Origin of the sequence: Lysobacter sp. KIS68-7, assembly GCF_021284745.1 — a bacterium.
In the GTDB taxonomy this organism is placed as follows: Bacteria; Pseudomonadota; Gammaproteobacteria; order Xanthomonadales; family Xanthomonadaceae; genus Noviluteimonas.
On record NZ_CP089925.1, the window covers coordinates 2,778,489 to 3,228,510 of the forward strand.

The 450,022-nt window shown below is 67.1% G+C and carries 427 protein-coding genes, 3 tRNA genes and 4 pseudogenes (2 of these 434 only partly in view); 197 read left to right on the plus strand and 237 right to left on the minus strand.

Annotation, left to right across the window (positions count from 1 at the left end; all coding sequences use genetic code 11):
• From scpB to LVB87_RS13375, 3 genes and pseudogenes are all read left to right on the plus strand, one after another.
• Window positions 1–503, plus strand: a pseudogene (gene scpB, locus LVB87_RS13365) (SMC-Scp complex subunit ScpB) (its annotated part extends 43 nt beyond the left edge of the window); the annotation flags it as partial.
• A 209-nt stretch (window positions 504–712) separates the two neighbouring features.
• On the plus strand, window positions 713–2,419 hold the full coding sequence (locus tag LVB87_RS13370) for a pseudouridine synthase (RefSeq protein WP_232898450.1): 1,707 nt from the start codon (window positions 713–715) through the stop codon (window positions 2,417–2,419).
• A gap of 125 nt (window positions 2,420–2,544) precedes the next feature.
• Window positions 2,545–3,702 (plus strand): NAD(P)/FAD-dependent oxidoreductase, encoded by a 1,158-nt coding sequence (locus LVB87_RS13375; RefSeq protein ID WP_232898451.1) that lies wholly within the window; start codon window positions 2,545–2,547, stop codon window positions 3,700–3,702.
• Here LVB87_RS13375 and LVB87_RS13380 read toward each other — a convergent pair.
• Window positions 3,635–4,582, minus strand: a complete 948-nt coding sequence (locus tag LVB87_RS13380; RefSeq protein ID WP_232898452.1) for an NmrA/HSCARG family protein — start codon at window positions 4,580–4,582, stop codon at window positions 3,635–3,637. The genes LVB87_RS13375 and LVB87_RS13380 overlap by 68 nt on opposite strands.
• A 115-nt stretch (window positions 4,583–4,697) precedes the next feature.
• Here LVB87_RS13380 and LVB87_RS13385 point away from each other — a divergent pair, with 115 nt between their 5' ends.
• The 3 genes from LVB87_RS13385 to LVB87_RS13395 all read left to right on the plus strand — a co-directional run bounded on the left by LVB87_RS13385 (window position 4,698) and on the right by LVB87_RS13395 (window position 8,249).
• Window positions 4,698–6,269, plus strand: a complete 1,572-nt coding sequence (locus LVB87_RS13385) for a sigma 54-interacting transcriptional regulator (protein ID WP_232898453.1) — start codon at window positions 4,698–4,700, stop codon at window positions 6,267–6,269.
• Between the two features lie 161 nt (window positions 6,270–6,430).
• Window positions 6,431–7,252 (plus strand): hypothetical protein, encoded by an 822-nt coding sequence (locus LVB87_RS13390; RefSeq protein ID WP_232898454.1) that lies wholly within the window; start codon window positions 6,431–6,433, stop codon window positions 7,250–7,252.
• Between the two features lie 34 nt (window positions 7,253–7,286).
• Window positions 7,287–8,249, plus strand: a complete 963-nt coding sequence (locus LVB87_RS13395; RefSeq protein ID WP_232898455.1) for an amidohydrolase family protein — start codon at window positions 7,287–7,289, stop codon at window positions 8,247–8,249.
• Window positions 8,250–8,252: 3 nt separating this feature from the next.
• On the opposite strand, the gene LVB87_RS13400 is transcribed toward LVB87_RS13395, so the two are convergent.
• Together LVB87_RS13400 and LVB87_RS13405 are read right to left on the minus strand one after the other, a co-directional pair.
• The gene (locus LVB87_RS13400) at window positions 8,253–9,050 is read right to left on the minus strand and encodes an amidohydrolase (RefSeq protein WP_232898456.1); all 798 of its coding nucleotides are present in this window, start codon (window positions 9,048–9,050) and stop codon (window positions 8,253–8,255) included.
• A gap of 11 nt (window positions 9,051–9,061) precedes the next feature.
• Window positions 9,062–10,210 carry a pyridoxal phosphate-dependent aminotransferase gene (locus LVB87_RS13405; protein WP_232898457.1) on the minus strand — a complete coding sequence of 383 codons (1,149 nt, stop codon included), beginning with the start codon at window positions 10,208–10,210 and terminating at the stop codon, window positions 9,062–9,064.
• A gap of 83 nt (window positions 10,211–10,293) precedes the next feature.
• Between LVB87_RS13405 and LVB87_RS13410 the strand changes: the two genes are divergently transcribed.
• The 19 genes from LVB87_RS13410 (at window position 10,294) to LVB87_RS13500 (ending at window position 23,717) form a co-directional block, all read left to right on the plus strand.
• Window positions 10,294–10,833, plus strand: a complete 540-nt coding sequence (locus tag LVB87_RS13410; protein WP_232898458.1) for a DUF3293 domain-containing protein — start codon at window positions 10,294–10,296, stop codon at window positions 10,831–10,833.
• A 53-nt stretch (window positions 10,834–10,886) separates the two neighbouring features.
• Window positions 10,887–11,519: a heme ABC exporter ATP-binding protein CcmA gene (gene ccmA / locus LVB87_RS13415; protein WP_232898459.1), complete on the plus strand. Its 633-nt coding sequence runs from the start codon at window positions 10,887–10,889 to the stop codon at window positions 11,517–11,519.
• Window positions 11,516–12,187, plus strand: a complete 672-nt coding sequence (gene ccmB, locus LVB87_RS13420; RefSeq protein ID WP_232898460.1) for a heme exporter protein CcmB — start codon at window positions 11,516–11,518, stop codon at window positions 12,185–12,187. The genes ccmA and ccmB overlap by 4 nt, the downstream gene beginning before the upstream one ends.
• Before the next feature lie 6 nt (window positions 12,188–12,193).
• Complete coding sequence (locus LVB87_RS13425) at window positions 12,194–12,952, plus strand: heme ABC transporter permease (protein WP_232898461.1); 759 nt, start codon at window positions 12,194–12,196, stop codon at window positions 12,950–12,952.
• On the plus strand, window positions 12,949–13,125 hold the full coding sequence (locus LVB87_RS13430; protein ID WP_232898462.1) for a heme exporter protein CcmD: 177 nt from the start codon (window positions 12,949–12,951) through the stop codon (window positions 13,123–13,125). The genes LVB87_RS13425 and LVB87_RS13430 overlap by 4 nt, the downstream gene beginning before the upstream one ends.
• The gene (gene ccmE, locus LVB87_RS13435) at window positions 13,122–13,610 is read left to right on the plus strand and encodes a cytochrome c maturation protein CcmE (protein ID WP_232898463.1); all 489 of its coding nucleotides are present in this window, start codon (window positions 13,122–13,124) and stop codon (window positions 13,608–13,610) included. Before LVB87_RS13430 ends, ccmE begins: the two co-directional genes overlap by 4 nt.
• On the plus strand, window positions 13,611–15,527 hold the full coding sequence (locus LVB87_RS13440) for a heme lyase CcmF/NrfE family subunit (RefSeq protein ID WP_232898464.1): 1,917 nt from the start codon (window positions 13,611–13,613) through the stop codon (window positions 15,525–15,527).
• Window positions 15,524–16,099 (plus strand): DsbE family thiol:disulfide interchange protein, encoded by a 576-nt coding sequence (locus tag LVB87_RS13445; protein ID WP_232898465.1) that lies wholly within the window; start codon window positions 15,524–15,526, stop codon window positions 16,097–16,099. Before LVB87_RS13440 ends, LVB87_RS13445 begins: the two co-directional genes overlap by 4 nt.
• 17 nt (window positions 16,100–16,116) lie before the next feature.
• Window positions 16,117–16,545: a cytochrome c-type biogenesis protein gene (locus LVB87_RS13450; protein ID WP_232900561.1), complete on the plus strand. Its 429-nt coding sequence runs from the start codon at window positions 16,117–16,119 to the stop codon at window positions 16,543–16,545.
• 5 nt (window positions 16,546–16,550) lie between these two features.
• Window positions 16,551–17,570, plus strand: a complete 1,020-nt coding sequence (locus LVB87_RS13455) for a tetratricopeptide repeat protein (protein ID WP_232898466.1) — start codon at window positions 16,551–16,553, stop codon at window positions 17,568–17,570.
• 39 nt (window positions 17,571–17,609) lie between these two features.
• A complete protein-coding gene (locus LVB87_RS13460) occupies window positions 17,610–18,728 on the plus strand; it encodes a homoserine O-acetyltransferase (RefSeq protein WP_232898467.1) in 1,119 nt (372 codons plus the stop codon).
• 52 nt (window positions 18,729–18,780) lie between these two features.
• Entirely contained in the window at window positions 18,781–19,386 is a 606-nt protein-coding gene (locus LVB87_RS13465; RefSeq protein ID WP_232898468.1) for a cysteine dioxygenase family protein, read from the plus strand.
• Between the two features lie 5 nt (window positions 19,387–19,391).
• On the plus strand, window positions 19,392–19,844 hold the full coding sequence (locus LVB87_RS13470; RefSeq protein ID WP_232898469.1) for a DUF2214 family protein: 453 nt from the start codon (window positions 19,392–19,394) through the stop codon (window positions 19,842–19,844).
• 34 nt (window positions 19,845–19,878) lie between these two features.
• A tRNA-Leu gene (locus tag LVB87_RS13475) sits at window positions 19,879–19,965 on the plus strand.
• 164 nt (window positions 19,966–20,129) lie between these two features.
• Window positions 20,130–21,341: an integrase arm-type DNA-binding domain-containing protein gene (locus tag LVB87_RS13480; RefSeq protein WP_232898470.1), complete on the plus strand. Its 1,212-nt coding sequence runs from the start codon at window positions 20,130–20,132 to the stop codon at window positions 21,339–21,341.
• Entirely contained in the window at window positions 21,338–21,766 is a 429-nt protein-coding gene (locus LVB87_RS13485) for a hypothetical protein (protein WP_232898471.1), read from the plus strand. The genes LVB87_RS13480 and LVB87_RS13485 overlap by 4 nt, the downstream gene beginning before the upstream one ends.
• A gap of 80 nt (window positions 21,767–21,846) precedes the next feature.
• Entirely contained in the window at window positions 21,847–22,134 is a 288-nt protein-coding gene (locus LVB87_RS13490) for an AlpA family phage regulatory protein (protein WP_232898472.1), read from the plus strand.
• A gap of 52 nt (window positions 22,135–22,186) precedes the next feature.
• Entirely contained in the window at window positions 22,187–23,419 is a 1,233-nt protein-coding gene (locus tag LVB87_RS13495) for a DUF3631 domain-containing protein (RefSeq protein WP_232898473.1), read from the plus strand.
• Window positions 23,420–23,441: 22 nt separating this feature from the next.
• Window positions 23,442–23,717: a hypothetical protein gene (locus tag LVB87_RS13500; RefSeq protein ID WP_232898474.1), complete on the plus strand. Its 276-nt coding sequence runs from the start codon at window positions 23,442–23,444 to the stop codon at window positions 23,715–23,717.
• A gap of 359 nt (window positions 23,718–24,076) precedes the next feature.
• Here LVB87_RS13500 and LVB87_RS13505 read toward each other — a convergent pair whose 3' ends face one another.
• Window positions 24,077–26,761: a DEAD/DEAH box helicase family protein gene (locus tag LVB87_RS13505; RefSeq protein ID WP_232898475.1), complete on the minus strand. Its 2,685-nt coding sequence runs from the start codon at window positions 26,759–26,761 to the stop codon at window positions 24,077–24,079.
• Window positions 26,758–28,710, minus strand: coding sequence for a site-specific DNA-methyltransferase (locus tag LVB87_RS13510; protein ID WP_232898476.1), 1,953 nt, complete (start codon window positions 28,708–28,710; stop codon window positions 26,758–26,760). The genes LVB87_RS13505 and LVB87_RS13510 overlap by 4 nt, the downstream gene beginning before the upstream one ends.
• Window positions 28,711–29,132: 422 nt before the next feature.
• Between LVB87_RS13510 and LVB87_RS13515 the strand changes: the two genes are divergently transcribed.
• Complete coding sequence (locus LVB87_RS13515) at window positions 29,133–29,480, plus strand: hypothetical protein (RefSeq protein ID WP_232898477.1); 348 nt, start codon at window positions 29,133–29,135, stop codon at window positions 29,478–29,480.
• Between the two features lie 6 nt (window positions 29,481–29,486).
• A complete protein-coding gene (locus tag LVB87_RS13520) occupies window positions 29,487–29,957 on the plus strand; it encodes a hypothetical protein (protein WP_232898478.1) in 471 nt (156 codons plus the stop codon).
• 41 nt (window positions 29,958–29,998) lie between these two features.
• Here the strand turns inward: LVB87_RS13520 and msrA are convergent, their stop codons facing one another.
• The 5 genes from msrA to LVB87_RS13545 all read right to left on the minus strand — a co-directional run bounded on the left by msrA (window position 29,999) and on the right by LVB87_RS13545 (window position 38,629).
• Window positions 29,999–30,721, minus strand: a complete 723-nt coding sequence (gene msrA, locus LVB87_RS13525; protein WP_232898479.1) for a peptide-methionine (S)-S-oxide reductase MsrA — start codon at window positions 30,719–30,721, stop codon at window positions 29,999–30,001.
• A 16-nt stretch (window positions 30,722–30,737) separates the two neighbouring features.
• Complete coding sequence (locus LVB87_RS13530) at window positions 30,738–32,495, minus strand: cytochrome c biogenesis protein DipZ (protein ID WP_232898480.1); 1,758 nt, start codon at window positions 32,493–32,495, stop codon at window positions 30,738–30,740.
• Window positions 32,496–32,519: 24 nt separating this feature from the next.
• Entirely contained in the window at window positions 32,520–33,005 is a 486-nt protein-coding gene (msrB, locus tag LVB87_RS13535; protein WP_232898481.1) for a peptide-methionine (R)-S-oxide reductase MsrB, read from the minus strand.
• Between the two features lie 159 nt (window positions 33,006–33,164).
• Complete coding sequence (locus LVB87_RS13540) at window positions 33,165–34,982, minus strand: S8 family peptidase (RefSeq protein WP_232898482.1); 1,818 nt, start codon at window positions 34,980–34,982, stop codon at window positions 33,165–33,167.
• An 89-nt stretch (window positions 34,983–35,071) separates the two neighbouring features.
• Window positions 35,072–38,629 (minus strand): ESPR-type extended signal peptide-containing protein, encoded by a 3,558-nt coding sequence (locus tag LVB87_RS13545; protein WP_232898483.1) that lies wholly within the window; start codon window positions 38,627–38,629, stop codon window positions 35,072–35,074.
• A gap of 195 nt (window positions 38,630–38,824) precedes the next feature.
• Here LVB87_RS13545 and LVB87_RS13550 point away from each other — a divergent pair, with 195 nt between their 5' ends.
• Window positions 38,825–40,198, plus strand: a complete 1,374-nt coding sequence (locus LVB87_RS13550) for an ATP-binding protein (RefSeq protein WP_232898484.1) — start codon at window positions 38,825–38,827, stop codon at window positions 40,196–40,198.
• Here the strand turns inward: LVB87_RS13550 and LVB87_RS13555 are convergent.
• Window positions 40,165–40,878, minus strand: coding sequence for a response regulator transcription factor (locus tag LVB87_RS13555; RefSeq protein ID WP_232898485.1), 714 nt, complete (start codon window positions 40,876–40,878; stop codon window positions 40,165–40,167). The genes LVB87_RS13550 and LVB87_RS13555 overlap by 34 nt on opposite strands.
• Before the next feature lie 109 nt (window positions 40,879–40,987).
• Between LVB87_RS13555 and LVB87_RS13560 the strand changes: the two genes are divergently transcribed.
• Window positions 40,988–41,536, plus strand: coding sequence for a cytochrome P460 family protein (locus LVB87_RS13560; RefSeq protein WP_232898486.1), 549 nt, complete (start codon window positions 40,988–40,990; stop codon window positions 41,534–41,536).
• A gap of 14 nt (window positions 41,537–41,550) precedes the next feature.
• Window positions 41,551–41,901, plus strand: coding sequence for a GFA family protein (locus tag LVB87_RS13565; RefSeq protein ID WP_232898487.1), 351 nt, complete (start codon window positions 41,551–41,553; stop codon window positions 41,899–41,901).
• Window positions 41,902–41,920: 19 nt separating this feature from the next.
• Here the strand turns inward: LVB87_RS13565 and LVB87_RS13570 are convergent, their stop codons facing one another.
• Both LVB87_RS13570 and LVB87_RS13575 read right to left on the minus strand, forming a co-directional pair.
• Entirely contained in the window at window positions 41,921–42,199 is a 279-nt protein-coding gene (locus LVB87_RS13570) for a hypothetical protein (RefSeq protein WP_232898488.1), read from the minus strand.
• A gap of 129 nt (window positions 42,200–42,328) precedes the next feature.
• Complete coding sequence (locus LVB87_RS13575; RefSeq protein ID WP_232898489.1) at window positions 42,329–42,487, minus strand: hypothetical protein; 159 nt, start codon at window positions 42,485–42,487, stop codon at window positions 42,329–42,331.
• A 117-nt stretch (window positions 42,488–42,604) separates the two neighbouring features.
• On the opposite strand from LVB87_RS13575, the gene LVB87_RS13580 reads away from it, so the two are divergent.
• Window positions 42,605–42,931, plus strand: a complete 327-nt coding sequence (locus LVB87_RS13580; protein WP_232898490.1) for a hypothetical protein — start codon at window positions 42,605–42,607, stop codon at window positions 42,929–42,931.
• Here the strand turns inward: LVB87_RS13580 and LVB87_RS13585 are convergent, their stop codons facing one another.
• The 6 genes from LVB87_RS13585 to LVB87_RS13610 are packed head-to-tail and all read right to left on the minus strand — an operon-like array spanning window position 42,932 to window position 46,778.
• Window positions 42,932–43,129 carry a succinate dehydrogenase assembly factor 2 gene (locus LVB87_RS13585; protein WP_232898491.1) on the minus strand — a complete coding sequence of 66 codons (198 nt, stop codon included), beginning with the start codon at window positions 43,127–43,129 and terminating at the stop codon, window positions 42,932–42,934.
• Between the two features lie 55 nt (window positions 43,130–43,184).
• Window positions 43,185–43,970, minus strand: coding sequence for a succinate dehydrogenase iron-sulfur subunit (locus LVB87_RS13590; protein ID WP_232898492.1), 786 nt, complete (start codon window positions 43,968–43,970; stop codon window positions 43,185–43,187).
• A gap of 15 nt (window positions 43,971–43,985) precedes the next feature.
• Complete coding sequence (gene sdhA, locus LVB87_RS13595; RefSeq protein ID WP_232898493.1) at window positions 43,986–45,776, minus strand: succinate dehydrogenase flavoprotein subunit; 1,791 nt, start codon at window positions 45,774–45,776, stop codon at window positions 43,986–43,988.
• A gap of 5 nt (window positions 45,777–45,781) precedes the next feature.
• Window positions 45,782–46,165: a succinate dehydrogenase, hydrophobic membrane anchor protein gene (sdhD, locus tag LVB87_RS13600; protein ID WP_232898494.1), complete on the minus strand. Its 384-nt coding sequence runs from the start codon at window positions 46,163–46,165 to the stop codon at window positions 45,782–45,784.
• A 1-nt stretch (window position 46,166) separates the two neighbouring features.
• A complete protein-coding gene (gene sdhC / locus LVB87_RS13605) occupies window positions 46,167–46,553 on the minus strand; it encodes a succinate dehydrogenase, cytochrome b556 subunit (RefSeq protein ID WP_232898495.1) in 387 nt (128 codons plus the stop codon).
• A gap of 33 nt (window positions 46,554–46,586) precedes the next feature.
• The gene (locus LVB87_RS13610; protein ID WP_232898496.1) at window positions 46,587–46,778 is read right to left on the minus strand and encodes a DUF1674 domain-containing protein; all 192 of its coding nucleotides are present in this window, start codon (window positions 46,776–46,778) and stop codon (window positions 46,587–46,589) included.
• Between the two features lie 85 nt (window positions 46,779–46,863).
• Here LVB87_RS13610 and LVB87_RS13615 point away from each other — a divergent pair, with 85 nt between their 5' ends.
• Entirely contained in the window at window positions 46,864–47,676 is an 813-nt protein-coding gene (locus LVB87_RS13615; protein ID WP_232898497.1) for a folate-binding protein, read from the plus strand.
• Between the two features lie 2 nt (window positions 47,677–47,678).
• Here the strand turns inward: LVB87_RS13615 and LVB87_RS13620 are convergent, their stop codons facing one another.
• From LVB87_RS13620 to LVB87_RS13650, 7 genes are all read right to left on the minus strand, one after another.
• Window positions 47,679–48,095: a hypothetical protein gene (locus LVB87_RS13620; protein ID WP_232898498.1), complete on the minus strand. Its 417-nt coding sequence runs from the start codon at window positions 48,093–48,095 to the stop codon at window positions 47,679–47,681.
• Window positions 48,092–50,359, minus strand: coding sequence for a thiamine pyrophosphate-dependent enzyme (locus tag LVB87_RS13625; RefSeq protein ID WP_232898499.1), 2,268 nt, complete (start codon window positions 50,357–50,359; stop codon window positions 48,092–48,094). The genes LVB87_RS13620 and LVB87_RS13625 overlap by 4 nt, the downstream gene beginning before the upstream one ends.
• Window positions 50,360–50,378: 19 nt before the next feature.
• On the minus strand, window positions 50,379–52,454 hold the full coding sequence (locus LVB87_RS13630; protein WP_232898500.1) for a DUF3857 domain-containing protein: 2,076 nt from the start codon (window positions 52,452–52,454) through the stop codon (window positions 50,379–50,381).
• Window positions 52,451–53,101 carry a glutathione S-transferase family protein gene (locus LVB87_RS13635; RefSeq protein WP_232898501.1) on the minus strand — a complete coding sequence of 217 codons (651 nt, stop codon included), beginning with the start codon at window positions 53,099–53,101 and terminating at the stop codon, window positions 52,451–52,453. The genes LVB87_RS13630 and LVB87_RS13635 overlap by 4 nt, the downstream gene beginning before the upstream one ends.
• Window positions 53,098–53,658 carry a GNAT family N-acetyltransferase gene (locus LVB87_RS13640; RefSeq protein ID WP_232898502.1) on the minus strand — a complete coding sequence of 187 codons (561 nt, stop codon included), beginning with the start codon at window positions 53,656–53,658 and terminating at the stop codon, window positions 53,098–53,100. Before LVB87_RS13640 ends, LVB87_RS13635 begins: the two co-directional genes overlap by 4 nt.
• A gap of 14 nt (window positions 53,659–53,672) precedes the next feature.
• Window positions 53,673–54,836 (minus strand): acyl-CoA dehydrogenase family protein, encoded by a 1,164-nt coding sequence (locus LVB87_RS13645; RefSeq protein WP_232898503.1) that lies wholly within the window; start codon window positions 54,834–54,836, stop codon window positions 53,673–53,675.
• A 128-nt stretch (window positions 54,837–54,964) separates the two neighbouring features.
• Complete coding sequence (locus LVB87_RS13650) at window positions 54,965–55,789, minus strand: glycine zipper 2TM domain-containing protein (protein WP_305067742.1); 825 nt, start codon at window positions 55,787–55,789, stop codon at window positions 54,965–54,967.
• A 204-nt stretch (window positions 55,790–55,993) separates the two neighbouring features.
• Between LVB87_RS13650 and LVB87_RS13655 the strand changes: the two genes are divergently transcribed.
• Together LVB87_RS13655 and LVB87_RS13660 are read left to right on the plus strand one after the other, a co-directional pair.
• Window positions 55,994–56,212 carry a DUF6116 family protein gene (locus LVB87_RS13655; protein ID WP_232898504.1) on the plus strand — a complete coding sequence of 73 codons (219 nt, stop codon included), beginning with the start codon at window positions 55,994–55,996 and terminating at the stop codon, window positions 56,210–56,212.
• Between the two features lie 14 nt (window positions 56,213–56,226).
• Complete coding sequence (locus LVB87_RS13660; protein ID WP_232900563.1) at window positions 56,227–57,003, plus strand: TatD family hydrolase; 777 nt, start codon at window positions 56,227–56,229, stop codon at window positions 57,001–57,003.
• On the opposite strand, the gene LVB87_RS13665 is transcribed toward LVB87_RS13660, so the two are convergent.
• Entirely contained in the window at window positions 57,000–57,833 is an 834-nt protein-coding gene (locus LVB87_RS13665) for a tRNA threonylcarbamoyladenosine dehydratase (RefSeq protein ID WP_232898505.1), read from the minus strand. The genes LVB87_RS13660 and LVB87_RS13665 overlap by 4 nt on opposite strands.
• A gap of 73 nt (window positions 57,834–57,906) precedes the next feature.
• Between LVB87_RS13665 and LVB87_RS13670 the strand changes: the two genes are divergently transcribed.
• From LVB87_RS13670 to LVB87_RS13680, 3 genes are all read left to right on the plus strand, one after another.
• Complete coding sequence (locus tag LVB87_RS13670; RefSeq protein WP_232898506.1) at window positions 57,907–58,323, plus strand: cytochrome c; 417 nt, start codon at window positions 57,907–57,909, stop codon at window positions 58,321–58,323.
• A 118-nt stretch (window positions 58,324–58,441) separates the two neighbouring features.
• On the plus strand, window positions 58,442–58,912 hold the full coding sequence (locus LVB87_RS13675; protein WP_232898507.1) for a glycine zipper 2TM domain-containing protein: 471 nt from the start codon (window positions 58,442–58,444) through the stop codon (window positions 58,910–58,912).
• Between the two features lie 182 nt (window positions 58,913–59,094).
• A complete protein-coding gene (locus LVB87_RS13680; protein WP_232898508.1) occupies window positions 59,095–60,213 on the plus strand; it encodes a M35 family metallo-endopeptidase in 1,119 nt (372 codons plus the stop codon).
• 84 nt (window positions 60,214–60,297) lie between these two features.
• Here LVB87_RS13680 and LVB87_RS13685 read toward each other — a convergent pair whose 3' ends face one another.
• Window positions 60,298–60,507: a cold-shock protein gene (locus tag LVB87_RS13685; RefSeq protein ID WP_232898509.1), complete on the minus strand. Its 210-nt coding sequence runs from the start codon at window positions 60,505–60,507 to the stop codon at window positions 60,298–60,300.
• A gap of 142 nt (window positions 60,508–60,649) precedes the next feature.
• On the opposite strand from LVB87_RS13685, the gene LVB87_RS13690 reads away from it, so the two are divergent.
• From LVB87_RS13690 to LVB87_RS13700, 3 genes are all read left to right on the plus strand, one after another.
• Complete coding sequence (locus tag LVB87_RS13690; protein ID WP_232898510.1) at window positions 60,650–61,132, plus strand: DUF456 domain-containing protein; 483 nt, start codon at window positions 60,650–60,652, stop codon at window positions 61,130–61,132.
• A gap of 83 nt (window positions 61,133–61,215) precedes the next feature.
• Window positions 61,216–62,481 carry a phospholipase D-like domain-containing protein gene (locus LVB87_RS13695; RefSeq protein WP_232898511.1) on the plus strand — a complete coding sequence of 422 codons (1,266 nt, stop codon included), beginning with the start codon at window positions 61,216–61,218 and terminating at the stop codon, window positions 62,479–62,481.
• A gap of 32 nt (window positions 62,482–62,513) precedes the next feature.
• On the plus strand, window positions 62,514–63,803 hold the full coding sequence (locus LVB87_RS13700; protein WP_232898512.1) for a mechanosensitive ion channel family protein: 1,290 nt from the start codon (window positions 62,514–62,516) through the stop codon (window positions 63,801–63,803).
• A 3-nt stretch (window positions 63,804–63,806) separates the two neighbouring features.
• Here LVB87_RS13700 and LVB87_RS13705 read toward each other — a convergent pair whose 3' ends face one another.
• Window positions 63,807–64,217: a hypothetical protein gene (locus LVB87_RS13705; RefSeq protein ID WP_232898513.1), complete on the minus strand. Its 411-nt coding sequence runs from the start codon at window positions 64,215–64,217 to the stop codon at window positions 63,807–63,809.
• Window positions 64,214–65,728: a fumarate hydratase gene (locus LVB87_RS13710; RefSeq protein ID WP_232898514.1), complete on the minus strand. Its 1,515-nt coding sequence runs from the start codon at window positions 65,726–65,728 to the stop codon at window positions 64,214–64,216. The genes LVB87_RS13705 and LVB87_RS13710 overlap by 4 nt, the downstream gene beginning before the upstream one ends.
• A gap of 147 nt (window positions 65,729–65,875) precedes the next feature.
• On the opposite strand from LVB87_RS13710, the gene LVB87_RS13715 reads away from it, so the two are divergent.
• The 6 genes from LVB87_RS13715 (at window position 65,876) to LVB87_RS13740 (ending at window position 71,540) form a co-directional block, all read left to right on the plus strand.
• The gene (locus LVB87_RS13715) at window positions 65,876–66,478 is read left to right on the plus strand and encodes a sigma-70 family RNA polymerase sigma factor (RefSeq protein ID WP_232898515.1); all 603 of its coding nucleotides are present in this window, start codon (window positions 65,876–65,878) and stop codon (window positions 66,476–66,478) included.
• Window position 66,479: 1 nt separating this feature from the next.
• Window positions 66,480–67,034 (plus strand): hypothetical protein, encoded by a 555-nt coding sequence (locus tag LVB87_RS13720; RefSeq protein ID WP_232898516.1) that lies wholly within the window; start codon window positions 66,480–66,482, stop codon window positions 67,032–67,034.
• 41 nt (window positions 67,035–67,075) lie between these two features.
• The gene (locus LVB87_RS13725) at window positions 67,076–67,984 is read left to right on the plus strand and encodes a DUF4097 family beta strand repeat-containing protein (RefSeq protein ID WP_232898517.1); all 909 of its coding nucleotides are present in this window, start codon (window positions 67,076–67,078) and stop codon (window positions 67,982–67,984) included.
• 86 nt (window positions 67,985–68,070) lie between these two features.
• A complete protein-coding gene (locus LVB87_RS13730; protein ID WP_232898518.1) occupies window positions 68,071–69,927 on the plus strand; it encodes an ABC transporter ATP-binding protein in 1,857 nt (618 codons plus the stop codon).
• 36 nt (window positions 69,928–69,963) lie between these two features.
• The gene (locus LVB87_RS13735; protein WP_232898519.1) at window positions 69,964–71,121 is read left to right on the plus strand and encodes a PQQ-dependent sugar dehydrogenase; all 1,158 of its coding nucleotides are present in this window, start codon (window positions 69,964–69,966) and stop codon (window positions 71,119–71,121) included.
• Window positions 71,121–71,540, plus strand: a complete 420-nt coding sequence (locus tag LVB87_RS13740) for a hypothetical protein (RefSeq protein WP_232898520.1) — start codon at window positions 71,121–71,123, stop codon at window positions 71,538–71,540. The genes LVB87_RS13735 and LVB87_RS13740 overlap by 1 nt, the downstream gene beginning before the upstream one ends.
• Window positions 71,541–71,542: 2 nt before the next feature.
• On the opposite strand, the gene LVB87_RS13745 is transcribed toward LVB87_RS13740, so the two are convergent.
• The gene (locus LVB87_RS13745) at window positions 71,543–72,598 is read right to left on the minus strand and encodes a LysR family transcriptional regulator (protein ID WP_343223398.1); all 1,056 of its coding nucleotides are present in this window, start codon (window positions 72,596–72,598) and stop codon (window positions 71,543–71,545) included.
• A 150-nt stretch (window positions 72,599–72,748) separates the two neighbouring features.
• Here LVB87_RS13745 and LVB87_RS13750 point away from each other — a divergent pair, with 150 nt between their 5' ends.
• The 5 genes from LVB87_RS13750 (at window position 72,749) to LVB87_RS13770 (ending at window position 79,790) form a co-directional block, all read left to right on the plus strand.
• The gene (locus LVB87_RS13750) at window positions 72,749–73,018 is read left to right on the plus strand and encodes a hypothetical protein (RefSeq protein ID WP_232898521.1); all 270 of its coding nucleotides are present in this window, start codon (window positions 72,749–72,751) and stop codon (window positions 73,016–73,018) included.
• Entirely contained in the window at window positions 73,015–73,875 is an 861-nt protein-coding gene (locus LVB87_RS13755; protein WP_232898522.1) for an SDR family oxidoreductase, read from the plus strand. The genes LVB87_RS13750 and LVB87_RS13755 overlap by 4 nt, the downstream gene beginning before the upstream one ends.
• Entirely contained in the window at window positions 73,853–75,052 is a 1,200-nt protein-coding gene (locus LVB87_RS13760) for an efflux RND transporter periplasmic adaptor subunit (protein ID WP_232898523.1), read from the plus strand. The genes LVB87_RS13755 and LVB87_RS13760 overlap by 23 nt, the downstream gene beginning before the upstream one ends.
• Before the next feature lie 87 nt (window positions 75,053–75,139).
• Window positions 75,140–78,301, plus strand: a complete 3,162-nt coding sequence (locus tag LVB87_RS13765; protein WP_232898524.1) for a multidrug efflux RND transporter permease subunit — start codon at window positions 75,140–75,142, stop codon at window positions 78,299–78,301.
• A gap of 22 nt (window positions 78,302–78,323) precedes the next feature.
• Window positions 78,324–79,790 (plus strand): efflux transporter outer membrane subunit, encoded by a 1,467-nt coding sequence (locus LVB87_RS13770; protein ID WP_232898525.1) that lies wholly within the window; start codon window positions 78,324–78,326, stop codon window positions 79,788–79,790.
• Window positions 79,791–79,806: 16 nt separating this feature from the next.
• On the opposite strand, the gene LVB87_RS13775 is transcribed toward LVB87_RS13770, so the two are convergent.
• Window positions 79,807–80,352, minus strand: coding sequence for a DUF488 domain-containing protein (locus LVB87_RS13775; protein WP_232898526.1), 546 nt, complete (start codon window positions 80,350–80,352; stop codon window positions 79,807–79,809).
• A gap of 65 nt (window positions 80,353–80,417) precedes the next feature.
• Between LVB87_RS13775 and LVB87_RS13780 the strand changes: the two genes are divergently transcribed.
• Window positions 80,418–82,106 carry an AarF/UbiB family protein gene (locus tag LVB87_RS13780; RefSeq protein WP_232898527.1) on the plus strand — a complete coding sequence of 563 codons (1,689 nt, stop codon included), beginning with the start codon at window positions 80,418–80,420 and terminating at the stop codon, window positions 82,104–82,106.
• 44 nt (window positions 82,107–82,150) lie between these two features.
• Complete coding sequence (locus LVB87_RS13785; protein ID WP_232898528.1) at window positions 82,151–82,960, plus strand: ferredoxin--NADP reductase; 810 nt, start codon at window positions 82,151–82,153, stop codon at window positions 82,958–82,960.
• Here LVB87_RS13785 and LVB87_RS13790 read toward each other — a convergent pair whose 3' ends face one another.
• Window positions 82,961–83,845 (minus strand): LytTR family DNA-binding domain-containing protein, encoded by an 885-nt coding sequence (locus tag LVB87_RS13790; RefSeq protein WP_232898529.1) that lies wholly within the window; start codon window positions 83,843–83,845, stop codon window positions 82,961–82,963.
• A 155-nt stretch (window positions 83,846–84,000) separates the two neighbouring features.
• Here LVB87_RS13790 and LVB87_RS13795 point away from each other — a divergent pair, with 155 nt between their 5' ends.
• The gene (locus LVB87_RS13795) at window positions 84,001–85,203 is read left to right on the plus strand and encodes an acyltransferase family protein (protein WP_232898530.1); all 1,203 of its coding nucleotides are present in this window, start codon (window positions 84,001–84,003) and stop codon (window positions 85,201–85,203) included.
• On the opposite strand, the gene LVB87_RS13800 is transcribed toward LVB87_RS13795, so the two are convergent.
• Entirely contained in the window at window positions 85,143–85,625 is a 483-nt protein-coding gene (locus LVB87_RS13800; protein ID WP_232898531.1) for a glutathione peroxidase, read from the minus strand. The genes LVB87_RS13795 and LVB87_RS13800 overlap by 61 nt on opposite strands.
• Window positions 85,626–85,667: 42 nt before the next feature.
• On the minus strand, window positions 85,668–86,102 hold the full coding sequence (locus LVB87_RS13805) for a CBS domain-containing protein (RefSeq protein WP_232898532.1): 435 nt from the start codon (window positions 86,100–86,102) through the stop codon (window positions 85,668–85,670).
• A 210-nt stretch (window positions 86,103–86,312) separates the two neighbouring features.
• On the opposite strand from LVB87_RS13805, the gene LVB87_RS13810 reads away from it, so the two are divergent.
• Window positions 86,313–88,448: a M3 family metallopeptidase gene (locus LVB87_RS13810; RefSeq protein WP_232900564.1), complete on the plus strand. Its 2,136-nt coding sequence runs from the start codon at window positions 86,313–86,315 to the stop codon at window positions 88,446–88,448.
• Window positions 88,449–88,515: 67 nt separating this feature from the next.
• On the opposite strand, the gene LVB87_RS13815 is transcribed toward LVB87_RS13810, so the two are convergent.
• Complete coding sequence (locus tag LVB87_RS13815; protein WP_232898533.1) at window positions 88,516–88,794, minus strand: hypothetical protein; 279 nt, start codon at window positions 88,792–88,794, stop codon at window positions 88,516–88,518.
• 125 nt (window positions 88,795–88,919) lie between these two features.
• Here LVB87_RS13815 and LVB87_RS13820 point away from each other — a divergent pair, with 125 nt between their 5' ends.
• The gene (locus LVB87_RS13820) at window positions 88,920–91,208 is read left to right on the plus strand and encodes an FdhF/YdeP family oxidoreductase (protein WP_232898534.1); all 2,289 of its coding nucleotides are present in this window, start codon (window positions 88,920–88,922) and stop codon (window positions 91,206–91,208) included.
• 2 nt (window positions 91,209–91,210) lie between these two features.
• Here the strand turns inward: LVB87_RS13820 and LVB87_RS13825 are convergent, their stop codons facing one another.
• The 3 genes from LVB87_RS13825 to LVB87_RS13835 are packed head-to-tail and all read right to left on the minus strand — an operon-like array spanning window position 91,211 to window position 97,648.
• Window positions 91,211–95,596, minus strand: a complete 4,386-nt coding sequence (locus LVB87_RS13825) for a DEAD/DEAH box helicase (RefSeq protein WP_232898535.1) — start codon at window positions 95,594–95,596, stop codon at window positions 91,211–91,213.
• A 54-nt stretch (window positions 95,597–95,650) separates the two neighbouring features.
• The gene (cfa, locus tag LVB87_RS13830; protein ID WP_232900565.1) at window positions 95,651–96,775 is read right to left on the minus strand and encodes a cyclopropane fatty acyl phospholipid synthase; all 1,125 of its coding nucleotides are present in this window, start codon (window positions 96,773–96,775) and stop codon (window positions 95,651–95,653) included.
• Window positions 96,776–96,817: 42 nt separating this feature from the next.
• Window positions 96,818–97,648 carry a DUF3298 and DUF4163 domain-containing protein gene (locus tag LVB87_RS13835; protein ID WP_232898536.1) on the minus strand — a complete coding sequence of 277 codons (831 nt, stop codon included), beginning with the start codon at window positions 97,646–97,648 and terminating at the stop codon, window positions 96,818–96,820.
• A 148-nt stretch (window positions 97,649–97,796) separates the two neighbouring features.
• On the opposite strand from LVB87_RS13835, the gene LVB87_RS13840 reads away from it, so the two are divergent.
• The gene (locus LVB87_RS13840) at window positions 97,797–99,890 is read left to right on the plus strand and encodes a tetratricopeptide repeat protein (RefSeq protein WP_232898537.1); all 2,094 of its coding nucleotides are present in this window, start codon (window positions 97,797–97,799) and stop codon (window positions 99,888–99,890) included.
• A 93-nt stretch (window positions 99,891–99,983) separates the two neighbouring features.
• On the opposite strand, the gene LVB87_RS13845 is transcribed toward LVB87_RS13840, so the two are convergent.
• From LVB87_RS13845 to LVB87_RS13870, 6 genes are all read right to left on the minus strand, one after another.
• Window positions 99,984–100,193 carry a cold-shock protein gene (locus LVB87_RS13845; RefSeq protein WP_230525473.1) on the minus strand — a complete coding sequence of 70 codons (210 nt, stop codon included), beginning with the start codon at window positions 100,191–100,193 and terminating at the stop codon, window positions 99,984–99,986.
• 234 nt (window positions 100,194–100,427) lie between these two features.
• Entirely contained in the window at window positions 100,428–101,144 is a 717-nt protein-coding gene (locus LVB87_RS13850) for a pseudouridine synthase (RefSeq protein ID WP_232898538.1), read from the minus strand.
• Between the two features lie 53 nt (window positions 101,145–101,197).
• Complete coding sequence (locus LVB87_RS13855; RefSeq protein WP_232898539.1) at window positions 101,198–101,482, minus strand: GNAT family N-acetyltransferase; 285 nt, start codon at window positions 101,480–101,482, stop codon at window positions 101,198–101,200.
• A complete protein-coding gene (locus LVB87_RS13860) occupies window positions 101,469–102,179 on the minus strand; it encodes a hypothetical protein (protein ID WP_232898540.1) in 711 nt (236 codons plus the stop codon). The genes LVB87_RS13855 and LVB87_RS13860 overlap by 14 nt, the downstream gene beginning before the upstream one ends.
• 66 nt (window positions 102,180–102,245) lie before the next feature.
• Entirely contained in the window at window positions 102,246–102,848 is a 603-nt protein-coding gene (locus LVB87_RS13865; RefSeq protein WP_232898541.1) for a rhomboid family intramembrane serine protease, read from the minus strand.
• A gap of 3 nt (window positions 102,849–102,851) precedes the next feature.
• Window positions 102,852–103,511, minus strand: a complete 660-nt coding sequence (locus LVB87_RS13870) for a glutathione S-transferase family protein (protein WP_232898542.1) — start codon at window positions 103,509–103,511, stop codon at window positions 102,852–102,854.
• A gap of 152 nt (window positions 103,512–103,663) precedes the next feature.
• Between LVB87_RS13870 and LVB87_RS13875 the strand changes: the two genes are divergently transcribed.
• Complete coding sequence (locus tag LVB87_RS13875; RefSeq protein WP_232900566.1) at window positions 103,664–105,466, plus strand: M14 family metallopeptidase; 1,803 nt, start codon at window positions 103,664–103,666, stop codon at window positions 105,464–105,466.
• A 6-nt stretch (window positions 105,467–105,472) separates the two neighbouring features.
• On the opposite strand, the gene LVB87_RS13880 is transcribed toward LVB87_RS13875, so the two are convergent.
• Window positions 105,473–105,622 (minus strand): hypothetical protein, encoded by a 150-nt coding sequence (locus LVB87_RS13880; protein WP_232898543.1) that lies wholly within the window; start codon window positions 105,620–105,622, stop codon window positions 105,473–105,475.
• A 104-nt stretch (window positions 105,623–105,726) separates the two neighbouring features.
• Here LVB87_RS13880 and LVB87_RS13885 point away from each other — a divergent pair, with 104 nt between their 5' ends.
• Complete coding sequence (locus tag LVB87_RS13885) at window positions 105,727–106,755, plus strand: YbaY family lipoprotein (protein WP_232898544.1); 1,029 nt, start codon at window positions 105,727–105,729, stop codon at window positions 106,753–106,755.
• Window positions 106,756–106,947: 192 nt separating this feature from the next.
• On the opposite strand, the gene LVB87_RS13890 is transcribed toward LVB87_RS13885, so the two are convergent.
• On the minus strand, window positions 106,948–107,547 hold the full coding sequence (locus LVB87_RS13890; protein WP_232898545.1) for a YdeI/OmpD-associated family protein: 600 nt from the start codon (window positions 107,545–107,547) through the stop codon (window positions 106,948–106,950).
• 8 nt (window positions 107,548–107,555) lie between these two features.
• Window positions 107,556–108,077, minus strand: coding sequence for a 2'-5' RNA ligase family protein (locus tag LVB87_RS13895; protein ID WP_232898546.1), 522 nt, complete (start codon window positions 108,075–108,077; stop codon window positions 107,556–107,558).
• A gap of 67 nt (window positions 108,078–108,144) precedes the next feature.
• Between LVB87_RS13895 and LVB87_RS13900 the strand changes: the two genes are divergently transcribed.
• Window positions 108,145–108,633 (plus strand): ribonuclease domain-containing protein, encoded by a 489-nt coding sequence (locus tag LVB87_RS13900; RefSeq protein ID WP_232898547.1) that lies wholly within the window; start codon window positions 108,145–108,147, stop codon window positions 108,631–108,633.
• The gene (locus tag LVB87_RS13905) at window positions 108,630–109,076 is read left to right on the plus strand and encodes a barstar family protein (RefSeq protein ID WP_232898548.1); all 447 of its coding nucleotides are present in this window, start codon (window positions 108,630–108,632) and stop codon (window positions 109,074–109,076) included. The genes LVB87_RS13900 and LVB87_RS13905 overlap by 4 nt, the downstream gene beginning before the upstream one ends.
• A 3-nt stretch (window positions 109,077–109,079) precedes the next feature.
• Here the strand turns inward: LVB87_RS13905 and abc-f are convergent, their stop codons facing one another.
• The 5 genes from abc-f to LVB87_RS13930 form a co-directional block, all read right to left on the minus strand.
• A complete protein-coding gene (gene abc-f, locus LVB87_RS13910; RefSeq protein WP_232898549.1) occupies window positions 109,080–110,951 on the minus strand; it encodes a ribosomal protection-like ABC-F family protein in 1,872 nt (623 codons plus the stop codon).
• A 21-nt stretch (window positions 110,952–110,972) separates the two neighbouring features.
• Complete coding sequence (locus LVB87_RS13915; protein ID WP_232898550.1) at window positions 110,973–112,538, minus strand: YdiU family protein; 1,566 nt, start codon at window positions 112,536–112,538, stop codon at window positions 110,973–110,975.
• Window positions 112,539–112,573: 35 nt separating this feature from the next.
• Complete coding sequence (locus LVB87_RS13920) at window positions 112,574–112,732, minus strand: hypothetical protein (protein WP_232898551.1); 159 nt, start codon at window positions 112,730–112,732, stop codon at window positions 112,574–112,576.
• Window positions 112,732–114,495, minus strand: a complete 1,764-nt coding sequence (locus LVB87_RS13925) for a M1 family metallopeptidase (protein ID WP_232898552.1) — start codon at window positions 114,493–114,495, stop codon at window positions 112,732–112,734. Before LVB87_RS13925 ends, LVB87_RS13920 begins: the two co-directional genes overlap by 1 nt.
• 108 nt (window positions 114,496–114,603) lie before the next feature.
• Entirely contained in the window at window positions 114,604–114,756 is a 153-nt protein-coding gene (locus tag LVB87_RS13930) for a hypothetical protein (RefSeq protein WP_232898553.1), read from the minus strand.
• Window positions 114,757–114,902: 146 nt separating this feature from the next.
• Between LVB87_RS13930 and LVB87_RS13935 the strand changes: the two genes are divergently transcribed.
• Entirely contained in the window at window positions 114,903–115,823 is a 921-nt protein-coding gene (locus LVB87_RS13935; protein WP_232898554.1) for an SDR family NAD(P)-dependent oxidoreductase, read from the plus strand.
• 17 nt (window positions 115,824–115,840) lie between these two features.
• Here the strand turns inward: LVB87_RS13935 and LVB87_RS13940 are convergent, their stop codons facing one another.
• From LVB87_RS13940 to LVB87_RS13950, 3 genes are all read right to left on the minus strand, one after another.
• Entirely contained in the window at window positions 115,841–116,335 is a 495-nt protein-coding gene (locus LVB87_RS13940) for an SMI1/KNR4 family protein (protein WP_232898555.1), read from the minus strand.
• 62 nt (window positions 116,336–116,397) lie between these two features.
• Window positions 116,398–117,018: a hypothetical protein gene (locus LVB87_RS13945; protein WP_232898556.1), complete on the minus strand. Its 621-nt coding sequence runs from the start codon at window positions 117,016–117,018 to the stop codon at window positions 116,398–116,400.
• Window positions 117,015–117,554 (minus strand): DUF4440 domain-containing protein, encoded by a 540-nt coding sequence (locus LVB87_RS13950; protein WP_232898557.1) that lies wholly within the window; start codon window positions 117,552–117,554, stop codon window positions 117,015–117,017. The genes LVB87_RS13945 and LVB87_RS13950 overlap by 4 nt, the downstream gene beginning before the upstream one ends.
• A gap of 136 nt (window positions 117,555–117,690) precedes the next feature.
• Here LVB87_RS13950 and LVB87_RS13955 point away from each other — a divergent pair, with 136 nt between their 5' ends.
• A complete protein-coding gene (locus LVB87_RS13955; RefSeq protein ID WP_232898558.1) occupies window positions 117,691–118,848 on the plus strand; it encodes a hypothetical protein in 1,158 nt (385 codons plus the stop codon).
• A gap of 89 nt (window positions 118,849–118,937) precedes the next feature.
• Window positions 118,938–120,503: an AlkA N-terminal domain-containing protein gene (locus LVB87_RS13960; RefSeq protein WP_232900567.1), complete on the plus strand. Its 1,566-nt coding sequence runs from the start codon at window positions 118,938–118,940 to the stop codon at window positions 120,501–120,503.
• Window positions 120,504–120,708: 205 nt separating this feature from the next.
• On the opposite strand, the pseudogene LVB87_RS15665 reads toward LVB87_RS13960, so the two are convergent.
• The 13 genes and pseudogenes from LVB87_RS15665 to LVB87_RS14020 all read right to left on the minus strand — a co-directional run.
• Window positions 120,709–120,996, minus strand: a pseudogene (locus LVB87_RS15665) (hypothetical protein); the annotation flags it as partial.
• Window positions 120,997–121,027: 31 nt separating this feature from the next.
• On the minus strand, window positions 121,028–122,296 hold the full coding sequence (locus LVB87_RS13965; RefSeq protein WP_232898559.1) for an RNA polymerase sigma factor: 1,269 nt from the start codon (window positions 122,294–122,296) through the stop codon (window positions 121,028–121,030).
• A gap of 31 nt (window positions 122,297–122,327) precedes the next feature.
• Window positions 122,328–122,720, minus strand: coding sequence for a type IV pilin protein (locus tag LVB87_RS13970; RefSeq protein ID WP_232898560.1), 393 nt, complete (start codon window positions 122,718–122,720; stop codon window positions 122,328–122,330).
• A gap of 3 nt (window positions 122,721–122,723) precedes the next feature.
• Window positions 122,724–126,371 (minus strand): PilC/PilY family type IV pilus protein, encoded by a 3,648-nt coding sequence (locus LVB87_RS13975; protein WP_232898561.1) that lies wholly within the window; start codon window positions 126,369–126,371, stop codon window positions 122,724–122,726.
• A gap of 14 nt (window positions 126,372–126,385) precedes the next feature.
• The gene (locus LVB87_RS13980; RefSeq protein WP_232898562.1) at window positions 126,386–126,910 is read right to left on the minus strand and encodes a PilX N-terminal domain-containing pilus assembly protein; all 525 of its coding nucleotides are present in this window, start codon (window positions 126,908–126,910) and stop codon (window positions 126,386–126,388) included.
• Entirely contained in the window at window positions 126,907–127,929 is a 1,023-nt protein-coding gene (locus LVB87_RS13985) for a prepilin-type N-terminal cleavage/methylation domain-containing protein (protein ID WP_232898563.1), read from the minus strand. Before LVB87_RS13985 ends, LVB87_RS13980 begins: the two co-directional genes overlap by 4 nt.
• An 8-nt stretch (window positions 127,930–127,937) precedes the next feature.
• Window positions 127,938–128,396, minus strand: a complete 459-nt coding sequence (gene pilV, locus LVB87_RS13990) for a type IV pilus modification protein PilV (protein WP_232898564.1) — start codon at window positions 128,394–128,396, stop codon at window positions 127,938–127,940.
• 11 nt (window positions 128,397–128,407) lie between these two features.
• Window positions 128,408–129,037, minus strand: a complete 630-nt coding sequence (locus LVB87_RS13995) for a GspH/FimT family pseudopilin (RefSeq protein ID WP_232898565.1) — start codon at window positions 129,035–129,037, stop codon at window positions 128,408–128,410.
• Window positions 129,038–129,190: 153 nt separating this feature from the next.
• A complete protein-coding gene (locus LVB87_RS14000) occupies window positions 129,191–130,630 on the minus strand; it encodes a DHA2 family efflux MFS transporter permease subunit (RefSeq protein ID WP_232898566.1) in 1,440 nt (479 codons plus the stop codon).
• A 25-nt stretch (window positions 130,631–130,655) separates the two neighbouring features.
• On the minus strand, window positions 130,656–131,078 hold the full coding sequence (locus LVB87_RS14005) for a YciI family protein (RefSeq protein ID WP_232898567.1): 423 nt from the start codon (window positions 131,076–131,078) through the stop codon (window positions 130,656–130,658).
• 164 nt (window positions 131,079–131,242) lie between these two features.
• Window positions 131,243–131,680: a hypothetical protein gene (locus LVB87_RS14010; protein WP_232898568.1), complete on the minus strand. Its 438-nt coding sequence runs from the start codon at window positions 131,678–131,680 to the stop codon at window positions 131,243–131,245.
• A 138-nt stretch (window positions 131,681–131,818) separates the two neighbouring features.
• Window positions 131,819–132,034, minus strand: a complete 216-nt coding sequence (locus LVB87_RS14015; RefSeq protein WP_232898569.1) for a hypothetical protein — start codon at window positions 132,032–132,034, stop codon at window positions 131,819–131,821.
• Window positions 132,035–132,101: 67 nt separating this feature from the next.
• Window positions 132,102–133,310, minus strand: a complete 1,209-nt coding sequence (locus tag LVB87_RS14020; protein WP_232898570.1) for a low temperature requirement protein A — start codon at window positions 133,308–133,310, stop codon at window positions 132,102–132,104.
• Between the two features lie 17 nt (window positions 133,311–133,327).
• Between LVB87_RS14020 and LVB87_RS14025 the strand changes: the two genes are divergently transcribed.
• The 3 genes from LVB87_RS14025 (at window position 133,328) to LVB87_RS14035 (ending at window position 136,579) form a co-directional block, all read left to right on the plus strand.
• Window positions 133,328–134,167: an NAD-dependent protein deacetylase gene (locus LVB87_RS14025; protein ID WP_232898571.1), complete on the plus strand. Its 840-nt coding sequence runs from the start codon at window positions 133,328–133,330 to the stop codon at window positions 134,165–134,167.
• 98 nt (window positions 134,168–134,265) lie between these two features.
• Window positions 134,266–134,652: a BlaI/MecI/CopY family transcriptional regulator gene (locus LVB87_RS14030; RefSeq protein WP_232898572.1), complete on the plus strand. Its 387-nt coding sequence runs from the start codon at window positions 134,266–134,268 to the stop codon at window positions 134,650–134,652.
• Window positions 134,645–136,579 carry a M56 family metallopeptidase gene (locus LVB87_RS14035; protein ID WP_232898573.1) on the plus strand — a complete coding sequence of 645 codons (1,935 nt, stop codon included), beginning with the start codon at window positions 134,645–134,647 and terminating at the stop codon, window positions 136,577–136,579. Before LVB87_RS14030 ends, LVB87_RS14035 begins: the two co-directional genes overlap by 8 nt.
• A gap of 72 nt (window positions 136,580–136,651) precedes the next feature.
• On the opposite strand, the gene LVB87_RS14040 is transcribed toward LVB87_RS14035, so the two are convergent.
• Window positions 136,652–137,977, minus strand: coding sequence for a DEAD/DEAH box helicase (locus LVB87_RS14040; protein WP_343223399.1), 1,326 nt, complete (start codon window positions 137,975–137,977; stop codon window positions 136,652–136,654).
• 300 nt (window positions 137,978–138,277) lie between these two features.
• The gene (locus LVB87_RS14045; RefSeq protein WP_232898574.1) at window positions 138,278–139,417 is read right to left on the minus strand and encodes a right-handed parallel beta-helix repeat-containing protein; all 1,140 of its coding nucleotides are present in this window, start codon (window positions 139,415–139,417) and stop codon (window positions 138,278–138,280) included.
• Window positions 139,418–139,883: 466 nt separating this feature from the next.
• Between LVB87_RS14045 and LVB87_RS14050 the strand changes: the two genes are divergently transcribed.
• Window positions 139,884–140,870, plus strand: coding sequence for an MBL fold metallo-hydrolase (locus tag LVB87_RS14050; protein ID WP_232898575.1), 987 nt, complete (start codon window positions 139,884–139,886; stop codon window positions 140,868–140,870).
• Window positions 140,870–141,661, plus strand: a pseudogene (locus LVB87_RS14055) (exodeoxyribonuclease III); the annotation flags it as partial. The gene LVB87_RS14050 and the pseudogene LVB87_RS14055, both read left to right, overlap by 1 nt.
• Window positions 141,662–141,713: 52 nt before the next feature.
• Here LVB87_RS14055 and LVB87_RS14060 read toward each other — a convergent pair.
• The gene (locus LVB87_RS14060; protein ID WP_232898577.1) at window positions 141,714–142,142 is read right to left on the minus strand and encodes a hypothetical protein; all 429 of its coding nucleotides are present in this window, start codon (window positions 142,140–142,142) and stop codon (window positions 141,714–141,716) included.
• 213 nt (window positions 142,143–142,355) lie between these two features.
• Between LVB87_RS14060 and LVB87_RS14065 the strand changes: the two genes are divergently transcribed.
• On the plus strand, window positions 142,356–142,793 hold the full coding sequence (locus LVB87_RS14065; protein WP_232898578.1) for a response regulator: 438 nt from the start codon (window positions 142,356–142,358) through the stop codon (window positions 142,791–142,793).
• A gap of 7 nt (window positions 142,794–142,800) precedes the next feature.
• Window positions 142,801–143,277, plus strand: coding sequence for an NUDIX domain-containing protein (locus LVB87_RS14070; RefSeq protein WP_232898579.1), 477 nt, complete (start codon window positions 142,801–142,803; stop codon window positions 143,275–143,277).
• Here the strand turns inward: LVB87_RS14070 and LVB87_RS14075 are convergent.
• Both LVB87_RS14075 and LVB87_RS14080 read right to left on the minus strand, forming a co-directional pair.
• On the minus strand, window positions 143,259–144,263 hold the full coding sequence (locus tag LVB87_RS14075) for an alpha/beta hydrolase (protein ID WP_232898580.1): 1,005 nt from the start codon (window positions 144,261–144,263) through the stop codon (window positions 143,259–143,261). The two genes, LVB87_RS14070 and LVB87_RS14075, sit on opposite strands and share 19 nt — an antisense overlap.
• A gap of 46 nt (window positions 144,264–144,309) precedes the next feature.
• Window positions 144,310–144,576 (minus strand): DksA/TraR family C4-type zinc finger protein, encoded by a 267-nt coding sequence (locus tag LVB87_RS14080; protein WP_232898581.1) that lies wholly within the window; start codon window positions 144,574–144,576, stop codon window positions 144,310–144,312.
• A 121-nt stretch (window positions 144,577–144,697) separates the two neighbouring features.
• On the opposite strand from LVB87_RS14080, the gene LVB87_RS14085 reads away from it, so the two are divergent.
• The 3 genes from LVB87_RS14085 (at window position 144,698) to LVB87_RS14095 (ending at window position 149,507) form a co-directional block, all read left to right on the plus strand.
• Complete coding sequence (locus tag LVB87_RS14085) at window positions 144,698–145,183, plus strand: VOC family protein (protein ID WP_232898582.1); 486 nt, start codon at window positions 144,698–144,700, stop codon at window positions 145,181–145,183.
• Between the two features lie 140 nt (window positions 145,184–145,323).
• A complete protein-coding gene (locus tag LVB87_RS14090) occupies window positions 145,324–147,378 on the plus strand; it encodes a TonB-dependent receptor plug domain-containing protein (RefSeq protein WP_232898583.1) in 2,055 nt (684 codons plus the stop codon).
• A 56-nt stretch (window positions 147,379–147,434) separates the two neighbouring features.
• Entirely contained in the window at window positions 147,435–149,507 is a 2,073-nt protein-coding gene (locus LVB87_RS14095; RefSeq protein WP_232898584.1) for a TonB-dependent receptor plug domain-containing protein, read from the plus strand.
• A gap of 68 nt (window positions 149,508–149,575) precedes the next feature.
• Here LVB87_RS14095 and LVB87_RS14100 read toward each other — a convergent pair whose 3' ends face one another.
• From LVB87_RS14100 to LVB87_RS14115, 4 genes are all read right to left on the minus strand, one after another.
• Window positions 149,576–149,950 (minus strand): YciI family protein, encoded by a 375-nt coding sequence (locus LVB87_RS14100; protein ID WP_232898585.1) that lies wholly within the window; start codon window positions 149,948–149,950, stop codon window positions 149,576–149,578.
• Window positions 149,951–150,085: 135 nt separating this feature from the next.
• A complete protein-coding gene (locus LVB87_RS14105) occupies window positions 150,086–151,483 on the minus strand; it encodes an aminotransferase class V-fold PLP-dependent enzyme (protein ID WP_232898586.1) in 1,398 nt (465 codons plus the stop codon).
• Between the two features lie 54 nt (window positions 151,484–151,537).
• Window positions 151,538–153,271, minus strand: coding sequence for a YbaL family putative K(+) efflux transporter (gene ybaL / locus LVB87_RS14110; RefSeq protein WP_232898587.1), 1,734 nt, complete (start codon window positions 153,269–153,271; stop codon window positions 151,538–151,540).
• 57 nt (window positions 153,272–153,328) lie between these two features.
• Window positions 153,329–154,723, minus strand: a complete 1,395-nt coding sequence (locus tag LVB87_RS14115) for a hypothetical protein (protein ID WP_232898588.1) — start codon at window positions 154,721–154,723, stop codon at window positions 153,329–153,331.
• Window positions 154,724–154,976: 253 nt separating this feature from the next.
• On the opposite strand from LVB87_RS14115, the gene LVB87_RS14120 reads away from it, so the two are divergent.
• Window positions 154,977–156,167, plus strand: a complete 1,191-nt coding sequence (locus LVB87_RS14120) for a hypothetical protein (protein WP_232898589.1) — start codon at window positions 154,977–154,979, stop codon at window positions 156,165–156,167.
• Between the two features lie 29 nt (window positions 156,168–156,196).
• Here LVB87_RS14120 and LVB87_RS14125 read toward each other — a convergent pair whose 3' ends face one another.
• A complete protein-coding gene (locus LVB87_RS14125) occupies window positions 156,197–156,733 on the minus strand; it encodes a hypothetical protein (RefSeq protein ID WP_232898590.1) in 537 nt (178 codons plus the stop codon).
• Window positions 156,734–156,775: 42 nt separating this feature from the next.
• Between LVB87_RS14125 and LVB87_RS14130 the strand changes: the two genes are divergently transcribed.
• The gene (locus LVB87_RS14130) at window positions 156,776–157,393 is read left to right on the plus strand and encodes an SRPBCC domain-containing protein (protein ID WP_232898591.1); all 618 of its coding nucleotides are present in this window, start codon (window positions 156,776–156,778) and stop codon (window positions 157,391–157,393) included.
• Here the strand turns inward: LVB87_RS14130 and LVB87_RS14135 are convergent.
• Window positions 157,390–158,400, minus strand: a complete 1,011-nt coding sequence (locus LVB87_RS14135; protein ID WP_232898592.1) for a TraB/GumN family protein — start codon at window positions 158,398–158,400, stop codon at window positions 157,390–157,392. The genes LVB87_RS14130 and LVB87_RS14135 overlap by 4 nt on opposite strands.
• 79 nt (window positions 158,401–158,479) lie before the next feature.
• Between LVB87_RS14135 and LVB87_RS14140 the strand changes: the two genes are divergently transcribed.
• Window positions 158,480–159,343: a CHAD domain-containing protein gene (locus LVB87_RS14140; RefSeq protein WP_232898593.1), complete on the plus strand. Its 864-nt coding sequence runs from the start codon at window positions 158,480–158,482 to the stop codon at window positions 159,341–159,343.
• On the opposite strand, the gene LVB87_RS14145 is transcribed toward LVB87_RS14140, so the two are convergent.
• Window positions 159,288–159,698, minus strand: a complete 411-nt coding sequence (locus LVB87_RS14145) for a hypothetical protein (protein ID WP_232898594.1) — start codon at window positions 159,696–159,698, stop codon at window positions 159,288–159,290. The two genes, LVB87_RS14140 and LVB87_RS14145, sit on opposite strands and share 56 nt — an antisense overlap.
• A 183-nt stretch (window positions 159,699–159,881) precedes the next feature.
• Between LVB87_RS14145 and LVB87_RS14150 the strand changes: the two genes are divergently transcribed.
• Together LVB87_RS14150 and LVB87_RS14155 are read left to right on the plus strand one after the other, a co-directional pair.
• Window positions 159,882–160,115, plus strand: a complete 234-nt coding sequence (locus tag LVB87_RS14150; RefSeq protein ID WP_232898595.1) for a hypothetical protein — start codon at window positions 159,882–159,884, stop codon at window positions 160,113–160,115.
• Window positions 160,116–160,180: 65 nt separating this feature from the next.
• The gene (locus LVB87_RS14155; RefSeq protein WP_232898596.1) at window positions 160,181–160,558 is read left to right on the plus strand and encodes a VOC family protein; all 378 of its coding nucleotides are present in this window, start codon (window positions 160,181–160,183) and stop codon (window positions 160,556–160,558) included.
• 6 nt (window positions 160,559–160,564) lie between these two features.
• Here the strand turns inward: LVB87_RS14155 and LVB87_RS14160 are convergent, their stop codons facing one another.
• The 6 genes from LVB87_RS14160 to LVB87_RS14185 all read right to left on the minus strand — a co-directional run bounded on the left by LVB87_RS14160 (window position 160,565) and on the right by LVB87_RS14185 (window position 167,161).
• The gene (locus LVB87_RS14160) at window positions 160,565–160,996 is read right to left on the minus strand and encodes an RDD family protein (protein WP_232898597.1); all 432 of its coding nucleotides are present in this window, start codon (window positions 160,994–160,996) and stop codon (window positions 160,565–160,567) included.
• A 40-nt stretch (window positions 160,997–161,036) separates the two neighbouring features.
• Window positions 161,037–161,192: a helix-turn-helix transcriptional regulator gene (locus LVB87_RS14165; RefSeq protein ID WP_232900568.1), complete on the minus strand. Its 156-nt coding sequence runs from the start codon at window positions 161,190–161,192 to the stop codon at window positions 161,037–161,039.
• Window positions 161,193–161,241: 49 nt separating this feature from the next.
• Window positions 161,242–161,667, minus strand: coding sequence for a hypothetical protein (locus LVB87_RS14170; protein WP_232898598.1), 426 nt, complete (start codon window positions 161,665–161,667; stop codon window positions 161,242–161,244).
• Between the two features lie 117 nt (window positions 161,668–161,784).
• Window positions 161,785–163,524 (minus strand): alpha-amylase family glycosyl hydrolase, encoded by a 1,740-nt coding sequence (locus LVB87_RS14175; protein ID WP_232898599.1) that lies wholly within the window; start codon window positions 163,522–163,524, stop codon window positions 161,785–161,787.
• Complete coding sequence (locus tag LVB87_RS14180) at window positions 163,524–165,023, minus strand: MFS transporter (RefSeq protein ID WP_232898600.1); 1,500 nt, start codon at window positions 165,021–165,023, stop codon at window positions 163,524–163,526. The genes LVB87_RS14175 and LVB87_RS14180 overlap by 1 nt, the downstream gene beginning before the upstream one ends.
• Before the next feature lie 20 nt (window positions 165,024–165,043).
• Window positions 165,044–167,161: a Six-hairpin glycosidase-like protein gene (locus LVB87_RS14185; protein WP_232898601.1), complete on the minus strand. Its 2,118-nt coding sequence runs from the start codon at window positions 167,159–167,161 to the stop codon at window positions 165,044–165,046.
• A 178-nt stretch (window positions 167,162–167,339) separates the two neighbouring features.
• On the opposite strand from LVB87_RS14185, the gene LVB87_RS14190 reads away from it, so the two are divergent.
• Together LVB87_RS14190 and LVB87_RS14195 are read left to right on the plus strand one after the other, a co-directional pair.
• Window positions 167,340–168,950 carry an alpha-glucosidase family protein gene (locus LVB87_RS14190; RefSeq protein WP_232898602.1) on the plus strand — a complete coding sequence of 537 codons (1,611 nt, stop codon included), beginning with the start codon at window positions 167,340–167,342 and terminating at the stop codon, window positions 168,948–168,950.
• Between the two features lie 2 nt (window positions 168,951–168,952).
• Window positions 168,953–172,327, plus strand: a complete 3,375-nt coding sequence (locus tag LVB87_RS14195) for an alpha-1,6-glucosidase domain-containing protein (protein ID WP_232898603.1) — start codon at window positions 168,953–168,955, stop codon at window positions 172,325–172,327.
• Here the strand turns inward: LVB87_RS14195 and LVB87_RS14200 are convergent.
• Both LVB87_RS14200 and LVB87_RS14205 read right to left on the minus strand, forming a co-directional pair.
• Window positions 172,324–173,739, minus strand: a complete 1,416-nt coding sequence (locus LVB87_RS14200; RefSeq protein WP_232898604.1) for a sugar porter family MFS transporter — start codon at window positions 173,737–173,739, stop codon at window positions 172,324–172,326. The genes LVB87_RS14195 and LVB87_RS14200 overlap by 4 nt on opposite strands.
• Before the next feature lie 22 nt (window positions 173,740–173,761).
• A complete protein-coding gene (locus LVB87_RS14205) occupies window positions 173,762–176,350 on the minus strand; it encodes an alpha-amylase family glycosyl hydrolase (RefSeq protein ID WP_232898605.1) in 2,589 nt (862 codons plus the stop codon).
• 231 nt (window positions 176,351–176,581) lie between these two features.
• Here LVB87_RS14205 and LVB87_RS14210 point away from each other — a divergent pair, with 231 nt between their 5' ends.
• Window positions 176,582–179,389 carry a TonB-dependent receptor gene (locus LVB87_RS14210; protein WP_232898606.1) on the plus strand — a complete coding sequence of 936 codons (2,808 nt, stop codon included), beginning with the start codon at window positions 176,582–176,584 and terminating at the stop codon, window positions 179,387–179,389.
• Between the two features lie 65 nt (window positions 179,390–179,454).
• Here the strand turns inward: LVB87_RS14210 and LVB87_RS14215 are convergent, their stop codons facing one another.
• From LVB87_RS14215 to zwf, 6 genes are all read right to left on the minus strand, one after another.
• Complete coding sequence (locus LVB87_RS14215) at window positions 179,455–179,697, minus strand: hypothetical protein (RefSeq protein ID WP_232898607.1); 243 nt, start codon at window positions 179,695–179,697, stop codon at window positions 179,455–179,457.
• A gap of 100 nt (window positions 179,698–179,797) precedes the next feature.
• A complete protein-coding gene (gene eda, locus LVB87_RS14220) occupies window positions 179,798–180,451 on the minus strand; it encodes a bifunctional 4-hydroxy-2-oxoglutarate aldolase/2-dehydro-3-deoxy-phosphogluconate aldolase (RefSeq protein WP_232898608.1) in 654 nt (217 codons plus the stop codon).
• On the minus strand, window positions 180,448–181,431 hold the full coding sequence (gene glk / locus LVB87_RS14225) for a glucokinase (protein WP_232898609.1): 984 nt from the start codon (window positions 181,429–181,431) through the stop codon (window positions 180,448–180,450). The genes eda and glk overlap by 4 nt, the downstream gene beginning before the upstream one ends.
• The gene (gene edd, locus LVB87_RS14230; protein ID WP_232898610.1) at window positions 181,428–183,275 is read right to left on the minus strand and encodes a phosphogluconate dehydratase; all 1,848 of its coding nucleotides are present in this window, start codon (window positions 183,273–183,275) and stop codon (window positions 181,428–181,430) included. The genes glk and edd overlap by 4 nt, the downstream gene beginning before the upstream one ends.
• A complete protein-coding gene (pgl, locus tag LVB87_RS14235) occupies window positions 183,275–183,979 on the minus strand; it encodes a 6-phosphogluconolactonase (protein ID WP_232898611.1) in 705 nt (234 codons plus the stop codon). The genes edd and pgl overlap by 1 nt, the downstream gene beginning before the upstream one ends.
• A gap of 2 nt (window positions 183,980–183,981) precedes the next feature.
• Complete coding sequence (gene zwf, locus LVB87_RS14240) at window positions 183,982–185,442, minus strand: glucose-6-phosphate dehydrogenase (protein WP_232898612.1); 1,461 nt, start codon at window positions 185,440–185,442, stop codon at window positions 183,982–183,984.
• A gap of 163 nt (window positions 185,443–185,605) precedes the next feature.
• Here zwf and LVB87_RS14245 point away from each other — a divergent pair, with 163 nt between their 5' ends.
• The gene (locus tag LVB87_RS14245; RefSeq protein ID WP_232898613.1) at window positions 185,606–187,108 is read left to right on the plus strand and encodes a hypothetical protein; all 1,503 of its coding nucleotides are present in this window, start codon (window positions 185,606–185,608) and stop codon (window positions 187,106–187,108) included.
• A gap of 104 nt (window positions 187,109–187,212) precedes the next feature.
• Window positions 187,213–187,785 (plus strand): hypothetical protein, encoded by a 573-nt coding sequence (locus LVB87_RS14250; protein WP_232898614.1) that lies wholly within the window; start codon window positions 187,213–187,215, stop codon window positions 187,783–187,785.
• A 76-nt stretch (window positions 187,786–187,861) separates the two neighbouring features.
• On the opposite strand, the gene LVB87_RS14255 is transcribed toward LVB87_RS14250, so the two are convergent.
• Window positions 187,862–188,971, minus strand: a complete 1,110-nt coding sequence (locus LVB87_RS14255) for a right-handed parallel beta-helix repeat-containing protein (RefSeq protein ID WP_232898615.1) — start codon at window positions 188,969–188,971, stop codon at window positions 187,862–187,864.
• 364 nt (window positions 188,972–189,335) lie between these two features.
• Between LVB87_RS14255 and LVB87_RS14260 the strand changes: the two genes are divergently transcribed.
• Complete coding sequence (locus tag LVB87_RS14260) at window positions 189,336–189,743, plus strand: biopolymer transporter ExbD (RefSeq protein ID WP_232898616.1); 408 nt, start codon at window positions 189,336–189,338, stop codon at window positions 189,741–189,743.
• 21 nt (window positions 189,744–189,764) lie between these two features.
• Here LVB87_RS14260 and LVB87_RS14265 read toward each other — a convergent pair whose 3' ends face one another.
• The 4 genes from LVB87_RS14265 to LVB87_RS14280 form a co-directional block, all read right to left on the minus strand.
• Entirely contained in the window at window positions 189,765–190,157 is a 393-nt protein-coding gene (locus tag LVB87_RS14265; protein ID WP_232898617.1) for a hypothetical protein, read from the minus strand.
• A 9-nt stretch (window positions 190,158–190,166) separates the two neighbouring features.
• Entirely contained in the window at window positions 190,167–191,723 is a 1,557-nt protein-coding gene (locus LVB87_RS14270; RefSeq protein ID WP_232898618.1) for a serine hydrolase domain-containing protein, read from the minus strand.
• Window positions 191,724–191,790: 67 nt separating this feature from the next.
• A complete protein-coding gene (locus tag LVB87_RS14275; protein WP_232898619.1) occupies window positions 191,791–194,703 on the minus strand; it encodes a TonB-dependent receptor in 2,913 nt (970 codons plus the stop codon).
• A 12-nt stretch (window positions 194,704–194,715) separates the two neighbouring features.
• On the minus strand, window positions 194,716–196,161 hold the full coding sequence (locus LVB87_RS14280) for a transglutaminase-like domain-containing protein (protein WP_232898620.1): 1,446 nt from the start codon (window positions 196,159–196,161) through the stop codon (window positions 194,716–194,718).
• A gap of 171 nt (window positions 196,162–196,332) precedes the next feature.
• On the opposite strand from LVB87_RS14280, the gene LVB87_RS14285 reads away from it, so the two are divergent.
• From LVB87_RS14285 to LVB87_RS14300, 4 genes are read left to right on the plus strand one after another with little or no spacing between them, the layout of a single operon-like run.
• Window positions 196,333–197,481 carry a DUF819 family protein gene (locus LVB87_RS14285; protein WP_232898621.1) on the plus strand — a complete coding sequence of 383 codons (1,149 nt, stop codon included), beginning with the start codon at window positions 196,333–196,335 and terminating at the stop codon, window positions 197,479–197,481.
• A 19-nt stretch (window positions 197,482–197,500) separates the two neighbouring features.
• On the plus strand, window positions 197,501–198,913 hold the full coding sequence (locus LVB87_RS14290) for an SH3 domain-containing protein (protein ID WP_232898622.1): 1,413 nt from the start codon (window positions 197,501–197,503) through the stop codon (window positions 198,911–198,913).
• A 29-nt stretch (window positions 198,914–198,942) separates the two neighbouring features.
• Window positions 198,943–200,040: a dipeptide epimerase gene (locus tag LVB87_RS14295; RefSeq protein WP_232898623.1), complete on the plus strand. Its 1,098-nt coding sequence runs from the start codon at window positions 198,943–198,945 to the stop codon at window positions 200,038–200,040.
• A complete protein-coding gene (locus LVB87_RS14300; RefSeq protein ID WP_232898624.1) occupies window positions 200,037–200,876 on the plus strand; it encodes a MurR/RpiR family transcriptional regulator in 840 nt (279 codons plus the stop codon). The genes LVB87_RS14295 and LVB87_RS14300 overlap by 4 nt, the downstream gene beginning before the upstream one ends.
• Window positions 200,877–200,882: 6 nt before the next feature.
• Here the strand turns inward: LVB87_RS14300 and LVB87_RS14305 are convergent, their stop codons facing one another.
• Together LVB87_RS14305 and LVB87_RS14310 are read right to left on the minus strand one after the other, a co-directional pair.
• Window positions 200,883–202,460 carry an arylsulfatase gene (locus LVB87_RS14305; protein WP_232898625.1) on the minus strand — a complete coding sequence of 526 codons (1,578 nt, stop codon included), beginning with the start codon at window positions 202,458–202,460 and terminating at the stop codon, window positions 200,883–200,885.
• Between the two features lie 94 nt (window positions 202,461–202,554).
• Window positions 202,555–203,355, minus strand: coding sequence for a transporter (locus LVB87_RS14310; protein ID WP_232898626.1), 801 nt, complete (start codon window positions 203,353–203,355; stop codon window positions 202,555–202,557).
• A 126-nt stretch (window positions 203,356–203,481) separates the two neighbouring features.
• Here LVB87_RS14310 and LVB87_RS14315 point away from each other — a divergent pair, with 126 nt between their 5' ends.
• Window positions 203,482–204,537 (plus strand): NAD(P)-dependent alcohol dehydrogenase, encoded by a 1,056-nt coding sequence (locus tag LVB87_RS14315; protein ID WP_232898627.1) that lies wholly within the window; start codon window positions 203,482–203,484, stop codon window positions 204,535–204,537.
• Here the strand turns inward: LVB87_RS14315 and LVB87_RS14320 are convergent.
• Entirely contained in the window at window positions 204,534–204,962 is a 429-nt protein-coding gene (locus tag LVB87_RS14320; protein ID WP_232898628.1) for a hypothetical protein, read from the minus strand. The genes LVB87_RS14315 and LVB87_RS14320 overlap by 4 nt on opposite strands.
• Before the next feature lie 745 nt (window positions 204,963–205,707).
• Between LVB87_RS14320 and LVB87_RS14325 the strand changes: the two genes are divergently transcribed.
• Complete coding sequence (locus tag LVB87_RS14325) at window positions 205,708–206,244, plus strand: DUF4136 domain-containing protein (RefSeq protein ID WP_232898629.1); 537 nt, start codon at window positions 205,708–205,710, stop codon at window positions 206,242–206,244.
• Window positions 206,245–206,311: 67 nt separating this feature from the next.
• The gene (locus LVB87_RS14330; RefSeq protein WP_232898630.1) at window positions 206,312–206,674 is read left to right on the plus strand and encodes an STAS/SEC14 domain-containing protein; all 363 of its coding nucleotides are present in this window, start codon (window positions 206,312–206,314) and stop codon (window positions 206,672–206,674) included.
• Window positions 206,675–206,678: 4 nt separating this feature from the next.
• On the opposite strand, the gene LVB87_RS14335 is transcribed toward LVB87_RS14330, so the two are convergent.
• The gene (locus LVB87_RS14335; protein WP_232898631.1) at window positions 206,679–207,059 is read right to left on the minus strand and encodes a VOC family protein; all 381 of its coding nucleotides are present in this window, start codon (window positions 207,057–207,059) and stop codon (window positions 206,679–206,681) included.
• A gap of 58 nt (window positions 207,060–207,117) precedes the next feature.
• Here LVB87_RS14335 and LVB87_RS14340 point away from each other — a divergent pair, with 58 nt between their 5' ends.
• A complete protein-coding gene (locus LVB87_RS14340) occupies window positions 207,118–207,906 on the plus strand; it encodes a hypothetical protein (protein ID WP_232898632.1) in 789 nt (262 codons plus the stop codon).
• A 9-nt stretch (window positions 207,907–207,915) separates the two neighbouring features.
• On the opposite strand, the gene LVB87_RS14345 is transcribed toward LVB87_RS14340, so the two are convergent.
• The 4 genes from LVB87_RS14345 to LVB87_RS14360 form a co-directional block, all read right to left on the minus strand.
• Complete coding sequence (locus LVB87_RS14345; protein ID WP_232898633.1) at window positions 207,916–208,302, minus strand: low affinity iron permease family protein; 387 nt, start codon at window positions 208,300–208,302, stop codon at window positions 207,916–207,918.
• 69 nt (window positions 208,303–208,371) lie between these two features.
• Window positions 208,372–208,890 (minus strand): thioredoxin domain-containing protein, encoded by a 519-nt coding sequence (locus LVB87_RS14350; protein WP_232898634.1) that lies wholly within the window; start codon window positions 208,888–208,890, stop codon window positions 208,372–208,374.
• Between the two features lie 18 nt (window positions 208,891–208,908).
• Window positions 208,909–209,379, minus strand: coding sequence for a redoxin domain-containing protein (locus LVB87_RS14355; RefSeq protein ID WP_232898635.1), 471 nt, complete (start codon window positions 209,377–209,379; stop codon window positions 208,909–208,911).
• Window positions 209,380–209,437: 58 nt separating this feature from the next.
• Complete coding sequence (locus LVB87_RS14360) at window positions 209,438–209,860, minus strand: organic hydroperoxide resistance protein (RefSeq protein WP_232898636.1); 423 nt, start codon at window positions 209,858–209,860, stop codon at window positions 209,438–209,440.
• Window positions 209,861–210,005: 145 nt separating this feature from the next.
• On the opposite strand from LVB87_RS14360, the gene LVB87_RS14365 reads away from it, so the two are divergent.
• From LVB87_RS14365 to LVB87_RS14375, 3 genes are all read left to right on the plus strand, one after another.
• The gene (locus LVB87_RS14365) at window positions 210,006–210,473 is read left to right on the plus strand and encodes a PaaI family thioesterase (protein ID WP_232898637.1); all 468 of its coding nucleotides are present in this window, start codon (window positions 210,006–210,008) and stop codon (window positions 210,471–210,473) included.
• A gap of 110 nt (window positions 210,474–210,583) precedes the next feature.
• Complete coding sequence (locus LVB87_RS14370; protein WP_232898638.1) at window positions 210,584–211,486, plus strand: alpha/beta hydrolase; 903 nt, start codon at window positions 210,584–210,586, stop codon at window positions 211,484–211,486.
• Window positions 211,487–211,540: 54 nt separating this feature from the next.
• On the plus strand, window positions 211,541–212,593 hold the full coding sequence (locus LVB87_RS14375; RefSeq protein ID WP_232898639.1) for a DMT family transporter: 1,053 nt from the start codon (window positions 211,541–211,543) through the stop codon (window positions 212,591–212,593).
• A gap of 5 nt (window positions 212,594–212,598) precedes the next feature.
• On the opposite strand, the gene LVB87_RS14380 is transcribed toward LVB87_RS14375, so the two are convergent.
• Window positions 212,599–212,910 carry a PepSY domain-containing protein gene (locus LVB87_RS14380; protein ID WP_232898640.1) on the minus strand — a complete coding sequence of 104 codons (312 nt, stop codon included), beginning with the start codon at window positions 212,908–212,910 and terminating at the stop codon, window positions 212,599–212,601.
• 109 nt (window positions 212,911–213,019) lie between these two features.
• Here LVB87_RS14380 and LVB87_RS14385 point away from each other — a divergent pair, with 109 nt between their 5' ends.
• Window positions 213,020–214,042: a histone deacetylase family protein gene (locus LVB87_RS14385; protein WP_232898641.1), complete on the plus strand. Its 1,023-nt coding sequence runs from the start codon at window positions 213,020–213,022 to the stop codon at window positions 214,040–214,042.
• 28 nt (window positions 214,043–214,070) lie between these two features.
• Here LVB87_RS14385 and LVB87_RS14390 read toward each other — a convergent pair whose 3' ends face one another.
• Window positions 214,071–214,418, minus strand: coding sequence for a DUF2185 domain-containing protein (locus LVB87_RS14390; RefSeq protein WP_232898642.1), 348 nt, complete (start codon window positions 214,416–214,418; stop codon window positions 214,071–214,073).
• Window positions 214,419–215,066: 648 nt separating this feature from the next.
• Here LVB87_RS14390 and LVB87_RS14395 point away from each other — a divergent pair.
• Complete coding sequence (locus LVB87_RS14395) at window positions 215,067–215,864, plus strand: 7-cyano-7-deazaguanine synthase (protein WP_232898643.1); 798 nt, start codon at window positions 215,067–215,069, stop codon at window positions 215,862–215,864.
• Window positions 215,865–215,996: 132 nt separating this feature from the next.
• On the plus strand, window positions 215,997–216,323 hold the full coding sequence (locus LVB87_RS14400; protein ID WP_232898644.1) for a nuclear transport factor 2 family protein: 327 nt from the start codon (window positions 215,997–215,999) through the stop codon (window positions 216,321–216,323).
• A gap of 630 nt (window positions 216,324–216,953) precedes the next feature.
• Here LVB87_RS14400 and LVB87_RS14405 read toward each other — a convergent pair.
• Both LVB87_RS14405 and LVB87_RS14410 read right to left on the minus strand, forming a co-directional pair.
• The gene (locus tag LVB87_RS14405; protein ID WP_232898645.1) at window positions 216,954–217,307 is read right to left on the minus strand and encodes a hypothetical protein; all 354 of its coding nucleotides are present in this window, start codon (window positions 217,305–217,307) and stop codon (window positions 216,954–216,956) included.
• A 635-nt stretch (window positions 217,308–217,942) separates the two neighbouring features.
• Window positions 217,943–218,224, minus strand: coding sequence for a hypothetical protein (locus tag LVB87_RS14410; protein ID WP_232898646.1), 282 nt, complete (start codon window positions 218,222–218,224; stop codon window positions 217,943–217,945).
• Window positions 218,225–218,584: 360 nt separating this feature from the next.
• Between LVB87_RS14410 and LVB87_RS14415 the strand changes: the two genes are divergently transcribed.
• On the plus strand, window positions 218,585–219,940 hold the full coding sequence (locus LVB87_RS14415) for a hypothetical protein (RefSeq protein ID WP_232898647.1): 1,356 nt from the start codon (window positions 218,585–218,587) through the stop codon (window positions 219,938–219,940).
• 99 nt (window positions 219,941–220,039) lie between these two features.
• Here LVB87_RS14415 and LVB87_RS14420 read toward each other — a convergent pair whose 3' ends face one another.
• Window positions 220,040–220,306 (minus strand): hypothetical protein, encoded by a 267-nt coding sequence (locus LVB87_RS14420; RefSeq protein WP_232898648.1) that lies wholly within the window; start codon window positions 220,304–220,306, stop codon window positions 220,040–220,042.
• Between the two features lie 274 nt (window positions 220,307–220,580).
• Between LVB87_RS14420 and LVB87_RS14425 the strand changes: the two genes are divergently transcribed.
• On the plus strand, window positions 220,581–221,156 hold the full coding sequence (locus LVB87_RS14425) for a hypothetical protein (RefSeq protein ID WP_232898649.1): 576 nt from the start codon (window positions 220,581–220,583) through the stop codon (window positions 221,154–221,156).
• Window positions 221,157–221,806: 650 nt separating this feature from the next.
• Here LVB87_RS14425 and LVB87_RS14430 read toward each other — a convergent pair.
• Window positions 221,807–222,094 (minus strand): hypothetical protein, encoded by a 288-nt coding sequence (locus LVB87_RS14430; protein ID WP_232898650.1) that lies wholly within the window; start codon window positions 222,092–222,094, stop codon window positions 221,807–221,809.
• 229 nt (window positions 222,095–222,323) lie between these two features.
• On the opposite strand from LVB87_RS14430, the gene LVB87_RS14435 reads away from it, so the two are divergent.
• The 3 genes from LVB87_RS14435 to LVB87_RS14445 all read left to right on the plus strand — a co-directional run bounded on the left by LVB87_RS14435 (window position 222,324) and on the right by LVB87_RS14445 (window position 223,193).
• The gene (locus tag LVB87_RS14435; RefSeq protein ID WP_232898651.1) at window positions 222,324–222,512 is read left to right on the plus strand and encodes a hypothetical protein; all 189 of its coding nucleotides are present in this window, start codon (window positions 222,324–222,326) and stop codon (window positions 222,510–222,512) included.
• Between the two features lie 226 nt (window positions 222,513–222,738).
• Window positions 222,739–222,942: a hypothetical protein gene (locus LVB87_RS14440; RefSeq protein WP_232898652.1), complete on the plus strand. Its 204-nt coding sequence runs from the start codon at window positions 222,739–222,741 to the stop codon at window positions 222,940–222,942.
• Window positions 222,939–223,193, plus strand: a complete 255-nt coding sequence (locus LVB87_RS14445; RefSeq protein ID WP_232898653.1) for a hypothetical protein — start codon at window positions 222,939–222,941, stop codon at window positions 223,191–223,193. Before LVB87_RS14440 ends, LVB87_RS14445 begins: the two co-directional genes overlap by 4 nt.
• A gap of 198 nt (window positions 223,194–223,391) precedes the next feature.
• Here the strand turns inward: LVB87_RS14445 and LVB87_RS14450 are convergent, their stop codons facing one another.
• Window positions 223,392–224,240, minus strand: coding sequence for a hypothetical protein (locus LVB87_RS14450; RefSeq protein ID WP_232898654.1), 849 nt, complete (start codon window positions 224,238–224,240; stop codon window positions 223,392–223,394).
• Window positions 224,241–224,602: 362 nt separating this feature from the next.
• Between LVB87_RS14450 and LVB87_RS14455 the strand changes: the two genes are divergently transcribed.
• The gene (locus LVB87_RS14455) at window positions 224,603–224,863 is read left to right on the plus strand and encodes a hypothetical protein (RefSeq protein WP_232898655.1); all 261 of its coding nucleotides are present in this window, start codon (window positions 224,603–224,605) and stop codon (window positions 224,861–224,863) included.
• 504 nt (window positions 224,864–225,367) lie between these two features.
• Here the strand turns inward: LVB87_RS14455 and LVB87_RS14460 are convergent.
• Together LVB87_RS14460 and LVB87_RS14465 are read right to left on the minus strand one after the other, a co-directional pair.
• Window positions 225,368–225,550, minus strand: coding sequence for a hypothetical protein (locus LVB87_RS14460; protein WP_232898656.1), 183 nt, complete (start codon window positions 225,548–225,550; stop codon window positions 225,368–225,370).
• A gap of 1,772 nt (window positions 225,551–227,322) precedes the next feature.
• Complete coding sequence (locus LVB87_RS14465; RefSeq protein WP_232898657.1) at window positions 227,323–228,330, minus strand: LysR family transcriptional regulator; 1,008 nt, start codon at window positions 228,328–228,330, stop codon at window positions 227,323–227,325.
• A 145-nt stretch (window positions 228,331–228,475) separates the two neighbouring features.
• Here LVB87_RS14465 and gstA point away from each other — a divergent pair, with 145 nt between their 5' ends.
• The gene (gene gstA / locus LVB87_RS14470; RefSeq protein ID WP_232898658.1) at window positions 228,476–229,087 is read left to right on the plus strand and encodes a glutathione transferase GstA; all 612 of its coding nucleotides are present in this window, start codon (window positions 228,476–228,478) and stop codon (window positions 229,085–229,087) included.
• A gap of 114 nt (window positions 229,088–229,201) precedes the next feature.
• On the opposite strand, the gene LVB87_RS14475 is transcribed toward gstA, so the two are convergent.
• Window positions 229,202–229,780 carry a TetR/AcrR family transcriptional regulator gene (locus tag LVB87_RS14475; RefSeq protein WP_232898659.1) on the minus strand — a complete coding sequence of 193 codons (579 nt, stop codon included), beginning with the start codon at window positions 229,778–229,780 and terminating at the stop codon, window positions 229,202–229,204.
• Window positions 229,781–229,915: 135 nt separating this feature from the next.
• Here LVB87_RS14475 and LVB87_RS14480 point away from each other — a divergent pair, with 135 nt between their 5' ends.
• The 4 genes from LVB87_RS14480 to LVB87_RS14495 all read left to right on the plus strand — a co-directional run bounded on the left by LVB87_RS14480 (window position 229,916) and on the right by LVB87_RS14495 (window position 233,652).
• Complete coding sequence (locus LVB87_RS14480; protein ID WP_232898660.1) at window positions 229,916–230,278, plus strand: DoxX family protein; 363 nt, start codon at window positions 229,916–229,918, stop codon at window positions 230,276–230,278.
• 92 nt (window positions 230,279–230,370) lie between these two features.
• Window positions 230,371–230,799 (plus strand): DUF4267 domain-containing protein, encoded by a 429-nt coding sequence (locus LVB87_RS14485; protein WP_232898661.1) that lies wholly within the window; start codon window positions 230,371–230,373, stop codon window positions 230,797–230,799.
• Between the two features lie 660 nt (window positions 230,800–231,459).
• On the plus strand, window positions 231,460–232,053 hold the full coding sequence (locus tag LVB87_RS14490) for a LuxR C-terminal-related transcriptional regulator (protein WP_232898662.1): 594 nt from the start codon (window positions 231,460–231,462) through the stop codon (window positions 232,051–232,053).
• Window positions 232,054–232,098: 45 nt separating this feature from the next.
• Entirely contained in the window at window positions 232,099–233,652 is a 1,554-nt protein-coding gene (locus tag LVB87_RS14495; RefSeq protein WP_232898663.1) for an EAL domain-containing protein, read from the plus strand.
• Window positions 233,653–233,654: 2 nt separating this feature from the next.
• Here the strand turns inward: LVB87_RS14495 and LVB87_RS14500 are convergent, their stop codons facing one another.
• The 20 genes from LVB87_RS14500 to LVB87_RS14595 form a co-directional block, all read right to left on the minus strand.
• On the minus strand, window positions 233,655–234,158 hold the full coding sequence (locus LVB87_RS14500) for a hypothetical protein (RefSeq protein WP_232898664.1): 504 nt from the start codon (window positions 234,156–234,158) through the stop codon (window positions 233,655–233,657).
• Between the two features lie 49 nt (window positions 234,159–234,207).
• Window positions 234,208–234,825: a TetR/AcrR family transcriptional regulator gene (locus LVB87_RS14505; protein ID WP_232898665.1), complete on the minus strand. Its 618-nt coding sequence runs from the start codon at window positions 234,823–234,825 to the stop codon at window positions 234,208–234,210.
• Between the two features lie 201 nt (window positions 234,826–235,026).
• A complete protein-coding gene (locus tag LVB87_RS14510; RefSeq protein ID WP_232898666.1) occupies window positions 235,027–236,070 on the minus strand; it encodes a lipid A deacylase LpxR family protein in 1,044 nt (347 codons plus the stop codon).
• Window positions 236,067–239,162 carry an efflux RND transporter permease subunit gene (locus LVB87_RS14515; RefSeq protein ID WP_232898667.1) on the minus strand — a complete coding sequence of 1,032 codons (3,096 nt, stop codon included), beginning with the start codon at window positions 239,160–239,162 and terminating at the stop codon, window positions 236,067–236,069. The genes LVB87_RS14510 and LVB87_RS14515 overlap by 4 nt, the downstream gene beginning before the upstream one ends.
• Window positions 239,159–240,277: an efflux RND transporter periplasmic adaptor subunit gene (locus LVB87_RS14520; RefSeq protein WP_232898668.1), complete on the minus strand. Its 1,119-nt coding sequence runs from the start codon at window positions 240,275–240,277 to the stop codon at window positions 239,159–239,161. The genes LVB87_RS14515 and LVB87_RS14520 overlap by 4 nt, the downstream gene beginning before the upstream one ends.
• A complete protein-coding gene (locus tag LVB87_RS14525; protein ID WP_232898669.1) occupies window positions 240,274–240,462 on the minus strand; it encodes a hypothetical protein in 189 nt (62 codons plus the stop codon). Before LVB87_RS14525 ends, LVB87_RS14520 begins: the two co-directional genes overlap by 4 nt.
• Window positions 240,459–241,841, minus strand: a complete 1,383-nt coding sequence (locus tag LVB87_RS14530; protein ID WP_232898670.1) for a TolC family protein — start codon at window positions 241,839–241,841, stop codon at window positions 240,459–240,461. Before LVB87_RS14530 ends, LVB87_RS14525 begins: the two co-directional genes overlap by 4 nt.
• A 245-nt stretch (window positions 241,842–242,086) precedes the next feature.
• Window positions 242,087–242,719 (minus strand): NAD(P)H-dependent oxidoreductase, encoded by a 633-nt coding sequence (locus tag LVB87_RS14535; RefSeq protein WP_232898671.1) that lies wholly within the window; start codon window positions 242,717–242,719, stop codon window positions 242,087–242,089.
• A gap of 53 nt (window positions 242,720–242,772) precedes the next feature.
• Window positions 242,773–243,492 (minus strand): MFS transporter, encoded by a 720-nt coding sequence (locus LVB87_RS14540; protein WP_232898672.1) that lies wholly within the window; start codon window positions 243,490–243,492, stop codon window positions 242,773–242,775.
• 59 nt (window positions 243,493–243,551) lie between these two features.
• Window positions 243,552–244,931, minus strand: a complete 1,380-nt coding sequence (locus LVB87_RS14545; RefSeq protein ID WP_232898673.1) for an NAD(P)/FAD-dependent oxidoreductase — start codon at window positions 244,929–244,931, stop codon at window positions 243,552–243,554.
• 10 nt (window positions 244,932–244,941) lie between these two features.
• Window positions 244,942–246,393 carry an NAD(P)/FAD-dependent oxidoreductase gene (locus LVB87_RS14550; protein ID WP_232898674.1) on the minus strand — a complete coding sequence of 484 codons (1,452 nt, stop codon included), beginning with the start codon at window positions 246,391–246,393 and terminating at the stop codon, window positions 244,942–244,944.
• Window positions 246,394–246,396: 3 nt separating this feature from the next.
• Complete coding sequence (locus LVB87_RS14555; protein ID WP_232898675.1) at window positions 246,397–247,005, minus strand: hypothetical protein; 609 nt, start codon at window positions 247,003–247,005, stop codon at window positions 246,397–246,399.
• Window positions 247,002–248,069 carry a tetratricopeptide repeat protein gene (locus LVB87_RS14560; protein ID WP_232898676.1) on the minus strand — a complete coding sequence of 356 codons (1,068 nt, stop codon included), beginning with the start codon at window positions 248,067–248,069 and terminating at the stop codon, window positions 247,002–247,004. Before LVB87_RS14560 ends, LVB87_RS14555 begins: the two co-directional genes overlap by 4 nt.
• A gap of 5 nt (window positions 248,070–248,074) precedes the next feature.
• Window positions 248,075–248,854, minus strand: a complete 780-nt coding sequence (locus LVB87_RS14565; protein ID WP_232898677.1) for an SDR family NAD(P)-dependent oxidoreductase — start codon at window positions 248,852–248,854, stop codon at window positions 248,075–248,077.
• Window positions 248,855–248,856: 2 nt separating this feature from the next.
• Window positions 248,857–249,978 (minus strand): DUF4331 family protein, encoded by a 1,122-nt coding sequence (locus tag LVB87_RS14570; protein ID WP_232898678.1) that lies wholly within the window; start codon window positions 249,976–249,978, stop codon window positions 248,857–248,859.
• A 5-nt stretch (window positions 249,979–249,983) separates the two neighbouring features.
• Window positions 249,984–250,757 (minus strand): glucose 1-dehydrogenase, encoded by a 774-nt coding sequence (locus LVB87_RS14575; protein WP_232898679.1) that lies wholly within the window; start codon window positions 250,755–250,757, stop codon window positions 249,984–249,986.
• 33 nt (window positions 250,758–250,790) lie between these two features.
• Window positions 250,791–252,209 (minus strand): hypothetical protein, encoded by a 1,419-nt coding sequence (locus LVB87_RS14580; protein WP_232898680.1) that lies wholly within the window; start codon window positions 252,207–252,209, stop codon window positions 250,791–250,793.
• Between the two features lie 21 nt (window positions 252,210–252,230).
• Entirely contained in the window at window positions 252,231–252,965 is a 735-nt protein-coding gene (locus tag LVB87_RS14585; protein WP_232898681.1) for a hypothetical protein, read from the minus strand.
• Between the two features lie 204 nt (window positions 252,966–253,169).
• Window positions 253,170–253,364 (minus strand): hypothetical protein, encoded by a 195-nt coding sequence (locus LVB87_RS14590; protein ID WP_232898682.1) that lies wholly within the window; start codon window positions 253,362–253,364, stop codon window positions 253,170–253,172.
• 83 nt (window positions 253,365–253,447) lie between these two features.
• A complete protein-coding gene (locus tag LVB87_RS14595; protein WP_232898683.1) occupies window positions 253,448–256,375 on the minus strand; it encodes an AAA family ATPase in 2,928 nt (975 codons plus the stop codon).
• Between the two features lie 171 nt (window positions 256,376–256,546).
• Here LVB87_RS14595 and LVB87_RS14600 point away from each other — a divergent pair, with 171 nt between their 5' ends.
• Window positions 256,547–257,281 (plus strand): MgtC/SapB family protein, encoded by a 735-nt coding sequence (locus LVB87_RS14600; RefSeq protein WP_232898684.1) that lies wholly within the window; start codon window positions 256,547–256,549, stop codon window positions 257,279–257,281.
• 47 nt (window positions 257,282–257,328) lie between these two features.
• Here LVB87_RS14600 and LVB87_RS14605 read toward each other — a convergent pair whose 3' ends face one another.
• Window positions 257,329–258,495 carry a carbohydrate porin gene (locus LVB87_RS14605; RefSeq protein ID WP_232898685.1) on the minus strand — a complete coding sequence of 389 codons (1,167 nt, stop codon included), beginning with the start codon at window positions 258,493–258,495 and terminating at the stop codon, window positions 257,329–257,331.
• Between the two features lie 604 nt (window positions 258,496–259,099).
• On the opposite strand from LVB87_RS14605, the gene LVB87_RS14610 reads away from it, so the two are divergent.
• Complete coding sequence (locus LVB87_RS14610; protein ID WP_232898686.1) at window positions 259,100–259,426, plus strand: nuclear transport factor 2 family protein; 327 nt, start codon at window positions 259,100–259,102, stop codon at window positions 259,424–259,426.
• A 40-nt stretch (window positions 259,427–259,466) separates the two neighbouring features.
• Here the strand turns inward: LVB87_RS14610 and LVB87_RS14615 are convergent, their stop codons facing one another.
• The 10 genes from LVB87_RS14615 to LVB87_RS14660 all read right to left on the minus strand — a co-directional run bounded on the left by LVB87_RS14615 (window position 259,467) and on the right by LVB87_RS14660 (window position 269,935).
• Window positions 259,467–259,850: a hypothetical protein gene (locus LVB87_RS14615; RefSeq protein WP_232898687.1), complete on the minus strand. Its 384-nt coding sequence runs from the start codon at window positions 259,848–259,850 to the stop codon at window positions 259,467–259,469.
• 1,032 nt (window positions 259,851–260,882) lie between these two features.
• Entirely contained in the window at window positions 260,883–262,253 is a 1,371-nt protein-coding gene (locus LVB87_RS14620; protein WP_232898688.1) for a replicative DNA helicase, read from the minus strand.
• Window positions 262,250–263,098, minus strand: a complete 849-nt coding sequence (locus tag LVB87_RS14625) for a hypothetical protein (RefSeq protein WP_232898689.1) — start codon at window positions 263,096–263,098, stop codon at window positions 262,250–262,252. Before LVB87_RS14625 ends, LVB87_RS14620 begins: the two co-directional genes overlap by 4 nt.
• Before the next feature lie 344 nt (window positions 263,099–263,442).
• Window positions 263,443–264,663: a hypothetical protein gene (locus LVB87_RS14630; RefSeq protein ID WP_232898690.1), complete on the minus strand. Its 1,221-nt coding sequence runs from the start codon at window positions 264,661–264,663 to the stop codon at window positions 263,443–263,445.
• 3 nt (window positions 264,664–264,666) lie between these two features.
• Window positions 264,667–264,879 carry an AlpA family transcriptional regulator gene (locus tag LVB87_RS14635; protein ID WP_232898691.1) on the minus strand — a complete coding sequence of 71 codons (213 nt, stop codon included), beginning with the start codon at window positions 264,877–264,879 and terminating at the stop codon, window positions 264,667–264,669.
• A gap of 1,110 nt (window positions 264,880–265,989) precedes the next feature.
• Window positions 265,990–267,225, minus strand: coding sequence for an integrase arm-type DNA-binding domain-containing protein (locus LVB87_RS14640; RefSeq protein WP_232898692.1), 1,236 nt, complete (start codon window positions 267,223–267,225; stop codon window positions 265,990–265,992).
• Between the two features lie 173 nt (window positions 267,226–267,398).
• Window positions 267,399–267,483 (minus strand) — tRNA-Leu (locus LVB87_RS14645).
• A gap of 72 nt (window positions 267,484–267,555) precedes the next feature.
• Window positions 267,556–268,890: a HAMP domain-containing sensor histidine kinase gene (locus LVB87_RS14650; RefSeq protein ID WP_232898693.1), complete on the minus strand. Its 1,335-nt coding sequence runs from the start codon at window positions 268,888–268,890 to the stop codon at window positions 267,556–267,558.
• On the minus strand, window positions 268,887–269,567 hold the full coding sequence (locus tag LVB87_RS14655) for a response regulator transcription factor (protein ID WP_232898694.1): 681 nt from the start codon (window positions 269,565–269,567) through the stop codon (window positions 268,887–268,889). The genes LVB87_RS14650 and LVB87_RS14655 overlap by 4 nt, the downstream gene beginning before the upstream one ends.
• A 140-nt stretch (window positions 269,568–269,707) precedes the next feature.
• Window positions 269,708–269,935, minus strand: coding sequence for a hypothetical protein (locus LVB87_RS14660; RefSeq protein WP_232898695.1), 228 nt, complete (start codon window positions 269,933–269,935; stop codon window positions 269,708–269,710).
• Window positions 269,936–270,104: 169 nt separating this feature from the next.
• Between LVB87_RS14660 and parC the strand changes: the two genes are divergently transcribed.
• The 4 genes from parC to LVB87_RS14680 all read left to right on the plus strand — a co-directional run bounded on the left by parC (window position 270,105) and on the right by LVB87_RS14680 (window position 276,133).
• Window positions 270,105–272,348, plus strand: coding sequence for a DNA topoisomerase IV subunit A (gene parC / locus LVB87_RS14665; RefSeq protein ID WP_232898696.1), 2,244 nt, complete (start codon window positions 270,105–270,107; stop codon window positions 272,346–272,348).
• Window positions 272,345–273,013 carry a thiopurine S-methyltransferase gene (locus LVB87_RS14670; protein ID WP_232898697.1) on the plus strand — a complete coding sequence of 223 codons (669 nt, stop codon included), beginning with the start codon at window positions 272,345–272,347 and terminating at the stop codon, window positions 273,011–273,013. Before parC ends, LVB87_RS14670 begins: the two co-directional genes overlap by 4 nt.
• Window positions 273,014–273,035: 22 nt before the next feature.
• Window positions 273,036–275,393 carry a penicillin acylase family protein gene (locus tag LVB87_RS14675; protein WP_232898698.1) on the plus strand — a complete coding sequence of 786 codons (2,358 nt, stop codon included), beginning with the start codon at window positions 273,036–273,038 and terminating at the stop codon, window positions 275,391–275,393.
• A 95-nt stretch (window positions 275,394–275,488) separates the two neighbouring features.
• A complete protein-coding gene (locus LVB87_RS14680; RefSeq protein WP_232898699.1) occupies window positions 275,489–276,133 on the plus strand; it encodes an OmpW family outer membrane protein in 645 nt (214 codons plus the stop codon).
• A 47-nt stretch (window positions 276,134–276,180) separates the two neighbouring features.
• Here LVB87_RS14680 and dapE read toward each other — a convergent pair whose 3' ends face one another.
• From dapE to map, 5 genes are read right to left on the minus strand one after another with little or no spacing between them, the layout of a single operon-like run.
• Entirely contained in the window at window positions 276,181–277,308 is a 1,128-nt protein-coding gene (gene dapE, locus LVB87_RS14685) for a succinyl-diaminopimelate desuccinylase (protein ID WP_232898700.1), read from the minus strand.
• Window positions 277,305–277,664, minus strand: a complete 360-nt coding sequence (locus tag LVB87_RS14690; RefSeq protein ID WP_232898701.1) for a Spx/MgsR family RNA polymerase-binding regulatory protein — start codon at window positions 277,662–277,664, stop codon at window positions 277,305–277,307. Before LVB87_RS14690 ends, dapE begins: the two co-directional genes overlap by 4 nt.
• Before the next feature lie 3 nt (window positions 277,665–277,667).
• Window positions 277,668–278,555, minus strand: coding sequence for a 2,3,4,5-tetrahydropyridine-2,6-dicarboxylate N-succinyltransferase (dapD, locus tag LVB87_RS14695; protein ID WP_232898702.1), 888 nt, complete (start codon window positions 278,553–278,555; stop codon window positions 277,668–277,670).
• Window positions 278,552–281,197: a [protein-PII] uridylyltransferase gene (gene glnD, locus LVB87_RS14700; RefSeq protein ID WP_232898703.1), complete on the minus strand. Its 2,646-nt coding sequence runs from the start codon at window positions 281,195–281,197 to the stop codon at window positions 278,552–278,554. The genes dapD and glnD overlap by 4 nt, the downstream gene beginning before the upstream one ends.
• Window positions 281,194–281,970: a type I methionyl aminopeptidase gene (gene map, locus LVB87_RS14705; protein ID WP_232898704.1), complete on the minus strand. Its 777-nt coding sequence runs from the start codon at window positions 281,968–281,970 to the stop codon at window positions 281,194–281,196. Before map ends, glnD begins: the two co-directional genes overlap by 4 nt.
• 254 nt (window positions 281,971–282,224) lie before the next feature.
• Here map and rpsB point away from each other — a divergent pair, with 254 nt between their 5' ends.
• Together rpsB and tsf are read left to right on the plus strand one after the other, a co-directional pair.
• A complete protein-coding gene (gene rpsB / locus LVB87_RS14710) occupies window positions 282,225–283,040 on the plus strand; it encodes a 30S ribosomal protein S2 (RefSeq protein ID WP_232898705.1) in 816 nt (271 codons plus the stop codon).
• 83 nt (window positions 283,041–283,123) lie between these two features.
• Window positions 283,124–284,002 carry a translation elongation factor Ts gene (tsf, locus tag LVB87_RS14715; RefSeq protein WP_232898706.1) on the plus strand — a complete coding sequence of 293 codons (879 nt, stop codon included), beginning with the start codon at window positions 283,124–283,126 and terminating at the stop codon, window positions 284,000–284,002.
• Between the two features lie 63 nt (window positions 284,003–284,065).
• Here tsf and LVB87_RS14720 read toward each other — a convergent pair whose 3' ends face one another.
• Complete coding sequence (locus tag LVB87_RS14720) at window positions 284,066–284,950, minus strand: LysR family transcriptional regulator (protein WP_232898707.1); 885 nt, start codon at window positions 284,948–284,950, stop codon at window positions 284,066–284,068.
• Window positions 284,951–285,024: 74 nt separating this feature from the next.
• Between LVB87_RS14720 and LVB87_RS14725 the strand changes: the two genes are divergently transcribed.
• The 14 genes from LVB87_RS14725 (at window position 285,025) to LVB87_RS14790 (ending at window position 298,627) form a co-directional block, all read left to right on the plus strand.
• Entirely contained in the window at window positions 285,025–285,471 is a 447-nt protein-coding gene (locus LVB87_RS14725) for a DoxX family protein (protein WP_232898708.1), read from the plus strand.
• A gap of 35 nt (window positions 285,472–285,506) precedes the next feature.
• The gene (gene pyrH / locus LVB87_RS14730) at window positions 285,507–286,229 is read left to right on the plus strand and encodes a UMP kinase (protein WP_232898709.1); all 723 of its coding nucleotides are present in this window, start codon (window positions 285,507–285,509) and stop codon (window positions 286,227–286,229) included.
• A gap of 5 nt (window positions 286,230–286,234) precedes the next feature.
• On the plus strand, window positions 286,235–287,185 hold the full coding sequence (locus tag LVB87_RS14735) for a cation diffusion facilitator family transporter (RefSeq protein WP_232898710.1): 951 nt from the start codon (window positions 286,235–286,237) through the stop codon (window positions 287,183–287,185).
• 87 nt (window positions 287,186–287,272) lie between these two features.
• Entirely contained in the window at window positions 287,273–287,830 is a 558-nt protein-coding gene (gene frr, locus LVB87_RS14740; RefSeq protein ID WP_232898711.1) for a ribosome recycling factor, read from the plus strand.
• 14 nt (window positions 287,831–287,844) lie between these two features.
• The gene (uppS, locus tag LVB87_RS14745) at window positions 287,845–288,615 is read left to right on the plus strand and encodes a polyprenyl diphosphate synthase (RefSeq protein WP_232898712.1); all 771 of its coding nucleotides are present in this window, start codon (window positions 287,845–287,847) and stop codon (window positions 288,613–288,615) included.
• Window positions 288,612–289,448 (plus strand): phosphatidate cytidylyltransferase, encoded by an 837-nt coding sequence (locus tag LVB87_RS14750; protein WP_232898713.1) that lies wholly within the window; start codon window positions 288,612–288,614, stop codon window positions 289,446–289,448. Before uppS ends, LVB87_RS14750 begins: the two co-directional genes overlap by 4 nt.
• Before the next feature lie 2 nt (window positions 289,449–289,450).
• On the plus strand, window positions 289,451–290,638 hold the full coding sequence (locus tag LVB87_RS14755) for a 1-deoxy-D-xylulose-5-phosphate reductoisomerase (RefSeq protein ID WP_232898714.1): 1,188 nt from the start codon (window positions 289,451–289,453) through the stop codon (window positions 290,636–290,638).
• Window positions 290,635–291,984 carry an RIP metalloprotease RseP gene (rseP, locus tag LVB87_RS14760; RefSeq protein WP_232898715.1) on the plus strand — a complete coding sequence of 450 codons (1,350 nt, stop codon included), beginning with the start codon at window positions 290,635–290,637 and terminating at the stop codon, window positions 291,982–291,984. Before LVB87_RS14755 ends, rseP begins: the two co-directional genes overlap by 4 nt.
• 50 nt (window positions 291,985–292,034) lie before the next feature.
• Entirely contained in the window at window positions 292,035–294,506 is a 2,472-nt protein-coding gene (gene bamA / locus LVB87_RS14765; RefSeq protein ID WP_232898716.1) for an outer membrane protein assembly factor BamA, read from the plus strand.
• A 10-nt stretch (window positions 294,507–294,516) separates the two neighbouring features.
• The gene (gene lpxD, locus LVB87_RS14770; RefSeq protein ID WP_232898717.1) at window positions 294,517–295,533 is read left to right on the plus strand and encodes a UDP-3-O-(3-hydroxymyristoyl)glucosamine N-acyltransferase; all 1,017 of its coding nucleotides are present in this window, start codon (window positions 294,517–294,519) and stop codon (window positions 295,531–295,533) included.
• A 4-nt stretch (window positions 295,534–295,537) separates the two neighbouring features.
• On the plus strand, window positions 295,538–295,987 hold the full coding sequence (fabZ, locus tag LVB87_RS14775; protein WP_232898718.1) for a 3-hydroxyacyl-ACP dehydratase FabZ: 450 nt from the start codon (window positions 295,538–295,540) through the stop codon (window positions 295,985–295,987).
• 4 nt (window positions 295,988–295,991) lie between these two features.
• Window positions 295,992–296,768, plus strand: a complete 777-nt coding sequence (lpxA, locus tag LVB87_RS14780; RefSeq protein ID WP_232898719.1) for an acyl-ACP--UDP-N-acetylglucosamine O-acyltransferase — start codon at window positions 295,992–295,994, stop codon at window positions 296,766–296,768.
• A gap of 4 nt (window positions 296,769–296,772) precedes the next feature.
• Window positions 296,773–297,930, plus strand: a complete 1,158-nt coding sequence (gene lpxB, locus LVB87_RS14785) for a lipid-A-disaccharide synthase (protein ID WP_232898720.1) — start codon at window positions 296,773–296,775, stop codon at window positions 297,928–297,930.
• 31 nt (window positions 297,931–297,961) lie between these two features.
• Entirely contained in the window at window positions 297,962–298,627 is a 666-nt protein-coding gene (locus tag LVB87_RS14790) for a ribonuclease HII (protein ID WP_232898721.1), read from the plus strand.
• Here the strand turns inward: LVB87_RS14790 and LVB87_RS14795 are convergent.
• Window positions 298,624–299,040: a transcriptional regulator gene (locus LVB87_RS14795; RefSeq protein ID WP_232898722.1), complete on the minus strand. Its 417-nt coding sequence runs from the start codon at window positions 299,038–299,040 to the stop codon at window positions 298,624–298,626. The two genes, LVB87_RS14790 and LVB87_RS14795, sit on opposite strands and share 4 nt — an antisense overlap.
• A gap of 197 nt (window positions 299,041–299,237) precedes the next feature.
• Here LVB87_RS14795 and LVB87_RS14800 point away from each other — a divergent pair, with 197 nt between their 5' ends.
• From LVB87_RS14800 to LVB87_RS14810, 3 genes are all read left to right on the plus strand, one after another.
• Window positions 299,238–299,858, plus strand: a complete 621-nt coding sequence (locus tag LVB87_RS14800; RefSeq protein WP_232898723.1) for a hypothetical protein — start codon at window positions 299,238–299,240, stop codon at window positions 299,856–299,858.
• Window positions 299,859–299,954: 96 nt separating this feature from the next.
• Window positions 299,955–303,482, plus strand: a complete 3,528-nt coding sequence (gene dnaE, locus LVB87_RS14805) for a DNA polymerase III subunit alpha (RefSeq protein ID WP_232898724.1) — start codon at window positions 299,955–299,957, stop codon at window positions 303,480–303,482.
• Window positions 303,483–303,573: 91 nt separating this feature from the next.
• Window positions 303,574–305,115, plus strand: a complete 1,542-nt coding sequence (locus LVB87_RS14810) for an AbgT family transporter (protein WP_232898725.1) — start codon at window positions 303,574–303,576, stop codon at window positions 305,113–305,115.
• Here the strand turns inward: LVB87_RS14810 and LVB87_RS14815 are convergent.
• Complete coding sequence (locus tag LVB87_RS14815; RefSeq protein ID WP_232898726.1) at window positions 305,112–307,277, minus strand: TIM-barrel domain-containing protein; 2,166 nt, start codon at window positions 307,275–307,277, stop codon at window positions 305,112–305,114. The two genes, LVB87_RS14810 and LVB87_RS14815, sit on opposite strands and share 4 nt — an antisense overlap.
• Before the next feature lie 178 nt (window positions 307,278–307,455).
• Here LVB87_RS14815 and LVB87_RS14820 point away from each other — a divergent pair, with 178 nt between their 5' ends.
• From LVB87_RS14820 to LVB87_RS14855, 8 genes are all read left to right on the plus strand, one after another.
• Window positions 307,456–308,415, plus strand: a complete 960-nt coding sequence (locus tag LVB87_RS14820; protein ID WP_232898727.1) for an acetyl-CoA carboxylase carboxyltransferase subunit alpha — start codon at window positions 307,456–307,458, stop codon at window positions 308,413–308,415.
• A gap of 3 nt (window positions 308,416–308,418) precedes the next feature.
• A complete protein-coding gene (locus LVB87_RS14825) occupies window positions 308,419–309,165 on the plus strand; it encodes a tetratricopeptide repeat protein (RefSeq protein ID WP_232898728.1) in 747 nt (248 codons plus the stop codon).
• A gap of 16 nt (window positions 309,166–309,181) precedes the next feature.
• Window positions 309,182–310,489, plus strand: a complete 1,308-nt coding sequence (gene tilS, locus LVB87_RS14830) for a tRNA lysidine(34) synthetase TilS (RefSeq protein WP_232898729.1) — start codon at window positions 309,182–309,184, stop codon at window positions 310,487–310,489.
• Window positions 310,490–310,720: 231 nt separating this feature from the next.
• Window positions 310,721–310,981 carry an exodeoxyribonuclease VII small subunit gene (locus LVB87_RS14835; protein ID WP_232898730.1) on the plus strand — a complete coding sequence of 87 codons (261 nt, stop codon included), beginning with the start codon at window positions 310,721–310,723 and terminating at the stop codon, window positions 310,979–310,981.
• Complete coding sequence (locus LVB87_RS14840; RefSeq protein ID WP_232898731.1) at window positions 310,974–311,852, plus strand: farnesyl diphosphate synthase; 879 nt, start codon at window positions 310,974–310,976, stop codon at window positions 311,850–311,852. Before LVB87_RS14835 ends, LVB87_RS14840 begins: the two co-directional genes overlap by 8 nt.
• Window positions 311,853–311,855: 3 nt before the next feature.
• Window positions 311,856–313,727 carry a CHASE2 domain-containing protein gene (locus LVB87_RS14845; RefSeq protein WP_232898732.1) on the plus strand — a complete coding sequence of 624 codons (1,872 nt, stop codon included), beginning with the start codon at window positions 311,856–311,858 and terminating at the stop codon, window positions 313,725–313,727.
• Window positions 313,703–315,022, plus strand: a complete 1,320-nt coding sequence (locus LVB87_RS14850; RefSeq protein ID WP_232898733.1) for a M48 family metalloprotease — start codon at window positions 313,703–313,705, stop codon at window positions 315,020–315,022. Before LVB87_RS14845 ends, LVB87_RS14850 begins: the two co-directional genes overlap by 25 nt.
• Before the next feature lie 91 nt (window positions 315,023–315,113).
• Window positions 315,114–315,491: a DUF4870 domain-containing protein gene (locus tag LVB87_RS14855; RefSeq protein WP_232898734.1), complete on the plus strand. Its 378-nt coding sequence runs from the start codon at window positions 315,114–315,116 to the stop codon at window positions 315,489–315,491.
• Between the two features lie 57 nt (window positions 315,492–315,548).
• Here the strand turns inward: LVB87_RS14855 and pmbA are convergent, their stop codons facing one another.
• Entirely contained in the window at window positions 315,549–316,913 is a 1,365-nt protein-coding gene (pmbA, locus tag LVB87_RS14860) for a metalloprotease PmbA (RefSeq protein ID WP_232900569.1), read from the minus strand.
• 53 nt (window positions 316,914–316,966) lie between these two features.
• Here pmbA and yjgA point away from each other — a divergent pair, with 53 nt between their 5' ends.
• The gene (gene yjgA, locus LVB87_RS14865; RefSeq protein ID WP_232898735.1) at window positions 316,967–317,536 is read left to right on the plus strand and encodes a ribosome biogenesis factor YjgA; all 570 of its coding nucleotides are present in this window, start codon (window positions 316,967–316,969) and stop codon (window positions 317,534–317,536) included.
• A gap of 11 nt (window positions 317,537–317,547) precedes the next feature.
• Here yjgA and tldD read toward each other — a convergent pair whose 3' ends face one another.
• The 4 genes from tldD to LVB87_RS14885 form a co-directional block, all read right to left on the minus strand.
• On the minus strand, window positions 317,548–318,990 hold the full coding sequence (tldD, locus tag LVB87_RS14870; protein WP_232898736.1) for a metalloprotease TldD: 1,443 nt from the start codon (window positions 318,988–318,990) through the stop codon (window positions 317,548–317,550).
• An 82-nt stretch (window positions 318,991–319,072) separates the two neighbouring features.
• Window positions 319,073–322,948: a YhdP family protein gene (locus LVB87_RS14875; RefSeq protein ID WP_232898737.1), complete on the minus strand. Its 3,876-nt coding sequence runs from the start codon at window positions 322,946–322,948 to the stop codon at window positions 319,073–319,075.
• 18 nt (window positions 322,949–322,966) lie between these two features.
• Complete coding sequence (gene rng / locus LVB87_RS14880; protein WP_232898738.1) at window positions 322,967–324,451, minus strand: ribonuclease G; 1,485 nt, start codon at window positions 324,449–324,451, stop codon at window positions 322,967–322,969.
• Window positions 324,448–325,038: a Maf family protein gene (locus LVB87_RS14885; protein WP_232898739.1), complete on the minus strand. Its 591-nt coding sequence runs from the start codon at window positions 325,036–325,038 to the stop codon at window positions 324,448–324,450. The genes rng and LVB87_RS14885 overlap by 4 nt, the downstream gene beginning before the upstream one ends.
• A gap of 201 nt (window positions 325,039–325,239) precedes the next feature.
• On the opposite strand from LVB87_RS14885, the gene LVB87_RS14890 reads away from it, so the two are divergent.
• From LVB87_RS14890 to LVB87_RS14900, 3 genes are all read left to right on the plus strand, one after another.
• Window positions 325,240–325,926, plus strand: a complete 687-nt coding sequence (locus tag LVB87_RS14890; RefSeq protein WP_232898740.1) for an SIMPL domain-containing protein — start codon at window positions 325,240–325,242, stop codon at window positions 325,924–325,926.
• Window positions 325,927–325,961: 35 nt separating this feature from the next.
• Window positions 325,962–326,156, plus strand: coding sequence for a hypothetical protein (locus tag LVB87_RS14895; RefSeq protein WP_232898741.1), 195 nt, complete (start codon window positions 325,962–325,964; stop codon window positions 326,154–326,156).
• A gap of 66 nt (window positions 326,157–326,222) precedes the next feature.
• Window positions 326,223–326,894 carry an energy transducer TonB gene (locus LVB87_RS14900; protein ID WP_232898742.1) on the plus strand — a complete coding sequence of 224 codons (672 nt, stop codon included), beginning with the start codon at window positions 326,223–326,225 and terminating at the stop codon, window positions 326,892–326,894.
• 3 nt (window positions 326,895–326,897) lie between these two features.
• Here the strand turns inward: LVB87_RS14900 and rlmH are convergent, their stop codons facing one another.
• From rlmH to leuS, 6 genes are read right to left on the minus strand one after another with little or no spacing between them, the layout of a single operon-like run.
• On the minus strand, window positions 326,898–327,368 hold the full coding sequence (gene rlmH, locus LVB87_RS14905; protein WP_232898743.1) for a 23S rRNA (pseudouridine(1915)-N(3))-methyltransferase RlmH: 471 nt from the start codon (window positions 327,366–327,368) through the stop codon (window positions 326,898–326,900).
• Between the two features lie 4 nt (window positions 327,369–327,372).
• Window positions 327,373–327,795 (minus strand): ribosome silencing factor, encoded by a 423-nt coding sequence (rsfS, locus tag LVB87_RS14910; RefSeq protein WP_232898744.1) that lies wholly within the window; start codon window positions 327,793–327,795, stop codon window positions 327,373–327,375.
• A gap of 29 nt (window positions 327,796–327,824) precedes the next feature.
• Window positions 327,825–328,520 carry a nicotinate-nucleotide adenylyltransferase gene (nadD, locus tag LVB87_RS14915; protein WP_232898745.1) on the minus strand — a complete coding sequence of 232 codons (696 nt, stop codon included), beginning with the start codon at window positions 328,518–328,520 and terminating at the stop codon, window positions 327,825–327,827.
• Between the two features lie 3 nt (window positions 328,521–328,523).
• The gene (holA, locus tag LVB87_RS14920; RefSeq protein ID WP_232898746.1) at window positions 328,524–329,570 is read right to left on the minus strand and encodes a DNA polymerase III subunit delta; all 1,047 of its coding nucleotides are present in this window, start codon (window positions 329,568–329,570) and stop codon (window positions 328,524–328,526) included.
• Window positions 329,570–330,133, minus strand: a complete 564-nt coding sequence (gene lptE, locus LVB87_RS14925) for an LPS assembly lipoprotein LptE (protein ID WP_232898747.1) — start codon at window positions 330,131–330,133, stop codon at window positions 329,570–329,572. Before lptE ends, holA begins: the two co-directional genes overlap by 1 nt.
• Window positions 330,134–330,186: 53 nt before the next feature.
• On the minus strand, window positions 330,187–332,928 hold the full coding sequence (gene leuS, locus LVB87_RS14930) for a leucine--tRNA ligase (RefSeq protein WP_232898748.1): 2,742 nt from the start codon (window positions 332,926–332,928) through the stop codon (window positions 330,187–330,189).
• 223 nt (window positions 332,929–333,151) lie between these two features.
• Between leuS and LVB87_RS14935 the strand changes: the two genes are divergently transcribed.
• The 4 genes from LVB87_RS14935 (at window position 333,152) to LVB87_RS14950 (ending at window position 337,318) form a co-directional block, all read left to right on the plus strand.
• On the plus strand, window positions 333,152–333,403 hold the full coding sequence (locus LVB87_RS14935) for a SemiSWEET transporter (protein WP_232898749.1): 252 nt from the start codon (window positions 333,152–333,154) through the stop codon (window positions 333,401–333,403).
• Window positions 333,404–333,508: 105 nt separating this feature from the next.
• A complete protein-coding gene (locus LVB87_RS14940) occupies window positions 333,509–334,063 on the plus strand; it encodes a fimbrial protein (RefSeq protein ID WP_232898750.1) in 555 nt (184 codons plus the stop codon).
• 67 nt (window positions 334,064–334,130) lie between these two features.
• Entirely contained in the window at window positions 334,131–334,835 is a 705-nt protein-coding gene (locus tag LVB87_RS14945) for a molecular chaperone (RefSeq protein ID WP_232898751.1), read from the plus strand.
• Window positions 334,832–337,318, plus strand: coding sequence for a fimbria/pilus outer membrane usher protein (locus tag LVB87_RS14950; RefSeq protein ID WP_232898752.1), 2,487 nt, complete (start codon window positions 334,832–334,834; stop codon window positions 337,316–337,318). Before LVB87_RS14945 ends, LVB87_RS14950 begins: the two co-directional genes overlap by 4 nt.
• Here LVB87_RS14950 and LVB87_RS14955 read toward each other — a convergent pair.
• Complete coding sequence (locus LVB87_RS14955; protein WP_232898753.1) at window positions 337,307–337,960, minus strand: DUF998 domain-containing protein; 654 nt, start codon at window positions 337,958–337,960, stop codon at window positions 337,307–337,309. The genes LVB87_RS14950 and LVB87_RS14955 overlap by 12 nt on opposite strands.
• A gap of 80 nt (window positions 337,961–338,040) precedes the next feature.
• Here LVB87_RS14955 and trxA point away from each other — a divergent pair, with 80 nt between their 5' ends.
• From trxA to LVB87_RS14975, 4 genes are all read left to right on the plus strand, one after another.
• Window positions 338,041–338,913: a thioredoxin gene (gene trxA / locus LVB87_RS14960; protein ID WP_232898754.1), complete on the plus strand. Its 873-nt coding sequence runs from the start codon at window positions 338,041–338,043 to the stop codon at window positions 338,911–338,913.
• A 150-nt stretch (window positions 338,914–339,063) separates the two neighbouring features.
• A complete protein-coding gene (locus LVB87_RS14965) occupies window positions 339,064–341,055 on the plus strand; it encodes a bifunctional serine/threonine-protein kinase/formylglycine-generating enzyme family protein (RefSeq protein ID WP_232898755.1) in 1,992 nt (663 codons plus the stop codon).
• Between the two features lie 16 nt (window positions 341,056–341,071).
• The gene (locus tag LVB87_RS14970) at window positions 341,072–341,728 is read left to right on the plus strand and encodes a DUF502 domain-containing protein (RefSeq protein WP_232898756.1); all 657 of its coding nucleotides are present in this window, start codon (window positions 341,072–341,074) and stop codon (window positions 341,726–341,728) included.
• Entirely contained in the window at window positions 341,725–342,561 is an 837-nt protein-coding gene (locus tag LVB87_RS14975; protein WP_232898757.1) for a queuosine precursor transporter, read from the plus strand. The genes LVB87_RS14970 and LVB87_RS14975 overlap by 4 nt, the downstream gene beginning before the upstream one ends.
• Window positions 342,562–342,564: 3 nt before the next feature.
• Here LVB87_RS14975 and LVB87_RS14980 read toward each other — a convergent pair whose 3' ends face one another.
• Window positions 342,565–343,938: an MBL fold metallo-hydrolase gene (locus LVB87_RS14980; RefSeq protein WP_232898758.1), complete on the minus strand. Its 1,374-nt coding sequence runs from the start codon at window positions 343,936–343,938 to the stop codon at window positions 342,565–342,567.
• Window positions 343,939–344,085: 147 nt separating this feature from the next.
• Here LVB87_RS14980 and LVB87_RS14985 point away from each other — a divergent pair, with 147 nt between their 5' ends.
• Complete coding sequence (locus LVB87_RS14985) at window positions 344,086–346,188, plus strand: M13-type metalloendopeptidase (RefSeq protein WP_232898759.1); 2,103 nt, start codon at window positions 344,086–344,088, stop codon at window positions 346,186–346,188.
• Between the two features lie 133 nt (window positions 346,189–346,321).
• Entirely contained in the window at window positions 346,322–348,325 is a 2,004-nt protein-coding gene (locus LVB87_RS14990; protein ID WP_232898760.1) for a M13 family metallopeptidase, read from the plus strand.
• Between the two features lies 1 nt (window position 348,326).
• Here the strand turns inward: LVB87_RS14990 and LVB87_RS14995 are convergent, their stop codons facing one another.
• The gene (locus LVB87_RS14995) at window positions 348,327–348,986 is read right to left on the minus strand and encodes a rhomboid family intramembrane serine protease (RefSeq protein WP_232898761.1); all 660 of its coding nucleotides are present in this window, start codon (window positions 348,984–348,986) and stop codon (window positions 348,327–348,329) included.
• Window positions 348,987–349,036: 50 nt separating this feature from the next.
• Between LVB87_RS14995 and LVB87_RS15000 the strand changes: the two genes are divergently transcribed.
• Window positions 349,037–349,654: a 2OG-Fe(II) oxygenase gene (locus tag LVB87_RS15000; protein WP_232898762.1), complete on the plus strand. Its 618-nt coding sequence runs from the start codon at window positions 349,037–349,039 to the stop codon at window positions 349,652–349,654.
• Between the two features lie 4 nt (window positions 349,655–349,658).
• On the opposite strand, the gene LVB87_RS15005 is transcribed toward LVB87_RS15000, so the two are convergent.
• A complete protein-coding gene (locus LVB87_RS15005; RefSeq protein WP_232898763.1) occupies window positions 349,659–350,003 on the minus strand; it encodes an MGMT family protein in 345 nt (114 codons plus the stop codon).
• Between the two features lie 47 nt (window positions 350,004–350,050).
• On the opposite strand from LVB87_RS15005, the gene LVB87_RS15010 reads away from it, so the two are divergent.
• The gene (locus LVB87_RS15010; RefSeq protein ID WP_232898764.1) at window positions 350,051–350,461 is read left to right on the plus strand and encodes a hypothetical protein; all 411 of its coding nucleotides are present in this window, start codon (window positions 350,051–350,053) and stop codon (window positions 350,459–350,461) included.
• A gap of 19 nt (window positions 350,462–350,480) precedes the next feature.
• Here LVB87_RS15010 and LVB87_RS15015 read toward each other — a convergent pair whose 3' ends face one another.
• Window positions 350,481–351,602, minus strand: coding sequence for an inorganic phosphate transporter (locus tag LVB87_RS15015; protein ID WP_232898765.1), 1,122 nt, complete (start codon window positions 351,600–351,602; stop codon window positions 350,481–350,483).
• 13 nt (window positions 351,603–351,615) lie between these two features.
• Window positions 351,616–352,242 (minus strand): DUF47 family protein, encoded by a 627-nt coding sequence (locus LVB87_RS15020; RefSeq protein ID WP_232898766.1) that lies wholly within the window; start codon window positions 352,240–352,242, stop codon window positions 351,616–351,618.
• 244 nt (window positions 352,243–352,486) lie between these two features.
• Between LVB87_RS15020 and LVB87_RS15025 the strand changes: the two genes are divergently transcribed.
• Both LVB87_RS15025 and LVB87_RS15030 read left to right on the plus strand, forming a co-directional pair.
• Entirely contained in the window at window positions 352,487–353,791 is a 1,305-nt protein-coding gene (locus LVB87_RS15025; RefSeq protein WP_232898767.1) for a hemolysin family protein, read from the plus strand.
• Complete coding sequence (locus tag LVB87_RS15030; RefSeq protein ID WP_232898768.1) at window positions 353,784–354,416, plus strand: exopolysaccharide biosynthesis protein; 633 nt, start codon at window positions 353,784–353,786, stop codon at window positions 354,414–354,416. Before LVB87_RS15025 ends, LVB87_RS15030 begins: the two co-directional genes overlap by 8 nt.
• Before the next feature lie 97 nt (window positions 354,417–354,513).
• Here the strand turns inward: LVB87_RS15030 and LVB87_RS15035 are convergent, their stop codons facing one another.
• The 4 genes from LVB87_RS15035 to LVB87_RS15050 form a co-directional block, all read right to left on the minus strand.
• Complete coding sequence (locus tag LVB87_RS15035; protein ID WP_232898769.1) at window positions 354,514–355,848, minus strand: ricin-type beta-trefoil lectin domain protein; 1,335 nt, start codon at window positions 355,846–355,848, stop codon at window positions 354,514–354,516.
• Window positions 355,849–355,912: 64 nt separating this feature from the next.
• Window positions 355,913–358,054, minus strand: a complete 2,142-nt coding sequence (locus LVB87_RS15040) for an EAL domain-containing protein (protein WP_232898770.1) — start codon at window positions 358,052–358,054, stop codon at window positions 355,913–355,915.
• The gene (locus LVB87_RS15045) at window positions 358,051–358,941 is read right to left on the minus strand and encodes a phosphate/phosphite/phosphonate ABC transporter substrate-binding protein (protein WP_232900570.1); all 891 of its coding nucleotides are present in this window, start codon (window positions 358,939–358,941) and stop codon (window positions 358,051–358,053) included. The genes LVB87_RS15040 and LVB87_RS15045 overlap by 4 nt, the downstream gene beginning before the upstream one ends.
• A gap of 76 nt (window positions 358,942–359,017) precedes the next feature.
• A complete protein-coding gene (locus LVB87_RS15050; RefSeq protein ID WP_232898771.1) occupies window positions 359,018–359,803 on the minus strand; it encodes an RNA methyltransferase in 786 nt (261 codons plus the stop codon).
• A 44-nt stretch (window positions 359,804–359,847) separates the two neighbouring features.
• Here LVB87_RS15050 and LVB87_RS15055 point away from each other — a divergent pair, with 44 nt between their 5' ends.
• Window positions 359,848–360,663 carry an inositol monophosphatase family protein gene (locus LVB87_RS15055; protein WP_232898772.1) on the plus strand — a complete coding sequence of 272 codons (816 nt, stop codon included), beginning with the start codon at window positions 359,848–359,850 and terminating at the stop codon, window positions 360,661–360,663.
• 67 nt (window positions 360,664–360,730) lie between these two features.
• On the opposite strand, the gene secF is transcribed toward LVB87_RS15055, so the two are convergent.
• The 5 genes from secF to queA form a co-directional block, all read right to left on the minus strand.
• Window positions 360,731–361,696 carry a protein translocase subunit SecF gene (gene secF / locus LVB87_RS15060; protein WP_232898773.1) on the minus strand — a complete coding sequence of 322 codons (966 nt, stop codon included), beginning with the start codon at window positions 361,694–361,696 and terminating at the stop codon, window positions 360,731–360,733.
• A 16-nt stretch (window positions 361,697–361,712) separates the two neighbouring features.
• The gene (secD, locus tag LVB87_RS15065) at window positions 361,713–363,587 is read right to left on the minus strand and encodes a protein translocase subunit SecD (RefSeq protein WP_232898774.1); all 1,875 of its coding nucleotides are present in this window, start codon (window positions 363,585–363,587) and stop codon (window positions 361,713–361,715) included.
• Between the two features lie 63 nt (window positions 363,588–363,650).
• The gene (yajC, locus tag LVB87_RS15070) at window positions 363,651–363,992 is read right to left on the minus strand and encodes a preprotein translocase subunit YajC (protein WP_232898775.1); all 342 of its coding nucleotides are present in this window, start codon (window positions 363,990–363,992) and stop codon (window positions 363,651–363,653) included.
• 76 nt (window positions 363,993–364,068) lie between these two features.
• Window positions 364,069–365,190, minus strand: a complete 1,122-nt coding sequence (gene tgt, locus LVB87_RS15075) for a tRNA guanosine(34) transglycosylase Tgt (protein ID WP_232898776.1) — start codon at window positions 365,188–365,190, stop codon at window positions 364,069–364,071.
• Window positions 365,187–366,221 (minus strand): tRNA preQ1(34) S-adenosylmethionine ribosyltransferase-isomerase QueA, encoded by a 1,035-nt coding sequence (gene queA, locus LVB87_RS15080; RefSeq protein ID WP_232898777.1) that lies wholly within the window; start codon window positions 366,219–366,221, stop codon window positions 365,187–365,189. The genes tgt and queA overlap by 4 nt, the downstream gene beginning before the upstream one ends.
• Before the next feature lie 184 nt (window positions 366,222–366,405).
• On the opposite strand from queA, the gene LVB87_RS15085 reads away from it, so the two are divergent.
• Window positions 366,406–367,908 (plus strand): aminotransferase class III-fold pyridoxal phosphate-dependent enzyme, encoded by a 1,503-nt coding sequence (locus LVB87_RS15085; protein WP_232898778.1) that lies wholly within the window; start codon window positions 366,406–366,408, stop codon window positions 367,906–367,908.
• A 60-nt stretch (window positions 367,909–367,968) separates the two neighbouring features.
• Here the strand turns inward: LVB87_RS15085 and LVB87_RS15090 are convergent, their stop codons facing one another.
• The 8 genes from LVB87_RS15090 to rsmD are packed head-to-tail and all read right to left on the minus strand — an operon-like array spanning window position 367,969 to window position 374,210.
• Complete coding sequence (locus LVB87_RS15090) at window positions 367,969–368,967, minus strand: TMEM43 family protein (protein ID WP_232898779.1); 999 nt, start codon at window positions 368,965–368,967, stop codon at window positions 367,969–367,971.
• Window positions 368,964–369,854, minus strand: a complete 891-nt coding sequence (locus LVB87_RS15095; RefSeq protein ID WP_232898780.1) for an MBL fold metallo-hydrolase — start codon at window positions 369,852–369,854, stop codon at window positions 368,964–368,966. The genes LVB87_RS15090 and LVB87_RS15095 overlap by 4 nt, the downstream gene beginning before the upstream one ends.
• 46 nt (window positions 369,855–369,900) lie before the next feature.
• Entirely contained in the window at window positions 369,901–370,482 is a 582-nt protein-coding gene (locus LVB87_RS15100; protein WP_232898781.1) for a hypothetical protein, read from the minus strand.
• Complete coding sequence (gene ggt / locus LVB87_RS15105) at window positions 370,479–372,206, minus strand: gamma-glutamyltransferase (protein ID WP_232898782.1); 1,728 nt, start codon at window positions 372,204–372,206, stop codon at window positions 370,479–370,481. Before ggt ends, LVB87_RS15100 begins: the two co-directional genes overlap by 4 nt.
• A complete protein-coding gene (locus tag LVB87_RS15110; protein ID WP_232898783.1) occupies window positions 372,203–372,460 on the minus strand; it encodes a YfhL family 4Fe-4S dicluster ferredoxin in 258 nt (85 codons plus the stop codon). The genes ggt and LVB87_RS15110 overlap by 4 nt, the downstream gene beginning before the upstream one ends.
• Before the next feature lie 55 nt (window positions 372,461–372,515).
• Entirely contained in the window at window positions 372,516–373,016 is a 501-nt protein-coding gene (locus tag LVB87_RS15115) for a hypothetical protein (protein WP_232898784.1), read from the minus strand.
• Between the two features lie 41 nt (window positions 373,017–373,057).
• Complete coding sequence (coaD, locus tag LVB87_RS15120) at window positions 373,058–373,558, minus strand: pantetheine-phosphate adenylyltransferase (RefSeq protein WP_232898785.1); 501 nt, start codon at window positions 373,556–373,558, stop codon at window positions 373,058–373,060.
• A gap of 55 nt (window positions 373,559–373,613) precedes the next feature.
• A complete protein-coding gene (rsmD, locus tag LVB87_RS15125) occupies window positions 373,614–374,210 on the minus strand; it encodes a 16S rRNA (guanine(966)-N(2))-methyltransferase RsmD (protein ID WP_232898786.1) in 597 nt (198 codons plus the stop codon).
• Window positions 374,211–374,237: 27 nt separating this feature from the next.
• On the opposite strand from rsmD, the gene ftsY reads away from it, so the two are divergent.
• From ftsY to LVB87_RS15145, 4 genes are read left to right on the plus strand one after another with little or no spacing between them, the layout of a single operon-like run.
• On the plus strand, window positions 374,238–375,398 hold the full coding sequence (gene ftsY, locus LVB87_RS15130) for a signal recognition particle-docking protein FtsY (RefSeq protein ID WP_232898787.1): 1,161 nt from the start codon (window positions 374,238–374,240) through the stop codon (window positions 375,396–375,398).
• Window positions 375,395–376,636: a hypothetical protein gene (locus tag LVB87_RS15135; RefSeq protein ID WP_232898788.1), complete on the plus strand. Its 1,242-nt coding sequence runs from the start codon at window positions 375,395–375,397 to the stop codon at window positions 376,634–376,636. The genes ftsY and LVB87_RS15135 overlap by 4 nt, the downstream gene beginning before the upstream one ends.
• A complete protein-coding gene (gene mutY, locus LVB87_RS15140; protein WP_232898789.1) occupies window positions 376,633–377,670 on the plus strand; it encodes an A/G-specific adenine glycosylase in 1,038 nt (345 codons plus the stop codon). Before LVB87_RS15135 ends, mutY begins: the two co-directional genes overlap by 4 nt.
• A gap of 1 nt (window position 377,671) precedes the next feature.
• Window positions 377,672–377,944, plus strand: coding sequence for an oxidative damage protection protein (locus LVB87_RS15145; RefSeq protein WP_232898790.1), 273 nt, complete (start codon window positions 377,672–377,674; stop codon window positions 377,942–377,944).
• A gap of 3 nt (window positions 377,945–377,947) precedes the next feature.
• Here the strand turns inward: LVB87_RS15145 and LVB87_RS15150 are convergent, their stop codons facing one another.
• A complete protein-coding gene (locus LVB87_RS15150) occupies window positions 377,948–378,370 on the minus strand; it encodes a DUF6491 family protein (protein WP_232898791.1) in 423 nt (140 codons plus the stop codon).
• A 152-nt stretch (window positions 378,371–378,522) separates the two neighbouring features.
• On the opposite strand from LVB87_RS15150, the gene LVB87_RS15155 reads away from it, so the two are divergent.
• The 3 genes from LVB87_RS15155 (at window position 378,523) to LVB87_RS15165 (ending at window position 379,424) form a co-directional block, all read left to right on the plus strand.
• Window positions 378,523–378,598: transfer RNA gene (locus LVB87_RS15155), tRNA-Phe, on the plus strand.
• 231 nt (window positions 378,599–378,829) lie between these two features.
• A complete protein-coding gene (locus LVB87_RS15160; protein ID WP_232898792.1) occupies window positions 378,830–379,174 on the plus strand; it encodes a hypothetical protein in 345 nt (114 codons plus the stop codon).
• A gap of 4 nt (window positions 379,175–379,178) precedes the next feature.
• Window positions 379,179–379,424 (plus strand): type II toxin-antitoxin system HicA family toxin, encoded by a 246-nt coding sequence (locus LVB87_RS15165; protein WP_232898793.1) that lies wholly within the window; start codon window positions 379,179–379,181, stop codon window positions 379,422–379,424.
• Window positions 379,425–379,464: 40 nt separating this feature from the next.
• On the opposite strand, the gene LVB87_RS15170 is transcribed toward LVB87_RS15165, so the two are convergent.
• Window positions 379,465–379,713, minus strand: a complete 249-nt coding sequence (locus tag LVB87_RS15170; RefSeq protein ID WP_232898794.1) for a hypothetical protein — start codon at window positions 379,711–379,713, stop codon at window positions 379,465–379,467.
• Between the two features lie 181 nt (window positions 379,714–379,894).
• On the opposite strand from LVB87_RS15170, the gene LVB87_RS15175 reads away from it, so the two are divergent.
• A complete protein-coding gene (locus LVB87_RS15175; protein WP_232898795.1) occupies window positions 379,895–381,376 on the plus strand; it encodes a DUF1254 domain-containing protein in 1,482 nt (493 codons plus the stop codon).
• 15 nt (window positions 381,377–381,391) lie between these two features.
• Here LVB87_RS15175 and LVB87_RS15180 read toward each other — a convergent pair whose 3' ends face one another.
• The 6 genes from LVB87_RS15180 to LVB87_RS15205 all read right to left on the minus strand — a co-directional run bounded on the left by LVB87_RS15180 (window position 381,392) and on the right by LVB87_RS15205 (window position 390,983).
• Complete coding sequence (locus LVB87_RS15180; RefSeq protein WP_232898796.1) at window positions 381,392–382,330, minus strand: transporter; 939 nt, start codon at window positions 382,328–382,330, stop codon at window positions 381,392–381,394.
• Window positions 382,327–383,688 (minus strand): sulfatase-like hydrolase/transferase, encoded by a 1,362-nt coding sequence (locus tag LVB87_RS15185; RefSeq protein ID WP_232898797.1) that lies wholly within the window; start codon window positions 383,686–383,688, stop codon window positions 382,327–382,329. Before LVB87_RS15185 ends, LVB87_RS15180 begins: the two co-directional genes overlap by 4 nt.
• Window positions 383,685–386,054, minus strand: coding sequence for an arylsulfatase (locus LVB87_RS15190; RefSeq protein ID WP_305067744.1), 2,370 nt, complete (start codon window positions 386,052–386,054; stop codon window positions 383,685–383,687). The genes LVB87_RS15185 and LVB87_RS15190 overlap by 4 nt, the downstream gene beginning before the upstream one ends.
• A 19-nt stretch (window positions 386,055–386,073) precedes the next feature.
• A complete protein-coding gene (locus LVB87_RS15195) occupies window positions 386,074–388,404 on the minus strand; it encodes an arylsulfatase (protein ID WP_232898798.1) in 2,331 nt (776 codons plus the stop codon).
• Window positions 388,405–388,662: 258 nt separating this feature from the next.
• Window positions 388,663–389,709 (minus strand): alpha/beta hydrolase, encoded by a 1,047-nt coding sequence (locus tag LVB87_RS15200; RefSeq protein ID WP_232898799.1) that lies wholly within the window; start codon window positions 389,707–389,709, stop codon window positions 388,663–388,665.
• A gap of 194 nt (window positions 389,710–389,903) precedes the next feature.
• The gene (locus LVB87_RS15205) at window positions 389,904–390,983 is read right to left on the minus strand and encodes an aldo/keto reductase (protein ID WP_232898800.1); all 1,080 of its coding nucleotides are present in this window, start codon (window positions 390,981–390,983) and stop codon (window positions 389,904–389,906) included.
• A 129-nt stretch (window positions 390,984–391,112) separates the two neighbouring features.
• On the opposite strand from LVB87_RS15205, the gene LVB87_RS15210 reads away from it, so the two are divergent.
• On the plus strand, window positions 391,113–392,099 hold the full coding sequence (locus LVB87_RS15210; RefSeq protein ID WP_232898801.1) for a LysR family transcriptional regulator: 987 nt from the start codon (window positions 391,113–391,115) through the stop codon (window positions 392,097–392,099).
• A 739-nt stretch (window positions 392,100–392,838) separates the two neighbouring features.
• Here the strand turns inward: LVB87_RS15210 and LVB87_RS15215 are convergent.
• The 5 genes from LVB87_RS15215 to LVB87_RS15235 all read right to left on the minus strand — a co-directional run bounded on the left by LVB87_RS15215 (window position 392,839) and on the right by LVB87_RS15235 (window position 396,777).
• On the minus strand, window positions 392,839–393,273 hold the full coding sequence (locus LVB87_RS15215) for a hypothetical protein (protein ID WP_232898802.1): 435 nt from the start codon (window positions 393,271–393,273) through the stop codon (window positions 392,839–392,841).
• Between the two features lie 2 nt (window positions 393,274–393,275).
• Entirely contained in the window at window positions 393,276–393,509 is a 234-nt protein-coding gene (locus LVB87_RS15220) for a helix-turn-helix domain-containing protein (protein WP_232898803.1), read from the minus strand.
• A 91-nt stretch (window positions 393,510–393,600) separates the two neighbouring features.
• A complete protein-coding gene (locus tag LVB87_RS15225; RefSeq protein ID WP_232898804.1) occupies window positions 393,601–394,308 on the minus strand; it encodes a hypothetical protein in 708 nt (235 codons plus the stop codon).
• A 17-nt stretch (window positions 394,309–394,325) separates the two neighbouring features.
• Window positions 394,326–395,654: a tyrosine-type recombinase/integrase gene (locus LVB87_RS15230; RefSeq protein ID WP_232898805.1), complete on the minus strand. Its 1,329-nt coding sequence runs from the start codon at window positions 395,652–395,654 to the stop codon at window positions 394,326–394,328.
• Window positions 395,655–396,072: 418 nt separating this feature from the next.
• Window positions 396,073–396,777: a 50S ribosome-binding protein YggL gene (locus LVB87_RS15235; protein ID WP_232898806.1), complete on the minus strand. Its 705-nt coding sequence runs from the start codon at window positions 396,775–396,777 to the stop codon at window positions 396,073–396,075.
• 50 nt (window positions 396,778–396,827) lie between these two features.
• Here LVB87_RS15235 and LVB87_RS15240 point away from each other — a divergent pair, with 50 nt between their 5' ends.
• Both LVB87_RS15240 and LVB87_RS15245 read left to right on the plus strand, forming a co-directional pair.
• On the plus strand, window positions 396,828–398,228 hold the full coding sequence (locus LVB87_RS15240) for a 3' terminal RNA ribose 2'-O-methyltransferase Hen1 (protein ID WP_232898807.1): 1,401 nt from the start codon (window positions 396,828–396,830) through the stop codon (window positions 398,226–398,228).
• Window positions 398,229–398,246: 18 nt separating this feature from the next.
• Window positions 398,247–400,796 (plus strand): polynucleotide kinase-phosphatase, encoded by a 2,550-nt coding sequence (locus LVB87_RS15245; protein ID WP_232898808.1) that lies wholly within the window; start codon window positions 398,247–398,249, stop codon window positions 400,794–400,796.
• Window positions 400,797–400,931: 135 nt separating this feature from the next.
• Here the strand turns inward: LVB87_RS15245 and LVB87_RS15250 are convergent, their stop codons facing one another.
• The 6 genes from LVB87_RS15250 to LVB87_RS15275 all read right to left on the minus strand — a co-directional run bounded on the left by LVB87_RS15250 (window position 400,932) and on the right by LVB87_RS15275 (window position 406,652).
• Window positions 400,932–401,369 carry a hypothetical protein gene (locus LVB87_RS15250; protein ID WP_232898809.1) on the minus strand — a complete coding sequence of 146 codons (438 nt, stop codon included), beginning with the start codon at window positions 401,367–401,369 and terminating at the stop codon, window positions 400,932–400,934.
• Between the two features lie 163 nt (window positions 401,370–401,532).
• On the minus strand, window positions 401,533–402,324 hold the full coding sequence (locus tag LVB87_RS15255; protein ID WP_232898810.1) for a metal ABC transporter permease: 792 nt from the start codon (window positions 402,322–402,324) through the stop codon (window positions 401,533–401,535).
• Entirely contained in the window at window positions 402,321–403,217 is an 897-nt protein-coding gene (locus LVB87_RS15260; RefSeq protein ID WP_232898811.1) for a zinc ABC transporter substrate-binding protein, read from the minus strand. The genes LVB87_RS15255 and LVB87_RS15260 overlap by 4 nt, the downstream gene beginning before the upstream one ends.
• A gap of 12 nt (window positions 403,218–403,229) precedes the next feature.
• Window positions 403,230–404,642, minus strand: a complete 1,413-nt coding sequence (locus LVB87_RS15265; RefSeq protein ID WP_232898812.1) for a hypothetical protein — start codon at window positions 404,640–404,642, stop codon at window positions 403,230–403,232.
• A gap of 59 nt (window positions 404,643–404,701) precedes the next feature.
• Window positions 404,702–405,073: a hypothetical protein gene (locus tag LVB87_RS15270; protein WP_232898813.1), complete on the minus strand. Its 372-nt coding sequence runs from the start codon at window positions 405,071–405,073 to the stop codon at window positions 404,702–404,704.
• 70 nt (window positions 405,074–405,143) lie between these two features.
• Window positions 405,144–406,652 carry a hypothetical protein gene (locus LVB87_RS15275; RefSeq protein ID WP_232898814.1) on the minus strand — a complete coding sequence of 503 codons (1,509 nt, stop codon included), beginning with the start codon at window positions 406,650–406,652 and terminating at the stop codon, window positions 405,144–405,146.
• Between the two features lie 52 nt (window positions 406,653–406,704).
• On the opposite strand from LVB87_RS15275, the gene LVB87_RS15280 reads away from it, so the two are divergent.
• The 5 genes from LVB87_RS15280 to LVB87_RS15300 are packed head-to-tail and all read left to right on the plus strand — an operon-like array spanning window position 406,705 to window position 410,743.
• Window positions 406,705–407,511 (plus strand): class I SAM-dependent methyltransferase, encoded by an 807-nt coding sequence (locus tag LVB87_RS15280; RefSeq protein ID WP_232898815.1) that lies wholly within the window; start codon window positions 406,705–406,707, stop codon window positions 407,509–407,511.
• 2 nt (window positions 407,512–407,513) lie between these two features.
• Window positions 407,514–408,350: a hypothetical protein gene (locus LVB87_RS15285; RefSeq protein ID WP_232898816.1), complete on the plus strand. Its 837-nt coding sequence runs from the start codon at window positions 407,514–407,516 to the stop codon at window positions 408,348–408,350.
• Window positions 408,338–409,294, plus strand: coding sequence for an NAD-dependent epimerase/dehydratase family protein (locus tag LVB87_RS15290; protein WP_232898817.1), 957 nt, complete (start codon window positions 408,338–408,340; stop codon window positions 409,292–409,294). Before LVB87_RS15285 ends, LVB87_RS15290 begins: the two co-directional genes overlap by 13 nt.
• Window positions 409,291–409,995 (plus strand): glycosyltransferase, encoded by a 705-nt coding sequence (locus LVB87_RS15295; protein ID WP_232898818.1) that lies wholly within the window; start codon window positions 409,291–409,293, stop codon window positions 409,993–409,995. Before LVB87_RS15290 ends, LVB87_RS15295 begins: the two co-directional genes overlap by 4 nt.
• 13 nt (window positions 409,996–410,008) lie before the next feature.
• Window positions 410,009–410,743, plus strand: coding sequence for a class I SAM-dependent methyltransferase (locus tag LVB87_RS15300; RefSeq protein WP_232898819.1), 735 nt, complete (start codon window positions 410,009–410,011; stop codon window positions 410,741–410,743).
• A gap of 4 nt (window positions 410,744–410,747) precedes the next feature.
• On the opposite strand, the gene LVB87_RS15305 is transcribed toward LVB87_RS15300, so the two are convergent.
• Together LVB87_RS15305 and LVB87_RS15310 are read right to left on the minus strand one after the other, a co-directional pair.
• The gene (locus tag LVB87_RS15305; RefSeq protein WP_232898820.1) at window positions 410,748–411,509 is read right to left on the minus strand and encodes a LytTR family DNA-binding domain-containing protein; all 762 of its coding nucleotides are present in this window, start codon (window positions 411,507–411,509) and stop codon (window positions 410,748–410,750) included.
• Window positions 411,506–412,579, minus strand: a complete 1,074-nt coding sequence (locus LVB87_RS15310; protein ID WP_232898821.1) for a histidine kinase — start codon at window positions 412,577–412,579, stop codon at window positions 411,506–411,508. The genes LVB87_RS15305 and LVB87_RS15310 overlap by 4 nt, the downstream gene beginning before the upstream one ends.
• A 147-nt stretch (window positions 412,580–412,726) precedes the next feature.
• On the opposite strand from LVB87_RS15310, the gene LVB87_RS15315 reads away from it, so the two are divergent.
• On the plus strand, window positions 412,727–413,428 hold the full coding sequence (locus LVB87_RS15315; protein ID WP_232898822.1) for a hypothetical protein: 702 nt from the start codon (window positions 412,727–412,729) through the stop codon (window positions 413,426–413,428).
• Here the strand turns inward: LVB87_RS15315 and LVB87_RS15320 are convergent.
• From LVB87_RS15320 to LVB87_RS15360, 9 genes are read right to left on the minus strand one after another with little or no spacing between them, the layout of a single operon-like run.
• Window positions 413,378–413,893, minus strand: coding sequence for a Rossmann fold nucleotide-binding protein (locus LVB87_RS15320; RefSeq protein WP_232898823.1), 516 nt, complete (start codon window positions 413,891–413,893; stop codon window positions 413,378–413,380). The genes LVB87_RS15315 and LVB87_RS15320 overlap by 51 nt on opposite strands.
• A gap of 35 nt (window positions 413,894–413,928) precedes the next feature.
• Window positions 413,929–414,345, minus strand: coding sequence for a GFA family protein (locus tag LVB87_RS15325; RefSeq protein ID WP_232898824.1), 417 nt, complete (start codon window positions 414,343–414,345; stop codon window positions 413,929–413,931).
• Window positions 414,342–415,028: a glutamine cyclotransferase gene (locus LVB87_RS15330; RefSeq protein ID WP_232898825.1), complete on the minus strand. Its 687-nt coding sequence runs from the start codon at window positions 415,026–415,028 to the stop codon at window positions 414,342–414,344. Before LVB87_RS15330 ends, LVB87_RS15325 begins: the two co-directional genes overlap by 4 nt.
• Window positions 415,029–415,073: 45 nt before the next feature.
• Window positions 415,074–416,294, minus strand: coding sequence for a helix-turn-helix domain-containing protein (locus LVB87_RS15335; RefSeq protein WP_232898826.1), 1,221 nt, complete (start codon window positions 416,292–416,294; stop codon window positions 415,074–415,076).
• Between the two features lie 9 nt (window positions 416,295–416,303).
• Entirely contained in the window at window positions 416,304–416,822 is a 519-nt protein-coding gene (locus LVB87_RS15340) for a dihydrofolate reductase family protein (RefSeq protein WP_232898827.1), read from the minus strand.
• 13 nt (window positions 416,823–416,835) lie between these two features.
• The gene (locus LVB87_RS15345) at window positions 416,836–417,858 is read right to left on the minus strand and encodes a DUF2955 domain-containing protein (RefSeq protein WP_232898828.1); all 1,023 of its coding nucleotides are present in this window, start codon (window positions 417,856–417,858) and stop codon (window positions 416,836–416,838) included.
• An 8-nt stretch (window positions 417,859–417,866) separates the two neighbouring features.
• Window positions 417,867–418,958: an HlyD family secretion protein gene (locus LVB87_RS15350; RefSeq protein ID WP_232898829.1), complete on the minus strand. Its 1,092-nt coding sequence runs from the start codon at window positions 418,956–418,958 to the stop codon at window positions 417,867–417,869.
• Window positions 418,955–420,433, minus strand: coding sequence for a TolC family protein (locus LVB87_RS15355; RefSeq protein WP_232898830.1), 1,479 nt, complete (start codon window positions 420,431–420,433; stop codon window positions 418,955–418,957). The genes LVB87_RS15350 and LVB87_RS15355 overlap by 4 nt, the downstream gene beginning before the upstream one ends.
• Before the next feature lie 7 nt (window positions 420,434–420,440).
• The gene (locus LVB87_RS15360; RefSeq protein ID WP_232898831.1) at window positions 420,441–421,544 is read right to left on the minus strand and encodes an AI-2E family transporter; all 1,104 of its coding nucleotides are present in this window, start codon (window positions 421,542–421,544) and stop codon (window positions 420,441–420,443) included.
• A gap of 175 nt (window positions 421,545–421,719) precedes the next feature.
• Here LVB87_RS15360 and LVB87_RS15365 point away from each other — a divergent pair, with 175 nt between their 5' ends.
• The gene (locus tag LVB87_RS15365; protein WP_232898832.1) at window positions 421,720–422,340 is read left to right on the plus strand and encodes a phosphatase PAP2 family protein; all 621 of its coding nucleotides are present in this window, start codon (window positions 421,720–421,722) and stop codon (window positions 422,338–422,340) included.
• On the opposite strand, the gene LVB87_RS15370 is transcribed toward LVB87_RS15365, so the two are convergent.
• The 3 genes from LVB87_RS15370 to LVB87_RS15380 form a co-directional block, all read right to left on the minus strand.
• A complete protein-coding gene (locus LVB87_RS15370; protein ID WP_232898833.1) occupies window positions 422,337–422,855 on the minus strand; it encodes a hypothetical protein in 519 nt (172 codons plus the stop codon). The genes LVB87_RS15365 and LVB87_RS15370 overlap by 4 nt on opposite strands.
• Before the next feature lie 90 nt (window positions 422,856–422,945).
• Complete coding sequence (locus tag LVB87_RS15375) at window positions 422,946–423,626, minus strand: 2OG-Fe(II) oxygenase (protein ID WP_232898834.1); 681 nt, start codon at window positions 423,624–423,626, stop codon at window positions 422,946–422,948.
• Window positions 423,627–423,650: 24 nt separating this feature from the next.
• On the minus strand, window positions 423,651–423,968 hold the full coding sequence (locus LVB87_RS15380; RefSeq protein WP_232898835.1) for a hypothetical protein: 318 nt from the start codon (window positions 423,966–423,968) through the stop codon (window positions 423,651–423,653).
• A 39-nt stretch (window positions 423,969–424,007) separates the two neighbouring features.
• Here LVB87_RS15380 and LVB87_RS15385 point away from each other — a divergent pair, with 39 nt between their 5' ends.
• Complete coding sequence (locus LVB87_RS15385; RefSeq protein WP_232898836.1) at window positions 424,008–424,343, plus strand: cupin domain-containing protein; 336 nt, start codon at window positions 424,008–424,010, stop codon at window positions 424,341–424,343.
• On the opposite strand, the gene LVB87_RS15390 is transcribed toward LVB87_RS15385, so the two are convergent.
• The 3 genes from LVB87_RS15390 to LVB87_RS15400 form a co-directional block, all read right to left on the minus strand.
• On the minus strand, window positions 424,340–425,104 hold the full coding sequence (locus LVB87_RS15390; protein WP_232898837.1) for an alpha/beta hydrolase: 765 nt from the start codon (window positions 425,102–425,104) through the stop codon (window positions 424,340–424,342). The two genes, LVB87_RS15385 and LVB87_RS15390, sit on opposite strands and share 4 nt — an antisense overlap.
• Complete coding sequence (locus LVB87_RS15395; protein ID WP_232898838.1) at window positions 425,101–426,153, minus strand: M14 family zinc carboxypeptidase; 1,053 nt, start codon at window positions 426,151–426,153, stop codon at window positions 425,101–425,103. The genes LVB87_RS15390 and LVB87_RS15395 overlap by 4 nt, the downstream gene beginning before the upstream one ends.
• Window positions 426,154–426,221: 68 nt before the next feature.
• On the minus strand, window positions 426,222–427,904 hold the full coding sequence (locus LVB87_RS15400; RefSeq protein ID WP_232900572.1) for a GNAT family N-acyltransferase: 1,683 nt from the start codon (window positions 427,902–427,904) through the stop codon (window positions 426,222–426,224).
• 170 nt (window positions 427,905–428,074) lie between these two features.
• On the opposite strand from LVB87_RS15400, the gene LVB87_RS15405 reads away from it, so the two are divergent.
• A complete protein-coding gene (locus LVB87_RS15405; protein ID WP_232898839.1) occupies window positions 428,075–428,284 on the plus strand; it encodes a hypothetical protein in 210 nt (69 codons plus the stop codon).
• 4 nt (window positions 428,285–428,288) lie between these two features.
• Here LVB87_RS15405 and LVB87_RS15410 read toward each other — a convergent pair whose 3' ends face one another.
• On the minus strand, window positions 428,289–428,654 hold the full coding sequence (locus LVB87_RS15410; RefSeq protein WP_232898840.1) for a hypothetical protein: 366 nt from the start codon (window positions 428,652–428,654) through the stop codon (window positions 428,289–428,291).
• A 145-nt stretch (window positions 428,655–428,799) separates the two neighbouring features.
• Here LVB87_RS15410 and LVB87_RS15415 point away from each other — a divergent pair, with 145 nt between their 5' ends.
• Complete coding sequence (locus tag LVB87_RS15415; protein WP_232898841.1) at window positions 428,800–429,039, plus strand: hypothetical protein; 240 nt, start codon at window positions 428,800–428,802, stop codon at window positions 429,037–429,039.
• Window positions 429,040–429,046: 7 nt separating this feature from the next.
• On the opposite strand, the gene LVB87_RS15420 is transcribed toward LVB87_RS15415, so the two are convergent.
• Together LVB87_RS15420 and LVB87_RS15425 are read right to left on the minus strand one after the other, a co-directional pair.
• Window positions 429,047–430,213, minus strand: a complete 1,167-nt coding sequence (locus LVB87_RS15420) for a histidine kinase dimerization/phospho-acceptor domain-containing protein (RefSeq protein WP_232898842.1) — start codon at window positions 430,211–430,213, stop codon at window positions 429,047–429,049.
• Window positions 430,210–430,902, minus strand: a complete 693-nt coding sequence (locus tag LVB87_RS15425; RefSeq protein WP_232898843.1) for a response regulator transcription factor — start codon at window positions 430,900–430,902, stop codon at window positions 430,210–430,212. Before LVB87_RS15425 ends, LVB87_RS15420 begins: the two co-directional genes overlap by 4 nt.
• A 146-nt stretch (window positions 430,903–431,048) precedes the next feature.
• Here LVB87_RS15425 and LVB87_RS15430 point away from each other — a divergent pair, with 146 nt between their 5' ends.
• Genes LVB87_RS15430 through LVB87_RS15440 form a run of 3 tightly spaced genes read left to right on the plus strand, consistent with a single transcriptional unit; the run spans window position 431,049 to window position 434,490 of the window.
• Window positions 431,049–433,007, plus strand: coding sequence for an LTA synthase family protein (locus LVB87_RS15430; RefSeq protein WP_232898844.1), 1,959 nt, complete (start codon window positions 431,049–431,051; stop codon window positions 433,005–433,007).
• Window positions 433,004–433,735 carry a phosphatase PAP2 family protein gene (locus LVB87_RS15435; protein ID WP_232898845.1) on the plus strand — a complete coding sequence of 244 codons (732 nt, stop codon included), beginning with the start codon at window positions 433,004–433,006 and terminating at the stop codon, window positions 433,733–433,735. Before LVB87_RS15430 ends, LVB87_RS15435 begins: the two co-directional genes overlap by 4 nt.
• Window positions 433,732–434,490, plus strand: a complete 759-nt coding sequence (locus tag LVB87_RS15440; protein WP_232898846.1) for a hypothetical protein — start codon at window positions 433,732–433,734, stop codon at window positions 434,488–434,490. The genes LVB87_RS15435 and LVB87_RS15440 overlap by 4 nt, the downstream gene beginning before the upstream one ends.
• A gap of 3 nt (window positions 434,491–434,493) precedes the next feature.
• On the opposite strand, the gene LVB87_RS15445 is transcribed toward LVB87_RS15440, so the two are convergent.
• Window positions 434,494–434,736, minus strand: a complete 243-nt coding sequence (locus LVB87_RS15445; protein ID WP_232898847.1) for a hypothetical protein — start codon at window positions 434,734–434,736, stop codon at window positions 434,494–434,496.
• Window positions 434,737–434,805: 69 nt separating this feature from the next.
• Here LVB87_RS15445 and LVB87_RS15450 point away from each other — a divergent pair, with 69 nt between their 5' ends.
• From LVB87_RS15450 to LVB87_RS15465, 4 genes are all read left to right on the plus strand, one after another.
• Window positions 434,806–435,174 (plus strand): VOC family protein, encoded by a 369-nt coding sequence (locus LVB87_RS15450; RefSeq protein WP_232898848.1) that lies wholly within the window; start codon window positions 434,806–434,808, stop codon window positions 435,172–435,174.
• A 45-nt stretch (window positions 435,175–435,219) separates the two neighbouring features.
• Window positions 435,220–435,594: a hypothetical protein gene (locus LVB87_RS15455; RefSeq protein WP_232898849.1), complete on the plus strand. Its 375-nt coding sequence runs from the start codon at window positions 435,220–435,222 to the stop codon at window positions 435,592–435,594.
• An 87-nt stretch (window positions 435,595–435,681) separates the two neighbouring features.
• Complete coding sequence (locus LVB87_RS15460) at window positions 435,682–436,179, plus strand: sigma-70 family RNA polymerase sigma factor (RefSeq protein ID WP_343223400.1); 498 nt, start codon at window positions 435,682–435,684, stop codon at window positions 436,177–436,179.
• An 11-nt stretch (window positions 436,180–436,190) separates the two neighbouring features.
• A complete protein-coding gene (locus LVB87_RS15465) occupies window positions 436,191–436,820 on the plus strand; it encodes a hypothetical protein (protein WP_232898850.1) in 630 nt (209 codons plus the stop codon).
• 9 nt (window positions 436,821–436,829) lie between these two features.
• On the opposite strand, the gene LVB87_RS15470 is transcribed toward LVB87_RS15465, so the two are convergent.
• From LVB87_RS15470 to LVB87_RS15490, 5 genes are all read right to left on the minus strand, one after another.
• Complete coding sequence (locus LVB87_RS15470; protein WP_232898851.1) at window positions 436,830–438,518, minus strand: FG-GAP-like repeat-containing protein; 1,689 nt, start codon at window positions 438,516–438,518, stop codon at window positions 436,830–436,832.
• An 80-nt stretch (window positions 438,519–438,598) separates the two neighbouring features.
• The gene (locus tag LVB87_RS15475; RefSeq protein ID WP_232898852.1) at window positions 438,599–439,021 is read right to left on the minus strand and encodes a DUF6691 family protein; all 423 of its coding nucleotides are present in this window, start codon (window positions 439,019–439,021) and stop codon (window positions 438,599–438,601) included.
• Entirely contained in the window at window positions 439,018–439,440 is a 423-nt protein-coding gene (locus LVB87_RS15480; protein WP_232898853.1) for a YeeE/YedE family protein, read from the minus strand. Before LVB87_RS15480 ends, LVB87_RS15475 begins: the two co-directional genes overlap by 4 nt.
• A 77-nt stretch (window positions 439,441–439,517) precedes the next feature.
• Complete coding sequence (locus LVB87_RS15485; RefSeq protein ID WP_232898854.1) at window positions 439,518–440,147, minus strand: hypothetical protein; 630 nt, start codon at window positions 440,145–440,147, stop codon at window positions 439,518–439,520.
• An 82-nt stretch (window positions 440,148–440,229) separates the two neighbouring features.
• Window positions 440,230–440,499 (minus strand): hypothetical protein, encoded by a 270-nt coding sequence (locus tag LVB87_RS15490; protein WP_232898855.1) that lies wholly within the window; start codon window positions 440,497–440,499, stop codon window positions 440,230–440,232.
• A 210-nt stretch (window positions 440,500–440,709) separates the two neighbouring features.
• Between LVB87_RS15490 and LVB87_RS15495 the strand changes: the two genes are divergently transcribed.
• From LVB87_RS15495 to dxs, 6 genes and pseudogenes are all read left to right on the plus strand, one after another.
• Window positions 440,710–443,160, plus strand: a complete 2,451-nt coding sequence (locus tag LVB87_RS15495) for a tetratricopeptide repeat protein (RefSeq protein WP_232898856.1) — start codon at window positions 440,710–440,712, stop codon at window positions 443,158–443,160.
• Between the two features lie 73 nt (window positions 443,161–443,233).
• Window positions 443,234–443,716 (plus strand): hypothetical protein, encoded by a 483-nt coding sequence (locus LVB87_RS15500; RefSeq protein WP_232898857.1) that lies wholly within the window; start codon window positions 443,234–443,236, stop codon window positions 443,714–443,716.
• 7 nt (window positions 443,717–443,723) lie between these two features.
• Window positions 443,724–445,517: an acyl-CoA dehydrogenase C-terminal domain-containing protein gene (locus LVB87_RS15505; protein ID WP_232898858.1), complete on the plus strand. Its 1,794-nt coding sequence runs from the start codon at window positions 443,724–443,726 to the stop codon at window positions 445,515–445,517.
• 75 nt (window positions 445,518–445,592) lie between these two features.
• A pseudogene (locus tag LVB87_RS15510) lies at window positions 445,593–446,162 on the plus strand (HNH endonuclease); the annotation flags it as partial.
• Window positions 446,163–446,806: 644 nt separating this feature from the next.
• Window positions 446,807–447,943, plus strand: a complete 1,137-nt coding sequence (locus LVB87_RS15515) for a hypothetical protein (RefSeq protein WP_232898860.1) — start codon at window positions 446,807–446,809, stop codon at window positions 447,941–447,943.
• A gap of 80 nt (window positions 447,944–448,023) precedes the next feature.
• A complete protein-coding gene (dxs, locus tag LVB87_RS15520; RefSeq protein ID WP_232898861.1) occupies window positions 448,024–449,931 on the plus strand; it encodes a 1-deoxy-D-xylulose-5-phosphate synthase in 1,908 nt (635 codons plus the stop codon).
• Between the two features lie 48 nt (window positions 449,932–449,979).
• Here dxs and LVB87_RS15525 read toward each other — a convergent pair whose 3' ends face one another.
• A protein-coding gene (locus LVB87_RS15525; RefSeq protein WP_232898862.1) for a hypothetical protein crosses the window boundary here: on the minus strand, window positions 449,980–450,022 show its 3' portion. The gene runs 287 nt beyond the window's last position; only the last 43 of its 330 coding nucleotides appear in the window; its start codon lies off the right edge, out of view; the stop codon is at window positions 449,980–449,982.

Below are 450,022 nucleotides of genomic sequence, written 5' to 3' on the forward strand. Positions count from 1 at the left end.
TGGCGGCGAACCAGCCGCTGACGCTCGCGCAGCTGCACGGCCTGTTCTCGCTCGACGATCCCGCGCCGGAAGGCAGCGTCGAAATGGCGCTGGAAACCCTGCGCGAACAATGCGCCGACCGCGGCGTGGAACTGGTGGAACTCGCATCGGGCTTCCGTTTCCAGGTCAAGGCCGACGTGCATGCCTGGGTCGCGCGCCTGTGGACCGAGCGCCAGACCAAGTACACGCGCGCCACGCTCGAAACGCTCGCGCTCATCGCCTACCGCCAGCCGATCACGCGCGGCGAGATCGAACAGGTGCGCGGCGTGGCCGTGAACAGCAACATCATCAAGGCGCTCGAGGAGCGCGAGTGGATCCGCGTCGTCGGCCATCGCGACGTGCCCGGCAAGCCGGCGCTGTTCGGCACCACGAAGGGCTTCCTCGATTACTTCGGCCTCAAGCGCCTGGATGAACTCCCCCCGCTGTCCGAACTCAAGGACATCGGCGAACTCGAACCGCAGCTGCAGTTCGAACCCGAAGCCGCCGCCGCATTGCCGATTGGTGACATGCCGGCCGGCGACCTGCCCGAAGCCGACGACGTCGGTTTCGACGACCCCCAAGAATCCATCGCCGTCGACGAGACGCCCGATGCCCCCGAAGACGCGGAAGACGAAGACACCGCGTCCATGACCGAAGATGACGACGCCGAGACGGCCTCGTCGGAGCAAACCCAATGAGTGATCAAGAACGCCGCAAGCTCTCCCTGAAGCGCGGCGCCCCCGACGCCCCCGCCGCCGAAGCACCGCGCATCGAGGAACGCCTGCACAAGGTCCTCGCGCAGGCCGGCCTCGGTTCGCGTCGCGCGCTGGAACAGCGCATCGCCGACGGCCTCGTGCGCGTCAACGGCAACACCGCCACCGTGGGCATGAGCGTGAGCGGCGGCGACAAGATCGAAATCGACGGACGCACGTTCGTCGCCACCGCGCTGACCGAACCGGCGCGCGTGCTGATCTACAACAAGCCCGAGGGCGAAGTGACCACGCGGGAAGATCCCGAAGGCCGCCCGACCATTTTCGAAGCGCTGCCCAGGCTCAAGGGCGCGCGCTGGATCGCGATCGGCCGCCTGGACATCAACACCACCGGCCTGCTGCTGCTCACCACCGACGGCGAGCTGGCCAACGCGATGATGCATCCGTCCTACGAGATCGAACGCGAATACGTGTGCCGCGTGCGTCCGCCGGAAGGCGAAGAGGACGTGTCGGACAAGCTCGTCGATCGCCTGCGTCGCGGCATCGCGCTGGAAGACGGCCCGGCAAAGTTCGACGACGTCGAACGCATCGGCGGCGAAGACGGCTCGCACGACTGGTTCCGCGTGATGCTCAAGGAAGGCCGCAACCGCGAAGTGCGCCGCCTGTGGGAATCGCAGGGTTGCCAGGTGTCGCGCCTGAAGCGCATCCGTTACGGCGACGTCTCGCTGCCGCAGCCGCTGCTGCGCGGCCAGTCGCAGGAGCTGGCGGCCGAGAAGGTCGCCACGCTGCGCACCAAGCTCGGCCTCGAAGACGGCACGCCTTCCTCGCTCACGCTGATGCCGGTGATCGGCCAGCGCAAGGCGGCGAAGTCGACGCTGCATTTCGGCGGCGCGCGCACCCAGGGTTATGTCGGCGGCCACAACACGGCGGACGAAGGACGCGAACTGCGTCGCTTCGACCACGTGCGCGAAGACCGTCGCGGCGGCCGCGGCGGCAAGAAGCCACACGGTGGCCTGACGGTCAGCGGCGAAGCCGCGGCCAAGGCCGGCGCCAAGGCCTTCAAGCCGAAGGGTCCGCGCCAGCAGGGCCAGCGCATGCGTCCGGGCGAACAGCGCGATGCGGGCAATCCCGCCGCGTTCCGCACCTGGTACGTGCCGGAGGGTGTCGACACGGGCCCGACCGGTCATCGCAATCCGGATGGCGCGCGCGGCCGCAAGCCCTTCAACAAGCAGGGCGGTGGCGGCAACTTCGGTGGCGGCCAGGGCCAGGGCCAGGCACGCGGTCCGGGACAGGGGCCGCGCGGCCCGCGTCCGGGCGGCGGCGGTGGTGGTGGTCGTCCGTTCGGCAACAACGAAGGCCGTCCGAGTCGCGGCCCCGGTGGCGGCGGTGGCCCGCGTCCTTACGGACATCCGGGCAATGCGCCGAGCTTCCCGTCCGACCACGCCAATCCGGGTGGCTTCAATCCTTACGGCAACGAGCGTCCGCAGCGTGGTCCGGGCGGTCGTCCCGGTGGCCCGCGTCCGGGCGGTCCGCGTCCCGGTGGTCCGGGTGGCCCGCGTCCGGGCGGTCCGCGTCCGGGTGGCGCGCGTCCCGGCGGCCAGCGCCCCGGTGGCCCGCGTCCGGGCGGTCCCCGCCCCGGTGGTCCGCGTGGTGGCGGTCGTCCGGGTGGTGGTCGCCACAGCGGCGGCTGATCCAACGATGCATTGAACGAAGGGCGCCGCGAGGCGCCCTTCTTCTTTGCGCATCACGCGCGCACTTCGCCCTCGCTTCACCTTCGCGCCATCGACGCTTCGCGCCTTGCGCGGACGCTGCGCGCATGCCCAACGAATTCGATCTCATCGTCGTCGGCGCGAGCTTCGCCGGTGCCGCATGCGCCCTCGCCGCCGCACAATCCGGCCTGCGCGTGTGCGTGCTCGAGCGCAAGCGCGATCCCGGCGACAAGCTGCGCACCACCGGCATCATCGTGAAGGAAGCCGCCGAGCGCACCCTGCTCGGCCAACTGCCGGCATCGCTGGTCCGCCGCGTCGAACAGGTGCGTTTGTACGCACCGAGCCTCAAGCAGATCGCGCTTGCCGCACCCGGCTGTTACTTCCTGACCACCGACACGCCCGGCGTGATGCGCTGGCTTGCGGACCAGTTGCGCCTGCACGGTGTCGATCTGCGCCTGGGCACGGCATTCCGCGATGCACGACGCGAAGGCGATGCGTGGCGGGTCGACGGCATCGGGCGCGCACGTTGGCTCGTCGGCGCCGACGGTGCACGTTCGCGCGTAGCGCAACGCTGTGGTCTCGGGCATGTGCGCGGCTTCCTCTACGGCATCGAATACGAGTTTCCCCATGCGCGCCTCGCGCATCCCGACGCGCTGCATTGCTTCATCAGCAAGCGCTACGCACCGGGCTACATCGGATGGATCGCGCAGAATCCGGGCGGCGTGCAGGCCGGCCTGGCGCTGCGCCACGATCCGGCGCATGCGCGCGTGCCCGACATCGATGGTTTCCTGTTGCGCGTCGGTCGCGCGGGCGGTCTGCCCTTGCGATTGACGCCGGGGCCGACGCGCGCCGGGCTGATTCCCTGCAGCGGCCCCGTCGATCCGATCGCGCGCGACGGTGCGATCCTCGTCGGCGACGCCGCCGGCATCGTCTCGCCCGTGACCGCCGGCGGCATCCATGCCGCCTGGGAACATGCGTGGACGGTCGGGCGCGCCATCGCCGCGCATCAACGCCACGAAGGCCCGTCGCCCGAACGCATCGCCGCCGAAGCCGCACCACGCTTCCGCACCAAGCGCGCGCTGCGTTGGGCCTACGACCGCCTGCCCTTCGACTGGCCCTTCGACCTGCTGCTCTGCTCGCCGCCCTTGCGATGGGCGGCGGAGCAGGTCTACTTCGGTGCGCGGCGTTGCGAGCCGCTCACTCCGTCGGAATGCGCGACGCGTTCGCCGCGAGCCACTGGCGGAACGATTGCAGGCGGGGATTGAGCTTGCGCGTCGCCTCGACGTCGCGCGGCCCGCGGAAATCGGCCTCGAAGTCGCGCTTGTACTGGAACATGTTGCCGAGGTCGTCCGCGCCCGGGAAACCGAAGCCGCGGAATTGCGCCGGCGACACCGCCGCATGCCGCACTTCACGGCCCAAGGCATCGCTGAGCGCGCTCGCCATCTCCTTGCCGTTCAAGTGCTCGCCCGCGATGGCCACGTGCTTGCCGATGAAGGCATCGCCCGCCTGGAAGAGCCCGTACGCGCTGCGCCCGATGTCTTCGGCGGCGATCCCCGGCATCTTCGCGTCGTCCATGGGCAGCACGAACTCGAGCACGCCATCGGCGCCCGGTTTCGGGTTCATGCCGAAATAGATGAGGTTGTCCCAGTAGAAGGACGTCGCCAGCCACGTCGTCGGCAGGCCTTCGAACAGCGCGTCCGATTCGCCCTTCGCATCGAAGTGCGGGACTTTGTATTTCTCCATCAGCGTCGGCATGCGGTCGTCGGACAGCGGCACTTTCTTGCGGGTGTCTTCCAGCGTGGACCACACGATGTGCTTCACGCCCGCGGCCTTCGCGGCCTGCGCCAGGTTGCGCGCCTGCGCGAGTTCCTTGTCCGGCGAGAAGTGCTCCCAGAAGTTGGTGACGAAGAACGCGCCATACGCCCCCTTCAACGCGCGTTCCAGGCTGGCTTCGTCGTCGAGGTCGGCGGCGACCACCTCCGCACCTGCCGCCGCGAGTGCGCGCGCCTTGTCGGAGTCGGCGTGGCGTGTGATGGCGCGGACGCGGAAACCGCCCTTGGGATCGTCGAGGATGGCGCGGGCCAGGCCGCCGCCCTGGGCGCCGGTGGCACCGACGACGGCAATGGTCTTCGTTGAATCGGTCATGTCGGACATCTCGGATGCGTTGGGGAAATCCCGCCCGAATGAACGCATGGAACGGCCGATGTTCGGTCACCCACCTGCGCAACGAATCGTTGCAGGCGGAGGTAGACTCGGCCGTATGGCCACCGTCGAGTCGCAGACCGACCTGCACGCCGCACTCGCGGGCATCGCGCGTGCGATCGCCGATTCGCTGGAAGTGCGCGACGTGTGGGATCGCGTGGCCGATGCCTGCAGGACCCTCGTGCCCTTCGATGCGATGGGCATCGTGCGGCTGCTCGAAGATGGATCGGTGCAGGCGGTGGCGGCGGCGGGCGAAGCGGAGCCCAAGGGCCTGGTCGGCCGCATCTTTCCGCGCAGCGGCTATTCGCCGGCCTTCTGGCCCGACGAAGAACGCTTCGTGGTGTTGATGCGCGATACCGCGCAACACCTCGACCCGGCCTACATGCTCGACAAGCTCGCGCTGGAGCGTGGTTATCGTTCGGCGCTGCGCGTGCCCCTCGGGCATGGGCGCCAACGGCTGGGCTCGGTGCTGCTGGTCTCGCACGCTCCCGATGCGTTCGACGAGTCGCACGCCAGTGCCCTGCTCGTCATCGCCGAACTCGCCTCGCTCGCGCTCGCGCACCAGGGCCTGGCGGAAACGCTGGCCGAAGAGACGAGCCGCAGTGCGGAAGCGCGTGCGCGCGCCGAGCACCTCGAACGCCGCGTGCAGGCGCTCGCCGAAGAACTGGAATCGCGCAGCCCGCATCGCGCACTCGGCCAGTCGGCGCGTTGGCGCGACGTGCTCACCCTCGCCGCGAAGGTCGCCCCGACCGACACCACCGTGCTGCTGAGCGGCGAATCCGGCACGGGCAAGGAAGTGATCGCGCGCTTCATCCATCGCGGTTCCGCGCGGCGCGACGGTCCCTTCATCGCGCTCAATTGCGCCGCCTTGCCCGAACAGTTGCTGGAGTCCGAACTGTTCGGCCACGAGCGCGGCGCGTTCACCGGCGCCGTCGCCACGCGCACGGGCAAGCTCGAGCAGGCCGCCGGCGGCGTGCTGTTCCTGGATGAAGTGGCGGAGATGAGCCCCACGGTGCAGGCCAAGTTCCTGCGCGTGCTGCAGGAGCGCGAGTTCCAGCGGCTCGGCGGCACGCGCACGCTGCACGCGGACGTGCGGGTGCTCGCCGCCACGCATCGCAACTTGCCGCAGGCAATCGAGCGCGGCACCTTCCGCGAAGACCTGTTCTACCGGCTGGCCGTGTTCGACCTGCCCTTGCCGTCTTTGCGCGAACGACGCGAGGACATCCCGCTGCTCATCGACGCCTTCCTCGAGGAAAGCGGCCGCAACGTGGGGCGCCCGGCGGCCGGCATCGACGACGCGGCGCTCGCTTCGCTCGTCGCGCACGACTGGCCGGGCAACGTGCGCGAGTTGCGCAATGCGATCGAACGCGCGGTGATCCTGTGCGAGGGCGGTCTGGTCACCGCGGCGCACCTGCCGATGGGGATCGGTGCCGCTGCGAACGGCGCGGCGCGCGACCGGCAAGCGACCGTGCATTTCGATGCCTCGCGCGCGCAATCCCTGGGCGATGCGGAACGCGCCCTCATCGTCGATGCCCTCGCGCGCGCCGGCCAGAACAAATCGCAGGCCGCGCGGCTGCTCGGGATCACGCGCGCGCAGCTGCGATCGCGGATCGAGCGGCATCGGCTGTAGCCAGGCGCAACGGCTGGCGATGCATCGCCACATTGGCGATCCACAGCCACCAGCTTGTCGCGGACACCCCACGCGCCTTCAATCGCATCAACGACTTGCGCGCATCGGACGCTTGGCACGCGACGTGCAATCCATTCGGGCACCCCACCCGAGTCGCCCCCATGTCGTTCCGATCCCGTCGTTCCCTGCTTGCAGCGCACATCGTGGCGCTGTGCTTCGTCCCCGGCCTGTCCTTCGCCCAGGATCGCTTCGACCAGCCATCCGAGGAATGGCAGTTCCGCACCAGCCTCTACGGCTTCTTCCCCGATGTCGGTGGCCACGCGCGCATTCCGAGCGGCGGTGAGCTTCCGCTCGAGATGGACGCCGGCGACCTCATCTCGCACACCGACTTCGCGGGCATGGCGAGTTTCGAAACCCGCAAGGGGCGCTGGGGCGGCTACGCCGACGCGGTCTACATGGACCTCGGCCAGCATGTGTTCGGCACGCGCGCCATCCTCGCCGGCCGCCAGCCGTTGCCGCCCGGCACGTACGCCGATGCCTCGCTCGACATCGAAGCCCTCGCGCTCACGCTCGCCGGCACGTATCGCTTTTACGAATCGCCCAACACCACCATCGACGCGTTGTTCGGCGGTCGCTTCCTCGACGCCACCGTGCAACTGGACTGGGACTTCAACAGCGACGTCGCAGGCACGCTGCGCACCGGCACGAACAAGCAGAGCAAGGCGAGCTGGGACGGCATCGTCGGACTGAAGGGCCGCACCTACTTCGGCGAACGCAAGCAGTGGTTCGTGCCCTGGTACGCCGACGTGGGCACCGGCGCGACCGACCTCACCTGGAACGCCAGCGCCGGCATCGGCTACGCCGCGCATTGGGGCGATGTGTTCCTCACCTATCGCCGCCTCGATTACGACTTCGGCCAGGACCGCCACCTCGACGACATCCACTTCCAGGGACCGACGCTCGGCGTCGCGTTCTCCTGGTGATTTCCAAACGTTCCCCCAAGCAGCGAGACCCGACATGAGCAAGCAACGCCTCGACGTCCACCACCATTTCCTCCCGCCGGAGTTCGTCGCCGACCTCGCCGCACGCGGCGCGAAGTGGACCGGTGGCCCCAAGATTCCCGAATGGAACCTCGACCTCGCGCGCGAAACGATGGCGCGCAACGGCATCGCGCAGGCCGTGGGATCGGTCGTCCCCGGCGTGTACTGGGGCGACATCGCCGCCGCGGTGCATTGGGCGCGCCACGCGAACGAGTACATGGCGCGCATCGTGCAGGACGAGCCCTCGCGCTTCGGCGCGTTCGCCGCGATGCCCCTGCCCGACACGCATGCGGCCTGCCGCGAACTCGAGTACGCACTCGATGTGCTCAAGCTCGACGGCGTGCAGATCATGAGCAGCGTCGGCGTGCAGTACCCCGGCGACCCGGATTTCGAAGAGTTCTTCCAGGAACTCGACCGCCGCAAGGCCATCGTGCACATCCACCCGAGCACCGTCGTGCCGGGCAGCATCGTGCCGAAGCTCGACATCCCGTGGGGCGTGGTGGAGTTCGTGATGGACACCACGCGCGCGGTCGCCAACCTGATCTACAGCGGCACCATGGAGCGCTATCCGAACATCCGGTTCATCGTGTCGCACGCCGGCGGCACCATTCCCTACATCACGATGCGCATGGAACTGAGTGCGATGCTGGGTGTCGGCGACGTGCCGAAGGGCGTGGAGCACTACATGAAGCAGTTGTACTTCGACACCGCGCTGTCCACGCATCCGGCGACGCTCGCGGCGCTGACCACGCTGGCCCGGCCCGGCCACCTGCTGTACGGCAGCGATTGGCCGATGATGCCGGAGATGACGGTGGTGCACGAGAACAAGGCGCTGGACGCGAGCCCGGTGCTCGACGCGGCCATGTCGTACGCGATCGAACGCGGGAACGCAGAAGCCTTGTTCCCGCGCCTTGCGAAGGCCGCGCAGAAGGCGGCCTGAGGCTCAGCGCAGTTCGAACGCGTCGGCGTCGAACATCGCGGGGAAGTGCTCGCGATGCGCGAGCAGTTCGCGGGCGGGGAGCGTCGTCGTCACCACGACCTCCTCGTCCGCGCATTCGCTCATCGCGCGACCCTGGAAATCGATGACAGCGCTCTCGCCCGAGTAATGCAGGCCGTTGCCGTCGGTGCCCACGCGGTTGAGGCCGGCGACGAAGCACAGGTTTTCCACCGCACGCGCGCGCAGCAACAAGTTCCAGGCATGCGCGCGCGCCGACGGCCAGTTCGCGACGTACAGCAACAGGTCGTAGTCGAGCCCGCCCTTGCGTTCGACGTCGAAGCGGTTGCGCGAGAACACCGGGAAGCGCAGGTCGTAGCAGACCAGCGGGCAGATGCGCCAACCCTTCCATTCGACGGTGATGCGGTCGCGGCCGGCGGCGTAGCGTTCGTGCTCCTTCGCGTAACGGAACAGGTGGCGCTTGTCGTAGGTCTTCAGTTCGCCATCGGGCGTGACGAAGCACAGGCGGTTGTAGACGCCCTTGCCGTCACGGATCTGCACGCTGCCGCAGATCGCCGCGTCGATCGCCTTCGACTGTTCGCGCAGCCACGCGATCGTCGGGCCGTCCATCGTTTCGGCCTGCGAGATCGCGTCGTTGCTGAAGCCGCTGGTGAAGGTTTCCGGCAGCAGCACGAGGTCGGTGGTCTGGTGCAGCGGTGCGAGCAGGTGGCCGTAGTAGTCGCGGTTGGCCGCGGGGTCGTGCCAACGCGTGTCGCCCTGCACCAGCGAAATACGAAGGTTGTCCAAGGTGTGCTCCTTCAAAGCCGACGCAGACGTTCGATCGCCGCATCCAGCGTCGCCGCATTCTTGGCGAAGCACAGGCGCGCGAGGCGCTGCCCGGCCGGCGGGGTCTCGTAGAACGGCGAGAGCGGGATCGCCGCCACGCCATGTTCGGTGGTGAGCCAGCGACAGAACGCGAGATCGTCCAGGTCGCTCACCGCGGAATAGTCGACGAGCTGGAAGTAACCGCCCGGCACGGGCAGCGGCTTCAGCCGCGTGCTGCGCAACTGTTCGGCGAAGTGGTCGCGCTTGGCCTCGTAGAACGCGCCGAGTTCGTCGTAGTGCGCCGGATGCTGTTCGATCATCTCCGCGAAGGCATGCTGCGCCGGCGCGAAGGTGCAGAACACGTTGTATTGGTGGACCTTGCGGAATTCGGCACTCAGCGCCGGCGGCGCGATGCAGTAGCCGACCTTCCAGCCCGTGCAGTGGTAGGTCTTGCCGAAGCTGGAGACGACGAAGGTGCGGTCGCGCAATTCCGGATAACGCAACGCGGATTCATGGCGCGCGCCGTCGAAGACGATGTGTTCGTACACCTCGTCGGAGAGCAGCAGCAGGTCGTGCTCGCGCACGATGGCCGCGACCTCGCGCATGTCCGCCTGCGAGAGCATCGCGCCGGACGGGTTGTGCGGGCTGTTGATCATCAGCATGCGCGTACGCGGGGTGACCGCCGCGCGCACCTTCGCCCAGTCGGGCGCGAAGGTCTGCGGATCCAGCGAGACGTGCACGGCGCGGGCGCCGGCCAGGTCGATCGCCGGTTCGTAGCAGTCGTAGCAGGGGTCGAGGACGATGACCTCGTCGCCCGCGCGCACGACCGCGAGGATCGCGTCGAAGATCGCTTCGCTCGCACCGGAGGTCACGGTCACTTCGCTGTCGGCATCCGGGCGCCAGCCGTAGACGCGCTCGGTCTTGTGCGCGATGGCCTGGCGCAGCGCGGGGATGCCGGTCATCGGCGCGTACTGGTTGTGCCCGGCGCGCATGGCGCGGTCGAGCGATTCGACCAGGGCGTCGGGCACCGGGAAATCCGGGAACCCCTGGCCGAGGTTCACCGCTTTGTGCTCCATCGCCAGTTGGGACATCACCGTGAAGATGGTGGTGCCGACCTTGGGCAGCTTGGTCTGGACGCGCATGGGCCTTCCGTTGCGGGTGCGAATGTGAGGGTTGGACGGGCCAGTTTACGGACGCTGCCCCATTCGGTTAAACCTGCCGCCCTATGTCCCTCCAGAACGACCTCCGCATCGCCACCCTGCTCGACGCGTATTACGCGGCCGAGTATCGCTGGGAGCTGGACGGCGAATGGCGCCAGCTGCGCATCGGCCAGACCGCGGCCGAGCTGGAGGCCTTCTTCCCCAAGTGCAAGCGTTTCGGGCTGTTGTCGGCCTGGGACCCGCAATCGATCCCGCGCGCCGATTCGGTGAACCGTCGCGCCGACGAGGCCCTGCACACCGCGCTGATCGCCAGCGGCCTGCCCTTCCGCCCGGGTTTCTGTTCCGCCCCCAACCGCAGCTGGCGCGAGCCGAGCTGGGTGGTGATGGACATGACGGATGTCGATTTCGATGGCCTGGCCCTGCGCTACGGCCAGCTGGGCACTCTGGCCTGGCAACGCGGCCAGCCGGTGCGGCTTCGCATGTACGCGGCGCAGCCGCTGACGGCCAAGCCGCGCGATTTCGTCGACTGGACGGGCCGCATCGCCCCGGCCCGCGCGCCGACGGGGACCGCGCCCTCCGGCAAGACCGGCGCACCGACCCGGTAGAATGGCCGCTCCGGTCGGCCCCTGGCCGATCCCAATTCCTTGCCGACTCCGCGATGTCCACGCCTCCGCCGCTGCTCGCCGCACGCGGCCTGCGCTTCGCGCGCAACGAACAACCGGTCTTCGGCCCCCTCGCGTTCTCCGTCGACGCGGGCGAGGCCCTGCTGGTGCAAGGCGACAACGGCGCGGGCAAGACCACGCTGCTGCGCGTGCTCGCCGGCCTGCTGCGCGCCGATGAAGGCACGATCGATATCGACGGCCGCCCCGCGGCGCCGGGCCTGCGCGCCCGCGCCATCGCCTACCTCGGCCACCTGCCGGCGCTGAAGGCGGATCTCACGGCACTGGAGAACCTGCATTTCCTGTGCGGCCTGCACGGCCGTCGCAAGGGGCAGCTGCCCGAGCATGCGCTGGCGATCGTGGGCCTGGCCGGTTACGAGGACACGCTCGCGCGACAACTCTCGGCCGGGCAGAAGAAGCGTTTGTCGCTCGCCCGCCTCTGGCTCGCACCCGCGCCGCTCTGGCTGCTCGACGAGCCCTACGCCAACCTGGACCTGGAAGGCATCAACCTCGTGAACCGCATGGTGCAGGCGCACCTGCGCGAAGGCGGCGCGGTCCTGCTGACCACGCACGGCGCCTATGCGGCGCCGCCGGTGCGCACGCGCATGCTGCAGCTGGAGCGCGCCGCATGATGGCGTCGGCGGCCAGGGCCCTGATCGCCCGCGACGCGCGCCTGTTGTGGCGCCGCCGCGGCGATGCGCTGCAGCCGGCGCTGTTCGCCTTGCTGGTGGTCGTGCTGTTTGCGCTCGCGCTCGGGGGCGAGGCGCGTGCGCTGGAACGCGTTGCCGCGCCGGTGTTGTGGCTCGCGGCCCTGCTCGCCGGCCTGCTCGCACTCGATACGCTGTTCCGCGGCGACGCCGAGGACGGCTCGCTCGAGCAATGGATGCTGGCCCCGGTGCCGCTGTCCTGGCTCGTGCTGGTGCGCACCTTCATGCATTGGGCGACCACCGCCCTGCCCCTGCTCATCGCCACGCCCCTGCTCGGCGAACTCCTGCACCTGCCGCGCGAACAGCTGCCCGTCCTCCTGGGCTCGCTCGCGCTGGGCACCCCCCTCCTCAGCCTCCTCGGCGCGGTCGTCGCAGCGTTAACTGTCGGCATGCGTCGCTCCGGTATCCTTGTCGCGCTGCTCGCGCTGCCGCTGTACGTGCCCGTGCTGGTGTTCGGCGCAGGCAGCGTCGCGGTCGCGGCGCAGGGACTGGATGCCACCGCACCGTTGTTGCTGCTCGGCGCAGGCCTCGTGCTCGCGCTCGTGCTGGCACCGCTCGCCGCCGCTGCCGCGATCCGCATCGCACTGACCTGACCCGACATGCATCCGCTCGTCCGCTGGTTCCACCAACTCGGCTCGCCGCCCTACTTCGATCGCTTCGCCGCGCGCTGGACGCCGGTCGCCTACATCCTCGGCGCCCTGGTCATGGCCTACGGGCTGTGGGCCGCGCTGTTCCAGGTGCCGGCCGATTACCAGCAGGGCGACAGCTTCCGCATCCTCTATATCCACGTGCCCGCCGCGTGGATGAGCCTGTTCGTGTTCGGGCTCATGGCGTTCTATTCGGCGATCGCGCTCATCTGGCGCATCAAGCTGTGCGAGATCCTCGCGATGGCTTGCGCGCCGATCGGGGCCGCGTTCACCGTGATCACGCTCGCCACCGGTTCGATCTGGGGCAAGCCGATGTGGGGCACGTGGTGGGACTGGGATCCGCGCCTGACGACGGAACTGATCCTGCTGTTCCTCTACCTCGGCGTGATCGGCCTGTACAACGCGATCGAGGACCGACGTAGCGCCGCGCGCGCCGCGGGCCTGCTCGCCATCGTCGGCGTCGCGCTGTTGCCGGTGATCCGTTACTCGGTGGTGTGGTGGAACTCGCTGCACCAGGGCCAGACGATCAGCCTGTTCGGCAAGTCGCACATGGACGCGAGCATGTTGCCGCCGCTGTTCGCGATGATCATCGCCACCAAGCTGTGGTTCATCGGTTCGCTGCTGGCGCGTGCGCGCGCCGACAACCTGCGCCGCGAAGCCGGCAAGGACTGGGTGCTGCGCCTGGCGCGCGGCACGGAGGCGTCGCGATGAGCTACCAGAACTACGTCATCGCCGCGTACGGGGTGTTCTTCCTCGTGCTGCTGTGGGATTTCGTCGCGCCGCGCATCGATCTGGCACGACAACTTCGGGCCGCCCGCCTGCGCGCCGCGCGCGCGCAGTCGCGTCCCGCTTCCGATGAATTGAGCAGGTCTGTTTCCGAATGAACCCCACCCGCAAGCGCCGCCTCTGGCTGGTCGTCGCCATCGTGATCGCCGCCGGCATCGCCACCGCGCTCGTCGCCCTCGCCCTGCAGCGCAACGTCGCCTATCTCTACACGCCGTCGGAAGTGACCAGCGGCAGCGCCGGCGACGCCGTGCGTTCGGGCCAGGCGCGCTTCCGCCTCGGCGGCATGGTCGCCGCGGGTTCGTTCACGCGTGCGCAGGGGTCGATGGAAGCGCACTTCCGCGTCGACGACGGCGATGCGCAACTGCCCGTCGTCTTCACCGGCATCCTGCCCGACCTGTTCCGCGAGAAGCAGGCCGTCGTCGCCACCGGCCGCATGCGCGGCGACACCTTCGTGGCCGAGGAAGTGCTGGCCAAGCACGACGAGACCTACATGCCGAAGGAAGTCGCGGACAAGATGGGCAAGGCGCACCGCAAGCACGACGTCGCGCCTGCCGCGGACCTGCCCGCCGAGGGCGCGCAGTAAGTGCTCGCCGAACTCGGACAAGTCGCGCTCGTCCTCGCCCTGCTCGTCGCCGGCATGCAGGCGGTGCTGCCGCTGCTCGGCGCGCAGCGTGGACGCACCTCGTGGATGCAGGTCGCGCGGCCCGCGGCCTACCTGCAGTTCGGGCTCGTCGCGCTCGCCTTCGCGATCCTGACGCACGCCTTCACCACGCAGGATTTCTCGCTGCGCTACGTGGCGACCAACAGCAACTCCTTGCTGCCGATGGTGTATCGCTACACCGCTGTGTGGGGCGCGCACGAAGGCTCGCTGCTGTTGTGGGCGCTGATCCTCTCGCTGTGGACCGCGGCGGTCGCGCGCTTCTCGCAGCGCCTGCCGTTGCCGGTGATCGCGCGCGTGCTCGGCGTGATGGGCCTGGTCGCGGTGGGCTTCCTCGCGTTCCTGCTGTTCACCAGCAATCCCTTCGAACGCCTGCTGCCTGCCGCGATGGAAGGCCGCGATCTGAATCCCCTGCTGCAGGACCCGGGGATGATCATCCACCCGCCGATGCTGTACCTCGGCTACGTGGGCTTCTCGGTGCCGTTCGCCTTCGCGATCGCGGCGCTGCTCGACGGCAAGGTCGATACGCGCTGGCTGCGCTGGACGCGGCCGTGGACCAACGTCGCGTGGGGCTTCCTCACCTGCGGCATCGCGCTCGGTTCGTGGTGGGCCTATTACGAACTCGGTTGGGGCGGCTGGTGGTTCTGGGATCCGGTGGAGAACGCGAGCTTCATGCCGTGGCTCGCCGGCGCGGCGCTGCTGCATTCGCAGGCCGTGACGGAAAAGCGCGGGAGCTTCCGCGGCTGGACCCTGCTGCTCGCCATCGCCACGTTCTCGCTCTCGCTGCTCGGCACCTTCCTCGTGCGTTCGGGCGTGCTGACCAGCGTGCATGCCTTCGCCGCGGATCCGATGCGCGGCTTGTTCATCCTGATCTTCCTGGGCACGGTCGTCGGTGGCTCGCTGCTGCTGTACGCGCTGCGCGCGCCGAGCGACAACGATGGCGCACCGTTCGCGGCCTCCTCGCGCGAAACGCTGCTGCTCGCGAACAACCTCCTGCTCTCCACCGCGTGCGCGATGGTGCTGATCGGCACGCTGTATCCGCTGCTCGCCGATGCACTGGAACTCGGCAAGATTTCCGTCGGGCCGCCCTACTTCGCGCTGTTGTTCACTTTGCTGATGGCGCCGCTGGTGGCCCTGCTGCCGTTCGGGCCGCTGACGAAGTGGCAGCGCGAACAGGCCTCGCGTCCGTTCGCGATGCTCGTGCCGTGGGCGGGTCTCGCCATCGGCGTGGGCGTTGCGACGTTCTTCCTCGCGCCGCAAGGGCCATGGAAAGTCGCCGCCGGTCTCGCGGGTGCGACGTGGGTCGCCGCGGGCACCGCGCGCTTCGTGTGGACGCGCTTCAATTCGCAGGGCCGTCGCTTCACGCCCGAAATGGTCGGCATGACCTTTGCGCACGTGGGCATCGCCGTGTTCCTGATCGGCGCGCTGCTGGTCGAAGGCCTGGCGCAGCAGCGTGAACTCGCGCTCGCACCGGGCGGCACGGTCGCCCTCGGCAACAAGACCTTCGTGTTCGATGGCGTGCAGCATCGCCAGGGCCCGAACTACGAAGCCGACCACGGCACCGTGCGCATCTTCGACGGCGATCGCCTGATCACCACGCTGCATCCGGAGAAGCGCCGCTACGCGAGCGGCGGCCAGGTGATGACCGAGGCGGGCATCGCACCGGGCCTGCGCGGCGACCTGTACGTCGCGCTGGGCGAACCGCTCGGCGGCGAGGCCTGGGCCGTGCGCGTGCACGAGAAACCCTTCGTGCGCTGGATCTGGCTCGGTGCGCTGTTCATGGCACTCGGTGGTTTCATCACCGCCACCGATCGTCGCTTCCGTCGCGAGGAGAAGGCATGAGCACGCCGTCCACGCCCGCCGCGCGCTGGATTCCGCTGGCGATCTTCGCCGCGCTCGCATTGCTGCTCGCCGCCGGCGTGTGGCTGAGCCGCAACCCGGATCGCGAAGCGCTGCCCTCGCCGCTCATCGACAAGCCCGCGCCGCAATTCTCGCTGCCGGTGCTGCACGAACCCGAACGCCACGTCACCCTCGCCGACCTCAAGGGCGCGCCCTTCGTGCTCAACGTGTGGGGCAGCTGGTGCCCGTCGTGCCGCGACGAACATCCGGTGCTCACGCGCTTCGCCGAAACCAAGCGCGTGCGCATCGTCGGTTTCAACTGGAAGGACGAACGCGGCGATGCGCTGCGCTGGCTCGACCAGTTCGGCAATCCCTACTGGGTGGTCATCGCCGACATCGAAGGCAAATCGGCCATCGACTGGGGCATCTACGGCGCGCCGGAAACCTTCCTCGTCGATGCGAACGGCACGATCCGCTGGAAGCACGTGGGCCCGCTCACCGACGCGTTGATCGCAGGCGAACTGGTCCCGGCGCTGGATGCCATCGACCCGCAGCACGAAGGGGCGAAGCCGTGAAGCTCGTGCTCGCGTGCCTGCTGGCGATCGCCGCGCTGTTCGCCGCGCCGTTCGCGCATGCGCAGGTCGGCACCGACGTCGCACCGCTGCAATTCCACGACGCGCGCGAAGAAGCCCGCTTCCACGCGCTCGTCAGCGAACTGCGCTGCGTGATGTGCCAGAACCAGTCGCTCGCCGACTCCAACGCGCAGATCGCCTTCGACCTGCGCCGCGAAGTGCTCGCGCTGATGCGCGAAGGGCGCAGCGATGCGGAGATCAAGGAATTCCTGGTCGCGCGTTACGGCGAGTTCGTGCTGTACCGCCCGCGGGTGGAACGCAGCACCTGGCTGTTGTGGCTCGGACCGGGCCTGCTGCTGCTCGGCGGCGGCTTCGTGCTGTCGCGCATCGTGCGCAAGCGCGCCACCGCGCGCGGCCCCGTCGCCGACGACACGGACCAGGAGTGGTGATGTCCATGACGTTGCAATTCGCCGCCCTGGGCGCGGCGCTTTCCCTTGGCGTGCTCGCCGTCCTGCTGCATCCGCTGTGGCGCGAATCGCGCGGCGCGGTGATCGGCATCGCGCTGGCCTTCGCCCTCGCGACCTTCGCGCTGTATCGCGTGGTCGGCACGCCGGCGGCGCTGGATTCGGCCAACCTCGTCGCGCAGCCGCAGACGCTCGACGATGCGATCTCCGAATTGCAGGCGCAGCTGGCGAAGGATCCGAAACAGGCCGACGGCTGGCGCCTGCTCGGCCAGGCGCTCACCACCGAACAACGCTTCGCCGAAGCGCGGGATGCCTATGCGCATGCGGCTTCGCTCGCGCCGAAGGAACCCGACGTGCTGGTCGAGGCCGCGCAGTCGCGCGCGCTCGCCGGGCCGCAGCGCATGTTCGACGAACAGGGCGTGCGTTACCTCGAGCAGGCCATCGCGCTGCAACCGCAGCACCAGCGCGCGCGCTGGTTCCTCGGCATCGCGCAGCGCCAGGCCGGACACGATGCGGAAGCGGCGAAGACCTGGGAGCCCTTGCTCGCGATGGTCGATGCGAACACCGCGGCGACGCTGCGCCCGCAGATCGACGATGCACGCAAGGCCGCGGGGCTCGCACCGCTGCCGAAACCCGTGGCCACGGCCGCGCCCGCACAAGGCGGCCTGCGCGTGCGCGTGGCACTCGATCCCGACCTCGCGGCGCGCGTGCGCCTGCGCGGTGACGCCACGGTCTTCGTGATCGCGCGTGCGGCCGGCGGCCCGCCGATGCCGGTCGCGGTCGAACGCCACACGCTGCAGGAGCTCCCGCTGGACATCGTGCTCGACGACAGCGACAGCCCGATGCCGACGGCAAAGCTCTCCGCGGCCGGCGAAGTCGAAGTGCTCGCGCGCATCTCCGCCAGCGGCGATGCGATCCCGGCAACCGGCGACCTCGAATCGCGCCCGGCGCGCGTCAGCCTGCCGAGCGCCAATCCGGTCGACCTGACGATCTCAGCCGTTCGCGATTAAGCTAAACCGCGCCAAGCCCGCCACGGAACGACGGACCGCATGACCGAATTCATCCCGCCCGGCACGCAGTTCTTCGCCCTGCCCTCGCCTTTCGCGATGAAGCGCGGCGGCGCGCTGCATGGCGCGCGCATGGCCTATGAAACCTGGGGCACGCTCAACGCGGCGCGCGACAACGCCATCCTCATCCTCACCGGCCTGTCGCCCGACGCGCACGCCGCCTCCAGCGAAGCCAATCCGGAACCGGGCTGGTGGGATGCGATGGTCGGGCCCGACAAGCCCATCGATACGAACCGCTGGTTCGTCGTGTGCACCAACTCGCTCGGCAGTTGCAAAGGGTCCACCGGGCCCGCCTCGTTGAACCCGGACACCGGTGAGCGGTATCGACTCGCGTTTCCCGAGTTGAGCATCGAGGACGGCGCGAATGCCGCATTCGAAGTGGTGAAGGGTTTGGGCATCGAGCGCCTGGCGTGCCTCATCGGCAATTCGATGGGCGGCATGGTGGCGCTTGCCTACCTGGCGCTGCATCCCGGTTCGGCACGCACGCACATCAATATTTCCGGCGCGACGCGCGCATTGCCGTTCTCCATCGCGATCCGCTCGCTGCAACGCGAAGCAATCCGACTGGACCCGCAGTGGGACCACGGCAACTACAACGACGAAACGCATTACCCCGAAGCGGGCATGCGCATGGCGCGCAAGCTCGGCGTCATCACGTATCGCTCGGCGCTGGAGTGGGACGGCCGCTTCGGGCGCGTGCGGCTGGATTCGGACCGGCGCGAGGACGAGGAACCGTTCGGGCTCGAGTTCGAAGTGGAGAGTTACCTCGAAGGCCATGCGCGCCGCTTCGTGCGCCGCTTCGATCCCAACTGTTATCTCTACCTCAGCCGTTCGATGGATTGGTTCGACCTCGCCGAGCATGGCAACGGCACGGTGGAAACCGCCCTCGGCCGCATCCGCGTGGAACGCGCGTTGGCGATCGGGGTGCAGACCGACATTTTGTTCCCGCTGCAGCAACAGGAAGAGATCGCACACGGCCTGGGCGCCGCGGGCGCCTCTGCCGGGTTCCTGCCGCTGCCCTCCCCGCAGGGCCACGACGCGTTCCTGGTGGACATTGCGCGTTTCGGGCCGGCGGTTCGCGATTTCCTGTCGGCGGCCTGAGTAGAATCGCCCCCGCCCCCCACCTGAACGACCGACCGCAGAAGGCACCACCATGAACGCGCAACCTGCCAGCCACGACTGTCCGGACGTCGACTTCCCGGGGCGCGACAAGTTCGTGGCCGCCATCGACGCCGCCGTTGCCGCGGGCGACGAGCATGCGATCACCGCCGCGCTGCGCAACACGCTGTGCCGGATGATCAAGGACCGCGACGTGCAGCTGCCCGCCTGCGTGCACGACCCGATCCAGGACCACTACGCGCGCCGCGAGCTCTACCGCAGCGCCGAACACGGCTACAGCGTCGTCGCGATGACCTGGGGTCCCGGCCAGGGCACCCCTCTGCACGACCATTCGGGTCTGTGGTGCGTGGAAGGCGTGTGGGACGGCGAACTGGAGATCGTGCAGTTCGAACTGCTCGAACGCGATGGCGAGCGCTTCCATTTCCGCGCCGCCGGCGGCATCCATGCGGGCCCCGGCAGCGCCGGCAGCCTGATCCCGCCGCACGAGTACCACACCATCCGCAACGCCAGCGCCGACCAGATCGCCGTCTCGCTGCACATCTACAAGGCGCCGATGGAGTGCTGCTCCAAGTTCGTGCCGCAGCGCGGTGAATGGTTCGTGCGCGAAAGCGCCGAACTCGCCACCGACGAAGCGGCCTGACCCGCGTGGCGACGGACCTCGGCCTCGCCGCCCTCCACCATCTGCTGGTTTTCGCGCTGACAGCGATGCTCGTCGCCCAGGCCGTGCTGCTGCGCGGCCCGCTCGAAGCCGCCACCGTTCCCCGCCTCGCGAAGCTCGACGCCGGCTACGGCGCCTGCGCGGGTGCCTTGCTCATCGTCGGCCTGTGCCGCGTGTTCTTCGGCCTGAAGGGCGCGGACTTCTACCTGCACAACCCCTGGTTCCACGCCAAGTTCGGCACCTTCGTGCTGGTGGGGTTGCTGTCGATCATTCCGACCGTGCGCTACTCGCGGTGGCGGAAGGCGCAGCGGACGCAGCCCGGCTTCGTCCCCGACACCGCCATGCTGGCCCGCACGCGCACGATCCTGCGGATCGAACTGGCGGGGGTGGCGGCGATCTTCGTGCTGGCTGCAGCGATGGCCCGTTACGGCGGCTTCTGACTGGCGAAGCGGCTCGGCTATACTGCGCGCCCGCGCCGGAATGGCGGAATCGGTAGACGCAGCGGACTCAAAATCCGCCGCCCTTAAAAGCGTGTGGGTTCGAGTCCCACTTCCGGCACCAAAGCCAAGTTCCAGAAGGTTCCAAGAAGTTCCAGACGTTCATAAAAGCCCCGCAAATGCGGGGTTTTTTGTTTCTTGCGAGTTCGCGAGATACCATGGAGTCTCAACGCGGCGGGGGTAGATTTGGGGATATCCCCCCGCCCCGCCCCGAAGTTGGGGGTACCGATGTCGACCGGGAAATTGACCGCCACAGGGATCAAAACCGCAGCGCCGGGCAAACATTTCGACGGTGGTGGGTTGCACTTGGACGTGAAGCCAAACGGCGCGCGCTACTGGCGCCTGAAGTATCGCCACGACGGGCGCGAACGGCTGATGGCGCTCGGCGTGTTCCCCGAGGTCGCGCTTTCTGAGGCGCGACTACGCCGCGACGAAGCCCGACGCGCTATGCGGGATGGCCGCGACCCGATGGCGGAACGTCAGCGGGTCAAGATTGCCGAGCGCGCGGCAGCGACCACGTTCGGGGTCGTCGCCGACGAGTGGCTTGGCCGCCAGCGCGATGTTCTGGCCCCCGTTACCCTCGCGAAAACGGAGTGGCTGTTCGGTCTGGCGCCCGATCTAAGCGCGGTGCCGATCGCAGAACTAACTGCCCCGCGCGTGCTGGCGGCGCTGCGCAAGGTCGAAGCGCGCGGACACCTAGAAACGGCACACCGCCTGAAAGTTAAGGTTGGGCAAGTGTGTCGATACGCGGTCGCCACCGGCCGCGCCGAGCGTGACCCGACCGCCGACCTGCGCGGCGCGCTGAAGGCGAAAGCGACGCGGAGTCGGGCGGCCATCACTGAGCCTCGCCAGGTTGCTGCACTGTTGCGCGCGTGCTGGGGGTACACCGGCCAGCCCGTCACGCTCGCCGCGCTCAAGTTGTCGGTCTACTTGTTTCAGCGGCCCGGCGAGCTGCGCGCGATGCGCTGGGAAGAATTGGACCTCGACGCGGCGCTGTGGCGACTTCCCGCCGCGCGCATGAAAATGAGGCGTGAGCATCTCGTGCCGCTGCCCCCGCAAGTAATTTCAATCTTGCGCGACTTGCACGTGCTGACCGGCGACGGTCCGTACGTCTTTCCGTCGCTGCGCGGCCACGCGCGGCCCATGTCCGAGAACACACTCAACGCGGCCCTGCGCGCGCTGGGCTTCGACGGCGATCAACACGTCGCGCACGGATTCCGCAGCACCGCCAGCACCTTGCTCCACGAACTCGGCTGGGATAGCGCCTTGATCGAACTACAGCTCGCGCACGTGGACAAGAATCAGGTTCGCGGCATCTACAACCGTTCCCACCGCCTGCCCGAGCGGACGGGGATGATGGCTGCATGGGCCGACCACTGCGACATGCTGCGCACCGGCGGCACCGTCACACCCATTAGGCGCAAGACGCGCCGGACATGAAGCGCCTGCCACCGCTTTCAGAAGGGGCGAAGTTGCGCGCGCTGTATCAGGCGTTGCAGTGGCGCGCGCGCGCGCTGTTGCCGGTCGGCAGCGAAAAAGGGTATTCGACGGACGCGGAGCGGGCCGAGTGCCAGGAACTCGCAGCGGTGCTGGAACGGGAGAGCGGCCGGCGCGGCACCGCCGACGATGGGCGGGTGCTATGGGTGGTCGACGTGATGGTTGCAACCGGCATGGGACGCATGGCCGCCTGTCGGTGGGTGCTGGCCGCAATCGACGCCCAGGACGCGGAACCGAACGCGGCGCAGATCGACGCGATCAATAGGCGACGCGTCGAGACCCTGTCGGCGAATGTGCGCAAGCACCTTGAATCGACCACAACACTACGTTCCCAACTGCTCGGCAGAACCGAGGACCCCAACCCGTAGGCTTAGTGCACTAAGCCCACGGTTACACGGCAGGGAAAATCGGACTATTTAGGTGGCACCCGCTCCATGAGGTGCCGCAAATGTCCAGACGGACCGCCCCACGCTTACTACGTTTCCCCGAGGTCAAGCACCGTACCGGGCTGTCCCGAACTTCGCTCTTCCGCGCGGTGCGCGCCGGGCGCTTTCCCGCACCGATCCACCTTGAACTTGGCGAGCGAAGTCGCTGCGTCGCATGGCCCGAAGCCAGTGTCGACGCATGGATCGAAGCGCGCGTTGCTGCCGCTGCGTCGCCGGAGCCCCAACCTGCCGCACCCGTGAAGCGCGGCCGCGGTAGGCCGCAGAAGCACCCGCCGCCGGTGGGGACTTGAGATGGTCAGCCCAGCCGACTCAGTGACGCGCGACTGGCGCAAGGCGCTGGAAATGAAAGCGCTGATCGACGGCGACGAAGTCGTTGAGGCCGCTTGGCACGAGACCGCAGCGACCGTGCCGCCACCCACACATGCAGCGCCCGATCCATTGCGGCAAGCGACGGCGGGGGCCGAGCTGCTCGATGAGGCAGAGCAATTCGTTCGCCGCTTCTGCGCGCTCCCGACGTCCGCGGACTATGTAGCGGTCACGCTCTGGGCCGCGCATTCGCATCTTGCCCAGCACCTACACACCTCTCCGCGGCTAGCTCTGCTCAGCCCTGAGCCCGGATCGGGTAAGACACGCGTGCTGGAGGTCCTCAACCTACTGGTACGCGCTCCGATGTTCGCGTTCGGCGCGAGTGCGGCCGCCATCTTCCGCAGCATGGGCGCGGGCCCGGTGTCTTTGCTGTTCGACGAGGTCGACACGATCTTCGGCAGCACCGGCAAGAACGACACGCACGAGGATCTTCGCGCGCTGATCAATGTCGGCTACAAGCGCGGCGCCAAGGTGCCTCGTTGCGTCGGCCCCAAGCACGACGTTCATCACTTCGACGTGTTTGCGCCGGTCGCACTTGCCGGGCTAGGCAACCTGCCCGAGACGGTGCTGTCCCGCGCGCTGATCGTGAAGATGCGCCGTCGCGCCCCGAGCGAGCCGGTCGAACCGTTCCGCGAGCGGGTGCATGAGCCGCAAGGACATGCGATCCGCGACCGCCTGGCGTTATGGGCGGAGACAGTCGGTTCTATTGTCGGGGCCGCGTACCCAGATCTGCCCCCCGGTGTAACAGACCGCGTCGCCGAGCTCTGGGAGCCGTTGATCGCGATCGCCGACGAAGTCGGCGGCGCCTGGCCGGAGCGTGCACGCGCTGCTTCCGTCGATTTTGCGGAGCGAAATGCCCAATCCGTGACCTTGGGGGTGCGTTTGCTGGCTGACATCCGGCTGGTCTTCGCCACCGCGGACTTTCTACCCACCGCCGAACTACTGGCCCGCTTGACCGGGGAGGCTTCCTACGGCCGCGACGGCGCCGGTGACGAGCTGAGTTTGAACGATGCCCCTTGGGCGGATCTGAAGGGCGCGCCGCTGGACGCCCGCGGCCTGGCACGCATGCTCCGCCGCTATGACATTGCCGCCGAGCGCACGCGCCCTGACGGCAAGAATCAGGTTCGGGGTTACCGGCGCGCGACCTTCAACGATACGTTCGCGCGCTACCTGCCCGTGAACTCACCGCCAAACTGCCCGCCCAGATAGCCCGCTGGTGGGATTGACAGCCGTGCGTCGCTACGCATCATTTGCGCCGTCCGACAGTCGCTCGATCGACATGGGCTCTCAGCGAATCACGCCGCCGAAGATGCGCGAAATGCCATTGCTCACACATGGCGCCTTCTCATTGTTCGTCCTGAAAGTCCCAAACGAATATCGAAGCACCGAGATCACCGTGGGCTTCGTGGTGCGCGGCCCAAACAACTACTCCACTCAATTCGGTTACACCCAGTACGTCGAAGCCCAGGCGCATTTGCACGAGAAGGCCTGCGCCAGTCCTGACTGACTCCCCCGCGGACACGTCACATTCGTCACAAGCGTCACCCGCCGAAGGTGAATTGGCCGGCCGCGACACTTGTGACGCTTGTGACGGCAATCCGGCCCCCAAGGGGTGCTCTGGGTGAGCTGCGAAACCGTGCGCGGACTGTCGCGCATCCGCTCACGCGTCGGATGCGGTTCGCGCGGGCTGACAACGTGACCTTGCCGCCGCTGGGACGGACATACCGGGGGGGGGATAGAAATAAAACCTGCGGGTCGACGCCAACCGGCCGCCCACAGCCGTTCAAATAAAACCCAACCGCTCAGTAGGCAATGACGCGACCCGTTGCCGCCGTTTACCTGCCCCCGGCAACGCAAACGTTGAAACTACTTCTCCTGCGGTTCGGCCGCATTGGCAAGCAGCCAATCCCACCCGGGACCGAGGTTATCCCAGTCGAGCACCAAGCCTAGGCTCCCGTCGTCGTTCACAACACGCAGGGTCTCGTTATCGCGGGTCACAAACATGACCTTGCCATACACCTTCGGAACCCGCCGTGATTTGCGCGCCGCATCCTTGGTGCTCTCCTTGGTCTCAACCAGGCGCGTCATGATTTTCTGGCCTGCGGGATATTCCAAACAGACTACGAAGTCAGGATAGAAATAGTTGCTGTGGTCGCCCCGAACGAGGCGCACGGACCACGGCTTTCGATCAGGATTGCGGTGCCACCATAAGACAGCATCGTCACGATCGAGGGCCTCAATGAACTCTCGCTCTTCTTGGTTGAGCGCTGTTGATCCGTCGTAACTGCCAACCCGAAGCACGCCGCCGGCGTGCGCGAGAGTGCTGGCCGCCAATGCGGTTTGCGCATCGATGCCGAGGTCATTACGGTCCGCCTCGACTCGATCCTTTAGCGGGGGAACTGCACCGTATAGGTTTCGCCGTGAGGGCTTCAGTGCATGCGCCAACGGATACAACATGGCATCAGGAAGGGGGCCGGCATCGTTGACGGTGGCGAAGCGCGCGACCATTTCCTGCATAACCTCAGCGAGGACTTGGGACTGACGGCGGATCACCCAACAAGCCGCATCACGCGCGAGCCGATCCAATTGTTTTTCGTCGCGCGTGGCGTCCCCTACATCGACGGGTGGCTGCTCCACGTGTGGTCGCAAGCGGTTGGCGAGGGTGCCAATGATGATTCGCACGTCTGCATCTTCAACCTGCGGCATCCTACGAAGGCAGGCTTCTGCCTCGCGCAGAAGTGCGCCTCGATCGGTAATGATGGTCACCTCGGCTTCCCGACGCGAGCCCACCGTCAGCTCTGTGTGAACTTCTCTTTCGCGAAGAAGGTTATATGCAGCCCTGGTGGCAACCGCGACGAGCGAGTCGTCAATGGGCAAGTGCGTTGACGCTTGTCGCGAAACCTCACCCATGTTTGCGAGGATTGGCCGCGTCTCTTGTTGGAGGACACCCGGCGCCATGCGCAGACCGTTGTTGCGCGGATAGGCTTTGAGACCCTTTGCCTGAAGGTAATCCAGCAACGCCTTTTCATCGATCGGCGGAGAAGTTGGAGACGAGCCCTCCGTCGCAACGCGATCCCGAGCCATCAGCGTCGAACCGAAATCGTCCGCGACATCACCGGCACCTACACCGAACAAGTTGCCTTGATCACGTGAATCACTCGTCGCGAACGCCTCAGACTGTGGCAATGGCTCCCAAGCGGACGGCGGTTGCTCGTACGTGATCGGAAACTGCGGCGTGATGCGGTTCGTATAGACCGCCGCGCCGGAAAGAGTTCTGCGCTCGACCATGTGCTCGGTTTGGCCTTCCAATTGGCTTTTGACCGCCAAGCTCGCGTTCACCGCCGACTGAAAGCCTTGTTGCGCTTCGGCGTCGGCGAGGTAGACGTAGGCGGTATCCAACTCTGGCGGGATTGGGGTCGGTTTCGGATACGCCATCCTGATTGCGGCAGCGACTCGCATAACTCGACCTATGAACTGCATCGCGAAGTCAGCGTCATTGACCGGTTTCGTGGACGCAAGGACGAACGCCCGCGGCGCGTCGAACCCCGTACCCGCCGACTGTTTGAAAATCAATACTTCCTTCGAATGGTCGTTCGCAATCGCCGCCATTAGGACGGGGTCAGGGTCGTCGGCCGAGTGCGTGCCAATTACATTCGCGGGAACTCGGCAAAGCTGCACAAGTTCACGTTGAGCATCTTCGACAGTTTTTTCACCATTCGCTACTTGCACCAGCAAAAGAGGCGTGAGGTCGATGCCCGCTTCACGCAGCCGATGCTTCAGCCATTGGTGCTGAAGCCAGGCCTGACGCAGCACGGTGCGTTTGAGGTCCGCGATTGAAGAAACGCTGTGGCGAAGATCGTAAACAACTGCCTCGACGTAGCGCTTGTTAAGACGCGCTTCTACAACTTGAGCCCGGCTGACAACGAAAACCTCCCGAGTCCCCTTACCCGCCTTTGCGAAGAATTCATCCAGCCGCGCATCTTTTGGGGTGGCGGTGGCCATAACGAGGTAATCAGGCTCCAACCAATACGCGAACTGGCCGAACTCCGTTCCATGGTCTAGACCGATATGCGCCTCGTCCACTACCAATCCGATTTTCAATCCACGCGCACGCGCCAGCGCGACAAATGCCTCCATCGTCGTTCTTTCGTCGTCTGCGTCGTTGGCGTATCCGGCGCGCCGGTCCTTCGCGCGCGCTACTGCCTGCGCAGTTGATAGCAAGACCGTGCCTGCGGCGGGCTCTTGATTGCGACCGCGCGTCAGCAATGTCGGCGCAAGCCCCGGCGCGTTGGCCAACAACGAGTCTTCGGTTTGATGCACAAGGTTGACAAACGGCACAAACCACAGCCAGATCGTTGGGCTTGCAGCCGACACTTTGTCGAGCACGCCAGCCAACATGAAGGTCTTGCCAGAGCCCGTGGGCGCCCTCAGAAGGCAAGGAGGTGAAGGCTGACGCAGTAGAGCGGCAGACATGTTGTCGATGATCGCGCGCTGGAACCCAACCGGCACCAACGCGTCGGACTGCGCCGTTGTGATGCTGAGCGCGCTCATGCCTTACCTCCAGCCTGGCCTTGACGCAACGCATCGTAGATTCCGTAGCACTCAGCATCGGTGCCTCGATCCGCCAACACTTCAGCCAAGGAATCCGGCCGCTCGGTGTAAACGGCGATTCGGGCAACGCCATGCACGTTTGACCAACCCGTCAGTGTGGCAATCGACTCCGCACTAACCTCGTTGCACAACAGGATGTCGCAGTCACCCGCGCGTGCGATGCGTCTAACCGGCATAGCTTCGGCATCCGCGGGCACCGTTTGCGTTAGCCTGAGGCTCAAAAGCGCGGTTACGTGTTCGGGAGTTGTCTCAAAGGGGATGTCAGCCGGCGCGACCCGGTCAAGCTGGACATAAGCGAATTCGCCGCCCTGCTCCACCGTGAAACCCGGCTCACCGGCCAACCCAGAACTGATCCTGCGCACGCGTTCGGCGCACACGTCGCGACACAAATTTTTGTCGGGCTCCTTGCTAGTAGCCTCGGTACTAGCGCAAAGAATGAAACGCCGCTTCCCATTGTCTTCGGAATTCAGTTCTAAAACCGCATGAGCCGTAGTTCCGGAACCTGCAAAGAAGTCGAGGACCACATCGGTTGGCCGCATCGATTGGGCCAACAGGCCCTTGATGAGCGACAACGGCTTCGGATAAGGGAAGTCCTTGTTGCCCAGAATCTGACTGAGCATCGCTGTGCCTTCGGACGTTCCGCCGGTAACGAGCTGCACGACGTCGTCGAGACCCTCATCATCCCGGGTTGGCTCTGCGGCCGATTGCAGCCAGGACGACAACGGGTTGGCATCGCGCTTAAGGCTTTCCCTGAAGCGCTTGTAGCGGGGGCGCCCGTAACCGAGTTTCCGTCCGACCCAAACGTCAATTGGTTCAATGTAGGTGAGTAGGCGGGCGACCTTCTCATCCTTGGGGGCCAGCTTTTCAAGGGCTTTTATTTGGGTGTAGATGCGCAACTCCTTCGGCGCCGTGCCTGCTTTAATTGCAGCCATCAACGCCTCCTTGCTCTCGTACACCACGACGTCTTCGTTCGCAGGCCAGAGAATCCGCTCCTCTTGAATGATGGTTTCAATCGGATCAGCCTGGAGCTTCTTTTTCTTCAGCGGGCGGGTCTTGGACGAGAAGCGCCACACGGTGTCGGGGTCGCACAAGTACCAAGTATCTGTTGCCGGATTTCGGATTGGGTAATAGGCCTCGGGCCGCTGTTTTGCATTTTTTGACTGAATCAACATTTGATTGCCCCACGGCCCGCGGGGATCATTGTCGGGGTTGGTGTACTTCGTTTCGTCGCGGGCATTGCCAACGAACTCGAAACCGGGATTGCAGTACACGAGCACATGCTCATGGTCGCCACTAAAACCATTTGTAGCGTCCATCGACCCTTGGCGCGTACGCCAAACAAGGCTCCCAAGTCGTCGCCCCGGAAACACCTCGTCCATCAGCAACTCTAGACGCGCGCGGTTGTCATCGTTGATTGACACCAAGATCACGCCATCAGGCGCGAGCAGGTCACGGGCCAACATCAGCCGTTGATACAGCCATTCCAACCATTGCGAATGCCGCCAGCGATCTGTCTTACTGACGAAGCGATCGTTGTAGACCCAGTCCTTGTTACCTGTGTTGTACGGTGGGTCGATATAGATCACGCGGATACGCCCGGTGTGCGTCGACTTCAGCAGCCGCAGCGCGTCGAAGTTGTCGCCCTCAATGACGAGATTGTGGTGACAGGCGTCGGCAGACATCCCTTGCGGACGCAGACTCCACGCGGGCACTTGTCTCGGCAAGACGATGTCGGCATTAAGGGCGGCATCGTGGGCAATTAGGTCACGTTCCCAAGTCAGCCCCAGCCTGCGTTTCGTAAGGTGCTCAACAAGTAGGCGTCTCAGCTCCGGGGCGGACAGGCCATCCAAGCGAGAAAGCAGGGTCGTAGGGCTGGAAGCTTCGGTCATGTAGCGGCTCGCGGCGCCAGGACCGAAAGGGTCCAGCGCAAGGGAAATGGGTTGCCCGGGAGTGTAGAGTTCGTCGTCCTCCGGGAACAGCGCGAGGGGCCTCCGCCGCCCGAACGCAAAGGCGCGCGCGCCCCCCCTGAAGCGCCTGGGTGGGCGGCGCGGCGGGGGTGGCGTGCGCGACGGGCACCGCTTAAGCCCGCGTTGTGGTCTCACAATTTGCCGGCCGCGGAGCGTTGATTGGCCCTGCCAACGATCATCCCCCCGCAACGACGCGGGGGTACATTCGGGGGTACGGCAACCAGCCGATACATTGATATGTCCGGAAGATCAGCAAGTTAAGTTGCCTGTGCGGTGCCCACTTCCGGCACCAGGAAACCCCGCATGCGCGGGGTTTTTTGTGGCCATCAAGCATTCGGCGAATCATGAAGAAGCCACCGTTTCCGCTTGCCGCCGTTGCCATCGCCTACCTTGGCCTGGAGATCTGGCTGCTGGCGCGTGGCGCCGAGGCTGCAGTCTGGGTGCGGTTCGCGCTTTCGCTGTGGCTCGTCGTGTTCCTGCTTCGCGGAAGCAGGATCGCTGGCGGAATCTGGCTCGTGTGCAACCTGCTGTCGGCGCTTTACACCGCGGTCGCTACGTTCCGGGTCATCCAGACCGACGTCACCGCGGCCGGACTATTTGCTGTGCTCACCGCCGCGATTCTGGCGCACTGCGTCTATCTCTTCTTCAGCCCAGCGGTCAGGCGCTTCCAGTCGCCGGCTCGTTCGCACTGAGAAAACATGACTTCTTGCGTCTACTGCGGGGCGGAGATCGCCGTTGGGTTCTGGGACTACGCTCCCAGCGCTGTATCCGGAATCCTCTACTGTCCGAAGTGCGCCGGTCGCCATGAGATCAATCGTGCATCTCGCCTCATCGCCACAGCGACCTGGATGCTGGTCGCGCTTCTCGGCGTTGCGCTTGCCAAGATCCTTCCCGACGAACACGCCGCGCTCGTCATCCTGGCATCTACTTTGCTTGGAATGTGCGCGGCCGCACTGGCTGGGTCACGTAGACCTGGCTTGGTCAAGGCCGCTCGTGGGTGGAAACGAAAGCGTCCCGCAATATCCGACGCGGACCGGGAGTCGATGAGGAAGCTTGGGATCGTCGACAACGGACAGTATTTCATTGTCGGCAGCATCCACTTCGACCACTTGCACGAGGCCTTGGCCTTCGCTCGAAGAAGGCAACACGTGTCGGCCATCGATCGGTAATGCTCAGAAGCCCGGTGCTTGAGATTGGCGACAAGTCTTCGTCAATTCGCAAGAACCGGCCTCGCTCGATACAAAGTCGGGTACGTGCTCTTCAAGGCCGCCAGTTTCGGCGCGTCCCAGTAGCGGATGTACGCAGCCTCCGGGTTCAATGCCATGTAATCCTGGTGATAGTCCTCCGCTGCATAGAACGGCTTGGCCATCGCCACCAGCGTGACGATCGGTGCGCGGAACGTTCCGGCCTTGCTGAGCTGCGCGATGTAGGCCTTCGTGGCCTGCAACTGCGCGGGCGTCGTCGTGTAGATCGCGGAACGATACTGGGTGCCGTGGTCGGGCCCCTGGTAGTTCAACTCGGTGGGATCGTGCACGACCGAGAAGAACACGCGCATCAACTGCGCGTAGCTCACCTGCGACGGGTCGTAGGTGACCTGCACCGATTCGGCGTGGCCGGTGGTGCCCGTGCTCACGAGTTCGTAATGCGCCGTGGACGCCGCGCCGCCGATGTAACCGGACACGGCACGCTGCACGCCCTTCACGTGCTCGAACACACCTTGCACGCCCCAGAAGCAGCCGCCGGCGAACACCACGGTTTCCGGGTGCGTCGGCGCTGCGAGTTTTGTCGAACCCGTCTCGACCATCGCGGGCACCGCGACGGCCTGCGACGCTGCGATCGCAGGGTTCCTGATCGTCGACAGCCCGGCCAGCAGCAACACGACCACCCCGGCCGCCGCCGCACCCGCCACGATTTTTTCCGATGCCACTTGCATCACGGACTCCTTGCGCTCAACCGAAAGTGAACGCGTATGCGTGCACGCCAGGATCGAGGAAGCGGATCTCGAACGTGCGTTCCTGGACGGCACTGCGCTGCCGAACCAGTTGATAGAGGCGATGCCCGTCGACCACGCCCGCGCCGGAGGCATCGGTGTCGACGCCATGGTCGCCACCGGGCGCCTTGCCGTCGATCAGGACGCGGAAGCGGATCGGCTTCCCATCCTTGTCGGGCGCGAGCACGAGATGCAGGTCGCGCGCATGGAAGCGGTACACGATGTCGCCGTCCGCCGATGCAAGGTGCGCGTCTTCTTCGCCGACGTTCCAGTCGCCCTGCAAGGCCCAGTGATTGAGCGACATGCCTGGCGCAGCGCCGTAGCGCTTCACCGCATCCCGTGCGAACCCGCCGGCGGAGTCGAAGTTCTCCGCACGCGCGTAGCCGATGTACGTCTCGGGTGACCTGAGCTGCGCCACGTCCGCATCGGCTTCGATGCCCGTCGTCGTGGCCTTCGTCGCGACCATTGCGGGAAGCGCATGTCCGGCCTCGCGCAACAGCGCACGGATGATCTGCTCCGACTTGTCGTACTCGCCTTCACCGAAGTGGTGTGCGCGGATCCGCCCTTGCGCATCGATGAAGTAATGCGCCGGCCAATATTGATTGTTGAATCCGCGCCAGATCGCATATTGATTGTCGATGGCGACCGGATACGTGACGCCCAGGTCCTTGGTGGCCTTCCTGACGTTGTCCATGTCGCGCTCGAACGCGAACTCCGGCGCGTGGACACCGATCACCACCAGGCCGGCGTCGCGATACTTGTCGGCCCACTGGCGCACGTACGGCAAGGTGCGCAGGCAGTTGATGCACGAATACGTCCAGAAATCGACCAGCACCACCTTGCCGCGCAAGGACTCCGCCGTCAGCGGCGCGGAGTTCAACCACGCGGTCGCACCGCTCAACGCAGGCAGCGTGCCTTCCACCGGCAATGCCGTCGCATCCGTCCTGTTCGCCACCGTCATCATGGTGCCGCCCGGTTCGGCGCGCGCTTGCGGCGGCTGCAGGCGATCGACGAGGTGCTGCTCGATGCGCCCGGTGCTCGCGAGCGAGATCTTCGTGAGCACGCCCGTGTCGGCGCCCGTCGCAATGGCGACCACGGCCACCAGCATGGCCATGCCCAAGCCACGGCGCACCCACTCACCCGCCCCGAGCGAGCGCTTCAGTGCGGCAAACACGCGGCCACCAATCAGCAACGCGATCGCAAGCGAAGTCGCGGCGCCGGCGCCGTAGGCCAGCAACAGCACGGTGGTTCCGACACTCGCGCCTTGCAACGCGGCGCCCGTGAGCACGAGGCCCAGGATCGGGCCCGCGCAAGGCGCCCACAACAAGCCGGTCGCGATGCCGAGCAGCAAGGATCCACCGAATCCCGCATGCGTGCCCTGCCCATCCACGGAGGTCGTCAGCTTTCCGCCCAACCATTGGAACGGCTTGCCGAGTTGCTGCGCCAGACCCGGCCACAACAAGGCCAGCGCGAACGCGGCCATCAGGATCAATGCGATCCAACGCCCCACGTGGTTGGCCTGCACCACCCACTGGCTGCCGACCGCGGCAAGCGTGGCGACGGCCGCGAAGGTCGTCGCCAAGCCGATGAGCAGTGGAAGACCGCTCTTCGCGAAAGGCTGGTCCGAACGTGCGAACACGAACGGAAGGACCGGCAGGATGCACGGGCTGACGATCGTCAGCGCGCCACCCAGGTAAGCGAGGACGAGCAGGAGCATGTGGGGATCCTTGTTGGCGCGTCGTCAGGCGGGGATGAACGTCATCGCCACGCCATTCATGCAGTAGCGCAGGCCGGTGGGCTTCGGGCCGTCGTCGAAGACATGGCCCAGGTGACCGCCGCAGCGTCGGCAGTAAACCGCCGTGCGCGGGATGCCTAGGAGCATATCGGTGTCCTCGCCGACGGCATTGGCCAAGGGCGCCCAGAAACTCGGCCAGCCCGTACCGCTATCGAACTTGGTGGCGGAGGAGAACAAAGGCAATGCGCAGCCCGCGCAGGCGAACGTCCCCTTTCGGTGTTCGTCGTTCAGCGGGCTCGAATACGGACGTTCGGTCCCTGCCTGTCGCAGCACCGCGTACTGGGCGGGCGTCAGGCGCTCGCGCCATTGCGCATCGCTCAGCATGACTTCGAAACGTTTGCGGTCGGTCGTGGCCGCCATTGCGGGGGGCTGGTCGCAGCCGCCCAGGCCGAACAGGCACCCGGCCATGGCCAGGCCGCCGGTGCGGAGCATGTCGCGTCGGGACATTGTGTTCATGGATCCAGATACGGGCACAGACGCCCGGCGGATTCAGCGGAATCCATCTTCCGGAACAACATGAACCGATGCCGTGAAAAAAGAGGAGGCGGGTTTCCCCACCTCCTCGAACACCCTTGGGAGGGATGAAGCAGCTCAATAAACGCCCATCACGGTCAGGTTGCCGAACGCCACCTCGCCCACCACCGTCAGGTAATACGTCCCCGCCGGCGGATTGGTGATCACCACCGTTTCGCTGTTGCCGGCCTTCACCGACTTGCGGTCGTAGCTCGCCACGGTCGGCACGCGGTCGCGCGCGACGTACAAGGACACGTCACCGGTGCCGCCGTAGGTGCGCAGGTTGATGCTGGTGCGACCCGCCGGCACCACGATCTTGTAGGTCAGCACGTCGCCCGCGCCGCCGGTCTGGCCGCTCAACGCGGTGCGGTTCGTGAGCAGTTCGCTCGTATCCACTGGGAAGTCCTGCGTGGCCGCGTACACCGCAGCAGCGGCATCGAGGATGCCCGCTCCCTGCGGCTTGTTGGTCGGCGGAATCACCGTCCACGGCTTGGCGGTACTGCGCAGCAGCGACTTCACCTGGGACGGCGTCAGCACCGGCTTGCCGGCGGCCACCGCGGCGCTCTGCATCAGCGCGACCACGCCCGCGACGTGCGGTGTCGCCTGCGAGGTGCCGATGTATCCCATGAGGACGTCGCCGCCCGGGCTCGCAACCGGCGTCGTCGTGCCGCTGTTGCCGAGCGACCAGATCCAGCGATCATCGGGATCCGAACCGCTCGTGGCGTTGCCGCCCGGTGCCGAGATCGCGACACCCGGGCCGAAGTTGGAGAAGTACGAACGCGCTCCGTCGACGCCGCTCGCCCCCACCGCGATCACACCCTTGCAACTCGCCGGCGAGTGAAAAGCCGAATCGTCGTTGTCGTTGCCGGCCGCGACCACCACGACCGAGCCGCGACTGATCGCGCCATCGATGGCGGCCTGCGTGACCGGGTCTTCACTGCACGAACCATAGCCACCGAGGCTGAGGTTCAGCACTTCGGCCGGATTGCCGTTGGCGGGAACCCCCGCAACGGTGCCGCCCGACGCCCAGGTGATCGCATCGGCGATGTCGGAGGTGTAGCCGCCGCCATGGCCCAGCACGCGGATCGGTTCCACCTTCGCGCCGAACGCGACGCCGGCGATGCCCTTCGCATTGTTGGCCACGGCAGCCACGGTGCCCGCGACGTGCGTCCCGTGCCAGGAGCTGTAGTCGGAACCGACCCAGTCGCCCGGATCGTGCGCGTCCGCGTCACGGCCGTTACCGTCACCGGCGACGTCGGTGTCGGCGATGAAGTCGTAACCGGGCACAAGGTTGGCATTGAGGTCGGCATGGTCGACGTAACCGGTGTCGATGACCGCAACGACGACACCGGTACCGGTCGAGGTGTCCCATGCGGTCGGCGCGCCGATGCCGGTGCCCGGATTGGTGTAATCCCACTGCAGATCGAAGCGCGTGTCGTTCGGAATGAAGTCCATGCGCTTCTTGATGTAGTCGGGCTGCGCGAACTGCACCGACGGATCCGTGCGCAGCTGCGCGATGAAGGCATCGGCCTGCGCCTGCGTCAGCTTGCGCGAGGTGCGGAGCAGGTCCGCGCCGATCGCAAGGCGACGCACGCGCGCGATCGTCAGCGCCGAGCTCGTGCCGTCGGCGTTACGCATCACGCCGGCGATGCCGGCGCGCGCGGCGGCGGCATCGGCGGCGCTCATCAGCATGGTCTGATTCGCAACGGTGGCCGCGCCATCCCTGTAGCGAACGATGAAGCGATCGAACGAGGCGGGCTTCACGGCGGTGGTGAGCAGGACCTTGCGCCCCTGCTTGTTCGGCGAAACGGGCGGCGTCGCCGCCTGCGCGAACATCGCGACCATCAGGCTGGTGGCGAGCGTGCCGGCGCAAAGATTGCGGGTGTTCTTCTTCATGAGCAGTTCTCTCTGGTGAGCTCGAGTAGGGGCGAAGGACGCCAGTGCCTTCAGGGGGTGATCGCAGCTGGCGCCTTCGCTTGAAGTGGTTACAGGTCGATGCCGAAGCCGACGCCCGCCGACTGGTCGTCGCTGCTGAACGCACCGCCGACGCTGAAGGACGCGCGATCGCCGATCTGCTTCGTGTAGCCGATCGACAACGCGCTTTCGCCGTTCTGCCAACCCGCGCCGACGCCGAGGCGGCCACGCTCGCTGCGGCCGTTCGCCGCGTTCATCGCCATGTTCGTCATCGCCGCGCTCATCGCGCCTTCGCGATCGATGCGCTGGTCCTGCTCGCCGAGGCGACGCCACACGTCGTCATGGAGCTGGTTGAACTGGTCGCCGAAGGCCTGGAACTTCGCGTCGGTGTAGGCGTTGGCGGAACTCAACGTCCGCGTCGCGCTGTTGTCGGTGTAGGTGTGCGCGCTGGCGAGCGCTGCGGCATCGCCGGCCTGCATCTGACCGACATTCGCCGCGTCGGTCGCGGCCGTGCCGGAGGCGACGTTGGTGACGCGCCGTTCGTTGCCGGCGCTGCCGACCGACACCGTGTTCGCCTGGTCCGCCACCGAGCCCTGGCCGATGGCGACCGAACCCGATGCCGTGACCGATGCGCCCTGCCCGATCGCCGTGCCATTCGCCGCGGTGACGCTGGCATCGGCACCGACCGCCACCGCATTCGTCGCCGCCGCATCGATCGATGCATTGGTGCCGAGCGCCGTGCTGCCGGAGGCGCCGACCGTCGCACCGGTGCCGACCGCGGTGTCGTTGCCGTCCGCCGCGTGGCTGCCGCTGCCGATCGCAAGTCCGTTGCCGGTACCGACCGGTATGTTGCTCAGGCCACCGACGGTTTGTTCGAGGGTGGTCATGCGCGTGCTCAGGATGCTCAGCGCACCGTCGATCGCACCGAAGGCCGTTCCGACATTGGCGTAGCTGCTGCCCTGGATGGTGTAGCTGGGCATCTGCAGGAGGCCCATCGCATCGATGCTCGCGCCGCCACCGAAGGCGGATGCGACCGCATCGAGCTGCGGGCTGAAGTTGCCGACCACGACATTCGCGATGGCCTGGTCGAGCTGGCCCTTGTTGATCGCATCGGTGTCTTCCGTGCCCGCAGCGACGTTGGTGATCTGGCGGTCGATGGCCGCATGCACCACGCGCGCCGCATCGGTCCAGTCCGCGCCTGCGCCGACCGAAACGCTGTTGGCGCGATCGGCGTAGGAGCCCTGCCCCAGCGCGACGCTGTCGCTCGCAGAATCCGACGTCCACGCATTCGCACCGAACACCGACGCGTTGTCGGCTTGCGCATAGCTGTTGTAGCCGAGCGCCGTGGCTGCGTGACCGACCGCCCACGCTTCCGAACCCACCGCCGTGGTGTAGTCGCCGACGAGCGTGCTGCTCCACAGCGAACCGGCATACGCGCCAGCGCCCAGGGCGGTGCTGTTGCGGCCCGCTGCACCCGCGGCGGCGAACGAACCGTCGGAGAAGCCGCCGAGCGCAGTCGCGTACAAGCCGCTGGCGATCGCGTTTTCGCCAACCGCCGTGCCGGAGCCCACGAAGAAGTCTTCGCCGCTGGTGTCGTCATGGATCCATTGGCCGGCCATCGCACCGCCGCCGATCGCCACGCCACCATCGCTGGCCTGCGTGCCCGCACCGATCGCCGTGGAGTCCCAGCCCAGCGCGGTGGCGCCGCTGCCCACGGCGGTGCTCTGCCATTGCGAGGCCGTGGCGAAGGAACCGAGCGCAGTGGAGAACGGCGCATCGGCGAGCGACAGACCACCGATCGCCATCGAAAAGAAACCATTCGACTCGCTCGACTGACCAATCGAGATGCCGCCGAAGCCGTTGGCGACGCTGGCCGCGCCCAACGCAACGCTGCTTCCGCCGTTGGCCATCGCACTGTCGCCGGCGGCGAGGCTCGAGATGCCTTCCGCATCGGCGTTGTAGCCGAATGCACTGCTGTTGGTGCCCGATGCGATCGCACCGTAACCATTCGCCGTGCTGTAGTCGCCGATCGCATTCGAACCGCTGCCGATCGCCGACGACCCCGCACCCAACGCCAGGCTGTTGCTTCCCATCGCCGTCGCGTAGTCGCCTTCCGCATCGCTCTGGAAACCGTTGGCGCTGCTTTCCACGCCATTGGCGACGCTGTTGGCACCGGCCGCCACCGCGTGCTCGCCGACCGCGATCGCGTCGTCGCTGCCATCGGCCGCGCCGTCGGCGGCGAAGTAATGGTTGTCGGCACCGATGCTCGCAGCCACCGCGTCGAGCTGCGCCTTGTTCACCGCGTCGTTCGCTTCGGTGCCGTCGGCCAGGCCGGTGATCGTGCGGTTCATGCCGGTCCATTCGCTGCCAACGGTCACCGTGTCGGCGCGCGAGGTCACCGAGTCGGCGCCGATGGCGACGGAGTTGTCCGCCATCGCCAGCGCGCGCGCGCCGATCGCCGTCGCGTTGTCGTTCCAGGCATTCGCGTCGTAACCGAGGGCGACCGAGCCGATGCCGAATGCGCCGGCACCACTGCCCAGCGCGGTGCCACCTTCGGCCTGCGTCTGCGCACCGGCACCGAGCGCGACGCTGTTGATGCCCCACGCGGCGGTGTTCTGTTCGATGCACATGAAGGCGGTGCACGCCTTCGTGCCGCCGATCGCGATCGAACTGTCGGCGCCTGCGGTCGTCCACAAACTGCCCATGGCGATGGAGTACTGGCCCAACGCGGACACCTGGCTGCCGATCGCGATGCCGACGAAGGCATTGGTGTCGACGTAGCTTTGGGTGCCGATCGCGATGCCGCCCTCGGCGAGCGACATGGACCCTGCGCCCATCGCCAGCGAGAACGTGTTCGTCGCCATCGCGCCATCGCCGAACGCGCTGGACGCGTAACCGGAGGCCATGCTCAGCGTGCCGACGCTCGTGGCGTAGTCGCTCGCGTAACCGCCGGCGCCCATCACGATGCTGTCGGTGCCATCGGCGATGCTCTCCGCGCCGACCGCGATCGAGGCTTCACCGTTCGCCTGCGCGGCTTCGCCCTGCGCGATCGCCCATTGCGCATTGGCGACGCTGCCGTAGCCGTTGGCGATGCTGTAATCGCCGAGCGCATTGGCGCCTGTGCCAAGTGCCGTCGAGCCGATGCCGAGCGCGAGGCTGCTGCTGCCGAGTGCGGTCGAGTAATCCCCTTCGGCGTCGCTCTGGAAGCCTAAGGCGGTGCTTTCGACACCGTTGGCCGCGCTGTTGGCCCCGCCCGCGGTGCCGCCCGCGCCGGACACCACCGCATCGTCGCTGCCATCGCCGGCACCATCGGCCTTGAAGTAAGCGTTGCCAGTGACCGTCTGCGGCGTCGCGTTCGCCTGCTCGAACACCGCGCAATCGATCTTCCGCGCCACCTGCTTGCCGGCCACGCGCGCCGTGCAGGTGTTGCCGTTACGCTCGATGGTGATCTGCTGCGCATGCGCCGAAGGCGGCACCAGCGCAACGCCCAACCCGATCATCACCGTGCCGAGCGCCGCATCGCGCAGCTTCGGCCGCGCGTCCTTCCTGCCGCCCGCACTGGCCAGTTCCGAGGTGACCACCATCGCCTGCCTGGCATGGCTCCACACCAGGCCGAATACCTTGTTCATCGACTCCCCTCTCAAGATCGATACTTTTTCTGGAAACAGACGACCCCGCGGCCGGTTTGCACCGGTCGTTCGGCCCCCCATTCGGATCCCCTCGCCCAAGACCCCCAGCGGCGACGGCTGTTGGCGAAACTAGGCGGCGGGCACGTACCCTGTCACGCACGCACGGCTCACCGATTCCTCACCGAGTTCTCACCAATGCCCGGATTCACCCACTGGCTGCGCAGCGCTCCCATCGCCGATCCCATCGATCGGCGCAATGCGCCGGTGATGCAGTTGCTGCTGTTGTTCTACGCGCTGCTGTTGCCGGCGAACTGGGCCTGGCGCCTGGCCAGCGGCGGCGAGATCAACGAGGACCGGATGCTCATCTTCCTGGTGGACATGGTCGTCTCCGCACTGGCCGTGGTGAGCATCGTCATGATCCGTCGCGGCCGCTTCCGGCCCGCGGTGATGCTGTTCCTTGCGATGCAGCTGATCTCGCTGGAACTCACGTTTTCCATGTCCGGCGTGTTGTCGCAGACCATCGATCCCGCGCCCACGATGCTCACTTTGGTGATCAGTGGCCTGGTGCTGGGGCGGCGTGCGTTGTGGATCGCCTTCGGCCTGCTGATGCTGGTGTTCACCACCGGCTTCGGCGTCGAAATCCAGGAGGCGATCGACCAATGTGTTCCGATCTCGGTGGCCTTGGTCAACGTGCCGGCCGTGGTGATCAGCTACTCGATCATCACCATCATCCTCGACCGCTCGATCAAGGCGCTGCGCGAAAGCCTGGACGAATCCAATGCGCACCGCAGCGAGTTGCAACGCGAGATGGCCGAGCGCGAACGCACGCAGGCGCAGTTGATCCATTCGCAGAAGATGGAAGCCACCGGCCGCCTGGCCAGCGGCATCGCGCACGACTTCGGCAACATCCTCGGCGTGATCGGCGGCTTCGCTTCGCAGGGCAATCGCATCCGCGACATCGAGCGCCGCGAGGAGCAGGAGACCGCCATGCTGCGGGCCTTCGACGCCATCGAGGACGCGACCGCGCGCGGCACGTCGCTCACGCGCAAGCTCCTGGCCTTCAGCCGCTACGAACTCGTGCGACCGCAATCGTTCGACGCGCGCCAGGCCATCGCGGACATGGAGCCGTTGCTGCGCCAGTTGTTGCCGCGCGCCATGCGCCTGCAACTGCCGGACCCCGACGGGCCGATGCCCGTGTGGTTCGACCGCGCCGAGTTCGAATTGATGATTCTCAACATCGCCACCAATGCGCGCGAGGCCATGGCCTCCGAGGGTGGCGTCTTCCGCCTGGCGCTGTCGCGACCGGACGAGGACAGCACCCTCATCGCGCTGAGCGACACCGGACACGGCATGGACGCGGCCACGCGCGAGCGCATCTTCGAGCCCTTCTTCAGCACGCGCGCCGACACCGGCGGCACCGGACTCGGCCTGTCGCTGATCCGCGACATGATCCTCGCCGGCGGCGGCGACATCTCGGTCACGAGCATGCCGGGGCAAGGCAGCACCTTCCGCATCCGGCTACCTGCGGTGGACGCTCACTCTGCGACGGCTTCGTCGCCCAGTACGTAACCCTTGCCGTGCACCGACGTGAGCGGCAGCGATTTGCCGCTCTGCGTGCGTACTTTGCGGCGCAGTCGATGGATCACCATTTCGATGCGGTGCGGATCGAAGTCGTGCACGTTGTCGGCGACGACAGCGACCAGTTGTTCGCGCGTCACCAGTTCGCCCAGGCTCGACGCGAGCCGTGCGACCACGCGGTGCTCGGTCCTGGTCAGCAGGACCGTCAGCCCCTGCGGCGACACCATGCACCAGTCGCTGATGTCGTACTGCCAGCGCTTCGCCGGCGCGGGGGCGCCGCGTCCGCTGAGGCGCCGCATGAGGCTGTGCAGCGTGGCGGCCAGTACATCGATGTGCACCGGTTTCACCAGGTAAGCGTCGGCGCCCTGGCGCAGGCCGCGCACCTGGTCGGCGGGTTCGCCGTGTCCGGTGAGCATGATGATGCCGATGTCCGACAACAGCGCGCGCACCGCCTGCGCGACGCTGAAGCCGTCGGCATCCGGCAGTCCGACGTCGAGCACGACGATGTCGAAGGTCTGCGCGCGCAAGGTTTCGTACAACGCCGCCGCCGTGTCCACGCCGACCACGGAGAAGCCGTAATCGGCGAGCCCCGGCAGCAGGACATCGTTGAGAAGTTCGGTGTCGTCCTCGAGCAGGACGGCGCGGGTGGCGCGACGGGCCGGAGCGGGCATGGGGCAAGGATAGCCCGGACCACCCCGCCGGAGCCCCCGTTCGGGGGATGTTCGCCCCGGGGCGCATCGCGGATGGTCCTGCGCTCTCGTTTCCGCGAAGGACCCCCTCATGCGCACCAGCAGGTTCACGATTGCGATGGCGGCAGTGGGGTGCATCGTCGCGCTCGGCGGCTCGGCGCTCTACGCGCAGGCCAAACAGGACAAGTACGCGCTCAAGTCGGCGAGCGGCATCCCCTTCTCCGAATGGAAGGGCTACGAAGACTGGTCGGTGGTCTCCTCAGCCAGGACCGACGACGTCCTCAAGGTCATCGTTGCCAATCCGACCATGATCGCGGCCTACAAGTCCGGCATTCCCGGCAACGGCAAGCCCTTTCCCGACGGCTCGAAGATCGCGAAGTTGCAGTGGTCGCAGAAGAAGAGCACCGAGGCGCCCTTCGTCGTCGATGTGCCGGACGCCTACAAGCAGGCCTTCCTCATGCAGCGGGACAGCAAGCGTTTCGCCAAGAGCGATGGTTGGGGCTACGCGGTGTTCAACTACGATGCCAAGGCCGGCACGTTCACGGCCGATCCCACCGGTGTGCAGGATTGCGGGCAGTCATGCCATGTGAAGGTGAAAGAAAGCAAGGACAGTATCTTCCACCCCTACCAGATGCGTTGAACGGAGCGAGCACCATGCAATACCAGGGAAGCTGCCAGTGCGGCCAGGTGGCCTTCGATGTGGAAGGCGAGATCGAAGGCGGCATGGCCTGCAACTGTTCGATGTGCGGGCGGCGCGCGTCGCTGCTCTGGTTCGTGCCGCGCGAGAAGCTGGTCATGCGCACGCCCGAATCGGCGATGGCGACCTACAAGTTCAACAAGCACGTCATCGAGCACCACTTCTGCCCGACCTGCGGCATCCATACCTTCGGGGAAGCCAACGATCCCAAAACGGGCCACGCCGTCGCGGCGGTGAACCTGCGCGTCATCGAGGGACTGGACCTGTCGACGATCCCCGTGCAGACCTACGACGGCAAGGCGCTCTAGCGCGCTTCCGTGCGCGGCGTCAGGTCGTTGCGCGGTTGCGCACGATCCGCAGGAACATTTCGCGCAGGTCTTCGTAGTGCAGGCGCGCGGCCTGGCTTTCGTCGCTGCGCTCGTGCATCGGCAGTTCGTCGGTTTCGTCTTCGCGCAAGGTGCGCTCGAGCGCCGCGAGCAGGCGCTCGGGATCCGGATGCGAGCGCGCGACGGCGGTCGCGAACGTGAGGAGGAGTTTCTGTCGCTCCCAGATGTGCGGGATGACCTGGAAGACGGCTTCTTCTTCGGCTTCGGCTTCGGCGTTCATGCGGTTCTGATACGGGCCCCTGTGTTGGGCGCGATCATCCCACGCTCGCGAAGCGAGTTTCATGCGGAAGGCGGTATCCGAGAATTTTTCCCGGATGCGGTTTGTGCGGCTTGGAAAAGTACGCGCGCTTCAGCGCAGTTCGTGCTCGCGCGATGTCGGCGCGAGGCGCGCCGGATGCTGCGTTGCCGCGACGATGCGACGCGCGATGTCCACGCCCACGGCGACGAGGACGGGCAGCACCACGGCGATGACGAGGAACAACGCGAACTGGATCGAGCGATCGTCCATGGCACCCCTCCGAGACCTTCCGTGTGTGGGCAATCTCGGCGTTGTGCGGACGCACAATTGAGACTTACGTCACAATCCGCATGTGAAAGCGAACTTCATGCCTGCGATGATCCCGCCATGGACCTGACGCGCTGGCCCCAACTCGTCTACGCCGCCTCCTCGCTCCCGATGGCGGCGCTGACCGCCTTCGCGGCGTGGCTGTTCTTCTTCGTGCCCGGCGGCGTCGCCGGGGTGTCCAGCGGGCGCTACCTCGTGCTGTTCGCGCTGATCGCCTACCCGCTCACCCTGGCGATGCAGGTCTGGGCGACGGTCGGGCTCTATCGCCAGGCCAAGGCCGGCCGGGACGAGCCGACGGCGCGCACGCGCGGGCTGATCGGCGTGTCCTTCCTGTCCCTCGCAGGGCCGGTCATCGTGTTCCTGGCCTACGCGCTCATGCGGCGCTGATCAGGCGTCGAGCTGGCGCATCCGTTCCACGAGCGATTGCAGCGCGGCGTCGGGCGCCGTTTCGTGGCCGAGGAACCAGCGCCACAGGCGATCGTCTTCGCAGTCGAGCAAGCGCTGGAACGTCTCGCGGTCCTCGGCGGACGACGCGCGCCAGTGCGCATCGAGCCAGCCTTCGAACAAACGATCGAGCTCGCGCATGCCGCGGCGGGATCGCCACCGCAGCCTGCGGATCTCGGTCTCGTCGTCGTGCAACTCAGCCTCGGCGCGCGAGCATCAGTTGCTTGATCTCACCGATCGCACGCGCCGGGTTCAGCCCCTTCGGGCAGGTGCGCGCGCAGTTCATGATCGTGTGGCAGCGGTAGAGCTTGAAGGGATCTTCGAGCTCGTCCAGGCGCGCGCCGGTGTCTTCGTCGCGCGAGTCGACGATCCAGCGGTAGGCCTGCAGCAGGATCGCCGGGCCCAGGTAACGGTCGCCGTTCCACCAGTAGCTCGGGCAGCTCGTGGAGCAGCACGCGCACAGGATGCATTCGTACAGGCCGTCGAGCAGCGCGCGGTCTTCCTTCGACTGCAGGCGTTCGCGGTCCGGCGGCGCGGGCGTCTGCGTGCGCAGCCACGGGCGGATGGACGCGTACTGCGCGTAGAAGTGCGTGAGGTCGGGGACGAGGTCCTTGACCACCGCCATGTGCGGCAGCGGATAGATCGGCACTTCCTTCTTCGCGCAGTCGGAGATCGCGCGCGTGCAGGCCAGCGTGTTCGTGCCGTCGATGTTCATCGCGCACGAACCGCAGATGCCTTCGCGGCAGGAGCGACGGAAGGTAAGCGTCGGGTCGATCTCGTTCTTGATCTTGATCAGCGCGTCCAGGACCATCGGGCCGCACGTGTCGAGGTCGACGTCGTACGTGTCCGTGCGCGGGTTCGCCGCGTCGTCCGGATTCCAGCGGTACACCTTGAAGGTGCGCACGTTCTTCGCGCCGGCGGGCGCGGGGAAGTGCTTGCCCGCGGTGATCTTCGAGTTCTTGGGGAGCGTGAATTCGGCCATGGTGTCGTTCCCCGGTCAGTAGACGCGCGGCTTGGGCGGCACGACGTCGACGTCGCTGCTCAACGTGTACATGTGCACCGGGCGGTAGTCGATGTGCGTGTTGCCCGCATCGTCCACCCAGCACACGGTGTGCTTCTGCCAGTTCGCGTCGTCGCGGTCCGGGAAGTCCTCGCGCGCATGCGCGCCGCGCGATTCGGTGCGGTTCTCGGCCGACACGATCGTGGTCAGCGCCTGGCCAAGCAGGTTCTGCAGTTCCAGCGTTTCGACCAGGTCGGAGTTCCACACCAGCGAGCGGTCGCTCACACGCACGTCGTTGAAGGACGCGTAAATGTCGCGGATCTTCGCCACGCCTTCGGCCAGCGTTTCGCCGGTGCGGAACACCGCGGCGTCGGCCTGCATGGCGCGCTGCATGTTGTTGCGGATCTCGGCGGTCGGCATGGAGCCGCTCGCATTGCGCAGGCGGTCGAGGTTGGCCAGCGACTTGTCGCAGGCATCGGACGCGAGTGTCTTGTGCGGCGCGCCCGGCTTGATCGTCTCGGCGCAGCGGTTGGCCACGGCGCGGCCGAACACCACCAGGTCGAGCAGCGAGTTGGAGCCCAGGCGGTTCGCGCCGTGCACCGACACGCAGGCCGCCTCGCCGATGGCATACAGGCCCGGCACCACTGCGTCGGGGTTGCCGTTGCGCAGCTGCACGACTTCGCCGTGGTAGTTGGTCGGGATGCCGCCCATGTTGTAGTGGACGGTCGGGATCACCGGGATCGGCTGCTTTTCGACGTCGACGCCCGCGAAGATCTTCGCGCTCTCGGCGATGCCCGGCAGCTTCTCGTGGATGTCCTTCGGATCCAGGTGCGTCAGGTCGAGGTTGATGTGGTCCTTGTGCGGGCCCACGCCGCGGCCTTCGCGGATTTCGATGGTCATCGAGCGCGAGACGACGTCGCGCGAGGCGAGGTCCTTCGCGTTCGGCGCATAGCGCTCCATGAAACGCTCGCCGTTGCTGTTGCGCAGGATGCCGCCTTCGCCGCGCACGCCTTCGGTGATCAGGCAGCCCGCGCCGTAGATGCCGGTCGGATGGAACTGCACGAACTCCATGTCCTGCATGCCCAGGCCCGCGCGCAGCGCCATGCCGCCGCCGTCGCCCGTGCAGGTGTGCGCGGAGGTCGCGGAGAAGTACGCGCGGCCGTAGCCGCCGGTGGCGAGCACCACGCCCTGCGCGCGGAACAGGTGCAGCGTGCCTTCGGCGAGGTCGAGTGCGAGCACGCCGCGGCAGGCGCCCTCCTCGTCCATGATCAGGTCGAGGGCGAAGTATTCGATGAAGAAGCGCGCATCGTGCGCGAGCGACTGCTGGTACAGCGTGTGCAGGATCGCGTGGCCGGTGCGGTCGGCGGCGGCGCAGGTGCGCTGCGCGATGCCCTTGCCGTAATGCGTGGTCATGCCGCCGAACGGACGCTGGTAGATCTTGCCGTCGTCGGTGCGCGAGAACGGCACGCCCTGGTGTTCGAGCTCGATGATCGCGGGGATCGCCTCGCGGCACATGTACTCGATCGCGTCCTGGTCGCCCAGCCAGTCCGACCCCTTGATGGTGTCGTAGAAGTGGAAGCGCCAGTCGTCCTCGCCCATGTTGCCGAGCGCGGCGGAAATGCCGCCCTGCGCCGCGACGGTGTGCGAGCGCGTCGGGAACACCTTGGTGATGCACGCCGTCTGCAGGCCCTTCTGCGCGAGGCCGAAGGTGGCGCGCAGGCCGGCGCCGCCGGCGCCGACGACGATCATGTCGTACTTGTGTTCGGTGATCTTGTAGGCAGAGGTCATGGCAATCAGGCCGTCAGCGCGATGCGAGCGATCGCGTACACCGACGCGATCGCGCCGAGCGTGCAAAGGAACATGTTGAGCAGGTGCAGCGTGATTTCGACGCCGCGCGTGTGCACGTAGTCCTCGATCACGACCTGCACGCCGAGCTTGGCGTGCCAGAACATCGCCACGCAGAACGCGGCGAGCAGGATGGCGTTCCAGGGGCGCGCGAGGGTCGCGCGCACCGATTCGACATCGCCGCCGGCCATCGAGGCGAGCATCCACACCAGCCACGGCACCAGCAGCATCAGCGCCACCGCGGTGACGCGCTGGTACCAGAAGTGCGACGTGCCGGTCTTGCCGGAACCCAGGCCGCGCGCGCGGGCCAGCGGAGTACGCAGGTCGGTCATGTCAGTGGCCTCCCAGCGCCAGGAACCAGATCAATGCGGTGAACACGACGGTGAGCGCCGCGACGGTGTAACCGGTCTTGTAGACCGAAGGAATATCGAAGCCGCGCCCGGCATCCCACAGCAGGTGACGGATGCCGTTGAGGAAGTGGTAGACGAGCGCGAGCGAGAACAGGAAGACGACGACCATGCCCAGGGGCGACGACACGCACGCCATCGCGCGCCCTGCCGTTTCGCCGCCCGCAGCCATCGACACCAGCCACCAGGCCAGGCCGAATGCGCCGACCGCCAGCGCCACGCCGGTGGCGCGGTGCAGGATCGACATGACCATCGTGATCTGCCAGCTGTAAACCTGCAGGTGTGGTGACAGTGGGCGTTCGCGGGTCGCCATCGGCAGGTCCTTGTTGGTGCGTCGAGCAGGGGGTCAGAAATCGATGCAACGGCCGTTTTTTTCCCAATCGCCGTAGCGCACGGGATCGGGACCCTTGCGGCCACCGATCTCGACCGGCACGGGCTTGGGCGTCGACCGTGCCTGTTCGTCCGCGGGCGTTGCACCATCGGGCAGCGCGTTCGCGTCGGCGGGGGCGTCGGATTGACCTATGATTTGCGGCGTCACAGCCCGCGAAGTTTAAGTCCCGCCCCGGATGTCTCACAACCCAGAGTCCTCGCCCTCCCCCCGATTCGCCCTGCCGGGCCATCGCGTGATCTCGCTTTCCGGCCGCGACGCGGTCGCCTTCGCGCAGGCGCAGCTGATGAACGACGTGGATGCAGCGCCCGTCGGGCGCTGGCAATGGAGCGGCTGGCTGACGCCCAAGGGCCGCGTGATTGCGCTGTTTGCGCTGGTCCGCGTCGCCAAGGACACGCTGTGGCTCGTGGTGGCCGACGCCGATGCCGCCACCCTGGCCGCGCAATTGCAGCGCTTCGTGCTGCGCCGCCAGCTCAAGGTCGAGTGGCGCGAGGATCTTCACGTCTCCGGTCGATTCGCGCAGGCCGAACGCGCCACCGGCGCCTCTTTCGATGGCGATCCGGCCACGGGCATCGAACTCGACGTCAGCGGCTTCGGCATCCGCCGCACCCTGTGCATCGCACCCGACGCCGGCGCGCACGACGCGCCGGCCGACACGCAGTGGCGCGCAAGCGACCTGCGCCTGGGCTTCCCGCGCCTGTCGCCTTCGCAAGCCGAGCAATGGACGCCGCAGATGCTCTCGCTCGAGCGCCTGCATGCCTACAGCGTGAAGAAGGGCTGCTACCCCGGCCAGGAAATCGTCGCGCGCACGCATTTCCTCGGCCAGGTGAAGCGCGGGCTCACCTTGTTCGAAGCCGCCGAGGCCCCCGAGGACGGCGCGAACGTCGACGTCGGCGCCGCTGCACTCGGCCAGATCGTCTGCGTGGCGCCCAACGGCGACCACTGGGTCGCGCTGGCGGTGATGCCGTCGGATCGCCCGGATGTCCCCACCGCGACGAACGGCATCGTGCTGAAGGAACGCGCGCTTCTCGCGGGACTCGCGCGCTAGCGCTAGTGGTGCGCCGGCTTGGGCAGCAGTGCGACGAAATCCTGCTCGGCCTTCTTCACTAGCCCATCGCCCTGCTGGATGTCGCCGCGCTTGTAGGCCATGTAGGCATCCACCAGCGTCGCGCGGCAACGATCGATGTGCGCCGCGCGTTCGGTCGACGCCGTCAGCGCGTGCAATCGACCCAGCCCCTGCAACGCCATGCTGTAGCCGACTTCGATGTCGTACTCCGGCTCGCTGTGCATGCGGTAATCCGGCGCACGCACGACCAGCGCCGCGATCGCATCGTGGACCTGCGAGTACTTGTGCGGCACGGGAAAGCCGAGTTCCGCCAGCTGCGCTTCATCGAGCAACCAGGCCCGATGGCGGCGCACGAACGTGCGCCACCAGCTTGCGAGCGCGGGCGGGATCCGCAGGGTCATGCCTTGGCGAGCAGGTCCGCCGCCGCGACGATGTCCTCGTCCGACGGAATCACCAGGAACGCGGCGCCCGCGAGCGGCGTGAACGTATCGGCGCCGACGACGCGATGGAACGGTCGCGCCCCGTAGCCGCCTTCCACGATCGCCGTGACGATGCCCTCGCCCACGCCCGCGCTGCGGCGGCCCTCGTCGACGATGAGGATGCGCCTGGCGTTCTTCGCCTGCGCACGGATGAAGGTTTCGTTGAGCGGCACCAGCCAACGCAGGTCGACCACGCGGGTCTTCCAGCCATGCTGCTTCTCGATGGTGCGCGCCGCGCGCAGGCTCATCGGCACGCCGTTGCCGAAGGTGAAGATCACCAGGTCCTCGCCCTTGCCGTAGACGCGGCCTTCGCCAAGCTCCATGGTTTCGTTCGGCGCCGGGTATTCGGTGAGCCACTGGCCATCGCCGGCTTCGTACAGGTCCTTGGTCATGTATAGCGCGATCGGTTCGAGGAACGCGCACACGCGGCCGTCCACCTTCGCCAGCGCCGCGAGCGTGCGCAGCATCGTCGCCGCATCGTCGCCGCGCGACGGGCAACCGACCACCAGGCCCGGGATGTCGCGCAGCGCGGTGATCGAGTTGTCGTTGTGGAAATGCCCGCCGAAGCCGCGCTGGTAACCCAGCGAGGCGATGCGCATCACCATCGGGTTGCGGTACTGGCCGTTGCTGAAGAACTGCAGGCTCGAGGCTTCGCCGCGGATCTGGTCGCAGGCGTTGTGGAAATACGCCAGGTACTGGATTTCCGGGAACGGCAGCATCCCCATGTTGGCGTAGCCCTGCGCCAGGCCGAGGATGACCGTCTCGTCGAGCAGCGTGTTGAACACGCGCTTGCCGGAGAACGCCTTCTGCAAGCCCTTGGTCACGGTGTACACGCCGCCCTTCTGCGCCACGTCTTCGCCGAAGAGCAAGGCTTCCGGGTACTTCGCGAAAAGATCGTGAAGTGCGTTGTTGATCTGGATCGCGAGGTGACGCGCGGGCTGCTTCTCGGGCAGCTTCGCTTCGCCACCGAACACTTGCTCGCGACGCGCGGCATCCGCCGTGCGCGCGGCTTCGGCGCGCACCTTGTCCGGCGTGTAGGGCGCGAGCGGCGCGATCACGTCCTCGAGCTTGGTCAGGCGCGGGCGGCTGTCGGCGTCCTCGGCGGCGGCGAAGCACTTCTTCCGCGTGTCTTCGTACAGCGCGAGGATCTGGTCCTTGCTCATCAGGCCCGATTCGAGCGCGATCGCGGCCGAGCGCAGCAGGGGATCGGTCGCCTCCACCGCACACAGTTCTTCGATCGAACGCCATTCGATTTCGAAGTCGGTGCCGGCGTGTCCCATGATGCGCGTGGTGCGCAGGTGCAGGAAGGTCGGGCGGCGCGTGCGGCGGCAATGCTCGATCGCGGCCTGCACCTGGCCATAGCCTTCGGCGAGGTCGAGTCCGTCGGCGGCGAAGTAATCCAGGTCCTGGCGGTTGGCGAAATTGCGCGCGACCCAGCCGTCAGGCGTCTTCACCGAAATGCCGATGCCGTTGTCTTCGCACACGAAAAGCACGGGTGCGGGGAGCTTCTGGTAGGCGGTCCACGCCGCGGCGTTGAACGCGGTCTGCGCGGTCGCGTGGTTGCTCGACGCATCGCCGAAGGAGCACACGACGATGCTGTCGTTCGGAATCGGCAGTGCATGGCCGATGCGCGGGCCTTGTTCGATCGCGAGCGCCGTGCCCAGCGCCTTCGGCAGGTGCGAGGCGATGGTCGAGGTCTGCGGCAACACCCACAAAGGCTTGCTGCCCCACACCTTGTGGCGGCCGCCGCTGGCGGGATCGTCCGCGCTGGCGGCGAAGGACAGCGCCGAATCCATGATCGGATCCATGCCCGGCAGCTTGCGGAAGCGTTCGGCCATGAAGCCGCCCGAGCGGTAATGCAGGAACGCAGGATCGGTGTGGCGCGTCAGGCGCGCGACCATCGCGTTGCCTTCGTGGCCGCTGGAACCGATGGTGTAGAAGACCTTGTTCTGCACGCGCAACACGCGTGCCATCAGGTCGAGATGACGCGAGATCAGCTGCGATTCGAAGAGGTCGCGGAAGCCCTGCGCATCCAGCGCGCTGCCGTCCAGGATCGCTTCGTTCGGCGCGGGCGCGACATCGGCATGGCCGTTCCAGTCGCGCACGAATTCCTGGAAGTTGACGTCGCAGATCTCGGCGCGGTTGAGGCCCTTCATGCGGGCGGGAATGGGCTTGACGGCGGTCATGCGGAGGCCTCGGAACGAATCAATTCGGGGGGATGGGTTTTGCGGCACGCAGGCGGCGCAGTTGCGCGTCCTTGCGGAACAGGCCCCACGCCAGCAAGGCGCTGAGGGCGATCAAGGCGAAGGCGAGCAGGCGCCAGGCGTGGCTGGTGTCGGCCTGCACCTCGGTGTCTTCGCCGCCGCCGATGTCGACATCGAAGGACAGCAGGTGGCGTACGCGATCGACGTCGTCGCGCACCTTCGCATAATCGGCGGCCGGTACTTCGTCGGCGAAGCGGCGCCATTCGCCGATGACTTCGAGGCGATCGCCCTTCGCGCGCACGATGCGGCGGAACGAGAAGTAGGCGTTGGCGACGGTATCGTCTTCGGACTTGATGTCCCAGCCGCCCGGCAGGTGCGTGCGGATGGTCTGGCGCGCGAAGGTCGGGCCGTCGAGTGCGAGCGGCGTGCTGCGCGTATCCAGGTCGAGGTCGGGCATCCAGTCGAGCAACTGGAACAACACGATCGAAAAATCGGAGTCCGACGAACGCAGGGAATAGTGTTCGATGGCGCGCACGCCGGAGCCGCCCGCCCCGCCCTCGTGCATCGACGGCGTCCCGCGGATTCGCAGGTCGTCGTAGAACTTGCGCATGTAGCTCAGGTAGCGCTTGCCGAGGTCCTCTTCGCCGTCGAGGAAATCGTCGCGCACGCTGTCCGCGTTCTCGTTGCGGTAATCGGTGACGACGGTGAAGTCGGCACGGTAGCCCTTGTCGGCCGCCACCAGGTCGATGCGCTGGCCGACGTCCACTTCGGGCAGGCGCGGCGGCGGCTGTGGAATGTCGACGAGCCGGTCGCAGGTGGCGCACAGCGGCAGGCCGAGGCGGAATTCCAGCGGCGAGCGGTCTTCCAGCGGACCGGATTCGGGATCGCGGGTCGGGTCGATCCACACCGGCTTGCCGTCCAGGTGCGCGCGCACGACGACGTGGTCGAAGGCCACCGCGCTCGGCTGGCGCACGGCGAGCGATTGGCGGCCTTCGGTGTCCACCAGCACGGGTTCGGCCTCGATGCCGGCTTCATGCAACAACGCCGACAGCAGCACCGCCTTGTCCTTGCAATCGCCGAAGCGGCGCGAGATCACGAGTTCCGGCGGATGCGGCTCGTGCGAGTTCGTGCCCATGTCCAGCGCGGTGTAGCGGATCTCGCCTTCCACGAACGCGATGGCGCGCAGCATGGCCGCGCGCTTGTCGGGATCGTGCAGTTTCAGCGAGTCGATCAGCCCGTCGGCGACGGCGCGGTCCTTCAGGCGCGCGGCGTACATCGGCAAGGCCCAGTGCACCACGTCGGACCACGAACTGGCGGTCGACAGTTCGATCTGCCCGTAGGGATCGAAGCTGTCGGGCATGTCCGATTCGGTGCGCACGCGCGGGAGGCGACGCGCGGTGAATTCGACGAAGCGCTCCGCGCCCTGCCCGCCTTCGCGACGAACGAAATCCTTCGGCCCGCGCGCATGCACCGGACGCGCGGCATCGAACAGCACGCGCACCCGGCGATAGCCCAGCGTCGTGCCGAAGCGCGCAGTGTACGCATCGTGGTAGGCGTTGCCGAACACCGGGTTTTCGCCGACGACGCTGTAGCTGTAATCGACGATGTCGCCGACGCGCAGGTCCGGCAGCGTGATCGTGACGGTCTGCTCGCCATCGAACATCGCATCGTCGAGGTCTTCTTCGCGATGCAGCACTTCGATGCGCGCGTCGGGGCGGCGATCGGTGGCCTTGCCGTCGCGCCAGACGTTGATCGCGTGGATCAGGACGTGCTGGTAGTCCGGCTGGAAGTCGATGCGGATCTGCCCGCCGTCCGACAGCGCGCGCACGTTTTCCAGGCGCGAGGCGATACGGCGGTAGGCCACGGTGTCGGCGGTGCGCGCGTCGACCTGGTCGTCGAGCAGCAGGTAGCGCGTGCCGTCGGCCGTGGGCATCGCATCGCCCGGATCCGGTCGCGGTGTTGGCTGCACCCACGTCGGCACGGGCGCGAAGCGGTAGCCCTCCTGCGCGAACGCGGGCACGGCCGCGACGAGGCAGAGGCACCACAGGACGCATGCGCGCAGCACGATCGCCTTCATGCACTCGCCGCCAGGCGTGCGCGCACGTCGGCGTCGTTGTCGGGCAGGCCGATGAAGCGCGGCGTTCCGCGCACACGGGCCAGCCAGTCGTTGATGGCGGGATAGCGCGCAAGCGACACGCCGCCCTCGTCGGCCACCGCCGTGTAGGCGAAAAGCGCGATGTCGGCGATGCCGTAGGCCTCGCCCGTGAACCAGGCGTGCGATGCGAGATGGCGTTCCATCACCGCGAGCGCAGCGTGCGCGCGTTCGCGCAGGCGCGGCAGGTCCGCGCGACGCGGCGAATCCAGCGGCGTCCACCCGCAGATGAAGCGCGCGACCGCCACGTAAGGCTCGTGGCTGTACTGCTCGAAGAACATCCACGACAGCGCCTGCGCACGCGCCCACGCATCGGCGGGCAGGAAGGCGCTGCCTTCGGCGAGCCAGCACAGCATCGCGTTGGACTCGGTGAGCACGGCGCCGTCTTCGCGCACGAGCACGGGGACCTTCGCGTTCGGATTCAACGCGAGGAACGCGGGCGTGCGCGTGGCGCCCTGGTCGCTGCGCGTTTCCACCCAGCGATACGGGCGGCCGAGCTGCTCCAGCAGCAGGCGCACCTTGTGGCAATTGCCCGAAGGCGAGAATCCGTGGACGGTGACCGTATCGCTCACTTGTTCCTCCGCGCGCGCCACTCCTCGCGCGTCTGTCCCCAGATTTCGATGGCGACGTCCTCGAACGGCGCGGGCAACTTGCCCGGCCCGCGATTCGTCGACCCCAGGCGCCGCGCGAGTTCCTGCGAGGCGGCGTTGTCGTAGTCGATCGAATGGATCACGTCGGTCCATCCCAGTTCGTCGAAGGCCCAGTCGATCGCGGCGGTCGCGGCTTCCAGGGCGTAACCCTTGCCCCACGCCTGGCGGCGCAGCGCCCAGCCCACTTCGGTCCCGGGCCAGCCTTCGGGTTGCCACGGGCCGATGTTGCCGACCCATTCTCCGCTCGATTTCTCGATCACCGCGAACATGCCGAAGCCCTGCAACACCCAGGCGCCGGGCATCTGCAGGAACTTGCGCCAGGCCGCGGCGCGCGGCGAGGTGCCGCCGATGTAACGGCACGCTTCTTCGTCGGCCTGCAGCTCGGCGAAATACGGAAAGTCCGACGCCTGCTGCACGCGCAGCAGCAGGCGCGGGGTTTCGATGCGGGTCTGAAGCCTGGACAACGTCACGACGGACATCCCCGACTCCCGGATCAGAACGCGTTGATGCCCGTCAGCTCGCGGCCGATCACCAGCTGGTGCACGGTTTCCGTGCCTTCGTAGGTGATGACCGATTCGAGGTTCAGCGCATGGCGGATCGCCGAATGCTCGGTGGTGATGCCCGCGCCGCCGAGCAGGTCGCGGCATTCGCGCGCGATGTCGATGGCCATGCGGCAGTTGTTCCACTTGGCGAGCGAGACCTGCGCGGGCGCCATCTTGCCGGCGTCCTTCAGGCGGCCGAGCTGCACGACGAGCAACTGCGCCAGCGTGATGCGGCGGGCCATCTCGGCCATCTTGATCTGCGCGCTCTGCGTGGCCGCGACGGGGCGGTCGAACAGGATGCGTTCCTTCGTGTAGTGCAGCACCTCGTCCAGGCACGCGATGGCGGCGCCGATCGGGCCCCAGGTGATGCCGTAGCGGGCCTGCGTGAGGCAGCCGAGCGGACCCTTCAGGCCCTTCACGTTGGGCAGGCGGTTGGCTTCGGGCACGCGCACGTTGTCGAAGAACAACGCGCTGGTCACCGACGCGCGCAGCGACATCTTGTGCTTGATCTCCTGCGCGGCGAAACCGGGCATGCCCTTTTCGACCACGAAGCCCTGGATGCCGTCTTCGGTCTGCGCCCAGACGATCGCGATGTCGGCCAGGTTGCCGTTGGTGATCCACATCTTCGAACCGTTGAGGACCCAATCGTCGCCGTCGCGCTTCGCATGGGTCTTCATGTTCGCCGGATCCGAGCCGCCGTGCGGTTCGGTCAGGCCGAAGCAGCCGATCACCTTGCCCGCGGCCATGTCCGGCAACCAGCGCATGCGCTGTTCTTCGGAGCCGTAGGCATAGATCGGATACATGCACAGCGAGGACTGCACGCTGACGAAGCTGCGGATGCCGCTGTCGCCGCGTTCGAGTTCCTGGCAGATCAGACCGTAGCTGACGGCGTTGAGGCCGGCGCAGCCGTACTTTTCAGGCAACGAGGAACCGAGCAGGCCGAGTTCGGCGATTTCGCCCACCAGTTCGCGCGGGAAGCGCCCCTGGTCGAAGGCGTCGCCGATGATCGGGATGACGCGTTCATCGGTGAAGCGTGCCACGGTGTCCTGGACTGCGCGCTCTTCTTCCGTGAGCAGGGAACGGACGTCGTACAGATCGTAGGGATGCAGGGCCATTGGGGGGAATCGCGGGCGGAAAGCGCGACATTGTAGAGACAAAAAAGGGGCCGGATCGCTCCGGCCCCTCGGGGAATCACCCACTTGGCGCGTCCTGCGCCGTGCCCTCATCAGGCACTTGCAGGCAATTAACCGTTTTCGTCGCTGCTGGCGGCCGCGGCCGTCATCACCTGGCCGTCGATCACCGGCAGGCGGTTGCCCGGCTTGTCGTCCATGCGGACGGTGTGCTCGGCGCCCTGGTAGCGGTAGGTCACGTCGTAGCCGACGGTCTTGGTCTCGCTGCCCAGCGAGATGCGGCTGCCGGGCTTGTCGCCGGTGCGCATGGTGCCGGTCGTGCCGTCCGGGTTCCGGTAGGTCACGTTGTAGGCGACGGTGCGCGAGCTCTGCGAGGTCGAGGTCTCGGTGTGGCACTGGCGCTCGGTCTTGTTCACGACCTGGCCGCCGACGTGGCGCTTGTCGATCTCGCGACCGGCGAAGCCACCGGCCACCGCACCGGCGACGGTCGCGGCCTTCTTGCCGTTGCCGCTGCCGACCTGGTTGCCCAGCAGGCCGCCGACGACCGCGCCGACCACCGTACCGCCGACGTTGCCGTCCTTCTCGGGCAGGCGCTCCTGCACCACGACGTCGTTGCAGACTTCGCGCGGGCTGGAGGTGGTGCTGGTTTCCTTCACCGGGTCGGTGCCGATGACCTGTGCGTACATCGCTTCCTTCTTGGTGATCGGCTTGACGTCGATCACGTCGGCGTATTCGACCTTGCCGCTGGCCGGCACGCCCGCTTCGTCGACCGGCTGGTCGGCGGCCGGGTTGGCGCCTGCATCCGTGGCGAGGGAGGCCGGCGGCGCGACGGTCGGCGCGGCGTCGGTCTTGGCGCGATTGTTCATGAAGGCCGCGGTGGCGACGCCACCCACGAGCAACGCAGCGAGGGCAATGGCGAGGGTGTTGTTCTTCAACATGGCGGGCCTCCTTGGGCCTTGTTCCTTTTCACGTGCGGCGCATGACTGCGCTTTGTCGGAGCGGATTCCAACACGTCCTTGCTGAACGGCCACCCCAACTTTTCACGGGTTTTTAACTGAATCGTGAAGCACGGCACGCCTGATGCTTGCGCGTGCTAGCGTTTGCCCCACATCGGGATGCACGCGTCCCGGAGAACTGCCTCGATGGCCAATCCCCTGCTCAGCCCCGTCATGCGGTACCTGGAGAAGCTGAGTTACCCGCGCTTGTTCCTCGTGATGGCGAGCTTGTTCGTGGTCGACACGGCCATTCCGGACTTCATTCCCTTCGCCGACGAAATCCTGCTCGGCCTGGGCACGCTGCTGCTGGCCGGCCTGCGCAAACGCAAGGCCCCGAACGTGGTCGACGCGCCTTCGCGACGCTGATGGGCGCTCGCCCGATGCACGCGCTCGTCGATACGCACTGCCATCTCGACGTCCAGGAATTCGACGCGGACCGCGACGCCGTGGTCGCGCGTGCGCGCGAGGCGGGCGTGGTGCGGCAGATCGTGCCCGCGATCGAAGCGGCGACCTGGCCCGGCCTGCGCGATGCCTGCGCAAACGACCCCGGTCTGTTCCCCGCCTACGGCCTGCATCCGCTCCTCATCGCCTCGCATCGCGAACAGCACCTGCGCGAATTGCGCGACTGGATCGAACGCGAACGCCCCGTCGCCATCGGCGAATGCGGCCTGGACTACTGGGTGGAAGGCCTCGATCGCGAGCTGCAGGCGACGTATTTCGATGCGCAACTGCGCCTGGCGCGCGAGTTCGACCTGCCGGTCGTGGTGCATGCGCGCCGCGCGGTGGATGCGGTGATCGCCTCCATCAAACGCGTCGGCGGGTTGCGCGGCGTCATCCACAGTTACCCGGGCAGCGAGGAACAGGCGCGGCAGTTGGCCGACCTCGGCTTCCTGGTCGGGCTCGGCGGGCCGGTCACTTACGAGCGCGCGAACAAGGTGCGTCGCGTCGCCGCCAGCATTCCGCTCGACACGCTGTTGCTCGAAACCGATGCGCCCGACCAGCCCGACAGCGAACACCGTGGGCAGCGCAACGAGCCCGCGCGCATCGTGCGGGTACTCGAGGTCATCGCGGCATTGCGCGGCGTGACACCCGACGTCATCGCAGAGGCGACCACGCGCAACGCCGAACGCCTGTTCGCGTTGCCCGCGACGGCTTAACCCGCTTCGGTTTCCGCCGCCGTCGTTGCGGCGTGCGCGGGCTTGTCGGGCTTCAACAACAACTCCATCGCGCGCCCCACCGCCGCGAACGCGAACGCCCCGGTGACATGCGTGGCTGCGCCCAGCCCCGCGCCGCAATCGAGCTTCAGCGCCGCATCCGGCTCCAGCTGCGGGCGCACGCCGCACACGCTGCCATCGGCCTGCGGATAGCGCACGTTCTGCAACGAGTACACCGCCGACACGCCGAAGTAACGATCCGGGCTGCGCGGGAATTTGAACTCGCCGCGCAGCTTCTTGCGGATCAGCGACAACATCGCATCGTGTTCCGTGCGCGACAGATCGCGCACGCGCACCATCGTCGGATCCGTGCGTCCGCCGGCCGATCCCACCGTCACCATCGGCAGCTTGCGGCGCCGGCACCAGGCGATGGAGACGACCTTGGTGCGGAAGCTGTCGCAGGCATCGAGCACGAGGTCGAAGTTGCGGTCCAGCAAGGTGTCGATGTTCGACTGCGTCAGGAAATGGGCGACGGGATCGACGTCGATCTGCGGATGGATCGCGCGGCAGCGCTCGGCCATCACCTCGGCCTTGTTGCGGCCGTACTGTCCCGTCAGCGCCGGCAGCTGGCGGTTGGTGTTCGACAGGCACAGGTCGTCGGCATCGATCAGCGTCAGGTGCCCCACCCCGCTGCGGGCGAAGGCCTCGGCCGCCCAGGCGCCGACACCACCCAGCCCGACGACGGCCACGCGGCGTCCGTCGAGCCGTTCGACGGCCCCTTTTCCATAGAGCCGGTCGATGCCGGCGAAGCGCTCGCGCAGGTCGTGTCGCATGGGGGCGCATTCTAGTCTGGTAAGGTCTGCGCCCATGCGGTCCGCAGGATCGCCCCCACGGTGGAGCATGGACATGGCAGGAACCGGCGCGCGGTACTTCTTCCTCTTCCTGGTCGGTCTGGTGGTCGGCGTGATCGCCACCGTGATGGGCCTGCGCGCGTTGAACGCACGCAAGGATCCCTTCCCGGAAGCGCTGATGCACGTGCAGCAGTGGCACCTGGGCGAACTGAAGAAGGACGTCGAAGCGAATCGCTGCAACGCGACCGATACCCTGCCGCACCTGTCCGCGCTGCGCATGACCGCCGACGACATCGAGCAGGCCTTCCCGGACCTCCGCGACGACGCGCGCTTCACCAAGGCGGCCGGCCAGTTGCGCGCCACGCTCGACACCGCACGCAACAACCCACCCTTGAACTGCGCCGCCGTGGGCACGGTGCTGCAGGACATCGGCAACGCGTGCAAGGCCTGCCACCAGGATTTCCGGAACTGAAGTTGCGGCAACTGAATCGCCGCTGATGCGCGCGCGCCGAAACGCGCGCGCTTGATGCCCCATTCACCGCGCACGCCACAGCATCGACCGCGTACCCCCGACAAGGAAGGAGTCACGCATGAAGATGCATCTGATGGCCGCGGCCGTCGCGACGATGGCGCTCGCGGGTTGCGCGTCGACGACGCCGAGCAACGGTTATGGCAATTCCGGTTACAACACGCCCGCCCCCACCACGGCCAACTGCTACGACTGCGGCGTGGTGACGCGCATCGATGCGGTCGGCAACACCACGCAGAACAACGCCGCCACCGGCGCCGTGCTCGGCGGTGTCGTCGGCGCGGTCGCCGGCCATGAACTGGCGAAGGATTCGAGCAAGGGCAAGCAGAACACCGCCACCGTCGCGGGCGCCGCGGCCGGCGCACTCGCAGGCCACGCGATCCAGAAGAACATGCAGAACCAGGCGCAGAGCTACAACGTGTACGTGCGCATGGACGACGGCAACACGGTCACCTTGAACCAGGCCGACATCGGCGGGATCCGCGAAGGGTCCTACGTGCGCGTGTACGACGGGCGCGTCTGGGCGCGCTGAGGGCACGCCACATCGCTTCGTGAATCCAGGGCCGTCCTTCGGGGCGGCCCTTTCTTTTCGCCATCGTCACGCGCCTGTCGGGCAAATGCCCCTGCAGCGTCCCGCCGAGGCGGGCAGCTGCGTTCCCCCATTTGCAGTCTTCCTGCATTTCCACGCATTTCTCTTCCGGGGTACTCACTCGCATGAAACTGTCCCTCAGCAGTCTCGTCGCCGGTTCGGCCGTCCTCGCCGGTGCCATCGCAGCGGCCGTCGCCGCGCCTCCCGCCGCCCGCACCAACCCGTTGCGCGTCAGCCTGGTCGCCTCCACGGGCAAGGCCAGCGATTTCCTCGGCGCGGTCGAAGTGACCGTGACCAACACCAGCAACCGCGCAGTGCGCGTGCCGAAGTGGGAACTGCCCTCGGATTTCGTCGAAGGCAAGCTCTTCCTGGTCACGCGCGACGGCAAGCCGGTTCAGTACGAAGGGCCGATGATCAAGCGTCCGCTGCCGACGGCGGAGGATTTCGCGGTGCTGCGCCCGGGTGAAACGCGTCGCGTCGTGGTCGACCTGTCGGGTGCCTACGATCTGTCGCAGACGGGCGATTACACAGTGACGTTCGCCTCGCCGTTGCAGCACGCATCGCTCTCGGGCGGCGGCGGGATGCTCAAGCAGGCGACGGGCATCCCGATGATCGCCAAGTCCGCGCCGCTGCGCCTGTGGGTGGACGGCAGCGACCAATTGCTCGGCAAGCGCGGCGGCAACGGCAACGGCGCCAAGAAGCCGCCGTCCGGTGGCGGCACGGTGGTCAACGGCGTGAGTTTCGTCGGCTGCACGACGACGCAGATCAGCCAGGCGGGCACCGCGGTCGTGAACGCGCGCAGCTACACGGAAGAGTCGAAGGGCTACCTCAATTCCAATACGCAGGGCCCGCGCTACACGACGTGGTTCGGTGCGTACACGAGCCAGCGCTATTCGACGATGCAGCAGCACTTCGCCAGCATCGACGCGGCGATGGACCAGAGCGCCGGCCAGGTCAAGATCAACTGCGGCTGCAACCAGAGCTACTACGCGTACGTGTATCCGACCCGCCCGTACGAAATCTTCGTGTGTCGTGCGTTCTGGTCCGCGCCTGCCACCGGCACCGATTCGAAGGCCGGCACGCTCGTGCACGAGATGAGCCATTTCAACGTCACCGCCGGCACCGACGATCACGTGTACGGCCAGGCGGGTGCGAAGAGCCTGGCGATCTCCGATCCGGCCGCGGCGATCGACAACGCCGACAGCCACGAGTATTTCGCCGAGAACAACCCGCACCAGAACTGATGGCACGCGCAACAAAAAACCCGGCCTCGCGGCCGGGTTTTTTCATGCGCTGACGCTGCGACGGCATGCGCCGTCGCGCGAAGGTCACATCGGCTGGACCTGGTCGGCCTGCAGGCCCTTCTGGCCCTGCACGACGACGAAGGAGACCTGCTGGCCTTCCTTCAGGCTCTTGAAACCCTGCGACTGGATCGCGCGGAAATGCACGAACACGTCGTCGCCATTCTCACGGCTGATGAAGCCGAAGCCCTTGGCATCGTTGAACCATTTGACGGTCCCGGTTTCGCGGTTCGACATCTGTGTAGCTCCCTCGGCGGTTGGGCGGTTCGCCGGGGTCCGGCGATACTCAGCGGCCGCAACCTACGCCCGCATTCGCGAAAATGCAACGGGCGTGAAGACCCCGCCCCCACCCCGTCCAAAACCCCCGGAAGGAGCCCGAATGAGCCCGCAACTGATGTATGCCCTGGCCGCCCTGCTCGTCGTCGTCGGCCTGGCCGGCGTGGTGCTGCCGGCACTGCCGGGCTTGCCGCTGGTCTTCGTCGGCATGCTGATCGCGGCGTGGGCCGGGGGATTCGCGAAAGTCGGCGTTGCAACGCTGGTGGTGCTCGGCCTGCTCACCCTGTTTTCCTTCGTGGTCGACTTCTGGGCCACGGCCCACGGGGCCAAGCGGGTGGGCGCCAGCAAAAAGGCGATCGTCGGCGCCGTGCTGGGCACCTTCGCTGGCCTGTTCTTCGCGCCGATCGGCCTGTTCGTCGGACCCTTCGTCGGCGCGCTGGTCGGCGAACTGATCCACGGCCGCGAACTGGGCGCGGCCGCGAAGGTGGGTTTCGGCACCTGGCTCGGGCTGGTGCTCGCCATCGTGCTCAAGCTCGGGCTTGCCTGCGCGATGCTCGGGATCTTCGCGTTCGCATGGTTTTTCTAGCGGCATTCACGGCTGCTGCGCGAGCCCATCCGTAACGTGGCTTCCCCGTCGAGGGGGACGCCATGGATTGGAGCAGCCAGCGCATGTGGACCGTCGTTATCGTCACGGTGGTGGTGACCGGCCTGCTCGTCGTCATCGGCCTCAACTTCGCCACGCCCGAGAAAAAGCTCGAGCGGAAAGTCGAACACCACTTCGCGGTCTCCGATCCGCAGTTCCGCCGCGAGATGGGCGTGCTGCTCGGCCCCGCGATCCTCCCGGGCAACACGGTGCAGGACCTGCAGAACGGCGACGAGATCTTCCCCGCGATGCTGTCGGCGATCGCCTCGGCGAAGAAGACGATCAGCTTCGAAACCTACATCTACTGGAACGGCGACGTCGGCAAGCGCTTCGCCGATGCGCTGTCGGAACGCGCGCGCCATGGCGTCAAGGTCCACGTCACCATCGACTGGGCCGGCAGCTACAGCATGGACGAAGCGCAGCTGAAGCAGATGGAAAGCGCGGGCGTGGAAGTCCAGCGTTACCGCCCGTTGCATTGGTACAACCTGGGGCGCATGAACAACCGCACGCATCGCAAACTGCTGATCGTCGACGGGCGCGTGGCGTTCACCGGCGGCGTGGGCATCGGCGATCCGTGGCAAGGCAACGCGCAGGACAAGGACCATTGGCGCGACGTGCATTTCCGCGTGGAAGGCCCGGTCGTGGCGCAGTTCCAGGCCGCCTTCAACGACAACTGGATCAAGACCACGGGGCGCGTCCTCAACGGCCCCGACAACTTCCCGCCGCTGGAACCGAAGGGCGAGGTGGCGGCGCACATGTTCGTCAGCTCGCCCGCCGGCGGCAGCGAGAGCATGCACCTGATGTACCTGATGGCCATCGCCGCGGCCGAACACAGCATCGACCTGGAAGCTGCTTACTTCATCCCCGATCCGCTGGTGGTGGCTGCGCTGCGTGATGCGCGCAAGCGCAACGTGCGCATCCGCGTGCTCGTGCCCGGCAAGAACACCGATTCGGACGCCGCGCGCCTGGCCTCGAAGTCCGGTTGGGGCCCGCTGCTGAAGGCCGGCATCGAGATCAGCGAATACGAACCGACCATGTTCCACAACAAGATGCTGATCGTGGACAGGCAGGTCGTCTCGGTGGGTTCGACCAATTTCGACCTGCGCAGCTTCCGGCTCAACGACGAGGCGAGCCTCAACGTCTACGACGCGGCCTTCGCCGAACGCATGACGCAGGTGTTCGAACAGGACCTGGCCAAGGGCAAGCCCTACACCTACGAAACGTGGGAACAGCGACCGCTGAAGGAGAAGTTCATGGAGACCTTCGTCCTGCCCATCAAGTCGCAGTTGTAGACTCGCCAGCTGGCCCGACCCCACGGTTTCCGATGCTTCGATCCTTCATCGCGCGCGCTGCCCTCGCCTGTTCCTTCTGCCTCGCCTTCTGTGCGCAGGCGACGCCCGCGGCCCCCACGCTGCCGGCGCCGGCCTCGACCGTCGATGCGCACGATCGCGAGATCGGCCGCCGCGTCGATGCGCGATTGGACAAGGAGCCGGCATTGGGCCGCGTGGAAGCGAGCGTCGTGGATGGCGTCGCCTTGCTGCACGGCGAAGTCGTCCGCCAGGAAGACGCGAAGCTCGCCGAATCCATCGCCGCGCAGACGCGGGGCGTGACGCGCGTGGAAAACCGCATCGAACTGAGCACGCGCCTGAGCGACCGCTTCGGTGTTGCCTTGCAGGCGGTGGGCGACAAACTCGTGCGCCTGCTCGCGGCGACGCCGCTGCTGGTCATCGCGGTGGGCATCGTGTTCGCGGCCGCGTGGATCGGGCGCGTACTCTCGCGCCGCACGCGCTGGTGGCTCGGCCACGTGCACAGCCAGAATCCCTACCTCGAAGGCCTCGTCCAACGCGTCGTGCAATGGCTCACGCTGGTGTGCGGCCTGCTGATCGCACTGGACCTGCTGGGCGCCTCGTCGCTCGTCGGTGCGGTCCTGGGGTCGGCGGGCGTCGCCGGTCTGGTGCTCGGCTTCGCCTTCAAGGACATCGCGGAGAACTATGTCGCAGGCATCCTGCTCAGCCTGCGCCGCCCCTTCGCGCCGGGCGACCACGTGCTGATCGATCGCGTGCACGAAGGCAAAGTCGTGGCGCTGACCTCGCGCGCCACGCTGCTGATGACGCTCGACGGCAACCAGCTCGCGTTGCCCAACGCGCTGGTGTTCCGCTCGGTCGTGCTGAACTTCTCGGAGAACCCGAAGCGACGCTTCGATTTCCTGGTGCCGCTGGATCCGTCCGCGTCGGTCAGCGATGCGCAGCGCATCGGTCTCGCGGCGATGCAGGGGATCGACGGCCTGCTCGCCGATCCGCCGCCCTACACGCTGATCACCGAATACCTGCCGGACCGCATGAGCGTGCAGTTCCTCGGCTGGGTGGACCAGAAGCGCACCAGCGTGCCGCGCGTGCGCAGCGAAGGAATGCGGCGGGTCAAGCGCGCGCTCGACGATGCGGGCATCCGCCGCGCGGGCGTGCCGGTGTCGGCCCCCAAGCCCGCGGTGCCCGACTACACACCGCCCGCCGATACCTCCGCGGACAGGGAAATCGACGCGCAACTCGCGCAGGCGCAGCGCGCGAAGGATGCCGAGAACCTGCTGGACGACCGCGACACGCCGCCGTCGCCCTGAGGCTTACTCGCCGTACATCAGCCAGTGGCGCGCGACGAATTCGTCGTTGGAGACGTGGATCGCGATGCCGCGTTCGGTGAGCAGGATGCCGCCGTGCTCGCTGCCCTGCAGGTCGTCCTGCATCTCGACGAAGGCGGTGCGGATGCTCGCGAAGCCGAAGTCGGCCATCGCGTCGATCACCTTCGGCACGTCGTCGCGGTCGACCGTCGCATCGAGGTCTTCGATCACCAGCAGCTTGCGCGCGCCATGCAGCGCGCACTGTTCGGCGAGCAGCTTCCACATCGCGATGGAGACCGCGAGCGAATCGCGGCCTTCGTGCACGTAGGCGCGCAGGAAACCGTGTTGCTGTTCGAGCCGGACCTTGAACGATTCGCCGCTGTCGAGGACGTGTTCCAGCAGTGTCGGGACGATCAAGCGACCACCACCGGGATTTTCCCGATGCGGGCCGCCCACTCGCGCGGGCCGGTCTCGTGCACCGAGCTGCCGGTGGAATCCACCGCGACGGTCACGGGCATGTCCTGCACGGTGAATTCATAGATGGCTTCCATGCCGAGGTCGGCGAAGGCGACGACCTTGGCGGCCTTGATGGCCTTCGACACGAGATAGGCCGCACCACCGACCGCCATGAGGTAGGCCGAACCGTGCTTGCGGATGGCCTCGATCGCCGCCGGACCGCGCTCGGCCTTGCCGACCATGCCCAGCAGGCCGGTCTGCGCGAGCACCTGTTCGGTGAACTTGTCCATGCGCGTGGCGGTGGTCGGACCCGCGGGGCCGACGACTTCATCGCGCACCGGATCGACGGGGCCGACGTAGTAGATGAAACGTCCCTTCAGGTCGACGGGCAGTGCCTCGCCCTTGTTCAACATGTCGACCATGCGCTTGTGCGCGGCATCGCGGCCGGTGAGCAGCCTGCCGTTGAGCAACAGCACTTCGCCCGGCTTCCAGGAGGCGACGTCTTCCTTCGTCAGCGTGTCCAGGTCGACGCGACGGCCCTTGCTCGAATCGTAGGTGAGCTTCGGCCAGTCCTCGAGCGAGGGCGGATCCAGCATCACCGCGCCGCTGCCGTCGAGCACGAAGTGCGCGTGGCGCGTGGCGGCGCAGTTGGGGATCATCGCGACCGGCAGGTTCGCCGCGTGCGTCGGGTAATCCTTGACCTTGATGTCGAGCACCGTGGTCAGGCCGCCCAGGCCCTGCGCCCCGATGCCGAGCGCGTTGACCTTTTCGTACAGCTCCAGGCGCAATTCCTCGGCACGATTGGACGCACCGCGCGCCTGCAGCTCGACGATGTCGATCGGCTCCATCAGCGCTTCCTTCGCCAGCAGCATCGCCTTCTCGGCGGTGCCGCCGATGCCGATGCCGAGCATGCCCGGCGGGCACCAGCCCGCGCCCATGGTCGGCACGGTCTTGAGCACCCAGTCGACGATGGAGTCGGAGGGGTTGAGCATCGCGAACTTCGACTTGGCTTCCGAACCACCGCCCTTCGCCGCGACGATCACTTCGACCGTGTTGCCCGGCACGACCTTCACGTTGACCACGCCGGGCGTGTTGTCCTTCGTGTTGGTGCGCTTGCCCGCGGGATCGGCGAGCACGCTGGCGCGCAGCTTGTTGTCGGGATGGTTGTAGGCGCGGCGCACGCCTTCATGGACCATGTCCTCCACGCCCATCGAGGCGTCGTCCCAGCGCACGTCCATGCCGATGGTGAGGAACACCGTGACGATGCCCGTGTCCTGGCAGATCGGGCGATGGCCTTCGGCGCACATGCGCGAATTGATCAGGATCTGCGCGATGGCGTCCTTCGCCGCCGGGCTCTCTTCGCGCTCATAGGCGGCGGCGAGGTTCCGGATGTAGTCGACGGGGTGGTAGTACGAGATGTACTGCAGTGCGTCGGCCACCGACTGGATCAGGTCTTCCTGGCGGATCGACACCGGGCCGGGGGCCCGCGAGCTGGGGGAATGCTGGGAGGTCACGAGGAAGCAGCGGAGCGGGAAAGCGGCGATTCTAGCCCCTCGCGGACCCATTCACCGGAGCCGGGCGCCTTAAACCTTGCCGGCCGATGCCGCATCGGAGTGGATATGCTGACCTCCGCCGTGACCGAATGGACACCTGCCGCGCCAGTCCTGACCCCTCCCGCCGAGGATGTCGACGGGCCGCTCGTTCGTTCCGCGGGCGCCGGCGACGCGATCGCCTTCGAGGCGCTCTACCGTCGCCATAGCGGTCGCGTGCATGGCGTGATCCTCCGCCTCGTCGGCGGCAACGCCGGCCGCGCGGAGGACCTGACCCAGGAAGCCTTCGTGCGCGCTTGGCAGGCCCTGCCCGGGTATCGCTTCGAAAGTGCGTTCTCGACCTGGCTGCACCGGCTCGCGGTGAACACCGCGCTGATGGAACTGCGCTCGCGGCGCAGCCGCCCGCAGGCAAGCGACGACGAGGACGCCCTGGATTCGATCGGCACGCTGGATTCGGCGGGCCACGTGACCGCACTGACGATGGACCTGGAGCGCGCGGTCGCCACCCTGCCCCCGCGGGCGCGTGCGGTCCTGGTGCTGCACGACGTGGAAGGTTGGAAACACGAGGAGATCGCCGCCGAACTCGGCATGGCGGTCGGCAGTTCGAAGGCCCAGTTGCATCGCGCGCGCGGATTGCTGCGCACGCGGCTTGGAGGTTCCCATGACGCATGACATGAAAAACGAAGAAGACAACGGCCTGCTGCCCGACGCGCTGCGCTGGGAATTGCGCGCGCTGCGCCAGGATGCCGAGCCCGCCCGCGACCTGTGGCCCTCGATCGCCGGACGCCTGGCGAGCACGCCGCAGGTGAAGCCTGCGCCGGTCGTCGCGCGCCGTCCGACGTGGCGCCGCTTCGCACCGCTGGCCACCGCCGCCTCGCTCGCGCTCGCGCTCGCCCTCGGCCTGGCCTGGCAGTTGCGCCCCGTGCAGGCACCGGCGGGACTCCCTGCCGCCAACGACCCGCACACGCAGCTGATCGCGAAGGAAGCCGACGCGATGACGCTGGAATACCAGGCGGCGCTGAAGATCCTCGGCGCCGGCCGCCCCGCCCAGGTGCAGCCGGCCTCGAAGGAACTGCAGGTGCTCGACCAGAGCGCTGCGCAGATCCGCACCGCGCTCACGCGCGACCCCAACGCGCGTTTCCTGTTGAACCAGCTGCAACGCACCTACACGCGTCGCCTCGAACTCACGCAACGCCTGGCCGCGCACGACGACGTGCTCGCCAGCTGACACATGCCGATGCCTTTCGCTGCACTTTTTGGAGAAGTCCCATGACCCGCAAGCTGCTCACCCTCTCCCTCCTGGCCGCCCTGGTGGCCGCACCGACGGCGTGGGCCGCCACGCCGATCAACCAGTCCCGCCCGCTCGACGCGCGCGGCCACGTGGAAATCGACAACGTGAAGGGCAGCATCCAGGTCCGCACGTGGGATAAACCCGAAGTCCACATCGGCGGCAGCCTCGGCAAGGGCGTGGAAAAACTCGTCGTCGAAGGCGACGAGAACGACCTGGTCATCCGCGTCGAATACCCGAAGCGCGACAGCGGCTTCGGCCGCGACGAGAAGACCGAGCCGACCGACCTGATCATCAACGTGCCGGTGCTCGCGGGCCTGGAGATCGACGCGGTGTCGGCGACGGTGGATGTCGTCGGCGTGGCCGGCGAATCGCTGGAGATCGACAGCGTCAGCGGCGACGTCACCGTCGCGGCGGCGCCGCGCGAGGCGCACATCGAAAGCGTCAGCGGCGACCTGCAGCTCACGCTCAACACGAAGGAGGTCTCGGCCTCCACGGTGAGCGGCGACCTGCGCCTGAAGGGCAAGCTCAACGGCGAGATGTCGGTGGAGACGGTGTCCGGCAACATCGAAGCCGAAAGCAATGGCCTGCGCCTGCGCCGCATCTCGGCCTCCACGGTCTCCGGCGACGTCACCGTGCGCGCCGGCCTGGCCGATGGCGGCGAACTCAAAGCCGAGTCGGTGAGCGGCGACCTGCACCTGCGCATGCCGAAGGACACCTCGGCCCGCGCCAGCGGCGAAACCTTCAGCGGCGACCTCAAGGCGCCCGGTGTGACGATCCAGCGTCCGAAGTACGGCCCCGGCGCGAGCTTCGAGCATCGCTTCGGCACCGGCAACGGGCAGATCCGCATCGAAACCTTCTCGGGCGACGCCGAACTCGTTTTTGAATAAATCAACGACCACACCCCACCTGGGCGCGGAGCGATCCGCGCCCTTTTTTTGTTCCCGTCACCGGCCGTTCCGGAGACTAGCCGGCCATGGCAGAGCCGGCCCGCACCGCGAACCCCTCCCTGCGCGAACGCGTCGGCGCGCTGCGCAACCTGCCGCCGTTCCTGCGCGAGATCTGGGGAACCAGCCGCACGCTCACGTTGGTGAGCCTCGGCCTGCGCATGGTGCGTGCGCTGTTGCCGATCGCCACCTTGTACGTGGGCAAGCTGATCATCGACGAAGCCGTGCGCCTGGTCGGCCGCGGCCTGGGCTTCGATGCCTTCCTCGATGCCTGGCACAGCGGCGCGCTCGACCACCTGGTCGTGTTGCTGCTCGCCGAGTTCTCGCTGGCGATCCTCTCCGACCTGCTCGGCCGCATCGTGAGCTACGCCGACGCGGTGCTCTCGGAGATGTTCACCAACGCGACCAGCGTGCGCCTGATGGAACACGCAGCGACGCTCGACCTGGAAGACTTCGAGGATCCCGACCTGCAGGACCGGCTCGACCGCGCGCGCCGGCAAACGATGGGGCGCATGAACCTGCTCAGCCAGTTGTTCGGGCAGGCGCAGGACGCAGTGACGGTCGTCAGCTTCGCCGCCGGCCTGCTCATCTATGCGCCGTGGCTGATCGCCTTGCTCGCGGTGGCGCTGGTGCCCGCGTTCGTCGGCGAGTCGCACTTCAACGCGCTGAACTACTCGCTCAACTTCCAGTGGACGCCGGAGCGCCGGCAGCTCGAATACCTGCGCCAGATGGGCGCGAGCGTCGAGACCGCGAAGGAAGTGAAGATCTTCGACCTGCACAAGTACTTCATCGCGCGCTACCGCACGCTGGCCAAGCAGTTCCTGGATGCCAACCGCAGCCTCGCGCGGCGTCGCGCGGTGTGGGGCACGTTGCTCGCCGCGCTGGGCACCTTCGCGTATTACCTAGCGTATGCGTACATCGCGTGGCGCACGGTGCGCGGCGATTTCAGCATCGGCGACCTGACCTTCCTCGCCGGCAGCTTCCGGAGGCTGCGGCAGTTGCTCGAAGGCTTGCTCGTCGGGTTCTCGCAGGTCGCGGGGCAGGCCCTCTACCTCGACGATCTGTATTCGTTCTTCGAGATCGTGCCGGAGATCCGATCGAAGCCCGATGCGGTGCCGATCCCGCGCCCCATCGCGCGCGGCTTCGTGTTCGAGAACGTCGGCTTCCGTTATCCCGACGCCGAGCGCTGGGCGCTGCGCAACCTCGATTTCGAACTGCGCGCAGGCGAAGTGCTCGCGCTCGTCGGCGAGAACGGCGCGGGCAAGACCACGCTGGTGAAACTGCTCGCGCGCCTGTACGAGCCGGACGAGGGCCGCATCCTGCTCGACGGCCGCGACCTGCGCGACTACAGCCTGGAAGACCTGCGCGCCAACATCGGCGTGATCTTCCAGGACTTCGTGCGCTACCACCTCACCGTCGCGGAGAACATCGGCGTGGGACAGATCTCCGCAATGGACGACCGCACGCGCATCGAAGGCGCCGCGCGCAGGGCGTTCGCCGATGAAGTCGTCGACACGCTGCCCAATCGTTACGACCAGGTGATCGGCCGGCGCTTCAAGAGCGGCGTGGACCTGTCGGGCGGGCAATGGCAGAAGATCGCGATCGCGCGCGCGTACATGCGCGATGCGCAGGTGATGATCCTCGACGAACCCACGGCGGCGCTCGATGCGCGCAGCGAGTTCGAAGTCTTCCAGCGCTTCAAGGAACTCTCCGCGGGCCGCACCGCGGTGCTGATCTCGCATCGCTTCTCGAGCGTGCGCATGGCCGACCGCATCCTCGTCCTCGCCGAAGGGCGACTGGAGGCCAGCGGCACGCACGAAGCCCTGCTCGCGCAGGGCGGGCGCTATGCGGAACTCTTCGAACTGCAGGCTGCCGGATATCGGTAGTACCCTCTCCTCATCCCTCGCAGGAGTCGATCTTCGATGAAACGCATTGGTGGATTGGCGCTGTGCCTGATGCTCGTCAGCGGATGCAGCGCCGGCGAACAGAATGCGCAGGCGAGCGCCGCGAACACGCCGGCCGCGCCCTCGCCCGCCGGCATGCGCGTGGAGACCATCGCGCACGGGCTCGAACATCCCTGGGCTGTCGCATTGATGCCCGATGGCAGTTTCCTAGTCACCGAACGCCCGGGGCGCATGCGCCGCATCGATGCAAAGGGCACGATCGGTCCGCCCATCAGCGGCGTGCCCACCGTCTTCGCGCAAGGCCAGGGCGGCCTGCTCGATGTCGAACTCGCACCGGATTACGCCACGTCGCACCGCATCTACTTCAGCTTCGCCGAACCCGGCGAGAACGACACCGCCGGCACCGCGGCCGCGATGGCGACGCTCGATGGCAACGCGTTGAAGGACGTGCGTGTGTTCTACCGCCAGATGCCGAAGCTCGATGGCGGTAACCACTTCGGTTCGCGCATCGCCTTCGACGGACACGGCCACGTGTTCATCAGCCAGGGCGAGCGCAACCATCGGCCGACGGCGCAGAAGCTCGACATGCTGCAGGGCAAGGTCGTCCGCCTGAACCTCGACGGCAGCGTGCCGAAGGACAATCCTTTCGTCGGCCGCAAGGATGCGCGTCCGGAAATCTGGAGCTACGGGCATCGCAACATGCAGGGCCTGGCCATCGATCCGCGCACGGGCACGCTGTGGGAAAGCGAGCATGGGCCGCGCGGCGGCGACGAAATCAATCTTCCGAAGGCAGGCAAGAATTACGGTTGGCCGATCATCACTTACGGCATCGACTACTCGGGTTTGAAGATTTCCGAATCGGTGGGGACGTCGGCGCCGGGGATGGAGCAACCGCATCATTACTGGCCGGTGTCGCCTGGCCTGTCGGGCATGGCGTTCTACACGGGCCGGCCGGGCTCGCCCTGGAACGACAGCCTCTTCCTCGGTTCGCTCGCGCAATCCAACCTGATCCGGCTCTCGCTGAAGGGCGACGCGATCGTCGGCGAAGAGCGCTTGCTGCAGGACCTGGGCGCGCGCATTCGCGACGTGCGCGTCGGCAAGGACGGCAACGTGTACGTGCTGACGGACGAAGACAACGGCAAGCTGCTGCGCCTCACGCCGCCGGAGACGAAGTGATGCAGATTCGCGGCGCCTGCCATTGCGGGAACGTGACGTTCGAACTCACGTGGCCGGACGACGTGCCGCGAATTCCCGCGCGCGCCTGCGGCTGCACCTTCTGCCGCAAGCACGGTGCGTCGTGGACCTCGAATCCCGACGCACGCCTGCAACTCGAGGTGCAGGACGCCGCCCTGCTCGAGCGCTACGCCTTCGGCACGCGCACCGCGGATTTCCTGGTGTGCAAGCGCTGCGGCGGCGTGCCGGCGGTGATCAGCCGCATCGATGGACGCGACTACGCCGTTGTCAACATCAATACGTTCGAGGGCGTGGATCCGGCGGTGTTCGACCGCAGCAGCAGCGACTTCGACGGCGAGGCGACGGAAGATCGCCTCGCACGCCGGAAATCGCGCTGGATTGCGTCGGTCAGCGGGATCTGACCTCAGCCCTCGGCGACTTCGATTTCCTCTTCGGTCGCCGGCTTGGCCGTTTCGCCGACCTTGCGCAGCGCCAGGCGATACGCGTTGTCGACCGCCTTCGCCTGCTTGCCGACCTCGCTGCAGCTGCTGCCGGGACACACCGCCTGCTGCATGAAGCCTGCATCGAAGTCGAGGCGCTCGACCAGGAAGTCGACGAACGCACGCACCTTCGGCGACTGCACGCGACCGCGCGGGAACACGGCGTTCATCTCGTACTCCGGCCCGTTCCAGGCCGGCAGCACGCGACGCACGTAACCGGCTTCGGCGTAGGGCTTCATCATGATGTCGTTGGCGAGCATCAGGCCCTCGCCGCACAGCAGCGCGCCGCGGAGGCCGGCCGGATCGTTGGCGACGAACACCGGATCGATGCGGAATTCGGTGCTGCGCGTGCCGTCGTGCAGCGGCCAGGAGAAGCCGAAGCCGTTGCGCCGCTGCTTCACCATCGCCAGCGTGCGGTGGTGCTGCAGATCGTCGGGATGCAGCGGTTCGCCGTGGCGCTCGAGGTAACGCTGGCTGGCATAGACCTGCGTGCGCAGCACCGCCAGGCGGCGCGCGACGAGGTTGGAATCCGGCAGGTTGCCGATGCGCAGCGCGACATCGATTTCCTTGTCGATCAGATCCAGCGGTTCGTTGTTGAGCACCATCTCCACGCGCACTTCCGGATGGCGCGCATGGAACTCGCTCAGCAGCGGCGCGATCCATTCGATGCCCATCGAGTACGGCGTCGTGATGCGCAACCAGCCGCGCGGCCCGCCCTGCAACTGGCCGACGGCGCTTTCGGCTTCGTCCAGTTCGCGTGCAATGCGCTGGCAATGTTCGTAGTACACGTTGCCCGCTTCGGTGAGCCCGAGCTTGCGGGTCGTGCGATGCAACAGTTGCGCGCCGAGGCGCTGTTCCAGGTCCTGCACCTTGCGGCTGACCGTGGTCTTGGGCAGGCGCAATGCGCGCGCTGCGGAAATGAAGCTGCCGTGCTCGACCACCTTGACGAAAACCAGGGTGTCGTTGAGATCGCGGGCCATGCGGACGCTCCTTCGCTGGGCGCCGGTGGGGGAACCGAATCGGCTGCTGCCGATTGGACCGGAGCCGGGACAATTATTCCCCGATTTGCCAGCTAATCAAGAGGGGGGCCGAGGCGTACGGTGTGCGGCATCCTCCCCGAGGTCCCCGTCATGTCCGCCCCGCAAGCCGCCCGCCTCGCCGTCCTCCCGCTCCTGCCGATCGCCCTGGCGGTATTGGCGTGGCTGGGTTTCGTGGCCATGCGCGAGTCCATCGCCAGCGGTGGCGCAGGGATCTGGCTGATGGCGTGGGTGCTGGCCTTCCTCGTCGGCATGCCCCTGCTGGTCCTCGGCCTGGCCGTGGCCGGTGCGGCGCAGCGCCATACATTGGCCCGAAATCTTGTCCCATATTCGGGAGAAACCATCCCGGGAGCGGGACAGTGAAGCCCGCTCTTCTCGTTCTCGGCGCGACCAGCGCCATCGGCCGCGGCGTGGTCCGCGCGGCGGTCGAAGCTGGTCGGCCCGTCGTCGCGATCTCCCCCGACCGCGACGGGTTGCGCGCATTGCAGGGATCGCATGCGCACGCCGACCTTTCCATCCTCGTCGCGCACCCGGGCGACGAACGCAGCGCCGCGGCCCTGGCCCGCGACATCCGCAAGCTCGACCGTCCGATCGACGGTGTCATCGCCGCGCTATGCACGGAACGCGAGCGCGGCCGCATCCTCGACAAGCCGGCCAGCGAACTGCGCGATGCGCTCGATGCGAACGTCGTGGCACACCTCGCGGCCGCGCGGCACCTGCTGCCGCTGCTGGTCGAAGGCCAGCGTGGCGGCGGTTACATCCTGGTCGACGGCCCCGGTGCATCACACCCGTGGGCCGGTTACGGCCATCGCTCGGTCGGTGGCGCCGCGCTGCACATGCTCGCGCGCGTGCTGCACGACGAAGCGCGCGCCCTGTCGGTCCGCCTGCAGTTGCTCTCGCTCGACTGGCCCGTGCGCACGCGCGAGAACGAACGCCACGCCTGCGCGCAGTGGCCGAGCGCGAACGGCGTCGGTCGCCGCGTGCTCGCGATGCTCGATCGCCGGGACCGCGCGCCGGCCGAAGCCATCGTGCATTGCGCGGGTCCGTGCTCCGACGCAAGCGACGAGGACGACCCACAAACATCGGATAGCGACCCACGCCTGCTGACATCACGCTGTCTGCAGGACGCGCGCACGCTGCTCGGCTCGCTCTCCCGCCCCCATTCCGCCTCCCCCCTCGAGAACAAGGAAGACAGTCATGAACCTCCGACCCGCCGTTGAACGCACGCGCGCACGGCACCCGGCCCCCATCGTGGTGCTGGCGCTTGCCGCGCTGTTGCCGATCGCCATCGCCGCCTGCTCCAGCGAAGCGGCCGCGCCGGAAGGCATGCCGCCTCCGCCGCAGGTCAGCGTCGCCCAGGTGCTCACCAAGGAAGTGGCCCAGTGGGATGAATTCACCGGCCGCGTGGCCGCGGTGGAAACCGTCGAGCTCCGCCCGCGCGTCAGCGGTTACGTGCAGCAGGTGGCGTATCGCGAAGGCCAGGACGTCCGCAAGGGCGACCTGCTGTTCGTGATCGACCCGCGCCCCTACAAGGCCGCGCTCGACCAGGCGCAGGCCAACCTCGAGCGCGCCCGCGCCGAGCAGTTGCTTGCGCAGACCCAGGACAAGCGCGCACAGACGCTGATCGACGCCAAGGCGATCTCGCGCGAAGAGTTCGAGATCCGCAAGGCCGCCTCCTCGCAGGGCAACGCCGGCGTGCGCGCCGCCGAAGCCGCCGTCGCCGCCGCGCGCCTGGACCTGCAGTTCACCGAAGTGCGTTCGCCCATCGACGGCCGTGCCGGCCGCGCGATGGTGACCGAAGGCAACCTCGCGCAGGCCGACGCCACGCTGCTCACCACGCTCGTCTCGCAGGACCCGATGTACGTGTACTTCGAAAGCGACGAGCAGGCCTTCCTGCGTTACGCCGCGCTCGCGCGCAAGGGCGAACGCGACGGCGTGCGCAACCCGGTGCGCGTCGGCCTCGCCGACGAGGACGGATATCCGCACAAGGGCACGGTCGATTTCATCGACAACCAAGTCGATTCGCAGACCGGCACCATCCGCGCACGCGCCGTCGTCGCCAATCCGGATCGCGTGTTCACGCCGGGCCTGTTCGCACGCGTGCAGTTGCAGGGCAGCGGCCGCTTCAAGGCCATGCTGATCGACGACAAGGCCGTGCTCACCGACCAGGACCGCAAGTACGTCTACGTGCTCGGGCCGCACAACACGGCGGTGCGCAAGGACATCGTGGCCGGCCGGATGAACGACGGACTGCGCGTCGTCGAATCGGGCCTGGCGCCCAGCGACAAGGTCATCGTGCACGGCGTGCAGAAGATCTTCATGCCCGGCATGCCGGTCACGCCGCAGACGATCGCGATGGGTGCGCCGCCGCAGCCGGAAAAGGTCGCCATGAAGTAACGGGCACGCCGCGGCCCCGCTTCCCTCGTCTCCGTCCTCTCCCGCTACAGGGAGAGGAGGACCGCTCTTTTGCCTGAGGAACCCCTCATGGACTTTTCCAAATTCTTCATCGACCGGCCGATCTTCGCCGCGGTGTTGTCGATCGTGATCTTCGCAGCGGGCCTGATCGCCATCCCGCTGCTGCCCATCAGCGAATACCCGGAAGTGGTGCCGCCTTCGGTGGTCGTGCGCACCGTGTACCCGGGCGCGAACCCGAAGGTGATCGCCGAAACCGTCGCGACGCCGCTGGAGGAAGCCATCAACGGCGTCGAGGACATGATGTACCTCAAGTCCGTGGCCGGCTCCGACGGCGTGCTGCAGATGACGGTGACGTTCAAGCCCGGCACCAACGCGGACGACGCCGCGGTGCGCGTGCAGAACCGCGTCGCGCAGGCGCTGGCCCGGTTGCCGGAAGACGTGCGCCGGCAGGGCGTGACGACGCAGAAGCAGTCGCCCGTGTTCCTGATGGTCGTGCACCTGGTTTCGACCAGCGGCAAGTACGACACGCTCTACCTGCGCAACTACATGCGCCTGCACGTACGCGACGAACTCGCGCGCCTGCCGGGCGTGGGCGATGCGCAGACCTTCGGCGGCGGCGACTACGCCATGCGCATCTGGCTGGATCCCGACAAGGTGGCCGCGCGCGACATGACCGCGGGCGACGTCGTGCGTGCGGTGCGCGAGCAGAACATCCAGGTCTCCGCCGGCCAGCTCGGCGCCGAGCCGATGCCCAACGGCAGCGACTTCCTCACGCTGATCAATGCGCAGGGTCGCCTGCGTTCCGTGGATGAGTTCAAGAACGTCGTGCTGAAGAACGGCGACGACGGCCAGGTCGTGCGCCTTGCGGACGTGGCGCGCGTCGAACTCGCGGCGGGCGATTACACCTTGCGCTCGCGCCTGGACGGCAGCGATGCGGCCGCAGTCGGCGTGTTCCAGGCGCCGGGCGCGAATGCGCTCGCGATCCGCGATGGCGTCGTGGCCAAGATGGAGGAGCTGAAGAAGCAGTTCCCGCCGGGCGTGGAATACAAGACCGTCTACGACACCACGATCTTCGTGCGCGATTCCATCAAGGCCGTGGTCACCACGCTGCTGGAAGCCATCGCGCTCGTCGTTCTGGTGGTGATCCTGTTCCTGCAGACCTGGCGCGCGTCGATCATTCCGCTGATCGCGGTGCCGGTGTCCATCGTGGGCACGTTCGCGGCCCTGCACCTGCTCGGTTTCTCGATCAACACGCTGACGCTGTTCGGATTGGTGCTCGCGATCGGCATCGTCGTGGACGATGCGATCGTCGTGGTCGAGAACGTGGAGCGCAACATCGAAGAAGGCCGCACGCCTCTTGAGGCCGCGCACCAGGCGATGAAGGAAGTCTCCGGCCCGATCATCGCGATCGCGCTGGTGCTGTGCGCCGTGTTCGTCCCGATGGCCTTCCTCAACGGCGTCACCGGCCAGTTCTACAAGCAGTTCGCGGTGACCATCGCCATCTCCACGGTGATCTCGGCGGCCAACTCGCTGACGCTGTCCCCGGCGCTCGCCGCCAAGCTGCTGCGTCCGCACGATGCGCCGAAGGATGCGCTCTCGCGCTGGATCGAGAAGGCCTTCGGCTGGGTGTTCCGTCCGTTCAACCGCTTCTTCAAGCGCAGCTCGGCGGCCTACCAGGGGCGCATCGGCGGCCTGCTCGCCCATCGCGGCCGCGTGTTCGCGGTGTACGGCGTGCTGCTGCTCGCCACTGGCCTGGTGTTCGCGTGGGTGCCGCGCGGCTTCATTCCGATCCAGGACAAGCTGTACCTGATCGCGGGCGTGAAGCTGCCGGAAGGCGCGTCGATCGAGCGCACCGATGCGGCATTGAAGAAGGTGGCCGAAGCCGCGCGCAGCATCGACGGCGTCGCGCATGAAGTCGCCTTCCCCGGCCTGAACCCGCTGCAGTTCACCAACACCCCGAACAGCGGCGTCGTGTTCTTCCCGCTCAAGCCCTTCTCCGAGCGTCACCTGAGTGCGAAGCAGATCAACGACCAGCTCAACGCCAAGATCCAGGGCATCCAGGAAGGCTTCGCCTTCTCGCTGATGCCGCCGCCGATCCTCGGCCTGGGCAATGGATCGGGTTATTCGTTGTTCGTCGAAGACCGCGGCAACCTGGGTTACGGCGCGCTGCAGAATGCGGTGCAGGGTTTCCAGGGCATGGCGTCGCAGACGCCCGGCATGGGTTTCCCGATCAGCAGCTACCAGGCCAACGTGCCGCAGCTCGACGCGGAAGTGGATCGCGTCAAGGCCAAGGCGCAGGGCGTGCCGCTCACCGAACTGTTCGACACGCTGCAGACTTACCTCGGTTCGCAGTACGTCAACGACTTCAACATGTTCGGTCGCACCTGGCAGGTGATCGCGCAGGCCGACGGTCCGTTCCGCGACCACGTGGAAGACATCGCCAACCTGCGCACGCGCAACAGCAACGGCGAGATGGTGCCGATCGGTTCCATGGTCACCATCAAGCAGACCTACGGTCCCGACCCGGTGCTGCGCTTCAACGGCTATCCGGCCGCCGACCTGCTCGGCGAAGCGGACCCGCGCGTGATGTCCTCCGGCCAGGCGATGAAGAAGGTGGAAGAGATCGCCGGGCAGGTGCTGCCCAATGGCATGGGCTTCGACTGGAGCGACCTGAGCTACCAGGAAGCCACGCAAGGCAACGCCGCGTTCGTCGTGTTCCCGCTCGCCGTGCTGCTCGCCTTCCTCGTGCTGGCCGCGCTGTACGAAAGCTGGACGCTGCCGCTGGCCGTGATCCTGATCGTGCCGATGACGATGCTCTCCGCGCTGATCGGCGTGAAGCTCACCGGCGGCGACAACAACACCTTCGTGCAGGTGGGCCTGGTGGTGCTGATGGGCCTGGCGTGCAAGAACGCGATCCTGATCGTCGAATTCGCCCGCGAGCTGGAACTGCAGGGCAAGTCGATCATGGAAGCCGCGCTCGAAGCCTGCCGCCTGCGTCTGCGTCCGATCGTGATGACCTCCATCGCCTTCATCGCCGGCACCGTGCCGCTGGTGTTCTCGCACGGCGCGGGCGCAGAAGTCCGTTCGGTCACGGGCATCACGGTGTTCGCCGGCATGTTGGGCGTCACGCTGTTCGGCCTGTTCCTCACGCCCGTGTTCTACGTCGCGTTGCGCAAGCTGGTCACGCGCGACCAGGTCCCGTCCGGCGAAGTCGCCGTGGCGCAGGCCTGACATGCGAATCCAAGGAGCTGACATGACCTCTCAAGCTTTCGTCCCCACGTTGCGCGTCGCGTCGTCGGTCCTCGTCACGGCGCTGCTCGCGGCGTGCACCGTGGGGCCGGACTACGTGCGGCCCACGCCGCAGGAGCCCGCCACGTTCGCGCGTGCCGAGGCCCCTGCGACGACCGCAACGCCTGCGCCCGCCGACGACGCGTTCTGGGAACGCTTCGGCGATCCCACGCTGACCGCGCTCGTCGAAGAAGCGCTCGCCGCCAACCACGACCTGCGCATCGCCCTGTCGCGTTACGACGCCGCCAATGCCTTGCTGCGCGAATCGAAGTTCGACCAGATCCCGACGATCACGGCGCATGGAAGCGCCAGCCGTTCGCGGCTCAGCGCCGACCAGGCGCCGGGCGTCTCCCGCGCGGACCGCGACGACGTTGATTCGTATGAAGTGAACGCGGCGGCGACCTGGGAGCTCGACCTGTTCGGCCGCGTGCGTCGCAACGTCGAAGCCAACCGCGCCGGCACCGAAGCGACCGCGAACGACCTGGCCGCCTTGCAGGTGGCGATCGTGGGCGACGTCGCGCGCAACTACTTCCAGTTGCGCGGCTTGCAGGAACGCTTGCGCGTCGCCCGCGAGAACGCCGAGAACCAGCGCGAAACCCTGCGCCTGGTGCAGGCCCGCTTCGATGCGGGCCGCGGCACCGAGTTCGACACCTCGCGTGCGCGTGCGCAATTGGAAGGCACGCTCGCGCTCGTGCCCGCGTTCGAGGCCGAGGTCGCGGTCGCCGAGCATCGCATCGCGGTGCTCACCGGCCGCACGCCGGAAGCGCTCATCACGGAACTCGACGCGCCCGCGGAACTCCCTGCCCTGCCCGACCACATCGATGCAGGCACGCCGGGCGAGTTGTTGCGCCGTCGTCCCGATGTCGCGGCCGCGGAAGAACGCCTGCATGCGGCGACCGCGCGCATCGGCGTGGCCACCGCCGATCTGTTCCCGCGCTTCACGCTCGGCGCGCTGATCGGCAGCCAAGCGGCGGATGCGAGTGCGTTGTTCGGGCGCGACAGCGAGACTGGCTTCGTCGCGCTCGGCATCGACTGGTCCTTCCTCGACGCCGGTCGCGTGCGCGCGCGCATCGCTGCCACGGATGCGAACGCCGAGGGCGAACTCGCGCGCTATCGCCAGACGGTGCTGCTCGCGCTCGAAGACACCGAGAACGCGCTGATCCGCCAGGCGCGTGCGCGCGTGGAAGACGAACACCTCGCACAGGCCGCGCTCGAAAGCGCCAATGCGGCACGCCTCGCGCACGTGCGGTTCGAAGCGGGCGCGGTCGACCTGTTCGAAGTGCTGGATGCGCAACGGACGCAGTTGCTGGCGCAGGACGCGCTCGCCGGAGCGCGCACGCGCAGCACGGTCAGCGTCGTGGAGCTGTATCGCGCGATGGCCGGTGGTTGGCCGGGGCGCATGCCGCTGCGCGAGAAGATCGCGCGCGAGTGAGTCAGGGCGTGCCTGTTCAGAACAGCGCGCCCGTCGACGGCTCGGCATAGGACAGCCGACCGTCGACGAGCGTGGCGGCCCCGGTCCACGGATGTTCGTCCGTGCGACCGGGCGCCAGCAGATGCAGCACTCGCCATCCACGCGCCTTGAAGTCGTCCGAAATCAGGCTGCGGTGGCATTGCCACCACATCGCTTCGGCGCACATCACCGCCGTCGGTGCGCGCAAGGCAACGGCCGCGAGCCGCGCGCTCGCCTGCACGTACTCCGCCGTCTCCATGTAGTCGGCATAGCCGCGAAAGGCCGCATTGCGCCACCGCGAGTTGTGCGAATCCTTGCGTGCCGGGCGACGACCGCCCAGGTCGGGCATCGGCATGTACGCGATGCCCGCATGCGGCAAGGCCTCCGCCATCGCCTCGCCGGAGAACTGCGGATTCCGCCGCGACCCCGCAAAGCGCCGCACATCCACCAGCGTCGCCACACCCGCGTCCTGCAGCATTGCGACGAACGCCTCCCAGGGTCGCGTCGAATGCCCGATGGTCCACAGCGTGCCCGCGTCTGCCATTCCATGATGCTGACACGCCCCACCGGGTGAAATCGCATTGACGGCGCGGCGACTACGCTTTCCGGATGAATGGGCACCATCCCGCCAGCTTCGCGCGCAGCGCCCAGATCCTGCGCTTCCTCCTGAAGTACCGCAGCGCGGGCGTGTTCACCGGCATCGACCTGGACACCGCGGCGCTCGGCACCGAGGTCCTCGTCGAACCGCAGATCGGGCAGCCGGAGGAATTCGTCGAGGACCTGGAAGCGCTCGGCCCGACCTTCGTGAAGATCGGCCAGGCGCTCTCCACGCGCCCGGACATGGTGCCGCCCGCCTACCTCGCCGCCCTGCAGCGCATGCAGGACGAGGTCTCGCCCATTCCGGTCGAAGCGGTGCGCGCGGTGATCGAGGACGAGCTGGGCGTGCGCGTGAGCAAGGCCTTCGCCGAGTTCGACGAAAAGCCCATCGGCAGCGCATCGCTCGCGCAGGTGCATCGCGCGCGTTTGCGCGACGGCCGCGAAGTGGCAGTGAAAGTGCAGCGCCCGTGGGTCAGCGAGATCGTGCGCAGCGACCTGGACACGCTCGCCAACGTCGCCGGCAAGGCCGATCGCATCACCGACATCGGGCGGCGCCTGCGCTTCGCCGATTGGGTGCACGAGTTCCGCAAGACGCTGCTCAACGAGCTCGACTACCGCACCGAAGCCGAAAACCTGGATCGCTTTTCCGAACACTTCGCCGGTTATCCGGAACTGTTCGTGCCGCAACCGGTGCGCGACCTGTGCGCCACGCGCGTGCTCACGATGGACCTGGTGCACGGCACCAAGGTGACCGCACTCTCCGGCCTGCGCCGCACCGAACAGGACCTGGGCCGCCTCGCCGAAGCGCTGCTGCGCGGGTACCTGGACCAGATGTTCGTGCACGGCGAAATCCACGCCGACCCGCACCCCGGCAACATGCTGGTCACCAACGACAACCGGCTCGGCCTGTTCGACCTCGGGATGATCGCGCACGTGCCGCCGCGGCAGCGCGAGCGCCTGCTCCGCTTGTTGTTCGCCTGCGTCGACGGCCGCGGTGAGGAAGCGGCCGGTGAATCGATCGCGATGGGCACGCGCCTGGGGGATTTCGACCACGAGCGCTACGTGCGCGAGATCGGGCAACTCGTCGCGCGTTACGCCGCGCATGCCGGATCGCAGGCGATGTCCGAAGGCCGCCTGGTCATCGAACTGGTGCGCATCGCCACCGCCTGCGGCCTGCGCACGCCGCCGGAGCTGAGCCTGCTGGGCAAGACGCTGCTGAACCTGGAACAGGTGTCCTTTGCACTGGATCCCGAGCTCGACGTGAAGTCGATCGTGGAGTCGCACATCCAGCGCGTGATGCGCGAGCAACTGAAGCAATCCTTCACGCCGGCCAACGTCGCCGGCGAAATGCTGGAGATGCAGGCCCTGCTGCGCGAGTCGCCGCGCAAGATCTCCGACCTGCTCTCGCTGCTCGCCGAGAACCGCTTCACCGTGCACGTCGGCAGCCTCGACGACTCGCAGCTGATGGAGAACCTGCAGAAGATCGCCAACCGCATCAGCGCGGGCGTGATCACCGCGTCCCTGATCCTCTCCTCGGCCCTGCTGATGCGCATCGAGACCCCGGGCTGGAAGCTGTTCGGCTACCCGGCCCTGGCGCTGGTGAGTTTCCTGCTGGGCAGCGGGGTCGGGCTGGCCCTGGTCTGGAGTGCATTCCGCCGCGACCACAAGGCCCGGCCGCGCGAGGAGCGCGGTCCGAGGTGAGCCCGGTTTAAAATCCGCGCTCCCCCCGCAACACCCGCCCCCGCATGTCCTCTCCCTTCGGCACGGAAACGGTGCTGGACGTCCGCCACTGGACGGACGCCTATTTCAGCTTCACGACCACGCGCGACGATGGCTTCCGTTTCGAGAACGGCCAGTTCGTCATGATCGGGCTGCCCGTCGAACAGGCCGACGGCAGCACGCGGCCGCTGATGCGCGCGTATTCGATCGCCAGCGCGAACTGGGAAGAGGAACTCGAGTTCTTCAGCATCAAGGTACAGGACGGGCCGCTGACCTCGCGCCTGCAGCACATCAGGGAAGGCGACTCGATCCTCGTCGGACGCAAGCCCACCGGCACGCTGCTGATCCACGACCTCCATCCGGGGCGCAATCTTTACTTGCTCGGCACCGGCACGGGCTTCGCGCCGTGGCTGGCGGTGATCAAGGATCCGGCGACCTACGAGCGCTTCGAACGGGTGATCCTGTGCCACGGCGTGCGCAACGCGGCGGACCTGGCGTACCGCGACTACATCGTGAATGCATTGCCGCGCCATGAATTCCTCGGCGAGCAGATCGCGAAGCAATTGCACTACTACCCGGCCGTTTCGCGCGAAGACTTCCGGGTTGACGGCCACGACCAACGCGGGCGCCTCACCGACCTGATGGACAGCGGCCGGATGATGGAACACCTCGGCCTCGACGCACTGGACCCCGCGCACGACCGCGCGATGGTCTGCGGCAGCCCGCAGATGCTGGCGGATTTCCGCGCGCTGTTGGATGGACGCGGGTTCACGGCCGCACCGCGCATCGGCACGCCGGGGCAGTATGTGTTCGAGCGCGCGTTCGTCGAAAAGTAATCAGCCCGCGGCGAGCGGGCGCAGCGCGTCGCGATACTTCCGGCTGCACGGCACCACCGTGCCGTCGCGCAGCACCACGCGCGCATCGCCCGTATCGAGCGGTTCGATCTCCGCGATGCAGTCCAGGTTGACCATGTGGCTGCGGTGCACGCGCACGAAGCGCGCGGGATCGAGTTGTTCTTCCATCGTCGCCATGGTGCTGCGCAGCGGGTAGTCGCGGCCGCGCACACGCAGGTTCACGTAGTTGCCCGAGGCCTGCAGCGCTTCGACGTCGTTGGCGGCGATCAGGAATTCCTTGCCGAGCTTGCGCACGAGGAAGCGTTCCGGCCGCTCGGTCGCCGCGGGCGCGGGCGTGTCGTCCGGCGGGGCGAGCACGCTCGCTTCGCCCTGCCAGCGGCGGAGGAACCAGCGCCAGGCTTCGATCGTCGCGACCATGGCGGCATAGCTGCGCACGTCCTTGAGGTATTCGTAGCCCCACTCGCGCAGCCAGTTGCCGAAATCGTAGTCGGCGCCGTTCAGGGCATAGGCGCCCTCGCGCAGCGCGACCATCCCGCCGACGTGGAGCGCCGACCAAGCGATGCTCCCGAGCAGGTGCAGCGGCAGCGCGCGCTTCCAGGTGTCGAAGCGGACCGGGTTCCAGCGGGTGAACCAGACCACGGCCGGCACGAGCGCCAGGCACACGATCGCGCTCGACCATTCCCACACGGCCGGTTCCCAGCGTTCGAAGTGCAGGTGCGCGCGCTGGATGTCGAGCCAGGTGACCTCGGTGTTGGCGATGGCGTTCAGTACGTAGCTGACCACCCAGAAGCCGACCTCGAAGGTGCGGCGCCACGGTTGGAAGCGATCCCAGATGTTGGGCGGCGGCAGGGCGGCGGTGGTCGACATGCCGCGCATTGTGGCCGAGCGGGACGGTGGGACGGCAGGGGTTCGTCCCACGGGTCCGCGGTTCGTCCCTCGCGGGGCCGGATTGGTCACTTCGCGCTGTGGCAGGCAGGCCCGGGGCGGGATGGTCGTTGCCACATCCACCGCGGACACCCGTCATGCAAGCCGCCCTGCCCAACTCCCGACGCCACGACATCGACGCCCTGCGCGCCATCGCCTTCGCCGCCCTGATCCTCTACCACTGGGGAATGCTCTACGTGGGGGGCGAGGACTGGGGCTGGCATCTGAAGTCGAGCTACACGACCGAAGCGATCCAGCTGCCGATGCTCGCGATGAACCGCTGGCGCATGGACCTGATCTTTTTGATCTCGGGCCTGTCGGTGCATTTCCTCCTCCGCGACACGCGCATCGCCCGCTTCATCGCCCTGCGCTCCTGGCGCCTGCTGCTGCCGCTCGTCTTCGGCATGTGGGTCGTCGTGCCGATCCAGCCGTATGCCGAAGGCGTCTCGAACGGCCTGGTGCAGCCCGGCTTCTTCGCCTTCCTCGTGCGCTACTACGGACATACGACCTGGCCCGCAGGCGCCTTCGCCGGCTGGGAACACGGCTTCACCTGGAACCACCTGTGGTACCTGGCCTACCTGTGGACCTACACCTGCGTGTTCGCGCTGCTGCTGCCGCTGCTCAAGCGCCTGCCGAATCCGCTCGCGCGCCTGCGCGGCCTGCACTTGCTGGTCTGGCCCGCGGTGCCGCTGATGATCGCCACGCTGCTGTTGCAGCCGCACTTCAAGGACACCGGCGACCTGGTGCACGACTGGTATCGCCACGCGATGTACTTCACCGTGTTCCTGTACGGCTGGTGGCTCGGCACGCTGGACGGTGTGTGGAATGAACTCGCCGGCCTGCGTCGCCGTGCGCTCACCGGTGCGATCGCGTTGTTCGGCTTCTACATCGCCTGCGCCACGCTGTTGCCCGAACCGATCGCCGATGCGATGCAGTCGGTCATCTGGATCCTGCGCAACCTGTATGTGTGGTGGATGCTCTGCGCGATCCTGGGTTACGCGCGCACCTACCTCAACCGCCCGTTCCGCTGGTTGCCGTATGCGACCGAAGCGGTGTACCCGTGGTACATGCTGCACCAGAGCCTGATCATCGCCATCGCCTTCGCCATCGTGCCGATGCACCTGGGCCCGATCGTCGAGCCCGCCCTCGTGTTGCTCGGCACCGTCGCGGGCTGCGCGCTACTGCACGCGATCATCCGACGCAGCAACCTGCTGCGCCCGCTGTTCGGCATGAAGCGTCGTCAGGCGAGCGCGGCTTCGATGTCCTTCGCGAGCGATTCGGGCGTGTCGGTCGGCGCGTAACGCTTCAGCACCTTGCCGTCGCGGCCGACGAGGAACTTGGTGAAGTTCCACTTGATCGCATCGATGCCGAGGAACCCGCCCTTCTCCTCTTTCAGCCACTGGTAGAGGGGATGGGCCTTGGCACCGTTGACGTCGATCTTCGAGAACAGCGGGAAGTCGACGTCGTAGTTGATCGAGCAGAAATTCTTGATCTCCGCTTCGTCGCCCGGTTCCTGGTGGCCGAACTGGTCGCAGGGAAAGCCGAGCACGACCAGGCCGCGGTCGCGATAGGTCTTCCACAAGGCTTCCAGTCCGGTGTACTGCGGCGTGAACCCGCACTGCGAGGCGACGTTGACGATCAGCAGCGTCTTGCCCTTGTACTCGGACAGCGTGCGCGCCTGGCCATCGATGTCGGTGGCCGAGAAGTCGTAGACGGTGGACATGGGGGACTCCGGGTTCCGTTTCTCCCGGAGTCTATCCCCTCGTCAGTGTTTCCGGCGCCCGGGCTCGGAGACTTGCTTGACGACCTGCGCGGTCTGGACGTCCTTGCCCGCCAGTGCGATGTCGGCGACGGACACGATGCCGGTCAGCTTGCCGCCGGCATCGACCACGGGAATGCGCCGAATCTTCGCCGATTCCATCAGCTCGGTCGCATCTTTCAGGGAGCTGTCTTCCCGCACGGTCTTCGCGGGCTTGGTCATCGCGTCCCCGGCGGTGGCGCTCATGGTGTCGCGGGCCTCGGCCACGATGCGCACGGTGATATCGCGATCGGTCACCACACCCACGGGCTGGCCCTTGTCGTCGACCACCGGGATCTCGCCGCAATCGTTGTCCACCATCATCCGCGCCACGTCGCGCAGCGGGGTGTCGGCGGTGCAACAGGCCGGGTTGCCGGTCATTACCGAAGTCACGTTGGCCATCTGCGTCCTCCTGTGTGCAAGGACCGCAGGATGGCGCCGGCCCGGTCCCCGGGGCGTGAACCCCCTGCTGAAACTGGGGCATTCACCCACCCTGACTCAAGGCATTCGTACGATCACGCGGCCTCGGGTAAATTCGCGGGTTTCCCCGTCCCGACGAGACCCGCCCCGATGAAGCACCCGCTCGCCTGCGCCGTCGCGCTCGCCCTCACCATGAGCAGCGCCCTCGCCGCGCCGCAGGCCCAGCCGCAAGGAACCGCCGTGTCCGCGCCCGCCACTGCCGCCAATCCCTTCTTCGCCGACAGCCCGCTGCCGCTGCATTACCCGGACTTCGCGAAGATCAAGGACACCGACTTCGCACCGGCCTTCGACCAGGGCATGAAGGAAGACCTGGCCGAAGTCGAACGCATTGCGAATGATCCGGCCGAGCCGACCTTCGACAACACCATCGTCGCGATGGAGAAAGGCGGACGCACGCTGACGCGCTCGACCACCGTCTTCTACAACCTGCTGGGCGCCGACAAGAACGACGCGCGCGAAAAGATCGACGAGAAGTACTCGCCCATCTTCGCCGCGCACACGGACGAAATCCGCCTCAATCCCAAGCTGTTCGCGCGCATCCAGTCGCTGTACGACCGCCGCGCCTCGCTGGGCCTGAACGCCGAACAGCTGCACCTGGTCGAGCGCTACTACACCGACTTCGTCCGCTCCGGCGCCAAGCTGAGCGACGCCGACAAGGTGAAGCTGAAGGACATCAACGGCCAGCTCGCCACGCTGGGCACGCAGTTCGACCAGAAGCTGATCGCCGAGCGCAACGCATCGGCAGTGGTGGTCGATACGCGCGCCGAACTCGACGGCCTCACCGACGCGCAGATCGACGCCGCGGCGGACGTGGCCAAGCAGCGCAAGCTCGATGGCAAGTACGTGCTCACCATCCTCAACACCACCGGCCAGCCGCCGGCGGCGCAGCTGACCAACCGTTCGATCCGCGAGAAGCTCTATCGCGCCTCGATGGCGCGCGGCAGCCGCGGCAACGAATACGACACCACGGGCATCATTGCGCAGGTCGTGAAGCTGCGTGCGCAGAAGGCCAACCTGCTTGGGTATCCGACCTGGGCCGCGTTCGTGCTGGAAGATGAAACCTCGAAGTCGCCGCAGGCCGTCAACGACATGCTCGGCAAGCTCGCCCCGCCGGCGGTGGCGAATGCGAAGCGCGAAGCCGCCGACCTGCAGGCGATGATCGACAAGGAACAGAAGGCCAAGGGCCAGCCGACCTTCAAGCTGGAACCGTGGGACTGGTCCTTCTATTCCGAGAAGGTGCGCAAGGCGAAGTTCGCGTTCGACGAAAACGAACTCAAGCCTTACCTCGAACTCGACAACGTGCAGCAGAACGGCGTCTTCTACGCCGCGCACGAGCTGTACGGCCTGACGTTCAAGGAGCGAAAGGACCTGCCGGTGTACGAGCCGGACGTGCGCGTGTTCGACGTGTTCGACAAGGACGGCAAGCAGCTCGCCATCTTCATCTCCGACATGTACGCGCGCGATTCCAAGCAGGGCGGCGCGTGGATGAACTCCTACGTCGACCAGTCCGCGCTCACCGGTTTCCTCCCGGTCGTGGCCAACCACCTCAACATCACGCGTCCGCCGGCGGGCCAGCCCACGCTGCTGACGTGGGATGAAGTGACCACGATGTTCCATGAGTTCGGCCATGCGCTGCACGGCATGTTCTCGAACGTCACCTACCCGCGCTTCAGCGGCACCTCCGTGCCGCGCGACTTCGTCGAGTACCCCTCGCAGGTCAACGAGATGTGGGCCGACTGGCCGTCGGTGCTCGCGAACTATGCGAAGCACTACCAGACCGGCAAGCCGATGCCGAAGGAACTGCTCGACAAGGTCGTCGCTGCCGGCAAGTTCAACCAGGGCTTCGCCACCACCGAATACCTGGGCGCCGCGATGCTCGACCAGAGCTGGCACCAGATCTCGCCCGAGCAGGCGCCGCCTGCGTCCGGCGTGATGGCCTTCGAAGCCGACGCGCTGAAGAAGGCCGGCCTCGACTTCCCGCCGGTGCCGCCGCGTTACCGCACGCCGTACTTCAGCCACATCATGGGCGGCTACTCGGCCGGCTACTACGCCTACATCTGGTCGGAAGTGCTCGATGCCGACTCGGTGGAATGGATGAAGCAGCACGGCGGCCTGACGCGCGCCAACGGCGACCACTTCCGCGACACGCTGCTCTCGCGCGGCGGCACCAAGGACGCGCTGGACCTGTTCAAGGATTTCGCGGGCCGCAGCCCGGACATCCAGCCGCTGCTGAAGCGTCGCGGCCTGGATACGCCGGCGAAGAAGTAATCGCTGGCAACGTTGCAAAAGAAAAGGGCCGCGCAAGCGGCCCTTTTCCGTGGAAAGCGGCGGTCGCTCAGGCGACGTTCGACATCGTCACCGGCTGGTCGTCGCAGCAGCAGGCATCCTTGCTCAACTTCGCGTACTGCCAAGCCGAATGCGCTTCGTCGCGCACCTCGTTCCACCCCAAAGCGGATTTGCCGCGCACGCGGTTCCAGTCGCTGGCCATCTGGGGTTCGACGTTCTGCCATGTCAGGCCGGGATAGAAGCCGGTGGCAAGCTCGCCCAGTGCACGAGCGCGAGCGGAACTGACCTCGTCGAGTTCGCGAGGCGGCGCATTCAGATGGATGACCATGGAGGAGCGGACTCAGCAACGGGGGATGGCGCGCAGTGTTGGCGCGCGCATGTAACCGCTGAGTGAAAGGCAAACCCTTGATTCGCCGGGGATTCCTGTTCATTTTCATGAGGTCGTATGCTCGCTTGCATGAAACGTCGACCTTCCCCTACCCGCACCCGGCCGGCGGCCGCGGCGCCATCCGCGGCTCGGTGCAAGCCTGGGCGCGCCAGGGCATCCCCATGAAGCTCGTGGGTTCCTTCCTCGCGGCCAACAAGGTGCACGGCTTCGACTGCCCGGGCTGCGCTTTCCCCGACAAGACCGGCCGCCCGCTCGTGGACAGCTGCGAGCAGGGGCAGAAGGCGATCGCGTGGGAGATGACGCGCAAAGCGGTGGGCGCGGAATTCTTCGACGGCCGGACACCGGAGGAATTGCGCGCGCTCGGTGATTTCGAACTGGAGTTCCAGGGACGACTCACCACGCCCGTCCTGCACGAACACGGCACGTTCCGCGCGATCGGCTGGGACGAGGCATATGCGATCGCCGCGCGCGAACTGCTCTCGCTCCCGCCCGCCTCTGTCGCCTTCTACGCGTCCGGCCGCAGCAGCAACGAAGCGGCCTTCCTGTGGCAGCTCGCCGCGCGCACCTACGGCAGCGCGCACCTGCCCGACTCCTCCAACTTCTGCCACGAGCCTTCTGGCTTTGCGCTGAAGCAGAGCATCGGCACCGGCAAGGGCACCTGCACGCTCGAGGATTTCGAGCATGCTGACTTGTTCCTCGTCATCGGCCAGAACCCGGCGAGCAACCACCCGCGCATGATGCACGCGCTGCACCAGGCCAAGAAGCGCGGCGCGACGATCCTGGCGATCAATCCGTTGCGCGAACATGGCTTCACCGACTTCTCGGATCCGAAGGACATCGGCGAGCTGCTGCGCGATCGCGGCATCGAAGTGGCCGATGCGATCCACCAGGTCACCATCGGCGGCGACCTCGCTGCGCTCAAGGGCGTGATGAAGGCGTTGCTCGAGATGGAACGCGCGGCGCCGGGCACGGTGTTCGACCATGCGTTCATCGCGGCGCATACCGAAGGCGTGGAGGCCTTGCTCGCCGACCTCGATGCGAGCGCTTGGCCAATGCTCGTCGCGCGCTCTGGCTTGCGTGCAGCGCAGATGCGCGACATCGCCGAACGCTACGCACGTTCGAACGCCACGATGATCACCTGGTGCATGGGCCTCACCCACCATCCGGAAGCCGTCGCGACCATCCAGCAGATCGTCAACCTGCTGCTCCTGCGCGGCAACATCGGGCGTCCCGGCGCGGGCGCGATGCCGGTGCGCGGACATTCCAACGTGCAGGGCGACCGCACGATGGGCGCGACCTCGACGGTCACCACCGCCTGGCTCGACAACCTGGAAGCGACCTTCCCCGGCGCCCCGCTCTGCCGCGATGCCGGACTCGATGCGGCCGGCGTGCTCGAAGGCCTGTTCGACGGACGCATCCGCGCGATGCTGTCGCTCGGCGGCAACTTCGGCGTGGCCGCACCGGATTCGCCGCGCGTGCTCGAGGCCTTGTCGCGCTGCCGCTTCACGCTGCACATCGCGACCAAGCTCAATCGCACGCACTGTTATCCGGGGGAAGTCGGATTGTTGCTGCCGACCTTGGGGCGCACCGACCGCGACCTCCGGCCCGGCGGTGAACAATGCATCTCGACCGAGGATTCCTCGAGCACCGTGCGCGCCTCGCGCGGCGTGCAGACGCCGATCAGCGAACTTCAGCGCAGCGAACCGGCGATCGTGGCCGAACTCGCGCACGCACTCGGATGCGCGCCGTCCGTGCCCTGGGAGGAATTCGCACACGACTATGCGGCGATCCGCGATCGCATCGAGCGTTGCCAGCGTGGCGTGACGGCGGGATTCGAGGCCTACAACGATCGCTTGCTGCGCGATGGCCGTTTCGCATTGCCGAACAACGCCGCGCATCGCCTGTGGAATACGACGACGGGCAAAGCGCGCTTCCTGGCGCATGCGATGCGCGACGACACGCCCGTGCAACTCGCCCGCCATCGCCACGGCGACGCTGTGCTGACGCTGATGACGATACGCGCGCACGACCAGTTCAACACCACGGTGTACAGCGCCGACGACCGCTACCGCGGCGTCGCGGGCGATCGCCGCGTGGTGTTCTTCAACGCCGATGACCTCGCCGCGCGCGGCCTGCGCGACGGCGATCGCGTCGACGTCGAAACCCTCGTGGACGACGGCCACGTGCGCCGCATCACCGGCTTCACGGCGCGCGCCTGGGATATCCCGCGCGGGTGCTGCGCCGCGTACTTCCCGGAAGCCAGCGGCCTCATCGCCGCGAGCGTGTTCTCCGACGGCAGCCGCACGCCGCTGTACAAGGAGATGCCGGTGCGCGTGGAGGCCCACGCCGCCTGAACCTACGGCGCGTGCGACTCCGGTGACGGCGTCGCCATGCCCGGAATGCCGTGCAGTGCCGGATGCTCGGGCTCGCGGAGCAAGGTGCGGCGCCACTGGCGTTGTTCGTCGAGCGAGGCCGGCGCGTGCCAGTCGAGTTTGCCGGCGACCCACGTGGCCACCACGATGCCGTCGCGATACAGCACGCGCGCTCCGAGCAGGCGCGGCACCTTGTCGCCGGTCAGCACGGTGCCGACGAGATTGAGCGGATCCAGCGCCGAGACGGCGACCAACGTGTCGTCGTGCGGGCGCTTGCGGACCGCGCGCATCGCGCCGATCGCCTCGGGCAGCGCGAACTGTTCGCCCGACAGGCCGGCGATGAACCGTCCGCCGCGGATTTCGCCGCGCGCTTCGAGGCGGTGGTAGACGCGGAGGAGTTCGCGCCAGGGCGGGAGCCAGGCGGCTTCGCGTTCGAGCAGGCGCCAGCCCACCACGCCGTAGCGGCGCAGCAAGGTGCGGGCGATGTGTTCGATGGATTCGGGGGATAGCGCCTCGGTGGGTTCGGACGAACGACGCGTCAAGGTCCAGCGCCCGGCATCCTCGATGCCGAACAGCGAGGCGCGACGATGACGTCGGCCGCTGAACGCCGACGGTCGCTTTGACTGCGGGACCAGCAATGCACGCAGGCCCGCGAAGCTGTCGCAGTGCACGCGGCCGCGCGCGACGAGTTCGGCCAGCGCGTCCTCGAGTTCGGTGCGCAGCAGGTGCGCGCCGCCGACGAGTTCGTCGAAGAACGAAGCGCCGTGCTCGCGCAGGTAGTCGGCCACTTTCTCGGCGCGCGAGGACAAGGGCGGATCCTCGTCCTTGCGTTGCGCGGCGGCCTGCGTCCACGTGGCGAGCTGGCGACGCGGCAACAGCACGATCGGCGTCGCGCGGACGGGTGCGGTGCGGCCGCCGTGCGCATCCGACGGGGCATTGCGCAAGCGCGCCCAGGTCGTGCGGCCCGCGGTGCACAGGTCGTCGAGCCAGGCGATGGAGTAGTCGGCCACGCGCGTGGGCAGCAGGTCCGATTCCCAAGCGGCGGCCGGGGCTTCGAAGCCTTCGAGTTGCGCGACGACGCCGGCGAGCGCTTCGGGGCCGCTCACGCGCGCGGTCGGCGAGACGCGCTGCCAGTCGAAGAGGAAGCGCATGTAGTCGCGCGGCTCGACCGGTTCGATCTCGCGGCGCAGGCGACCGATGGTGTAGCGATGGATGCGCGCGAGCAGGTGGCGTTCGCACCACTCCTCGCTCGCGGGTGCATCCGGACCCGAGGTGAAGCGGCCGCGCATCACGAAGCCTTCGGATTCCAGCGCGAGCAGGGCCATGTCGATGTCGGCAGGCGGCAAGGCGAGCGACGCTGCCATCGCCTGCGCCGTCACCGGGCCGAGGCCCGTGAGGCGCGCACGCACCAACGCGAGTGTCGCTTCTTCGCGCGACCATTCGCGCGCGTAAGACGCGGGCACCGCGATCGTCGGTGACATCGCAGCGTCGGGATGCAGCGCCTGCATCTGCGGCAGGCGTTCGGCGGCCCACCACAGGCCCTCGCCCGCTGCCACGCGTGTCGCGCGTTGCGTTTCGGCCAGGGACTGCAGCAGCGGCATCCAGCCGGAAGTGCGCGCCTCCGCTTCGGTCACGCAGCCCAGTCCCATCAAGGCTTCATGCATCTCGTCCGCATTGCGCGCATCCGGCCACGCCTGCGCGCGGACCTCCGCGATGGCGTCGAGGTCGAGGCGGCCGAGATCCTCCGCCGAATCTGCATCCGCGTAACGACGTGACATCACCGCCTGCGTGCGACGTTCTTCCAGCGGCGCGTCGTCGAGGAAGGCATACGGGCGTGCGTTGAGCGCTTCGGCTGCGAAGGGCGACGGCGCAGTGAGGTCGCGCGCGACGACTTCCACTTCGCCCGATTCCATGCGACGCAGCAACGCCAGCCACCCGTCGGTATCCATCGCTTCGTGCAGGCAGTCGTCCAAAGTTTGCGCGACCAGCGGGTGGTCGGGCACCTCGCGCTCGCCCACCAGGTTTTCCGCGCACGCCACCTGGTCGGGAAACACGGTGGCGAGCAGGTCCTCGGATTTCATGCGCTGCAGTTGCGGCGCGACCTTCTTGCCGCCGGTGAAGCGCGGCAGCGCGAGCGCGGTGGTCGCGTTCCAGCGCCAGCGCACGCCGAACAGCGGCGCATCGAGCAGCGCCTGCACCAGGATGTCCTGCGCGGAGTTCGAATGCAGGTAATGCGCGACCTCGATCAGCGGGAAGCTGTGGCTGGTCGAGAGCGACAGCACGATCGCATCCTCGGTGGCCGCCGCCTGCAGTTCGAAATTGAACTTGCGGCAGAAGCGCTTGCGCAGCGCCAGGCCCCAGGCGCGATTGAGCCGGCTGCCGTAGGGCGAATGGAGGATGAGCTGCGTGCCGCCGGATTCGTCGAAGAAGCGCTCGAGCACGATGCGATCCTGCGTCGGCAGCGTGCCCAGTGCGACGGCTTGGCGCGCGATGTAGTCGGCGAGCTGGCGTGCGGCGTGTTCCTCCAGTCCGACGTCCTCCATCAGCCATTGCGCGGGGTCTTCGGCGGCATCGATGCGCTCGGCCAGCGCGGCGCGCAGCCGCGAAACCCCGTGCGAGAGCTCGTCGGTGCGACCCGGCGCTTCGCCCAGCCAGAACGGAATGCTCGGTGGCGCGCCCTGCGCATCTTCCACGCGCACGCGGCCCGGTTCGATCTTGAGGATGCGGTAGCTGGCGTTGCCCAGCTGGAAGATGTCGCCGGCCAGGCTCTCGATGGCGAAGTCTTCGTTGACGTTGCCGATGACCTGCGCCTGCGGTTCGAGCAGCACATTGTAGTCGGCGGTGTCGGGAATGGTGCCGCCGGACATGATCGCGGTCATGCGCCCGCCCGCGCGGCCACGCAGGCGCTTGTGGACCGCATCGCGATGCACATAACCCGCGCGCGTGCCGCGGCGGGTGGTGAAACCTTCGGACAGCATGGACAAGGTGTCGTCGTAATCCTTGCGCGACATCGACGCGTAGGGCCATGCGTTGCGGAACAGGTCGAACAGCGCGTCCTCGTCCCATTCCTGCGCGCTGACTTCGGCCACGATCTGCTGCGCCAGCACGTCCAGCGGTGCGCGCGGGAACTGCAGCGCATCGAGTTCGCCACGGCGCACGCAATCCAGCAGCGCCGCGCATTCGGCCAGGTCGTCGCGCGATTGCGGGAACAGGCGACCCTTCGGCACGCCGCCCACGTGGTGGCCCGAACGGCCCACGCGCTGCAGGAACGCGGCGATCGCGCGCGGCGAACCGAGCTGCACGACCAAGTCCACGTCGCCGATGTCGATGCCCAGTTCGAGCGAGGCCGTGGCGACCAGCACCTTCAGCTGGCCCGCCTTGAGGCGTTGCTCCGCGTCCAGGCGCAGTTCCTTCGCCAGGCTGCCGTGGTGCGCGGCCACGTGTTCCTTGCCGAGCTTTTCGCCCAGGTGGCGCGCGGCGCGTTCGGCCATGCGGCGCGTGTTGACGAACACGAGCGTGGTGCGGTGCTGTTCGACGAGCTGCGCGATGCGCGCGTACACCTCGTCCCATTGTTCGTTGGACATCACCGCGCTGAGCGGCGTCTGCGGCACTTCCAGCGCCAGGTCGCGCTCGCGCGTGTAGCCGATGTCGACGATGTCGCACTCGGGCGTGCCGTCGGCGGCCACCTTCGAAGCGCCGACCAGGAAGCGTGCGACCTCATCGATCGGCTTCTGCGTGGCGGACAGGCCGATGCGCGTGAGGCGTTTGCCGCACAGCGCGTCGAGGCGTTCGAGCGACAGCGCGAGATGGCTGCCGCGCTTGGTCGCGGCCACGGCGTGGATTTCGTCGACGATGACGGTGCGCGCGGTCGAGAGCATCGCGCGGCCCGATTCGGAACCGAGCAGCACGTAGAGCGATTCGGGCGTGGTGACCAGGATGTGCGGCGGCGACTTGCGCATGCGCGCGCGTTCGCCCTGCGGCGTATCGCCGGTGCGCACCGCGGTGCGGATGTCGACGTCGGGCAGGCCGAGGCGTTCGAGCTCTTCGCGGATGCCGGCGAGCGGCGCTTCGAGATTCAGGTGGATGTCGTTGGACAGCGCCTTGAGCGGCGAGACGTAGACGACCTGCGTTTCATCCGGCAGTCCGCCACCCTGCCCCTCGCGCACCAGCGCATCGATGGCGGCCATGAAGGCGGTGAGCGTTTTGCCCGAGCCGGTGGGCGCGGCGACGAGCGTGTTGCGGCCCGCCTCGATGGAGGGCCAGGCTTGCACCTGCGCTTCGGTGGGCGCGGGGAAGGTGCGCGCGAACCACCCGGAGACTGCCGGGTGGAACAACTTCAGGACGTCGGCGCCCATACCGATTCGGTGCATGCCGCGCACCTTGCCACGCTCCGGTCGCAACTTGTGAGACGACACGGCCGCTGGTCAGCGCGGAGCCACGTATCCGCCGGGCACGCCCCGCGGCGAAAGGACGAGTTGCCAAAGCTGAATGGCCCGCGCCCGGAAACTGGCCATCGATGCGGACAGGTAGAACCGCCACATGCGCCGGAAGCGCTCGTCGTAGCGCGAAGGCAGCGTGTCCCAGGCGCGCTCGACGTTGGCGCGCCAGGCCTGCAGCGTGCGGTCGTAGTCGGTGCCGAAGTTGTGCCAGTCCTCGATCACGAAGCGGCCCTCGAGCGCGGTGGCGATCTGCTTGGCCGAGGGCAGCATCGAGTTCGGGAAGATGTAGCGCGCGATCCACGGATCGGTGTGCGCCACCGACTCGTTGTTGCCGATCGTGTGCAGCAGGACCAAGCCGCCGTCGGGCGCATCGTCGGCGAGGCAGCGGCGCGCCACGTCGAAGAACTTCGCATAGTTGCGCACGCCCACATGTTCGAACATGCCGATGGAGAAGATGCGGTCGAAGCCGCCGTCGCTGGCATCGAGCTCGCGGTAATCCTGCAGCCGGATCTCGATCGGCAGGCCTTCGCAGAGCATGCGCGCGAGCTCGGCCTGTTCGCGCGAGACGGTGACGCCCACGCCGCGCACGCCGTAGTTCTGCGCGGCGAACTTCAGCGCCTCGCCCCACCCGCACCCGATGTCGAGCACGCGCATGCCCGCGCGCAGGCCGAGCTTGCGACAGACGAGGTCGAGCTTCGCTTCCTGCGCGGCATCCAGGTCCTTCGCCTCGCGCCAGTAGCCGCAGCTGTACACCAGGCGCTTGCCGAGCATCGCGCGATACAGGTCGTTGCCGAGGTCGTAGTGGCGTTGGCCGACTTCGAAACTGCGCGATTCCGATTGCAGGTTCTGCAAGCGCGCGCGCAACGCGTCCCACGCGGCGCCGAGGCCACGCACCTTCGCTTCGGCGCCCACGCGGATCAGGCGGAACAACATGCCGTCGAGATCGTCGACGTCCCATTGCCCGTCCATGTACGACTCGCCGAGCCCCAGCGAGCCCTGCGTGAGCACGCGGCCGTAGAAATGTTCGTCGTGGATGCTCGGATCCCAGGGGCGCCGGCCCCAGGCAGCGGGCGTCGTGCGCGCGTCCGGCCACACGTCGGCCTCGTGCATCAGTTGCAGGATCCGTTGGCGGAACGGATGCGCCGACATCGGCTAACCGCCGCGGAACAACCCACGGTAGGCCGGCGCGACGTGCGGCAACAGCACGTCCGCGGGCACGTCCACCGTCTGCGTGCCATCGGCGTAAGGGCCGACCTGGTAAGGCGGGAACACGAAGCGCAGCGCGTCGATCTTCCCGTCCGCCCCGAGGCGCGGCTCGAACTCGGAGAACGCATCGGCCGTCGGCCCCGTGCCCTCGTCGATCATCTGGACGGCCTGCTTGAGCATGTCGGCGCGGTCTTCGGCGGGCACGTCGTCGGCGTCGATGCGTTGCGACAGCGCGGTATGCAATTGCTCGCGCACGAAATCGGAAATCACCTGCCAGCCCGTCGCATCGGGCACGAGTTCCTCCGCGGTGAGCTGCACGTTGTGCTGCGGCAGCCAGACGAAGCGCGCGATCAGCGGCGAACCGTGCGCGCCGCCGGTGTACAGGCTCCCGTCGGCGGCGATGGCGATGATCGCCGGCGTGTTCACCAGCGTGGTGTACGACAGGCTCAATTCGTAAGGCGCGGTGGGCGTGTCGTTGCCGAGGCCGTCGACCGCGTCCATCAGATCCTTGCGCGAGGCATCGGCGTAACGCTTCAACGCAGCCGCCAGGCCCGGATGCGCCGCCGCTTCCTTCGGATAGCTGATGCCGATGACGTAGCGCGGCGTGGTTTCCACCACGTCGTGCAGGCCACCGACGCTCGCGGCCGACGCGGGCGCGACGGCGGTGCTCGCCGTGGCGGGCGCATGCGGCGTGGTGGTGGCGGGTGCGGGTGCCTGTCGCTGGCAGGCGGCCAGCAGCAGCACCGACACGATGGCGAGGGCGGAACGACGCGTCATGAGGCAATCCGTTGGCTCGGGGTCGCGCGCAAATTATCGCCGGGCGCGTGACGCCGGGATACACCTTCCGATGCCCGTTCGAGGCCGCCCGGCTGACCGAACGACGCCCCGCTCCCCGTTCTGTGAAGCGACGGAGCCGGAGCGACGGGTGTCCTTCTTCGAAGAACTCAAGCAACGCCGCGTCATCCGCGTCGCGACGGTCTACCTCGTCGTGGCCTGGGTCGCCATCCAGGCCGCCTCCATCGCGCTGCCTGCCTTCGACGCGCCTCCGTGGACCCTGCGCTTCGTCATCCTATTGTTCGCGCTCGGGTTTCCCTTGGCCCTGCTGCTCTCCTGGGCGCTGGACGTGACGCCCGACGGCCTGCGCTTCACCGCCGGCAAGGTCGGCAACAAGCGCATGGCGACCATCAGCCTGGGCCTGGTCGTGCTCGCCGTCGCCTGGTACTTCCTCGGGCAACCGGCCTTCCGCGGCGGCACCAAGGCCCCCGAACGCTCCATCGCCGTGCTGCCCTTCGTGAACATGAGCGGCAACGCGGCGAACGATTACTTCTCCGACGGCCTGGCCGAAACCACGCTCGACATGCTCGCCCAGGTGCCGGACCTGAAAGTGATCGCACGCACTTCCTCGTTCGCGTTCAAGGGCAAGTCGACCGACATGCGCGAGATCGGCCGCCAGCTCGGTGCGGCGCACGTGCTGGAAGGCAGCGTGCAGCAGGCCGGCGACACGGTGCGCATCACGGTGCAGCTGATCCGTGCGAATGATGGTTCGCACCTGTGGTCGAAACAGTTCGATCGGCGCATGACGGACGTGTTCCGCATCCAGGACGAGATCGCGACCTCCGTCGTCGATGCGCTCGCGATGCAACTCCCCGAATCGACGCAACGCCGCCTGGTGCGCAAGCGCACCGACAATGTCGCCGCGTACGACGCCTACCTGCAGGGCATGGCGCTGATGCCCAAGCGCGACGTCGGCGACATGCGGCGCGCGCTGGCGTACTTCGAGCAGGCGATCCGCATCGATCCGAATTACGCGCGCGCGTATGTCGGCGCGCACGACGCGATTCATCTCATCGAAAACTACGGCAGCATCACGGATGCCGAGCGCAAGAAGGAACAAGCCTACCTGCAGCAGGCACTGCGGCTCGCGCCGGACCTGGGCGAGGTGCAGGTGGCGCGCGGCGTCTCGCTGGAAATGGCCAACGACGTGGACGGTGCGGAAGCGGCGTATCGGCGCGGTGTCGCACTGGCGCCCGGGTACGCAACGGGCTGGCAATGGCTCGGCGAGCTTCTGTCCGCGGGCCAGGGCCGCTATGAGGAAGCGCTGCCGATGCTCGCGAAAGCGCGCTCGCTCGATCCGCTCTCCCCCGTCATCCGCGGCACCTATGCTTTCTCCCTGGGCCAGGCAGGCCACCTCGACGCAGCACTCGCCGAAAGCAACAAGCTCATCGCCGACACCCCCGAGGTCGCGCGCAGCTACGACGACCGCAGCGTCATCCACACGATGCACGGCGACCTCGTTTCGGCGCTTCGCGACCTGCAGACGCAGGACGGGCTCGCGCCGGACGCTTACGCCTTCCGCTCACACCGCTGCTACGCGCTGATCGATTTCGGTGCCCTCGATGAGGCCGACGCATGCCTGCGCCCGCTCGCGGCGCACGCACCGGATGCCGCCGCGATCCTCTTCGCCCAGGCGCGCCTGGCCTACCTGCGCGGGGACTTCGCCGCGGCGCAGGCTTTGCTGCGACGCACGCCCAAGGAGTACAGCGAGGCGTTCGACGCGGGGATGTCGCTGCTCATGGGGGACCCCGCGCCCTTGATCGCGGTGGAGCGCAAACAAAACCCGCGTTGGTTCGATGCACCGCCCGCGGCTGTGTATTCGCCGAGGGCCAACGCTGCAGTGCAGACCGCGGCGGCGCTCCTGCGCTCCGGCGACCGTGTTCGAGGCGAGGCGCTCATGCGGGCCGCGATGGCGTCGGTGGCCGATCGCCCCTATCCCGCCGTCAACGGTGGGCGCGGATGGCTGGAAGTGGAAGGCCACGAACTCCTTGGCGAGCGCGACGCGGCCGTGCAGGCGTTGCAGCGCGGCGTCGACGCCGGCTTCTTCCAGCAGATCGCCGACATCGATGCGGATCCTTTCCTCGCAGACCTGCGCAAGGATCCGCGCTACGACCGCATCCTCGCGCCGGCGCGCGCAAAAGCCGCCGCGCAGGTCGAAGCGGCACGCAAGGCCGGTCTTCTCTGACGCCCGAAAACAAAAAACCCGGCCGAGGCCGGGTTTTTCGATCGGGTGCGTCCGGTGCGTTGCCGCGCCGGATGCTCCGCGAAGCAGGGGCGATTAGACCGCCTGGACTTCGTCGGCCTGCAGGCCCTTCTGGCCCTGCACAACCTTGAACGTGACGCGCTGGCCTTCCTGCAACGACTTGAAGCCGGTGCCCTGGATGGAGCGGAAGTGCACGAAGAGGTCCGGGCCGGATTCCGGCGTGATGAAGCCAAAGCCCTTGGCATCGTTGAACCACTTGACGGTGCCGGTCTGACGATCGGACATGGGTATTACTCCTTGAAAAACAGGTTGGATGATGCACGACCACCATAGTGGCCGCGACTGTCTAGCAAGGGGTAAGACGCGAACGATGTAGCGACCGCAGACACGAGGTCCTTGATCTACCGCATCGGGCCACGATGTACCGTGATCCCGCTTGGAACAGTGGGCGCACCTTACCCTACTTTGCCCCGGAAGTGTGAATACGCAGAGGGAACATTCACGCAGCCGTCGAGGGCATCACCATTCCGTGCGGCCCGGAATCAGGCCCCGGAGCTCCTGGTCGGTGAGGTTGCGCCACTGCCCGACCTTCAAATGGGCGAGCTTCACGTTGCCGATCCTCACGCGGATGAGGGTCTTCACGCGGTGCCCGAAGTGGGCGGCCATGAGGCGGATCTGCCGGTTGAGGCCCTGCACCAGCACGATGCGGAACCCGAAGCGGCCGAGCTTGCCGGTCTTGCACGGCAGGGTCAGCTGCCCGTGGAGGGGCACGCCCTTGGCCATGCCGCGCAGGAATTCGTCGGTGACCGGGTGGTTGATCGCCACCAGGTATTCCTTCTCCAGCTTGTTCTCGGCGCGCAGGATCTCGTTGACGATGTCGCCGTTGCTGGTCAGCAGGATCAGGCCTTCCGAATCCTTGTCCAGGCGCCCGATCGGGAAGATGCGCTGCTCGTGGCCGATGAACTCCACGATGTTGTCCTTCACCGTGGTTTCGGTGGTGCAGGTGATCCCGACCGGTTTGTTCAGCGCGATGTAGACGTGCTTGCGCTTGCCGGGCCCCGCAGCGGCGCGGGCCTTCAGGGCCTCGCCGTCGACCAGCACCGTGTCGCCCTCGCCCACTTCGGCGCCCACGCGCGCCCGCACGCCGTTGACCTGCACGCGGCCCTCGGCGATGAGGCGGTCGGCTTCGCGGCGCGAGCAGGCGCCGGTGTCGCTGATGAACTTGTTGAGGCGCATGCGGGGAGCCGGGGGACGGGCCGCGCATTGTACCGGCGCGGCCGCCCTCGCCTTCAGGCAAGCAGGTCGCGGTACTCCGGGTGCTTCTCGATCCAGACCTTGGCGTAGCTGCAGGCCGGAACCACCTTCATCCCCGCGGCGCGCGCATGGTCCAGCGCCACGCGCACCAGCTCGCCGGCGATGCCGCGCCCGCCGATCGCCTCCGGCACGCCGGTGTGGAAGAGGGTCATCGCGCCGCCTTCCACCCGGTAATCGAGCTCGGCCACGTGGCCGTCGACGAGGACGGTGAACCGCCCCGTCGCCTCGTGCCGGACCGGCCCCAGGTCACCCGCGGGCATCGCGCTTGCCCTGGTTCTGGCGATCGGTCGCGCCGATGCTGCCCTGGATGGCGGACTGATGCGTTTCGCCCTGGTGCAGTTCGTTCGCCTTCATGCGCGCTTCCTCGGACTGGAATCCCGGATCGGGCACGTGGTTGCCGCCTTCGCCGATGTGTTGCCACGCCGGCGTCTCTCGATCGTGCGCATGCTTGGCTTCCAGCAGCGCGCGCGTGTTGGCCAGCGCCTGCTCGGGCGTGATGTGCGCGGGCTCGGGAATGACATGGACGGCACGCGGCTTGCGCGGTGCCTTGCGAGCGACGGTCTTCTTCGTGGCGACCCGCTTCGTGGCCGCGGCCTTGCGGACGACTTTCTTCGCGGCCTTCTTCGCCGGCGACTTGCGGGCTGCGACTTTCTTCGTGGCCTTCTTCGCGACTTTCTTCGCCGCGGCCTTGCGCGTCGCGGTCTTCTTCACCGCCTTGCGCGCTGTCTTTTTCGCAGCGGCGCGGCGGATCGCCGTCTTCTTCACTGCCTTGCGCGCGGTCTTCTTCGCGGCCTTCTTCGCCGCCTTCTTCACCGTGCGCTTCACGGCGGCCTTCCGCACGACCTTCTTCGCGGCCTTCTTTGCCGTGCGCTTCGCACCGGCCTTGCGCACGGCCTTCTTCGCGGTCTTCTTCGTCGCCTTCCTGGCCGCTTTTTTCGCAGCCTTCTTGGTCGCCATGGACGCCTCCTCGAGTCAGTCCCCGCGCCCCGGATATCACGGGGCACATTCAGCGCGGGTGAGTACTCAGGACCCCGGCGACAGCAAGCGCTCGACGAACGCCGCGGGCAGCCGCGGCTCGGCGAAGATCGCGAACGCCACGCCGTACAGCGCGCCCCAGAAGTGCGCCGCGTGGTTGACGTTGCCGTGCCCCTGGCGATCGGCCCAGGCCGAATACCCGAGGTACAGCACGCCGAAGATGATCGCCGGGCATGGCAGGACGAACACGTAGATGGTCGCCCACGGGTTGAGCAGCACGAAGGTGAACAGTACGGCCGAGACCGCACCCGACGCGCCGAGGCTGCGATACCGCGCGTCGTTGCGATGGCGCAGGTAGGTCGGCAGGATCGAGGCCACCATCGCCGAGAGATAGAACAAGGGAAACGCCAGCGGCCCCAGCGTCGCGCCGTAGAAGCGCTCCGCCAGCGGGCCGAAGAAGTACAGCGTGAACATGTTGAACAACAGGTGCATCCAGTCGGCATGCACGAAGCCGTAGGTCACCAGGCGGTCGTACTCGTGCTTGCGCGCGATGGCGGGCGGCCACAGCGTGAGGCGGTCCATCAGGCGCGGTCGCTCGAAGGCGATCCACGAGACGATCACCGTCAGGCCGATCAGGATCCAGGTCTGCATGCGTCAGGCGGTCGTCGTGGCGGGGGCGTTGCCCCATTCGGCCAGGCCTTCGAGTTCGTACAGGCGCGCGAAGGACGGGCGTGCGCGCATGCGATCGGCGAAGGCGAGCAAATGCGGCCACTGTGTCGCGGGCCTGGGCATGTTGCGCGACCAGCGCATCAGCATGGCGAGGTAGAAATCGGCGGCGCTGAGGCGATCGCCCAGCATGTACGGGCCGTTCTTCGCGATGTGCGCGTCGAGGCGATCCCAGGCTTGCGCGATCTTCGGCGCGACGGAGGCGCGCACGAGTTCGGCGTTCGCCTCGCCCGCGGCTTCATGCGGGTACCACCAGTTGCGGAACAGCGGTTGCACCGCGTTGGCGAGGTGGAACATCCACTGGTGGTAGTCGGCACGCTGCGGGTCGTCGTGCGCGGGGGCGAAGCGGTGCTGCGGATCGCGGTCGGCGAGCGTCATCAGCAGCGCGGCGGCTTCGAAGCGCGGCACGTCGTCCAGGACCAGGGTGGGCACCACGCCATTGGGATTCAACGCGAGGTACTCCGGGGACTTCTGCGCACCGGCCGCGGTGTCGACCAGGCGCAGCTCGTAGGGCACGCCGAGTTCGATCATCAGCCAGTGCACCACCATGCTCGCGGCACCGGGGGCGTAGTAGAGGGTGGTGGTCATCGGCGTCCGAACGGTGCTTGGGAGAGGCGCCCATCTTAGCCTCGCGCCCTGCCGCCAGCGCACTGGCAGCAGCATGACCAACGCCACGAAGGAATCGCCCCCGGTTTGGATACCATCGCCGTTCCCTTGCCCGCGGCCGATGCCCCATGTCCCTGCCCCGCTCCCTGCTCGCTGCTGCCCTCCTCGCCTGCCTCGCGCCGCTGCATGCCGCGCCGGCGTCGACCGATCTCACCAGCGCGGATCTCACAAGCGCGGATCTCACCAGGACGGATCTCACCACGGTGTCGGAGCGCTCGGGCTTCGTGCGCACGGGGCGCTTCGAAGAAGTGATCGCGCTGTGCAGCGCGTTCGCGAAGGCGTATCCGGATGCGGTGCGTTGCGTCGACTTCGGCACGACACCGGAAGGCCGGCCGATGAAGGCGCTGATCGTGTCGCGCAGCGGTGCACTGACGCCGGAAGCGGTGCGCGCGAAGGGCTTGCCGGTGCTGCTCGTGCAGGGTGGCATCCATGCGGGCGAGATCGACGGCAAGGACGCGGGCTTCCTCGCATTGCGCGAGCTGCTCGATGGCAAGCAAGACAAGGGCGCGCTGGAAAAGCAGGTCCTCGTCTTCGTCCCCGTGTTCAACATCGACGGCCACGAGCGCTTCGGCGCCTGGAACCGTCCGAACCAGCGCGGCCCCGAGCAGATGGGCTGGCGTACCACCGCGCAGAACTACAACCTCAACCGCGACTACGCGAAGGCCGACACGCCGGAAATGCAGGCGATGCTGCGCCTGGTGGAGGCGTGGGACCCGATCGCCTACATCGACCTGCACGTCACCGACGGCGCGAAGTTCCAGCAGGACGTCGCGATCCAGGTCGAACCCGTGCACGCGGGCGACGAGGCATTGAAGGCTGCCGGCAAGACCTTCCGCGACACGGTGATCGACGAAGTGAAGAAGCAGGGCGCCCTGCCCGTCGCCTTCTATCCCTCGTTCGTGGAGAACGACAATCCCGAATCCGGCTTCATCGACGGCGTGTCGCCGCCGCGCTTCTCCACCGGTTACTTCCAACTGCGCAACCGGTTCGGCATGTTGGTCGAAACGCATTCGTGGCGCGATTACCCGCATCGCGTGAAGACCACGCACGACGTGGTGCTCTCGGTCATCCGCCAGATCGCCGCGCACGGCCAGGACTGGATGAAGATCGCGCAGGCCGCCGACGCGCGTTCGCTCGCCGGCCAACCGGTGCCGCTCGACTACGCGGCGAGCGACAAGGTGCGCACCATCGACTTCCTCGGTTACGCCTACACGCGCACGCACTCGGACATCTCCGGCGGCCTGATGACGCATTACGACGAGACCAAGCCGCAGGTCTGGCACATCCCGCTGCGCGACGACGTGCAGCCGGGGCACATGGCAACGGCGCCGAAGGCCGGTTACATCGTGCCCGCCGCGCATGCCGCCTGGGTGGGCGAGAAGCTCAAGGTCCACGGGATCAAGTTCGACACCCTCGATCACGCGCTGGCCAAGCGCGACGTGCAGGTGTTCCGCGCGACCAACACGAAGTTCGCGGGCAATTCCGTGGAAGGCCACCAGCGCCTGAACCTCGAAGGCCAGTGGGCGCCGGAAACGCGCGACGTCGGCGCCGGCGCGCTGTTCGTGCCGATCGCGCAGCCGAAGGCACGGCTGGTGATGGCGCTGCTGGAACCGCAGGCGCCGGACGCGCTCGCCGCGTGGGGCGAGTTCAACAATGCCTTCGAGCAGAAGGAATACATGGAGGCCTACGTCGCCGAAGACGTAGCCCGCGAGATGCTGAAGGATCCGAAGGTGAAGGCCGAGTTCGAAGCGAAACTCAAGGACGACGCCTTCGCGAAGGACCCCGACGCGCGCCTGGCGTTCTTCGCGCGCAAGCACGCCTCGTGGGACGAGCGCTTCAACCTCTACCCGGTGATGCGGGTGGACGCGGCGCCCTGACGGAGGTCAGTGGCGCTTGAAATACTGGACCTCGCGCTCGTGCTTCTCCGCCGCCGCGCGGCTGGAGAACGTGCCGAGGTTCCTGCGCTTGTGGGTCTTCGGATCGAGCTTGCGCGAGTACAGCCGGTATTGGCCGTTGGCGAGCTTGCGGATCATGGCCTGGCTCCGCGTGGATGTCTGGAGACTTAAGCCACGCACGTCGTGAAGGGCGTGCGGTTTGACGGCGGCGTACGATGCCGGCGTTCAGCCAGGAGCCTGCCATGCGTTACCTCGTCGCGCTTGTTGCTGCTTTGGTCCTGTCCGGTTGCCCGGAGCGCGAAACCGCGCCTTCCCCGGTCGCGCCCATTCCGACCGAATCGAACTACATCCACGGCAGCGCCTATTTCCTGGAGCGCTTGAAGCTACCGCCGGGGAACGACTTCACCGTGCAGTTGATCGACAACCAGCTTGCCGATACGCAGCAGGCGGTGATCGCGGAGACGACGCTGGAGGATGTGGCGGGACCTCCGTACAACTTCTCGCTGATGTACGACCCGGCGAAGATCCGGCCGAACGGGCAGTACGGCTTGCATGCATCGCTGCGTGGCGCCGATGGACACCTGATTTTCGTCACGCAGACGCGCGTGCCGGTGGTGCCCGGCGATCCGAAGGTCGTCGAGTTCCGCATGACGCGCGTGAGCGCGGGCGACGCGCCGCCGCCGGTTGCGAACATCCACCACACGTCGTGGACCTGCGGCGAGATGACCTTCGCTGCGGATTTCGACATGGCGGGCGGGCGCGTGGACCTGCAATTACCGGAAGGTGCGATGTCGCTGCCGCTGGCGCAGTCGGCCTCCGGTGCGCGCTATGCCGATCATCGCGGCAACGAATTCTGGACGAAGGGCGACAAGGGCACGCTCACGCGCGAGGGCGGCGGCAAGCTGGATTGCGTGCGCGCGGATACGCCGCCGCAGGCGGGTTCGCCGTGGGATGTGGCGAAGAAGCGTGGCGTGGCGTTTCGTGCGATCGGCAACGAGCCGGGGTGGGTGGTTGAAGTCGGGCGCGGCGAGGCGCCGACGATGGATGCCACGCTCGACTACGGAAAGCGCGTGGTCGATGTGCCGAAGGCGCAGGCGCTCTCCGGTCTGCTCGGTTATGCGGGGACCGCGACCGACGGGTCGAAGGTGCGCTTGGTGTTGGAGCGCAAGGCGTGCAGTGACGGGATGAGCGATGACGCGTTTCCGGTCGCTGCGACGCTGGATGTGGGCGGGACGACGTATCGCGGGTGTGGGCGGTTCCTGGCTGAGTGACTGCTTAGAGGCAAGAGCGCGACACCAGAACGTCGGACCGCCACGCAGTCCGTTATCGCGCCTGTCGGAGCGCCTTCAAGCCGCATCCATGCAACCGGAGCTCCGCCCGGGTGGCCATCCATGGCCGCCCTGCAGTCGCGACAACGGACTGCGTGTCGGTCCTCTGCGCGGGACGTGGGGGCTGCCTGCCGCCTAGCAGTTCTCGTATTTCCAATTCCGGCGCTTGCCTTCCGCCAGCCATTCGACCGCCTGCGCGAGGCGCGTCTTGCGCGTTTCTTCCCGCTTCGCCTCGATAATCCATTCGACGTAATCCCGTTGCGCACTCGGCGGAAACGCTTCGAACGTCTTCCTCGCCTTCGCATTCTTCTTCAGCGCGGCGAGCAGGTCTTCCGGCGCTTCCGGCGGCGGCTTCGGTGCGGTCTTGCGCTGCGCCGGCGACTTCACGTTGTCCAGGTTGAGTTGCATCGCGCGCTTGATGTGCGCGATCAGGGTCTTCTTCGGCGGCAGCTCCTTGACCGAGGTGAGCTTGCCGTAGCTTCCCATGCCATCGCGCGGTTCGCCCTCGCCCACCACCAGCGCGTGCTTCCAGTAACCGAACGAGGCGTGTTGCTTGAACGCCGCCATGCCGCACAGGATGCCGCCGCCGTACAGGAAGGTCGGCATGCTCCACTTCAGCGTTTCTTCCACGTCGGGGCAGGCTTCGTGCACGGCGGCGCGGACGTGTTCGAGGATGGGCCGCGCGAAGTCGGCTTGCTTGGCGATGTAGGCGTCGATGCGCGGGTCGGTCTTCATGCGGCGGATCATGCCAGAGGCCAGCGGCCCAATGTCTCGTACGCCCCTTCCCCGCTCGCCATCAATTCGAAATGCCCCACGTGCCAGGGCAGCGGGCCGATCGCATGCGGTTCGGGGCGGCGCGGGGCGCGCAGTGCCGTGATGTGCGGGACGTAGCGGTCCTCTTTCTTCATCGGTACCTCGCGCTCGCGGCAGGCCTGCGCAAGCGCGTCATGCAATTGCTGCAGTGCATCGGGCAGGTGCGAACAGCCGAGCCAGCCGATGCGCCTGCCGAAGCGGTCGGCGCGGTCCACGACGAGGTCGAACGGCGGCAGCGCGATCGTGTCGGCGGCGGCGCGTGCGGCCCGGAGGATGTCGTCGGGCAGCGGATCCGGGAACGCATCGAGGAACACCAGCGTCATGTGCAGCTTCGCCTCCTGCGTTCGTCGCCCGCCCCATTCGGCGTGAAGACGCGCGGTTTCCAGCGCGAGCCTGTGGCGCAACGTCGGCTCGGGTGCGAACGCGAAGAAGATATTGCGGGTGGCCGCCATGGCGCTGTCGACACCTCATCCGGACCGGGTGGAGTATGGTGCGCGGTGCATCGCAATGGAGAGCGTCATGCGTCGACACCTGCGCAATCCCTGGGTCTGGGTGGCCGCCGCGCTGCTGTTCGCTGGCTGGCTGCTGTGGCCGCGCCCGGTGAAATCGCCGCCGCTGGAACACACGACGCCACCCGCCGCTTCCGCGCCCGCCAGCCAGGTGCAGCTGCGCTCGCCCGCCGACGACAGCGCGCTCGCGGGCCTGCCTGCATGGTTGCCCGCCGAAGCCCACGACACCATCGCGCGCATCGCGCACGGCGGTCCGTTCGACAATCGCCAGGACGGCAGCACGTTCGGCAATCGCGAAGGCCACCTGCCCTCGCAGTCGCGCGGCTATTACCGCGAGTACACGGTCGAAACTCCGGGCGAGCGCTCGCGCGGTGCGCGCCGCATCATCACCGGCGGTTCTCCGCCCGAAGTCTGGTACTACACGGACGATCACTACGACAGCTTCCGTTCCTTCAGCGTGGGCGCGCTGGATGTGACGCGCGCCGGAGGCATTCGATGAGCGAGTCGGGTTGGGAACTCGGCCTCGCCGATGCCGAAAACGCGGGCGTCTACTTCGTCACCACCGACGACCTCGATACCTTGGGCGTCGCCGCGCGCGATGCGGGCTTGCAGGTGCGGCGCATCGACCTGGGCGGCGCGGACAAGTCCACGTTGCTGCTGCGCATCGCGACGGCGCTGGACTTCCCGGGCACCTTCGGGCGCAACTGGGATGCGCTGGCGGACAGCCTGCGCGATCTGTCTTGGCTGCCCGCCGCGGGCTTCACGCTGTTGTTCGAGAACGGTGGCGACCTGCAGCAGGGCGGCACCGAGGACTTCGACACGCTGCTGGAGATCCTCGAGGAAAGCGCGCAGGAATGGGGCGAGCGCCACATTCCCTTCTGGTCCTTCATCGCGCTGCCCGAGTCGGTGTTCGACGAGATCGACGCGGCGGCGGCAGACTGATCGTCAGCCCGCGTCGAGTTCCATCCAGCGCGCATAGGCGCGATCGAGCGCGGCCTGCGTTTCGGCCAGGCGCGAGTTATGCGAGACGATCATCTGCGCTTCGCGCTGGTAGAACGCGGGGTCGTGCATCGCTTCGGTGAGTTCGGCGACGTCGCGTTCGAGTTGTTCGATCTGGACCGGCAGGGTTTCCAGCTCGCGCTGTTCCTTGTAGGAGAGGCGGCGCTTCGCGGGCTCCGGTGCACGCGCTTGCTTGACGGGCGCCGCGACGGGTGCCGCCGGTTTCGCCTGCGTGGGCTCCGGCCGTTGCCGCAGCCAATCGGTGTAACCGCCCACGTATTCGCCGACGCGCCCGTCGCCTTCCATCACCAGCGTGGAGGTCACCACGCTGTCGAGGAAGTCGCGGTCGTGGCTGACGAGCAACAGCGTGCCTGCGTAGTCGGCGAGCAGTTCTTCGAGTAGTTCGAGCGTTTCGACGTCGAGGTCGTTGGTCGGTTCGTCCATCACCAGCAGGTTGGACGGTTGCGCGAACAAACGCGCGAGCAGCAGGCGATTGCGCTCGCCGCCCGACAAGCGCGTGATCGGCGCGCGCGCACGCTCCGGCGTGAACAGGAAATCCTGCAGGTAGCCGAGCACGTGTTTCTTGCGCCCGCCGACGTCCACCGTGTCGCTGCCGCCGGCCACGTTCTCCATCGCGTTCCAGTCTTCGCGCAGCGCGGCGCGTTGCTGGTCGAAGTACGCGATCTCCAAGCCGGTGCCGGGCTTCACTTCGCCCGCATCGGGCTTGAGCTGCCCGAGCAGCAGGCGCAGCAGCGTGGTCTTGCCGCTGCCGTTCGGTCCGACGAGGCCCACGCGATCGCCGCGCAGGATCTTCGTGGAGAGGTCCTGCACGATCGGCCGCCCGTCGTAGGCGAAGGACACGTCCTTCACTTCGATGACCTTCTTGCCCGACGCCTCGCCCTGCGAGGCTTCCATGCGCACGCGGCCCATCTGTTCGCGGCGCGCGGCGCGTTCGTTGCGCATCGCTTCGAGTCGGCGCACGCGGCCCTCGTCGCGCGTGCGACGAGCCTTGATGCCTTGGCGGATCCACACTTCTTCCTGCGCCAGCAGCTTGTCGAAGCGCGCGTTCTCCTGCGCTTCGGCGTTGGCGCGTTCCTCGCGGCGGCGCTGGTAGTTGTCGTAGTCGCCAGGCCAGCTGGTCACGTTGCCGCGATCGATCTCGACGATGCGCGTGGCGAGCGCGCGCAGGAAGCGACGGTCGTGGGTGACGAACACGAGTGCGCCGTTCCAGCCCTTGAGGAAGGCTTCCAGCCACTCGATGGATTCGATGTCGAGGTGGTTGGTCGGTTCGTCGAGCAGCAGCAGGTCGGGCGCGGAGACGAGGGCGCGCGCCAGCAGCACGCGGCGTTTGCGTCCGCCGGAGAGCGAACCGAATGCGGCGTCGCCGTCGATCGACAGGCGATGGAGCATCTCTTCGACGCGGCGGTCCATGTCCCACGCATGCGCGGCTTCCATCTTGGCCTGCACGCGCGCGAGCGCGGCGGTGTCGACGTGTTCGGCGTGGCTGATGTGGTGGAACTCGGCGAGCAAGGCACCGGTTTCGCCAAGACCGCCGGCGACCACATCGAACACGGTGCCCGCCATGTCGCCGGGCACTTCCTGCTCCAGGCGCGCGATGCGGCGGCCGCCTTCCACGCGCACTTCGCCGTCGTCCGGGCGGATCTCGCCCGCCAGCAGCTTGAGCAGGGTGGATTTGCCGGCGCCGTTGCGGCCGATGAGGGCGATGCGCTCGCCGGGTTCGATGGACAGGTCGATGCCGTCCAGCAGCAGCGGGCCGCCGACGCCGTAGTCGACGCGTTGTAGGGTGATCAGGGGCATGCGCGCAGTTTAGTGGATCGGTCAGGAGCTGCAGCTCAGCATCGAACAGCCCGCACGGTCGCGCGCCCAGTCCGGGCGGCGTTGCGCGAATCGCTCGCGGCCCGGCTGTTCGTCGTAGGGGCGGCGCATCACGTCGAGCAGCTCGGCGACGCCGGCCTCGTCGCCCTGCTCCGCACGGTCGATGACTTCCTGCGCGAGGTAGTTGCGCAGGACGTACTTCGGGTTCGCCGCGTCCATGCGCGTGCGGCGTTCGGCGGGCGTCGATGGATCTTCGCGCAGGCGCGCCGCGTGGCGCTGCAACCATTCGAGGAACGCCGGTGCGGCCTGCGCACGCTTGGCTTCGTCGTACCAGGTGGCATCGAACAGCGTTTCGAGCTGCGCGCCGATGTCGCCCTGCGGATCGAACCGCCCCAGCGCGCGGAACCACAGCGTCATGTCCACTTCCGCCACCTGCAGCAATGCCTGCAGGGCCTGCATCGTTTGGATGTCCGCATCCGTGCATTCGCCGTAGCCGAGCTTGCGCGCCGTGTTGTTGCGATCCTCTTCGACGAAGCGATCCATGTAGCGCTGCAAGCCTTCGTTGAGCGGCGCCACGTCGGAGAACAGGGGCGAGATCGCATGCGCCAGGCGCGTGAGGTTCCAGTGCGCGATCTTCGGTTGCCAGCCGAAGCGATAGCGACGCCCGCCGGCATCGGTGGTGTTGGGCGTCCAGTCCGGATCGAAGTCGTCGATCCAGCCGTACGGCCCGTAATCGATGGTGAGGCCGAGGATCGACAGGTTGTCGGTGTTCATCACCCCGTGCACGAAGCCCACGCGCATCCAGTGCGCCATCAGCACCGCGGTGCGCTCGCACACGGTGGCGAACCAATCGCCGTACAGCGCTTCGCCCTCGCCTTCCAGCTCGGGGAAATCGCGCGCGATGCAGAAATCCGCAAGCCGGCGCAGCAGGTCGAGATCGCCGCGCGAATAAGGCAGTTCGAAATTGCCGAAGCGGATGAAGGACGGCGCGACGCGGCACACGATCGCGCCGGGTTCGGATTTCGGATGGCCGTCGTAGAACATGTCGCGCACGACGTCCTCGCCGGTCGCGACCAGGCTCAGCGCCCGCGTGGTCGGCACGCCGAGGTGGTGCATCGCTTCGCTGCAGAGGAATTCGCGGATCGAGGAACGCAGCACGGCGCGACCATCCGCGGAACGCGAATACGGGGTCGGACCTGCGCCTTTCAGTTGCAGCTCCCAACGCTGTCCTTGCGCATCGAGCGTTTCACCCAACGTGATCGCACGCCCGTCGCCCAGTTGGCCCGCCCAGTGGCCGAACTGATGCCCGCCGTAGTTCACCGCGAACGGATCCATCCCCGGCCATTGCGCATTGCCGCCGAAGACCAGCGCGAATTCCTGCGTGGCGACGTCCGCCTCGCTGAAGCCGAGGATCGCCGCCATCTCGCGCGAATGCGCGATCAGTCGCGGTGCCGGCACGGGCGTGGGCCGCACGCGCGACCACGCCCCCGCCACCTGGCGGATGCCCGGCGACAGGTCCGGGTCGCCCGGCAGTTCGAGGAACCGATTGTCGTAGCGGAGGACGTGCATCCGCGCATTGTGCGCGAATGCCCGTCATGCGCGGATCAGAACGGCGGCCAGGGCCACCCGAAATACGGCGCCAGCAGCCAGTAGATGCCGCCGATGACCACGGCCCACAAGGCGATCTTGATCAGCACGCCCACCACCTTGAAGGCCAGCCAGAGGCAAACGATCAGGATCAGGATGCCGACGACGGTCGTCATCAACCGCCCCCCGCCGCCTTCTTGCGGGCGTCTTCCTTCTCGCGCTCGCTCTTGTCCTGCTGGAACGCGTCGATGTGCGGCAGCTGGCGCAGCACGAGCGAATGCGGATCGAGCGTATAGCTCTCATGCGCCTGGATCGGCAGGCTGCCCTGCCCGTTCGCCATCGCGACGGTCTCCACCTTGTCGCCGACGCGCACTTCCACCGGCATCGGGAACGGCTTGTTGCCCGGCACCTGCCAGCGCAGGTCGAGGCGGTCGCCGTTGCGCGTGGCGATCAGTTCCGGCAGCTTCGGCTGGTACAGGTACACGTCGAAGAACCACTGGTAGTCCTTGTCCGTCACCTGCTTCACCGCGGCGATGTAATCCCGCGTACTGGCATACAGCGGCTTGAAGTTACCCGGCTTCGGATCGGTCCTGCCGTACACGATCTGGCGCGTGACGGCGAAGAAGTCCTTGTCGCCCAGCAAATGGCGCAGCGTGTCCATCACCAGCGACGCCTTGTAATAGATGTCGTGGCCCGGGCCGACTTCGTCGCTGTACACGTCCTCTTCGCGCATCGGCTTGTCGCTGACGATCGGATGCACGTTCGCCAGCGTGGCGCGCTGCTTCATCAGGTTGGCGTGGTATTCCATGTCGCCGCGCAGCCACTGCATGTACAGCGGCTGCATGTAGGTGCCGTAGCCCTCGTGCAGCCACATGTCGTCCCAGTCCTTGTTGGTCAGCTGGTTGCCGAACCACTCGTGCGCGAATTCGTGCTGCAGCAGCCAGTCGTAGCCGTACTCGGACTTCTTGTACTCGTTGCCGTAGGCATTGATGGTCTGGTGCTCCATGCCCAGGTGCGGGGTTTCCACCACGCCCATCTTTTCGTCGGCGAAGGGATACGGGCCGATCTTCTCTTCGAAGAAATCGAGGATGGAAGAGAACTCGGCGAACAGGCCCTTCACCTTCGCCGGGTCGTCGCTCTTCAGGTACCAGTAGCGCAGCGGGATGGTGTTGCCGTAGCGCGACTTGTAATCGGCCTGCATCACTTCATACGGACCGACGTTGATCGCGATCGCGTAGGTGTCCGGGTTCTTCGTGCGCCAGTGGTAGGTGCGCCAGCCATCCTTTTCGTCCATGCCCATCGCCACGCCGTTGCCGGCGGACACCAGCGGCGCGGGCACGGTGACGTGTTGGTCGACCTGCAACGGCTCGCCCTGCGGGTGGTCGATGCACGGCCAGAACAGGTCGCAACCGTTGCCCTGGATCGCGCTGACGAACCACGGTTCGCCGGTCGGCGCCTTCGACCACACGAAACCGCCGTCCCACGGCGCGCGCTTGGCAACGTGCGGGTGGCCGTCGTACACGATGCGCAGCGTGGCGGCCTGGCCCGCGGCAAGCGGCTTGGCCAGCGGCACGTACATGCGGCCTTCGGGATTGGTCCACGTGCCCTTCGCGACCGGCTGGCCGTCGACTTCCACGCTGGAGACGTTGTAGTTGCGGTCCAACTCGACGACGAGCTTGTCGATCGGCTTGGTCGCGCGGAAGGTCAGCTTCGCGTCGCCGGCGAGCGATTCCTTCGAAGGATCGAGTTTGAACGACAGGTCGGCGTTCTCGAACACCACCGCTTCCTGCTCCGGCGCGCGCGGCAGGCCGGTCTGGTAGGTGAAGTCGGTGAGGTCGCCCTGGCCGGGGGCCTTTTCGGTTTTCTGGCCTGCCGCGAAAGCGGCGGGGGCAACGAGGACGGTCGCGAGCGCGAGCGGCAGCAGGGAGCGACGAAGCATGGTCAGGCAGGTCCTTCCAAGGGATCGCGCGACGATGCCACACGGCCGCCGGTTCGGCACCCTGCTTGAAGTCACCTGGGCCGCGACAGGGGCCTCAGGGCGCGCAAATTACGGCGCGATCGACGCCGATTGCCCCGGATCGGTGCCATCCGGATCGGAGGCGTCGCGATAGCCCGTCGCCCCGAGTGCGGCGAACAGCACCGCGCACATCATGGCGCGCGCGGTGATGACGCGCAGTCGACGGCGGTTCTTCCTGGTCATGACGTGCCCCCTGTTGCCTGTTCCAACGCGCCCGAAGGCGCCATCCGGACGCGCAGGCTCCGGCAGGCGCCGTGGGGGCGACGTGAACGCGGAACCAACACGGCCGGCGCGATCCTGCACCCAGGCCCCACCGAAGGACGCGCGCGATGACCGACAAGCTGAAAGGCAAAACGATCGTCGTCACCGGCGCGTCCAGCGGCATCGGCAAGGGCGTCGCCCGCGCGCTCGCCGCCGAAGGCGCCACGCTCGTGCTCGCCGCGCGCCGCACGCACTTGCTGCATGCGCTGGCGGACGAGCTCGGCGATGCATTGCCGGTGACCACCAACGTCGGCGATCCGCGCGACGTGGAAAACCTCGCGCGCGCAGCGCTCGGCCGCTACGGCCGCATCGATGCCTGGATCAACAACGCAGGCGTCGCCGCGATCGGGCGCTTCGACGAAATCCCGCTGGACGATCACCTGCGCGTCATCGCCACCAACCTGGGCGGCACCATCAGCGGCAGCCACGTCGCGATGAAGCACTTCCGGCGCATGCAGACGGGCACGCTCGTCAACGTGGCGGCGATGCTCGGCCGCACGCCGGCGCCCTACTACGGCTCGTTCTGCGCGTCGAAGTACGGCGTGATGGGCCTGTGCGCCTCGCTGCGGCAGGAACTGCGCGCACATGGCGAACACGACATCCGGGTGTGCGCGGTGCTGCCGATGGCGACCGACACCTCCTTCTACGATCATGCGGCGAACTACACCGGGCATGCCTTGCGGCCCTATCCGGTGACCGACGCCGACCGCGTCGTGCGTGCGATCGTCGATGTGGTGATCTCCCCGCGCGATGAAGTGACCGTGGGCGCCCCTGCGATCGCGGCGGCGTTCGCGCAGCAACTCGCACCGCGGCTCACCGAAGGCGTGACTTCCGTGATGACGCGCGAACTGCAGATGTCGCAGGCGCCGGAAGCGCCGCATACGGCGGGCAACCTGCACGTGCCGCTCGAAGTGGGCACCGGTGTATCGGGCAGCCTGCGTGCGCGCCTGGCAGCGGAGGATCGCGTGCAGGGAACGTCGTCGCAGTAGGACGCCGAAAGCAAATGTCAGTCGGGTTCCGGGAGATTCAGATAATCAATGAACGCCTGGAAGCTCTCCGCGACGTAATACGTGTTCCCTTCTTCGTCGGATGGCGGGAACGCGAATGCATGATCCCAGAAATAGACTCCCTTGAGGTCTGCATTGTCGACCAGCGTCACCATGCCCCCGCAGGCACCACTGCCAATGATGATGCTGCCAGGCATCAACTCCTTCTCATACTCATCGAACCATCCCCGCAAATCCAACGCCTCATCCACGCCTAATCCATACAACACGTCCAAGGGCACTTCCTCCCCCAAGGCCTCAAGAATGAAAGTGGGGTATCCCCTCTTTGCACTTCCCCCATTGTGCAAATGCAGGAATTCCTTGTAATCGTCCGGCAGCGAGAAGCCGATCCGCTGCTCGAAACCGTCGACCAGCTCGCGTGTCGCGCTTCCAAACCCCTCGATCTCCATCCGACCATCCCGCTGCTGGATCGCCATCAGGATAACGACCTGCATTTCCCTCCCGGCGCATTCGTCTTCCCGGGGCGTCGCTGAACATTCCCGCAGTGGACTGCGCCCTAGCGCTTGGTGGTGATGGCGCGACGCAGGTTCGCCCGCGCCTGCGCATCCAGGCGTTCGTGGAAGAAGTCGCTGAGGTAGATGCGTTCGCGTGCGAGCACGCCCTTCAGGAAACGCTTGCGATTCACCGCGAACAACCAACCCGGCACCACGCCGCGATACTCGGCGGTGATGGCGCGGTCGTAGGCGTCGAATTCCGAAGGCGGCGCACCGAGGATCGCCATGTCGCAATCCAGGAACAGGCGCGCGTCGGGATCGGGCACGTCGGCCTGCGAGAGGGTGCCGTGCCGCGCGGTGAGATCGATCAGCGTGGCGACCTGTTCCGCATCGACCTTCGGCCACCATTGCGCAAGATGGTCGCGCGCGAGATCCGCCGAGCGCGCTTCGTTGTCCTTCGCGCCGGCGATGTAGATCGCATCGTGGTACAGCACTGCGAAGGCGACTTCGACCGGCTGCAGCCAGCCCGGCCCGGCCGACACACTGGCGTAGTGGCGCAGCACTTCGTCGACGTGCCTGGCGTTGTGGTACGCACGCGGCGGCGACGCATAGGCGGCCGCCAACGCGTTGCGCTGCGCGTCGGGCAGCGCGAAAGGCAGGCGCGCGAACGCCGCTTCGCTCATTGCGCCGCCGTCGGGCAGGCCTTGCGCCCGGCCACGAGCTTGTCGATGTCTTCTTTCGTGGCCGGCTTCGGCACGTTGCCGCCACCGCCGTCGTAGAGCACGTGCCACGTGCCCTGCGCGTCGCGCACCCAGGTGGAGATGAAACGCCCGGCCATCCACTTGTCCTTCGCATCCGGCGCGAGGTTCTCCATCCAGTACGGGCCGCGCGACACCGCCACCCCAGTGTCGCCCGTCGCCGTCACCGCATCGGGATACCAATGCAGGCGCACGTCCTTGCCTTCGATGAGCGAGGACCAGTCGGCCACGACGGCATCACGCCCGCGCGCGACCGAATCGCGACCGCTGATGAAGCTCGCATCGGCATGCAGGTGTTCGGCGAAGGCTTTGGCGTCATGGTCCTCGACGCTCTTGGCGAAGCTCGATTCGCGCGCCCAGACCGCACATTCGGCGGTATTCGGCGCCGGTGGCGGCGCTTGCTGCGCTGCGGCGATCGCGGAGAGGGACAGGCCTGCAAGCAGCAAAGCGGATCGCAACATGGCTGAGCTCCCGTGGGGTGCAGGGGGATGATGTCCGAATGCGGCGAGCAACGCCTATGCCGGAAGCGTGGGATGCACCTGCATGCCCTCGCGTCGTTCCGGAGCCGGCCTGCACCCTCCCCCCAAGGAGACAGCCATGATGCATACCTCCCTCGCCCGGCGCCTGCTCCCTGCCGCCGTCGCGCTGGCCTGCGCGACCGGTGTCCAGGCGCAGACCCGCTACTCGCTCGACATCCTCACCGGCCTCGGCGGCACCTCCGCCACCGGCAACTCGATCAACGACCGGGGCTGGATCACCGGCCGCGGCAACCTCACCGGTAACCAGTCGCGCCACGCCACCCTCTGGCGCGGCGACACCGTCACCGATCTGCAGACCCTCGGCGGCCCCAACAGCGTCGTGGTGTTCCCCGTGAAGAACATCGTCGGCATCGTCAGCGGCATCGCGCAGACCAACGAACCCGATCCCTTGAACGAAACCTGGAGCTGCGGGTTCTTCTTCCCCGCGGCCACGCGCACCGGTGTGCGTTGCCTGGGCTTCCGCTGGCGCAACAACGTGATGACGCCGCTGCCGACGTTGGGCGGCACGCACGGATTCGCCAGCGGCACCAACAACTTCGGGTTCACCGTGGGCTGGGCGGAAAACACGGTGCACGACCCCACCTGCGTGGCGCCGCAGCAGTTGCAGTTCCGCGCGGTGCGATGGGGACTCGATGGAAAGCCCACGGAGCTGCCGCCCTTGCCCGGCGACAGCACGAGCGCGGCGACCGCCATCAACGATCTCGGCGAGATCGTCGGCATCTCCGGCATCTGCGACATCGCGGTCGGGCAACGCAGCGCGCGCCATGCCGTGGTGTGGCGCAATCGCGTGCCGCACAACCTCGGCGACATCGGCGGCGATGCCTGGAACACACCGGTCGCGATCAACCTGCGCGGCGACATCGCGGGCTTCGGGAACACGGTGGCGGGCATCGACTTCGCACCGCATGCGTTCCTGTGGACGCGCAGGACGGGCATCGTCGATCTCGGCACATTGCCCGGCGACAGCACGAGCCAGGCGAGCGGCATGAACGAACTCGGCCGCGTAGTGGGCCAGTCGTGCAACAGCGCAGGCGTGTGCCGCGGCTTCGTGTGGACGCGCGGCACGATGCGCGACCTGCAAGCGATGATCACCGAAGGCGACGACGCGACCATCCTCACCGCGAACGACATCGACGACTTCGGCGTCATCACCGGCCAGGCGATCGACAACGCGACCGGCCGTTTCGTCGTCTTTCGCGCCACGCCGCTCGACTGAGCAGTGATGTCCGAATCCGGCGAGTCGGCATGCGGGCGCGGTGCTAAGGTGCCCGCATGTCGACCGCCGCAATTCTCACGAGCACGACCATGCCCGGCGTCCACATGCCCAGCGCACAGGTGTGCGAACAGGCACGTTTGAGCCGCGACCCGCGCTTCGACGGCCTGTTCTTCACCGGCGTCACCAGCACGCGCATCTATTGCCGGCCCGTATGTCCCGCGCCTGCGCCGAAGCCGCGCAACATCATCTATTACCCGAGCGCGGCGGCAGCCGAAGCGGCGGGCTTCCGCCCGTGCTTGCGCTGCAGGCCCGAACTCGCGCCGGGCGACGGAGCGTGGCGGCGCGGCGACGATGCAATGGCGCGCGCACTGAAGCTGATCGATGCGGGCCTGCTGGCCGAACAACCGCTCGCCGTACTGGCCGATCGCGTGCATCTGGGGGAACGACAGTTGCGACGCTTGTTCGTCGAACGCCTCGGTGCGCCGCCGAGCGGCGTGCATGCGACGCGTCGACTGCTGTTCGCCAAGCAACTGCTCACCGAAACGACGATGCCGATCACGCAGGTCGCGCTCGCCGCGGGCTTCGGCAGCCTGCGCCGGTTCAACACCGTCTTCCACGAGGCCTATCGCATGGCCCCGCGCGAGTTGCGCAAACGCGAGCCCTCGCAGGTCGACGACACGTTGGGCCTGCGTCTGGGATTCCGACCACCCTACGATTTCGAAGCGATGCTCGCCTTCCTGCGCACGCGTGCGCTGCCGGGCGTCGAGCAGGTGGACCACGATGCCTATGCGCGCCTAATCGCGCCCATGGCCGAAGGCGATGCGCCCGGTTGGCTCTGCGTGACGCGCGATGCCAAGGATCCGCACGCGCTGCGCCTGCAGGTGCACGGCGTGCCGCCCGCACGCCTGCTGGAGGTGGTGGCGCGCGTGCGCCGCATGTTCGACCTCGATGCGGAACCGCGCACGATCGCCGACGCTTTATCGGTGCATCCGCGCCTGAGTGCGCTGGTCGACGCGGCGCCGGGCGTGCGGCTGCCCAGCGCGTGGGACGGTTTCGAACTCGCCGTGCGCGCGATCCTCGGCCAGCAGATCAGCGTCGCCGCGGCGCGCACGATGGCGATGCGCGTGGCGCAGCGCTGGGGCACGCCGCTGGCGAACGAAGCAGCACCGGGGCTCGGCCATCTGTTCCCCACCGCGGCCGCGCTGGCGGACGCGGACCTGGAATCCATCGGCCTGATCTCCGCACGCGCGAAGACGATCCGAGGCGTGGCACGCGCGGTGCTCGAGGGCGACGTGGATTTCCGCACCGACGCCACGCTCGAGGAATTCGTCGAACGTTGGACCGCCCTCCCCGGCATCGGCCCATGGACCGCGCACTACATCGCGATGCGCGCGCTCGGCCATCCGGATGCGTTCCCCGCCGACGACCTCGTGCTGCAACGCGCCCTGCCCGCCGACGGCTCGCGCCTCACCGCACGCGCCCTTGCCGCCGCGGCTGAAGCGTGGCGCCCATGGCGTGCGTATTCGGTCATCCAGTTGTGGCGCGATGCCAGTCATGCACCGACGGCGGCAGCCACGGCGCCAGGTCGATCCCCAGCGCGTCGTACGCGTCCAGCGCATCGCGCACGAGCCGCAGCGCCGGTGTCGGCGGAATGACGGCCGACTGCGCGATGCCGGCCATCGCATCCGGATCGAGCATCGCGCTGGTCCAGGAGAACAACAGATCGGCGCGGCGCTCGAGCGCGTTGCGCAGCCACGGGCGCAATGGCGCGTGCACCGTGTATCCCGCCTCGCCCAAGGTCCGGATCGCCTCGGCGAGCTGCGCGTAGGCGCCGCGATACCACTCGCCCTTGCCGCCCGCGGCATCGTGCACGGTCAGGGGCTGCGGTGCGTTGTGCGCGTCCAGCAGGTGCTTGAACCGCAGCTCGAGCGCGCGTGCATCCGGCACCGATTCGGTGTCCACCGCAAGCGCGCGATCCAGGTCGAAGAACTCGAACCAGCGCGGATGCAACTGCTGCAGGCGCGCGAGCGGATCGCGCGAAAAGCCCAGCTTCAGCAGGTCTTCGTAGGCGCAGGGAAACACGTACAGGTGGCAGGCGCCGCGACTGTGCGTGTGTTGCGTGGCGGGATCGCGCGGGTCGACGGGCATGGCGCCAGCGTCGCACGAGGAGCATGCACGCTCAGTCGACGATCGCCGCTGCCCGTTCACGCAGCAACCGGGCTTCGCGTTCGTTGCGCGCCAGCCCCGCGGCGCGCTCGAATTCCACGCGCGCTTCGCGCAGGCGGCCGAGCCTGGCGAGCAGATCGCCGCGCACGCTGGGCAACAGGTGGTAGTCCCGCAGCGCAGGCGCATCGACGAGCGTGTCCGCCAGGTCCAGCCCCGCCTGCGGCCCGAACGCCATCGCGTAGGCCACGGCGCGATTGAGCTCCACCACCGGCGAAGGCATGCGTTGGGCCAGCGTGTCGTAGAGCGCCGCGATGCGCGCCCAATCGGTGTCGGCCGACGTCGGCGCGCGCGCGTGGCAGGCCGCGATCGCCGCCTGCAACGCATACGGATTCCCCGCACCGCCGAGGCGCTCGGCCCGTGCGAGCGATGCAAGTCCCCGCTGGATGTACAGGCGATCCCAGCGCATGCGGTCCTGGTCGGCGAGCAGGATCGGCGTGCCGTCGGCCTGCGTCCGCGCGTGCAGGCGCGAGGCCTGCAGCTCCATCAGCGCAAGCAGGCCGTGCACGTCCGCCTCGTCCGGATCCACCGCGGCGAGGATGCGGCCCAGGCGCAAGGCCTCTTCGCACAGCGTGGGGCGCATCCAGTGTTCGCCGCTGGTCGCGGCATAGCCTTCGTTGAAGATCAGGTAGACCACGCCGAGCACCGCCGACAGGCGCTGCGGCAATTCTTCGCGGCCCGGAGTTTCGAAGGGCACCTTCGCTTCGGCGAGCGTGCGTTTGGCGCGCACGATGCGTTGCGCGACGGTCGCCTCGGGCACGAGGCAGGCGCGCGCGATTTCCTCGGTGGTCAGTCCGCCCAGCAGGCGCAGCGTGAGCGCGACCTGCGCTTCGACCGAGAGCACGGGATGGCAGGCGGTGAACACCAGGCGCAGCACGTCGTCGCCGATGATGTCGTCGGCCGCGGCTTCGGGGTCGGCGCCGGCGAGCGCGGGCTGCCAATCCTCGTCGTGGTCGATGTCCTGCTGCTTGCGTGCGTGCAGCTGGTGCTGGCGCAGGCGGTCGATCGCGCGGCGCTTGGCGGTCGCCATCAGCCACGCGCCCGGTTTGTCGGGCACGCCTTGCGTCGTCCAGTGTTCGATCGCGGCCAGGAACGCGTCCTGCGCGAGTTCTTCCGCCAACCCGACGTCGCGCACCATGCGCGCGAGGCCCGCGATCAGTTTCGTCGATTCGATCCGCCACACCGCTTCGATGGTGCGGCGGACATGCCCTTCGCCCGTCTCCATGGGCGAAGGTTTTACCAGTCGCAGGCGACGGTCACCAGCAATCGTTGCCGGCGGGCGTCTTCAACATGGTGTTGTCGAGCGACAAGGTCCCGCAGGTGTCCTTGGCCTGCTTGCCCTGCGGCGTGGCGGTCGCCGTGAAGGTGCCCGCGGCCAGGGTGTAGCTCACCGTGTAGTACTGGTTCACGTCGCCCGAGCACGTGTAAGCCGCACCGACGTAGGTCTGGTTGACCGTGTAGAAGCGCTCCAGCGCACCGGCCGCTTCGGTCAGGCAGGACTTGGCCGCCGCGCGACGCGATTTGCGCGTCGCGAAGTCGTAGCCGGAGATGGCCAGGGCCGCGAGGATCGCGACGATCATGACCACGATCATCAGTTCCAGCAGGGTGAAGCCTGCTTCGGTGCGCTTCTTGTTCCGATATGCGTGCATGGATCAGTCCTGGAGGATTTCGCGCCACTGGACGCGGCGTGCCAGGCCGCCGGAGTTGTTGGTCTTTTCGTCGCCGTCGCCGCCGTCGGTCTTGCTATAGAAGATCGTGTTCCCGATGAACACGCCCTTCGTCGGGCTGCCGTTGCCGGTGCCCAGCGAGCCGACGCCCGTCGCGCCCGAACCGCTGCCGAGCTTGTCGCCGTTGTCGAAGGTGCCGTTGCCGTCCGCGTCGAAGAACGGTTCGACCAGCGCGGTACCGGTGAAGGCGTCGAGCGCGTTGATGTAGCCGCTGCCGCCGGCGTCGCAGGTCGAGGCCGTCGGCGGCGTCATGCTCGAGGCCACCAGCGCGGCGCCGCGCATCTGCGGACGCACCACCACGCGTTCGCCGGCCGTCGGGGTGTCCAGGTCGAGCACCCAACCCTTCTTGCCCGCGGGCAGCGGATTGTTCTGCTCGAAGGAACGCACCTTGCGGCCGGCGATGACGCCCACCAGCGGGATGTCGCGCGCCTGCAGGTTGGATTCGGTGACCGTCGTGTTGCTGTCGATGATGCCGTACAGCGACTGCACGGTGTTGTCGCTGACGTCGCCGACCGACAGGTAGCGGCCCGTGCCGAAGAAGACCCACGAGCGGCCGTCCACCGGGTTGCGCGCGATGGCCAGGCCCGTGGTGATCGGCTGGTTGCTGCGCGTGGTGTACATCGGGCTGCCACCGAGCGCGATCGTCCAGGTGGCCGCGGTCGTGCCGGCGAGGTCGAACTTCCAGAGGTTGCCCTTCAGGTCGCCCGCATACACCACGTCCACCGTGCCGTTGCCGTCGACGTCGCGGCCGCGCGGTTCGGACAGGCCGTTGTCGCCGCCCACGCCGGTGTCGATCTTCTTGAGCACGCTGCCGGTCATCAGGTCGATGATGAACAGGACCGCATGCTGGTTGGTGCTGTTGAAGCCGTTGCTGACGATCACGGCCTTCGTCTTCGCCGCGTCGTTGAGCGTCACGATCAGCGGATCGCCGGTGACCATGCCCATGTCGCCGCCGTTGTCGCGCAGCTCCCAGATGGCGTTGGTCGCGCCGAAGTTCGCCGGGTCGGTGACGTTGAGGGCAAACAGGCCCTTGCCGCCGCGGCCGAGCGCGCCCACCAGGATGTTCTGCGCCGGCGTCTGCTTGCGCGAGGACACCACCACCGGGCCATCGACGAAGTAGTGGTGCACGTACTGCGGGTCGCTGTAGGTGGACAGCGCCGTGAAGTCGATGCCGCTCGGCACGTAGGCGAACAGTTCCTTGCCGTCGGTGGTCGTGGCGAGGCTGGTGTCGCCGGCGTCGAAGGCGTGCAGCATGCCGTCGTTGGCGCCGACGTACAGCGTGTTGGTATCGGCCACGTACATCGGCGAGGAGTTGACGATGTCGCCCAGCAGCACGTCGCGGCTGCGCAGGGTCCCGCCCATGCGGCGTTCGCCGGACGTATCGCCCAGGATGTAGTTGACGTTGAGGGCGCCGGTGACCGGCGCGATGCCGGTGGTCCGGGCGAGCGACGTGGTCTGCGCCGTCGTCGGGAAGGTCGCGCCCGCGGTGCCGTTCCAGGTGAAGACCTTGCGCCCGGTATACGTGATGCCGGCCGAGCCGACCCACGCAGGCGTGGCGGCGGCACCGGAAGCAGTGGCGTCGTACGCGGCAAGCTCGCCGATCCACTTACCCGACACGTAACGCGCCTGGTAGACGCGCGAGCCACTAATGAACGAGGTGGTGTTCGCGGTCACGTTCGAGGCCGAACCGTTGCGCGCCTGCACAGTCGCGAGCGCATCGGCCAGCGCCTGCGCGAACTCCTGCGGGTCGCGCGCGCTGACGAAGCTGCCGTGGCCGTTGATCGAGGCGTGCCACAGGTCGTCGATGCGGTCGGCGTCTTCGGCGTCGGTCGGATCGCCCCAGCGACTGGTGCCCAGCGTGATCGCGCCGAGGTCGGTCTTCGGATTCAGGCGGCCCTGCAGGCCGATCGACACGCCGAAGGTGACCATGTGCTGCCAGAACGCGGGGTCTGCGTTGGAGTACGGCACGTTGTTGGTGAGCGTGGTCACCAGGTCGCGCTTCCAGTAGTACATGGCCACGTCGGCGAGCGTGTCGCCGCGCGAGTTGGTGCTGCCGCTGAAGTTGTCGATGAAGGGCTTCAGCGGGTTGTAGGTGTAGCTCAGGTCGGCCCCGTCGGTGATCGTCGGGCCGGCCGTCTTGTCCGTGTCGCCCACCGGGTGGGTGTAGCCGGAATCGTCGTTCCAGTAGCCATCGGTGGTGAGGATCGCGAAGTTCTGGCGGCAGCTGATCTGGTTGTTGCCGCTCTCCGGGCCCCACGGGCCGGTCGAGGAGCTGTCGGAGAAGTAGTCGCCGGTGCGTTGCAACGCACCCTTCAGCGGCGTGCCTTGGCTCGCGTCGGCGGCGATCAGGTGCGCGTACCAGTTGTCGCGGTTGGCACCCTGGAACACGCCGTTGCTGATGCCCACCGGGATCAGGTACGGGTTGCGGTTCCAGATCGAGTCATAGCCCACGCGCAGGTTGGAGTTCAGGCGGCTGAAGGCTTCGCTCGCGCCGGCCTTGGCCACCTTGATGCGCGTGCGGTGGTAGGAGTACCAGGTCGCGTAGTTGACCAGTTCGTTGACCAGCGAGCGCTGCGTGATCGTGCCGTTGTCGTTGTGCACGTCCGGCTGGGCCGCCACGCAGTCGACCCAGTCGGTCGTCGCGCTGGTGCTGCCGGTACCGGGGCAACGGTTGGTGTTGTCGTACTTGCCGTTGAGCGTGACGTTCTTGTAACCGCTGGCCGCCGTGACGGTCACCGTCCACGTGCCCAGGGCCGGGAAGTCGATCGAACAGCTCTCGTCGTTGCCGTTGCCGGCGGAGTTGCAGGCCGAGGCGCCGGTGGGATCGAACAGCGCCAGCGAGGCGCCCTTGCCCTTGCTGTCGTCGCGGTTGGTGTTCTGGCCGTAGGAGCCGCCGGTGGTCGAGAACGTGATGTTCTGGGTGTTCGCCGCGACGGTGAACGTGAAGGAGGTCGCGCCGCCCGTGGCTGCGCCGATGGCGGTGCCACCGGTCTTCGGGAACGTCGAGTAGTTGTTGCCGTACGTGCCGGTGACCGTGGCGTACGACGACTTCAGCATGGTGTTGCCACCCGCCGGGATGTAGTAACGCCAGTACGAGGCCGTCTTCGAATAGTCGAACTGCGTGCCCGAGGTCGGCTGGTCCTTCGGCACGTAGAACAGGCGATTGCTGCTGGACAGGTTGACCGCGCCCGACAACAGGCTGTCATCGCCGTAGGCGCTGAGCGTGGTGTACGACAGGCCGCCCGTGTAGCGCGACTGGTCCGACTTGATCCACGGGAGGTAGTTGATGTTGGGGTTGTAGTAGAGCGTGTTGCGGTTGTACGCGTTGATCGCGATGTTCGACGGGCTGACCGCGGGCAGTTCGCTCGACGAGTTCGCGCCGGGCATGAAGTCCCATTGCATCGACCCGGAGTCGTCGATGATGAACATGATGTTCGGCGGCGGGTACGCCGTGCCGGTCTGCAGCGGCGTATCCGGGATGGAGACGGCCGCGGAGGGCAGCGACAGCAGCGTTGCGCAGAACGCAAACGCCGGAGCCAGCAGGCGGGCACGGACCAAGGGATGGGCGGACATGGCGCTGACTCCGTTCAGGGCACTGCGTAAGTGGTTTGCAGGATCACCGTCGCGCGGCCGGCGGCCTGGCTGCGCGAGGTGATGCGATAGCGGGACTCGAGCACGGTGCAGGTGGCATCGGGCGAGACGTCTTCGGTCGTCGTGCACGTGCCGCGCGGCGGCACGTCGTTGGCAAGGAATTCGATGTAGTAGTTCGGGCGCGCCGTATTCGGGAGCGCGGTGCCCTGGCGAGCAGCGGCCCACACGGTCGCGTCCTTCCAGCGCGGCGGATCGGTCGCGAGCGGGCGTGCGCACACGCCGTTGTTGCAACCGCTGGCGGGAATCGTCGGCTTCGTCGCGGCCAGCGCTTCGCCTTCGCGCAACGCGGCTTCCGCGGCCTGGAAGCTCAGGCTGCGGTCGGTCATGTTGGAGCTCATGCGCTCTTCGAGCAGCGTGCCGCGCAGGCTGACGATGGCCAGCATCGACATGACCACGAGCAGGATCAGCACGACGATCAGCGCGATGCCGCGCTGCGATTGGGGACGTTGGCGGACGCTCATGGGACTCGGTTCCGAAGGGTCACGGTGTGTTCCAGGCGGCGCGGGATCGCGTCGCCGCCTTCGCCGGTGTTCGCGCCGAGCAGCGTCAGCTGCACGCGCACGGCCAGCACGTTGGTGCTGCCCCAGTTCGCGGCGCTGATGGTGCTGGCGTCGGCATAGTCGTTGGCGCCCAGCAGCAGGTACTGCAACTGCATGTTGGTCACGCCTTCGGCGATCTCGCGGTTTTCGATGGACAGCACGCCGGCGTTGTTCACCAGCGCGGATTCGAACAGCGACGGCCCCCGCGCCCCGTTGCCGATGTACCAGCGCTCCATGCGCATGCGCGAGATGTACGCGTTGGTCGCATAGGTGTAGGGGCTGCCCGAACCGGCGCAGTTGGCCGGCAAGGAGTAGCCGACCCCGCGCGTGCAGTTGCCCGGCGTGCCGGCGGTGTCGTGCGTGATCGTGGCGGTGACGCCCGGGTTGGCGCTGCTCACCTGCACGATCGCGGCGTGGTCGAAGTCGCACAGCATGACCAGGTCGCCGGAGGAAATGCCGTGGTTGACGGTGTTGACGGTCAGCTGCGCGGCGGCCTGGTTGGCCGCGGTGATCGCCACGCCGTCGTTGGTGGCGGACTTGAGTTCGATCGCATCGGTGCCGTTGATGCGCTGGCCGAACGCAGTGCCGATCGGGGTGTCCGTGCCCGACAAGGCCTGGTTGCCGTCGTAGCCGTGGATCGGCGAATCGAAGTTGTAGTACCAGGTGCCGGCGAAGCCGTTGAGCAGGTTCACCGTCGGCAGCGAGGTTTCGCAGGCGCTGCTGCCGGACTCGCGCATTTCGCGCGACATCAGTTCGAAGGCGTTGCGCACCGACTCCTGCGCACGCGAGAGGTTTTCGGTCGAGGCGTAGACCTGGCGGTTGCTGAGGAACATCGCCAGCGCCGCGGCGGTGACGATCAGGCCGAGCAGCAGCGAGACCATCAGCTCGACGAGGGTGAAGCCGGCCTGGTGGCGACGCACGGGGAGGATCGATCGGGTCATGTGCGTGCTCACAGCAGCGTGTTCGTGGTGACGAGTTCCTGCGCAGACCCGCCCTTCGAACGCGAGTTGTCCCACCACACCTGGATCCTGCAGGACGCGGTGCCGCAGGTGATCTGGCCGCAGGTGTTCGGACCCAGGATCTGCGGGTCCTGCATGGTGATGAGCCAGTGGCGAAGGTCGTTGGCGACCAGGTTGCCCGGATCGGGCAGCGTGCAGGTCTTGTTGATGTTGTAGCCGCCGATCATCGCGACCGGGCGGTTGGCGCGCATCGCATCGAGGATCGCGTAGGTCTGCGCGACCGCCTGGCTGCGTTCGAGCGCGCTCTGGCTGTTGCGCAGCGAGGTGAGTTGCATGGCCGCGATGCCGAGCAGGCCGAAGGCGAGCACGACGACGGCGACGAGCACCTCGACGAGGCCGACGCCGCGCTGGCGGCGTTGGGACGATGCAGGAATGCGGGGAGTCTTCATGCGGGAGGCACTCAGGAGTTCGGCGGCGTGTTGCACGCGCCGTTGGCGACGGCGACGCGCGTGATCCCGATGCGGCTGCCGGTGCCGATGGCGACGCGGCGGACGTTTTCGGGGGGACGCTTGGTCTGCATGCACAGGTCGAAGGTGCCGGTGAGCAGCGACGTGCCCAGCAGGTTGCGTGCGTAGCCGTCGGGCAGGTACACCACGCGGATCCCCTGCGGGATGTTGCTGCTGGCGAGCACCGTGATCTTGTCCGGCACGGTCGACCGGCGCAGCAGGCGATCGGTGCCGGCGTTGTAGGCGTTGTTGTGGTTGACGTCGACGAAGGTGATCCAGCCCGTCGAGTCGGTGGCCCCGGCCGCGGCGCAGGTCGGCGTCGCGGTGTTGGCGGTCTTGCTCAGGCACACCATCGTGTGGTCGTTGTAGCGGATGGCTTCGATGCGCGCGGTCTGCAGCGAGACCAGCAGCTCGTTCGACGCCGTCGCCAGGCGACCGTTGTTGATGGTCACCTGGAAGCTGGGCACGGCCACGCCGAGGAGGATGGCGGCCACGACGATCGTGACCATCAGCTCGACGAGGGTGAAACCCGCCGCACGTTGGCGCGCGTAGCCCGCACGCGGGCCGCGTTCAAAAGTGTCCACTGCAGATCCCCTTCCACGTCCGCCGCCCCCCAAGGACGGCAGAATGGTCCCCATTAGCAGGAAATCTCAGCCATATGTAAAGGCGAACCGCCGGTTCTGCCGGCTGAGCGGTAAGTTGACCGGGATGAACGTCTCAGTCGCGAGATGCGCGTCTCACTCGGCCAGTGGCTCGACCCCCTCGGGCGCCGCGTCCGGCATCCTGGCGCGGACGACCAGCCATCCGTAGAGGCCCGCCGCGGCCGCACACGCGGCCCCGAGCAGGAAGGCCACGCGATAGCCCCCGTTGAGCGCGGCCCGCAGCTCCGCACCCGCGGCCTGCAGGGATGCGGTTTCGGCGGCCGCGAAGCTCGCCAGCACGGCCAGCCCCAGCGCCCCGCCCATCATGAAGGCGGTGTTGACCAGGCCCGACGCCAGGCCCGAGTCGGACGGCGCGACATCGCTCATCGCCGCGAGAAGCACCGGATTCAGGGCCATGCCCGCCCCGAACCCGAGCAGCACCATGCCCGGCAGGACGTGCGTGGCGAAATCGCCCTCGACCGGCGCGAAGGCGAACAGCGACAGCCCCGCCGCCGCGAGCAGCAGGCCCACCGCGATCGGCCCCCGGATGCCGAAGCGCATGACGATCCTCGCCGAGAGCCCGAGCGAGAACGCGGCCATGATCAGGTTGGCCGGCAGGAAGGCCAGGCCCACCTGCATCGGCCCGTAGCCGAGCACGAGCTGCATGTAGAGCGCGGAGAGGAAGAACCACGCGAACATCGCCGCGGCCCACAGCACGCCGATCACGTTGGCCGCCGCCACGTTGCGCAGGCGGAACATGCCCAGCGGCATCAGCGGTTCGCGCACGCGCGCTTCGATCGCGAGGAACGCGGCGAGCAGCACCACCGCCGCCGCCAGCATCCCGAGCGTTTGCGTGGAGGTCCATCCGATCTCGTTGCCGTTGACGATGGCGTACACCGCCAGCATCAGCGCCGCCGTCACCGTGATCGCACCGGCGACATCGAGCTTGCCGCCCGCCGCATGCCCGCTGCCGCCCGGCAACAACCGCAGGCACCACGCGAATACGACCGCGCCGAGCGGAATGTTCACCAGGAAGATCCAGTGCCAATCCAGCGTGCTGGTGAGCAGCCCGCCGAGCAACACGCCGACGCTGCCGCCGCCGGCACACACGAAGCCGTAGATGCCCATCGCCTTCGCGCGGTCGGCGGGCGTCTGGAACAGCATCATGATCAGCGACAGCGCGACGGCGGTGACCACCGCGCCGCCCACGCCCTGCACCGCGCGCGCGGCGACGAGCATGCCCTGCGAATGCGCGAGCCCGCAGGCCAGCGACGCACCGGTGAACACCACGATGCCCGCGAGGAACAGCCGCCGGTGCCCGTACAGATCGCCGAGCCGCCCGCCGAGCAGCAGGAAGCCGCCGAAGGTGAGCATGTAGGCGTTGACCACCCACACGAGCGAGGCGTCGGTGAAGCGCAGGTCCGTTTTGATGGACGGCAGTGCGACGTTCACGATGGTGGTGTCGAGCACGATCATCAGCACGCCCAGGCACAGGACGATCAGGGCGAGCCAGCGGCGGCGTTCTTCGAGTTGCATGCGGGGGTCCGTTGTCGTGGCGGGGTCAGTGCTTCGCGCCGCGCAGCAGTTCGGCGCTGCGCTCCTGCACGTCCTTCGGCACCACGTCGCCGAAATCCTCGAGTTCGTAGACCGGGCGGATCTCGATGTCGGAGTCTTCGTCCGGCATCGGGTTCGGGCAACGCTTCGCCCATTCGATCGCCTCTTCCATCGATTGCACCTGCCACAGCCAGAACCCCGCGACGAGTTCCTTGGTTTCGGCGAACGGACCGTCCGTGACCGTGCGATTGCGGCCGGAGAAGCGCACGCGCGCGCCGGCGGAGGACGGCTTGAGCCCTTCCCCCGCGAGGAGGATGCCGGCCTTGGCCAGTTGTTCGTTGAACTCGCCCATTTCGCGGAAGAGTTCTTCTGTGGGCATCACGCCCGCCTCGGAATTGGGGGTCGCCTTGACGAAGACCATGACGCGCATGACGTGCTCCTGTGTGGTCGTGTGGGGGTTACGACTGGAACGACGAACGGCGGGATCGGGAATCGACACGATCCGCCAAATTTTGTTCCGGCGTCGGAATGCGGCCCGGACAAGGCGACGGCGGCCCGGGGGCCGCCGTCGAAAACGTTCCAGCGAGAAGCCGATTACTTCTTGGCCGGCGCGCCCGCTGCGTCGCTCGCCGCTTGCTTGGCGGCGTCCTTCGCTGCGGAGGCCGCGTCCTTGGCGGCATCCTTCGCTGCGCCCGCCGCTTCCTTGGCGGCGTCCGTCGCGGTGGCGGCGGCGTCGGCGGCCGAAGGTTCGGTCGTCGGCGTCATGTCGCTCGCCTCGCCGGTGGCCGGCGCCGTCGCCGACGACGGCATCGCAGCGGTCGAAGGCATGGCAGGCGTCATCGGCGCGCCAGGCATCGTCTCGGCCGGCGTCATCGGCGCAGGCGGCATGGTCTCCGCAGGCGCTGCCGCCGTCGAAGCGGCCGGCTCTGTCGGCGTGGCTTCTTCGTGCTTCGTGCAGCCCGCCAGACCGAGTGCCAACAACGCACCGCAAGCCAGCGCGAGCCGGGTCTTGTACAACGTGTCGTTCCGCATGCTGCCTCCTCCTCGTCCGGGCACCGCTGCCCGCGTTGGGTGCGGGAGGAATACGGGAAACGCCGTGACGACCCGGTGGTCGTCGTGTTCAGACTGCGTAAGCCGGCGCGCGAACGCATGCTCGGCCGTGGGCGCAGTTCAGGGTCGGCGCCAGCCGTGTTCCTCCATGCATTGGTCGAACGCTCCCTCGCGCTGCTTGCCCGCGGGAAGGTCCTGCGTTTTCGTGTCGCAATCGGCCTGCGCCGTATCGAACGGCGTCGCGCCCTTGCCGGTCCACCCGTGGTTGCCGGTGGCGCAGCCCGCGAGGAGCGCGGCGACCAGGCAGGCGAACTTGAGGGGCGAACGCTGGCGCATCGAAGGATCCGGCCGAGGGCAATGGCGCGCATCCTGCCCCAACTACGGCCGCTTGTCGCGTCCCCCCTCACGCCTCCACGGGAGGACGCGCCCCGCGCCGGATCGCCAGCGATTCCCAGGCCGCGACCACCAACAGCACGCCGTTGGCGATCAGCGCCAATGCGAGCGGCGAGAGCACGCCTGCCCATGCGAGCCCCGCCACCGCACCGAACATCGCCAGCCCCACCAGGTGCGACAGCGGCGGCGCACGGCGATTGTTGGTGATCCATTTGAAGAGCGCGTTTCCGAGCAGGTACAGCCACGGCCCGCCGATCACCACCGCGAGCCCGAAGCGCGGCACCTGGTGCGGATGCGCGAGCACGAGTTCATCGGCGACCGCGCACACGATGATGCCCGCGACGATCAGGATGTGCGCATACGTGTAAGCCGAACGCGCTTCGCGGCCCGGATCGCGCGCGCTCTCGATGCGGCGCGTCGCGCGCGGTGCACCGGTGTCGAAATAGATCCACCACAAGAGCACCGAACCGAGCACGGCGTTGGCGAAGGCGAGCAGCGTGTCGCCGTTCCAGTCGAGCGCAGCGAAGGTGGCGCCGGTGACGAGCAGCGATTCGCCGAGCGCGATGATGATGAACAACCCGCAGCGTTCCGCGAGGTGGCCGCCGACGACATCCCAGTCCTCGATCGTCGACCGCCCCAGCCCCGGCACCCAGAAGTACGCGAGCGGCGCGATCGTCTCGATCGCCAGCGCGAGCGCCCACCAGCCGAAGCGCACGTCGTGCGTATTGAACGCACCCACGATCCAGCACACCGATGACACCAACAGCCACGCGAGGATGCGCTGGAAGTTGCGGCGCATGTTCGGGTGTTCGCCGCGCACGGCCCACAGGAAGAACACGGTGCGGCCCAGCTGCATCGCCACGTAGGCGCAGGCGAAGACCATGCCGCGCGAATCGAAGGCCTGCGGGATCGCCACCGACACGCACAGCCCCGCGAGCATCAGCGCGAGCACGGCCACGCGCACGGGAATGCGTTCCGGGTCGAGCCAGTTGGTCACCCACGAGGTGTTGATCCACACCCACCACACACCGAGCAGCAGCAGGCCGACCTGCGCCATGCCCGCGGGCGTGAGGCCGGCCAGCAGCGTGTGCGAGAGCTGCGTCACGGCGAAGACGAACACCAGGTCGAAGAACAGTTCGACGAAACCGACCTTGCCGCTGTCGTGTTCACCGCGCGTGCGCAGGAGCGAAGTGCGGGGGCGGCGCAGGGTCGCGGGCATCGGCGCATCATACGGGCATGCCTGCCACGGCCGTCCACGCCCCTGCCCTCGCCGATTGGTTGCGCGCGCACCCGCGCGTGTTCGTGCTGACCGGCGCGGGCTGCAGCACCGGATCGGGCATTCCGGATTACCGTGATCGCGACGGCGCGTGGAAGCGCAGGCCGCCGGTCACGTACCAGGCCTTCGTCGGGGATCCGGCGACGCGAGCGCGTTACTGGGCGCGCAGCCTTGCGGGCTGGCCGATGGTGTCGCGCGCGCGGCCGAACGCGGCGCATCGCGCGCTGGCGGAACTGCAGGCGCGAGGTCGCATAGCGCGGCTGGTCACGCAGAACGTGGATGGCTTGCACCAACGTGCGGGCAGCGTCGATGTGCTCGACCTGCATGGACGCATCGACGCGGTGCGTTGCCTCGCCTGCGATGCGCGCGTTGCGCGCGAGGACGTGCAGGCGCAGTTGATCGCGTGCAATCCGGAATGGACGCACGCGGTGGAGGAAGCGGCGATCGCACCGGACGGCGATGCGGACCTGGACGCGATCGACACGACGGCGTTCGTCGCGCCGCGTTGTGCAGCGTGCGGAGGCTTGCTCAAACCCGATGTGGTGTTCTTCGGCGAGAACGTGCCGCGCACGCGGGTGGATGCGGCGCAGCAGGCCTTGCAGGCGAGCGACGCGATGCTCGTCGCGGGTTCTTCGCTGATGGTCTATTCGGGCTATCGCTTCGCCCTGAAGGCGCGCGAAGCCGGACTGCCGCTTGCGCTGCTGAGCCTGGGGACCACGCGGGCCGATGCGTTGGCGACGCTGAAGCTCGATGCCGAGTGCGGACAGACCCTCGAAATGGCCGTCGCTTCGCTCGAATAGGCCTTTCGCCCCCATGACTTACGACCTAGACAATTTGGTCTAGACAAACCGTTCTAGACGGCGTAGCGTGCGTCGGCAAGTCCAAAGGCCACGCCCGAATGTCCGATCGCAAGCCCACCGCCGCCGAACTCGATCTCCTGCGCACCTTGTGGGAGCTCGGCCCGGCTACCGTGAAGGACGCCCACCAGGCCATGCAGGCCGAGCGGCCGAGCCTGACCTACGCCAACGTCCTGCGCCTGATGCAGGTGATGCACGGCAAGGGCCTGCTCACCCGCGACGAAAGCCAGCGCTCGCACGTCTATGCCCCGGCGCAGGCGCAGGACGCGCTTCAAACCAACCTGCTCACCGACCTCATCCAGAAAGCATTCGCCGGCTCCGGCAAGCACCTGGTCCTCGCCGCACTCGATGCGCACGTGACCGATGCCGAACGCGAGGAGATCCGGCGCCTGCTCGAGGACACCGCGAAGGAGTCGCCCGATGAGTGAATTCACCGCTGCGCTGGTGCCCGCCGTCGGGCAGGCGCTGATCCAATTCACCTGGCAGGGCGCGCTGATCGGTGCGCTGGCGGCGATTGCGTTGCGGATCGCGCGCGAGGCACGGCCGCAGGTGCGGTATGCGATCGCCTGCATCGCCATGCTCGCCTGCGTGGTGGTGCCGGTCGCGAGCGTGCTGCTGGCGTTCGGCGATGCGCAGACCGGGGCCTTCATCGCAGCGCGTGCGCCCATTCGATTCATCGAAGCCTCGAACGATGCGGTTGTCGCGCTCGATTGGCGCACGCGGCTCGAGACGATGTCGCCGCTGATCGTCGCACTGTGGGCCACCGGGGCCAGCGTGTTCTGCCTGCGCACACTGTTCGGCGTGGCGTGGGTGGCACGCATGCGCGCGACCACGCAATCCCCGCTGCAAGCGCAATGGCAAGCGCGCCTGGATGCGCTGGCCGAACGCTTCGGCCTGCGCGGCGTTGCGCTGCGCCTGGTCGATGCGCTCGATTCGCCGGTCGCCGCAGGTTGGTTGCGCCCCGTCGTGCTGCTGCCGACGTCGGTCGCGCTGCGCATGCCGGTGGAACTCGTCGATGCCCTGCTCGCCCACGAACTCGCCCACGTGCGTCGTCACGATTACCTGGTGAACCTGCTGCAGCGCGCGGTCGAAGCGCTGTTGTTCTACCACCCGGTGACCTGGTGGCTGTCGCGTCGCGTGCGCATCGAACGCGAACTCATCGCCGACCGCCTCGCCGCCGATGCCATCGGCGATCCGCGCCGCCTCGCCGTCGCACTCGCGGCCTTGTCCGAACTTCCCGTCCGCCCCGCCCTTCCCCACCTCGCACATGCCGCCCATGGAGGCCAGCTGATGTCCCGCATCCAGCAATTGATCCGCTCGCAGTCGCGTGCCCAGCGCACCCCGCCGGCCGGACGCGTCGCGCTTCCCCTCATCGGCATCGCCGCGGCGTGCGTGGCCTTCTATGCGCAGGCGCAGATCGGTCACGCGCCCAACATCGCGACGCCCGCCGTCACTGCCCGGCCTGTTGTTGCAAGCGCCCCGAGCGCCATGGCCACGCCTGTCGTCGCCGCGTCTCCCGCAGTGAAGGCAACGCCCGTCGTGGCCGCCACGCCCGCCGTGCAGGCCACGCCCGTCGTCGCGCAAGTCACGCACTTCGGCAACGACAAGGACCGCGACGCCTGGGCCATCGTGCGCAAGGGCGAGGACGGTTACTCGATGTCCGGCTCCGCGGGCGACATGCACGACATCGACGCCGCCAAGCGCGCGCTGCAGGACGACTTCGTGTGGTATCGCCACGCCGGCAAGGCCTACGTGATCGACGATCCCGCGATCGTCGCGCGCGCCCGGGCCGCGTGGAAGAACACCGACGCACTCGGCAAGCAGATGTCCGCCCTCGGCGACCAGATGTCGGTGCACGGCAACAAGATGGAAGCGCTCGGCAAGCAGATGGAAGCCCTGTCGAAGGACAACACCCCCTCGGCGGCGATGATGCAGGCGAGCGAGCGCATGAGCGCGCTGGGCAAGCAGCAGAGCGAACTCGCCGGCCGCCAGCAGCTGATCGCGATGAAGCAGCGCAAGGCCGACAGCGACGCCGAGAACGCGAAGCTCGATGCGGAAATGGACAAGCTCGGCGAAGAGATGGACAAGCTCGGCGAACAGATGGATGCGCAGGGCGCGATCGTCGATCGCGAATCGGCGAAGCTCGATCGCAACAGCGAACCGATGGATGCGCTGGGCCGCCAGATGGACGAAGCGTCCAAGCCGATGGACGAACTCGGCAAACAGATGGATGCGCTCGGCAAGCAGCAGGAAATCGAAGCACGCAAGGCCGAGAAGACGCTCAGGGCCCTGATCGGCGAAGCGGAAAGCAAGGGCCTTGCGAAGCCGGCACCGGGTCGCAGCTCCGCGCAGTAACGCGCAAGTCGTTCCCCCCAACGAAAAACGCCAGCCGCGAGGCTGGCGTTCTTCTTTCAACGGACGTTGCGATCAGGCGCGCGAGTCGCGGCGCGTGCCGCTGGCGGGCTTCCCGTTGCCGCCACCGCGATGCTGCTTCGGACCGGCGTGCGCATGGCGCGGCTGTTGGCCGCTGGGCTTGCCATGCGGACGATGCCCGCGCTGCGGACGCGGACCGCGCGGCGCATTGAAGGGCGCGTTGTCGCTGCGCATCTGGCGGCTCGGTTCGAAACCGGGCACGGTCTCCATCGCGATGTCCGCCTTCAGCATGCGCTGGATCTGGCGCAGCAGGCCTGCTTCGTCGGGCGAGACCAGCGACAGCGCTTCGCCCTGCGCACCGTTGCGGCCGGTGCGGCCGATGCGGTGCACGTAATCCTCCGCGACCATCGGCAGGTCGTGGTTGATCACCAGCGGCAGGTTCACGATGTCCAGGCCGCGCGCGGCGACGTCGGTGGCCACCAGCACGCGCGCCTTGCCCGACTTGAAGTCGTTCAACGCACGCTGGCGCGCCGCCTGGCTCTTGTTGCCGTGGATCGCCACGGCCGCGAGGCCGGCGTCTTCCAGCTGTTCGGCCAGGCGGTTGCAGCCGTGCTTGGTCTTGCCGAACACCAGCACCTGCTCGGTGTGGCGCTTGGCAAGGATGTCGATCAGCAGCTCGCGCTTGCGCGGGCCGTCGACCGGGTGCGCGCGATGCACGATGGTGTCGGCGATCGTGTTGTTCGCCGCGACCTGCACCTGCTGCGGGTTGCGCATGAACTCCAGCGCGAGCTGGCGGATGCGCGATTCGAAGGTCGCAGAGAACAGCAGCGTCTGGCGATTGGTCGGCACGCGCGCGATCACGCGCTTGATCGAGGGCAGGAAGCCCATGTCGAGCATGCGGTCGGCTTCATCGAGGATGAGCATTTCCACCGCATCGAGCTTCGCGGTGCCGCGCTCCAGGTGGTCGAGCAGGCGGCCGGGGCACGCGACGAGCACGTCGACGCCGCGGCGCAGCTGTTCGATCTGCGGCTGCATGCCGGCGCCGCCGTAGATCGACGTGATGTTCAGGCGCAGGTGCTTTCCGTAGGCGCGCAGGCTGTCGTTGACCTGCACGGCGAGTTCGCGGGTCGGCACCAGGATCAGGGCGCGCGGCTTGCGCGGACCCTTCACCGCGGCCGGCTGGCCTTCGGCCAGGCGCTGCAGCAACGGCAGGCCGAAGGCAGCGGTCTTGCCGGTGCCGGTCTGCGCGCCGCCGAGCACGTCGTGGCCGGCGAGGACGAGCGGGATCGCGTCGGCCTGGATTGGCGTGGGCGTGTTGTAGTTGGTTTCGGCGAGCGCGCGCAGCAGCGCGGGCGCGAGCCCGAGGCTTTCAAACGTCATGGATGGAGCTCCGATGTGGTCGCACGCCGCATGCGGCGTGCACTCGAAGCTTTCCCTGGAACCGCGCTGTCGAGTCAGTTGTGCGCAGCAGGCAAGAAGGCCTGTGCGTGTCGCGCAACGAAAGAGGTACGGGAGGATCGCCTGTGGGCGATCAAGGGCCGGGAAAACGCTAGGCCGTGCGCGAGCGGCGCGAACCTTAACACGGGTCGGGGGCCAAAAGGGGCGGCCGGGGCCGATCGCATGAAAAAAACGGCGCCCCGGAGGGCGCCGCTTCATAAACCGGGTTCTGCGCCCGGCTGCTTACTTGTAGGAGTTGGTCCCGATGGTGCGCGAGGACGAGCTCTTCCACAGGATGTCGCGCTCCACCTTGCTCGACCAGCCGGTGAGCGTGAACGGGGTGCGGGACCTGGCGCCCAGTCGCGTGTAGTTCTGGTACGACATGTTGCCGCTGTGGGTCACGCCCGAGGTGCCGGTGTTGTAGACGATGCCGGTCGCCGAGTTGTAGCGGAACGTGTTGTTGGTGACCTTCAGGCCGGAAATGCCGTTCGTCCCCATGCCCAGGCTGCCGTTGTGCTCCAGCGTGCACCCGGTGATGGTGACGTTGGTGGAGCGCTTCCAGATGTTCAGTCCGTACTTGGCGTTGTTGTTCAAGCGGCAGTTCTGGATGAGGATCGCCGTGGCGCGGCCGTTCTCGTCCGGTTCGATGTCGATGCCGCACTCGGGCGAGGTGCCCTTGCTGTAGCTGAACTCGGAGTCGTAGACCTTGACGTTCGAGCAGTTCGTGATCGACAGGCCCTGGCGACGGTTGCCGGTGGAGATGATGTTGGCGATCACCACGTCGTAGGCATTGCCGCCGATGCACACGCCATCGCCGGTGCACTTGGACACGCGCAGGTCGCGGATGGTGACGCGCTGCGAACCGCCACCGACCGAGATGCCGTGGCCCCACTCTTCCGTGCTGCTCGAACCGAAGATGTGCGTGTCGCGATCGCCGACCAGCTGGCCACCGGAGACTTCCACGTCGGTCTTGCCGCTGATGTTGATGAGGTAGTGGCGCGAGAGCGAAGTGGTCTTCGCCTTGAGGATCGCACCGGAAGCCAACTGCAGGTGCATCTTGCTGCGCAGGTTGATCTTCTTGCCGGTGTCGATCATGTACGTGCCGGCCGGAATCGTGACCGTGCCGCCGGTGGTGGGAAGCGAGTTGATGGCGGCCTGGATCGCCGCAGTATCGTCATGCCGACCGTCGCCCACGGCGCCATAAGTTTTGACGCTGCGGATGGTGCTGCCGTTCGCGCGGTTCGGCGGCGTGGTCAGGGCGAAGGCGGGCAAGGAAACGCCCCCGATGACCATCGGTGCCATCATGACCATGGAGTTTCGGATGAATTCGCGACGAGGCATTCCTGCCTCGCGCACGGCGTGCACGAGCTTGGTGTCGTTCAAGGTGAAAACCCCTTTCGTTTTTGGATCGGCAAGAAAGTTGGCGAAGAGCCAGCCGATCAATGGAAGGAAGTCACGCTGCAATCACGATGGATCGGTCGATCAACTTGTCGACGTCTCGTGATGGCGTGGAGGGACTGTAACCGCTCGGGATGACTTTTCACCTACTCGTCATCGAATTGCTGAGCATTCGCACTCGATCGGCGCATTCACGTTGGGAACGATTCAGAGGCGTGAAAGCGACCACGCATGATTTAACGCGCATGTAACGCATCGCGTCGAATTGGACGCGCATATAGGCCAATGAATGCATGCATGCAGTGGCAAGCGCAGAGCTTGAAGCTGCGTTTTGCGCAGCGCAACAAGCATGCCGACACGCGGGCGACCGCCTGTATGCCTTTCTCGCGTTGCCGCTACAGACCGCCCCTCGAAAATCCCCCGAACGATGCGGGTTCATCATCTCAACTGCATGACGACCCGCCCGACGTCCGGGAGGTCGGCGTTCGAGCGCGGCCACCTGATCGCGCATTGCCTGCTGGTGGAATCGGAAAACGGACTCGTGCTCGTCGACACGGGCCTGGGCCTGGGGGATGTCACGGATCCCGGGCAACGGCTCAGCCGTTTCTTCCTGCGGCTGGTGAAGCCGGAATTGCATGCGGAGATGACCGCGGCGCGGCAGATCGAACGGCTGGGCTTCCGCGCCTCCGACGTGCGCGACATCGTGCTCACGCACCTGGATTTCGACAGCGCCGGCGGCCTCGACGACTTCCCGCGGGCGCGTGTACACCTGCTGGCCCGCGAGCGGGACGATGCCGCGCGGCAGAGGACCTGGATGGATCGGCAGCGCTACCGCCCGCAGCAGTGGTCCACGCGCAACCACTGGATCACCTACGAGCCACGGGAAGGCGAACACTGGATGGGCTTGCCCTGCGTGCGCGCGTTGAGCGGCCTGCCGGCGGACCTCCTGTTGGTCCCGCTGGCGGGACATACGCTGGGCCATGCGGGCGTTGCGATCCGCGCCGACGAGGGCTGGCGCCTGCACGCCGGCGATGCCTTCTTCGATCCGCGCGAGATCGACGAGCACCCGCACTGCCGCATGGGCCTGCGGCTGTACGAGCGCATGCTGGACCAGGATCGCCCCGCGCGCCTGCGCAACCAGGCGCGCCTGCGTGCGCTGCATCGCGCGCATCCCGACATCGAGATTTTCTGCTCGCACGATCCGCAGGCCTTCGAACGGCTGTCGGGGCGATCGTCGCGCGTGCCCGTGGCCGCGGGCGATACGGGCGATCCCTATCGCAAGATCGTGCGGCGGCCCGAGGTTGCGATGCACCCCTCCATCGCCCGCGAAGCCGCGCCCGGCATCGAGGTGTACGACCACGAAGTCGAGAACATCGACCTGGATTTCGAAACGCTCACGCCCGCGCGCGACGAAGAAGCGCCGCGCCAGACACCCTGATGCCGGCACGCAAGGGCGCCCCGCTCCGCATCGCGACCTTCAACGTCAACGGCATCCGCTCGCGCCTGCCCCACCTGTTGCAATGGCTGGAGCGCGAGCAGCCGGACATCGCCTGCCTGCAGGAGCTCAAGGCGGTCGACGAAAAATTCCCGATCGCCGAACTGCGCGACGTCGATTACGGCGCGTCGTGGCACGGGCAAGCCTCCTGGAACGGCGTGGCGATCCTCTCGCGCGGCAGCGATCCGATCGAAAGCCGCCGCGGCCTGCCCGGCGCGCGCGACGATGTGCAGAGCCGTTACCTCGAAGCCGCCGCGCACGGCGTGATCGTGGGATGCCTGTACCTGCCCAACGGCAATCCACGCCCTGGGCCGAAGTTCGACTACAAGCTCGCGTGGTTCGATCGCTTCCTCGCGCACGCGCAAGGCCTGTTCGACAGCGGCCATCCGGTCGTGCTCGCCGGCGATTACAACGTGGTGCCCACCGACGCGCTCGACATCTACGATCCGAAATCGTGGAAGAAGGATGCGCTCCTGCAACCCGAAACCCGCGAACGCTGGCAGGCGCTGCTCGCGCAAGGCTGGACGGATGCACTGCGCACGCTGCATCCGGAGGACAAGGTCTTCACGTTCTGGGATTACTTCCGCAACCACTGGCCGCGCAACGCGGGGCTGCGCATCGACCATCTGTTGCTCAGCGCGGACCTTGCGCCACGGCTGCGTGCGGCCGACGTCGATCGTTGGGTGCGCGACTTGCCGGGCGCGAGCGACCACGCGCCGACGTGGATCGAATTGGGCGAAGCGAAGCCAAGCCGCGCGGGCACGCAGGCGCCGCGCGGCCGGAAGACTACTTCAGCTTGAGCTCGCGCAGCAGTTCGGAGCCGAGCAGCTCGCGCATGACCACGCGCTTGCCCGAGGCTTCGTCCGCTTCCTTGACGCTCAGGTTCGTCACCTTCTTCATGATCGGCGCCATCTTGGCCTGCATGCCGTCGAGCGTCGCCATGTTGGGATAGGTGACCACCAGGTACAGGTCGGGCTCCTGCGGGCTGTGCGCGTCGTTGCGGTAGACGCCGTAGTCGAGCACGTAGCCGGCCTTCTTCGCCTCTTCCATGACGCCCTTCCAGTTCTTCTGGAGGTAGGCCAGGTAGTTCTCGAACTGGCCGTCGACGACCTTGATGGAGCTCACCTCGACGACCGCCCCTTCGGTATACGCACTGTCCTGCGCGAAGACCGGCGCGGCGAACAGCGTCAGGCAGAGCAATACGATCCGGGTCATCCCGGCCCTCAGAGCACGATTCATGGCGCGTTTCCTCCAATGGTCACCCCTGCGCCCCGGCCAACGCCGGCACCAAGCGGCAGCGGACAGCCGTTTGTCAGGTCGCGCGGGCGCCCTCGCGGGGAAAATGTTTCCGCCCGCGGGCAGGCCGGTCATCGGGATTTCACCGTGCGCACCGGACCGTTCGCCGCCACGATCCCGCAAGGAATGCCCATGATCAGCGCCGCCGACATCCTCGCCGCCCGACTGCTCGTCGTCGACGACGATCCGGATGCCTTGCGCTCGCTGGAACAGATGCTCACCGCGGCCGGCTTCGGGGACGTGGTGGCCACGAGCGACCCGCGTGCGGTCGAAGGGCTGCATCGCGAGCAGGATTTCGACGCGATCCTGCTCGACGTGCACATGCCGTACATGGACGGCTTCGAAGTGATGGAATCGCTCAAGCCCTTCGAACGCGGCGGCTACCTGCCGGTCCTGGCGCTCACCGCCGAACCCGGGCATCGCACCCGGGCGCTGCGCTATGGCGCGAAAGATTTCCTGCGCAAGCCCTTCGATCCGGAGGAGTTGTTGTTGCGCGTGCGCAACCTGCTCGAAGTCCGCCTGCTCTACAAGGATCGCGAAGCCGCCGCGGCGGGCGCCGCAGCCGGCTGAGCCGCGCATGCCCGAGCGCAGTTGCGGGCTGTTGCTGTATCGCCGCGATCCCGATGCGCTGCGCGTCCTGGTCTGCCATCCCGGCGGCCCGTTCTGGCGCAACCGCGACGCCGGGGCGTGGACGCTGCCGAAGGGCGCACCCGAAGGCGACGAAACCGCGGAGGCCACGGCGCTGCGCGAATTCGCGGAGGAACTGGGCACGCAGGTCTCCGGCACGCTGCAACCGCTCGGGCGTATCCGCCAGAAGGGCGGCAAGTGGGTGGAAGCCTTCGCGCTCGAAGGCGACTTCGACCCTTCGCAATTGCACAGCAACCCGTTCGAATGCGAGTGGCCGCCACGCAGCGGCAAGGTGCAGGCGTACCCGGAGATCGATCGCGCCACCTGGGCGACGCTCGAACAAGCGCGCGTCCTCCTGCTTCCGGCGCAGTGTGAATTCCTCGATCGGCTCGCTGCGCTGCTCGCGATTCAGAGCGCGGCGAGATAGGCCTCCAGGCGACGCAGCGCTTCCCTGCCCTGCTCGTTGTCGAGGTTGAACTGATATTCGTGCGGCAGCCCGGGTTGCAGATCCTTCGGCCAGAACAACGTGTCCACGCGCACGCCGGCGCGTTGCAGCGCATCGGCCATCGCGTAGGAATGCTGCTGCAGCGGATCGTGGTTGCCCACCGACACGAACGCGGGCGGGAATGCGTGCGTGACATGCCGCGCCACCGACCAATCGTCGATGCCGGGCTGGTTCCAGAAATCCTTGCGGCCCATGTACGACCACATCACCGACTGCATGAACCACGAGGGCTTTGCGCCAGGCGCGGGCTTCGCGTAATCGCTGTCGTACGGACCGCAGAACAGCACCGCGCCGATCAACTGTGATGGCAGCAGTGCAGGACGTACGCCGACGCGCTGCGCGTACGCGGGAGATGTCACGAGGTTGGCCAGTTGTGCCGCAAGCTGCGCCCCGGCCGAATCGCCGGCGAGCACGATGCGCTCGCGATCCAGTCCATGGCGCCCGGCGTTGGCCGACACCCAGGCGAGCGCAAGGTTCAGTTGCTGCAACTGCGTCGGGTAATGCGCTTCCGGCGCGAGCGTGTAGTTGACGGTCACCACCGCGTAACCCTGGGCTGCGAGGATGCGCGCGTAGTTCGCGATCTCCGACTTGTCGCCGGCGACGAACCCGCCACCGTGGATCCAGACGATCGTCGTCAACGGCCGCGCATGCGTGCGCGGAACAAAGACGTCGAGCGTTTCATCCACGCTGTCCGGTGCGTAGTGCACATCGAAGGTCGCGGCGGTTCCGCGCGGCACATGCTTGCCGAGCGCGGCTGCGGTGTGCGCGCCGCCGGAAGAGAAGGCGGCGCGGATCACCATGGCCGACGGCCACGCCGACACCTGCACCCAACCCCACAACGCGAGGGCGAGCAGCAACAGTGCCGCAAGCGCGCGCGGCCACCAATGGAAGTGGATCGCCTTCGACATCAACGGGCCTCCCCAAGTGAGCCCTGGTTTTACGTCAGCGTTTACGTCAACGCAGCTGGCTGTCCTTGCTGCCGCGGCGGTTGTAACCGGACATCGACGACTGTTCGCGATCGTGTTCTTCCTGGCACGGCACGCACAGGCGCACGCCCGGCAAGGCCGCGCGGCGCGCCTCCGGGATCACGGCGCCGCATTCCTCGCAGGCCTCAAGCGAAGGCCCGGTCGGCAAACGGCTGCGGATGCGCTTGATGCCGTCCTTGATGGTGGCATCGATCTGTTCGTTGACGGCGTTGTCGCCGGCCCAGCCCGTGGCCATGGCGGATCCTCCGATCGCAGGCGGGCAGCATAACGCGACGCGACGACACAGTCCCATGACCGCCGCATAACGCCCTGCGATGCATCCTTCCGCACTTCCCCCACCGCTGGAGCTTCGAGCAATGGCAACGCAAAACTTCACGCCCACCGGTTACCACGCGCTGACGCCGTCGGTCGTCGTCGACGATGCGAACAAGGCGATGGACTTCTACCAGAAGGCCTTCGGCGCAAAGGAAACCTATCGCCTGCCCATGGGCCAGAAGATCGCGCACGCGGAAATGGACATCGCCGGTTCGCGCTTCATGTTGTCCGATGAATTCCCGGAATGGGGCGCGCTGTCGCCGAAGTCGCGCGGTGGCGCGACCGGTGGCATGTTGATCTACGTCCCCGATGCCGATGCCGCGATCGAACAGGCGGTCAAGGCCGGCGCCACCGTCGTGCAGCCGCCCGAAGACCAGTTCTGGGGCGATCGCATGGGCACGGTGGTCGATCCCTTCGGCCACAAGTGGATGCTGGGCACGCACAAGGAAGACGTGAGCCCGCAGGAAATGGAACGTCGCGGCGCTGCGTGGCTGGAAGACATGAAGCAACGCACGACCAAGCAGTGATCGATTGAATTAATTATTTCCGGTGAGGACACGCGTCCTGCCTTAAACGATCGACGCATCGGACGAATCCATCTTCGCGCCGCGCACTCGCAGCCATGCGATGCGCGGCGTGATGCTTTCCATTCGTCCGAGGTCTTTCGATGCGGTCTTCCGTCGTTCTCCAGGCGCGCCTTTGCGCCGCGCTGCTTCCCTTCGCCCTGTCGCTCGCCATCGCCGCCGAAGCACCGCCCGCTTCGATCAACTACACGCCACAGGATTTCGCCCGCTTCGCGCCGCGCAACGCGCTCAACATGCTGCAGCAAGTCCCCGGCTTCGTCGTCCGGTCGCAGGCGCAGGAACGCGGGCTCGGCCAGGCCACGGGCAACGTGCTGATCAACGGACAACGCCTGTCGGGCAAATCGAACGACGTGCTCGCGCAACTCGAACGCATTCCCGCGAGCAGCGTCGTGCGCATCGAACTGCGCGACGGCGCATCGCTCGCCATTCCCGGCCTGTCCGGCCAGGTCGCGAACATCGTGGTGAAAGGCTCGACCATCGCAGGCACGTGGGAATGGAGCGCCGCCTGGCGCGAACGCTATGCCGATCCGCAGTTCACGCGCGGCAGCGTGTCGATCAACGGCAGCGCCGGCCGCGTGGATTACACGCTCGGGCTCTCCAACAACGGCACGGTCGGTGCCTCCGGTGGCCCCACCACCGTGACCAACGCCGACGGTTCGTTGCGCGAGTCGCGCAACGACGAATTCGAACAGCGCATCGAACGGCCGGCGCTGAGCGCGCAACTCGCATGGACCGGTCGCGACAGCGACATCGCCAACGTCAACGCCCGCTACCAGGACGAGACCAATCACTACTTCGAAGAAGGCCTGCGCGTTGCGGCGGGGATGCCGGATCGTTTCCGCACGGTCACGTCCCGGGCGAACGGAAGCAACCATGAATTGGGTGGCGACTACGAATTCGGGCTCGGCGCGGGGCGGCTGAAACTGATCGGGCTGATCCGCGGCATCAGCACGCCAAGAACCGACATGGTCGTTGTCGACGACTTCGATCCCGCGACGCCCTTGCAGGGCACGCGCTTCCGTCGCGACAGCCGGGAACGCGAACGCATCGGTCGCGCCGAATATCGCTGGAAGGCGTTCGACGGCGAGATGCAGATGTCGGGCGAATACGCCTTCAACCGCCTCGACAGCGCCGCGACCCTCGCTGTGTTCGACCCTGCAAGCGGGGCCTTCGTCGAAACGCCCATGCCCGGTGCCGTGGCCACGGTGCAGGAGGATCGCTACGAACTGATGGGCACGTATGGCCGCGCATTGACCCCGACGCTGCAGTTGCAGGTGAACGCGGGCGGCGAGTACTCGAAGCTCGCGCAGGTCGGCGCCGGTGGACAGGTGCGCACCTTCCTTCGACCGAAGGGGCTGGTGTCGATCGCATGGACGCCCTCGTCTAACACCGACCTGGCCTTCGCGCTGGAACGCCGCGTCGGACAACTCGATTTCCAGGACTTCCTCGCCACCGTCGACCTGGCCGACGGCCAGGCCAACGCCGGCAATCCCGACCTCGTGCCGCCGCAGACCTGGGAGCTCTCGCTCGAAGCCAACCGCAAACTGGGCGACTGGGGCACGACCACGCTGCGCGTGTACACGCAACGCATCGACGACATCGTCGACACCGTCCCGATCGGCGCGCACGGCGAGAGCCCCGGCAACCTCGACACCGCGACGTTGTCCGGCTTCGAATGGAAAGGCACCTTCCCGCTCGCGCGCCTGGGTTTGCAGGGCGGCAAGCTCGACCTGGCCTGGCAGATGGAAACCAGCGATGTCGAAGATCCGCTCACCCGCGAACACCGGCCGATCAGCGACAACCTGCAGTCCTACGCGCGCTTGGATTTCCGCCACGACATTCGCGACACGCCGATCGCTTACGGCGCGTACGCGAACTACACCTGGCGCGAACCCGACGTGCGCCTGACGGAAGTCGGCAACTGGTACGAAGGGCCGGTGTTCGCAGGCGTGTTCATCGAACACAAGGACGTCGCAGGACTGAAGATGCGCCTGAACCTGGGCAACCTCGGCGATGCCCCGAGCCGCTGGGACCGGACGGTGTACCTGGATCGCCGCACCGGGCCCGTGGACTTCCATGAACAGCGGAACCGCGCGATCGGCCGCACGTTCTCGTTCACCGTGAGCGGCCGCTTTTAAACCCTGCCCGGCGGCCCGGCATCCCTCCCCCATCGTTCATGCGAAGGGGAGTCGCGATGCCGTTGTCGATCCGGGGTGCGGTGCTGGGCCTGGCGCTGTTGCCGTTCTGCGTTTCCGTGGCATTGGCGCAGGAGGCGGCCGCGCCCGCCAAGGCCGGCACCGAAGGCGCGCGCACCTACCTGCCCGCCGACTTCACGCGCTTCGCGCCGAACAACGCGCTGGACATGCTCGAACAGGTGCCGGGCTTCGTGATCCGCAACGCGGTGCAGGAGCGCGGCCTCGGCCAGGCGACCGGCAACGTACTGATCAACGGCCAGCGCCTGTCGGCGAAATCGCAGGACGTGCTCGGGCAGTTGCAACGCATCCCCGCGTCCAACGTCGTGCGCATCGAGATCGTCGACGGCGCCACGCTCGACATTCCCGGCCTCACCGGCCAGGTGGCCAACGTGGTGACCAAGGCCGAAGGCATCAGCGGCCAGTGGGAATGGCGCCCGGACTGGCGCAAGTACTACACCTCGCCGCAATACACGCGGGGCAACGTGTCGGTGAGCGGCAAGGCCGGTGGCATGGACTACACGATCGGCCTGACCAACAACGGCAACCACAGCGGCGCCGGTGGCCCGACGGTGATCTACAACGCCGACGGCACCGTGCGCGAAAACCGCGTCGACGAATGGACCGGCGAGTTCGACGCGCCCACGCTCGCCACGCAACTGGCCTGGACCAACGCGGACGGCGACAAGGGCAACTTCAACGGGCGCTACCAGCGCGTGTTCTACGACTACGACGAGAACGGCATGCGCGTGGGTTCGGGCCTGCCAGATCGCTATCGCAGCGTCATGTCGGAGGAAGGCGGCCACAACTACGAGCTCGGCGGCGATTACGAATTCGGATTCGGTCCGGGGCGCTGGAAGTTCATCGGCCTGTATCGCTTCACGCGCGACCCCATCTCCGACACCGTGATCGACGACTTCCTCGACGACACCACGCCCACGGAAGCCTCGCGCTTCACTCGCAACGGCGACGAGATCGAGCGCATTGCGCGCACCGAATATCGCTGGAAGGGCTGGGGCGGCGACCTGCAGGTGTCGGGCGAATACGCGTTCAACAGTCTCGACAGCACCGCGGAGTTGTTCTTCTACGATCCGGTGACCGGGAACTACGATCCGTTCCTGCTGCCCGGCGGCACGGCCACCGTGCAGGAAGACCGCTATGAAGTGATGACCAGCTACGGCCGCGCGCTGTCGCCGACGCTGCAACTGCAGGTCAACGTGGGCGGCGAATACTCCAAGCTCGAACAGGTCGGCGCGGGCGGCATGTCGCGCACGTTCCTGCGGCCGAAGGGGCTGGTGTCGTTGGCGTGGAAGCAGTCGGACACGCTCGACTTCAACTTCAAGCTGGAACGTCGCGTCGGGCAGCTCAACTTCTACGACTTCCTCGCGTCGGTGAACCTCAACAACGACACGCAGAACGCGGGCAATCCGGACCTGGTGCCGCCGCAGACCTGGGAACTCTCGGTCGAAGCCAACCGCAAGCTCGGCGCGTGGGGCAACACCACGCTGCGCGTGTACGGGCAGCGCATCGACGACATCGTCGACACCATCCCGATCGGCGCGACCGGCGAAAGCCCGGGCAACATCGACCGCGCAACGGTGTACGGCTTCGAATGGAAGGGCACGCTCAACCTCGACCAGATCGGCTGGAAGGGCGCGAAAGTGGATGCGACCTGGCAGATGGAACACAGCAGCGTCGAAGACCCGCTCACCTTCGAGAAGCGCCCCATCAGCAACAACCTGCAATCGCTCGCCGAAATCGCCCTGCGCCACGACATCGCGAACACGAACTGGGCCTGGGGCGGCGCGATCGATTACTCGTACTACGAACTCGACTATCGCCTCACCGAAGTCGGCCGCCAGTGGGAAGGCCCGATCTGGGCGAACCTGTTCATCGAGAACAAGGACGTGTTCGGGATGAACGTGCGGTTCACCGCGAGCAACCTGGGCGATGCGATGTCGATGTGGGATCGCACCGTGTACGTCGACCGCCGCACGGGGCCGATCGATTTCCACGAGATGCGCAACCGGCGCATCGGGCCGATCTACTCGATCACCTTCAGCGGGACGTTCTGACGCTGCGCGCAAGAACGCGAGGGGCGATGCCCCTCGCGTCGCGGGGGGAGGAGGTCAGGCCGCGAAGATCAGGCCGCCTTGCTGCAATCGGCTTCGCCGTGCATCTCCATCTGGCGCACTTCGCATTCGACGTTCCACTCGTCGCCGTGGATCTCCAGGAAGCGTTCGGTGAGCTTGATCGCCTCGGCCAGCGACGGGGCTTCGAGGATGGCGTAGCCGCCGATGACTTCGCGGGCTTCGGTGAACGGGCCGTCGGTGCGGCTGAGCTTGCCGTGGTTGTTGCGGATGCGGATGCCTTCGGACGTCGGCCGCAGGCCGGCCGTATCGACGAGGGCGCCCTTCGCGGCGAACTCTTCGATCAGCTTGCCCATCTCGGTCATGAGCCGCTCGCTGGGGACCTGTCCGGTGTTTTCGGCGACGCGGACCATGGAGAGGAAACGCATGGTGGAGCTCCTGTTTCGGTGGGTGGTATCCAGACGACGGCCGACCGGGGCCGGAATCGACATCGGCCTGGAAATATTTTTCGGGGGGCCGCCCGCCCGGCGCCAGAGCCAAAGCGGACGCGGGCGACGGGACCCTCAGCCGCGGCGCAGGGCCTTGTGGACCCGCAGGATCGCGTCCGCGCTGCGGGCGGCGTCCTCGGTGCTCGTGGCCCAGTTGGACACCGAGATGCGCATGGCGGCACGGCCCTGCCAGGTCGTGCCGGCCAGCCAGCAGGTGCCGTCCTGCTGCACACCGACGACGACGCGACGGGTCATGTCATCGTCGTCGTCGAAGCGCACCAGGACCTGGTTGAGCACGACGTCGTTCAACACCTGCACGCCGGGTTCGTCGCGCAGCGCATCGGCCATCTGCCGCGCGCGTGAACACAGGCGATCGACGAGGTCGGCGATGCCATCGCGCCCCAGCGTGCGCAGGTTCGCGTAGACGGGGACGCCGCGCGCGCGGCGCGAGAAGTCGGGCACCCAGTCGACGGCGTCGCGTTCGGCGCCCTGGGTCTGGATCAGGTAGGCGGCCGAGGAGGTCATCGCGGCGCGATGGTCCTCGCGCGATTTCACCAGCGCGACGCCGCAGTCGTAAGGCACGTTGAGCCACTTGTGCGCATCGGTCGCCCAGGAATCGGCGAGTTCGATGCCATCGGCGAGTGCGCGCGTGCCCGCATCGTGGCTCGCGCGTGCCCAAAGGCCGAACGCGCCGTCGACATGCAGCCACGCACCGTGCTTGCCACACGCATCGGCGATCTCGCGCAAGGGATCGAACGCGCCGGTGTTCACGTTGCCCGCCTGCGCGCAGACGATGGTCGGGCCTTCCAGGGTGGCGAGTTTCTCGCGCAGTTTGTCCGCGCGCATGCGGCCCTGCGCGTCGGCCTCGACGCGCTGGATGCACTTCGTGCCCAGTCCGAGGTAGCGCAACGCGACATCGATGGTGATGTGCGATTCGGCCGATGCGACCACGTTGATGCGCGGTGCGCCCTGCAATCCGTCCGCTTCGACATCCCAGCCCACGCGCCTCAGCACGCCGTGGCGCGCCGCGGCCAGGCAGGTGAGGTTCGCCATCTGGCAACCGGTGACGAAGCCCACGCCCGATTCGCGCGGCAGGTCGAACAGGTCGAGCAGCCAGTCGCCGGCGACCTCTTCGATCACGGCCACGAACGGGGAAATGACGTAGATGCCGGCGTTCTGGTCCCAGGTCGACACAAGCCAATCGGCGGCGAGCGACACCGGCGTCGCACCCCCGATGACGAAGCCGAAGTAACGCGGCGAGTTGCATGCGGTGGTGCCCCGCGGCACCTGCGCTGCGAGCAGGTCGATCACGTGTTCGCCCGGCTCGCCGTGCGGCGGCAGCGGCGCGCGCAGGGCGGCGATCAGCTCATCGCGCGAGGCGAGCGAGCCGACGTAGCGGTCCGGCAGGTGATCGAGGTAATCCAGCGCATGGGCATGCGCGCGTGCGAGGAGGGGTTCGAACGGATCGGGCATGGGGCACTCACGCGGATCGATGGGAAGACAAACGAAAGCGGCCGGGTCGGGAGGTCAGTGCGCGGGCGCCTTGGCCGACGCGCCCTTGGACAGCACGTAGTCGGTCATGCCATCGGCGAGTTCCACTTCGCCCAGGAAGACGTGGCCGGCGCCCTCCTTCGCGAGCAAGGCGGCTTCCTCGGCGTTGTGGCTGCGCACGACGATGTCGATGCCGGGGTTGATCGTGCGCGCGGTATCCACCATGCGACGCACGTCGAAGGTGTCCGGGATGGCCACGACCAGGAAACGCGCACCGGAGATGTGCGCCTGCACGAGCGTCGCCGGCTCGGAGGCATCGCCGGAAACCGCGGCGAAGCCACGCTCCCGGAGCAGTTCGACGCGCTCGCGGTTCTGGTCCACGACCACGACCGGCACGCCCTGCTCGCTCAGCGTCTGCGCGATGCGCTTGCCCACGCGCCCGTAACCGACCAGCACCGCGTGGCCCGCGAGGTATTTCGGATCGGTCGACATCGGCAACGTCGCGGTGGGATCCGCGGGTTGCTCCAGTTGGCGCGCGAGCGCGGACCGCTCGCGCATCCAGCGCGTGATCGGACTGACGGCAGCGAACAACAGCGGATTGAAAGCGATCGAAATGATCGCGCCCGCGAGGATGAGGCCCTGCCCTTCCTTCGGCAGCACGCCGAGCGACACGCCGAGCCCGGCGAGGATGAAGGAGAACTCGCCGATCTGCGCCAGGCTCGCGGACACGGTGAGCGCGGTGTTCAACGGATAGCGCAGGAGCAGGACGATCGCGGCGGCGACAAGCGTCTTGCCGAACACGATGATCGCCACCGTCGCGATCACGTGCATGGGTTCGTCGACCAGCACGTGCCAGTCGAACAACATGCCGACGGAGACGAAGAACAACACCGCGAAGGCATCCTGCAACGGCAGGGTTTCATTGGCCGCGCGATGGGACAGCTCCGACTCGCGCAGCACCATGCCGGCGATGAAGGCGCCCAGCGCGAAGGACACGCCGAACAACTCGGCCGCGCCGAAGGCGATGCCCACTGCGAAGGCCACGGTCGCCAGCGTGAACAGTTCGCGCGAACCGGTCTGCGCCACCCACCACAACAGGCGCGGCAACAACTTGCGCCCGAAGACGAGCATCAGCGCGAGGAATGCGCCGACCTTGAGCAGCGTGAGTCCGAGCACGGCCCAGACGTTGCCCGAGGCCGCCGTCCCGATCGCTCCGGGAACGCCGCCCTCCGGCGCGTTTCCGCCCAATGCGCCCGCGAGCGGCGGCAGCAACACGAGCACGAGCACCATCGCGAGGTCTTCGACGACCAGCCATCCCACCGCGATCTGTCCGTTCATCGACTCGAGCACGCCGCGCGCTTCGAGCGCGCGCAGCAGCACCACGGTACTGGCCACCGACAAGGCCAGGCCGAACACGATCGCCGCCCCCCAAGACCAATCCCAGAACCATGCGGCGAACGCGCCCATCGCGGTGGCGGCGGCGATCTGCAGCACTGCACCAGGCAGCGCGATCTTGCGCACCGCCCAGAGATCGTCGAGCGAAAAGTGCAGGCCTACGCCGAACATCAGCAGCATGACGCCGATTTCGGCGAGTTCGGACGCAAGGCCCGTGTCGGCGACGACGCCCGGCGTGAAGGGCCCGATCACCATGCCCGCTACCAGATACCCCACCAGCGCCGGCATGCGGAGCTTGGCGGCGACGAAGCCCAGGATCAGCGCTGCGCCGAAGGCAGTCGCCAGCGTCGAGATCAGGGCGAAGTCGTGATGCACCGGCACCTGCTTCTATCGAAAGGCAGGAACCATCCTACAACGCGAGCGACATGTCCCTCAGATTTCGCGGCAGGCCACCGGACCTGGCGCGCCATCGCTGACCAAGGGCGGGCGTTCTCCCAGCTCGCCGGTGACGCTGCCGCGCGGGGGTCGACGCCCGCCGCCCTCCGACACCGCCTCGAAGGCCGGCGCAGGCAGGAAGGTGATGCGATACAACAGCTCGAACTCGCGCAGCGTTACCGACTGGGGCTTGGTCGTCCCGTTGGGTCCCGGCAGTCCCGGCACGACGATGCCCCGCCCCGTCGTCATGCGGCGTGGCACGCCCTGGCCGAATCCCTGCGCACGCGGGAACTGCGACCACACCGCGCCGCCCAGGCCGTTGCCGAAGATCACTTGCAGGCGATCCCATCCATCGATCGGGAGCGTCTTGCAGTAGTTGAGCGCGATCGTTCCTCCCTCGGGCGGCAACTGCAGGGCTTCGGGCGACATGTTGAGCGGCACCGGGAAGCCCACCGGCACGCCGTTGAGATACGCCGTGAAATAGCCGGCCGCCGGATTACCCGGCTGCGCATGCTCCGGCGCGACAAGTGGCGGCCCCGGCAGCGGATGCCGCGTGATCGAGAGGAATTCCACTTTCACGCGGTCGCCGCGCAGCAGGAGATCGGCAAGCGGTCGACGTCCGCCGGCCGAAACAGGTTTGTCGAACACGACGTTGTCGAACTGCGGATTGCCCGTCGACAGGCCGACGCCCACCGATCGGCACGCGCCGACTTCCTGGCTGGTGCCCGGCACCGAGGACAGCATCGCGCGGATCCCGGCGTCGATGCGATCCGACAGGCGCGCGGGGAGCAACAGGAAGTCGAGGATCGATTCGACGACGCCCGGCGAACCGACGACCGGATCGCCGATCTCGAAGCGCACATCGACGTTGCCGGTCTTCGCGCCGTTGCTCGCCTTGCACGGAATGTGCGCTTCGAAGAAGTAGGTGAGGCTGCGATCGACGGGGCCGTCGAGGGTGAGATCGATGTGTCCGTACAGCATCGCTTCGCGCAGGTTCGGTTCGCCGACCCGTTGCGACTGCGTCATGAAGGGGCGCCCCACGCAGTTCCCGCCGCATTGCAGCGGTCGCGCACTGGCGCTCGCCCAATGCACGCTGCCCTCGCGGTTGCGCACCTTCGCGGCGTACGCCGGGTCGCAGTTCGCGGCCGTGAAGTCCGCGGGAATCGGGCGTCCGTCGTTGCGCATGAGCGCTTCGCACAACGCGACGTCGACGGTGTCTTCGATCGTCTTGCGCAGGAACGGACCGGTCACGCCGTTCGGCGCGTCGGCACTCGCCTGCGTCGGGAATTGCAGCGCGTCCGGGGGCCCGAGCACGTCCTCCTGCGCGAATGCATTCGACGCAAGCACCATCGCCAGGCAAGCCACCAAACCGCGCGCGTGCGAAGCCCACATGAGGCCACCTCTGCGGGCCGGCCATGGCCCTCCTTCCAAGCCACGCGCCGTGTCGCGTGGTTCGGCCAGCCTTCGCGCACCGCTGGTCGTGAGTTTCGTTCACCGGGTTGAACATCGGGCACATGCCCACGCGGCGTCGACAACGACGACGGCGGCTGAACGCATCGCGCCCTTCACGCGTTTTCTCAGAACGCATTCAGCCCCACGGCCGCTCACTGTGCACATCCCACGCAGACCGCCAAGGTGGCTCGCAATGACCCTGCACAAGAACGCGCTCCTCGCTTCCGCCATCGCGCTCGCCCTCGGCGCGGGTTTCGCGACCGCGCCCGCCGCCGCACGCCAGCCCGACCAGGCGCAGCAGGCCGAAAGTGCCAAGCACGGCAACGACAAGCACGGCAACGACAAGCACGACAACGGCAAGCACGACAAGAACGGCAACGCCGACAAGGCCCGCGCCGACGCGCAGGCCCGGGAGCAGAAGGCACGCGCCGACCAGCATGCGCAGGCGCAGCGCCAGCAGGCCGAACACGACCAGGCCGCACGCCGCCAAGCCGCCGATCGCCAGGCGCGACAGCGCGACGACGCGCGTCGCGAAGCGCAGCAACGCGATGCCGCACGCCACGACATCGATCGCCGCCAGGCCGCGCAACAGAACGATGCGCGCCATCAAGCGCAGCAGCGCGATGCCGCACGCCGCGACGCGGAACGTCGCGACATCGCCCGCCACGACGCGGACCATCGCGAAGCGGCGCGTCGCGAAGCCGACCGTCGCGCGCAGGCGCAACGCGACGCGGATCGCCACGAAGAGGCCGTCCGCCGCGACCAGGCGCGCCGCGTGAGCACCGCCGAACATGCACGACGTGTCGAACTGGAGCGTCGCCGCGAGGCCGACTACCGACGCTACGTCGCCGATCGCCGCATCGCCGAATCGCGGCAGATCGCCGCGCTGCAGTCGCAGCGTCGCGCGCAGCAGTACGCCTACCAGCAGTGGTACTGGCAGCAGCAACAGGCGATGCAGGCGCGCTGGACGCCGCGCGCGGGCTACAACGACCCCTACTACTACGCACCGGTGTCCTATCGCTACCTGCGCGACGGCCGCTACTACACCGCCGACCGCTACACCGCCGACATGCTCCAGCAGGCCGTGCGCTACGGCTACCAGATGGGCGTGCGCGCCGGCAACGCGGACCGCGTCGACGGCTGGCGCAGCGACTGGCGCAACAACTTCGCCTACCAGGACGCGAGCTACGGCTACAACGGTTACTACGTCGACCAGCGCGAATACAACGACTACTTCCGCCAGGGCTTCCAGCGCGGTTACCAGGACGCGTACGGGCAGGACTACCGTTACGGCACCTATTACGGCAACCAGAACGGCAACAACGACGTCGCGGTGATCCTCACCAGCGTGCTGCAGTCGATCCTGGGCCTGCAGCAGTACTGACGCGGGCGAGCGGGACGGACGAGGACGACCTAGTCGTCCTCGTCCAATTCGGAGGCATCGTCGAAGCCCGTCGCCGCGAACTGCGACTCGCAGAAATCCGCGAACTTCACCAGCCCTCGTTCCTCCGTGCCGACATCGGGCGATGTGCGCACGCGCACGCGGTGTTCGCCGTTGCGGATGGCTTCGACGACGAACTCGGTGCCGTCCATGATGATCAGGCCGCCTTCTTCTTCCGCGGGCCAGGACCAGAAGCCGGTCGCGTCCAGTTCCGCCAGCATCACGTCGGCCTGCGTGCGCGTGAGCGTGCCGGCGCGATCGACGATGACCTCGCCGACATCGAAGCCCCCTTGCCCGTCGGTCTCCACTGCACGGCGCACGATGCGATCACCCTCGGCCTCGACGCGCACGGCGGACGGATGCGTGAAGGTCGGCAGCCGCAGGATGCGCACCGCGACGTAATCCTTCGGCTTGCCGGCGACGGACAGCACCGGCTCGCGCATGGCGGCCAGGTGGCGGCCGAACCACTGCTGCTCGACCTCGTTGACGCTGTCTTCGGGCAGGTACATGCGGGGGCTCCCGCCGGCACGATTGGCCGCTAGCATACGGGCATGAAGATCGACCTGCGATCGGACAAGCCGCTCGACGAGGCCACCACCTGGCTGGAGACGGGCCGCACGGCCGAAGACTGGTTCGCCCTGCTCGACACGCTCGGTGGGCCGGACCTCGGGCGCCAGGCCATCGGCGACCACCTGCGCGCCGAATTCGCGCTCGATCCCTGGTGGATCGACACGCTGCTGGTCGAGTACGAACGCGCGCGCGGTGCGAAGGAAACCGATGGCCGCGCGCTGGGCTATGCGATCGACGTGGAACGGCGCATCGACGCTTCCCCGCGCGCCTGCTTCGATGCCTTCGCCACCGGCGCCGCGCTCGACCATTGGTTCGGGACCGACAACGAGATCGACTTCCGCGATGGCGGCGCCTGGGCGAATGCGGACGGCAATCGCGCCGTGCTGCGCAAGGTCGTTGCGCCGAAAAGCATCGTCCTCACCTGGCACCAGTCCGACGCCGCGCCGAACACGCCCGTCGAACTCCATTTCGTCGCCGCCGGCAACGCCACCGACGTGAAGGTGATGCAGGAACGCCTGCAGACGCGTCCGGAGGCCGATGGCCTGCGGCGCGCGTGGAGCGAGGCGCTCGCGCGGCTGCAGGCGACGCTCGACACCTAGGGTTCGGCGACGACGACGTAGCCGTCCGCGCGCAACGCGCCGAGCACGCCATCGTTTCGCAGCAGCAGCCGTACCGGCAAGGTGGCGAACACGCGATCGTGCGAGGCCATCGCCTTGCGCGCTTCGGCGAGCCAGCGCGCTTCCATCTGTTGCGGCACGTTCGAGACGCCGTGCTCCCGCGCCACGTCCGTGCTGCCGAGCGCCGCCAGGCAGGTTTCCCATTGCTCGCGGAACGGCAAGGTGCGCAAGCGCTCGACATCCCCCGCCGCCCAGGCTTCCGCGCGCTCGCGCATGTGCACCAGGTCGTTGTCGACGCGGTCCAGCGTTTCTTCGAGGCAGCGCGTGTCGTCCAGCTTCGATGCATTGAACTCACGCAGCGCCTGGCGGGGCGCATCCACCTCCACTTTCAGCCGCACGTCGACCATCGGAATGCCGAAGCGCTTCGCGGCCTGTTCGACGATCGACTTGCGCCGCGGCGGCGCGAGACCTGCCTTGTCGATCGCGGCATTGTCGAGCTCGAACGCGGCGTAGATGGGGCGGAAGCGCTCGACGTCCTTGTCCTCGCCCAGCCATCGCGCGCGGGCCTGCGACCAACGCGCGTAGAGCGGCGGCGGAAGCACCTCGTGCAAGGTCTGGCCGTCGGGATTGAAGCGCGATCGGCGCAACGCCGGCAGCAGGAACAGGCCGCGCAGGAAGCCGATGTCCTCCCCGACCGACAGGCCCATGGGCCCCAGCACGACCTGCGAGACGGCCACGCGCTGTTCGATCGGCTTGGGGTCCCAGTCCACGCCCTTGGGGACCGGGTACAGCGTGCCGAGGATCCACAGGGTCTTGTTGCCCTTGCGCAGTTCCCAGATGGCCGGCGTGGCGCGTTGTCCGACGACGACGATCGGCGCAAAGACGACGGGCTTCGAAACGGCCGGCGTGATCGGCGTCTTCACGGGCGTGGCCGCGAAGACACCCGCGCAGACCGCTGCCATCGCCAGGCTGACCCAGGCCCTCCGCATCGCTACCTCCCGTCGGCTCGCGCACCTCGGTCTGCCGACCATACAGCCGGCATCGGGTCCCGCGTCCTAGACTGTCACAATGGCTTCCAACGGCCCCGGCCCCGCGCTGCTGCACTACGCGCAGGAGGAACTCGCCGCCGCAGTCGACGCGCTCGACGCGTTCGGCGGCCGCCTGCACGCGGGCGTGCATCGCGCCCGCAAGGCGATGCGCCGCACGCGCGCGACGCTGGCGATGGGACGCACGACGCTCGGCCCCGGTGCGCGCGTCGTGGATCGCGCGCTGCGCCGCGTGAACCGCAGCCTGTCCCAGTTGCGCGACGCGCATGCCTTGGTCGAAACGCTGGATCGCTTGGCCGACAAGCAACAGGACGCGGCCACGCAGCAGATCCTGCAGCGGGCGCGCCGCGCAGCGGCGGCGCGTCGCAGCGAGTTGGAGAACGACGCGCAATGCCTGCAAAGCGTCGTGGACGCGCGCAGTGTGTTGTCGGCGCTGCGTGCGGCACTTTCGGGCCTGCCGTGGGCGGCGCTGACGCCCGACGAACTCGACGTGGGCCTGGCGCACACCACCCATCGCATCGTCAAAGCGCTCGCACGCGTGGTGGATACCGATACGGAAGTGGCCTGGCACGCGTGGCGCCGCCGCGTGCGTCGATTGTCGCAACAGCATCGCGCGCGGAATGCAGCGGGCCTGGCCGGCGAACTGACGGAATTCGACAAGAGCCTGGCCGAGAAGATGGGCGACCTGCAGGACCTGCAACTCCTGCTGGATGCGTGCAACGCGGACTCACCCTTTGACAAGGACGACCGCGACGCGCTGGACACCTTCGCGAAGGAGCAACTGCACAAGCAGCGGCGCCGGTTGCTCTCGGTGGCCACCCACCGCGTTGCTACAGCCAGCCACTCCACCAGGCCGCCTGCACCGCAGCGACCAGTGCGGACATGAACACCACGAATCGCACCGCGCCTGCGACCGCCTCGCGCAGGCGTCGACGCCGTTCGGCGGCGATCTCGACCTCCGCATTCACCCACAAGCCGCCGCGCCTGTAGTGCAGCGATTCGGCCCACTGCGGCCAACCGCCGGCATGCGTGCCGATCAAGGCGAAGCGGCCGCCGCCCACCTTGTTCACCCATTGGCCCTGGTGCCGGTCGATGAAGGGACAGCGCTCGAAGGCCCACACCGCGCCGCTGCGGTCGGCGACGACGTAACGCGCCCAATGCGGCGCGAAGCAGCCGAGCGGACGCGCGAGATCGTGGAAATCGGACGGCGCCTGGTGCCGAAGCAGGGAGAGCGTAGCCATCGTGTCGCTGCCGTGTGCGGGAGGTCCGAGTCTCCACGCGCCTGCGCAACGCGACACCGTCCTTCAGGGCAAGGCGATGCAGCTCGGGAAACCGCGCGTGCGTGCGCAGACAGATCGCACCGCAGCGCAGCAGAGAATTTTTCCCGGTCCCCCGCTACCGCGCGTCACCTAACCTCGCGGCCCTTGGTCCACGCCGCGAGCGCCGGTTTGCACCGCTACTTCGTCAACCTGTATCCCGAGGACAACGGCGAGCACCTGGTCCACCGTGAAGGGTGCCGCCGCGTGCCCACGTTTCCGCTCAACCTCGGCCACCACCCCGAATGCCGGTCGGCGGTGGAGGCGGCGAAGCGTTTCTTCCCGCGCGCCAACGGGTGCCTCCAATGCGTACGCGAGTGCCACGTGCGTCGCTCGGCGTGAAGGACACGCTCACGCGCGGCTAGCGAAGCCGGCGCGATCCTCCCCGGTTTCCCGGAGGACATGCCATGGCCCGCCCCAATCCCGTCGGCTGGTTCGAGATCTACGTGAACGACCTTCCGCGCGCGAAGGCCTTCTACGAAAAAGTGCTCGATACACAGTTCACGCCGCTGGACAGCAGCGACGAGCTGAAGATGCTCGCCTTCCCGATGGAACGCGACACCGGCGGCGCCGGCGGTGCGATCGTATGGATGAAGGGCATGGACGCGGGCCACAACAGCACCATCGTCTACTTCATGAGCGAGGACTGCGCGGTCGAAGCCGGCCGCGTCGCAGGCAACGGCGGCAAGATCTTCAAGGACAAGTTCTCGATCGGCGAGTACGGCTTCATCGCGCTGGCGACGGACCCCGACGGGAACATGTTCGGGATCCATTCGATGAAGTGATCGCGATCAGCGCTTCCTGCGCACCACCACCGTGCCCGCCATGTGGTCGTGCCAGCCCTGCTTCTTCGGATCGAACCCGACCCAGAGGAAGCCGATGAACAAGCCGAGCATGCTGACGAAATAGCCGAGGTAACGCACGATCGCCTTGCGCGTCGAGACGGGACCGCCGGTGTCCGCATCGACGATGTGCGCACCGACGACGCGCTTGCCCGGCGTCTGTCCGCTCCACGAGACCCAAAGCCAGATGACGAGGACCGCGGGCAGCACCCAGGTGATGGCGAAGTCGGCACCGCCCTTGAGCAGGCGCGTGTCGAGGAAGTAGCCCGGCCCGTACACCATCACCGCGAGCGGATAGATCAGCAGGGCGACCAGCACCGAATCGATGATGCTGGCCACCACGCGCCGCCAGAAGCCGACATATTCCAGGGAGGGATCCATTGCGCGCTCGCGGTGGTGGGTTCGCCCGCATCCTGCACGACTACGCCTCCCAGCGGAACACGTCCTCCAGCGGTTTGCCGAACACCTCGGCGATCCGGAACGCCGACTCCAGGGTCGGCGAGTACTTGCCGGATTCCACCGCCGCGATCGTCTGCCGCGTCACGCCCACGCGCTCGCCCAACTCGGCCTGCGTCATCTCGTTGGACAGGAAGCGCAGCGTGCGGATGTTGTTGGTGAGTTTGCGCTCAGACACGCCAGCCTCTCCGGTAGCCGAGCACGACCAGGCCGTGGTGCACGATTTCCGCGATGACCACGACGGCCAGTGTCGAATTGACGATCTGCCACGTAGTTGCCAGGAACGGCAGGTAGCAGCCCACGTACAGCGCGCCGGCCATCAGCACGTAGTACGCAATGCCCGACGCGCGCAGTTCGATCAGCTTGTCGCGCTCGTCGGGCTTCGCGTTCCGGTCGGGCCGGAGCCACGCGATGATGCGGTCGATCAGCACCACGACCGCGAGCGACCCCGCCGCGATGGCGAGGATGCCGATCTTCTGGAGGAAGGTCGGTTCGATGTGGGCGCGCTGCAACGCGGACACCACGACGAAGTACGCCCCGAAGAACAACACCAGGCCCGTCAGTTGGACCCAGCTGAAACGCTCTCTGGCCAGCATTGCCGCGACTCCTTGGGAAGGTGGCGGCAAGGTAATGAATACCTGACCCTATGTCAAGTATTATTTACATGATGTTTTGCCATGCTTACCTGATGTGCTGGATTATTGACCCCAGGCTCATCCGGCCGTGTGCCGCCGGGCCCGCGCCATCCCGCGATCCAGGTCGGCCTTGAGGCTGGCATCGGTCACCGGGGCATCGAGCAGGAACACCGCCACGTCGTGCGGTGCCACGGTGGTTTCGAGCTGGCCGCCTTCCGCGACGTCGACCGCTGCGCCCCCGAGCGCCGGCGACCATCGCCCGGCCTGCAGGCCCTGCCGCACCACGAACTGCGCCGGCGCCCCGCCCTTGTTGAGCAGCACCAGCGCGATCTGGTGCGTCTTGCCTTCCTGCAGCACGCGATAGAACGCGGCGCGATCGCCCTGCAACTCCACGTCCACCTGCAGGCCGCGCTGCAGGGCCGGCGTCTGCGCACGCAGGTTCGCGATGCGCTTGAGCTGGCGGTAGATCGGGCTGTCGTTGGCGGCGTCGATGCGTGCCTGCCCGTAGTAATTGCGATTGCCGGCGTGCTCCGCCGTTCCGCGCTCGAAGCCCGTTTCCGAGCCCTGGTAGATCACCGGAATGCCGCGCATGGTGAACAGCACGTTGTTCGCGTCGATGAAGCCTTCGTCCGTCGCGTCCAGGCGCGGCATGTCGTGGTTGTCGTAGAAGGTCATCAGGTCGTACGGGTTGGCGTACGGGCCGTCGGTGAGGTGCAGCGCTTCGCCGATGCGCTCGAACCCGGCGCCCGGTTTGTGCGCCGACGCGCCACCGAAGACCTCCGACAAGGCCTTCTGCAACGGGAAGTCGAGCACGCTCACGCCCGCGTTCTCCGGCCAGGTGTGTTCGGCGATCTTGTTGGCGTCGAACTCGAAGGCCTCGCCGAACATGAAGAAGCCCGGGTGCTTTTCGCGGATCTTCGTGGTGAAGGCATGCCAGTACGGATGCGGCATCCACCCGATCGTGTCGATGCGGAACGCATCGGCGCCCTGCCCGATCCACTGTTCGTACGCGCCGAGGAAATACGGCAGCACGTGCGGGTCGTTCTCGTTGATGTCCGACAACTGCGCCAGGTTGCCCTTGCGGTTGTAGAACGCGTTCAACGGGTTCTTCGGATCGAGCTTGTCGGGCGCCAGGTTCATGTGGTCGGCGACCAGCTTGCCGTCCGCATCGTAGATCTTGCCGAACTTCGGCTGCGCCTTCGGCATCGAGAACGCGGGCGAGCCGTGGTTCATCACGATGTCGAGCACGGTCTTCAGGCCATGCGCCTTCAGGCCTTTCGTCAGGCCGCGGAAGTCGAGGTCCTTGCTCGGCAGGTGTTCGTCGAGCTTGTAGAAATTGACGCCCCAGTAGCCGTGGTAGCCGGTCTTGCCCTTGTCGGTCCAGAACCCGCCCCACTTCACCGGCTCGCCGCCGGTGAAGGCTTCGTCCGGCTGGTCGACGATCGGCGTGATCCACACCGCGCCGAAGCCCATGTCCTTGATGTACTGCGCGTTGTCGAGCACGCCTTTGAAATCGCCGCCCAGGTAGCCGACGTTGTCGGACTTGCCCTTCGGCGCGCCCGGCGTCGGACGATCGAAGGTATGCAGCGCGGGGCCCTTGCCCTGGTTGCGGTGGTCGTTCGACTTGTCGCCGTTGACGAATCGGTCGGTGAGGACGAAGTACACCGCGTTCGCGGCGAAGGGTTCGTTGGTGCCGTAGTAGTCGGCGGGCTTGGGGGCTTCGGCGGGTTTTGCCGCGACTTTCTGCGGCGCGGGCGCGGGCTTGCACGACGCCAGCAGCGCGACACCGATCGCGACGAACAGCGACTTCGCGCGCATCACGGCGTCACCGCCGCGACGGCGTGCGATGCCGGTTCACGCACGCGCAGCACGCACAGGCCCGCGACGATCAGGCTCGCTCCGCCGATGACCAGCGCATAGATCGGCTGGTTGGCGAAGAAGGTCTTGAGCAGCAAGCCCAACAGGCTCGCCGCGATCAGCTGCGGAATCACGATGAAGAAGTTGAAGATGCCCATGTACACGCCCATCTTGGCCGCCGGCACCGCATCCGAGAGCAGCGCGTAGGGCAGCGAAAGGATCGAGGCCCAGGCGAAGCCCACGCCCACCATCGACAGCAGCAGCCATTGCGGATCGCGGATCAGCGCGATCGAGATGAGCCCCACGCCGCCAAGCGTCGCGTTGATCAGGTGGCTCGTGCGCAGGCCCCAACGCTTCACCATCCACGGGATGACCACGGCCGCCAGGGCCGCGAACCCGTTGTAGGCCGCGAACAGGACGCCCACCCAGTTCGCGCCTTCGTTGTAGGCCGCCGACGTCGTGTCCGTGCTGCCGAAATGCACCGAGGTCACCGCGCCCGTGGTGTAGATCCACATCGCGAAGAGCGCGAACCACGAGAAGAACTGCACCACCGCGAGTTGGCGCATCGTCGTGGGCATGTCCTGCAGGTCGTCCATGATGTGCTGGAAGCCGCCGTCGCCGCCCAGCATCGTGCGCACCAGCAACAGCACGCCGTAGCCCGCGACCAGGCCGCCGAGGATGTAGAGCTCCTTCGCCCAGCCTTGCGTTGCCACCGCGGCGATGAAGGCCGCACCGACGATCAGCCACACCAGCGCATTGCGGCGCATGCGGCCCGTGTCGCGCACACCTGCGGCGATCGGGGGCGCTTCATCCCACGCCTGCAAACGCTCCGGCGGGTACTCGCGCGTGCGCAGCACCGTCCACGCAATCGCACCCAACAGCACCGCGCCGCCGAGGTAGAACGCGTAGTGCACCGTCTGCGGCACTTCGCCCGGCCCGGCGGTGTTGGACACGCCCATCTTCGCGAGCAGGAACGGCAACATGCTGGCGACCACCGACCCCACGCCGATGAAGAAGCTCTGCATCGCATACCCCGAGGCGCGCTGCTTCACCGGCAGCTGGTCGCCCACGAAGGCACGGAAGGGTTCCATCGAAATGTTGATCGACGCATCCAGCATCCACAGCAGGCCCGCGGCGATCCACAGCACCGGCGCATTCGGCATCGCGAACAGCGCCAGCGAAGCGAGCACCGCGCCGACGAGGAAGTACGGACGACGACGCCCCAGCCCCGTCCACGTGCGATCGCTGAGGTAACCGACGATCGGCTGCACGATCAGCCCGGTCAGCGGCGCGGCGATCCACAGGATCGGAATGTCGTCCATCGACGCACCGAGCGTCTGGAAGATGCGGCTGACGTTCGCGTTCTGCAGCGCGAAGCCGAACTGGATGCCGAGGAAGCCGAAGCACATGTTCCAGATCTGCCAGAACGTCAGCGTCGGTTTCACGTTGGGTGCGGTCATCAGGGATCCTCGGAAGTGGTTCAGCGTGCCGGCATGAGGGTGAGCAGGCCGACGTCGGCGGCGTTGAGCGGGCCGCTCGCGCCGCCCTTGCCGCCGGTGTAGTGCGCGAAGTGTGCGAGGTCGCTCATGTTGGTGGCGTCCTCGAGCGTGAAGGTGCACGGCGTGTCGCGCCTGGCCGTGAAGGTGAACGCGGTGGAATCGCCCTCGCCTTCGCGGTGCGGCATGACGATGGTGCCGGCCTGGCGCTCGTCGCCGCAGGTGACGACGAGCGTCTTCACCGCCGCGGTGATGCCCGTGTTCACCGGGCCGTTGGTGTTGCGATAGCGGAACTGCGCGCGGTAGCGGCCGGTGTGCGGCGCCGACCAGTTGCGCGGGAAGACACCGCCGAGCGTTTGCGAGGTGCCGATGCAGGTCGTGGGCGAAGGCAGCGATTCGATGCCGTCCTTCACTGCGGTCGCCGTGATGCATTGCGAATACGTGGAAGACGGCAATGCGACGTCGCGCGGATCGTCCTCGCGGATGCGCAGCTTGCCGTCGACGTACAGGCGCACGCCTTCCGGCAGCGTCGTCGTCCAGTCGAACTTGCCTTCGGTCCATTGCGGCGCCGCGGGTTGCGGCGGTGCGAAGGCGGCACCGTTGGTCCTCAGCGTCGTCGAAGGCGCGTTGCCCGCCCCGAGACTGACGATCATCGTCTCGCCCTTGGTCGCGACCGCAGCGGCGCCCAGCAACGGACCGACCCACTGCTTCGGCCTGCGCAACACGATCGTGCGCCCGGGCATGACCAGCTTGATCTCGCGGCGATCGCCGAACAGCTCCTTCGCGAGCGGCAGCGGCAACAACGGTGCGACCCCGCCGTTGTCCTCCAGCCCGAACACGCCGCGCAGCACCATGTCGAGGTACCCGGCGACCGACCACAACTGCCGCGGCGAATTCACGACCGGCCCGCTCAGGGCACCGTCATCGACATGCACGGCCTGCGTCGTGAGCTCGAAGTTCTCCATGTTCGAGCCCGCGGTCGCGGCGCCGCGCATCAGCGAACGGATCTCGTGTTCGATTCGCGCCGCATCCGCGGTCTTGCGCGCGGCCCGCAGCGCGTAGGCGCTCACGAACGGCCACATCGCACGGTTGTGGTAGATCGCGGTGTCCGGCTGCTGCGGCCAGATCACCGGGCTGCCATGTTCGACGACGGGGTAATCGGCGAGCGCGCGCGTCGCGCGTTCCTGCGAAGGAATGCCCGCGAGGATCGCCAGCGAGGTGCCCAGCAGGTCGTAGCTCTCCACCGGCACCGGCGCGAACGCGGGCCCGATGTAACTCATGTACAGGCCGCGGTCCTCGCGCCAGAATTTCGCGTCGATCGCCGTGCGCAGCGCATCGGCCTGCGCGCGGAACTCCGCGGCGCGCGCGTCCTTGCGTTCGGTGGCCATGCGTTCGGCCAGCCGCAGCGCTTCGTAATGCAGCACGTTGGTCGACAAGGCGAAGGATTGCGCGATGAACGTGGTGTCCTTCGCCGTCCACGCGGGGTAGTTCTGTTCGCGCCAGTCGAGGAAGGAGGTCTCGCCGCGGTACAGGCCCATGTCCGCGTCGAAGGCGTATTTGCGGTCCTGCGCCAGCGTATCGGCCAATGCACGCCAGGTCTCGTCGGCGAAGGCCGGATCGTCCAGCAGGTGCCGCGCGGCGAGGAACCACACCACGCGATCGGTGCTGATCGGCCAGCTGCCGCCCGAGCCCGTGTCCTGCGCGACGAACAGGCCCTGCGGCACCTTCGGGTTGCGCACGTCCGAGAGCTTGAAGCGCAGCGAGGTCTTCGTCCGCTCCGGGTCCAGGCGCGCCAGCGCGAGGTCGGCGGCGTACGACAGGTCGCGCGTCCACACGTAATGCCACTTCTCGCCGGTCTCGAAGCACACGCAGGGGTATGGCTTCTGGTCGTTGAAGGACCAGTCGGTGATGGCGTCGACGCGGTCCTTGTCCAGTTCGGTCTGCGCCAGCGCGAACAGGCGATCGAACTCGGGGTTCCCGGTTTCAGTGCGCATGGGCAGGGCCGCTGCGGCGTCATCCGCACGCACGGGCTCGGCCGACACCGCATCGGCGATCACCCCTGCCGACAGCACGACCGCCGCCAACGCCACGCACGCGAGCACGACCCGCGTTGTCGGCCGTGCGCCCCCGGCCTGCGCTCCACTATCCTTCCGCATCCGTCCCCCTTCGTCCGGGGCCATGGTAGGTCAAGCGGCCCTGTGCGGCCGTGCGTCTTGCAAACGTATTCATCGCGGCGGCGCGCGCGCCGGTGGAATCATGGCGCCATCGCGGAGGGGATGCATGGACAACACAAGGTGGTGGCGCGGCGCGGTGATCTACCAGATCTACCCGCGTAGCTACCTGGACACCGACGGCGACGGGGTCGGCGACCTGCCGGGCATCCTCGAGAAGCTCGAGTACGTCGCCCGCCTGGGCGTCGACGCGATCTGGATCTCGCCGTTCTTCAAGTCGCCGATGGCCGATTTCGGTTACGACATCGCGGATTACCGCGCAGTCGATCCGTTGTTCGGCACGCTGGAGGACTTCGATCGCCTGCTCGCCAAGGCGCACGGCCTCGGCCTGCGCGTGATGATCGACCAGGTGCTCAGCCACACCTCGATCGAGCACGCCTGGTTCACCGAAAGCCGCGCCTCGCGCGACAACGCGAAGCACGACTGGTACGTGTGGGCCGACCCGCGCCCGGACGGCACGCCGCCCAACAACTGGCTGTCGATCTTCGGCGGCGTGGCGTGGCGCTGGGAACCGCGGCGCGAGCAGTACTTCCTGCACAACTTCCTCGCCTCGCAGCCCGACCTGAACTTCCACAACCCGGCCGTGCGCGAAGCGACGCTGGACAACGTGAAGTTCTGGCTCGAGCGCGGCGTGGACGGCCTGCGCCTGGACGCCATCAATTTCTGCTTCCACGACGCGAAGCTGCGCGACAACCCGCCCAAGCCGGCGGAACTGCGCACGGGCCGCGGCTTCAGCGCGGACAACCCGTATGCCTACCAGTACCACTGGCACAACAACACGCAACCGGAAAACCTGCGCTTCCTGGAAGACCTGCGCGCCCTGCTCGACCGCTATCCCGGCGCCGCCGCGCTCGGCGAGATCTCCTCGGAAGACTCGCTGGCGACGATGGCCGAATACGTCGGCGACCAGCGCCTGCACATGGGCTACAGCTTCGAACTGCTGACCGACGACAGCACGGCGTCCTACATCCGCGCGACGGTGGAAACGATCGAAGCGCGCATGCCCCACGGCTGGCCGTGCTGGGCCGTGTCGAACCACGACGTCGTGCGCGCGGTGACGCGCTGGGGCGGCGGTGGTCCGAACCCTGCGCTCGCGCGCCAGCTCGTCGCGCTCGTGTGCTCGCTGCGCGGCTCGGTGTGCCTGTACCAGGGCGAAGAGCTCGGTCTCACCGAAGCCGACGTGCCTTACGAAGCCTTGCAGGATCCCTATGGCATCGCGTTCTGGCCCAACTTCAAGGGCCGCGACGGATGCCGCACGCCGATGCCGTGGACGCAGGACGGCGGCTTCAGCGAACAAACGCCTTGGTTGCCCATCCCGGAGGCGCATCGCGCCATGAGTGTCGTTGCACAGGAGTCCGACGCGTCGTCGGTGCTGAACGCGGTCCGTCGTTTCCTGGGGTGGCGCAAGGACCAGCCGGCGCTGCGCACGGGGGACATCGCCTTCCTCGACGCGCCCGAGCCGGTGCTCGCCTTCGTGCGACGCGAGGCTGGGCAATCCCTGCTCGTGGCGTTCAACCTCTCCGAACGCGATGTCGAGTGGACCTTGCCGGCGAGCCACGCGCACGCACAGCTGTTCGACGGTGCGCCGGTGAACGATGCGCGCATCGTCGACGGTCGCGTGGTGCTGCTGCCGCGCGGCGTGTGTTACGCCGCGGTGTGAGGATGCAGCGCGTGGTCGTGGCACTGTGGCTGGCGCTGGTCGGTGGACCGGCGCTCGCGGCGGGGCCGACGCAGGCGGATTGCGACAAGCCCGGATCGACGAGGTTGCTCGCGCCCGCGAAGTTCGCGGCGCGCGATGCGCGCGCGTACTGGCTGGACGGGACGACGCTGCAGTGGCCGGGGGCACCTGAAAACGGGCGCTATCGGTTGAAGCGTGCACGCGGCGCGCCGATCGCGCTGGCGCCGTTCGACGAAGCGCTGCCGAAGGAACTCGCGGCGCAATTCCGCTTCATCGGTGACGGTCCGCGCTTCCGCGTGCCCGAGTCGGTCGACGTGCGTGCGCTGCTGCGCGATGACGTCGTGCTCGTGCGCGAGAACGCGGATGGCAGCGTCGCTGACGCCACGCGCCTGCAGATCCCCGGCGCGCTCGATGCCTTGTACGCAGGCGACGAAAACGTGGGATTCGGTGCGCGCTTCCATGACGGCGGTGGGCGCTTTGATGTCTGGGCGCCGACCGCGCGCAACGTGGCCGTCTGCCTGTTCGGTGGCCCGCAGGCGCCCTCGCAGGCGCTGTTGCCCTTGTCGCGAGCCGCAGACACCGGTGCGTGGGGTGCCGTGTCGGGCGATGCGCCCGGCCTCTACTACGCTTATCTCGTCGACGTCTTCGTCCCCGGCGTCGGCCTGGTGCGCAACCGCGTCACCGATCCCTATTCGATCGGGCTCTCGGCCAACGGCAAGCGCAGCTTCACCGTCGACCTCAACGCGCGCGACACGCTTCCGCCCGGCTGGGTCGGCGCGCAGCCGCCCCGCCGCATCGACCACAACGTCGACCTGTCGATCTACGAACTCCACGTCCGCGACTTCTCGCGCGACGACGACACCGTGCCCGCCGAACACCGCGGCAAGTACCTGGCGTTCACGCATCCCGACTCCAACGGCATGCGCCACCTGCGCGCGCTCGCCGATGCGGGCATCACCGACGTGCACCTGCTGCCGGTGTTCGACTTCAGCGTGGTGCCCGAGCGCGGTTGCGATCCCGCCGCGTCCGGCAACAAGGACTGCTTCAACTGGGGCTACGAGCCCGCGCACTTCAGCGCGCCCGAAGGCAGTTACGCCACCGATCCCGACGGCCTGGCGCGCATCGTCGAATTCCGCCGGATGGTGCAGGCCCTGCACGCGGCGGGCCTGCGCGTGGGCATGGACGTCGTCTACAACCACACGTCCGCGTCGGGCCAGGACGAAGCCTCGGTGCTCGATCGCATCGTGCCGGGTTACTACCACCGCCTGGATGCAAAGGGCGAAGTCGAACGCTCCACGTGCTGCGCGAACACCGCCACCGAGCACCGCATGATGGGCAAACTCATGCGCGATTCGGTCCTGCAATGGGCGGCGCATTTCGGCATCGATTCGTTCCGCTTCGACCTGATGGGCCACCAGCCGCGCGCGGTGATGGAGCAGTTGCGCGACGAATTGCGCAGCAGCCCGATCGGCCGCAACGTCCAGCTGATCGGCGAAGGCTGGAACTTCGGCGAAGTCGCGGACGGCAAGCGCTTCGTGCAGGCCTCGCAGTCGGCGCTGGGCGGCTCGGACATCGCGACCTTCAGCGACCGTGCGCGCGATGCGGTGCGCGGTGGCGGACCCGGTGACCACGTGCCGGCGCTGATCGACGCGAAGGGATGGAGCAACGGCGCGAACGATCCGCACCTCGCGGACCTGGTGCGCGTGGGCCTGGCGGGCACCTTGCGCGGCGGCCCGACGGTCGATGGGAAACAGGTCCAGTACAACGGCCAGCCCGCGGGCTATGCCCAATCGCCGAACGAAGTCGTCAACTACGTCGAGAACCACGACAACCAGACGCTGTTCGACATCGGCGTGTGGAAACTCCCGCGCGACACGTCGACCGAAGACCGCGCCCGCGTGCAGCTCCTGGCCGCGGCGACCACCGCCTTCAGCCAGGGCGTCGCTTACTGGCACGCCGGCATCGACGTGCTGCGTTCGAAGTCGCTCGATCGCAACAGCTACGACTCGGGCGACGCGTTCAACCGCCTCGACTGGACGTACACCGACAATGGCTTCGGCGCCGGCCTGCCTCCTGCGCAGGACAACGCGCAGGACCTGGACGCGATGCGCCCGCTGCTCGCCGACGCCGCACGCATCAAGCCCACGCCACGGGACATCGCGTGGACGCGCGACGCTTTCCGCGACCTGCTCCGCATCCGCGCCAGCACCTCGCTCTTCCACCTGCGTTCCGCCGGCGAAGTGCGCAAGCGCGTCAGCTTCCCCGCGGGCAACGATGCACGCCTGGTCATCGCGCACATCGACGGCCAGGGTCTGCCGGATGCGAACTTCGGCGGAGCGATGGTGTTCCTCAATGCCGATGAAGCGCCCCGTTCGGTGGTGATCGACAGTGCGCGTGGCGAGGCGTGGTCGCTGCATCCGGTGCATCAGGCACCCGAGGCCGCCGACAAGCGCGCCACCACGGCGACCTTCGACGCTCCCACCGGTCGCTTCGACATCCCCGCGCGCACCGCCGTCGTCTTCGTGCAGCCGGGTTCGACGCAGGCGCTGCCGCCACTGGTCACCACCACGCTGCCCGCGACGCTCGCTGCGACACCGGCTGCGCAAGCCGTCTCGCAGCCCGAAAACCTCCGCCTCGACATCCAGCTCCCGCCGCATTACGACCCGCAGCTGCGCTACCCCGTCCTCTACATGGACGATGGCCAGGATCTCGACCCGGTGCGCGTGCGCGAAACGCTGCAGGTGCTCTACGACCGCCACGCGATCGCCCCGCTGATCCTCGTCGCGATCACGATGCCTAAGGACCGGATGGCCGGGTATGGCCTGTCCGATCGCCAGGCCGCCCGCAGCGTCGTCGGTCCGACGAAGTACGGCGACGTGGGCGCGAATGCGCATGCGTACTCGCAGTGGGTGGCGCAAACGCTCGTGCCGTGGGTCGATGCGCAGTATTCGACGCAGGCAACGCCCGAGGGCCGCACCGTGCTCGGGTGGTCGCTCGGCGGCCTCAACGCTTTCGACCTCGCCTGGCAGTATCCCGACGTGTTCGCGCGCCTCGGTGCGTTCTCGCCGTCGTTCTGGATCGCCGACGCGAAGGACCAGCGCCTCGCCGCAGGGATCGTCGCGCGCGATGCACCCCACCCGGCCTTGCGTGCCTACTTCGCTGCGGGGACGGCCGAAGAGACGAGCGACCGCGACCACGACGGCGTCATCGATGTCATCGACGACGCCAACGAAGTGGCCGCCCTGCTACGCAAGGGCGGCACGCAGGTGAAGGTGGTCGAGCTCAAGAACGGGCAGCATCGCCAATGGGCCTGGGCGGCGATGCTGCCGGATTTCCTGCTTTGGGCTTACGGGCACTAGCCCGTCATCGCTTCCAGTTCCATGCCCTTGGTTTCGCGCACCGCACGCTGCACGAACACGAAGGACAGCACCGCGAACGCGGCATACAGGCCATAGGCGAAGCTCAGGCCCATCTCGGCCAGGCTCGGGAAGGTCGCGGTGATCGCGAAGTTCGCCATCCACTGCGCGGACGCCGCCACTGCGAGCGCGATCGCGCGGATGCGGTTCGGGAACATCTCGCCCAGCAGCACCCACACCATCGGGCCCCAGCTCAGTCCGAAGGCCACGACGTAGAGGTTGGCGGCGATCAGCGCCGTGATCCCCCACATGCCCGGCAGCGTGAGCTGTGCGCCGGTGCCGACCGCGTGCGAGAAGCACACCGCCATCAGGCCGAGCGTCACCGCCATGCCGGCCGAACCGACGAGCAGCAGCGGCTTGCGACCGACCTTGTCCACCAGCGCGATCGCGACCAGCGTGACCAGCACGTTGACCACCGAGGTCGCCACCGTGATGTTGAACGAATCGGATTCGCTGAAGCCCACCGAATGCCACAAGGTGGAGGAGTAATAGAAGATCACGTTGATGCCGACGAACTGCTGGAACACCGACAGCAGGATGCCCACCCACACGATCGGCAGCAGGCCCATGCGCGGGCCGCGCAGGTCCGACAGGCGCGGGACGTACTCGGTGCGCAGGCTGTCGCGGATCTCCGCCAGCTTGGCGTCGAGTGCGGCGTCGTTGCGCAGGTTCAGCACGTCGCGCAGCACGCGACGCGCTTCGTCGAAGCGGCCCTTCGCGGCCAGGTGGCGCGGCGATTCGGGCACAGCGAACACCAGCGCGCCGTAGATCAACGCAGGCACCACGGCGACGAGGAACATCCAGCGCCACGCATCCAGGCCGAGCCACAAGGGCTGCGCTGCGCCGCCCGCGGTATTGGCGAGCCACGCATCGCTCAACAAGGACGCGAAGATGCCGAGCACGATGGCGAGTTGTTGCAAGGAACCGAGTCGTCCGCGCACGTGCGCCGGCGACACCTCGGCGATGTAGGTCGGCGCGATCACCGAAGCGACGCCCACGCCAATGCCGCCGACGACGCGCCACAGGATCAGGTCCCACACGCCGAAGGCCAGGCCTGCGCCGAGCGCGCTGATGGCAAGCAACACCGCCGCCACGCGCATCGTCGCCACGCGGCCGTACTTGTCGGCGAGCGGACCGGCGTACCACGCACCGATCGCCGAACCGATCAACGCGCAGGACACCGCGAAGCCGGTGGCCGCCGCGCTCAGCCCGAAGGCCCCGCGCATCGCATCCACCGCGCCGTTGATCACGGCGGTGTCGTAGCCGAACAGGAAGCCGCCCAACGCAGCGGCGGCGGTGATCCACACCACGCGCATCGTCGCGTGTTGGTCGATTGCAGGAACAGCGGTACTCATTGGTGCGGTCCTCCCCCGAGGGTCAGTGCTTTGGAATGGTGATCGGTCCGACGGCATCCAGCACGCGCGGATCGCGCGCGGGATCGCCGCCACCGAAGGCGTAATCGGCCGCGACGGGGCGCAAGGCGCGCCAGCCGCCGTCGTAGTCCCAGGTCGTCACGTACACGCGCGCGCCCGCCAGGTCGGTGGCGCGGCCGAGCGAGGCGGCCGGGAACGTGAAGGTGACGGTGCGTGCGGCGGCATCGACGTCGACGAGCGCGGTGCTCGCCGAGGGCGTGCCTTCGTTCGTCGCGGATGCGCTGCGTGCATCGAACATGGCGCGGCCCCACCCGTTCGCACGCAGGTGCACGTCCCAGCGCATGGTGTCGGGCAGGTCGGCGAACTGGTTCGGCATGGCACGCGCGCCGCCCTGCATGCCCGGCACGTCGACGAACACCGAGAACGCCACGTGGTCGAAACCGTTCGGCGGATTCCACGTGGTCGTGATCGCGCGCATGCGCACCGTGACGCGCAGCGTGCCACCGGAGGTGGCGACGTCGACGTGCTCGATGTCGCCCTGGCGCGGCGCGAAGGTGGCTTCGGTGGGATAGGTGTAACGGCCGCCGGGACCGGTGTCGTCGCCGAGCGGATCGTCGATGGAGGCCGCTGGCGTCCACGGACGCGCGACATGGAAGGTGCGGCGTTCACTGGCGCCCACGCCGTCCATCCACGCTACGACGGTGTGTTCGATCGCCGGGTCGAGCATCGCGCTCGTGTCGATGCGGGCGCGCCAGTGCGCGCCTTGCCGCGTGATGGGCATCGGGTGGTCGTAGTCCTCGTCGACGACGACGCGAACGTCGCCGGGCACGAGGTTCGCCCCCTGCACGTCGAAGTCGCCCTCGAAGATCTCGCGCGGCAGGTCATCCAGTTCCGGATACTCCGTGTCGTCGATGACGGCGGTGTCCCGCGTCTCCGCCCGCCACACGTATCCCGAGCGCGGCGGCAGCACCATGGAGACATTCCCGTAGCCGCCGACGTCCAGGTCGCGCCCCTTGCCGTCGATCGCGAACACGTTGCGCAGCAGGTCGCCCGCGGCGAGCCCCGTCGGGAGGTTGTCGAGCAGCGCCTTGTGGTTGGCCGTGTTGAACACGACGAGCCGCGCTTCACCGCTGCCGTCCTTCATCCAGTACGCCAGCACGCCCGGCCCCGCGGCATTGCTGCGCAGCACCTCCGGCGTCCCGCGACTGAGTACCTTGTCCCCGCGTCGCAATGCGATGGCGCGCTGCAGGTAGCGGTACAGCGGCGCGTCCTCATCGAAATGATCGCGTCCCTGTGCCCCGAAACCACCGGCGAACATCGCCGTCCGCATCCCGGTGAAGCCCTGCTCCGTGCCCTGCCAGATCACGGGCATGCCCGGCAGCGTCATCAGCATCAGCAGCGCCTGCTTCAAGCCGGCCTCGTCCCCGCTGGCGAGGAAGCGGTCGACATCGTGGTTGTCGATGAAGGTCGCCATGCGCCACGGATCGGCGAACACGCGCATGCGGTCTTCGATGCGCCAGCCGAGTTGCTTCGTGGGCGCACCACGCGCGAACACGTCGGTCGCGGTGGCATACAAGGGGAAGTCGAGCATGCCCGGCATGTAGGGCGTGCCATCGGGCGCGCGCATGTAGGCATCGATGCGCCTGGCCTGCTTGTCCTCGAAGGGCTTGTCGGAGGCGAAGGCCTCGCCGAATACATGGAAGTCCTTGCGACCCGTCGCTTCGGCCACGCGCAGGATGCCGGGCGCCTGCGGATCATCGGCGCGCAGGAAGTCCGCGAAGTACTCGGGCGGCACGTACAGCGCGGTATCGACGCGGAAGGCGTCCACGCCGACCTCGCGGATCCACTTGCCGTAGCTCGCGCGCAACGCGCGGCGCACTTCGGGCGACTCCGCATTCAGGTCGTCGAGGCCCGCGTTCTGCCAGGTCAGTCGCTGCGTGTCGTTGGTGAAATCGACGATGTCCGGCGTCCAGTGATAGATCGCCTGCGCGCGTTGCGCGGGATCGCGCGGATCATTGCGATTGAAGGGCGCCTGCGTCGGGGCGCCCTGCCCCTGCGTGTCGCGCACGAAGGACAGCCCGCGCGCGGGGTCCTTCGGATCGGGCAGCGCGGCGTAATGGAAGAAATCGGCAACGTGGTTCACCACCACGTCCTGGATCAGGTACATGCCGTCGCCGTGCAGCGCCTGCGCGAAGGCCTGGTAGTCCTGGAGCGTGCCGAAATGCTTGTCGACCGAGCCGAAGTCCGTCGCCCAGTACCCGTGGTAACCGCCGTAATGCGCCTTCGGGTTCCACCATTGGTTGGCCACCGGCGGCGTGATCCAGACCGCCGTCGCCCCGAGGTCGCGCATGTAGGCGATGCGCTCGCGCGCGCCGCGCAGGTCGCCGCCGCTGTATTTCGCGTTGTCGGCCGGGTCGGTCTCGCCCGCGCCCTGGTCGTCGTTGCCCCGGTCGCCGTTGGCGAAGCGGTCGATCATCAGGAAGTAGACGACCTGGTCGCGCCAGTCGGGCGACGGCACGTCGCGCGGGCCCGTCGCGGGTGCCGGATCCGCCGCGAAGGCCGCGGTGGCGAGCATCCCGACGCCCAGGCCCATGCCGAGCCGCCACCTTTTGGTGGCAGGCCTTGCGGGCGACGGGCGCGGACCTGAATGCATGCAGCCTCGCGGAAAGGCGGGATCGGTGGTGCGCGGACTATTCCATGCGCCGGGACCCGCGTGCCGGGCCCCGTCACCCGCTTGCAATGAATACGTATGCAAAAAAGTTACCGGCGGTAGCGCTACCCCTACCATCGCCGACGGGGAAATGACTTCTTCCGGAGGGGAACAATGCAGCACCTGAAACGCAACCTGCTCAGTGTCGCGCTGGCTTCGGCCACCATGATGCTGGCGACCGGCGCCATGGCGCAGTCGACCACGAACACCACGCCTGACAAGGGCCCGAGCGCGCAGGACCAGACCGCGCAGACCGGGACCACCACGCAGGACCAGGCCAAGAAGCGCACTGCGCAACAGCAGCAGGCGAGCCAGCTCGAAACCGTCACCGTCGTCGGTATCCGTACCGGTATCGAAGACGCGATCAACACCAAGCGCGAGTCGACTTCGATCGTCGAAGCGATCTCCGCCGAAGACATCGGCAAGCTGCCCGACGTCTCCATCGCCGAATCCATCGCCCGCCTGCCGGGCCTCGCCGCCCAGCGCGTCGGCGGCCGTGCGCAGGTGATCTCCATCCGCGGCCTGTCGCCGGACTTCTCGACCACGCTGCTCAACGGCCGCGAAATGGTCAGCACGGGCGACAACCGCAGCGTCGAGTTCGACCAGTATCCGTCCGAACTGATGGCCGGCGTCACCGTCTACAAGACGCCGGACGCCGCCCTCGTGGGCCAGGGCCTGTCGGGCACGATCGACATGCGCACCGTGCGCCCGCTCGACTTCGAAAAGCCGGTCGTTGCGCTCAGCGCCCGTTACCAGCGCAACTCGCTGGGCTCGGCGGCGAACGCCGACGGCAACGGCAACCGCCTCAACGCCAGCTACATCGGCCAGTTCATGAACCGCGAGATCGGCATTGCGCTCGGTTTCTCGCACTCCGACACGCCGATCCAGGAAGAGCAGACCGGCCTGTACGAACCGTGGCAGGTCGCCGGCCGCGCGGGCGTCCCCGCCGGCACGTACGTGACCGACGGCGCGAAGGCCCTTCGCCGCACCGGCTACATCCGCCGCAATGCGTTCATGGGCACGCTGCAGTTCGCCCCGATCGCCGAGTGGACGAGCACGCTGGACATCTTCCACACCTCCGCCGTGCAGGAAGACACCGCGAACCAGTTCGAAGCCAACTTCAACTACAACGGCAACAACGTCACCCAGGTGTGGGATCCGACCGTCAACAGCAACGGCACCCTCACCGGTGGCACGCTGACGAACACCTACCCGCTCGTGCGCGGCATGTACGAAAAGCGCGAGGACACGATCAACGGCGTGGGTTGGAACAACCAGATGAAGTTCGGCGAGGCGAACGTCACCGCCGACCTGAGCTGGTCGAAGTCCACGCGCGATGAAGTGCAGCTGGAAAACAACACGCAGCTGCTGCCGAACCCGACGTTCGACACGCTGACGCTGTCGTTCCCGCAGGGCGGCTTCGCGACGCTGCATCCGACGCTCGACTACTCGAACTCGCATGCGCTGTTCCTGGCCAACACGATCTACGGCTCGGGCTACGGCAAGACGCCGAACGTCGTCGACGAGCTCAAGGGCTTCAACGTCAACGCCAACATCCCGATGCCGTTCCTCCAGAACGTGTTCGCGGACTTCGACATCGGCGCGCACTACGGCGACCGCGAGAAGGTCAAGCACCAGCCCGAAGGCAACATCAACCTCGGCGCGCAGGGCATCACCTCGATCGGCGACGACCTGCAGTACGGCCTGGTCGACCTCGGCTTCGCCGGCGTCGGCATGATCCCGTCCTGGAACGTGCCGGCCGCGGTCGCGCGTTACATGACCTTCGCGCCGAACGAAAACGCCAACTACCTGGTCGCCAAGGCCTGGACCGTCGACGAAACGATCAGCACCGGTTGGCTGCGCGCGAACATCGACACCACCTGGGGCTCGATCCCGGTGCGCGGCAACATCGGCATGCAGATCCAGCACACCGACCAGTCCTCGTCGTCGAACTACTGGGACGCCTCGCAGCCGGCCGGCCAGAACTCGCGTCCGTACGAGAACGGCAAGACCTACACCGACTACCTGCCGAGCCTGAACCTGGCGTTCTCGTTCTCGCACGACCAGACGCTGCGCTTCGGTGCGGCCCGCCAGATCGCGCGCGCCCGCCTCGACCAGCTCCGCGCTTCGTTCGAGTTCGGCATCTCCACGGCCACCGGCATCCCGGGTGGCTCCGGCGGCAACCCGCAGCTCGATCCGTGGCTGGCCAACTCGTATGACGTCTCGTACGAGAAGTACTTCAACGGCACCAAGGGTTACGTGTCGGCCGCGGCGTTCTACAAGGACCTGCGCACCTACATCTACACCCAGTCGCGCGAGTACGACTTCTCGCCGTTCATCGCGCAGATGCCGCCGGACCAGCAGGCGATCGTCACGACCAACTTCGGCCAGTTCCAGGCCCCGTACAACGGCAAGGGCGGTTACCTGCAGGGCCTCGAACTGACGGCGTCGCTGCCGCTCGACCTGTTCTGGGAACAGGCGGACGGCTTCGGCTTCATCGCCAGCGCCGGCTTCTTCGACAGCGACATCGCCATCGTCGATCCGGACAGCGCCTCCAGCGTGGGCAGTTCGAACATCTCCCTGCCGGGCCTGTCGGACAAGGTCGCCAACTTCACGGGCTACTACGAGAACAACGGTTTCGAAGCGCGCATCAGCCAGCGCTGGCGCTCGGACTTCATCGGCGAGATCAGCAACTTCGCCGCGAACCGCACGCTGCGCTACGTCGAAGGCGAGAGCCAGACCGACGCGCAGGTCAGCTACGCCTTCGGTGAGAACTCCACGTTCAAGGGCGTGACGCTCCTGCTGCAGGCGACGAACCTGACGAACGAGGCCTACCGCACCTACGCCACCACGAAGGACCGCCCGCTCGAGAACATCGAGTGGGGCCGCACCTACCTGCTGGGCGTCAGCTACAAGTTCTGATCCACGAAAAACGCAGTACCCCTCCTGCCCCTGCCGGTGCGAACCGGCAGGGGTCTTTTTTTGCGTCAGGGCATCGCGATCGCCACGCCGCCGCAGCGGCCTTCGACCTGGTCGACCACCGCATGCGACAAGCCCTGCCCACGCACGCGCCGCAGGCGCACGCGCAACCACTCGCCCGCGTCTTCGCCGGCCGCGTCCTGCCAGCGGTACACCATCGACGCACCCGCCAACTGCACGCGGTAAGGCGCACCCAGCGCCGCACGCAGTTCGCCTTCCTTCATTCCGATCTTCACCGCTTCGGCCCGCATTGGGTCGCTCCATTCCGTTGGGAATGGCCAGCGTCGCGCACACGCGTGCGCCGCGGCATCGGGCGACGCCGCGCGTGCGTGTAGGAAAACCGGAGGGCGATCAGCCCCGCAGGGTCGTGCAGGCTTTCGCGAGTGCGCCGATGGTGGCCCAGTCGCGCGCTGCGAGGGCCTCGTTCGGCACCATCCACGAGCCGCCCACCGTGATCGCGTTCGGCAGCGCGAGATACGCCGGCGCCTTCGCGGCGTCGATGCCGCCGGTCGGGCAGAACTTCACGTGCGCGAACGGCCCCGCGAAGGCACGCAGCGCACCGAGGCCCCCGCTGGATTCGGCGGGGAAGAACTTGAAGCGCACGTGGCCCGCGTCCATGCCGCGCATGAGCTCGCTGGCCGTTGCGATGGCGGGGATGTAGGGAATCGCGACGTTCTCCGCGGCGGCATACAACGCATCGGTGGCGCCGGGCGAGATGGCGAACACGGCGCCGGCATCGGCGACCGCGCCCATGTCGGCGGCACGCAGCACGGTGCCCGCGCCCACCACGGCTTCGGGCACTTCGCGCGCGATCGCTTCGATCGCAGCGAAGGCCACGCCGGTGCGCAGGGTCACTTCCAGCACGGGCAGTCCGTTCTCGACGAGCGTGCGCGCGAGCGGCACCGCGTCTTCGATGCGGTCGATGCGCAGCACCGGCATCACCGGCGCGCGCGCGAGGACGGCATCGACGGCCTGTTGCCGCGTATCGATGTTCCAACGGCTCATGTGCCCTCCTTCGTGCCGGCGCGCAGCGACATCGCGGCCCCGAGCAACCCGGGTTGTGGATGCGTGATCACATGGATGGTCACGCCTTCGAGGTAGGCGACGAAGCGCCCCTTCGCCAGGAACCGTTCGCGGAACGCACTGCTGCGCAGGAACGGGATGAAGCGCGGCACCATGCCGCCGGCGATCACCACCGTGCGCGACCCATGGATCAGCGCCGCATCGCCCGCCACGCTGCCCAGCACGGCGCAGAAGCGCGCGAGCGCGCGACGCGCGGCGACGTCGTGGCCTTCGAGCGCGGCGGCGACGATGTCCGCCGGATCGCGCAGCACGGGGCGTGCGTCGAGGTCGTGGGTCTTGCCGCGCAGGACCGCGTCGACATGCGACAGGCCCGCGCCGCACAGCACGCGCTCGTTCGAGCAACGTCCGAACTGCGAGGTGAGCCAGCGCGCGATCGCCTGCTCTTCGTCGCCCAGCGGCGCGAAGCTCACATGCCCGCCTTCGGTTTCCACGACGTGCCAATGCGCTTCGTTGCCGACGAGCATCGCCACGCCGAGTCCCGTGCCCGGGCCCATCACGGTCACCGGGCCGCGCAAGGGGCCTGCGGTCGGGCCGTGCAGGGTCGTGCGGTCCTCGGGCGTGAGCGCAGGCACCGCCCACGCGACCGCGCCGAAGTCGTTGATCACCCGCAGTTCGTCGAAGCCGAGCATGCGCTGCAGTTCGCTGCGGCTGAAGGACCAGGCGCGGTTGGTGAGGCGGATCTCGTCGCGGTCGGCAGGGCTTGCCACCGCGAGCGCACCGCGCCTGGGCTGCACGCCGACTTCGCCGAGGTAATGCTCGATCGCATGCTGCAGGCTCGCGAACTCCGCCGCAGGAAGGCTCTTCGCTTCGCGCAGCGTCGGTGTGGCCGCGGACAGATCGGTGAGCGCGAAACGCGCATTGGTGCCACCGATGTCGGCGACCAGGGCGACGTCGTCACTCATGCATGCACTCCCCGCGCCGCGTGGACTTTGTCCTCATCCAGGAACAGCGCGCTGCCGCCCTGCTCCGCCGTGCCCACCTGCGCGCGCATCATCGCGAACAACTCGCGCCCCATGCCGTGGCGATTGGCCGACAGGTCGCCCGCCTGCGGCGTGCGCGCATGCCATTCCGCCTCGGCGACCACGGCATCCATCGTGCCCGCCTCCGAATCGATCACGATGCGGTCGCCATCGCGGATGCGCCCGATCGCGCCCGCGTCGGACGCTTCCGGCGTGACATGGATGGCCGACAACACCTTGCCCGAGGCGCCGGACATGCGCCCGTCGGTCAGCAACGCGACGCGCTGCCCGCGGTCCTGCATTGCCGCCATCGTCGGGGTGAGCTTGTGCAGCTCCGGCATGCCGTTCGCGCGCGGGCCCTGGCCGCGGATGACGGCGACGAAATCGCCGCGCAGTTCGTCGGCCTTGAACGCGCGCAGCAGGTCGTCCTGCGAATCGAAGACGCGCGCGGGCGCATCGATCCTTCGGTACTGCGGATCGACGGCGGAAATCTTCACGATCGCGCGGCCCAAATTACCTTGCAGGCGACGCAGGCCGCCTTCCTTGTCGAACGGTTCGGCCACCGTGCGCACGACACTCGCATCGAGCGAAGCCTTCGGCGGCTCGCGCCATTTCAGCGTGGTGCCGTCGAGCCAGGGTTCCATCGCCTGCTGTCGCAGGTCGCCGCCATGCACGCACGGAATGTCGGCGTGCACGAGCCCCGCGTCGATCAGCTCGCGCAGCACGAAGCCAATGCCACCGGCCGCATGGAAGTGGTTGATGTCCGCCGCGCCGTTCGGATACGCACGCACGATCAGCGGCGTGACGCGCGAAAGTTCATCGAGGTCGTCCCAATCGATCAGCACACCCGCCGCGCGCGCCATCGCGACCAGGTGGATCGCGTGGTTGGTCGAACCGCCGGTGGCCGCGAGCGCGGCCATCGCGTTGACGATGGCGCGCTCGTCGATGGTGCGGCACAGCGGACGATAGTCATCGCCCAGGGCCGAAACGCGCAGCACCTGCTCCGTCGACGCCACCGTGAGCGCATCGCGCAGCGGCGTGCCCGGATTGACGAATGCGGTGCCCGGCATGTGCAGGCCCATCGCTTCCATCATCGTCTGGTTGGAATTGGCGGTGCCGTAGAAGGTGCAGGTGCCGGGCGCGTGGTAGGAGGCCGCTTCGGCATCCAGCAGTTCCTCGCGCGTGGCCTTGCCCTCCGCGTAGCGCTGGCGGACCGCGGCCTTTTCCTTGTTGGTCAGGCCCTGCGGCATCGGGCCGGCGGGCACGAACATCACGGGCAGGTGGCCGAAGCTCAGCGCGCCGATCAGCAGGCCCGGCACGATCTTGTCGCACACGCCCAGGCACAGCACCGCGTCGAACATGTCGTGCGACAGTGAAACGGCGGTGGCCATCGCGATGTTGTCGCGCGAGAACAGCGAGAGCTCCATGCCCGTGCGCCCCTGCGTCACGCCGTCGCACATCGCGGGCACGCCGCCTGCGACCTGCGCGCTGCCGCCCGCGTTGCGCGCGGCCATGCGGATCAGCGTCGGGTAATGCTCCATCGGCTGGTGCGCCGAGAGCATGTCGTTGTAGGCGGTGACGATGCCGATGTTGCCGGTGTGCGCGCCGCGCAGGCGTGGTTTGTCTTCGCCCGAGGCGGCGAAGCCGTGCGCCAGGTTGCCGCAGCTCAGGCGCGCGCGATGCGGGCCTTCGCCCGCCGCGGCGTCCATGCGCGCGAGATAGTCGGCGCGCGTGCGTCGGCTGCGTTCGAGGATGCGTTGGGTAACGCGTTCCGTGACGGGATGCATCAGGGACTCCAGAGCACGTCCACGGAAACGCCGGGGGCGTGCAGCACTTCGGAAATCGGCAGGCGCGCGTCGCGGCCGCCGGCTTGCGCACGACGCAGTATCGCGCGCTTGGGCTCGCCCGACAGGGCCAGGTGCAAGGTGCGCGCCTGCAGCAACCGCGGGAGCGACAGGGTGATGCGCGGGAACGGGGCTTCGGGCGGCAGCGGGACGGGGTCGATGCGATACGCGCCGCGCTCGTCCGACGGGTCCAGCGCGGCAGCGAGCTGCGCGGCGCCGGGGAACAGCGACGCGGTATGCGCATCCAGTCCCATGCCCAGCACGATCGCATCGAAGGGCGCGGCCGAGCGCGCCAGCAGCGCCCGGGCATGGGCTTGCGAGCGGTTCGGGTCGCCGTCGTCGACGGTCAGCGATTCGATGCGCACGCCGTCGGCGGGCGCGAACACCTCGCGCAATTCGCGCACGTTGCAGGCCGCGTGGTCGTGCGGCACGCAGCGCTCGTCGGTGGGCAGCAGCGCGACCTTGTGCCAGTCCAGCGGCATGTCGGCGAAGCGACGGTACGCCGGCCACGGCGTGCGCCCGCCCGCCAGCGCGAGCAATGCATGGCCCTGCGTCGCGATGGCCGCGCGCGTGGTCGCGAACAATGCGTCCGCAAGCGCGTCGGCCAAGGCGTCGGCGGTGTCGTGATCGTGCTCGATCCAGGCCATCGTCACTCGCGCCAGGAATGCCCGTGGCGTTCGATCATCGCCACCGCGCTCGCCGGGCCCCAGGTGCCTGCGGGATACGGACGGGGCGTGATGTCGTTGGCGCGCCAACCGTCGAGCACCGCATCCACCCAGTCCCAGGCCGCTTCGGTCTCGTCGCGGCGCACGAACAGCGTGCCGTTGCCTTCGAGCGCATCCAGGTACAAGCGCTCGTAAGCAGGACGGCGCGAGGCGGCCGCGAATTCCTCGTGCATGTCCAGGTCGAGCGCCACCTGCGACAAACGCAGGCCCGCGCGATCCAGGCCCGGCGTCTTGCTCATCAGCCGCAGTTCGATGCGTTCTTCCGGCTGCAGGCGGATCGTCAGCGCGTTCGGGGAAATGCGCGCGCTCGGATCGAAGATCGAATGCGGCACCGAGCGGAACTGCAGGTGGATCTCGGTGGAACGCCGCGGCATGCGCTTGCCCGTGCGCAGGTAGAACGGCACGCCGGACCAGCGCCAGTTGTCGATGTGCGCGCGGATGGCCACGAAGGTTTCGGTGCGGCTGTCGCGGCCGAGTTCTTCTGTATATCCCGGCACCACGCGACCACCGACCGCGCCCGAGGTGTATTGCCCGGACACGGTTTCCGCCTGCACTTCCGCGCGGCCGATGCGGCGCATCGAACGCAGCACCTTGATCTTCTCGTTGCGCACGGCGGTGGGCTCGAAGCGCGCCGGCGGCTCCATCGCGGTGAGGCACAGCAACTGCAGCAGATGGTTCTGCAGCATGTCGCGCATCGCGCCGGAGGTGTCGTAGTAATCGCCGCGCCCTTCCACGCCGACCGTTTCGGCGACGGTGATCTGCACCTGCTGGATGTGGCGCGCATTCCACAGCGGTTCGAACATCGCGTTGCCGAAGCGCAGCGCGATCAGGTTCTGCACGCCTTCCTTGCCGAGGTAGTGGTCGACGCGGAAGACGCGGTCTTCGTCGAACACGCGCGCGACACCATCGTTGATCGCCCGGGCGCTCGCCAGGTCGTGGCCGATGGGCTTTTCGAGCATCACGCGCGTGCCCTCGCCGGCCAGGCCGAGCGCACCGAGCGCATCGCAGATCGGGCCGTAGAAGCGCGGCGCGGTGCTCAGGTGGTAGAGCACGTCGCCGGTGCGCAGCGCGGCGATGCGCTCACCCAGCACGCGCATCGAATCGGCGTTGCCCGAGTCCGCCGCCTGGTGGGCCATGCGGTCGAGCAAGGCGGCGAGCGAGGCCTCGTCCAGGTCCGGCGCGCTTACCTGCTTGCGCACGGCGTCGGCGACGTTGGCGCGGAAGGCCGTATCGTCGAGTTCGCTGCGCGCGGTGCCGAGGATCCGCAGCCGCTCCGGCAGCAGGCCCGCGTGCTGGAGGCCATAGAGCGACGGCAGGAGCATGCGCTGCGCGAGGTCGCCGGAGGCGCCGAAGATGACGAGGAGTGACGCGGTGGTTCCGGGCATTGGCTGAATGGGGCTGGGCGTGTGCCAAGCCTAAACCGATGCGGCCGCCATGGCGGTGACGACGGCCGTGCATACGTTTGCAGGGGCGTACCGTAGCTCCATCGGATGGAATGGCATCGGAGGCGCGATGGAGCCGATCGCGAGGGTCCGGAAGGCAGCGGCCGTGGGCGCGCTGTGGGCGGTCGTGGCCTGCCAGGCCGGCGCCGGCGACCCGCATGCCGCGGCAACCCATGCGCCCGGCGGCGTCGACTTCGGCGTGCATTGCGCGCCGGCTGTGCGCAGCGACTTCGACGGCGCGCTCGCCCTGCTCCACCACATGACCTACCCGCAGGCGCGCGCGGCCTTCCGCGCGATCGCCGAGCGCGACCCGAAGTGCGCCATGGCCCATTGGGGCGTGGCGATGACGCTGTTCCAGCCGCTCTGGCCGACGCGGCCCGACCTCGATGACCGCAAGCTCGGCTGGAGCGAGGTGCAGAAGGCGCGAGACATCGGCTCGCGGGATCAGCGCGAACAACTGTTCATCGATGCGACGGCGGCCTTCTTCCAGGATCCGCCCTCCGAAGACTACTGGGCGCGCATCCACCGCTGGGCCGATGCGACGGAGCGTGCGCACGAAGCGTTTCCGAACGACGTCGATGCCACTACGTTCGAAGCCCTGGCCCTGCTCGCCACCACGCCGCAGGACCGCGCGACGCGCGACAACGCCGATCGCGCTGCCGCGCTCCTGGCGCCCGTGCTGAAGGCGCATCCCGACCATCCCGGCGCGATGCACTACATGGTGCACGCCGACGACGTGCCGGGCCGGGAGCACGAATCGCCCGACATCGTGCGTGCCTACGAACAACACGCACCCGACAACCCGCACGCCCTGCACATGCCCACGCACGTCTATACGCGCCAGGGCGACTGGGCAGGCGTGGTGCGCGGCAACCTGCGCGCCGCCGATGCCGCGCTGCGCTACCCGGCCGGCGACCATGGCGAATACGTGTGGGACGAGTTCCCCCACGCGATCGAATACCTGGTCTACGCGTACCTGCAACAGGGCGACATCGCCAACGCGAAGAAGCAACGCGACCGCCTGCTCGCCACGCAACACCTGCAGCCTTCGTTCAAGACCGCCTTCCATTTCGCGTCGGTGCAGGCGCGCATTCCGCTGGAAACGCAGGACTGGGCCGGCGCCGCAGCACTGAAGCCGCGCACGCCCGTGTGGGTGGAATGGGACAAGTACGCATGGCCCGAAGCGATCTCGCAGTTCGCGCACGGCATGGGCGCAGCGCACACGGGCCACCACGACGACGCGCTGGCGGCGCTGGATCGCATGATGGAACTGCGCCGCAAGATGCAGGCGGCGAACGAATCGCTGTTCGAACGCAACATCCACGTGCTGCAACTGCAACTGGAATCCGCCATCGCGCGCGCCAACGGCCACGACGGTCCCGCGATCGAAAAGCTGCAGGCCGCGGCGGCCATCGAAGCCTCCACGCCCAAGCATGCGGTGACGCCCGGCCCCACGCTGCCTTCGGAGGAATTGCTCGGGCAGCTCTACCTTGCGCGCAACGAACGTGCGCTCGCGAAAGCCGCGTTCGAACGTTCGCTTGCGCTGTATCCCAATCGGCGCTTGTCCAATCGTGGGCTGATTACTGCAGAGTCGGTGGCGAACCGATAAGCGGCGGCCGCACAGTCGTTCCACCCGCGTTGGCGTGTGTGTCCGCACTGCATGCACGACGCGGCCCTCCCCTCCCTGCCAGGCCTGTCCTGCCGAGGTGTTCCATGACTCGTACGTTATTGCTCGTCGCGGCGCTCGGCGCCGCATTGGTGCCCGAACTCGCGAGCGCGAAGGAGAAGCACGCGGCGGCCGCCGCGCCAGCCTCCGACAAATCGATCATCGACAGCGCGATGCGCGCGGCCCCCGCCAAGGTCTCCGCCGGCGCGAAGATCGTCGCCTTCGACGACAAGGGCCAGATGCGCACCGTGCGCGAAGGCAGCAACGGCTTCACCTGCATGGCCGACAACCCCGAGACGCCCGGCCCCGATCCGATGTGCGTGGATGCCGCGGCGATGGACTGGGCCGGCGCGTGGATGTCGAAGAAGGACCCGACCGCCGGCAAGGTCGGCCTGGCGTACATGCTCGAAGGCGGCACGGATGCGAGCAACACCGATCCGTATGCGAAGGCGCCGACGAAGGAGAACCACTGGATCAAGACCGGACCGCACGTGATGGTGGTCGGTGCCGAACCCGCGTTCTACGACCAGTATCCGAAGAGCCCGGATCCGGATACGTCGATGCCCTACGTCATGTGGGCAGGCACGCCCTACCAGCACCTGATGGTGCCGACCCACTGACGCGCGCGCACCGCGCATGAAAAAAGGCCCCCGGTTTCCCGGGGGCCTTCTTGTTTGCCGACGAGGGCAGACAGTCTTACTGGAACTTGTTCGTACCGATCGTGGCGATGGCGCCGCCGCGGATCAGGACGTCGCGCTCGATCTTCGACGTCCAGCCGGTCTGCGTGAACGGCGTGCGCGTCTTGGCGCCGAGGCGCGTGTAGTTCTGGTACGACAGGTTGTTGCTGTGGTTCACGCCGTTGGTGCCGGTGTTGTAGACAACGCCCGTCGCCGAGTTCAGGCGGAAGGTGTTGTTGGTGACCGTCAGGTTGGACGTGCCGTTGGTGCCCAGGCCGAGCGAACCATTCTTCTCCAGCGTGCAGCCGGTGATGGTGATCGCGCTCGTGCGCTGCCAGATGTTGACGCCGTACTTCTTGTTGTCGTTCATGCGGCAGTTCTGGATCAGGATGTTCGAGCAGGTGTAGCCCGCATCCGGCTCGATGTCGATGCCGCACTCCGGCGCCGTGCCCTGCGTGAAGCTGAACTCGGAGTCGTACACCTTGACGTTGGTGCAGTTGGTGATCGACAGGCCCTGGCGACGGTTCTGCGTGGAGATGATGTTGGCGATGACGACGTCGCTGGCCGCGCCGCCGACGCACACGCCGTCACCCGTGCACTTGGACACGCGCAGGTCGCGGATCGTGACGCGCTTGCCGCCGAGGCACTGGATGCCGTGGCCCCACTCGTGGGTGCTCGTGCCCGAATAGACGTGCGTGTCGCGGTCGCCGACCAGCTGGCCGCCGGCGATTTCGACGTCGGACTTGTCGTTGATGTAGAGGATGTAGTTGCGGATCAGGTTGTTGGTCTTCGCCTTCAGGATCGCATTCGGATCCATCTGCAGCAGCATCGAGCTGCGCAGGTTGATCTTCTTGTTGGTGTCGATCATGTAGGTGCCGGCCGGGATCTGCACGATGCCGCCCGCGGTCGGGAGCGAGTTGATGGCGGCCTGGATGGCGGCCGTATCGTCGTGCACGCCGTCGCCGATGGCGCCGTAGTTCTTGACGTTGCGGACCGTGGTGCCACGGGCACGCGACGGCGGGGTGGTGAGCGCGAAGGCCGGCATGGCAACGCCACCGATAAACAGGGGCACCGCGACCAGGGCGGAGTTCTTGATGAAGGCGCGACGGCCGACGTTCGTGTTCAACATGATGTTGTGACCTCTATGACCAGATGATTCGCCGGTGTGCCCCGGAGCGAGGGCAAATGTAGAGGACACGTGAAGCTTGGAAAGCGCGAAATCGCAAAACTGCGGATTGCGCCGAACTTATTGTTCAGTTTGATGTTCCTGAATGCGATTTTCGTGCGATTTAGCGAGTGTGATCCGTTCGTTAAGCCACCTGAAGTGCGCAAACTTTCACGCGCAAGCGACAGTGGAATGTGTTGGGGATGCGTGAAATCCGAGGGGCCTGACCACTGATTCCGGGGCGCGATGCCCCCGTTGCCGGATTCAGGAAGCTGGCGTAGCGTGAAGGCCGCAGGGGGCGTCCTGCCCCCGGTCAGGGAGATCAGGCATGGCGACACACGCATTCGCTTCCGCGCCCCGGGACCGCGCCTTCGCGGACATCAACATCACCCCGCTCGTCGACGTCATGCTGGTCCTGCTCATCATTTTCATGGTGGCCGCGCCCACGCTGAGCCGTGCCGTGCAGTTCGACCTGCCCCGCCCGAACCCCAACCCGCCCACCGTCAACGACAAGATCAAGCTCGGCATCCAGGCCGACGGATCGATCACCTGGAACGGCGCCGTGCAGCCTTACAGCGCATTGCAGGCCCTGATGGCGGTGGAAGCGCAGCGTGATCCCGCGCATCCGCCCACCCTGGTCATCAAGGCCAGCGGCGATGCGGACTACGGCGTGGTGACGCGCGTGCTCGCCCTGGCGCGTTCGGCGGAGCTGGATCGGATCGCGTTCGAGCAATAGCGGCCGCGGGAAGCGGCTCGCCTAGTGCAGGTGGAAGCCTTCGCGCCGGGCGAGCCGCCATCCCCAGATCCCGCAGGCAAGGATCACGAGGTTGCCGACGAAGTCGAGCAGCATCCAGCGCGTGAAGATCGGCACCACGAAGTAGAAGTACATGTTGAACGCGAAGAACGGGATCGACCCGAGCAGGCCGAAGGCGAGGAAGGTCTTCGGCGTGAACTTCGCGAACCAGATCAGCACGCCGCACAGCATCGCCTGCGCACCGAAGCAGGCGATGAACACCGCAGAGGTCGCGTTGAGCACCTGGTGTTCCGGCCGGATGGCGAGCGACTCCACCATGCGCGGTTGCAACAGGCACCACGCGCCGAGCACGAGGAACACCAGGGCCAGGATGCGCTGGAGCGTGTGGGCGCGCATGCCCGGAGCTTAACCCGGACAGTCCCCCGTCCGCGCGAAATCCAGGTCCTCGTAATCTGAGCTGAAATCGCCTTCCGGATCGGTCTTGCGCATGCGCATGTGGCCGCCGTCGAAATCGAGCCAGGCTTCCATGTCGACGAGGTCGTCATCCCAGTCCACGAGCCAGTGCTCGCCCACGCGCACCAGCGTGCCCAGCATCTTCGGCGACTTCTCCGATGCGAAGCGCAGGCGCCCGCCGTCCGGGCACAGCCGCACGGTGCCGAACCACGGGTCCTTCCAGGTGCCCATGCGCGCGGCATCGAACGGCGGCGCGAGCGCGACGCGTGGTTGCGTGGGCGCCGCGGCGGCCGGCTTCTGCGCGGACGTTGACGACGGCGCCGACTCGGCGGCCAGCAGGCCGGCGTACTTCGCCACCGTCGGTTGCGATTCCGGCGACGTGAATTCCTTCATCAACACTTCGCCAAGCACCGTGCGCGCATCGTCCGCATCGGCGTTGATCATGAAGACGAACCCGCTCTTTCGATCAGGCAGCATCGCCATCATCGAATACATGCCCGACAGCGTGCCGGTGTGCGAGACCGTCCATTGCCCGTCGACGTCCGCCATGCGGAAGCCATAGCCGTACGCATACACATGCGCGTTGTCCCAGCGCTTGCGCCGCGCGGACAAGGGCATGATCGTGCGCGGCGTCTGCATTTCGCGACGCTGGTCTTCCGACAGCCACGCCAGCTGCTTCGCATCCGGCACGAGCCAGTTGCGCATCCACACCAGCATGTCGTCCAGGCTGCAGCGGATGCCGCCCGCGGGCGCGGAGGCGATCGCCGGCACCTGCGGCGGATCGACGTTGCCCGGCACGTAACGCCCGTCCACCTGCACGTGCGGCTGCGCCACTTCGCCCGCCGCGCTGCGATCGAACGCGCCGACGCGGCAATGCGTCATGCCGAGCGGATCGAAGATCTCGCGCTTGACGAGCGTTTCGTACGGCGCGCCACCCGCTGCCGCGGCGACTTCACCGGCGACGACATACAACAGGTTGTCGTAGGCATACCCCGCGCGGAAGCCATAGGCCGGCTTGATGTACGCCAGCCCGTGCACGATGTCCTCGCGCGTGAAGTTGTTCGGCTCTGGCCACAACATCAAATCGCCGCCGCCTTCGGGCAGGCCGCTGTTGTGGATCAGCAGGTCGCGCACGCGCATCTCGCGCGTGACCCAGGGATCGTTCATCCGGAAATCCGGCAGGTACTTGATGACCGGATCGTCCCAGCGCAGCTTGCCCTGCTCCACCAGGCGCGCGAGCACACTGGCGGTCATCGCCTTGCTGTTCGATGCGATCTTGAAGATCGAGCGCGAGGAGATCTTCCCGTCCTTGCCGGCTTCCAGGTCACCGACCGTGCGCGTGTAGACCACCTGCCCGTCCCGGACCACGCCGACGGCGAGCCCCGGCAGGTGGTACTGCGCGACGATGTCGTCGACCACCTTGTCGTAGGTGGCATTCGTCGCAGGCGCGGCCGCATGCGCCAGCCCCGCCACGCACCACGCCACCGCGAACGCCAGGACTCGTTTCATCGAATCGCTCCTCCAAAAAAAGGGGCGGCCGCGGAGGCCGCCCACAAGAGGGGTACCGCACCGTTGCTCAGAAATCCAGCGACACCGTGAGTTGCCCATACCGGGCCTGCTGGTATCCCGTGCCTTGCAGGAAGAACGGATTCGGCGTGCCGATCTGGTCTTCCGATTCCAGGTCCTCGATCACCTCGGTCACCCTCTGCTGGTTCAGGAGGTTGTAGATCGCGAACTTCACGCGAAGCTCCGCGTTGCCGAAGGTCTTCAGGTAGGTGAGGTTCGTGCCGAGGTCGAAGGTCCACGGCAGTCGGCCGTAGGTGCCGCGCTCATGCAACTGGTACACGCGCTGGGCGTTGGGCGCATCGCAGTTCGCGATGCACACGTACTGGCTGTGGAACTCCGTGCTGTCGAACGGATTGGCGGCGCCGAACGCGCTGATCGGACGACCCGAACGCGCATCGAGCGTCGCACCGACCTGCCAGTTGTCGTTGAACGCGTAGGTGCCGCGCAACTTCACCTGGTGGCGTCGATCGTTCGGCAGGTAACCGAAGGCGTTGTAGTTCACCCACGGATTGTCGAAGGCTTCGGTGCGGCCGCTGTCGGAGAAGTTCGTGTCGGAGTTGACCGGACCTTCGGCGTTGCCCTTGCTGTAGGCCAACGTGTAGGACGCGTTGAACGCCCACTTGTTGTCCCAGGCGCGGTCCAACTCGAATTCCAGGGCGCTGTAGGAGCGGCGCGGCTTGTCCCAGCCGACGATGCCGAGGATGTTGCCGTCCTCGTCGTACTTCACCCAGCCGGTCTTGTTCGTGTCGATGTTGATCCAGCTGTCGTTGGTGCCGTCGCAGTCCGTGTCGCCGTAGACCGTCAGCTCCTTGCCCGGGTTGGCCATCGCGAAGAAATCCGTTTCGCAGTAGCCGTTCCAGGTGATCTCCATGTCGTCGATGGCGTTGTGCAGCTTGCGGTGGATGCCGCGCACGCCCCACGACCAGCTCGGCGTTAGTTGCTGCTGGAAGCCCAGGATCAGCTCGTCCTGGTAGACGGGATCCATGTCCGCGTCGACTTCGCCGCGCACGTCCGGCACGCTGCCGTCGCCCTGCGACACATCGACCGGGCCGATCTGCTCGCCGAGGATCGGGATGTTGTCCGGCCCGAAGCCTTCGAACACATAGAACGTGCGGCGATCGAGGAACGGACCGGCCTGCTTGATGTTGATGACGTTCGCCACCGGCAGGAAGTAGCGGCCGACGTTGCCGAAGATCTTCATCGACGCATCGCCCTTCGGATCGAAGGAGAAGCCGAAGCGCGGCGCGATCATGTTGTCCATCTTGATGTAGCTGTTGCCCTGCCCGTCCTTGTTGTCGAAGCCTTCCACGCGGACGCCGAGGTTGAGCATCAGCTGGTCGGTGACCTGCCAGTTGTCCTCGAGGTAGTACGCCGAGTTGGTGGTCTCGAAGGTGCCGTTGTTGCGCACCTCGCGGGTGCGGACGTAGGCCGTGGCGCCCGCCGGGACCGGCGTGCCGTTGACGCGGCCGCTGCCCGGGATGTTGTTGACCTCGTAGCGCAGGCCCGGACCCGGGTAGTGGCTGTTGTAGTCGCTGGTGTTCTGCTCGTGGTCGTAGCCGAAGCGCAGCAGGTGCCCGTCCAGCTGCCATTCGAAGTCCAGGCGCGCGGCCTTGCGTTCGTCGCTGCGCGCGATCACCGACGTGTTCGACGTACAACCGATGAAGTCGGAGCTGACGCGGCGGTCCTGCACCAGCGTGCACGAATCGTCGGTGAGGCTGTGCACGTTCGCGTTGCGCGTGTTCGAGCCGTACATCGCCTTCATCGAGAAGGTATCGGTGAAGTAACCGGTGTAGGACAACGCCCAGTTCTTGCCGCCGGATTCGTTGAACGTCGTGTTCTCGTAGGTGCGCGAACCGTCGGCCCCGACGTTGAAGCTGTCGGTGGTGAGGTCGTCGCTGTCGGAGAAGGCCAGGAACTCGACCAGGTTGTCGGCAGTGATCTGCCAGTCCAGCTTCGCGCCCCAGAAGGCGTTGTTCGAGTCGCCGTCGAAGAAGTTGGAGTTGCCGTCGTCGGTGTTCTGCGGCTGGTAGCTCCGCGCTTCATACATGCCGAAGAAGAACAGCTTGTCCTTGATCAGCGGACCGGACGCATACACGTTGAGGCTGGCGCTGTCGTATTGGTCGTAGCGCGAGACGCGGCCCGGGTTGTCGTGCTGCGTGGACTGCAGCCAGCTCGGCTCCCACACCAGCTCGGCGCCGTACTTGAAGTCGTTCGTACCCGACTTGGTCACGGCGTTGATGACGCCACCGGTGGTGCGGCCGAACTCCACCGAGTAGCCGCCGGTCTTGACCTGGAACTCCTGGAAGAAGGAGAACGGCACGGACGAGAAGCCGACGCGGTTGTAGAAGTCGGTGACGTTCAGGCCGTTGATGTACACGGCGTTTTCCGCGACCGACGAACCGCCGAAGGACACGCCGCCGAATTCGCCGCGCACCACGCCCGGCGCCAGCATCGCCACCGCGAGCGCATTGCGCTCCACCGGCAGGCGCTGCAGTTCTTCGAAGGTGATGTTGGTGGCCGACTCGGTGGACGTCAGGTCGATCGGGGACACGACGTTGGCGCCGATGACCTCGACCGTTTCGAGCTGGGCCGGGCCCGCCGTTTCGCCGAGATCGACGGAGAGCGTGTTGCCCAGGCTGACGTACACCGTCTTCGCCGTGCCGAGTGCGGCACCGCCCTTGCTCGCCGACACCGTGTATGTGCCGACCGCCAGGAAGGGGAAGCGGTAGTTGCCGTCGGCATCCGCCGTCACCGTGCGCACGTAGCCCGTTTCCGGGTTGCGCACCGTGACTTCGGCGCCGGCGGCGACGTGGCCGATGAGCGTGCCGTCGGTGTTGGCCGCGAATGCAGCCGGAATCGGTGCGGCCAGGACCACGGCCAGCGCGAGCCACAGAGAACTACGGTGCAACGCCCTGCTCTTCATTGCCTCTCCCCGTTAATGAGCCGGCACCAGGTGCCATTCGAAGTCGTAGTCGAACTGATCGAAGTACAGGTTCCCGCCCTTCCATTCGACTTCCCCGCGCTGCGAGTCGACGGTTTCGGAGCGGAAGAACGTCTTGGCGGGCACGAACGGCTGGCTGTAGTCGTCGTTGAAGGCGACGCGATAGCCATCCAGTCCACCGAGGTAGAACCACTCGGTCTTCGGATCGCCTTCGAGCTTGCCGAACGTCACGTCCATCGGCATCCAGCCGTAGGGGGCGAGGTACACCTGGCCCCAGTCGTGCAGGTTCCAGTAATCGGTGGGCGAGAACATCATCCCCGACTGCCAGCGCGCGGGGATGCCGTTCAATCGCAGCAACGTGATGAGTAACAGCGTCTGCTGGCCGCAGTCGCCGTGGTGCGCGTGCAGCGTGTAGTCGCTGATGTTGGAGAGCGTGGAGTACTCGCGCGCGCCGGCCCACGGGAACTTGTCGTCGACCAGGGCGAAGAGCTTCTGCGCGATGCGATACGGGTTCTTTTCATCGCCGACGGTGGCGCGCGAGAGTGCACGCAGGTCGTCGGTGAACACCACGTGCGGGGCGCGCTCGGACAGGAACGGCGCGAGCTCGGTGCGCTGCGCGTCGGTGAGCGGCACGACCTCGTCGGCGTCGATCGGATGCGACTGCGCCGAGATCGTGACCTCGTAGGTGACGTCGAACTTCGTCGGCTTGCCCGCGACGGCCTTGCCTTCCATGTAGGCGGTGCGCTGCATCGTCGTCGCGGGCGCGACCTGCGCATTGGCGGGCGTGCTCGAGACGAACTTCACTTCGTCCTGCTGCCCGGCGATCTCGCGCGGATACGGGATCCAGGCGCGGATCGTCTCGCCGGCCGGTACCGCATCGGCGTTGACGGTCAGCGATTGCGTGATGCGGAAACGCTGCGGCAGCACGCCGGCCTTGCCGGTCGCGATCGCCGCGTCATGGGCCTGCGTGTGGTGCGGATGCAGCGATTCCAGCGGGCTGTCGCGGAACACCGGCGGCTTGGCGCGGCGCGCGACGGCTTCCGGACTCAGGCGCCAGAGGTTGCCCACGGACCGATTGAAATAGCGCTTGTCGCCATCGATCGTCAGGTGTTCGAGCAGGCTGCGATCCCACTGCGCGAATTCGTCTTCGCGCAGGTCGGGGATGTTCTCCTTCAGCTTGGCGCGCACCTCGGCTTCCGTCAGGGGGAAATCCAGGTGGATGCGGCGCATGCGCTCCTTCTGGAAGAGCAGCGCATCGCGATCGGCGGGGCTGAGCGTCGTGGCCTTCAGGGCCGCATCGATGCGCGCGTCGGCTTCCTTGAAGTGACCGGCGTCGATCAGGGAGACGATGTCGGCGGGCGCCTGGCCGGGAAGCTCTGCCGCCCACGCGGCGGCGAAGGCGAGGCATGCCGCGATGCAAATCGCGGGCAATGGGGACATCAACCGGCGGGCGGCGACCTTGTCCAAGCGCAAACGACCTTCTGAAAGGCGGTGCGAGGCGCTGTGTAACATGCCCATCACAATCGGTCAATAAATTATTCTTCCCTGCCGACGAGCGATGAATATATATTCCGACCACGCCCCGACCCGGGGCCGGGGCATGGGGACGGGATGATCCACACGGTCTGGCCGTATCTGGCGCTGATGCTCCTCATCGCGGGCACGTTCCCCATGCTGGAACGCCGCTTCGGGTGGCGCGTGTTCTCCGTGATGCCGCCCATCGTCATGGTCTACCTGACGGTCACCGCCCTGTCGGTGTCGGGCCTGTGGCACATCGAGGGCGACATCCAGGCCGTGCAGAAGATGCTCATCGCACAGGTCATTCCCGCGATGCTCTTCCTGCTGATGATCAACTGCGACCTGCGCGCGATCTTCGCGCTCGGGCCCCGCGTGCTGGCTGTGTTCTTCAGCACCACGCTGTGCCTGTTCGTCGCGTTCACCACCACCTACCTGATGTTCCGCAACGTGTTGCCGGAAACAGGCTGGGAACCGCTGGCGGCGCTGAGCGGCAGCTGGGTCGGCGGGTCGGCCAACCTGGTGGCGGTGAAGGAAGCGGTGGGCATGTCGGACAACGCGCTCGCGATGGCGCTGCTCACCGATGCGCTCTGCTATTCGGTGTGGGTGGCGGTGCTGTTCTCGATCGCGCGCTTGGCGCCTGCGTTCAATCGCTGGACGAAGGCGAAGGAGAGCGGCGACATCGTCGCCTCGGTGCCGACCGCCACCGGGCCGATCACGCCGGACGCTGTCTTGCTGTGGCTCGGCATGGCGCTCGCCGCGGGCACGGGCTCGCGCGCACTGGCCGGCCTGATGCCCAACTCGATGTACATGTCGGGCACGTCCTGGACGATCATCTTCGCGACCGTGGCCGGGCTGATCGTCGCGCACACGCCGATCGCGAAATTCCCCGGCGCCAGCCGCATCGCCAGCGGCTTGCTGATCTTCGTCGTCGCGATCCTCGCCTCGCAGAGCAACTTCGCGGGCATCGCCTCGGCGCCCTGGTACATCGCCTGCGGCCTGAGCATCCTCGCGATCCACGCGATCCTGCTCGCGCTGATGGCGAAGGCCTTCCGTTTCGACCTGCACCTGTGCGGCATCTCCTCGCTCGCGCATGTCGGCGGCGTGGCCGCAACGCCCGTGCTGGCCGCGGCGTATTCGCCGGCGCTGGTGCCGGTGGGGATTCTGCTCGCCCTGCTGGGTTATATCCTCGGGACCGGTTTTGGATTGTTGATGGCGTCGGTGCTGTCGTCGCTTGCGCCCTGAGCCACGCATGAGGTTTGCCATGCAAACGAAGTTCATGAAGTCCTTGCTTGCGATGGGATTGGCGCTGGCGATCGCCACGCCCGCGTTCGCATTGGACAAGTCGTCGACCGCGCCGTCGCCTTCGCTGCTCGCGGTGCCCGGTGTCACAGATGCGCAACTGGATCCTGCGTTCTGGATCAAGCGCCTCGGCCCGGAAGCCGACCGCGTGCTGCTGGATGCGAAAGGCGTCGACGCGGCGAATGCACGCATGCTCGCCGACGACCCGACCATCCACGATCTCGCCACCCTGCCCGCTTCGGTCACGAAAGCGCAGGCGAGCGAATGGATCGCCGATCTCTCCTCGCGTCCCACACGCACGTTGTACGACGACAAGGGAAAGGAGATTCCCGCCGCCACGCTCGACGGCCTCGTCGCCGACGCGAACCTGGCCGCGGTGCCGGACGCGATCACGCCGCGCTATGCGCTGGTGACCGAACGCGCCTCGCTGCGCACCTTCCCGTCGAACCTGCGCGCGTTCACCGACAACGACGACACCGACATCGACCGCTTCCAGGAAAGCGCGCTCTTCCCGGGCATGCCGGTGGCGATCGTGCATGAAAGCCGCGACGGCCAGTGGGCGTTCGTCGTGAGCAAGCGCTATCGCGCGTGGATCGAACGCAAGCGCATCGCCGAAGGCCCTCGCGACACCGTGCTCGCATACGCCGCCGCCACGCCGTATCGACTGGTCACCGCGCCGAAAGTGCGCACGGTCTACACGCCCGAATTGCCGCAGGCCTCCGAACTTCCGCTCGACATGGGCACGCGCCTGCCGATCGCCGACGTCCCGGGCGACACGCCGGTGAACGGACAACACCCCTACACCTCGTACGCGGTGCAACTGCCCTTGCGCAACGACGACGGCACGCTGCGCATCGCGCCCGCGCTGGTGCAGAAGAACGCGGACACGGCCGCGTCGCCGCTGCCGGTCACGCAGGCCAACATCCTGCGCCAGGCCTTCAAGTTCCTCGGCGAGCGCTACGGCTGGGGCCACGATTACGACGCACGCGATTGCAGCGGCTTCGTGTCGGAGGTCTATGCGAGCCTTGGCCTGCTGATGCCGCGCAACACCGGCGACCAGGCCCGCAGCCCCGTGCTGCAGCGCACGCCCTTCACCGACACGAGCACGCGTGCCGAGCGCGACGCCGCCGTTTCGCGCCTGCGCGTGGGCGATCTCGTCTATATCCCCGGCCACGTGATGATGATGATCGGCACCATCGACGGGCAGCCCTACGTCATCCACGACACCAACGGCGGCAGCTTCCTCGGCGCCGACGGCAAGCTGCATTCGATGCACCTCAACGCCGTCTCGGTCACCCCGCTGCTCCCGCTGATGTACGACCCGACCCACCGTTACGTGGATCGCATGACCACCATCGTCCGCGTCGCGCACTGATCGTCCAAGGACCACAGGACCTCCGCCGAATGAAGATCACCCGCATCGAGTTCGCCATGCTCCGCGTGCCGCTGAAGACGCCGTTCAAGACGGCGTTGCGCAGCGTGTCGCAGGTCGAGGACGTGGTCGTGATGGTGCATACCGATACCGGGCACGTCGGCTACGGCGAAGCGCCGGCGACCGCCGTAATCACCGGCGACACGCACGGGTCCATCATCGATGCGATCCGCTTCCACATCGCGCCGCGCCTGATCGGCCGCGAGATCGCCGACCTCAACCGCAACACGCGCCTCGTGCAGTCGGCGATGGAGAAGAACACCAGCGCCAAGGCCGCAGTGGAGATCGCGCTGTACGACCTGTTCGGCCAGCTCTTCGACGCGCCGCTCTACAAGGTGCTCGGCGGCGGCGACCCGGTGATCACCACCGACATCACCATCAGCGTGGACACCATCGACAAGATGGTGGCCGATTCGATCTCCGCGGTGGATCGCGGCTTCGATTCGCTGAAGATCAAGGTCGGCAAGGAAATCGGCGTGGACATCGAGCGCACCAAGGCGATCCACGCCGCGGTGGCCGACCGCGCCCTGCTCCGCCTCGATGCCAACCAGGGCTGGACCGCGAAGCAGGCCGTGCACGCCATCCGCGCGCTCGAGGACGCCGGCATCCAGCTCGAACTCGTCGAACAACCGGTGAAGGCCAACGACCTGGAAGGCATGCGCTACGTCACCGAGCGCGTGACCACGCCGATCATGGCGGACGAAAGCGTGTTCGGCCCCGCGCAGGTGATCGAGCTGATCCGCATGCGCGCGGCCGACATCATCAACATCAAGCTGATGAAGACCGGCGGCTTGTCCAATGCCATCAAGATCGCGGACATCGCCTCGCTGCACGGCGTGGACTGCATGATCGGCTGCATGCTCGAGTCCAGCATCAGCGTGGCCGCGGCGGTGCACCTGGCGGTGGCCAAGGCCGATGCGATCACCAAGGTCGACCTGGACGGCCCGTCCCTCTCGCAGTTCAACCCAGTCGAAGGCGGCGTGAACTTCAACGAGTCGGAGATCTCCATCCCCGATGCACCGGGCCTGGGCATCCGCAATATCCGCGGTCTGGAGCCGCTCGCCGCGTGACGGCACCCTTGCTGCGGATCCGCGCGGAGCGCGAGCAGATGTCGGCGATCGAGCGCCGCATCGCCGACTTCATCCTCGACAACGCCCAGCTGATGCGCGACTACTCCTCGCAGCAGCTGGCCGCCGCGCTGGGCATCAGCCAGTCGAGCGTGGTGAAGTTCAGCCAGAAGCTCGGTTATCGCGGTTATCCGGACCTGAAGTATTCGATCGCCGAAGCCGCGGTGCCCGAGGTCGCCGCCGCGGCGAAGGCCGATGCGGACGACGCGCCCGATGTGCGCTCCGGCGACCTGTGGCGCTGCAAGACCGACGCCGAAGCGGAAACGCGCACCATCAATCCACCGGCGGTGCTGGACTATGTCGCCTCGCTGTTCGATCGCGCCAACAAGGTGTTGCTGATCGGCACCGGCGAAGACGGCCCCGTGGCGCGCGCCTTCGCGCAGCGCTTGGCGATGCTGGGCATCGTCGCCGTGCACCATTTCGACCTGCCCCATCTCAGCGCGAGCATCGCCTCCGCGCGCGTGGGCGACGTGCTGCTCGCGATCTCCGAGCACGGTCGCCAGTCCGCGTTGTGCGGGCAGGCGCGTGCGATGCGCGAGCGCCAGGGCAAGGTGGTGAGCGTGACGCGCCACACGTCCAACCCCCTGCGCGCGCACGCAGACGTCTCGCTGCTGGTCTCCGCGCACGACGAGCGCGCCTACATCGAGCCGCTGCTGTACCAGGCGGGCGTGCAGCACCTGCTCGACCGCCTGGTCGTACTGCTGTGCGAAGGCCGCGGCGATCGACTCGCGCAGTGGCAGGCGAACCTGGAACGCGCGAAGTCGATGCCGGAGGGCTGAAGCCCGTTACGACGACCCGTGCGGGAGCGTCTTCATCTGCGCCACCGCCTGGCCCAGGTCGAAGGAGCCCGGCGTCTGCGCCGGCGGGAACTCGGCGAACGTATCGAGGAACTGCGCGGCGGCCGCCTGCGCACCATAGATCCAGAACGCGTTGTGGATCACCCAGTCCCAGTACACGTTGGAGGTCTGGTCCGCGCGTTCGTACGGGTCCGTGCGCAGGTTGAACATCTTGGGCATGCGCAACTTGGTGAACGGCTCCGCCCACACCTGCATGGTGCCGCGGCAGCGCTGCTCCATGAAGCAGATCTTCCAGTTGGTCCAGCGGATGCCGAGCACGTCGCCGTCGTCGCTGAAATAGAAGAACCATTTGCGCGGGCCCTCATCGGTTTGACCCGTGAGGTACGGCAGGAAGTTGAAGCCGTCGATGTGGTTCTTGTACTTGCGCCCGTTGACGGTGGTGCCCTTCTTCAGGCGGTCCATGCAGGTGGTGTCGCCCGCGGCGGCAAGCAGCGTCGGCAACCAATCGTGGTGCTGGATGATTTCGTTGGACACCACGCTAGCGGGAATGCGGCCGGGCCAGCGGATCATTTCCGGAATGCGGAACGCGCCTTCCCAGTTGGTGTTCTTCTCGCTGCGGAACGGCGTCATGCCCGCGTCCGGCCAGCTGTTCATGTGCGGACCGTTGTCGGTGGAATAGATGACGATGGTGTCTTCGGCCAGGCCCATGTCGTCGAGCAGGTCGAGCAGCTGGCCGACATTGCGGTCGTGGTCCACCATCGTGTCGTGGTACGGCGACTGGTGGTCGCCCGCCTGGCCCAGGCTCTTGGGCTTGGTGTGCGTGATGAAGTGCATGTGCGTGGTGTTGACCCACGCGAAGAACGGCGTGCCGGACTTGTCGGCGCGCTTGATGAAGTCGGTCGCCGCGGCGACGAATTCGTCGTCGCAGTTCAGCATGCGCTTGGTCGTCAGCGGACCGGTGTCCTCGATCTTCTGCTTGCCCACGCGGCCCCAGCGCGGATGCGTGGTCGCATCGTCCTTGGTGGCCGCCCAGCTGTGGATCACGCCGCGCGGCCCGAACTTCTCGCGGAACCTCGGATCCTTCGGATAGCCGTACATCTCCGGCTCTTCCTCGGCGTTGAGGTGATAGAGGTTGCCGAAGAATTCGTCGAAGCCATGCACCGTGGGCAGGTGCTTGTTGAGGTCGCCCAAGTGGTTCTTGCCGAATTGCCCGGTGGTGTAGCCCTGGTCCTTCAGCAGCGAGGCGATGGTGACGATCGAATCGACCATGCCTTGCGGCGCGCCCGGGATGCCCACCTTCGACAGGCCCGTGCGATGCACGCTCTGCCCGGTGATGAACGACGAACGCCCCGCGGTGCAGCTCTGCTCGCCGTAGGAGTCGGTGAACATCATGCCTTCATGCGCGATGCGATCGATGTTCGGCGTGTGGTAGCCCATCAGCCCGTGCGTGTAACAGCTGAGGTTGGCGATGCCGATGTCGTCGCCCCAGATCACCAGGATGTTCGGCTTCTTGCCGCCGCTGGACTTCTTTTTCCCGGGAGCAGCTTTCTTCTTCGCGGTCGCCATGGCGGACTCCTCTTGGACAGGCCGCCATCTTCCGCAAACGCCCCCATGCACAGCTACGCGATTACTACCGTGCAGGCACCAGTAAATCTACCGATCATTTCCCGGGAAACAGGAGCGTTGCGGTGAATCGCACGCCCCAATCCGGGCCGCCTTCGGGCGTTTCGAAGTAGTACCGCACGCCGCCCTGGAAACTCACCATCTGCGATCCGATCTTCGTCACCTTGCTGTAGCCCGCGTTGAACGGCACGGTCCACTGCGAATGTTTCCAGTCGTAGCTGGATTCGAAGTTGAACGACAGCGTGCGCCCCTGCCCCAGCGCCTTGGTGAGGAAGGGCTGGAAGAACGTGTTGCTGACGCCGGCACGATCGTCGTCGCCCGCAAAGGACCACAAGTGGTTCATCAGGAAGCCGTACGTCCAGCCGGCGCTGGTCTGCTTCAGCACCACGGCGGTCGGACCCGCGGCCCACTTGCCGGTGCCCAGCACATCGTCGGTGGCCGTCGGAAGCAAAAAGGCAGGTCCGATGCCCCAGATCCAACCGCCGCTCGTGGGCTCCTTCGGCGAGAAAAACAAGCTCTGCGTGATGTCGCCGAGGCCGAAGGTGCTGCCGGTGCCGGGCGGCACGTCGTCGCGGTAGTCGATCGGCAGGATGGTGCGCGAAATCATGTTCCAGTCTTCGCTGATCGAGACCGGCACGACCGGCTGCACGTTCACGAAGGTGCGGCTGCCACCGTCGGCGAACCCGTCGTCGTAATTGAACTGGAACGGCACGCTGATCAGGCTCGCCACCGGATTGGCCAGCTTCTTCGCCAGCTCGTCCGCATCCTGCGCGAAGGCGCACAGCGGCAACCCCAGCAGGGCCAGGCCCATCACTCGCCACAGAGTCGTCGATGCCATTGCCCCGCCCTCGCGTGAAAGTCGCGACCATCGTGCACCGCTCGTCGGCAAGGCGCGACAGCGAAATCTCCGCAATGCGCTCAGTAAAAGTACTGTAGTGGGACACGATGCCCCGGAGAGCCCGCGATGAACACCAAAGCCTATGGCGCCCATGCCGGCGACAAGCCGCTGGAACCGATCGACATCCAGCGCCGCGCACCTGGTCCGCGCGACGTGCAGGTGGAGATCAAGTATTGCGGCATCTGCCATTCCGACCTGCACACCGTGCGCTCCGAATGGCCCGGCACGAAGTACCCCTGCGTCCCCGGGCACGAAATCGTCGGGCACGTCTCGGCCGTCGGCGGCGAGGTCAAGCGCTTCAAGGTCGGCGACACAGTGGGCGTGGGTTGCCTGGTCGGCAGTTGCCAGCATTGCGCGAGTTGCGCCGATGGCCTGGAGCAGTATTGCGAGAACGGCTTCGTCGGCACCTACAACGGGCCGACGCAGGATCCGCCCGGCTACACGTTCGGCGGCTATTCGCAGCGCATCGTCGTCGACGAAAAGTTCGTGCTGAAGATCCGCCATCCGGAAGAACAACTCGCCGCCGTCGCGCCGCTGCTGTGCGCAGGCATCACCACCTACTCACCGTTGCGCCACTGGAAGGTCGGGCCCGGCAAGAAGGTGGGCGTCGTCGGCATCGGCGGGCTCGGGCACATGGGCATCAAGCTTGCGCATGCGATGGGCGCGCACGTCGTGGCGTTCACGACGTCCGAAAGCAAGCGGAAGGATGCGCACGACCTGGGCGCGGACGAAGTCGTGGTGTCGCGCGATCCGGCACAGATGAAACCGCACGGCGGCAGCTTCCACTTCATCCTCAACACCGTCGCGGCCAGCCACGACCTGGATGCCTTCACCACGCTGCTCAAGCGCGACGGCACGATGTGCCTGGTCGGCGCGCCCGAGCATCCGCATCCGGGCCCCAACGTGCTGGTGCTCATCATCGGCCGCAAGTCGATCGCCGGCTCGTTCATCGGCGGCCTCCCCGAAACGCAGGAGATGCTCGACTTCTGCGCCGAGCACGGGATCGTGTCCGACATCGAGATGATCCGGATCCAGCAGATCGACGAGGCCTACGACCGCATGCTGAAGAGCGACGTCAAATATCGCTTCGTGATCGACAGCGCGACGCTCGCGCAGGCTTAGTGCCCGGGCGTCACCAACGGCACCAGGAAGCGCGACTGCAGTTCGGCTTCGTCGACGTTGCCGTCGTGGTTGGCGTCGAGCCAGTCGAAGCGGATGTTGGCGGCGCGTTCGATTTCGTCGACGTTGAGTTTGTCGTCGGCGGTGCGGTCGGCCACGCGGATGCGATCCAGGGCGAGTTTGTCGTCGGCGTTGGGGCCGAGCAGCGGTTTGAGTTCGGCGGCGGTGATCTGTCCGTCGCCGTCGGTGTCGAGGACGCCGAGGACGATTTCGGCGTCCGTTTCGTAGCGGCTCAGGACGCCGTCGTGGTTCACGTCCAGCTTGTTGAAGCGTTCGTTCGCGGTCTTCGCGATCGGGGCGTTCTGCGACAGGCACGGTGCGCTGGCGATCAGCAGTGCAAGCGCGGAGAAGAGCATCGTGGAACGCATGGTGGGGCTCCGGTTGGGAAGGTCGGCTCTTGTCCCAACGACGAGTCGGCATGCAAGCGGCCGTGGGTTCCGTGAGTGCTGCGTGAAGGGGGCTGCTTTCTCCACAAGACGGGCGTTCCGCCGCGAGCTGCCGTGTGCTCCTCGCCGCTCACATACCGCAGCTCCCGTCGAGGAGCACACGGCAGCTCACGTCGGCCCGCTCGCTATTTGATCGTTGCGCGGAGCGTCTGGGAGCCGCGTTTCACCGCGATGCGAACGCGTGCGCCAACTTCCGGCTTCGGAAGGACGGCACTTTGCCCCCTCGCTCGCTGCATCGGCATGTGCGTCCCGCTTCGGAGGGCAAGGTGCCTAGATATCAATTGTTGGGGACGCCCCTTCGGGCCGAAGGGGCGCGTGCCCACAAACCTCGCTAGGCACGTCGCCTGCCGAAGGTGACGCACGCGACGGCGCAGCGCCGAGGTGGGCGACGGGCCGACGATCCGAAGCTACGGTGTTGGCGCACGCGATCCGATCGCGACGCGCCCACAACCCCAGACGCTCCGCGAGGGCATCAAATCGCGAGCGGTCCGACGTGAGACGTCGTGTGCTCCTCGACGGGAGCTTGCCGTATGCGAGCGGCGAGGAGCACACGACGGCTCGCGGCGGAACGCCCGTCTTGTGGAACCCCCTCCGATAACGAACCGTGAACACACCATGGCCGCTGGCGCGTCATGGTAGCGGTCGTCCAGTCATGGAGGACCCCGCCATGCATCGCACAACGCTCCCCGCAGCCTTCGCCGCACTCCTGCTGACCGCCTGCGCCAGCAGCGCCCCCGTCGTGCAGACCGACCACGCACAAGGCGTGGACTTCGCCCGCTACCGCACCTACACCTGGGTGGAAGAACCGCACCCGCAATCGCCGATCACGCACGACAAGCTCATCCGTGCGATCGACGGACAGCTCGCCGCGAAAGGTTTGCAGCGCGTCCCCGAGGGCGGCGACATCGCCCTCGCCGGCCGCCTCGACACGCGTGAAGACGTCAGCTACCACCACTTCTCGGTCGGGCTGGGCGTCGGAGGCTGGGGCAACAACGGTGGCGCCGGCCTCGGGACCAGCACCGGCACGTCGACCCCGAAAACCAATCTCGTCGGCGCGCTCGTGATCGACATGTACGACGCGAAGACCAAGCAGGCAATCTGGCGCGGAACCGCCTCCGGCAACGCACCCACCACGCCGGAAAAGGTCGACGCGGCCCTGGAGGCCACGATCCCGAAGCTGTTCGCGACCTTCCCGCCGAAGTGACGCCCCCAACCGACGGCCGAAGCCTGCGCTAAAGTGACGTTCGGTCGCGCCCGGGGGGAGCCGGCGGATGGGTCATTCAGTGGTCGTAGAGGCGGGTGCGTTCGTCGAGCTCCGCTACAGCGGTGCCGTCACCTACGAGGAACGGGCCGTCGCCGTGGATGCGGTGGGGCGCCTGTTGCGCGAGAGCGGCCTGCGCCGCGTGCTCGGCGACTACCGCGACGCGCACATTGTCGAATCCGTGCCCGGCGCGCGCATCGATTACGTCGCCAAGGCCATCAGCGCCGACATCCTGGCGGGCTGCAGGGTGGCGATCATCGGCTTGTCGCCCGAACACATGCGCGCGGCGGAAATGGCGAGCATCGTCCGCGACATCACGGTCAAGGGATTCGACGATCGCGAATCGGCGATCGCATGGCTGGCGGGCGGCTGACGCCCTACTCCCAGGTGTTCGCGTCCTTCGGCCATCCGGGCCGCTGCACGCGCACCACGCAGAAGCGATGGCCCGAAGGCGCCTGCATCACCACCCAGCGTTCGAGCTGCCGCACCACGCTCGCGCCCAGCTTTTCCAGTCGCGCCACTTCCGCCGGGATGTCGTCGGTCTCGATGTCCAGGTGCACGCGGCTTTCGTGTTCGACGCGCTGCAGCTGCACGATGGGTTCCTCGGGCCTGGTGTCGAGCATGACGTAGCTGCCGCGCGTGCCGGGGTGGTCGCGGTCGATGTCCCGCCCGAGTGCGGCGGACCAGAAACGCGCGGCGGCGTCGATGTCGTCGGTGTTGCAGTCGATCAGCAGGGCGCAGAGTCGCGAGCGGTGCATGGGGGACCTCGGTGGGGGCAATCCTTTGTATGCTTTATAGCGGGAACAGGGGACCCTCATGCGAAACACCTTTGCGCTGCCGATGGCAGCCTGCTTGTCCGTGCTCGCCATCGCGCCGATGGCTACGAATGCCGCCTCCGACCAAGCCATGCCGCCACCGCTCGAAGAGGTGATGACCATGCGCGTGGCCGGCGAAATCGCGGTCGACCCAGGCGGACATGTGCGTGGATACGTCCTCGCATCGAAGGTGCCCGACAGCATTCGCGCGCGCCTGGACAAGGCGATCCCCAACTGGACCTTCATCGCCGTGGCGCCGCCCGACGGTGCGAACGAATCGCGCACGCCCATGCTGCTCTCGCTGGTCGCCACCAAGGTCGCCGATGGCTACGCGATCCGCCTGGAGGACGTGGCCTTCGGAGCGGGCGGAGACGACATGCGGGACCGCCTCGCTCCCCGCACGTTCCTGAAATCGCCCCTTCGCGCAACCAACGCCATCGTGCGGGTCGCGGTGCGCCTGGATGAAACCGGACATGCGCAGGAGGTCGCGCCGATCGGCTGCGCACTGCACAACGCCGGCGGCGACGCGGAAGAAAAGGCGCTGATGTGCCAGCGGCTCGAGAAGCTGAGCGCCGAAGCGGCCAGCCTTTCGCATTACGCGCGCAGCAGCATGGCCCTGCCCGGCGTCGGCCAGGTGTGGTTCGAGTTCACGTCCGGCGGGCCCATCGATGACAGGCTGGGCAAGTGGCGGATCGAGTCGCGCACGGGGACGCGCGATGTGCCGTGGTTCCGCCCGGTGCGCACGGTCGTGTATGCGCTGAGCGACGGGATCGTCGGCGGAGCGCTCTGACGCGGCGCTTCACTTCCGCCGCGAATCGCGGCTGCGACGTGCCAGTTCCTCGTACGTCTTGCGCAACTCGTCGAGCTCCTCCTCCTCGAGCTCTTCGAGATCGAGCATCGCGTTGTTGGCGGGACGGTGCGAACGCAGCAGTTCGTCGAGCTTGATCTGCATCGCCTCCGTGTCGCGGTTCTGCGTGTTCTGGATCAGGAACACCATCAGGAAGGTGATGATGGTGGTGCCGGTGTTGATCACGAGCTGCCAGGTGTCGCCGAACTTGAACAGCGGACCGGTGGCCGCCCAGACCACGATGATCGCGAGCGCGATGACGAAGCAGGTCGGCGTGCCGGTGAAGTGCGCGGCCTTTTTCGCGAAACGGGTGAACAGCTTGTGCTTGCTCGTCGCCATGCGGGCGGGTCCGGCGGGAAGGGTGCGAAAACTGTATCCCGCCGCAGGCGTGAGCGGCTGTGACAGCCCCTACGATGCCGCCTGGCGCAGCACCTCGACCATCTCGTCGAAATCGGCGGGGCCGTCGTAGCGTTCGCCGTTGATGAAGAACGATGGCGTTCCGTTGACGCCGCTGCGGACCCCGCCATTGAAGTCGTTGCGGATCCGCTCCTCGTAAGTGCCCGCGCGCAGGGCGGCATCGAGGTCCTCCGCGGACAGGCCCTGCGCCGTCACCGCGCGTGCGTAAAGCGTCGGCCCCAGCCGGGTCTGGTTCTCGTACAGGTAATCGTGCGTCTCCCAGAAACGCCCGTTTGCCCCGGCGAACTCCGCGGTCGACGCCGCGCGCAGCGCCTCCGGATGCATCTGCGTGATGGGGAAGTTGCGGAACACGAAGCGCAGTCGATCCCCCAACGCCTCCTGCACGCGCCGGATGACCGGATAGGCCGCGCCGCAGTACGGGCACTGGTAATCGCCGTATTCGACGAGCGTCACCGGCGCGTCGGGATGGCCCTGGGCATGATCTTCCGGTCCCACGGGAATCTTGAGCATGTCGTTCTCCCGCCGGCCTCATGCGCCGGGAAGTGCGTCCAGTGCATCGAGGATGCCGTCGGCGCCGGGATTGACGGCCACCGGCGACAGGTAACTCCACGCGATGACGCCGTCCTTGTCGAGCACGAACAGCGCGCGTTGGCTGCAGCCATGCTCGGCGTCGTAGACGCCGTAGGTGCGCGCGACTTCCCCCTTCGGTTCGAAATCGGCCAGCAGGTTGAAGTGGAGGTTCCGATCCTGCGCGAATGCCTGGTGGCACCACACGCTGTCGACGGAAATGCCCAGCAAGTGCGCACCCGCCTGGTGGAACGCCGGCAGGACTTCGTTGTACAGCGCCATCTGGTCGCCGCAGACCGGGCTCCAGTCGGCGGGATAGAACGCGAGGATGACGGGGCGGCCGCGAAGTTCGCCCAGCGACAAGGCCTGGTCGGGCGTGGCGTTGAGGCGAAAGTCGGGTGCGGGCGTGCCGGCCTGCAGGATTCCTGCCATGACAGCCTCCGAAATCATTGCGGATGCCCGAGCATAAGCGTCCGCTGCACGGTCGCCTTCACTTGATCCCCTGCTCCACCTCCACGTCGCCGCGCGTCGCGCGCGAGTACGGGCATGTCGCGTGGGCCGCTTCGACGAGCTTGCGCTTCGTCTCCGCGTCCAGCCCGGGCAGGTCGATGTTCATCACGACGTGCAACTGGTATTCCTTATTCGCGGTCTGGCCCAGCGTGACGTCGGTGTCGATGGCCGCGTCCTTGGGCCATTTCACTTTCGATTGCAGCGCGGCGATGTGCATCGCGCTGAGGAAACACGCGGAATAGCCGACCGCGAACAGCTGTTCGGGATTCGTGCCGGGCTTACCGGTGCCCGGCGTTGCCAGCAGGACGTCGAGCACGCCGTCGCTGGTCTTGCCGGCACCTTCGCGTCCACCGGTGACATGGGCGTGCGCGGTGTAGATCTCGGTTGCAAGGGGACTGGGCATCTCGACACTCCGTCGGTGGTTTCGCTGTTGAGCTTGATGCGCGATGCGCCTGGCGATGCTAGGCGCGCATGCGTTAGTCAACGGTGGAAGACAGGCGCCCGGATCGGCGCCATCATCGCGTCGTGCCATGCATGAGGCCCATCCGATGACGCCCAACCCCGCCTACATCGAAGCCATGCAGCAGCTCGTGCGCGATTCGAAGTTCCCGCAGATCCTCGGCATGACGCTCGCCGTCCTCGACTTCGATCGCGCCCAAGTGACTGTCGACCTCGACGCGCGACACACCCATGGCTTCGGCATGGTGCACGGCGGCGTCTTCGCCACGCTCATCGACAGCGCCACCTGGTGGTCGGCCTACATGCGGATCCCGGAAACGGCCGGATTGGTCAACGTCGATCTCAAGCTCAATTACCTCAAGGCGATGACGGGTGGAAGCCTGCGCGCAGAGGGCCGCTGCCTGCGCGCGGGACGGCAGATCAGTTATGCGGAAGCGACGGTCCTCGACGAGCGCGGCGACCTCGTGGCGCACGGCACATCCACGCTGATGGCGCTGCCCGACAAGGGCCTGCGCGTGGGCGTGCCGAAATTCCTGGAGGAAGATCGGCCCGCGTAGGCGCGCTGCGCGTCCGATCCGCGGCGGCGACGACGTTCCCTGCAAGGACCGACACGAACGCGAGGACGCACATGGCACGGTTCGACGCAGACTCCCGCAGGCTCCTGGCGATGGGCTTGATCACCCTGTTGCTCGGGATCGCGAGGCCGGCGCAGGCCGAGGTGCATCCCTACTCCGCTGCCTTCCATGCCTCCGAGATGGCCGTCAGCGGCGGAACCCAACACGTGCGCGTCGGCGGGCATGGCCCGGCCGTGTTGCTGCTCCACGGCTTCGGCGACACCGGCGACATGTGGCAGCCCCTGGCCGAGCGATTGGTGAAGGATCACACCGTCATCGTTCCCGACCTGCGTGGCATGGGCTTGTCTTCCCATCCGGAGAGCGGCTACGAGAAGACGGCGCAGGCGCGCGACCTGGCCGGCATCCTCGACGCGCTGAAGATCGACAAGGTGCAGCTGGTCACGCACGACATCGGCAACATGGTGGGGTACGCGCTGGCGGCGCAATACCCCGACCGCGTTTCGCGTTGGGTGATCATGGATGCGCCCCTGCCGGGGCTGGGCAGCTGGGACAAGCAGTTGCTCAACCCCAAGGTGTGGCACTTCAACTTCCGCGGACCCGATGTCGAGCGCCTCGTGCAGGGCCGCGAGCGCATCCTGCTCGATCGGTTCTACAACGACATGTCGGCGAACCCGGCGCGCATCGACGAACAAACGCGCAACCACTACGCCGAACTCTATGCGAAACCCGGCGCGATCCACGACGCGTTCAGCGGACAGTTCGCGGCGTTCTCGCAGGACGCGAAGGACAACCAGGCGCTGTTCGCCAAGGGCGGCAAGCTACGACTCCCCATACTGGCGATCGGCGGCGATCATTCCTACGGCGCCGCGATGAAGACGGAATTGGAATCCGTCGCCGAGCACGTGGATGGCGCGGTGATCACCGATTCGGGCCACTGGATCATGGAAGAGCAGCCGGAACAGGCGATACGCGCGATCGAAGCGTTCCTGCAGTAGAAGCGCCTCGATTGGGGCATGCTGGCATGCATGCGCACTGCCCCTCGCACATGGTTGGCGTCCGGCATCGGTGCCGCGCTGCTGGCGGCCCTGCTCTTCGGCGCCAGCACGCCGCTCGCCAAGCTGCTGATCGCCGATACGCCGCCGATCCTGCTCGCGGGGCTGCTCTATGCAGGATCGGGCCTCGGTCTGGGCACATGGCTGCTGATCCGACGCGTCCGCAAGCAATCCGTCTCCGCCGAAGCGCCCTTGCGGCGCGCGGACGTGCCGTGGCTCTCGGGCGCGGTCCTGTTCGGTGGCGTGCTGGGCCCAGTGCTGTTGATGCTCGGGCTCTCCCTCACGCCCGCTTCGTCCGCATCCCTGCTCCTCAATCTCGAAAGCGTCCTCACGGCCCTCATCGCGTGGGTCGTGTTCCGCGAGAACGTCGATGTCCGCATCTTCCTGGGCATGGTGGCGATCGTCGCGGGCGGTGTGCTTCTGTCGTGGAATGCGACGCCCACAGCAACGGTGCCGTGGGGCGCACTGGCCATCGCGGGCGCCTGTGCGTGTTGGGCCATCGACAACAACCTGACACGCGTGGTCTCGGGCGGCGATCCCGTGCAGATCGCGGCGATCAAAGGCGGCGTCGCGGGCGCGATCAACGTTGGCGCAGCGCTGGCACTGGGGTATCGATTGCCCGACGCCATGCACATCCTCTCGGCAGGATTGATCGGCCTCACCGGCTACGGCATCAGCCTCGTTGCGTTCGTGCTTGCGTTGCGTCATCTCGGCGCCGCCAGGACGGGCGCCTACTTCTCGACGGCGCCCTTCGTGGGCGCCGGGCTCTCGCTCCTCCTGCTACGCGAAACACCCGGACTGTCCTTCTGGATCGCCGGCGGCCTCATGGCATTCGGTGTCTGGCTCCACGTCAGCGAGCACCACGAGCACGAACACGCGCACGAGGCGATGGACCACGAGCACCTGCACGTCCACGACGAGCACCACCAGCACGCGCACGATTTCGAGTGGGATGGACGCGAGCCACACGCCCATCCCCACCATCATGCGCCGCTGGTCCACTCCCACCCGCACTACCCCGATCTCCACCATCGGCACGATCACGAGTAGACGGCTTACGTGTGCTTTGCGTGCTTCTCGTGCGCTTCGCTCTCTTCCGACTCGTTCGGGTTGGCGGTGATGGCGCCCGTCATCGCGTCGACATGGAGATGCACGGCCTTGCCGTCCTTCATCGCATCGGCGTCGAAGTGGGTGCCTTCCTTCTCGACGCCGTGCACCTTGGTGTAACCCGCTTCAGTGAGTTTCGCAGTGACCTGGCTTTCGGTCAGCGTTGCGGGTTGGCTGGCGGTCTGGGCCGTGGCGAGACTTGCCACGCAGAAGAGCGCCGCGGCGCTCGCGCAGAGCCATGTTGCGGATCGAATCTTCATTCGGGAACCTCTTCGGGTACCGGCGCAGGGCGCCGAGCGAACCGTACTCCCGGCATCGGTCGCGGAGATGAACTTCTCCCTGCTCAGGCAGGCGCTCTATGATCGGCGCATGAAGCTCATCCACTCCCCGCTCCACGCACTCCACGACGGCGGCATGGAACTCTTTCGCGGCGAGTTGGTGCCGTGCTTCGAGATGCCTTCGCGCGTGGACCACATCCTGGGGGCCATCGAGCGCGCGGGATGGGCGGTGGAAGGTCCACGTGATTACGACGACGCCGTGCTCGCCAGCGTGCACGACGCCGACTACCTGGCGTTCCTGGCCGGCGCATACGACGCATGGCGCGCCGAGGGACGCGACGGATTCCTGCTGGCCGGGGCCTTCCCCGCACGCGGCATGCGACGCGACCGGGTGCCGACGGGACTGCACGCGCGCCTGGGGTATTACAGCTTCGATGCGGGCAGCCCGATCGTGGCGGGCACGTGGCAGGCGGCGCGTGCGTCGGCGCATTGCGCGCTCACGGCAGCGGATCTTGTCGCCGCCGGCGATCGCAGCGCGTATGCGTTATGCCGACCGCCCGGCCACCATGCGGGGCGCGCGATGTTCGGCGGCTACTGCTACATCAACAACGCCGCACTGGCGGCGCAGCGCTTGCGCGATGCCGGATTCGCCAAGGTCGCCGCGCTGGACATCGACTACCACCACGGCAACGGCACCCAGGACATCTTCTGGACGCGCGACGACGTGCTGTTCGTGTCGATCCACGGCGACCCGAACACCGAATATCCGTTCTACCTGGGCCATGCGGACGAGCGTGGTGCGGGCGCCGGCGAGGGCTTCAACCACAACTTCCCGCTGCCGCGCGGCACCGAGTGGGCGCGTTACGCGGCGACGCTCGACACGGCACTGGATGCGGTGGCCGCCTACGTACCGGATGCGCTGGTCGTCTCCCTCGGCGTGGATATCTTCGAGGGCGATCCGATCAGTGGATTCAAACTGGGGGCGGAGACGTTCCCGCTGCTCGGCGCGCGGATCGCGTCGCTGGGACTGCCGACGGTGCTGGTGCAGGAAGGCGGGTACGCCGTAAGCGAGATCGGCGACATCGTGGCCGGGGTGCTGTCGGCGTTTGCCTGACCCGCGTCAGCGGAGTCCATGGAGTCCGTCAGGCCTCATCGGGTGCCCAGTCAGTGACTGCAATGAATCTCTCCGATTCCGGAGTCTTCTCGAAGGCGCTGCCCTCTGGAGCGTCCAGGAAAGGAATGATCGTTGGGTCGTAATTGGCGATGGTGTTGATGTCGTAGACGTCATGGTTGGGGGGAGTGTCCATGTACTCATCACTCTCCAATCCGGACATGAAGCGCCAGCCACTATCAACGTCATTGTCCGGTGTCTCCCGATACATGAAGCGCACGGGATGGCCCTCGACGGTAATTTTGTCTGTGGCGATGCACCCGCCATAGCCCTCTGCAAGGGGTTTGATATCGTCTTTGGACAGCTTGTATTTCGCCATGAGCCATAACGCCTGATTGATCGGAGACCCAAAAAACGTATTCCGACGGTCGCAGGCGGCGCAATGGTACTTGTAGGTAACAAAAAACCCCGCTTTAGCGGGGCTTTTGAGAGCTCACTAAATCCCGGGGATCTTGTGAGACCTTGCGTCTGGTGCCAGGAGAGGACTCGAACCTCTGGCCTAAACACCTGATTCTTCGCATTTTCTTGGCTTCGCAGGATTGCCTTACCCTCGGCAATACCCTCGACCACTCAAGCCCCGGTACGAGGATATGCGGGCAAGCTAGAGCCCCTCCTTCCTCGCCATCTAGCGAGGGTCGTATCTCGGGGCACGGCGCGGCCGACACAAATCGGCCACCACTTATCGGCGCGTATGCCCAGTGTCCGCTTTCGGCCAGAAGCGGACGCTCGCGACTGGCGTGTCTGTTTCGAAATCAAGGCTGATCTATGGCGGGGTTGCTGGTGGCAGATGGCGGGTGCCGCGTCATGCTTGCAGGGCCTCCGAATGCACCACGGCAATGGTCCCAGCCACACCATCAACGTCGGCTTCACCTTGGGCGGCGATGCTTTGCATGCGTCGATGGCCGTCCTGCGGCGCCCTTGGCGTCACAAGCCAAACGGGCGCGCAGCCCGTCTCGCCGGAGGGCACATGGACGACAAGGCGCCGGTAAATGTGTTTTGGACCAGCGGGTGGGATTCCACCTTTCGCCTCTTATCCCTCCTGCTCGAACACCGCCTGCTTGTGGCGCCGACGTATGTCGTGGACCCCACGCGCGGCTCGGCCGGCGCGGAGCGCCAGGCGATGGCGCGGATCCGCGAGGCGCTATTTGAACAGCATCCGCACACGCGCGAACTGTTGTTGCCCGTGAACGAAGTGCCGCTCGCGGAGATCGCTCCATATCCTGAACTGACCCGCGCATTTCGCCGGCTCGCCGTGGTCCACCATCTCGGAGACCAATACGATTGGCTCGCGCGCTACTGCAAGCAACGCGGCCTCGATGGTGTCGAGCTGTCTGTCGAACGCACCTTCCACGGCCCGCATGGCGTGCTTCATGGCCGCGCGATCCAAGTGATCGATGCTCATGGCCTCGAGACGTTCCGCGTACCGCCCGATTACGAGGATGTCGATGCGCTTGCGCTCTTCGGCGCCTTCTCCATGCCGCTGTTCGACATGACGAAGGAAGACACAGCCGACGTGGCGCGCCGCCATGGCTGGCTCGACCTTCTGGGCCTTACTTGGTTCTGCCATCGCCCCACGCGCGATGGGAATCCCTGCGGGATCTGCAACCCGTGCCTGTATGCGATCGAGCAGGGCTTCGGTTGGCGCGTCTCTGAGCGCCGCCGCGCAATGTCCGCGGTGTACCGCCGCACCTTGTTGCCGCTCCGCCGGATTGCGCGGAGCCAGATGCTCAAACGGCGCGCGAAGGCCGAGGCTGAGTCGACTTGACCATAATGTTCGCGCTGCCCGCCGAAGCGGATCGAGAGTCCGCTTTCGGCCAGAAGCGGTCATTCACATCTCGCTTGCCCACCTAAGCAGAGCATCCAACGCATCGACTGACCCTGCTCGGTGGGAGTCCGAATGAAGATCACACTGCCGACTCCCATCGAACTCTATCTGCAGGCTGATGCAGGCAACGACGAACGCCTGTTCTCTGTGTGTTTTGCCGCTGATGCCGAGGTCCGCGACGAAGGGCGCACGATTCGAGGTCTGGACGCCATCATCGCTTGGAAGCGAGAAGCGAAGCAAAAGTATCAGTATCGGGTCGAGCCATTGGCGGCCTCGCAGAACGGCAATACGGTGCTTCTGATAGCGCGTCTCACCGGCAACTTCCCCGGGAGCCCGGTCGAGTTGGCGTATACGTTTGAGCTGCGGGCGAACCAGATCGTCTCGCTCGAGATTCGCTGACGTCTCTGTCGAAGGCAGCCGATGTCCGCTATCGGCCAAAAGCGGACGTCGTTGCCGCGTTCGCTGGGTGTTTCCGGTTGTGCTTGAAATTGCCGCGGCTGCCAATGCAAATGGGACAGCATATTTCTCGGCTCGCCCTATAAGACCTAGCGCCCCCAGACGGACTCGGCCCTTCCATGGTGTGCCGATGAACTCGGGAAGAGTATTCGTCTGAGGCGCACAAATTTTAAGGCCAAAGCACTTAAGTGACGCGGATAATGCCTTCGTCAAAGAACTGCTGGCGCGAAAGGCGAGCTACGCCATGCGCCTCAAGTTGCCGTTCAATTTCCGCACAAATCGATGATCCAAGACGGGGGCAGGAAATAATCCCGAGATACGCAGCGTCATCCTCATAGGCAGGGCTGAGATGTTCGCCGAGGACGCAAGGAACGAGGAGATAAACACCGTCCCCGCTCCGATAGACGTGCATCTTGTCCGCCGTCCGGAGCTTAGCGTCGGGGAGGCGCTCATCGCAGCCAGGTTGCCTCATGGCCCCAGCCCCGCGGGGTACGGATGGCCCCATCTCTATCGTTTGTCGGTAATGCGCGGCGCCTCGCCCTAAATGTCATCTTGTAAGGCAAGTCGCCCGACTTACCATTCCTCGTATTGGTCAACGGCGGCGGCATCGCACAGTGCGTGCTCGGCAACTGAACCAGGCTGATGTGTGCCGGACACGCTGACGAATCGATGGTTCTTCTTCGGGCGCAGATCGCAGTCGCGACTGCCCGGACCATGCAGTGCTGCAGCCTCAGTCTCGTCCCACGTCGTTTTGATGCGAGATTCGACTTGCCTCCACGGAACTTCGGCAAAGTCAGCCGCGAACCATGCTCGTTCTGCATAGTGCTTTACCGCAAACCAATGTTCGGTAGGAAATGCGCGCCTCAAACTCATGACGTACTTGTCGAGGGCCAAGTCGAGCGCGGCGGACGATTCGAGAATTGTCATGGCTATCTCCTCATCTCTTCCAATCGTCACGCGGCCCGCCTGCGTTCCACGGCAAGGCATCGGTCCTGCGGCGGCGTAGGAGCGGAAAAGGCGAAAGTTGAGGCCAGCCGCTGCGAGTCACCATCAGGTTCGGCTTCGGAGACGTCTCGATGAGCATATGGAGCTCATTGCTCACAATGCGCACGATGTTGTTCTTGAATTTCATTGTGCCTGCCAAGACCGCAGAGGGACCTCAGCGGGCGAAGCGGTCAGGCGAGCTACTGAGAACCGGCGCAAGTTGCGCGGCTCCGCCACTATGGGCCGTTTCTGATCGTTTGGCGTGATGAAACGTGCCGGTTCGACACGCCGCTATACGCGTTAGAGCGAGTTTCCATCACGCGCCCCACCCGAGCAGGTGGTCACTCCACACTTCTTCCAGTGCGGCAACCATTCAAGAGTTACGGCAGACGAGCAGTTGCAGGCGATCCCTGTCGCTGCCTTCCGCATGTCCGCTTTGGGTCGAAAGCGGTCACTCAAGGGGCGGAGCTCGCCGAAGGGGACCGAGAGTCAGCTTTCGGCCAGAAGCGGACATTGGCCATCGCGGTGCGGACCCGCCAAGTGACTTCGACTCCAACCCCTGGAGATTCAGAGCGCATTCAAAGTCCTGCTACGCCGTCGGACCATTCGTCGTCTTCGTCTTTAGCCGAAAAGGACAATCGCTCTTCATCCCAAGCGTAGAACACGGCCCCGCGGACGTCCCACCATTTCCCCTGACGCGGAGACGACGACCAGACTTCCATCAACGACGTCTCCGCGCGATCCCATTCCCAGTTGGCGTTTCTCGCCGCTGCCCGCCCGAACGCAAGCGCCTCATGGAAACGAGGGTGGGTGTAATCGATCTTCGCGTCGAACCAGGACGGGGGAATCTTGATGCTCATAGATGGAAGGCCAAATGCGAGATCGAAACAGCGCTCCCAACGCCGAGGATTGGAAACACCGGCCGCAAAGGAACAGGATCAGCGTAAAGCTCGCTTCATTTCCCGCGGCATAGAAAGGCCCCGCATAAGCGGGGCCAAGCCCTTGCAAGGCTGCCATCGCTGGCGGGTGGAGTGTGGGGCGTTGCACGTGAAATTTGTGTCCAACTTGCAACCGCTCAGCTTGTCTTGGGATGGTTTAGCGTGACTAACTCCAAAGGGGGAGTCGCTGGCAAACGAAATGTCCGTTCACTCGGATGCGACTTCATCCATGCGGTACGGCACCCGATGCCAGAGGCGGAAGCCGCGCGCAGGATCTTCCTTATGCATAATCGCACTCGCCGCGCGGCCATGGTCGCGTACACCTTAGTCAGCGCCTTATGCGCCGGCGCAGTCAACGCCCAGAACATTTCAGGCGCGATCTTCACCACCACCTCTGATGGCAGCACCGTCAACGGCAACCACTACGCAAGCAAGCTCGACGTTTATCTCAATGGCGGTCCGCAGAACTGCATTTCGCCCGGCCTGCCGCCCGGTGATTACTACTTCATGGTCACCAATCCGCCGGGCAACCTGTTGCTCTCGCTGGATTCCACCTTCGACCGCAAGTTCAGCGTGACTGCCGCTTCCTCCGGGAAGATCGCGGCCAACCTCGGCAACGTCGCCACGCATCCCAATGGCACGTCGCCCTGCGCTGGCGGTATCACCATCCGCCTGGCCAAGGACCTCACCGACTTCGCCGATACGGACAACCCGGGCGGCGTATACAAGGCATGGATCACGCGCGCGGCGGATTTCGAAGCGTATTGCGGGGCCGGGATCGATTGCGGACTAGATGGCTTCATCCACAGCAACACGAAGACTGACAACTTCAAGGTCGCGGGCGAAGAGGCGTTCAACGGTGCGTTGGAGGCGTACAAGTTCTACGACAAGAACGCGAACGGTCAATACGATCCGGGTTACGACATCGACCTGCCGAACTGGCCGATGACGCTCACTTCGGTGAAGCAGGGCGTGAACTCCACGCACCTGACCGCCGCGGACGGCGTGGCCACGTGGGATCCGCTGGTGCCCGACAACGATTACTTCGTGCAGGAAGGCACGCCGGTGCAAGGTAACTGGGTGCACTCGACCACGATCTACATCGGCCACGACGGCTCGCCGCAGAATCCGGGCGGCCCGCTCACGGTGGTGGGCGGCGCGACGACGACGATCGCCTTTGGCAACTACTGCACCAAGCCGTCCAACGGGCGCACGCTCGGCTTCTGGAGCAACCGCAACGGGCAGGCGCTGGTGGATGCCGGCGATCTCGCGGCGCTGGTGGCGCTCAACCTGCGCAACGGTGCGGGGGCGAACTTCGACCCGGCCAACTATGCGGCGCTTAAGACCTGGTTGCTCAACGGCAACGCGGTGAACATGGCCTACATGTTGTCGGTGCAACTGGCGGCGATGAAGCTCAATACGCTCAATGGCTTCGTCAACGGCAACGGCCTCTACGTGCCGGCGGGCATGACGATCAACCAGCTCATGACGGCGGCGAACACCTCGCTCGGGCTGTACGGCTACACGATAAGTGGCCACCCGCAGCGGGCGAACCAGGAGCAGTTAAAGAACTGGCTCGATCAGTTGAACAACAACGCCGGGGTGTTGTCGCTGTATCCGTGCGCATATTCGTTCTGAAGCTGGTTTCGGGGGGCGATGCGGGGCTCTCGTTCTCGAGCGAGGGCCCCATTTCGGCGCCGGACATCAGCGCATTTGATGAAAAGTGCCCGAATCTGATCAAATGGTTTTGGCGTCAACAACCGTATACGTGAAGGTAATCCCCTTTGTGGCGCCTTCCTTGTGCATCACTAGGACCTGATCACCGTCAATCTGATATGAGAGCTTCTTCGTTACGCCCATCGCCTCCATCTCGCCGGAACGAAAGGTAACGCGCACCGGAAACGGCTCTGACACTACCCACGTGCCTTCAAGCGGTCCAGGACTCTCGCCGGCACAGGCAACGAGGGTCAGTGTCACGATGGTTAGCAACATGCCGCGAAACATTCTGTTCAAACTCCTGAGATTGACGCCCCGCAAGAAGAACGATTGTTCTCATGGAGACCCTTGATAGGCGGCGGTATGCCTGTTCGCCTTGAGGTTATGCAGACTGGGTTCGTCTGACAAGAACTGTCCGCTTTGGGTCGAAAGCAGTCACCCGGTGAGCGATGGCAGCTATCGGCCAGAAGCGGACCGGGCGGCGCCCACGCGGGCTGGCATACTTCAGCTCGCGCCGTCGAACGGACGGGGGTCTAGTGCCGGCGCTGGGGGGGGGGATTGCATGCGTTCGTTGTTGTTTGCACTTGTCGTTGCGGCGACTGTTGTTCCACAAGCCCGTTCCGCGGAGCCCTCGGGGCCGAAAACGACGTACTTCCTGCCCGTGTTCACCGAGGCTCGCAACGAAGCGGTGGGCGCCGCACTGACCCGTGACATCGTCTTCAGATCGCTTGGCTCCAATTGCTCGGTCGCCGATCCGGCCTTCGGGGTGGGCGTGGATAAGGCGTACATGGCCTGGCGTACGCGCCACCTCGCGCAACTCGACTCGGCGCACAAGTACCTTGTACTGGTGGCCGTAATGTCGGAACGAGAAACGCACGTGCCGGTGAAGGAGTTCTATAACGCGCGCAAGATAGAGTTCGACGACAACGCGCGCGCATCGCTGCGCAACTTTTTTCCCGACAAGCCAACTGCGGCGAAGTGCGACGAAATCGCCGCGCGAATCGACGACGGCACGTTCGACTTCAAGAACGAACCGCAATATGCCCAGGCGCTAATTGGCATCCAGGCCGACATGACGAAATGGGAGGCGCAGCGCGAGCGCATGGAAGCGGAGAAGTCGCAGAAAAGGGGCGAGTAATTGACTTGGTTCGGGTGACTTGTTTGGGTCGTTAGCGGTCGCCCGGTGACCCAGTGGCAGCTATCGGCCATAAGCGGACATTCACCCAACACGCGTCCACCAGCTCAAGACTTCCGTCCTTCTGGAAGCTCGCTCACAACTACTGACTCCCACGAAGTGCAAGTCTGCGAGCTCGTCTGTGTTGCCAAGCGCATGAACGTTGCGGTCTGGCTGCATCCATCACCAGCTTGGAGAACTCCGTGTCGCTTATCCCTGTAGGCGCGTAGGTTGCGATTGGAGGCCTGCCTTCCCAAATCGTCTCCACCGTGCGTCGGCAGTATTCGATTCGCTGGCCAGGATTGGGCTCGACCGTCATCTTGAACGGAGGACTTTCAAGTCGGGCATGCTTTCCATGGAGTGGGCCGCCCACGAAATGCACATCGACAAAAGCTGTAACAAGCTCGTTCACGAGGCTATGTTGGTGCCCACTACATGAGCGGGCGATGATCAAATCTCCGAGCGCATGAATGAGTCAGATTTGGCTGCCATGTTGGCGGGGTGTCCGCTGAAGCGAAGCACGTTCCACTTCCAATGCTCGCCATGCAACGCCCGCCGACCACCGCGTGATTTGCGTTGACCGGATGTCCGCTTCCATCCTCTGCGCCCGCCCGTCAGCGGTCGGCGTCGGGGAGCAGTGCCGGAATGGAGCGATCGGCTTCGGGGTACCGCTCGGTGCACAAGCGGTCGAGCACCACGTAGGCCGTCGGGTCGTCTTCGCCGACGAGCGCATATCCATCGCGCGCGATCCGTCGCAGCAGCCGCGCCGTCCCGTCGTTGGGGACGTTGAATTCCCCGCACGCGCACATTGGGGCGTGCGCCTGCTGCACGGCCAATGGGGCTTGCATGGAATCGGGCGAGACCACGAATCCGACGTTTGCGCGGTAGACGGTGAGCTTCATGCGCCGACCTTATCGCCCGTCCCCGGACGCTGCACCTCGTCAACCTGAATCGGTCAGCGTCGCGCATGCGGGCAAGCCGATGTGTCGCGGTCTGCGCTGCTGGGAGTGTCGCTTTCGGCCAAAAGCGGTCGCTCACCTCCGGGGCTCTCGCGCGATCCTGCTGACGGCCATGCCATTGCCTGCACACGCCATGAGTAGACTCGGGACTACTTCCAGCGCTGGACGTGCAATGACCCACGCGGAACATGAATGGAACGACTTTCTCCGAGTGCTGGGCAACCTGGGCGCGGGGGAACGTGAGGACCTTGCGGGCGACATGGACGTGCTCCGGAGCACGACCGTGCCGACCGAACTCGGTCGTCGGGGCATGCTGAAGTGGGTTGCCGATCAGATGCGCAAGGATCATCGCGTCCCCTGAATTTCGCACCGATGCGATCTTCTTGCGCACTCTGGGAGTGCTTATGAGGCGAGCGTGAAGTTGACGAGCCGGAGCTTCACGTCGCGAGCCCGGGCCGAACGGAGACCCCATCGCCGCCGTTGGCGGAAGCCCCGAGCGGTGGTCCCCTTAACTATCCCCGGACGGGGCAGGGGGGCATCTGGAACTGGTAGGGCCGTCGAGGCATGATCGCCACCCGGAGGGGATCATGATCGATTTGGGCCAGATCATTTTCGGCATTGGCGACTACCAGGTCTTCGAGGTGCTCAACACTGAGAATGACGGCGCCGTCGTGGGCTACATCGTGTTCGACCCAGCGTCATGGACCTCATCTGTCTTTGAATCGCTGCGCGAGGCACTTGAGGTGGCGTATGCAAAGGCAAGGTCGCCGGAATCTGAGTCGCCCGCGTGACCAGCAAGCGCCTTGCTCTGAGCGAAATGGCACGCGCGTACCTTGAAGAGATGCGTGCGCTTGGGATCGATGATCGCGGCTACGAAGTTTTTGTCGGTTTATCGCGCGAAGAGTCCAAGCGGTACCACTGGCATCAAGACCAATGGATCCTCGCGCATCTGAGCGGGAAGCCACGGCCACGCGCCGAGATCGATGAGCACGTCGCGCTGCGTGAAAAGCATGAGATTGCTCGACTGCAGTGTCTCGGCTGAAGTGTTCAGGCCTGACTCGGGCTAGGCCGCTCAGCGGCTCCGCGATAACTCTACTGGGCCACTCCGCACGGCTGGAGCGAATGTCCGCTTTGGGTCGAAAGCGGTCACTCAGAAGCGGAACCCGCCTTTGGGGAGTGCGTGTCGCTTTGCGCGACGCGCACCCTGCGGTGCGCGCAGGTCTCCCTCGGCACTGATAGCTCAGGGTGGCGTGAAGTTGATCAACGCTGGCTTGTTGGGATCGTTTGGGTCGCAGGCAAAGTTGAAGTGCTGCGCGAACTGCGGAGCAAACTGCGCCATGCAGGCGTTGATCTCAGCCTGGGTCAGGGGGACGAGGCTGCGCTGGACGACGGGCCCTTCTTCGGTGCAGAAGTTCACGACTTCCCCAACACCGTAGCCGCCGAGGTAGCCGGTGGTGACGGAGTCCGGGGGCAGCGGAGAGTTGCTCTCGAAGTGCCAATCGATCGAGGGCCTTCCTTGCTGGAGGCCGCAGGCGAAGTGATCGACGAAGCTCGGCGTCGCCGCCAGCACGTGGTTGCCCATGGATACGCAGACACTGGGGCACAGACAGACGCCGGGAATGTTCACCGGCGCGGAGAGGGCGCTGAAGGGAGAGCCTTGCGACACGCCCTTTTCCGCACTGAGGGCCTTGACCCGGATCTGCACGGTATTCGCGTGATAGGTCGCGGGCACGCTGCATGGCGTATCGCCCGACGTACACACCGCGACATCCAGCGCTGCAGGCGCGATGTCGGTGACTGGGCTGCGCGGTGCAATGGAGAATTTGAAGGTTTGCGCCAGGTCCGGGCTGCCGTTGCAGTCGGGGTCGTACGTGGCGATGGCTTCGACCGAGTACTTGTCGGGCCCTGGGATCAAGTTGTCGACGGACCACGCGCAGACCACCGGTTGTGAAGGCTCAACGGTACAGACCGGGGTACCGGGGGGCACCGTGTATGCCGGGTTCTTTTTCGCGGGCATGGCATCTGCGGGCAAGAGCAACAATGCGGCGCACAGTGGAAGTAGCGCGGAGCGCGCGGGAGCGACAGTCATGGGGGCACCTCCATGGACGAGCCAGGAATGCAGAGCGGTGGCGTCGATCACGTCGCTCAATGCAAGTGCTGCCAACGCACCGGGTGATGGATTGCGGCCAGACGTCGACTGACGAGCAGCGTTGGTCTACGTCACTTGGGTGAAGCGCGGGCGCGGAGCCCCGTCAAATAAAAATGTCGGCTATCGGCCAAAAGCGGCCCCTCGCCAAATCTTGATTTAGCGCGGACGCTGCGGCGTTTGCGAAATCCCCCGACGGGGGATTGGTTTCTTCACGGAGCTTTAAGGGCCGCGTTCTTATTTTCCCGCGCGCTAGGCATCCGCCTGCATTTGCGCCCCTTAGGAACTGGCGTAGGACCGCAACCATGAAGCTCAACGTATTTGCTTGTTACGGCAGATATCTGTTGTCCGCCGATTGCATGTTCGCCCCTCGTGAAGCCACCGAGGTCTATCGACCAGCGGCCGCGATACTCGGCCTAGTCGTGTCCGACGAACTACCTCCCCCACTATGCGAACGTGTCGCCCGCGACATTGAGCGACAGCAGTTTGCCTTCGTCCATGCCGACGAAGCGCGGCAAGTTCGACTCCCGATACTCGCCATGCAACACCCGCCGACCGCCCCATGATTTGCGTTGCTTGGCGAAGCCACCGGAAGTCCGCTTTCGGCCAGAAGCGGACACTCCTCGCCTGGCTAGCCCAGACTTGCAGGTACGTCGCCGGAGCTAGGCGACTATCTACATAACGAACCGATTTTTCGGTCGCCGGGGTCGGTATCGCGCGATACAAGGAATTCCGAGGATTCCTTCAAGAGTCGCTTCGTTTGCTCGATTAGGCGCCTGCTCTCGTTGATTGCATTAGAGAGACGGTCGTTGTCGGTGGGCAGTTCGGGGTGCATGGCAGCATCCGCAAAAGGAACTGCACGAAGGCCCAAGATCAGCGACGGCCTTCTAGTCGTCGCTGTGCCACTTGTTTATACGCCCGGCAGTGTGAACCCGAGACTCAAACCCTGAGGCGCACCAATCGGCGTGCCTTGCAGGCTGGCGCACGCGCCCGGTCGAAGGGCGCACTCTTCCGCACGAAAAAACGGAGCTCTCGCTCCGTCTCTTCTTTTGCCGCGTGCCTGGCCGCGATCAACGACGGGAAGACCCCGCCACGTCGCTCTTGGCCGGAGCGGACTTTTCAGAGTTCATTTTTTTGTCGCTTCCCGTCGCGGACGGCTTGGCGTCCTTGCGCGGTTGCGCGACTTTCGACCCGGTCTGAGCAGACTGGCCGGGCTGAACGGACTGGCTTTCGTTGCTATTGGTGTTTTTCATGGCAATTACCTTGCGAAATGGCCGAAGCCGGGGGGAGCCAGCGAGAAGCTGGCTTCGGAGGCTCAAAGGCGAGATCGCAATTCGGTGAGTGCCGTCGGTGCTGGCGTCCGTGCCATCCGGTGCTCAATGACAATATGGAGTGTGACGTGACAAGGGTGCGACGGGCTTTTACGGCACCCAATGGCTAGCCTGCTTTTGGACGAAATCGATAGCCGCGTGACGCCCCTCTAGTGTGCCTGGGAAGGCTTCGTCCCACTGCTCATTTTTCGCTCTTGGGCCCGTAACTCGATACCCTAAAGTGCGCCACGTGCCTTCCGGGGTTTGTTCCTCTTCCCGATTAACGAGCATCGTTCCGAGCGAGTAGACCTGCATTGTTGTTGTCGGGACAGCCATGGTTCCTCCGGCATGCCTACGTTAGACATCTCGTTCTCTCGGAGCGCGCAAACACTCGCTTCGCGCGCGGCGCAGACAGCGTGGCATAGTCGGGATAATGCCCGCGGGAAGGGCGCTGTCATCCACCAGCTCACGCAAGGGTCATCACCTTAGGAGCAGCTTGTTTGGTGCACCAGAGGGCCGCCCCATGATGACCAGTGACGTTGATAAACCGCATTCCTCTCAAGGCTCGCTGGCTTCGCTTGGCCCGCAACAGCTATTGGACGCAGAAATGCGCGGCCTTGCCGTAACCGAGGAGCGCCACTCGAGATATCGGTACGGCGAGTTCGTGTATGACAACCTCGAGTCTGCAATGGCATATGCCAGGTTGGAGCGCGACCGAAGCGAGCGCCGCCTCGGCTTGGCGGTAAGTACGGGTCACAGCTAGATCACAGGCGTCGGTTCATGGTGTTACACATCAACCGCGCCGTTCGCGTTTCGACATCCTGCCGACCTGCGAATTGCTCGCGCTCACGCGAACCGGTTTTAGGAGGGAAGGCGAAATGTCATCCACTTTTTCAACTGTGAAATGGCGCCCCTGGCGTTTATCCACGCTGCGTGGGCTGGTTGCAGCGTTATCCCCTCGCATTCGCGTCGCTCAGGTGCCTGCGCCGCACGGTCCAGACCAAGCGGACGATCGAGGGTTGTCGGCTGCCGAGAATGAGGGCTGGCCGCTAACGACGACGCGCCAGAAATACTTTCGTGCCGCCCGCCTGCGGCGATTGGGAAATGATTGGTCAAATGCGTCGAACGCGCCGTGACGCGCAATGAGTTGAACGCGTATCGGTGCCGCGACGGGAACTATTTACTTGCTCCGGCCAGTATTGGACAGGGAGGCAACGAGCGCGATGGCTTGCTCTCGTACATTGGATCGGTTAGCACCGAGCAATTTGGAGACGAGCTCGGGGCTTTAATCCTCCAGGTCATCGGGGAGCATGATTTCGCCCGAATCACGCCGGACCTTTTTTATTCAAGCGCAGTTTCGCGGCGCGAGGTCGGGCGCATTGGATTCGACGGTAGAGCATCCAAGGCTTTTTCTCTCGCCCGGTCTTCCAGATTCGCTCGCACTTTGATAGCGCATGCCGGACTAGAGCCGGTTTCGCAACGAGGCGCTGGATGACTGCTTTGGATCCGAAGCGACCACTGCGTGCGGCGGCTCAGCCGAACCCCTGCGAGCGTCCGCCAACTGTGGACTCACTGGTCCGGTAAGACCCAATCGAAAGCGAGCAAGCGCCATTAGCCGAATGTCCGCTTTGGGTCGAAAGCGGACATTCGGCAGGCCCAGGCGGTGAGTCAGGATTGGCGGGCGACGACTGAACCAGATCCCTGACTAGCCGCAGTCAAGCCATAGTCCGTTTAGGACGACGGCGAGTTGCGCCGGACGAGGAGCGACGCCTGACACTCGGCCCTTTGTCAACGCCTCTGAGCCTGCGAGCAGATTCACTATCATCAAGACCAAATCTATCCTCGTTCTCGAACCTCTCTATTGCGAATTGCATGAAGTGACGCACGGCTGCGGGAACGTGACGACGAGTTGGCAGCACAACATAGAAGCCGCCGGCGTGAAGGCGATACTCGGGTAATACTCGAATCAATTCGCCCCGGCTCAGGGCCCCCCGCACGAGGCCTGAAGGAAGCAAGGCGATTCCGATCCCGGCAACGCAGGCACGCAACTGCGCTAGTGAACTGTCAGCCTTGAAACACGCGCGCACGGTCACCTCATGCGTCCCAGAGGGTCCCTGCATTCGCCAGGTTGATCGAACCTGCTTGCCTGAACCTACGATGCAGGGCATCTCCTTCAAATCGGAGATCGCTTTTGGCGAAACGTCGTTCAGAAGTTCGGGGCTGGCAACAAGAACAGCGCATGCATCGCTGATTTTACGGATCACGTAGCTCGAATCGGGTAGTACGCCTGCCCTGAAAGCGATATCGACCCCCTGAGCAATCAGGTCGACTGCAGCGTCACCCAGAACAAAATCAAACTGTATCTTGGGATTCGCCCTCATAAACTCGCGAATCCAAGTAATTGGGAACAGATCGAAGAAGTCTACGGGGGCTGCAATCCTGATAAGCCCCGAGATTGCATTTTCCTCCCCGAGAACGGCTTGGCCGGCATGCTCAAGTGTTTCGATGGGATCAGCCACTTCCTCGTAGAAGGCTCGACCTGCTGTGGTGAGCGTGAGCTTGCGAGTAGAGCGTTGAAATAGCCGTGTTCCGAGAGCGTCTTCCAATGAGGCGATGCGCCTGCTGATGGTGTTGGGCGGAATGTCAAAGCCGCGACTGACTTCCGCAAAACTCCCACCTCGGACGACGTGCACGAACAGTGCGATCTGACTGATATCCAACATCGGGGTTGGCTTCGTGGAGAGACGAGACCACCAGATTACATCCATTTGTGGATGAATGAAGTCCGGCAAATCTGTCTAGTAGAGCAATCGGCTTCCAGCCAAAGTGGCTCAGCAAGCCCGCACCCACTCACAAGGAAGCCAGAACATGAAGCTCTTCTACGCCCCCGCCGCCTGCTCCCTGTCGCCTCATATCGCCCTGCGGGAGGCGGGCGCCAAATTCACTCTTGAAAAAGTCGATCTGCAAACCAAGAAGACGGAAGCCGATTCTGATTTTCTCGGCGTCAATCCGAAGGGGTACGTGCCAGCCCTTCAACTCGACGGCGGCGAAGTGCTGACCGAGGGAACCATGATCGTGCAGTACATCGCCGATCTGTTCCCCAAGTCCCAGCTTGTTCCGGCGGCTGGAACTCCAGGACATTACAAACTCCTGGAATGGCTCGGGTTCATTTCCTGTGAGCTGCAGAGGAACTTGAGCCCTATGTTCAATCCGGCATTAACCCCGGAATTGAAGGAATCACTGATGGCTGTGGTGGCTAAGCGGCTCGATTGGCTGGCCGCGCAATTGGAGGGGAAGACCTATCTGGTTGGCGACAGGTTCACTGTCGCAGACGGCTATCTCTTCACGATCCTCAATTGGAGCAATTTCGTCGGCCTGGGTCTGTCGCCCTGGAAGACGATCCAAGAATACATGGCACGAATCGGTTCCCGTCCGAGCGTGGTCGCGGCTCTCAAGGCAGAGGGCCTCACTCCGGCCTGATGCCCCAATCACGATCACCACTGAGTGACGACGAGCCCCTTGCTCGTCGTCACTCAACGCCGAGCCTGATGCAGCGAAAGGGCCTTTGGAGCGATCCGGGATTTCCAGGTCAGGTCAGTGCTTTGTAAGCGCGTGAGTGACGGCGGCTTCGATTTGCTGCGCAAATACCTCGTCGTCCCCCTCATCTACGATGCCAAGAATCGCGCGTTGATACGCGTCGCCCAGCGCCAATGCGACGACCTCAGCGGCAACTTGGCCCAACTGATTGGCAGGTACACCCCCAGCTTCAAGCAGTCGGGCTATCCGCCGCCGAATAATGCACATGCCGGACCTCTCAAAAGCGCGGGAGAGATCAGGAAAACGCCAGCCTTCAGCAACGATCAGGCGATAGAGGGCTAACGCATCCGGCTTAATCAGCTCTGAGGTGAAGGCGCCCAACTCATCCATGAGCCTGCCCGCACTGGATCGATCAGGACCTGCTGTGGGCGCGTTCTCGATGCTCTCGCGCATTTGCTCACACATGGTGGTGACCAGCCCTACAAAGAGGGCTTCCTTGCTCGGAAAGTGCCGATAGAGCGTCATCTTGGAAATCTTTCCTTCGGCCGCCACCCGGTCGAGTGTTGTTCCCCCCAAGCCATCACGTAGCAGGACGGGACGCGCGGCAAGCAGGATCGAGGCGCGCTTGTCGGCCATACGCAGCCTGCGAGGGTCATCCGCACGCCATTTCCTGGAGTCAGAGTCTGCGGATGCAGGAGGTACATTTTCGTCTTGCATGATACGTCTCTATACGGTACGATGCCGTCTCGTATGATTGTAGGCGAGTTGACGATGCTCAACAACCTTGAAATTACCCACGTATTGGCCGTGATTGTGAACGGCGCGACGGCGCTGGCATTTGCGGCCGCGGGGCTCGCCAACTTCTTCAACGTTGGCAACGCGGAAGCGAGCTTTCAACGCTGGGGCTACCCCATGGGTTGGCGCTTCTTGACTGCGGGTCTGGAGTTTGCAGGTGCGGCTTTCCTGCTATTCCCATCCACGCAGTTCATTGCACTTGGTGGACTAGCGCTGGTGATACTTGCCGCACTCGTGACGCTGCTGAGAGGGCGCGAGCATTTCTCACACGTTGTACCGGCGGTCGCCTTTATGGGAATGATCCTGGCAGACGCCGCCCTTCAGCTCACTGGAGCCTAAGTCATCTCAATCGCCGACGAGATCAAGAGCTTGATGCGTCCGATATCGCGGGGTCGAAACGGCAATCCGTACGCCATCCAACCAACCAACGTATGAGGAAGCAGGAAGTGAATACTGGATCAACCCCAGATAGTTCCACCTTGAAAAGAAATTCGCTGTTGTTCTGGTTTGCTCTCTTGACGCCAGTCGCAATCATTCCACTCGGCATCAATTTTCTACTAAACCCGGTTGGAGCCTCGGCTGCCTTTGGCATTCCGATCACCGATCCTGCCGCTTTTCCATTCTTGTGGACAAAGGGAATTCGCGACATTTTCTCAGGCCTTGTAATGCTGCCGTTCTTCTACCGCGGCGACCGGCGCTCACTCGCGGTGATGTACGCGGCCGCGACGATGATCCCGATTGGTGACGGGCTCGTTATTCTGAATCGCCTTGGCTTTGCGCCTCCAATTTATATGCATTGGGGAACAGCGCTTTACATGGCGATTGTGACCATTTGCCTCTTTAGGAAGAAAAGCCTCTGAGACTCAATGAACTGCAGCGGATGCTGGGGCTAGATGGTCACTTGAGTCCAAATTGTCGCTTCTTGGTAAGCATGTTCGGCGCGATTCTTTGGAAGGCTTTGGTCCCCGAGCGCGCGTTAGTCGGAATGTCCGGCTCTGACTTCGGACTGGCCGCCCCGAAGGGAACTCTTGACGCGTCCCTGCATCAGGGAGACGGTGCCGCGGGCACCCACTCGTAGCCATTCCCTGCCCGTCTCAGGGAGCCGATCCCCGGGAAGTCCCTTTCCTGCACCGCTGGGTCCCACAATGAAGAGCACGCCAGGACTGTCCAGAGCGACGCGCGCCGCACCACCCGTCGTCCCGCTCGGTGGACGCTGAACAACTGCAGGTCGAGCACGCATCCCCCGATACATTGCTGCGCGCCCGTCAGTGCAATGACATCGACGGGCGGTGAAACCGCGATGTCACTCATCTGACATGATCTTCAGCTTGCTCGGTATCGGGGTTCCCCGATGGCAGTCGGGCTGCGTTTGCGAAAATCGGGCATACCATCAGCGTTGGTCATGCAGTCCGCAACATGAGTGTTTTTCGATTTTGCTCGATTCGCCCCCTCGCTGCACGCACGATGCTTCGCCGGCGACGTTGATGCTTGGGGCTCGAAGCAGGCTGCTGGAGGCTGGCGTGCTGTCGCTGCTCGCCGAAGTCCCCCAACTCGTCCTCGTTGCAGGCGCGCACGATCCGGCCGGGGTCATCGATTCGGTTATGCGCTACAAGCCGGACGTGCTCTTGCTCGACCACGAGATGACCTCCGATGTCCATGCGTTGGCCAGGAGGAATGAAATCGACTTCTCCGCATCCGGACCACGAGTCCTGCTCATCTCGGCACGGCACCACCCCGCCACGGAATCAAGCTGTGCGGATGACCGTGTTTGCGGCTTCGTGCGGGAGCAGTCGCCCTTGGCGCAGATCCACTCGGCTTTGCGGATGGTTGGCGCATGCAGTGCCCCCCGCCTTTGGCAAGGTCCGTGCGGCAGTTTTCCGCTGATAGATTCGATCGCGCTGTCCAGGCTGGGCTTGTCCGATCGCGAGTATCACGTGTTCGATCGCATCGGCCGCGGGCAAGGCACGCAGCACATCGCGATCGAACTGGGCTTGAGCGTGAAGACCGTCGAAACGCATCGGGAAAGCATCAAGCACAAGCTTCGACTCGAATCGGCGTCGGCATTGGCGGATCCGCCGGAAGCTGGCGGCGTGGCGATTACACCGGGGCCGTGAAGCCGCTGAGGTAGCTCACCAAGGGCGTGGCGTATGCTGCCGCGCATGGGCAAGCACTGGCCCTACGTCCTGTTGGCCGCCGTGGTCCTGCTCGCCCCTTTGGCTGGCAGTTGGTATGCCGCGCGTCAATGGAGCCGTGACGCCGAGTTCGAGCAGACGCACCTCATGGCGCTGTCCGTGCTGCGCCGCTCGGAATCCGTGGCGTCGCAAGCCGAGGCCGCCGCCGACCACCTGCTGGCAGTGCGCGGCTCGCAGCCATGTTCGCCCGCCAATCTGGAAGTGATGCGGCAGATCGACCTGGGGTCGAGCCAGTTGCTGGCCGTGGGCTACGTGGAAGGCGATCGCCTGCTGTGTTCTTCCCTTGGCGTGCATGACCCACCCATTTCCCTCGGACCGCCGCGTTACATCAACGCCCTCGGCCTGGAACTGCGAACCGCATTGCACTTGCCGCTCGCGCCGGGAAGCACGCGCGTGGTTGGCGTGCGCAAGGGCACAGCGGTGGTGCTCGCGCCGGAACTGATCACCGAGCTTTACCCCGACATGCACAACATCATCGTCGGTGTCGCCACCGGCACCGGCTTGCCAATTGCCGGACGCGGCGCGTTCGCGCCACGGTGGCTCCGTCGCCTCGGCCGGGCGAACTCAATGTCATTCGTCGACGGTGCGAGCGTCGTGTCGCTTCAACGCTCGTCGCGTTTCGACCTCGTCACCTACGTCGCAGTCCCGACAGGATTCATCCGACAGCGGGCCGATGCCCTGTTCGCCAATTTGTTGCCGCCGGCACTGCTAGTCGGGGCATTCTCATGCTTCGCCGTGCTCTGGCGCGCACGTGAGCAGCGCGCTCTGCCTGCCGTGATCCGTTCGGCGCTGCGGCACGGCGAGTTCTACCTGACCTACCAACCCATCGTCGAACTCGCGACGGGACGCTGGGTTGGCGCGGAAGCCCTGATCCGCTGGAAACGACCGGACGGCAGCATGGTGCGGCCCGATGTGTTCATCCCCGTCGCGGAGGACGCCGGTTTGATTTCGCTTGTGTCCTGCCGCGTGCTTGAACTCCTCGCCATCGACGCGCCCGCGATTGTTGCGATACGGCCGGCCTTTCGCTTCAGCGTCAACCTTTCGCAAGACGACCTCATCGATCCGTCGACCGTCGATCACCTCAGGACTCTGCTGGCCTCCGGCCTGAAGCCGAGCAACCTGACCGTCGAGGCAACCGAGCGCGGGGTCATGGAAAAGGAAGCCGCCACGCGCGTGCTGAAACAAATCCGTTCGCTCGGCATGCGCGTGGCGATCGACGACTTCGGCACCGGCTACGCCAACCTCGCGTACTTGCAGAACTTCGAGGTCGACGCAATCAAGATCGACAAGGCGTTCGTCGACACCATCGGCACCGGGGCCGTCACCGCGCAAGTCGCCGTGCTCATCATCGACATGGGCAGGACGCTCTCGCTCGACCTGGTGGCCGAGGGCGTGGAGCACGCCCATCAGGCCGATTTCCTTCGGGACAACGGCGTACGTTATGCGCAAGGCTGGCTGTTCGCACGCGCGATGCGTGCCGAAGGATTGTGCGCGGAACTAACGGCGGGAGCCGGCGCGTAAGATCATTTGACCAAGGGCAGCATGTCCGTTTCCTCGAAGCGCAGCCTCGCGCGCAGCTTGGCCTCGATCTGCACGTAGAGCGCCGCCTGCACCGGCGACGTCGCCTCGCTTGCATACCGATACGTGTGCTTCAGCAGCGCGACCTCGTCCTTTTCAATGTCGAAGACCTCACGCGCGAGCGCGTTGGCGGTCTTGTCGTTCAAGCTGCCCTGATTGAAGGCACGCGCATACGATAGGATGTTCTCGATACGCCGGCGATTGAGTTCACGCAGGGCGAGCTGGTGTTCGTCGTAGATCGGCCAGAACTGCTCGGCCTGCTCCGGAGTGAGCGCCAGTTCGTTTTTAACGAACTTTCGCTTTTCCGGTTGGGTTTGGTTCTGCATTTCCTGGGCTTGCGCCAGGACCTTGGCTTCGTCGAGGGTGGGATTGGGGAGATTGCCCGCCATGAGCGGGGACGTCACGGCCAGAGTTGCGGCAAGAATCAAAGCACGGGTGTTCAAGTACATACGAAATATCCTGTTGTGTTGGGCTATGAAAATGATGGCGCACGTTCCGTCAGCGGGCGTGGCCTTTGATGAACACCTGCACGGCGCCGCGCAGGTGCGCATCATCGATTGGGCCAAAGGCCAGGCCGCTGCATCGCGACCGGAGCGCCTCGGGACCCACGATGAGTGCGAAGAAAAATGACGTTGCGGAGCTGACGTCTTCCAAGGCCAGAACGCCAAGGTCCGTCTCGTGACGGAGAAAGTCGTCGATGGCCACGAGATAGGGCATGACCGCCCTCCCCCGAATGTGCTCCCGCAGCGGAGTCGAGAGATCGGACGCCAGTGCGCGCCGAATCAAATCGTAGTTCGCGCTTGAAAGCAGTCGGCTCGTGCGCTTTGCGACGACGAGCAGTCGCTCTTCGATCGAGCCCGTGACGCCCGACGTCAGTTCCGATGCGCGCGGGAGTTGCGCGAGCACGTGGTCGAGCGCAGCCTTGAACAGATCCTCCTTGGTGCGGAAGCTGCGGTAGATCGTCGTTTTTGAAATGCCGATCTTCCTCGCCAGTTCGTCCATTGCGATGCCGTCGACGCCCCGGCTTGCAAAGCACGCCTGGGCGGCGAGCAGGATGCGCCGCTCGACGTCGAGGGTCCTTGGCCTGCCCCGGGGGCGCGTGGCCAGTGACTGCATCGGTCGGCTCATCGGGCTTCTGCGGGCCCGCGAAGGGCCTTCCAGAGTTCTTCGATCGAGCGGAAAGGCGTCGACTCTCCGGACTCGACGTCTTCGACCACGCCGGCCAGACCCTCGGCATTGTTCCGGTAGATCCGAACGACACTCGAACGCACGAGCGGTTGATTCAGGGGGATTTGATTCATGGCATCTGCTCTTCGATCATCGGATCCACGAGACGCTCAGGTTCGCGAACTCCGCACCTTTGTCCTGGCCGTCGAAGGCCTTGGTGGAATAGTTCGTCGAAAGACTCACGGCGAACCTGCCGCGACGCACGGATGCACCGACCGAAACGTTGCCCACGAAGGGACGCGTATCCACGGATCGGCTGTCGTGGAAGACCGTGCCGTCCAGCGGCAGGTAATGAGCGACTGCGTGACCGCCAACGCCACCGAAGAACGACACGGACCAGCGATCGGTCGGCGCAACACCGACGGTGGATGCGGCACTCAGGCCTTCGCGCAGGGACGTTCCTCCCAGCGCGTTGACGAGATTCCAGCCCACCTCGCCGTACATGCCGGCCCCGACACCGGTGAAATAGGTGCCAAGACCGACGTTGGCGACCGGGACCAGGCGCCATTGCGCGGATTCACCGACACGGCCCTGCTTCCACAAGTGCGCCGTGGTGAAGCCGACATTGATGATCGGCTCCTCCGGCAACTGCGTATGCCAACCCATGGGCTCGTCGGCACCGATGGCCTTGTGGAACTTGCGCTGGGTGCTCGCAGCGCCGGACGCATCGCCGGTGACGCCGAGTTGGAGTTCCCACGCGTTGGTCCAGCGCTCGGAACGCGCGTAGAGCACGTTGTCGACGTAAAGAACGCCCGCGTAAGGCTGGTCGCTCAGCGGTGGGTCGGAGAGCGTGATGTCGGTGGGGGTATGCATCTCCTGGGCAATCGTCCAGGACGCATAGGTCTTGTAACCCGCGTCACCGACGAACGGGAGGAAATCCCAGAACCGTCCCCATTGGCGGACGAACGCCTTGTCGTCGTAGGCATCCAGGTCACCCGAGACCCACGTGGCGCCAAGCCCGTTGGTGTAAGCGTTGTCGGATCCGGTCAACACATCGTTTTCGACAGCGAGCGTGAGCGCACCGCCTGGGTTTGCCGCGTCCGCCGGAGTCGAGACTCCGGCGGCGCACAGCGAGGACACCATCAACAACCCCGGCACCATGTTGCGCAGGCGTTTTTTCGTACGGCGGTTCATGAGGCCTCCATTGCGAGCGCACCGGCAACACCGTCGGTCGACTCGGCTTCGCGCCGCAGTCCAAACCACGCGGCATACAGGGCCGGTACGAAGAAGATCGTCAGCACGGTGGCGACGGTGAGGCCGCCCATGATCGCGATCGCCATCGGGCCCCAGAACACACTGCGCGTCAGCGGAACCATGGCGAGCACAGTGGCGGCCGCGGTAAGCACGACAGGTCGTGCACGTTGCACGGCGGCCTCGACCACGGCACTCCAGCGGTCGCGTCCGGCGGCGATCTCCGCGCGAATCTGGTCCACGAGGATCACCGCGTTGCGCATGATCATGCCGGACAGCGCAATGACGCCGAGGATCGCGACGAAGCCCAGCGGCGCCTGGCACACCAGCAATGCTGCGACCACGCCGATCAGGCCGAGCGGCGCCGTGAGGAACACCATCGTCATCAGCGAGAAGCTCTGGAGCTGCAGCATGAGGATCAGCAGGATCACGACCAGCATCACGGGGGCGACGGCCATCAACGCGGCATTCGCCTTGTCGCTCTCCTCGACCGCACCACCGACGTCGATGCGGTAGCCCGACGGCAGCTTCGCTTCGATGTCCTTCAGGTTGGGACGGATCGCCTGCGTCACGGAGACGCCCTGCTGGCCGTCCTTGACGTCGGCCTTGACGGTAATGGCCATGTCACGATTGCGCCGCCACAACACTGGCTCTTCGAGGCCGTCGACGATGCGGGCCACCTGCGCCAGCGGCACCGTCGACCCATCGCGTGCATACAGGTTCACGCTCTTGAGGGCTTCGATGTTGAGCCGCTCGCTCGGGACCGCACGCGCGTCGATGTCGATCAACTCCTCGCCCTCGCGTAGTTGCGAAAGCGTGGCGCCGTTGGTCAGGGTCTGCGTAAGCATCGAGACATCCGACGGCGACAGGCCCAGCGCGCGCACCTTGTCCTGGTCCAGCTCGAGGCGCATCGTGCGCACGGGGTCGTTCCAGTCGAGCTGCACGTCGCGGACGTTCGGATTGGCGCGCACGACGCTCTCCACCTGGCGCGCGATGCGGCGCACGACCTGGGTGTCGGGGCCGACGATGCGGAACTGCACCGGGAATCCGACGGGCGGGCCGAGTTCGAGTCGGGTCACGCGGACCCATGCCTCGGGGAACTTCTCCTCGGCCAGGGCCATCAGCCGCGTCCGCACGCGTTCACGCGCTTCGAGGTCGCGCGTCATCACGACGAACTGCGCGTAGCCGGGATTCGGGAGTTCCGGATTCAGCGACAGGTAGAAGCGCGGCGCGCCCGCACCCGTGTACGCGGTGTAGAAGCGCACGTCCTTGTCGTGTGAGAGCACCGATTCCAGACGCTTGACCTGTTCGGTCGTGGCCGCAAAGGAGGAACCTTCCTTGGATCGCACATCGACGATCAACTCCGGGCGTGTGCTGTTCGGGAAGAACTGCTGCGGCACCAGCTTCATGCAGCCCAGGGCCACCACCATGGCCGCAGCCGTGACGCCGATCACCCACCAACGCTTCGCGATCGCGGCGTCGATCCAGCCACGCAGGCGACGATAGCCCTTGGTCTGGTAAGGGTCCGCACCTTCGTGGTGCTTGCCCAGTTCCTTCGGCAACATCTTGACGGCGAGGTACGGCGTGAAGATGCCGGAGACGATCCAGGAGACCACGACGGCAATGCCGACGATCCAGAAGATGCCGCCCGCATATTCACCCGTCGTCGACTTCGAGAAGCCCACCGGCATGAACGCCGCCACGGTGATCAAAGCGCCGCTCAGGCGCGGCATGGCTGTCGCCGAATAGGAGAAGGCGGCCGCCTTGGTGCGGTCCCAGCCGGTTTCCATCTTCGAGATCATCATTTCGAGCGCGATGATCGAGTCGTCGACCAACAGGCCGAGCGCGATGATCAGCGAACCCAGCGAGATTCGTTCGAGGTTCCAACCCAGGGCCATCATCGCAATCGCGACCACGCTGAGCACCAGCGGCACCGACAACGCGACGACGATGCCCGTCCGCCAACCAAGGCTCAGCAGGCTCACGACGATGACGATGACTAGCGCCTCGATCAGCGATCGCTCGAAGTCCCAGACCGCTTCGCTCACCGTCGTCGGCTGGTCGGCCACGCGCTCGAGCTCGACACCGTAAGTCAACTCTTTCTGGATTCCGTTGACGGCGAGTTCGACGGCCTTGCCCATCTGGACGACGTTGCCGTCATTGGTCATGACCACGCCGATCATCAGCACGGGCTGTCCGTTGTGGCGCACCGTGTAGGTCGGCGGATCCTGGTAACCGCGCTTCACCGTGGTGAAGTCACCGAGGCGGATCAGGCGGCCGCCCGCGGAAATGGGCACGTTGCGAATGTCGTCGAGGCTGGTGAACTGGCCGCTCGTGCGCACGTACACGCGGTCGCCGGTGGTATCGACCGATCCGGCGGGGACCATGCCGTTCTGGCTCTGCAGGCTTTCGGCGATCTGCTGCGGCGTTACCCCGAGTGCCGCGAGGCGCTCGTTGGAGAACTCGATGTACACGCGTTCGGGTTGCTTGCCGATGATGTCGATCTTCTTGACCATGGGCACGTGCAGCAAACGGCGCTTGACGATCTCCGCCGTGTCGGACACGCCCGCGAGGTCGTAGCCATCGCCCTTGACGGCGTACATCAGGCTGTAGACGTCGCCGTACTCGTCGTTGATCACCGGGCCGACGACGCCTGCCGGCAACTCGCTTCGGATGTCCTCCAGCTTCTTGCGTGCCTGGTACCAGGCTTCGCGCTGGTCTTCCTTCGACGTACCGCCCTTCACCGTGAGGGTCATGCCGCCGTAGCCCTGGCGGGCGAACGTCACGACCTTCTCGAAGTGATCGAGCTGTTCGAACTTCTTCTCCATGCGATTCAGGACTTCGTCCTGCACCTGCTGCGAGGTCGCACCGGGCCAGGCCACCATCGCCGTCATCGAGGGCACGGAGAAGTTCGGATCTTCGAGCTGTCCCAGGCGCGGGAATCCAAGGACACCCGCGACGCTGATGATGAGGATCAGGAAGAGGACGAGCGAACGGTGTTCCAGGGCCCACTGCGTGAGGTTGAACGACTTCATGGCGCACCTGCCTGCGCGCGCGCGGGCGAAGCGACCTGCTCGTCCGGTACCGCAACGACCAGGCCGGGCGCCATCTTGTGGACGCCCGCGGTCACCACGATCGTGCCTTCCCTGGGACCGGCGACCAGCACGGCGTCATTGCGATACCCGCGCACGGCCACCGGCATGAGTTCGACGCGCGCCGTCGCCTTGCCGCCCATCGGAAGCGCGGCCCAGACGGCAGGCTTGCCGTTGCGCTGCGTCAGCGCGGTGGCCGGGACCGACGCCGCGGGCGCTTCGGCGCCGACGCGTTCGGCCACCAGCGTCGCACTGGCGCCCAGCGGCAGGCGTCGCGCCTGCGTCGGCTTCAGGCGCGCGCGATACGTGCGCGTCTGTGCTGCGGCCTGCGCGGCGATCTCGCGGAGTTCGACGGCGAACGTTTCGCCGGATGCGCTGGCGAGGAATGCCTGGAAGCGCGACTGCTTGAACTGTTCGAGGCGTTCTTCCGGCACGTCGACGACGAACTCCGGTTCGGCATCGTCGGCGATGGCGACCACCGGCTGGCCGGCGGCGACCACCTGCCCCATTTCGACGCGCACGTTCGTCACCACGCCATCCTGCGACGCGCGCAGCACGGTGTAGCCCACCTGGTTCTGCGCGAGCTCGAACGTACGGGACTGCGCCTTGGCGGCGGCCGAGGCGGTATCGAACGCGTTCTTCGCGTGTTCTTCGTCCGAGGCGCTCACCGAGCCGTCGCCCTTCAGCGCCTGCATGCGCTTCCAGTCGGACTCGGCCTGGCGGAAGCGCGCATCGGCCGCTTCGAGCTGGCGCTGCGCGCCATCGGCCGAGAGACGGTAATCGTCGGCGTCGATGACGGCGAGCACGTCGCCTTTGCGCACGGACTGGCCGAGCTCGACGCGGCGCGCGACGACCTTGCCGCCGACCTGGAAGGCCTGGTCGACCTCATGGCGTGCCTGCACGACGGCGAAGTAGCGGTTGGTGTCGCGGGTCTGGTCGTAGTGGACCCGGGCCCAGCGGATGGGGCGATGCACTTCGGCCGGCTTGTCGGAGGAACAACCCGACAGCAGCGAGAGGAAGGCGAAGGCCACGGGGGCAGCGACGATGGCGGTTTTCACGAACGAACCTCGTTGGCAGTTTGGGTTTGGCTGGTTGGGGCGGGCATGACGAGCGCTTCGAAGAACAGGACGGTGTCGATCAGTTCGTCTAGCTGGCTCTCGCCGTGGTACGTCCCGGCGTCATCGGACGCGCAGGCCGACAGCACGGACAGCGCGATGCATGCAGCAGCGATGGCGAACTTCATGAGCGCGCCTCGATGGCGGGCGTGCCCGTGCTTGCGGCGCTGCGCGGCGCGCCAGGTTCGAACGCTTCCCACCCACCGCCGAGCGCCTTGAAGACGCGCACGCTGTCGAGCAGCAATTCGGTCTGGCTGTCATTCGCACCGAGCCGCGCCTGCAGTTGCGCGCGCTGCGCATCCAGGAGCGGGAGCAGGTCGATCTGTCCGCGGTCGTACAACGACCGCGCGTGGCGCAGCGCGGCGTCTGCTGCGTCGGCGGCGCTGGTCATGGAAGCGGCGCGCTGGCGTCCATCCTTCGACGCGACGAGGGCGTTCTCGACATCCTCCAGCGCGCGCACGATGGCGTCTTCGTAGCGCAGCACCGCCGCGTTTTGGTCGGCCCCCGCGGCGTCGTTGATCGCCTTGGTGCGACCCCAATTGAGCAACGGCATGGTCAGCAGACCCGCGACGTTGCCGAAACGCGCGGCACCAAGGCTCGCACCGTTGACCTGAACGTCCTGGCTGCCGAAGAGCGCGCTCGTGAACAGGCGCGGGAACCACTCCGTCGCCGCTTGGCGGCGATGCCAGTTCGCGGATTCGAGTTGCGCGCGCGACGCGAGGAGGTCGGGGCGACGCTCCAGCAGTGTCGCGGGCTGCCCCGGGCTGATCTCGGGGGCCGTCACCGTGCCGTTCCAGGGAACGAGCTTCTCGCCCATCTCGGGCGTGTCGCCCATGAGCGCGGCGATGCGGTGCCTGGAAACAGCAACGAGCGTCTGCAGCGGCGGAATGTCGGCATGGGCGCGCTCTGCGTCGGCGCGCGCGCGTTCGACATCGAACTGCGATGCGAGGCCGACGCTTTGGCGCGCCGTGACCAGGCGCAGGGTTTCGTCCTGGGCCTTGGAGATGGCCTGCAACGTTTCGAGTTGGCGAAGCGCGCCGGTAAGGGAGAAGTAGTGCGAAGCCACCTCGGTCAGCACGAGCAGCCGCACACCGCGGGCGTCGCCCTGCGCCGCCGTGACGTCCGCAGCGGCCGCTTTCGCGCCGTCGCGCAATCGACCGCTGAGGTCGATCTCCCAGGAGACGTCGAGCCCGGCCGAGCTGCTCTTCATTTCCGGCACGGCGCCCTGCGCCGCACCTTCGTAGCCATTGGTGCTTCGCGTCGCGCCTGCACTCAGACCCACGCTGGGCAGCAGCGCAGAACGGCTGATGCGTTCACCTGCACGCGCGGCGCGGACGCGTTCGGCAGCGATTCGCACGTCGCGGTTCTGGATGGCAGCGCGCTCGATGAGATCGGCCAGGACCGGATCGCCGTACGCCTTCCACCAGGCGACCTCGGGTGCCTTCTCCGCTTGATCGACACCGGCTGCGCTGTAGCTGCCGGGCACGTCGACGGTGGACTGCAACATCGGCGTTGCGCAGCCCGCCAATCCGAGCGCGGTGCTGCAAAAAAGAGTCGCCGCGGCCAAACGCCAGGGGAAGCGTCGGGGGGGAAGTGGCCGCGGCGACGGGGAACGGGAAAGCGGTGTTGAAGCGTTCGGGGACATTGCGCTGACTCGCTGTTGTCGATGGGGTCAGCGTAGTCAGGCGGTGGAGGCGAAGGGTCAGCAAACGGTCGGCGATCGGTGGACATTCGCCCACGTTTGCGTCGGTGCTAGGACTGCAAGGTCGCGACGGCCTGCGTGATGCGTTCCTGCGCCTGCGCCATCGCGGCCTGTCGTTGCGCGGGGCTCACGTTGAGGCCTTCCGCCGCAACGACGTCCACCTGCTGGATGCCGATGAAAGAGAAGGCACTGCGCAGATAGGTTTCTGCATGCTCCATCGCCTGTGCGGGCGATCCTTCTCCGTAGAAACCGCCCCGCGCGACCGCAAGGAAGATGCGTTTGTCCCCGGCCAGGCCTTGCGGCCGGCCTTCGGTGTACCGAAATGTTTTTCCTGCGATGGCGATGCGATCGATCCACGCCTTGAGCTGGCTGGCGATCGAAAAGTTGTAGAACGCCACGCCGATGACCACGATGTCGGCGGAAAGGAACTCATCCATGATGGTCTCGCCCAGCGCGAGATCGCGACGCATGGGGCCGTCGAACGGTGCTTTCGGATCGCCGCGCGTCGCCGCCAGGTACGGGCCGGACAGATGGGGAATCGGTTCGGCCGCCAAGTCGCGGTAGGTGACGCGAAGCGCGGGCACCTTCTGGCGAAGATGGTCCACGACGTGGGAAGACAGCACGCGGCTCGCGGAGGCGTCGCCGAGGATGCTGGAATCGAGATGCAAGAGAGTCCTGGACATGCGGGTGTCGGTGTGATCCATGTGGGGGGAAATTGGGCGTCGCGCACCGCGGTTCAGGCCGCAGGCGCACGCAGGTGCAAATTCGTGACATGCCGCTGGGTGCGCCGACGGCGACGCGGAGCGAACTGACGCGTGATCGCTGCAGCATTTGCGTAGGCAAGCGACTGCGCAGGCGGGCGCACGTTCCTCGGCAGCCACCGCAGGCCCGCGATGGCCATCACCGACCCCACCGCGAACTGGACGAAGAAAAGACCGCGCTGGCCAAGCTCGGACCCGGAGGCGCCCACCATCACGAAGGCGATGACGCCCGCGACGAGCGTGAAGAACACGGCAAGCGCCAGCGCCGTCGACATCCGTCCATTGCGGCAGAACAGGAACGCTGCGAGGAATGCCCTCGGACCGAAGCTGCCCGTGGCGAAGCCTTCGAACCCGCGCATGGCAAGCAGAAGCGGCTGGGACGGAATGAGCGCCTGCAGGCAACCGAACGCGGCGAGCACGAGCGCGGCCCAGGCGAAATACATGCGCGTGCCGACGCGCTGCTCGATGGGCTGCGCAGTCGCCACGCCGACGAAGCTCGCCAGGGTGTAGACGGCTGTTGCCCACGTATGCATCCCACCTGCCGGGAGCGCTGTCCCTGAAGTCGTACCGAGCTGGACACCCAGGACCTGTGCGGCAAGGTTGGCAAACAGGAAGCCGGCCGAACCCATCAGCAAAACGGACTTGGCAGCCGGCGACATGGCTTGCGGATCGGAGTCGGTGGCGAGGGCGTTCATGGCTAGATCGGCTCAAACTGTTTCGGGATCCAGCGTAGGAGTCACGCGCCGACGCGTGGTCAGCGAACGGTCGGCACTCGGTCGCTTTTCAGTGGCGCGCCCTGCCCCGCTGAGTTCGGCGGCCCGCTTCGTTCGGACATCGCGTGGCGCCCGAACACCTGCTGCAGCGTGATCACGCGCTCCGCGCGACCACCGCCCAGCAACCCGATGGTCCAGTTGGAGAAGACGGACAGCCGGTGCTTGAAGTCGGCGAGCGCCGCCAGGTGCACGACCAGCCACAACATCCATCCGGGAAATCCGGCAAGGCGCGATCGACCGATCTCGGCCACCGCGCGGAATCGCGAAATCGTCGCCATCGATCCGTAATCCCGATAGCGGAACGGCCGGTGGCGCGAATCGCCCTCCAACCTGCGACGGATGGTGTCCGCGGCATGGCGACCGGACTGCATCGCGACCTGCGACACGCCCGGCAGTTTGTCGAGATGCATCAGGTCCCCGACGACGAACACCTCGGGATGGCCCGGCAGGCTGCAGTCGGCGTCCACATGCACACGACCGGCGCGATCGATTTCGAATCGGCCCGCGTTCGCCAGCATCCGTCCAAGCGGTGAAGCCTGGACGCCGGCGGCCCAGACCTTCGTCGCAGCTTCGATCCGCCGAAGGGACGGCAGCTTCGAATCGGTCTCCAGTCCGTTGCGGTCGACGTGCGTCACGGCGGTGTCAACGTGGACCTCGACGCCGATGTCCTCGAGGTCCAGCATCGCGCGTTGCCGCAGCGCTTCCGGGAATGCGGACAGCACGGCGGGGCCCGCATCCAGCAGGACGACGCGCGCCTCGGCTGGATCGATCCGCCGGAAATTGTTGCGCAGCGCGCGGCGGGACAGCTCCACGAGCTGGCCCGCGAGCTCCACGCCCGTGGGGCCCGCGCCGACGACGACGAACGTCAGGAACCGGCGCCGTGCCGCGGCATCGTTCTCGCGCTCGGCCATCTCGAAGGCCCCCAGGATGCGACCGCGTACTTCGAGCGCGTCGTCGATCGTCTTCAAGCCCGGCGCGTCGTCCGCGAACTCGGGATGGCCGAAATACGACTGACTCGAGCCGGTGGCGACGATGAGGCTGTCGTAGCGGACCTCGCTCGTGCGATCGAGCGTCGTCACCTTTAGGCGCCGCGCCTCGAGGTCGATGTCGATGACTTCGCCGAACAGCACACGCGCGTTGCGCTGGTCGCGCAGCAGTTCGCGCAACGGGGGCGCGATGTCGCCTTCCGACAGGATCCCGGTCGCCACCTGGTAGAGCAGCGGCTGGAACAGATGATGGTTGGCCCGGTCGATCAGCGTGACGTCGACATCGGCGCCGCGCAGCTTCCGGGCCGCCGCCAGCCCGCCGAATCCGCCGCCGATGATGGCGACGCGATGCTTGTGCTTGTTCGTGCGCTGCATGGTGGGTTCTTCAGTTCGTGGTGGCGTCCCGTCGAACTCGTTCGCCCTGGCCACTGAGCGGAAGCCCCAGCTCCATGGCCACGAGGATCGCCGCGTGGACGAGGACTTCGGAATACGTGGGAAAGGAAATCGCGATGCGCGCCAGGTCGTCGACGCGCATGTCGGCGGCCATCGCGATCGCGGCCAGTTGCGCGATCTCGACGGCGCGCTCGCCGACGACGTGGCAGCCCAGGATGCGACAGTCGCTGCGGTCGACCACCAGCTTGCAGAAGCCGAACGTGCGGCCTTCGATGATCGGGCGCACCGCGGCGTCCAGCGGCACAAGTGCGGTGGCAATGGCGTGCGTTTCGCGCGCTTCGGCTTCGGTGAGCCCTACTTCGGCGTACTCGGGATGCGTGAAGCTGCCGGACGGCGTCACTCGGTGCGGGAGCGGGAGCGTCGGGCCCTGCAGCGCGTTGGTCGCGGCCACGAAGCCATCCTCGATCGCGCCCGGGACCAGCATGAGCCGACCGGTCACGTCGCCCGCCGCGAAGATGTGCGGCGCGGTCGTCTGCAGGAACCTGTCGACGCGGACGTTGCCGCGCGCATCGAGCTCGACGCCGGCCTCGCCGAGATTCATTCGCCCGGTGTCGGCCACCCAGCCGGAGGCCATCACGATCACCGCGGCCTCGGTCGCTGCGTCGCCGCCATAATTGCGATAGCGCATGCGAACGCCGTTCGGCGTCTGGTCGAACGCGGTTACGTTGCCGAAACCTTCGCGAAGGTCCACGCCCGAGTCCCGAAGGCCCGCCGCGACAGCCGACGCCACGGCCTCGTCCGCGCCGCGCAGGATGCGCGGGCCACGCTCGAACAACTGGACGCGCGAACCGAACGCCTGGAACACGGCGGCGACCTGCACGCCTGTATCGCCGCCGCCGACGACGAGCATCGACGATGGCACCTGCTCGAGTTTCCAGGCGTGGCTGTGCGTGTGCGTGAACTCGATCCCGGGGATCTCGGGGCGCCGGCCCACACCGCCGGTGCACAGGATGAACTTCGAAGCCGACAGGCGAAGACCGCTCGTGGTTTCGATAGTGTGCCGGTCGATGAAGCGCGCCACGCCTGCCTGCTCGATGAGCGTGACGCCGAGTGCATCGATCCTCTCGCGCAACGCAGAATGCTCGCTGACCTGGTGCGTGATCTCGCGCACGCGCGCCAGCAACTTGTCGTAGTGCAGTCCTGGCGCGCCCGCGCTAATGCCGTAGCGCGGCATTTCCCGCGCCTCGCGGAGCAGTCGCGCAGCGAACGCCAAGGCTCTAACCGGCACGGGCCCGTCGTTGGCGGCCATGCCGCCGAACTCTGCGGCCGTGACCAAGGCGGTGCGTGCGCCGAGCTCCGCTGCGCGAAGTGCAGCGAGTGCGCCGGCGGGACCGCCGCCCAGCACGATGACGTCATGTTCGCGTACGTGCATTGCGTCAGGCATGGCTCAAGCTCCAGCGAACAACCAGTAGAAGCCGATCGCCACGGCTGCCACCGACGGGACTCCCAGCAGCGCACCCTGCACGCGCGGACTTGCAAGCTGTCGACGTCCCGCGCCCCACCCGATCAGCGTGGCGAAGGTGCCCATTGCGGCGACACACGCAATGCCGAACAGCGCCAGATAGGCACCAGCAGCGACATTGGAGGGCAGCGCGAGCGCAGGCACGATGCCGAGCAGGTGTGCGCTGCCTCCGACACCGTGCACGGTGCCCACGGCGAACGCCTCGTGGCCGTGGTGTCGGGATGCGACATCGTGCCCACGTCGGATGCGTGCCAGCGCTGAACGGAGGCCCCACGCGCCAATGCCGATCAGCACCAAGCCGACCGTGCGCTCGCCCAGCGCGGAGACCACCTGGATCGGAAACGCGTCGCGCAGCAGCAGGAGCACCAACCCCACGCAGAGCACGCCTGCCGCGTGGCCAAAGCCCCAGCGCACGCCCGTGCGCCAGGCGCGGCCCTTCGCTTCCACGGCATATGGCGCGATCGCCGCGAGGTGGTCGGGCCCCGACAAAACGTGGAGGAAGCCCGCGGCAAGCCCGGCGAAGACGAACATCATGCGGGGATTCGCACGAGGTCGAGGAACCAGCCCGAGGCGTGCGGTGTCTTCCGCGCCTTCGCCTTGGCTTGCGCTTTGGCGAGCAAGCCGCGCGAGCGCGGCGTATCGCGCAGCGCCCGGTTCTTGGTGGCGAGTTCGACCGCGAGCCGCGGGTGGTTTCCGATGCCCATGTAGAAAGCAGCGGCGTGGTCGGCGTACGCCTCGGGGCGACGTGCGAGCAGCGACGCATACGCCTCGGCCGCGCGCTGCGCTTCGCTTTCCGCGTCGACGTGATGCCCGCGCGCGGCCAGGATCTCGGCACGGGTGGCCAGGTATTCGGGATCGTCCGAAACCGCTGGCAGTGGTGCGATGAGTGCCGCAGCAGTGTCCAGGTCGCCGCGTGCGAGGGCGACTTCGGCGCGATGTCCGCGACCCGGCACGTGCCCCGGCAGGATGGCGTCGAGCTGGACGAAGATTTCCTCCGCACGCTCCAGCGCACCATGGCGCATCGCACCTACGCCCCATTCGAAGAGCAACTGGGCGCACGGCAAGGGCGAGAAACCCTCGTCCACCTCCAGCGCTTCGGCGTACAGGAGTTCCGCCATGGCCCACTGGCCCATTTCGGCGGACAGCGTCGCGAGGGCACCCAGCGTGTCGATGCCGCGCGCGTCATTCGCAAGACGCTCGCGCAAGGCCAGCGCCTCCCAGTACTTTCCCGTGGCTTGCAGGAGCGACGCGCGCACCTTCAGGGCTTGCCGGTTCGCCCCATCGCTGCCGACCACCTGGTCGAGCCATGCGTGGGCTTCGTTGAAGCGATGGAAGCGCTCGGCGACGCGCGCGCGAAGGAGCATCGCGGCTGGATCCGCGGGAAACAGCGACACGGCCACGCCCGCGATCGCTTCGGCGCGATCGTGGTCGGCGATGCGGCCCAGCACATCGCCGCGGAGGAACAGGTGGTCCGCAAGCGACACCAGCGCTGCCGGTCGCGCACCATCGAGTCGGCTTCGTTCGAGCCCTTCGATCGATGCAGACAGATTGGCCAGGGCAATCCGCCCGCTCGTGTAGCGCGCCGGGTCGAGTTTCATGGTCGTTATCTCTTCAGTCCGGTCAACAGCGCGGGGTAGCCGCACGTCAGGGAGCCACCGTCGATCACGACCGTGTGGCCGTTGATCGATTTCGCATCATCGGATGCCAGGAACACCGCCGCTGCGGCGATTTCCGTCGCTTCGACCGGGCGCCCCATCGGGATGACGTCGAGGAAGAGTTTGCGCATGGCGGGGTCTTCCAGCTCTTTGCGCGTGAGCGGTGTTTCGACGAGGCCGGGCGCGATGCCCACCACGCGGATGCCGCGGGAACCGAGTTCGAGTGCGCCGCAGCGGGTGATCTGGTCCACGCCGGCCTTGGCTGCGCAGTACGCCACCTGTCCTTCGGCCGGCTGCTGCCCGTTCACCGAGGAGATGTTGATGATGACGCCAGCGCGTCCCTGTTCGAGCATCTGGCGCGCAGCGTGTTTGACGCAGAAGAACACGCCGCCGAGCGTGACAGACTGCACAGCGCGCCACTTCTCGGCGGTGAGTTCGGTGAGCGGCGTGATCGCGCCGAATCCGGCGCTGTTGACGACGATGTCCAGCGATCCAAAGGCTTCGCGCGCGCCGCGCATGACGGCTTCGACTTGCGTTTCGTCCGACACGTCGGCGACGCGCCCGGTCGTCGAGGGGCCGAGCTCGGCCACCGCCGCGTCCAGGGCCTGGCGATTGACGTCGCAGAGCACGACATTCGCACCGGCGGCGACGAACGCCGTTGCGATCGCCTTGCCGATGCCGGAAGCGGCGCCGGTGACGACCGCGGTCTTGTTTTTCAAGGTGTGCATGTTCAGGTCCTGAGGAAGGCGGGCAGCGGAAGGTCGCTGCGGTGGTTGGGGTCGCGCACGTAGGGAAAGCGGAGGCTTGCGGGTTTGGTCGGTGCGTCGACGCCATCGCCGAAGCGCGGTCCACGTCGCGCGTTCACCATCCAGGTGAGCAGCTCGTCGAGGATGTCGTCGTCGAGCCAGCGCCCGCCTGCCGTGGCGTGGGGCCTTTGTTCGGCGAAGGCGCGTTCGATCTCGAGGAAGCCACCCGGTGCGAAGGGCTTCGCAAGGTCGAGGACGAGGAAGTCGTCCATGAGGACGTCGCGCAGCGGATGTCGTCCGTTCGCATCGAGCGGCCACGCGCATGCGTCATCGAGGCGATCGAAGAACGCCAGGTTCGCGTCCATGCGCGACTCGTACAACGGTCGGTACACCGGCGAGAGCGCGAACGTGTCTTCGCGGTTGTAGATGTCGCGCAGCTCGATGCCGAAGGTGCGCGGATCGCGCGTCGGGTTCGCCATCACGACGTTCTTGATTTCCGGGCGCCCGACGCGTTCGATGCGCATCGGCTTGCCGCTTCGCGTGACCGCGGTCTCGGCGACGGCGGAAACGAGCGAGGCGCCGCCGAACAGATCGCGGATGGGCGCGTAAGGCAGCTCGATCGCGATCACGAGGACGTCGCGCAGTTCGACCGTGTTCGTGGCGGTGTCGAACGAGAGTTTTCCGGACATGTCCGTGCGCAGCGCAGCTTCGACGTCCATGAAGAACGGATCGCTTGCGAGGCCTGCGAAGACGCGGATGCCGTCCTGCTCGGTCGCCGTACCGACCGCGAAATCCACGCGTCGCCCGCACGACGTGGCCAGTCGGGCGGATTGCGCGGAGCCTCCTTGCTGCAGGTCGCTGAACGTCACGTCGATCGCGTACTCGACGGCGCCGGCCACGAGGCGGCCATCGGACGGCTCGAGCGGCCGCAGCCGGAATCGATGCGCGATGATGTCGCTGAAGCAGGCCTGCGCCGTCGCCATGGGAAACACATCCATGACCAGCACGAGGTTGCCAGCACGTTCCGGACTGGGGAACGCGTAGAAGTCGGTGATATCCACTGCGGGATCGCCCATCACCATGGGCCCACTGAAATGGTCGGACATGGGCTTCAGTTCCTTGCGGCGAGTCGCCCTTCGGGCGCGCCTGGTTGACGAATCATTCCCGCCAGTTCGCCGCCGTCGGCGATGAACTCGGCGCCCGTCGAGAACGAGGACGCTTCGCTCGCGAGGAAGACGGCGAGCCTGGCGATTTCCATCGGCTGGCCGATGCGGCCCATCGCGACGTGGCGCAATTCGACCTGGGGGCCGTCTTCGTTGAGCGGCGTGTGCACGATGCCGGGGTGGATCGAGTTGACGCGGATCCCGTAAGGCGCGAGATCCAGCGCTGCCGCCTTCGTGAGGCCACGGACGCCCCACTTGCTCGCCACGTAGCCGGGCATGTTGGCTTCGCCGCGCATGCCCGCCATGGACGAGATGTTGACGATCGAGCCACCGCCGGCAGCCTTGAGCGCGGGCACCGCCGCGCGAATGCCGTTGAACGCACCGGTGAGGTTGACGGCGAGGACGTTTTCCCAGTCCACGAAGCTGCACTGGTCGATCGCCCCGTAGCGCGCTATCCCCGCGTTGTTTACGAGCACGTCCAGCGCGCCCCAGGTTTCCACCGCCGTTGCTACGGCGGCAGCCCAATCGTCCAGGCGGGTCACATCGAGGTGCACGTACGTCGCAGCGCGGCCGATCGCCGACACGAGCTCTTCGCCATCGCGGTCGAGCACGTCGCCGATGACGACGTTCGCGCCTTCGGCGACCACGGCCTGCGCGATCGCCGCGCCGATGCCGCGCGCGCCGCCGGTGACCAGGACCACCTTTCCATCGAGGTGATGCATGGCATTGTTCGTGGCTTGCATGGGGGACATGGCTCAGAACCTCTGTTCGATGAGGCCTTGCAGCGCTCGCAGACCGGGCACGAACAGGTACTCGCCGCCCTTGACGTTGACGAAGCTCGGCAGGTCGAAGAGGAAGGGACGCTTGGCGCCCGGCACCGACATCTGGGAGCCGTCGCCGTTTTCGGCGTTGATCGGATCCTGTTCGTTGGGATCCAGGCCGATGAACTCGCCGCCCTTCATCCACTCGTACTGCACGAACTCGAACTGCCTTTCGATGTCGGCCTGGATGAAGAGCGCAGCGAGGCCGCGATCGATGCCGTCGTCTTCAAGGACGCCGTCCGCAAGATGCGGCCCGTACTCGACGCCGCGGCGGAGCAAACGATGCCGACGGACGGCTGTCGCGCGCTTCAGCGGCGTCGCGCGCGGATTGGAGCGACGCAAGTGCGAACCGAGCGGACAACGCAGGCCCTGATCGTCGCCTTCGTAGCTGAAGTTGTTGCGACGATGCGGATCCGCCGCGATTGCGGGGTCATCCTGGTCGGGCGAGAGATCCAGCGGGCAACCACTCGGCCAGCGGCCCATCATCTTGGCCGCGACGCGCTCCTGATCGTTGGTTGCTTCGGATCCGTAGAGGGACTTCGCGGCCGTCGCCAGGTAGCGGCGAAAGCCGGCGACGTCCTGCTGCAGCTTGCGGAATACGAGGAACGTCCCGTTGACGCGTAGTTCGAACGGCTCGGGCACGGTCGTGCCTTGCATGCCCGCCTCATCCTCGTAACCGAGCAGGAACTCGCCAGGCTTCAATGCACGCCAAGTGCCGTCGTCTTCGAGCACGCCGTCGCCCGGGTAGGACGGGGTGTCCATGCCTTCGATGGGCGGCTGCGAGATCGGGTCCGCGAATCCGAAGTGTTCGCCTTCCGAGCCGATGCCGCTCTCGTGGGCCAGCGCCATGGTGTCCTGCACGAATCGGATCTCGATGCCGCCGACGTCGTCCATTTCGGCGCGGATGACCTGCATCGCTTCTTCTCGGCCTGCATCCGAATCGGTGCGGATCCAGCCCATCGCATGGATGTCGGGACCGCCCATTCCGCCTTCCCAATGTTCCGGGGCGTTGCGTCCGACATCGCCGATGACGCTGGCGCGTCCGCGCATGCCGACACGGAACGCCTCGGGAAAGCTTGCGAGGGAGCGCTGCGAAAGTCCCAGGGTCTTCAGACCCTGGAACGTGAAGCCGATATTGATGGTGTACCGCCTGCCGTGCTCCTGCTGCCGCGCATTCACGCGCCCCGACAGCCGCCGCAGCCACGCGCGACCCTTTTCGCCATCAGCAAACCTGAAGAAGACGTGGCGGCCGTATCGCATGAAGATGGGCGCGACGATGTTGTCCTGGATGTCGTGCAGGTTCTGGTGCAAGTCGGCGGAGGTGAGGCTCCGCGTCGCGGTGGAACTGGACATGGTGGGTTCCTCGCAGCCGCCTTACGCGGCGGCTGCCTTGGCGTTGCCTGTCATCTCGACGCGTTCGGCGACATCCTCGTACTGCCATTCATTGGCGACGTTGGTGTCGATGTTCGCGTCGCTCGCCAAGGCCGGCGAGGGCTCGGCAAGCGCAGCAAGGAAAGCGTTAACCGCATCCTCGACGGCCTCGCCCTTCGCGATGGCGCGCTGGAACTTCTGCGTCTTTTCGTACCAGTCGGCCGCCTTGTAGATCTGGGCGATGCTGGTTTGCGGCGCAACGTCGTAGCAGGCCAGCGTCTTGATCTGGCCACGGGCGATGTATTCCACGACATCGCGCGCGGTCACGCCCGCGCCGCTCGGGCAGCCGACGCATTGCCCCCACACGGCCAGCAGGTTCTCCGTACCGTTGAGCACGAAGTCGTCGAAATACTTCTCCAGCGTGCCGTCGAACTGCGAAATGAAGACCAGCGTGTAGCCGTCGAAATCCTGCGTGCGCGTGACAAACCAACGCGCTGTACGGATCAGTCCCAGCTTGGTCATCTGCTCCGAGAACGTGGCACCGGGAGGATTGACCCAACCGCCGGGCGCGAGCACCGCAGTCAGTGCGGCCAGGTCGGCGTCCGGTTTGAGGCGCCACATGCCCGTAAATTCCTTGACGTAGTTCTTGCCGCCCTGGCCCATGACCAGGCCGGAGTAACGCAGGCCCCACGTGCCCGCAGTGGTGGCCGGTGCGGATTGCGCCGGGCAGGATTTCATCGACATTGTTTGGATCTCCACGAGAGGGGTTTGGGTCGTTCGACGCCTGCCTGATCGATCAGTGCAGCGCGTGGGACACAAGTTAGGGGCCGCGGCTCGTGGAGTGGTCAGCGAATGGTCGGCGATCGGTCGCAATGCAGTGGCGCTGGGTGGAATCGAGGGTAGTCCGTCACGACCGGTCGGAGGCGCCGAGATCGGGCGTTGTCAGCGTCCGTCGGGCGTGGAATCGGTCGCCAGATCTGCCCTGATCAATTCGACGAGTTCGAGCGACGATGTGAAGTCATATTGCTCGCAGGTGAGCAGATTCTCGACGCGGCCACACATCGCATCGGGCGTGGCATCGTTGCGTACCTTGACGACGTAGGCGCGACGGTTGGGGAATTTCGAATCGGAACTCATGATGGTTGGATGACCGCGGATTGACTGACGGTCATCCTATTTGCGCGCCATGAGCACGAGGTCGCCGATAGGTCGCGATTCGGTCAGGAGTGAGGCAGGCGTCCCGCGAGGAGGGCCCGGGCCCTGGCGACCAAGGGCGTGTCCTGCGCCTCGACCAAACGTGCGACCAGCGCGGCGAGCGCGTCGATGTCTTCCGCGACCGGGATGCCCTGCTCGACCAAGGTGGTCAATGCCAACAATTCAAGCCATGGGGAGGCCTGCACCCGGGCCTCCTTGACCGCGCTGCGGACTGCGGCATCGGCACGGCCCTGGTTGCTCCGGTGGCGGGCAATCGCGGCATCGATCAGATGCAACTGCGGCATGCAGATGCGCTCGTCGTGCCGTTCGACCAGGACAAGCGCTTCATCAAGGTTCGCTTGCGCCGCTTCGTAATCCCCGGCCGCTATGAGCGCTTCCGCGGCATAGGTCAGCGTTTCCGTGGTCCCCGACAACATTCCGAGCGCGACGTTCTCGTCGCAAGCCTCACGGATGCGGCGATAACCTTCGCGCGGCTGACCGAGGCGCGATTCGGCCCAGCCTTGGAAGAACCGACCGGCCAGGCGCCCTTGGGCCAAGGCGTACTCCTCCACCAGTGCCAGCATTTCCGCCGCGAGAGACGCCACGCGCTCGGCATTGCCGAGACGCACCTCGACCAGTGCGTCCAACCAGATTGCCACCATCACCGCCATCGGCTGCCCGAGACTCCGGGCGCGCGCATGCGCCGCGTCCAGGTGGGCGCGGGCTTGTTGCACGAGGCCCAGGTGCACCAAGGGGACACTGAGCATTGCACGCGCCGTCACCTGGGGGTCGGCGATGAAACCCAGGAGCCGCGTCTCCGAGGCCTCTTCCAGCGAGGCCACTGCCGGCAGGATGCGTTCGAGCGCGCGGCGAGCCGCCTCGTGTCGTCCCTGGGCCATGTGCGCCTGGCCCTGCACCGTTCCCGCAGCGACGATCAACAACGCGTCGTCGGTGGCTTCACCGAGGGCTTCGGCCCGAGCGGCCGTCAACAAGGCTTCGTCGTACTCCGCACGCAGGTTGAGCAGGAAGCCGAATCCATGCAGCAACAGGCCGCGCATCGGGTGGTCGGGGGTTTCGCCAAGGCGTGCTGCAGCGCGAGCGAATGCATCTCGCGAAACCTGGCCCGCACCAAGGGCCTGGAAGGCCGCGATGCCTCGCAGCGTCCCCAGCGTCAGCTCATGTGCGGCACGCGCCGGCCCCGCTTCCACTTGATCGATCAACACGAGCGCGCGTTCGCTGAGCGCCAGGCACTCGCCGGGACGCAGGTGTTGCAGGGCTGCCTGCGCCGCTTCCGCGTAATGGCCCAGCGCTGACATCGGCTGGCGTCCCTGGTCGAAATGCGCTGCAAGTGCTGAGGCCGTGACGTCCGCACCCGCGTCGCGTTCGCGCTCCAGCGCAAGGGCGATCCGCCTGTGCAATTCAACGCGGACAGGTAGCGTCGTTCGGTCCAGGACGGCTTGCCGATACAGCGCGTGCCGGAACGCGTAGTCGTCGCTTGTCTCCAGCCCCTGTTGCGATTCCGGCGTCGCGACGAGCCAACCTTGCTCGCGCACCAGCGCATCGCAGGTGTCGGACACGTCCAGCACATCGCGCTCCAGGACCGTGGCCAGAGTCTCGACGCGAAACCGCGTGCCGCACACCGAGGCCGCGCCGAGCAGCGCGCGCCTTCCCGCGTCCAGCCGCCCGAGGTAGTGGTCGATCAATGCAGACAGGCCTTGCGGCAACGGGATTTCCGAGAGTTCGCCGACAGGAACACCACCCTTGCGAACGCGCGCCGCGACATCGTCCGCTATGGAGGCGACGAACAGCGGCACGCCTTCCGTCCGGTCATGGAGCGCACGGACGAACGCTCCGTCTTCTGCCAATGCGGGCGCGCGCGCGGCGAGAAATGCCGCGGTTTCACGCTCACTGAAGGAATCGAGCACGATTTCCTCGCACAGTCCGGCCAATCGCAGTTCGTGGCGCAACGCGCCGAGTGGGTGGTCCATCGCGATCACTTCGGTGAGGCGGAACGTCGCGAGCCACATGAAGCGCGCCGAGCCACGGCGGCGCGCAACGTAGTCGATGAGCTGCGTTGTCGCGCGGTCCGCCCAGTGCAGGTCTTCGGTGACCAGCAGCAGCGGGCGATGCTCCGTATAGCGGTCGAGGAACTCCCCCAGTTCCCGCAACATGCGCTCGGGATGGACGCCAACGAGTTCGCGCTGCAACGCTTCGCGCACCTCCGCCGTGGTGAGCCAAGGGAGTTGCAGGAGCCAGGTCGGCGCAATGTCGCGCAGCATCGGGACAACGGCGTCGTCGCGACGACCGAGTTCGGACAGCGCTTCCAGCACGGCGTGGTAAGGCTCGCCGGCGCCGAAACTCTGCACGCAACTGCCACGCGCGCAGGAGACTTCATCGAAGCCCGCGATGAAATGTTCGACCAGCGTGGTCTTGCCGATCCCGGGCTCACCGGCGACCCACGCCAGCGTGCGCCGGCCCGTGTTGGCTCGCTCCCAGGCACGCTCCAATGCGGACAACTCGGCATCGCGCCCCACGAACCCGCTGCCTTTCGCACCGTCGACATCGTGGCCAGTCCGATGCTCGCCCGCGACGGCAAGTTCGCCAGGCGCGGCGGGCTGCATCACGACCGGCCGTCCCACGAACCGATATCCGCGACGCGGGACGGTTTCGATGAATCGGGGTTGGCGCGGATCGTCCTCGAGCGCGTTGCGGATGTCGCTGATCGCGCCCTTTAATACGGAGTCACTGACGAAACGGTGTCCCCAGACAACGTCGAGCAACGCATGCTTGGTCAGCATCGCGCCGGGCTGTCGGGCGAGCGCGCACAGGAGCTCGAACGGCGTCGGGGCAAGCGCGACCGGGCTGCCTGCGCGCAGCAGCCGAGCGTTCCCTTGGTCCAGTTCGAACTCGCCGAACCGGACATGCAGGGGATCCGGGGCTGCGTTCACAGCCACCACCGACGCTCCAATTGATCGCAGATGCCCATTGTCGCCCTTGTGCAATGTCGAAGAAACCAGCGCCCTGGCCCAGTGCCATCTGGCGACCGAACGCAGACGGATTCCTGACCGTTCGTCCGCCGGGAGGCCCCAGTCTGATTCGCACCGCACCTCGGACGCCGCCCGCCAATGCCATTCGCAACCCAGCATCACTTCTGGAGCCCGGAGATCCTCAGGGCCAACGGCTCCATCGCGCTCACGCTCCTGGGTGCCCTGGCGCTCGGCATGCTCGTCGGTTATGAACGCTCCTATCGCGGGCGGGCGGCCGGCATGCGCACGTATGGCCTCGTGTGCATGGCATCCGCGGCCCTGACCGTCCTCGTCGGGTTCAGGCCGTTGTGGTACGGCGGCGTCTCGGGTCCCCTGAGTGATCCCACGAGCGTGGTCCAGGGCGTCGTCACCGGCATTGGCTTCCTTTGCGCCGGCGTGATCATCAAGGATGGTTTGAGCGTGCGCGGCCTTGCGACCGCCGCGTCCATCTGGTCGGTCTCTGCAGTGGGCGTGCTCTTCGGTGCCGGCTTCTACGTGGCGGCCTCGGTCTTCGCCGTGCTGTGCGCGCTCTCGATGTCGCTGTTGCATCAACTGGAACATCGACTCCCCGGCCGCACGACCCTGGACCTGCACCTTACGTTTCGAGCCGGGTTCCGACCCAGCCTGGATGAGATCGCCGCCATCGCCCAGGAGCGCGGGTACCGAATTCTGCGCGACAGCGTCACGATCAAGTTCGCCGACAACCAACCGGTGTGGCGACTGGCGGTGATTGGCCTGAAGCGCTCGCGCGCATTGTCGCCGGCGCTGCTCGCGGAACAACTGACGAACTTTGAAGGGATGGCGAAATTCAGCATTACGCCAGTGCGCAACTGATTGCGCACAGGGCATCGTCCCGCCCGGCAGAAGCCTCGCAAGCGCGATCAGAAATTGATGCCGACCTGTACACCCCAGACCAGCGCGTTCTTGACTTCGTCCGTGCCGCCCGGATGCAGGACATATTGCAGATCGGGCTGCACGAAGACGGCACCCTCCTGGATATCGAGGCGATAAGTGAATTCGGCAACATCCTCGTGGCCCTGACCATCCAGCGGACCAGGCAACCGGCCGACTTGCTGCGCGCGACGCAGTTCGTCACTGAAACGACCGGTCGCGAAACCGACGCTGAGAGCGTCCCGCGGCCGCGCGTCGAACAAGCCCCGCGCAGAGAGGCCCACGGTGAAGAATGCGGGTAGCTGCTGCCTGCCGGAATCCGGTGCGATCGTGACCGAGCCAATGGCGCCAAGGCCACGATTGCTGCCTGAGCTGCCGAACGGCACGAGCACCTGGTCGAAAAGACCGTAGGCGCCCCAACTTCCCGACACCTCCGCGCCTGTCTTGAAATCCGTCAGCCGGCCAGCGTCATACCAGGCGCCCAGCTTGTAGTTTCCGAGCAGTTGGCTGTCGCCTGGCAGTCCATTGACCTGGTAACCGAACTCGACCATTGCAAACGCAGGCCCGCGTATCGAAAAGTCGAGACCATGGTGTTCGTCGGCACGAATCCCGAGATCACCGTTGTAGACCGCACCCGTGAGGTAGGTGCGCGGCGTCGGTTTCACCTTTATGAGCGCCGCCCAGGTGCCGGTGTAGGCAGTCATGCCAGGCGCATCTAGCAGAATTCCGAACGGGTTCCCACAAAACGCGTTGGACACCAAGCCGCAGCTATACGCCGAGACCATGAAATCGTCCGTTGCCGCAAACCGCCCAAGGCGGAGCTCGACGCGGTCATTGAACAGCGCTTGCTGATATGAAAAATCAATCAGTCGCCACGTCTGGAAGCCGTAAATCTGTTGCGTGCCGAAGACGTTGCCGATGTATTCCTGGGACAGGCTTCGACCCCACCGCTGCGACGCGGACAAAAAGACCGAGCCGCCCTTGATCCCGAACATCTTGTCGAGATCGCCGACCAGGCTGAGTTCGACGCTCGTGGGAGCCGTAATGCCCTTGGACAGGCCGCCGCTGGCGTTGCCCGCAAGGTCCGTGACGAGGATCAGCCTCGGTGTCACTCCGTGGCGTTCCAGATCGGACCGGATCCCGCCCCAATCGCCCATCAAGTGATCGGACGGCAACACGAGCTCGAAGACACGCGCCGTGGGGTCCCGTGAGGTTTCCCTACCATCGTCCTGCACGGAAGCTGCGGACGCACAGCAGGCGGGGAGAAAGAGAGTAAGAGCAAGAAGATGCCGCCTTTTTCCAATCCCTCCGAAAGGGACGTGGTTCGTGGACATTGCGCTGGACTCGCATTTATCAAAGGAGTCAGCGTAGGAGGGCTATGCACGAGAAGGGTCAGCAAACGGTCGGGATTGCGTGCGCGCACGTCCGCAATCCAATCCTCCGCGACGATTTTCTGATCGATCCCGCGTGGGCGGATCAACTACGAAGAGGACGCCAGCATCGCCATTGACCAGTCCTCGACGGTCTCAATCGCCTTGGCTTCCGACGAACACCACACACGGGCGCGTTACGCCGCGCGCATATTGTCCCTAGGGGCAGGATGGCTCTGCCGAGGCGATCCGTTGATGAGCCCTGATGTCCGCTATCGGCCAACAGCGGTCACTTTGGTTCCTGCCAGGTGTTGCTACGCCGGTGCGCCCTTGTCGCTTGGTAAGCCTATCCCCACTTTGATACATCCCAATCTCGGCGAGGGAGTCCCAGATGAAAATCGCGCTACCAACTCCAATCAAGCTCTACCTGCAAGCCGATGCAGACAAGGACGAGAGTCTCTTCACTCAGTGCTTCGCCCCTGATGCCGAGGTCCGGGACGAAGGACGTACGATCAAGGGCGTGGAAGCCATCAGGGTCTGGAAGCGGGACGCGAAGAAGAAGTACCAGTACGAGGTTCATCCGTTGGCTGCGTTACAGGACGGCGACATGGTGTCGCTGACCGCGCGTCTCACGGGCAAATTCCCCGGCAGCCCGGTCGAGTTGACCTACGCCTTTGTACTGCGGGACGACCGGATCGCCTCGCTTGAGATCCGCTGACGTCTCACACCGGACTTCCGCTTTGGGCCGGAAGCTCCGCTTAGCTGCATGCGTACTTCGCGAGTTCGTAGGGCAGCGCCGCCGCGAGAAGGTACGCCAAACCCCAAAGGGCTAGCGCAACAATAGATCCGAGCAGGATGCGAGGCCATTCGATGTGGAGAATTCGCCGACCATCAGGCGTTGTCGTTTCGCGAAGTCGAATCTTGTTGTAACGCGATTGGAGCTGGGCACCCAAGGCGAACCCAGCGACGACTTCAATCCAAGTGATCCAAATGGGGGCACCGTGCTGGCGCGCCGTCTCCAGCACTACCATCGTTGCAACAACGCCCAGCAGGTAGAACACCTCAGTTCCGAAGCGATCATGGGCGTTCGGGATCGCCGCCATGGCGCGGTCGTAGGAGACGGGATCGCGAATCTCGGGCATCGGCGCACCTTCGGTTTTGGGTACGCCGACAATGGTTACTGCGAGCCGGGACTGTTGTCTTCTAGTTTCGACAAGACTTTTTCTCGGGTGCGACGCGCCAAGCGCGTTGGTTCAGAGATTCGCCAGAGGGTTGAGTCTTCCCCTTCGACTTGTCCGGGGCCTTTGTGTGTGGCTGTGGCGCGAAGTTGAGCACTCGGACACTGCAGCCGCGTGTTTCGGACTCTCGGAAGGTTGAGCGCGACCTTGGACTTGCCATCCGCACTCCTCGGACCCGTCGAGAGGCCTCCATGCCACTTGCATCGATTCCCTTGGAGCCGAGGCCCTCGGCAGGGCTTGCCGGCCTTGGTGAGGGCCCTGCAGCGCCCATGGTGGTGTCGGCAACGGGTACCCCCCTCCTCAGCCCAGGCCCTGCAGGGGGTACCCCCTTTGGTCCTCGCCTTGCACCGAACTCGCCGGGGTTTGGCCACCAAAGTCATTCGCGCGCGTATGCAAAACGCCATATCTCGGGTGACAGCACCACCCTTCAAGGTACCTGGCCCATGCCTAGTGGGTGCCATGGGGTACCCCTCCCTCTTGGTTACCACCCCCGCCCTTCGATTTGGCTCTGCGGCGCTTGCGGAGCTCTTGGGCATGCAGCGGGCATCGGAACTGACCAGGCTTTAGACGGACCCCGCAGCGCCCGCCGCTGGCCTTCCAGGCGCCGCACTTTGGGGCCAGCTTTCGCTTGCGACGCCCCGTCGTCCTGAGGTCCTTTGCGGCGAGGTGCATTTCCTCGCGCACGATGCCTGCAAGTTGAACGACGGCACACACCGCGAGATTAAGCTCTCGAGCGTCGTGTACGAGGTGGTGGTAGTCGCACATCGGCGGTGGGCGGCTGGCGCCCTTAGGTCTGTGTTGAGCCTCGTCGCGCATCTGGTTGCTCATCTCGACGAGGGCGCGTGCCCCCGCCGTAATCTCTACGGCGAGACAGCGAAGGTCGCTGGGTTTGATCTTCTTGTGCTTGTTAGCCATGTGGTGGGGTCCTGGTGGGGGTCAGGGGTTAAAGCCGCGACGCGCAGGTGTTTCGACTTGAGGATTCGGCAACGTCCCTTTCCAGTCGTCGGCGCGCATCACGTCGAATCGGTTCTGCAGATAGATCGTTTTGCCAGTGGGGATGTCGCGTCCCTTCCCCACCGTGACTTCGATGACACCTGGCATGTCGTCGGGTTTGTAGTAGTCCGGTCGGTGGAGGAAAAGCACGACATCAGCTACCTCCTCGATGCCGCCGGAGCCGCGCAGGTCCGTAAGTTGCGGACGACGCGGCTGGTTCTTCTCGTTACTGGCCGCCGCACGATTGAGTTGCGCCAACACCACGACAGGACACCCAAGACGTTTCGCCAGCGCCTTCAGGTCCCGAAGTGCATCGGCACGCTCCACGACCTCCCCTTGCTTGCCGGGAAGCTTCATCTCGTGGAGGTGGTCGACCACCACCATGCGCACTGGGTTTCGCAAGTGCTCCACTTGGGCCCGCGCCGAGATCTGCGAGGACGTGAGCCGAGGGCTGTCGTCCGTGAGCAATGGGACATCGCGGAAGGCGCGCATTGCCTCCGTCAAGCGGGGCCAGTAGTTGCCCTGGCGCGGATCCAGCAGCCATGCATGCGGAATGCCCCCACATGCGGCCAGGTCGCGCCGGGTGGCATGTTCCTTGGTCATCTCGAGGCTGAAGCGAATTGTTCGGTGGCCTTGCAGCGCAGTGAACGCGCTGAGCTGAAACCCAAGCACCGACTTACCCATGTTGGACCGCGCGGCGATGACCACCACCTCCCCGTCCTGCAGACCATGCGTAATGTCATTCAGGTCTTTCCACGGCGTAGGAAGGCCCGGCATGGCGCTCATTTCGAATCGACGGATTAGGTCTGCGTACAGCGCCTCGAGACAGACGCGCGCCTGTTCGGGGCCCGTGCGGCGACCCGGGGCGAGGTGTGTAAGCCGTCGCTGGTGCTCGTGCGCGATCTCGGCTACGTCCTGCGATGAAGGATCGAACGCTGCGTTGACCAAGTCCGTACCCACGCTGACCAACTGCCGACGCTGCGATCGCTCCTGGACGATCTCGGCGTACGCCTTGATGTTCGCGGCCGACGGCGTGGTACTGGCGAGCTCGATCAGATACGCACCGCCGGCAACCTGCTCGGACATACCCATCGATTCGAACCATTCGCCGAGCGTCACCGCGTCGCACGGAATCTCTTTCGCGGCGAGTTCGCGGATGGCGCGGTAGATCAATTGGTGGTCGCGACGGTAGAAGTCGTCCTCCTTGATCCACTCCGACACCTCTGCGAGGGCCTGGGGACGAAGCATTAGACCGCCGAGAACTGACTGCTCCGCTTCGACGCTGTGCGGAAGAACGCGAGGCGAGGAGCTCATGCGACCCCTGCCTTGGGTTGGTACTTGCCCTCGATGACCTTGACGAAGTTGGTCGGGCGCACGAGCCATTCGAGGTCACATTCGAAGGGTCGGCCGTCACGGCCCGAAGTGCGCCCCATCAGAAAGTCGCAGCCGCGCACGTACTCAAAGAAGCTGCGCCACCACCGGAGGTGCTGGCGTTCGGCCTTCTCGCGCCAGCGCTTGCGCAGCAGCTTCTGTCGTTCGACTGTCCAGTCGCTCACGCGCGCGAGTTCGGGCAGGACCTCGTGGTACAGCGCCACGATTTCAACGTGCGGGCATTCGGTCCGGTCGATGGCGACCACGGTCGCCGGCGACAACTCACCTTTAGGTGAGTCCTCTTTTGCTTTTGGCTCCTGCTTCTGCTCCTGCTCCTGCTCCTGATTAGGCATAGCCTTCGGGAAGGCTTCGCGGAAGGCTCTGGCGAAGGGTTCGGATAAGCCTTCCGCGTAGCCTTGAGCGCGTTGCAGTACAACGTTTTTGAGGTCGCACTCTGGGAGCAGATCGACTGCACCCGCCCAAGCCTTCACCACATTGGGCGACTCGGGCTGGTTGTAGCGCAGGAAATTCGGCAAACCGATAAAGCATGCCTCTGCGTCATGCTCGACAATGCCTAGCCGCGAAGCTTCAGCGAAGGCTTGCCCAAAGGCTTCGGTGCTCCAACCCAGTTCTGCGGCGAGCCCCGGAAGGGTGGCTCGCATTGCGCCGAGTGCGGTCATGTTGGGATGCGTCAACAGGAGAAAAACCGCGAGCTTCCCGTTGTCGGTCAGCAGGCGAAACCTGGCGTCATTCCAGATTCGCGGATCAATCTTTCGATAGCGGCTCAAGGTCGTACCCTCTAAAGATGAGGTGCCCGTCAGCCGCACTCATGCGCGCGCCGATGGGCGTAACGGTTACGGGATGGGGTAGCCGAGTTCGCGGCGACGTTGCTCGTCCTCGCGCTTCACGCGTGCTATTTGGCGAGCGAGCGTTCTGCGCTCGTATCTGGTCATCGGCGGAAGACGCCCATCGACGGCCTCCCGTGCACGAAGGAGGCCCGGCGGCAGCGGTCGGGGGACATGGCGACGCTTGCGCCGACGCCGGGCCGCGGTAGATTTCGCGTGCAGTGCAAAAACCTGTTGACCCCCAAAGCCAACGGCTCCTACCCCGTTGGCTTTGTTGTTTCGGGCCCTCACGGGGCACCGCCGATGCGTTCCCAGTTCGCAGCGATGCTTGGATCTCCGCCGCGGAAGCGGAAGCCCTTTACGACGTCGCCAGGCACCGGAGCTGCGCTCGGCCGGCGCAACGCGTCGACCTGACGCTCCAGGTCACCGATCCGTACCGGATCCGGAGTCAGCGACTGCTGCGCAGCCGTGAGCTCGCCCTGAAGGCTCGTAAGGCGATCCACCGGGGTGATGGCGCCATCCACGAGGCCTCGTACCTGCTGGCCGTCCGAGAGCACTGGACGCCCAACGCTTTGGAGGGGGTTGAGGAGCAGGTAGGCGCCATCGCGATCGGTCAGGAGCGACGGGCGTTCAAGCTTGAGTCGCTCACGCTCGGTATCCCCGGCATTGAGCAAAGACGTGCGTTCATTGGTGCCGCGCACATCGACCAGCGCACGGTCGTTCTCGCCCTGGTTCTGTAGTCCGACGACGTCCATGCGGCTCTGTGCGTCGAGGTTGGAGTTCTTGAGCGCGACTGCCTGGTTGCCGGCGGTGTTGGTGAGGTCGGCCTGCGTTTTGAGGAGGTCGCTCGTCAAGTCGCGCGCGGAACGGGTTGTCTTGCCGCGGTTGAGGAACAACTGCGTGCCGATTTCGCTGATCGCGGCATCGCGTGCACGGCGCTGGTCGGTGCTCTCGGACTGGTTGGTCACGCTCGGCGTCATCACCGGCGCAATGCTCGGGCTGGAGAGCAGCGTGCGGGAGACCGCCGGCGCAGCGACGGGAGCCTGCGGCGAGTAGCCGCCCGTGCCGGTGAAGGTCGGCACGCCGTTGACCATCGTGCGCTGGATGCCGGTGGGCTGCGCCGCCGGAGCAACCGGAGGCGTGAGCAGGCGACCGCGCGCGCTGGCGAAAACCGGCTTCACTACGGGAGGAGAAGCCGGAACTCCACCGGTTGGTGCCACGCCGTCGGTAGACGGGACCGGCTTTCGACCTGGGGTCGGTGCAGCGGCCGGAGAGGCAAGCTTTGGCGAGGAGTCGAGCACGCCGAGGCCGGTGTTGAACTTCGCACCGGTGGGCGCGTTGTAGGTCGCGTTGCGCGCCGCCAGATTGGCCGCGACGTTGCTCATGCCACGGGCGATGGTTTCGCCCAGCGGACCGAGGTTGCCGTCGGCGCGCTGTTGCGCGAACTGGTCCGGCGCCACCATGGGGCGGGCCAGCTTCTTGTTCTGATCGTCGTAAGGGCGGGCCATCGGTCAGCCCTCCTGCTCGTTGGCAGGCGAAGCGTCCCGTTCGGCTATACGCGCCGCGATGAACGAATCGACTTCTGATTCGAGCCAACCAACTGCACGAGATCCCAGTCGGACCTGCTTCGGGAACGCGCCTTCGGCGATCAGGGCGTAGACGTGACTGCGTGATAACGAGGTCCGCTGGGTTACTTGCGGAAGCTTGAGGATGGTGGCCGGCATGTCGTGCTCTCCTGGGAGCTGTTGGGACATGCTTTGGGCAGCGTATGGGAGGAGAAGCAGATTGCTAGCTTTTCAAATGCCCCTCCCTTTCCGCACCCCCTTACCAGCTCTGCCACCTTTCGCAGCGCCTGTTCGTTGCTTTACCTTGACCGCGAGGTCCGCCTCCAATTGATTGACTCGCTCGCTCAGCGTCGTGACTCGGTCCTCCAGCGTTGCTTCGCGCTGTCGACACTGGATTAGCTCCTGTTGCGATTCTTTCAGTCTCAGCCGGGTAGCTTGGTCCAGCGGCGAGTCTTCAACCGTGGCAGTTGCCGTGAGTACTACGGGATCGAGAGTCGCTTCAAACTGTGCCCTTCTCACAAAGAGATCCATCGATTGGCGAAAGTCGTCGAACCGGGCGTCATGACTCCAATCTTCTTGTGCCAAGACCCAAGTCAACAGATCGAACCACCTGAACGTCACAGACGGCTCTCGCTGGAGCAGCCGTAATTTCGATTGCTTCACATGGTCGTCGATGCGCCGGCGAACCCGCCTCAGAACAAATGAATGTTCTTCAGTCGAAGGCGACTTTCGTAGCCTCTGAGTGACGGCTAATGCTGCGTCTGATTTTGATATCGACGAGTTCACCTTCAATGCGGTTGCATCGAATAGCGGCTTGAGTACGTCAGATTTTCTCGGCATCAAGCGTCTCCAAACCTGCACAACTGAAACTTCGTCCAGACACCAGCTTTGCCCAACAGATCAATAAGGCAAATCAGAGGGGGGACAGGACCGTGCCCGTGTTCCAATGGCGCTCACAAAACTAGCCGTCAATCGGTCCACTGTCCGTTTCCGCTCCCCTTCACCGAGACTGCGCCCCAGCGGGCTATGGTCGTAAAGCTCCTCGAATAGGTCGCGTAACTCATCGAACAGAAGTTGACGCGCTCGCTCAGCCTTCTTACCCTGCGTTGGAAACGCCATCAATTCGCCCGCGTTTACCAGGATTGCCTTGCGGCCCCTCTTCTTCCTGAGCGGAAATTGCAGTACTACACTTTGGGTCGCCATGTCATTCTCCGTCCAGTACGCTTGTGGAAGGCGCGGCCGGACGCACCATCGTCCCGCCGTCGCCGCTTACCGGCTTGCGTCGGATCTTTTGCGCACTGTCTGTAGCACCTCGCTGCGAAGCGCATCCTCTAGGTAATCCGCCCACTCCTGCATCATCGTTCGACGCTGGTCCAGATAGACGGCCTTGTTGTACGTGCCGCGAATCTCATCGGGGTCACCATGCGCGAGCTGTCGCTCAACCCAATCGGCGTCGTACCCCTTCTCGTTGAGCGCCGTGCTCACCAAGTGGCGGAAACCGTGTGCGGTCTGCTTGCCGCTGTAGCCAATCGCCTTGAGCAGGCCCGTGACCGCGCCATCGCTCAGCGGCTTGCGCCAGTCATTGCGACCCACGAAGACGTACGGGTAGCGCCCCGTGATCGGCTCAAGAGTGCGCAGTGCTTCGACAGCTTGGGTTGGGAGCGGTGTGACGTGTGAGTAGCCCCTCTTCATGCCCTCGCGCCCTTTGGGGATGGTCCAGAGACCTTGGTCGAGGTCGAGCTCGCTCCATTTGAGCGTGCGAGTGATGCCCGGTCTATTCGCGGTCCAGAGCCCAAGCCAAGTGCACGTCTTGACCAAAACGGACCCGTCGTAGGTCTCTAGGGCCTTCAGGAACTTGGGCAGTTCTTCGAGACCGATATGGGCGTGGTTCTTGGGCTCGGGCTGGTAGAGGGCGATCGACCCAAGATGGATTGCAGGATTGCTCGCGGTCAGGCCCTTCGCGATCGCAAATGCGTAGATCGCTGCAAGCCATTGCCTGGTCTTCTTTGCAACATTGAGCGCCTTGCGCCTCTCGATTCGCTCAAGGACTGCGCCGAGTTCCATCGGGGTGATGTTCCCCAGCGGTCGCTTGCCGAGCGAGGGCAGCAGGTCCTTGTCCAGGTACTGCCGCACCTTCTCCAGGGTGGCCGGCTTCCAGCGAGGGGTGTTGTGCTCGACCCATAGCGATGCGGCAAAGGCGAACGTGTGTCGCTCCGCTTGCCGAAGCAGCAGCTTCTTCTCGCGTCGATCCTCGGAGGGGTTGGTGCCCTGCCTAAGCAGCACGTGGGCCTGGGCTGCGCCGGCCTCTGCTTCCTTGAGGCTCACCTCGGGGTACACACCGAGACTGAGCATCTTCTCCTTGCCGGCGTAGCGATAACGCAGCCGAAAGTACTTCGCACCCGCGGGCATGATGAACACGCAGAGCCCGTGTCCGCCAGAAATCTTGTACGGCTTCGCGCCGGGTTTGGCGTTGCGAATCCGCACGTCTGTCAGCTTGCTCGCCATTCTTCGGAATGAAAAGCCAACTCAGTAGATACCCCTCCTTCTACCCCTGTTCGGGGTCGGATGCCATAGATCTTCTTCGGATTCCGACGGACGGCAGGCAACAAAAAACCCCGCGTTTCGGCGGGGTTTTTGGCGATTCTCCGGACGGCGCTGGACGGCTTCGGAGTTCTGATTGGTGCCCAGGAGAGGACTCGAACCTCCACGGTTTTACCCGCTAGTACCTGAAACTAGTGCGTCTACCAATTCCGCCACCTGGGCAGGTGAGGGCGCGTATGGTGCGGTGCGGCGCGGACGATGTCAACGCGCGGATCGCAAAAAATCGCATGTGGATCAGGGGCGGTGCGCCCCGTGCGGGAACGCGACCACCACCCGCAGCCCCGGGCGGTTGTCTTCCAGGTACACCTGCGCGCGGTGGCGCTGGGCGATGGCGCGCACGAGGCTCAGGCCCAGGCCGCTGCCGCTGGTGCCGCGGTGGGCCTCCAGGCGATGGAAGCGGTCGAACACGCGCTCGCGTTCCTGTTCGGGGATGCCGGCGCCATGGTCGGCCACCACCAGCCGCGCCTGGTCCCCTGCCCCCGCCAGTTCGAGCTGCACCACGCTGCCCGCGGGCGCGTACTTCACTGCGTTGTCGAGCAGGTTGACCATTAGCTGGAACAACTGGTCGGCATCGCCGTCGACCTGCAGCGGGTGCGTCGCGGCGGACAGCGCGATGCCGCGTTCGGCGGCGATGGGTTCGTACAGTTCCATCACGTCGCGCACGAGGGCGTCGAGGTCGACGGACGGTTCGTGCTCGATCCTGGGCTGCGCCTCGATGCGCGCCAGCCGCAGCAACGCACTGGAGGCCTGCAGCAACTGGTCGGCGTCCGCCACCGCGGGATCCAGTGCTTCGGGTGCGACGGTCTCTTGGGTGCGCAATTGATCCAGCCGGGCCCGCAATCGCGTCAGCGGCGTGCGCAGGTCGTGCGCGATGTGGTCGGTGGCTTCGCGCACGCCGGTGAGCAGGACTTCGATGCGATCGAGCATCGAATTGAAACGTACCGCGAGGCGGTCGAACGCGTCGCCGGTGCGGTCGACGGGCGCGCGGAGAGCCATTTCGCCGGCGGCGACGCGCGCGGCCGTCGCATCCAGGCTGCCCAGTCGGCGCGCGACCCAGCGCGCGGTGAACCATCCGATCAGGATGCCGACGAGCACCGCGATCGCGGCCGCGGCCAGCGTGATCCGCCGCATCAGGTCCAGGAAGCCGCTCTCCGAACGCAGGCGCAAGCCCGTGGTGAGGGTGACGCCCGGCGCGAGCGTGTTCCGCGCGACCAGCACGCGCGTGCCGTCGTGGTCCGGGGTTTCGCGCCAGCCATCGTGCGCGGGCATGGCGCCGTTCGGCAGGTCGGAGACGAGCGTGCGTCCGTTCACCTGCAGCGCGTAGGTGGCGTTGGGATCGTCCGGATGCGCGATGCGGTCGCGGATCGTCTGCGCCAGCTGCGGCGCGCCGCCATCGAGGAACACATCGCGCAGGCCATCGGCATCGACGAGGATCGCCTCGCGCGCATCGCGCAACAACAACGCGGACACCGCGGCGTACACGCTGCCGCCCAGCAGCGCGAAGCCCAGCAGGAACGCCAGCGACACCGTGAGCGCCAGCCGCGTGGTGGTCGAGCGGAAGAAGGTCATGCGTCGCCGAGCCGGTAGCCCGCGCCGCGCACGGTGTGCAGCAGCGGCGTGGCTTCGCCGTGGTCGATCTTCTGGCGCAGGCGGCTGATGTGCACGTCGATGACGTTGGTCTGCGGATCGAAGTGGTAGTCCCACACCGCTTCGAGCAGCATCGTGCGTGTCACCACGCGGCCGGCCTGGCGCATCAGGTATTCGAGCAGGCGGAATTCGCGCGGCAGCAGGTCGATGCGGCGCGGGCCGCGTTGCGCGCGGCGGCTGAGGAGGTCGAGTTCGAGGTCGGCGACTTTCAGCTTCACCGGTTCGGCCGCGGCGGCGTCCGGGCCGCGGCGCACGATGTTGTCCAGGCGCGCGCTGAGTTCGGAGAAGGCGAAGGGTTTGCCGAGGTAATCGTCGGCGCCCGCGCGCAGGCCTTCGACGCGATGATCGACATCGGACAGCGCGGTGAGCATCAGGGTCGGCACGCGATTGCCGGCGCCGCGCAGGGTGCGCAGCAGCACCAGGCCATCGAGCGCGGGCAGCATGCGATCGACGATGAGCGCGTCATAGGGTTCGGTGGTGGCGAGGAACAGCCCTTCGCGGCCGTCGGCCGCGTGGTCCACCGCATGCCCCTGCTCCTTCAATCCCTGGCGGATGAAGGCGGCGGTTTCGGCATCGTCCTCGATCAGCAGGATGCGCATGGCACCTCCCTCTGCGGGCAGCATACGTCCTCCGCGACGAACAAAAAAAACGGGGCCGGAGGACGAGTCCTCCGACCCCGCTCGCCGCGCTACCGGGGAGCGACGCGGCGTCTCCAAGGATCGACGGGGAAAATCCGGTCTTACTTCTGCCCTTCCTTCGCCTTCGCGGCGCTATCGGTCTTTTCCGACTTTTCGCTCTTCGGGGCCCACTTCTCGCAGTGGCCCATCTTGTTGTGCTTCACGCAGGTCTGCTTTTCCTTCGCCGGGGCCTTGCCCGTGGCGGCGGCCGGGGCCGGGTTGGCAGCGACGGCGGTGCCGGCGGCCATGGCGAGGGCGAGGCCGAGAAGGGTCAGTCGACGGGTCAGCATGGCGTTGCTCCTGGTTTGTGGTGGGGTGTGTGGTGGTTCCCTTGCGACGGGGATCCATCGCAGGACCAAGGCTGCGCCCGCGCCCCTCTCGCGGTGATGGCGCCAACATGAAAGATCGTTCATGTGGTCGCGGCGGTTAAACTCGGGGCACTCGCCCCACGACATGCCGATGAACGACACCGTCCGACCTGTTTTCCACGGTTTCGAGCAGATCCCGCTCCGCGAATACGCCGAGCGCGCCTACCTCGACTACTCCATGTACGTGGTGCTGGACCGCGCCCTGCCGTTCCTCGGGGACGGCCTGAAGCCGGTGCAGCGCCGCATCATCTATGCGATGAGCGAACTCGGCCTCAACGCCGGGGCCAAGCCGAAGAAATCCGCCCGCACCGTCGGCGACGTGATCGGCAAGTACCACCCGCACGGCGACTCGGCCTGCTACGAAGCGCTGGTGCTGATGGCGCAGCCGTTCTCGTACCGCTATCCGCTGATCGAAGGCCAGGGCAACTTCGGCTCGAGCGACGATCCGAAATCCTTCGCCGCGATGCGCTACACCGAGTCCAAGCTCACGCCCATCGCCGAAGTGCTGCTGGGCGAGCTGGGCCAGGGCACGGTGGACTGGACGCCCAACTTCGACGGCACGCTGGAAGAACCCGCGTGGATGCCCGCGCGCCTGCCGCACCTGTTGCTCAACGGCACCACCGGCATCGCGGTCGGCATGGCCACCGACGTGCCGCCGCACAACCTCAATGAAATCGTGTCGGCCTGCGTGCGCCTGCTCGACGACCCCGAGGCGACCGTGCGCGAGCTTTGCGAACACGTGCGCGGCCCCGATTATCCGACCGCCGCGGAGATCATCACGCCGGCCGCCGACCTGCTCCAGATGTACGAGACCGGCTACGGCAGCGTGCGCGCCCGCGGCACGTTCGCGAAGGACGGCACGAACATCGTCATCAACGCCCTGCCCTACCAGGTCTCGCCCTCGAAGGTGATCGAGCAGATCGCCACGCAGATGCGCGCGAAGAAGCTGCCGTGGCTGGAGGACATCCGCGACGAATCCGACCACGAGAACCCGGTGCGCGTGGTGCTCGTGCCGCGCAGCAACCGCGTGGACGTCGAGCAGTTGATGGGCCACCTGTTCGCGACGACGGACATGGAGAAGAGTTTCCGCGTCAACCTCAACGTCATCGGTGTCGATGGTCGTCCGCAGGTCAAGAACCTGCGCCAGTTGCTCACCGAATGGCTGGAGTTCCGCACCGACACGCTGACCCGGCGCCTCAAGCATCGCCTCGAGAAGGTCGAACGCCGCCTGCACCTGTTGGAAGGCCTGCTGGTCGCGTTCCTCAACCTGGACGAAGTGATCCGCATCATCCGCACCGAGGACGAGCCGCGCGATGCGTTGATCGCGCGCTTCGCGCTCTCCGAGGACCAGGCCGACTACATCCTCGACACGCGCCTCAAGCAACTCGCGCGCCTCGAGGAAATGAAGATCCGCGGCGAGCAGGACGAACTGGATCGCGAGCGCGACCAGTTGATGACCATCCTGGGCAACAAGGCGAAGCTGAAGAAGCTGCTGAAGGACGAATTGCTCGCGGACGCGAAGAAATTCGGCGACGCGCGCCGTTCGCCGCTCGTCGCGCGGGGCGCCGCGCAGGCGCTGGACGAAACCGAACTGGTGCCGAGCGAACCGATGACGGTGGTGCTCAGCGAGAAGGGCTGGATCCGCGCGGCAAAGGGTCATGACGTGGACGCGGGTGCGCTCTCGTATCGCGATGGCGATGCGCTGCTCGCGGCCGTGCGCACGCGCAGCACGCAGCAGGTCGCGTTCCTCGATTCGACCGGGCGCAGTTACTCCACCGTCGTACATACGCTGCCCAGCGCGCGCGGCAACGGCGAGCCGCTCACCGGGCGTTTCTCGCCTGCCGCAGGCGCTTCGTTCCAGGCGATCGCGAGTGGCGAAGATGCGACGCGCTTCGTGCTCGCCTCCACGCATGGCTACGGTTTCGTCACGCAGTTCGTGAACCTCACCGGGCGGCAGAAGGCCGGCAAGGCGATGCTCTCGCTCACGCCCGGCGCGAAGGTCGTGCAGCCGGCGCTTGTCTCGGATGCAGCGAGCGATCGCGTCGTCGCGGTCACCACCGCAGGCCACCTGCTCGCCTTCCCGGTGAAGGACCTGCCGGAGCTCGACAAGGGCAAGGGCAACAAGATCATCGAAATCCCGAAGGCGAAGCTCGGCACCGAACGCGTGGTCGCGGTGGCCGTCGTGCCGCAGGGCGGCAAGCTGGTGGTGAAGTCGGGCGCGCGTTCGATGACGCTCTCGTTCAAGGAACTCGACGAGTACGTCGGTGCGCGTGCGTCGCGTGGTGGCTTGCTGCCGCGCGGTTGGCAGAAAGTCGACGGGCTCGCTGTCGAATGAGCGCGCAACAGGATCGCGAGTTCTGGCTCGAACGTTGGCGCGAGGGCCAGATCGGCTTCCACCAGGCGACGCCCTCGCCCTTGCTGGTGGAATGCTGGGACGGCATCGGCGCTGCTTCCGATGCGCGCGTGTACGTGCCGCTGGCGGGCAAATCGGTCGACATGCCGTGGCTCGCCGCGCGCGGGCATCGCGTGTTCGGCGTGGAGCTCTCGCCGCTGGCGGTGGAACAGTTCTTCGCCGAGCAGGGCCTGGTGCCGGAGGTCGAGCACACGCCGAAGGGCGTGGTGTCGCATGCGGGCGCGATCGATGTGTTGTGCGGCGATGTGTTCGCGCTGGACGAACGTGACTTCGCCGACTGCAACGCGGTGTTCGATCGCGCGGCGCTGATCGCGCTGCCGCCCGACCTGCGTCGGCGCTACGTGCGCGAGATGTATGCGCGCCTCCCGAGCGGATGCATCGGCCTGCTGGTCACGCTCGAGTACCCGCCGCACCAGAAGCAGGGCCCGCCGTTCACGGTGCCGGAAGCGGAAGTGCGCGAACTGTTCGAACGCGACTGGACGGTCGACCTGATCACGCGGCACGACATCCTGGCCTACCAGGACCGGTTCCGCGACGAAGGCGTGACGTCCTTGCACGCCGTGGCCTATCGATTGCAGCGGCGCTGACGCGCGCCGCCTGGGGGAAGGGATGCGACGCTGGCTTCTTCGGATCGGGGCGGTGGTCGGTGTCCTGCTTTTACTCGCGATCGTCTCCGCATGGGGCGCGATGCGCGCGAGCCTGCCGAAACTCGACGGCATGCTGTCGCTTCCGGGCCTGTCCGCGCCCGTGACGGTCAAGCGCGATGCGCTCGGCGTGGTCACCATCGATGCGGCCAACGAGCGCGACGCCCTCCGCGCCCTCGGCTACGTGCATGGGCAGGAACGCTTCTTCGAAATGGACCTGCTGCGGCGGAGTGCGGCGGGCGAGCTCGCGGAACTGTTCGGCCCGGCGGCCATCAATGTCGACAAGGCGCATCGCGTGCATCGCATGCGCGCGCGCGTGCAGCAGCGTTTCGACGAGATCACCGGCGATCGCAAGGCCGACGTGCTCGCCTACACCGAAGGCGTGAACGCCGGCCTCGCCGCCCTGCCCGTGCGGCCGTGGACCTACCTGTTGCTGCGCCAGCAACCGAAACCCTGGCGACCGGAAGACACGCCGCTCGTCGCGTACGCGATGTACTTCGACCTGCAGGGCGGATCGAACGAACGCGAACTGGCGATGTGGCGCATGCGCCCGCACCTGCCGCCGGCGCTGTATGCCTTGCTCGCGCGCGGTGGCAGTGCGTGGGATGCACCGCTCACGGGCGGCGCGGATGGCGATGCCGTGTTGCCGGGCGCGGATGCGGTGAACCTGCGTGAACTTCCCGTGCCCGCCCTCGCCACCGCGTCGAAGTTGCGCGAGCCCTTCCCGGTCGGCAGCAACAACTTCGCGGTGAGCGGCGCGGCCACGCGCGACGGCCGCGCGATCCTCGCCAACGACATGCACCTCGGCCTGCGCGCGCCGAACATCTGGTTTCGTGCGCGACTGCGGTACCCCGATGCGCGCGCCGAAAGCGGCCGCGTCGACGTCGCCGGATTCACGCTGCCGGGCATGCCGGCGGTCGTGGTCGGCAGCAACACGCAGGTCGCGTGGGGCTTCACGAACAGCTACATCGATTCGGCGGACTGGGGGCGTTACGCGAAGTGCGGCGCGGATCGCTATCGCATCGGCGCGGCGTGCGTGGCGCCGGTGCACCATCGCGAGTCCATCGCGGTCGCCGGTGGCGCGCCCGTGGCCTTCGATGTCGAAGAGACGCCCTGGGGCCCGGTGATGGCGCACGACGACGCAGGCGATGCGCTCGCGCTGCGCTGGTCCGCGCACCTGCCCGGCTCGCTGCGCATGGCCTTCCTCGACATGGCGTATGCGCGCGACCTCGACGACGCGCTCGCGCGCGCGGACCGCATGGCGATTCCCGCGCAGAACCTGATGCTGGCGGATTCGCGCGACATCGCCTGGCGCATCCTCGGCCCGATCCCCGCGCGCCAACCGGGATGCGCGACGGATGTCGCCGATGCCAACGCGTGCATGTTCAATCTGCGCATCGATGCCTCGCCCGTCGTGAAGCGTCCCATCTCCGGGCGGCTGTGGACCGCGAACAACCGCGTGGTCGGCGGCGCGGATCGCGTGCACCTCGGCGACGGCGGTTACCTGCACGGCGCACGCGCGAAGCAGATCCGCGACGATCTGTTCGCGCGCCCCAACTTCGACGAGCAGGCGCTGCTGGCGATCCAACTCGACGACCGCGCGCTGTTCCTCGCACGTTGGTGGCGCCTGCTGCAGGACACATCGAAGGCGCCGCAGGCGCCGGCGCTGCAGGCGCTGGCGAGCGCTGCGCAACATTGGGACGGACGTGCATCGACCGATTCGGTGAGCTATCGCATCGTGCGCGCATGGCGTCGCGCGATCCAGGAACGCCTCGCCGATGGGCTCACCGCGCCTGCGCAGGCACAGATGGGCAAGGCCTTCGACATGCCCGGGCTGCCGCAGTTCGAAAGCGTGATGTGGCCGCTGGTGACGCAACGGCCGATGCATCTGTTGCCGCGCAGGTACGCGTCGTGGGAGGCCTTGTTCGAAGACGCCGCGCAGGATGTGCAGACCGACCTGCAATCCCAAGGTCCGCTCGACGCACGCACCTGGGGCGAGCAGAACACCGCGCGCATCTGTCATCCGCTGGTGCGTGCGTTGCCGTTCGCGAAGTACGCGCTGTGCATGCCCTTCGATCCGCTGCCGGGCGATGGTTCGATGCCGCGCGTGCAGGCGCCCGACGACGGCGCTTCCGAGCGCATGGTCGTGTCGCCCGGCCATGAGGCCGAAGGCATCACGCACATGCCGGGCGGCCAAAGCGGAAACCCGTTGTCGCCGTTCTGGGGCGCGGGCCATGAAGACTGGGTGCATGGTCGCGCGACGCCGTTCCTCCCCGGCGATGCCACGCACACGATGACGCTGCAGCCCGCATCCACGCGCTGAACAATTCGACGCACGCACGAGAAACATCCAACTGGTGCCATGTGATCGCGGCGACCTAGCATCGCCGCGAAACTTCTCAACACGTGGACTACACCATGCGTATTCGCAGCACCCCAGTACTGACCCGTCTCGCCCTTGCCACCGCCCTCGTGATCGCGCCGCTCGCGGCGTTCGCGCAATCTCCCTCCCACACTTTCGAAGCCACCGGCGGCTTCGCGTTCCTCGAGGGCAACGGCGAGCCGTTGCTCGGCCTGGGACAGGGCCTGTCGCACGACAACGACGACAGCGCATTCACTGCTTCGTTTGCCTGGAACCTCAACGCCGCCTGGGCGCTGGAGGCCTGGATGACCTGGCCTTCGCAGCGCAACATCCGCGTGGACGGCGGCGCGGACGTCGCCAGCTACGACGTGCGTCCGGTGATGGTGTCGGTGCAGCACCGCTTCCCGACGATGGCGCAGCGCTATCGCCCGTTCGTCGGCATCGGCTGGCAGTGGACCCGCGTGTCGAACGAATCGCTCGCGCCGGGGTATGCGGAGTTGGCGCCGCTGCAGATGCACGGCGACGACGGCATCGCGGCGGTCGCGGGCCTGGACGTCGACCTCGGCAAGAACTGGTTCGTGCGTGGCGACATCCGTTACCTGGATTCGTCGCTGACCACCGCCACGGGCGCCTCGACGATCCTGGAACGCAACAGCGCCAACACGATGGCCTACGGCGCGAGCATCGGCGTCCGGTTCTGAGGCAGCGCGTTTTCCCGACGGCGGGCAAGGATGCCCGCCGTTTTCATTTACGCCAACAGGCGCCGCATCAAATCGAAGTAAAGATCGGGCAGCGCCTCGAGGTCCGCGATGCGCACGTGCTCGTCCACCTTGTGGATGCTCGCGTTGACCGGCCCGATCTCCACGCACTGCGCCCCGAGCGGCGCGATGAAGCGCGCATCCGAGGTTCCACCGCCCGTGCTTTCTTCGGGCATCGCGCCCGCGACCGCTGCCAGCGTTGCACGCGCCGCTTCGCGCAGCGGGCCTTCGGGCGTATGGAAGGGCTCGCCGCCGCGATGCCAATGCACGACGTAATCGAGCGCGTGCGCTTCGAACACCATCTCGCACTCGCGCTCGAGTTCCGGCGCCGTCCAGTGCGGGTTGAAGCGCAGGTTGAACAGCACCTGCATGTCGCCCGGGATCACGTTGTTCGCGCCCGTGCCGGCATGGACGTTGCTGATCTGCAGGCTGGTGGGCGGGAAGGTTTCGAAACCCTCGTCCCAGCGGCGCGCGACCAGCTCAGTCAGCGCCGGCAGTGCCTGGTGGATCGGATTGCGGGCTTTCTCGGGATACGCCACGTGCCCTTGCACGCCACGCACGGTCATCGTCGCCGAGAGCGTGCCGCGACGCCCGACGCGCAGCAGGTCGCCGAGCTTCGCCTTCGACGAGGGTTCGCCGGTGATGCACCAGTCGATGCGCTGCCCGCGTTCGCGGAATAGGTCGGCGACCTTGCGCACGCCGTCGATCGCATCGCCTTCTTCATCGGAGGTCACCAGCATCGCAACGGTGCCGCGATGCGCGGGATGTTCGGCGACGAAGCGTTCGAGCGCGATCGTGAACGCCGCGACGCTGCCCTTCATGTCGGCGGCGCCCCGGCCGAACAGCACGCCATCGCGCTCGGTCGGCACGAACGGATCGCTGCTCCACGCCTCGCGCGGACCGGGCGGCACGACGTCGGTGTGGCCGAGGAAGACCAGCACGGGGCCGTCGCTGCCGTGCGTCGCCCACAGGTTGTCGACCTCGCCGAACCGCAGCGACTCGCAGGCGAAGCCCGCGCGCGCGAGGCGCCCGGCCAGCATCGGCTGGCAACCCGCATCGTCGGGCGTGATCGAGGGACGCTCGATCAGGGCTTTGGTCAGCGCGAGGACATCGCTCACTTGGGCACTCCGAACCGTGTCTTGAATCCGTTGTCGCTGAAGCCCTGCGTCACCGAGCCATCGTCCATCACCACCACCGGACGACGGATCAGTTGCGGATATTCCTTCAACAGCAACTGCCACTCCGCATCGCTGCCCGGCGTCTTGCGCGTCGGCGGCAACTGCCGCCACGTGGTCGAGGACTTGTTGATCAAGGCGTCCCAGCCGCCGGCCTGCTTCGCCCAGTCGGCGAGCGTCGCGGCGGGTTGGCGCTGGTCGCGGTAATCGACGAACGCGTGTTCGACGCCGAAACGCTGCAGCCAGTTGCGGGCCTTCTTGCAGGTGTCGCAGTTGGACAAGCCGTAGAGGGTCGTCATCGCTTACCCGCGAAGGAGTTCGTTGATCGAAGTCTTGGAACGCGTCTTCGCATCCACCTGCTTCACGATCACCGCGCAGTACAACGAATGCGTGCCGTCGGCCGACGGCAGCGACCCCGACACGACCACCGACCCGGGCGGCACGTAGCCGTAGCTGATCTCCTTCGTCGCGCGGTTGTAGATGCGCGTGCTCTGGCCGAGGAACACGCCCATGCCGATCACGCTGTGGTGGCCGACGACGACGCCTTCCACCACTTCCGAACGCGCACCGATGAAGCAATGATCCTCGATGATCGTCGGCGAGGCCTGCAGCGGTTCCAGCACGCCGCCGATGCCCGCGCCGCCGGAGATGTGGCAGTGCTTGCCGACCTGCGCGCACGACCCCACCGTCGCCCAGGTGTCGACCATGGTGCCGGCACCGACGTACGCCCCGATGTTGACGAAGCTCGGCATCAGCACCACGTCCTTGCCCAGGTAGGTGCCGCGGCGCACGACCGTGCCCGGCACCACGCGCACGCCGAGCTTGCGGAACTGCGACTCGCCGAAGCCTGTGAAGCGCAGCGGGACCTTGTCCCAGAACGGCGCCGGCTCGCCTTCCATCAGCTGCATGTCGCGGATGCGGAAATACAGCAGCACCGCCTTCTTCAACCATTCGTTGACCTGCCAGCCGCCCTTGCCGTCCGGTTCGGCCACGCGGAACTCGCCGCTTTCCAGTCCTTCGATCACGCGCTCGACCGACGGGCGCGTCGCCCACTCGATCTCTTCGGGCGTGAGCATCGTGCGGCGCTCCCAGGCGCTGTCGATGTGGAACTTCAGTTCTTCGACGCTGAGCCCCGGGGTTTCCTGCGGCGCGGTGGTCGTCTTCTTCGTGGTCTTGCGGGCGGGGCTCATCGTGCGTCTCCTTCGAACAGGGTTTGCAGCGCTGCGCGCAAGGCGTCGCGGCGCGTGTCGTCGAGCGGCTGGTCGCGCTCGTCGGTGAGTTGGAATACGTCTTCGGCGCGCGCACCGAAGGTCGCGATGCGCGCATCGTGCACGCGCAGGCGTTGCATGCGGAAGACCTGGGTGACGTCCGCCAGCAATCCGGGACGGTCGGTGCACACCAGGCTCACGAGCGTGCGGTGGCCGTCGGCGCTGTCGGAGAACGCCACCTGCGGTGCGATGCGGAAATGGCGCAGGTGCCGCGGCTGGTTGCGGCGCACCGGCTTGATCGTGTCGAGGTCCTCGGCCGCGAGCGCGGTGGCGAGGCGACGCTCGACATCGTCCGCGGACACGGTGCGTTGCCCTTCGGCGGGCAGCACTTCGAAGGTATCGAAGACGTGGCCGGCGGGACCGTCGAACAGGCGCGCCTGCTGAATGGCGAGGCCGGCGCGGTCGAGCGTGGCGACGATCGCAGCAAACAGGCCGTCGCGATCCGGCGAATGCACGAACACTTCGAGCGCACCGATGCGCGCGGCGCCCTTGGCATTCAGGGTGCGCGCACTCACGCGCACGCGGCCCGGCGTTGCATGGCGAATCACGGTGGCCTGCCACGCCACCTGGTCGGTCCGCGCGCGCAGGAAGGTCTCATCCGGCATGCGGGCGAACAGCCCATCGGCTTCCGTCTCGGCGATGCCGAACTGCGCGAGTTGCGTGCGCGCGTCGGCACGCGCTTCGGCGATGCGGTCCGCCGCGGCGACCGGATGCTCGAGCCCGCGGCGCAACGCCAGGCGCGTCGCGGTATGCAAATCCGCGAGCAACCGGTCCTTCCACGCATTCCACAACTTGGGCGAAGTGCCCGCGATGTCGGCGCAGGTCAGCAGGTAGAGCAGGTCCAGGCGTTCGCGATCGGCAACCTCGCGTGCGAAACGATGGATCACATCCGGATCGGCGATGTCCTGCTTCTGCGCGGTCACCGACATCAGCAGATGCTTGCGCACGAGCCAGGCAACCAGCTCGGTGTCGGCCTCGCTCATTCCATGCGCGACGCCGAATTCGCGCGCATCCACGGCGCCGAGCTCCGAATGATCGCCGCCCCTGCCCTTCGCGATGTCGTGGAAGAGGCCGGCGAGCAGCAGCAGTTCCGGCTTGCGCAGGCGCGGGTATACCTCGTGCGCCATCGCGAAGCGTTCGTCCGGCTGCCCGCTCGCGAAAGAAGCGATGTTGCGCAGCACGGCCAGCGTGTGCTGGTCGACGGTGAAGACATGGAACAGGTCGAACTGCATGCGCCCGGACACCGCAGCGAAGGCCGGGAGCCAGCGCGACAACACACCCAGCCGCGCCATGCGCGCGACGGTCTCCACCGCCTGCGGACCGCGCAGCAAGGCGAGGAAGCGCTTGCGCAGCGGCATCGATGCATCGGTGTACGCGGGAATTGTCGGGAGGGCTTCGGCCAACGCGCGCGCCGTGCGCGAATGCAGGCCGCGGATGCGGGGGTTGGCCGCCCAGGTGGCGAACAGTTCGAAGATGGATTGCGTATCGCCCGCAGGCCAGGCTTCGTCGCGCGCGGCGAGGTAACCGCGGCGCAGTTCGAAGGCGTCGTCGATCGGCTCCGGCGCGGTCTCGCCTTCGAGCTGTTCTTCGAAACGCTGCAGCAGGCGGTCGTTGATGCGCAGCACCACCGCGGCGCTGCGGTAGAAGCCCTGCATCATCTGCTCGACCGCGAGATTGTCCGCGGTGTCCACGTGGCCCAGGCGCGCGGCGAGCGTCTTCTGGTGGTCGAAGCGCAGGCGTTCTTCGCGGCGATTGGCGACCAGGTGCAGGCCGAAACGCAGGCGTGCAAGGGCGCGGCGTTCGCGTTCGAGCGTGGCGTATTCGTCGGCGCCGAGCTGGCCGACCGCGATCAGGCCCTGCGGATCGCGCGCGCCGAGCACGCGCAGCGCCATCCAGCGCAGCGTCTGGATGTCGCGCAGGCCGCCGGGGCCTTCCTTGAGGTTGGGTTCGAGGTTGTCCGACGTGTCGCCGAAGCGCGCGTGGCGCACGCGCTGTTCTTCGCGCTTCGCGCGGAAGTACTCGCGCGGCGGCCAGACGTGGCGGATGTCGATTGATTTCAGCAGCGTGCGCAGGTCGTGTTCGTCGGCGACGAGCGGGCGCGCCTCGGACAGTGCGGTGAGCACGGTGATGTCGTCGGCCGCGGCAGCGGTAGATTCCTCCGCCGAGCGCACGGCATGGCCCACCGGCAGGCCGGCGTCCCACAGCAATGCGAAGAAGCGCGCGAGCGCGTCCTGGAATTGCGCCTGCGCCGGCGCATCGGCGAGCACGAGCAGGTCGATGTCCGATTGCGGATACAACTCGCCGCGGCCGTAGCCACCGACGGCGAACAGCGCGAGCGGCGCGTCGCCGGCGATGCAGCGCGACCAGGCATCGCGCACGAGCGCGTCGACGGCGCGGGTGCGATCGCGCAGGAGGTCGTCGATGTCGGCGCCGCGGTCGAACTTCGCGGCGAGCGTGGCGTCGGCTTCAGCCAGTCGCGTGCGCGCCCCCGCGGCCCAGGCCGCAGCGTCGGGAGCGGCATCCACCGGCGGAACGGCCGCCGGCACGGCGGCACGTTCGGTCATAGGTCGTTGTCGTCCCCGGGGACGCGGGTGAGGATCTCGACGCCGTCGTCGGTCACCACGACGGTGTGCTCCCACTGCGCGGACAACTTGCGGTCCTTGGTCACCACGGTCCAGCCGTCGGGCAGCAGCTTGGTGTGCCGGGTGCCCTCGTTGATCATCGGCTCGATCGTGAAGGTCATGCCCTTCTTGAGCACCAGGCCCTCGCCGGGGCGGCCGTAATGCAGCACCTGCGGATCCTCGTGGTAGACCTCGCCGATGCCGTGGCCGCAGTACTCGCGGACGACGGTGAAGCGCTCGCCCTCGGCCAGTTGCTGGATGGCATGGCCGACGTCGCCCAGGGTCGCGCCCGGCTTCACGGTGCGGATGCCTCGGAACATGGCCTCGCGCGTGGTCTCCACCAAGCGCCGCGCCATCACCGACGGGCTGCCCACGTAGTACATGCGGGAGGTGTCCCCGTGCCAGCCGTCCTTGATGACGGTGACGTCGATGTTGACGATGTCGCCGTCCTTCAGGACCTTGGCCTCGCTCGGGATGCCGTGGCAGATGACGTTGTTGACCGACGTGCAGACGGTCGCCGGGAAGCCCCGGTAACCGACGTTGGCCGGGATGGCCTGCTGCACGTTGACGATGTGGTCGTGGCAGATGCGGTCCAGTTCGGCGGTGGTCACGCCCGGCTTCACATGGGGCGCCACGACCTGGAGGACCTCGGCCGCCAAGCGGCCGGCGACGCGCATCTTCTCGATGTCCGCGGGGGTTTTGATGGTGATCGACATGCGGGGATTATCGCCCGAGCCTGTGTGTTTGCCGTAACCCGTTGGTCCGGCTACAATTCCGCCGCTTCCCGGGGGACCTTTCCCGCCTGGAGCCGCCCACGACGGGCGTCACCGTCGAATCCACACCCGTCGCAACAACCCGCTCCGGGGTGCCTCGCAAGAGGTTCGGAGGCGGAAGCGACGGGGAGGCCCAACCCCGGAACCATTGCCCGCCACACAGATTGGCGGCCGGTTCCCTGTCAGGAGTTTTCGTAATGCCCCAGATCACCATGCGCCAGATGCTGGAAGCCGGCGTGCACTTCGGCCACCAGACCCGTTACTGGAACCCCAAGATGGGTCCGTACATCTTCGGCGCCCGCGGCAAGATCCACATCATCAACCTCGAGAAGACGATGCCGCTCTTCTCGGACGCGATGAACTTCATCTCGGCGATCGCGCAGAAGCGCGGCACCATCCTGTTCGTCGGCACCAAGCGCTCGGCGCGCGAAGCGATCAAGGAAGAAGCCACCCGCTGCGGCATGCCGTACATGACCCAGCGCTGGCTGGGCGGCACGCTCACCAACTTCCGCACCGTCAAGCAGTCGGTGCAGCGCCTGAAGGAACTGGAAGCCGGCGAAACCGACGGCACGTTCCAGAAGCTGGTCAAGCATGAAGTGCTCGGCCTGCGCCGCGAGCGCGACAAGCTCGAAGCCTCGCTCGGCGGCATCAAGGACATGAACCGCCTGCCCGACGCGCTGTTCGTGATCGACATCGGCCACGAAGACATCGCGGTCAAGGAAGCCAAGAAGCTCGGCATCCCGGTCATCGCGGTCGTCGACACCAACTACGATCCGGCCCTGGTCGACTACGCCATCCCGGGTAACGACGACGCCATCCGCGCCGTGCAGCTGTACGCCCGCGCCGCGGCCGACGCCGTGCTCGAAGGCAAGGCTGCCGCTCCGTCGGCCGCCAACGTCCGCGAGGAAGACTTCGCCGAAGCCGCTGCCGGCGAAGGCGAAGAGAAGAAGGGCCCGCGTCGCGCCCCGGCCAAGAAGGCCCCGCCGCGCAAGCCGTCGGCCAAGGCCGAGTAATTCCATCCGCACTGTCGGATGAGGATCGGGTGCCGCGCGCGGCGCCCGATCACCCACTCGTTTCAATTTTCCGAGGTACCCCCATGGCTGAAATCACCGCTTCCCTTGTCAAGGAACTCCGCGAGCGCACCGGCGCCGGCATGATGGAGTGCAAGAAGGCGCTCACCGAGAACACCGGCGACATCGACGCCGCGGCCGAATGGCTGCGCAAGTCGGGCCTCGCCAAGGCCGACAAGAAGGCCGGCCGCGTGGCCGCCGAAGGCCGCATCGCGATGGCGCAGGCCGGCGGCAAGGCCGTGCTCGTCGAGATCAACTCGGAAACCGACTTCGTCGCCAAGGACGAGAACTTCCTCGCCTTCGCCAACGCCGTCGCCCAGGCCGCGCTGTCCTCCGGCGCCACCGACGCCGAAGTGCTGAAGTCGGCCAAGCTCGCCACGGGCGAGACGGTCGAAGAAGCGCGCGCCGCCGCCATCGCCAAGCTCGGCGAGAACATCCAGGTGCGTCGCCTCGCCACGATCGACACGGCGAACAACGTCGCGGCCTACGTGCACGGCGGCAAGATCGGCGTGCTCGTCGAGGTGAAGGGCGGCGACGCCGACCTCGCCCGCGGCATCGCGATGCACGTCGCCGCGATGAACCCGCCGTACAACAAGGCGGCCGACGTGCCGGCCGACTTCGTGGCGAAGGAAAAGGAAATCGAACTGGCCAAGATGTCCGACAAGGACAAGCAGAAGCCGGCCGAAATCCTCGAGAAGATCATCAGCGGCAAGATCGCGAAGATCGTCAACGAAGTGACGCTGTACGGCCAGCCGTACGTCCTCGACACCGACAAGACGGTCGAAGCCGCGGTGAAGGCCGCCGGTGCGGACGTCGTCGGCTTCCAGCGCCTCGCCGTCGGCGAAGGCATCGAGAAGGTCAAGGAAGACTACGCGGCCGAAGTGGCCAAGGCGATGCAGGTCTGATCGCCCGGTAGTCATCCTGCTCCACGAGAAACCCGCGGGAAACCGCGGGTTTTTTGTTGCCCGTCAATCGAGCGCGATGTGTCGTGCGAGATGTTGCGCGACGGTGGCGATCCGCCGCAGGTGGCGCGATTCGGGATGCGTGAGCAACCACAGTTGCGTGCGCGCATCGGTCAGTGGATCGCTCAACGCGATCAGTTCCTCGCGGCCGCGCGCGAGGAACAAGGGCAACACGCCCACGCCCAGCCCCGCCGCCACCGCTTCGCACACCGACAGGATGCTGTTGACCTGGTAGCGCGGCACCACGTGCGGATGGTGGCGCTTGCGCCACACCACGCTCGGATGTTGCGGCAAGGCGTCGTCCGGTGCGATCCACGGCGCCGTCGCGGGATCCGCATGCAACGCGTGCCGGCCCTTGCCGCGCGCGGAGAACAAGGCGACCTCGATCGTGCCGAGCGGTTTGCCGACGACATGGTCCGGCGGCTTCGCGGTCGCGCGCAATGCGATGTCGGCGTCGCGCTTGGTCAGGCTCGCGAGTTCGTTGCTCGCGGCGAGTTCGAACTGCAGCAACGGATGTTCCGTGGACAGCGAACGCAAGGCCGGCAACAACAATCCGTGCAACAAGGTGTCGGTGGTGCTGATGCGCACCGTGCCGGAGACCGCTTCCCCGGGCGATTGCGCGATGCCGCGCGCGGCATCCAGCTCGGCCTCGATGCGCTCGGCGTGGCGCGCCAGCTGCGCGCCCAGTTCGGTCGACACGTAGCCCGCGCGGGTGCGTTCGAACAGCCGCTGGTGGACGCCCTTCTCGATGCGCTGCAGCGCGCGGAACACCGTGGAACTGTCGACGGCCAGCAGTTCGCCCGCCGCGGCGAGCGTGCCGCGCCGCGCCAGGGCGAGGACGACGGCGAGATCCGCAGGCGACAGATCGTATTGCGTGGATGCAATGGCCATTTGCGTTTCCACTTATTCCGATTGCAGTGGCGCAATCTTAGGCTGTCGGCACACCCATCGCAAAGGAGGCCGCCATGGCCGCCGTCATCGCTCCCACCCAAGCCGCCGTCCCCGCCGCTTCCGGCCTCGGCCTCGCGCTGCTCCGCACCGCGCTCGCGGCGATGTGGATCTCGCACGCGCTGCTCAAGCTGCTGGTCTTCACCCTCCCCGGCACCGCGTTGTTCTTCGAGGCGCATGGCATCCCGGGCGGGCTGGCCTACATCGTGTTCCCGCTCGAAATCTTCGGCGGCGTGGCGTTGCTGTTCGGCGTCTATGCACGCCAGGTCGCGCTCGCGCTGATCCCCATCCTGCTCGGCGCCCTCGCGGTGCACCTGCCCAATGGCTGGGTCTTCACCGCGACCGGCGGTGGCTGGGAATACCCGATGTTCCTGATCGTTGCTTCGCTGGTGCTGTGGCTGTCGGGCGATGGTGCGTTCGCGCTGCGTCGCAGCGAAGCGTTCGTCCCGAGGGCGATCCGCTAGAATCCTCGCCATCCCCAGTACCGCCCGGAGCCCCCATGTCCCAGCTCGCCGTTCGCCGTGTCCTGCTCAAGCTGTCCGGCGAGGCGTTGATGGGAGACGAGGACTACGGCATCGACCCCAAGGTCATCGGCCGCCTCGCGGACGAGGTGATGGAAGCGCGCGAGGCCGGCGTCGAGATCGCGCTGGTGATCGGCGGCGGCAACATCTTCCGCGGCGCGGGCCTGGCCGCCGGCGGCATGGACCGGGTCACCGGCGACCAGATGGGCATGCTCGCCACCGTCATCAACGCGCTGGCGATGCAGGACGCGCTGGAAAAGCGCGGCGGCCGCTGCCGCGTGATGAGCGCGATCAAGATCAACGACGTGTGCGAGGACTACATCCGCCGCCGCGCCGTCCGGCACCTCGAGAAGGGCCGCATCTGCATCTTCGCCGCGGGCGTGGGCGCGCCGTTCTTCACCACCGATTCGGGCGCCGCGCTGCGCGCGATCGAAATCGGCGCCGACCTGCTGCTCAAGGCGACCAAGGTCGACGGCGTGTACGACAAGGATCCGAAGAAGCACAAGGATGCGGTGCGCTTCGATTCGCTGACCTACGACCAGGTGATCTCGCGCGACCTGCAGGTGATGGACACCGCGGCGTTCGCGCTGGCGCGCGACAGCGACCTGCCGCTGCGCATCTTCGACATGTCGCACCCCGGCGTGCTGCTGCGCATCCTGCGCGGCGAGAACATCGGCACGCTCGTGAAGGGTCGCGGCTGAGTCGCATGGGCGCGGGCCACGCACACCACGACCACCGCGCCCACAAAAGCGGCGCCCAAAAGAGCGGCGACCACCACCACGGCGATGCGGGCGTTCGCGCCTTCGCGTGGGTCACGCTGCTCAACCTCGCCTACACCGCGTTGGAAGCGGGCTACGGTTTCGCGACCAACTCGCTCGCGCTGTTGTCCGATGCGCTGCACAACCTCGGCGACGTCCTCGGGCTCGCGCTTGCGTGGGGCGCGGCGGTCATCGCGCGGCGCGCACCGACCGAACGCCACACCTACGGATGGCGGCGCGCGACGCTGCTTTCGCCGCTCGCCAACGCCATCGTGCTCGCGGGTTTCTCCGGTGCGCTGGCCTGGGAAGCGGTGCGTCGCTTCACCTCGCCGCCGGATGTCCCCGGCATTCCGATCATGGTCGTGGCGGGCATCGGCATCTTCGTGAACCTCGGCGCCGCCTGGTTCATGCATGGCGGGCACGAGGATCTCAATCGTCGCGGCGCGTTCCTGCACCTGATGGCCGATGCCGCGGTGTCGCTCGCCGCGGTGCTCGCCGGCGCGGGCATGCTCGCCTTCGGTTGGCGCTGGCTCGATCCGCTCACCGCGCTGCTCGTCGGCGTGGTCGTGGCCGTGAGCGCGTTCGGCCTGCTGCGCGACAGCTTCAACGCGGCGATGGACGCCGTGCCGCGGAACATCGACCAGGGCGACGTGCACGCATTCCTCGCCTCCTGCCCGGGCGTCACCGCGGTGCACCACGTGCACATCTGGTCCCTCGGCGCGGGCGAGATCGCGATGACCGCGCACCTCGTGCGTCCCGACGCGACCGACCACGACATGTTCATCGACGCGCTGACCGAAGACCTCAACGAGCGTTTCGGCATCAACCACCCGACGCTCCAGATCGAGCACGGGACGGCCTGCGAGCACGACGTGCATGACAGGGCCCCGCATCACTGACGGTGCGGGGCGACCCCAGCCGTGAGGCCCCCGGGGGCTCTCCCCCCTTATAATCCCGCGCCTGATCGAAAGGACCCGGAGCCCGCGATGCTCAGCGACATCAAGAAAGACGCCACCACCCGCATGCAGAAGAGCGTCGACGCGTTCAGGCAGGAGCTGACCAAGCTCCGCACCGGCCGCGCCACCACGGCGCTGGTCGACCACCTGAAGGTCAACTACTACGGGTCGGAGATGCCGCTGAGCCAGGTCGCGACGGTTGCCGTGGCCGATGCACGCACGCTGACGATCACGCCGTGGGAGAAGCCCATGGTGGCCGTGGTCGAGAAGGCGATCTTCGCCTCCGACCTGGGCCTGACGCCGAACACCGCCGGCACCGTCATCCGCATCAACCTGCCCCCGCTGACCGAAGAGCGCCGCAAGGAACTGTCCAAGCACGTGCACGCCGGCGGCGAAGACGCGAAGGTGGCCATCCGCAACATCCGCCGCGACGCCAACCACCACATCAAGGAACTGCTGAAGGACAAGCAGATCACCGAAGACGAAGAGCGCAGCAGCGAAGCCGACATCCAGAAGCTGACCGACAAGGCGATCAAGGACGTCGACGACGTGGTCAAGGCCAAGGAGCAGGAGCTGATGGCGGTCTGATCGCCACGCAGCACATGGCTTCCGACGCACCGCCAGCGCGGGTACCGCGCCACCTCGCCATCATCATGGACGGCAACGGCCGTTGGGCCGAACGCCGTCGGCGCCCGCGCGTCATCGGCCATCGCGCCGGGGCGCGCGCGGTCAACCAATGCATCGACTTCTGCATCGAGCACGGCATCGGTGCGCTCACGCTGTTCGCGTTCTCCAGCGAAAACTGGGGGCGGCCGGAAGAAGAAGTCGGCGCGCTGATGAAGCTGTTCCTCAACGCGCTCGCCAGCGAAGTGGAAGAACTGCATCGCCGCGGCGTGCGCGTGCGTTTCATCGGCGAACGCGAACGCTTCGGCGACGCGATCCGTGCGCGCATGGAGCACGCCGAAACGCTCACGCGCGGCAACGCGACGCTGCACCTGTCCATCGCCGCGAGCTACGGTGGCCGCTGGGACATCGTGAACGCCGCGCGCGGGCTCGCCGCCGACGTGGCCGCAGGCCGCATCCGCCCGGAGGACATCGACGAGCGCAGCCTCGGCATGCGCACCGCGCTCGCGGACCTGCCGCCGCCGGACCTGTTCATCCGCACCGGAGGCGACCTGCGCATCAGCAACTTCCTGCTGTGGCAGCTCGCCTACACCGAGCTGTGGTTCACCGAAACATTGTGGCCGGACGTGGATGCCGCCACACTCCGCCAGGCCCTGGCCGACTACGCGATGCGCGAGCGGCGCTTCGGACTCACCGGGGCCCAGGTATCCACGCCCTCCTCCATGCCCCCTTCCGGGACCAACGAATGACCCGCACGCGACTTCTGGCCGCGCTGTTCATGACCCCGCTCGCCATCGCGGCCGTGTTGCTGCTCGGTACGCCCTGGCTGGTCGCGCTGACGGCGGTGCTCTTCCTGATCGGCCTGTGGGAATGGTTCCGTCTCGCGGAGATCGACGACACCCTGCACCGCAGCGTCCTGCTCGTGGCCAACCTCGCCATGATGGTCGCCATCGTCTGGGCCTCGCGCTCGAGCACGGGTTTCAGCTTCGTGCTGTTCCAGCTCGCCAGCGTGGTCGGCGTTGCGTGGTGGTTGCTCGCGATGCTGTGGCTGAAGAACTACGAGTTCGCGTCCGACCACGACACGAACGCACGCATGTTCAAGCTCGCCGCCGGCACGCTCGCCGTGGTGCCGGCCTGGTGCGCGCTCGCGCTCATCCATGGCAGCCAGCCCAACGGCCATCGCTGGCTGCTGCTGGCGCTGGTGGTGATCTGGGCCGCCGACAGCGGCGCGTATTTCGCCGGCCGCCACTTCGGCAAGCACAAGCTCAGCCCGCGCATCAGTCCCAACAAGACCATCGAAGGCCTCGTCGGCGGCATGGTCGCTTCGATCATCGTCGCGCTCGTCGGCGCACCGCTGGCCGGCGCCTCCATGGCACAGCTGCCCGCGGTGGTGCTGGTGGTGGTGGTGACGGTCGGGTTCTCGGTCGTCGGCGACCTGTTCGAAAGCCTGCTCAAGCGGCACGTCGGCGCGAAGGATTCGGGCGACCTCATCCCCGGCCACGGCGGTATCCTCGACCGCATCGACAGCGTGCTCGCCGCGCTGCCGGTCTTCGCACTCGGCAAGGGCCTTTTCGGCTTCTGACCATGCAGCAGGTCGCAGTCCTCGGCGCCACCGGCTCGATCGGGACCAGTGCGCTCGACGTCATTTCGCGCCATCCGCGACGATTGCGCGCAAGCGTGCTGTCCGCGGGCTCGCAGGTCGACGCGCTCATCGCGCTGTGCCGCACGCATCGCCCGGACCACGCGGTGATCGCCGATGCATCGCGCTTCGATGCGCTGCGCGACGGATTGCGGGACGCCGGGCTCAAGACGCAGGCGCACGCCGGCAGCGAAGCGCTCGATGCGCTCGTCGCAAGCGATGCCTGCACCACCGTCGTAGCCGCCATCGTGGGCGCCGCGGGCCTGCCCTCCACGCTCGCCGGCGCGCGCGCGGGCAAACGCCTGCTGCTCGCCAACAAGGAGTCGCTGGTGCTCGCCGGCGAACTGCTGATGCAGGCCGTGCACGCCGCGAACGCAACCATCGTGCCGATCGACAGCGAGCACAACGCGATCTTCCAGTGCCTGCCCGATGCGCATGCGCGCGCTGGTCTGAAACGCATCGTGCTCACCGCGTCCGGCGGCCCGTTCCGCGGACGTACGCGCGACACGCTCGCCGACGTCACGCCCGCGCAGGCCGTCGCGCATCCGAAGTGGTCGATGGGGCCGAAGATCTCGGTCGACTCGGCCACGCTGATGAACAAGGGCCTGGAGGTGATCGAGGCGCACCACCTCTTCGGCCTGCCTGCCGACCGCCTCGACGTGCTCGTGCATCCGCAAAGCCTGGTGCACTCGCTGGTCGAATTCGTCGACGGCAGCACGCTCGCCCAGCTCGGCCTGCCCGACATGCGCACCGCGCTGGCGGTGGGCCTGGGCTGGCCGGAGCGGATCGAATCGGGCGTGGCCGGGCTGGACCTGCTGCGCCACGGCCGCCTGGAGTTCGAAGCCCCCGACCTGGCGGCCTTCCCCTGCCTCGGTTTGGCCTATGCTGCGCTCCGCGCGGGCGGGACGGCACCGGCCGTGCTGAACGCGGCGAATGAAGTGGCGGTTTCAGCGTTTCTTCAGGGCCGCATCGCTTTCCTTGGAATCCCCGCGCTGGTCGAGGAGACGCTCGCCGCGCTGGGTTCCAATAGCGCCGGCTCCCTGGAGCTGCTCGGCGAGGCGGACCGCGATGCGCGGCGCTTCGCCGAAGCGGCCATCGGCCGCATGGCAGGTCGCATCGAGGCAATGCAATGAGTGAGTTCTTCGGCTCGATCTGGTGGTGGATCGTCAGCATCGGCTTGCTGGTGACCTTCCACGAGTTCGGTCACTACTGGGTCGCCAAGCGCTGCGGCGTCAAGGTGCTGCGGTTCTCCGTTGGCTTCGGCAAGCCGTTGTGGATGCGCAAGGACGCCGACGGCACCGAGTTCGCGGTCGCCGCGATCCCGCTCGGCGGCTACGTCAAGATGCTCGACGAGCGCGAGACGGACGTCGCGCCGGCCGAACGCCACCGCGCCTTCAACCAGCAATCGGTGTATCGCCGCATCGCGATCGCCGCGGCCGGGCCCGTCGCCAACTTCCTGCTGTGCATCGTGCTGCTGTGGGCGATGTTCGTCGTCGGCCGCCAGGATTACGCGCCGGTGGTCGGGCGCGCGCAGGGCATCGCCGAACAGGCGGGCCTGCACCCGGGCGACGAAGTGCGCAAGGTCGGCGACCGCGAAACGCCCACGTGGGGCGAAGTGCAGTTCGCGCTCGCGACCGCCGCGATCGATCGCACGCGCGTGCAGCTGCAGGTCCGCACGCCCGAGGGCAGCGATCGCGTGCGCACCCTCGACCTGGGCGAGCTGCCCAAGGACTTCGACGAACTCGATGCCCCGCATGCGATCGGCCTGACCCCGCGCTTCCGCCTCGTGCCGCCCGTGGTCGGCGACGTCAAGGAAAACACGCCCGCCTATGGCGTGCTCGCCGAAGGCGATCGCATCACCGCGGTCGACGGCGAGCCGGTCTACAGCTACGAGGACATCGGGCCCAAGGTGCAGGCGCTCGCCGCGCGCGGCGGCCCGGGCATGGTGGAAGTCGAACGCGATGGCCAGCGCCTCGCGCTCGAGATCACGCCCACGCGTTCGCGCGAACCCGATGGCACCGAAAAGGCGATCCTCGGCATCACCTCCGGCGAAGTGAAGCAACCGCCCTTCGACGCGGTGCGCCGGTACGGCCCGATCGAGGCGATCCCCATGGCGATCACCGAAACCGGCCAGCTCGCGAAGGACACGGTGGGCATGATCGGCCGGATGTTCAGCGGCAGCGTGTCGCTGAAGTACGTGTCGGGCCCGATCACCACGGCCCGCACCGCGAATGCCACGGCGCAACTCGGTGCAGCCTGGTTCCTGAACTTTCTGGCCCTGTTGTCGCTCTCACTCGCGATCCTCAACCTGTTGCCCATCCCGCTCTTGGACGGGGGACACCTGCTGTATTACCTTATCGAGTTGGTCAAGGGCAGCCCATTGAGCGAGCGAGCAATGGCTGCCGGACAATACGTGGGCCTGGCGCTGCTGGCCGGATTGATGGGACTGGCGTTGTTCAACGACGTTTTCCATTGGTAACCCCACCAAAATGCTCTGAAAAGAGCGTGCCCCCTCTACCGGACGTGACGATGACGCGACACCTGACCCGCCGCCTGCTCGCCCTTGCCCTCGCTTCGGCGATCGCCGCCCCCGCCGCGGCGCAGACGGCCAATCCCTTCGCGCTCACCCAGGACACCGCGCCGGCCGCGACCCCGACGGTCGAGCCCACCGCCTTCACCGTCAGCGACATCCGCATCGAAGGCCTGCAGCGCATCTCCGCCGGTACCGTCTTCACCTACCTGCCGGTCGAGCGTGGCGACACGCTGGATTCGGCCGCCGCGGCCGACGCCATCCGCGCGCTCTACAAGACCGGCTTCTTCGAGGACGTGCACCTGGATCGCCAGGGCGACATCCTCGTGATCACCGTCGTCGAGCGCCCGGCCATCAACAAGCTGACGCTGACCGGCAACAAGGACATCAAGACCGATGACCTGCTCAAGGGCCTGAAGGAAATCGGCCTGTCGGAAGGCGAAACCTTCGACCGCCTGAGCCTGGACCGCGTCACCCAGGAACTGAACCGCCAGTACAACAACCGCGGCAAGTACAACGTCCAGATCACGCCCACCGTGGCCAAGCTGGATCGCAACCGCGTGGACGTGACGATCACGGTCAAGGAAGGCAAGGCCGCGCGCATCCAGCACATCAACCTGGTCGGCAACGAGGTGTATCCCGACGAGGTGATCACCGACCAGTGGGAATCGCGCGAGCACAACTGGCTCTCGTTCTACAAGCGCGACGACCAGTACTCGCGCGAGAAGCTCTCCGGCGACATGGAGAAGCTCACCAGCTGGTACCTGGATCGCGGCTACGTCGACTTCAGCCTCGACTCCACGCAGGTGGCGATCAGCCCCGACAAGCGCGACATGTACATCACCGCCGGCCTCACCGAGGGCGAGATCTACAAGATCTCCTCGGTGAAGATCACCGGCGACACGGTCCTGCCGAAGGCGGACGTGGAAAAGATGGTGCCGGTGAAGGAAGGCCAGATCTTCTCCCGCCGCCTGCTCGAGTTCACCTCCGACTCGATCACCTCCACGCTGGCCAACATCGGCTATGCGTTCGCGCAGGTGAACCCGCTGCCGGAAGTGCACCAGGAAAACAAGACCGTCGGCATCAACTTCCAGGTCATCCCGGGCAACCGCGTCAACGTCCGCCACATCATCTTCAAGGGCAACACGCGCACGGCCGACGAAGTGCTGCGCCGCGAAATGCGCCAGTTCGAAGGTGCGTGGTATTCGCAGTCGCTGATCGACCGTTCGAAGGTGCGCCTGCAGCGCCTGGGCTACTTCGAGACCGTCGAAGTCGAGAACGTGCCGGTGCCGGGCACCGACGACCAGGTGGACGTCGTGTTCACCGTGAAGGAAACGACCTCGGGCAGCTTCATGTTCGGCGTGGGCTACTCGCAGCTCAGCGGCGTCAACCTGTCCGTGCAGCTGTCGGAATCCAACTTCCTCGGCAGCGGCAACCGCGTGTCCATCGCGGCGCAGCAGAGCAGCTACCAGAAGCGCTACGACTTCTCCTTCACCAATCCGTACTTCACGGACGAAGGCATGTCGCTCGGCTACAACCTGTGGTGGCGCGAGTTCGACTACTCCGATTACGGCGTGGCGAACTATTCGACCAACAGCGGCGCGTTCCAGACCTTCCTGGGCCTGCCGATCACGGAATACGACTCGGTCTCGGCGCTCATCGGCATCGACACCAACGAAATCCTGCTCAGCGCCAGCACGCCGCGCAGCATCGTCGACTACCTCAAGGCGGTCGGCCAGCAGACCTTCCACGCGTGGCGCACGCAGCTGGGCTACACCCGCGACACGCGCAACGACTACTTCATGCCCACGCGCGGCAGCTACCACCGCGCCAGCGTGGAAATCGCGATGCCGGGTTCCACCGCCGAATTCTGGAAGGCCGAGTACCAGTACTCGCGCCTGTTCCCGCTGGCGCAGTGGATGATCCTGTCCACCAGCGTCGACGTCGGTTACGGCGACAGCTACGGCAGCGTCACCTACCGCGACCTGTGCACGAACATGTCCGTGCCCTGCTCGCGCGCGTCGGCCGACTACCTGCGCACGGTAAACGACAGCGGCCTGCCGTTCTTCGAGCGCTTCTACGCCGGCGGCATCATGTCCTCGGGCCGCGTCCGCGGCTTCGTCGACAACTCGCTGGGCCCGCGCGAATTCAACGGCTTCACGTACCAGCCGATGGGCGGCGCGTTCAAGACCGTGGGCACCGTGGAAGCGGTGTTCCCGAAGCTGTTCGACTCGCCGGCCGCGCGCATCTCGGCGTTCGTCGACTTCGGTAACGTGTTCGCCGACTACAACGCGTTCGATGCGGGCGAGCTGCGTGCCTCCGCCGGTGTCGCGCTGTTGTGGCGCTCGCCGATGGGACCGCTGTCGATCAGCTACGCGATCCCGATTCGCACCAAGGACGCCGATTTCGCCAACGGCTTCCCGGGCGACGAGACCGAGCGCCTGCAGTTCTCCTTCGGCGGATCGTTCTGACGGCGGGCGCATGAGCGCGCCTTCCTACAGCGCAGCCCAGCTCGCCGACCGGTTCGGCCTCGCGGTCGCCGGCGATCCGGCGACGTTGGTGCGTGGCGTGGCCACCCTGGCCAATGCCACGCCCGACACGCTGGGCTTCCTCGCCAATCCGCGCTATCGCGCGCAGCTGGCCGCGTCTCGCGCGGGCATCGTCGTCATGCGCGCGGAAGATGCGGAGGGTTACACCGGCACCGCGCTGCTCGCGCGCGATCCGTATTCGACCTTCGCGCGCATCGCCGCGCTGTTCGAGCCCGTCGCCGCGTTCGAAGCCGGCGTGCACCCCACCGCCGTCGTCGATCCGACGGCGATCGTGGATGCCGGCGCGCACATCGGGCCGCACGTGGTCGTCGGTGCGCGCAGCATCGTCGACGCAGGCGCCTCGCTCGGCCCCGGTTGCATCGTCGGCGAGGACTGCCATGTCGGCGCCGGCTGCCAGCTCATCGCACGCGTCACGCTCGTCACGCGCGTGCGCCTGGGCCAGCGCGTGCGCATCCATCCCGGTGCCGTGCTCGGCGCCGACGGCTTCGGCCTGGCGATGGACGCCGGCCGCTGGCTCAAGGTGCCGCAGCTCGGTGGCGTGGTGGTGGGCGACGACTGCGAGATCGGTGCGAACACCACCATCGACCGCGGCGCGCTGGAAGACACCGTGCTCGAGGAAGACGTGCGCCTGGACAACCAGATCCAGGTCGGCCACAACGTGGTGATCGGCGCGCACACGGCCATGGCCGGGTGCTCCGCGGTGGCCGGCAGCGCGCGCATCGGCCGCTACTGCCTGGTCGGCGGCGGCGCGGGCATCCTCGGCCACCTGGAGGTCTGCGACCGCGTGGTGGTCACGGCCATGAGCCTGGTGACGCATTCGATCAAGGAGCCCGGCGAGTACTCGTCCGGCACGCCGATCATGGACAATCGCGCCTGGCGCAAGAGCGCCGCCCGATTCAAGCAACTCGATGCACTGGCCCGCCGCCTGGCGGGCACGGACAAGGATTAACAAGATGGATGTGCAACTTCCCCTCGACGTGGTGGCGATCCAGCACCTGCTGCCGCACCGCTACCCCTTCCTGCTGGTCGATCGCGTGACCGAGTTCGAATCGAACAAGCGCATCGTCGGCATCAAGAACGTCACGATCAACGAGCCCTTCTTCCAGGGCCACTTCCCGGGCCACCCGGTGATGCCGGGGGTGCTGGTGATCGAAGCGCTGGCGCAGGCCGGCGGCATCCTGACGCAGCTTTCGCACCAGTCGGGCGCGGAGGGCAAGCTGTTCTACCTCGTGAAGATCGACAACGCGAAGTTCTCCAAGATGGTGGTGCCGGGCGACCAGCTCTCGCTGCAGGTCGAGCTCAAGCGCACGATCCGCAACATGGCGCTGTACTCGGGCATCGCGCGCGTGGATGGCGAACAGGTCGCCTGCGCCGACATCCTGTGCGCCGAGGTCAAGGCCTGACGCGATGAGCGCCCAGGTCCATCCCACCGCCGTCGTCGACGCGGGCGCGAAGCTCGGCGCAGGCGTGCGCGTCGGGCCGTTCTGCGTCGTCGGCGCGGAGGTCGAGATCGGCGACGGCACGATCCTGGGGCCGCACTGCACGGTGGCGGGCCCCACGCGCATCGGCCGCAACAACCATTTCCACGGCCACGCCGCGATCGGCGGGGATCCGCAGGACAAGAAATTCGCAGGCGAACGCACGGAACTGGTGATCGGCGACGACAACGTCGTGCGCGAGTTCACCACCATCAGCCGCGGGACGGGCAACGGCGGCAGCGTCACGCGCATCGGCAACGGCAACTGGCTGCTGGCCTACGTGCACATCGCGCACGACTGCATCGTCGGCAACGGCTGCGTGTTCTCCAATAACGCCACGCTGGCCGGCCACGTCGAAGTGGGCGACCAGGTGATCCTGTCCGGCTTCGTCGGCGTGCACCAGTTCTGCCGCATCGGCGCGCATGCGTTCGTCGGCATGGGCGCGTTCGTCAACGGCGACGTGCCGCCCTTCGTGATGGTCGCGCAGGAAGGCTATGGCCGTCCGCGCGGCATCAATGCCGAAGGGCTCAAGCGCCGGGGCTTCGATGCCGCGCGCGTGTCGGCGATCAAGCGCGCCTACCGTGCGCTCTACATCTCCGGTGCGAAGCTCGAGGACGCGATGGTGCAACTGGGCGAGATCGACAGCGACGACGTGCGCGCCATGCGCGACTTCATCCAGGCCGGCGACCGGCCTTTGTTGCGCTGACGCGATGCCGCCCCGCATCGGCCTCGTCGCCGGCGAAACCTCGGGCGACCAGCTCGGCGCAGGCTTGATCGAGGCGTTGCGCGAACGCTTCCCCGACGCGGAATTCGCCGGCATCGGCGGCGACCGCATGCGCGAAGCGGGCCTGGACGCCTGGCACGATGCGTCCGAACTCGCGGTGATGGGCCTGGCCGAAGTGCTCGCGCACCTGCCGCGCCTGTTGCGCGTGCGCCGCGCACTGCGCACGCGCATGCTCGCGTGGAAGCCCGACGTGTTCATCGGCATCGACGCGCCCGACTTCAACCTCGGCGTCGAACGCTGGCTCAAGCAGCGCGGCGTGCGCACCGTGCACGACGTCAGCCCGTCGGTGTGGGCGTGGCGCGAATCGCGCGCGGAAAAGATTGGTCGCAGCGCCGATCGCGTGCTGTGCCTGTTCCCGATGGAGCCGCCGATCTACGCGCGCCACGGCGTGGACGCGCGCTACATCGGCCATCCGCTTGCCGATGCGTTGCCGCTGGAACCAGATCGCAATGCGGCACGCGAAGCCCTCGGCATCGCCGCGGACGAGCGCGCGCTCGCGATCCTGCCCGGCTCGCGCCTGGGCGAAATCCATCGCCTGGGCCGCATCTTCTTCGACGCCGCCGCCTTGCTCGCGAAGCAATTCCCCGGCTTGCATGTCGTCGTGCCCGCGGCGAACGCGGCCTGCAGGCAGGCGATCGAATCCTTGCGTCCCGCCGGCATCGCCAACCTCCACGTGCTCGACGGCCATGCGCAGCGCGCCATGATCGCCAGCGACGCGGTGCTCCTTGCCTCCGGCACGGCGGCGCTGGAAGCGATGCTGTGCAAACGCCCGATGGTCGTGGCCTACAAGCTCGCGCCCATCAGCCACGCCATCGTGCGCACCTTCGGCCTGCTCAAGGTCGAACACGTCTCGCTGCCGAACGTACTGGCCGGCGAAGGCCTGGTGCCGGAACTGCTGCAGGACGCCTGCACGGCGGACAAGCTCGCGAAGGCGTTGGCGCCCTACCTCGGCACGCCCGAACCGGGCCTGCTCCTGCAGCAACGCTTTCGCGACATGCACCTGATGCTGCGCCGTGACGCCTCCGCGCGCGCCGCCGACGCCGTGGCCGAACTGCTCGCCGAGCCCGCGCCGCGTCTTGCGTGAATACGTCGCCCCGCCGCAAGCTCGCGCCCCGATGACCGACCTGTTGCCCGACGCCCTCGTTCCCTTCGCGATCGATTCGAAGATCCATCGCGTCGCGGGCATCGATGAAGCCGGACGCGGGCCGCTCGCCGGGCCCGTGGTGGTGGCGGCGGTCGTCTTCGCACCCGGTCGCACGCCGATCAACGGCCTGGCCGATTCCAAGCAACTGCAGGCCGACCGTCGCGCCGAACTCTTCGAGCGCATCGTCGAACGCGCGCTCGCCTTCCACATCGTCTCCGTCGACGTGGAACAGATCGACCGCCTCAACATCTACCACGCCACGATGCTCGGCATGCGCCTGGCACTGGAAGGCGTGCAGCACGCGTGCGAAGCCGCGCGCATCGACGGCAACGCGCTGCCCCGCGGCCTGGGTCGCCATGCCGAAGCGGTGATCGGCGGCGATGCGAGCGACCGCGCGATCATGGCCGCTTCGATCCTGGCCAAGGTGACGCGCGACCGTTACATGGTCGACCTGCACGCGCGCTGGCCGTCGTACGGATTCGACGAGCACAAGGGTTACTCGACGCCGCAGCACCTGGCGGCCCTGCGCATGCACGGACCATGCCCGGAGCATCGCCGCAGTTTCACGCCCGTGCGCGAAGCCTTGCAGGGCAGCCTGCTGCCCGTGGATGTGCCGCTGGAGCGCGTGCCCGCCTAGTGGTGGCGGGACGTGGGATCGTGCGCCGCTTCGACGACGGGCGTGACGGCGGCGGTCTCTCCTTCCTCGTCGCCTTCCAGCCGCTCGGGCTTCACCATGAAGCGATAGCCGCGTCCGTGCAGCGTCTGGATGTAGCGCGGATTGCTCGCATCGTCGCCGAGCGCGCGGCGCAATTGCGCCACGATGCGATTGAGCACGCTCGGTGTCACATGGCGATGGCCCCAGACCGTATCGAGCAGCGTTTCACGCTCGATCGCTTCGCCCGCGCGGTTGAGCAGGACCATCAGGACGGCATGCGCCTTCGGTTCCACGCCGATCATGCGATCGCCGCGACGCACGCCGATCGGCCGTGCGCGCACCTCGACATCGTCGAAGCGGAAGACCTTCTCGTGGTCGCGCGAATGCTCCTGCACGTTTTCCCCAACGCAGCCAGCGAAAGTGCCCGGCCACCGTCGGTCGGGCAGCGTGCGGGACTTTCGGCACCCCAACTTCCTCCCCGCGACAGATCGATTGCAACGGAGGAGACTCATCCTGCATCCCAGTAGAAGGCCGCGCGTCGCGCCGGCCGGCGCAGCGACCCACCTGAAACAGCCGGGCCCGGGAGTGCGCCATGCGACTCACCACCCCCACTCTTACCGACGACCCCCTGCCGCTGTCATTCGGCGCGGACAGTGGTGCGACCGGCCCCGCGATCCATCCGGAGGCCGTCGCCCGATTCGATGCGCTGCTGCATGAGCTTTACCCCGACGCGGTGAGGGTCGACGCCGACCGCGTCCGCAACCTGTGCGTCTGGCTGGCCTCGATGCCCTCCCAGGCCGCGCAGGACGTCCTGGACCGTCGCCTGCACCGCATCGAGGAACTGCGCCACATGCTCGACGATGCGAGTTGGGATCCCCCCGAAGCCATGCGCAGCCGCCTGGCCAAGCTGATCGGCTATCTCGACGAGGACGAGGACATGATCCCCGACCGCGAGCCGCTGCTCGGCAAGCTGGACGACGTGCTGCTGCTCGAACTCGCCTGGCCGGCCTTCGCGGCCGAAGCCGAGGACTATCGCGACTTCTGCGCCTATCGGTCGGAACACACGCCGGCCGGCTCGGGCGATGAACAGCGCGCCGCGTGGATCCGCGACCGCCTGGCCGAGATCGCGCTGTGGCAGCACAACATGCGGGTCAACGACAGCCACTACAGCTACAGCGGCCACGCCGAAGCGCCGTTCCGCATCGGCAGCTGACGGGTGACGAACAAGGGGCGGCCGCGGGGCTGTCAAGAACTTGTCCCGCTTCCCGCCCCCCTCCACACTGCCGGGTAACCCGACGCACGGCCCGGCATGCCCGCTTTCGCCCATCTCCACCTGCACAGCGAGTATTCGCTGGTCGACTCGACCATCCGCATCGCGGACCTGGTCAAGCGCTGCGTTGCGCTGGGCCAGCCAGCGGTGGCCGTCACCGACCAGAACAACCTGTTCGCATTGGTGAAGTTCTACAAGGCGGCCGAAGGCGCGGGCGTCAAACCCATCGCCGGCGCCGACCTGCTGCTGGCCGACGGCGATGAAGCACCGACGCGCCTGACCGTGCTGTGCCGGGATAACGACGGTTACCTGAGCCTGTCGCGCCTGCTCTCGCGCGCTTGGATGGAAGGCCATCGCAACGACGGTGTCGTGGTGCGGCCGCAGTGGTTGCGCGAGGCCAACACCGGGTTGTTCGTGCTCGCGGGACGCAACAGCGAAGCCGGGCGCCTGGCCGCCGCGGGCAAGCACGACCTCGCCGAACAATGGCTCGCGGAACTGCAACATGCCACCGGCGAACGCGCATTCCTGGAACTCACGCGCACCGCGCGCGAAGGCGAAGATGCGTTCAACGCCTTCGCATTGCATGCGGCCTCACGCCGCGGCATGCCGGTGATCGCCACCAACGATGCCCGCTTCCTCGATGCCGAAGGCTTCGACGCGCACGAAGCGCGCGTGTGCATCGCAACCGGGCGCGTCCTCGACGACCCGAAGCGTCCGAAGGACTACGGCCCCGAACAGTTCGTCAAATCCTCCGAAGCGATGGGCGAGCTGTTCGCCGACGTGCCGGATGCGATCGACAATGCGATCGCGCTCGCCACGCGCTGCAATCTCGAACTGCGCCTGGGCACGTACTTCCTGCCCGCCTTCCCGGTGCCGGACGACGAAACGCTGGACAGCTGGATCCGCGTGCAGGCGCGCGAGGGTTTGACGAATCGCCTGGAGAAGGCCCCGATCGCCGCGGGCCACACGCGCGAGTCGTATTTCGAACGCCTCGAGATCGAACTCGACGTCATCGTGAAGATGGGCTTCCCCGGCTACTTCCTGATCGTGGCCGACTTCATCAATTGGGCGAAGGATCACGGCATTCCCGTGGGTCCGGGGCGTGGTTCGGGTGCAGGCTCGATCGTCGCGTGGGCGCTGGGCATCACCGACCTGGATCCGATTCCCTACGACCTGCTGTTCGAACGCTTCCTCAATCCGGAACGCGTGTCGATGCCCGACTTCGACATCGACTTCTGCATGGATCGCCGCGACGAGGTGATCGACTACGTCGCCGCGAAGTACGGCCGCGACCGCGTCAGCCAGATCATCACCTACGGCACCATGGCCGCGAAGGCCGTGGTGCGCGATGCAGGCCGCGTGCTCGGCCATCCGTATGGCTTCGTCGACGGCATCGCCAAGCTCATTCCGAATACGCTCGGCATCTGCCTCGACGATGCGCTTGGCGAATCCGATGCGGCGAAGAAGAACCCGGAGCTCGCGTCCGCCGAACTGATCCAGCGCGAGGCGGCCGAAGACGACGTCCGCGACTTGCTCGCGCTCGCGCGCGAACTCGAAGACCTGACGCGCAACGCGGGCAAGCACGCGGGCGGCGTCGTGATCGCGCCGAGCCCGCTCTCCGACTTCTGCCCGCTGTTCGCGGAACACGACGAAGGCGGACGCGGCAAGAACCCGGTCACGCAGTTCGACAAGGACGACGTCGAATCCATCGGCCTGGTGAAGTTCGACTTCCTCGGCCTGCGCACGCTCACGATCATCGATTGGGCGGTGAAGGCGATCAACGTGCGCCGCAAGACGGCGGGCGAAGCGGCGCTGGACATCACCGCGCTGCCGCTCGACGACAAGCGCACCTACGAACTGTTTGCGCGCGGCGACACCGTCGCGGTGTTCCAGTTCGAATCGCGCGGCATGCGCGAGCTGCTCAAGCGCGCGAAACCCGACACCTTCGAAGACATCATCGCGCTCGCCGCGCTGTTCCGCCCCGGCCCGCTCGGTTCGGGGATGGACCGCGACTGGGTGGACCGCAAGCACGGCAACGCCGAAGTCACCTACCCGCATCCGCTGCTGGAACCCGTGCTCGCGCCGACCTACGGCGTGATCGTGTACCAGGAACAGGTGATGCAGATCGCGCAGGTGCTCGCGGGCTATTCGCTCGGCGGCGCCGACCTGCTGCGCCGCGCCATGGGCAAGAAGAAGCCCGAGGAGATGGCGAAGGAACGCGTCAAGTTCGAAACCGGTGCGGCGGAGAACAAAGTCGAAGCGCGCCTGGCTTCGTCGATCTTCGACTTGATGGAGAAATTCGCCGAGTACGGCTTCAACAAGTCGCACTCGGCCGCGTATGCGCTGGTCGCATATCAAACGGCCTGGCTGAAGGTGCACTACCCCGCCGAGTTCATGGCGGCGGTGCTGTCCTCGGACATGGACAACACGGACAAGGTGGTGGGCTTCCTCGATGAAGCGCGCGCCTTGTCGCTGGAGGTGTTGCCGCCGGACGTGGATGCGTCGGTGTACATGTTCGAAGCCAAGGATCCGAAAACGATCCGCTATGGCCTCGGCGCCGTGAAAGGTGTGGGCCGCGGCGCCTGCGAAGCCATCGCCGACGAACGTGCGCGCGGCGGCCGCTTCGCCGACCTGCTCGACTTCTGCAAGCGCGTGGATTCGTCGAAGCTCAATCGGCGTGCACTAGAAGCGCTCGTCAACGCGGGCGCGCTCGATGCGCTGGGCCGCAACCGTGCCTCGCTGATGGCGCAATTGCCCGAAGTGCTGAAGGCGACCGACCAGCTCGCGCGCGAGCGCGAGGCGGGCCAGGTCTCCTTGTTCGGCGCGATGCCCGAAGCGCCGGCCTTGCACCTGTCGCTACCCGAACTCGACGAATGGCCGCTGCAGCAGAAGCTGCAGGGCGAACGCGAAACGCTCGGCCACTACCTCAGCGGACATCCGCTCGATCCGTATCGCGATGAACTGCGCGGGCTGGTGGGCCACGACCTGAGCGACCTCGATCGTCTGTGGAGCGAACGCCCCGACAGCGAGCGCAAGGGTTGGCGCCCCGAGATGTCCGTGGTCATCGCCGGCCAGGTCATCGGCATGCGTAAGCGCGGCGACAGCCAGGCCTTCGTGCAACTGGAGGACGGGCGCGGGCGCATCGAATGTGCGTTCTTCGCCGAGGCCTACTACAGCTTCGCGCAGCTGCTCACGCGCGATCGCATCATCGTGGTGGAAGGCGGCCTGCGCGAGGACGAGTTCAGCGGCGGCTTCTCGCTGCGCGCCAAGCGTTGCTGGGATTTCTCGCAGGTGTGCAGCCAGTACGCGCAGCGCCTGTCGGTGAAGCTCGACCTGCGGCAGAAGGACGCGCTTGCGCAGTTCGAACGCGCATTGCATCCGTTCCTGCCGGGGGCGACGCCCTTGTTGCTGGAAGCGATCACCTCCACCGCGGTGGGCCGCCTGAACATCAACGGCGGGCAAGGCGTGCGCGCGGATGCGTCGCTGCCCGGCGTGCTGCGCAGCCTGCCGGGCGTGCGGACGGTGCGGCTGGCATTGGCGAAGCCCTGGATCGGCGGCAACGCGTAAAGCCTTTTCTGCCCCAAGGCACGATTGCGTCCCATAGGCCCGTGGCGGTCGACTGCGTTATCCACGCAGCCTGCATTCCGCGGAGCCCGACATGTCCTCGACCACTTCCGACGCGCGGCCCGCGCGTTCGCTGACCGATCGTTTCCTCCACATCGTCGAAGTTGGCGGCAACGCGCTGCCGCATCCGGCGACCTTGTTCGCGTTGCTGACGCTGTGCGTTGTCGTCGGGTCGTGGCTCGCGGTACAGCTCGGTATCACCGCCGCGCATCCGGCCACCGGCGAGATCATCCGCCCCGTCGACCTGCTGTCGCGCGAAGGCGTGCATCGCCTGCTCACCGGCCTCGTGCCCAATTTCACCGGCTTCGCACCGCTCGGTGCGGTGCTGGTCTCGCTGATCGGCATCGGCGTGGCGGAGCACTCCGGATTGATCGGTGCGGCCTTGCGGCGCTTGGTGTTCGCCGCGCCGACCTGGGCGTTGACGCCGGTCGTCGTGTTCGCCGGCGTGATGTCGAACATGGCCAGCGAAATCGGCTATGTGCTGCTGATCCCGCTCGCGGGGCTGATGTTTCAGGGCGCGGGGCGGCATCCCATTGTCGGCATGGCGGCGGCGTTCGCGGGCGTGTCGGGCGGTTATTCGGCGAACCTGTTGCTCGGCTCGATCGATCCGTTGCTGTCGGGCTTGTCGCAGGAAGCGGCGCGCGTGGTCGATCCCGCCTACACGGTCAATGCGGCGGCCAACTGGTATTTCATGATGGCGTCGACGCCGCTGGTCGTCGCCATCGGCACCTGGGTCACGCAACGTTTCGTCGCACCGCGCTTCGCGTCCTTGCCGGAGGCGCAGGCCGACGGGGCCATCGCGCCGCCCGATGCGATGGAACGTCGCGGCCTGCGCTGGGCGCTCGTGGCGACGCTCGCACTGAGTGGCGCGATCGCATGGGGCCTGCTGCCGGCCGATGGTTTCCTGCGCAACACCGCCAGCGGCGGCGTGCTGGACTCGCCCTTCCTGCAAGGCATCGTCGCGGTGATCTTCGCCTACGGCGTGGTGGCGGGCGTCGCCTACGGCATCGGCGCACGCACGCTGCGCAGCGACGCGGACATCGTGCGCGGCATGGGCCAGAGCATGTCGACGCTCGGCACCTACATCGTGCTGGTGTTCTTCGCCGCGCAGTTCGTCGCCTGCTTCCAATGGACGCAACTCGGGCTGATCCTCGCGGTGAAACTCGCGGGCCTGCTGCAGGCGCTGCACCTGCCTGCGATTCCCTTGTTCATCGGCCTGGTGGCGATCACGGCGGTGGCGAACCTGTTCATCGGCTCGGCCTCGGCGAAGTGGGCGCTGATGGCGCCGATCTTCGTGCCGATGTTCATGCTGCTCGGCTACTCGCCGGAGCTGGTGCAGGCGGGCTATCGCATCGGCGATTCGGTGACCAACATCGTCTCGCCGATGATGAGCTACTTCGCGCTGATCATCGCGTTCTTCCAACGTTACGAGCCGCGTGCGGGGCTCGGCACGCTGGTCTCGACGATGCTGCCGTATTCCATCGCCTTCGCGATCGGCTGGTCGGTGCTGTTCGCGATCTGGATCGCACTCGGGCTCCCGATCGGGCCGGGAGCGCCGTTGTCGTATCCGGGCTAACGGAGGGTCGCGCGCCAGTCCGTACGCGCGCCTTCGATGTGTTGCGTGCGGGTGGTGCCGTCGGCGCGGTGTTCGATGACGTCGATCGACTTCCACCAGGGCGAGAAGCCCGTGTGTTCGGCCGTGGCCGACACGAGGGTAGTGCCCTTGCGCACTTCACACGCGAAGCGGATGCGCAGGTAGGCGCCGCTGCGGAACGCGAAGCTGTGGCCATCGTCGTCGTACAAGGTGCCGCTGCAATCGCCGCCCGCCTCCGGCACCCACACGTGCACTTCGAGCGGCCCCTGCGGCGTCTCGCCCGTGTGCTGCACGAGCGGTTGCATCGGCACGATCGCGCCGGCGTGGACGAACACGGGCACGTCGCGCGGCGCGGGGTTGAACGTCACGGTGTCGGTGTAACGCTTGCCATCGCGCAGGCCGTACCACGTGCCCGGCGGTAACTGCACGACATGCGCATCGAGCCGTTCGCTCACCACGGGCGCCACGAACAGATCGCGACCGAACAGGAACTCGCGATCGCTGCCCGCCGCCTTCGGGAATTCGAACCACACCGGCCGCGTGATCGGCGCACCGGTGCGCGCGTTCTCTTCGGCCAGCGTGTAGAGGTAGGGCATCAGGCGATAGCGTTGTTCGATCGCCGTGCGGCGCAGCGCTTCGTGTTCCGGCCCGTCGACCCAGGCCTCGTGGTCGCGCGTATCCGTCGCCGCATGGTTGCGGAAGATCGGCTGCCACGCGCCGAGCTGGAACCAGCGCGTGAGCAGGTCCGGCGGCGGCGAACCGATGAAGCCACCGACGTCGTCGCCCGCGAGCGCCATCCCCGACAGGCCCAGCGACAGGATGTTCGGCACGCCCTGCGCGAGGTGCGCCCAGTCGGCGGTGTTGTCGCCCGTCCAGGTCGCGGCGTAGCGCTGCGTGCCTGCATAAGCGGCGCGCGTGAGCACGAAGGGACGTTCGCCGGGGCGCAGCTTCACCAGCCCTTCGAACGTCGCCTGCGCATTGAGCATGCCGTACACGTTGTGCATCGCGCGGTGCGTGCGCGTGGTGCCGTCGTCGAGGCGATGCACCACGTCGTCCGGCATCGTGCCGCCGGGACCGTCGAACACCGACGGCTCGTTCATGTCGTTCCAGAAGCCTGCCGCGCCCATGCGCACGAAGTCGGTGTACAGCCCGCCCCACCAATCGCGCACCTGCGCACGCGAGAAATCGGGGAACACGCTGTCGCCCGGCCACACCTTGCCGACGTAGTCCTCACCGTTGCGCTTCACGAAGGCATCGATCGCCTTCCCGCTCTCGTAGGGCGCGTATCCCGGCTGCTTCGCGATATGCAGGTCTGTGATGAGCACCGTGTGGAAGCCATCCTTGCGCAGGTCGGAGATCATGCCTTCGAAATCCGGGAAGGCCTTGCGATCGATGGTGAAGGGCTTGTTCGCGTCCTGGAACCCGATGTCGAGCCAGATCGCATCGGCGGGGATGCGATGCGCGCGCAGGGTTGCGGCGACTTCGCGGACGCGGGCTTCGGGAAGATAGGTGTAGCGCGATTGCTGGAAGCCGAGCGCCCACTTCGGTGGCAACGGCGTGCGGCCGGTGAGTGCGGTGTAGCGTTGCAGGACTTCGCGCGGCGTGGGGCCATCGATCAAGTACCAGTCGATCGCGCCTTCCGTGACCTCGAACGTGAGCGCGCCCGGGTCGCGCTTGCCGACATCGACGATCATGCGCTGCGTGGCATCGACGAACACGCCGAATGCGCGCCCCTGGCGCACGACGAGCAGGAACGGAATCGACTTGTACAAGGGGTCCCGCGCGGCATCCCAGGCGTAGGCATCGGTGTTCCAGAGTTCGAAGACCCGACCGCGACGCTCCATCGGGCCCGCCTTGTCGCCCAGGCCAAAGATGCGGTCGCCGGGCTGCAGCCCGATGCGCAATTGCTGCCCCGAGGTCTTCGCGGTCACCCACGGCACTGCCGGAAGGCCGAATGCCTTGGGAGAGGCGTCCGCACCGACAAGGAAGTCCATGGCGCACGCAGGATCGTTGCCGCCCGAGCGGAGGTCCGATGCAGGCAGGGCTTCCGACACCGGTCGCGCCGCCCACGACGCCGTTGCCGAGATCGCGTGGGGCGGAATCCGGAGGATGCCCGGCGCCACCGACTCCACGTGCGGCGGCATGAAACAGGCTTGTGCCGTCCCCGCCACCACGAGCAATCCGAGAGCCATCCAAGCGCGCAAAGCCACTGTCATTCCCGCCCCCTGTGCGAAGTCGGCAAGCATACCCATCCGCACGCCTCGGTACGGTACCGGGTGGTGGGCTACACTGCCCCCTTTCCGCGGCCGACCACTCGTCGCAATGAACCCGAACTACCTCGACTTCGAGCAACCCATCGCCGACCTGGAAGCCAAGATCCAGGAGCTGCGCCACGCCAGCCATGGCCCCGCCGTGGACGTCGACGCCGAAGTCCATGCGTTGCAGGACAAGCTGCGCGTGCGCACGGCGCAGATCTTCCGCGACCTCAGCCCCTGGCAGATCTCGCAGCTGGCGCGCCATCCCGCCCGACCGTACACCCTCGACTACGTCCGCGTGATCTGCGACGAGTTCCAGGAACTCGCCGGCGACCGCGCCTTCGCCAACGACAACGCCATCGTCGGCGGCCTCGCCCGCATCGAAGGCCGCCCCGTGGTGATCATCGGCCACGAGAAGGGCCGCGACACCAAGGCAAAGATCAAGCGCAACTTCGGCATGCCCAAGCCGGAGGGTTACCGCAAGGCACTGCGCCTGATGAAGCTCGCCGAACGCTTCTCGCTGCCCATCCTCACCTTCATCGACACCGCCGGCGCCTGGCCGGGCATCGATGCCGAGGAACGCGGCCAGTCCGAAGCCATCGCACGCAACCTGCTGGAGATGTCCGAGCTCAAGGTGCCGATCATCTGCACCGTGATCGGCGAAGGCGGTTCCGGCGGCGCGCTCGCCATCGGCGTCGGCGACCGCACGCTGATGCTCGAATACAGCACCTACTCGGTGATCACCCCCGAAGGCTGCGCCTCGATCCTGTGGAAGACCGCCGAGAAGGCGAAGGACGCGGCGGAGCAGTTGGGCATGACGGCCAAGCGCCTGAAGGAACTCGGCCTGATCGACAAGATCGTGCGCGAGCCCATCGGCGGCGCGCACCGCAAGCCGAAGCAGATGGCCACGCGCCTGAAGGCCGTGCTGGTCAACGAAATCGATGCGCTGTCGCAGGTGCCGGTGCCGGAACTGGTCGAACGCCGCTATCGCCGTTTGCGTTCCTACGGTGCCTACGAGGCGGCCTGACGCATGAGTCCGCTGCTGATCCTCTCGGTGGCGCTGCAGATCGCATGCGCCGTCCATGTCGTGCGCACCGGGCGCCCGATGTACTGGATCTTCATCCTGCTCGTCGGCTCGTTCATCGGCATCGCGGTGTATTTCTTCGCCGAGATCCTGCCCAACATCGGCAGCAGCCGGACGGCGCGTCGTGCCGTGCGCGGCGTGCGCGATCGCGTCGATCCCGAACACGGCAAGCGCCGCGCCGCGCGCCAGCTCGAAGTGGCCGACACCCTCGACAACCGCCGCCGCCTGGCCGAACAGAGCATGGCCAGCGGCGATTACCAGCAGGCGCTGGCGCTGTACCAAAAGTCGCTCACGGGGCTTTACAAGACCGACCCGGACCTGATGCTGGGGGTCGCGCAGGCGCAGTTCGCGCTGTCGCAGCCGGCCCAGGCGCGCGCGACGCTGGACGCCCTGATCGCCGCGAACCCGAACTTCCGTTCCAGCGAAGGCCACCTGCTCTACGCGCGCGCCGTCGAAGCCACCGGCGACATCGACGCCGCACTGCACGAGTACGACGCCGTGGCGCAGGACTTCCCCGGCGAAGAAGGCCGCGTGCGATACGCACAGCTGCTCAAGCGCGCAGGCCAGCGCGCAAAGGCGGCCGAGGTCTTCAACGAATCCATCAAGCGCACCTCGCTCGCGCCCAAGTACTACCAGCGCGACCAACGCGCATGGGTCGATCTCGCCAAGCGCGAGCTGCAGGACCTCGCCTGACGCCGGCGGTCGCACGATGTCGACCGCCCCGTTCCTTCCGATCCGCCTGCCCGCGCTGGGCCGTGACAGCGAAATCGTCGTTGCACTGAGCGGCGGGCTGGACTCCACCGTGCTGCTGCATGCGCTCGCCGCGATGCCCGAAGCGCGCGCGCATGGCCTGCGCGCCGTGCACGTGCACCATGGGCTGAGCGGTACCGCCGATGCGTGGGTCGCCGACTGCGAGCGCTTGTGCGCCTCGTTGCAGGTGCCCTTGCGCGTGTTGCGCGTGCAAGTGGATCGCCGCTCCGGCCTCGGCCTCGAAGGAGCAGCGCGCGAAGCACGCCATGCGGCACTCGCGGCAGAACTGCGCCCGGGCGACCTGCTCGCCCTCGCCCACCATCGCGACGACCAGGCCGAAACCTTCCTGCTGCGTGCCTTGCGCGCCTCCGGCCCCGACGGACTCGCCGCGATGCGGATGCTGCGGCCCTTCGCGCAAGGCTTCCTGTGGCGCCCGCTGCTCGACGTCGCGCGCGAAGACCTGCATGCGTATGCGACAGCGCATGCGCTCGAATGGATCGAGGACCCCGCGAACGCCTCGCTCGAACACGACCGCAACTTCCTGCGCCATCGCGTCCTGCCGTTGCTGCGCGAACGCTGGCCGCATGCCGACGCCGCCTTCGCCCGCGCCGCCGCACTCAACGCTGATGCCGCCGACCTGCTGCGCGAAGACGACCGCATCGCCCTCGACGCCGCACGCACCGACGCACCCGACGTGTTGTCGACCGACGCCCTGCGCACCCTCGCCGCCCCACGTCGCGCCCGCGTGCTGCGCCAATGGATCGCATCGCTCGACCTTCCGCCCTTGCCCGCCGAAGGCATCGCGCAGATCGAATCCGACCTCGCCCTCCCCGCCCCCGACACCGACTTCGTCTTCGCCTGGTCCGGCGCCGAGCTGCGCCGCTGGCGCGGCCGCCTGCGCGCGGCGCGCGCATCGACACCGATGCCCCCGCACTGGTCGGACGCATGGGATGGCCGCGCACCCTTGATCCTCCCCGACGGCGGCGCGCTCGAACTGATCGGCACCCCCGCCTTCGACGCACCGCTGCAAGTGCGCCTGCGCGCCGGCGGCGAACGCATCGTCCTCCCCGGCCGCACGCACTCCCACAGCCTCAAACACGCATTGCAGGACGCCGCCATCCCACCATGGGAACGCGAACGCCTGCCCTTGCTCTGCGACGCCGAAGGCACCGTGCTCGCCGCAGGCGACCGTTTGCTATCAGCGACGCTCGATGCATGGCTGCAATCCCACAACGCACACCTACGTTGGCTCCCGCCGTCGCGATAGCCAACGCGCCGCATCCATCAAACCTGCGCGGAGGACCGACACGCCCTCGGTTGTCGCGACTGCAGGGCGGCCATGGATGGCCACCCGGGCGGAGCTCCGGTTGCAGGATGCGGCTTGGAGGCGCTCCGACAGGCGCGATAACCGAGGGCGTGGCGGTCCGTCCCTCCGGAGCCGATGAAAGCCTTTGGGCTTTTGTTGACCCTGCCCCGCCCCCGTTACACACTGCGCGCCATGCCGCGCCCCTCCGAATCCCAAGCCTCCCCGGTCGCCGATTTCGAAGCCTCCCTCGACCAACTCGAACAGTTGGTGGAGAAAATGGAACACGGCGAAATGAGCCTCGAAGAATCGCTCGCCGCCTACGAACGCGGCGTCGGCCTCTACCGCAAATGCCAGACCGCCCTGGAACAGGCCGAACTGCGCGTGCGCCTGCTCAGTGACCCGGAACAACCGGACAACGCCGAACCCTTCGGCGCCCCGGCCGCGGATGCCTGATTTCGATTTCGGGCCGTGGCGCACGCGCGTGGACGCGGCGCTCTCGGCCGCGCTGCCCGACCCCGCCACGTCCCCGCAACGCCTGCACGGCGCGATGCGCCATGCGGTGCTGCTCGGCGGCAAGCGCATGCGGCCCTTGCTCGTGTATGCCACCGGCACCGCGTTCGGCGCGGATGCCGCGACGCTCGACGCACCCGCCGTCGCCGTCGAACTCATCCACGCCTACTCGCTCGTCCACGACGACCTGCCCGCGATGGACGACGACGCATTACGTCGCGGCCAGCCCACCGTGCACGTCGCCTTCGATGAAGCCACCGCGATCCTCGCCGGCGACGCATTGCAGTCGCTCGCCTTTGAAGTCCTTGCGCACGCGCCCGTCGATGCGCAGGCGCGCGTGTCGATGCTCGGTGAACTCGCGACCGCCAGCGGCGTGCGCGGTATGTGTGGCGGCCAGGCGCTCGACATCGATGCGACCGGCGGCGCCATGCTTGCGCTCGAAGCCTTGCAACGATTGCATGCGATGAAGACCGGCGCCTTGCTGCGTTCGGCCGTGCGCATGGGCGCGATGGCCGCGCATTGCGACGCCGACACGCGCGCCCGCCTGGACACCTTCGCCGATGCACTCGGCCTCGCCTTCCAGGTTCGCGACGATTTGCTCGATGTCGAAGGCGACAGCGCCTCGCTCGGCAAAACCGCAGGCAAAGATGCCGCGCAAGGGAAATCCACATTTCCTGCGCTCCTCGGCGTGGACGCCACGCGCGAACGCCTGCGCACCCTCGCCGACACCATGCGCGACGCACTCGCCCCTTTCGGTGCGCGCACCGATGCCCTCGCCGCGCTCGGTCGCGCGGCCGTGGAAAGGACGCACTGAGCCATGGCCCGTCGCCGTCGCACGCGCACGCTGCTGACGGTGATCGATGCCTGGATGGCGGCGTCGGCGCACGCCTTCATCGAATTCTGGGGACGCGTCGAGCGCAGTTACAAACGGCCGCTCGCGTGGATCGCGCTGCGCATGCGCTTCGCGTTCTATCCGTTGCTCGCGTTGGGCGCGGTGGCGTGGCTGGTGTACGACTGGACCGGCGCGCGTTCGCTGGCGGCGGCCGAAGACGCGGTGTTCGACCAGGTGATCAAGAGCCGCCCCATCGAACCGGCTGCGTCCAAGCGCGTGGTGGTAGTGGAGATCGACGATTGCTCGATCGCATGGTTCGCATCACGCGGTGAAGGCGGTTGGCCCTGGAGCCGCGGGCGCCACGCCGACCTGCTCGACGCACTCGATCGCGCGGGCATCGCCGCAGTCGGCTACGACGTCATGTTCGACGACACGTCTTCGAAAGACCCCATCGCCGACGCGACCCTGGATGCGATGGCCGCAGGCGGCGAAGGTCGCTTCGTCTTCGGCGCTTCGCGCCAGCATTCGGATTTCGATACCACGTCGATCGCGATCCCCGCCTCACGCGCGCCAGGCGCCTTTCCCCTCGAGGCGAACCCGGAACGCCCGGGCCCGCGCATGGCCTTGCAGCTGCCCTACGGTGCAGCGATGCAACGCTACGCCGGATTGCTCGACATCACCCGGTCCGTCGATGGCGTGCTGCGCGACATGCCACTGTACGAACGCGCAGGCGACTGGGGCGTGCCTTCGCTCGCGCTACGCGTGGCGGCGTACGACATGAAGCAGCCGCTGGCCTCGTTCCCCGCCTCGGTGCGCATCAACTGGCGTTCGGATACGCGCCTGCCCTACGTCAGCGCCGCGAACCTGATCGAAGGCAAGCCGGTCTGCCGCAGCGAGGATGCAAGCACGCCGACGCTGAAGAACAGCATCGCGATCATCGGCTACACCGCATCCGGCCTCAACGACGCCAAGCCCACGCCGGTGAACCCGCTCATGCCCGGCGTGGAAGTGCAGGCCGAAGCCGTCGCCGCGCTCGTCGACCACAGCGCGATCTGGCTGCCGCCCGCATCGCTGAAATACATCCTCGCTGGCATCCTCGTCGTCCTCACCGCCTTCGCGTTCTGGCGCGGCGAGCCCGCGACCGACATCGACTCGATCTTCGTCGCCACCAACCTGCTGCTGATCGTCCTCGCCTACGCAGGCCTGACGTTCTTCGGCGCCTTCTTCGACATCTACGCAAGCATCGGCTTTGTCAGCCTCTGCTTCGGCCTGTGCCGCACGTATGCGGGCGTGCAGCGCGGGCGTGCCACCGGCAACAACGACTTCCTGCGCGAGTTCGATCCCGAGCAGGATCGCTGGCTCGTATTCGCGCGCCTGCGCTTCGTGCCGTATCCCTCGCTGGACGAACACGCCGCTGCGCGACGCCGTCGCGAATACCACCGTCGCTTGCGCCGTTTCCTCTACGCCGGTTCCGAGGCGGTGATGCTCGAAGGCGTCGTCGAACGCAAGAGCTGGCTGCACGAAACACTCGACGATTTGATGGTGCTGGTGTGGCGCGGCGAAGATCGCGAAGCGGCCGCCGCGCGCTCGCGCCGTGACCTCGATGCGCTGTACAGACATCTGAATGAGGCCGACGATCGCCTCGACGACGACGGCACCGTCAAAGTGTGCGTGATCGCCGCCGAAATCGACGACGACATCGAGGGTGCCTACGGCGAGCGGATGCGCTTGCGCGAAGCGCTCGGCCATGCCCTGGATCTGTCGGGAGAATGGCCGCTTTCCGCGGAAAATCCGTTATTGCAGGGGAGCGAGCCACAGGCCGGAGCTTCTGCATGCGAGTCCACCGAATCCTCCTGACGGGCGCTGTCGCATGCGCCTGCACCGTGGCCATCGCCGCGGGACAGACACCCGCCACCGTGCACAAACCCGACGTGGAAGTGCACGCCGCGCCCGACTTCCAGTCGCCCACCGTGACGAAGCTCGCGCAGAACGCGAAGGTCGATGTCACCGGGCAGAAAGGCTTGTGGTTCGAAGTCGCAACGCCGGATGGCAAGAAGGGCTACGTGCGCGTCAACGATGTGCGCATGGAGTACGCGACGAAGGCAGGCGGCAACGCGAACGCGCTGTTCACAGGCCAGGCGGGCAAGGGCCGCGTGTCGGAAACCGCGGGCGTGCGCGGCATCGACGAAAGCGATCTGCAGGGCGCCGGTTACGACGCCGCGCAGTTCGCGCAGCTCGAAGCCAATCGTGTCTCGCCGGAGTCGGCATCGGCCGATGCCAATGCGAAGGGCCACCACGCGAAACAAGTCGCGCTCGCCGGCGAGTTCAAACCCGTCGCGGATGCGAAACCGAAGGCGACGCAGGCGGAGAAGAAAGGCGGCTTCGCACTCGCACGCGGACTGATGTCCGCGGTGGGCCTGGGCGCACCGGCGCCGGCGGAATCGGCGATGGACGTCGCCGAAGCCTCGCAAGGCAAGTCGGAAGCCGAGCAGTCCGCGGAAGAAGCGGCGCTGGGTCCGGAAATCGCAGGGCGCGTGCTCGGCGCGGCGCACCTGTGGGACAACGCCGAAGCGCAGGCGCGCGTGAACCGCGTCGGCCGCTGGATGGCCTCGCAAACTTCGCGCCCCGAGCTGCCGTGGAGCTTCGGCGTGATCGACACACCGGAGATCAACGCCTTCGCGGCGCCCGGCGGATACATCCTGATCACGCGCGGCATGTACGAATTGCTCGGCGAAGACGACGAAGTCGCCGCCGTCATCGGACACGAACTGAGCCACGTCGTGCAGCGCGACCACTACAACGTGATCCAGAAGCAGGAACAGCAATCGGCGATCCAGTCGGCGGCTTCGTCCAACGTGTCCGTCGGCGGCGGCATCGCCGGCAGCATGGCCAAGGCCTACGTCGAGAAACATGGCGCCACGATCATGCTGACCAGCCTGGACCGCGACGCGGAGTACCGCGCCGACCAGGCCGCCGAGGTCTACCTGGCGCGCTCCGGCTACGACCCGCTCGCGCTGTATGCCGTGCTGCAGAAGATGACGGCGCTCGGCAGCCAGTCGGGCAACCTCGCCGCCTTGTACAAGACGCATCCGCCGCTCAAGGATCGCCTCGATCGCCTGGATCGGAGCGGGGTTGCCGGCGCGGGACGCTGATCATCATCCTCGCGCTTGACGCGGGGCCGCCGCCAGCCGCACTGTCGGCCGCACGGGGCCCTGCGGGGCGCCAACCACCGGGGAGTCCGTCATGAACGACATCGATCCGACCAACGCTTCTGCTTCCGGCATCTCCGCCGAAGAACGCCAGTGGGCCATGTTCGCCCACCTCTCCGCGCTCCTCGGCCTCGTCATTCCCTTCGGCCACCTGCTCGGCCCGCTTGTGATCTGGCTGATGAAGAAGGAAACCATGCCCTTCGTCGACCAGCAGGCCAAGGAAGCGCTGAATTTCCAGATCACGGTGTCGATTGCCCTGATGGTCGCGGCGATCCTGATCATCGTGGTGATCGGCATCGCGCTGTTGCCCCTGATCGGTATTGCGGCGATCGTGTTGGCGATCATGGCCGCGATCAAGGCGAACGAAGGCGTGGCCTACCGCTATCCGTTCACGCTGCGCCTGATCAACTGAGCGCGCGCTACGCAATCCAACGCGGCGTCCTTTCGGGGCGCCGCGTTTTTTATTGGCTCATTCGCCCGCGACCGTCATGCGCCCGACGAGGATCGAACCGACGCGGATGTGCGAGCGCGGATCGACATCCGTGCCCACCGCTTCGATGGCCTGGAAGATCGCCTTGAGGTTGCCCGCGATCGTGATCGCGTCGACGGGATATTCGATCTTCCCGTTCTCCACCCAGAAGCCGGCTGCGCCACGCGAGTAATCGCCCGTCACCGCGTTCACGCCCTGCCCCATCAGTTCGGTGACCAGCAGGCCGCGCTGCATCCCGCCGACGAGCGCATCGAAATCGCCCGCGTTCGCCGGGATTTCCAGGTTATGCACGCCGCCGGCGTTCGCCGTGGTCTGCAAGCCGAGCTTGCGCGCCGAATAACTGCCGAGCACGTAGCGCTGCAGTACGCCTTGCTCGATCAACGATGAGGCACGCGTGGCCACGCCTTCCGAATCGAAGGACGAAGAGCGGAAGCCGCGCGGGAGGAAGGGATTCTCGTGGATGCCGAACCACGTCGGGAACAGCTGCGTGCCGACCGAATCGACGAGGAAGCTCGCGCGCCGGTACAACGCACCGCCGGACACCGCACCGAGCAGGTGCCCGATCAGCGAACGTGCGACTTCCGAAGCGAACAGCACCGGCACCTCGCCCGTCGCCACCGAACGCGGCTGCAGGCGCGAGGCGGCGCGCACCGCCGCGTGGCGGCCGATCGCCGACGCCTGCTCGAGGTCGCCAGCCGCGATCGCCGTGCTGTACCACCCATCGCGCTGCATCGCATCGCCGCGACCGGCGATCAGCGCGCATCCGATCGTGTGCTGCGTGCTGCGTTCGCGGCCGATGAAGCCGTGCGAATTCGCATAGACGCTCATCGACGCGCTGCTGCCGACCGAGGCACCGTCGCTGTTCTCGATGCGCGCGTCCGCATCGCGGCCGGCCTGTTCGCAGGCCAGCGCGATGTCGACCGCGCGGTCGGCGTCCATGTCCCACGGATGCCAGGAGTCGAATTCGTGCAGCTCACGCGCCATGAGGTCCGGGTCCGCCAGGCCCGCGGCCGGGTCGTCCTCGGTGTGACGGGCGATGGCACAGGCCTGCTCGACCGTGGAGGCCAGGCTCTCTTCGCGCAGGTCCGCCGTGCTCGCGCTGCCCTTGCGCTTGCCGAAGTACACCGTCACCGCGATACCGCGGTCGCGCGTGGACTCCACGGTGTCCACCGCGCCCATCCGCACGTTGACGTTGAGGCCGTGCTCCTGCGAGGCCGAGACCTCGGACTGGGTGGCACCGGCGGCACGGCAGCGGTCCAGCAGCTGGGCGGCGATGCCTTCCAGCACGTCAAGCCGGGTGAGGCTGTCGTCGGCCGACAGGGGGCCGGCGGAAGACGTCGACAGGGGGACGTGGCTCAATGGCTTATCCTTGTGCGGATTCAAAGGGAACGACGGCAATGCGCGGAAGGGACGAGGAGACCGGCGAGTTCCACAGCCCCAGTCGGAGCGAACAGCGCCGCGCGGCGCTGGACGTGCTGGAACTGGGCGGAAAGCTGGCCGTGCTCAGCGATGCGCAGCTGTCGAAGCTGCCCATCCCCGAACACCTGCTGCCGCACATCCTGGAAACGCGGCGCATCACCTCGCACATCGCGCACAAGCGCCAGTTGCAGTTCCTCGCCAAGCAGATGCGGCGCGAGGACGAGGAAACGCTGGATGCGTTGCGCGATGCGCTCGATGAAAAGGGCGACGCGGCGCGGCGTGAAGTGGCGGCGATGCATCGCGTGGAGGCCTGGCGCGATCGCCTGATCGACGACGGCGACGACGCGCTCGCGGCTTTCCTCGAGGAATACCCCGAAGCGGACCGCCAGCGCCTGCGCCAGCTCGTGCGCAACGCGATCGAGGAACGCAACCGCAACAAGCCGCCGCGCGCGTACCGCGAGATCTTCCAGGTCGTGCGCGCGGTGATGGACGCCGAGATGGAAGCGGCCGACGAGGCCGACGACGGCGAGGACTTCGACGAGCGCTGACGCGGCGCGCTTCACGCCCGCGTCCCGCCCACCGTCAACTGGTCGATCAGCAGTGAAGGCTGGCCCACGCCGACCGGCACGCTTTGCCCGTCCTTGCCGCACACGCCCACGCCTTCGTCGAGCGCGAGGTCGTTGCCGATCATCTTCACGCGCTGCATCGTTTCCGGGCCGTTGCCGATGAGCGTGGCGCCCTTCACCGGCGCGGTGATCTTCCCGTCCTCGATGAGGTAGGCCTCGGTGGCCGAGAACACGTACTTGCCGCTGGTGATGTCGACCTGGCCTCCGCCGAAGTTCACCGCGTACAGGCCCTTCTTCACCGAACGGATCATCTCTTCCGGATCGTGTTCGCCGGCGAGCATGTAGGTGTTGGTCATGCGCGGCATCGGCAGGTGCGCGAAGGATTCGCGGCGGCCGTTGCCGGTGGGCTGCATGCCCATCAGGCGTGCGTTGAGCGTGTCCTGCATGTAGCCGACGAGCACGCCGTCTTCGATCAGCGTGGTGCACGCGGTGGGCGTGCCTTCGTCGTCGACGTTGAGCGAACCGCGGCGACCGGGCAGCGTGCCGTCGTCGACGATGGTCACGCCCGGTGACGCAACACGCTGGCCCATGCGGCCGGCATAGGTCGAGGTGCCCTTGCGGTTGAAGTCGCCTTCCAGGCCATGGCCCACCGCTTCGTGCAGCAACACGCCGGGCCAGCCGCTGCCGAGCACGACGGGCATGACGCCGGCCGGCGCATCGACGGCTTCCAGGTTCACCAGCGCCTGACGCAGCGCTTCGCGCGCGAATTGTTCCGGGCGCCCGTTCGACAACAGCTCCGCGTACGAATAACGCCCGCCGCCGCCTGCGTAACCGCTCTCGCGACGGCCGTTCTGTTCGACGATCACCTGCACGTTCAAACGCACCAGCGGACGCACGTCGGCGGCGAGCACGCCGTCGCTGCGCGCGACGAGTACGGTGTCCACGCCACCGGCCAGCGACACCATCACCTGCTGCACGCGCGGGTCGGCGGCGCGCAGCATGCGATCGATCGCGCGCAGCGCTTCGACCTTCGCTTCGTTGCCGAGCGCATCGATCGGATCCTCCGGCGCATACAACGCACGACCGCTGCCGGGCACGAGCGCGCGCGGCATCGTGGCCGAGCCGTCGCGTGCGATGGCACGCGCGGACTTCGAGGCTTCGATCAGCGCCGCCGTGTCGATCTCATCCGAATACGCAAAGCCGGTCTTCTCGCCGGAAATCGCACGCACGCCGACGCCCTGCTCGATCGAGTGCGCCCCGTCCTTCACGATGCCGTCCTCCACCGTCCAGCTCTCGCGCCGCGCGTGCTGAAAATACAGATCGCCGAAGTCGATGCCCGGGCCGAGCAATGCGCCGAAGGCCGCGTCGAGGTGGGAAGTCGCCAGGCCGGCAGGCACCAGCAGGCGGGATTCGGCGAGGCGAATGGGCAGGGTCATGGGGATCCGGGGAAGCGCGCCGAGCGGCGCATTGCAATCAGATGGTGACGCCAAGCGTGGAGCGCAACCGTGAAGCAACGGCTCATCCGTTGTCGGAAGGCGCTTGCTGGGCGTCGGCGGGTGCAGCGCGGCGCGGCTGGTTGGCCGACGTTCCGCCCTGCGGCTTCTTGGTGACTTCCACCTTGGGGTCCTTCCACGGGCCGGTCACGCGATAGGTGCGCGCGGTGAGTTGCCCGATCGGCTTGTTGAGCATCGCGTTGGCGGCCGCTCCGATCGCGGCGCCCACCGGCCCGCCCGCCAGTGCGCCAGCGACCGTGAGCAGGTTGCCCGTGCGCGGCACGACTTCGACGGTCTGGTCGAAGGTCTGTGCCTGCAGGTCCGCGGCACCCCGGATCTCGATCTGCGCGGCGGGACCATCGATGCTGAGGTCGTCGGTGCGCGCCTGGCCCTGCGCGAGGCGCACGTGGCCATCGACGCGGTTGAAGGCCAGGCCCTTGTGGGTGACGTCGCTGAAATCCAGCAGCATGCGGCGCGGCAGTTGCGCCAGACTCAGCAGGCCGAGCACGCGGCCCGCACCCGGTTCGACTTCGAGCAGCGCGCCTTCCTTGATGTCGAGCGCGAGCAGGCCTTCGACGCCCTTCGTGCCGACATCGCGCGGCGCGCCCGGCCACATTGCATCGAACTGCGCACTGCCCTTGCCGTCCTTGAGCTGGCCGCCGAACCCCAGGCCATCGAGCAGCGCGCCGAAGTCCTCGCTGTCGATCGACAGCGCGGTGCGCGTATGCGCGCCCGTGCCCATGCCGTCCCATTCGCCCTGCAGCGTGATGCGGTGCTGCCGCGAATCGGTCTGGAAGCGTTCGAAGCGCATGCCGGTGGGGGTCTGGCGCGTGCGCACGACGCCGCGACCCAGCGCGAGGTTGTTGAGGCGCAGGTCGTCGATGTCGAAGGACAGCGACGGAATGTCGGCGGGATTGAAGGGATTGGGATCGGTGGCGGGCGTTGCCGGTGCATTCGCCGGCGTCGGCGGCGCGCGCCAGTACGCCCGGTCGAAACGGCCGGTGATCGCCCCGCCCTTCGCATCCGGCACGATCGCGGTGCCGGCAAGCGCGGGACCGGTGACGACGACATTGCTGCCGCCCTTGCCCGGCGTGACCTGCACGCGCGCATCCGGGAACACGCCGCCGATCAGCGCGAGACGATCGGCGCGCACGTCGATGTTGCGCAGCGGGAGGCCACCGCCGCCCTTGCTGTCGCCGCCGCTGGTCGTTGCCAGCGCGATCCAGTCGACGACATCCAGCGTCGATGCGCGGCCACTCGCCACCAGGCCCGAGGGCGGCGGTGCGTCGTCGACGCGCGCGCTGCCGAGCACCACGCGCAAGCCGGTCTGGTTGCCGCGCGAACGCGCGCGCAAGGCCGCGAGGTTGCCGAGCGACACGCGCACTTCGCCCTCGCCCATCGGCAAATCGGCTTCGATGGTCGAAGGCAAGGCGGCGCTTGCGGGTTTGCGCAGCGGAGCCGGCAGATCGAGCGAGGTGCCGACCAGGTTCGAGCGCAACGTGAGCTTGCTGGGCGCAGCGACGGCATTCGCGCCTGCCACGCCCTTCGGCAACGCAACAGCGACCGTCCACGTCGAACGCCCGTCGAGGTAGGGCCGCAGCCAACCGAGGTTGCCGGCGCGATCGATCAGCGTCTTCGCCCCCATCGACGCTTCGAGTTCGGCTTCGAAGGCCTGCTTCGCATCCTGTACGTAGGACGCGCCGGCGCGCAGCGACAACTTGCCGGGCTGGCCTTCGTGTCGCACCACCAGTCCGTTCGCAGCGAATCCTCCATCACCGTAGTCGGCCTTGCCGCTCACGTCGTCGAAGGCGAGGTTCCAGCGCTTCTCGCGCAGGCGCGCGCCCTGTAGTTGCACCGTGCCGCTGGTGTGTCCCTTCGCCGCGCCCGCGTGCAGCGGCAGCAGCATGTCGAAGGTGACCGCGGCAGGGCCGCTGGCTTCGACGTTCGCGAGCGTTTCGCCGTTGTCCTTGCGCAGCGGGCTGTGGCGCAGCAGGTCGACGAGTTTCGACGCATCGCTCGCGCCTTCCGCCTGCACGGTGAGTTCGGCGTGCGAATAATCGGGAAGCGCGGCGTGCACCTTCGACACCGCCACGCCCGCCATCGTGCCGTGGCCATCGACGGTGAAACCGTTGCCGATGAAGCTCGCATGGCCGTCGAGCTTTTCGATCGCGGGCCATTCCGGCGAGAACTGCAGCACCGCGCCTTGCAGGTCCGCATCGGCGCGGAACAGGCCGTCGTTATGGATGAAGGGCCAGTTGTCGAGATCGCCGCTGACCACTGCGTGGCCGTTCACGACGTGGCCGCCGACGAGCGCGGCGTCGAGCCAGTGTTCCGTCGCGTCGGCCATGAGGTGCCTGACGAGGAAGCCCTTGGCCGCGGGCACGGGCGAGGTGTCGAGGTCGGCGGCGACGTCAATCCACGGCCGCGTGCCGTCGCCCTGGAACCACATGCCGCCGCGCGCGAACACGCCGAAATCCGTACCGGTGATCTTCAGCGCGTCGAAGCCCACGCGCCAACCCGCGCCTTCGCGCCAGCCGGCGATCGCACCGCGCAAGGTCATCGGATGCACGACCGCGAAACCGGCCGGCCAGTCGAAATCCATTTTCACGGACGCATCGGGTGTGAACACGAAGCCGTCCGCGTCCGCCATCACCGTGCCGGCGAGGCGATGCAAGCCGGGCCCGTTGCCGACCGGCGAGAAGCCGACGCCGGAGACCGTGCCATCGGCGCGCATCGCACCGTTGCGACGGCCGGCGAGTTCGACGCGTTCGAGCACCGCCGCGGGCCGGGCGAGCAGGATCCAGCGGCGCAGGCCTGCGTCCATGCGATCGCTGAGCGCCGCGGTGGCGAGCAGCGGGCCGGCATCCACGTGCTCGGCACGCAAGGCATAACGTTCGCCACCGGCGAGCAGCAGGCCGTCGAGCGTCTGCTTGCTGCCTTCGGATTCGATTCGCAGGCGCGGCGCGTCGAAGCGCCAGCCCTGCGGTTCCTGGCGCAGGCGCGCGCGCATTTCAACGTGGCCGAATTGCGTCTGCGGCGTGCGCACGCCGCTCGCATCGCGCAAGGGCGCGCCACGCAGGACCACGGCATCGAGCGCGGTGTCGAAAGTCATCGAGGCGACGCGGTGGTCGCGCAATTCCAGCCACGCCTGCGCGCGCCCATGACCGGACTGCACCTGCACGCCCATGACGTGCAGCAGCGGGGCCCACGCGGCGAGTTCGGCGTCCTTCGCGCCGGCATAACCGCGGCCGTTGCCGCGCTTGCGATCGAAATCCAGGGTCGCCGACAGGGGCGCACCGTTCGCCTGCATCCATGCGCGCATGCCGCTGCGCACGCGATCGCCTTCCACGCGCAGGCGCAGGTCGATGCGCGGCACGGTGGCGTCGATGCCGAGCGACGGCGCATCCACGCGCAGGCGCCCGCCGATGATCTGCACTTCGCCCAGGCGTTCCAGCGCCGCGAACGGATCGGCTCCCGGCTGCTGTTGTCCCGGCAGGCCGCGCACCGACCATTGGCCATCGCTGGCGCGCTGCACGGTGAGGTCGAGTCCGCGCAGGCGCAGCTCGGTGAAGGTGCGTCCCGGCAACAGGCCGGCGTATAGCGACACGAGCATTTCGGTGTCGCCGATGAGGATCGACTGCGAGGCATCGCCGATGCGCAGGTCGTCCAGGCGCAACAGCGGACCGCGCCGCGTCCACTGCGTTTCCACGCGCGCGAAATGCACGGGGCGACCCGCGCGCTCGCTCAGCCAGGCCGCGATCTTGTCCGGATGCTGTTCCACCAGCGGCAACATCTGCTTCGCGAGGCCGACCAGCAACGCGGCCACGATGAGCACGACCAGCGCGCCGTAACCGACGAACCGGCGTGCGTGCCGCAGCCGCCTGCGCACGGGGGTGGGCATCAGCGCCGCAGTCCGTCGTCAGAGCAGCACGACATCGAACTGCTCCTGCAGGTACTGCTCGTCGGACTGGAAGCGGATCGACTTGCCCAGGAATTCCTCGAGTTCGGCGACGGCCGCCGATTCCTCGTCGGTGATGCGCGCCACGACCTTCGGCGAGGCGATCACCAGCAGCCGCGCGGCTTCGAACTGGCGCACCGCGCGGGTGATCTCGCGGAAGATTTCGTAGGTCACCGTCTCGGCGGTCTTGAGCGTGCCGCGCCCGCCGCATTCGTGGCAGGGCTCGCACAGCTGGCGTTCGAGCGATTCCACCGTGCGCTTGCGCGTCATCTCGACCAGGCCGAGCGGCGAGAAGTCGTAGACGGTGGTCTTGGCGTGGTCCTTGGCCAGCGACTTCTCGAGCGTGCGCAGCACCTGGCGGCGGTGCTCGGCATCGGTCATGTCGATGAAGTCGATGATGATGATGCCGCCGAGGTTGCGCAGGCGCAGTTGCCGCGCGACGGCCTGGGCCGCTTCGAGGTTGGTGCGGTACACCGTCTCTTCGAGGTTGCGCTGGCCGAGGAAGGAGCCGGTGTTGACGTCCACCGTGGTCATCGCCTCGGTCTGGTCGATCACCAGGTAACCGCCGGACTTGAGCGGCACTTCCTTTTCAAGCGCGTGCTGGATTTCGTCTTCGACGCCGTACAGATCGAAGATGGGGCGCGCGCCGGCGTAGTGTTCGATCTTCTCGGCCAGGCCCGGCATGTATTGCGCGGCGAAGGTGCGCAAGCGGTCGCAGGTCTCGCGCGAGTCCACCTTCACCTTCTCCACGTCGCGGCGGATCAGGTCGCGCACGGCGCGCAAAGGCAGGCTGAGGTCTTCGTAGATGCACGCGCCGAGCTTCGTGCCCTTCGCCTGCTCTTCCACCAGCGCCCACACGCGGCTGAGGTAGGCGATGTCTTCCGCGAGCGCCTCGGCGGGCTGGCCTTCGGCGTTGGTGCGCACGATGTAGCCCTCGCCGCCGCCGGCGAATTCGGCGACCACGCCCTTCAGGCGCGCGCGTTCTGTTTCGTCTTCGATGCGCGAGGACACGCCGACCACGCGCGACTGCGGCAACAGCACGAGGTAACGCGAGGGAATGCTGAGCTGCGTGGTCAGGCGCGCGCCCTTGCTGCCGATCGGATCCTTGACGACCTGCACGACGATGTCCTGGCCTTCGCGCACGAGCTCGAGGATGGGACGCGTCTGCGCGGGCGGCGGCGGCGCTTCTTCGCCTTCGGCCGTGGCCGGCAATGCGGCGGGACGCACGATGTCGTTGGCGTGCAGGAAGGCCGCGCGGTCCAGGCCGATGTCGACGAACGCCGCCTGCATCCCCGGCATCACGCGCTGCACGCGGCCCTTGTAGATGTTGCCGACCACGCCACGCCGCCAGCCGCGTTCGATGTGCAGCTCCTGCAGCATGCCGTTCTCGACGACGGCCACGCGCGTTTCGCGCGGGGTGACGTTAACCAGGATTTCTTCCGTCATGCGCGCTCCCCTGCGTGCGTGGGCACGATGCCGAATTCGCGAAGCAATCGCGCCGTTTCGAACAAAGGTAATCCCATCACGCCGGAGAAGCTGCCGGACAAATGTTGGATGAACGCCTGCGCATGCCCCTGGATCCCGTAGGCGCCGGCCTTGCCGTCCCATTCGCCGGTGGCCAGGTAGTCGGCGATGGCCGCCTCGTCGAGCGGGGCCACGGTGACGTCGGACACCGACACCACCTGGGCTTCGCGCGCCGCGGACACCACGCTGACGGCGGAGATCACCTGGTGCGTGCGGCCCGACAGGCGGCGCAGCATCGCGGCGGCGTCGCTGGCGTCGCGCGGCTTGCCGAACACCTCGTCGTCCAGGATCACCTCGGTGTCCGCGCCGAGCACGAGGGCGCCCGGCGTGGCGACCACCTGCAGCAGGCCCGCGCCCGCCTTTTCGCGCGCCACGCGGCGCACGTATTCCTCGGCCGGCTCGCCGGGCTGGCGATGCTCCGGCAGGTCGAGTTCGAGCACGCCGAATGCGAACCCGAGGCGGGCCAGCAATTCGGAACGACGCGGGGATTTCGAGGCGAGATGCAGCATCGAGCGAGTCTAACCCGCGGCTGTACGAACACCCGTGCGCGTCGTCATGGCAACCCCGGGACGCGTCACCGGCCGTTCACCCGCCGCATCATGTTGCACGAACGGATGCCACCACCTTTGACCTGACTCGAACGGAGATCGCCCCCCATGCCCCTGCGCCTGACCCAGCTCGCCCTCGCCCTCGTTCTCGGAGTTGCCGCCATGCCCCACGCCCATGCCCAGGCCGCTGCGCCGACGGGTTACGCCATTCCCTCGGACGGCACCCTGCTTTCGGTCGCCGCCGACGCCGAATCCCGCCGCGTACCGGACGTCGCCACGATTTCCGCAGGCGTGGTGACCCAGGCCGCCGACGCCAATGCCGCGATGCGCGACAACGCGACGCAGATGGAGAAGGTCATGGCCGCGATCCGCGCCGCCGGCGTCGCCGAGCGCGACGTGCAGACCGCCGGCATCTCGGTGCAGCCGCAGTACCGCTACGCCGAGAACCAGCCGCCGGTGATCACCGGCTACCAGGCCAGCAACACGGTCAACGTGAAGGTGCGCGACATCGGCAAGCTCGGGAAGGTGCTCGATGCGCTCGTGGCCAACGGCGCGAACCAGGTCAACGGACCGACCTTCGAAGTCGACAAGCCCGACGCCGCGTACGACGAAGCGCGCATCGCTGCGCTGCACAAGGCGCAGGCCCGCGCCGAAACGTATGCCAAGGCGATGGGCCTGCGCGTGCGCCGCGTGGTGAGCATCGACGAAGGCGGCGGTGGCGTGCGTCCGCCGATGCCGATGATGCGGGCGATGGCCTCCGACGCGTATGCGAAGGCCGAGACCTCGGTGTCGCCGGGCGAGACGGTGTTGCCGGTGCATCTTGACGTGGTGTTCGAACTGGGTCGATGACACTGGGGGCCACGCGAACGCCAGGAGCGCCCCGCATGGCCGACAAACATCGCAGCACCCCGCCCGCGGCCGACCCGCGGGCGGGTCGCAACCCGGGTTACGCCGAGACGCATCCGCGCGACAAGGCCGATGCGCACCAGAAGGCGCCCGCGCCGAAAGCACAACCCGACGAACCGGGCATTGCGCGCGATACGGAAGAGCAGCCCGACCCCGCGAAAAGAAAACACTGATCGCAACCCCATTGCATGGAGTCGCACGTTGGAGCCTGCACACGTCGAACGACAGGAGGCTCCACCATGGTGCACGCAACGCTCCGCTCCTTCCCGCAGGCCCAACTCGGGGTGCTCCGCGAACGTCCGAGTCCCGCGCGCATCGCCGCCATCAGCGCGGTGGTCGCGCTGCACGCGGCGGCCTTCGTCCTGTTGCTGATGCCGATGGCGGCGCCGGAACCGGCGCCGGCACGCGACGAAGTGATCCCGGTCACGTCGATCATCCGCAAGATTCCGCCGGTGCTTCCCGTCGCGCCGCCCCGCGATCCGCGCCCGCCGACGCACACGGTCGTCACCACGCGCCAGGTCGTGCAGACACCGCCGGATCCGCCGATCCTTGTCGAAGAGAGCACGGACGTCGTCCCGCCGACCCCGCCCGCGAGGGAAGAAGTCACGTCCATCACGCCCACCGCCGGCCCGCTGCGGATGGAGCGCCTGGAATACGCGACCGCGACGCCGCCCCCTTACCCGCCCGAAGCGCAGCGTCGCCGCATCGAAGGCACGGTGTTGCTGCAGGTGCTGGTCGACGTCGACGGAAAGCCGATCCAGGTGACGATCCAGCAGAGCAGCGGCAACCGCACGCTCGACGAAGCCGCAGTGAGGCACGTGCTCAAGCGTTGGATGTTCCGCCCTGCGATCCAGAATGGCGTGGCGGTGCAGGCGATCGGCCTGGTGCCGATCAAGTTCACCGTGCGCTGAGTCTCAGGCTCGGTGGTAGGGGTGGTTGGCGAGCAGTGCGTTCGCGCGATACAGCTGCTCGCCGACCACCAGCCGCACGAGCATGTGCGGCAGCGTGAGCGGCCCCAGCGACCAGGTTTCGTCGGCACGCGCCGTGACCTCCGGCGCGTGTCCTTCGGGACCGCCGATCAGGAAACACAGATCGCGCCCCGCGCCGCGCCATTGCTCCATGCGCTGCGCAAGCTGTTCGGAACTCCAGGTGCGCCCGCGGCCATCGAGTGCGACGACCCACGCGCCCTTCGGAATCGCCGCGAGCACGCGCTGTCCTTCTTCGAACGTGGCGCGCACCGCATCGCGTCCCTTGCCGCGCACGCCGGGTTCGACCTCGATGAGTTCGAACGGCAACCAGTGCGACAGTCGCTTGCGGTATTCGGCGAAGCCCTCCGCCACCCAGGCGGGTGCCCGCTCGCCGACGGCGACGAGACGGGCTTTCAATGCATCACTCGCCGGCGCGGCCGGCGGCGAGTTCCTCGTGTTCTTCGGGCGGCTGGTCGCCCACCGTCCACAGGCGCTCGAGCGCATAGAACTCGCGCACGCGCGGCAGCATGACGTGGACGACGACGTCGCCGAGGTCGACGAGCACCCATTCGGCTTCGCGCTCGCCTTCCACGCCCAGCGGCATGCAGTCCAGCTTCTTGGCGTGCTTCACCACTTCGTCGGCGATCGACTTGACGTGGCGGGTGGAGGTGCCCGACGCAATGACCAGGTGGTCGGTGACGCTGGTCTTGCCGCGAACGTCGATTTCGACGACATCCTTCGCCTTCAGTTCCTCGACTGCGTTGCGGACATGCTGCAGGAGGACTTCGGCCGGCGGCGGCGGGTTGGGAAGGCGGGTCTTGATGACGTGTGCGGCAGTGGTCAAGGGCGAGCGGCTCTATTGAGTTGCGGGGATTATACGAGGCCGCCGTCGGCCGCCGACGTGAATGCGTCGGCACCATAGAGCCGGTGGTCGGCGATGTAGCGGGCCACGGCCGGTGCGACCCACGCCTTCCAGCGGGGTTCGCCGGCCGCGATGCGGCGGCGCAGCTCGGTCGACGACTCCGGCCGCTCGCCGCGCAGGCGGAATTCGGCGAAACCCCCGGCCGGCAGCGCATGCAGCTGCGCCGGCAGGCACCAGCGGGGCGCGAGCTCGGCATGGACGGCCGGCGCCCGGGCCGCCAGCGCCGCTTCTTCGATCGGCGCCCCGGGGCGCGCGATCGCCAGCACATGGGCCAGCTCGAACAACTGCCGCCACTGGTGCCAGGTGTCGAGCTCGAAGACCGAATCGCCCCCCACCATCCAGACGAGCGGCGCATGCGGGCCGAATTCCGCGCGCAGCTCGCGCAGCGTGTCGACCGTGTAGGACGGCCCCGCGCGGCGCAGCTCGCGCCGATCGACGATCAACCCCGCCTCGCCGTCGACCGCCAGCTCGAGCATGCGCGCGCGCTGTTCCGCGTCCGCGTGCGTCGGTCCCTTGTGCGGCGGATCGGCCGCGGGCAGCAGGTGCACGTCGGCGTGCAAGGCATCGCGCACCGCGCGTGCGATGGCCAGGTGCCCGGTATGGACGGGATCGAAGGTGCCGCCGTAACACAGGATCAGCGGCGTCATGCGTCAGCCCAGCAAGCGCAGGGCGCGTGGATCGGCGACGGCGAGCAGCACGCGCTCCAGCGCGATCCAGGCATCGGTCGGATCCTGGCCCGGCCGCGGGCGTCCCTTCGCGATGCGGTCCACGCGCCCGGCTTCGGCGGCGAAACGTTCCCAGCGCGCAGCGTCGTGGCGTTTCAAGGCACGCGTGTACGCGGCCTGCTTCGAATCCCAGATGCGCTGCGCCTTGAACTCCGCCGCCATGTTGCCGCCGCGCGCCTGCACGCGGGCCAGCAACGCGGCGCGTTGCAGTTCCATTGCCACCATGCCCAGCAGCGCGGGTACCGCTTCACCTTCCGAGCGCAGGCCGTGCAGCATGCGCGAGACATGCGCGCCCTCCCCGTTCATCGCTGCGTCGACGAGGCGGAACACGTCATAGCGCGAGGAATCGGAGACGAGGAAGTCCATGCGCGCCGCATCGATGGAAGCGCCATCGGACAGCAGCACGAGTTTGTCGATTTCCTGCGCGGCGGCGAGCAGGTTGCCTTCGATGCGCTCGACCAGGCGCTGCACGGCGTCGCGATCGGCGCGCAGGCCGCGCGAACGCAGGCGCTGTTCGATCCAGTTCGGCAGCTCGTGCGGTTTCACCTGCCAGGCGATCGCCACGTGGCCGATGCGCGCGATGGCTTCGCTCCACTTGCCGCCGTGCTGCTTGCTCCATTCGGCACAGGTGACGAGCAGGACGACATCCGGCGGCGGGTTCGCGCAGAACGCGGTGAGGATCTCCGCGCCGTCCTTGCCGGGCTTGCCGCCGGGCATGCGGACTTCGACGATGCGCCGCGTGGAAAACAGGCCCGGTGCATTGAAGGCGGCGGCCACCGAATCCCAATCCGGATCCTTGCCTTCGATGTCGAACACTTCGCGATCGGTGATGCCGGCGTCGCGCGCGGCGGCGCGCAACGCGTCGGCCGCTTCGAGCACGATCAGCGCTTCGGGTCCCGCGATCAGGTAGGCAGGCCGCAGCGGCTCGGTCGACAGTTGCGCCGCCAGCCGTGCAGGCGCGAGTTCGCCCATCAGGGTGTGGCGGCGCCTGCGCCGCGGCCGTGCATGTTCTCGGCCGGACGCGTGACCTGCAGCGCCGCGCCGACGCGACGCAGGATCGCCTGGCTCATCTCGCGCTGCATTTCCTTGGCGAGCAGTTCGCGCTCGCTGGTCTTGCCGATCGAATTGGCGGGCGGCGAGGTGTAATCGCGCGAGAGCTCGACCACCTGCAGCGGCACGACCACCGCGCCTTCCGGATCCACGAGCGTGAACTGCACCGCGTAGCGCAGGCTGAACTCCTGTGCACGGCCGTTCTGGTCGATGCTGATCGGCTGGTTGCCCCAGCGCTCGGAGGTGATCTGCAGCGTGGTGGCGGGCACGAGCGCGTCGGCGGACGCGGGCGTGGCACCGGCGCGCGTCATCGCATCGGCCAGCGATTCGGCGAGCGGGCTGTACGGATCCGGCGCGACGACGCGGACCGGCATCAGCTCGGTCGGTAGCGTGAGCGCGTTGCGCAGGTGGAAGCCGCACGCGCTGCAGGCCAGCGCGAGCGTGGCCAGGAGCGCGAGGCGGAGGGATTTCGGGGCGATTCGCATGGCCGGCAGTCTGGACGACCGGGCGACGGGCGGCAAGCGCGTCGCCCTGGCGATCAGGCGCCTGCCGCCACGATGTTCACGATCTTGCCCGGCACCACGATGACCTTCTTCACCGACTGGCCCTCGAGGAAGCGCGCGACGCCCGGTTCGGCGAGCGCGGCGGCCTCGATGGCCTCGCGCGGCGCGTCCGGCGACACCTCGATGGTGCCGCGCAGCTTGCCGTTGACTTGCACGGCCAGCGTGAGTGCGTCGCGCACCAGCGCGGCGGGGTCGGCCTGCGGGAACGGCACGTCCTCGACCAGCGTTTCCTTGTGGCCCAGCACCTGCCACAGCGCATGGCTCACGTGCGGCGTGACCGGATTGAGCAGCAGCACCATCGCCTGCAGCGCTTCGTGGCGCACGGCGCGGCCCTGGTCGGACATGTCGGTGAACTTCGCGACATGGTTGAGCAGTTCCATCAGCGCCGCGATCGCGGTGTTGAAGCTGTGCCGGCGGCCGTAGTCGTCGCCGACCTTCTGGATCGTTTCGTGCAGCTGGCGGCGCAGGGTCTTCTGCGCGGCGTCGAGCGTCGCGGCATCCACTTCCGGATGGTCAGGCTGCGCGGCGTGCGTGACGACTTCGCGCCAGAAGCGGCGCAGGAAGCGCGCCATGCCTTCCACGCCTGCTTCGTTCCATTCCAGCGACTGTTCCGGCGGTGCGGCGAACATCGAGAACAGGCGCACCGTGTCGGCGCCGAAGCGCTCGACCATCGCCTGCGGATCCACGCCGTTGTTCTTCGACTTGGACATCTTTTCGATGCCGCCGATGTGCACCGCCTGGCCGTCGGCCGACAGGCGCGCGCCGGTGATGCGGCCGCGTTCATCGCGTTCGACGTCCACGTCGGCCGGGTTGATCCAGTCCTTCGCGCCGTCTTCCGTTTCGCGGTAGTAGGTCTCGGCGATCACCATGCCCTGGCACAGCAGGTTGGTGGCCGGCTCGTTGCTGTGCACCAGGCCCGCGTCGCGCAGGAGCTTGTGGTAGAAGCGGAAATACAGCAGGTGCAGGATCGCGTGTTCGATGCCGCCGATGTACTGGTCCACCGGCGTCCAGTAATCCGCGCGCGCATCGACCATGTCGGCCGCACCCGGCGAGGTGTAGCGCGCGTAGTACCAGCTCGACTCCATGAAGGTGTCGAAGGTGTCGGTCTCGCGTTCGGCCGGGCCGCCGCAGTTCGGGCAGGTGGTCTTGCGCCACTCGGGGTCGGCCTTGATCGGCGACTGCACGCCGCTGAAGGCGACGTCTTCCGGCAGCAGCACCGGCAGCTGGTCTTCCGGCACCGGCACCGCTTCGCACTTCGGGCAGTAGATCACCGGGATCGGGCAGCCCCAGTAACGCTGGCGGCTCACGCCCCAATCGCGGAGGCGATAGTTCACGCGGCGCACGCCATGGCCTTCGGCTTCGAAACGCGTGGCGAGCGCTTCGAACACCTGGCCGTAGTCCATGCCGTCGAACTCGCCGGAATTCACCAGCATGCCGCGCTCGGTGTAAGCCGCGTCTTCCTGGATCCCGCGCTCGAAGTCCTGCAGGACCTCCACGGCCGCGCGCGTGTCGTACACATCGAGCGAACCGCCGCCGTGCAGCGCCGCGTCCATCGGATCGGCGTGCGTGGATACGTCCTTGCCGATCTCCTCGATCGCATCGCGCACTTCCACCGGCACGATGACCATGCGGATCGGCAGGCTGTACTGCTTCGCGAATTCCCAGTCGCGCTGGTCATGGCCGGGCACGGCCATCACCGCGCCGGTGCCGTAGCCCATCAGCACGAAGTTGGCGACGTAGATCGGCAGCGCTTCGCCCGTGATCGGGTGCAGCGCGCGCAGGCCGGTGTCGCGGCCGCGCTTGGCCTGGGTTTCCAGCTCCGCTTCGGTGGTGCCGCCCAGCTTCAGTTCATCGATGAAGGCCGCCAGCGAGGGATCGCTCGCGGCCGCGCGCTGCGCGAGCGGGTGCTCGGCGGCGATGCTCACGAAGGTCACGCCCATCAGCGTGTCGGGACGCGTGGTGAACACGTGCAGCTTCTCGTCGCTGCCTTCCACGTCGAAGGCGAACTCCAGGCCTTCGCTGCGGCCGATCCAGTTGCGCTGCATCGTGCGCACGGCATCGGGCCAGCCCGGCAGCGCATCGAGGCCGTCGAGCAGTTCCTGCGCGTAGTTGGTGATGCGCAGGAACCACTGCGGGATCTCGCGCTTCTCCACGATCGCACCCGAGCGCCAGCCGCGCCCGTCGATCACCTGCTCGTTGGCGAGCACGGTGTGGTCGACCGGATCCCAGTTGACGACCGAATTCTTGCGATATGCCAGCCCCTTCTTCAGCAGGCGCACGAACATGCGCTGCTCGTGCACGTAGTAGGCCGGCGTGCAGGTGGCGAATTCGCGCGACCAGTCGATGGCGTAACCCATCGTCTTGAGCTGCTCGCGCATGTGGGCGATGTTGGCGTAGGTCCACTTCGCCGGCGCGGTGTTGTTCTTGATCGCCGCGTTCTCGGCCGGCAGGCCGAATGCGTCCCAGCCCATCGGTTGCAGCACGTTGCGGCCGTTCATGCGCTGGAAGCGGCTGATCACGTCGCCGATGGTGTAGTTGCGCACGTGGCCCATGTGCAGCGCACCGGAGGGGTACGGCAGCATCGACAGGCAGAAGAACTTCGGCTTTTCGCTGGCTTCGTCGACTTCGAAAGCGCGCGTGTCGGCCCAGTAACGCTGGGCGGCGGATTCCAGGACGCGGGGGTCGTACGCGGCGGCGTCGTGCGGAGCGGCAGACATCGGGGGAGTCAAGGCATCGCGAACAGGGCCGGACAGCCTACCAGCCCGCGCATCGGACGGGCACCCGCGCCTGCATTGCCGCGGGCCTCGCGGAGCTCTACGGTAGCCGGACCTCCAGGGGGACACGTGCCATGGCCCGACCGACGCTGCTGCTCCTTCCGCTGCTGCTCGCCTCCCGCATGCCCGGGTCCCATCCCCTGGGGGCGCCCGGGGTCACCGCGCAATGAGCATGGAGTGGACCGGTTACGTGGCCGCGACGCTGACCACGGTCGCCTTCCTGCCGCAGACGCTCAAGACGCTGCGGACGAAGGACACGCGCGGGATCTCCCTGCGCATGTACGTGGTGTTCACCGCCGGCGTGGCGATGTGGCTGTGGTACGGGTTCGTCCTGCAATCCTGGCCGATGATCCTGGCGAACGTGGTGACGCTCATCCTGTCGACCTCGATCCTCGTGATGAAGATCCGCTGGGGCTGAGCGCTTCCGGAATCGGAATATCCCGACATGCGCACGCGGGCGATGCCGACTGACCGCGGCCGCGCGCCTGCCTAACGTGGAGCCTCCCCAACACGAGGAGGCTCCATGTCCACCAGCATCCGCCACACTACGCGCGCCACCGGCCTGGCCGTCGCCCTGTTCGCCTCGGTCGCATCCGCCAACACCGGCACCATCCGCTTCGAAGGGCGCCTGACCAACGCGACCTGCGAAGTCCTCGGCGGCACCGAAGCCTTCGGCCCCAACTTCACCGTGGTCCTGCCGACGGTGAGCACCGCGCAGATGAACGTCGGCGAATTCGCGGGGCGCACGCGCTTCCCGATGAAGCTGCAGAACTGCACGGACGTCGTCGGCACCGTGCGTGCGCACTTCGACGCGGGCGCCACGATCGACGCGAACTTCCGCACCTTGCGGCCGAACAACGGCGGCCCGGTGCATTTCGCGCTCTTCGACGAAGACGGCACGCGCCTGGCGATCGGCGAGCACCCGCAGGCGGGCGGCACGCCCGCGACGCCGCTCGGCACCGGCTACGCCGCCAACGACACGATGTACTACGAGGTCGCCTACCACCGCGTCGGCGCGGCCGCGCCGGTGGCCGGCGACTTCTTCTCCACCGTCACCTACTCCCTCAAGTACGACTGACGTGCGGGCGTTCGCGAAACCGATGGCGCGCGCGTTGCTCTCGTGCGCCGTCCTCTTTTCCTTGCCGATGCACGCCAGCGTTGTGGTCTCGAGCACGCGCGTGATCTATCCCGCCGATGCGCAGGACATCACCGTGCGGCTGACCAATCGTCGGCCCGTGCCCGCGCTGGTCGAGGCGTGGATCGAGCACGACGGTGCGCACGCAACCTCCGGCGTCGTTCCGTTCGCGATCACGCCACCGCTGTTCCGCCTGGACGCGGGGAAGGGCCAGGCCTTGCGCGTGCACCGACTGCCGGCCCCGTTGTCGTCGGATCGCGAATCGCTGTTCTGGCTCAACGTGCTCGACGTGCCCGCGGACGCACCGAGAGTCGTCGACGGCACGGCGCTCAAGATGGCCGTGCGCAGCAAGCTCAAGCTGTTCGTGCGCCCGCCGGGCCTGGCCGGCAGTGCGAATCGCGCGCCGGGGCGACTGACCTGGCGTTTGGTCGAAGACGACGGCGTTCCCGAGCTGCGGATCGACAATCCGACGCCGTTCCACGTCACGATCTCGCGCGTGCTCGTCGGTGGTGCGCTGGATTTCCGCGGCGACATGGTCGCGCCGTTCGGGCAATTGGCGTTGTCGCTGGAGGCGGTGAACCTGGCAGGCGCGGCGATCGAAGCACGCGTGCGCGCTGATGCGTTGCGCGCCGCCGGACGCGTGGAATTCCACAGTGTCGACGATGCGGGCGGGCTCGTTCCGCACACGGCGCGGGTGGGCCATGGCGCTCGATGAGCCTCCGCAAGGCCATGGGCGTCCTCGCGTCCCTTGCGGGCACGGCGATGGCGCCGCTCGCGGGTGCAATGCCGCAAGACGTCGCGACGACCGTGCGATTCGAGCCTGCCTTCTTCCGCCATGTGCGCGGGCGCGGCGAAACAGGCATCGACCTGGCGCTGCATGCAGCGGGTCCGCACGTTGCGCCGGGCCTGCACGCACTCGACGTGGTGCGCAATGGTCGCCCCTTCGGGCGACACCTGGTGCGCTTCATCGCGCCGGATGGAGACGGAAGTGCGGTGCCCTGCCTCGACCGCAGGCTCGCGGAAGCGCTCGGCGTGGCGTTGGCGCGCTTGTCCCGCGAGCAACGCGCGCGCTTCGAGCACGGCGCGTGCGTCGCCTTTGAATCGGTGATCCCCTCGGCGCGCGCCGAGTACGACGCCGGCGAACTGGCGCTCCGCGTCTCGCTCCCGCAGGCCGTCCTCGCCGGGCGCATCGAGGATGCGATCGACCCGGCCCTGTTCGACGCCGGCATTGCGGCCTTCCGCATGCGCTATGCCCTGTCCGCGACGCACCGCGACGCGCGCGACGATGCGCCAGATCGCACGCAGGCCCACCTGCAGCTCGAAGCCGGCGCCAACCTCGACCGATGGCGCTTGCGCCACCGCAGCGCACACACCTGGCGGTCCGGCACGCCGCTGCGCAACGATGCAATCGCCACCACAGTGGAGCACGACATCGACACGCTCGCCGCGCAGGCCACCCTCGGCGATTTCCACACGCGTGGTGCGCTGTTCGATACCGTGGGGCTGCGCGGCGTGCGCGTCGCTTCGGACGATCGCATGCTGCCGCCCTCGCGCGTGCGCCATGCGCCGGTGATCCGCGGCATCGCCGCGACGAACGCGCGCGTGCAGGTGCGGCAAGGCGACACGGTGCTGCTCGACACCACGGTGGCGCCGGGGCCGTTCGACCTGGAGAACGTCCGCCCCGTCGGCGCGGGCGATGCGCTGCAGGTGCAGGTCGTCGAGGAGGACGGCAGTTCGACCGCGTTCGCAGTGCCCAACGCAGCGGCCCCGGGCTTGTTGCGTCGCGGGCACGCGCGCTTCGGCGTGGCGGCAGGGCGCTGGCGTCCCTCGCGTCACGCGCGTGGCAGCGGTGTCGTCGAGATGACCTGGGAAGCCGGGACCGGCGATCACGGCACGGCGCGGGCCGGCGTACAACTCGCCGGCGACTACGCGCATGCGCTCGGTGGCGTCGCCTTGTCCGCGCCCGTCGGTGTGCTCTCGCTCGACTTGTCGCACGCGCGATCGGCGGGCGATGCCGGCACGCGTGCGCGCATGGGCTACGCCGGCTTCTTCGCCCCCACGCGCACCTCGATCGATGTCGCCGCATGGCGCGTGGGGAGCGACGGCTTCCGCTCGCTGCATGAAGCGATGCAGCCGACGCCCCGCGACGGGCCCGCAATGCGCGAACACACGCGCATCGACCTTGCGCTGCGACAGGAAGCGCGTCGCGCCGGTGCGTTTTCATTCGCGCTCGTCGAACGCCGCCACGCGCCGCGACGACCGGATCGCAGCGCGCAGCTCGGTTGGGGTCGCACCTTCGGCCGCGGTCGCGCGCGGCTCGACGCTTCCTTCGAACAGACGCGGCAACGCCGGCACGGTGCGCTGTCCTTGTCCCTGCCCTTGCGCGTCGGTGCGACTGCGCATTCGCTGCATGCGCAGGCGCGCGCCGCGCCCTCGCAGACCGCCATGCAAGTCGGCGTGCAGGGCCCCATCGGCGCCTCGCGCGCCACATATGGCATCGGCAGGCTGCAGTCCGATGCACGCGCCAGCGCGGGCACGACCAGTGCCTCGCTCGGATGGCTCGGCAATGCAGTGCGCTTCGGCGCGGGCGTGGGCATGTCGCCGCAAGCGCGGCAGTGGTCGGCGAATGCGGAAGGCGCGTTGCTCGCGCACCACGACGGCCTCACCTTCGCTCCGGCGATGGGCGAAGCGGTTGCGCTGCTGCGCACCGGGCATGGACGCGGTGCGCGCGTGCTGCACGATCCGCACAAGCGGTTGGATCGCTCGGGCCGCGCCGTGGTCGCGCATCTGTCGCCCTATCGTCGCAATCGTGTCGGCATCGATCCGCAGGGCGCGGACCCCGCCGTGCATTTCGCGTGGACCGAACGCGAGGTGATTCCGCGCGCGGGTGCCGTCGTCGACGTTCCCCTGCCCGCCCTGCATGCACCGGCGCGCTGGCTGCGCGTCGTTCGCGAAGACGGCAGCGCCCCGCCCTTCGCCGCCGATGTCGTGTCCCCCTGGGGCGACAGCGTCGGTGGGATCGGGCGCGACGGCGTCGCCTACCTGCGCATCGGGACCGATGCCACGCACGTGGACGTGCGCTGGCAGGAAGAAGGCGAACCGGGCGCGTGCCGCATCACGCTGGCCACGCCTCCCCGCACGATGGCCTTTGCACCCGAGGCTGCAACCTGCGTCGCCTTGCCGGAGTCACCGCGATGACGCGCGCGCCATTCCGAAGATCCACGCGAACCACGCCACGAACGCGATGCGTTGCCCGAGCGCAGGCGCGCCCGGAATGGCCACCACGACACTCGCCAGCACCACGATCGCCGCGATCGCCGTGGCGATGCGCGTGCGCCGCAGGCCCGTGTGCGCACCCGCGCCCGCGATCAACGCCACCGCGCCGGCGACGAAGGCGATCCACCACACCGTCCACGCCGCCGTATGCAAACGCCCGAGGCCATAGCCGAGGCCGCGCGCCGCATCCACCGGCAACAGGCCTTCCAGCGCGAATGCGAGCGTCGAGATCGTGCACAGGGTCCAGCCGATGCGCCCGACCAGGCCGAACTCGCCGCCCGCCTGCTTGTGCTCCATCGCGCGCCCCGCCTGCACCATCGCCCACCATGCGAGCAGGCCCGGGAGCACGAAGCCGAGCGCATCGAAGCCATACCAGTGCGGCACGCCGCGCGCGCCGAGCAAGGCGACGGGATGGATCGTCTGCGAATACCCATCCAACGCTGCGCCGAAGCCCAACAGTGCGACAACGAAGAGCAGCAGCGCGAGGCCCGCCCACGGCGCGGCGGAAGGCGGGCGGAAGGCAGGCGGGCGTGCGGGCGATCGGGAGGACGACGGCAGGTTCATGCCGCCATGCTAGCGTGCGGGCTTGCCGCGACGGGGCATCGCCCCCATTTGTCGCCCATCGTCCGCTCCTGCGAACCGCCATGGCCACCACTGCTTCCCCGCACGTCTTCGACGCCACCGCCGATACTTTCGAATCCGAAGTCCTGCAGCGCTCGCTGCAGGTGCCCGTGCTCGTCGACTTCTGGGCCGAGTGGTGCGGGCCCTGCAAGACGCTGGGTCCGATCCTCGAAAAGCTCGCCGACGAATACAACGGCGCGTTCCGCCTGGCGAAGATCGACGTCGACAAGGAGCAGCAACTCGCCGGCGCGTTCCAGGTGAAATCGATCCCGACCGTCTACCTCGTCAAGGGCGGCCAGCTCGTCGATGGATTCCCCGGTGCGTTGCCGGAAGGCCAGTTGCGCGAATTCCTGACGCACCACGGCATCGTCCCCGCGGAAGCGGCGAACGAAGCGCCCGTCGGGGCTGCACCCGCCCCGGTGGATCCGCACGCCGAAGCGGTGCGCCTGCGCAAGCTCGTCGAAACCGAACCGGACAAGCCCGAGCACCGCCTCGACCTCGCCCTCGCCCTGCTGCAGACCGGCGGTGCACACGAAGCCGAACAACTGCTCGACGCCCTCCCCGCCAACCTCGCGCACGACGATCGCGCGATCCGCGCACGCGCACGCCTGGGCTTCGCCGGCCTGTTGAAGGACGCACCGCCGCCGCAGGTGCTCGAAGCGGCGATCGCCAGCGATCCTAAGGACCTGCGCGCGCGCCACCTGCTGGGCGTGCATCGCCTCGTGGCCGGCGATGCGGAAGGCGGGCTCGACCAGTTCCTGGAAATGCTGCGCCTGGACCGCAACTTCGAGGACGGCCTGCCTCGCAAGGCGCTCATCGATGCGTTCCGCGTGGTCGACGACGAAGAACTGGTGGGACGTTACCGCCGTCGCATGTCGTCCTTGCTGCTCGTCTGATTTGGTGCATTGCGTCAAGGCGTGAACACCCCCTTCACGCCCACCGTTGCATGAACGAACCGGCGCCGAGCCTCTTCGCCACCTGGACGTGGCTGGTCGCCCGTGCGCTCCGCGAAGTATTCTCCGCCCACGGATAAGGGGACCGTACGGATGACCGTGGAGACGTCGCAGCTCGAAGCTGCCAACCACCTGCCGCGTATCGCCGGGTACAAGCTCCTGCGCGAGATCGGCCAGGGCGGCATGTCGACGGTCTACCTGGCCGAGCAGGAATCGCTCGGCCGCAAGGTCGCCGTGAAGGTGATGCTGCCCGAAGCGCTGACCGATGAAGTCAGCCGCCGCCGCTTCGAGAACGAAGCGCGCACCATCGCCCGCCTCGACCATCCGAACATCGTGGGCATCTACGAAGTCGGCCGCACCCAGTCCGACCTGCCCTTCTACGCGATGCCCTTCCTCGGCCGCGGGCACCTCGGCCAGCGCATCGCACGCCAGCACGGCATCTCGCACGACCAGTCGCGCATCGTCTCCACGCTGCGCGCATTGCTCGAAGCGCTCGACTACGCGCACATGCGCGGCATCGTGCATCGCGACGTCAAGGCCGAGAACGTGTTGTTCGACGATGCCGAACGCCCGCAGCTCGCCGACTTCGGCATCGCCTTGCGCAAGGGCATCAACCCGCGCCTGACGATGACGGGCCTGGCCGTCGGCAGCACCGCGTACATGCCGCCGGAACAGGCGCGCGGCGAAGAAGTCGACAGCCGCGCGGACCTGTACAGCATCGGCGTGCTCGCCTGGGAAATGCTCACCGGCTCGCTGCCGTACAACGCCGCCGATGCGCTGTCGATGGCGGTGATGCACGCCAAGGATCCGATTCCGCGCCTGCCGGCGGAGCTCATGCACTGGCAGCGTTTCATCGACAAGGCGCTGGCCAAGTCGCCGGCGACGCGATTCCGCAGCGCGCAGCAGATGCTTGAAGCGCTGGACCGCATCGAACGCGGCGGCCTGTCCTTCGACACCATCGCCGCGAACAGCGCGATGGCCTGGCGCCGCCTGCGCATCGTGCCCAAGCCGTTGCTGATCGGCGGCGCGCTGTTGTGCGCGGCCATGATCGGCGTGGCCTCGCAGCACGAGCCGGGCGATGGCATGGACTTCTTCCGCGTGGAGAAGCCGCCGGCGGTGTCGGTGAAGCCGGCGAAACCGGCGCCGACCGACCCGGTCGTCGATCGCATGCTCGCGCCGCCGCCGGAATCCCCGGCGCAGCAATGGGTGACCGCGGGCGAGAAACAGGTCGCGGCGCGCAAGATCACCGCGCCCAAGGGCGACAACGCCTACGACAGCGTGTTGTTCGCCTACAGCGTCGATCCCGCACACGAAGGCCTGCAGCCGCTCGTGGCCTCCGTGGTCACCGCGCTCAGCGACGAAATGGCCACGCGCCTGCGCAAGGGCGAGGAAGACAAGGCGCGCGATTACCTCGGGCGCGCGACGCAACTGGCCGAACGCACCGCGCCGCTCGGCAACGACGCCCTGCGCGACCTGCACGCGAAAGCGGCCGATGCGCTCAAGCGCCGCGTCGCCACCGCCGAGAAGAACAAGAACCGCGACGACGCGTTCGCCGCGGCGGCGCTCGTGCCCGAATTCGCCGGCGACCAGGTGCTCGCCGACGCCCTGCGCGCCCGCGCGGAAAAGATCGTCGACACGCGCCAGGACGTGGCCGACATGGTCGCGGCCGCCGCGCCGGCCGCGCCCGTGCTGCGCCCGCTCACGCGCGCCGAATACGCGCGCTTCGCCGCGGCGACCGGCCGCGAGTCCGCGCTCTGCCGCGAAAAGCTCTCGCTGCTGCGCCTGATGAAGCCGCGCGATTGGAAGGAGCCCGGCTTCGAACAATCCGACACGCAAGGCGTGGTGTGCATCTCCTATGAAGATGCGCAGGCGTATGCGCACTGGGCGAGCCGCAACGGCCAGCACGTGCGACTGCCGACGAGCGCGGAACTGGGCGCCGCCCCGGCTGCGAGCGGCGGCCGCAGCACCGCCACCTGGTTGCGCGACGGCTCCATCGCCGGCACGGGTTGGCGCGGTCCGCACCCGCGCACGGTCGAACCCTCGCGCGGTTACGACGACGTCGGCGTGCGCCTCGTGCACGAGTGACCCCCATAATGGGCGCATGCGCAAACCCCCAAGCCTGAAGCGGCTCTTCCTCACGGGCCTGCTGACCCTGCTGCCGATCTGGCTGACCTGGGTCGTCGTCAAATTCGTTTTCGTCCTGCTCTCCGGCATCAGCCGCCCGTTGATGGATCCGGCGCTCGCGGCGCTCGCCTCGGGGAATCCCGCGGCCTTCGGCTGGCTCGCCGAACCCTGGGTGCAGACCGCGCTCGCGCTGGTGGCCACGCTCGGCGTGATCCTGCTCTCCGGCCTGATGGCGCGCGTGGTGATCGGGCAGACGCTGCTGCGCTGGTTCGAAAGCTTCGTGCAGCGCATCCCGCTGGCCAACACGATCTACGGCAGCGCGCGCCAGTTGCTCGACATCCTGCAGACCAAGCCCGACGGCACGCAGCGCGTGGTGCTCATCGACTTCCCGAATCCGGAAATGAAGTCGGTCGGTTTCGTCACCAAGATGCTGCGCGACGAACGCACCGGGCAGGAGCTCGCCGCGGTGTACGTGCCGACCACGCCGAACCCGACGTCCGGTTACCTGGAGATCGTGCCGGTGGACAAGATCACGCCGACCGATTGGACCGTGGACCAGGCGATGAGCTTCATCATTTCCGGCGGCGCGGTGTCGCCCGAAACGATTCCGTTCGCTCCACCGCCGCGCGCATGAGTACGGTGGCCGAAGCAGACGGCGCCCAGGTCGCCGTCCTCCAAGCCGAAGCCGCCTACGCGCGCACCCATCCCCTCGCCGACCGCGCCACGCGGCTATTCATCGCGCTGGCCGCGTTCTTTTGCGTCAACGCGGTGCTTGCCGAATTCATCGGCGTCAAGATCTTCGCGCTCGAGGACACGCTGGGCATCACGCCCTTCGAGTGGAACCTGTTCGGACAAAAGGGTTCGCTGAGTTTCACCGCGGGCACCCTGCTGTGGCCGATGGTCTTCATCTTCACCGACGTCATCAACGAATTCTTCGGGCGCCGCGGCGTGCGCATGATTTCGTGGATCGCGGTGGTGCTGATCGTGTACGGCTTCGCCTTCGCGTTCGCGGCGATCTCGCTTGCGCCCGCGAGCTGGTGGGTCGGCGCGGCGACGACGCAGGGCGTGCCGGATTACCAGAAAGCGTTCGCGGCCGTCTTCGGGCAAGGCCTTTGGACGATCGGCGGCTCGGTCACGGCCTTCATGGTCGGGCAGCTGATCGACGTGTCGGTATTCCACCGCATCCGCCAATACACCGGCGATCGCCACGTGTGGTTGCGCGCCACCGGTTCCACCGCCGTGTCGCAGCTCGTCGACAGCTTCGTCGTGCTCTACATCGCCTTCGTCATCGGCCCGCAGCACTGGTCGATCCCGCTGTTCCTGGCCGTGAGCACGGTGAACTACGCCTACAAGATGCTCGCGGCGATCGTGCTGATCCCGCTGATCTATGCGTTGCGGCGCGCGATCATCGCCTACCTGGGCGAAGCGCGGGCGCGCGAACTGCACGAGGCGGCCGCCGCCGCATGAGCCTCACGCGTCGATGAAGCGCCCCGGCCGCGCGAGGAACACCTCGCGGCCGTCACGTTCGTGGATCTCGCCGGCCAGCGCCTCGCGTGCGCGGTCTTCGCCGTGGACGAGCGCCAACGGCGGCGCACCTTCGAACTGTCCGTACCACGCGAGCAACCCGCTCTGGTCGGCGTGCGCCGACAATCCACCGACGGTGTGGCGCTGCGCGTTGACCCGGTAATCCTGGCCGTGGATGCGCACCCACTGCGCGCCATCGACCAGGCGCCGCCCCAGCGTGCCCTGTGCCTGGTAACCCGGGAACACGACGTGCGCATTGCGTCGCCCGAGGTTGTGCTTGAGGTGGTGGACGATGCGCCCACCGTTCGCCATGCCGCTGCCGGCGATGATGATCGCGCCGCCTTCGATGCGGTTGATCGCCATCGAATCGTCGATCGATTGGCTGATGTGCAGGTTCGGCAGCTTGAACGGCAGCGGTTGGTGCTGCCACACCGCGCGCGCCTGTTCGTCGAACAGTTCGACGTGCCGTTCGTACACGCCGATGACCTTCGCCGCCATCGGGCTGTCGAGGAAGATCTGCCAGCGCGCCAGCTTCCACGCATCGAAGTATTGCGCGAACCAGTAAAGCAATTCCTGCGAGCGCCCGACGGCAAAGGCCGGGATCAGCACGTTGCCGTGCTCGGCCAGCGCGCGCTCGAAAACTTCGCCCAGTTCGCGCACCGTGTCCATGCGTTCGCGATGTTTGCGATCGCCGTAGGTGGATTCCATCAGCACCAGGTCGGCCTGCGCGATCGGCGTGGGGTCGCGCAGGATCGGCGTGCCCTTCGGGCCGAGGTCGCCGGAGAACACGAGCTTCTTCCCGTCGGCCCAGAGCTCCACGATGCTCGAACCGAGGATGTGGCCCGCATCGCGGAAGGCGATGTCGACGCCCGGCGCGATCGTCGTGCGCGTGTCGTAGGGCAGCGGGCGCACCTGGGCCATCGCGTCGGTCACGTCCTCGCGCAGGTACAGGGGCGCGATTTCGGGAATGCCGGGGCGGCGTCGGCGGTTTGCGCGTTCGGCGTCGTTCTCGGCGAGCGAGGCGGCGTCGAGCAGCATGATCGGCATCAGGTCGGCGGTGGCCGCCTGCGCGAAGATCGGGCCCTTGAATCCGCGCTTGACCAGCAACGGGATGCGCCCGACGTGGTCGATGTGCGCATGGCTGACGACGAGCGCGTCGATCGACGCGGCATCGAAATTGAACGGTTCAGCGTTGCGCGCTTCCTGCTCCGGGCTGCCCTGGAGCATTCCGCAATCCAGCAGGATGCGTCGGCCCGCGGCCTCGACCAGGTGCAGCGAACCGGTGACCTCCCCGGCCGCGCCATGGAAATGGATGCGCATGGCGCCGGACCTTAACACGCGCCCCCCAACAACCCTCCCCTCCCGCCATGACCTTCGACACCCCACCGGACCAGCCTCGGCCGGTACAGTCGCCTGTCGCCCCGCCAGGGGTGCATCCCTCGTTCGCCTTTCCCAACGGAGCCACCCGTGCCTCGCAATCCCAAGGCTTTGCTGCTGTCCCTGTCCATCGTCGCCGCGCTCGCGGCGTGCAACCGCGAGGCCGCCGCGCCTGCCGCGGACACCGCCGCCCCGAAGGCCGACGCCACCCCGAAGCTGACGCTCGATGAAAGCAAGCTGCCGGGCGTGAACACCTTCCAGGTCGGCGACCTCGACGCCACCAAGAACGTCTGCGCGGACTTCAACGGCTACGTCAACGGCAAGTGGCTCGCCGCCAACGCCATCCCGAACGACCGCACCTCGTGGGGTTCGATGGAAGTGCTCGACGAGCGCTCCAACGCCGTGCAGCGCCAGATCGCCGAACAGGCCGCGGCCGATGCCAAGGCCACGGGCGTGGAAAAGATCGTCGGCGATATGTGGGCCACCGGCATGGACGAGGCGAAGATCGAAGCGCAGGGCATCAAGCCGATCGAAGGCCGCCTGGCCGACGTCGACAAGCTGACCGACGCGAACTCGATCGCCGCCTACCTGCGCGATTCCGCCGCGAAGGGCGAAGGCTACCTGTTCGACTTCGGCCCGGAAGCCGACTTCAAGAATTCCGACATGAACATGGCCTACGCCACCCAGGGCGGCCTGGGTCTGCCGGACACCGAGTACTACTTCTCGCCGGACAAGAAGAAGAACCTCGCCGATTACGAGGCGCACATCGCGCGCACGCTCGAACTCTCCGGCACGCCCGCCGCCGATGCGGCGAAGCAGGCCAAGGACGTGATCGCGTTCGAAACGCGCCTGGCGAAGGTGTCCAAGTCGCGCGAACAGCTGCAGCGCGACGTCGCGCTGTACTACAACCCCGTCGCCCTGGCCGATGCCGACAAGGTGACGCCGGGCTTCTCGTGGGAAGACTACTTCAAGGCGCAGGGTGTCGAACTGCCGAAGACCTTCTCCATGCCGATGACCGAATTCCACGCCGAGTGGAACAAGATGCGCAGCGACGTGCCGGTGGACCAGTGGAAGAGCTACCTGCGCTTCCACATCATCGACGAGGCCTCGCCGTACCTGAGCGACAAGTTCGTGCAGGAGAACTTCAAGTTCTACGGCCAGGACATGCGCGGCCAGAAGGAACTCAAGCCGCGCTGGAAGCGCGTGCTGGGTTCGGTGAACGACGGCGCGGGCGAAGCGCTCGGTCAGATGTACGTGCAGGTCGCCTTCCCGCCTGAATCCAAGGCGCGCATGGAGAAGCTCGTGCAGAACCTGCGCGAAGCGCTCAAGGCCCGCATCGAGAACCTGGCGTGGATGAGCCCGGACACCAAGAAGAAGGCGCTGGAGAAGTGGGCCGCGTTCACGCCGAAGATCGGCTATCCGGAAAAGTGGCGCTCGTGGGAAGGCCTGGACACCTCGCGCGACAGCTACTTCGGCAACGTGCTGGCCGCGAACGAATTCAACTACAAGTTCGCGATGTCGAAGATCGGCAAGCCGGTCGACAAGACCGAATGGGGCATGACGCCGCAGACGATCAACGCCTACTACAACCCCTTCCGCAACGAGATCGTCTTCCCGGCCGCGATCCTGCAGCCGCCGTTCTTCGACGCGAAGGCGGACGACGCCAACAACTACGGCGGCATCGGCGCGGTGATCGGCCACGAAATGATCCATGGCTACGACGACCAGGGCAGCCGCTTCGGGCCGACCGGCAACATGGAAAACTGGTGGACCGACGCCGACGCGAAGGGCTTCGAGAAGCTCACCGGCATGATCGTGGACCAGTTCAACGCCTACGAGGCGCTGCCGGGCAAGCACGTCAACGGCAAGCTCACGCTGGGCGAGAACATCGCCGACCTCGGCGGCCTCAACGTCGCCCACTCGGCGATGCTCAAGGCCACCGAAGGCACGCCGGATCCGAAGACCGACGGCCTCACGCGCGACCAGCGCTTCTTCCTGAACTTCGGCACCGTGTGGCGCCGTGCGTTCACCGAGAAGGAACTGGAGCGCCGCGTCGCCACCGACGAGCACGCACCCGCCAACTTCCGCGCGATCGCCGCGCCGTCGAACATGCCGGAGTTCGCCGCTGCGTTCTCCTGCAAGCCGACCGACCCGATGGTCCGCGGCGACGGCAAGCGCATCGTCATCTGGTAAGCCACCGCGTCTGCGGGAAAGAGAGGCCCGGGAGACCGGGCCTTTCTTTTTGTGACGCCGCCACGGCTTCATTCATCCAGCGGCATTGCGACCCCTTGTTACACTCGCCCGGACTATCCCATCGGGTCCTGAGATGACGCAGAAGCTCGCTCCCCTCGCCCTCGCGCTCGGCCTGGCCTTGCTCGCCGGCGCAGCCTCCCACGACGCGCTCGCCGCCAAGAAGAAGAAAGCCGCGAAGCCGAAGGAACCGGCCGCGGCCACCGCCTGCACCGATTTCTATTCCGTCGCCAACGCCGACTGGCTGAAGGCGAACCCGGCGCCGGCCACGGGCACGACGTCCGCGATGGCACAACTCACCGAGCGCAGCCTGCAGCAGCAGCGCGACCTGCTCGAAGCCGCGAAGACCGCGCCGCAGGGCAACGTGCAGAAATTGCTCGGCGACTTCTGGGCCAGCGGCCTGGATGAAGCGGCGGTGGAACGCGATGGCGCCAATCCCGTTGCGCCGCTGCTCTCGCGCATCGACGGCATCAAGCGCGCGAAGGACATCCCGCCGGCGATCGCCGCGCTGCACCAGGTCGGCATCCCGGTCGCGTTCAACTTCGGCGCGGACATCGACCTTGCGGACCTGTCGCGCCACATCGGTTACTTCAGCCAGGGCGGGCTCGGCATGCCCGACCCCGCGTTCTACACGCGCAGCGACGCCGACACGCGCGCGGTGATGCAGCGCTACGAGGATTACGTCAAAAAGATCCTCGTGCTCTCCGGCACGCCGGCCGATCGCGCGGCCGCCGACGCCAAGCTCGTGATCGATTTGGAAACGCGCATCGCGCAGGCGAGCAAGCCGCTGGTGTCGCTGCGCGACTACCAGGCGAACTACGCGCCGGTGGCCACCAAGGACATCGCCAAGACCTACAAGCGCCTGCAGCTCGGCGACTTCCTGAAGGCGCAGGGCGTCACCGACGACAAGGTGTCGATCGCCAATCCGCAATTGTTCGCGCAACTCGATGCAATGGCCGGCAGCCTGCCGCCCGCGCAGTGGCAGGCTTACCTGCGCTTCCAGGTCGGCAACGCGATGGCGCCCTACCTGTCCAAGCCCTGGCGCGATGCCGAGTTCGAATTTCGCGGCCGCGTGCTGCGCGGCCAGGCGACGCCGCCGGAACGTTGGCGCGAGGTGCTGGATGCCATCAACACCGCGGCCGGCCCGATGGTCGGCCACGAGTACGCGGCGCGTTACGTGCCCGCCGCCACCAAGCAGCGCGCCGAACAGATCGCCACCGACGTGCGCGGTGCGCTCGCCCGCGCCGTCGATCGCAGCCCGTGGCTCGGTGCGACGGCCAAGGCCGAAGCGAAGGCCAAGGTGGACAAGCTCAAGATCGAAATCGGCACGCCGCACCGCGACCTGGATTACAGCGTGCAACCGATGGGCCGCGGCAGCTTCGGCGGCAACATGCTGATCGCCTCGACGTGGCGCCATCGCGAGGAAATGAAGCGCATCGGTCGCGGCAACGCGGATCGTCGCTGGGACGTGCTGCCGCAGCAGCCGACGCTCGCCTACGACATCGCGCAGAACCGCCTGGTCGTCACCGCCGCGATGCTGCAGGCACCGGTGCTCGACATGGGCGCGGATGCCGCTTCGCAGTACGGGAGCTTCGGCGCGCTCGTGGGCCGCGAGCTCGGGCACGCGGTCGACAACAAGGGTCGTTACGTCGATGCCAGCGAGAAGGTCCGCGACTGGTGGACACCGACTGAACTCGCCGCGTGGGATGCGCTCGGCCAGCGCATCGTCACGCAGTACGGCGCCTTCGAAGATCCCGCGCTCAAGGGCGTGAAGATCAATGCCACGCAGACGCGCGATGCGAACATGGCCGACCTGTCGGGCGTCGAACTCGCGTGGGACGCGTGGCGCAACGCGAATGCCGCGTCCGACGCCAAGCCGTTCTTCGACGGTTGGGCGAAGGTGTGGGCGCAGAACGCCAGCATGCAGGGCGCCACCGAACGCGCGGCCACCACGGTGCATGCGCCAGGCAAGTGGCGCACCAACGGCCCGCTGATGAACCAGCCCGGGTTCGCCGAGACGAACACGTGCAAGGCGGGGAATCCGATGGTGGCGTCGGACCCCGTGCAGATCTGGAAGTAACTCAGCGCACGATGCGCGGGCGCGGCGGCTTCCGTTTACCGAACGGAGGCTGCCCGCGCCAATAGCGGATCAGCAGGTAGCCGAACAGCATGCCGCCCAGGTGCGCGAAATGCGCCACGCCGGGCTGGCGACCGGACACGCCGAGGAACAGTTCCACCAGGCCGTACCCGATGACGAGCGTGCGTGCGCGCATCGGGATCGGCGGGAACAACAGCATCACGCGCTGGTTCGGGAACAACATGCCATAGGCGAGCAGCAGGCCGAAGATGCCGCCGGACGCGCCGAGCGTCGGGCCCGCCACGCCGCCGTGGCTCAACTGCCACCAACCCACTGCGAGCTGGCACAAGCCCGCGCCGATCACGCAGGTGAAGTAATAGGTCGCGAAACGACGATTGCCCCAGGTGTATTCGAGCGGCGAGCCGAACATCACCAGCGCGAGCATGTTGAACAGCAGGTGGAAGAAGTTCGCCGGATCGTGCATGAAGCCGTAGGACACCAGCTGCCACGGCATGAAAGGCATCGCGTCGGAGTAGAGCTTGTCCAGCCCGATCGGCCACAGCTGGAACATGTCGAGCGCATGGCCCAACAACAGCTGGAACACGAATACCACGCCGTTCGCGATCAACAGCGCCTTCGTGACAGGCGGCAGCCTGGAGAACATGGAAGTCCCTTGCGGAAGTGCCCGGGGGAAGGCGTGGCTATCATACCGGCATGCCCTTCCTGCCTTCCGTGGAGGCGGCCGACACGGACGCCCTGGCCGATGCACTCGCGCAAGCGCTGGATGCGCACGGCGCCTGCCGCCTGCCCGCCTTCCCCGACGACGCGGCCACGCGCGCACTGCGCGAGGAGCTGTTGCGCGTGAAGGGAGACCTGGTGCCGGCCGCGGTCGGTCGCGGCATCGGCCGCGGGACGCGCACGGAGATTCGCGGCGATGCGACCCTTTGGCTCGACGATGCGCGCACGGGCGCAGCCGCCGCGGCCTACCTCGCATCGCTCGACGCCCTCCGCGTCGCGCTCAACCGTCGCCTGTTCCTCGGGCTGGACGAAGTCGAAGCGCATTACGCCGCCTACCCCGCCGGCGCACGCTATGCGAAGCACCGCGATCGATTTCGCGACAGCGATCTGCGCGTCGTGTCCTTCGTGACCTACCTCAATCCCGATTGGCGCGACGAAGACGGCGGTGCACTGCGCTTGTCCCTGGACACAGGCGACATCGACGTCGTTCCGCGCACCGGCAGCGTGTGCTTCCTCAGCGAACTCGAACACGAAGTGCTGCCCGCCACGCGCGAGCGTTGCAGCATCGCGGCATGGATGCGGCGGCGCGCTTAGTCGCTCAGCGCGGCTTCCAGAGCGCCGCGTCGAGGTTCCCGTCGAGGTCGGGCACCGATTCGGCGATGCGCACGCGCCCTTGCCGCACGTCGACGCCTTCGGCGCGCAGGCGCTGCGTCTGCTCTTCGAAACCTTCCGAATCCGGCGGGAACGCGATGCGCCCGTCGCTGCGCAGCACGCGGTGCCACGGGAGCCTGGGGTCCGCGTTCTCCCTCAACACGCGCGCGACCAGGCGCGCGCGCCCCGGCAGCCCGGCGCGGCGCGCGACATGCCCGTAGCCGGCAACCTGCCCCGGCGGAATGGCGCGGATGGCGGCGAGGATCCTGTCGGCGGAAGACTTGTCGGCCATGAGGGACTAGCATAGCTGCCCTGTCCAAGAATCCGGGGCCCCACCCCATGCAGAACTTCGAGCAGATCCGCACGCACCTGGCCGGCGGCGACTTCCGCATCACCATGCAGGAGCCCTACGTCATGTGCGTGGAGTTGTCGCTCGAGCAGGGCACGCGCCACCAGGCGATCTTCCTGTCGGAAATGCAGGACGACGACGGACGCGATTACCTGCGCGTGAGCACGGCGGTGGCACCGACGACGGGCCTGGATGCGCGCCGCGCGCTCGCGTTCAACTGGGAAAGCCGCGTCGGCTACCTCGCCATCGGCGAACTCGATGGCGTGCCCTACCTGACGCTGTGCGAGAACCGGCCGTACGACTGCATTTCGCCGTCCGAAGTGGACCGCCTGATCCTGGAGATCGGCGGCATGGGCGATCGCATGGAGCGCGCCCTCTCGGCGGGTGGCGACCTGCTGTAAGGCAAGTCGCCTCCGCGCTTCAGTTCCAGCCGAGCATTTCGACGAGGCGGAACATCACGTAAGCCAGGCCGCCCGCGGCGGGGATCGTCAGGATCCACGCCCACACGATGCGTTCGATCACGGTGATCTTCAGCGCGCGCGGATTCTTGGCGTAACCCACGCCCATGATCGCGGTGGAGATGCTGTGCGTGGTCGACACCGGCATGCCGAAGTGCGCGGCGGTGACGAGGATCGTGGCGCTCGCCGTTTCCGCGGCGAAGCCGTCGATGGGATGCAGCTTCACCATCTTGTGGCCGAGCGTCTTGATGATGCGCCAGCCGCCCATCGCGGTGCCGGCGGCCATGACGAGTGCGCACGTGGCGACGATCCAGGTGTCGATGTCCTTCTCGCCGCCGTCGGGATGGAGGAACGACAGCCAGGACGGCAGGTCGTCGAGCACGCCCGTCGCCTGCGCACCGAAGATCGCCAGCGCGATGATGCCCATCGTCTTCTGCGCGTCGTTGGTGCCGTGCGCGAAGCCCATGTAGCCCGCCGACACCAGCTGCGCCTTGCCGAAGAACGCGTTGACCCAGCGCGGGCGCGCAGCGCGCGCGAGCGGACCGCCGGCGCGGTACATCGCGGCGATGATCAGGTACAGCAGGCTGAGGATCAGCACGCCGAGCATGAAGCCCGCGAACGGCGAGCTCACCATCGGCAGGAAGACCTTCCACAACAGGCCCTTGTTGGTCGTCCAGTCGCCGTCGCCGACCTTCGACCAGATCAGCGCATGCCAGTTGTTGTGCGCCGCCGACAACGCGGCGCCGCACAGGCCGCCGATCAGCGCGTGCGAGGACGAGGACGGCAGGCCGCGCCACCAGGTGATCAGGTTCCAGACGATCGCGCCGAGCAGCGCGCAGATCAGCACCTGCGAACTCACGTGCACGACGTCGGTGTCGATCAGGCCGCTGGAGATGGTCTTGGCGACGGCCGTGCCGGCGAAGGCGCCGACCAGGTTGGTCACGGCGGCGAGGATCACCGCCTGGCCCGGCGAGAGCACCTTGGTCGCGACCACGGTCGCGATCGAGTTGGCGGTGTCGTGGAAGCCGTTGATGAACTCGAAGGCGAGCGCGAACACCACCACGAGCAGGACGAGCGTCAGCATGTGCGGGCGCCCGTCAGCTGTTCTTGAGCGCGATCGAATAGGCGACGACGCCGGCTTCGCGGCAGCGGTCGATGGCCTTCTCGAGGATCTCGAAGAACTCCTTCAGCAGGAACATCTCGCCCGCATCCAGGCGGCCGGAGTAGATGTCGCGGTGCAGTTCGAGGATGAGGCGGTCGGCCTCGGCCTCGAGCACGCGGAGCTGGTCGTTGAGCTTCTTCATGTCGTCCAGCTTCAGGTGCTGGAGCTCGGCGACCATCTTCACGACCACGGCCGCGGCCTGTTCGAGCATCGCCGCGCGCGGCGCGAAGTCGATGTCGTGCAGGCGGTGGCGGGCGAGCGCGTAGCGGTCGGCGAAGCGCTCGACCTGCTTGGGGATCTTGTACAGCGCCGAGGCGAGCGACTCGATGTCCTCGCGCTCGATCGGGGTGATGAAGCTGTCGACCAGCGCCTGGCTGATCTTGTCGGAGGCTTCGCGCTCGCGCTGGCGGGCCAGCTTGAAGGCTTCCAGGCCCGGGGTGCGCTCGGGCGACTTCAGCATGGCGTGCAGGGCCACGGTGCTGTCGTGGGCCGCCACCGCCGCATCGTTGAGCAAGCTGTAGAACTGCTTGCCCTGGCCGAAGATCGTCTGCAGGGAGAACATGCGTGGGGGCCTCTTGTTGCGGTGGCGTGACGGAATCGGGGCGCAATTATGACAGCGGGCTGTATGACAGGCGTATGACAGCCGCCTGCGAGGCCGCAATTTGCCCCTCGGGACGTGAGGGACACGGCTGTTATGATCCCCCCGCGCTCCGGCGCATCCCCATGGACGACCCGAACCCCGCCCCCGCCGCTCGCACCCAGCCTTTGCCGGCCTTCACGGGCGTTACCCGGAAGGAACCGACCGCGTGCTGACCCTCTCGATCATCCTCGTCATCGTCCTGTTCAACGCGTTCTTCGCGATGTCGGAGATGGCCGTGCTGACCTCGCGCAAGTCGCGACTGAAGCAGATGGCCGTCACCAGCCGCGGCGCGCGCAAGGCCCTGCTGCTGGCCGAACATCCCGAGAGCTTCCTGTCGGCGATCCAGCTGTGGATCAGCCTGCTGAGCCTGATGCTGGGTTACTTCGGCGGCGAATCGATGGGTGAGCAGATCGCGCCCTTCGTCGCGGACGTGCCGTTGCTGGCGCCGTACGCCAGCAAGATCGGCCTGGTCTGCGGGTTCCTGGTGATGCTGTTCTTCTTCGGCCTGATCGGCGAACTGGTGCCCAAGCGCATCGGCACGCTGCGCCCGGAGCAGATCGCCTCGGTCGTGGCTTATCCGATGGAGTTCTTCGCGATCATCGCCAAGCCGTTCGTGATCGCACTCTCCACAGGCACGCGCCTGTGCATGCGCGTGCTGGGTCTCGGTGGTGCCACGGACAACACGGTGACGGAAGAGGAGATCCGCCTGCTCGTCAGCGAAAGCCACGAGCAGGGCGTGATCGACGCCGACGAGCGCAACATGATGAACCGCGTGATGCGCCTGGGCGACCGCACCGCGGACAGCCTGATGACGCCGCGCATGCGCATCGCCTGGCTCGACGCGGCGGCCGACCGCGAAGAGAACCTCAACACCATGCGCGAGACGCCCTACTCGCGCTATCCGGTCTATCGCGGCAACGATTCGGAAGTGATCGGCGTGCTCGAAGTGAAGACGCTGCTCGACGAACTGGGGCGCAGCGAGCCGGAGCTGTTCCGCGACATCCGCCCTGCCCTGTTCGTCTCCGAATCCACGCATGCGCTGAAGCTGCTGGAGATCTTCCGCGAAGAGCAGCAGTCGATCGCGCTGGTCGTTGACGAATACGGCGAGATCCAGGGCATGGTCACCGTGACCGACCTGATGGGCGCGATCCTCGGCCGCGTGCAGGCCGGCGAAGGTGGTGGCGAAGACTCGCCGCTGGTGGTGCTGCGCGACGATGGTTCGCTGCTCGTCGACGGCACGCTGCCCATCGACGATCTGCGCGAACTGCTCGGCGGCGGCTCGCTGCCGGACATCGACGACATGGATTACTACACCGCCGCGGGCCTGGCGATCGCGCACTTCGGGCGCATCCCCAACGTGGGCGAGCATTTCGACTTCAGCGACTGGCGCATCGAAGTCGTCGACCTCGACGGCCCGCGCGTGGACAAGCTGCTGCTGCAGCGCCTGACGCAGGACCTGCGCGATGAATGACGGCGGGCAAGACGCCGACGTCCATGAGAAAGGCACCCGCGCGATCCTGGATGCGCTGGCGGACGGCGATCCGAACGATGTGCTGACCCTGCAGGACCTGCTCTCGGGCCTCGGCCGCCGCGCGTTCGGCATGCTGCTGTTCGCCTCGGTGCTGCCGGCCTTCATCCCGATTCCCATCGGCGGCGCGATCAGCGGCCCGCTGGTGATGCTGATCGGCGTGCAGTTGTGCATCGGCCTGCGCACACCGTGGTTGCCGCGTTTCCTGGCCAGCCGGGGTCCACATCGGAGTGCGCTGACGAAGTTCGACGCACGCATTTCGCCGTGGCTGGCGAAGCTCGAACACCTGATCCGCCCGCGCCTGTCGTGGATGCTCGACAGCCGCCTCGCCGCACCGGTGACCGGCCTGATGTTGTTGCTGCTCGGCCTGCTGCTCTCGCTGCCGATCCCGCTGACGAACTATCTGTTCGCCGTGCTGCTGCTGATGTTCGCGCTTGCGTTGCTCGAGCGCGACGGCGCGCTGATGGTGGTGGCGTGGGTGGCCGGCGTGGGCACGTTGATCGCTTTCGGATTCCTCGGCGGTGGCATCGCGACGGAGACCATGCAGCTGCTCCACAAGTGGTTCTGACGCGCAGCGCGCGCGATCAGGCCAGCAATGCGAAGCCCTATTGCCGTGGATTCCGCTCGCCGCAGGCGCGACGAGCGGAGGATCCTTCCGTCGCGCGTCAGCGACCCACGTAACGCCAGCGCATTTTCGTATCGCCGATCGCGCAGTCGCCAAGTGCCAGCGGCGTGCCCGCGGTCGTGCCACCGTCCTGCGTGGTCAGGCATTGCTGGCGTTGCACGTTGCGCACCTGCCATTCGCCGATCTTGGTGACGTACAGCTCCAGCTTCCACTTCTGCCCATTGTCGAGCTCGTTGCACGAACGGAAGACGATGTTGCCTGCGGCGGGGTCGACGGCCAGGCAGCGGTCCTTGTCAGCGGTCGTCATCAGGAAATTGTCCTCGAACTCGTCCAGCTTCCCCGACGCGCCGTACATCGAGCCGATCATGTCGCGACGCGTGGTCGCGCGATCGTCGCAAGACGCCAGCACCGCGCCGCCGGGGCCGTCGCCCAGGCACTGGATGCCCGCGATCAGCGAGAACGTGGCGCCGTCCACCGCCTGCGCGGGCGCGATGCGTTCGTGCAGCTCGCGCAGCGACCAGCCAGGCATGTCGGCCTCGCCGAGGCGGCAATCGACCAGCGATGCGGCGTTGGGATCCGCATTGAACGTCATGCACTTTCCGCTCACCTGGTGCTGGAGCACGACGAAGTGCCGTGCGCCGGGCGTGCCCAGGACATTCCAGAACTGGTGCTCGTCCTCTGCGTTGCACTCGATGTCCTCCACCCAGAAGCCGTCCGCGGAAAGGCACAGCCCGGTCATCGGATTCCGGATGACATATTCCTCGGGATACATCCGGAAATCCCACGCCTGCTGGCCGCCGACGGGCATGCACGGCCTTTCGCGCAACCCGAAGCCCGGTGCGCCCGTGCGCACCTGCACGCAGCTCGACTCGAGCCACGGATTGGTGTGGAACGTCGGACGATGCGCGATCGCGTACGGCAGGTCCGGCAGGTCGCGGATCTGCACCAGTTGCGGCATGTAGGCGACGACGAGCTTCGCGTCGGAGAACGCGGCCTTGGCCGACACTTCGATCAGCCAGTTCGCGGCCGGCGTCTTCGCGCCGGGCGTCCAGCCGACCGTGCACAGTTCGTTGGTGCCGGCCTGGCGGCCATCGCACGCGGGCACCGCGTTCGTCGAGTCGCGATACACCTTCATGTCGGCGTTGCCGTTGTCGCCGCTGAGCTCGATGCGAACCTGCGTGATGGCGGCGGGTGTGTAGAAGTTGTAACGCAGCACCTGCCCGGGCGTGGCGGCCAGGCCCTCGCGGTAGTTGTAGAACTCTTCGTCGGGCGTCACGTGGATCTCGGTCCAGGCCTGCGCCGATGCTTGCGATGCGATACCGACGCAGGCGAACAGGCCCGCGAGCATCGCGCGTTTCAGGGAGGGAGGAATCATGGCGTGCTTCCGCGAGTGAGGAAGCGCCAGTCTTTTTCACGTCCTGGTCTTCTGCGACGCCGAATCAGCTCAGAAGCAATGCGAAGTCGCTCGGGCTCACCGGATGGCCGAGCCAGTACCCCTGCGCGAGGTCGCAGCCGCGTTCGCGCAGGATCGCGTACTGCCCTTCCTTCTCCACGCCTTCGGCCACGACCGTAATGCCCAACGAATGCGCCATCGCGATGATCGCGGTGGTGAGCGCGAGGTCGTCCGGATCGCGCAGCACGTCGGCGACGAAACTGCGATCGATCTTCACGCCGTCCACGGGCACGCGGCGCAGGTGGCTCAGGCCCGAGAAGCCGGTGCCGAAATCGTCGAGCCAGATCTTCACGCCTGACGCGCGCAGGCGCGCGAGCAGGCCGCTGGCGTGGACCTCGTCGCCGATCACCGCGGTTTCGGTGAGTTCCAGGTGCAGGCGCGTGGCTTCCAGGCCCGTGTCGCGCAAGGTATCGGCCACCACGCGCGGCAGGTCGCCGCTGCGCAACTGGCGAGGCGACACGTTGACGGAGACGAACATCTTGTCGGCGCCCGGATGCGCCTTCTGCCAGCGCATCGTGTCTTCGCAGGCCGTGCGCAGCACCAGCGGACCGATGGTTTCGATCAGGCCGCTCTGCTCGGCGACATCGATGAACACCGACGGCGAGATCGCACCATGTTCCGGATGCTGCCAGCGCAACAACGCTTCGGCGCCGCGCAACTGGCCGTCGGCGAGGCTGTACACGGGCTGGTAGACCAGGCTGAGTTCGCCGCGATCCCACGCGCCGCGCAGGTCCTGCTCCATGCGCACGCGGCGTTCGACGGCCTGGTCCATCGCGCGCGAATAGAAGCGGTGGCAGTTCTTGCCGGCGACCTTCGCCTGGTACATCGCGATGTCGCCGTTCTTCATCAGCATCGTCGAACCCGAGGCATCCTCCGGGAACAGCGTGATGCCGATGGACGTGCCGAGGAACACCTGGCGTTCCTGCACGACGATCGGGCGGCTGAGCTCGGCGACCAGCGCTTCGGCGAGGCGGCTGGCGGCGGTGCGCACGTCGCCATGGTTGCCGGTGGGCGAGAGCACGCTCTCGATGAGGATGACGAACTCGTCGCCGCCGAAGCGCGCGAGCTTCGCCTCCGGGCCGCCCATGCGTTCGACCGTTTCGCGGATGCGATTGGAGAACTGGACCAGCACCTCGTCGCCCGCGTCGTGGCCCAGCGTGTCGTTGACGCGTTTGAAGTCGTCGATGTCGGCGAACAGCAACGCGAGTTGCCGCCCTGCCCCGCGCAGCTCCAGCAAGCGACGATCCAGGCTTTCGCGGAACGCCAGGCGATTCGCGAGCCCCGTCAGCGCATCGCTGTAGGCCATGCGGCGGATGTCGCGGTCGTGGCGCGCCACGCTGCTGCTCATCCTGCCAAAGGCGCGCACGAGGTCGCCCATTTCGTCGGTGCGACTGCTCACCGGCGCGTCGGCTTCGAAATTGCCCGCTTCGATTTCATGCGCGACATCGGCCAACTGCCGGATCGGGCGCACCAGCGTGCGTTGCACCAGGCCCACCACGAGCGCACCGAGCGCGAGCAGGGCCACGCCGATCATCGCGATCCAGCCCAGGTGGCGACGGCTGATGTCGTCCAGTCGCTCGCGCATCGCATGCGTCGCGCGGTCTTCGTCCACGCGCATCGCCGCCAGCGAATACCCCACGCGCACGCCGCCGAGACGCTGCTCGCCGATCATCACGGGGCTCGCGATGTCGACGGTGGTGTCGGAGCTCTGTGTATGCGTGTTCCGCGCGTTCACGACTTCGAAGGCGAACGGATCGCTCATCGGCTGGCCGTAGGCCGGGATGTCGCCCGATCCGTCGTGCACGATGCGGCCCTGCGCGTCGAACACCAGCACGTAGGCGACGTCGGGCTGGCGCAACATGCCGCGCGCGATGCTGCCGATCGCATCCAGGTCCGAGTAGTACATCGGGTTGGCGAGTTCGTCGGCGAGCTGCGTCACCGAGGCTTCGCCGCGGCGCTTCAGGCGCTCGGACACGAGCTCGCGCATCGAGTCGCGGCCGACGTTGGCCACGTCGTCCTGCATCGCGGACTGGCGCTGCCACATCAGCCCCATCAGGGCGAGCACGCCGACCAGGACCAGGGCCATGCCGGCGAGGAACTTCGCCTGCAGGCCGAACCGCAGCGTCATTCGACCTCCGCGCGGATGCGGTGCACGCCATCGGAGATGTAATGCAGCGCGTGGCGCGCACCATCGTCGATGGGCAGGAAGCGGGTGGTCTTGAAGAAGCGCAGCAGCGCCTCGCGGGCGTCGGGATCCTTGGACGCTTCGATCAACACTTCGCGCAGGCGAGCTTCGACCTTCGGGTCGAGGTCGCCGCGCACCATCTCCAGCGCGCGCGGGTACGGCGGCGTCTCGTGCACGATCTGCAGGTCGGCGCGGAATCCCGCCGGCACGCGCTGCGGGTTCTGCCAGTCGAGGTTGCTCATCACGCCGACGTCGACCAGGCGCTTGTGCACCCACGTGCTGATGTTGAGTTCGGTGCGCGCGAACAGGTAGCCCACGCCCTGCGGATCGGGGTGGTCCATCGGCGAGAGCAGGATCTGCAGCGAAAGGCCGCGATCGAGCAGCTCGGTAGCGGGCACGTAGTAAGCGCTCGTCGAGCCCGGGTTCTGGAACGCGACGCTGCGGCCGCGCAAGTCGGCGAGCGAATGAATGCCGCTGTCGCGGCGCGCGAAGAACACGGTGGTGTACTGGCTGGCGCCGTCGCGCTCGGTGAGCAGCAGCGGTTTCGCCCCCGAGCCCTGCTGCAGCAGCATGCCCGTGCCCGGCGTTTCGGTGACCCAGTCCACCCGGCCGCGGCGCAGGTAGCTGTTCATCTGCTGCACGTCGTGGGCCATGAGGATGCGGCCTTCGCGGATGCCGACGCTGGCCATGCGCGGGACGACGTAGTCCAGCAGCGGTTTCAGCTGCTCGTAGTGTTCCTTGGGATCGTCGCTGATGCGGCCGAGCACGAGGACGTGCGTGTCGTCCTCGGGGGTCTTGGCATGGGCAACAGGGGCCAGCGCCGCAGCCAGGAAGCACAGCCATGCGGCGAGACAGCGACGGAAGACAACCAAAGCGAATAGCCCTGCATGACCCCAGCGGCGAACACTACGGGATTTTTCCGCGCCCCGCGAGCATCGCCATGCGCTGGGTATCGGCCAGCACGCCGCGCAGGAGCCGGACCTCCGCACTGTCCAGCCCGGCCCGCAGGTAGAGGCGTCGCAGCTTGCGCATGGCCGAGTCCGGCGTGCGGCCCTTGTGGAAGTCGATCTGCTCCAGCGCCTCGCCCAGTTGGGCGAAAAACCCTTCCAGTTCCGCATGTTGCGCGAGGCCCTCGCGGGCGATCACCGCCGCTGCGGGGGCCGGGGTGCCCACGCCCAGCACCTGCATGCGTACCTCGTAGCTCAGCACCTGCACCGCCGCGGCCAGGTTGAGCGAGCTGAAGGCCGGGTCGGAGGGAATGTGCACGGCGGCATGGCAGAGCTGCAGCTCGTTGTTGTCCAGGCCCGTGCGTTCGCGACCGAAGACCAGTGCCACCGGCCCCTGCCCCGCGAAGGCCAGCGCGCGCACCGCGGCTTCGCGCGGGTCGAGCTGTTCGAGCTGGACCCGGCGGTTGCGCGCCGTGCAGCCCAGCACCAGCGCGCAATCGGCCACGGCATCGGCCAGCGTGGCGTGGACCGGCGCGGCCGCAACGAGGTCGTCGGCACCGGCGGCCATGGCCTCGGTATCACGGTCCGGCGCCTTTTCGGGGGCCACCAGCACCAGTTGCGACAGGCCCATCGTTTTCATCGCACGCGCCGCAGCGCCGATGTTGCCCGGGTGCTGGGTGCCCACGAGCACGATGCGGATGTCGGGGGTGGCGGGAATATCCTGGGAAATCGCGTCGTCGCTCATGGCGCGAATGTTAAACTCCGCGCCCCTCGCCGCAGACCCCCCTCATGCAGAAGCCCGCCGTCACGATCATGGTCAAGGCCGCACGCGCCGCCGGCAACGTGCTGCTGCGGCACATGCACCGCCTCGACGCGCTGAATGTCGTGGAGAAGGAGCGCCTGGACTACGCGAGCGAAGTCGACGGCCTGGCCGAAGCCGAGATCGTCAAGGAACTCAAGCGTGCGATGCCCGACTGCGCGATCCTCGGCGAGGAGACGGGCGCCAGCGGCCGTGGCCGCCAGACCTTCGTCATCGATCCGCTCGATGGCACCAGCAATTACCTGCACGGTTTTCCGCACTGGTGCGTGTCGATCGCGCTGGTGGAGAACGGCGAACCGCAGCACGGCGTGATCTTCGATCCACTGCGCAACGAGCTGTTCACCGCCAGCAAGGGCGCCGGCGCCGTGCTCAACGACAAGCGCATCCGCGTGACCGAGCGCAAGGACCTGGCGGGCGCGATGCTCGTCACCGGCTTCCCGCCGCGCGAACGCGAACGCGTCGGCGCGCACCTGGATTGCATTCGCGAACTGCTGCGCGACGCCGAGGACATCCGCCGCACCGGTTCGGCCGCGCTCGACCTGGCCTACGTGGCCGCCGGTCGCGCCGATGCCTACTTCGAAGCCGGCGTGAAGCCCTGGGACATCGCCGCGGGCGTGTTGCTCGTGCGCGAGGCCGGCGGCCGCGTCACCGACTTCCGCGGCGCCAGCACGGGTCCGATGGACCACCGTGGCGTCATCGGGCGCCAGCTCGTCGCCGGCAACCTCAAGGTGAGCGAGGTGCTGCAGAAGGCGATCGTGAATTCGGGGTACGCCGCGGTCTTCTGATCGTCGGGTCGTCCGCAACGAAAAAAGCCGCGCATTGCGCGGCTTTTTTCTTGGCTGGCGCCGACCCTTACGGGCGACGCGCCAGCGCGGCTTCGTCCTTCGCCTTCGGCAGCAGGTCCTGCTTCGACACGCCGAGCCACATCAGCAGCGGACAGGCGACGAAGATCGAGGACAGCGTGCCGATGATGATGCCGAGCATCTGCGATTCGGCCATGCCCTGCAGCGAACCACCGCCGTAGACGTACAGCGCGACCACGGTGAGGAAGGCGACGAAGGAGGTGATGACCGTCCGCGAGAGCGTCTGGTTGACCGAGCGGTTGAGGATCTCGGCCGGTTCGGCGCGCACGCCGCGGAAGTTCTCGCGCACGCGGTCGAACACCACGATGGTGTCGTTGATCGAGTAGCCCATCACCGACAGCACGCCGGCCAGCACCGTCAGGTCGAACTCATGCCCGGTCAGCGCGAACCAGCCGGCGACGACGACGACGTCGTGCAGCGTGGTGATGATCGCCGCCACCGCGAATTTCCATTCGAAGCGGAAGGAGATGTAGGCCAGGAAGCCGATGACCACGAACAACAGCGCATACACGCCATTCTGCGCGAGCTCCTTGCCGACCTGTGGGCTGATCTGCGCACTGCTGCGCACCTCGGCCTGGTTGTCGGGCGTGGAGGCGATCTTGCGGACGTCCTGCGCGATGCTGCCGGTCTCGCCGGCGGGCGCGCCCACGCGTTCTTCGTGCGGCTTGTCCTGGAGGCGGATCAGCAGGTCCGTGCCGGTGCCGAAGGTCTGCACCTGCGCGTTCGAATAGCCGGCCTTCTCCAGGCGGTTGCGCACGTCATCGACGTCCGGCGCCTTCGGGAAGCGCAGCTCGATGCCGACGCCGCCGGTGAAGTCGAGCGCGAAGTTGAAGCCCTTCACGGCCATCGCGCCGATGGCGATGAACATGATGAGCGCGGCGATCGACAGCGACACCCAGCGGATGCGCATGAAGTGGATGTTGCTGTCGTACGGGAAAACGTTGAACGGCTTCATGGAGGTATTTCCCGGATCAGACGGCGATCGACTTGAGCTTGCGGCGGTGGCCGTAGATCAGCGTGGCGATGCCGCGCGAGACCGACACGGCGGTGTACATCGAGGTCGCGATGCCCACGATCAGCGAGACGGCGAAGCCCTTCACCGGGCCGGTGCCGAAGGCGAACAGCGCCACGCCCGCGAGGATGGCCGTGAGGTTGGCGTCGGCGATGGTGCCGGCCGCGCGCTCGTAGCCTTCCTTGATGGCCGTCAACGGTGGCAGGCCGAGTCGCAACTCTTCGCGGATGCGTTCGTTGATGAGCACGTTGGCGTCGACCGACATACCCACCGTCAAGGCGATGCCCGCAAGGCCCGGCAAGGTGAGCGTCGCGCCCAGGACCGACATCACCGCGATCACCATCAGCAGGTTCAGCAGCAGCGCCACGCAGGTGATGACGCCGAACATGCGGTAGTAGACGAGGAAGAACGTAAGCGCGAAGCCGAAGGAGTACAGCACCGCGGTCATGCCGCGCTCCACGTTCTCCTTGCCGAGGCTCGGGCCGACGGTGCGTTCGTCGACGAATTCCATCGGCGCGGCGAGCGCGCCGGCGCGCAGCAGCAGCGCGAGGTCGGCGGCGTCCTTCGGGCTGTCGAGGCCGGAGGTGATGAAGTTCTTGCCCAGCGTCTCGCGGATGTTGGCGATGGAGATCACCTCTTCCTTCACGCGGGTGCTGCGCACTTCCTTGCCGTCGACGAGCTTCACCTCGGGGATGCGCTCGATGTAGACGACCGCCAGGCCCTTGCCGACGTTCTCGCTGGAGTAGTCGAACATGCGCTGGCCGCCGGCGCTGTTGAGCGTGATGCTCACCGCCGGGGAACCGTCGTCCTGCGAACGCGTGGACTGCGCACCGACGAGCTGGTCGCCGGAGACGATGACGCGCTTCTTCAGCAGCACCGGGTACGGCGGGTTGTTGCCGCGGCCGCGGGCCTGGAACAGGCGCGCATCCGGCGGGACGTTGCCCGTCTTCACCGCGTCCATGACGTCGCCGCCTTCGTAGACGCCGCGGAATTCAAGCGTCGCGGTGGCGCCGAGGATGCGCTTGGCCTGCGCGGTGTCCTGCACGCCCGGCAGCTGCACGACGACGCGGTCGCTGCCCTGGCGCTGGATGATCGGCTCGGCCACGCCGAGCTCGTTGATGCGGTTGCGCAGCGTGCTGACGTTCTGCTCGATGGCTTCGGTCGACACCTTGTCGAGTTCGGCCTGCGGGATGCGCACGACGAACTGGCTCGCCGTTGCACCGTCTTCCATCTGCAGGTTCGGCAGGTCCTTGGTGATCAGCGCGCGCGCCTTGTCCGGATCGGCGCTGGGCGCGAGCGTGGTGAGGACCGAACCGTCCTGGCGACGTTCGACCGACGTGTACGCCACGCCGCCCTCGCGCAAGGTGGTGCGCACGTCTTCGGCGGTCGCTTCGAAGCGCTTGCCGAGCGCAGCCTGCTGGTCCACCTGCATCAGGAAGTGCACGCCGCCCTGCAGGTCGAGGCCGAGCAGCATGGGCCTGGCGCCGATGCGCTCGAGCCAGGGCGGCACGGTGGACGCGAGGTTGAGCGCCACGACGAAATCGCTGCCGAGCTCGTCGCGGATCGCGTCGGCGGCCTTGATCTGCACGTTCGGATCGAACAGGCGGACGAGGAGGTTGCCGTCCTTGGAGATCTCGATCTGCTTGGGCGTGATCGCCGCCTTCTTCAGCGTGTTCTCGACGCGCGCCTGGAGCGCCTTGTCGACGGTCGAGCCGTGGTTGGCGGTGACCTGCACCGAAGGATCCTGCGGATAGATGTTGGGCAGCGCGTACAGCGTGCTCAGCACCAGCACCAACAGGATGACGACGTATTTCCAGCGCGCGTATTCAAGCATCGTGGGACCCCGCGGCGGCCGTCTGCGCGGCCGCCACCACTACAAAAGGAAAGAAAGAAAAAATCAGGCGGACTTGAGCGTGCCCTTCGGGAGCACGTTGGCGATGGCGCCGCGCTGCACGCGCACCTGCACGCCGTTGGCGATTTCCACCGAGACGAAGTTGTCGCCGATCTCGGCGACCGTGCCGGCGAGGCCGCCGCTGGTGATCACCTCGTCGCCGCGCGCCAGCTTCTCGAGCATCGCGCGATGGTCCTTCTGGCGCTTCATCTGCGGGCGGATCATGAGGAAGTACATGACGCCGATGAAGACGATGGGCAGCAGGAGCGTGGAGAGCATGCTGCTGCCGCCGGCGGGTGCGGCTGCCTGGGCGTAAGCGGGGGCGATCAGCAGGTCGAGCAGGTCCATGCGGGTGTCCGATGAGTCGATAAAGGCGGGGGATTATGCCACGCGGCGGCGGGCCGGCCGGGACGGTGCGCCCGGTTCAGGCCACGGCTGCCGGGGCACGTGCGGCGTGGAATGACTCCCGGAACGCCTGGAAGGTTCCCCGCTCGATGGCCGCGCGCATGTCGGCCATCAGCTTTTCGTAGTACCAGAGGTTGTGCAGGGTCCCGAGCATCGGCGCGAGCATCTCGTTGCAGCGGTCCAGGTGGCGCAGGTACGCACGCGTATAGCCGCCGGTGCACGTGGGGCAGCCGCAGCCTTCCTCGATCGGCCTCACATCTTTCTCGTACTTCGCGTTGCGGATGCGCACCGTGCCGGTGCTCGTGAAGTAGTGGCCATTGCGCGCGTTCCGCGTGGGCATCACGCAATCGAACATGTCCACGCCGCGGGCCACGGCCTCCACCAGGTCTTCCGGCCGCCCGACGCCCATCAGGTAGCGCGGGCGATCCTCCGGCAGCTGCGGGCAGGTGTGCTCGAGCATGGCGTTGCGCTCGTGTTCGGGTTCGCCGACCGCCAGGCCCCCGATGGCATAGCCGTCGAAGCCGATCTCGCGCAGGCCCGCGGCCGATTCGCTGCGCAGGGCGTGGTGCACCCCGCCCTGCACGATGCCGAACAGGGCGGCGTCGTTGCCTTCGTGCGCCCGCTTCGAGCGCTCCGCCCAGCGCAGGCTCAGCTGCATCGACGCGCGCGCGACCGCTTCGGTCGCCGGGTACGGCGTGCACTCGTCGAAGATCATCACGACGTCCGAATCGAGCACGCGCTGGATGCGCATGCTTTCCTCGGGGCCGAGGAACACGGTGGACCCGTCGGTGGGCGCGGCGAAGGTGACGCCCTGCTCGGTGATCTTGCGGCGATGGGCCAGCGAGAAGACCTGGAAGCCACCGGAGTCGGTGAGGATCGGGCCGTCCCAGCGCGCGAAGCCGTGCAGGCCGCCGTGCGCTTCGATCACTTCGAGCCCGGGGCGCAGGTAGAGATGGAAGGTGTTGCCGAGGATGATTTCCGCGCCGAGCGCACGGATCTGTTCGGGGAACACGCCCTTGACCGAACCGTAGGTGCCGACCGGCATGAATGCAGGCGTTTCCACCGTGCCGCGCGGAAAACGCAGGCGGCCGCGGCGTGCCAGGCCATCGCTGCCCAGGCGTTCGAAGGTCATGCGGCTCATCGCGACGCCTCCGGCCACAGCAGCATCGCATCGCCATAGGAGAAGAAGCGGTAGCGCGCGGCGATCGCGTGCGCGTAGGCCTCGAAGATGCGCGCCTTCCCGGCGAACGCGGACACGAGCATCAGCAAGGTGCTCTCCGGCAAATGGAAATTGGTGAGCAGCGCATCGACGGAGCGGATGCGGTAGCCCGGCAGGATGAAGATGGAGGTTTCGCCGGCGTAGGGATACAGCTCGCCGTCGCGCAGCGCGGATTCGAGCGCGCGCACGACGGTGGTACCCACGGCGATGACGCGGCCGCCGCGCGCACGCGTGGCGCGCACCTGTTCGACCAGCGCCGCACCGACGTTCAGCCATTCGGTGTGCATGCGGTGCTCGGACAACTCGTCCACGCGCACCGGCTGGAACGTGCCCGCGCCGACATGCAGCGTGACGTGCCCGAATTCGACGCCCTGCGTGCGCAACGCATCGAGCAGTGTTTCGTCGAAATGCAGGCCGGCGGTAGGCGCGGCGACCGCGCCGGTTTCCTTCGCGAACACCGTCTGGTAGCGCGCATCGTCCGCCGCATCCGCTTCGCGCTGGATGTAGGGCGGCAGCGGCAGGCGGCCGGCATGCTGCAGCCAGTCCTCGAACGGCCCATCGACGTGGAAACGCAGGCGATAGAACTCGCCTTCGCGACCCAGCACCTGGGCCTCGCCGCCCGCATCCAGGGCGATGCGCGAATCGGGCTTGGGCGACTTGCTCGCGCCGATCTGGGCCCGCGCCTCGTCGCCCGGCAACAGCCGCTCGATCAGGATCTCGACGCGGCCGCCGCTCGCCTTCTGGCCGTACAGGCGCGCGGGGATCACGCGGGTGTCGTTGAACACCAGCAGGTCGCCGGCCCGCAGCAGGCCTGGCAGGTCGCGGACGCCGCGATCCAGCAACGGCGCGGGCGCGGGCGGGACCACGAGCAGGCGGCTGGCCGAGCGTTCTGGCAGCGGGGCCTGCGCAATCAGGTCGGGCGGCAGGTCGTAATGGAAGTCGGAGCGCTTCAAAGGCGGGGCCGCGCCGGGGCCGGGGGCCCTGTGGCGCAAGGGTTTGCGGGAGGCCGCACAGTGTAGCGGCCGCCGGGGGTTATATCGCCGAAAACGCGGTGGTAGACTCGCGCAAGCGTTTGAAATCCCACGAATTCACTGGCTGCGCGGCCCCCCGCGCAGTTTTTCGTTGAGGCCCCCCGCCATGTCGAACACCCTGCTCGCCCCTCTCGCCCCTCTCCGCGCCCACGCCGGCAAGCGCCGCACGCAAGGCCTGGACGAGGCCACGCTGCTGCGCTTCGCGCCCAACCATCCGGAACTGGCCCAGGCCATCGCCGCCGCCGCCGAGGAATACGCGCGCATCCGCGGCGAGTTCGCCGACCTGCTGGACCTCGACGAAGACGCGCAGATCCGCGCGGTGCAGTCGGGCTTCGTCAACTTCTATTCGATGGACGCGGTGAACCCGTACGTCGCCCTCGCCGCGCGCGGCCCGTGGGTCGTCACGCTCAAGGGCGCGGTGCTCCACGATTCGGGCGGCTACGGCATGCTCGGCCTCGGCCACACGCCGGAAAAGGTCATCGAAGCGATGGCGCGCCCGCAGGCGATGGCCAACATCATGACGCCCAACCTCTCGCAGCTGCGCTTCGACCGCGCGATGCGCAAGGAAATCGGCCACACGCGCGGGTCCTGCCCGTACACCAAGTTCCTGTGCCTGAACTCCGGTTCGGAAAGCGTCTCGCTCGCCGCGCGCATCGCCGACGTCAACAGCAAGCTGATGACCGACCCGGGTGCGAAGCACGCCGGCCGCGCGATCAAGCGCGTCGTCGTGAAGGGCAGCTTCCACGGCCGCACCGAGCGCCCGGCGCTGTACTCGGATTCCTCGCGCAAGAATTACGTGCAGCACCTGGCCAGCTACCGCGGCGAAGACAGCGTGCTCACGGTGGAGCCCTACGACATCGACGCGCTGAAGAAGATCTTCAGCGATGCCGACACCAACGGTTGGTTCATCGAAGCGATGTTCCTGGAACCGGTGATGGGCGAAGGCGACCCGGGCCGCAGCGTGCCGCCTGCGTTCTACGCCGCCGCGCGCGAGCTGACGAAGTCGCACGGTTCGCTGTTCCTGGTCGACTCCATCCAGGCCGGCCTGCGCGCCAACGGCGTGCTGTCGATCGTCGACTACCCGGGCTTCGAAGGCCTGGAAGCGCCGGACATGGAAACCTATTCGAAGGCGCTCAACGCCGCGCAGTACCCGCTGTCGGTCGTGGCCGTCACCGAACGCGCCGAAGCGCTGTACCGCGCCGGCACCTACGGCAACACGATGACCACCAACCCGCGCGCGCTCGACGTGGCGGTGGCGGTGCTCGAGCAGTTCACGCCGGCGCTGCGAACCAACATCCGCGAGCGCGGCAAGGAAGCGATCGCCAAGTTCGAAGCGCTGAAGGCCGAACTCGGCGGGCTGATCACCAAGGTCCAGGGCACGGGCCTGCTGTTCTCGTGCGAGCTGGCGCCGCAGTTCAAGGGCTACGGCGTGGGTTCCACCGAAGAATGGCTGCGCGAACACGGCATGGGCGTGATCCATGGCGGCGCGAACTCGCTGCGCTTCACGCCGCACTTCGCGGTGGAAAGCGACGAGATCGATTTGCTCGTGTCGATGGTCAAGCGCGCGCTGGTGGAAGGTCCGCGCCAGCAGCAGCAAGCGGCGGCGTAACGCCGACTGCCTGCGAAACGAAAAGGCCGGGCATGCCCCGGCCTTTTTTGTTGCCCGCGATCAGGCCATCGCGCGCCACACCGCCGCCACCGCCGCGGCGAACAGCACGCCCCACGTCAGCGCGGTGCCGGTGAAGCGCCCGATCGACGTGCCCGCGTGGCGCGACAAGCCCCACGCGTGCAGCAATCGCCCGACGAGCAAAGCCGAACCGCCTGCAAGGATCCACGCCGGGGGCGCACCGGAGACTTCGAGCAAAGCCAGCAGCAACAGCGCCATCGGCACGTATTCGACGAAGTTGCCCTGCACGCGGATCCAGCGCGCGAGTTCGTTGTTCGTGCCATCGCCGAGGCCCGACTTCACGCGATAGCGGATGCGCGAGACCTGCGCGGACAAGGCCAGCAGCAACAAGGCATGCAGGCCGGCGAACAACAGCGTGAGCCGCGGCATCGACCATGTCGCGGGCCCCGTGGCCACGGGCGCCTGCGTCGACGCGAGCGGCATCAGCGGATCGCCCGCGATCGGGAACCACGTGCCGCGTTCGAGCACCACGCGTCCCTGCAAGGGCGGCAGCGTGAGTTCGCGCCAACCGATGCGCAGGTCGCCGATCTGCGGATCCAGCGGATTCTCGGCGCTGCCCAGGCCATCGCCTTCGGGCTGGAACGTCGCCGAGAGATTGCCCGGCAGCGCGGAGAAATTCGGGCGGAACGCGCGCCATTGGCCGAACTGTTCGATGACGCTGCGGTCCAGCGGCTTGTCGTCGAGCGTGACCTGCGTGGCGAGCCAGCGGCGTCCGCGCAAAGGGAATGCAGGATTGTCGTGGCCGGGTGCGTAACCGCCGGAGTCGATCGGCGTTTCGCTCCACACGCGTTCGTAACCGCCGTCGCGTGCGCGCCACTGGTACATCGCCACGCGACGCTCCAGGCCGAAGTGCCGCGCGCTGACGCCGAACTCGCGATCGCGCACCACTTCATCGGACACCGGCTCGCCTTCCTGCGCGCGCAGGGCCGCCGCCGCGAGCAACAGGAGCACCGCGACGATCCCGCGCCAGGCGATGCTCATGCGGCCAGCGCCCTCGCGTGCAGTGCCGGGGTTTCGTGGGTGGTGCCGAAGCGGCCACCGTCGTCGCGCGTCACCTGCGCGAGCGCGCATTCGGGGTCGTGGGTGAAGAACAGATGCACGTTGCGCGCGAGCTTGTCCTCCAGGAACGTGCGCTTCTCGTCGATCAGCAATTCCGCATTGCGGTCGTAGCCCATCGTGATCGGCACGTGCACCCACGGGCGGCCGGGGATCAGGTCGGCGCAGAACACGACGCCGCCGTGCGCTTCGCCCTGCACGCGATCGGGGCCCACGATCTCGGAGAGCAGCAGGCCCGGCGTGTGTCCGTCGCTGTAATGGAAGCGCACGCTGTCGCCGAGCGCCTGGCAGCGATCGCCGTCGACGATCTCCAGTCGGCCGCTGTTTTCCAGCAGGCCCTGCAACTCGGGGATGAAACTCGCGCGGTCGCGCGCGTGCGGCGCATTCGCGCGTTCCCAGCAGGCGCCGCTGACGACATAGGTGGCGTTGGGGAACAGCAGCGTCGGCGCGCGCCCTTCGGACCACGGCGCAAGCAAGCCGCCGGCGTGGTCGAAGTGCAGGTGCGAGAGGACGACAACATCCACGTCTTCATGATGGAAGCCCGCGGCCTGCAACGATTCCAGCAGCACGTGGCGATCTTCGACGACGCCGTAACGCTCGCGCATCTTCGGATCGAAGAACGCGCCGATGCCGGTTTCGAACAACACGGTCTTGCCGTTGAGCGGACTGGCCAGCAACGCGCGGCAGGCCAGCGCGATGCGATTGCCTTCGTCCGGCGGCGACCAGCGCGACCACAGCGCGCGCGGCGCGTTGCCGAACATCGCGCCGCCATCGAGCTTCTGCGAATTCCCGAGGATCGACCAGAGCTTCATGCGCGGATTCTAACGCCGCGCACGGGGGCAGGTCGCAATCGAAATGTTATTCGGCGGGGTCGGCGGACAGGTGGAACACGAAGGATCCGCCGCTCGGTTCGGGCGCCGCGACGCGGATCGGGCCGATCGCGCCGTTCTTCCCCATGCGTCCCTCGCCCGCCGCGTCCGGTGCGCCGCCCAGGCCGAGCAGGCGCCCGCGCCAGCCCTTGATGGTGATGCGCACGCCATCGCGGCCTTCCAGGCGCAGCGTCCCGCCTGCGTCCTTCGGCACCGCGACGTTGCGGCCGCCGGTGTCGTCCAGGTCGTCCTGCTGGAAGGCGAACAGCGCGTCGTCGTCGGCTTCCACCGTGAAGCGCCAGTCGGTGGTGCCCGGCGAGCCGTCGTGCTCCACCGCGATGCGATCGACGCCGACGTGCCAGCGATCGATGGCGCGCGGTGCTTCCTTCGCGGGCTTCGCTTCGGGTTTCGCCGCGACCTGCGCCTGCGTGGCCTGCGCTGCGGGCGCTGCGTTGCGATCGCCGCGCACGTTCACGTACACCGCGGTCAGCGAAGCGATGAGCGCCGCCGCGCCGGTGAGGATCGCCGGCAACTGGTGCATCACCGGCTTCTTCGGCGGTTGGTCGTTCACTTGCGCGCGTCCTTCGAAAGCAGCACGTCCGACTTGCCTTCGCGGCGCGGATCGCTGCCGCCCGAGAGCGTGTCCGTGCGGCGATCCCACTGCACGGTCTGCAGGTTGCCCCAGATCGGTTCGCCCGCGTTGACCGTATGCCCCATCGCTTCGAGCTGCTTCACCACCTCGGGCGACAGCGCACCGGCTTCGGCAGAGATCGTGTCCGGCATCCACTGGTGGTGGAAGCGCGGCAAGGCGGCGACCTGTTGCGGGGTGAGGCCGTCGTCGTAACCCAGGATGCCGAGCAGCACCTCGGTGATGATGCGGCTGCCGCCGGGCGCGCCGATCGCGATCACCTTGTCGTCGTTTTCCAGGAACGTCGGCGTCATCGAGCTCAGCATGCGCTTGCCGGGCTTCGGCGCATTCGCTTCGAAGCCCATCACGCCGAACGCATTCGGAATGCCCGGGCGCAGCGCGAAGTCGTCCATCTCGTCGTTGAGCAGCACGCCCGTGCCCGGCACGACCATGCCCGAGCCATAAAGCAGGTTCACCGTCTGCGTGGTGCTGACGCGGTTGCCTTCGCCGTCGATGATCGCGAAGTGCGTGGTCTCGTCGTCTTCCAGCGGCGCGGGCTTGCCCGAGAACAGGTTGCTCGGCGTGGCCTTGTCCGGATGGATCGACGCGCGCAGGCCGGCGGCGTAGTTCGGATCCATCAGGCGCGCGACGGGCACGTTCACGAAATCGGGATCGCCCAGGTAGATGGTGCGGTCGCGGAACGCACGGCGCATCGATTCGACGACCAGGTGCACGCGGTGCGCCTCGTCCATCGTGCGCAGGTTCCAGCCCGAGAGGATCTGCAACATCTGCGCGAGCGCGATGCCGCCGGAAGACGGCGGCGGCGCGGTGACGACTTTCCAGCCGCCATAGGTGAAACGCAACGGCTCGCGTTCCTTGACGTGGTAGGACGCGACTTCTTCCGCCGTCCACTTGCCGCCTTCGGCGTTCACGCCCGCGACCAGCTTCTGCGCGACGTCGCCGCGATAAAAACCGTCGAAGCCCTTGTCGGCGAGCAGCTCCAGCGTGTGCGCAAGTTCGGGTTGCCTGAAGATTTCACCGACCTTCGGCGGATCGCCATCGGCCAGGTACACCGCGCGCGTGCCGGCGTAACGTTCCATCACGTCGCGGCGCGAGGCGTAGCCCTTCGCCAGGCGTTCGTACACCGGGAAGCCCTCGCGCGCGATGCGGATCGCGGGCGCGAGCGTGGTGCGCAGGGGCAGTCGGCCGTACTTCGTCGACAGGTGCACGAGTGCCGCAGGCAGGCCGGGAATGCCGGCGGACCACGGGCCGTTTTCGGAGCGGTCGTGGTCCAGGCCGCCGGCCTTGTCCAGGTAGGCGTCGGCCGTGGCCGCTTCCGGCGCGGTCTCGCGCGCATCGACCATCACTTCGCGACCGGTCTTGCCGTCGTGCAGCAGGAAGAAACCACCGCCGCCGATGCCGGAGGAAATGGGCTCGACCACCGCGAGCGTTGCGGAGACGGCGACGGCCGCGTCGAACGCGTTGCCGCCTTCGCGGATCGCCTGCAGGCCTGCTTCCGTCGCGAGCGCATGCGCGCTGGCAATGACGGCGCCCGGCGGATGCGCGGCACGCTTGGCGGCGTTGGCGTCCGCGGCTTGCGCCCCGGCCACCCACCACGTCACGCACCACAGGATCAGGACGAGGATGCGCCGCGGGTGTCGCGTCATGCCGGGGGTCCTTGCTGGAGGCGCAGCAGCTTGGCGAGCAGCTGCTCCTCGGATTCGGGATGTTCGGGATCCGGATCGATGCATTCGACCGGGCAGACGACGACGCACTGCGGCTCGTCGTAATGGCCCACGCATTCGGTGCACAGCGCCGGATCGATCACGTAGATCGTTTCGCCCTGGGAGATCGCCTTGTTGGGGCAGACCGGCTCGCAGACGTCGCAGTTGACGCAGAGCTCGTTGATCTTCAGGGACATGGTCTTGCTTTCGCCGGAAGCGCGGCCGCCGGAGGGCGACCGCGCGTCGGGTGGATTACTTCGCTTCGACGAACACGTAGGTCACGCCGGCCGGCTTGACCGCCGCCTCGACGCGCGCGCTGTCGGCGGCCTTGCCGATGAAGAGGACCTTGACGCCCTTCATCCCGTTCGGCTCGACGTCCTTGAACGCGGTTTCCACGAGTTCGGCCATCTTGGCCGAGGCCGGCGACACGAAGGCGAGCATGTTGCCCTCGAGGATGCCGCGGGTGATGTCGGTCTTGACCTTGTCGAGCTGGGCGTCGTACTGCGCCTGGAAATCCGCGTCGCTTTCCTGCGGCAGGAAGTACACGAACGGGCTGTTGGTGACGCCGTCCATGTTGCGCTTCACGACGTCGGTGGCGTAGGCCTGCCAGGCGTTCGCATCACCGCTGGTGGGCACGGCGACCGGCGCGGCTTCCGCCTTGGCCGGGGCTTCGGCCTTCTTGCACGCCGCCAGGGCGAACACTGCAAGGAAGGCGATCAGGACAACTCGTGTGGTCGAAAGGAACTTGCGCATCGTGTTTCCCCTGGAAGTGCGGACAGTAGATTGCATGTGGATCAAGCGGAGGTGCGCTGCCATTCTGCCTGCAGCGCCGCGGCGACGGCCGGCGGCACGAATCCCGAGACATCGCCGCCGAGGCGGGAGATCTCGCGGACGAGCGACGACGAAATGAAACCGTATTGCTCGGCGGGCGTGAGGAAGAGCGTTTCGACACCCGGGATCAGGTGCCGGTTCATGCTCGCCAACTGGAACTCGTATTCGAAGTCGGACACGGCGCGCAGGCCGCGCAGCAGCACGCCGGCGCCGAGCTCGCGCACGAAATGCGCGAGAAGGCCGTTGAAGCCGCGGACCTCGACCTGGGGATGGTGCGCCAGCGCCTGCTTCGCGAGTTCCACGCGCAGCTCCAGCGACAACGCGGGCCCCTTGCCCGGGCTCTGCGCGACGCCGACGATCATCTTTTCGAACAGGGGCGCGGCACGGTCGACGAGGTCGACGTGGCCGTTCGTGATGGGATCGAACGTGCCGGGGTAGACCGCGATGCGGGAGGCCGCGCTCATTCGTTCGAAAGGGGTTTGGCGGAGTCGGCGAGAGTGTAACAGCGTTGAAACGGACTCAGCCGCGCCGATACAGGGCATAGCGCACATCGCGGGTCCGGCCTTCGCGATGCAGGCGCCAGCCGGGGGGCGGCGGCATGTCGTCGGTGGCGGGCGCCTCGACGTACAGCCAGGCGTCGGCGCGCAGGCGCGGCAACAACGGGGGCAGCACCCCGCCCCACAGGTTCGCGTCGAAAGGCGGGTCGACGAAGGCCAGGTCGAAGGACGCCTCGGGCTGCGCATGCAGCCATGCGAGCGCGTCGGCCTGCACGATCTCCGCGGCCTCCCCGCCTTCCAGCCGCGCGATGGTCTCGCGTAGGGTCGCGGCCGCGTCGCGGTCGTGTTCCACCAGCACCGCCTGCGCGGCGCCGCGCGAAAGCGCTTCGAGCCCGAGCGCACCGGTGCCGGCGAACAGATCGAGCACGCGCGCACCGGGCAGCATCGGCATCAGCCAGTTGAACAAGGTTTCGCGCACGCGATCGGAGGTCGGCCGCAGGCCGGGGCGATCGATCACGTGCAGCTTCGTCCCACGCCAGCGGCCGCCGACGATGCGCACGTTGCCGGTGTTGCCGCCGTTGCCGGGGCGTTTGGGGGCGGGTGGTACCATGCCGGCCATTCTCCACGATCGACACGCCGCGGCCGCATGCGCTGGTTCCGACGCAACAAATCCGACCAGAAGACCGGGTCGGACACCGCTCCGCCCGACGTCGAACGCGCAGCGCCCGAAGCGGGCGTGCCCGCCGTCGAACCGGTTGCGCCGGTCGAACCGGTCGAGCCCGACTGGAACGCGATCATGGGCGCGATGCCGGGCGCGAGCCCGACGCCGGACGCCGCCCCCGAACCCGTCTTCGTCCCCGCCAGCGCACCGCCGCCCGCGTCCCCCGGCAAACCCGGCTGGCGCGAACGCCTGCGCGGCAGCGCGTTCGCGAAAAGCTTCGGCGGCCTGTTCTCGCGCCACCCGAAACTCGACGACGACCTGATCGACGAGATCGAAACCGCGCTGCTCACCGCCGACGTCGGCGTGGCCGCGACCACGCAGTTGCTCGAAGGCCTGCGCCAGCGCATGAAGCGCCGCGAGTTCGCGAACGCCGAGGAACTCCTGCGTGCATTGCGCAACGAACTGATCGCGATGCTCGCGCCGGTCGCGCAGCCGCTGGTCATCGACACGAACGCCAAACCCTTCGTCCTGCTCACCGTCGGCGTCAACGGCGTGGGCAAGACCACCACCATCGGCAAGCTCGCGCGCCGCTTCCGCGATGAGAACCGCAGCCTGATGCTCGCCGCGGGCGATACGTTCCGCGCCGCCGCCGTGGCGCAATTGCAGGCCTGGGGCGATCGCAACGGCGTGCCCGTCGTCGCGCAGGGACAGAACGCGGATGCAGCCTCGGTCGCCTTCGATGCCCTGCAGGCCGCGAAGGCGCGCGGCACCGAAGTGCTGATCGCCGACACCGCGGGCCGCCTGCACACACAGCAGGGCCTGATGGCCGAACTCGGCAAGATCCGCCGCGTGCTCGGCAAGCTCGATCCCACTGCGCCGCACGAAGTGCTGATGGTCATCGATGGCACGACCGGGCAGAACGCACTCTCGCAACTTCGCCAGTTCAACGCGGCGGTAAACGTCACGGGCCTGGTGGTGACCAAACTCGACGGCACCGCGAAGGGCGGCGTGGTGTTCGCGCTCGCGCGCGAGTTCGGCATTCCGATTCGATTCGCGGGCATCGGCGAACGTCCGGAGGACCTGCGCGTGTTCGATGCGGAGGCCTTCGTCGACGCCCTGCTGCCGGAAGCGCTCGGCGCCGGATGATCGCCGGCCGCGCGCGCCGCCTCGTCTACGCCCTGGTGGCGCTGGCGCTGTTGCTGGCGCTGGTGGCGTACTGGGGCACGCGCCCGGAGCGCGTGTCCGCGCTCGTGCTGCATGAAATCGGCAAGGCGCTCGGCCTGGAGATCACGGCGACGGGCGCTTCGCGTTACGAACTGGACGATGGCCCGCGACTGGTCTTGCGTGATGTCGTTGCGCGCGAGCCCGGTGCGAAGGATGCGGTGCTGCGCGCCAAGCGCATCGAGGCCTGGGTGCCGTGGTCGACCGTGCAGTCGGGCGGCGCGGAACTCGCGTTCAAGCATGTCGAACTCGACGCGCCGGTGCTCGACCTGCGCGCGCTGCAGCATTGGCTGGCCTCGCGTCCTCCGAGCGAGCAGAAGATGCCGACCCTGTCCAAGGGCCTGCAGGTGCGCGATGGACAGGTGCTGGGCGATGGCTGGTCGATCGACGCGCTGGCGCTCGACGTGCCGCGCGTGCTGCCCGGACAGGCGGTGGATGCGCGCGTGGCCGGACGCTATGTCGATGCGCCGACGCAGGTGCCGTTCGCATTGAATATCGCGCTGTCGAAGCCCGCCAACGATGCCGCGCTCGCGGCGAACGGCACGATCACGGTACGGCAGCCTGCATGGCGTTTGGCGTCGCAGGTGCGACTGTCCGGCCCCTTGCACGTCGGCGACGGCGGTGCACACATCACGCCGCTGCGGATGTCGCTCGCATCGCGTTACATCGCAGGCGACACCGATCTGCCCTTCGCCTTCGCCGTGAACGGGCCGCTGCGCGTCGAACATGGCGCGGTGTCGCTCTCGCCTGCGGGCGTTGCGTTGCGCGGGCGCGGCGTGGTGCCGGACTTCGACGCGCGCGCAGCCGTCGCCTACACGCAGGCCGCGATGCTGCACCTCGCAGGCACGCTGAAACAGTGGCCGGCACCGTGGCCCGCGTTGCCGCCGCCGATCGGGCAATCGACGTCTCCCCTGCCCTTCGTCCTCGATTACGCCGGCCCGGTGGATTTCTCGGATATCGCCCGCCTGCAGGTCGCGCGCGACGAAACGAAGTTCGACGGCCGCTTCCGCCTGCCCGACGTGCTCGCATGGATCGATGCGACGAATGCATCGCCGTTGCCTCCGCTGGCAGGCCGCATCACGACGCCGCGCCTGGAGATCGAAGGCGCCACGCTGGAAGGCGTCGACGTGCATCTCGAAGATCCGTCGCTCGCAGCGCCATGAGTACCTACGCCAACTCGCTGCTAGCATGGTTCGACGTCTCCGGCCGCCACGATTTGCCGTGGCAGCACCCGCGCACGCCGTATCGCGTGTGGCTGTCGGAAGTGATGCTGCAGCAGACGCAGGTGCGCGTCGTCATTCCCTATTTCGAACGCTTCGTCGCGACGCTTCCCGACGTGCGCGCCCTCGCGGCCGCGCCGCTCGATGAAGTGATCGCCTTGTGGTCGGGCCTGGGCTACTACGCGCGGGCGCGCAACCTGCATGCGGCGGCGCAAGCCTGTGTCGAACGCCACGACGGCGATCTGCCGCGCGACCTCGATGCTTTGATGGCGCTGCCCGGCATCGGCCGCAGCACCGCCGGTGCGATCCTGTCGCAGGCCTGGGGCGATCGCTTCCCGATCCTCGACGGCAACGTCAAACGCGTGCTTGCGCGCGTGCACGGCATCGAAGGCTGGCCCGGCTTGCCGGCGATCGAAAAGAAGATGTGGTCGATCGCGGAAGCACAATTGCCCGACGCGCGCATGGCCGACTACACGCAGGCGCAGATGGATTTCGGCGCGACGCTGTGCACGCGCGCCGATCCCGCGTGCGTGTTGTGTCCGTTGCAACAGGCTTGCGTTGCGCTGCGCGACGGCCGCGTGGACGAACTGCCGACGCCCAAACCCGGCAAGCCCTTGCCCGAACGCCGCGCGCTGATGTTGTGGATCGAAGACGCCGCCGGCAACGTGCTGATGCAACGCCGACCGCCGACCGGCATCTGGGGCGCCTTGTGGTCGCTGCCCGAGCACGCGGATTTCGATGCGGCGCGCGCGTGGTTCGCAACGCAGGTGGACGCCGACTTCGATGCCGCCGAACCGCTCGCGCCCATCGCGCACGGCTTCACCCACTACCGGCTGCAGATCCAGCCCTTGCGCTGGCGCGCGACGCTGCCGCTGCCCGCGGCGGGCGATAATGCCGAGGAACTTCGCTGGATCGGTCGCGACGCCCTTGCCTCGCTCGGCCTGCCCTCGCCGATCCGCAAACTATTGGATGCCTGAAATGCCCCGCACCGTGTTCTGCATCGTCGACCAGATCGAGACCGACGGCCTCGACTTCGTCCCCTGGCCCGGCCCGCTGGGCAAGCGCGTGTTCGAACACGTGGGCAAGCCGGCCTGGCAGCGCTGGCTGGCGCACCAGACCATGCTGATCAACGAGAACCGGCTGTCGCCGCTCGACCCCAGGCATCGCGCAATGCTCGAGGTCGAGATGGAGAAGTTCCTGTTCGGCGGCGGCGCGGCGAAACCCGAAGGCTACGTCGCGCCGGAAGCCTGACCCTCAGGTCCTGATCGCGTCGCTCGACGCCTTGTTGGCCTCGCGTGCGGCTTTCATGTCGACCTGGCGGATTTCCTCGATGCGGCAGTTCATGCCGGTGCCGAAGCTCACGCGGTCGAACTTCTGCTGCACGTAGCCCGCGGTGTTGGTGATCAGCATCGTCGCCTTGCCGTTGTCGTAGTCCAGGCACGGGCCGTTGAGCGTCATCAGGTACACCTCGCTCGGGCGCATCGTGAGCAGGATGTGGTTCTCGTCCACTTCCTCCCACCCTTGCGGGCTGAAGTACGGGATCTTCCGCAAGGGCTCGCCGGCGTGCGCCTGGTAGAGCGCCAGGCGCTCCTCCCGCGGCATCGACGACGCGCATGCGGCCAGCGAGACCAGCAGCGCCGCGGACAACACCGTGGCCACGTTCCGAATGGTGTTCATGACGTCCTCTCTTCAGTAGGCCGGCCCGGCTCCGGGCCCGGCAATCGCATCTTGCGCCCGTTGGAAGCACGCGGACGCCGCCTCCCACACACCATTCAGCGAACATCCGGCTTGCCCGAACCCGGGCACGTCCGTATCATGCCGGGCTCGCTGGCCGGGTAGCTCAGTTGGTAGAGCAGGGGATTGAAAATCCCCGTGTCGGGGGTTCGATTCCCTCCCCGGCCACCATGCGAATACCGCGCCCCGCTTGGGTTTGAGCCTAAGCGGGGCGTCTTCGTTTGTGGCCGCCCACCTGCCGGGGTAGCACCGGGGTAGCACGCTCCATCCGACGGCCCGAGATGGCCGCCCCCACCCCCATGACCGCGTTCACTTGCGTTGAGGCGACCGTTTGCTACTGTCCGCGCCGGGGAGAAGGGGGAGAGATCGCTTCTAGGTCACAGGACTGGACGATCAAACAACATGCGCGCAAACCAGCTAATTCTTCGTTGCTACGCCGAACGCAGTGGTGACATTTGGAACGCCTACTGCCTGGACCTCTCGCTCGGCAGTCAGGGCGACACCTACGCGGACGCCCGAAAGAAGCTTGACGAACAGATCGAGGAGTTCGTCCAAGACGTGCTGACCGGCGAGGATCGCCCGCATGCGGTGTACTTGCTTTCTCGCAGGGCTCCCCTCCCGATGTGGCTGAAGTACTACGCCATAAAGGCACTGATCGTGGTGATCCACGCATTCGGACTTCACGCTCCGACGTCGCGCAAGCGATTCAAGGAAGTGCTGCCTCTAGCCCCGGCGCATTGCAACTAAACGCATGGGGACACGCGAGAGACCCGTCAAGGATGACGAGTTCAAGCGTGTCCTGTCCCACCTTGGGTTCACCTGTCGCCCGAAATCGGGCACGTCCCACGAGCAATGGGTGAAAGGAGAAGGGCGCGACTTCCGGCGGGTCACGGTCGATGCGCACCATGCACCGTACAGCCGCGGGCTGCTGAAGCTCATGCTGCATCAGGCCGGCCTGTCCAAGCGCGATTTCTTCGCGATCCTTGAGCGCCTCTGAGCCGGAACGACGCGCACGCTCGCACTGAGATCGCCACGCACTAGGGGGCCGTCAGCATGGCCGCCAGCCAATCCTCGACGGCCTCGATCGCTTGGGTCTCTGACGCGCACCAGATGCGCGCGCGCACCCGGTCATCGTGGAGGCCGAGCACTGCCACCCACTGTTCGCCTTCCATGCCTGCCACGCATGCGATCAACTGTCCGCGCTCGCCGCCGCGCCGAAGGTGTAGGCCGGTGAGGCCCAACTCCGTTGGGCCGACGACGTACCACTTGAACTCCGAAAGGTTCATGCCTTGTCCACCACCGCTAGCTCTCCGGGGCAGGGTCTCGCAGGTGCGCCCTGGAATCTGGGAGTGTCGGCTTTGGCCGAATCGGTCATTCACCGCACCCTAACTCCCCTACGCGCATATCGGCCCGGCCTTGCTTCGGCTCCGAGTCTGGGCCTGAACGGTGGGGTATCGGAGCGGAGCCATGAAGCGAATCGGGTCCTTGGTAGTGCTCGTACTCGTCGCTGCGGGATGTCAGCGGCCGCCGGCTCAGCCGTCCGTCTCCAACCCGCCCGCGAAGGCGAATACGACCGGCCCGCAGGTGGTCGAAACGCGGATCGGAAAACTCGAGTTCACGCACGACTTCGCCAACGGCTACCCCACCGACGCCACCATCGACAAGCTCTACGACGAGCGTGATTTCCAACGCGCGTGCCAGGCCTATCTGTGGTCCCTTCCGGCGGTCTCGTTCACCGCGTGGCAGCGCGGCATCAACACACAGCTCGGTGCCAAGAACGGCCAGATCGTCTCCATCCTGTCGTATGAAGCCAGACGCGGCATCCTCACCGCCAATGCCACCACGCCGTACTACTTGGGCTTTGCCGATCTCTCACCGGGCCCGTTGGTCATGGTGATGCCGGCGCAAGGGGTGCAAGGTGGCATCAGCGACGCTTGGCAGGCTGCGCTTCCCGGAGCCGAAGGGCCCGGCACCTATCTCGTGCTGGGGCCCGGGCAGGAAGAGCCGAAGAATGTCGCCGGCTACAAGGTGTTGCACGCGCCGACGTTCAACATTTTCCTGGGCGTGCGATTGACCGAGCCCGACCCCCAGATGGCGCAGCAGGCCCTCGCGCAGTTGCAGATGTATCCCTACGCGCAACGCAACAACCCGCCGAAGTTGCAGATTCTCGAAGCGGGCAACAGGGAATGGAGCGGTCTGCCGCCGCGCGGGATGGCGTATTGGCAGCGGCTCGACGATGTCATCCAGCGTGAACCCGTTGCGCCGCGCGACATCCTGTTCCATGCGATGTTGCGCCCGCTCGGATTGGAAAAGGGAAAACCGTTCAAGCCGAACGCGCGGCAGACCCGCATCCTGACCGAGGCGGCGCTGGTCGGCGAAGCCATGGCAAAGGCCAACACTGCCGACCGCCGCTTCGCCGACGTGAAGTACCGCAAGGACGCGCACTGGGACTTCGCGCTGCAACTCGACGCCGACAATCCCGACGCATTCTGGGACCTGCTCGACGAGCGCGCGTCCTGGTTCTACGAAGCCGTGGGTGCGGGGCCGTCGATGGCGCCCAAGCGCCCTGGCCCGTCGTCGGCCTACCTCAGCGCGTACAGGGACAAGGCGGGCAAGTGGCTCGATGGCGGCACGTCCTACCGTCTCCGGGTGCCGCCCAATGCACCGATCAAGCTGTTCTGGTCGGTGACCGTGTACGACGTCGACACGCGCGCGCTGATCCTCAACGAACAGAAGATCGCAGATCGCTCCTCGCGCATGGACCTGCGCAAGAACGACGACGGTTCGGTGGACATCTATGTCGGACCTAAGGCGCCACCCGGCTTCGAGAAGAACTGGATTCCGACGGTGCCCGGCAGGAACTGGTTCGCGTATTTCCGGTTCTACCAGCCGACCGAAGCGTTCTTCGATCGGTCATGGCCGCTGCCTGACTTCGAGGCGGTTCGATAAAAACCTAGTGCAAGCCTAGAACGTCACTGAGGCGGTCAACATGATCGGCTCGCCTTTCGTGCGCCGCTCCACGTTGAACTCTTTGAGCCAGCGCGCGGAGAACGCCACGGTGCGATCTCCCCACTTTTGTTGGTAGGACACCGTGGGGCCGATCGCGAGCGAATGCCCCTTGAAACCGTCGAGGCGGTCGGCGAGCGGGCCGCTGTCGTCGGTGACCTGTTCGATCCAGCCGGCGATGCCGCCGACGCCCCACCCGTTCGCGAAGCTCTTGGAGAGCAACGTATCGACATGGAACACCGCGCCGCTCTTGTAGTCGGTGTCGTCGTTCTTCGTGGACAGGTCGATGCCGACGGCGGTGCTCCATTCGAGCGTGCCGGACTGGAACAACTGCGTGTAAGCCACCGTGGGCGAGTACACCCATACGTTGAGGCTGGTGTTCGCCAGTCGATTCGGATCGTAATGGCCCGTGGGCGCGGACACGTACAAGGCCAGCGACAAGTGACGCACCTTGTCGAAGTGGTAGCCCGCCATGATCGGCGCGAAACCGAAGTCGTACATGTTGCCGGTGCTGTCGCTGACCGAGGCGCGCGCCGCACCGAGCGCCAGCCCCGCGGTGATGTCCTCCTTGGCGTAGGGCAAGGCGGCCATCGACGCAAAATTCCAGCGCCCCGCATGGGTCGGCCAGACGTAGACGCCGGTCAGCGACGTCAGGCCGAACGTGGCGTCCACCCCGAGCGCGCTGGTGCCGATGATGGGCGTCTCGCGTTCCGCGCCGATCTTGCCCGAGTAGTACACGTAGCCCGCGGCGAGCGTCCAACCCGGCTCGGGCGGCACCACGCCCGCGTAATTCGACACCTGCAAGCCGGTGATCGAGCGCGAGAGGCCGCCTTCCACCGCGTGCGCAGCGAGGGCGGGCCAGACGGCCAGTGCGACGATGGCAAGCGTGCGCTTCATGGGCGGTCCTCGCTTCGCTTGCGCGCAGGAACGTGGCCCAGCGGCGCGCCGGCGGGAATCAACGGCTCGCGCGCGACGCTGCCCTGGAAGTCCCGCATGATTCGACCGAAGTGCGCCGCCGTCCACGAATGGATGTAGACCGGGTTGAACGGCTCGCGCTCCTTCGGATCGACGACCAGGTTGATCACGTACGGCGACGACAGCGGCAGCGCGGGATCGGTCAGGTAGGTCTGGTCGACCATCACCATCTTGAAGTTCTGCCACTTGATGCCGTACATCCGCTCGCCGTTCCAGAAGATAAAGCCGTCGCGGTTCGACTGTTCCTGTTCGCCGCGGAGGAAGGCCACCTGGTCCTTGCCGTCGATCTCGCGGTCGGTGGGAACCGCCAGGCCGCAGAGGCGCAGCAGCGTCGTGAACCAGTCGGTGATGTGCACGATCTCGTTGCTCGTCCGGTTGGCCGCGATACGTCCCGGCCAGCGCGCGATGCACGGCGTGCGCAGCGCGGCTTCGCGGCCGGTGAAGTACGAGCCGTCGAAGAATCCGCCCGTGCCCCGGTGCAGAAGCATCTCCTCATTGCCGTTGTCGCCCGCAAACACGACGATGGTGTCGTCGCGCAGGCCAAGCCCATCGATCTTGTCGAGGAGCTCGCCGAAGTCGCCATCCAGTTGCAGCAGGCAGTCCGCCCAGTCGCCGTTGCCGCTGCGGCCGCGATATTCGTCGCGCGGCACGACCGGCATGTGCATCAGCGAGTGGTTGAAATAGAGGAAGAAGGCACGCGCGTCGCGCGCGGCGTCTTCCATGAAGCGGAAGGCCCGGCGCTTGTACTCCACGTCGATGCCAAGCTTGAGGTCGTAGGTAAGGCGCTCTCCCTTGCGCACCGGCTCACCCTTGCGCCCTTCGAGCATGTACGACACCGGGTCGCGTTCCGGGTCGTACCAGGGATCGGTGTCCCAGAAGGCTTCATCGTAGGAATGGGGCGGGCCGTACCATTCGTCGAAGCCATGGTCCGTCGGCCAGCGTCCGTCGCAGTCGCCGATGTGCCACTTGCCCATGCACATCGTCGCGTAGCCCGCGTCGGAAAACAGGTCGCCGAGCGTCCGTTCCCACGCCACGATCCCGGATTCGCCACCTGCCACCGCGACCGTGTGGTTGCCCGTGCGGATGGCGTAACGTCCGGTCATCAGCGCAGTGCGCGAAGGCGTGCACTGCGCTTCGGGCGCGTAGTTGGCGAGTCGATAGCCTTCGGTCGCGAAGGCGTCGATGCGCGGCGTCGCGGCGCCCCGGAGGATGCCGCCGCCATAGCAGCCCAGCTCGCCGTAGCCGAGGTTGTCGACGTGGAAGTAGACGACGTTGGTCATTGCCGCGCCATGGCGAGGCGGTAGCGTTCCTCCGCGCCGATCATGTGGTCCGCATCCGCGGCCGCGGCGTCGATATCGATCTGCACCCAGTGGATCGTGCCGTTGAAGGCATTGTCCGTTGGACCGTAATCCTCCGACACGGGCTCGCCCGCTTCGCAGCCGACGTCCATCGTCTCGTCCATCGAGAACAGGTAGGCGTGCGTGCGTGCGACCCGCCCTTCGCCGACTTTCGTCCCATCGACGTAGAGGGTGATCCCGGCGCCTTTGCCAAGCCCGCCGCCGTCGTAGTCGAACTCCATCCGCACCTGGTGCTTGCCCGTGGGGAGCGTCGAGCCCGCTTCCACCTCGAAGCGCAGCAGCCCGAGGAAGTTGTAGTGGTACTTGAGCTTGCCGTCGTGCGCGTAGAGGCTCCAACCGCCCATGTGGCCGCCGTGGGCGGCGATGACACCCTTGGCGCCGTTCGACGGAACCTCGACTTCGGCAGTCACCGAGTGGGACTTGTTCTTGGTGTTGATCGCCGTGTTTTCACCGAGCCGGCGCATGCCCGCGAAGAGCAGTTGCGTGTTGCCATGCACGACCATCGGTCGTCCGGCGATATCCGGGTTCGTGCGCTCGGCCTTGCGATCGTCCAACGGGAACACGTTGTACTTCGACGCTTCCAAGTCGAACAACCGCTTGAGTTCGGCGACCTTCTCCGGCATCTCTTTCGCGAGGTCATGCGCCTGCGACCAGTCCTTGGTCGTGTCGTAGAGCTCCCAGGTGTCGTCGCTCAGTGGCGGCTGGGCACCGACGACAACCCACGGCGGGTTGCCGTGGCGGGTCACCGCGGTCCAGCCCTTGTGGTAGAGGCCGCGGTTGCAGACCATCTCGAAGTACTGCGTCTCGTGCCGTTCCGCCGCCTTGGCGTCGTCGAACGAATAGCGCATGCCGACACCGTGCAGCGGCTCCTGCATCACGCCGTTGACGAAACTCGGCTGCGGCAGGCCAGCCACTTCCAGGATCGTCGGCGCCACGTCGATGACATGGTGAAACTGCGATCGCAGCTCGCCCTTGGCCTTGATGCCCTTCGGCCAGTGGATGATCGTGCCGTTGCGCGTGCCGCCGAAGTGCGACGCGACCTGCTTGGTCCACTGGTACGGCGTGTCCATCGCGTGCGCCCAGCCGACGGCGTAATGGTTCTGCGCGCGGGCTGAACCCAGCTCGTCGATGCGCTCGATCATGAGCTCGGGCGTCGCGAGGTCGGGCGCCTCCGCGGCCGCCTTGTCGTTCCACGCGCCGATCAGCGATCCTTCCGCCGAGGCGCCGTTGTCCCCGATGATGTAGTAGATGAGCGTGTCATCGAGGATGTCCAGGTCCGAGAGCGTATCGATGACGCGGCCGACATGGTGGTCGGCGTATTCGAGGAAGGCCGCATAGATTTCCATCTCGCGCGCGAGAACCGGACGCAGCCGCGCCTCCATCGCATCCCACGCGGGAATTTCATCGGGGCGCCGCGTGAGCTCGCACTCCGGCGGAATGACGCCGAGCTGCTTCTGCCGCGCGAAAGTGTCCTCGCGCACCTTGTCCCATCCCTGGTCGAACTTGCCTTTGTATTTTTCGATCCAGTCCTTCGGCACATGGTGCGGCGCGTGCGTGGCGCCCGGCGCGAAGTAGATGAAGAACGGCTGGTCGGGTGCGATCGCCTTCTGCTGGTGGATGTAGCCGATGGCCTTGTCCGCCAGGTCTTCCATCAGGTGATAGCCCTGCTCGGGCGTGCGGTCCGGCTGGATGGGTGTGGTGCCTTCGTAGAGCTCGGGGTAGTACTGGTTGTTCTCTCCGCCGATGAAACCGAAGAAGTGCTCGAACCCCGAGCCGGTCGGCCAGTGGTGGTACGGGCCGATCGGCGTCGCCTCGAACACGGGCACTTCGTGGCACTTGCCGAATTGCGCCGTCGCATAGCCATTGAGCTTGAGGATTTCTGCCAGTGGCGCGCAGGTGTTCGGTCGCAACGAGTTGTAACCGGGCGCTGACGTGGCGATTTCGGTGATGCCGCCCATGCCGACGGCGTGGTGGTTTCGGCCCGAGAGCATCGCTGCGCGCGTGGGCGAACACAGTGCCGTGGTGTGGAAGCGGTTGTACTTCAGCCCGCTGGCCGCCAGGCGTTCCGCCGTGGGCGTCCGGCAGGGTCCGCCGAACGCGCTCGACGCACCAAATCCGACGTCGTCGAGCAGCACGATCAAGACGTTCGGCGCGCCCGCCGGCGGTCGCAAAGGCGTGATCGGTGGAAACCGCGTGTCGGGGTCCTTCGCGTCGTACGTCGTCAACGCGACCGGCTTCATATCCGGAATCGGCAGCGTGCTGCGCTGGATGTCGTGCAAGGCGGGCATTGATCGGCACCCTCCGTTTTTACTGCGTGGCCATGGCCATCCGCGCCATCGCTTCGTGTTGCGCGGCGAGTTGATCGAACGTCGCTTCGCTCACGTCCACGATGACGCGGTCGATGGTGCCGGTGAACGTGAACGGCGTTTCGTAACGATCCGACACCGGCGAACAGGTGTCGCAGCCAATGTCGAAGCTCTCGTTGGCGGTGTAGAACCCGCCGATCTGCTTCTCGAAACGGCCTTCGCCGATCTTTTCCTTATCCAGGCGCAAGGTGACCTCGCCCCCCGTCTGGAACTTGCCCGGCGAATCGACCGAGATTTCGGCCGAGAGCACATGGTGGCCGGCGGGGATCGTGCCGGTGGACGAAACGCGATATCGCGCCTCGTTGTAGTAGTTGTGTTCCCAATGCAGCTTGCCGTCTTGCAGGAACACCGTGAAGCCGCCTCCGAGTCCGCCGCAACACGCAAGCACGCCCTCCGCACCACCTTCGGGGATGTCGACTTCCGCGGCGATCGTGTGGTGCACGTTCTTCGTGTAGGGCGACGAGCGTTCCGGAACGCGGACGGTCCCGGACGGGTAAACGAACCGCGTCCGACCGCGCAGATGACTAGGCTTCAACGCGGGGTCGGCGCGCTCGGCGAAGCGATCGTCGAGTGGCAGGACGTTGAATTTCGCGGCCTCGGCCATGAACAGGTCCTGCAACTCGCGCAGCTTCTTCGGCTCCTGCGCCGAAAGGTCGCTCGCCTGCGAGAAATCCTGCTCGATGTTGTACAGCTCCCACTTGTCGTCATCGAAGCTGGCGCTGCCCGCCGTCACCCAGGGCGCGCGGCCATGCAAGCATCCGGCCACCCAGCCGTCGTGGTACAGCGCGCGGTTGCCGAACATCTCGAAGTACTGGGTGACGCGGCGCCCCGGCACCGCCGCATCGTCGAAGGTATACGCCAGGCTGATGCCTTCGATGGGCTTCTGCGGAACACCATCGACTTCGCGCGGCTGCGGAATCCCGGCCAGTTCGAGAAGGGTCGGTGCGATGTCGATCGCGTGGTGGAACTGCGAGCGCAGGCCACCGCGATCCGTGATGCGCTTGGGCCACGAAACGACCAGGCCATTGCGCGTGCCGCCAAAATGCGACGCCACCTGCTTCATCCACTGGAACGGAGAGGAACCCGCCCAGCACCAGCCGACGGGATAGTGGTTCTCGAACTGCGGGCCACCAATCTCGTCGATGTGCTGCACCATCGATGCCACGTCGTCCGGCAGGCCGAGCATCGTCTTCATCACGTTGAGCGTGCCGGTCAGCGTGCCTTCGGCGCTTGGACCGTTGTCGCCCACCATGTAGACGATCAAGGTGTCGTCCCCGAGGCCCATGGCCTCGATGGCGTCGACAAGCCTGCCGACTTGCGCGTCGACGTGCTCAAGGAATCCGGCGAACACTTCCTGCATCCGCGCATACAGCCGCCGCTCGTCCGCCGAGCACGACTCCCACGAGGGGATCGACTCGGGCCGCGGCGTCAGCTTCGTGTCCATCGGAATAAGGCCGAGTTGCTTCTGGCGCTCGCAGGTCAGTTCGCGTTGACGATCCCAGCCGTGATCGAAATTGCCCTTGTACTTGTCCGCCCACGACTTCGCGACGTGGTGGGGCGCGTGCGCCGCACCCGGCGCGAAGTAGATGAAGAACGGCTTGTCCGGCGCGGCCGCTTTCTGCTGTCCGATCCACCCGATCGCCTTGTCGGCGATGGCCTCCGAGAAGTGCCAGTTCGGCTGGTCGTGCGGCATTTCGATCGGCGCGGTGTTCTCGAACAGCGGCGTGCGCCACTGGTTCGCCTCGCCTCCCTGGAAGCCGTAGAAGTAGTCGAACCCCTTGCCGGTCGGCCAGCGATCGTACGGGCCGCCGGCGCCGAGCTCGTGGTCGGGCGTGTTGTGCCACTTGCCAAAGGCCGCGGTGGCGTATTCGTTGGCGCGAAGAATTTCCGCCACGCATGCCGCTTCCCGCGGCCACTGACCGTCGTAGCCGGGAAAGCCTGTGGCAAGTTCAGTGATGCATCCGGTGTGGGCCGAGTGGTGGTTGCGCCCGGAGAGCAGCGCCGCGCGCGTCGGCGAACACAAGGCGGTGGTGTGGAAGCGGTTGTAACGCAAGCCCGAATCCGCCAGTCGTTGCAGCGTCGGCGTGTCGACGGGGCCGCCGAAGGTGCTGGCCTGGCCGAAGCCCACGTCGTCGAGCAACACCATCAGCACGTTGGGCGCGCCGGGCGGTGCGCTCGGCAGCGCGATCACATCTGCTTCCGAATCGGCGAAGGTGCTGCCGATGCGCCCTTTGAAGCGGGGCTCGGGCAGCGGCAGGATGTCGGAAAACAAGGGCGTTTCCGTCCCCAGTGACGGCTGCTGGGGCCCTCCATCTGCCTTCTTCGCACCCATGGCAAATCTCCTCGGGAAAGGCAGGGCCGTTCCGCATGTTGCGACTCGCCGGCTGGGCGCGCATCCGAAGAAATCTGGGGGGCAACCAGTAGAACTACTGGGCGAAACGGGACCGTTGGCCGAGATGCAAAGTGGCCTGGTGTTGTGCCCTCGTGCGACCCGCGCCGCCGCATGAAGGCGACGCATTTAGGTTCCCTATCACGTCGCCGAAGACTTGCCCCATCCATATACATCGACTATCGCGTCCACGAACGCCTTCGGTGCTTCTTGCGGCAGGTTGTGCCCAATCCCGCCAGTAATCGTGCGGTGGGCGTACTTGCCAGTGAACTTCTTCGCGTAGCTATCTGGCTTTGGATGCGGCGCGCCATTCGCGTCGCCTTCGAGCGTGATCGTGGGAACCGCGATGGCCGGCCCCTCGGCCAACGTTGCTTCCACGGCGTCGTACTTCGTTTCGCCTTCGGCCAGCCCGAGACGCCAACGATAGTTGTGCACCACGACGGCGACGTGGTCCGGGTTCTCGAATGCGGCCGCGCTGCGATCGAAGGTCGCGTCGTCGAACGCCCAATCCGGCGAAGCGATCTTCCAGATTAGCTTCGCGAAATCGTGGCGGTACTTGTCGTAGCCGGCCTTACCCCGCTCGGTCGCGAAGTAGAACTGATACCACCACTGAAGCTCCGCTTCTGGCGGAAGCGGCGCCTGGGCGGCCTTCTGACTGCCGATCAGGTATCCGCTCACTGCGACCAGCGCCTTGACGCGCTCCGGATGAACCGCCGCTACGATGCCTGCCGTTCGAGCGCCCCAGTCGAAGCCGCCGAGGATCGCCTGCTTGACGTGGAGCGCATCCATGAAGGCGACGACGTCGTCCGCCAACGCGGCGGGCTGGCCATTGCGTGGCGTTGCGGACGAAAGGAAGCGCGTGGTTCCGTACCCGCGAAGGAACGGCACGAGGACACGGAAGCCACGCGCGGCCAGTGATGGCGCCACGTCGACGTAGCTGTGGATGTCGTACGGCCACCCGTGCAGCAGCAGCACGACGGGTCCGTCGGCAGGTCCTGCCTCGGCGTAGGCGACTTCGAGCACACCTGCGTTCACCTGCTTGAGCGGGCCGAACGATGCGTGCGACGACTTCGATACCGATGCCTTCGCCGGCGGTGCGGATTCCTGCACCGCGACTGCATTTGCCATCGTTGGCAACGCCATGCTCACCGCAACGCCGGCAAGCAGGCGGCGGCGGCTTTCATCCACGTTCTTCGTTCGCGCTTTCATCGCACGCTCCTCGTCGATGTGGCCTCATGATGGCGATGCAACAGTAGAACGAGACTCACCCAGATGGGGGGCGTGATAGACATAGCCGGCCGCCGCCCGGTGGCGCGTTCATTGGTTCTCGTCGTCGAGCCGCCGCGCAAGGTGCCGCACGATAGCCAGGAAGATCGCCGCGGTCACCATGCGCGCACCGGCAACTGCGTGCCACCCGTGATGGCGTGCCTTATCATCTGCGAGCGCAGCATCTCGTGCGGGAAGCCCAAGGCAATCGCACTCGCATCCGCGAGACGCGCCCACTGCGCGTCGCTTAGTTCTACGGCGAGGGCATCGAGGTTGTCTTCCAGTTGTACGAGTCGCCGGGCGCCCACGAGGGTGCTCGCCACACCTGGATTACGCAGCGTCCACGCGAGGGCCACCTGCGCCGCGGAATATCCACATTCTGTGGCGATCGCGACGACGACGTCCGCGATATCGAGTGCGCGTTCGTTGAGCGATCCGTAACCGGCTGCCACGGACTTCCGCGTACCGACAACGCTCGCCGGATCGACGGGAGGCTGTAAATCGTCGCGCTTGTACTTGCCGGCCAGGATTCCGTTCGCAAGCGGCGACCACGGCACGACGCCCATGCCCATCTCGCGGGCCATCGGGATGAGATCGCGTTCGGGCGTCCGTTCGATCAGGTTGTACTCACTCTGAAGCGCGATGATGGACGCGCTCCCGCGCAGGTCGGCGATCGCCTGCATGCGCGAGACCTGCCACGCGGGAATGTCGGAGACGCCGAGGTAGAGCACCTTGCCCTGGCGCACGAGATCGTCCATGCCCCGCAGAACCTCCTCGACCGGCGTCGTGCCGTCCCACATGTGCAGATACAGCAGGTCGATGTAGTCGGTGCGCAGCCGCTGTAGGCTTTCCGTAACCGATCGCATCATGCTCTTGCGATGGTTGCCGCCCGCGTTTGGATCGCCCGGATGCATGGACATCGTGAACTTGGTGGAGATGACCAGGCGATCGCGCTTGCCTTGGGCAAACTGCCCGAGCAAGCGTTCCGATGAGCCGTTGGTGTAGGCATTTGCGGTGTCGACGAAGTTCCCACCGCGGTCGACGTAAGCGTCGAAGATGCGGCGCGCTTCGTCTTCCTCGGCACCCCATCCCCACTCGCCACCGAACGTCATAGTGCCAAGGGCGAGAGGGGAGACGCGAAGACCTGAGCGTCCAAGCAGGCGGTAGGAATCGAGCTGAAGCGGGGAGTGGCCCATGGGTGCGGCCTCGTTGGCGGGGGAGTCGACAAGCTATCGCCCAGCCCCGCCCTTGATTAGCCGGTCGATCGGGGAATAATTGTCCCTACCGCGGACCTAATCCCCGATTCGTGGCAATGGGAGCCGGATATGGCGCGTGATCTCAATGACACGCTGATGTTCGTTCGCGTGGTCGAACATGGAAGCTTCATTTCCGCAGCGCGCGCGCTCAAGCTCCCGAAGACCAACGTGAGCCGAAAGGTCCAAGAGCTCGAAGAGCGCCTCGGTGCGCAACTCCTGCATCGCACGACGCGCAAACTCGGGCTGACAGAAGCTGGCAAGATCTACTTCGATCTTTGCCAACGCATCGCGCAGGACCTCGACGAAGCCGAAAGCGCCGTCGGTCAATTGCAAGGCGGACCGCGTGGCTGGCTGCGTGTCACCGCGTCGTACGAAATCGGGATCGAGTGGATTGCGCCGTTGCTGGATGCGATGCAGGAGCGTCATCCTGAAATGCGCATGGAACTTGTGCTGGACGCTTTCAACAGCGATCCGCTGGACCTGATCGACAAAGAGATCGATGTCGCCGTGCGCGCCGGTAAGCTGCCGTACTCGACGCTCGCGGCGCGCAGGCTCGCCGTGTTGCACACCCATTTGTATGCGACGTGTCATTATCTGGATCGTCATGGCGAACCCGAACATCCCGATGACCTGCGGCACCATCGCACCCTCGCGATGGCGAAGCACTACCGCAAGGGATTCGGATACGCATGGCCACTGAACGATGGCAAGCACGAACGTGAGGTCGCGATCGAGCCTGCGTTCGTGGCCAACGATCCGGCGGGGTTGCGCGTGGCCATGCTCGCGGACCAAGGCATCATGATGGCCGGCGACATCATGGTCAGGCGCTACGCAGATGCCGGAACGCTGCGTCGCGTGCTATCTGCATGGAGCGGGCCGGAGTTCGAGTTGAATGCCGTATTTCCGCGCGGGCGCGTCCAGTCGCCCAAGGTGCGCGCGTTTGTGGATTTTCTCGTCGAACGGCTGGACCTCGACGCGAGGGAGGAAGTTGCCAGTACTCAGCGCGCCCTGAAGGACCCAGCGCGAATGCCCCCTAAGCCGCGCCGACGGAAGTGACAGGGGCTCGCGCAGTTTCTCCGGCGCCAAAGGGGCGGGAAAGTAAGTGGTCGTTCCCTGCTGCACGGGCGCATGCCTACGACCACGACATCACGCCCAAGGCCGACATCAAGCCGGGGCGCAGCCGCCGCCGCATGCCGGTCGTGCGCGTAGGGCACCCCCGCAAGAACGCCCCCTGTTGCTTGAGTTCAAGGTTGCCCCCGGGGGGATGCGTGTTGGGGGCCCGCGGACGACGTCGTCGTCGATCCCTTGGGCCGTAGGCACCGATTGCACTACATGGTCGCCATTCGCACCACGGCGGCGAACACGCGCGGGAGGTTGAGAGCAACCTTTGCCTTGCCGTCCGACGTGCGCGGTCCGGTCGAGCACCCGCCGTGCCACTTGCAGCGACCGCCTTCGCGCACTGGCCTGGCGTTGCAATTCCCACCAACCCGCGTCTTCGCGCCGCATCGCTCATTGGACTTCACAACCATGACGGCTTCACCTAAGTCATTCGCGCGCGCGCACGCACAAGGAGTTCGATATGACGGATTGACTTGGACCCCGACCGTCGAACGATTTAATGCGCGACGGCCGGGGCGGTAGATGGACAGACAGGCAGGAGTTCAAGCCTCTACCGGGCCAAGGGCTTGAAAGCGAATCCGTTGCCAAATGCTTACGCCGAAACTCAGTTGCAATGCGGTTCCCAGCCCATGACGGGTAGGAGTAGGAACAGGTACAGGAGCAGGAAAGGACGAGGTCAGACGATGGCCTTCTCCAAGCAGTTGACGCTGCTGTAATGGAGGGCGGGCGGCAATGCACGCTGCCGGCGGTCGTGCGTAACCGTCGCGACGTGGCCGATCAGGAGCACCTCCCGCAGGCGCGTGAGGGCGATCCGGTCACTCCGCTCGGGCATATCGACGATCGCGGCGTATTCGCGCACAAGGTCACCCGACCAACCGGCCTTGAACTTTCCGTTGCGCCCCGGTCGGCCCTTCAGCTCGCGCGCGTTGTACCAGCGCGTGAACTTCGTGCCGAAGAACGGTCCGTATGCGCAAACTTCCAAGTGCACGCCGACCTTCGCCTGCTTGCCGAACATCAACCTCGTCTCCCAGCCGGTGCAGCGCATCTGGTACTTGCCCGGCGGGATCAGCGGGGGCATGTCGTCGACGACACCTTCGCCCATGTCGCTCATCTTCAACCCTCCGCGACAGCGACCTGCGCCGCCGTCGCCTTCGGCTCGACGCGCGTCAGGGCGACGAAGGCATCCAGGTCCTCGATCGCGTAGCAAACCCGGCGCCCGAGCTTCGAGTACGCCGGCCCGACGCCTTTGGTGCGCCAGTCCTGCATGGTGCGGACCGTCACCACGCCCAAGTACGCGGCCGCCTCGCGCTCGCTCAGGCGGCGGGGTTCGTGGAGGTTCACAGCCATCTGCTTCACCGTTTCGCTACGCCTAGTGCGGCGGGACGGCGCGATCTTCGGCCCTGACCCCGGGGGTCGAAGTCAGCGAAAAGGGGGGCGATTACTTCTTCGGCTCCAAGTTCTCGATGAACCCTTCGAGCTCCTCCCGGCCCACGTCGTCGATCAGGTCGACCAAGTCGGGCCGCTTCGTTCGGATGTCGCGCTGACGCAGTTCACCGAGCCCGTACTTGCCGGTCTGCAAGCGAGCGCGCGCCTGCGCGACGCTACGATCATTGAAGCGCACTTCGAGGTCCTCAGCGGCGAGACGCCCGAGAAGCTCGTAGTCGCTGGTTGCCGCGCGGTGCGGATTCGGCAGCACGTTGAGCACGGCGAAGGCGTCGACGAGATCGTCCCGCGTGGGCGCAGCGTTCGGCGCTATTCCCTTGATCGCAAGCAGCCGCTCGATGAAGGCCGCAGCTTTTCGCAACACCGGGGCCTCGTCGGTCTGCAAGACGTCGAGCGCGACACCGAGCTCGTTCCATGCGCTCTCGGCGACCTTGCGCTCGCCGCGTGCTCGCGTGATCCGCAGTGGACCGAGAACGACGCCGAGTTGATCACGCGCGGGGCTACGGTGCCCGGACGCATCCTTCAGGTCCAGCAGCGCCTCGGCGAAGTCCGTCATACCCTTGAGCGTCGAAACTTCGCTGTAACGCACGTCGAGCTCCACCAAGATCGCGCGCACGACGATCCAGGCGCTCGCCTCGTCACCGGCGTTGGCCCTGTCGATCGCGCGTTTCTGCCATTCGAGCTCGCCCTGCCGGTCCTGCATGTTCGCCTCCATGTGCGCTAACGCCGCCGGTCAACGGGCTTCTTCAACTCGACGACCTTGCCCCGACGGCCGAACACCCTGGCCTCCAAGCGCTCCATCGGCGCACGCAGGCGGCTCACGTCGTCGGTCAGGTACCCAGCCGTCACGTCATCGCCTTCGCTGTGCGCTGCGATGCGCTTGAGCGCGTAGGCCGACACGTCCATCGATTCCAGCACGTTGAGTGCTGTGCGGCGGAGGTCGTGCGGCGACCACACGAAGCCGTCGCCGTCGCCGTCCACGATCTTGGCCGTGAAGTGTTTCGTGATCCTGCCGAAGGGCCGCAGGTTGTCCGGCTCGTCGGCGGTCTTCGGCAGGCCCGGGAACACGTACTCGTTGGACCGTCGCACGGCGAAGCGCGCCCGAAGCATCGCCAACAACTCGGGCCCGAGGGGCAACGAATGCTCAGCCTTGCCCTTCATGCGGTCGGCGCAGATGGTCACCGTCTTCGATTTGAAGTCGACTTCGTCCCACCGCAGCCCGGCGCCGCTCGACCATCGCAGCGCGGTGCACAACAGGAAGAGCGTCAGGTCACGTTGCGTGCCGGTGAGGTCCGGCGGCAGGTCATGAGGCAACGCCCTCACGGCACGAACGAAGTCGTCGAGTCGGTCGCCCAGCGCACGCTTGCGGCGTCGCACGTTGCCCCACGCGCCGGTCGCGGTGATCTGCGCCGCCACGTCCGGCAAGTCGATGCTCCGCGTCACCTTGAGGTAGTTCACCACGGCCCGCAGCGCCCGCACAGCGCCGTCGGCGCGGCTCGGGCTGGCGGTGATGCGCTTGCGCGCCGACGCGCTCTGTACACGCGCCTGTGAGCGCAGCGCTCGGTTCTTCCGATCACGGTGACGGTTGCGCACGACGTCGGGCGTCAGGTCGACCAGCGGGCGATCCCAGTAATCGCCGAACGTGGTGCGCAGGTCGCGCTCGTAGGTGCGGCGCGTGGCCTCCCGCAGGTCCTTCTCGGCCAGGTAGATGTCCAGCCCTTCGCCGAGCGTCAGCCCGTGCCGCAGGTCCTCCTTCTTGCGCTGGCGCTTCTCGGCGTTCGGGTCGATACCCTTCTGCATGTCGCCGACGAGGACGAGCGCACGCTTGCGCGCCTCGCTGGCCACGATGTCGTCGGCCTTGCCGATGCCGACGCGCTTCATGTCACCGCCGGGGATGCGCTTGAGGACGCTCCAACTCGCCGACTTCGTGCTCACGCGCAGGCGCAGCGCGGACACGTCGGCGTCCTGGTATTCGTCGCGTTTGCCGGGGCGCGCCTTCGCCCGCAACTCTTTGACCCGCGCTTCGGTGAACCGGACGACGATGGCCATGACGACATCCTCGGGTAGCACCGGGGTAGCAGGAGAGGCCGCTACTGCCGGTATTCGCCCGTAGGCTATCGCGTCTAAATGCTTGATGTAAGGGGTTAAATCGTAAATCGCCGTAGACTACCGATGAGCGGCAACTAGGATTGAAAATCCCCGTGTCGGGGGTTCGATTCCCTCCCCGGCCACCATGCGAATCTCGCGCCCCGCTTGGGTTTCAGCCCATGCGGGGCGTTTTCGTTTTCCGCCTCCGCTCGCTTGGGGTTGCACCGGAAGCGCGTTGAAAACCCGTGCGAACTTGCCGCCGTGTTGGTGGCGGTTCTTGCTGCGATCGTCGGCGTCGTCGTCTCCGCATACGCGGAGAGGTTGCCTAAGAGCGCGGAACGCGCCGGAGAGTCGAGTGTCCGCTTTCGGCCAAAAGCGGTCACTCACCAAGGCCGGGGCCGTGCCATGCGTCCATCAAGGGGCCAACGTCGGCACTCGAGACTTCTGCCCTGCTGGAAAGCCACGACTTGATGACTTCCCGGTGAGGTTCGGTTGCTGACTCGCGACCTTCGGGGACCACAAAACCATTCTCGGCGCCGCCGTAGGTGAGTCGGTTTGCTTCTATCGCGTCAGCGATGAACGCCTCCCAGAATAGTTGGCTCTGGTCGACGGTGAGGTCGCCAACTAACTTGAAGGCGACCGCGAATCCGAGTTGCTGAAACTCTCCGACGTGCAGCTTCTTTCTGAGTCGGCGGCTTCTCAAGCGTTGATTTTCCATCTGGCATTTGTCCGCTTTCGGCCAGAAGCGGACACTCACGAGTTCGTATTTTTTCCCTCGCAGCGAGTGATTGACCATCGCAGCAAGAAATATCCCGTAAAGGCCACGGTCGTGACAAAGGCCGAGAGCAAGGCGGCTCCCAACAACACGTTCGCAATGGAAAACTGGGGGGCGTGACCTATCAAAAACCAGAGGAAGAAATACGCCCATAGGGCGAGAAACACTGCGGCTGGTATCAAGCGCTTTTTCCAATTCATCGAGATATTCAAGGCTGACACTCTGTTCCACAGGCTTGAACCGCGATTGTGCCTCCACTTGTTGCAACTGTCCGCTTTGGGTCGAAAGCGGACCCTCAGACTGCGACATCCCAACACAGCCAGTAGACTGGCGCCTTAATTTCATCTCGGACCTCTGTCGTGCTGTTGTCCTTGTCCACCACCGCTCACCCCGCCACCGATCTCGGCTACCTCCTCGTCAAGCATCCCGATCGGGCGCATGAGGTCGAGCTGCCCTTCGGCACCGCGCGCGTCTTCTACCCGCAGGCCGACGAGAACCGCTGCACCGCAGTCTTGATGCTCGACATCGACCCCGTCGGTCTCGTGCGCGGTCGGGGCGATGGTGAGGGTTCGCTCTCGCAGTACGTCAACGATCGTCCATACGTTGCGAGTTCCTTCCTCTCGGTGGCGCTCAAGCGCGTGTTCGGCACGGCGATGGCCGGGACCAGCAAGGGCCGCCAGGAGGTCGCCGACTCGACGATCCCGTTGGAGGCCGAGATTCCGGTCCTTCGCTGCCGCGGTGGCGAGGAGCTAGTGCGCAACTGGTTCGAGCCGCTGGGCTACACCGTCGACGTCGAACGCCTTCCGCTCGATGCACGCTTCCCCGAATGGGGCGACAGCTACTACGTGCGCCTGCGCCTGTCGGGCAACGTGCGCCTGCGCGACCTGCTCACGCATTTGTACGTGCTGCTGCCCGCCATCGACGGCGACAAGCACTACTACGTCGGCAACGACGAGATCGACAAGCTTCTCGAAAAGGGCGGCGCCTGGCTCTCCGCGCACCCGCAACGCGAAGCGATCGTCGGACGCTACCTGCGCCGCCACAAGCCGCTGGTACGGGCAGCGCTCGCGCGCCTGCTCGACGACGACGAAGAGGAGATCGAGGCGCAGGAGGCGAAGAAGGAGGCCCTCGAGGACGCAATCGAGAAGCCGCTCAGCCTCAACGATCAGCGCATGGACGCCGTGGTGGAGACCCTGCGCGAGCTGGGTGCTCGCCGGGTCGTCGACCTCGGGTGCGGCGAAGGACGCCTGCTCGCCCGCTTGCTGAAGGACAAGCAGTTCGAACACCTGCTCGGCATCGACGTTTCGCTGCGTTCGCTCGACTACGCCGCGCAGCGCCTGCACTTCGACCGCATGCCGCCGATGCAACGCGAACGCATCGCCCTCGCGCACGGCGCACTGACGTACCGCGACCGCCGCATCGAAGGCTTCGACGTCGCGTGCGCCATCGAGGTGATCGAGCACATGGATGCGCCGCGCTTACCGGCGTTCGAGCGCGCGCTGTTCGGTTTCGCGAAGCCGCCGTCGGTCGTGATCACCACGCCGAACAGCGAATACAACGTGCGCTTCCCGACCCTGCCCGCCGGCAAGTTCCGCCACCCGGACCACCGCTTCGAGTGGACGCGGGCCGAGTTCCATTCCTGGGCCAACGGCGTCGCCGAGCGCAACGGCTACTCCGTGCAATACGCGCCGATCGGCGTTGACGATCCCGAGGTCGGCCCGCCGACCCAGATGGCGATCTTCACCCGCGACGCAGCCTGAAACTCTTCAGACATTCCGATGACCATCCGTATTCCCCAGCTCAGCCTGGTCGCTTTGATCGGCCCGTCCGGCAGCGGCAAGTCCACCTTCGCCCGCAAGCACTTCCTGCCGTCGGAGGTGATCTCGTCCGATGCGTGCCGCGCGCTCGTGGCCGACGACGAGAACGATCAAACGGCGACCGGCGACGCCTTCGACGTCCTGTACTTCATTGCGCGCAAGCGTCTCGCCGCGGGTCGCCTGACCGTCGTCGACGCGACGAACGTGCGTCCGGAGGACCGCAAGCGTCTCGTCGAACTCGCCCGCGAGTACCACGTCCTGCCGTCGGCGATCGTCTTCGATTTGCCGGAGCGCGTATGCCAGGACCGCAACGTCTCGCGCCCCGATCGCAACTTCGGCCCGCACGTCATCCGCAACCAGCAGCAGGCGATGCGCAAGAGCCTGCGCGGGCTGGAACGCGAAGGCTTCCGCAACTTCACCGTCCTCAAGTCGGTGGAGGACGTCGAAACGGCCACCATCGAGCGCACGAAAGTCTGGAACGATCGCCGCGAGGAACACGGCCCGTTCGACTTGATCGGCGACGTGCACGGCTGCCGCGACGAACTCGTGGTGCTGCTCGAACGCCTCGGCTATGTCGTCGGCGGCACGCGCGAAGCGCCGGAAGTGACCGCACCGGAGGGCCGCAAGGCTTTCTTCGTTGGCGACCTCGTCGACCGCGGCCCGGATTCGCCGGGCGTGTTGCGCCTGGTCATGCACATGGTCGGCAACGGCACGGCGATGTGCGTGCCGGGCAACCACGACGTGAAGTTGCAGCGGAAGCTCGCCGGTCGCGACGTTCGCGTGACGCACGGTTTGGCCGAGACCCTTGAACAACTGCAAGCCGAGCCCGAGGAGTTCAAGCGCGAGGTCGCGAAGTTCGTCGACGACCTGGTCAGCCACTACGTGCTCGACGACGGCAAGCTGGTCGTCGCGCATGCGGGCCTGAAGCAGGAGCTGCAAGGCCGCACCTCGGGCCGCGTCCGCGAGTTCGCGCTGTACGGCGAGACGACGGGCGAGACCGACGAGTTCGGGCTGCCCGTGCGCTACGACTGGGCGCGCGACTATCGCGGCCCGGCGATGGTCGTCTACGGGCACACGCCGGTGCCGGAACCGGAGTGGGTGAACCGCACGATCTGCATCGACACCGGCTGCGTCTTTGGCGGCAAGCTCACCGCGTTGCGCTACCCGGAGAAGGAACTCGTGTCGGTGCCGGCGGCGCGTGAGTATTACGCGCCGATCAAGCCGTTGTTCCCGGCCGAAGACACGACGACGACCCAAGCGCGCGAAGCGACCCTGCTCGACCTCGAAGACGTCTCGGGCAAGCGCGTGATCGAAACGCGCGCCTTCCGCACGGTCACGATCCGCGAGGAGAACAGCGTCGCCGCGCTCGAAGTCATGAGCCGCTTCGCGATCGACCCGCGCTGGCTGGTGTACCTGCCGCCGACAATGGCGCCGCCGGAGACTGCGAAGAGCGGCGATCTGCTCGAACGCCCGCAGGAAGCCATGGACTTCTACCGCCAAGAGGGCATCACGTCCCTCGTGTGCGAGGAGAAGCACATGGGCTCGCGCGCGGTCATCGTGCTGTGCCGCGATGCGGACGTCGCCAGGAAGCGCTTCGGCATCGGCGATGACGGGCGCGGCGTGATCTACACGCGCACGGGCCGCCGCTTCTTCAACGACCGCGCTCTCGAAAACGCCCTGCTCGATCGCCTTGACCTCGCCATGCAGCGCGCGGGTCTGTGGGAAGAACTCCAATCCGACTGGATCGTCCTGGACACGGAGCTGTTGCCGTGGTCGGCGAAGGCGCAAGAGCTCCTGCGCGAGCAGTACGCGCCGACCGGGGCCGCGGCGACGTCGGCCCTCGGCACCGCGAGTGCGTGGCTCTCGGCGGCCGCTGCGCGCGGCGTCGAGGTCCAGGGTTGGCAGGCGCAGACCGAGTCGCGCCATGCCGACGCCACGCGCTTTGTTGATGCGTACCGTCGTTACTGCTGGCCGGTCGACAGCCTCGATGACCTCAAGGTCGCGCCGTTCCACGTCCTCGGCTGCGAAGGCGTGATGGGCCTCGAACGCGACCACCGCTGGCACCTGTCGATCGCTGGCCGCATCGCCGACGCCGACGCCGCGTTGTTCCGCCTGACGCGCCACCTGTTCGTCGATCTCACCGACGAGGCAAGCGTCGCCGCCGCCGTGCAGTGGTGGGAAGCGCTCACGGCCGAAGGTGGCGAGGGCATGGTCATCAAGCCGGTCGAAGGCCTCGCGCGCGGCAAGCGCGGCCTCGTGCAGCCGGCGATCAAGTGCCGCGGTCGCGAGTACCTCCGGATCATCTACGGGCCCGAGTACACCGAGCCGCAGAACCTCGACCGCCTGCGCCAGCGTGGACTGCGCACGAAGCAGTCCCTGGCGATCCGTGAGTTCGCGCTCGGCCTTGAGGGTCTTCAGCGTTTCGTGGAACGCGAGCCGCTGTACCGGGTGCACGAGTGCGTGTTCGGCGTGCTGGCGTTGGAGAGCGAGCCGGTCGACGTGCGCCTTTGAGTCTCGATTCTCACGGTGGCTGAATGTCCGCTTGCGGCCAGAAGCAGACATTCGTTCAAGCGCACGCTTGGCCCGATGAAGTCTGTCAACAAGCCCCGCATAGGCGGAGCTTGTTGATCCAGGACGGCTCCCTACTCACAGGCCAATCTTTGCGAGGTAAAGCGCTCCCGTGGAGCCTGCGGCGGGGTTGCTGACTATCCCGGTGATCAAAGGGTTCGCCTGCGTGCCGGCCACCACGAACGAGACCGTGACAGTCCCGGCCGCGACTGTTCCTTGCTTGAGCGAAATGGTGGCCGAACCGCGGCACCAGCTGTCGAGCGAATAGGTCCCGGTGCCAGTGAACGTCGTGACGGCCCCCGTCTGCCCTTCCCTGTAGTTTTGGACGGAAACGCCGTTCACGCCGTCGAAGCCGATGCGTACAACGCCGACGACCGGATCCGGATCGGCGTAATACGCTCCGGCGCCTCCACCAGCAAACCATCCGGCAATAGAGGCAGGCGTGCAGGCCGCATGGGCTGCGGGAAAAAACGAGCACGCCGCAATGGCGGCGAAGACACTGGGCAAAAGACGCATGGCGGATATTCCTCGGTGGTGTGCATGGGGGCACGTCGAGGATGCAGCGAGTACTGCGCCTGGAAGCGGCACCCCCCCCAAATGGGTGGGGCTCCCACCCGAACTCTCACGATTCAGCACGACGACCGGAAGGGCCCGCATGCACTGCGGGCCCACGCTGGATTCACGCCGCCGGATGCATCCGGCGCACGCCCGGAACCAGTTGTGCCACCAATCCGCACGCCGCGAGCAACCAGACGATCAGCGCGCCGCTGGGAAGATCGAACACCGCCGACAGTGCAAGGCCGAGCACGTAACCCGCGATGCCGATGATGTACGCCGCGGTCAGCTGACGGCGCGGATTGCCGCCCCCGTTGCCGTTGCGACCGACCGTCGCCAGCGCCGGCACGATCAGGCTCGCGAACACGAGGTACACGCCGACGAGTTGCACCGAGATGGTGATCGCGAGCGCGAACGCACCGTAGAACGCCAGGCCCGTCAGGTTCTTGCGACGCCACCAGATGAAGGCGAGCAAGGCAGCGGACAACAAGGCCGCAGGCCACAGCTGGTCGTAGCTGACCCACAGGATCTGCCCGACGAGCAGGTCCTTGAGGTGTTCGCCACCTTGCGGGTTGTTCGCGAGCAGCAACAACCCACCCGTTGCAGCGAGCACGAACAACGTACCGATCAGGGGCTCCTGCAGTTTCGGCCAGCGCTTGTCGGTCCACGCGAGGAGTGCGGCACCGGCGAACGCCGCCACCGCCGCGGCGATCTGCACGCCGAACCCGTGTTCGTCCACGCCCAGGTATTGCGCGAGGATCACACCGAGCGCGGCGACCTGCGCGATCGCCAGGTCGATGAAGATGATGCCGCGCGAGAGCACCTGGCGGCCGAGCGGCACGTGCGTGGACAGCACGATGAGGCCCGCGACGCACGCGGGTCCGAGGATGCTGACATCCAATCCATCGAGGTTCATTTGGCGGCACCCAGCAGCTTGTCGATCGTGGAGTCGTACAGGCCGAAGAGGTCCTTCGACTGCGCATCGCCGCCCACCGTGTACGGCAGCACGACGACGGGCACGCCGGTGCGTTCGGACAACCAGTTCGCGGGCTTCGAGTCCTGGTACGCCGCGGTGATGATCGCGTAGGTGCCCGCGGACTTCGTCGTGGCGATCAGGCTGGACAGGTGTCCGCTGGTCGGCGGCACGCCGGGCTTGGGTTCGAGCGCGCCGATCTGCTGCAGGCCGAGCCAGGTGTTGAGGTACACCCAGCTGATGTGGTGCACGACGATCTTCTTGCCCTTCAGCGGCGCGGCCTTCGCTTCCCAACGCTTGATGGCGGCCTGCCAGCGCGTGGTGAAATCGTTGAGGCGCTGCTGGTACGTGGCGGCATTCGCCGGATCGAGCGTGGCCAGGCGCGGTTCGAGCGCCTTCGCGATCTTCAGCACGCGATACGGATCGAGCTGCACGTGGGGATTGCCGCGCGGGTGGATGTCGCCGTTGGCGCGATCGAGCGCAGTCGGGCGTTCGAGCGTCGGGACCTGCTCGCTCGCCATGAAATACCCGTTGCCGCTGGAGACGCGCGAGTTACCCGATTGCTTCAGCAACTGGGGCAACCAACCCACTTCGAGTTCGCTGCCGGTGCAGACGATCATGTCGGCCTGGCGCACCTTGGCGATCAGGCTGGGCTTGGCTTCGATCTGGTGCACGTCCTGCAGTGCGTTCGTGCCGACGCTGAGGTCGACCTTGTCGCCGGCAAGTTCGGTGACCAGCGCGCCCCATTCGGGTTCGCAGGCAAAGATCTTCGGCTTGGCGAAGGCGGGCACGGCGGCGAGGCCGAGCATGAGGAACAGGGCAATTTGACGTTTCATGTGCGTGGACCTTCAGAATTTGTGGGCGCCGTGGGCGCCGAAGACGGCCTGGTATTGCAGGCTGATGACGTTGTCGGTGTCGTCCGCATTGGGTCGGTCGCGGCCGAATTGCAGGCGCACCATGCTGAATTCGCTGTTGTGCCAGGCGAGCATCAGGCTGTGGCGGAAGGGATCGAACGCGCTGGCATACGGCCCGTTGTCGTCGGCCCAGAGGCGGTCGTAGCGATAACCCGCTTCCCACTGGCGGTTGATGCGCCATACCGCTTCGCCATACACGCCGGTGCGTTGGCCCGACCACGGTTGGTCGAGTGCAGGATCGTTCGGATCGGCGTAGATGCCGTCGCGGTTTTCCCAGAAATACTCGCTGCGGAAGGTGACGCCGCCGTCCTTCGTGTTGCCGCCCGGCGCCCACTTCCAGGTGAAGTCGGCGAGGTACAGCGTCTCGTCGCCGCGGAAACCGTCTTCGCCGCCATCGGTCTGCGAGCGCAGCGTCGACACGCCGGCCAACCATTCGTTGTCCACGCCGACATCGCCACCCACGTGCGCGAACAGCGTCTTGACGCCCGCGCCCGCGTGGCCTGCGCCACCGCTCGGGAAGCGATCGCCGCGGAACATTTCGCCGCCGAATTCGAGGTAGACATCCGTCGGTGCCACCCAGCGCAACTGCACGCCGTCGTCGCCGTACTGGTTGCCGAGGAAGGCCTGGTACGCGAGCGGCCGATCGGAGAACGAATCGGTGTGCGCGTGGTGGCTGTTCAGGTAACCGATGTTGGAGAAGAACCGGCCCGCGCGCAGCGAGAAGCCATCCGGCAGCGCCGTGGTGTCGATGTACGCCTCTTCGAGGCCGACATGGTCTTCGCCATCTTCGGTCCCGACGGAGAGCGTTGCCTGGGCGTAGAACTTGTCGTCGACGTTGGACGACAGCGCGATTTCGCTTTCGCCCAGCGAGAAACCCCGCGGACCGGGCCCCGCCTCGCCCGCCAGGGGGAAGCCGGCGCGGACGTAGTTGTCCGGGTTGAGCGAGTGCGCGGCATACATCCCGTTGAGGATCACGCCCATCGCGGGATTGAAGGCGTTGGGATTGGAAGCGCCGGATGCGGGCTCTTCCGCCGGGGGCGCAGGTTCCTCCTGCGCCACGGCGGCTTCAGGCTGCGCAGCTTCGGGTTGCTGCGACGCGGTTTGCGCGGTTTTGAGTTCCTCGATTTCAGCGCGCGCTTCCTGCAACGCTTGTTGCGTCGCGGCCGCGCTGTCCTCGAGCGCCTTGATGCGGGCTTCGAGGGCTTCGACCTTGGCAGCTTCCGACTTCGACGCATCCTGCGCGAAGGCGAGCGTGGGAGAAAGCACGGCGACAACGGCGCACGCGAGCAGCGTGCGCCTGAATCGGGCGGCGACAGGCGCGCGCGCCGACAGGCAATACGGATTCACTGGAGAACCTCCGATCGAAAAAAGAAACAGAAAGGGCTGCGCACCGCAGCCGATGTGCTTCAGGCGATCGGAGGTCGGAAGGGAGAGGCGGACACGTGCGCGACGACTTTGGTGACGTCGGGCGGTGGCAATGCGACGGGCGGGAGCTGGAGGATCGCGACCGCAAGCGGTGCGACGGTGGCGAACACCGTGCCGCCGCCCGTGCTGCGTGCGCCGTGGTCGCCCTGCGCCTGGTCCGGGCAGGGTTTGCCGTTGTCGTCGTGGTCGATGTGGTCGTGCACGACATGGCCGTCGGTGGAGGCGACCAGCGACGCCTCGGCCTCATGCCCGTCCCCGATGGACAACAGCACCGGCCGCACGAGCAGCCCCAGCACCAGCAGCGCGAGCAGGCTGGTGCGAAGCAAACGGCGGAGGCGGCGGACCTTGATCACTTCCCGAGGGTAACGGACGGGGTTGCGCGCTTTCAACGCCCGGAGGTCATCCACACGCCCCACGGGCGCCTCAGGCCTCGACGGCTCGCGTGAAGACGTAGACATCCTCGCCCAGGTCCGTGCGTCGGGACGCATCGAAATGCGCGTGCAGGTGCGCCCAGACCGCGGGATGCGTGTTCGAGAAGCGCAGCGCGTCGCGGCCATCGATGGGGGCGTCGCTGATCAGGGCGGCCCGCACGGCGACCCGCTCCATCGCCTCGATCACCTCGCGTTGCGCCGGCGCATCGGCGGGATACAGCGGGAAGGTGTCGTAGACCGGTGTATCGCGCGAGAGGTGCGCGTAGAGCGCCGGATACGCAGGTGCCACGTACAGCGCGTCGCGTGCCGCGCCTTCGGCGAGCTGCGACGCCGCGTGGAAGATGCGCGCCTGGGCATGCGGGCAATCGATGTCGATGCGGCCGGCCGCGATGCGTGTGTAGTCGCCCGGAAAGCGCCGCTGGTGCGCCATGTGTTGCAGCGGCCACGCGAGCCACGCGGCGAACGCCGCGACCAGCCACATCGCCATCGGCGCGAAGGCTGCCGCCACCAGCAACGCCACCAGGCACAGCGGCCCCATCGCCTGCGTGAGATGCGGCGGGTCGGCGCGACTCGCGGCGTGGTGGCCCACCCAGGGCGCCAGCGCGGCGGCGGCGAGCACGCCCGCGGCCATGCCATCGAACGCCTGCGGCGCGAACCACGCCCACAGGCCGGCGACCACGGGCACGGCGAACAGCGCGGCAAAGATCCATGCGAACGCCTGCTGCCGCGCAGGATCGAGATTGCGCAACTGCGCCGGCACTGCCCGCCACGGCCAGGGCAAAGGCAACGAAAGATTGGCTTCTCCGCGCGCCACCACGCCGGACACGCGACGGCGCAGGAATTGGCGCGCGAATCCCGGCGAGGCCAGCAACAACAGGAACGGCCCCATGCCCACGACCCCCGCGATGGCCGCAATGCGCACCGCATCGAGGTCGAGCAAGGCCCTGCCCGAAGCGAACCCGAGCACCAAGGTCGTCGCCAGTGCCGCACCGAAATAGAGGAACAGATTGAACCCGAAGAACAAGGCGAGCCCGGTCGCGCCCGATGCCATCGCCAGGTTCGCCAGCGAGGGCTGCAGCAACCATGCGGTATTGCAGGCCCACGCCACCAGCATCCAGCCATGCTCGAACTGCTTGTGCTGGGGATGGGCGAGCACGGTGAGCGCGATCGATGCGGCGCACAGGCCCGCCCAACCCACGCCCATGCCTTGCAGCACGAAGAGCGCCGCGCACAGCGCGCATGCGAAGAAGACATGCGTCGCGACCCGCAGCACGACGAGGTCGCGTCCCAGCACCAGCGCGAACGCACCGCACCATGCATAACGCCCCGGCTCGTAGGACCGGAAGTCCCGATGCGGCAGCCGACCCCGCAGCAGTTGCTGCACGCCGAACCACAGGTACCCCTCGTCCGCCCCCAGCGGTGCCCGGATGCGCGAGAGCAGCATGGGCAGCACGCAGGCCACCGCGATCAACGCGCACCCCGACACGCTTGCGAACGCCATGCGACTGTCCTGACCGGCGAGAAATTTTCGTTAGCATGGTCACAGATCCGGCGTGCCGCGATCAATCCATCCGCCGGTGGCCCTGCCCTCGATGTCCGACTCTTCGCCTGTCACCTTTCCTGCGCAACGGCTCGACATCATCGCCGACGTACAGGCGGATCATTTCTGGCACGCGCCGCGGCACGCCTTGTTGTTGGACCTGGTGTGCCATGCGGGCCTGGCCGACGGCGCGTCCATCGTCGACATCGGTTGCGGGACCGGTGCGTTCGTATCGGCCCTCGTCGCGCGCGGGTTCGATGCGCGCGGCATCGATCCCTTCGCGGGCGCGCGTGGGCTGGACCCGCGACGCATCGCCACCGGGCAGGCCGAAGCCTTGCCGTGCGCCGACGGGAGCATGGCCGCCGCCTGCGCCTTCGACGTGCTCGAGCACGTGGACGATGCGCGCGCGCTGGCCGAGATGCATCGAATCCTGGTCCCGGGCGGACGGCTCTTCGTCAGCGTGCCGGCGCATGCATGGCTGTGGAGCGCGCGCGACGAACGCGCCGGGCATCGGCGCCGCTACACGCGCGCCATGCTGCGCAAGCGTGTCGAGGCGGCCGGGTTTTCGGTCGAACGCCTGTTCGGCTACCAGTGGCTGTTGTTGCCGATGCTGGCCGCGGCGCGCTGGTGGGCCAACGCGCGCGGCATCGTCGACACCGATGGCGAAGACAGGCCTGGCCGCCTGGCCAACGGCTTGTTGCGCGCACTGAATCGTTTCGAGGTGCGTGCGGGCCGTCTCGTGCGGCCTCCGACGGGATCGAGCCTGGTCCTGGTCGCGCGGCGCACGGCCATGCCACCTGCCAGCGAAGGGGCGCGCTGACGATGGACCTCCTGTTGTTCTCGCATGATCGCGATTACGCGGCCGCGGCGCTCGCGGGCGGCGTGGCCGGCGTCGTGGTCGATTGGGAGTGGCGCGGCAAGACCGAACGCCAGAGCGGACACGACACGCAGATCAACCGCGGCACGCCGGAGGATCTCGTGGCGATGCGCGCGATCGCCGGCGAGCGCGTGGTCTGCAGGATCAACAACAGCGAACATCGCGATGCCGAATGCCTGTCGGCGATCTCGCATGGCGCCTCCGAGATCTGGCTGCCGATGGTGCGCAGCGTCGCCGAAGTGGAGCAGTGCCTGCGTTGCATCGACGGCCAGGCCCGTCTTGGCCTCATGGTCGAAACGCGCGAGGCCATGCGCCTGGGCCGCGAATTCGCGACGCTGCCCCTGTCGCGCCTGTATGTCGGCCTGCACGACTATCGCATCGACACCGGCAACGCGAACATGTTCGCGCCGATCGTCGACGGCACGCTGGATCGCTTCCGCGAAGACTATCCGGGCGCCATCGGCGTCGCGGGAATCACGCGACCCGAGCGCGGCCACCCCATTCCGCAGCGCCTGCTGCTGGCGGCGATGGTGCGCCTTCGCTGCGACTTCGGCATCGCAAGGCGTGCCTTCCGTGCCGACGTGGCGCCGGAGCGCATCGACGAGGCCGTGGCCGACATCGGCGCGGAAGTCGCCGCGCTGCACGCGCGCCTGCCGATGCTGGTGGAGGACGACCATCGCGTGCTGCGCAACGTGATCCTCGCGATGGAACCCGCGCAGCCGCGCGCGGCGCGGCACGCGGAGCCTGGTTTCGTCGAGCACGACCTCGCATGCGTGCCCTGATCCTCGGCGGCGGCGGAGCGATCGGGTCGGCGATCGCGCGCCATGCCGACGCGACCGGTCTTGAAGTGCATGTCGGCCTGCGCCGCGGCGCCTCGCGCGCGCGACTCGCCCTGCATCCGGCGATCCGATGCCACGACACCGACGTGCGCGATACCGCGTCCGTTGGGCACACGCTCGCCATGGTGCGCCCCGATTGGCTGGTGATGGCCGCGCTTCCCGCCGGCCATCCGGCGCAGGAGGCACAACGTCGCGCCTTCCTGCACGACATGTGCGACGGCGTCTTGTCGGTGCTCCCGGCGGCGCGCATGCACGGGTTCGAGGGCACGCTGACCTGGATCGGCAGTGCGATGACCTACGGCGTGGGTGGTGCGCCGCGACACACGCAGGCGCCGCTGCGTCCGCAAACGTTCCGCGGTGCGGTGAAGGCGGCGGAGAGCCTGCTGGTCGCGCAACTCGCGTCGGAGGCCGGCATCGCCCTGCGCGAGGTCCGCGTGTTCACGGGTTACGGTCCGTACGAACAACGCGACCGCTTCGTCGCCAGCCTGCTGCGCGCGGCGCTCACCGACGGCCGCGTGCGCCTCGCGCCGCAGCCTGCACGACGCGATTGGATCCACTACGACGACATTGCGCGCGCGTGCCTCGCCACGGCCGCGTTGCCGCCGCACGGGCCGGCGCGCATCTTCAACGCGTGCTCCGGCACGCTCGCCGATACACGGACGGTCGCGACGATGCTGGAAGACATCGTCGGTCGTTCGTTGATCGCCGACGCACCTTACGAGGTCGCGGACGCATACGGCGATGTCGAACCCGGCGTGCGCCCGGACCCGAGCGAAGGCCTGGACTGGTCGCCGCGGCACACGTTGGCCGAAGGCCTCGCGCATGCGTGGGAATGGGCCACGACGCGCGAAGGCCGCGACTACCTGCTCTCGGATGCGACCGCATGAGCGCCGATGCAGCGATCCAGCTGAGCTGGGTCTTCCCGCTGTACCGGACCGCGATGCAACTGGAAGAATTGGTCGCGCGCGCTTCGGCCGTCTCCGCGCGGCTGGGCATCGCGCACGAAATCCTCCTCGTCGACGATGCCTGCCCCGAACGCAGCGGCGAGATCGCCGAGCGCCTGGCCGCCTCCGACCACCGCCTGCGCGTGCTGCGCCTGCCCCGCAATCGCGGCCAGGATGCTGCGCTGCGCGCCGGTCTCGCCTGCAGTCGTGGCGACTGGGTCGTGATCCTCGATGCCGACCTGCAGGACCCGCCGGAAGCCGTGGAAACATTGTGGCCGCGCCGCACACCCAGCCTGGGTGCGGTGTTCGCGCACCGCACCGGCGACTACAGCACGCCCGGGCGGAAGCGCACTTCGCGCCTGTATCGCGCCGCGATCGAACGCATCGGCGGCCTGCCGCGCGGCGCATGCCTGTACGTGCTGCTCTCGCGCGGACTGGTGGACCGCATCAACGCCGCGCGCGGATCGCGCACCACCTTGCTCGCCCTCATCGCCGCATCGCGCCTGCGCTGCACGAGCGTGGACATCGTCCGCTCGCCGCGGCTGGTCGGCGAATCCGCCTACAGCAGCTTCGCGCGCAGCGCCAAGGCCGCGCGCTCGCTGTGGGAAATGTTCGCCGCCCGCCGCCTCAACCTTCCGCTCTGACACGACACCCACCATGAACGACATCCTGGTCCCCGCCGACACGCACGCCGACGAACGCGATTTCCAGATCGCCTACTTCGCCACCCGCCGCCCCATCCGCATGCTCGCGATGGACACGCCCTACGTGCGGCGCCACCACGCGGAACTCACGCGCGCGGCGGGGCTGGTCGCCGGCGAATCGATCTGCGAATGGGGATCGGGCCTCGGCCGGTTCTCGCGACTGCTGTTGGCCGATGGGCTGAAGGTGGATGCGATCGAACTCTCGCCGCAGCAATCGGCGGAAGCGCGCGCAGCGCTCGCCGACGAGCGCGAGCTGACCGTGCACTGCGGCGACATCGCCGAGGTGCTCGATGCGGGCACGCACAGGTTCGATGCGATCGTCGGTTACTTCATGCTCCACCACCTGCCGGAACTGGAGCGCTACTTCCGCAGCGCATATGCCGCGTTGCGCCCGGGTGGCCGCATGGTGTTCGTCGAGCCCAACCCTTACCACGCGCTGTTCGCCGTGCAGATCGCGCTCACGCCGGGCATGAAGTGGAAGGCCGAACGCGGCATCTGGCGACTCACGCCGGGCGGGCTGCGCCGCGCCGCTGAGCAGGCCGGGTTCGAAAGCGTGGAGATCGGCCGATACGGCTCGCTGCCGCGCGCGCCCTACAACTGGCTGGCGCGCGGCGGGCGCGAACGCACGCTCGAACCGCTGGTGCCGAACGTGGTGAAGCCATTCCAGACGATCGTGGTGCGTCGCTGAAAATTCACCCCGGCCGGAAGTGGTGCAGGTATCGGCGGCTCACCGGCAGCACGTCGGTGCGCGAGCGCAGGTGTAGGCGCGCCGTTTCGTTCTCTCCCCGCACCACGTGGCTCACCGCGCGCAGGTTCACCACCACCGCGCGATGGACCTGCACGAATTGTGTGGGATCCAGTTGTACGAGCAGATCCTTCAGGGGCGTGCGCACCAGCGCCTCGCCGCCACGGCCCCCTTCCCCGCGCCATGCCACGCGCGTGTACTTCTCGTCCGACCGCAGGTAGTCGATGTCTTCAACCGCGATCAGGCGCACATCGTTGCCCACCGACGCACGCAGCCAGCGCAGGTGCTGGCGCGCGAGGTGCTGCAGCAGCGGGGCGAGGTCCGCCATCGGCGTGTCCGCGCGCAATCGCGCTTGTACGCGCGCCACGGTGTCGGCCAGGCGCGCGGGCTCCACGGGTTTGACGAGGTAGTCGATCGCGCCCTGTTCGAAGGCCTGCACTGCATAGCGGTCGTAGGCGGTGACGAAGACCACCTGCGCGCGACGACCGATCGCGCGCGCGGCGTCGATGCCGTCGAGGCCGGGCATGTGCACGTCGAGGAAGCAAACATCCGGTTGCAAGGCTTCGAATCGATCCACCGCTTCGCGACCGTTGCGGGCCTGCGCGACGATGTCGAGCTCGGGCCAGGCTTCGTTCAACTGCCGCGCGAGGGCGCGACGCAACAGCGGCTCGTCGTCCGCGATCAGCGCCGTCGGTGCATTCGCGCTCATGTCGCCGCCGTCTGCACGGGAAGCACCAGCTCGGCGCTCGTCCCATGCGGATGCACGGCCACCAGGGCCACGCGCGCCGCATCGCCGAATGCGAGTTGCAGGCGTTCTCGCAGGTTCGACAAGCCGGTGCCTTCGAGCGTGGAGCCCGACAAGCCCACGCCGGTGTCGACCACTGCGACGCGGCATTCGTTGCCGCGCAAGGTGGCGCGCACGTCAATGCGCCCGCCCTCCTCCGCAGGATCGATGCCGTGGCGCACAGCGTTCTCCACCAGCGTCAGCACGCTGGTCGGCGGGCAAGCCGCCTGCAGCGCACCGGGCTCGGCATCCACGGACCACTCGAGGCGATCCGGCATGCGCATGTGCATGACATCGAGGTAGGCGCGCACCAGGTCCAGCTCCTGCGCCACGGTGCCGCCGGGTTCGTGCAGGCGTGGCACGGCGGCGCGCAAGTACGCGATCAGGCTGCCGAGCACGCTGGAGGCCTGCGGCGATCCCGCATCGACCAGCTCGCGCACGTTCGCGAGCGTGTTGAACAGGAAATGCGGCTCCACCTGCGCCTGCAACAAACGCAGGCGCGCATCGAGTGCGTTGCGCTCGTACTGGCTGCGCTCCAGCTCGAAGGCCAGCGCCTGGCTGCGCGCCTGCCCGCTGATGTGACGATACAGCGCGGACATCGCGACCCAGGGCCCGACCAGCAATCCGACGAAGGCGATGAAGCTGAAGCCTTCCATGCGCGACTTGACCGACCACCAGTGCACGTCGTGCGGCGTGGTGAACGCATACGACAGGGCCGCGGCGATCGGCATCACCGCCGCGACACTGGCGACCTGCAAGGCCCAACGCGGAAACCAATCCGGCAGGCGGCGCGGCCAGCGTTCGAACAGTCCGAAGAAGAACAACGCGGCCAACCCCACCAACACCAGGCGCAACAGCAACAACCAATACGACGCCGTCCAGTTCGCCGACATGGGCAGGCTGGCGACGAAGGCGGTGATGCCGACCACGCGCAGCCGACGCCAACCGAACCAGGGTCCGGGGACCGGTGCAGGCGAAGGGCGGCCGTCGACCATGGCGCGACGATAGCAGCCCGCCCGGCAAGCATCGTCGGCGCGGACCGTCACTCATGCCCGTCGGACCGTCGTTCGTCGCAAACCGTCTGGACGCCCCATCCGCGCGCTTCCAGAGTCCCTCCGCATCGGACGGAACAGGAGCTCGACATGGTGCGCTGGGTGCACATCGCTGCCGGACTGGTCGCCATCGTGGCGGGCTTCACTGCGTTGTTCGCGAAGACGGGATCGCCACTGCACTTGCGTGCGGGCGATGTGTTCGTCTTCGCGATGGTCACGCTCACGGGCACCGCTTTGTACGCCGCTTCGTTCATCCATCCCAATCGCGGCAACGTGGTCGCGGCGCTGGTGACGCTCTACCTGGTGACGAGCGGCTTCCTGACCGTGAAGCGCGATGTGGCCGCTGCGCGCGGTTGGTATGTCGCACTGATGATCCTGGGTGCGTTGGCCACGGCGCGTGCTGCGTGGCTCGGCATGGTCGCGGTCCGCGAAGGCGGCGTCGACCACTTCCCCGCGGGCGTGTTCTTCGCCTTCGGCTTCGTCAGCCTGTCGGGGACCTTGCTCGACTGGCGATTGCTGGTCGTGCGCCGCATCGAAGGTGCACAGCGTCTCGTGCGACATCTCTGGCGCATGTGCACGGGGATGTGGATCGCGACGGCGTCGCTGTTCCTCGGGCAGGCGAAGTTCTTTCCGGATGCGATGCGTGGTTCGGGCGTGCTGAACGTGCCTGTGCTCGTCGTTGCGGGCGTGGGCTTGTTCGAGTTGGTGCGCGTGCTGCGTCGCAAGCGGAAGGCGCGCTTGTCAGCGCACCAAGCCGAGTCCTCGAAGCTGGGACTCCAGTTGCGCGACTGAATCCCACGGCAGGATCTCCGAGTTCTTCCGCTCGTCCGGCGGATTCGACGGCAATGCGTCGGACCAACCACCGCAACCCACGAGTGGCAACAGCGGACGCTTGTGCAACCACGCCAGGCACACTTCGGAGATCGTGCCCGCGCGCCCACCGATGACGATGCACGCATCGCCTGCAAGCGCCATCAGCAGGTTGCGCGCATCGCCCATGCCACAGGGAATCACGACGGTGGCGGGCCAATCCGCCGCCGGCATCGCGTCGGGCGGAATGATGCTGACCACCTCGCCGCCCGCCTGGAGGGCGCGCTCGGCCGCCACGCGCGTCGCGGGACTGCCGCAACCACTGACCACCGTGATCCGCAGTCGTGCCATCAATGCGCCCGCTTCGCCTGCAAGGGCATACGCGGGCGAGCCCGGTTCTGCACTGCCGAGGACACAGACCTGGGGGCGACGATGCGGTGCGGACATGGCGCGATGTGTCCTTCGAGGGGGCCCTCAATGCATCACATCGACGCCATCTTGTCGAACTTCGGCAAGGCGGGATCCAGGTGATCCCAGGCATGGCCGCGCACCGCGTACGTGACCATCTGCGGTGTGTAGCGGCCCGGATCGTCCAGGCTCGCGGCGTGCACCGTGAAGATGTCCGGCATCGCCGCGAAGGTCATGTACACCGGGGAGCCGCAAGCGGGACAGAAGGCGCGCGTCTTGGTGTTGCCGCTGTCGGCGACGATGTCCCAATGCGTCGCCTCGCCTTCCAGCGTCACGCCCGCTGCGCGCGAAAAGCTCAGGTAGGACCCGTGCCCGGTGCCGCTCTTGCGTTGGCAATCGCGGCACTGGCAATCGTTCATGAGCAGCGGTTCGCCGGCGATCGCATAGCGGATCGCACCGCAGGCGCATCCGCCGGTGTACGCCTCGCTCATGCCTTCGCTCCCACGCGCGCGGGACGTCGCACGGCGCGCACCTTGCCCGTCTTCCCGCCACCGCAATAGAACAGATCGCCGCCATCGGATTCGAGCCCGCTGACGTTGATGCCCTGCGGCAGTTCGATGCGTTCGAGCACGCGGCCGTTGTCCGGATCGACGTGGCGCAACTCGCTGTCGTCGCCTTCCCAGGTGCCGTGCCACAACTCGCCGTCGACCCAGGTCACGCCGGTGACGAAGCGGTTGGACTCGATGGTGCGCAGGATGGCGCCCGTCGCCGGATCGATCTGATGGATCTTGCGATCGCGATAGGCGCCGACCCACAGGCTGCCCTCGGCCCAGGCCATGCCCGAATCGCCGCCTTGCGCCGGCGCGGGAATCGAAGCGAGGACGCGCCCGCTGACTGGATCGATCTTGTCGATGCGCGCTTCGGCGATCTGGTACAGGTGCTTGCCGTCGAAGGCCGTGCCGGCGTCCGCGGCATGCGCGAGCGTCTGCACGACCTCGCCGCTGGTCGGATCGAACGCAATCACGTTCGCGCCCGTGGCCGCCCAGACGCGCGTGCCGTCGTAGGTGACGCCGGCGACGTTCGGCGTGTCGCCGAAGGGGCCGTACTCGCGGACGATCTCCGCGGCGCGCGCCGGGGCCTGCGGCGCTTCTTTCGTTTGGACCGAGTTGTTCATCGTGTGTCTCCATTGGGCGCGCGTGGCGGCGCCGTGGGAACGAATCTACTCAGGTGGCAGCGCGGCAGGGAGTAACAAGATCGTCGTGAATCCCGCCAGCGACGGCGCCAGCCAGCGCTGTGCGCGGGCGCGTCCGATCGAACGCACCTGCCCGGCCGCTTCCAGGTCGACGAGTGCGCGCTGGACCGTGCGCTGGCTGTCGCCAAGCGCCAGCGCGAGCGCAGAGGTGGACCAGGGCGCGCCATCGCCCAGCAGCGCGAGCAACGACGCTTGTTCGCCATCGATGGGCGGCAGCAGCACCACGACCTTGCGCCCATCGCGGGGGGCGAGCGCAAATCCCCGCGCGCTGGCCTCGATGTCCGCCAGCGGCGCGATCAGTGCGCGCAGGCGGCCGATCTCCACGCGCAGTCTTGCGCGATGCGTATCGTCCGGGCGGCGCGTGCGAAACACCTCGGCGATCAGTGCATTGCGCTCCACGTCGCCGGGCCATCCTTCCGCGAGCGTGCGCAGCAGTGCGAACAACACGGGCCGCCGCGCCAACGATTGCCAGCGGTCGCCGGCGCGCAATCCGCGGCGACAGGCGTCGACGACCAGCGCACCGGAACGCAACAGCGCTTCGACTTCGTCCAGGCGCAAGGACTGCGCATGGCCGGCGTCGAGGCTGCGCGCCGCGAAGCGATCCAAGGCGGCACGCGCTTCGGTCGTCTCGGCGAGCAGCGCAGGCACGCGGGCGCGTTGTGCGGCTTCGAACGCGCGATCGAGCGCGGCGCGTGCATCGGTCGTGCGCAGCGAGCGCATTTCAACTTCGGCCGCCGCCAACGCCGCAACGGTCGCCAGCGACGGCGGTGCACCGGCCTGCTCCAAGCTCGCCAACGAACTCGCAGCGTGATCCAGACGACCGAGCAGCAACCAGCGACGCACCGCGATCAAGCGCGCGTGCAACGCATTCGCGCGATCGGCGCGCGCCTCCAGCGCATCCGCCGCGTCCATCAGCACGCGTGGCGAACCGCCGAAATCGCGCATCGCCAACGCCACCTCCGCTTCCGCGACGATGCATCGGGCGCGCGCCAGTTCCTCGCGCGCACCGAACGCTCGGGCAGCGCGACGCAGCAGTTCACGCGCGCGCGGATACTCGCCGAGTTGCGCCATCGCGATGCCGCGCAGTGCGAGCGACGGCGGATCCTCGCGCAGCGCGACGCGCTTGAGGGCACCGAGTGCGTCGCCGGCGGCCAGCGCGCGCCCGGCGGCGGCGATCAGGGAATCCATCCCGACAGGCTACACGACCGTGTATTCGCTCTGGACCAGGCCGCTGCGATAGGCCTGCGTTCGAACATGCACCAGGCGGATGTCCTTCTGCAGCGGGCCGAACAGCGGAATGCCCGCACCGATCAGCACCGGCACGCGCGTGACGACCAGGCGCTGGATCAGCCCGGCCTGCAGGAAGCGCTGGATGGTGATGCCCCCGTCCACGTAGATGTGCCGGATGCCGCGTGCGGCGAGCACCGACGCGATTTCCGCCGGCGCACCCGACATGTGCTCCACGACGGCCCCTGGCGGAACCGGCGGCAGCGTGCGCGTGCTGAGCACGAACACGGGCTTCTTTCCGTAAGGCCACACATCGAAGGCGAGCACGGTCTCGAACGTGTTGCGCCCGATGACGAGCGCATCCACCGTCGCCATGAACTCATCGTAGCCATGGGGCTCGCCTCCTCCCGGCGGCAGGAAATCGAGCGCGCCGCCGGGGCGCGCGATGAAACCGTCGAGGCTGGTGCCGACGAAGACCGATGCTTTCATGGCATGTCCTCCACTAGGTCCTTGTCGCAACCCGCGCAACGCGCCCTTCGCGCCACCGCTCCAGCACCAGGATCGCCACCCACGCATACACCGTGACCGCGACGAACAGGACGAAACGCACGGCGAAGGCCGAGCGGACATCGCCGCCCGTGCTGTCCTGCACGGCGGGGCCGATCAGGATCAGCATCGTCGCGCCCACGTTGACCCAGAACGACGGCGGGAAGCGCGTCGATGAAACGCCATACAACTTCGCGCCGAGATACAGGCCGAACAACAGCATCCACAGGAAGAACATCCACAGGCTCGGCCAGGCCTGCAGCGCGAACCAGAGCGCCATCGCGAAGACGCCGGCCAGGAAGGTGGATCCGAGCAACTCCTTGCCGGCGGCGCGCGCACTGATCGCAGAACCCTGCTGCCCGAGCATGACCGCCTTCATGATGATCGCCATGTACATCGACGGGTTGGTGAACGCCATCAGCACCGGCGGCAACACGATGAGCATCGTGCGCAACGCGAGCCATGCGGCCTGGGGCGCGTCGGCCTTCGGCGCCTTGGCGGGCGCGGCCGCGCGCGCGTCTTCGGGGACGAATGGATAAACCACCCATTGGCAGGCAATCGCCATGGCGATGCCGATCAACAACGCCTGCACCACGGATCGCGCCACCGCGTGTTCGACCAGCGCCGCGGCCGGAATCATCGTCAGGCCGATCGTGAGCAGCGTCGAGACAAGGCCTTGTCCCATGCCCACCGACAAGTAGGTACTGACGAACAGGCCGGTCGCCACCAGCATCACGCCCGTCCACGGGTAATTCCGGAGGATCGGGGTCAGCACCAAGCCTGTGCCCAGGGTGATGGTCACGACGAGCAACAGGCCCAACAAGCTTTTGGGTCCCATGGGGGGCGCGGGCGTCGACGTCAGGAAAATCGCGAACAGCGGCGCGAGGAACGGCAACGGCATCGCGAAGCCATAGGCCAGCGCCAGCGAGAGCGCCATCACCGCAGCGAGCCGGAACGTCCGCCTGGCAGCCAAGGGCATCACGGTCGTCAATACGCGTACGTCAGCCAACTTGCCGCGCGGATGTAGAGCTTGCCAAGCAGGCGCAGGATGCCGCTGCCTTCGCCATACGCGATCACCGAGGCCTGTCCGCCGACGCGCAACGCATCGCGCAACGCGGGATCCTGCCGCGCGTCGAATCCGACGATCACGGGGAAGCGCTGCGATTGCCGCAGCCAGTCGCGACTGTTGTCGATCGAGGGCAGCGTGCCCGGCGGTGGCGCGTTAGCGGCGCTGACGCCCAGCCCGATGCTGCGCACGCGGCCCTTGAACACGCGCCCCGGGAGCGCGTCGAACACGATGTCGACCGGCGTTCCCACCTGCATGTGGCCCAGGTTGTTCTCGGTGAACTCGGCGTTGATCCAGACGTCACCGATGGCGACCAAGGTGAGCACCGGGCTGCCGGTGCCCGCGTACAGGCCGACGTCGGTGCGCAGATCGGTGATGACGCCGGCCGACGGCGCCTTGACCACGGTGTTCGACAGATCCAGTTCCGCCTTGTCGACCGCGGTGAGTGCGGTTTCGAGCACCGTGTTCTGGTCGACGTCGTCGCCGCCCATCTGTTCGATCGCGCGACGGATGTCGGCTTCCGCCGCGGCCACCTGCGCCGTGGCTTGTTGCAGGCCGGCATCGGCGATTTCCTGGCGGCGCACGGAGATCGTGCCTTCGTCTTCTTCGCGCAAGCGGCGCAATCGCATCGCGTCCTGGCGCGCCGCCAGTTCGGCGGCGCGTGCCGCGCGGAGGTTGGCGCGCGCGGCTTCCACCGTCGCGCTGCCGGCGCCGACCTGCTTGTGCGCATTCGCGAGGTCCGAACGGGCCTTGGCCACGGCGATGCGGTACTGCGCAGGATCGACTTCGAACAACACCTGCCCCGCTTTCACTGCCTGGTTGTTGGCGACGGCGATCTTCGTCACCGCACCGGCCACCTTTGGTGCGACGCCGACGACATAGCCTTCGATCCGCGCCTGCGAAGTGTAGGGCGTATAGCGATCCGCGAGCAGGTACAGCACGAGGCTGACCGCGATCACGATCGCCACGGTGCGGCCGCCTTTCCTGACGCTCGCCTTGGCATCGGCGCTCATTTCGACACCCTCCCCTGCGCCTCGGATTCCTCCGGAGGCGGCATGTCGACCCATCCGCCGCCGACCGCCTTGTACATGGTGATCACTGCGACGATGTGTGCGCTGTCGTTGAGCAGTTCGCGTTCGGCCTGCGCGAACAGGACGCGTTGCGCATCCAGCACGCGGTCGAATCCTGCATAGCCTTCGCGATATAGCGTGTTCGCGAGTTCGAGCGAACGTTCCGCCGCGCGCGCCGCATCGTGCAACGGCACCTGTTGCTCGCCCGTCTTGACCACGCTGATCGCGGCGTCGTCCATCTCCTGCGCCGCGACCAGGGCGCTGTTCTGGAACAGTTCGATCGTTTCCTGCAGCCGCACATCCTGCAGCCGCACGTTGTTGCGGATGCGTCCATGGTCGAAGAGGTTCCAGGTGAGCGCGGGGCCGCCGGTGATGCGGGTGACGCTTGGCGTGCCACCGATCGTATCGGAGGACCAACCGATGCTGCCCAGCAGCGTGATGGCCGGAAAGTAATCCGCTTTCGCGATGCCGATCTGCGCCGATTGCGCCGCGACCTGCCACGCCGCCGCGCGCACGTCACTGCGGCGCAACAGCAGGTTCGCAGGCACTTCGGTGATCACGGCGGATTCGACGTTCGGCAATGGGCCACCGACCGAGGCGAGTTCGGGCAAGTCACCGGGCGGCCGCCCCAGCACCACGCACAGCGCGTTGCGCAGCTTCACCAGGTCGGCCTCCTGTTCCGGGATGGTGGCGAAGGTGCCGAGGTATTGCGCTTTCGCCTGCTGCAGGTCCAGCTCCGATTCCTCGCCTTCCAGGTAAAGCCGCTCGGTAATGTCCAGGCTTCGCTTCTGGATGGCGGCGTTGTTCTTCGCGATTTCGATGCGCAGCAGCGTCGTGCGATAGCCGTAGTACAGCGTGGCCACCTGCGCGCTCAGCAGCACCTGCACGTCCTGCTGGTTGGCGACCGACGCGAAGAACCCCGCTTCCGCGGATTCGATGCCGCGCTTGAACCGGCCCCAGAAATCCAGTTCCCACGCCAGGTCGAAGTTCGCCCCGTACGCAGCGAAATGCTGGTGCTTGTCGGGGCCCGCGCCCCCGCTTTCGCGATTGTCGATATAGGTGGCCGCGCCGCTGAGCTGCTGCACCTGCGGGTACTGGTTGCTGCCGGCGATGCCGAGCACGGCGCGGCTCTCGAGGATCCGCAGGCCTGCGATGCGCAGCGATGGATTCTCGCGACGCGCGGTGTCGATCAGCGTGTTCAACACCGGGTCGTTGAAGGCCTGCCACCAAAAGCGCAGGTCGACTCGCTTCTGCGCATCGACGTTGTCGATCTGTCCGTAGAGATCGGAGTGCCAGGTCTTGAGCCACGCGACTTCCGGCTCCTGGTAGTCCGGGCCGAGCGTCACGCAGCCTTCCAGCAGCAAGGCCGATGCCACGACCAGTGCGTTGGCGATGCATCCGGTGACGATGCGTCGCACGACGCGCTTACCCCGGCGGGTCGGCGGACGCGGGCGGGCCGCGATCGACCCACTGCATGAAGATCTGGTAGCCCACGGCCAGCAGCACCGCGCCCATGAACAAGCCGGTCATGCCGCCGGCGACCATGCCGCCGATGGCGCCGACCAGGATCACCAGCATCGGCGCTTCCACGCCGCGTCCGAGCAGCAAGGGCTTGAGCACGTTGTCCGCCAGCCCGCCCACGACGAACCACACGGTGAACAGGACCTTCGCCACGGTCGAGCTGCTGTCGTCGGCCATCCACAGATACGCGATGGCCGGAATCGACACGATCACCGCCGGCAACTGGAGGATGCCGAGGAACATCACCGCGAACGCGAGCACCGCGGCGCCCGGAATGCCGGCCAGGAGGAAGCCGACGCCCAGCAGGATCGCCTGGATCACGGCGACGCCGACGACACCGGTGGCGACCGAGCGGATGGTCGCGATGGAAAGCTCCAGCAACTCCGGTCCCTGCTCCCGGTTCGTCAGGCGCGTGAGGATGCGCTCGGCCACGCGCTTTTCCTCATCGGCGTAGACCATCAGGATGCCGGCGACCACGATGGCGAGCACGAACAACGCGGCCCCCGCGAGCGCGCTGGCCGCCATCGCGAGGATCTTCTTCGCGTATTGCTTCACGACCTCGCGGTTCTGTTGCAGCAAGCGGGGCAGGTTCGTCGCCGCTGCACTCCATGTCGCGTACACGCGCGGGCCGACGATCGGCCACTCGGCGACCTTGGGATCAGGCGCCTTCAGGCCGATCTCGTTCGCATCGACGCCGTGGTACACGTCGCTCAACTCGCCGGTCACCGCCACGCCCAGCATCGCGATCGGCGTGCCGAGCAACAACAGGGCGGAGAGCACCAGCGCCGTGGCGGACCAGCCGCGCCTGCCGCCGAACCATCGCACCACGCGCACGTACAGCGGATAGAGCGCGACGGCCAGGATCATGGCCACGATGACCAGGTGCGAGAACGGGGTGAACACCCGCACGCACACGAGTACGAGCAACACGATGAGCACGACGCGGAGCAAGGTCTCCGCCAAGTCCCGCGTCACCAGCTTGCGCAGCGTTTCGTAGTCTGCCTGCACGTCCGCGGAGCTCCATGGGTGCAAGGGTCATGGATGATCCCACCGGCAGCCCGCCCCCTGAATTGGCCCTTGGGCCAACGCCCCGGATAACGAACGGCTGAGTCTCGGCCGAGCGAAATTGAACACACCCCGGCGCACAAATGCGCGAAATCCCTTCGGGTGACGCCCCATGCGCATGCGCCATTGCCTCCCTCTCGCGGCGATGCTGGTGCTTCCGATGCCGGCGCTCGCGGGCTGCCCGCCCTTCGACTGGATCGACCACGTCGTCACTTACGACAACTCGGGCATCTGGAACCGCGACCACCAGAAACAACTCGCCCTCGGGATGGCGCTGACGGTGATCGGAGGCGCGTTGTTCACCGACAACAACTCACGGATGGGGCAGACCTTCGACAAGACCTTCGATTCGATGGTGCTCACCGCGGGCACGACCACGGTGATGAAGTACGTGTTCTCGCGCGAACGCCCCAGCCAGAACGCCGACCCGTGCGATTTCTTCGACGGCTCGGGCCACCAGAGCTTCCCCAGCGGCGAGGTCGCGGAGGTCAGTTCGATCGTCACGCCCTTCATCCTCGAATACGGACACGACCACCCTGCGGTCTATGCGCTGGCCTTGCTGCCCGTGTACGACGCCGTCGCGCGCGTGAAAGTGCACGGGCATTGGCAGAGCGACGTGCTGGTGGGCGCAGGGATCGGGGTCGCGTGGGGCATCTACGCGCATCGCCGCCACTCGCCCCTGATCCTGGGCCTGTTGCCGGATGGCGGGGTGATGCTGGGATACCAGAAGGAGTTCTAGCCTGCCTTCGCTGCCCGCGCGAACAACCAGGCGGACACGAGCCACGCGCCGACGAACAGACCCGAGAGCACAGCGCCCTCCATCGATCCTGCGAACAGCGCGATCCCGCCCACGAGCGCCTGCACGACCGCCGTCGCCACCATCGCGCGCACCATCGCCCCGGCCTGGAAGCGCGCGACGACGGCACCGACGATCCCCGCGACGAGCACGCCGGCGAACACCAGGTTCGCGGGATTGCGTTCATCCCCGATGATGCCGACGGCGAGGTTGATCCAGACCATGCAGAACGCAGTGGCGATCGCCAACGCCGCCGCGGCGCGATACGCGACACTGCCGGACTTCCGCGTCGCCAGCTCATAGCTTCCGCAGGCGACGAGGAGCATCGTGCCGAAGGTGGTGAAATCGAGCGCCGTCCACTGCACTTCGCGCGTGAACTGCATCGCCACCATCGGCAGCGCAAGCAGGCCCCCGGCCATGCCCCAGATCGCGATGCGCCAGCGGTTCGTGTCAGCCATCTGCCGTCTCCCTGTGCGTTCGAAGTCGGCGCAGGCTCCCGCGCGCAGGTGAGGCCGCGATGGCGCTTGTGTGAAGCGGGGAAGAAGTGGCTAGTCCAGGTGTGCCGCGTTGCGGTCGCGCCCCTTTCCCACGCGGCGATCCACGCCACCGCCGAGCCATTTGATGAAGCGCGAGAAGCGCCCGCGCCGCGTCTTGCGATCGCGCGCAGCCTCATCCACGAGCCACGCCACCTGGATCACATGGCGCTCGCCTTCGAACGGCAGGTGCCCGTGGAAGGAACACTCGGTGCGCTTGAATGCGGTGAGCGTGCCGTACACCGGCGGAATTTCGGGCACGAGGATCGCGTCGATGTCGTTCGCCGCGGTGAGGAAGCGCAGGCATCCGGCGTGTTCGCCTTCCGGCCATCGTGCGTTGAGGTAGAGCAACGCACTGGCCACTTTGGAGGCGCTGTCGGTATGGATCGAGCCATGCCGCAGGTTGAGCGAACGGCAGATGGTGACGAGCGGCGGGTACTGCGACATGCGTTCGATGCCCAGCCGTGCGCCCAGGGCATCGGCGAATTCCGGCGAGGTGAGTTCGGCGACCAGGGCGTTGACCGTCTGTCCGCAGTCCCCGGCTTCGTGCGGGAAATACCCGGCGCCTGCATAGCGCGGGAAATCGGTGTCGAGGACCTGCACCGACGACGGGTCGAGGACCTCGTGCGCGATCAACAACGGGAACGGCACGGCGCGCACGTCCGCGGCATCGAGTTGGGCGGGGCGCAGGAGCATGGGTCGAGTATGGCCGCTTGGCGATTAAAGCGGCGTCAGCGTGGGCGGGAACACGGTGTAGTGCTGGACCAGGGTTTCGAACTCGAGGAGGAAGTCGTTGTCCTCCTCGTAGTACTTCGCCCGCAGCACGTCCTGGCCGGCGAAGGCCTTCACGGCCTCCTCCGAATCCCAGAAGGTCAGCGTCTGGAAATGGGTGACGTCGCCGTCGTCCCGGCGCAGCAGGTACACGCCACGGTTGCCCGGGATGCTTTCGTAGTCGGGGATGGCGCGCACCTTCAGGAATTCGAAGTAGGCGTCCGCCAGGTGCGACGGCGTACGGCCGTGCCATAGTCTTGCGATCATCGGTCCGTCCTCTGGTTCCGTCCCCTGGAAGGCAGCGACATGCGTTGGACACCCCGCGACTGGCTCGAGCGCCTGCCCGGCCCCGCCACCGACCGCTGGCCGGAGGGGGAGCGCTTCGTGCACGCCTTCGCCCGTGGCGCGGTGTCGGTCGAACTATACGCGCCGGTCGGGCACGACCCCCAGACACCGCACGCGGAAGACGAGCTGTACTTCATCGTCGCCGGGACCGGCGTGCTGTCGATCGACGGGGTCGCGCATCCCTTCGCCCCGGGCGATATGTTCTTCGTGCCGGCGCATGCGCCGCATCGGTTCGAGCGTTTCAGCGAAGGGTTCGCGGCCTGGGCGGTGTTCTGGCCCGCGACGGGCGCGCCCTAGGCGGCGTGCCACGCGGCCACGCGTTCCACGACCCACTCGGGTGCATCGAGCGCCAGGTCATGGCCGGCTTGCGGGTGGATGCAGAGTTCGCAGTGCCAGCGTTCCGCCAGCGCTTCCGAGCAACGCACGTCGACCAATGCGTCCAGCTGGCTCGCCAGCAGCAAGGTCGGGGCCCTCATCTGCTCCGGTGGAGTGAAGCGTGAGGCGGCCAGCAATTGTCGCAACGCATTGGCTCGCGTCACGGGCGCTTCGCGATCCCACGTCGTCCAGCGCGCGAGGATTTCGCGGCCTTCTGGCGAATCCGGATCGGCGCGACTCGTCGCCTGCAGGATCGTGCGCTCGCGTTGCTCCGCGTTCCCTGCCAGGAAGGCGCTCGCCATCGCAAAGTAGTGATTGGGACGCAGGCGTCGATACCACGGGCTGCCTTCGCGCGCGCTGGTGTTCATCAGCACGCAAGCGCCCACTTCATCCGGATGGCGGCGCGCCCATTCCACGGCGACCATTGCGCCGAGGGAGAGCGCGACGAAGCCGAACGGCGGCGCGGGCTCCGCAGCGCGGCATCGTTCGCGACACGCTTCCACGAGGCCTGCCATGGTCGACGGACTGCGCTCGCCCACGCGCGATCCGTTGCCCGGCAGGTCGATGCATTGCACCGTCACCTGGAGTCGCTGCGCGAAACGCTCCGGCAATCCGTTCCAATGGCGCGCATCGCGCGACAGGCCGCGCAGGAAGAGCCAGTGCCGCGGCATCGCAGCGCTCATCGCGCGTCGGGATACCAACGCGCCATCGCATCCCGCAGCCACTTCTCGCGCATGGCGCCGCCGGGCATCCACGCCGCGTGGCTGGCCGTCGCATGCAACAGGAAATCGAACAAGGGCAGGTGCCGCCGCAGCACGCGATGCACGCGATGCGCGCGTCGCGGATTGAAGATCCCTTCGCGCGTGAATCCCTGGCGCAGGTTCTTGCGCACCCATGCCCAGGAGCCCATCTCCAGCGTCATCGGCAGGAAGGGATTCGCCGGGCGGTCCATGCGCGCGTGCAGGTAATCCCACAGGTCGCCGTGCGCCAGGTACTGCGCGCTCTGTGGTTCGAAGCGATACGGATGATGCGGATGGCTGCGTTCGAACAGGTCCGTCAGCGCGGCGAACTCCGGCAGCACGCGCGTTGGCGTGCGCGTGCACGCATGCGGGAACCAGATGCGGTCGAGCACGCCGAACCCCGAGTGGCAATCGATCGCCAGCGACAAGGGACGTTCGGCGAAGGCGCCTTCGACGAGCGCACACAGCGCAGCGGCTTCCGGTTCCATCGCCGCGTTGGAGGGGCCGCGGAACCACGGCCACCGCGGCCCGATGCGATGCCCGCCCATCAACCACGGCACGCGCGCATCGGCATCGACCGGTGCGTTGCGCATCAGGTCCACGCCGCGTGGATTGGCGCGCGTATGCAAATGCATGCCGCCAGGATTGACGATGGGCACCAGCACGATGCGCGCGTGCGACAGCATTTCGTGCAAGGCGCCGTCCCACGTCGCGCGCGCCAGCAGGGTGCGCAACCACGCCATCACCACCGAGGCGCCGATGCGTTCGAGGCCGTGCACGCCGCCGATCACACCAAGCGCGGCATTGCGCACATCGGGGTTGCCCAGCCCGATCGCCCAGATCGGCAGGGACTCGCCGCCGGCCGATACACGCGCGATGCAACGCGCGTCGAAACCCAGCTGGCGCGCACTCCGCTGGCCGAGTTCGATCAGCGATTCCAGTTCCACGAGTTCGGGGAAGGCGGCCGGCCGATCCGCAACGCGTGCGTCCATGTCCCCTCCGCGGGCGTGTCCCCTGCCCCGGATGCTTCGCCGGCGCACGTGAGCCGGCGATGACGGTTTTATTGCGGCGGTCCGGCGAGGTAACGGCGGCGCTTGCGCGGGGCCATGCGCTGGATGTCGACTTCGATCAGCCCGTCCACGCTGTCGCCGAAGTCCGGGTCCACGCCGAAGGCCAGGAAGCGCGCGCCGCCTGGTTCGCACAGTTCGGTGTACTGCTTGTAGAGCATTGGCACGGTTGCACCGAGGCCGTCGAGGTTGTCCTTCAGCACGCGAAACGCGGTGTCCGCGTCGATGTCGGCGAACTCCGGCGCGGCCGCGCGGTAGGCGAAGGGACGCCGCGAGATGACTTCCGCGTCCGGGCCGCCGTGGAAGCGCGTGTAGAACGCGACGATCTGCTCCCGCGCCGCCACCGGCAGCGCTGCACTGATCGAGACCGCGCCGAACAGGTAGCGCACGCGCGGATGGCGTCGCAGGTAGGCGCCGATGCCTTGCCACAACCAGTCGATGCTGCGACTGCCCCAGGCTTCGGGCACGACGAAGCTGCGTCCGAGCTCCAGCCCTTCGGCGATGCGCGGCAGCATGGCGTCCGGATAGTCGAACAGCGACGCAGTGTAGAGGCCGCGCAAGCCATGCTCCGCCAGCACGCGTGCGCCGCGGGCGACGCGATACGCACCCACGATGCGACGCTCCGGTGCATCCCACAACACGATGTGCTCGTACCAACCATCGTGGACATCCAGGTCCACCGCGCGCCCGGTGCCCTCGCCCACCGCGCGGAACGTGCGTTCTCGCAGGCGACCCAGTTCGCGCAGCACGGGCGAATCGATGGGCAGCCGACCGGTGCAGATCTTCTTGCCGTCAGCGGTTTCGCCCAGGCATTCCATCCCTGCGATCGCGCGCTCGACGAGCGCGGGGTCCACGGGTGCGGCGAGCGGACGCGGTGCGCCCGGCGTCGGCTTCAAGGCATACAGCGCGGTGCGCACGCGGCGCACTTCCTGCGCGTCGGCAGCGGCTTGCAGTTGCATCGGCTCGCCGACGCGCAGCGCGATGCGGCGCTTGCGGCGCTCGAACATCTCGCGCGCCAGCAACGCGGTGCCCGCTGGTTTGAACACCGTCGAGGCGCCATAGAACAAGGCCGAATTGCGCGCGAAGATCCGCACCGGCAACACCGGCGCGTCGCACGCGCGCGCAAATCGGAGGAAGCCGCGACGCCAGCGACCATCGCGCACGCCCCCAGGCCCGAAGCGCGACACCTCGCCCGCGGGGAACAGGATCACGCACTGGCCGGCGCGCACCGCCTCTTCGATCGCGCGCACGCTTTCCGACGGCGAACGCCCGCCGAACACGCGCACGGGCAACAACAACTCCGCCAGCGGTTCCAGTTCCATCAGCACGTCGTTGGCGACGATGCGCACGTCCTTGCGCACGCGACCCACCGCATCGAGCAGGGCCAGCGCATCCAGTGCGCCCGACGGATGGTTGGCGACGATCACCAGCCCGCCGCGCGCGGGAATGCGCGCCAGGTCCGTCGGCGCCACGTGGTAGTCCGCTTGCAGGTAGTCGAGGGCCGCGCGCACGAAGGCCAGGCCACGCAAGGAGGAATGGTTGCGAAGGAAGGCGTCGACCTGGTCCAGGCGGGACCATTTCGCCAGCGTGCGCAACAAGGGAAGCGTGAATCGGGCGCGGCGGCCGCGGAACAGGCGCGGCATGCGCTCGGCCAGACGGTGCTCGATTCCGGGCATCGTGGAGGTCTGCTTCGGCATTGGGCGGCACTGTGTGCACGCGATGCGGCAACGGCATGACAGCGGCGCAACAAGGGCATGACAGACGGGCGAAACGAACGAATTCCTTACACCCGGCGCGCGTGGCCCGCCTATCCTTCACCTCGACAGCAACCGATGGAACCGAGCGCATGACCCCGCAACGCTCACACCTCGACGCAGCGCTGTATCAATTGCACGCCGCGCTGCCCTTGTGGCGGCATGAGATCGAATCCGACGCCGACCTGCGCCGGCATTACGACGAACTGCTTTCGCGCCTCGTCGAACAGGCGCACCCCGACGATCGCGATTACGTGCAATGGCAGGCCAACGACCTGCTCGCCTCGCGCGGTTGGTGCTGAGGCCTCAGGCGGCGCGCGCCAACCAGCGTATCGCGGGCACGGTCGCACCGAATCGTTGGTAGTAGTAACCCCGCAGCGCAGCCAGCGCTTCCACACTCGCAGAGATCGCCACGTCGCCGACGCAGGCGATGCGCATGCGCTTCACCGCCGGTCCCCGCGCCATGCGCGTGGCGTGGTCGATCGTTTCCGCGTTCGAGGCTTCGGCGACGTCGGCCTGCGTGAAGTCGACAAGCAGGCGCTCATACGAGGAACGCGCCTGTTCGCGGATGAGGCCATCCAGCGCTGCGGAACGCTCGTGCGGCGTGACCACGCCGGCGAAGGTCACCTGGATCACGGCGGGTTCCGGCAACAAGGCAATCGAATAGGACATGGGGGATCCGTACGGAGGGGGCGGCGCGCAGGATGCGTGGCGATTGCGACAGCGCGATTGCGGCAGCATGCATGCAAGCTCAGCAAGAGATCGTGAATACGACGTTGCTTGAACCGCGCGCGCCGATGCAGGCCTCCGACATCGCATGGAAAACCCTGCGACATCCGAGGTCCTGATCACGTTCATCGGCGGACCGCTGCACGGCACGTTCACGCGCCGCGCCGATCCGCCCGACCTGATCCCGGCGCGCGCGGGCGAGCGCACGGTGCTCTACGTGCGCCGCTGGAACCTGACGTTGACCGAAGGCACCGCGGTGTTCGCGCCGCTGGGCATGACCGACGACGCGATCGAGGAACAGGCGCGCAGCCTGCCGCCGTCGCACTGACGCAACGCTACTCGACTTCCATTGACACGCGCCCCGGCACCCACCGCAGGCGCCAGCCCGCGCGTTCGGCGGCACGCGACATGAGTGCGGGAATTGCGCCGCTGTCGGCGCGTTGCGCCGTCGTCGCGGGAGGCGGCGCCAAGCCCGGCTCGCTCAGCTCCAACCTGCCGGCGCTGCCTTGCACGCGCAGTCCCTTCGACGCCGCGAACTGCTTGCGCGCCAGCATGCGCAACAACAACACCGATTCGCGGCGCGCGACGTAGGCGGTCCCGCTCACGTCGAGCACCGGGCCCGCCTGCGGATCCTGCAACCAGCGCGCGAAGGCTTCGCGCACCAGCCCATCGAGTTCGACCACTTCGTGTTCCACCGGCGTGCGGCGTGCGAGCGCGAGCAGCAGTTCGAGCAGGTCCGCGAGTTCCTCGACGCCGCGCTCCAGGCGCTGCAGGCGCGACGTGGAAGCAGCGTCGGTCGTCGGTTCGTCCAGCATCACTTCCGCCACGCCCTGCACCACCGCGATGGGCGTGCGCAGCGCGTGGCTCGCATCGGCGAAGAAGGCAAGCTGGCGCGCATCCGCATCGACCAGGCGTGCCTGGTAATCGTCGATCGCGCGCGCGAGGCGGCCGAGTTCGTCGGACGACACCCGCCCCTCGAGGTCCGTCTTGACCGGCGTCTGCGGCAGGCGATCGACTTCGTCGGCGAGCGCTCCCACCGGCGCGAGCGCGCGCCCCGCGAACAACCAGCCCAGCCAGCCCCCGACCGCGACACCCAGCAGCGTCATCAGGATCAGGAAGATGTTGAGGTGCTGCTCGGTGGCTTCGATGTCGCCCAGGTCGATCACGAAGTACAGGCGGCCCGCGCGCGTGTCGAACACGCCGACGTGGATGCCTTCGTGGTCCGGGTCCTCATGCACGCCCGGCGCGAACCCCGCGTACTGCGGCGGCGGGCGAAGGAGGTAACCACTCAGCCGCTGCGTGCGCGGCAAGTGCGCGGGCAGCCCGTTGGCGATGCGCAGGCCGTAGTCCTCCGCCTGGCCGCGCAGGATTTCCTTGGCGAGGATGTGTTCGTAATCCTCGGCGACGGCCACCACGCCGAGTCCGAACAGCACGCACATCACCAGGCCGAGTGCGGCGGACGCCCACGCGACGCGCTTGCGCAGGGACACGGGCGACGTCATGGCGGCAGGATCCGGTAGCCGACCCCACGCACCGATCGGATCAGGGGCGTGTCGAACGGTTTGTCGAGCAATGCGCGCAGTTCGTACATCTGCGTGTGCAGCGCGGCCATGTCGCCGGCCTCCGCGCCCCAGGCTGCGCGCAGCAGTCGTTCGTGCGCGACGATCTTCGGCGCTTCTGCAAGCAACAGGTCGAGCAGCCTTCCCTGCAGGCGCGTGAGGGGGACGCGTTTGCCTTCGCGCGTGGCCGTCATGGTCGTTGCGTCGTAGGTGAGCGGCGCGTCGGTCGCGGCCTTGCGCGACGGGCCCGCGATGCCGCGGTGGATCACGCGGATGCGCGCTTCGAGTTCGCGCATCGCGAAAGGCTTGACCATGTAGTCGTCGGCGCCGTGCGCGTAGCCGCGGAGTTTGTCGTCGAGCGTGTCGCGTGCCGTGAGCATCAGCACCGGCACGCCAAGGCCGGCGTCGCGCAGGGTCTTGCACAGGTCCAGGCCGTCCAGGCGCGGCAGGCCAAGGTCGAGCACGATCACGTCGAAATCGCCGTTGCGCGCGCGCTCCAGACCCGACGCGCCGTCCGCGCAGTGGTCGACCTCGTGGCCACGACGCTCAAGGAAATCCCAGATGTTGGCGGCGATGTCCGCCTGGTCCTCGACGAGCAGGACCTTGAGGCCGTCGGGCGATGAGGGCGACATGAGGACAGGGTGCCACGTGCGCGGCGTCCCGGATTAACGAATGGCTGAGTTTGTCCTGAGGACGGTTTACAGGCCCCTCCGCAGGCTGCCGGGCAATCGCGTGCCATCCGCGCGGTCGCCCTTGCCCGCTGTTCCCGGAGTCCGTCTTGTCCTTGTTGGCCCGCTACCCCCGCCTCCGCCCCCTCGCCTGGCTGTTCGCGGTCTTCATGTCGATGTCGACCCTGACCCGCCTCGCCCTGCGCCTGGCCACCGGGGCCGCGACCCAGGCCACCCCGTGGACGGACCTGCGCGTGTTCGCGACGGGCTTCGGCTATGACGTGCTGACCTTCGTCTATTTCGCCTGGCCGCTGGTGCTGTTGCTGTGGCTGCTGCCGCAGCGCTGGTCGACGCTGCGCCGCGGCCGCTGGCCCGTGGCGGCGCTGTGCTTCGCGCTGCTGTGCGTGATCGGCTTCGTCGCCGTGGCCGAATGGACCTTCTGGGACGAATTCCAGAACCGCTTCAACTTCATCGCGGTGGACTACCTCGTCTACACGACCGAGGTGCTGGGCAACATCCGCGAGTCCTATCCGGTCGGGAAGATCCTCGCCGGCCTGGCGGTGTTCGCCACCAGCGTGTTCGCGCTCACGACGCGCAAGCGCCGCATGGACGGCGATGCGTCAACCTTCGGCCAGCGTTCGGCGTTCGTCGCGGTGTGGCTGCTGGTCACCGTCGCCGGCACCTGGACCATCGATGCCGAGATGAAGGACGGCGGCAAGAACGCCTACGCCGACGAACTCGCCGGCAACGGCATCTACCAGTTCTTCGCGTCCTACCGGCAGGCCTCGCTGGACTACGACCGCTTCTACCGCATCGTGCCGGAAGCCGATGCCGTCGCGCAGGTGCGCGCATCGGTGTCCACGCCCGACGCCACGTTCCTGCACGCGGCCGGCATCGATCGCCACATCCACAACGCGCGGCCCGAGCGCCGCCTCAACGTCGTGCTGATCAGCGTCGAAAGCCTGTCGGCGGACTACTCGGGCCTGTACGGCGCGAAGCCGTCGCTGACGCCGAACCTCGATGCGCTCGCCAGCCAGAGCCTGGTGTTCAACAACCTCTATGCGTCCGGCACGCGCACGGTGCGCGGCCTGGAAGCGCTCGCGCTGTCGGTGCCGCCGACGCCGGGCGAATCGATCGTCAAGCGTCCGAACAACACCGGCCTGTTCTCGCTCGCCGAGGTGTTCAATTCGAAGGGTTACGAGTCGCAGTTCCTGTACGGCGGCTACGGCGCCTTCGACAACATGAACGCGTTCTTCGGCGGCAACGGCTACCAGGTGCACGACCGCATGGAGATCCCGTCGGAGGCGATCCACCACGAGAACGTGTGGGGCGTGGCCGACGAGGACCTGTACACGCTGTCGCTGAAGCGCTTCGACGACGCGTATGCGGCGCACAAGCCCTTCTTCGCGCACGTGATGACCACGTCCAACCACCGTCCCTACACCTTCCCCGAAGGGCGTGGGCCGTGGCCGCAGAAAGTGCGCCAGAGCGCGGTGCTGTACACGGACTGGGCGATCGCCGACTTCCTCAAGCGCGCGCGCAGCAAGCCCTGGTTCGCCGACACGGTGTTCATCATCACCGCCGACCATTGCGCGCAGAGCGCGGGCAAGGCCGCGTTGCCGGTGTTCCGCTACCACATCCCGATGTGGGTGTATTCGCCGGGCAACATCGCACCCGGGCACTTCGACGGCCTGATGGGCCAGATCGACGTCGCGCCGACGCTGCTCGGCCTGCTCGGCTTCGACTACGACTCGCGCTTCTACGGCGTGGACGTGTTCGAGCATGCGCCCGAGCGCGCGTTCGTCGGCACCTATCAGTTGCTCGGTTACCTCACCGCAGATCGCCTCGTGCAGCTCTCGCCGCATCGCCACGTCGCGACGCTGCAACCGGCGATGGTGCAGGACGTGGCGCAGGCGGAGATCGCCGAGGATCCGCACATGACGCTGCAGGCCATCAGTGCCTACGAGACGGCCGCGCATGCGTTCCAGCATGGCGAGATGGGGCGCGTCATTCCGGCACCGGAAGAAGGGTCGATCGCCACCACGGCGAGGCTCGACGCCGCGCCATGATCGAATGGCTCGACGAAGGCGCCGAACTGCTTGCCGTCGTCGTCGGGATCTATCTCGCGATCTCCTTGCTGATCCGGCGCAACGTGCGCTGGGCCGAAGGGTTTTCGCGCCGGAAGTTCGCGGCGATGCTGCTCATCGCCGCGGTCGTGGTGCTCATCGAAGTCACTGCGCAGGTGCTGGACCACGAGAGCACCGCGATCGACCGCGTCGTGCTGCTGTCCATCCATCGCGATGTGCCTGCCTTCCTCGTGCCGGTGTTCAGCGCGGCCACGCGGAGCGGTTCGGCCGCGTTCCTCATTCCCGCGGTCGCGATCGCCTGCATCGGCCTTGCGTGGCGGCGACATCCCTTCGATGCGCTGGCCCTGGCGCTGACGACCGGCGTCGCTTCGCTCGTCGTCTACCTGGCGAAGACCGCCGTCGGCCGTGACCGCCCCGAGTTGTGGACGACGAACTGGTATTGGGGCTCGAGCTTCCCGAGCGGTCACACGCTCAGCACCGCCGCGGTCGCCACCGCGGCGTACTTCTGCGCGGTGCGGCTGCGTCCTGACTGGCGGAAACCGGCGTTCGTCGTGGCCTGCGCGTGGGTCGCGATGGTCGGGATGTCGCGCCTCGTGCTCGGCGTGCACTGGCCCACCGATGTCCTGGCCGCTGCATGCGCCGGACTGCTCGTCGCGGTCGCGGTGAATGTCGCCCTCCTCAAGTTCCACGACACGGAAGCCGTGAAATGACGCCCTCGCAGCGCGCCGCCGTCGCCAAGGTCCCGGCGATCACGCTCGGCTTCTGGATCACCAAGATCCTGGCCACCACGCTCGGCGAAACCGGCGGCGACGCGGTGACGATGTCGATGAACCTCGGCTACTTCGCCGGGACGGCCATCTTCGCAACGCTGTTCACCGCCTGCGTGCTGCTGCAGATCCGCGCGAAGGAATTCCACCCGCTCGTGTACTGGACCACGATCGTCGCCAGCACCACGGTGGGCACCACGCTCGCCGACCTGGTGGATCGATCGCTCGGCATCGGTTACACCGGCGGCACCACGCTGCTGTTGTCGGCGGTCCTGGTCACGCTGTGGCTATGGCGACGCACGCTGGGCACGGTGGCGGTGGACAGCGTCGGCGATCCGAAGTCGGAGTGGTTCTACTGGACCACGATCACCTTCTCGCAGACGCTCGGCACGGCCTTGGGCGATTGGGTCGCCGACACGGCGGGCCTCGGGTACGTCGGGGGCATCGTCATCTTCTGCGTGGCGCTGGCGATCGTGGCGTTCCTGCACTTCAGGACGCGCGTGTCGAATGTCGCGCTGTTCTGGGCCGCTTTCATCCTCACGCGTCCGCTCGGCGCGGTGGTCGGCGATTTCCTCGACAAGCCCATCGCCAAGGGCGGGCTGAACATGAGCCGCTTTGCGGCTTCGGCCTGGCTCGGTGCCGCGATCCTGGCGTGCGTGCTGTTCCTGCCGCAGCGCGCGGCCAAGCGACCGCACTGACGATCAGCGCTGGCGCATGCGCAGGACGAACAGGGCAAGCAGCGACGACAACAGGCCGAACAGGGGCGCGAACAACATCGCGTAACCGGCGAACAACAACGCCCCGCCCTCGCATGCCGTGCCAGGCAGCGGACTGCATCCCATGATGAACATGGCCCACGCATACGCGGCGACGACGCCACCGAGCGCGCCGGGAATGAAGGCCAACACGCCGACGATGACGCGTTTTCGGGTGTCCGGCTGCATGTTCGCCTGGGGGGTGAGGGGGGCGTAGAGTGCATGGCGCCCCGCATTCGCGCAATTGGAATCCGTCGCATGCGCCCTGCTCCCGCCGCCGTGGTCTTCGTCGCAGACGTACCGCGCATGGCGCGCTTCCATCGCGAACTGTTCTCGATGCAGGTGTTGCATGACGCACCGGACCACGTGGTCCTCGAGCGCGACGGACTGCAACTGACGATCCACGCCCTGCGCGGCGAACCCGCGTCGGACGGCGCACCACGATTCGATACCTGCGTGAAGCTGTGCTTCCCGGTCGACGCGATCGCCGACATCCGCGCGCGCGCACCGGCGCTCGGCGGCGAGCTCTGGGCTGCGGAAAAGGAATGGGAAGCGCGCGGCTTCCGCGCCTGCGATGGACGCGATCCGGAAGGCAACATCTTCCAGGTGAGGGAATCCGCCGCCTGACCAGTCTTCGCGCCGCGTTACGTGTGAAGTGACATGGACGATGGAATGCACTGGCTCGACGCGCATCGCATCGCGGTGCTGCAGGTGGCGGGCCCGCAGGTGTTGCAAGCGTCGGTGGCGCGCGTTGCGACCGCGATCGACGGGGCCGCGGGCGACGGTGCCAAGGCCATGGTGGTCGATCTTCGCGATATCGAGGGCATCGACCCGCCGGACCTCGGCGCGCGCCATGCCATCGTGCGCCAATGGGCCGAGGCGGCCAGGAGCCGGGTGCGGCTGGGCCTGGTGGTTCGACCGGAGTTCATCGATCCCGACAAGTTTTCCGTCGTGGCCGCCGCCAATTTCGGCCTGGTCATGGACGTGTTCGAGACCCGGGCCGAAGCGCTGGACTGGCTGCGGAGGGAGATTCCCCCGCCGGCGTGATATTTGGCGGCCCCATGCGTATCACCCGGCAAGCCCCGCCGCGAGCCTCGTGACCCCGTGACAGCGACCGTGACCCCCACAGCCGACGTGACCGCCCAGCCCGCCGACGTCATGACCCTGCTCGCGGCCCACCGCGGCATCGTGCTCAAGATCGCCGCGAGCTATGCGCGATCGGCCGAAGACCGCGCCGACCTGGCGCAGGACATCGCGATGCAGGTGTGGCAGGCGCGGGGCTCTTACGATTCCGCGCGGACGTTTTCGACGTGGCTGTATCGCGTCGCGCTCAACGTCGCGATCTCGCACCAGCGCCGCGAACGCCATCGCCGCCACGCACCGCTCGACGACGCGCACGACACGCTGGTCGGCGCGCAGGACGTCGACGCCGAAGCGCGCGAGCAACTCGAACACCTGCAACGCGCGATGCAGGCGCTGAGCCCGATCGACCGCGCCCTGCTCGTCCTGCACCTGGACGGTTGCAGCCATCGCGAAAGCGCGGACGTGCTCGGCACGACCGAAGGCAACGTCGCCACGCGCCTGAACCGCATCAAGACCCAACTCCGCCGCCAGGTCGGCGCGGACGCATGACGGAGCACACCATGGAACTGCACGAACTCGAATCCGCGTGGAAGACCCTGGACCAGCGCGTGGCGCGACAGGACGAAGATCTCGCGCGCCTGCGCGTCGAAACGCGCGGCTTGCGTTCCCGTTGGCGCCTGCACCTGGCCACGCTCGGCCAGGTGGTGCAGATCGGCATCGGCCTGCTGTTCGCGGTATGGGGCGGCGGGTATTGGTTCGATCATCTCGGCACGCCGCACCTGGTCGCCTATGGCCTGGGCGTGCACCTGTACGGCATCGCGCTGCTTGGTGCGGCGATCTCGCTGATCGTGCGCCTGGCGCGCGTCGACTACGCCGCGCCGGTCGCCGACGTGCAGCAGGCGCTACTCGACCTGCGACGCACGCGCATCGTCACCGAACGCATCCTGTGGCTGATGGGCGCGGTCGCGTGGGTGCCCTTGCTGATGATGGCGCTGTCTGCGATTGGCTTCGATGTGTGGCTGCGCAGCCCGGCGTGGGTGTGGATGAACCTCGGTGTCGGCGTGGTCCTCGCGCTCGTCGCAGCGTTGGCGATGACGCTGAAGCCGGCGTGGTTCGCGCGCATGTCGATGGACGGCGCGCTGCGGGACGTGGAGCGGCAGTTGGAGGAGATTCGGGAATTGCGTGCGTGATGTACGCCCCTAGGGAATCTCGTCGTCCCGGATGAAGCCATTGGCGAAGTCCCCCACGACCACGGCGCCCATGCAATTCCGCAATTGAACCCCGAGCCATTCGCCGGAGAGGGACTCGGGAATCGTGTCGCCGATGACGTCCACGGCAAGGGTGGCCTCGACCGCTCCCGCTGGAATGGTGACGCGGGCATCGGCCTTCGGCACGAAATCCGTGCCCGCAGTTGCGTTGCCGCCTCCCAGCGGCGGGGCGATGGGCACGTTGCGTGCTGCGGTCGTCGAGGCGAGGCAGGTTGCCGCCGTCGCCTGCGGTCGCGACAGGTCCAGCGTGAAGTTCAATGGATGCACGCCGCTGTTGCCTTCCCACGTGGCAGCGCCCGTGATCCACAGCGTGTTCGCGTCGTCGTTGAGGATGATCACTTCCCCCAGGTTGCCGAACACCATCCCGTCGTCCGTACCGTACGAGGCGAGCACGATGCGCTCGTTCGCCTCCGCCTCGGCGTCGCCCACCACGGTGACGGTCACGTCGAGCGTCGTCTCGCCCGGCGCGATCGTGAGTGCGCTTTCCGACGGCGCAAGGAAATCGACGCCTGGGGTCGCCAGGGTCGCATCGGGCTCGCCTTCAACGAAGACGGTGAAATGCACCGGGCGGTCCGCCGGATGCGACGCGTGGACGCGGAAGGTGAACGATTGCGTGCCGCTGTTGCCCTCCATGATCGACGCTGGCACGCGGTACTCGAGGACCGGCATCGTCGGCTGTGCATCGAAGGGTTCGATGCTCCAGTCCATGTTCGACGCCGATGCGCGGCGCAGGCCGGTGGATGCGTTGCCGGAACGCCACACGACGTTCCTGCCGTCGTAGTAATTGCGCCAGAACAGATCGCTGCGCCCGTCCCCATCGAAGTCGCCGACGGCCGCCACCTGCCAGTCGGTCGAGGCCTCCGCCAGTCGTGTCCACGTGGTGGAGCGCCCGGAGCGCCATACAAGGTCGACGCCGTAGGCATTGCGCCAGAGCAGGTCCGCGTGGCCGTCGCCATCGAAATCGCCGACGCCCACCACTTGCCACGAGGCGCCATCGATCGGAACTGTCTTCAGTGCCTCCGCGTACGCCCACTCGCCGGACGGCCACAGGACGTTCGCCCCCGTGTCGCGGTTCCGCCACACCAGGTCGTCGGCGCCATTGCCGTCGAAGTCGCCGATGCCCGCAAGCTCCATCGCGGGCGATACCGTGGCGACCGCATGCTGCGCGCCGGAACTGGCGGAACGCCAATACACGCTCCTTCCCGTGCGCGCGTTGTGCCACAGCACATCGGAATGTCCGTCCCCATTGAAGTCGCCCACGCCAGCGACCCGCCAATCCAGGTCCGCGACGGTTGCGACGGGTTGCTGCGTCGTTGGATTGCCCGATCGCCAGATCGTGTTCGCGCCATTCGCGCGATTGCGCCACAGAAGATCCGCATGGCCATCGCCATCGAAGTCGCCGACGCCGGCGACGGTCCAGCGCCCGTTCGCGACACCTGGCATCGCGGCCTGCGCAGCCGAGTTGCCCGAGGGCCACAGTGCATTCGCCCCCGTGCGTGTGTTGCGCCAGAACACGTCGTCGCGTCCGTCGCCGTCGAAGTCATGCGTCGTCGCAAACGCATGCGACACCGGGATCGCAAGCAGGAACCACGCGCATGCACATGCGGGTCCGCGATTCATGCGGCGCACGGTGCAACCGGGCGTGAGCGGTCGTCAACGCCGCATCGGGGGAAGCACCCAAGCAGGGGATTGCAGAGCCGCTACACGGCCCGACGCGACGCCACCCACCGCTGCAACAACGCCCCCGCCAACATCGCGGGCAGGAACCACCACGCCGTCGGAATGCCGCCGGCGACGCCGACGAGCAAGGGACCGGGGCAATAGCCGGACAGTCCCCAGCCCACGCCGAACAACGCGGCACCGAGCACGAGGCGCTTGTCGATGACCGTTGCGGTCGGGAGGTGGAAGTCGCCGTCGAACAAGGGACGATCGCGGCGCAGCACGAAGCGGAACGCGATCAGCGTGGTGGCCATCACACCGATCATCACGAACAGCAGGGCCGGATTGAAGTCGCCGGTGACGTCGAGGAATCCGAGCACGACGTTCGGATCGCTCATGCCGCCGAGCACCAGGCCGATGCCGAACACCGCGCCTGCGAGGAAGGCGGCGAGGATCCGCTTCATGGCGAAGCCCCGATGACATGACGCACGACGAACACCGTCGCGATCGCCACACCGCAGAACACGATCACCGCGACGAGCGAACGCTTCGACAAGCGCCCGATGCCGCACACGCCGTGCCCGCTCGTGCAACCGCCCCCCATCGTGGTCCCGTAGCCGACGAGCAAGCCCGCGCCGATGAGCACGGGCAAGGACGCGGGGGAAACACCGCGCTGCCCGACGACATGCATCGCGATGCCCCCTGCGCTCATCAAGCCCGCGATGAACGCTGCGCGCCATCCCCATTCCGCGGCGCTCGTGCGCTTCACCAATCCGTCGACGATGCCGCTGATGCCGGCGATGCGTCCGTTCGACCACAACAGCCACGTCGATGCGAGGCCGATCAGGATGCCGCCGAACAATGCCGAGAGCCATGGATGCATGCGCGCACTCTACGGCGCGAAACGCCGCGCGCACAGTGCAAAGCCCTCCCCCACATCGCGGGGGAGGGTTTTTTCGATCACTTCTTCTTCGCTTTCGCCTCGACCTTCTCCAGCGAAAGCACGACCGACTCGGCCGCCGTGACGACCACGGTGTCGCCCACCTTCGCCTTGTCGAGCAGCGTGGGGTCCTGCACTTCCACCGTGACGGTGTTGCCGTTCGGGCCCTTCAGCGTCGCCGTGTTCGCTGTCCTGTCGATCGCCTCGATGGTGGCGACGATGCGGAACATGCGCGCGCCGCCGGCCGCGGGCGCTTCGTTGGCGTCGGCCTTGCCGCCGCCTTCGACGGCGACGAAGGGGTCCGCCTTTTCTTCTTCGGTCGGCGCGCGCAGTTCGGCGGTCATGCTGACCGTGTAACGCGCGCGCACGTGGTCCCCGACCGCAACTTCGTTCAGGCGCGTCATGTCGTCTGGCACCTTCACGGTGCTGGTTTCGCCCTTCTCGTTCTTGAGCGTCACCTCGCGCGTGGCCATGTCGATGGCGGTGACGGTGGCGACCGATTCGATGGTCTGCTCCACCGTCTTGGCAGGCGCGGTGGTCTGCGCTTGTGGCTGCGCCAGCGGTTGTGCTTCTGGTTGCGCCTGCGGCGCGGCGGGCGGTTGCGCGTCCGAGTGCGTCGCGCAGCCGGCGAGGCAGGCGGCAAACAGCATGGACCGGAGGATCCTGGCAGACATGGCGCGACGCTCCCTGTGGTGAACAGGGCGCCAGTCTGCGCAGCCCCGCGCGGGGCGACTATTGCCCCGAAGGGAAACGCGTCAGGGTCGCGTGGGGAATCTTGCCGCTGGCCAGCAGCAGGATCGCCTTCTCCAGCGGCAGGAACACGAACAGGCTGTGGTCGACGCCATCCAGGATGTGTCGCCAGTCACCGGGGCCGGGCTCGGGGATCTCGACTGTTCCGCACAGGCGCGACTCGGGCATCTGGCTGTCCATTTCCCGTGGCGGGAGGCAGCACGCAGGCAGGAACGCCACGGTCCCGCCCTGCGCATACACCGACAGCTTCATTTCCATTCTCCCCAGGGCCGCATCCCACAACGCGTCCCCGAATCGTTGCAACCACGCTCCCGTGGCCTGAAAGGCAGAGCTTGCGCGCTCTGTATTACCGTCAACGCATTGGAGGGGCGTTCCGGTCCATTTCGTTCGACCGTTCATCCGACCCTCACAAATATGACCTCCTGACCCGGCTTGACGGCCGCCGGCGCTACCATTCGCGGCATGACCGATTCGCCCGCGGTGCCCCAACGAGAACCTCGCGCGCACCCCGGCCGGGTCGCCGCGATCGTCGCCCTGCTCGTGCTGCTGGGGTTGGCCGTCGGCGGCGGGTGGTGGTGGTCGCATCGCAAGGCGCCGGTGCCGGTTCCGGTCGCCACGACACCGCCGCTGCAACGCGTGCTCGTGCTGCCCATCGTGCACGACAAGGCGATTCCCGACGCGCGTGCGTTCGCCTTTGATGCGCACCTGCTGGACGCGTTGGCGGCGACACCCGGGCTGGCCATCGTCGATGGCGAACGCGCCGAGCAGGCGTTGCGGCAGCGCACCGCGATGCAGGCAGGCCGTTACGACATCCCGACCTTGCACCGCCTCGCTGCCGCTTCGCGCGTGCTGCAACCCACCTTGCAGCAAGCACCCGATGGCTGGCGCGTGCAGGCCATGCTGCACACGCTCGACGCGTCGCCCGTTGCGATCGATGGCCCCGTTGCGCGCACCGCACCCGATGCGGTGCGCGAATGGCTGCGCACCCCCGCCTTGCGCGACGGCTTGCACGCCACCGCATCGCCCGTCCTTGCGATGCCCGACGACGACAAGGCGCTCGACGCCTACGGCGCCGGCATCGATGCGCTGCGCAGCGGACGCCTCACGCCCGCGCTCGAACAACTGCGCCTCGCGACGAAGGCGACACCCGGCGATCCCGCTGCCTGGCTTGCACAAGCAGAAGCCGCACTCGCGACCGGCGCGCGCGACGACGCCGACGATGCGCTCGAACGCGGCTCGCGCACGCCCGCCATCGTCAAGTCGCCCTCCACCACGGCGATGCGTTTGCGCACACGGCTGGCGAGTGCGCAGGACCTGCTCGACGACGAAGCGCCCGATGCGGCGACACTCTGGCGCGCCGTGCTCGCAAAATCCCCCGACGACACGCAGGCGCAACTCCAGCTCGCACGCGCGCTCGCGGCCGACGGCGATTTCAACGCGGCCACGACGGCGCTGCACGCACTCACTGCGCGCGACCCCGGCGATCCGCGCGCGTGGCTTGAACTCGGCAAGGTCGCAATGCAAAACGGCGAGGCGAGGCGCGCCGCCGATGAAGACCTCGCACGGGCGCAATCCCTGTACCAGGAAGGGCGCAACGCGTACGGCGAGGCGGAGACCGTGAACGCACTCGGCGACGCCCATGCGCGTCTGGGCGAGAACAAGGACGCGGCCACGCAATACGGCAAGGCCGTCGAACTGCAACGCACGCTCGGCAACCAGCGCAGCGTCGCGGCGAACCTGCGCGACCTCGCCGGCGCGCTGTCGCAATCCGGCCATTACGCCGACGCCGAAAAGCGTTTGAAGGAAGCGCGCGCGATCCACGAATCACTCGACGACCGCGCAGGCCTGGCCGCCACCGACAACGCGCTCGGCCTGCTCGCGCAGGCCCGCGGCGACTATCCCGCTGCGCTCATCGCGTTCCGCCATGCACTGCAAGCCTGGCGCCAGGCCGAAGATGCGCATGGCACCGCGGAGGCGCTCGACAACATCGGCTTCGCCCAGTTCCAGCTCGGCGCCTACGACGACGCGCAGACGCAGTGGCAACAGGCGTCGAACGTGTTCGAAGCCATCGAGGACGACGCGGGCCACATCCGCGCGCAGCAGCACCTGGGCATGCTCGCGACCGCGCGCGGCCGATGGAAGCAGGCACGCACGCTGCTCGAACCTGCACTCGCACGCGCCGAAGCGGCGAAGCTGCCGGACGCCATCGCGACGGGCCGATTGCGCCTCGCCGAACTCGAACTGCAGCAAGGCCACACCGCCGCCGCGATCGACCAGGCGACCGCCGCGGGCAAGGTATTCGCCGACCACGAAGACCGCCGCGGGCAGGCCGATGCCGGTTTGGTGCACGTCCGCGCGCTACTCGCCGCCGACGCCGTGCCCGAAGCGCGTCGCGTGCTCACCACCCTGGGCCCCGTGCTCAAGGACGCCTCGTTCGAACAAACCCTGCAGGCGGACCTGGCCACGGCCGCGATCGCCACGCACGATCGCAAGGACGCCGCCGCGTCGCTCGCCTTCCGCGACGCGAAGCAGGCCGCGGCGAAATCCGGCGTGCCCTCGCTCGAGCTGCAGGTGCTGCTCGCGCAAGCCGATGCAGGCCAAGCCCTGGATCCGCGCCTGGATGCCCGCACCGCCACGCTCGGCAATGCCGGGTTGCGCCTGCGTTGGCTGGAACACGCGATGCGTGCCACCCTCGCTGCCCGCCACAAGGCCGACGCAGCTGCGCTGTATCGGGAAGTGCTGACCTGGCTGCGTGCCGGCGACTACGCGCGCGCCGAAGCCCTGCATCGCCTCGGCGCGCAGGCCGCGGCCACGCCGGCGGATGCGTCGGCGGCGAAGGCGCGCGCGGACGCCGCGCATGCCGCGTTCGTCGCTGCATTGCCGCCCGCGTTGCGCGCCGACGCGGCGCAGTGACACACCCCGCCCCGGCGACGATCCCGTACGCCGGTGTATGCTCGCCCGCATCACCCCGTGAACGAGGCGTTGCATGCAATCGAAGGGATTTCGTTGGCTGATCGCGGCGGCACTGCTCGCCTCCCTCGCCGGCTGCGGCGGCGGCCCCGTCAAGCGCGTGTCCAAGCCCGCGGCGAGCATCCAGCAACTCACCGTGCGCGCCGATGGCGGTTGGGATGTCGACGTGCGCATCGACAACTACAGCAGTGTCGAGATGCACGTGCAGGAGGTCTCGCTCGCGCTCACCGTCGCCGGTGAATCCGCCGGCACGCTCTCGCGCGCCGGTGGCGACTTCAGCATCGGCCCCGAGTCGGCCGACGTGGAAACCTTCAAGCTTTCGCCGACCTCCGCCGCGAAGATCACCGTCGCCGACGCACTCGCCGGTCGCAAGACCGTGGCCTATGCGCTGAAGGGCACGATGAACGCCACCTTCCAGGACGCGGGCCAGCGCAACTTCGAGATCGACGCGACCAATTCCCTCGACCCCGCCCCCGGCTTGCCGGGCGTGCTGCGCTGAGGTCGCCATGGGCAGTTCCTATCGCGCTCCCCTCAACGACATGCGCTTCGCGTTGTACGACGTGCTCGGTGCAGAAGCCTTGTTCGCCAAGCTCGGTTTCACCGACGCCACCCGCGACGTGCTCGACGCCGTGCTCGACGAAGCCGCGCGCTTCAACGAAACCGTGCTCGCGCCCCTGAACGAAATCGGCGACCGCATTGGTTGCACCTACGACAAGGCGACGGGCGAAGTGCGCACGCCGCCGGGTTTCCGCGAGGCCTACCTGCAATTCGTCGAAGGCGGCTGGCCGGGCCTGGTGTCGCCCGTCGAATTCGGCGGCCAGGGCCTGCCGCACCTGGCGGGCGTGCCGCTGAAGGAAATGATCGACGCCGCGAACCTGGCCTGGGGCAACTTCCCCCTGCTCTCGCACGGCGCGACCGAAGCGCTGATCCACCACGGCGAAAGCTGGCAGCAGGACGCCTTCCTCAAGCCGATCGTCGAAGGGCGCTGGACCGGCACGATGTGCCTCACCGAGCCGCACTGCGGCACCGACCTCGGCCTGCTGAAGACGCGCGCCGAACCGCAGGCCGACGGCACGTATTCGATCACCGGCACCAAGATCTTCATCACCGCCGGCGAGCACGACTTCACCGAGAACATCGTTCATCTGGTGCTCGCGCGATTGCCGGATGCGCCTGCGGGCGTGAAAGGCATTTCCTTGTTCATCGTCCCGAAGATGCGCGTGTCGCGCGACGGTGCGATGGGCGAACGCAACGCGGTGCGTTGCGGCGCGCTCGAACACAAGATGGGCATCCACGCTTCGGCGACGTGCGTCATCAACTTCGACGATGCGCAGGGGTATCTCATCGGCCAGCCGAACAAAGGCCTGATGGCGATGTTCACCATGATGAACACCGCGCGCCTCGCCGTCGGCCTGCAAGGCCTGGGCTTGTCGGATCGCGCGTACCAGAACGCCCTGCGTTACGCGCAGGAGCGTTTGCAGATGCGTTCGCTGTCGGGACCGAAGCAGCCGTCGAAGCCCGCCGACCCGATCATCGTGCACCCCGACGTGCGCCGCATGCTGCTCACGTGCAAATCGCTGATCGAAGGCGGCCGCGTACTCGGTTACCACGCGGCGTCGCTCGTCGACATCGCCAATCATTCGACCGATGCGAACGAACGCGAGCAGGCCGATGCGCTGCTCGGTTTCGTCACGCCGATCGTCAAGGCCTGCCTCACCGAATGGGGCGTGGAGTGCACCTACCACGCACTGCAGTGCTATGGCGGCCACGGCTACATCGCCGAACACGGCATGGAACAGCTCGCGCGCGACGCGCGCATCACCACGCTGTACGAAGGCACCACCGGCATCCAGGCGCTCGACCTGATGGGCCGCAAGATCATGCAGCAGCAGGGCGCGGGGCTCCGCGTCTTCCTCGGCATGGTCGATGCGTTCTGCTCGGCGCATGCGAACGACGAAGCCTTCGCTGAATTCGTCGGCCCGCTGCGTGCGGCGGCGGCGGAATCTCAGGCGCTGGCGATCGAAGTCGGCAAGCGCGCGGCGTCCAATCCCGAGGAAATCGGCGCGGCGGCGTGGGACTACCTCTTCCATTCCGGCTACGTCGCGCTGGCCTACTGGTGGGCGCGCAGCGTCGCCGCGGCCGATGCGTCGACCCGCTCGGCCGCATTCAAGAACGCCAAGCGCGAAACGGCGCGCTTCTACTTCGAACGCGTACTCCCGCGCACGCTTTCGCACGCACAGGCCATCCGCGCGGGGGCCGGCTCACTGATGGGTACCCAATTCGACACTGAAGGGGTATAAGCTCGGGACACGATGGAGACCCATAGGGCACAGCTCCGACTCGTCGAACCCGAGGCGACTGCCTTCGAGGCACCGCGACTTCATTCGGTTCGTTTCCTCTCGCTCGACGCCCATGGCCGGGTCCTGGACTGGATGAGCTGGCAGGACGCCGCATGCCTGTATGCACGCGGCGCCGTTGCCTGGACCCTCGGCGATCCCTGCCTCACCGTCCACGGTGGCATCTGCCGCGCGACCGGTGCGCAGAGCACCATCGACCTGCATCCGATCGTCGCGGCCAAGGGCCACGCGCGCCCGCATGCGTTGGATCCGACGCCGGCGCTGACCAACGCCGCGCTTTTCGCGCGCGACCAGCATCTGTGCCTGTATTGCGGCCACGAATTCCCGCGCCCGCACCTGACGCGCGACCACGTGGTGCCGTTGTCGCGGGGTGGTCGGGATCAGTGGGAGAACGTGGTCTCGGCGTGCTTCCACTGCAATTCGCGCAAGGGTGGGCGGACGCCACAGCAGGCAAGCATGCCGTTGTTGGCGGTGCCGTATCGGCCGAGCTGGATCGAGCATCTGATCCTGTCCAATCGCCACATCCTCGCGGATCAGATGGCGTTTTTGCGCTCGCACCTGCCGAAGCATCCTCGGGCGATTGCCTAACGCTCCACTAGACGGGCGGTCCGCCGCGAGCTGCCGTGTGCTCCTCGCCGCTCACATACAGCAAGCTCCCGTCGAGGAGCACACGGCATCTCACGTCGGCCCGCTCGCCACTTGATGTTTGCGCGGAGCGTCTGGGAGCCGCGTGCCACCGCGATGCGAACGCGTGCGCCAACTTCCGGCTGCGGAGGGTCGGCACTTTGCCCCCTCGCTCGCTGCATCGGCATGCTGCGTCCCGCTTCGGAGGGCAAGGTGCCTAGCGACAAAGTTGGGAGGCGCTCCTTCGGATGGAGGGAGCGTTTTCGCTTTTGCCGAAGGCGCGGATCTGGCAAACGTGGTGAGGCACGTCGCCCTTCGAAGCGGGACGCAGCATGCCGATGCAGCGAGCGAGGGGGCGATGTGCCGTCTTTCCGGAGCCGGGTGTAGGCGCGAGGCATTCGGATTGCGGCGGCCCTTCACACCAGACGCTCCGCGAGGGCATCAAATCGCGAGCGGGCCGACGTGAGACGTCGTGTGCTCCTCGACGGGAGCTTGCCGTATGCGAGCGGCGAGGAGCACACGACGGCTCGCGGCGGAACGCCCGTCTTGTGCGCCCCCGCCCTCACGCTACACTCGCACCTCCTGAAGAGTCCGCGGACCGCAACAACATGGCATTGACGCTCGGCACCACCGGCATGGATTCCGCCACCGAGGCGGAACTGCGCGCGGCCTTCCAGCAATCCAACGCCACCCGCGGCGGACGCTGGCAACTGGTCGAAGAAGGCCAGGCCGATTACGTCGTCGTCGACATGGACAGCATGTACGGCCCCATGAGCTGGCTCCGCCTGCACGCCGCCGGCAAGCACGTCATCGGGCTCACCTCCGCCGCCCGCACCCAGACCGACTTCCGCCTCGAGCGTCCGATCAGCGCCGCCGGCGTGGGCCTGCTGCTCGACCAGATCGCCGGTGGCGGCTTCGTCGCCCCCACGCCGCCCGCCGACGCAGCCCCCGCGCCGGTCGCCGTGCCCTCGGGCATGAGCGCTTCGCCGGTGCGCCAGGACCAGCTGCCGGAAGAAATGCCGAAGCCCGTGCCGGAAGACCTCCGCGCACGCGGTGTGCAGGCGCCCAAACTGCCGGATTCGGTCGAGGCCGGCACGCTCGCGCCGACCAGCATCGCTCCGCCGCCCGTGGCGCCGGCGCCCGCCGCGCCTGCACCCGTCGCGGCCGCGCCCGCCGCACCGCGCGTGCATGGCCTGGCCGACTGGCTGGCCGACGGCGCGCTGCAGGGCAAACTGCGCTACCAAAAGGGCACCGGCCCGGCGTTGCTGCTCGACGCCAGCGCACGCACCTACCACGGCCCCGCGGCGCTCAAGCCGCTGGCGGCGTATTTCGAAGGTCCGGTCGATCGCGCCGCGTTCGGCAACGTCGACGATGCGACCTTCGCCCGAGAAGCCGCGCCGCTCGGCGCCGCGCAGCCGCTGGTGCGCCTGCAGTGGTACGGCGGGCTGCTGGCCGGCGGCGGCAAGCTGCTGCCGGGCTTCGACCCGGCCGCGAAGTACAAGCTCGGCAAGTGGCCGCAGACCGAACGCGAATTCCCGAAGCACTTCCGCATCGCCACCGCGATGATGAAGGCCCCGGCGACGCTCGACGAACTCGCGGCCGCCAGCGGCGTGGGCCATGAGGAAGTCGTCGACTTCGTGAACGCGAACCTCGCCACCGGCTTCGCCGAAATGGTCTCCGACGCGCCGACCGACCCGAACGAATCGCAGAAGGGCGGCCTGTTCGGGCGTTTGCGCGGCAAGTAAGGCCGACCCGAGCCGCCTTTCAGCGGCCTTTGGGGGGCGCGCGGGCTACAATCGCGGCCTTGTCGTCGCGACCCCCCTCGATGATCGATTCCACGCGCTACCCGCGCCTGTCCCGGATTTCCTATCCGGCCGACCTGCGCTCCTTCGGCGAAGACGAACTCCCGGCGATCGCCGAGGAACTTCGCGCCTACCTGATCGAATCCGTCGGCCGCAGTGGCGGGCATTTCGGTGCCGGCCTCGGCGTCATCGAGCTGACGGTCGCCCTGCACTACCTCTACGACACGCCGCACGACCGCCTGGTGTGGGACGTCGGCCACCAGACCTACCCGCACAAGATCCTGACCGGCCGCCGCGACACCATCCACACGGTGAAGCAGAAGGACGGCGTCGCGCCGTTCCCGAAGCGCGAGGAATCCGAGTACGACACCTTCGGCGTCGGCCATTCGTCGACCTCGATCTCCGCCGCGCTCGGCATGGCGATCGCAAACGCGCGCGCCGGCAACGACCGCCGTGTCGTCGCGATCATCGGCGACGGCGCGATGACCGCAGGCATGGCCTACGAAGCGCTGAACCACGCCGGCGGCATGGACCCCGAGCCCAACCTGCTCGTGATCCTCAACGACAACCGCATGTCGATCTCCGAGAACGTCGGCGGCGTGACCAAGATGCTCGGCCGCATGACGGGTTCGAAGACGCTCAACGCGATCCGCGAAGGCGGCAAGAAGCTCCTCGGCGACAAGAACAACCCGACCGCGCGTTTCGTGAAGCGCTGGGAAGAACACTGGAAGGGCATGTTCGTGCCGTCCACGCTGTTCGAGGAAATGGGCTTCCATTACACGGGCCCGATCGACGGCCACGACGTGGATGCGCTCGTCGGCACGATGAAGACGCTCAAGACCCTCAAGGGTCCGCAGCTGCTCCACATCATCACCACCAAGGGCAAGGGCTACGAGCTCGCCGAAGGCGACCAGATCGGTTACCACGCGGTCGGGCCCTTCGATCCCGCGCAGGGCCTGGTGAGCAAGCCGGGCGCGAAGAAGCCGACCTACACCGACATCTTCAGCGACTGGCTGTGCGACATGGCCGCCGCCGACGAGACGCTGCTGGGCATCACCCCGGCGATGCGCGAAGGCTCGGGCCTGGTGCGCTTCAGCAAGGAATACCCGGAGCGTTACTTCGACGTCGCCATCGCCGAGCAGCACGCGGTGACGCTCGCGGCCGGCATGGCCTGCGAAGGGGCGAAGCCCGTCGTCGCGATCTATTCGACGTTCCTGCAGCGCGGTTACGACCAGCTCGTGCACGACGTCGCCATCCAGGACCTCGATGTGCTGTTCGCGATCGATCGCGGCGGCGTGGTCGGGCCCGACGGCGCGACGCACGCGGGCAACCTGGACCTGAGCTACCTGCGCTGCGTGCCGAACATGGTGGTGATGGCGCCGGCCGACGAGAACGAATGCCGGCAGATGCTCACCACGGGCTTCAGGCACGTGGGCCCGGCGGCGGTGCGTTATCCGCGCGGTACCGGCCCGGGCGTTGCGATCGAGCAGGCGCTCGACACGCTGCCGATCGGCAAGGCGGATGTACGTCGCAAGGGCACGCGCATTGCGTTGCTCGCGTTCGGCGCCGTCGTTCCGGCCGCAGAGAAAGTCGGCGAAGAACTCGGCCTCACCGTCGTCAACATGCGTTTCGTGAAGCCGCTGGATCGCGCGCTGTTGCTCGAACTGGCGAAGACGCACGAAGGCTTCGTGACGATCGAAGACAACGTGGTGATGGGCGGTGCGGGTTCCGGCGTCGCCGAACTCTTCGCGTCGGAGAACGTGCAGGTGCCGATGCTGCACCTCGGCTTGCCGGACAGCTTCCAGCACCATGCGAGCCGCGAAGATCTGCTCGCGGAAGCGGGATTGGATGTAGCGGGGATTCGCGCCGCCGTCCTTGCGCGCTGGCCGCAAGCGTCCGCTTCGCCGACGGCGAAGTCCGCAGCAGGTTGACGTACACGACGCGCGGCCGCGCATTGCGCGCGGCCACGCGTTGGCGATTTACATCGCCTTGTCTTTCATCGGCTTCCAGGTCAGGCCGCCG

Excerpts from the sequence above, each read along its gene's own strand:
- leuS (WP_232898748.1), bottom strand. The coding sequence starts at position 332,928 with ATGTCTGCCGCTCCGCACGACGCCGCCGCGTACGACCCCCGCGTCCTG.
- LVB87_RS14400 (WP_232898644.1), top strand. The coding sequence starts at position 215,997 with ATGAAGATCACACTGCCGACTCCCATCGAACTCTATCTGCAGGCTGAT.
- LVB87_RS14165 (WP_232900568.1), bottom strand. The coding sequence starts at position 161,192 with ATGACGCAGGCCGAGTTGGGCGAGCGCGTGGGCGTGACGCGGCAGACG.
- LVB87_RS14890 (WP_232898740.1), top strand. The coding sequence starts at position 325,240 with ATGCCCCACGCCCATGCCCAGGCCGCTGCGCCGACGGGTTACGCCATT.
- LVB87_RS15145 (WP_232898790.1), top strand. The coding sequence starts at position 377,672 with ATGCCCCGCACCGTGTTCTGCATCGTCGACCAGATCGAGACCGACGGC.
- LVB87_RS14135 (WP_232898592.1), bottom strand. The coding sequence starts at position 158,400 with ATGCGGAGGGCCTGGGTCAGCCTGGCGATGGCAGCGGTCTGCGCGGGT.
- LVB87_RS14420 (WP_232898648.1), bottom strand. The coding sequence starts at position 220,306 with ATGTTTCGCGGCATGTTGCTAACCATCGTGACACTGACCCTCGTTGCC.
- LVB87_RS15230 (WP_232898805.1), bottom strand. The coding sequence starts at position 395,654 with ATGGCCATCGTCGTCCGGTTCACCGAAGCGCGGGTCAAAGAGTTGCGG.
- LVB87_RS13695 (WP_232898511.1), top strand. The coding sequence starts at position 61,216 with ATGTGGACCGTCGTTATCGTCACGGTGGTGGTGACCGGCCTGCTCGTC.
- LVB87_RS14380 (WP_232898640.1), bottom strand. The coding sequence starts at position 212,910 with ATGAAGATTCGATCCGCAACATGGCTCTGCGCGAGCGCCGCGGCGCTC.
- secD (WP_232898774.1), bottom strand. The coding sequence starts at position 363,587 with ATGCTTGAATACGCGCGCTGGAAATACGTCGTCATCCTGTTGGTGCTG.
- LVB87_RS13485 (WP_232898471.1), top strand. The coding sequence starts at position 21,338 with ATGAAGCGCCTGCCACCGCTTTCAGAAGGGGCGAAGTTGCGCGCGCTG.
- LVB87_RS14475 (WP_232898659.1), bottom strand. The coding sequence starts at position 229,780 with ATGGCCGACAAGCGCGCCTCGATCCTGCTTGCCGCGCGTCCCGTCCTG.
- LVB87_RS14025 (WP_232898571.1), top strand. The coding sequence starts at position 133,328 with ATGCCTGCCACGGCCGTCCACGCCCCTGCCCTCGCCGATTGGTTGCGC.
- LVB87_RS14455 (WP_232898655.1), top strand. The coding sequence starts at position 224,603 with ATGAAGCTCAACGTATTTGCTTGTTACGGCAGATATCTGTTGTCCGCC.
- LVB87_RS15285 (WP_232898816.1), top strand. The coding sequence starts at position 407,514 with ATGGACCTCCTGTTGTTCTCGCATGATCGCGATTACGCGGCCGCGGCG.
- LVB87_RS14460 (WP_232898656.1), bottom strand. The coding sequence starts at position 225,550 with ATGAAAAACACCAATAGCAACGAAAGCCAGTCCGTTCAGCCCGGCCAG.
- LVB87_RS14675 (WP_232898698.1), top strand. The coding sequence starts at position 273,036 with ATGCGACGCTGGCTTCTTCGGATCGGGGCGGTGGTCGGTGTCCTGCTT.
- LVB87_RS14580 (WP_232898680.1), bottom strand. The coding sequence starts at position 252,209 with ATGTCCAGTTCCACCGCGACGCGGAGCCTCACCTCCGCCGACTTGCAC.
- LVB87_RS13825 (WP_232898535.1), bottom strand. The coding sequence starts at position 95,596 with ATGCACCGAATCGGTATGGGCGCCGACGTCCTGAAGTTGTTCCACCCG.
- LVB87_RS14640 (WP_232898692.1), bottom strand. The coding sequence starts at position 267,225 with ATGGCGAGCAAGCTGACAGACGTGCGGATTCGCAACGCCAAACCCGGC.
- LVB87_RS13490 (WP_232898472.1), top strand. The coding sequence starts at position 21,847 with ATGTCCAGACGGACCGCCCCACGCTTACTACGTTTCCCCGAGGTCAAG.
- LVB87_RS14325 (WP_232898629.1), top strand. The coding sequence starts at position 205,708 with ATGCATCGCACAACGCTCCCCGCAGCCTTCGCCGCACTCCTGCTGACC.
- LVB87_RS14040 (WP_343223399.1), bottom strand. The coding sequence starts at position 137,977 with ATGACGTTTGAAAGCCTCGGGCTCGCGCCCGCGCTGCTGCGCGCGCTC.
- LVB87_RS14275 (WP_232898619.1), bottom strand. The coding sequence starts at position 194,703 with ATGAAGAGCAGGGCGTTGCACCGTAGTTCTCTGTGGCTCGCGCTGGCC.
- LVB87_RS15480 (WP_232898853.1), bottom strand. The coding sequence starts at position 439,440 with ATGCATCCATGGCTCTCGGCATTGTTCGGCGGCATCCTGATCGGCCTC.
- LVB87_RS13930 (WP_232898553.1), bottom strand. The coding sequence starts at position 114,756 with ATGACCAGGAAGAACCGCCGTCGACTGCGCGTCATCACCGCGCGCGCC.
- LVB87_RS15400 (WP_232900572.1), bottom strand. The coding sequence starts at position 427,904 with ATGCCCGGAATCGAGCACCGTCTGGCCGAGCGCATGCCGCGCCTGTTC.
- yajC (WP_232898775.1), bottom strand. The coding sequence starts at position 363,992 with ATGGACCTGCTCGACCTGCTGATCGCCCCCGCTTACGCCCAGGCAGCC.
- LVB87_RS15465 (WP_232898850.1), top strand. The coding sequence starts at position 436,191 with ATGGAACTGCACGAACTCGAATCCGCGTGGAAGACCCTGGACCAGCGC.
- LVB87_RS15455 (WP_232898849.1), top strand. The coding sequence starts at position 435,220 with ATGCACTGGCTCGACGCGCATCGCATCGCGGTGCTGCAGGTGGCGGGC.
- LVB87_RS14265 (WP_232898617.1), bottom strand. The coding sequence starts at position 190,157 with ATGCGCGCCCACACGCTCCAGCGCATCCTGGCCCTGGTGTTCCTCGTG.
- mutY (WP_232898789.1), top strand. The coding sequence starts at position 376,633 with ATGAGTACCTACGCCAACTCGCTGCTAGCATGGTTCGACGTCTCCGGC.
- LVB87_RS13590 (WP_232898492.1), bottom strand. The coding sequence starts at position 43,970 with ATGGCCGAATTCACGCTCCCCAAGAACTCGAAGATCACCGCGGGCAAG.
- tgt (WP_232898776.1), bottom strand. The coding sequence starts at position 365,190 with ATGAGCCGCATGACCTTCGAACGCCTGGGCAGCGATGGCCTGGCACGC.
- nadD (WP_232898745.1), bottom strand. The coding sequence starts at position 328,520 with ATGACGCCGCTGATCCTGTGTTACGGCGGCACCTTCGATCCCGTCCAT.
- pyrH (WP_232898709.1), top strand. The coding sequence starts at position 285,507 with ATGTCCCAGCTCGCCGTTCGCCGTGTCCTGCTCAAGCTGTCCGGCGAG.
- glnD (WP_232898703.1), bottom strand. The coding sequence starts at position 281,197 with ATGACCGAACGTGCCGCCGTGCCGGCGGCCGTTCCGCCGGTGGATGCC.
- LVB87_RS15435 (WP_232898845.1), top strand. The coding sequence starts at position 433,004 with ATGATCGAATGGCTCGACGAAGGCGCCGAACTGCTTGCCGTCGTCGTC.
- LVB87_RS14610 (WP_232898686.1), top strand. The coding sequence starts at position 259,100 with ATGAAAATCGCGCTACCAACTCCAATCAAGCTCTACCTGCAAGCCGAT.
- sdhD (WP_232898494.1), bottom strand. The coding sequence starts at position 46,165 with ATGACCGACCTGCGTACTCCGCTGGCCCGCGCGCGCGGCCTGGGTTCC.
- secF (WP_232898773.1), bottom strand. The coding sequence starts at position 361,696 with ATGAAGCCGTTCAACGTTTTCCCGTACGACAGCAACATCCACTTCATG.
- sdhC (WP_232898495.1), bottom strand. The coding sequence starts at position 46,553 with ATGGCGACCCGCGAACGCCCACTGTCACCACACCTGCAGGTTTACAGC.
- LVB87_RS15325 (WP_232898824.1), bottom strand. The coding sequence starts at position 414,345 with ATGAGCGAGGCGTACACCGGCGGATGCGCCTGCGGTGCGATCCGCTAT.
- LVB87_RS15390 (WP_232898837.1), bottom strand. The coding sequence starts at position 425,104 with ATGAGCGCTGCGATGCCGCGGCACTGGCTCTTCCTGCGCGGCCTGTCG.
- LVB87_RS14660 (WP_232898695.1), bottom strand. The coding sequence starts at position 269,935 with ATGCTGACCCGTCGACTGACCCTTCTCGGCCTCGCCCTCGCCATGGCC.
- LVB87_RS14800 (WP_232898723.1), top strand. The coding sequence starts at position 299,238 with ATGCGACTCACCACCCCCACTCTTACCGACGACCCCCTGCCGCTGTCA.
- LVB87_RS15500 (WP_232898857.1), top strand. The coding sequence starts at position 443,234 with ATGCAATCGAAGGGATTTCGTTGGCTGATCGCGGCGGCACTGCTCGCC.
- LVB87_RS14100 (WP_232898585.1), bottom strand. The coding sequence starts at position 149,950 with ATGCGTTTCCTCTCCATGGTCCGCGTCGCCGAAAACACCGGACAGGTC.
- LVB87_RS14140 (WP_232898593.1), top strand. The coding sequence starts at position 158,480 with ATGGCTTCCAACGGCCCCGGCCCCGCGCTGCTGCACTACGCGCAGGAG.
- LVB87_RS14635 (WP_232898691.1), bottom strand. The coding sequence starts at position 264,879 with ATGCCGGCCACCATCCTCAAGCTTCCGCAAGTAACCCAGCGGACCTCG.
- LVB87_RS13585 (WP_232898491.1), bottom strand. The coding sequence starts at position 43,129 with ATGCGCGAGCTCGATCGTTTGTTCGAAGGCTGGCTCGATGCGCACTGG.
- LVB87_RS14105 (WP_232898586.1), bottom strand. The coding sequence starts at position 151,483 with ATGCCCGATCCGTTCGAACCCCTCCTCGCACGCGCGCATGCCCATGCG.
- LVB87_RS13645 (WP_232898503.1), bottom strand. The coding sequence starts at position 54,836 with ATGGCCCTGCATCCCTACGATCTGTACGACGTCCGTTCCCTGCTCACG.
- LVB87_RS14180 (WP_232898600.1), bottom strand. The coding sequence starts at position 165,023 with ATGACCGCACCCAACGTGAAACCGACGCTGACGTTCTGGCAGATCTGG.
- LVB87_RS13905 (WP_232898548.1), top strand. The coding sequence starts at position 108,630 with ATGAGCGAGTCGGGTTGGGAACTCGGCCTCGCCGATGCCGAAAACGCG.
- LVB87_RS14965 (WP_232898755.1), top strand. The coding sequence starts at position 339,064 with ATGACCGTGGAGACGTCGCAGCTCGAAGCTGCCAACCACCTGCCGCGT.
- LVB87_RS14845 (WP_232898732.1), top strand. The coding sequence starts at position 311,856 with ATGGCCCGTCGCCGTCGCACGCGCACGCTGCTGACGGTGATCGATGCC.
- LVB87_RS14355 (WP_232898635.1), bottom strand. The coding sequence starts at position 209,379 with ATGGCAGGAATCCTGCAGGCCGGCACGCCCGCACCCGACTTTCGCCTC.
- pgl (WP_232898611.1), bottom strand. The coding sequence starts at position 183,979 with ATGGCCTGGATCGAGCACGATCACGACACCGCCGACGCCTTGGCCGAC.
- LVB87_RS15485 (WP_232898854.1), bottom strand. The coding sequence starts at position 440,147 with ATGCTGTTTGCCGCCTGCCTCGCCGGCTGCGCGACGCACTCGGACGCG.
- tldD (WP_232898736.1), bottom strand. The coding sequence starts at position 318,990 with ATGACCCTGCCCATTCGCCTCGCCGAATCCCGCCTGCTGGTGCCTGCC.
- LVB87_RS14160 (WP_232898597.1), bottom strand. The coding sequence starts at position 160,996 with ATGGATCCCTCCCTGGAATATGTCGGCTTCTGGCGGCGCGTGGTGGCC.
- LVB87_RS15300 (WP_232898819.1), top strand. The coding sequence starts at position 410,009 with ATGAACGACATCCTGGTCCCCGCCGACACGCACGCCGACGAACGCGAT.
- LVB87_RS15015 (WP_232898765.1), bottom strand. The coding sequence starts at position 351,602 with ATGCTGACGCTCGTCCTGCTCGTGGTGGTGTTCGCGCTCGCCTTCGAG.
- LVB87_RS14190 (WP_232898602.1), top strand. The coding sequence starts at position 167,340 with ATGGACAACACAAGGTGGTGGCGCGGCGCGGTGATCTACCAGATCTAC.
- LVB87_RS14835 (WP_232898730.1), top strand. The coding sequence starts at position 310,721 with ATGCCGCGCCCCTCCGAATCCCAAGCCTCCCCGGTCGCCGATTTCGAA.
- LVB87_RS14170 (WP_232898598.1), bottom strand. The coding sequence starts at position 161,667 with ATGCTGGCCAGAGAGCGTTTCAGCTGGGTCCAACTGACGGGCCTGGTG.
- LVB87_RS15315 (WP_232898822.1), top strand. The coding sequence starts at position 412,727 with ATGGTGCGCTGGGTGCACATCGCTGCCGGACTGGTCGCCATCGTGGCG.
- LVB87_RS13700 (WP_232898512.1), top strand. The coding sequence starts at position 62,514 with ATGCTTCGATCCTTCATCGCGCGCGCTGCCCTCGCCTGTTCCTTCTGC.
- ccmB (WP_232898460.1), top strand. The coding sequence starts at position 11,516 with ATGATGGCGTCGGCGGCCAGGGCCCTGATCGCCCGCGACGCGCGCCTG.
- LVB87_RS13850 (WP_232898538.1), bottom strand. The coding sequence starts at position 101,144 with ATGCGCCTCAACAAGTTCATCAGCGACACCGGCGCCTGCTCGCGCCGC.
- LVB87_RS15030 (WP_232898768.1), top strand. The coding sequence starts at position 353,784 with ATGAATGACGGCGGGCAAGACGCCGACGTCCATGAGAAAGGCACCCGC.
- LVB87_RS13900 (WP_232898547.1), top strand. The coding sequence starts at position 108,145 with ATGCGTCGACACCTGCGCAATCCCTGGGTCTGGGTGGCCGCCGCGCTG.
- LVB87_RS15040 (WP_232898770.1), bottom strand. The coding sequence starts at position 358,054 with ATGACGCTGCGGTTCGGCCTGCAGGCGAAGTTCCTCGCCGGCATGGCC.
- LVB87_RS13835 (WP_232898536.1), bottom strand. The coding sequence starts at position 97,648 with ATGACGCGTCGTTCCGCCCTCGCCATCGTGTCGGTGCTGCTGCTGGCC.
- LVB87_RS13865 (WP_232898541.1), bottom strand. The coding sequence starts at position 102,848 with ATGCAGACCTGGATCCTGATCGGCCTGACGGTGATCGTCTCGTGGATC.
- LVB87_RS13540 (WP_232898482.1), bottom strand. The coding sequence starts at position 34,982 with ATGAAGAAGAACACCCGCAATCTTTGCGCCGGCACGCTCGCCACCAGC.
- LVB87_RS13885 (WP_232898544.1), top strand. The coding sequence starts at position 105,727 with ATGCGTTACCTCGTCGCGCTTGTTGCTGCTTTGGTCCTGTCCGGTTGC.
- LVB87_RS13455 (WP_232898466.1), top strand. The coding sequence starts at position 16,551 with ATGACGTTGCAATTCGCCGCCCTGGGCGCGGCGCTTTCCCTTGGCGTG.
- ftsY (WP_232898787.1), top strand. The coding sequence starts at position 374,238 with ATGCGCTGGTTCCGACGCAACAAATCCGACCAGAAGACCGGGTCGGAC.
- LVB87_RS13750 (WP_232898521.1), top strand. The coding sequence starts at position 72,749 with ATGTCCGCCCCGCAAGCCGCCCGCCTCGCCGTCCTCCCGCTCCTGCCG.
- LVB87_RS14365 (WP_232898637.1), top strand. The coding sequence starts at position 210,006 with ATGACGCCCAACCCCGCCTACATCGAAGCCATGCAGCAGCTCGTGCGC.
- LVB87_RS15190 (WP_305067744.1), bottom strand. The coding sequence starts at position 386,054 with ATGCCCGCCTTGCACGACATCCAGCGCAGCACGCTGCCGATTCCGGAT.
- LVB87_RS14790 (WP_232898721.1), top strand. The coding sequence starts at position 297,962 with ATGACCGACCTGTTGCCCGACGCCCTCGTTCCCTTCGCGATCGATTCG.
- LVB87_RS13765 (WP_232898524.1), top strand. The coding sequence starts at position 75,140 with ATGGACTTTTCCAAATTCTTCATCGACCGGCCGATCTTCGCCGCGGTG.
- LVB87_RS13630 (WP_232898500.1), bottom strand. The coding sequence starts at position 52,454 with ATGAAGGCGATCGTGCTGCGCGCATGCGTCCTGTGGTGCCTCTGCCTC.
- LVB87_RS14500 (WP_232898664.1), bottom strand. The coding sequence starts at position 234,158 with ATGTACTTGAACACCCGTGCTTTGATTCTTGCCGCAACTCTGGCCGTG.
- LVB87_RS14415 (WP_232898647.1), top strand. The coding sequence starts at position 218,585 with ATGCATAATCGCACTCGCCGCGCGGCCATGGTCGCGTACACCTTAGTC.
- LVB87_RS15180 (WP_232898796.1), bottom strand. The coding sequence starts at position 382,330 with ATGAAGCGCACGCTTGCCATCGTCGCACTGGCCGTCTGGCCCGCCCTC.
- eda (WP_232898608.1), bottom strand. The coding sequence starts at position 180,451 with ATGAGCCGTTGGAACATCGATACGCGGCAACAGGCCGTCGATGCCGTC.
- rng (WP_232898738.1), bottom strand. The coding sequence starts at position 324,451 with ATGACGGAAGAAATCCTGGTTAACGTCACCCCGCGCGAAACGCGCGTG.
- LVB87_RS13675 (WP_232898507.1), top strand. The coding sequence starts at position 58,442 with ATGAAGATGCATCTGATGGCCGCGGCCGTCGCGACGATGGCGCTCGCG.
- LVB87_RS13775 (WP_232898526.1), bottom strand. The coding sequence starts at position 80,352 with ATGGCAGACGCGGGCACGCTGTGGACCATCGGGCATTCGACGCGACCC.
- LVB87_RS13870 (WP_232898542.1), bottom strand. The coding sequence starts at position 103,511 with ATGACCACCACCCTCTACTACGCCCCCGGTGCCGCGAGCATGGTGGTG.
- LVB87_RS13925 (WP_232898552.1), bottom strand. The coding sequence starts at position 114,495 with ATGCTTCGTCGCTCCCTGCTGCCGCTCGCGCTCGCGACCGTCCTCGTT.
- LVB87_RS13780 (WP_232898527.1), top strand. The coding sequence starts at position 80,418 with ATGAATGGGCACCATCCCGCCAGCTTCGCGCGCAGCGCCCAGATCCTG.
- LVB87_RS14360 (WP_232898636.1), bottom strand. The coding sequence starts at position 209,860 with ATGCCCAGTCCCCTTGCAACCGAGATCTACACCGCGCACGCCCATGTC.
- LVB87_RS13390 (WP_232898454.1), top strand. The coding sequence starts at position 6,431 with ATGTCGTTCCGATCCCGTCGTTCCCTGCTTGCAGCGCACATCGTGGCG.
- LVB87_RS14535 (WP_232898671.1), bottom strand. The coding sequence starts at position 242,719 with ATGTCCAGGACTCTCTTGCATCTCGATTCCAGCATCCTCGGCGACGCC.
- LVB87_RS13550 (WP_232898484.1), top strand. The coding sequence starts at position 38,825 with ATGCCCGGATTCACCCACTGGCTGCGCAGCGCTCCCATCGCCGATCCC.
- LVB87_RS14855 (WP_232898734.1), top strand. The coding sequence starts at position 315,114 with ATGAACGACATCGATCCGACCAACGCTTCTGCTTCCGGCATCTCCGCC.
- rpsB (WP_232898705.1), top strand. The coding sequence starts at position 282,225 with ATGCCCCAGATCACCATGCGCCAGATGCTGGAAGCCGGCGTGCACTTC.
- LVB87_RS14270 (WP_232898618.1), bottom strand. The coding sequence starts at position 191,723 with ATGAAACGAGTCCTGGCGTTCGCGGTGGCGTGGTGCGTGGCGGGGCTG.
- LVB87_RS13920 (WP_232898551.1), bottom strand. The coding sequence starts at position 112,732 with ATGACGACCGTCGTCGGCATCCTGATCCTGATCGTTTGCCTCTGGCTG.
- LVB87_RS13745 (WP_343223398.1), bottom strand. The coding sequence starts at position 72,598 with ATGGCCCGCGATCTCAACGACACCCTGGTTTTCGTCAAGGTGGTCGAG.
- LVB87_RS14690 (WP_232898701.1), bottom strand. The coding sequence starts at position 277,664 with ATGACGACCCTCTACGGCTTGTCCAACTGCGACACCTGCAAGAAGGCC.
- LVB87_RS14350 (WP_232898634.1), bottom strand. The coding sequence starts at position 208,890 with ATGCTCAAGATTCCCGTGGGACCGGAAGATCATGCCCAGGGCCATCCC.
- lpxB (WP_232898720.1), top strand. The coding sequence starts at position 296,773 with ATGCCGCCCCGCATCGGCCTCGTCGCCGGCGAAACCTCGGGCGACCAG.
- LVB87_RS14120 (WP_232898589.1), top strand. The coding sequence starts at position 154,977 with ATGACCCTGCACAAGAACGCGCTCCTCGCTTCCGCCATCGCGCTCGCC.
- zwf (WP_232898612.1), bottom strand. The coding sequence starts at position 185,442 with ATGCCCGGAACCACCGCGTCACTCCTCGTCATCTTCGGCGCCTCCGGC.
- LVB87_RS13530 (WP_232898480.1), bottom strand. The coding sequence starts at position 32,495 with ATGCTCCTGCTCGTCCTCGCTTACCTGGGTGGCGCGCTGACGATCGTC.
- LVB87_RS14990 (WP_232898760.1), top strand. The coding sequence starts at position 346,322 with ATGACGCAGAAGCTCGCTCCCCTCGCCCTCGCGCTCGGCCTGGCCTTG.
- LVB87_RS14310 (WP_232898626.1), bottom strand. The coding sequence starts at position 203,355 with ATGGCATCGACGACTCTGTGGCGAGTGATGGGCCTGGCCCTGCTGGGG.
- LVB87_RS13395 (WP_232898455.1), top strand. The coding sequence starts at position 7,287 with ATGAGCAAGCAACGCCTCGACGTCCACCACCATTTCCTCCCGCCGGAG.
- LVB87_RS15470 (WP_232898851.1), bottom strand. The coding sequence starts at position 438,518 with ATGAATCGCGGACCCGCATGTGCATGCGCGTGGTTCCTGCTTGCGATC.
- LVB87_RS14590 (WP_232898682.1), bottom strand. The coding sequence starts at position 253,364 with ATGAGTTCCGATTCGAAATTCCCCAACCGTCGCGCCTACGTCGTCAAG.
- dnaE (WP_232898724.1), top strand. The coding sequence starts at position 299,955 with ATGCCCGCTTTCGCCCATCTCCACCTGCACAGCGAGTATTCGCTGGTC.
- LVB87_RS14210 (WP_232898606.1), top strand. The coding sequence starts at position 176,582 with ATGCAGCACCTGAAACGCAACCTGCTCAGTGTCGCGCTGGCTTCGGCC.
- LVB87_RS13880 (WP_232898543.1), bottom strand. The coding sequence starts at position 105,622 with ATGATCCGCAAGCTCGCCAACGGCCAATACCGGCTGTACTCGCGCAAG.
- edd (WP_232898610.1), bottom strand. The coding sequence starts at position 183,275 with ATGCATCCCGTCACGGAACGCGTTACCCAACGCATCCTCGAACGCAGC.
- LVB87_RS13570 (WP_232898488.1), bottom strand. The coding sequence starts at position 42,199 with ATGAACGCCGAAGCCGAAGCCGAAGAAGAAGCCGTCTTCCAGGTCATC.
- LVB87_RS14370 (WP_232898638.1), top strand. The coding sequence starts at position 210,584 with ATGGGCTTGATCACCCTGTTGCTCGGGATCGCGAGGCCGGCGCAGGCC.
- LVB87_RS14525 (WP_232898669.1), bottom strand. The coding sequence starts at position 240,462 with ATGAAGTTCGCCATCGCTGCTGCATGCATCGCGCTGTCCGTGCTGTCG.
- LVB87_RS13970 (WP_232898560.1), bottom strand. The coding sequence starts at position 122,720 with ATGCACGCATATCGGAACAAGAAGCGCACCGAAGCAGGCTTCACCCTG.
- LVB87_RS13495 (WP_232898473.1), top strand. The coding sequence starts at position 22,187 with ATGAAAGCGCTGATCGACGGCGACGAAGTCGTTGAGGCCGCTTGGCAC.
- LVB87_RS14080 (WP_232898581.1), bottom strand. The coding sequence starts at position 144,576 with ATGGCCACGGGCTGGGCCGGCGACAACGCCGTCAACGAACAGATCGAT.
- LVB87_RS13965 (WP_232898559.1), bottom strand. The coding sequence starts at position 122,296 with ATGGAGACGGGCGAAGGGCATGTCCGCCGCACCATCGAAGCGGTGTGG.
- ccmE (WP_232898463.1), top strand. The coding sequence starts at position 13,122 with ATGAACCCCACCCGCAAGCGCCGCCTCTGGCTGGTCGTCGCCATCGTG.
- LVB87_RS15235 (WP_232898806.1), bottom strand. The coding sequence starts at position 396,777 with ATGTCGCAGTCTGAGGGTCCGCTTTCGACCCAAAGCGGACAGTTGCAA.
- LVB87_RS15255 (WP_232898810.1), bottom strand. The coding sequence starts at position 402,324 with ATGAACCTCGATGGATTGGATGTCAGCATCCTCGGACCCGCGTGCGTC.
- LVB87_RS14390 (WP_232898642.1), bottom strand. The coding sequence starts at position 214,418 with ATGGCGAAATACAAGCTGTCCAAAGACGATATCAAACCCCTTGCAGAG.
- LVB87_RS13975 (WP_232898561.1), bottom strand. The coding sequence starts at position 126,371 with ATGTCCGCCCATCCCTTGGTCCGTGCCCGCCTGCTGGCTCCGGCGTTT.
- LVB87_RS14900 (WP_232898742.1), top strand. The coding sequence starts at position 326,223 with ATGGTGCACGCAACGCTCCGCTCCTTCCCGCAGGCCCAACTCGGGGTG.
- LVB87_RS14070 (WP_232898579.1), top strand. The coding sequence starts at position 142,801 with ATGCCCGAGCGCAGTTGCGGGCTGTTGCTGTATCGCCGCGATCCCGAT.
- LVB87_RS15440 (WP_232898846.1), top strand. The coding sequence starts at position 433,732 with ATGACGCCCTCGCAGCGCGCCGCCGTCGCCAAGGTCCCGGCGATCACG.
- LVB87_RS15110 (WP_232898783.1), bottom strand. The coding sequence starts at position 372,460 with ATGTCCCTGAAGATCAACGAGCTCTGCGTCAACTGCGACGTCTGCGAG.
- ggt (WP_232898782.1), bottom strand. The coding sequence starts at position 372,206 with ATGACGCGACACCCGCGGCGCATCCTCGTCCTGATCCTGTGGTGCGTG.
- LVB87_RS14950 (WP_232898752.1), top strand. The coding sequence starts at position 334,832 with ATGAGCCTCCGCAAGGCCATGGGCGTCCTCGCGTCCCTTGCGGGCACG.
- LVB87_RS14405 (WP_232898645.1), bottom strand. The coding sequence starts at position 217,307 with ATGACAATTCTCGAATCGTCCGCCGCGCTCGACTTGGCCCTCGACAAG.
- LVB87_RS14010 (WP_232898568.1), bottom strand. The coding sequence starts at position 131,680 with ATGCGGAACGACACGTTGTACAAGACCCGGCTCGCGCTGGCTTGCGGT.
- LVB87_RS14295 (WP_232898623.1), top strand. The coding sequence starts at position 198,943 with ATGAAGATCACCCGCATCGAGTTCGCCATGCTCCGCGTGCCGCTGAAG.
- LVB87_RS14060 (WP_232898577.1), bottom strand. The coding sequence starts at position 142,142 with ATGACCCGGATCGTATTGCTCTGCCTGACGCTGTTCGCCGCGCCGGTC.
- LVB87_RS14630 (WP_232898690.1), bottom strand. The coding sequence starts at position 264,663 with ATGGCCCGCCCTTACGACGATCAGAACAAGAAGCTGGCCCGCCCCATG.
- LVB87_RS13480 (WP_232898470.1), top strand. The coding sequence starts at position 20,130 with ATGTCGACCGGGAAATTGACCGCCACAGGGATCAAAACCGCAGCGCCG.
- yjgA (WP_232898735.1), top strand. The coding sequence starts at position 316,967 with ATGCGCGGAAGGGACGAGGAGACCGGCGAGTTCCACAGCCCCAGTCGG.
- LVB87_RS15035 (WP_232898769.1), bottom strand. The coding sequence starts at position 355,848 with ATGATTCCTCCCTCCCTGAAACGCGCGATGCTCGCGGGCCTGTTCGCC.
- LVB87_RS15185 (WP_232898797.1), bottom strand. The coding sequence starts at position 383,688 with ATGACCAACGTCGTCTACTTCCACGTCGACAACCTCGGCTACGGCGAG.
- LVB87_RS14605 (WP_232898685.1), bottom strand. The coding sequence starts at position 258,495 with ATGGGCGATTGGGGCGGGATCCGGTCCGATCTGGAACGCCACGGAGTG.
- abc-f (WP_232898549.1), bottom strand. The coding sequence starts at position 110,951 with ATGCCCCTGATCACCCTACAACGCGTCGACTACGGCGTCGGCGGCCCG.
- LVB87_RS13650 (WP_305067742.1), bottom strand. The coding sequence starts at position 55,789 with ATGTTGAAGAACAACACCCTCGCCATTGCCCTCGCTGCGTTGCTCGTG.
- LVB87_RS15395 (WP_232898838.1), bottom strand. The coding sequence starts at position 426,153 with ATGGACGCACGCGTTGCGGATCGGCCGGCCGCCTTCCCCGAACTCGTG.
- LVB87_RS14875 (WP_232898737.1), bottom strand. The coding sequence starts at position 322,948 with ATGCCCACCCCCGTGCGCAGGCGGCTGCGGCACGCACGCCGGTTCGTC.
- trxA (WP_232898754.1), top strand. The coding sequence starts at position 338,041 with ATGGCCACCACTGCTTCCCCGCACGTCTTCGACGCCACCGCCGATACT.
- LVB87_RS14205 (WP_232898605.1), bottom strand. The coding sequence starts at position 176,350 with ATGGGCCTGGGCGTCGGGATGCTCGCCACCGCGGCCTTCGCGGCGGAT.
- LVB87_RS15475 (WP_232898852.1), bottom strand. The coding sequence starts at position 439,021 with ATGAAGCGGATCCTCGCCGCCTTCCTCGCAGGCGCGGTGTTCGGCATC.
- rseP (WP_232898715.1), top strand. The coding sequence starts at position 290,635 with ATGAGTGAGTTCTTCGGCTCGATCTGGTGGTGGATCGTCAGCATCGGC.
- LVB87_RS15495 (WP_232898856.1), top strand. The coding sequence starts at position 440,710 with ATGACCGATTCGCCCGCGGTGCCCCAACGAGAACCTCGCGCGCACCCC.
- LVB87_RS14505 (WP_232898665.1), bottom strand. The coding sequence starts at position 234,825 with ATGCAGTCACTGGCCACGCGCCCCCGGGGCAGGCCAAGGACCCTCGAC.
- LVB87_RS14945 (WP_232898751.1), top strand. The coding sequence starts at position 334,131 with ATGCACGCCAGCGTTGTGGTCTCGAGCACGCGCGTGATCTATCCCGCC.
- LVB87_RS14280 (WP_232898620.1), bottom strand. The coding sequence starts at position 196,161 with ATGTCCCCATTGCCCGCGATTTGCATCGCGGCATGCCTCGCCTTCGCC.
- LVB87_RS13425 (WP_232898461.1), top strand. The coding sequence starts at position 12,194 with ATGCATCCGCTCGTCCGCTGGTTCCACCAACTCGGCTCGCCGCCCTAC.
- LVB87_RS14825 (WP_232898728.1), top strand. The coding sequence starts at position 308,419 with ATGAGTCCGCTGCTGATCCTCTCGGTGGCGCTGCAGATCGCATGCGCC.
- LVB87_RS14560 (WP_232898676.1), bottom strand. The coding sequence starts at position 248,069 with ATGAAACTCGACCCGGCGCGCTACACGAGCGGGCGGATTGCCCTGGCC.
- LVB87_RS15220 (WP_232898803.1), bottom strand. The coding sequence starts at position 393,509 with ATGGCTGTGAACCTCCACGAACCCCGCCGCCTGAGCGAGCGCGAGGCG.
- LVB87_RS14005 (WP_232898567.1), bottom strand. The coding sequence starts at position 131,078 with ATGCGCGTCATGGTCTTCGTCAAGGCGACCCCCAATTCCGAGGCGGGC.
- LVB87_RS15320 (WP_232898823.1), bottom strand. The coding sequence starts at position 413,893 with ATGTCCGCACCGCATCGTCGCCCCCAGGTCTGTGTCCTCGGCAGTGCA.
- LVB87_RS13960 (WP_232900567.1), top strand. The coding sequence starts at position 118,938 with ATGCCCGGCGTCCACATGCCCAGCGCACAGGTGTGCGAACAGGCACGT.
- LVB87_RS15415 (WP_232898841.1), top strand. The coding sequence starts at position 428,800 with ATGGAAAACCCTGCGACATCCGAGGTCCTGATCACGTTCATCGGCGGA.
- LVB87_RS13575 (WP_232898489.1), bottom strand. The coding sequence starts at position 42,487 with ATGGACGATCGCTCGATCCAGTTCGCGTTGTTCCTCGTCATCGCCGTG.
- cfa (WP_232900565.1), bottom strand. The coding sequence starts at position 96,775 with ATGCACGAGGCCGACGTGTGGCCGGACGCGCGCACGACGCCCGCTGCC.
- LVB87_RS15370 (WP_232898833.1), bottom strand. The coding sequence starts at position 422,855 with ATGGCTGACACGAACCGCTGGCGCATCGCGATCTGGGGCATGGCCGGG.
- LVB87_RS15305 (WP_232898820.1), bottom strand. The coding sequence starts at position 411,509 with ATGAGCGCGAATGCACCGACGGCGCTGATCGCGGACGACGAGCCGCTG.
- LVB87_RS14050 (WP_232898575.1), top strand. The coding sequence starts at position 139,884 with ATGACGACCCGCCCGACGTCCGGGAGGTCGGCGTTCGAGCGCGGCCAC.
- LVB87_RS14085 (WP_232898582.1), top strand. The coding sequence starts at position 144,698 with ATGGCAACGCAAAACTTCACGCCCACCGGTTACCACGCGCTGACGCCG.
- LVB87_RS14750 (WP_232898713.1), top strand. The coding sequence starts at position 288,612 with ATGACCCGCACGCGACTTCTGGCCGCGCTGTTCATGACCCCGCTCGCC.
- LVB87_RS14935 (WP_232898749.1), top strand. The coding sequence starts at position 333,152 with ATGAGCATGGAGTGGACCGGTTACGTGGCCGCGACGCTGACCACGGTC.
- glk (WP_232898609.1), bottom strand. The coding sequence starts at position 181,431 with ATGAGTGACGACGTCGCCCTGGTCGCCGACATCGGTGGCACCAATGCG.
- LVB87_RS14550 (WP_232898674.1), bottom strand. The coding sequence starts at position 246,393 with ATGCCTGACGCAATGCACGTACGCGAACATGACGTCATCGTGCTGGGC.
- LVB87_RS14130 (WP_232898591.1), top strand. The coding sequence starts at position 156,776 with ATGAAGATCGACCTGCGATCGGACAAGCCGCTCGACGAGGCCACCACC.
- LVB87_RS14620 (WP_232898688.1), bottom strand. The coding sequence starts at position 262,253 with ATGAGCTCCTCGCCTCGCGTTCTTCCGCACAGCGTCGAAGCGGAGCAG.
- LVB87_RS14810 (WP_232898725.1), top strand. The coding sequence starts at position 303,574 with ATGTCCTCGACCACTTCCGACGCGCGGCCCGCGCGTTCGCTGACCGAT.
- LVB87_RS14670 (WP_232898697.1), top strand. The coding sequence starts at position 272,345 with ATGAGCGCGCAACAGGATCGCGAGTTCTGGCTCGAACGTTGGCGCGAG.
- LVB87_RS14885 (WP_232898739.1), bottom strand. The coding sequence starts at position 325,038 with ATGCTGCATCTCGCCTCGAAATCCCCGCGTCGTTCCGAATTGCTGGCC.
- LVB87_RS13845 (WP_230525473.1), bottom strand. The coding sequence starts at position 100,193 with ATGTCCGATCGTCAGACCGGCACCGTCAAGTGGTTCAACGATGCCAAG.
- LVB87_RS15365 (WP_232898832.1), top strand. The coding sequence starts at position 421,720 with ATGCGCCATTGCCTCCCTCTCGCGGCGATGCTGGTGCTTCCGATGCCG.
- LVB87_RS14065 (WP_232898578.1), top strand. The coding sequence starts at position 142,356 with ATGATCAGCGCCGCCGACATCCTCGCCGCCCGACTGCTCGTCGTCGAC.
- LVB87_RS13785 (WP_232898528.1), top strand. The coding sequence starts at position 82,151 with ATGTCCTCTCCCTTCGGCACGGAAACGGTGCTGGACGTCCGCCACTGG.
- LVB87_RS13720 (WP_232898516.1), top strand. The coding sequence starts at position 66,480 with ATGAAAAACGAAGAAGACAACGGCCTGCTGCCCGACGCGCTGCGCTGG.
- LVB87_RS14565 (WP_232898677.1), bottom strand. The coding sequence starts at position 248,854 with ATGCACACCTTGAAAAACAAGACCGCGGTCGTCACCGGCGCCGCTTCC.
- LVB87_RS14075 (WP_232898580.1), bottom strand. The coding sequence starts at position 144,263 with ATGTCGAAGGCGATCCACTTCCATTGGTGGCCGCGCGCGCTTGCGGCA.
- LVB87_RS15350 (WP_232898829.1), bottom strand. The coding sequence starts at position 418,958 with ATGAGCGCCGATGCCAAGGCGAGCGTCAGGAAAGGCGGCCGCACCGTG.
- LVB87_RS14615 (WP_232898687.1), bottom strand. The coding sequence starts at position 259,850 with ATGCCCGAGATTCGCGATCCCGTCTCCTACGACCGCGCCATGGCGGCG.
- LVB87_RS13555 (WP_232898485.1), bottom strand. The coding sequence starts at position 40,878 with ATGCCCGCTCCGGCCCGTCGCGCCACCCGCGCCGTCCTGCTCGAGGAC.
- LVB87_RS15335 (WP_232898826.1), bottom strand. The coding sequence starts at position 416,294 with ATGGATTCCCTGATCGCCGCCGCCGGGCGCGCGCTGGCCGCCGGCGAC.
- LVB87_RS13790 (WP_232898529.1), bottom strand. The coding sequence starts at position 83,845 with ATGTCGACCACCGCCGCCCTGCCGCCGCCCAACATCTGGGATCGCTTC.
- LVB87_RS14425 (WP_232898649.1), top strand. The coding sequence starts at position 220,581 with ATGCGTTCGTTGTTGTTTGCACTTGTCGTTGCGGCGACTGTTGTTCCA.
- LVB87_RS13430 (WP_232898462.1), top strand. The coding sequence starts at position 12,949 with ATGAGCTACCAGAACTACGTCATCGCCGCGTACGGGGTGTTCTTCCTC.
- LVB87_RS13950 (WP_232898557.1), bottom strand. The coding sequence starts at position 117,554 with ATGTTGCGATCCGCTTTGCTGCTTGCAGGCCTGTCCCTCTCCGCGATC.
- LVB87_RS14250 (WP_232898614.1), top strand. The coding sequence starts at position 187,213 with ATGACTCGTACGTTATTGCTCGTCGCGGCGCTCGGCGCCGCATTGGTG.
- LVB87_RS15005 (WP_232898763.1), bottom strand. The coding sequence starts at position 350,003 with ATGGCCGACAAGTCTTCCGCCGACAGGATCCTCGCCGCCATCCGCGCC.
- LVB87_RS14725 (WP_232898708.1), top strand. The coding sequence starts at position 285,025 with ATGGCCGCCGTCATCGCTCCCACCCAAGCCGCCGTCCCCGCCGCTTCC.
- LVB87_RS15515 (WP_232898860.1), top strand. The coding sequence starts at position 446,807 with ATGGCATTGACGCTCGGCACCACCGGCATGGATTCCGCCACCGAGGCG.
- LVB87_RS14585 (WP_232898681.1), bottom strand. The coding sequence starts at position 252,965 with ATGAAATCCTGCCCGGCGCAATCCGCACCGGCCACCACTGCGGGCACG.
- LVB87_RS15340 (WP_232898827.1), bottom strand. The coding sequence starts at position 416,822 with ATGAAAGCATCGGTCTTCGTCGGCACCAGCCTCGACGGTTTCATCGCG.
- LVB87_RS14125 (WP_232898590.1), bottom strand. The coding sequence starts at position 156,733 with ATGTACCTGCCCGAAGACAGCGTCAACGAGGTCGAGCAGCAGTGGTTC.
- LVB87_RS15210 (WP_232898801.1), top strand. The coding sequence starts at position 391,113 with ATGGCGCGTGATCTCAATGACACGCTGATGTTCGTTCGCGTGGTCGAA.
- LVB87_RS13655 (WP_232898504.1), top strand. The coding sequence starts at position 55,994 with ATGGCCAATCCCCTGCTCAGCCCCGTCATGCGGTACCTGGAGAAGCTG.
- LVB87_RS14895 (WP_232898741.1), top strand. The coding sequence starts at position 325,962 with ATGGCCGACAAACATCGCAGCACCCCGCCCGCGGCCGACCCGCGGGCG.
- ccmA (WP_232898459.1), top strand. The coding sequence starts at position 10,887 with ATGTCCACGCCTCCGCCGCTGCTCGCCGCACGCGGCCTGCGCTTCGCG.
- LVB87_RS13730 (WP_232898518.1), top strand. The coding sequence starts at position 68,071 with ATGGCAGAGCCGGCCCGCACCGCGAACCCCTCCCTGCGCGAACGCGTC.
- LVB87_RS14495 (WP_232898663.1), top strand. The coding sequence starts at position 232,099 with ATGGGCAAGCACTGGCCCTACGTCCTGTTGGCCGCCGTGGTCCTGCTC.
- LVB87_RS13505 (WP_232898475.1), bottom strand. The coding sequence starts at position 26,761 with ATGAGCGCGCTCAGCATCACAACGGCGCAGTCCGACGCGTTGGTGCCG.
- LVB87_RS14480 (WP_232898660.1), top strand. The coding sequence starts at position 229,916 with ATGCTCAACAACCTTGAAATTACCCACGTATTGGCCGTGATTGTGAAC.
- LVB87_RS14655 (WP_232898694.1), bottom strand. The coding sequence starts at position 269,567 with ATGCGCATCCTGCTGATCGAGGACGATGCCGAAACCGCCGCCTTCATC.
- LVB87_RS13665 (WP_232898505.1), bottom strand. The coding sequence starts at position 57,833 with ATGCGACACGACCTGCGCGAGCGCTTCGCCGGCATCGACCGGCTCTAT.
- lptE (WP_232898747.1), bottom strand. The coding sequence starts at position 330,133 with ATGCGAATCGCCCCGAAATCCCTCCGCCTCGCGCTCCTGGCCACGCTC.
- LVB87_RS13690 (WP_232898510.1), top strand. The coding sequence starts at position 60,650 with ATGAGCCCGCAACTGATGTATGCCCTGGCCGCCCTGCTCGTCGTCGTC.
- LVB87_RS15330 (WP_232898825.1), bottom strand. The coding sequence starts at position 415,028 with ATGAACAACTCGGTCCAAACGAAAGAAGCGCCGCAGGCCCCGGCGCGC.
- bamA (WP_232898716.1), top strand. The coding sequence starts at position 292,035 with ATGACGCGACACCTGACCCGCCGCCTGCTCGCCCTTGCCCTCGCTTCG.
- LVB87_RS15445 (WP_232898847.1), bottom strand. The coding sequence starts at position 434,736 with ATGCAGCCGGACACCCGAAAACGCGTCATCGTCGGCGTGTTGGCCTTC.
- LVB87_RS13405 (WP_232898457.1), bottom strand. The coding sequence starts at position 10,210 with ATGCGCGTCCAGACCAAGCTGCCCAAGGTCGGCACCACCATCTTCACG.
- LVB87_RS13375 (WP_232898451.1), top strand. The coding sequence starts at position 2,545 with ATGCCCAACGAATTCGATCTCATCGTCGTCGGCGCGAGCTTCGCCGGT.
- LVB87_RS15170 (WP_232898794.1), bottom strand. The coding sequence starts at position 379,713 with ATGAACCTTTCGGAGTTCAAGTGGTACGTCGTCGGCCCAACGGAGTTG.
- LVB87_RS14315 (WP_232898627.1), top strand. The coding sequence starts at position 203,482 with ATGAACACCAAAGCCTATGGCGCCCATGCCGGCGACAAGCCGCTGGAA.
- LVB87_RS13445 (WP_232898465.1), top strand. The coding sequence starts at position 15,524 with ATGAGCACGCCGTCCACGCCCGCCGCGCGCTGGATTCCGCTGGCGATC.
- LVB87_RS14680 (WP_232898699.1), top strand. The coding sequence starts at position 275,489 with ATGCGTATTCGCAGCACCCCAGTACTGACCCGTCTCGCCCTTGCCACC.
- LVB87_RS14575 (WP_232898679.1), bottom strand. The coding sequence starts at position 250,757 with ATGCATCACCTCGATGGAAAGGTGGTCCTGGTCACCGGCGGCGCGCGC.
- LVB87_RS14720 (WP_232898707.1), bottom strand. The coding sequence starts at position 284,950 with ATGGCCATTGCATCCACGCAATACGATCTGTCGCCTGCGGATCTCGCC.
- LVB87_RS15295 (WP_232898818.1), top strand. The coding sequence starts at position 409,291 with ATGAGCGCCGATGCAGCGATCCAGCTGAGCTGGGTCTTCCCGCTGTAC.
- LVB87_RS15275 (WP_232898814.1), bottom strand. The coding sequence starts at position 406,652 with ATGGCGTTCGCAAGCGTGTCGGGGTGCGCGTTGATCGCGGTGGCCTGC.
- LVB87_RS14330 (WP_232898630.1), top strand. The coding sequence starts at position 206,312 with ATGGGTCATTCAGTGGTCGTAGAGGCGGGTGCGTTCGTCGAGCTCCGC.
- dapD (WP_232898702.1), bottom strand. The coding sequence starts at position 278,555 with ATGAGCCCCGCCCGCAAGACCACGAAGAAGACGACCACCGCGCCGCAG.
- LVB87_RS14345 (WP_232898633.1), bottom strand. The coding sequence starts at position 208,302 with ATGGCGACGAGCAAGCACAAGCTGTTCACCCGTTTCGCGAAAAAGGCC.
- LVB87_RS13565 (WP_232898487.1), top strand. The coding sequence starts at position 41,551 with ATGCAATACCAGGGAAGCTGCCAGTGCGGCCAGGTGGCCTTCGATGTG.
- LVB87_RS13805 (WP_232898532.1), bottom strand. The coding sequence starts at position 86,102 with ATGGCCAACGTGACTTCGGTAATGACCGGCAACCCGGCCTGTTGCACC.
- LVB87_RS13945 (WP_232898556.1), bottom strand. The coding sequence starts at position 117,018 with ATGAGCGAAGCGGCGTTCGCGCGCCTGCCTTTCGCGCTGCCCGACGCG.
- LVB87_RS14570 (WP_232898678.1), bottom strand. The coding sequence starts at position 249,978 with ATGTCCGACCATTTCAGTGGGCCCATGGTGATGGGCGATCCCGCAGTG.
- LVB87_RS15205 (WP_232898800.1), bottom strand. The coding sequence starts at position 390,983 with ATGGGCCACTCCCCGCTTCAGCTCGATTCCTACCGCCTGCTTGGACGC.
- LVB87_RS14465 (WP_232898657.1), bottom strand. The coding sequence starts at position 228,330 with ATGTTGGATATCAGTCAGATCGCACTGTTCGTGCACGTCGTCCGAGGT.
- LVB87_RS14020 (WP_232898570.1), bottom strand. The coding sequence starts at position 133,310 with ATGCCCGCGACCCTGCGCCGCCCCCGCACTTCGCTCCTGCGCACGCGC.
- LVB87_RS14970 (WP_232898756.1), top strand. The coding sequence starts at position 341,072 with ATGCGCAAACCCCCAAGCCTGAAGCGGCTCTTCCTCACGGGCCTGCTG.
- LVB87_RS15165 (WP_232898793.1), top strand. The coding sequence starts at position 379,179 with ATGGGGACACGCGAGAGACCCGTCAAGGATGACGAGTTCAAGCGTGTC.
- LVB87_RS15385 (WP_232898836.1), top strand. The coding sequence starts at position 424,008 with ATGCGTTGGACACCCCGCGACTGGCTCGAGCGCCTGCCCGGCCCCGCC.
- uppS (WP_232898712.1), top strand. The coding sequence starts at position 287,845 with ATGGCTTCCGACGCACCGCCAGCGCGGGTACCGCGCCACCTCGCCATC.
- frr (WP_232898711.1), top strand. The coding sequence starts at position 287,273 with ATGCTCAGCGACATCAAGAAAGACGCCACCACCCGCATGCAGAAGAGC.
- LVB87_RS14335 (WP_232898631.1), bottom strand. The coding sequence starts at position 207,059 with ATGCACCGCTCGCGACTCTGCGCCCTGCTGATCGACTGCAACACCGAC.
- msrB (WP_232898481.1), bottom strand. The coding sequence starts at position 33,005 with ATGCTCCGCACCGGCGGCCTGGCCATGGCCGGGTGCCTGTTCGGCCTG.
- sdhA (WP_232898493.1), bottom strand. The coding sequence starts at position 45,776 with ATGACCTCTGCCTACAAGATCACCGAACACAAGTACGACATGATCGTC.
- LVB87_RS14820 (WP_232898727.1), top strand. The coding sequence starts at position 307,456 with ATGAACCCGAACTACCTCGACTTCGAGCAACCCATCGCCGACCTGGAA.
- LVB87_RS13855 (WP_232898539.1), bottom strand. The coding sequence starts at position 101,482 with ATGCCCGCGGGTGACCTGGGGCCGGTCCGGCACGAGGCGACGGGGCGG.
- LVB87_RS14555 (WP_232898675.1), bottom strand. The coding sequence starts at position 247,005 with ATGATGTTCGTCTTCGCCGGGCTTGCCGCGGGCTTCCTCCACGTTTTG.
- LVB87_RS14995 (WP_232898761.1), bottom strand. The coding sequence starts at position 348,986 with ATGTTCTCCAGGCTGCCGCCTGTCACGAAGGCGCTGTTGATCGCGAAC.
- LVB87_RS13955 (WP_232898558.1), top strand. The coding sequence starts at position 117,691 with ATGATGCATACCTCCCTCGCCCGGCGCCTGCTCCCTGCCGCCGTCGCG.
- LVB87_RS14145 (WP_232898594.1), bottom strand. The coding sequence starts at position 159,698 with ATGGCTACGCTCTCCCTGCTTCGGCACCAGGCGCCGTCCGATTTCCAC.
- pilV (WP_232898564.1), bottom strand. The coding sequence starts at position 128,396 with ATGAAGACTCCCCGCATTCCTGCATCGTCCCAACGCCGCCAGCGCGGC.
- holA (WP_232898746.1), bottom strand. The coding sequence starts at position 329,570 with ATGGGCGAACTCGCGCCTGCACGGCTGGCGGCGCAACTGTCGACCGAG.
- LVB87_RS13640 (WP_232898502.1), bottom strand. The coding sequence starts at position 53,658 with ATGTCCGTCGTGACGTTGTCCAGGCTTCAGACCCGCATCGAAACCCCG.
- LVB87_RS14200 (WP_232898604.1), bottom strand. The coding sequence starts at position 173,739 with ATGAGTACCGCTGTTCCTGCAATCGACCAACACGCGACGATGCGCGTG.
- LVB87_RS15000 (WP_232898762.1), top strand. The coding sequence starts at position 349,037 with ATGCCCTTCCTGCCTTCCGTGGAGGCGGCCGACACGGACGCCCTGGCC.
- LVB87_RS15135 (WP_232898788.1), top strand. The coding sequence starts at position 375,395 with ATGATCGCCGGCCGCGCGCGCCGCCTCGTCTACGCCCTGGTGGCGCTG.
- coaD (WP_232898785.1), bottom strand. The coding sequence starts at position 373,558 with ATGAGCGCGGCCTCCCGCATCGCGGTCTACCCCGGCACGTTCGATCCC.
- LVB87_RS14540 (WP_232898672.1), bottom strand. The coding sequence starts at position 243,492 with ATGAACGCCCTCGCCACCGACTCCGATCCGCAAGCCATGTCGCCGGCT.
- LVB87_RS14260 (WP_232898616.1), top strand. The coding sequence starts at position 189,336 with ATGGCGACACACGCATTCGCTTCCGCGCCCCGGGACCGCGCCTTCGCG.
- LVB87_RS13685 (WP_232898509.1), bottom strand. The coding sequence starts at position 60,507 with ATGTCGAACCGCGAAACCGGGACCGTCAAATGGTTCAACGATGCCAAG.
- LVB87_RS15050 (WP_232898771.1), bottom strand. The coding sequence starts at position 359,803 with ATGAGCGACGACGCGATTTCCCAGGATATTCCCGCCACCCCCGACATC.
- LVB87_RS14175 (WP_232898599.1), bottom strand. The coding sequence starts at position 163,524 with ATGCGCGCGAAGTCGCTGTTCGTCGCGATCGGTGTCGCGCTGCTGGCG.
- LVB87_RS15090 (WP_232898779.1), bottom strand. The coding sequence starts at position 368,967 with ATGAGCATCGCCTGGCGCGGGATCGTCGCGGTGCTCCTGTTGCTCGCG.
- tilS (WP_232898729.1), top strand. The coding sequence starts at position 309,182 with ATGTCGACCGCCCCGTTCCTTCCGATCCGCCTGCCCGCGCTGGGCCGT.
- LVB87_RS13760 (WP_232898523.1), top strand. The coding sequence starts at position 73,853 with ATGAACCTCCGACCCGCCGTTGAACGCACGCGCGCACGGCACCCGGCC.
- LVB87_RS13385 (WP_232898453.1), top strand. The coding sequence starts at position 4,698 with ATGGCCACCGTCGAGTCGCAGACCGACCTGCACGCCGCACTCGCGGGC.
- LVB87_RS15250 (WP_232898809.1), bottom strand. The coding sequence starts at position 401,369 with ATGCGTCTTTTGCCCAGTGTCTTCGCCGCCATTGCGGCGTGCTCGTTT.
- LVB87_RS13735 (WP_232898519.1), top strand. The coding sequence starts at position 69,964 with ATGAAACGCATTGGTGGATTGGCGCTGTGCCTGATGCTCGTCAGCGGA.
- LVB87_RS15215 (WP_232898802.1), bottom strand. The coding sequence starts at position 393,273 with ATGAGCGACATGGGCGAAGGTGTCGTCGACGACATGCCCCCGCTGATC.
- fabZ (WP_232898718.1), top strand. The coding sequence starts at position 295,538 with ATGGATGTGCAACTTCCCCTCGACGTGGTGGCGATCCAGCACCTGCTG.
- LVB87_RS15095 (WP_232898780.1), bottom strand. The coding sequence starts at position 369,854 with ATGAAGCTCTGGTCGATCCTCGGGAATTCGCAGAAGCTCGATGGCGGC.
- LVB87_RS15345 (WP_232898828.1), bottom strand. The coding sequence starts at position 417,858 with ATGCCCTTGGCTGCCAGGCGGACGTTCCGGCTCGCTGCGGTGATGGCG.
- LVB87_RS13815 (WP_232898533.1), bottom strand. The coding sequence starts at position 88,794 with ATGGTCATCCATCTGAATGCGCCGCCTCGCGAACTCGACGAGGTCAGT.
- LVB87_RS15225 (WP_232898804.1), bottom strand. The coding sequence starts at position 394,308 with ATGCAGGACCGGCAGGGCGAGCTCGAATGGCAGAAACGCGCGATCGAC.
- LVB87_RS13520 (WP_232898478.1), top strand. The coding sequence starts at position 29,487 with ATGACTTCTTGCGTCTACTGCGGGGCGGAGATCGCCGTTGGGTTCTGG.
- LVB87_RS13580 (WP_232898490.1), top strand. The coding sequence starts at position 42,605 with ATGGACCTGACGCGCTGGCCCCAACTCGTCTACGCCGCCTCCTCGCTC.
- LVB87_RS13465 (WP_232898468.1), top strand. The coding sequence starts at position 18,781 with ATGAACGCGCAACCTGCCAGCCACGACTGTCCGGACGTCGACTTCCCG.
- LVB87_RS13380 (WP_232898452.1), bottom strand. The coding sequence starts at position 4,582 with ATGACCGATTCAACGAAGACCATTGCCGTCGTCGGTGCCACCGGCGCC.
- LVB87_RS13515 (WP_232898477.1), top strand. The coding sequence starts at position 29,133 with ATGAAGAAGCCACCGTTTCCGCTTGCCGCCGTTGCCATCGCCTACCTT.
- LVB87_RS15020 (WP_232898766.1), bottom strand. The coding sequence starts at position 352,242 with ATGTTCTCCCTGCAGACGATCTTCGGCCAGGGCAAGCAGTTCTACAGC.
- LVB87_RS14815 (WP_232898726.1), bottom strand. The coding sequence starts at position 307,277 with ATGCCGCCGCACGTGGAGTCGGTGGCGCCGGGCATCCTCCGGATTCCG.
- rsmD (WP_232898786.1), bottom strand. The coding sequence starts at position 374,210 with ATGGCCGGCATGGTACCACCCGCCCCCAAACGCCCCGGCAACGGCGGC.
- LVB87_RS14430 (WP_232898650.1), bottom strand. The coding sequence starts at position 222,094 with ATGAAGCTCACCGTCTACCGCGCAAACGTCGGATTCGTGGTCTCGCCC.
- LVB87_RS14980 (WP_232898758.1), bottom strand. The coding sequence starts at position 343,938 with ATGCGCATCCATTTCCATGGCGCGGCCGGGGAGGTCACCGGTTCGCTG.
- LVB87_RS14340 (WP_232898632.1), top strand. The coding sequence starts at position 207,118 with ATGCGAAACACCTTTGCGCTGCCGATGGCAGCCTGCTTGTCCGTGCTC.
- LVB87_RS15150 (WP_232898791.1), bottom strand. The coding sequence starts at position 378,370 with ATGAACACCATTCGGAACGTGGCCACGGTGTTGTCCGCGGCGCTGCTG.
- LVB87_RS15245 (WP_232898808.1), top strand. The coding sequence starts at position 398,247 with ATGACCATCCGTATTCCCCAGCTCAGCCTGGTCGCTTTGATCGGCCCG.
- LVB87_RS14255 (WP_232898615.1), bottom strand. The coding sequence starts at position 188,971 with ATGTTGAACACGAACGTCGGCCGTCGCGCCTTCATCAAGAACTCCGCC.
- LVB87_RS15310 (WP_232898821.1), bottom strand. The coding sequence starts at position 412,579 with ATGGTCGACGGCCGCCCTTCGCCTGCACCGGTCCCCGGACCCTGGTTC.
- lpxA (WP_232898719.1), top strand. The coding sequence starts at position 295,992 with ATGAGCGCCCAGGTCCATCCCACCGCCGTCGTCGACGCGGGCGCGAAG.
- LVB87_RS14650 (WP_232898693.1), bottom strand. The coding sequence starts at position 268,890 with ATGACCTTCTTCCGCTCGACCACCACGCGGCTGGCGCTCACGGTGTCG.
- LVB87_RS14940 (WP_232898750.1), top strand. The coding sequence starts at position 333,509 with ATGTCCACCAGCATCCGCCACACTACGCGCGCCACCGGCCTGGCCGTC.
- LVB87_RS15010 (WP_232898764.1), top strand. The coding sequence starts at position 350,051 with ATGCAGAACTTCGAGCAGATCCGCACGCACCTGGCCGGCGGCGACTTC.
- LVB87_RS13810 (WP_232900564.1), top strand. The coding sequence starts at position 86,313 with ATGAGCAGCGCCCTCGCCGCGCCGCAGGCCCAGCCGCAAGGAACCGCC.
- LVB87_RS13860 (WP_232898540.1), bottom strand. The coding sequence starts at position 102,179 with ATGGCGACCAAGAAGGCTGCGAAAAAAGCGGCCAGGAAGGCGACGAAG.
- LVB87_RS15425 (WP_232898843.1), bottom strand. The coding sequence starts at position 430,902 with ATGTCGCCCTCATCGCCCGACGGCCTCAAGGTCCTGCTCGTCGAGGAC.
- LVB87_RS15380 (WP_232898835.1), bottom strand. The coding sequence starts at position 423,968 with ATGATCGCAAGACTATGGCACGGCCGTACGCCGTCGCACCTGGCGGAC.
- LVB87_RS14850 (WP_232898733.1), top strand. The coding sequence starts at position 313,703 with ATGCGAGTCCACCGAATCCTCCTGACGGGCGCTGTCGCATGCGCCTGC.
- LVB87_RS13770 (WP_232898525.1), top strand. The coding sequence starts at position 78,324 with ATGACCTCTCAAGCTTTCGTCCCCACGTTGCGCGTCGCGTCGTCGGTC.
- map (WP_232898704.1), bottom strand. The coding sequence starts at position 281,970 with ATGTCGATCACCATCAAAACCCCCGCGGACATCGAGAAGATGCGCGTC.
- LVB87_RS15115 (WP_232898784.1), bottom strand. The coding sequence starts at position 373,016 with ATGCGCAAGTTCCTTTCGACCACACGAGTTGTCCTGATCGCCTTCCTT.
- LVB87_RS14510 (WP_232898666.1), bottom strand. The coding sequence starts at position 236,070 with ATGAACCGCCGTACGAAAAAACGCCTGCGCAACATGGTGCCGGGGTTG.
- LVB87_RS14530 (WP_232898670.1), bottom strand. The coding sequence starts at position 241,841 with ATGTTGCAGTCCACCGTCGACGTGCCCGGCAGCTACAGCGCAGCCGGT.
- dxs (WP_232898861.1), top strand. The coding sequence starts at position 448,024 with ATGATCGATTCCACGCGCTACCCGCGCCTGTCCCGGATTTCCTATCCG.
- LVB87_RS14545 (WP_232898673.1), bottom strand. The coding sequence starts at position 244,931 with ATGCAGCGCACGAACAAGCACAAGCATCGCGTCGCCATCATCGGCGGC.
- LVB87_RS13725 (WP_232898517.1), top strand. The coding sequence starts at position 67,076 with ATGACCCGCAAGCTGCTCACCCTCTCCCTCCTGGCCGCCCTGGTGGCC.
- LVB87_RS14840 (WP_232898731.1), top strand. The coding sequence starts at position 310,974 with ATGCCTGATTTCGATTTCGGGCCGTGGCGCACGCGCGTGGACGCGGCG.
- LVB87_RS14195 (WP_232898603.1), top strand. The coding sequence starts at position 168,953 with ATGCAGCGCGTGGTCGTGGCACTGTGGCTGGCGCTGGTCGGTGGACCG.
- LVB87_RS13560 (WP_232898486.1), top strand. The coding sequence starts at position 40,988 with ATGCGCACCAGCAGGTTCACGATTGCGATGGCGGCAGTGGGGTGCATC.
- LVB87_RS15175 (WP_232898795.1), top strand. The coding sequence starts at position 379,895 with ATGAAGCGAATCGGGTCCTTGGTAGTGCTCGTACTCGTCGCTGCGGGA.
- LVB87_RS13940 (WP_232898555.1), bottom strand. The coding sequence starts at position 116,335 with ATGCAGGTCGTTATCCTGATGGCGATCCAGCAGCGGGATGGTCGGATG.
- LVB87_RS14035 (WP_232898573.1), top strand. The coding sequence starts at position 134,645 with ATGAGTGAATTCACCGCTGCGCTGGTGCCCGCCGTCGGGCAGGCGCTG.
- LVB87_RS13460 (WP_232898467.1), top strand. The coding sequence starts at position 17,610 with ATGACCGAATTCATCCCGCCCGGCACGCAGTTCTTCGCCCTGCCCTCG.
- LVB87_RS13890 (WP_232898545.1), bottom strand. The coding sequence starts at position 107,547 with ATGAAGACCGACCCGCGCATCGACGCCTACATCGCCAAGCAAGCCGAC.
- LVB87_RS14410 (WP_232898646.1), bottom strand. The coding sequence starts at position 218,224 with ATGAGCATCAAGATTCCCCCGTCCTGGTTCGACGCGAAGATCGATTAC.
- LVB87_RS14395 (WP_232898643.1), top strand. The coding sequence starts at position 215,067 with ATGGACGACAAGGCGCCGGTAAATGTGTTTTGGACCAGCGGGTGGGAT.
- LVB87_RS15405 (WP_232898839.1), top strand. The coding sequence starts at position 428,075 with ATGACCCCGCAACGCTCACACCTCGACGCAGCGCTGTATCAATTGCAC.
- LVB87_RS14435 (WP_232898651.1), top strand. The coding sequence starts at position 222,324 with ATGACCCACGCGGAACATGAATGGAACGACTTTCTCCGAGTGCTGGGC.
- LVB87_RS14090 (WP_232898583.1), top strand. The coding sequence starts at position 145,324 with ATGCGGTCTTCCGTCGTTCTCCAGGCGCGCCTTTGCGCCGCGCTGCTT.
- LVB87_RS14095 (WP_232898584.1), top strand. The coding sequence starts at position 147,435 with ATGCCGTTGTCGATCCGGGGTGCGGTGCTGGGCCTGGCGCTGTTGCCG.
- LVB87_RS13935 (WP_232898554.1), top strand. The coding sequence starts at position 114,903 with ATGACCGACAAGCTGAAAGGCAAAACGATCGTCGTCACCGGCGCGTCC.
- LVB87_RS13510 (WP_232898476.1), bottom strand. The coding sequence starts at position 28,710 with ATGACCGAAGCTTCCAGCCCTACGACCCTGCTTTCTCGCTTGGATGGC.
- LVB87_RS14450 (WP_232898654.1), bottom strand. The coding sequence starts at position 224,240 with ATGACTGTCGCTCCCGCGCGCTCCGCGCTACTTCCACTGTGCGCCGCA.
- LVB87_RS15505 (WP_232898858.1), top strand. The coding sequence starts at position 443,724 with ATGGGCAGTTCCTATCGCGCTCCCCTCAACGACATGCGCTTCGCGTTG.
- LVB87_RS14290 (WP_232898622.1), top strand. The coding sequence starts at position 197,501 with ATGCAAACGAAGTTCATGAAGTCCTTGCTTGCGATGGGATTGGCGCTG.
- gstA (WP_232898658.1), top strand. The coding sequence starts at position 228,476 with ATGAAGCTCTTCTACGCCCCCGCCGCCTGCTCCCTGTCGCCTCATATC.
- LVB87_RS13895 (WP_232898546.1), bottom strand. The coding sequence starts at position 108,077 with ATGGCGGCCACCCGCAATATCTTCTTCGCGTTCGCACCCGAGCCGACG.
- LVB87_RS14155 (WP_232898596.1), top strand. The coding sequence starts at position 160,181 with ATGGCCCGCCCCAATCCCGTCGGCTGGTTCGAGATCTACGTGAACGAC.
- LVB87_RS14440 (WP_232898652.1), top strand. The coding sequence starts at position 222,739 with ATGATCGATTTGGGCCAGATCATTTTCGGCATTGGCGACTACCAGGTC.
- msrA (WP_232898479.1), bottom strand. The coding sequence starts at position 30,721 with ATGCAAGTGGCATCGGAAAAAATCGTGGCGGGTGCGGCGGCGGCCGGG.
- LVB87_RS15085 (WP_232898778.1), top strand. The coding sequence starts at position 366,406 with ATGTCGAACACCCTGCTCGCCCCTCTCGCCCCTCTCCGCGCCCACGCC.
- LVB87_RS14600 (WP_232898684.1), top strand. The coding sequence starts at position 256,547 with ATGCCATTCGCAACCCAGCATCACTTCTGGAGCCCGGAGATCCTCAGG.
- LVB87_RS14030 (WP_232898572.1), top strand. The coding sequence starts at position 134,266 with ATGTCCGATCGCAAGCCCACCGCCGCCGAACTCGATCTCCTGCGCACC.
- LVB87_RS13410 (WP_232898458.1), top strand. The coding sequence starts at position 10,294 with ATGTCCCTCCAGAACGACCTCCGCATCGCCACCCTGCTCGACGCGTAT.
- LVB87_RS13795 (WP_232898530.1), top strand. The coding sequence starts at position 84,001 with ATGCAAGCCGCCCTGCCCAACTCCCGACGCCACGACATCGACGCCCTG.
- LVB87_RS13670 (WP_232898506.1), top strand. The coding sequence starts at position 57,907 with ATGGCAGGAACCGGCGCGCGGTACTTCTTCCTCTTCCTGGTCGGTCTG.
- LVB87_RS15410 (WP_232898840.1), bottom strand. The coding sequence starts at position 428,654 with ATGTCCTATTCGATTGCCTTGTTGCCGGAACCCGCCGTGATCCAGGTG.
- LVB87_RS13715 (WP_232898515.1), top strand. The coding sequence starts at position 65,876 with ATGCTGACCTCCGCCGTGACCGAATGGACACCTGCCGCGCCAGTCCTG.
- LVB87_RS15290 (WP_232898817.1), top strand. The coding sequence starts at position 408,338 with ATGCGTGCCCTGATCCTCGGCGGCGGCGGAGCGATCGGGTCGGCGATC.
- LVB87_RS15055 (WP_232898772.1), top strand. The coding sequence starts at position 359,848 with ATGCAGAAGCCCGCCGTCACGATCATGGTCAAGGCCGCACGCGCCGCC.
- LVB87_RS13800 (WP_232898531.1), bottom strand. The coding sequence starts at position 85,625 with ATGTCCACCGTCTACGACTTCTCGGCCACCGACATCGATGGCCAGGCG.
- LVB87_RS13545 (WP_232898483.1), bottom strand. The coding sequence starts at position 38,629 with ATGAACAAGGTATTCGGCCTGGTGTGGAGCCATGCCAGGCAGGCGATG.
- LVB87_RS14320 (WP_232898628.1), bottom strand. The coding sequence starts at position 204,962 with ATGCGTTCCACGATGCTCTTCTCCGCGCTTGCACTGCTGATCGCCAGC.
- LVB87_RS14285 (WP_232898621.1), top strand. The coding sequence starts at position 196,333 with ATGATCCACACGGTCTGGCCGTATCTGGCGCTGATGCTCCTCATCGCG.
- LVB87_RS13680 (WP_232898508.1), top strand. The coding sequence starts at position 59,095 with ATGAAACTGTCCCTCAGCAGTCTCGTCGCCGGTTCGGCCGTCCTCGCC.
- LVB87_RS13620 (WP_232898498.1), bottom strand. The coding sequence starts at position 48,095 with ATGACCCTGCGGATCCCGCCCGCGCTCGCAAGCTGGTGGCGCACGTTC.
- LVB87_RS13985 (WP_232898563.1), bottom strand. The coding sequence starts at position 127,929 with ATGACCCGATCGATCCTCCCCGTGCGTCGCCACCAGGCCGGCTTCACC.
- LVB87_RS13370 (WP_232898450.1), top strand. The coding sequence starts at position 713 with ATGAGTGATCAAGAACGCCGCAAGCTCTCCCTGAAGCGCGGCGCCCCC.
- LVB87_RS13625 (WP_232898499.1), bottom strand. The coding sequence starts at position 50,359 with ATGACCGCCGTCAAGCCCATTCCCGCCCGCATGAAGGGCCTCAACCGC.
- LVB87_RS14755 (WP_232898714.1), top strand. The coding sequence starts at position 289,451 with ATGCAGCAGGTCGCAGTCCTCGGCGCCACCGGCTCGATCGGGACCAGT.
- LVB87_RS14305 (WP_232898625.1), bottom strand. The coding sequence starts at position 202,460 with ATGGCGACCGCGAAGAAGAAAGCTGCTCCCGGGAAAAAGAAGTCCAGC.
- LVB87_RS14955 (WP_232898753.1), bottom strand. The coding sequence starts at position 337,960 with ATGAACCTGCCGTCGTCCTCCCGATCGCCCGCACGCCCGCCTGCCTTC.
- LVB87_RS13915 (WP_232898550.1), bottom strand. The coding sequence starts at position 112,538 with ATGCACGTCCTCCGCTACGACAATCGGTTCCTCGAACTGCCGGGCGAC.
- LVB87_RS13660 (WP_232900563.1), top strand. The coding sequence starts at position 56,227 with ATGCACGCGCTCGTCGATACGCACTGCCATCTCGACGTCCAGGAATTC.
- LVB87_RS15420 (WP_232898842.1), bottom strand. The coding sequence starts at position 430,213 with ATGACGTCGCCCGTGTCCCTGCGCAAGCGCGTCGCGTGGGCGTCCGCC.
- LVB87_RS14115 (WP_232898588.1), bottom strand. The coding sequence starts at position 154,723 with ATGTGGGCTTCGCACGCGCGCGGTTTGGTGGCTTGCCTGGCGATGGTG.
- LVB87_RS15375 (WP_232898834.1), bottom strand. The coding sequence starts at position 423,626 with ATGCTCCTGCGCCCCGCCCAACTCGATGCCGCGGACGTGCGCGCCGTG.
- LVB87_RS15450 (WP_232898848.1), top strand. The coding sequence starts at position 434,806 with ATGCGCCCTGCTCCCGCCGCCGTGGTCTTCGTCGCAGACGTACCGCGC.
- LVB87_RS15490 (WP_232898855.1), bottom strand. The coding sequence starts at position 440,499 with ATGAAGCTGTCGGTGTATGCGCAGGGCGGGACCGTGGCGTTCCTGCCT.
- LVB87_RS14485 (WP_232898661.1), top strand. The coding sequence starts at position 230,371 with ATGAGGAAGCAGGAAGTGAATACTGGATCAACCCCAGATAGTTCCACC.
- parC (WP_232898696.1), top strand. The coding sequence starts at position 270,105 with ATGAACGACACCGTCCGACCTGTTTTCCACGGTTTCGAGCAGATCCCG.
- LVB87_RS15260 (WP_232898811.1), bottom strand. The coding sequence starts at position 403,217 with ATGAAACGTCAAATTGCCCTGTTCCTCATGCTCGGCCTCGCCGCCGTG.
- LVB87_RS14975 (WP_232898757.1), top strand. The coding sequence starts at position 341,725 with ATGAGTACGGTGGCCGAAGCAGACGGCGCCCAGGTCGCCGTCCTCCAA.
- LVB87_RS14735 (WP_232898710.1), top strand. The coding sequence starts at position 286,235 with ATGGGCGCGGGCCACGCACACCACGACCACCGCGCCCACAAAAGCGGC.
- lpxD (WP_232898717.1), top strand. The coding sequence starts at position 294,517 with ATGAGCGCGCCTTCCTACAGCGCAGCCCAGCTCGCCGACCGGTTCGGC.
- LVB87_RS13980 (WP_232898562.1), bottom strand. The coding sequence starts at position 126,910 with ATGAGCGTCCGCCAACGTCCCCAATCGCAGCGCGGCATCGCGCTGATC.
- tsf (WP_232898706.1), top strand. The coding sequence starts at position 283,124 with ATGGCTGAAATCACCGCTTCCCTTGTCAAGGAACTCCGCGAGCGCACC.
- LVB87_RS15160 (WP_232898792.1), top strand. The coding sequence starts at position 378,830 with ATGCGCGCAAACCAGCTAATTCTTCGTTGCTACGCCGAACGCAGTGGT.
- LVB87_RS13740 (WP_232898520.1), top strand. The coding sequence starts at position 71,121 with ATGCAGATTCGCGGCGCCTGCCATTGCGGGAACGTGACGTTCGAACTC.
- LVB87_RS14515 (WP_232898667.1), bottom strand. The coding sequence starts at position 239,162 with ATGAAGTCGTTCAACCTCACGCAGTGGGCCCTGGAACACCGTTCGCTC.
- LVB87_RS14215 (WP_232898607.1), bottom strand. The coding sequence starts at position 179,697 with ATGCGGGCCGAAGCGGTGAAGATCGGAATGAAGGAAGGCGAACTGCGT.
- LVB87_RS14000 (WP_232898566.1), bottom strand. The coding sequence starts at position 130,630 with ATGCAACTCGAAGAACGCCGCCGCTGGCTCGCCCTGATCGTCCTGTGC.
- LVB87_RS14015 (WP_232898569.1), bottom strand. The coding sequence starts at position 132,034 with ATGCGCCAGCGTTCGCCCCTCAAGTTCGCCTGCCTGGTCGCCGCGCTC.
- LVB87_RS14385 (WP_232898641.1), top strand. The coding sequence starts at position 213,020 with ATGAAGCTCATCCACTCCCCGCTCCACGCACTCCACGACGGCGGCATG.